354 protein-coding genes, 6 pseudogenes, 3 riboswitches and 1 other annotated feature (2 of these 364 cut by a window edge) are annotated in these 461,373 nt (G+C 43.9%); of the genes and pseudogenes, 288 read left to right on the forward strand and 72 right to left on the reverse strand.

Translation table 11 applies throughout. From position 1 onward, the window contains the following. The 16 genes and pseudogenes from PODO_RS06690 to PODO_RS06765 all read left to right on the forward strand — a co-directional run. Positions 1-2,365, forward strand: partial view of a DUF8371 domain-containing protein gene (locus PODO_RS06690; RefSeq protein ID WP_038569299.1) — the 3' portion only. It extends 71 nt beyond the left edge of the window; the window shows 2,365 of its 2,436 coding nt (coding positions 72-2,436); the start codon falls outside the window, past its left edge; it ends in the stop codon at positions 2,363-2,365. Positions 2,366-2,723: 358 nt separating this feature from the next. After that, positions 2,724-3,236 (forward strand): annotated as a pseudogene (gene sigK, locus PODO_RS06695) (RNA polymerase sporulation sigma factor SigK); the annotation flags it as partial. Between the two features lie 429 nt (positions 3,237-3,665). After that, the gene (locus PODO_RS06700; protein WP_038569301.1) at positions 3,666-5,222 is read left to right on the forward strand and encodes a GTPase domain-containing protein; all 1,557 of its coding nucleotides are present in this window, start codon (positions 3,666-3,668) and stop codon (positions 5,220-5,222) included. 80 nt (positions 5,223-5,302) lie between these two features. Further along, positions 5,303-5,452: pseudogene (locus PODO_RS30440) on the forward strand (sigma factor-like helix-turn-helix DNA-binding protein); the annotation flags it as partial. A 186-nt stretch (positions 5,453-5,638) separates the two neighbouring features. Continuing rightward, positions 5,639-7,141 (forward strand): TIGR02677 family protein, encoded by a 1,503-nt coding sequence (locus PODO_RS06710; RefSeq protein ID WP_038569304.1) that lies wholly within the window; start codon positions 5,639-5,641, stop codon positions 7,139-7,141. Then, positions 7,134-8,273: a TIGR02678 family protein gene (locus PODO_RS06715; RefSeq protein ID WP_038569305.1), complete on the forward strand. Its 1,140-nt coding sequence runs from the start codon at positions 7,134-7,136 to the stop codon at positions 8,271-8,273. The genes PODO_RS06710 and PODO_RS06715 overlap by 8 nt, the downstream gene beginning before the upstream one ends. Positions 8,274-8,296: 23 nt before the next feature. Next, positions 8,297-12,400 carry a TIGR02680 family protein gene (locus tag PODO_RS06720; protein WP_038569312.1) on the forward strand — a complete coding sequence of 1,368 codons (4,104 nt, stop codon included), beginning with the start codon at positions 8,297-8,299 and terminating at the stop codon, positions 12,398-12,400. Then, positions 12,390-13,793: a DUF2399 domain-containing protein gene (locus tag PODO_RS06725; protein WP_038569314.1), complete on the forward strand. Its 1,404-nt coding sequence runs from the start codon at positions 12,390-12,392 to the stop codon at positions 13,791-13,793. Before PODO_RS06720 ends, PODO_RS06725 begins: the two co-directional genes overlap by 11 nt. A 692-nt stretch (positions 13,794-14,485) precedes the next feature. Next, positions 14,486-15,991, forward strand: coding sequence for an AAA family ATPase (locus PODO_RS06730; RefSeq protein WP_038569316.1), 1,506 nt, complete (start codon positions 14,486-14,488; stop codon positions 15,989-15,991). 9 nt (positions 15,992-16,000) lie between these two features. Next, positions 16,001-17,068 (forward strand): HNH endonuclease, encoded by a 1,068-nt coding sequence (locus PODO_RS06735; protein WP_038569318.1) that lies wholly within the window; start codon positions 16,001-16,003, stop codon positions 17,066-17,068. 55 nt (positions 17,069-17,123) lie between these two features. Further along, a complete protein-coding gene (gene sigK / locus PODO_RS06740) occupies positions 17,124-17,654 on the forward strand; it encodes an RNA polymerase sporulation sigma factor SigK (RefSeq protein WP_080742427.1) in 531 nt (176 codons plus the stop codon). A gap of 427 nt (positions 17,655-18,081) precedes the next feature. Further along, positions 18,082-18,273, forward strand: a riboswitch (cobalamin riboswitch). Positions 18,274-18,683: 410 nt separating this feature from the next. Beyond that, positions 18,684-20,495, forward strand: a complete 1,812-nt coding sequence (locus PODO_RS29890) for an RCC1 domain-containing protein (RefSeq protein WP_052096848.1) — start codon at positions 18,684-18,686, stop codon at positions 20,493-20,495. 429 nt (positions 20,496-20,924) lie between these two features. Next, positions 20,925-21,125, forward strand: a complete 201-nt coding sequence (locus PODO_RS06750) for a GBS Bsp-like repeat-containing protein (protein ID WP_038569319.1) — start codon at positions 20,925-20,927, stop codon at positions 21,123-21,125. A 194-nt stretch (positions 21,126-21,319) separates the two neighbouring features. Next, positions 21,320-26,884, forward strand: a complete 5,565-nt coding sequence (locus PODO_RS06755; protein ID WP_038569320.1) for an RHS repeat-associated core domain-containing protein — start codon at positions 21,320-21,322, stop codon at positions 26,882-26,884. A 21-nt stretch (positions 26,885-26,905) separates the two neighbouring features. Further along, entirely contained in the window at positions 26,906-27,472 is a 567-nt protein-coding gene (locus tag PODO_RS06760) for a hypothetical protein (RefSeq protein WP_155288098.1), read from the forward strand. Between the two features lie 536 nt (positions 27,473-28,008). After that, positions 28,009-28,848, forward strand: a complete 840-nt coding sequence (locus PODO_RS06765) for a hypothetical protein (RefSeq protein ID WP_038569322.1) — start codon at positions 28,009-28,011, stop codon at positions 28,846-28,848. Here the strand turns inward: PODO_RS06765 and PODO_RS06770 are convergent. Continuing rightward, positions 28,832-29,059 (reverse strand): helix-turn-helix domain-containing protein, encoded by a 228-nt coding sequence (locus PODO_RS06770; RefSeq protein ID WP_038569323.1) that lies wholly within the window; start codon positions 29,057-29,059, stop codon positions 28,832-28,834. The genes PODO_RS06765 and PODO_RS06770 overlap by 17 nt on opposite strands. 161 nt (positions 29,060-29,220) lie before the next feature. Here PODO_RS06770 and PODO_RS06775 point away from each other — a divergent pair, with 161 nt between their 5' ends. The 18 genes from PODO_RS06775 to PODO_RS06855 all read left to right on the forward strand — a co-directional run bounded on the left by PODO_RS06775 (position 29,221) and on the right by PODO_RS06855 (position 54,235). Beyond that, positions 29,221-30,018, forward strand: coding sequence for a recombinase family protein (locus PODO_RS06775; protein ID WP_038569325.1), 798 nt, complete (start codon positions 29,221-29,223; stop codon positions 30,016-30,018). Then, positions 30,015-30,272: a hypothetical protein gene (locus PODO_RS06780; RefSeq protein ID WP_038569327.1), complete on the forward strand. Its 258-nt coding sequence runs from the start codon at positions 30,015-30,017 to the stop codon at positions 30,270-30,272. The genes PODO_RS06775 and PODO_RS06780 overlap by 4 nt, the downstream gene beginning before the upstream one ends. A gap of 217 nt (positions 30,273-30,489) precedes the next feature. Then, positions 30,490-31,725, forward strand: coding sequence for an IS110 family RNA-guided transposase (locus PODO_RS06785; RefSeq protein WP_038569329.1), 1,236 nt, complete (start codon positions 30,490-30,492; stop codon positions 31,723-31,725). A 109-nt stretch (positions 31,726-31,834) separates the two neighbouring features. Continuing rightward, complete coding sequence (locus PODO_RS31585; protein ID WP_038569332.1) at positions 31,835-32,545, forward strand: RHS repeat-associated core domain-containing protein; 711 nt, start codon at positions 31,835-31,837, stop codon at positions 32,543-32,545. 53 nt (positions 32,546-32,598) lie between these two features. Continuing rightward, positions 32,599-33,093, forward strand: coding sequence for a hypothetical protein (locus PODO_RS06795; protein ID WP_155288099.1), 495 nt, complete (start codon positions 32,599-32,601; stop codon positions 33,091-33,093). A 685-nt stretch (positions 33,094-33,778) separates the two neighbouring features. Continuing rightward, the gene (locus tag PODO_RS29895; RefSeq protein ID WP_169744743.1) at positions 33,779-34,111 is read left to right on the forward strand and encodes a hypothetical protein; all 333 of its coding nucleotides are present in this window, start codon (positions 33,779-33,781) and stop codon (positions 34,109-34,111) included. Positions 34,112-34,171: 60 nt separating this feature from the next. Continuing rightward, positions 34,172-34,348 (forward strand): hypothetical protein, encoded by a 177-nt coding sequence (locus PODO_RS30960; RefSeq protein WP_155288101.1) that lies wholly within the window; start codon positions 34,172-34,174, stop codon positions 34,346-34,348. Between the two features lie 2,006 nt (positions 34,349-36,354). Beyond that, on the forward strand, positions 36,355-38,379 hold the full coding sequence (locus PODO_RS06805) for a carbohydrate binding domain-containing protein (protein ID WP_038569335.1): 2,025 nt from the start codon (positions 36,355-36,357) through the stop codon (positions 38,377-38,379). Positions 38,380-38,583: 204 nt separating this feature from the next. After that, complete coding sequence (locus PODO_RS06810; protein WP_038569339.1) at positions 38,584-40,125, forward strand: hypothetical protein; 1,542 nt, start codon at positions 38,584-38,586, stop codon at positions 40,123-40,125. Between the two features lie 1,065 nt (positions 40,126-41,190). Then, positions 41,191-41,319 (forward strand): hypothetical protein, encoded by a 129-nt coding sequence (locus PODO_RS32130; RefSeq protein ID WP_280513453.1) that lies wholly within the window; start codon positions 41,191-41,193, stop codon positions 41,317-41,319. An 82-nt stretch (positions 41,320-41,401) separates the two neighbouring features. Beyond that, the gene (locus PODO_RS06820) at positions 41,402-42,589 is read left to right on the forward strand and encodes a hypothetical protein (RefSeq protein WP_038569346.1); all 1,188 of its coding nucleotides are present in this window, start codon (positions 41,402-41,404) and stop codon (positions 42,587-42,589) included. A 416-nt stretch (positions 42,590-43,005) separates the two neighbouring features. Then, positions 43,006-44,535 (forward strand): PA14 domain-containing protein, encoded by a 1,530-nt coding sequence (locus tag PODO_RS29900; RefSeq protein WP_052096854.1) that lies wholly within the window; start codon positions 43,006-43,008, stop codon positions 44,533-44,535. Beyond that, positions 44,513-44,974 (forward strand): PA14 domain-containing protein, encoded by a 462-nt coding sequence (locus PODO_RS06830; RefSeq protein WP_169744744.1) that lies wholly within the window; start codon positions 44,513-44,515, stop codon positions 44,972-44,974. The genes PODO_RS29900 and PODO_RS06830 overlap by 23 nt, the downstream gene beginning before the upstream one ends. Before the next feature lie 23 nt (positions 44,975-44,997). Continuing rightward, on the forward strand, positions 44,998-46,416 hold the full coding sequence (locus PODO_RS06835) for a GBS Bsp-like repeat-containing protein (RefSeq protein ID WP_244886432.1): 1,419 nt from the start codon (positions 44,998-45,000) through the stop codon (positions 46,414-46,416). 217 nt (positions 46,417-46,633) lie between these two features. Further along, positions 46,634-52,165, forward strand: coding sequence for an RHS repeat-associated core domain-containing protein (locus PODO_RS06840; RefSeq protein WP_169744745.1), 5,532 nt, complete (start codon positions 46,634-46,636; stop codon positions 52,163-52,165). A 26-nt stretch (positions 52,166-52,191) separates the two neighbouring features. Next, positions 52,192-52,437 (forward strand): hypothetical protein, encoded by a 246-nt coding sequence (locus PODO_RS06845; RefSeq protein WP_038569358.1) that lies wholly within the window; start codon positions 52,192-52,194, stop codon positions 52,435-52,437. A gap of 126 nt (positions 52,438-52,563) precedes the next feature. Then, positions 52,564-53,196 carry a helix-turn-helix domain-containing protein gene (locus tag PODO_RS29905; RefSeq protein WP_155288102.1) on the forward strand — a complete coding sequence of 211 codons (633 nt, stop codon included), beginning with the start codon at positions 52,564-52,566 and terminating at the stop codon, positions 53,194-53,196. 133 nt (positions 53,197-53,329) lie between these two features. Continuing rightward, a complete protein-coding gene (locus PODO_RS06855) occupies positions 53,330-54,235 on the forward strand; it encodes a hypothetical protein (RefSeq protein ID WP_038569360.1) in 906 nt (301 codons plus the stop codon). 251 nt (positions 54,236-54,486) lie between these two features. Here PODO_RS06855 and PODO_RS06860 read toward each other — a convergent pair whose 3' ends face one another. Continuing rightward, on the reverse strand, positions 54,487-54,696 hold the full coding sequence (locus PODO_RS06860) for a helix-turn-helix domain-containing protein (RefSeq protein ID WP_025694734.1): 210 nt from the start codon (positions 54,694-54,696) through the stop codon (positions 54,487-54,489). Positions 54,697-54,881: 185 nt separating this feature from the next. Here PODO_RS06860 and PODO_RS06865 point away from each other — a divergent pair, with 185 nt between their 5' ends. From PODO_RS06865 to PODO_RS06895, 7 genes and pseudogenes are all read left to right on the forward strand, one after another. After that, a complete protein-coding gene (locus PODO_RS06865; protein ID WP_038569363.1) occupies positions 54,882-55,679 on the forward strand; it encodes a recombinase family protein in 798 nt (265 codons plus the stop codon). Further along, a complete protein-coding gene (locus tag PODO_RS06870) occupies positions 55,676-55,933 on the forward strand; it encodes a hypothetical protein (RefSeq protein ID WP_038569365.1) in 258 nt (85 codons plus the stop codon). Before PODO_RS06865 ends, PODO_RS06870 begins: the two co-directional genes overlap by 4 nt. Before the next feature lie 241 nt (positions 55,934-56,174). Continuing rightward, positions 56,175-57,389 (forward strand): IS110 family RNA-guided transposase, encoded by a 1,215-nt coding sequence (locus PODO_RS06875; protein WP_169744818.1) that lies wholly within the window; start codon positions 56,175-56,177, stop codon positions 57,387-57,389. A gap of 505 nt (positions 57,390-57,894) precedes the next feature. After that, positions 57,895-58,275, forward strand: a complete 381-nt coding sequence (locus PODO_RS06880) for a DUF7878 domain-containing protein (RefSeq protein ID WP_038569367.1) — start codon at positions 57,895-57,897, stop codon at positions 58,273-58,275. Positions 58,276-59,210: 935 nt separating this feature from the next. Then, the gene (locus tag PODO_RS06885; protein ID WP_244886433.1) at positions 59,211-59,714 is read left to right on the forward strand and encodes a hypothetical protein; all 504 of its coding nucleotides are present in this window, start codon (positions 59,211-59,213) and stop codon (positions 59,712-59,714) included. A gap of 15 nt (positions 59,715-59,729) precedes the next feature. Then, on the forward strand, positions 59,730-60,203 hold the full coding sequence (locus PODO_RS06890) for a hypothetical protein (RefSeq protein WP_038569369.1): 474 nt from the start codon (positions 59,730-59,732) through the stop codon (positions 60,201-60,203). 102 nt (positions 60,204-60,305) lie between these two features. Next, a pseudogene (locus tag PODO_RS06895) lies at positions 60,306-60,710 on the forward strand (sigma-70 family RNA polymerase sigma factor); the annotation flags it as partial. A gap of 218 nt (positions 60,711-60,928) precedes the next feature. On the opposite strand, the gene PODO_RS06900 reads toward PODO_RS06895, so the two are convergent. Together PODO_RS06900 and PODO_RS31450 are read right to left on the reverse strand one after the other, a co-directional pair. After that, positions 60,929-63,892, reverse strand: coding sequence for an amidase family protein (locus PODO_RS06900; protein ID WP_052096857.1), 2,964 nt, complete (start codon positions 63,890-63,892; stop codon positions 60,929-60,931). After that, positions 63,858-64,082 carry a hypothetical protein gene (locus PODO_RS31450; RefSeq protein WP_169744746.1) on the reverse strand — a complete coding sequence of 75 codons (225 nt, stop codon included), beginning with the start codon at positions 64,080-64,082 and terminating at the stop codon, positions 63,858-63,860. The genes PODO_RS06900 and PODO_RS31450 overlap by 35 nt, the downstream gene beginning before the upstream one ends. Before the next feature lie 884 nt (positions 64,083-64,966). On the opposite strand from PODO_RS31450, the pseudogene sigK (PODO_RS30970) reads away from it, so the two are divergent. After that, positions 64,967-65,480: pseudogene (gene sigK, locus PODO_RS30970) on the forward strand (RNA polymerase sporulation sigma factor SigK); the annotation flags it as partial. A 411-nt stretch (positions 65,481-65,891) separates the two neighbouring features. On the opposite strand, the gene PODO_RS06910 reads toward sigK (PODO_RS30970), so the two are convergent. Further along, a complete protein-coding gene (locus PODO_RS06910) occupies positions 65,892-66,857 on the reverse strand; it encodes an NAD(P)H-dependent flavin oxidoreductase (protein WP_036675848.1) in 966 nt (321 codons plus the stop codon). 309 nt (positions 66,858-67,166) lie between these two features. On the opposite strand from PODO_RS06910, the pseudogene sigK (PODO_RS06915) reads away from it, so the two are divergent. Next, a pseudogene (sigK, locus tag PODO_RS06915) lies at positions 67,167-67,670 on the forward strand (RNA polymerase sporulation sigma factor SigK); the annotation flags it as partial. Between the two features lie 470 nt (positions 67,671-68,140). On the opposite strand, the gene PODO_RS06920 reads toward sigK (PODO_RS06915), so the two are convergent. Further along, positions 68,141-69,190 (reverse strand): LacI family DNA-binding transcriptional regulator, encoded by a 1,050-nt coding sequence (locus PODO_RS06920; protein ID WP_036675840.1) that lies wholly within the window; start codon positions 69,188-69,190, stop codon positions 68,141-68,143. A 199-nt stretch (positions 69,191-69,389) separates the two neighbouring features. On the opposite strand from PODO_RS06920, the gene PODO_RS06925 reads away from it, so the two are divergent. The 8 genes and pseudogenes from PODO_RS06925 (at position 69,390) to PODO_RS06960 (ending at position 76,084) form a co-directional block, all read left to right on the forward strand. Next, positions 69,390-70,388, forward strand: coding sequence for a methionine ABC transporter ATP-binding protein (locus tag PODO_RS06925; protein WP_051490878.1), 999 nt, complete (start codon positions 69,390-69,392; stop codon positions 70,386-70,388). After that, positions 70,388-71,050, forward strand: a complete 663-nt coding sequence (locus PODO_RS06930; protein ID WP_036675839.1) for a methionine ABC transporter permease — start codon at positions 70,388-70,390, stop codon at positions 71,048-71,050. The genes PODO_RS06925 and PODO_RS06930 overlap by 1 nt, the downstream gene beginning before the upstream one ends. Positions 71,051-71,074: 24 nt before the next feature. After that, a complete protein-coding gene (locus tag PODO_RS06935) occupies positions 71,075-71,929 on the forward strand; it encodes a MetQ/NlpA family ABC transporter substrate-binding protein (protein ID WP_036675837.1) in 855 nt (284 codons plus the stop codon). Positions 71,930-72,012: 83 nt separating this feature from the next. Further along, positions 72,013-72,390 (forward strand): tautomerase family protein, encoded by a 378-nt coding sequence (locus PODO_RS06940; protein WP_036675836.1) that lies wholly within the window; start codon positions 72,013-72,015, stop codon positions 72,388-72,390. A gap of 20 nt (positions 72,391-72,410) precedes the next feature. Next, positions 72,411-73,406, forward strand: a complete 996-nt coding sequence (locus PODO_RS06945; protein WP_052096861.1) for an aldo/keto reductase — start codon at positions 72,411-72,413, stop codon at positions 73,404-73,406. A 21-nt stretch (positions 73,407-73,427) separates the two neighbouring features. Continuing rightward, the gene (locus PODO_RS06950; protein ID WP_038569370.1) at positions 73,428-74,855 is read left to right on the forward strand and encodes a Sapep family Mn(2+)-dependent dipeptidase; all 1,428 of its coding nucleotides are present in this window, start codon (positions 73,428-73,430) and stop codon (positions 74,853-74,855) included. Between the two features lie 171 nt (positions 74,856-75,026). Next, positions 75,027-75,290: pseudogene (locus PODO_RS06955) on the forward strand (sigma factor); the annotation flags it as partial. Positions 75,291-75,424: 134 nt separating this feature from the next. After that, a complete protein-coding gene (locus PODO_RS06960; protein ID WP_235219370.1) occupies positions 75,425-76,084 on the forward strand; it encodes a YczE/YyaS/YitT family protein in 660 nt (219 codons plus the stop codon). A 55-nt stretch (positions 76,085-76,139) separates the two neighbouring features. Here PODO_RS06960 and PODO_RS06965 read toward each other — a convergent pair whose 3' ends face one another. After that, positions 76,140-76,556 (reverse strand): MerR family transcriptional regulator, encoded by a 417-nt coding sequence (locus PODO_RS06965; protein ID WP_036675831.1) that lies wholly within the window; start codon positions 76,554-76,556, stop codon positions 76,140-76,142. Between the two features lie 120 nt (positions 76,557-76,676). On the opposite strand from PODO_RS06965, the gene PODO_RS06970 reads away from it, so the two are divergent. From PODO_RS06970 to PODO_RS06995, 6 genes are all read left to right on the forward strand, one after another. Continuing rightward, entirely contained in the window at positions 76,677-77,726 is a 1,050-nt protein-coding gene (locus tag PODO_RS06970; protein WP_036675829.1) for an NAD(P)-dependent alcohol dehydrogenase, read from the forward strand. Positions 77,727-78,293: 567 nt separating this feature from the next. Beyond that, positions 78,294-79,694, forward strand: a complete 1,401-nt coding sequence (locus tag PODO_RS06975) for an ABC transporter substrate-binding protein (RefSeq protein ID WP_038569372.1) — start codon at positions 78,294-78,296, stop codon at positions 79,692-79,694. Positions 79,695-79,772: 78 nt separating this feature from the next. Further along, complete coding sequence (locus PODO_RS06980) at positions 79,773-80,696, forward strand: carbohydrate ABC transporter permease (RefSeq protein WP_038569373.1); 924 nt, start codon at positions 79,773-79,775, stop codon at positions 80,694-80,696. Then, positions 80,693-81,562, forward strand: coding sequence for a carbohydrate ABC transporter permease (locus PODO_RS06985; protein WP_038569375.1), 870 nt, complete (start codon positions 80,693-80,695; stop codon positions 81,560-81,562). The genes PODO_RS06980 and PODO_RS06985 overlap by 4 nt, the downstream gene beginning before the upstream one ends. Positions 81,563-81,843: 281 nt before the next feature. Then, on the forward strand, positions 81,844-83,241 hold the full coding sequence (locus PODO_RS06990) for an MATE family efflux transporter (RefSeq protein WP_038569377.1): 1,398 nt from the start codon (positions 81,844-81,846) through the stop codon (positions 83,239-83,241). 322 nt (positions 83,242-83,563) lie between these two features. After that, positions 83,564-84,370 carry an AAA family ATPase gene (locus PODO_RS06995; protein WP_174890033.1) on the forward strand — a complete coding sequence of 269 codons (807 nt, stop codon included), beginning with the start codon at positions 83,564-83,566 and terminating at the stop codon, positions 84,368-84,370. 104 nt (positions 84,371-84,474) lie between these two features. Here the strand turns inward: PODO_RS06995 and PODO_RS07000 are convergent, their stop codons facing one another. Next, entirely contained in the window at positions 84,475-85,512 is a 1,038-nt protein-coding gene (locus tag PODO_RS07000; protein ID WP_038569381.1) for a LacI family DNA-binding transcriptional regulator, read from the reverse strand. Between the two features lie 465 nt (positions 85,513-85,977). Here PODO_RS07000 and PODO_RS07005 point away from each other — a divergent pair, with 465 nt between their 5' ends. The 18 genes from PODO_RS07005 (at position 85,978) to PODO_RS07090 (ending at position 109,341) form a co-directional block, all read left to right on the forward strand. Next, positions 85,978-86,898 (forward strand): ABC transporter permease, encoded by a 921-nt coding sequence (locus tag PODO_RS07005; protein ID WP_051490892.1) that lies wholly within the window; start codon positions 85,978-85,980, stop codon positions 86,896-86,898. A gap of 17 nt (positions 86,899-86,915) precedes the next feature. Beyond that, on the forward strand, positions 86,916-87,797 hold the full coding sequence (locus PODO_RS07010; RefSeq protein WP_038569383.1) for a carbohydrate ABC transporter permease: 882 nt from the start codon (positions 86,916-86,918) through the stop codon (positions 87,795-87,797). 61 nt (positions 87,798-87,858) lie between these two features. Beyond that, positions 87,859-89,472, forward strand: coding sequence for an ABC transporter substrate-binding protein (locus tag PODO_RS07015; protein WP_051490876.1), 1,614 nt, complete (start codon positions 87,859-87,861; stop codon positions 89,470-89,472). Positions 89,473-89,529: 57 nt separating this feature from the next. After that, positions 89,530-91,011 carry a glycoside hydrolase family 32 protein gene (locus tag PODO_RS07020; RefSeq protein ID WP_038569385.1) on the forward strand — a complete coding sequence of 494 codons (1,482 nt, stop codon included), beginning with the start codon at positions 89,530-89,532 and terminating at the stop codon, positions 91,009-91,011. Positions 91,012-91,032: 21 nt separating this feature from the next. Next, positions 91,033-91,926: an ROK family protein gene (locus tag PODO_RS07025; RefSeq protein ID WP_038569387.1), complete on the forward strand. Its 894-nt coding sequence runs from the start codon at positions 91,033-91,035 to the stop codon at positions 91,924-91,926. Between the two features lie 86 nt (positions 91,927-92,012). After that, a complete protein-coding gene (locus tag PODO_RS07030) occupies positions 92,013-95,816 on the forward strand; it encodes a GH32 C-terminal domain-containing protein (protein ID WP_052096862.1) in 3,804 nt (1,267 codons plus the stop codon). Between the two features lie 310 nt (positions 95,817-96,126). After that, complete coding sequence (locus PODO_RS07035) at positions 96,127-97,116, forward strand: LacI family DNA-binding transcriptional regulator (RefSeq protein ID WP_244886434.1); 990 nt, start codon at positions 96,127-96,129, stop codon at positions 97,114-97,116. Positions 97,117-97,137: 21 nt separating this feature from the next. Continuing rightward, the gene (locus tag PODO_RS07040) at positions 97,138-98,118 is read left to right on the forward strand and encodes an N-acetylglucosamine kinase (RefSeq protein WP_036675810.1); all 981 of its coding nucleotides are present in this window, start codon (positions 97,138-97,140) and stop codon (positions 98,116-98,118) included. A gap of 43 nt (positions 98,119-98,161) precedes the next feature. Then, positions 98,162-99,460, forward strand: coding sequence for a 6-phospho-beta-glucosidase (locus PODO_RS07045; protein WP_038569389.1), 1,299 nt, complete (start codon positions 98,162-98,164; stop codon positions 99,458-99,460). Positions 99,461-99,484: 24 nt separating this feature from the next. Continuing rightward, positions 99,485-100,411: an ABC transporter permease gene (locus PODO_RS07050; RefSeq protein ID WP_036675807.1), complete on the forward strand. Its 927-nt coding sequence runs from the start codon at positions 99,485-99,487 to the stop codon at positions 100,409-100,411. A gap of 59 nt (positions 100,412-100,470) precedes the next feature. After that, on the forward strand, positions 100,471-101,361 hold the full coding sequence (locus PODO_RS07055) for a carbohydrate ABC transporter permease (protein ID WP_036675805.1): 891 nt from the start codon (positions 100,471-100,473) through the stop codon (positions 101,359-101,361). 33 nt (positions 101,362-101,394) lie between these two features. After that, positions 101,395-103,041 (forward strand): extracellular solute-binding protein, encoded by a 1,647-nt coding sequence (locus PODO_RS07060; protein ID WP_038569391.1) that lies wholly within the window; start codon positions 101,395-101,397, stop codon positions 103,039-103,041. A 38-nt stretch (positions 103,042-103,079) separates the two neighbouring features. Then, entirely contained in the window at positions 103,080-104,810 is a 1,731-nt protein-coding gene (locus PODO_RS07065) for a family 10 glycosylhydrolase (protein WP_038569392.1), read from the forward strand. Positions 104,811-105,075: 265 nt separating this feature from the next. Beyond that, the gene (locus PODO_RS07070; protein ID WP_038569393.1) at positions 105,076-106,359 is read left to right on the forward strand and encodes a hypothetical protein; all 1,284 of its coding nucleotides are present in this window, start codon (positions 105,076-105,078) and stop codon (positions 106,357-106,359) included. Between the two features lie 165 nt (positions 106,360-106,524). Beyond that, complete coding sequence (locus PODO_RS07075; protein ID WP_036675798.1) at positions 106,525-106,854, forward strand: PadR family transcriptional regulator; 330 nt, start codon at positions 106,525-106,527, stop codon at positions 106,852-106,854. Between the two features lie 14 nt (positions 106,855-106,868). After that, a complete protein-coding gene (locus tag PODO_RS07080) occupies positions 106,869-107,735 on the forward strand; it encodes a pentapeptide repeat-containing protein (RefSeq protein ID WP_038569394.1) in 867 nt (288 codons plus the stop codon). A gap of 76 nt (positions 107,736-107,811) precedes the next feature. Further along, on the forward strand, positions 107,812-108,570 hold the full coding sequence (locus PODO_RS07085) for an ABC transporter ATP-binding protein (RefSeq protein ID WP_036675796.1): 759 nt from the start codon (positions 107,812-107,814) through the stop codon (positions 108,568-108,570). Further along, the gene (locus PODO_RS07090; RefSeq protein WP_038569396.1) at positions 108,571-109,341 is read left to right on the forward strand and encodes an ABC transporter permease; all 771 of its coding nucleotides are present in this window, start codon (positions 108,571-108,573) and stop codon (positions 109,339-109,341) included. It abuts the gene before it with no gap. A 66-nt stretch (positions 109,342-109,407) separates the two neighbouring features. On the opposite strand, the gene PODO_RS07095 is transcribed toward PODO_RS07090, so the two are convergent. After that, positions 109,408-111,339 carry an ATP-dependent DNA helicase gene (locus tag PODO_RS07095; RefSeq protein ID WP_244886435.1) on the reverse strand — a complete coding sequence of 644 codons (1,932 nt, stop codon included), beginning with the start codon at positions 111,337-111,339 and terminating at the stop codon, positions 109,408-109,410. Positions 111,340-111,623: 284 nt separating this feature from the next. Between PODO_RS07095 and PODO_RS07100 the strand changes: the two genes are divergently transcribed. The 8 genes from PODO_RS07100 (at position 111,624) to PODO_RS07135 (ending at position 118,968) form a co-directional block, all read left to right on the forward strand. Further along, the gene (locus tag PODO_RS07100) at positions 111,624-112,805 is read left to right on the forward strand and encodes a sensor histidine kinase (protein ID WP_038569398.1); all 1,182 of its coding nucleotides are present in this window, start codon (positions 111,624-111,626) and stop codon (positions 112,803-112,805) included. 182 nt (positions 112,806-112,987) lie between these two features. Continuing rightward, complete coding sequence (locus tag PODO_RS07105) at positions 112,988-113,434, forward strand: V4R domain-containing protein (RefSeq protein WP_036675792.1); 447 nt, start codon at positions 112,988-112,990, stop codon at positions 113,432-113,434. A gap of 149 nt (positions 113,435-113,583) precedes the next feature. Next, the gene (locus PODO_RS07110) at positions 113,584-114,843 is read left to right on the forward strand and encodes an MFS transporter (protein WP_038569399.1); all 1,260 of its coding nucleotides are present in this window, start codon (positions 113,584-113,586) and stop codon (positions 114,841-114,843) included. Then, positions 114,840-116,144 carry an alkaline phosphatase family protein gene (locus PODO_RS07115; protein WP_052096864.1) on the forward strand — a complete coding sequence of 435 codons (1,305 nt, stop codon included), beginning with the start codon at positions 114,840-114,842 and terminating at the stop codon, positions 116,142-116,144. Before PODO_RS07110 ends, PODO_RS07115 begins: the two co-directional genes overlap by 4 nt. Positions 116,145-116,172: 28 nt before the next feature. Continuing rightward, the gene (locus tag PODO_RS07120) at positions 116,173-117,045 is read left to right on the forward strand and encodes a YitT family protein (protein ID WP_036675789.1); all 873 of its coding nucleotides are present in this window, start codon (positions 116,173-116,175) and stop codon (positions 117,043-117,045) included. A 167-nt stretch (positions 117,046-117,212) separates the two neighbouring features. Beyond that, positions 117,213-118,301, forward strand: coding sequence for a nucleotidyltransferase domain-containing protein (locus tag PODO_RS07125; protein ID WP_244886436.1), 1,089 nt, complete (start codon positions 117,213-117,215; stop codon positions 118,299-118,301). 129 nt (positions 118,302-118,430) lie between these two features. Beyond that, positions 118,431-118,757 (forward strand): DUF6442 family protein, encoded by a 327-nt coding sequence (locus tag PODO_RS07130; protein ID WP_036675787.1) that lies wholly within the window; start codon positions 118,431-118,433, stop codon positions 118,755-118,757. Between the two features lies 1 nt (position 118,758). Then, positions 118,759-118,968: a helix-turn-helix transcriptional regulator gene (locus PODO_RS07135; RefSeq protein WP_036675786.1), complete on the forward strand. Its 210-nt coding sequence runs from the start codon at positions 118,759-118,761 to the stop codon at positions 118,966-118,968. A 101-nt stretch (positions 118,969-119,069) separates the two neighbouring features. On the opposite strand, the gene PODO_RS07140 is transcribed toward PODO_RS07135, so the two are convergent. Continuing rightward, positions 119,070-121,742, reverse strand: coding sequence for a cation-translocating P-type ATPase (locus PODO_RS07140; RefSeq protein ID WP_038569401.1), 2,673 nt, complete (start codon positions 121,740-121,742; stop codon positions 119,070-119,072). A 344-nt stretch (positions 121,743-122,086) separates the two neighbouring features. After that, positions 122,087-123,493 carry an MFS transporter gene (locus tag PODO_RS07145; protein ID WP_038569402.1) on the reverse strand — a complete coding sequence of 469 codons (1,407 nt, stop codon included), beginning with the start codon at positions 123,491-123,493 and terminating at the stop codon, positions 122,087-122,089. Positions 123,494-123,604: 111 nt separating this feature from the next. On the opposite strand from PODO_RS07145, the gene PODO_RS07150 reads away from it, so the two are divergent. The 6 genes from PODO_RS07150 to PODO_RS29910 all read left to right on the forward strand — a co-directional run bounded on the left by PODO_RS07150 (position 123,605) and on the right by PODO_RS29910 (position 133,618). Further along, a complete protein-coding gene (locus PODO_RS07150; RefSeq protein WP_038569403.1) occupies positions 123,605-124,492 on the forward strand; it encodes a LysR family transcriptional regulator in 888 nt (295 codons plus the stop codon). A gap of 405 nt (positions 124,493-124,897) precedes the next feature. Then, positions 124,898-129,475 (forward strand): glycoside hydrolase family 10 protein, encoded by a 4,578-nt coding sequence (locus tag PODO_RS07155; RefSeq protein ID WP_038569405.1) that lies wholly within the window; start codon positions 124,898-124,900, stop codon positions 129,473-129,475. A 243-nt stretch (positions 129,476-129,718) separates the two neighbouring features. After that, positions 129,719-130,276, forward strand: coding sequence for an RNA polymerase sigma factor (locus tag PODO_RS07160; RefSeq protein WP_036675772.1), 558 nt, complete (start codon positions 129,719-129,721; stop codon positions 130,274-130,276). Then, positions 130,258-131,391, forward strand: coding sequence for a hypothetical protein (locus tag PODO_RS07165; RefSeq protein ID WP_038569407.1), 1,134 nt, complete (start codon positions 130,258-130,260; stop codon positions 131,389-131,391). The genes PODO_RS07160 and PODO_RS07165 overlap by 19 nt, the downstream gene beginning before the upstream one ends. Positions 131,392-131,472: 81 nt before the next feature. Next, a complete protein-coding gene (locus tag PODO_RS07170; RefSeq protein WP_038569409.1) occupies positions 131,473-132,345 on the forward strand; it encodes a hypothetical protein in 873 nt (290 codons plus the stop codon). A 286-nt stretch (positions 132,346-132,631) separates the two neighbouring features. Beyond that, positions 132,632-133,618, forward strand: a complete 987-nt coding sequence (locus tag PODO_RS29910; protein ID WP_169744747.1) for a stalk domain-containing protein — start codon at positions 132,632-132,634, stop codon at positions 133,616-133,618. A 130-nt stretch (positions 133,619-133,748) separates the two neighbouring features. Here PODO_RS29910 and PODO_RS07180 read toward each other — a convergent pair whose 3' ends face one another. After that, positions 133,749-135,191 carry a DHA2 family efflux MFS transporter permease subunit gene (locus tag PODO_RS07180; RefSeq protein ID WP_235219372.1) on the reverse strand — a complete coding sequence of 481 codons (1,443 nt, stop codon included), beginning with the start codon at positions 135,189-135,191 and terminating at the stop codon, positions 133,749-133,751. Between the two features lie 294 nt (positions 135,192-135,485). Between PODO_RS07180 and PODO_RS07185 the strand changes: the two genes are divergently transcribed. Next, the gene (locus PODO_RS07185) at positions 135,486-136,067 is read left to right on the forward strand and encodes a TetR/AcrR family transcriptional regulator (RefSeq protein ID WP_036675766.1); all 582 of its coding nucleotides are present in this window, start codon (positions 135,486-135,488) and stop codon (positions 136,065-136,067) included. A gap of 98 nt (positions 136,068-136,165) precedes the next feature. Here PODO_RS07185 and PODO_RS07190 read toward each other — a convergent pair whose 3' ends face one another. From PODO_RS07190 to PODO_RS07200, 3 genes are read right to left on the reverse strand one after another with little or no spacing between them, the layout of a single operon-like run. Next, a complete protein-coding gene (locus PODO_RS07190) occupies positions 136,166-137,431 on the reverse strand; it encodes an ABC transporter substrate-binding protein (RefSeq protein ID WP_038569411.1) in 1,266 nt (421 codons plus the stop codon). Positions 137,432-137,469: 38 nt separating this feature from the next. Continuing rightward, on the reverse strand, positions 137,470-138,309 hold the full coding sequence (locus tag PODO_RS07195; protein ID WP_036675762.1) for a carbohydrate ABC transporter permease: 840 nt from the start codon (positions 138,307-138,309) through the stop codon (positions 137,470-137,472). Beyond that, on the reverse strand, positions 138,309-139,190 hold the full coding sequence (locus tag PODO_RS07200; protein ID WP_038569413.1) for a carbohydrate ABC transporter permease: 882 nt from the start codon (positions 139,188-139,190) through the stop codon (positions 138,309-138,311). Before PODO_RS07200 ends, PODO_RS07195 begins: the two co-directional genes overlap by 1 nt. A gap of 263 nt (positions 139,191-139,453) precedes the next feature. On the opposite strand from PODO_RS07200, the gene PODO_RS07205 reads away from it, so the two are divergent. The 4 genes from PODO_RS07205 (at position 139,454) to PODO_RS29915 (ending at position 143,070) form a co-directional block, all read left to right on the forward strand. Beyond that, positions 139,454-139,924, forward strand: a complete 471-nt coding sequence (locus PODO_RS07205; RefSeq protein ID WP_038569415.1) for a VOC family protein — start codon at positions 139,454-139,456, stop codon at positions 139,922-139,924. Further along, positions 139,924-140,622: an SDR family oxidoreductase gene (locus PODO_RS07210; RefSeq protein WP_038569417.1), complete on the forward strand. Its 699-nt coding sequence runs from the start codon at positions 139,924-139,926 to the stop codon at positions 140,620-140,622. The genes PODO_RS07205 and PODO_RS07210 overlap by 1 nt, the downstream gene beginning before the upstream one ends. 303 nt (positions 140,623-140,925) lie before the next feature. After that, on the forward strand, positions 140,926-141,759 hold the full coding sequence (locus PODO_RS07215) for a metallophosphoesterase family protein (RefSeq protein ID WP_038569419.1): 834 nt from the start codon (positions 140,926-140,928) through the stop codon (positions 141,757-141,759). A gap of 150 nt (positions 141,760-141,909) precedes the next feature. Further along, positions 141,910-143,070, forward strand: coding sequence for a serine hydrolase domain-containing protein (locus PODO_RS29915; protein WP_052096865.1), 1,161 nt, complete (start codon positions 141,910-141,912; stop codon positions 143,068-143,070). 182 nt (positions 143,071-143,252) lie between these two features. On the opposite strand, the gene PODO_RS07225 is transcribed toward PODO_RS29915, so the two are convergent. Together PODO_RS07225 and PODO_RS07230 are read right to left on the reverse strand one after the other, a co-directional pair. Further along, positions 143,253-144,461 carry an MFS transporter gene (locus PODO_RS07225; protein WP_052096867.1) on the reverse strand — a complete coding sequence of 403 codons (1,209 nt, stop codon included), beginning with the start codon at positions 144,459-144,461 and terminating at the stop codon, positions 143,253-143,255. A 117-nt stretch (positions 144,462-144,578) separates the two neighbouring features. Beyond that, positions 144,579-145,754, reverse strand: coding sequence for a serine hydrolase domain-containing protein (locus tag PODO_RS07230; RefSeq protein WP_052096869.1), 1,176 nt, complete (start codon positions 145,752-145,754; stop codon positions 144,579-144,581). Between the two features lie 172 nt (positions 145,755-145,926). Between PODO_RS07230 and PODO_RS07235 the strand changes: the two genes are divergently transcribed. Then, positions 145,927-146,385, forward strand: a complete 459-nt coding sequence (locus PODO_RS07235; protein WP_038569421.1) for an Lrp/AsnC family transcriptional regulator — start codon at positions 145,927-145,929, stop codon at positions 146,383-146,385. A 123-nt stretch (positions 146,386-146,508) separates the two neighbouring features. Here PODO_RS07235 and PODO_RS07240 read toward each other — a convergent pair whose 3' ends face one another. Beyond that, entirely contained in the window at positions 146,509-147,357 is an 849-nt protein-coding gene (locus PODO_RS07240) for an AraC family transcriptional regulator (RefSeq protein WP_036675751.1), read from the reverse strand. Between the two features lie 270 nt (positions 147,358-147,627). Between PODO_RS07240 and PODO_RS07245 the strand changes: the two genes are divergently transcribed. From PODO_RS07245 to PODO_RS07260, 4 genes are all read left to right on the forward strand, one after another. Continuing rightward, a complete protein-coding gene (locus PODO_RS07245) occupies positions 147,628-149,007 on the forward strand; it encodes an ABC transporter substrate-binding protein (RefSeq protein WP_038569423.1) in 1,380 nt (459 codons plus the stop codon). A 64-nt stretch (positions 149,008-149,071) separates the two neighbouring features. Further along, the gene (locus PODO_RS07250; protein ID WP_036675748.1) at positions 149,072-149,974 is read left to right on the forward strand and encodes a carbohydrate ABC transporter permease; all 903 of its coding nucleotides are present in this window, start codon (positions 149,072-149,074) and stop codon (positions 149,972-149,974) included. Between the two features lie 14 nt (positions 149,975-149,988). Next, positions 149,989-150,843, forward strand: coding sequence for a carbohydrate ABC transporter permease (locus tag PODO_RS07255; RefSeq protein ID WP_036675746.1), 855 nt, complete (start codon positions 149,989-149,991; stop codon positions 150,841-150,843). 38 nt (positions 150,844-150,881) lie between these two features. Then, positions 150,882-151,682: a histidinol-phosphatase HisJ family protein gene (locus PODO_RS07260; protein WP_036675745.1), complete on the forward strand. Its 801-nt coding sequence runs from the start codon at positions 150,882-150,884 to the stop codon at positions 151,680-151,682. A gap of 6 nt (positions 151,683-151,688) precedes the next feature. Here the strand turns inward: PODO_RS07260 and PODO_RS07265 are convergent, their stop codons facing one another. The 6 genes from PODO_RS07265 to PODO_RS07290 form a co-directional block, all read right to left on the reverse strand. Then, a complete protein-coding gene (locus PODO_RS07265; protein ID WP_244886437.1) occupies positions 151,689-152,615 on the reverse strand; it encodes a sensor histidine kinase in 927 nt (308 codons plus the stop codon). Between the two features lie 20 nt (positions 152,616-152,635). Further along, positions 152,636-153,397, reverse strand: a complete 762-nt coding sequence (locus PODO_RS07270; protein WP_038569425.1) for an ABC transporter permease — start codon at positions 153,395-153,397, stop codon at positions 152,636-152,638. After that, positions 153,390-154,313, reverse strand: a complete 924-nt coding sequence (locus tag PODO_RS07275) for an ABC transporter ATP-binding protein (RefSeq protein WP_036675740.1) — start codon at positions 154,311-154,313, stop codon at positions 153,390-153,392. Before PODO_RS07275 ends, PODO_RS07270 begins: the two co-directional genes overlap by 8 nt. Positions 154,314-154,395: 82 nt before the next feature. Further along, positions 154,396-155,088 (reverse strand): response regulator transcription factor, encoded by a 693-nt coding sequence (locus tag PODO_RS07280; protein WP_038569427.1) that lies wholly within the window; start codon positions 155,086-155,088, stop codon positions 154,396-154,398. Positions 155,089-155,297: 209 nt separating this feature from the next. Then, entirely contained in the window at positions 155,298-157,925 is a 2,628-nt protein-coding gene (locus tag PODO_RS07285; RefSeq protein ID WP_038569429.1) for a DsrE/DsrF/DrsH-like family protein, read from the reverse strand. Positions 157,926-157,931: 6 nt separating this feature from the next. Then, positions 157,932-158,216 (reverse strand): ArsR/SmtB family transcription factor, encoded by a 285-nt coding sequence (locus PODO_RS07290; RefSeq protein ID WP_036675735.1) that lies wholly within the window; start codon positions 158,214-158,216, stop codon positions 157,932-157,934. A 101-nt stretch (positions 158,217-158,317) separates the two neighbouring features. On the opposite strand from PODO_RS07290, the gene PODO_RS07295 reads away from it, so the two are divergent. From PODO_RS07295 to PODO_RS07305, 3 genes are all read left to right on the forward strand, one after another. Further along, a complete protein-coding gene (locus PODO_RS07295; RefSeq protein ID WP_038569431.1) occupies positions 158,318-158,638 on the forward strand; it encodes a rhodanese-like domain-containing protein in 321 nt (106 codons plus the stop codon). Positions 158,639-158,648: 10 nt separating this feature from the next. Continuing rightward, a complete protein-coding gene (locus PODO_RS07300) occupies positions 158,649-159,062 on the forward strand; it encodes a rhodanese-like domain-containing protein (RefSeq protein ID WP_169744748.1) in 414 nt (137 codons plus the stop codon). A 1,289-nt stretch (positions 159,063-160,351) separates the two neighbouring features. Continuing rightward, positions 160,352-161,029 (forward strand): winged helix-turn-helix domain-containing protein, encoded by a 678-nt coding sequence (locus PODO_RS07305; protein WP_038569433.1) that lies wholly within the window; start codon positions 160,352-160,354, stop codon positions 161,027-161,029. On the opposite strand, the gene PODO_RS30455 is transcribed toward PODO_RS07305, so the two are convergent. Next, a complete protein-coding gene (locus PODO_RS30455) occupies positions 161,017-161,601 on the reverse strand; it encodes a DUF1720 domain-containing protein (RefSeq protein WP_080742678.1) in 585 nt (194 codons plus the stop codon). The two genes, PODO_RS07305 and PODO_RS30455, sit on opposite strands and share 13 nt — an antisense overlap. Before the next feature lie 188 nt (positions 161,602-161,789). Here PODO_RS30455 and PODO_RS07315 point away from each other — a divergent pair, with 188 nt between their 5' ends. Further along, positions 161,790-164,660 carry a glycoside hydrolase family 3 protein gene (locus tag PODO_RS07315; protein WP_244886439.1) on the forward strand — a complete coding sequence of 957 codons (2,871 nt, stop codon included), beginning with the start codon at positions 161,790-161,792 and terminating at the stop codon, positions 164,658-164,660. A gap of 46 nt (positions 164,661-164,706) precedes the next feature. Then, positions 164,707-165,123, forward strand: a complete 417-nt coding sequence (locus tag PODO_RS07320) for an HIT family protein (protein ID WP_038569451.1) — start codon at positions 164,707-164,709, stop codon at positions 165,121-165,123. Between the two features lie 50 nt (positions 165,124-165,173). Here the strand turns inward: PODO_RS07320 and PODO_RS07325 are convergent, their stop codons facing one another. Together PODO_RS07325 and PODO_RS07330 are read right to left on the reverse strand one after the other, a co-directional pair. Next, entirely contained in the window at positions 165,174-165,494 is a 321-nt protein-coding gene (locus tag PODO_RS07325; protein WP_038569455.1) for a hypothetical protein, read from the reverse strand. A gap of 28 nt (positions 165,495-165,522) precedes the next feature. After that, positions 165,523-166,461: an MBL fold metallo-hydrolase gene (locus PODO_RS07330; RefSeq protein ID WP_038569457.1), complete on the reverse strand. Its 939-nt coding sequence runs from the start codon at positions 166,459-166,461 to the stop codon at positions 165,523-165,525. A gap of 148 nt (positions 166,462-166,609) precedes the next feature. Then, positions 166,610-166,717, forward strand: a riboswitch (guanidine-I (ykkC/yxkD leader). A gap of 84 nt (positions 166,718-166,801) precedes the next feature. Between PODO_RS07330 and PODO_RS07335 the strand changes: the two genes are divergently transcribed. The 3 genes from PODO_RS07335 (at position 166,802) to PODO_RS07345 (ending at position 168,514) form a co-directional block, all read left to right on the forward strand. Next, on the forward strand, positions 166,802-167,164 hold the full coding sequence (locus PODO_RS07335) for a DMT family transporter (protein ID WP_036675723.1): 363 nt from the start codon (positions 166,802-166,804) through the stop codon (positions 167,162-167,164). Then, positions 167,165-167,479 carry a DMT family transporter gene (locus tag PODO_RS07340; protein WP_036675721.1) on the forward strand — a complete coding sequence of 105 codons (315 nt, stop codon included), beginning with the start codon at positions 167,165-167,167 and terminating at the stop codon, positions 167,477-167,479. It abuts the gene before it with no gap. A 135-nt stretch (positions 167,480-167,614) separates the two neighbouring features. Further along, complete coding sequence (locus tag PODO_RS07345; protein ID WP_038569459.1) at positions 167,615-168,514, forward strand: aldo/keto reductase; 900 nt, start codon at positions 167,615-167,617, stop codon at positions 168,512-168,514. 544 nt (positions 168,515-169,058) lie between these two features. Here the strand turns inward: PODO_RS07345 and PODO_RS07350 are convergent. Continuing rightward, a complete protein-coding gene (locus PODO_RS07350) occupies positions 169,059-170,132 on the reverse strand; it encodes a M42 family metallopeptidase (protein WP_038569461.1) in 1,074 nt (357 codons plus the stop codon). Between the two features lie 247 nt (positions 170,133-170,379). On the opposite strand from PODO_RS07350, the gene PODO_RS30975 reads away from it, so the two are divergent. From PODO_RS30975 to PODO_RS07425, 16 genes are all read left to right on the forward strand, one after another. Beyond that, a complete protein-coding gene (locus tag PODO_RS30975; protein ID WP_155288103.1) occupies positions 170,380-170,556 on the forward strand; it encodes a hypothetical protein in 177 nt (58 codons plus the stop codon). A gap of 139 nt (positions 170,557-170,695) precedes the next feature. Continuing rightward, positions 170,696-171,199: a stage V sporulation protein AC gene (spoVAC, locus tag PODO_RS07355; protein ID WP_036675716.1), complete on the forward strand. Its 504-nt coding sequence runs from the start codon at positions 170,696-170,698 to the stop codon at positions 171,197-171,199. Next, the gene (gene spoVAD / locus PODO_RS07360) at positions 171,196-172,227 is read left to right on the forward strand and encodes a stage V sporulation protein AD (RefSeq protein WP_038569463.1); all 1,032 of its coding nucleotides are present in this window, start codon (positions 171,196-171,198) and stop codon (positions 172,225-172,227) included. The genes spoVAC and spoVAD overlap by 4 nt, the downstream gene beginning before the upstream one ends. A 2-nt stretch (positions 172,228-172,229) precedes the next feature. Further along, positions 172,230-172,580, forward strand: coding sequence for a stage V sporulation protein AE (spoVAE, locus tag PODO_RS07365; protein ID WP_036675923.1), 351 nt, complete (start codon positions 172,230-172,232; stop codon positions 172,578-172,580). A 155-nt stretch (positions 172,581-172,735) separates the two neighbouring features. Continuing rightward, positions 172,736-173,692, forward strand: a complete 957-nt coding sequence (locus PODO_RS07370; RefSeq protein ID WP_038569465.1) for an AAA family ATPase — start codon at positions 172,736-172,738, stop codon at positions 173,690-173,692. A 1-nt stretch (position 173,693) separates the two neighbouring features. Then, the gene (locus PODO_RS07375; RefSeq protein WP_038569466.1) at positions 173,694-174,938 is read left to right on the forward strand and encodes a DUF58 domain-containing protein; all 1,245 of its coding nucleotides are present in this window, start codon (positions 173,694-173,696) and stop codon (positions 174,936-174,938) included. Between the two features lies 1 nt (position 174,939). Next, positions 174,940-177,180, forward strand: coding sequence for a transglutaminase domain-containing protein (locus tag PODO_RS07380; RefSeq protein WP_038569467.1), 2,241 nt, complete (start codon positions 174,940-174,942; stop codon positions 177,178-177,180). 87 nt (positions 177,181-177,267) lie between these two features. Continuing rightward, a complete protein-coding gene (locus PODO_RS07385; RefSeq protein ID WP_036675921.1) occupies positions 177,268-177,789 on the forward strand; it encodes a YqeG family HAD IIIA-type phosphatase in 522 nt (173 codons plus the stop codon). Positions 177,790-177,791: 2 nt separating this feature from the next. Next, entirely contained in the window at positions 177,792-178,919 is a 1,128-nt protein-coding gene (gene yqeH, locus PODO_RS07390; protein WP_036675707.1) for a ribosome biogenesis GTPase YqeH, read from the forward strand. A gap of 17 nt (positions 178,920-178,936) precedes the next feature. Next, positions 178,937-179,809 carry a shikimate dehydrogenase gene (gene aroE, locus PODO_RS07395; protein WP_036675705.1) on the forward strand — a complete coding sequence of 291 codons (873 nt, stop codon included), beginning with the start codon at positions 178,937-178,939 and terminating at the stop codon, positions 179,807-179,809. A 67-nt stretch (positions 179,810-179,876) separates the two neighbouring features. Further along, positions 179,877-180,170: a ribosome assembly RNA-binding protein YhbY gene (gene yhbY, locus PODO_RS07400; protein WP_036675703.1), complete on the forward strand. Its 294-nt coding sequence runs from the start codon at positions 179,877-179,879 to the stop codon at positions 180,168-180,170. 36 nt (positions 180,171-180,206) lie between these two features. Beyond that, positions 180,207-180,809: a nicotinate-nucleotide adenylyltransferase gene (locus PODO_RS07405; RefSeq protein WP_036675702.1), complete on the forward strand. Its 603-nt coding sequence runs from the start codon at positions 180,207-180,209 to the stop codon at positions 180,807-180,809. Next, the gene (gene yqeK, locus PODO_RS07410; RefSeq protein ID WP_036675700.1) at positions 180,781-181,359 is read left to right on the forward strand and encodes a bis(5'-nucleosyl)-tetraphosphatase (symmetrical) YqeK; all 579 of its coding nucleotides are present in this window, start codon (positions 180,781-180,783) and stop codon (positions 181,357-181,359) included. Before PODO_RS07405 ends, yqeK begins: the two co-directional genes overlap by 29 nt. Beyond that, positions 181,356-181,703: a ribosome silencing factor gene (rsfS, locus tag PODO_RS07415; protein WP_036675699.1), complete on the forward strand. Its 348-nt coding sequence runs from the start codon at positions 181,356-181,358 to the stop codon at positions 181,701-181,703. The genes yqeK and rsfS overlap by 4 nt, the downstream gene beginning before the upstream one ends. Continuing rightward, positions 181,700-182,623, forward strand: a complete 924-nt coding sequence (locus tag PODO_RS07420) for a CvfB family protein (RefSeq protein WP_036675697.1) — start codon at positions 181,700-181,702, stop codon at positions 182,621-182,623. Before rsfS ends, PODO_RS07420 begins: the two co-directional genes overlap by 4 nt. Positions 182,624-182,679: 56 nt before the next feature. Further along, positions 182,680-183,450 (forward strand): class I SAM-dependent DNA methyltransferase, encoded by a 771-nt coding sequence (locus tag PODO_RS07425; RefSeq protein WP_038569469.1) that lies wholly within the window; start codon positions 182,680-182,682, stop codon positions 183,448-183,450. 737 nt (positions 183,451-184,187) lie between these two features. On the opposite strand, the gene PODO_RS07430 is transcribed toward PODO_RS07425, so the two are convergent. After that, complete coding sequence (locus PODO_RS07430) at positions 184,188-184,346, reverse strand: hypothetical protein (RefSeq protein WP_036675694.1); 159 nt, start codon at positions 184,344-184,346, stop codon at positions 184,188-184,190. Positions 184,347-184,479: 133 nt separating this feature from the next. Next, the gene (locus PODO_RS07435) at positions 184,480-185,436 is read right to left on the reverse strand and encodes an ArsR/SmtB family transcription factor (RefSeq protein ID WP_036675692.1); all 957 of its coding nucleotides are present in this window, start codon (positions 185,434-185,436) and stop codon (positions 184,480-184,482) included. 376 nt (positions 185,437-185,812) lie between these two features. Between PODO_RS07435 and PODO_RS07440 the strand changes: the two genes are divergently transcribed. The 5 genes from PODO_RS07440 to PODO_RS07455 are packed head-to-tail and all read left to right on the forward strand — an operon-like array spanning position 185,813 to position 191,219. Next, the gene (locus PODO_RS07440; RefSeq protein WP_038569471.1) at positions 185,813-187,183 is read left to right on the forward strand and encodes an arabinan endo-1,5-alpha-L-arabinosidase; all 1,371 of its coding nucleotides are present in this window, start codon (positions 185,813-185,815) and stop codon (positions 187,181-187,183) included. Further along, positions 187,180-188,655, forward strand: coding sequence for an alpha-N-arabinofuranosidase (locus PODO_RS07445; protein ID WP_051490865.1), 1,476 nt, complete (start codon positions 187,180-187,182; stop codon positions 188,653-188,655). The genes PODO_RS07440 and PODO_RS07445 overlap by 4 nt, the downstream gene beginning before the upstream one ends. A gap of 4 nt (positions 188,656-188,659) precedes the next feature. Then, a complete protein-coding gene (locus tag PODO_RS31830; RefSeq protein WP_076106144.1) occupies positions 188,660-188,932 on the forward strand; it encodes a DUF6171 family protein in 273 nt (90 codons plus the stop codon). A gap of 31 nt (positions 188,933-188,963) precedes the next feature. Further along, positions 188,964-190,241, forward strand: coding sequence for a glycoside hydrolase family 27 protein (locus PODO_RS07450; protein ID WP_038574245.1), 1,278 nt, complete (start codon positions 188,964-188,966; stop codon positions 190,239-190,241). Positions 190,242-190,253: 12 nt separating this feature from the next. Next, on the forward strand, positions 190,254-191,219 hold the full coding sequence (locus PODO_RS07455) for a glycoside hydrolase family 43 protein (protein WP_036675689.1): 966 nt from the start codon (positions 190,254-190,256) through the stop codon (positions 191,217-191,219). 80 nt (positions 191,220-191,299) lie between these two features. On the opposite strand, the gene PODO_RS07460 is transcribed toward PODO_RS07455, so the two are convergent. Next, positions 191,300-191,827, reverse strand: coding sequence for a hypothetical protein (locus PODO_RS07460; protein WP_038569473.1), 528 nt, complete (start codon positions 191,825-191,827; stop codon positions 191,300-191,302). Positions 191,828-192,063: 236 nt separating this feature from the next. Here PODO_RS07460 and PODO_RS07465 point away from each other — a divergent pair, with 236 nt between their 5' ends. Then, positions 192,064-194,739 carry a YhgE/Pip domain-containing protein gene (locus tag PODO_RS07465; protein ID WP_038569474.1) on the forward strand — a complete coding sequence of 892 codons (2,676 nt, stop codon included), beginning with the start codon at positions 192,064-192,066 and terminating at the stop codon, positions 194,737-194,739. Positions 194,740-194,821: 82 nt separating this feature from the next. Here the strand turns inward: PODO_RS07465 and PODO_RS07470 are convergent, their stop codons facing one another. Further along, positions 194,822-195,796: an aldo/keto reductase family protein gene (locus PODO_RS07470; RefSeq protein WP_036675684.1), complete on the reverse strand. Its 975-nt coding sequence runs from the start codon at positions 195,794-195,796 to the stop codon at positions 194,822-194,824. A 66-nt stretch (positions 195,797-195,862) separates the two neighbouring features. Between PODO_RS07470 and PODO_RS07475 the strand changes: the two genes are divergently transcribed. Continuing rightward, positions 195,863-196,570 carry an SGNH/GDSL hydrolase family protein gene (locus tag PODO_RS07475; protein WP_051490864.1) on the forward strand — a complete coding sequence of 236 codons (708 nt, stop codon included), beginning with the start codon at positions 195,863-195,865 and terminating at the stop codon, positions 196,568-196,570. A gap of 41 nt (positions 196,571-196,611) precedes the next feature. Here PODO_RS07475 and PODO_RS07480 read toward each other — a convergent pair whose 3' ends face one another. Then, entirely contained in the window at positions 196,612-197,382 is a 771-nt protein-coding gene (locus PODO_RS07480) for a DeoR/GlpR family DNA-binding transcription regulator (RefSeq protein ID WP_036675683.1), read from the reverse strand. Positions 197,383-197,626: 244 nt separating this feature from the next. Here PODO_RS07480 and PODO_RS07485 point away from each other — a divergent pair, with 244 nt between their 5' ends. The 4 genes from PODO_RS07485 to fucU are packed head-to-tail and all read left to right on the forward strand — an operon-like array spanning position 197,627 to position 201,976. Continuing rightward, positions 197,627-199,390: an L-fucose isomerase gene (locus tag PODO_RS07485; RefSeq protein WP_051490888.1), complete on the forward strand. Its 1,764-nt coding sequence runs from the start codon at positions 197,627-197,629 to the stop codon at positions 199,388-199,390. Positions 199,391-199,419: 29 nt separating this feature from the next. Beyond that, positions 199,420-200,865 carry a rhamnulokinase gene (locus PODO_RS07490; protein ID WP_038569476.1) on the forward strand — a complete coding sequence of 482 codons (1,446 nt, stop codon included), beginning with the start codon at positions 199,420-199,422 and terminating at the stop codon, positions 200,863-200,865. Between the two features lie 20 nt (positions 200,866-200,885). Further along, a complete protein-coding gene (locus tag PODO_RS07495) occupies positions 200,886-201,536 on the forward strand; it encodes a class II aldolase/adducin family protein (protein ID WP_038569477.1) in 651 nt (216 codons plus the stop codon). Between the two features lie 11 nt (positions 201,537-201,547). Further along, a complete protein-coding gene (gene fucU / locus PODO_RS07500) occupies positions 201,548-201,976 on the forward strand; it encodes an L-fucose mutarotase (RefSeq protein ID WP_036675675.1) in 429 nt (142 codons plus the stop codon). Positions 201,977-202,051: 75 nt separating this feature from the next. On the opposite strand, the gene PODO_RS07505 is transcribed toward fucU, so the two are convergent. Further along, a complete protein-coding gene (locus PODO_RS07505) occupies positions 202,052-204,043 on the reverse strand; it encodes a beta-galactosidase (RefSeq protein WP_038569479.1) in 1,992 nt (663 codons plus the stop codon). 264 nt (positions 204,044-204,307) lie between these two features. Here PODO_RS07505 and PODO_RS07510 point away from each other — a divergent pair, with 264 nt between their 5' ends. The 9 genes from PODO_RS07510 to PODO_RS07550 are packed head-to-tail and all read left to right on the forward strand — an operon-like array spanning position 204,308 to position 218,032. Beyond that, the gene (locus PODO_RS07510; RefSeq protein WP_036675672.1) at positions 204,308-205,279 is read left to right on the forward strand and encodes an ABC transporter permease; all 972 of its coding nucleotides are present in this window, start codon (positions 204,308-204,310) and stop codon (positions 205,277-205,279) included. Between the two features lie 17 nt (positions 205,280-205,296). After that, positions 205,297-206,181 carry a carbohydrate ABC transporter permease gene (locus PODO_RS07515; RefSeq protein ID WP_036675671.1) on the forward strand — a complete coding sequence of 295 codons (885 nt, stop codon included), beginning with the start codon at positions 205,297-205,299 and terminating at the stop codon, positions 206,179-206,181. A gap of 34 nt (positions 206,182-206,215) precedes the next feature. Further along, on the forward strand, positions 206,216-207,802 hold the full coding sequence (locus PODO_RS07520; protein ID WP_036675669.1) for an extracellular solute-binding protein: 1,587 nt from the start codon (positions 206,216-206,218) through the stop codon (positions 207,800-207,802). A gap of 51 nt (positions 207,803-207,853) precedes the next feature. Then, a complete protein-coding gene (locus PODO_RS07525) occupies positions 207,854-210,268 on the forward strand; it encodes a helix-turn-helix domain-containing protein (protein WP_080742433.1) in 2,415 nt (804 codons plus the stop codon). A gap of 46 nt (positions 210,269-210,314) precedes the next feature. Beyond that, complete coding sequence (locus PODO_RS07530) at positions 210,315-212,933, forward strand: exo-rhamnogalacturonan lyase family protein (RefSeq protein ID WP_370510576.1); 2,619 nt, start codon at positions 210,315-210,317, stop codon at positions 212,931-212,933. Between the two features lie 26 nt (positions 212,934-212,959). After that, on the forward strand, positions 212,960-213,667 hold the full coding sequence (locus PODO_RS07535) for a DUF1961 family protein (RefSeq protein WP_244886440.1): 708 nt from the start codon (positions 212,960-212,962) through the stop codon (positions 213,665-213,667). Between the two features lie 21 nt (positions 213,668-213,688). Then, entirely contained in the window at positions 213,689-214,498 is an 810-nt protein-coding gene (locus tag PODO_RS07540) for a polysaccharide deacetylase family protein (RefSeq protein ID WP_038569480.1), read from the forward strand. Positions 214,499-214,525: 27 nt separating this feature from the next. Then, a complete protein-coding gene (locus PODO_RS07545; RefSeq protein ID WP_038569482.1) occupies positions 214,526-215,797 on the forward strand; it encodes a rhamnogalacturonan lyase family protein in 1,272 nt (423 codons plus the stop codon). A gap of 15 nt (positions 215,798-215,812) precedes the next feature. Further along, entirely contained in the window at positions 215,813-218,032 is a 2,220-nt protein-coding gene (locus PODO_RS07550) for a glycoside hydrolase family 88/105 protein (RefSeq protein ID WP_174890034.1), read from the forward strand. Positions 218,033-218,589: 557 nt separating this feature from the next. Here PODO_RS07550 and PODO_RS07555 read toward each other — a convergent pair. Further along, positions 218,590-219,417 carry an AraC family transcriptional regulator gene (locus tag PODO_RS07555; protein ID WP_038569483.1) on the reverse strand — a complete coding sequence of 276 codons (828 nt, stop codon included), beginning with the start codon at positions 219,415-219,417 and terminating at the stop codon, positions 218,590-218,592. 147 nt (positions 219,418-219,564) lie between these two features. Here PODO_RS07555 and PODO_RS07560 point away from each other — a divergent pair, with 147 nt between their 5' ends. Beyond that, entirely contained in the window at positions 219,565-220,851 is a 1,287-nt protein-coding gene (locus PODO_RS07560; protein WP_038569484.1) for a Gfo/Idh/MocA family oxidoreductase, read from the forward strand. Positions 220,852-221,042: 191 nt separating this feature from the next. On the opposite strand, the gene PODO_RS07565 is transcribed toward PODO_RS07560, so the two are convergent. After that, positions 221,043-222,305 (reverse strand): TraB/GumN family protein, encoded by a 1,263-nt coding sequence (locus tag PODO_RS07565; protein ID WP_038569486.1) that lies wholly within the window; start codon positions 222,303-222,305, stop codon positions 221,043-221,045. 259 nt (positions 222,306-222,564) lie between these two features. Between PODO_RS07565 and PODO_RS07570 the strand changes: the two genes are divergently transcribed. From PODO_RS07570 to PODO_RS30465, 13 genes are all read left to right on the forward strand, one after another. Continuing rightward, the gene (locus PODO_RS07570) at positions 222,565-223,686 is read left to right on the forward strand and encodes a glycoside hydrolase family 88 protein (RefSeq protein ID WP_038569487.1); all 1,122 of its coding nucleotides are present in this window, start codon (positions 222,565-222,567) and stop codon (positions 223,684-223,686) included. Continuing rightward, positions 223,655-225,838: an alginate lyase family protein gene (locus PODO_RS07575; RefSeq protein ID WP_244886441.1), complete on the forward strand. Its 2,184-nt coding sequence runs from the start codon at positions 223,655-223,657 to the stop codon at positions 225,836-225,838. Before PODO_RS07570 ends, PODO_RS07575 begins: the two co-directional genes overlap by 32 nt. Positions 225,839-225,905: 67 nt before the next feature. Further along, positions 225,906-227,627, forward strand: a complete 1,722-nt coding sequence (locus tag PODO_RS07580; RefSeq protein WP_038569489.1) for a sensor histidine kinase — start codon at positions 225,906-225,908, stop codon at positions 227,625-227,627. Beyond that, positions 227,627-229,210: a response regulator transcription factor gene (locus PODO_RS07585; protein ID WP_036675653.1), complete on the forward strand. Its 1,584-nt coding sequence runs from the start codon at positions 227,627-227,629 to the stop codon at positions 229,208-229,210. The genes PODO_RS07580 and PODO_RS07585 overlap by 1 nt, the downstream gene beginning before the upstream one ends. Positions 229,211-229,379: 169 nt before the next feature. Beyond that, the gene (locus tag PODO_RS07590) at positions 229,380-230,309 is read left to right on the forward strand and encodes a carbohydrate ABC transporter permease (RefSeq protein ID WP_051490863.1); all 930 of its coding nucleotides are present in this window, start codon (positions 229,380-229,382) and stop codon (positions 230,307-230,309) included. Between the two features lie 15 nt (positions 230,310-230,324). Next, positions 230,325-231,161, forward strand: a complete 837-nt coding sequence (locus PODO_RS07595) for a carbohydrate ABC transporter permease (protein ID WP_036675652.1) — start codon at positions 230,325-230,327, stop codon at positions 231,159-231,161. Positions 231,162-231,302: 141 nt separating this feature from the next. Next, positions 231,303-232,700: an ABC transporter substrate-binding protein gene (locus PODO_RS07600; protein ID WP_038569491.1), complete on the forward strand. Its 1,398-nt coding sequence runs from the start codon at positions 231,303-231,305 to the stop codon at positions 232,698-232,700. Positions 232,701-232,815: 115 nt separating this feature from the next. Next, positions 232,816-234,090, forward strand: coding sequence for an alpha-L-fucosidase (locus PODO_RS07605; RefSeq protein WP_244886442.1), 1,275 nt, complete (start codon positions 232,816-232,818; stop codon positions 234,088-234,090). 25 nt (positions 234,091-234,115) lie between these two features. Beyond that, entirely contained in the window at positions 234,116-235,948 is a 1,833-nt protein-coding gene (locus PODO_RS07610) for a glycoside hydrolase family 35 protein (RefSeq protein ID WP_038569492.1), read from the forward strand. A gap of 41 nt (positions 235,949-235,989) precedes the next feature. After that, positions 235,990-243,957, forward strand: a complete 7,968-nt coding sequence (locus PODO_RS29920) for a polysaccharide lyase family 8 super-sandwich domain-containing protein (protein WP_052096874.1) — start codon at positions 235,990-235,992, stop codon at positions 243,955-243,957. A gap of 162 nt (positions 243,958-244,119) precedes the next feature. After that, the gene (locus PODO_RS07625; protein ID WP_038569493.1) at positions 244,120-244,827 is read left to right on the forward strand and encodes a DUF421 domain-containing protein; all 708 of its coding nucleotides are present in this window, start codon (positions 244,120-244,122) and stop codon (positions 244,825-244,827) included. A 108-nt stretch (positions 244,828-244,935) separates the two neighbouring features. After that, entirely contained in the window at positions 244,936-246,432 is a 1,497-nt protein-coding gene (locus PODO_RS07630; protein ID WP_038569495.1) for an alpha-N-arabinofuranosidase, read from the forward strand. A gap of 12 nt (positions 246,433-246,444) precedes the next feature. Beyond that, positions 246,445-246,726: a DUF6171 family protein gene (locus PODO_RS30465; protein WP_076100542.1), complete on the forward strand. Its 282-nt coding sequence runs from the start codon at positions 246,445-246,447 to the stop codon at positions 246,724-246,726. A gap of 49 nt (positions 246,727-246,775) precedes the next feature. On the opposite strand, the gene PODO_RS07635 is transcribed toward PODO_RS30465, so the two are convergent. The 3 genes from PODO_RS07635 to PODO_RS07645 all read right to left on the reverse strand — a co-directional run bounded on the left by PODO_RS07635 (position 246,776) and on the right by PODO_RS07645 (position 254,072). Then, positions 246,776-247,690, reverse strand: a complete 915-nt coding sequence (locus PODO_RS07635) for an ArsR/SmtB family transcription factor (protein ID WP_038569496.1) — start codon at positions 247,688-247,690, stop codon at positions 246,776-246,778. Between the two features lie 194 nt (positions 247,691-247,884). Beyond that, complete coding sequence (locus tag PODO_RS30470; protein WP_080742434.1) at positions 247,885-252,684, reverse strand: LamG-like jellyroll fold domain-containing protein; 4,800 nt, start codon at positions 252,682-252,684, stop codon at positions 247,885-247,887. Between the two features lie 482 nt (positions 252,685-253,166). Further along, positions 253,167-254,072, reverse strand: coding sequence for an ArsR/SmtB family transcription factor (locus PODO_RS07645; protein ID WP_036675644.1), 906 nt, complete (start codon positions 254,070-254,072; stop codon positions 253,167-253,169). Positions 254,073-254,348: 276 nt separating this feature from the next. Between PODO_RS07645 and PODO_RS07650 the strand changes: the two genes are divergently transcribed. The 4 genes from PODO_RS07650 (at position 254,349) to PODO_RS07665 (ending at position 258,566) form a co-directional block, all read left to right on the forward strand. After that, positions 254,349-255,593, forward strand: a complete 1,245-nt coding sequence (locus tag PODO_RS07650; RefSeq protein ID WP_036675642.1) for an extracellular solute-binding protein — start codon at positions 254,349-254,351, stop codon at positions 255,591-255,593. A 79-nt stretch (positions 255,594-255,672) separates the two neighbouring features. Then, positions 255,673-256,551 carry a carbohydrate ABC transporter permease gene (locus PODO_RS07655; RefSeq protein ID WP_038569498.1) on the forward strand — a complete coding sequence of 293 codons (879 nt, stop codon included), beginning with the start codon at positions 255,673-255,675 and terminating at the stop codon, positions 256,549-256,551. 54 nt (positions 256,552-256,605) lie between these two features. Continuing rightward, positions 256,606-257,502, forward strand: a complete 897-nt coding sequence (locus PODO_RS07660; protein ID WP_036675639.1) for a carbohydrate ABC transporter permease — start codon at positions 256,606-256,608, stop codon at positions 257,500-257,502. Between the two features lie 104 nt (positions 257,503-257,606). Continuing rightward, complete coding sequence (locus PODO_RS07665) at positions 257,607-258,566, forward strand: glycoside hydrolase family 43 protein (protein ID WP_038569499.1); 960 nt, start codon at positions 257,607-257,609, stop codon at positions 258,564-258,566. A gap of 334 nt (positions 258,567-258,900) precedes the next feature. On the opposite strand, the gene PODO_RS07670 is transcribed toward PODO_RS07665, so the two are convergent. Both PODO_RS07670 and PODO_RS07675 read right to left on the reverse strand, forming a co-directional pair. Beyond that, a complete protein-coding gene (locus PODO_RS07670) occupies positions 258,901-259,713 on the reverse strand; it encodes an ABC transporter permease subunit (RefSeq protein WP_036675636.1) in 813 nt (270 codons plus the stop codon). Further along, the gene (locus PODO_RS07675; RefSeq protein WP_038569501.1) at positions 259,710-260,597 is read right to left on the reverse strand and encodes an ABC transporter ATP-binding protein; all 888 of its coding nucleotides are present in this window, start codon (positions 260,595-260,597) and stop codon (positions 259,710-259,712) included. The genes PODO_RS07670 and PODO_RS07675 overlap by 4 nt, the downstream gene beginning before the upstream one ends. Positions 260,598-260,762: 165 nt before the next feature. Between PODO_RS07675 and PODO_RS07680 the strand changes: the two genes are divergently transcribed. Continuing rightward, positions 260,763-261,356 carry a TetR/AcrR family transcriptional regulator gene (locus tag PODO_RS07680; protein WP_036675633.1) on the forward strand — a complete coding sequence of 198 codons (594 nt, stop codon included), beginning with the start codon at positions 260,763-260,765 and terminating at the stop codon, positions 261,354-261,356. A gap of 37 nt (positions 261,357-261,393) precedes the next feature. On the opposite strand, the gene PODO_RS07685 is transcribed toward PODO_RS07680, so the two are convergent. Next, entirely contained in the window at positions 261,394-262,896 is a 1,503-nt protein-coding gene (locus PODO_RS07685) for an amidase (RefSeq protein ID WP_038574260.1), read from the reverse strand. A 141-nt stretch (positions 262,897-263,037) separates the two neighbouring features. On the opposite strand from PODO_RS07685, the gene PODO_RS07690 reads away from it, so the two are divergent. Continuing rightward, positions 263,038-263,505 carry a MarR family winged helix-turn-helix transcriptional regulator gene (locus PODO_RS07690; RefSeq protein WP_036675630.1) on the forward strand — a complete coding sequence of 156 codons (468 nt, stop codon included), beginning with the start codon at positions 263,038-263,040 and terminating at the stop codon, positions 263,503-263,505. A gap of 73 nt (positions 263,506-263,578) precedes the next feature. Here the strand turns inward: PODO_RS07690 and PODO_RS07695 are convergent, their stop codons facing one another. Next, on the reverse strand, positions 263,579-265,210 hold the full coding sequence (locus tag PODO_RS07695; RefSeq protein WP_036675626.1) for an MDR family MFS transporter: 1,632 nt from the start codon (positions 265,208-265,210) through the stop codon (positions 263,579-263,581). A gap of 217 nt (positions 265,211-265,427) precedes the next feature. Between PODO_RS07695 and PODO_RS29925 the strand changes: the two genes are divergently transcribed. The 5 genes from PODO_RS29925 to PODO_RS07720 all read left to right on the forward strand — a co-directional run bounded on the left by PODO_RS29925 (position 265,428) and on the right by PODO_RS07720 (position 270,362). Continuing rightward, entirely contained in the window at positions 265,428-265,949 is a 522-nt protein-coding gene (locus tag PODO_RS29925; RefSeq protein ID WP_052096877.1) for a MarR family winged helix-turn-helix transcriptional regulator, read from the forward strand. An 84-nt stretch (positions 265,950-266,033) separates the two neighbouring features. Then, on the forward strand, positions 266,034-266,765 hold the full coding sequence (locus PODO_RS07705) for a metallophosphoesterase family protein (RefSeq protein WP_305953537.1): 732 nt from the start codon (positions 266,034-266,036) through the stop codon (positions 266,763-266,765). An 80-nt stretch (positions 266,766-266,845) separates the two neighbouring features. Beyond that, entirely contained in the window at positions 266,846-267,883 is a 1,038-nt protein-coding gene (locus tag PODO_RS07710; RefSeq protein WP_036675621.1) for a helix-turn-helix domain-containing protein, read from the forward strand. Between the two features lie 3 nt (positions 267,884-267,886). Beyond that, entirely contained in the window at positions 267,887-269,149 is a 1,263-nt protein-coding gene (locus PODO_RS07715) for an FAD-dependent oxidoreductase (protein WP_080742436.1), read from the forward strand. A gap of 295 nt (positions 269,150-269,444) precedes the next feature. After that, positions 269,445-270,362: a DUF5692 family protein gene (locus PODO_RS07720; RefSeq protein WP_036675614.1), complete on the forward strand. Its 918-nt coding sequence runs from the start codon at positions 269,445-269,447 to the stop codon at positions 270,360-270,362. An 81-nt stretch (positions 270,363-270,443) separates the two neighbouring features. Here the strand turns inward: PODO_RS07720 and PODO_RS07725 are convergent, their stop codons facing one another. Beyond that, on the reverse strand, positions 270,444-271,307 hold the full coding sequence (locus tag PODO_RS07725) for a CPBP family intramembrane glutamic endopeptidase (protein WP_038569504.1): 864 nt from the start codon (positions 271,305-271,307) through the stop codon (positions 270,444-270,446). A gap of 124 nt (positions 271,308-271,431) precedes the next feature. On the opposite strand from PODO_RS07725, the gene PODO_RS31675 reads away from it, so the two are divergent. The 14 genes from PODO_RS31675 (at position 271,432) to PODO_RS07795 (ending at position 287,337) form a co-directional block, all read left to right on the forward strand. After that, positions 271,432-271,614, forward strand: coding sequence for a hypothetical protein (locus PODO_RS31675; protein WP_141240290.1), 183 nt, complete (start codon positions 271,432-271,434; stop codon positions 271,612-271,614). A 214-nt stretch (positions 271,615-271,828) separates the two neighbouring features. Then, the gene (gene alaS, locus PODO_RS07735) at positions 271,829-274,462 is read left to right on the forward strand and encodes an alanine--tRNA ligase (RefSeq protein ID WP_038569505.1); all 2,634 of its coding nucleotides are present in this window, start codon (positions 271,829-271,831) and stop codon (positions 274,460-274,462) included. 315 nt (positions 274,463-274,777) lie between these two features. After that, positions 274,778-275,053, forward strand: a complete 276-nt coding sequence (locus PODO_RS07740) for an IreB family regulatory phosphoprotein (RefSeq protein WP_036675601.1) — start codon at positions 274,778-274,780, stop codon at positions 275,051-275,053. After that, positions 275,050-275,469, forward strand: a complete 420-nt coding sequence (gene ruvX, locus PODO_RS07745; protein ID WP_036675598.1) for a Holliday junction resolvase RuvX — start codon at positions 275,050-275,052, stop codon at positions 275,467-275,469. Before PODO_RS07740 ends, ruvX begins: the two co-directional genes overlap by 4 nt. A gap of 13 nt (positions 275,470-275,482) precedes the next feature. Further along, entirely contained in the window at positions 275,483-275,791 is a 309-nt protein-coding gene (locus PODO_RS07750; protein ID WP_038569507.1) for a DUF1292 domain-containing protein, read from the forward strand. After that, a complete protein-coding gene (locus PODO_RS07755; protein ID WP_036675591.1) occupies positions 275,784-276,092 on the forward strand; it encodes a DUF1292 domain-containing protein in 309 nt (102 codons plus the stop codon). The genes PODO_RS07750 and PODO_RS07755 overlap by 8 nt, the downstream gene beginning before the upstream one ends. A gap of 174 nt (positions 276,093-276,266) precedes the next feature. Next, positions 276,267-277,316 carry an endolytic transglycosylase MltG gene (mltG, locus tag PODO_RS07760; RefSeq protein ID WP_235219365.1) on the forward strand — a complete coding sequence of 350 codons (1,050 nt, stop codon included), beginning with the start codon at positions 276,267-276,269 and terminating at the stop codon, positions 277,314-277,316. Between the two features lie 56 nt (positions 277,317-277,372). After that, positions 277,373-278,305 carry a peptidase U32 family protein gene (locus PODO_RS07765; protein WP_038569509.1) on the forward strand — a complete coding sequence of 311 codons (933 nt, stop codon included), beginning with the start codon at positions 277,373-277,375 and terminating at the stop codon, positions 278,303-278,305. Between the two features lie 100 nt (positions 278,306-278,405). Next, positions 278,406-279,737, forward strand: a complete 1,332-nt coding sequence (locus PODO_RS07770; RefSeq protein ID WP_036675585.1) for a peptidase U32 family protein — start codon at positions 278,406-278,408, stop codon at positions 279,735-279,737. A 319-nt stretch (positions 279,738-280,056) separates the two neighbouring features. Continuing rightward, a complete protein-coding gene (locus PODO_RS07775) occupies positions 280,057-282,243 on the forward strand; it encodes a methyl-accepting chemotaxis protein (protein WP_244886443.1) in 2,187 nt (728 codons plus the stop codon). A 169-nt stretch (positions 282,244-282,412) separates the two neighbouring features. Then, complete coding sequence (locus PODO_RS07780) at positions 282,413-284,293, forward strand: cache domain-containing sensor histidine kinase (protein ID WP_036675579.1); 1,881 nt, start codon at positions 282,413-282,415, stop codon at positions 284,291-284,293. 22 nt (positions 284,294-284,315) lie between these two features. Beyond that, a complete protein-coding gene (locus PODO_RS07785) occupies positions 284,316-285,626 on the forward strand; it encodes an ABC transporter substrate-binding protein (protein WP_052096880.1) in 1,311 nt (436 codons plus the stop codon). 45 nt (positions 285,627-285,671) lie between these two features. Continuing rightward, positions 285,672-286,736: a LacI family DNA-binding transcriptional regulator gene (locus tag PODO_RS07790; RefSeq protein ID WP_038569512.1), complete on the forward strand. Its 1,065-nt coding sequence runs from the start codon at positions 285,672-285,674 to the stop codon at positions 286,734-286,736. 40 nt (positions 286,737-286,776) lie between these two features. Beyond that, on the forward strand, positions 286,777-287,337 hold the full coding sequence (locus PODO_RS07795; protein ID WP_036675574.1) for a GNAT family N-acetyltransferase: 561 nt from the start codon (positions 286,777-286,779) through the stop codon (positions 287,335-287,337). 62 nt (positions 287,338-287,399) lie between these two features. On the opposite strand, the gene PODO_RS07800 is transcribed toward PODO_RS07795, so the two are convergent. The 4 genes from PODO_RS07800 to PODO_RS07815 form a co-directional block, all read right to left on the reverse strand. Continuing rightward, complete coding sequence (locus PODO_RS07800) at positions 287,400-288,302, reverse strand: manganese catalase family protein (RefSeq protein WP_036675571.1); 903 nt, start codon at positions 288,300-288,302, stop codon at positions 287,400-287,402. A 495-nt stretch (positions 288,303-288,797) separates the two neighbouring features. Then, positions 288,798-289,970 (reverse strand): glycoside hydrolase family 130 protein, encoded by a 1,173-nt coding sequence (locus PODO_RS07805; RefSeq protein WP_038569513.1) that lies wholly within the window; start codon positions 289,968-289,970, stop codon positions 288,798-288,800. After that, positions 289,970-291,184 carry an AGE family epimerase/isomerase gene (locus PODO_RS07810; protein WP_038569515.1) on the reverse strand — a complete coding sequence of 405 codons (1,215 nt, stop codon included), beginning with the start codon at positions 291,182-291,184 and terminating at the stop codon, positions 289,970-289,972. Before PODO_RS07810 ends, PODO_RS07805 begins: the two co-directional genes overlap by 1 nt. Positions 291,185-291,205: 21 nt before the next feature. Next, the gene (locus tag PODO_RS07815; protein WP_038569516.1) at positions 291,206-292,156 is read right to left on the reverse strand and encodes a glycoside hydrolase family 113; all 951 of its coding nucleotides are present in this window, start codon (positions 292,154-292,156) and stop codon (positions 291,206-291,208) included. A 296-nt stretch (positions 292,157-292,452) separates the two neighbouring features. On the opposite strand from PODO_RS07815, the gene PODO_RS07820 reads away from it, so the two are divergent. The 8 genes from PODO_RS07820 to PODO_RS07860 all read left to right on the forward strand — a co-directional run bounded on the left by PODO_RS07820 (position 292,453) and on the right by PODO_RS07860 (position 304,456). Further along, the gene (locus PODO_RS07820; RefSeq protein WP_036675560.1) at positions 292,453-293,232 is read left to right on the forward strand and encodes a response regulator transcription factor; all 780 of its coding nucleotides are present in this window, start codon (positions 292,453-292,455) and stop codon (positions 293,230-293,232) included. 319 nt (positions 293,233-293,551) lie between these two features. Further along, positions 293,552-294,919: an ABC transporter substrate-binding protein gene (locus PODO_RS07825; RefSeq protein WP_038569518.1), complete on the forward strand. Its 1,368-nt coding sequence runs from the start codon at positions 293,552-293,554 to the stop codon at positions 294,917-294,919. A 128-nt stretch (positions 294,920-295,047) separates the two neighbouring features. After that, a complete protein-coding gene (locus PODO_RS07830; RefSeq protein WP_036675555.1) occupies positions 295,048-295,929 on the forward strand; it encodes a carbohydrate ABC transporter permease in 882 nt (293 codons plus the stop codon). Between the two features lie 3 nt (positions 295,930-295,932). Then, positions 295,933-296,766 (forward strand): carbohydrate ABC transporter permease, encoded by an 834-nt coding sequence (locus PODO_RS07835; protein ID WP_036675551.1) that lies wholly within the window; start codon positions 295,933-295,935, stop codon positions 296,764-296,766. Between the two features lie 76 nt (positions 296,767-296,842). Next, complete coding sequence (locus PODO_RS07840) at positions 296,843-297,874, forward strand: glycoside hydrolase family 130 protein (protein WP_038569519.1); 1,032 nt, start codon at positions 296,843-296,845, stop codon at positions 297,872-297,874. A 1,517-nt stretch (positions 297,875-299,391) separates the two neighbouring features. Then, positions 299,392-300,354 carry an acetylxylan esterase gene (locus tag PODO_RS07850; protein WP_143758712.1) on the forward strand — a complete coding sequence of 321 codons (963 nt, stop codon included), beginning with the start codon at positions 299,392-299,394 and terminating at the stop codon, positions 300,352-300,354. Between the two features lie 47 nt (positions 300,355-300,401). Next, positions 300,402-302,474, forward strand: coding sequence for a methyl-accepting chemotaxis protein (locus PODO_RS07855; RefSeq protein ID WP_052096882.1), 2,073 nt, complete (start codon positions 300,402-300,404; stop codon positions 302,472-302,474). Between the two features lie 170 nt (positions 302,475-302,644). Continuing rightward, positions 302,645-304,456, forward strand: a complete 1,812-nt coding sequence (locus PODO_RS07860; protein ID WP_370510597.1) for a peptidoglycan D,D-transpeptidase FtsI family protein — start codon at positions 302,645-302,647, stop codon at positions 304,454-304,456. Here the strand turns inward: PODO_RS07860 and PODO_RS07865 are convergent. Beyond that, positions 304,414-305,607 carry an AI-2E family transporter gene (locus PODO_RS07865; protein ID WP_038569524.1) on the reverse strand — a complete coding sequence of 398 codons (1,194 nt, stop codon included), beginning with the start codon at positions 305,605-305,607 and terminating at the stop codon, positions 304,414-304,416. The two genes, PODO_RS07860 and PODO_RS07865, sit on opposite strands and share 43 nt — an antisense overlap. A gap of 210 nt (positions 305,608-305,817) precedes the next feature. Here PODO_RS07865 and PODO_RS07870 point away from each other — a divergent pair, with 210 nt between their 5' ends. Beyond that, positions 305,818-307,218 (forward strand): polysaccharide deacetylase family protein, encoded by a 1,401-nt coding sequence (locus PODO_RS07870; protein WP_038569525.1) that lies wholly within the window; start codon positions 305,818-305,820, stop codon positions 307,216-307,218. Between the two features lie 177 nt (positions 307,219-307,395). Here PODO_RS07870 and ilvD read toward each other — a convergent pair whose 3' ends face one another. Next, the gene (ilvD, locus tag PODO_RS07875; RefSeq protein ID WP_036680967.1) at positions 307,396-309,081 is read right to left on the reverse strand and encodes a dihydroxy-acid dehydratase; all 1,686 of its coding nucleotides are present in this window, start codon (positions 309,079-309,081) and stop codon (positions 307,396-307,398) included. 494 nt (positions 309,082-309,575) lie between these two features. On the opposite strand from ilvD, the gene PODO_RS07880 reads away from it, so the two are divergent. The 8 genes from PODO_RS07880 (at position 309,576) to PODO_RS07915 (ending at position 320,760) form a co-directional block, all read left to right on the forward strand. Continuing rightward, positions 309,576-310,529 carry a glycoside hydrolase family 43 protein gene (locus PODO_RS07880; protein ID WP_036680969.1) on the forward strand — a complete coding sequence of 318 codons (954 nt, stop codon included), beginning with the start codon at positions 309,576-309,578 and terminating at the stop codon, positions 310,527-310,529. Positions 310,530-310,934: 405 nt separating this feature from the next. Further along, positions 310,935-312,680, forward strand: coding sequence for an extracellular solute-binding protein (locus PODO_RS07885; protein WP_036680971.1), 1,746 nt, complete (start codon positions 310,935-310,937; stop codon positions 312,678-312,680). An 11-nt stretch (positions 312,681-312,691) separates the two neighbouring features. Continuing rightward, positions 312,692-313,663, forward strand: a complete 972-nt coding sequence (locus PODO_RS07890; RefSeq protein WP_038569527.1) for an ABC transporter permease — start codon at positions 312,692-312,694, stop codon at positions 313,661-313,663. A gap of 15 nt (positions 313,664-313,678) precedes the next feature. Beyond that, entirely contained in the window at positions 313,679-314,614 is a 936-nt protein-coding gene (locus PODO_RS07895) for a carbohydrate ABC transporter permease (RefSeq protein ID WP_036680976.1), read from the forward strand. Between the two features lie 58 nt (positions 314,615-314,672). Then, entirely contained in the window at positions 314,673-316,454 is a 1,782-nt protein-coding gene (locus tag PODO_RS07900) for a glycoside hydrolase family 2 protein (RefSeq protein WP_038569528.1), read from the forward strand. Between the two features lie 27 nt (positions 316,455-316,481). Continuing rightward, on the forward strand, positions 316,482-318,230 hold the full coding sequence (locus PODO_RS07905) for a glycoside hydrolase family 2 protein (RefSeq protein WP_036680978.1): 1,749 nt from the start codon (positions 316,482-316,484) through the stop codon (positions 318,228-318,230). 42 nt (positions 318,231-318,272) lie between these two features. Further along, positions 318,273-319,667, forward strand: a complete 1,395-nt coding sequence (locus tag PODO_RS07910) for a family 43 glycosylhydrolase (RefSeq protein WP_036680980.1) — start codon at positions 318,273-318,275, stop codon at positions 319,665-319,667. Positions 319,668-319,812: 145 nt separating this feature from the next. Further along, complete coding sequence (locus PODO_RS07915; protein WP_036680981.1) at positions 319,813-320,760, forward strand: ArsR/SmtB family transcription factor; 948 nt, start codon at positions 319,813-319,815, stop codon at positions 320,758-320,760. 89 nt (positions 320,761-320,849) lie between these two features. Here PODO_RS07915 and PODO_RS07920 read toward each other — a convergent pair whose 3' ends face one another. Next, positions 320,850-321,890: an acyltransferase family protein gene (locus PODO_RS07920; RefSeq protein WP_036680982.1), complete on the reverse strand. Its 1,041-nt coding sequence runs from the start codon at positions 321,888-321,890 to the stop codon at positions 320,850-320,852. 193 nt (positions 321,891-322,083) lie between these two features. Between PODO_RS07920 and PODO_RS07925 the strand changes: the two genes are divergently transcribed. From PODO_RS07925 to mgrA, 4 genes are all read left to right on the forward strand, one after another. Further along, positions 322,084-322,827: an alpha/beta hydrolase gene (locus tag PODO_RS07925; protein ID WP_036680984.1), complete on the forward strand. Its 744-nt coding sequence runs from the start codon at positions 322,084-322,086 to the stop codon at positions 322,825-322,827. 34 nt (positions 322,828-322,861) lie between these two features. Then, positions 322,862-323,626, forward strand: a complete 765-nt coding sequence (locus PODO_RS07930) for an HAD family hydrolase (RefSeq protein WP_036680986.1) — start codon at positions 322,862-322,864, stop codon at positions 323,624-323,626. A 34-nt stretch (positions 323,627-323,660) separates the two neighbouring features. Next, a complete protein-coding gene (locus PODO_RS07935; RefSeq protein WP_036680987.1) occupies positions 323,661-324,401 on the forward strand; it encodes an NAD-dependent protein deacylase in 741 nt (246 codons plus the stop codon). A gap of 107 nt (positions 324,402-324,508) precedes the next feature. Continuing rightward, a complete protein-coding gene (gene mgrA / locus PODO_RS07940; RefSeq protein WP_036680989.1) occupies positions 324,509-325,507 on the forward strand; it encodes an L-glyceraldehyde 3-phosphate reductase in 999 nt (332 codons plus the stop codon). A gap of 86 nt (positions 325,508-325,593) precedes the next feature. On the opposite strand, the gene PODO_RS07945 is transcribed toward mgrA, so the two are convergent. Beyond that, a complete protein-coding gene (locus PODO_RS07945) occupies positions 325,594-326,460 on the reverse strand; it encodes an AraC family transcriptional regulator (RefSeq protein WP_036680991.1) in 867 nt (288 codons plus the stop codon). A 218-nt stretch (positions 326,461-326,678) separates the two neighbouring features. Here PODO_RS07945 and PODO_RS07950 point away from each other — a divergent pair, with 218 nt between their 5' ends. From PODO_RS07950 to PODO_RS07965, 4 genes are all read left to right on the forward strand, one after another. Further along, positions 326,679-327,854 (forward strand): galactokinase, encoded by a 1,176-nt coding sequence (locus PODO_RS07950; RefSeq protein WP_036680992.1) that lies wholly within the window; start codon positions 326,679-326,681, stop codon positions 327,852-327,854. A gap of 4 nt (positions 327,855-327,858) precedes the next feature. After that, the gene (gene galE, locus PODO_RS07955) at positions 327,859-328,845 is read left to right on the forward strand and encodes a UDP-glucose 4-epimerase GalE (RefSeq protein WP_036680993.1); all 987 of its coding nucleotides are present in this window, start codon (positions 327,859-327,861) and stop codon (positions 328,843-328,845) included. A gap of 54 nt (positions 328,846-328,899) precedes the next feature. After that, positions 328,900-330,480 (forward strand): UDP-glucose--hexose-1-phosphate uridylyltransferase, encoded by a 1,581-nt coding sequence (locus tag PODO_RS07960; protein ID WP_036680995.1) that lies wholly within the window; start codon positions 328,900-328,902, stop codon positions 330,478-330,480. A gap of 163 nt (positions 330,481-330,643) precedes the next feature. Then, a complete protein-coding gene (locus PODO_RS07965) occupies positions 330,644-331,807 on the forward strand; it encodes an iron-containing alcohol dehydrogenase (RefSeq protein WP_036680996.1) in 1,164 nt (387 codons plus the stop codon). Between the two features lie 139 nt (positions 331,808-331,946). Here the strand turns inward: PODO_RS07965 and PODO_RS32135 are convergent, their stop codons facing one another. Continuing rightward, positions 331,947-332,072 (reverse strand): hypothetical protein, encoded by a 126-nt coding sequence (locus tag PODO_RS32135; protein ID WP_280513454.1) that lies wholly within the window; start codon positions 332,070-332,072, stop codon positions 331,947-331,949. A gap of 1,577 nt (positions 332,073-333,649) precedes the next feature. Between PODO_RS32135 and PODO_RS07970 the strand changes: the two genes are divergently transcribed. The 7 genes from PODO_RS07970 to pulA all read left to right on the forward strand — a co-directional run bounded on the left by PODO_RS07970 (position 333,650) and on the right by pulA (position 344,229). Next, positions 333,650-334,186: an NfeD family membrane protein gene (locus PODO_RS07970; RefSeq protein WP_036683577.1), complete on the forward strand. Its 537-nt coding sequence runs from the start codon at positions 333,650-333,652 to the stop codon at positions 334,184-334,186. Continuing rightward, positions 334,186-335,769 (forward strand): flotillin lipid rafts scaffold protein FloT, encoded by a 1,584-nt coding sequence (locus PODO_RS07975; RefSeq protein WP_052096883.1) that lies wholly within the window; start codon positions 334,186-334,188, stop codon positions 335,767-335,769. Before PODO_RS07970 ends, PODO_RS07975 begins: the two co-directional genes overlap by 1 nt. A 400-nt stretch (positions 335,770-336,169) precedes the next feature. Continuing rightward, entirely contained in the window at positions 336,170-337,048 is an 879-nt protein-coding gene (gene glcT / locus PODO_RS07980; RefSeq protein WP_036683575.1) for a glucose PTS transporter transcription antiterminator GlcT, read from the forward strand. 265 nt (positions 337,049-337,313) lie between these two features. Beyond that, entirely contained in the window at positions 337,314-339,383 is a 2,070-nt protein-coding gene (ptsG, locus tag PODO_RS07985) for a glucose-specific PTS transporter subunit IIBC (RefSeq protein ID WP_036683572.1), read from the forward strand. A gap of 98 nt (positions 339,384-339,481) precedes the next feature. Beyond that, a complete protein-coding gene (locus PODO_RS07990; RefSeq protein ID WP_036683569.1) occupies positions 339,482-339,757 on the forward strand; it encodes an HPr family phosphocarrier protein in 276 nt (91 codons plus the stop codon). Continuing rightward, complete coding sequence (gene ptsP / locus PODO_RS07995; RefSeq protein WP_036683566.1) at positions 339,750-341,462, forward strand: phosphoenolpyruvate--protein phosphotransferase; 1,713 nt, start codon at positions 339,750-339,752, stop codon at positions 341,460-341,462. The genes PODO_RS07990 and ptsP overlap by 8 nt, the downstream gene beginning before the upstream one ends. Before the next feature lie 379 nt (positions 341,463-341,841). After that, on the forward strand, positions 341,842-344,229 hold the full coding sequence (pulA, locus tag PODO_RS08000; RefSeq protein ID WP_052096884.1) for a type I pullulanase: 2,388 nt from the start codon (positions 341,842-341,844) through the stop codon (positions 344,227-344,229). 62 nt (positions 344,230-344,291) lie between these two features. Here the strand turns inward: pulA and PODO_RS08005 are convergent, their stop codons facing one another. Continuing rightward, the gene (locus PODO_RS08005; protein WP_038569530.1) at positions 344,292-345,905 is read right to left on the reverse strand and encodes a sensor domain-containing diguanylate cyclase; all 1,614 of its coding nucleotides are present in this window, start codon (positions 345,903-345,905) and stop codon (positions 344,292-344,294) included. A 589-nt stretch (positions 345,906-346,494) separates the two neighbouring features. Next, positions 346,495-346,780, forward strand: a binding site (T-box leader). 60 nt (positions 346,781-346,840) lie between these two features. On the opposite strand from PODO_RS08005, the gene pheS reads away from it, so the two are divergent. The 3 genes from pheS (at position 346,841) to PODO_RS08020 (ending at position 352,792) form a co-directional block, all read left to right on the forward strand. Next, positions 346,841-347,875 (forward strand): phenylalanine--tRNA ligase subunit alpha, encoded by a 1,035-nt coding sequence (gene pheS, locus PODO_RS08010; RefSeq protein WP_038569531.1) that lies wholly within the window; start codon positions 346,841-346,843, stop codon positions 347,873-347,875. 182 nt (positions 347,876-348,057) lie between these two features. Then, a complete protein-coding gene (gene pheT, locus PODO_RS08015) occupies positions 348,058-350,502 on the forward strand; it encodes a phenylalanine--tRNA ligase subunit beta (RefSeq protein ID WP_036683558.1) in 2,445 nt (814 codons plus the stop codon). Between the two features lie 199 nt (positions 350,503-350,701). After that, a complete protein-coding gene (locus PODO_RS08020; protein ID WP_038569533.1) occupies positions 350,702-352,792 on the forward strand; it encodes a cell division protein ZapA in 2,091 nt (696 codons plus the stop codon). 138 nt (positions 352,793-352,930) lie between these two features. On the opposite strand, the gene PODO_RS08025 is transcribed toward PODO_RS08020, so the two are convergent. Beyond that, on the reverse strand, positions 352,931-353,284 hold the full coding sequence (locus tag PODO_RS08025; RefSeq protein WP_235219496.1) for a cupredoxin domain-containing protein: 354 nt from the start codon (positions 353,282-353,284) through the stop codon (positions 352,931-352,933). 354 nt (positions 353,285-353,638) lie between these two features. On the opposite strand from PODO_RS08025, the gene PODO_RS08030 reads away from it, so the two are divergent. Beyond that, positions 353,639-354,667 carry a GGDEF domain-containing protein gene (locus PODO_RS08030; protein ID WP_178944148.1) on the forward strand — a complete coding sequence of 343 codons (1,029 nt, stop codon included), beginning with the start codon at positions 353,639-353,641 and terminating at the stop codon, positions 354,665-354,667. A 71-nt stretch (positions 354,668-354,738) separates the two neighbouring features. Here the strand turns inward: PODO_RS08030 and PODO_RS08035 are convergent, their stop codons facing one another. Next, the gene (locus PODO_RS08035) at positions 354,739-355,086 is read right to left on the reverse strand and encodes a phage holin family protein (protein WP_036683548.1); all 348 of its coding nucleotides are present in this window, start codon (positions 355,084-355,086) and stop codon (positions 354,739-354,741) included. A 152-nt stretch (positions 355,087-355,238) separates the two neighbouring features. Here PODO_RS08035 and PODO_RS08040 point away from each other — a divergent pair, with 152 nt between their 5' ends. From PODO_RS08040 to PODO_RS08050, 3 genes are all read left to right on the forward strand, one after another. Next, a complete protein-coding gene (locus tag PODO_RS08040; RefSeq protein ID WP_036683546.1) occupies positions 355,239-357,605 on the forward strand; it encodes an endonuclease MutS2 in 2,367 nt (788 codons plus the stop codon). A 31-nt stretch (positions 357,606-357,636) separates the two neighbouring features. Continuing rightward, positions 357,637-358,056 carry a DUF350 domain-containing protein gene (locus PODO_RS08045; RefSeq protein ID WP_036683543.1) on the forward strand — a complete coding sequence of 140 codons (420 nt, stop codon included), beginning with the start codon at positions 357,637-357,639 and terminating at the stop codon, positions 358,054-358,056. 210 nt (positions 358,057-358,266) lie between these two features. After that, the gene (locus tag PODO_RS08050) at positions 358,267-358,812 is read left to right on the forward strand and encodes a hypothetical protein (RefSeq protein ID WP_052096886.1); all 546 of its coding nucleotides are present in this window, start codon (positions 358,267-358,269) and stop codon (positions 358,810-358,812) included. Between the two features lie 429 nt (positions 358,813-359,241). Here PODO_RS08050 and PODO_RS08055 read toward each other — a convergent pair whose 3' ends face one another. Beyond that, entirely contained in the window at positions 359,242-360,492 is a 1,251-nt protein-coding gene (locus tag PODO_RS08055; RefSeq protein WP_038569537.1) for an NAD(P)/FAD-dependent oxidoreductase, read from the reverse strand. Between the two features lie 175 nt (positions 360,493-360,667). On the opposite strand from PODO_RS08055, the gene PODO_RS08060 reads away from it, so the two are divergent. The 30 genes from PODO_RS08060 to PODO_RS08205 all read left to right on the forward strand — a co-directional run bounded on the left by PODO_RS08060 (position 360,668) and on the right by PODO_RS08205 (position 390,459). Then, positions 360,668-360,901 carry a spore coat protein gene (locus PODO_RS08060; protein ID WP_036683535.1) on the forward strand — a complete coding sequence of 78 codons (234 nt, stop codon included), beginning with the start codon at positions 360,668-360,670 and terminating at the stop codon, positions 360,899-360,901. Positions 360,902-360,931: 30 nt separating this feature from the next. Next, entirely contained in the window at positions 360,932-361,315 is a 384-nt protein-coding gene (locus tag PODO_RS08065; protein ID WP_036683532.1) for a spore coat protein, read from the forward strand. Between the two features lie 259 nt (positions 361,316-361,574). Beyond that, positions 361,575-362,075, forward strand: coding sequence for an Lrp/AsnC family transcriptional regulator (locus PODO_RS08070; protein WP_036683529.1), 501 nt, complete (start codon positions 361,575-361,577; stop codon positions 362,073-362,075). 13 nt (positions 362,076-362,088) lie between these two features. Next, a complete protein-coding gene (locus tag PODO_RS08075) occupies positions 362,089-363,309 on the forward strand; it encodes an aminotransferase class I/II-fold pyridoxal phosphate-dependent enzyme (RefSeq protein ID WP_036683526.1) in 1,221 nt (406 codons plus the stop codon). Positions 363,310-363,559: 250 nt separating this feature from the next. Beyond that, complete coding sequence (locus PODO_RS08080) at positions 363,560-363,748, forward strand: aspartyl-phosphate phosphatase Spo0E family protein (RefSeq protein WP_232061510.1); 189 nt, start codon at positions 363,560-363,562, stop codon at positions 363,746-363,748. Between the two features lie 170 nt (positions 363,749-363,918). Then, positions 363,919-364,485, forward strand: coding sequence for a cob(I)yrinic acid a,c-diamide adenosyltransferase (locus tag PODO_RS08085; protein WP_036684514.1), 567 nt, complete (start codon positions 363,919-363,921; stop codon positions 364,483-364,485). Between the two features lies 1 nt (position 364,486). Continuing rightward, on the forward strand, positions 364,487-365,473 hold the full coding sequence (locus PODO_RS08090) for an RluA family pseudouridine synthase (protein ID WP_038569539.1): 987 nt from the start codon (positions 364,487-364,489) through the stop codon (positions 365,471-365,473). Positions 365,474-365,666: 193 nt separating this feature from the next. Then, positions 365,667-366,032, forward strand: a complete 366-nt coding sequence (locus PODO_RS08095) for an arsenate reductase family protein (RefSeq protein WP_038569540.1) — start codon at positions 365,667-365,669, stop codon at positions 366,030-366,032. A 48-nt stretch (positions 366,033-366,080) separates the two neighbouring features. After that, positions 366,081-366,992 (forward strand): 5'-3' exonuclease, encoded by a 912-nt coding sequence (locus PODO_RS08100; protein ID WP_052097441.1) that lies wholly within the window; start codon positions 366,081-366,083, stop codon positions 366,990-366,992. 399 nt (positions 366,993-367,391) lie between these two features. Continuing rightward, entirely contained in the window at positions 367,392-368,579 is a 1,188-nt protein-coding gene (locus PODO_RS08105) for a nucleotide-binding protein (protein ID WP_169744749.1), read from the forward strand. After that, positions 368,579-369,460, forward strand: a complete 882-nt coding sequence (locus tag PODO_RS08110) for a CpaB family protein (RefSeq protein ID WP_036684504.1) — start codon at positions 368,579-368,581, stop codon at positions 369,458-369,460. Before PODO_RS08105 ends, PODO_RS08110 begins: the two co-directional genes overlap by 1 nt. Further along, positions 369,439-370,266, forward strand: coding sequence for a CpaE/TadZ family protein (locus PODO_RS08115; RefSeq protein ID WP_036684503.1), 828 nt, complete (start codon positions 369,439-369,441; stop codon positions 370,264-370,266). The genes PODO_RS08110 and PODO_RS08115 overlap by 22 nt, the downstream gene beginning before the upstream one ends. A gap of 40 nt (positions 370,267-370,306) precedes the next feature. After that, entirely contained in the window at positions 370,307-371,752 is a 1,446-nt protein-coding gene (locus tag PODO_RS08120) for an ATPase, T2SS/T4P/T4SS family (RefSeq protein ID WP_212592205.1), read from the forward strand. Beyond that, positions 371,730-372,713, forward strand: coding sequence for a 6TM ABC transporter family protein (locus PODO_RS08125; protein ID WP_036684498.1), 984 nt, complete (start codon positions 371,730-371,732; stop codon positions 372,711-372,713). The genes PODO_RS08120 and PODO_RS08125 overlap by 23 nt, the downstream gene beginning before the upstream one ends. After that, on the forward strand, positions 372,710-373,591 hold the full coding sequence (locus PODO_RS08130) for a hypothetical protein (protein ID WP_036684496.1): 882 nt from the start codon (positions 372,710-372,712) through the stop codon (positions 373,589-373,591). The genes PODO_RS08125 and PODO_RS08130 overlap by 4 nt, the downstream gene beginning before the upstream one ends. Positions 373,592-373,620: 29 nt before the next feature. Then, positions 373,621-373,815: a hypothetical protein gene (locus PODO_RS08135; protein ID WP_036684494.1), complete on the forward strand. Its 195-nt coding sequence runs from the start codon at positions 373,621-373,623 to the stop codon at positions 373,813-373,815. A gap of 17 nt (positions 373,816-373,832) precedes the next feature. Beyond that, positions 373,833-374,315, forward strand: coding sequence for a hypothetical protein (locus PODO_RS08140; RefSeq protein ID WP_036684493.1), 483 nt, complete (start codon positions 373,833-373,835; stop codon positions 374,313-374,315). Positions 374,316-374,329: 14 nt separating this feature from the next. Continuing rightward, positions 374,330-374,827 carry a hypothetical protein gene (locus tag PODO_RS08145; RefSeq protein ID WP_036684491.1) on the forward strand — a complete coding sequence of 166 codons (498 nt, stop codon included), beginning with the start codon at positions 374,330-374,332 and terminating at the stop codon, positions 374,825-374,827. Positions 374,828-374,856: 29 nt separating this feature from the next. Continuing rightward, on the forward strand, positions 374,857-375,075 hold the full coding sequence (locus tag PODO_RS08150; protein WP_169744750.1) for an EsaB/YukD family protein: 219 nt from the start codon (positions 374,857-374,859) through the stop codon (positions 375,073-375,075). 14 nt (positions 375,076-375,089) lie between these two features. After that, entirely contained in the window at positions 375,090-375,917 is an 828-nt protein-coding gene (locus PODO_RS08155) for a DUF5050 domain-containing protein (RefSeq protein WP_036684488.1), read from the forward strand. 5 nt (positions 375,918-375,922) lie between these two features. Next, the gene (gene essC / locus PODO_RS08160; RefSeq protein WP_052096888.1) at positions 375,923-379,807 is read left to right on the forward strand and encodes a type VII secretion protein EssC; all 3,885 of its coding nucleotides are present in this window, start codon (positions 375,923-375,925) and stop codon (positions 379,805-379,807) included. A 16-nt stretch (positions 379,808-379,823) separates the two neighbouring features. Continuing rightward, entirely contained in the window at positions 379,824-380,171 is a 348-nt protein-coding gene (locus PODO_RS08165; protein ID WP_162164277.1) for a WXG100 family type VII secretion target, read from the forward strand. 46 nt (positions 380,172-380,217) lie between these two features. Then, a complete protein-coding gene (locus PODO_RS08170) occupies positions 380,218-380,517 on the forward strand; it encodes a WXG100 family type VII secretion target (RefSeq protein ID WP_038569544.1) in 300 nt (99 codons plus the stop codon). A gap of 95 nt (positions 380,518-380,612) precedes the next feature. Continuing rightward, positions 380,613-381,752, forward strand: coding sequence for a Tle-like phospholipase domain-containing protein (locus PODO_RS08175; protein WP_038569545.1), 1,140 nt, complete (start codon positions 380,613-380,615; stop codon positions 381,750-381,752). Between the two features lie 40 nt (positions 381,753-381,792). Continuing rightward, entirely contained in the window at positions 381,793-382,623 is an 831-nt protein-coding gene (locus PODO_RS08180) for a hypothetical protein (RefSeq protein ID WP_038569547.1), read from the forward strand. Next, on the forward strand, positions 382,623-384,539 hold the full coding sequence (locus tag PODO_RS08185; protein ID WP_038569548.1) for an Mbeg1-like protein: 1,917 nt from the start codon (positions 382,623-382,625) through the stop codon (positions 384,537-384,539). Before PODO_RS08180 ends, PODO_RS08185 begins: the two co-directional genes overlap by 1 nt. 42 nt (positions 384,540-384,581) lie before the next feature. Then, positions 384,582-385,445, forward strand: a complete 864-nt coding sequence (locus tag PODO_RS29930) for a copper amine oxidase N-terminal domain-containing protein (protein ID WP_052096890.1) — start codon at positions 384,582-384,584, stop codon at positions 385,443-385,445. A gap of 13 nt (positions 385,446-385,458) precedes the next feature. Next, complete coding sequence (locus PODO_RS08195) at positions 385,459-388,185, forward strand: hypothetical protein (RefSeq protein WP_052096894.1); 2,727 nt, start codon at positions 385,459-385,461, stop codon at positions 388,183-388,185. A gap of 165 nt (positions 388,186-388,350) precedes the next feature. Further along, on the forward strand, positions 388,351-389,232 hold the full coding sequence (locus tag PODO_RS08200; protein ID WP_051491338.1) for an ROK family protein: 882 nt from the start codon (positions 388,351-388,353) through the stop codon (positions 389,230-389,232). Positions 389,233-389,442: 210 nt separating this feature from the next. Next, positions 389,443-390,459 (forward strand): HRDC domain-containing protein, encoded by a 1,017-nt coding sequence (locus tag PODO_RS08205; protein WP_036684572.1) that lies wholly within the window; start codon positions 389,443-389,445, stop codon positions 390,457-390,459. An 86-nt stretch (positions 390,460-390,545) separates the two neighbouring features. Here PODO_RS08205 and corA read toward each other — a convergent pair whose 3' ends face one another. Then, entirely contained in the window at positions 390,546-391,481 is a 936-nt protein-coding gene (gene corA / locus PODO_RS08210) for a magnesium/cobalt transporter CorA (RefSeq protein WP_038569550.1), read from the reverse strand. A 397-nt stretch (positions 391,482-391,878) separates the two neighbouring features. Further along, a riboswitch (SAM riboswitch) is annotated at positions 391,879-392,008 on the forward strand. Between the two features lie 115 nt (positions 392,009-392,123). Between corA and metA the strand changes: the two genes are divergently transcribed. From metA to glnA, 17 genes are all read left to right on the forward strand, one after another. Then, positions 392,124-393,044, forward strand: a complete 921-nt coding sequence (gene metA / locus PODO_RS08215; RefSeq protein ID WP_036684477.1) for a homoserine O-acetyltransferase MetA — start codon at positions 392,124-392,126, stop codon at positions 393,042-393,044. A gap of 36 nt (positions 393,045-393,080) precedes the next feature. After that, entirely contained in the window at positions 393,081-394,253 is a 1,173-nt protein-coding gene (locus tag PODO_RS08220; protein ID WP_038569551.1) for a PLP-dependent transferase, read from the forward strand. 628 nt (positions 394,254-394,881) lie between these two features. Beyond that, on the forward strand, positions 394,882-396,018 hold the full coding sequence (mqnC, locus tag PODO_RS08225; RefSeq protein ID WP_036684474.1) for a cyclic dehypoxanthinyl futalosine synthase: 1,137 nt from the start codon (positions 394,882-394,884) through the stop codon (positions 396,016-396,018). A 402-nt stretch (positions 396,019-396,420) separates the two neighbouring features. Then, positions 396,421-397,263: an SPFH domain-containing protein gene (locus PODO_RS08230; protein WP_038569553.1), complete on the forward strand. Its 843-nt coding sequence runs from the start codon at positions 396,421-396,423 to the stop codon at positions 397,261-397,263. Between the two features lie 11 nt (positions 397,264-397,274). Further along, positions 397,275-397,445 carry a type II toxin-antitoxin system antitoxin gene (locus PODO_RS30475; protein ID WP_036684471.1) on the forward strand — a complete coding sequence of 57 codons (171 nt, stop codon included), beginning with the start codon at positions 397,275-397,277 and terminating at the stop codon, positions 397,443-397,445. 506 nt (positions 397,446-397,951) lie between these two features. Next, the gene (thrS, locus tag PODO_RS08240; RefSeq protein ID WP_036684469.1) at positions 397,952-399,892 is read left to right on the forward strand and encodes a threonine--tRNA ligase; all 1,941 of its coding nucleotides are present in this window, start codon (positions 397,952-397,954) and stop codon (positions 399,890-399,892) included. 385 nt (positions 399,893-400,277) lie between these two features. Continuing rightward, complete coding sequence (locus PODO_RS08245) at positions 400,278-400,877, forward strand: 3D domain-containing protein (RefSeq protein ID WP_170914212.1); 600 nt, start codon at positions 400,278-400,280, stop codon at positions 400,875-400,877. 146 nt (positions 400,878-401,023) lie between these two features. Continuing rightward, positions 401,024-401,167, forward strand: coding sequence for a hypothetical protein (locus PODO_RS30985; protein ID WP_156113077.1), 144 nt, complete (start codon positions 401,024-401,026; stop codon positions 401,165-401,167). A gap of 239 nt (positions 401,168-401,406) precedes the next feature. Beyond that, positions 401,407-402,480 (forward strand): cell wall-active antibiotics response protein LiaF, encoded by a 1,074-nt coding sequence (gene liaF, locus PODO_RS08250; protein WP_036684468.1) that lies wholly within the window; start codon positions 401,407-401,409, stop codon positions 402,478-402,480. After that, a complete protein-coding gene (locus PODO_RS08255) occupies positions 402,481-403,557 on the forward strand; it encodes a HAMP domain-containing sensor histidine kinase (protein WP_036684466.1) in 1,077 nt (358 codons plus the stop codon). It begins immediately after the preceding gene. Between the two features lie 3 nt (positions 403,558-403,560). Then, on the forward strand, positions 403,561-404,214 hold the full coding sequence (locus PODO_RS08260; RefSeq protein ID WP_036684464.1) for a response regulator: 654 nt from the start codon (positions 403,561-403,563) through the stop codon (positions 404,212-404,214). A gap of 237 nt (positions 404,215-404,451) precedes the next feature. Next, entirely contained in the window at positions 404,452-406,125 is a 1,674-nt protein-coding gene (locus tag PODO_RS08265; RefSeq protein ID WP_038569555.1) for a S1C family serine protease, read from the forward strand. Positions 406,126-406,230: 105 nt separating this feature from the next. Beyond that, positions 406,231-406,920, forward strand: coding sequence for a response regulator transcription factor (locus tag PODO_RS08270; RefSeq protein WP_036684461.1), 690 nt, complete (start codon positions 406,231-406,233; stop codon positions 406,918-406,920). Between the two features lies 1 nt (position 406,921). After that, positions 406,922-408,370 (forward strand): sensor histidine kinase, encoded by a 1,449-nt coding sequence (locus PODO_RS08275; RefSeq protein WP_036684459.1) that lies wholly within the window; start codon positions 406,922-406,924, stop codon positions 408,368-408,370. 59 nt (positions 408,371-408,429) lie between these two features. Next, the gene (locus tag PODO_RS08280) at positions 408,430-409,386 is read left to right on the forward strand and encodes a 4-hydroxy-3-methylbut-2-enyl diphosphate reductase (protein WP_036684457.1); all 957 of its coding nucleotides are present in this window, start codon (positions 408,430-408,432) and stop codon (positions 409,384-409,386) included. A gap of 264 nt (positions 409,387-409,650) precedes the next feature. Further along, the gene (gene aroF / locus PODO_RS08285) at positions 409,651-410,697 is read left to right on the forward strand and encodes a 3-deoxy-7-phosphoheptulonate synthase (RefSeq protein WP_036684456.1); all 1,047 of its coding nucleotides are present in this window, start codon (positions 409,651-409,653) and stop codon (positions 410,695-410,697) included. Between the two features lie 283 nt (positions 410,698-410,980). Continuing rightward, positions 410,981-412,405 (forward strand): type I glutamate--ammonia ligase, encoded by a 1,425-nt coding sequence (glnA, locus tag PODO_RS08290; protein WP_036684454.1) that lies wholly within the window; start codon positions 410,981-410,983, stop codon positions 412,403-412,405. Between the two features lie 711 nt (positions 412,406-413,116). On the opposite strand, the gene PODO_RS08295 is transcribed toward glnA, so the two are convergent. Then, positions 413,117-414,151, reverse strand: a complete 1,035-nt coding sequence (locus PODO_RS08295; protein ID WP_036684452.1) for a LacI family DNA-binding transcriptional regulator — start codon at positions 414,149-414,151, stop codon at positions 413,117-413,119. A 376-nt stretch (positions 414,152-414,527) separates the two neighbouring features. On the opposite strand from PODO_RS08295, the gene PODO_RS08300 reads away from it, so the two are divergent. The 8 genes from PODO_RS08300 to PODO_RS08335 all read left to right on the forward strand — a co-directional run bounded on the left by PODO_RS08300 (position 414,528) and on the right by PODO_RS08335 (position 423,686). Further along, on the forward strand, positions 414,528-415,898 hold the full coding sequence (locus tag PODO_RS08300; RefSeq protein ID WP_036684451.1) for an ABC transporter substrate-binding protein: 1,371 nt from the start codon (positions 414,528-414,530) through the stop codon (positions 415,896-415,898). Positions 415,899-416,024: 126 nt separating this feature from the next. Next, positions 416,025-416,918, forward strand: a complete 894-nt coding sequence (locus PODO_RS08305) for a carbohydrate ABC transporter permease (protein WP_036684449.1) — start codon at positions 416,025-416,027, stop codon at positions 416,916-416,918. Continuing rightward, positions 416,918-417,754, forward strand: coding sequence for a carbohydrate ABC transporter permease (locus tag PODO_RS08310; protein WP_038569557.1), 837 nt, complete (start codon positions 416,918-416,920; stop codon positions 417,752-417,754). The genes PODO_RS08305 and PODO_RS08310 overlap by 1 nt, the downstream gene beginning before the upstream one ends. A gap of 29 nt (positions 417,755-417,783) precedes the next feature. Continuing rightward, complete coding sequence (locus tag PODO_RS08315; RefSeq protein ID WP_038569558.1) at positions 417,784-420,522, forward strand: GH36-type glycosyl hydrolase domain-containing protein; 2,739 nt, start codon at positions 417,784-417,786, stop codon at positions 420,520-420,522. A gap of 111 nt (positions 420,523-420,633) precedes the next feature. Further along, positions 420,634-421,521 (forward strand): hypothetical protein, encoded by an 888-nt coding sequence (locus PODO_RS08320; protein ID WP_038569560.1) that lies wholly within the window; start codon positions 420,634-420,636, stop codon positions 421,519-421,521. A 106-nt stretch (positions 421,522-421,627) separates the two neighbouring features. Beyond that, positions 421,628-422,716: a 3-phosphoserine/phosphohydroxythreonine transaminase gene (serC, locus tag PODO_RS08325; protein ID WP_038569561.1), complete on the forward strand. Its 1,089-nt coding sequence runs from the start codon at positions 421,628-421,630 to the stop codon at positions 422,714-422,716. 124 nt (positions 422,717-422,840) lie between these two features. After that, positions 422,841-423,305 (forward strand): tRNA (uridine(34)/cytosine(34)/5-carboxymethylaminomethyluridine(34)-2'-O)-methyltransferase TrmL, encoded by a 465-nt coding sequence (trmL, locus tag PODO_RS08330; RefSeq protein ID WP_036684439.1) that lies wholly within the window; start codon positions 422,841-422,843, stop codon positions 423,303-423,305. A 126-nt stretch (positions 423,306-423,431) separates the two neighbouring features. Next, a complete protein-coding gene (locus tag PODO_RS08335) occupies positions 423,432-423,686 on the forward strand; it encodes an AbrB/MazE/SpoVT family DNA-binding domain-containing protein (protein WP_036684437.1) in 255 nt (84 codons plus the stop codon). Positions 423,687-424,031: 345 nt separating this feature from the next. Here PODO_RS08335 and PODO_RS08340 read toward each other — a convergent pair whose 3' ends face one another. Together PODO_RS08340 and PODO_RS08345 are read right to left on the reverse strand one after the other, a co-directional pair. Beyond that, entirely contained in the window at positions 424,032-425,096 is a 1,065-nt protein-coding gene (locus PODO_RS08340) for a phosphodiester glycosidase family protein (protein WP_143758713.1), read from the reverse strand. Beyond that, positions 425,093-425,500, reverse strand: coding sequence for a hypothetical protein (locus PODO_RS08345; RefSeq protein ID WP_036684435.1), 408 nt, complete (start codon positions 425,498-425,500; stop codon positions 425,093-425,095). The genes PODO_RS08340 and PODO_RS08345 overlap by 4 nt, the downstream gene beginning before the upstream one ends. 284 nt (positions 425,501-425,784) lie before the next feature. On the opposite strand from PODO_RS08345, the gene PODO_RS08350 reads away from it, so the two are divergent. From PODO_RS08350 to PODO_RS31455, 3 genes are all read left to right on the forward strand, one after another. Next, positions 425,785-426,441 (forward strand): response regulator transcription factor, encoded by a 657-nt coding sequence (locus PODO_RS08350; protein ID WP_036684433.1) that lies wholly within the window; start codon positions 425,785-425,787, stop codon positions 426,439-426,441. A 144-nt stretch (positions 426,442-426,585) separates the two neighbouring features. Then, a complete protein-coding gene (locus PODO_RS08355) occupies positions 426,586-427,803 on the forward strand; it encodes an aminotransferase-like domain-containing protein (RefSeq protein WP_038569564.1) in 1,218 nt (405 codons plus the stop codon). An 8-nt stretch (positions 427,804-427,811) separates the two neighbouring features. After that, on the forward strand, positions 427,812-427,964 hold the full coding sequence (locus tag PODO_RS31455; protein WP_169744751.1) for a hypothetical protein: 153 nt from the start codon (positions 427,812-427,814) through the stop codon (positions 427,962-427,964). 959 nt (positions 427,965-428,923) lie between these two features. On the opposite strand, the gene PODO_RS31835 is transcribed toward PODO_RS31455, so the two are convergent. Beyond that, a complete protein-coding gene (locus tag PODO_RS31835; protein WP_052096895.1) occupies positions 428,924-429,898 on the reverse strand; it encodes a DUF2161 family putative PD-(D/E)XK-type phosphodiesterase in 975 nt (324 codons plus the stop codon). Positions 429,899-430,092: 194 nt separating this feature from the next. On the opposite strand from PODO_RS31835, the gene PODO_RS08365 reads away from it, so the two are divergent. The 3 genes from PODO_RS08365 (at position 430,093) to PODO_RS08375 (ending at position 434,253) form a co-directional block, all read left to right on the forward strand. Next, entirely contained in the window at positions 430,093-431,988 is a 1,896-nt protein-coding gene (locus PODO_RS08365) for a PrkA family serine protein kinase (protein WP_036684429.1), read from the forward strand. A 580-nt stretch (positions 431,989-432,568) separates the two neighbouring features. Next, positions 432,569-433,468, forward strand: coding sequence for an AraC family transcriptional regulator (locus tag PODO_RS08370; protein WP_244886445.1), 900 nt, complete (start codon positions 432,569-432,571; stop codon positions 433,466-433,468). 344 nt (positions 433,469-433,812) lie between these two features. Next, positions 433,813-434,253, forward strand: a complete 441-nt coding sequence (locus PODO_RS08375) for a GNAT family N-acetyltransferase (protein WP_038569566.1) — start codon at positions 433,813-433,815, stop codon at positions 434,251-434,253. A 62-nt stretch (positions 434,254-434,315) separates the two neighbouring features. On the opposite strand, the gene PODO_RS08380 is transcribed toward PODO_RS08375, so the two are convergent. The 3 genes from PODO_RS08380 to PODO_RS08390 all read right to left on the reverse strand — a co-directional run bounded on the left by PODO_RS08380 (position 434,316) and on the right by PODO_RS08390 (position 438,285). Further along, complete coding sequence (locus PODO_RS08380; protein WP_036684424.1) at positions 434,316-435,707, reverse strand: SpoVR family protein; 1,392 nt, start codon at positions 435,705-435,707, stop codon at positions 434,316-434,318. Between the two features lie 596 nt (positions 435,708-436,303). Next, positions 436,304-437,317 carry a bifunctional glycosyltransferase family 2/GtrA family protein gene (locus PODO_RS08385; RefSeq protein ID WP_036684419.1) on the reverse strand — a complete coding sequence of 338 codons (1,014 nt, stop codon included), beginning with the start codon at positions 437,315-437,317 and terminating at the stop codon, positions 436,304-436,306. Beyond that, positions 437,314-438,285, reverse strand: a complete 972-nt coding sequence (locus tag PODO_RS08390; RefSeq protein ID WP_038569567.1) for a phosphodiester glycosidase family protein — start codon at positions 438,283-438,285, stop codon at positions 437,314-437,316. The genes PODO_RS08385 and PODO_RS08390 overlap by 4 nt, the downstream gene beginning before the upstream one ends. A 146-nt stretch (positions 438,286-438,431) precedes the next feature. Between PODO_RS08390 and PODO_RS08395 the strand changes: the two genes are divergently transcribed. The 5 genes from PODO_RS08395 to PODO_RS08415 all read left to right on the forward strand — a co-directional run bounded on the left by PODO_RS08395 (position 438,432) and on the right by PODO_RS08415 (position 443,652). Further along, positions 438,432-439,148: a response regulator transcription factor gene (locus tag PODO_RS08395; protein WP_036684414.1), complete on the forward strand. Its 717-nt coding sequence runs from the start codon at positions 438,432-438,434 to the stop codon at positions 439,146-439,148. Continuing rightward, the gene (locus PODO_RS08400) at positions 439,148-440,083 is read left to right on the forward strand and encodes a sensor histidine kinase (protein ID WP_038569569.1); all 936 of its coding nucleotides are present in this window, start codon (positions 439,148-439,150) and stop codon (positions 440,081-440,083) included. Before PODO_RS08395 ends, PODO_RS08400 begins: the two co-directional genes overlap by 1 nt. A 117-nt stretch (positions 440,084-440,200) precedes the next feature. Continuing rightward, on the forward strand, positions 440,201-441,121 hold the full coding sequence (locus PODO_RS08405; RefSeq protein WP_036684408.1) for an ABC transporter ATP-binding protein: 921 nt from the start codon (positions 440,201-440,203) through the stop codon (positions 441,119-441,121). Further along, positions 441,105-441,806 (forward strand): ABC transporter permease, encoded by a 702-nt coding sequence (locus PODO_RS08410; RefSeq protein WP_244886446.1) that lies wholly within the window; start codon positions 441,105-441,107, stop codon positions 441,804-441,806. The genes PODO_RS08405 and PODO_RS08410 overlap by 17 nt, the downstream gene beginning before the upstream one ends. A gap of 208 nt (positions 441,807-442,014) precedes the next feature. Next, positions 442,015-443,652, forward strand: coding sequence for an ATP-binding protein (locus PODO_RS08415; protein ID WP_051491336.1), 1,638 nt, complete (start codon positions 442,015-442,017; stop codon positions 443,650-443,652). 64 nt (positions 443,653-443,716) lie between these two features. Here PODO_RS08415 and PODO_RS08420 read toward each other — a convergent pair whose 3' ends face one another. From PODO_RS08420 to PODO_RS08445, 6 genes are all read right to left on the reverse strand, one after another. Continuing rightward, positions 443,717-444,568 (reverse strand): DegV family protein, encoded by an 852-nt coding sequence (locus tag PODO_RS08420; RefSeq protein ID WP_038569572.1) that lies wholly within the window; start codon positions 444,566-444,568, stop codon positions 443,717-443,719. A 158-nt stretch (positions 444,569-444,726) separates the two neighbouring features. Next, positions 444,727-445,590 carry an AraC family transcriptional regulator gene (locus tag PODO_RS08425; RefSeq protein ID WP_170914210.1) on the reverse strand — a complete coding sequence of 288 codons (864 nt, stop codon included), beginning with the start codon at positions 445,588-445,590 and terminating at the stop codon, positions 444,727-444,729. A gap of 145 nt (positions 445,591-445,735) precedes the next feature. Beyond that, on the reverse strand, positions 445,736-447,418 hold the full coding sequence (locus tag PODO_RS08430; protein WP_038569574.1) for a glycoside hydrolase family 13 protein: 1,683 nt from the start codon (positions 447,416-447,418) through the stop codon (positions 445,736-445,738). 88 nt (positions 447,419-447,506) lie between these two features. Continuing rightward, positions 447,507-449,825 carry a glycoside hydrolase family 65 protein gene (locus tag PODO_RS08435; protein ID WP_038569575.1) on the reverse strand — a complete coding sequence of 773 codons (2,319 nt, stop codon included), beginning with the start codon at positions 449,823-449,825 and terminating at the stop codon, positions 447,507-447,509. Between the two features lie 288 nt (positions 449,826-450,113). Then, positions 450,114-450,770: a beta-phosphoglucomutase gene (gene pgmB, locus PODO_RS08440; RefSeq protein ID WP_036684390.1), complete on the reverse strand. Its 657-nt coding sequence runs from the start codon at positions 450,768-450,770 to the stop codon at positions 450,114-450,116. Between the two features lie 222 nt (positions 450,771-450,992). Further along, positions 450,993-452,039, reverse strand: a complete 1,047-nt coding sequence (locus PODO_RS08445) for a LacI family DNA-binding transcriptional regulator (RefSeq protein WP_036684387.1) — start codon at positions 452,037-452,039, stop codon at positions 450,993-450,995. 686 nt (positions 452,040-452,725) lie between these two features. On the opposite strand from PODO_RS08445, the gene PODO_RS29940 reads away from it, so the two are divergent. Continuing rightward, positions 452,726-460,504 carry a pullulanase gene (locus PODO_RS29940; RefSeq protein WP_080742441.1) on the forward strand — a complete coding sequence of 2,593 codons (7,779 nt, stop codon included), beginning with the start codon at positions 452,726-452,728 and terminating at the stop codon, positions 460,502-460,504. 163 nt (positions 460,505-460,667) lie between these two features. Here PODO_RS29940 and PODO_RS08455 read toward each other — a convergent pair whose 3' ends face one another. Then, positions 460,668-461,373, reverse strand: partial view of an alpha-glycosidase gene (locus PODO_RS08455; protein WP_036684381.1) — the 3' end only. 1,040 nt of this gene lie beyond the right edge of the window; only the last 706 of its 1,746 coding nucleotides appear in the window; its start codon lies beyond the right edge, outside the window; it ends in the stop codon at positions 460,668-460,670.

Below are 461,373 nucleotides of genomic sequence, written 5' to 3' on the forward strand. Positions count from 1 at the left end.
TAAAGAAACTGCCGAAGGATACACCGTCTCTTTATCAGATAACGCAAACACAGAAGATGTTGATTTGATTAATACTATAACCCAAGAAATGAAATCAAGTAAGGAATATGAAGATAAGATTGCTTTCTGGGAGGATCTCTTAATAGCATTAAAAAACAGAGACATTACATACAGAGAATTACCAGCTTATGATATAAAACTCGCAATACAACTTGATATGAAAACCGGAGAAAAGTTGGTAACATACGAGAAGAACACTGAAGTTAAAGATGAGCCCGATACAATTGCACGTAAGGTTGCGGGCGCTTTGAGTAAAGTATTTTCGGAGTATGGGATAGATACTGTTAAGAAAATTGAAAAGGCATTGTCCCAGAACCATATAGATGAAGCATATATATATTTAGAAGAAGGTAAGAAAGAAGGACTACTTAATTTTAGTACTAAAGATACAAGGATAAAACTACTACAAGCAATTCAAAAATTTTCAACAAATATACTAACACCTGAAAAACGGAAAGAATTATTAGAGACTAAATTTTTGCTTGGTGAAAGCACGGGGATTTTCTCAATACTTTACGATGATGCTTCTCAATATATTAAGGAGTTTGGTGATCAAGCAGATCCGGGGCTTATTAGGAATTTATGGTTATTGATGGCTAATGCTGCCTCGGAGCAAGGAAAGACTGAACTCGCGTATAATTTATACCAGAAAGTTTTATATGAGTCCACAGATGATGCTAGAACTAATGCGTGGGCTCATAGAGGCTTGGCAGTAACCTTGGGATATGAAAATCCGGACGCAATTTATCATGAAAGCATGGCCGCTGACGCGTTTTTATTAAGTGGTCAGAAACACATGTATGCGAGTAGTAAAAGTTTATTAGCCGAGTATACCAAAATGAATGATCCAAGGAAAGCAATCAGCTTGCTAGAAGAAGCCATTAATGTGTTCAATGCTGATGCCCCACATCTAAAGGATAGAATTGCGGAACTATTACTTAGTAAAGCGATGATTCATCATTTGTGTGGTGAAAATGACGCTGCATTAAAAGCAGCTGAGCGATCTATTGAGCTACGTGGTGAAAGTGGTCAATTCGGTAATGAATCTAAGATAATAGCTTCTCTAAATGCTGCAATTCAATTTGAGGAAACATTAAAATCAGATGGAACTCAACAGATTTTAAAAAATAATTACGAAGCTAGGATAAGTGAGCTAGAAACAGTTATATTTGATGAAGATAAACTACCTTACTCATTGAGAAAGAGATTGTCCAATGCTCTAGCAGATAAAGATTCGGCTGAACTTGAACAAATGAAGCAAGAAGTACTAAAACGCGGTAATTCGGAAATAGTTGCATCATATTGGATAGCTCTTGTTATTGCCAGAAAGGATGCAAATATAAAGGATAATCTCGAATTGTTAGAAAATGCTTGGGCAGAGGCTAACAAACCAAATGTTAGAAAAGAATTAAGAGCTAGTGTCTGTAGTATGTTTGCTGAAATTTACAAAGAGAATGGGATGGATGAAAAGGCATTGGAGTGGTATGAGAAAGCGTTAGTCCTTAACCCATTCTTTTGGACGAATAGACAAAATTATGCTGCACTTCTTTGGAAAAATGAAAAATGGAAAGATGCTGTCATTTTCTTTGAAGAACAAAGGAAGCGGTTTGGTGATTTACCCTCTATATTATTCGCTTATGGTAGATCTCTGGTTGAGTTCGGAGAAAGTGGAAAAGCTATTCCTATTCTTAGACTCGCCCAGAAGAAAAATCCCGATGCGGAATATATTCAGGAATACATAAATAAAGCATTAGATAGTTTGGACGGGGATATTCAAACTAAATCGCCACCTCAGAGCGCAACCATTTCAGTAGAAGCCGTGACTATTACTTCGTTAGAGAAATGTCTCATCGATTTTATTGGGTTCATACAGAATGACAAACGTATGTCATTTTGGAAATATGACCCTGTGCAAAAAAAACATAAGTGGGTTTCTTCCCCGGAACAGCATGGCCAAAATTTATTGCATACATTCCTAAAGTCACGTTTTGGTCATAATGTTGAAGCTATTGAAGAAGTCAGTACAGGGGCAGGTAGAATAGATATTTATTTGAGATTTCGGAGCGGACTAAAAACAATATTAGAGTTAAAAATGTGTGGGGGTGGCGGTTATTCTGAGGGGTACGCGATAGAAGGATTCAAGCAATTAACTCATTATTTAGAGAACAAACAGACATACCTTGGATACCTAGTTGTTTTTGATGGAAGAATGCGTGATTATGGGAAAGGGATTCAATCCCAATATTCGTATGAGAAATGTACAATACGATCTTTTGTCGCTGACGTTCGTCCCGAAGTAAAATGAACTTATGGTTTTACATATATAGTAGATTGATTAGATACTGCTAATAATTATATTTTATGTATTTTATGGATATGTATACACTCCTTTGCTAAGATCAGAGATAGAGTAACACGTATTCCTAAGAAATTGCTATGATTTAAATTATACAACCCACAAGTGTGTAAAAGTATTTATAGGGACAAATTGGGAGTGACTCTAACCATTTTGATTATGAAAGAAAAATGAATTGATCGTACTACAGTGAAGGAAAGTTCTTATTAAGGGATTAAACTGTAGTAGAGGTACCATCTCGATCATTAGCAGTGATGAGGTCATGCTTGATATTTAAATAAGTCTCTAAGTTACATCACATCATGTCCACAACCTCAAAAAATTCGATAATACCGGAGAAGATATGGAGGATCTGATCTCCATCGGCACGATCGGCTTGATTAAAGCTATCGAGAGCTACCGCCCGAACAAAGGCACAAAGCTGGCCACTTTTGCTGCCCGTTGTATTGAAAACGAAATTCTGATGCACCTAAGATCCTTGAAGAAGACTCGTAAAGATGTATCTCTGCACGATCCAATTGGGACTGACAAAGAAGGTAATGAAATTACACTCATTGATATCCTCGGTTCGGAAGCGGATGATGTCATTAAAGAAGTCGATCTTAAGATCGAGAAGAGTAAGATATATCGTAACCTAGATATTCTGGATGACCGGGAAAAAGAAGTTGTCGTTGGGCGGTTTGGATTGGATACGGGTGGGGAAGAGAGGATACAGAGGGAGATTGCTAAGGAGTTGGGGATCTCGCGGAGTTATGTTTCGAGGATAGAGAAGAGGGCGCTCATGAAGCTTTATCATGAGTTTTATAAGGCGAAGCGGTAAGAGTAAAGAGTCTGTCTATAGGCAGACTCTTTTTGTTGTCGAAATTTGGACGTATAGTTCAAAAAAATTATGTAAAAGTCGGATTTTCATGTAAAACATTTGAAGTTCGATGTTATAATTTGGATGTGTATAATCCATTTATTCCTAGTTCAAAGGGAGGCTCATAGCTTTGGAAGAAAATAAATTGCAAAAGCTTAAGACACAGCAGAATTATTGAGGAATACCGCTAATCTTGAACGAGAAAGGCATTGCAACGATCATTTCATGCCCATACTCCAGACTGCTACGGTAGTTAAGCTACAATAGATCATACATATTTAAATATGCAAAAGCGTACTATAAAGGCTGTTTTTTAACTAGGCATTCTCTATAAAGCACTGCCACAATGTAAAAATACTGTTCAAACCTTACATAGGAGGATTATATCAAATGAAACAATTAATTGTCGGTTTAATTGGTGAAACTGGAAGTGGTAAATCTACATTTTGTTCAATGTGTTCATCGGAAGATATTCATCCAATAATTTCAGGTTCGTATGGGAAAAAAGGCACAACAAAATCCACTAAACGAATGATATTTTCAAAAGAAATGAAAAACTTTGACTTGAATGAATTTAGCCTATCGTATAAAGGTGGACAAACAGAATTCGGTCTACCCCTCTCTGAGGAAATAGATCTTCATCCTTTTGAGTCCTTAACTATATTAGATACTCAAGGATTAAACGATTGGAAATCTGACGAAGAAAGAGAACGAACAAACAAATCAATACTTAAAGTTTGCGATGAAGCGGACATAATACTCGTAACAATTCCAGAGGGGGGTAATGTTGTAACAACGAACACTGTTTTAAATCAGATATTTACTCAGTTTTGTCATAAGCCCATTGTTTTTGTATACAGAGCTCAACAATCTAGAGAGAAGCTTTTAAAAAAAGAAAAATCAATACCTCTTTTAATACCCTTTGTTGAAGATAATATTGAAAAATATAGCAAAATAAACCCTAAATTAGGTAATGTTATTAAATGCGCCAATTTACCTGCAGATACTGGTGTATATCCTTTGTTTTGCATTTTGCCTAATAGCGAAGAGCTATCCTCTGATATTGAAGAAAATGAGCGTCAAAGCGACAATACAGTGTTAAGGAAATATATTAGTAATGCATTGCAGTATGCAATCAATTTACAAAATTTATTAATTAATGAAATGGCTGATGAATATGTAAAAAGCAATTTAGAAATAATATCAACAACAATAGAAAAAATATTTAGTTTGGAAAATATAATTTCGGGAATGACGAATGTTAAAGGATTACCATTATATAGACCTTACATTAAAAATTTTAATTTTAAACCTGAATATGATATTGAATATAGTTGGCAAGGAGGCACTCCTTGGATGTATCCCGTTTGTGGAGGTGACTATACATACGCGTCAAATGATATATACGTAAATTTATGCAATATCATAAGAAATTCAAACGAGTCTGTTGCAGTTAAAAGCTCATTGTTATCTGTACTATATTCAATATCAGAAGATAGGCATACTCCGGGAAGTCTTAATTTGCGATACAATTCTTACACTCGCGGAGTTCCGGTTAATTGGCTTATTGATATAAGAACGGAATTGTTACAAAAAAGCCCTGAATTGTTTGAGGAAATTGATATTTATGTAGATGACAATAATTTTTTTGATAATCCTGCACAATGTGAATCGTTGTTATCTACTGATGAAAAGTTTCGGGTAGCACATCATGATTGGAATAAGTGTCTAAAACAATTTTATTTTTTCACCCCGGAAAAACAAAAAATAATAAAGCAAAAGTTTAGTGATAGAGAATGGTCGGCAACTGTTTTAGTGTCTTCAATATCCAAAGTCATTAATAAAATTGATTTTTGTCGCGGTATGAATGAAAAAAATAAAGATGATTTTGAAAAGATTGCGTTTGATTCTCGAGGTAAATGTGTTCTATGGAATAATGAAGTATAAAGTATAAATTTAGCCTTAGGCTTGAAAGTTAAAATAGTACTTATCAAAGATCACTTATTGTTTAATGGATGAGCGCAAAGGAGGTAGAGGTCTTTGCCGGCCGCTTCGGCCTGGACACCGGCGGGGAGGAGCGGACGCAGCGGGAGATCGCGAAGGAGCTGGGGATTTCGCGGATAGAGAAGAGGGCGTTGATGAAGTTGTATCATGAGTTTTATAAGGCGAAGCGGTGAGTCTATCGGGTCTGTCATTTGACAGACTCTTTTTGTTGTCGAAATTTGGACATGTAGTTCAAAAGAGTTATGTAAAAAGTAGGATTCGTATGTAAAACACTTGAAATTTTATGTTATAATTTGGTTAAATATTAGATTGGAATTTAAGGTTAAAGTTATAAAAATTTCCTGTAAGGAGGTTGCCGAATGAGCTTTCTGATTAATCCTATTAAAGAAGCTACTTATCTTTCTACTACTAAATCAGACAGATATCGTCCTATATGTTACGTTTTTTATCAGAAATATCGTCAGGAATATAATGCGTATATGTTTCTGGATGAGATATATCAAGAATTAGTAACATCTGAAATTTTTGGCACCTACTTTACAGATTATAACGAAAAGGAATTGGAAGAAGACCTTAAATCGCTTGTGAAATGGAATAACCTAATTATTCATCAAGACGAATCGCATGCACAACGTATCGAGGACTTTTATAAGCGTAAGAATTACTATGAGGTCACACAATACACTATTTCACTAGAACGTTCTCTAGAAGAAATGCGGCATAATCTGCAGGCGATTCGCGGAGGATCTTTTGAGCGTATATTAGCAGACCATATTTTAGAGGATCTGACTAAACTTCAGAAGTGGAATTCTTCGGATAAAGAATCATTTGGTGACATCCGCAACATCTGGCGTGATCTTATGTCCCGCTTTGAAGCTCTTCGTAACGGAACTGCCGACTTCTTATCACACGTAAATAGCGAACCATATGAACGTCTTATTCACACAGAATCTTTTTTGCCATATAAAGAAAAATTTGTACGGCTACTAAGCGACTTCGTGGTAGGTATCATGGAAAAGAAAGATTTAATTGAAGAAAGCCTCAGTCTAATTGATGAAAAAAATATCGAGAATATCATTTCTATAATTGTTTCCTACGAAGCTGAACAACAAATAAATGACATGTTTGAAGAGGAAGTTGTCTTAGAGCGAAGAAGGGCAGAGTGGCTCGGTTTTAAAGGGTGGTTTGTGGAAATTAATGGTCGCAAAGCGAGTTCCCGATTTCTTATAGAGCAGACACGCGGTACTATTCAGAAAATTGTACGGATTGCGGATCAGATTAGTGATAAATTCAATTATTTTAAAAGTCGCAAGAATGACTACTTGGAACTAGCCCGTATTTTTGCAAATACTTCTGATATAAGGGACTGTCATATCATTGCTGGTGCGATGTTTGGTGTGTCCAATACAAAACATTTCTTAGTTCCCCACAAATCCGAGGATGACATTACTAAACATGTGTGGGAGTGTGATCCATTCGAACTGCCACTTAACAAAAAGACACCTGGAAATCGTAACAAACGTACCAAACTGCCTATATACGAAAACCCTTTAGCTCAGATGGTCCTGATTCAGGAACATTTGGAGAAAACACGGATGATACAAGAGAAATTTAACAGTATAATCAAGGACGGGAAAATTATCCTGGAGGAGATTGGTGTAGTGTATCCTGAAGTGCGGGATTTATTGCTTGAGTTATTAGGACAAGCCATGATTACAAAAAAATTTGAAAGTAGAACAGAAGATGGTCGCCGATTTTATCTTAGGTTGCGTTCAAATAAACGTATTCACTTGCGCTCCACTGACGGAACCCTGACGATGAATGATTATGAGTTTGTGTTTATGGAGGAAATGTATGGATAGAGATCAGATGGTGCTCCAGGAATGTGTTGAAGCTTTGTTTCATTTTTACTGGATTCATCGTGACAAGCAGGCTGACCTATATTTTCAGATTCTCTCTAGAAAAGCAGAGCTTACTGACATGATGCGAGATTATTTTGGCTATCGTTTAATATTACGTACTGAGTTTATTAAATTGGAAAAAATACCTGTCTCTTCTAAGCCCTTTATGGGTATTAATAACTTTTCAACAGTACATCATTATATGTTTTTTTGCTGCTTCCTTACTTATTTAGAAGACAAAGGTGAAGATCAGCAGTTTACTTTACAAAATGCATGCGATGCTATTCGCATGTATTATCCGGAAGACGCCATCCATTTTGCCTGGGAGGAACGTTCACATCGCAGGGCATTTGCAGATGTTTTGCAGCATTGCGTTATGTTAAGGCTCGTTTATGTCGTGGATCGCGATATCGACGGATTTAGAGACGATATAAATCACGATGTTTTATTTCAGACGACGCCATATTTTCGTCATTTTGCCCCACTCTACTTCTTGGATCTGAGTAAAATTCAAAGTTGGAGTCAATTAGAAGAACATATTACGAAGGAAATTACGAATAACACAACACCAAAACAACGGGTTCTACGTCGGTTTTTTTTAGAATCGGCCATTTATGATGATGAACTTTCAGAAGATGAAGTTATTTTGCTAGAAGATAGGCAGGAGCTTGAAAGACTAAATGAAATAATTTGTGAGTCATTTGAATATTGGCATCTCGAACGGTACCATCGTACAACGATGCTCATACATTCAGAAGTTCGTTATGGAGACTATTATCCAAAAGATGAACAAATCTCAAATACAGCTGTGCAGTATGCGACCTTTATTTGGGATATGGTAAATGAGCAAAAAGTAGCCCTTGACCACAATGGGCGCATTACATGCACAGAATATGAGGCACTAAAATGGTTTCAAGCAATAAAAGAATTGCATAGTCATGGGTGGACCAAATCGTTTACAGAACGGCCCGTCACTACCATTTGGAGAGAAGTTATGGAATACATGTCTGACTTTCATATGGCAGAAGTACAGATGGACAAGCAGATTGTATTTTATTCTGCTACTGGCCGAGTTACAGGATATTATGCTTAATCTACTAGTGGAGGTAATGGGGGATGAGTTCGTTTCATTTGAATCGCTTTGGTCTTGTGAATTTTTGGTACCATAGTGACACAATTTTTGAGTTTAGCAATGGACGCCTTTTTGTTCGTGGTGCAAACGGATCTGGCAAGTCAGTATCTACTACCATGGCAGTGCCCTTTTTGCTAGATGGTGATAAGCGACCGTCACGTCTTGATCCATTTGGTTCGCAAGATCGGCGGATGATTGATCTATTGCTGGGCAACAAACATGTGTCTAAGCGCGAGGAAGGTACTGGATATTTATACACAGAATATCGTAAAGGAGATACCTTTGTAACTGTTGGTATTGGATTGAATGGTAAACGGCGGGAGAGCGACAATACTATGCAGACATGGTATTTCATTCTTTTCAATAAGAGAATTGGGTATGATATTAAGTTGCACGAAGAAAAGATTGTAAGCGGAGAATCCCGAAAGTTTCCTTTAACTATGGGTGACTTAGCAGAACATATTGGCAGAGACGGAGAAGTAACAGATAGCCAACAGCGTTACATGGAGTTAGTGAATCAAAATATCTATCGTTTCAAAACTACGCAAGAGTTTAAAGAACTGATAGGCGTATTGCTTCAGCTAAGAAGTCCGAAACTCTCCAATGCTGTGAAAGCGAGCGAAGTATCCAATGTTCTCTCTGATGCTCTTCCTGAATTGTCACAAACTGAATTAGCCCCGCTATCTTCTTCTTTGGAGAGTATGGATAGCCTGCAAGATAAGAAGGCTCGTCTTGAGAAGGAATTGAGGTTCCTAACGATGTTGGCGGATGCGTATGATACTTACAATCAGTTTTCTCTTTATGAGAAAGCGAAGCATCTTATATACAGTGAAAAACGACTTGATGAATCAATTGAGCTCATAAAGAAATATAAAGTTTCTGAAACTATTGCTATTGAAAATAAAAATGATTTAGAACATAAACGGATAGAGCAAAGTAACATTAAAGAAACACTCCATAAAAAAATCTCTTTATTGAATGGGCATGCCCTCTTTACAGCGGAAGAAGAGTTAGAAAAAGCCAAAAAAAATTTATATGATTTAGAGCGAAAACTACAAAATACAACTGAAGCTATGGATAATAATGCAACACAGCAACGTGAGGTAGAGGAACGAATCAAGAAAAACGTGGGAAAAGAATACAAGGCTGTAAAAAGCCGCGAAGATGTGCTTTCTGAGCTTGAGGCGCTTGCGGATGAAACTTTTTTCATATCACATTCTACTTTAAGTCAGTACTTTGAACAAAATCTTAGGAATTTTTCGGAAGCAGGATTTAAAAACTGGCAAGAAATTCTTCAGGAGTATCATACCAAGGTACAAGAAATCGCGAGCCAATTACATTCCTTACAAGCACGGCTCGAACACGAGGGGCAATTGAAGCGAAATTTAGCAATTGAAGAAGATCATGTGAAGGAATTAGAGGTAGAGATCAGTGCCTTAGAGAAAGAACATATTAAAAATGCAGATATTGTTGAACATGATGTTATGGAATGGGCTGAGGGAGCACGACAATTTCAAGTCAAGCCAAATGAGCTGCTGGAAGCACGGGGAATTCTACAGGGGATTGGAGAACTATTGGATGACTTTTCTACTGCAGCCGTTATAGATTGGTTAAATAATTTGTTCCACAAATGTCTTACCGGACTACAAGAAGAGCGAGCACACATCACAGCCGCCATAGGTATTCTCCAAAAGAAAATCGAGGACACAGAGACACAGATTTATGAGCTATCAGCACATAAAGAGATAATGCCTGTGCTTACTGCTTCCGAGCTAATAAAAATGGAGCACTTGCGTACTCAGAATATCCGTACTGCGTATTTTTACGAGAGCGTTGAGTTTTTAGATCACATAGATGCGTCAGTAAAAGAAGCTATTGAAGGTGCAATCACTCGAGCAGGACTTCTAACAGCACTTATCGTGCATGAAAGTGATCTTTCGATGGTTGCTGATTCTACGACTGTGGTACAAAAAGGCTCTTACAAAAAAGAAAATATGCTAACTTATTTACGTTCCGTACCAATTAATGGGCTCTCTGAGAATGACATTGATGCTGTGCTACAAACTATATCAATTGTTCCCCATGAAGAAGGATATATACTTGAAACGGGGGAGTTTCGGAGTGGCATGATTGGGGGACTGGCACCACAATATGAGGATTTATATATTGGAAAATCAGCGCGTGAACAAATTCGTGCTCGCAGGCTAAATGAATTACGAAAGCTAATTGATGAACTCGAGCATAGAAAATATGATTTGGATTCTGAATGTTGTTCTATCGAAGATCAGAAACGTTTACTTCAGATGGAGAAAGAGATATTTCCATCAATGGAACTGTTGATAGGTTCACTTGTCCGCTATGAAAACAAGTCTCAGGAGCGTGTAGCACAGCTTTCTATGATGGAAAGACTACATGTGGCTCTGCGAATTTACCAAAATGAAACTCAAGTTGCGCGAAATGCGATTTACTATGCCGCACAAAATATGGAACTTCCACTTACATACACCGGTTATCAAAGAGCGCTTAATGATATTGAACAGTATAAAGATATGCTAAATGAGCTTCGTATGGTACACAACGCATGGCTTGATGCATATCAGTCTATATCTAACTGTTTATCGGAGAAAGAAAATTTGTTGAATTTTTATGATTATCTTACAGATGCTAGAACAGAAATAGAGCAAGATATTAAACGTAACAAGTCTTACGAAGCGATGTGTGTCAAGAAAATTCATGATCTTGGCGATACAGACGTAAAGAAAGAAATTGAGGTGGCAAGAAAAAATTTGCAGGAAACAGATAGACTTTTGGAAACAAATCATAAACTAATAAATGAAGCAGAAAATAGTATTCGTATCTTGAAAGAAAAACTAGAGAAAGAACAACCTCTTATGGAAGAATGGCTACGATTATTCAATGCATGGACAAAATTATATGAAAAAGAGATTTCCTTCGGTTTAGTTCCTCATTCATCTAGTCCTTATCAGGTTATAGGAGCATTAGAGGAAACTTGTAGAGCCTTTTCATTAAATACAATACTTTCAGCAATGAAAGATGCGGAAGCCCATGCCCAACGTGAGCTTGTGGACTATTTTCTTAAGCAATCACATGTTACGTTCCCATTTGAGATTTCGGCTAAAGAGATGGAAGACGCACGCTGGCAGATCTTTGAACAGCACTGTTCACGACAGTTTTTGGTTTTTGCACCTCAGTATGTGGAAAATACACCGCGTGAAGTGCATAGCGAAGTTGCTGATCAACTAAAACTTATTTCGGGACATATACAGAATGAGGAACAAAAGTTGTTTGAAAAAGTGCTTATTGATGTCATCGGTACTGCAATTCATGAGAAAGTGAGGTCTGCGAAGAAATGGGAGCAAGATGCTAACGCAATGTTGCAGCGTGTAACCGGCACGATCCAGATGCGACTTGAGTGGGTTCCTCTCACTAGCAAGGAAGAGGATCAAATTTCTACGACTGAGTTATTATCATACTTGTCCAAGGAATCCATCTTTTTGACACCATTACAAAAGGAAAAAGTACGCTTGCATTTTACATCCAAGATTAATGAGGCTCGCAAAAAATGCAAAGATGACACCAGTTTTTCTATGTTTGAAGAGATGAAAAAGGCGTTAGACTACCGCAAGTGGTACCGATTTGATATGTTCATCACACGCAAGGGAATTCCAGAGGAACGTTTTACAAATAAAGTGTTTGGGGAACTTAGCGGAGGGGAAAAGGCGATGAGTATTTATTCACCATTGTTTGCAGCGATAGCCGCTAAATACTCTTATGCTGCACCAGATGCCCCTCGTGTCATTTCACTAGATGAGGCTTTTGCAGGAATTGATAGCGAAAATATTGCACAAATGTTCCAACTTGTACACGACTTTGAATTCGACTATATTATGAATTCCCAGGTGTTATGGGGGTGTTACGATACGGTAGATGAACTATCTATTGCTCAAATTCTACGCTCTGTAGATTCTCCTGTGCTCGCTGTTGCGCGTTACTACTGGGACGGAAAAGAAAAATATCTTTTATCGGTAGAGAATAGTATTGAGGAGTATTCTAGCAATGCAGGATAAGTGGCAACTAATCGAGATTTTTCGGCGTAGCATCGGTTTCGGCCGCCTCTTCGATTTGTATCGTAAGAAGTTTGAAAGCTATGGAGCATTCGGAACTGTTAAAATGCTGCCCACTAGAGAAGAGGACAAAGCACTAAGGGGATTTCTTGGCGTTAGATACAAGGGACCTCGTTTTCCTGCAATAGATTTTGAAAAAGCGGTCATAGAAGCAGGTTACTCTATTTCTCTAATTGAGTTGTTAGAGCTCTATTATGGCTGTCGATTACTTACTAAGCGTGAACAAAAGGAACTAAAGGTTTCAGCATGGGAGAACCTTTTTGTACGCGTAGAACAAGACTTTATTATGCGATTCAATGTTTCTGATTCTGATAAAGAATATTTTTTCCAGAAGACATTTAGATGGTGTGAAAGATTAAAAGCGGGGGACGTCAAAGGTCATAGGATTTTGAGTATTGCTTTTGACAAAGGCGCAAATGTTGATTCAGAATTATTCACCTGTATAAGCGCTCTATGGCATTTGCTCATGAGAAAGGATGAGATGTTTAAAGCTTGTGGAATATCTACTGGGAAAATTAGATTACCAATGTTTGCTGCTTATGTTACTGAAGATTCACATGCTTTTGATAAAACAAATGTAATAGGAAGATTATTATGGAGTGCCCTGGATGATATAAGTAGCCAAAGTCTAATGCTAAGCGAGAATGTTAATAGTCATTTGACAGTCATTCCAGAGTATTTGTTAGAGAGGCAAATTTATAGGCATTTTGACATTTTAGATGACGATCTTAGTTCAATTTCACATGTTTTTGTACCACATTTGGTTAATGGAATTTCTCCTCGAACATTAAATTTACGTGAAATTGAAGAGATGAAACAACTACCACAATACTCGTCAATGTATATTATTGAAAATCCGTCTGTCATTTCTTATCTGGTAGATGAAACAATCCATTTTCTTAATTTAAACAAATTTACTTTGGAGCAATTACCATCGAATTTTCCAGCTTTACTTTGCACTATAGGTCAGGCTAGAACCGCTTCTAAAGTATTTATAGAAAAGTGTCTTACAGCAAACCCAAACTGTGTTATTTATTATTCCGGGGATCTTGATGTCCCAGGCATTCAGATGATGAATAATATGAAAGAACAATTTTCAGCAGAGTTTTACGCTTGGCGCATGGATGCTTCTATATATCGAAAATATGTTGCATCTAAAAGTAAAGCTTTATCAGATGCAGACTTGAAAATCCTCCAAGAAAAAGATAGTGGTTTAGAGAAAGAGATGGTGCAGATTAAGGCAAAAGTTTATCAGGAATTGTTTGGTAAAGAATTGAGAGGTGATTGGATTAAAGAAGTATCTGCTGTGTTTTCTGTGAATCAGTTTGATAAATAAATCAATAGTTAAATGTTGAATGTTGCTGTTGATCAATTAGTAAAAGTTAAGAAAATACTTCTGGATTTCTCTGATGTATTCTCTTAACTTCATTGAGGCTTGTTCAATCAATAATAAACATGGTGTGAGTTTATATCTTTTTGAGGATTTCCTATTATTAGGTTTCATATAGGTCAATTTATGAAGAGGTTCAATAAGTAATCGTTAGGAACGATAGATCGTTTCCTGGTCAGGATTATAAACTTAATTGCGGCGGTCTATATAGCTAGTTTTTTTTGGAGCACTGCCGCACTTAATCTTGCCTTCGGAGTTAGAAATTACGAAACAGCTCAATAAACCAGAGATTTGCCTTTGCTATTGGTGAGAAGAGGCAGCAATAATAGATATGTCGCTAAGTATATTTCTTAACGAGTGTTAACACCTATATCCGAGGGTTTGTACAAGAAATCTGAGAGGGCAGCGAGTGTCTCTCCTAAAAGATGAGCGCTCCGGGAGCTCTAGTCAATTTGATTTGGTTTTAGAATTGAAGAACTTAAGTGATAGAGTGATATATAGGTCCACCTTGGGGAAGCGGAGCTTATTTTGAACTTTTGATAAATGACCTAGGAAACAGTTGCCTGTTCTATTAGATGTATTATTCTACGTTACTTCATTTTAGTAAGTCGAATTTGAAAAAAAAGAGAGGTAATTGAATGTTTATTAAGAAATTACATATTGGGAAATACAAAAAACTAAATGGTTTTGAGGTGGAATTTAAAAAAGTGAAAAATGTAAAGTTTAATTTGTCTGTTCTAATAGGTGAGAATGGAACTGCAAAAACGACAATCTTGCAGGCAATTACGAATCTATTATCTGACACCAAAGAAAAAAATAAAATGATTGAATCCTATATAGAATATGAATTTATCAAGGATAATCAAATAACAGAACATATGATAACAACTTTTGATATAGGTGAGCAGTTGCCAAGTAATCTTATCATCTCATCCTATACCCCAATTGAGAAAATCTATATGCTCGCCAAGAATTCGGAAATACCAAGGTGCCCAATTATTTATTCAGAAATGGGATTTAGCAAATTGAAATATATTATTAATAAATTCGTCACTGAAAATTCTGTGAAAACCCCGAAGATGAATGATATTGTAGACTATATTGGGTACTATCCTCACCAATACTTAATCGAATTTAGCAAGTCCATAACTTCCACATCTACTATGGAGAATGGTTTATTGAAGGGGCGATATGATGATGTCTCTGAGAAGTTATTAGAACATTTAGATCAAAATATAGAGATAGAAAGTCTACTTCAAAAATATGAGCACAATCTCGAAGTTTATGGCAGATCAAAAAAATTGAATAACACACTATCACGGCACATAATGAAATTTCAAAATCTTAATAGAGCTTTTAATGACAGATCTAGACTTTCAAAGAATCAACAAGAGCGTGTATTTTTAGAATATGTATACATATTAATTAAAATGAAAGAATTTACAAACATCTACTCTGAGGTTATAAATACATACTATAAAGGTGAGACCCAAAAACTTGTACACTCATCAAAATTAGTGAATTATTTAAATGGGCAAAACGAATTTTATAAAGACCTAGAGTTCTTAGAGCTGTTCAATAAGTATCCTATTTCTGACTTGTGGTTTAATTCGGTGAATGATACTCCTGATACTGTACCTTTATCTTACTGGAGTTCCGGTGAATTAAGTTTGTTCTTAAGACTTATTGAAATCGCGTACTCGATTTCAGAAAACTCACTATTATTAATCGACGAACCAGAAACAAATTTACATCCAAAATGGATAAATAGTTATATTAACATTTTAAAATCAATAATCGATGTTAATTGTCACATAATAATTGCTACACATGCTCCATTAATCATTTCAGATATACCAAAAGAAAGTATCATTTTACTAAAAAAAGAAGGTTCGTCTGTCAAACAGGCCCAAATAGAAGAGAAGACTATAGGTCTCGATTATGAAGAAATTTTGAAAAAAATATTTGACGTTAACGAAAAGGAAGATACTACTTTGGAAAGCTATGAACAGGAAATTCTAAAATACATTGAAGATGAGAATATTAATTCAGCTATTGAATTATATGATCAGCTAGGCGATAGTCCTACTAAATTTAATTTGTTTTTAAAAATAAAAAAGACTTTAATAGACAAGGATGAGTAATTAATAATCATGTATAAAGTCACAGAAAATATTAATTTTCTTAGCCCGTATCACAATTTTATGTGCCAAATTTTAAAAGCAATGAGAACGTCATTAAAGGCTAATCCCAATTACACGATTATTGACTTAAAAGCGAGCATTCTTACTATTAATCCTGATGTATGTGGATTTTTAAATAGGGGAGATTTCATAGATAATATTTATAAGTTAAAGCGTTGCCCAATAGACTTATGTAAAGAATACGGGAAATTTGTAAGTAGATATAAGTCCGTTCTGAATGGTAAATGGAGGGGGAAATCTAAATTAACTGATGAAACAAGTAAGGAATTCAAAGCTATATTTATTTTTTTGTATGAAAAATTGTTGGGGTACAAGACATTTAATATGGCATTATTTCAAACATCTAGTTCACTAGATGATTTTAGAGCCACGATGTCACTTAACCAGGTATGTCCTTATTGTGACATGACTAAAGTTAATAAAGATATTGTATCGGTAGACCACTTCTTACCAAAAGCCACTTACCCCATATTGTCAATTTTTCCTGATAACTTAATCGTAGCATGTAAAGCGTGTAATGAAGTTATTAAGGGGGAGAAAATTCATCTTCCAATAGCCCATCCTTATTACGAAGAAATATCTAACCTCTTTACATTCAGAATTGAGGAAAATGATATTAATAAATTTGAGATAGAGTTTGATATGAATCAAACGAACTCTAGACTTACAAGCCAAAAAGTTATGAACTTTTTAAAACTGTTCAAAATTGAAGAAAGATATGAAAAATATATGACTGCAGTATTACAAGATTTCCGAGCAGAAATAAGAAAAGGAGCCATGTCTGAACTTAATGGAATAGCTCAAGTTCGTTCAATAACTAATGCTGATATTAAGAATTGTATTCTAAAACATTTTAGTGAGGCTGTAATAGATAATAGAAATTTTAGGCGTGCAGTTGATGGTTCGAAAATCAAAAATGATTACATAAATCAAATTATTGGAAGAAAAGAATATCAGAAGGATATAGAATACATTGAAACTCATTATTTTGGCTTTGCTTCAACAATAGAAAACTAATATTAAGTAACCGATTTTCGCCTCGTGATGGAAATCGGTTTATTTTTATTTCAAAATTACATCGCTTCGTGTCCATAACCTCAAAAAATTCGATAACACCGGAGAAGATATGGAGGATCTGATCTCCATCGGCACCATCGGCCTGATAAAAGCTATTGAGAGCTATCGTCCAAACAAAGGAACAAAGCCAGCCACATTTGCTGCTCGTTGTATTGAAAATGAAATCCTGATGCACCTGCGTTCGCTCAAGAAAACACGTAAAGACGTATCCCTGCATGATCCAATTGGGACGGACAAAGAAGGTAATGAAATTACACTTATCGATATCCTTGGCTCCGAAGCTGATGATGTCATTAAAGAAGTGGATTTGAAGATCGAGAAGAGTAAGATATATCGCAACCTAGATATTCTGGATGACCGGGAGAAAGAAGTTGTGGTGGGTAGGTTTGGGCTGGATACAGGTGGAGAAGAGAGGACACAGAGGGAGATTGCTAAGGAGTTGGGGATCTCGCGGAGTTATGTTTCGAGGATAGAGAAGAGGGCGCTCATGAAGCTTTATCATGAGTTTTATAAGGCGAAGCGGTAGGGTCTTCTAAGTTATGAAAAAATAGAATTCGATAGACAGTAGAGATTTGAAAAGCGACTTTTCTACGGAGAAGTTGTTTTTTTATCGTTAACATGATAGGGAATTTTTCCCTTTGCACTATGGATCATCCCATTGATTAGGAGAGGTTTGATGTTGTGTAGGTAGTCTGCGCAATCTCTACTGTGTCATCATACTGCTACTCCCCCTATTCCACTCTCTATCAATGGTGGAGTGATTTTTGTCTAGTTACTTGCCAATCTGTGATTGGTCCATCCCAAGCGAAGTGAATGACTGCGTTCGGTTTTGTTAAGGTGTGTGTAACTCATGGTTTCATTCTCCCACGCAATGGATGTGGTGGTAACTCCATTATACGAATCTTCCCTAGGTGTTTTTGTCTGTCGCACTTCATAATAATTCATGGTATATTATTCCTGTTAATATTTATGGTGATTGCATAGGAATATCCTATCTAGCTTAAAAGGGGAATGTTGGTGAAATTCCCACGCGGTCCCGCCACTGTGAACGCACATTAAAATTCCATCATTAACTGCTTAATGTTAATGGTGGGTTTTTTAATGAACTGCGAAGCCAGAATGCCTGCCATAAATATACCCAACGAATCCCACGAGGATGGGAAGGAGGTTTTTTTATGTCTATATTCAATAGTGAAACTCTTTTATAGAATTACTTTAATAAAGTACTTGTTACATTGGAAATAATGTTGTTAATAAATTATTAATGGTAAAGGTTCATTTGGAATGAAGTAATTATTAGTTAGTTTCATGTTGTCGATGTATAGATTTCGGACAAAAACAAAAAAAAGTTACGGTTTGATTAAATGAAAGTATCTTTCAATATCTAAGAATTTGTTGATTTTTTTATGAGCTGTTTGGTTTTACACGATCATTTGTATTGTCTGTTTAGTTATTTTGCTGGATCCGAAGTTTATTATCCCAGTCATCCTATCTAGTATCGTAGATAACAACTAATTAACTGGAACTATTTATTAAATGGGAGAGAAAAATAAATATGAAGAAATATTATTCGTTATTAATTATCTTATTTCTTTTAGTTATATCGATTAGTCAGTTATCTTTAGTGAGTGCGGATGGTGTAAATCAACAAAAGGAGTTAATTGCACCTGAGACACAAATAATAAGCATATTGGAGGATTCCTCGTTAAAGGTGAATTTAAAAAACATTATTAGAGAAGGGAATTTTTTTCATTTAATTAGATTAGTAGATTTTGATAGTAATAAGGTGATAAATATAAAGAAATCAATTGAGAGGGATCAACTGATAATTAGTCCACAAATTGAATTGAAAGATGGTCATGATTATACATTACATATTCCTCCTTACTCACTTGAGGATATAAATGGAGAAAAATTAAATGATAGCTACTTCCTGAAGTTTCAAATTGTTAGCAATGAGAGCGCTAAAAAAAAATTATTAATAGAATCTATATCTCAAAATAATAACTCCAAAATCATGTCTTTAAATGAAAGCGCAAAGAGTTTACCCTCTACTTTAACTCGGGGTGTTTTAGAACATGGGGAAATATATGCTGGTATAGATAAAAGTGGTTTTATAGAAAAAAATGGGAATCTATGGTTATGGGGAAGTAATGAAATGGGACAGTTGGGGGACTTTATTACTCCATATAGCAATAAACCAGTTCAGTTGGCTGGAACCGATGTGGTGTCGATGAATAAAGGATTTACTGGTGGAACTTTTAGTTCATATGCTTTGAAAACTGACGGTACAGTGACGGCTTTCGGATTCAATTATTATGGTTTTTTGGGTTTGGGACCTGCTGGAGATCAGACTGATTTTGTTGTCTCTCCAACTCCAATTTCTGGATTATCAAATGTAAATAATATCAGTAGTAGATTTTACCATACCCTCGCTGTTAAATCTAACAGAACAGTGTGGGGATGGGGAGATAATCAACGAGGGCAAGTGGGAGTCGATAGATTAGAACTTATTACAACTCCGGAACAAATTAAAGGTGTTAACGGGGTTGGGAATCTTATGGATATTATTGCTGTTGATGTTGGTGAAATACATTCTATAGCACTTTCGTCAACTGGAACTGTTTATGTTTGGGGAGGCAATAATCATGGTCAGTTAGCAAATGGATCTCTTAATGATGAGAGTTTCCCTAGTAAAGTGCAAATGGGCTCCAGTAATGCTTCTTTGTTAACAGGAGTTAAAGCTATTAGTGCTGGGGACAATTTCAATTTGGTTTTAAAAGAAGATGGAACAGTATGGGGCTGGGGGCAAAATGATAAAGGGCAGCTTGGAGACGGTACTACAGTAGAACGGCGCTATCCAGTCCAAGTCAAGGGCCCAAACGGAGTTGGTTTATTAAATAATGTAATTGCTATTAGCGGTGGAAGTAATTATTCATTAGCACTAAAGTCAGATGGAACAGTATGGAGTTGGGGAGAGAATAGCATGGGCCAACTTGGAGATGGCACAACTTTAGGAAAACTTACTCCTACTCAAGTAAAAGCGATAGGCGGTAAGAGTTTTCTGAATGATGTAATAAAAATAGATGCTGGAAATTCGCATAGTATAGCACTTACTAGCTCTTCATTTATTACGTGGGGGAATAATACAGAGGGTCAATTAGGGAATGACTCATTAATTTCTTATTCAAATATTCCAGTAACAGTTCTACAACCTTCTATTAGGCAGGATTACGAATATATTTATGATTCCGCTAATAGGTTAACAGCTATTATCATTCATAAAGGGAATATCAGCTACCGCCGTGACTTTGTATACGATAGTAATGGTAATTTACTATCTGCAATTACAAAGGAAATAAAGTAGCTGTATAATAGCGTTTCAAAATAATTAGTTTGAAAAGAAAAAATAGAATGTTTTTCGTGATGAGTAATCAAAATGATTTGTGGGGAACTAAATATTCTTTGTTACTCAATCGATGGTCCTCTCAATTTATAATAATAACACTGTTTTTGGAGCGTAGTGTTTTTTTAGGATATGTAAATTTTATTCCGACTACCTCTCCAGAATAACCTTATGCCAACTATATTATGGTGGATATAAGTAGCAAATCATAACCACAAACCCTATATGTCTAAAACTTGACATTCAATATACATAAGATGGAAAAGGAGTCTGATAAAGAGGAGTAAAGATTATTCGTCAAAATCGTATATGTTTAGTATCTTGGTGCTTTTCGTAAGACGTCTATCTAAAGGGCGGTTTTGATAGCACCCAACAGGGGACCTTTCCAACATGGACGATAGTAATGGTCAAGACGATTTAGAGGATTCATGGATTATGGGGGAACGTTTAAGTCCTACAAGTTGGCGAATTCGAATTCCTTTCTTTAAACATAACAACGAAACAGGAATGTATATTACCCATATTTATTCCTTTGATGCTTCTATGAACAAAATGATGATTGGTGAAATTTTAGTAGAAGTAAAGAAGTGAGTGAAATTAAAAGAGGAGATGCAAAATTCATATTAATGCACCTCAGAGATAGGAAGGTACATTGAAGAACAAATGAATCAAATAGGGAATGAACTATTATTTTTACAGATAAATAGTGGGGGATTTTTTCATAGGATGATATAGAATATAGCTCAATTGTGAGGTAACCAAATAAATTCCTGGGGGAAACTAAGTTGAGAAAAATAAAGCTAGTGAGAAAAATATTAATGGTCATCATGTGTTTATCTTTGATCATTCCAAATATTTTGGAAGGAACTGCGAAAGCGAGTACAACCGTTAAAAGTACTTCTGATCAAACTTACATAAACAAAGCACAAGATTTACCTGCTCCATCACCTGCACCGTCAGATTTTTTGGATTTTTCAACGGATTCGGGACCACAGCCTACACCTACGACTCGTCCAGAGAATTCTGCGAGTGAATTATTCAAAGAAGAAGGTTGGCAGGACTCCATTCCTCCATTGCCGGATGAGAAGGCTACTGTGGAGGTAGCCACCTATGATCCGAAATTGTCTGAGGCTATTGTATCAATTAAAGTTAAAACGCTTGAGAAGCAAGGATTACTCAATCATTCGGTCTCTTCAGGTGGAACGGCTACAAATCAAAGAGTAGCATCACAAGATTTAATCGAATCTGAAATCGAAAAGCTGTTTTTGGCCGGAGCTTCCATTGAAGATGTCTATTGGATTAATTATCTGATGCAGGATTCACCGAATCAAACCTTACTTGAGCTATTAAAGTGGAAGCAAGAAGGAAAGCTAAGCTGGGAAGACATACAAGGGGAATTAGAAAATCAAGCTATCCAGAAGAAGAACCCATCTTCGGTTCAAAATTCTACCTACCAGGATGATCCGATCTTTCAACAATTTCCGAGCTTAACCTCGCTAGTGTATGGAGAGGACCTTTTTTCTCCAGATAAATTGAAAATCGCGGCTTTAACGGTGACTGCTTTTGATATGAGGGTCGCTGGCATATTTGACGGACTAGTTGTTCGAGCTCAGCTTAATCAAACCAACAAACCCCAATTTGGAGATCGTAATACTACTGATGAAGTGATCGATCCTGTTTCCGGTTCATTGACATGGAAAGAGAATCAAATCCATTTACCCGGTCGAGATGGTCTGGATTTGGATATTGGGATTATGTACAGTTCCAATCAAGGACATTCTTTTGAAAGAGCATATAGTTCTTCAGGTAATTATACGTACACAGAAAGATATGATCATTTTTTGGAGATGAATAGTTTAGGGGTAGGTTGGTCGTTTCAATTTCCTTCAATCGAAAAAAATGGCGACTATCGTTATTATCATGACGGAAAAGGTGGGGTGTATACCGTAGCCCGTTATCCAGAAAATGGTGATGAATTTACAAAATACACAAAGTTCCTAAATTACAAGCAAAAAAACATGCGATTTGTTTATAACAATGAGAACCATGAATTTAATAACGGAGAGGAAAATTCCTGGTACTACGTTGAATTCGAGGATAAGAGAAAAGAGTACTTTTCTGCCAATGGAGCACTTATCGGGATTGTAGACCGTTTTGGAAATACAATTAACTTTAAGCATCGCTCTATAGATATTGATGGTATACGATCTGTTCTTATCAGTTCAATTACAGATACAGTGGGTCGTGAGGTTACTTTTGAATATGAGGATAACCTTAATACTCAAGAGATATTTAACGGTGAAAATGTGACGATTCGAGTTAAGCAAAATGGAACCGAGGTCCAAAAGGTCATCTTGACTAAAGGCAGAAAACTTGTGCCAGTGAATGAAATTGAAGTCTATTTGCCTGTACTATGGTCGGTTACAGATCAGAATGGGGACAAGACCTACTTCGACTATGAGGAAGGAATTGCATATTATCAAACAGGGAGTGATTATTCGGGTGCAAGAAATCAAAACTATCATACCTTGCTAAAAGAAGTCATATATCCTAATTCAAACACAGAGTATACGTATGAACGGGTTTCCAGAAATATAGGTGAAGATCAAACCCTTCATCAATTTCGACTCTTATCAAGGGTAGATAAAACAGGTCCGAAAAATTATAATTGGCTTCAGTATACGTATACAGGTGACTATACGGGATATCCGACCTATTATCCGCCATATCTACAGCAAAATAATCGCTATAGCAGCACGTTTACCGTAAAAAGCGATACGGCAGCCAACAACTCCATAATCACCCGAAATTATGATGGTAAAGGAAAGTTGCTATCTACGGACACTCAAGCAGCTAATGGGGAGCGCAAGATCGTTACGAATACAGCATTTGATGGACTCTTCGAGCTATTCCCGACGAGAACTACAATTTCAGAATATGGTGTCGGGGACAGCGAGGCAAGTGCTAATCATTTGTATACAGAAACAACATATTCAGATTGGGGACTGGTCAGTACCCAAACCCAACCATTAACGGCGGAGCAACATAACAATTCAAATCTAAAACAACACTATACGACAACGATAAGCTATGAACCGAAATATCATTTAGTGGAGTCTAAATCTTGGTACCAGAATGAATCTGATCCGGCCCCATTAATTGAACGATACACCTACACTGACAAGGGAAGGCTATCGACAGTAACGAATGCGTCGGGGGAACAAACCACATATAGTTATGGTAACCGAGATACCTTGGGTGGAATCTCTCAAATGACGGCTGAAAAGACAGCCAAGGGTCAATTGGTAGCTAAAAGTGTAACCATATACGGACCTGAGAGCCGTTACGCCTACCCGACAGAACAACAACAGTGGTTCAACATCGGGAAGTCTGACCAGAAAATCGTGAAGACGAAGATGAGTTACGAGATGGGAACGGGTTTGCTGAAAAGTCAAAGTGACGGCAACGATCAGACTACGGTCTATGAATATGATGCAGCAGGTCGTCTAAAAAAAGAAACACATCCGATTCGAACCAATAGCAATGGAGAAACCTTCAGAGAGGTTATCGATTACAATTATTATCATCAAACCTCCAGTAACTTTGATTCGGTGAATGCAGGGACCTATGTTCTGAAGGTCGATACGATTAAAACCGTCACTCAATTATCCACTAACAGTAGTATGAGAACGTATGCGAATACGTTATATAATGGAATGGGCCTAGCGTTGTTAGAAGAACATTATGACGATAACGTGAGTCAATGGGTCTTCACCCAGTACCACTACGATGATCAAGGACAAGCGATCTATCAAAAGGATGCGTTAGGCAATGAGATTACGGCTAGTTACGATGCATGGGGAAGGCAGAATCGTGCCACAGATGCCAATAACAATATATATGTAACGGATCATAACCTTAAGCAGCGCAAGACAGAAAGTTACATGATTGCTGCTGACACTCAAGAACGATTGAATTATCTGGAAACTATCTATGATCCATGGGGCCAGCCAGTTACCATGAAAACCTATAAAGACTGGCCGAGTCAATCGCAGCCCCTCACAGAAAGTTATCGGTACGACATCAGTGGTAACGTGATCGGTTATACGGACCCTGCGAATCATCTGAACGATGCTGGGATCACAACATCGTATAGCTATGATGCTCTAAATCGTCTAACCTCCGTCTACGATGCGTTAAACCAGCGCACACGCTATACGTACGATGGAATTGGTCAGCTTGCGAAAGTTACGGTGCAAGCTAAAGGTGGAACAGAGCAAATACTGAATACCAAGTACTATAACGAAGTTGGGTTATTGACGAGCAAGCTAGACGGGGCTTCTCAAAGTGAAAGCTTATCCTATAATGCATTAGGGCAATTAACTAGCAAAACCGATCGTAATGGCAGTCTGTTTGGATACAGCTATGACGAAATTGGCGCGCTCAAGTCAAGCACAGTCAGCGGGATGATCAATAACGTATCGCAGACACAGAAAACCGAAGTGATCTATAACGACGGTTCGCCCTCTAATCAGACCACTAAAAACTTTCTGAACGGAACGATTCAGGCGATGCAGCGAAATACTGTAAACAGTTTGAATCAAGTGCGAAGCACGAACACGGTTGCGTATTCCGCTGGAGCGGTTGCACATTCCGCGTACATCTTTAATCAGCGGGATGCACTAGGCCGAATTACGCAATTGAATGATTATTATTTAAACTTTTACGTGAATTATCAATTCAATAAGTTGAGACTGGACAAAGTACAGACGAATGGCAGCGCTACGGTGAGTAGTGCAGCCACGGCCAATGTACAATATAACTACACTGGGGTTAACCTGGTGAAGTCGATTAGTTATCCGACGCTGACAGACGGAAGCACACTTATGACTGTATACACCTATAACAAAGCCCTAAACTGGGTGGAGAGCGTAACGAACCAAAAGGGAGGCCGTGTGCTCTCCAAATATGTGTATGGGTATGACAACAACGGAAATATTACCTCGGTTACGGAAACGAAAAACAACAATGTGACACAAGATACACAAACGACAACCTATGAGTACGATGCTTTGAATCGCTTAATTTCAACGGTGCGTCCGGGAGGAAGCAGAGACGCATATACCTATGATGTACGTGGCAATCGCTTGACCATGGAACAAAGTGTGAGTAGCCCAGCAGAGTTTCAGGATACAAGTTATAGCTACGATTTGTGGAACACGCTGACCTCTGTAACCAAGAATGGAAGCACGACGAGCTTCCAGTATTATGCCGACGGCCTGCGCTATCTAAAGAGTACCGGCAGCAGCCACACCCAAGTAAACTATGATAATAACGCTCAGGTTTTGACTGAAGAAAAACTGAGTGGCAACAGCATAGTCCAACAATCCACGTTTGTACGCGGGGACCGGGTACTGGTGAAAAAGGACAAAACGGCAAGTAAAGATTACTATTACCTATACAATGGTCATGGTGATGTGGTACAGATTGTGGATACTAGCGGAAAAACAGTAAATGAGTATAGCTATGATGAATGGGGCAACATCACTAGTCAGACAGAAGGAATCTCTAACTCCTTTAAATACGCAGGTGAAGTGTATGATGCTGAAACGGGATTATACTATCTTCGGGCACGGTATTACGATCCGAGTATGGGGCGTTTTTTAAATGAGGATACGTATGAGGGGCAGATTGATAATCCGCTGAGCCAGAATATTTATACTTATGTTCATAATAATCCGTTGATTTATACAGATCCCACTGGACATTATACGTTTAAAGATGACCCAAGCCAGCCAGTAGTAGTTCAGGGTTACGTAGTTAGCACAGACATGCATGCAAGTGACAAACTAGTTGAGTTTCTGAAAACATATGAAACATTTTCTGGGCAATGGTATTACGCAACCAAGGAAGAAAAAGAGAGAAATATAAAGACGATAGGTTATGGGCATGTAATTCAACCTGGAGAGGAAAAATTACTTAAAGGAATTAAAGAAGAGCAAGCACTATCCTTATTGAAGTCGGATATTCAGAACAAAGCTGAGAATTATATAAATGACTGGGCAGACCGTAATGGTATAGTTTTTACACAGCAACAGTTTGATGCTCTTGTTAGTTGGAAATTTAACGGAGGTGATTTTTTAAATCGTGATCCAGGAAAAATGCTGAAAGAAGGGAATTTTTCATCTTCTGAATTTCAAAATGAATTTAAAAATGAAATGCTTTTATGGGTGAAGGGCAGTGGAAAGAAGCTGCCAGGATTATATATGCGTAGATATGACGAATGGGAAATTTTTGTGAATGGGGATTATACTAGAAATTATAACAGAGTGCTCCCCAAGGGTTTTTAAACTAAATTAAGTGGTGATAAAATGAGATATTCAACAATGGTTGTTATTTTAATTTTAAATGTGCTTTTGATTACAGCATGCGGAACAGAAAATGGGGATATTACACAGACGGTAACTCCAGCTCCAGTTCCAGCTACAGAAATAACTAATACTTCTGTAGTTCCTGTTGATTCAAACTCTGAACTAATGGAAACGTTGATAGGAGAATGGAAGATTGACAGTATTTATGCATATGGAGTTGGCGGTTCGAAGAATGATGAACAAGATATTAAAAGGTTAATTGGAACGAAAATTATATTTACTTCAGATTCTATTAAATTTGGTAATGAAGCTGAAGAAAAGCCTATTTTCTACAGAGTGAGCAAAAGTTCTGATGAATGCTTTTTATCTGATATTGATTGGATAAAAGAAAGCACTATGGATACAGATTTAAACCCTCAAACCCTAAAAGAAATAAGCCTATATGAAGATGAAAAATATGAGGACTTTTATTATGGCAATGGAAATATTACTTATTACACTGATAAGGGAGAGCTTATTTTAGACCAAGATGGAGACTTTTTTTTATTAGTCAAAATAAGGAATTGAATATGTATTGAATTAATAAAGTTAGAACCACATGTGAGTTACATACTCCATGTGGTTTCTTTTTAACATTTTGAGTTAGCCCACCCAGTGCCGAATGGACTGAATCGGTTCATTCTAATAAACATCACTGTCGTATTCCCACGATAACTATTTCTCCGATTTAAGTGTACGCACATGAAAAACTCTAAAATTATCCCCATTAACAAAATCCCTATGATCAGCTTATGTGCATAACCCCCAGTTACCACCACAATAACCAGAAAATAGTTACCTTCGTTTCCGTGCGGATTTTCAGGAATAAACAGGACCAGCACTGCTTTATCGTTTTTCGGGTTATTTCAATCTAATTTATAAATATTTATGAAAAATCCAAAATAAATCGCAACCATCTGGGGGGATAGAGAGATTATTAGGGTAGAGAATAACTGGTAACGTGCCAGTTCACATATACAGGCAAGAAGACGTCAATAAGGCTGGCCGTCTTGCCCTCTAATATAGTCCGAAATTCGTTAAATAATTTCGGTCGGGGGGTTTTTATGAAAGAAGTCAAACTATCCATAGACCGTATCGTCGTGGATTTTACAGATGTGTTTTGGGAGTTCTTTAATCCATTTCAACAACGGATAAGAGAATGCTTTCGTAGTCCAATTTGTGCGAGGGAGAAAGGGTTTAAATATCATTTGCATATAAGGAATGATAGCCATTATTTGCACATTTCCTATCAGCTATGCTTTGTGAAGAAGTCAAGGAAAAATACCATGCGAATTGAATGTCATCCAGAGAGCTTGGTTCATTTCAGCTCCTTGCTCTCGCAAATCGCTGATCATGCCAAAGAAATTCTATTTGTCCGTTGTGATGTTGCCTTCGATATCCCCATCCATATTTCGAAATTGCTTACCCTATCGCTAACAGGGAGAAATATGCATAGCTGGATGGGAACTCGCTACTCCAATAAACGACATCAACGACAAGTGGCTGGTTATTGTCGAGTATATAACAAGAAAAATCAGCTCTTACAGCGATTTGGTAAGGCAATTAAAGGAGAACTAACGAGGTTTGAGATCGTGTATGCACCTAACGAAAAAATACCACTGAATGTTCTGGTCCAATTCCCACCGGAGTTCAATAGACTTTACTTTTGTGCCGAACTGACCACCACTGAACAGTTCAAGCCTAAGGAGATGGAGCGTATTCAAGGATTAATGTCGGGTGAACTGGAGCAAAAGCAAGTTACAGGATATTATCGGAGGTCTTTTGTTAAGAAGTTACAAGCGTGTCCAACATTAGACTTCGACCAAGAGGCGTGCAAACAGTGGAAGGATGCGATAACAATTCCTTGTGCAGTTTTGGGTGGTGTTATCAGTCATGTAGCCTAGCAGCAGATTCTTCTTCAATCACAATTAAATCATGGAGCTGAATATCAAGAGCTTTGCAAATGATATCGAAGGTACTTAGATGTACCCTGTCCACTCCGCTAGAGCATAAATGGCTGATAGTGTTCGGTCTAAGTCCAGTTAGCCTGGATAACTCTCTTTGAGACATATTGCGTTCAGCAAGAATGTCTTTAAGCTTTACAATGACTGGCATGACACATTTCCTTTCCGAACAAAGGTACTTTCAATCATTATACGGGAGTTTAATTCGTAAATAAAGTGATTGAATGTATCTACTAAGCGATATATAATATAATTGTATCTACTAAGCGTTACAATAATCTGAATTATCGTAACGGACGGGGAGGAAACGGTATGAATGTCATCGGTTATGTAAGAGTTTCGACAAGTGGACAAGCCAAGGAGGGTTACAGTCTAGCCTACCAACAAGCTGAAATCTGCTCGTATTGTCAAGAGCAAGGCTGGGACTTGAAACACATCTTTACGGATGAAGGCATCAGTGGGGCGAAGGTAGACGAGGATGCTCTTGAAGTGGACAGAATTGGCTTTCAGAACCTGCTGTCAGCCCTATCCACCCGAACCTATGACGCAGTTGTTGTGCTCAATACAAGCCGTTTATGGCGGTCTGACATCGTGAAGGTGTTGGTTCATCGAGAGTTCAAGAGGTACGGTATAGATGTAAAAAGCATTGAACAACCGACCTACAGCATTCATAAGAAAGACCCAAGTGATTTCTTGATTAATGGACTTATGGAATTGCTTGACCAGTATCAGAGGTTGGAAATTGCTTTGAAGCTTGGCAGAGGGCGTAATCAGAAAGCGGAGCAAGGTGGTTATGCCGGAGGTCGGGCGGCATTTGGTTACAATGCCAAAAAAGGACAGAAGTCCATTGTAGTTAATGAAACACAGGCAAGAATCGTTCGTCGGCTCTTTGACATAAGGGAACAGAACCCTGCATGGACGTTATCTGAACTAGCATCACAGTTAAATCAAGAAGGTTTTACCACGCAACAAGGAAAGTTATTCACAAAAGTACAAGTGAAGCGGATTTTAGACCGTAGGGACTTTTACCAAGGTACTTATCGTTATGGGCAGATCGAAGCAGACGGTAAACATCAAGCGATCCTACGGTCTGGAGGAATGTGCTTGTGACGATATTACAAGATAAGTATGAATCGCTGGTTGAGCAAGAAGATCAGCTTCTAACAAGTCTCCGAACCACTGCCGCTTATGAAAATGCCATTTTTCAAATTACACATGAACAAGCTGCGGAGATTCACTTGCCGACAGCGGAGAAAATTATAGATAAGATTCACGAGTACACAGAAGAACTGCGGCTAGACCTACTTTATGTACGTCTGGAGAAGTCACATGTTGCTGGGATGTTAAAACTTACAGCTTTATAAGCATTATCGAAAACAAGAGATTGCTAACGTATCTTTGCGGCACCGACCGCTCGAACTGAGGATGCAAACTTGTTTATCCATGATGTTTTCGCCACTCGTTTGAGTGGTTACTAATGGGCTGGATACATACAGATCAAGCGATAAGGACAGCAAAGATTCTTGAATGTAACGAATCGAATCCATTAGTAACAATTCAAATACAGGGGGAGCAAAAAGTATGATTGAACAGCAGAATCTAATCGATGTAGGAGTTGACCTGCATAAACAGCATCATACAGCCGTCATTATTGACTGTTGGAGCAAGAAGCTAGGGGAACTAAAATTCGATAACAAGCCGTCTGCCTTTCCCTTGCTGCTTAAAGAATTGAAGAAGTACATCAAGAAGGGCTTGTCAGTAGTCTATGGACTGGAAGATGTCGGTGGCTACGGCAGAGGACTCGCTGTCTATCTTAAGGACAATCGTTGCTGGGTGAAGGAAGTGAATGCAAAGCTCGCTAACGCCAGAAGAAAGAGCCATGTGACCGTTCAGAAGTCGGATAGCTGGGATGCGGAATGCGTCGCCAAGGTGCTCAGAGACGAGTTGGAGCGCCTGCCGGATGCTCAGCCCGTTGACCTGTTCTGGGCGATTAGCCAGCTTGTGACGCAGCGGAAATGGTTGGCTAACAGTTTAACGGAAACGGTAAAAAAGATGCACCAGCAGATTAGCTATTCCTATCCCAGTTACAAAAAGTTCTTCTCTGAAGTAGAGGGGAAAACAGCGCTTGCCTTCTGGGAGACCTACCCTTCACAGTATACCTTGAAAGACATGTCAGAGGAAGCCCTTGCTGCCTTCTTGCGAAAGTACAGCAACAATGGATTGTCTCATAAGAAGGCAAATCAAATTCTTACTCTGATCGACGCAGATGGAGAAACGTATCGGGATTTTCAGGATTCAAGAGATTCAGTAGTGGTGAGTCAAGTGGAATCCGCTCGATTTTTTCAAGAACAATTGGTCAGTCTCGAGGTTAAGATTGAGCATTTAATGCAGCAGCTTGGCTTTCAGCTTGAATCCATGACAGGGATCAATGTGGTGACAGCAGCGCAGCTTGTGGCAGAGATTGGCGATATTCACCGATTCTCTTCCTCTGATAAGCTTGCCCGATTTGCTGGAATAGCACCTGTAACGGTTGGTTCAGGAAATAAGTCACGAAATTTCAAGAGTAAGCAAGGCAATCGGGAATTGCATGATATTATCAAGAGTCTTGCAATTCGTCAGATTGGTGTCACCCGTACCAAGAGAGAACCAAAGAATGCCTATTTTCATGCTTATTATGAGCGAAAGATAGCAGAGGGGAAGACGAAACAGCAAGCAATTGTGTGCTTAATGAGGAAGTTGGTAAATATCATCTACGTCATGATGAAGAAAAAGTCAGCCTACGTGATGCCGAATACACCTGCACAGCAGGCGGGATGATAGAATGGGTGGTAGCTGGGATTGCATTCTCAGTTGCCACCTTCTTTATTCAAAGCGCCGCTTTATAAACTAGGATACGTATGAAGGGCAGATTGATAATCCGCTGAGTTTGAATTTGTATACGTATGTGCATAATAATCCGTTGATTTATAGTGATCCTACAGGGCATATGGCTGCTGCAAACGGAGGCTCAGGTGGAGATCCGCTGTACAATGTATCAACTACTGATGCTACTATGAAAGTTATCTCAGCTCGTTCAGTGGATGCAGCTACTCAAGCTAAGATTTTAAAATCATTAATGAAAGAATACAAATACGGATTTTATGGTGATGATTCGGGAGGAATGACTCGAAATCAATTTGAATATCTGTATAACTTAGCGATGGCTAAGGGTTTAGGAAATAATGATACGGCTATATGGGCTATTTCTCAATTAGATAACTATTTCAGTTATGGGAAAGATGATAAGACTACTACGATTGCCTTAACGATTGGAGCTATGGGAGCAGGGGCGGTATCCGGGGGAAGTTCTAATTGGAAAAGCTCAAAGCAATTTGGACATGCATTTTTAACTCATGGAGCTGGTGCTAAAAATACACGAAGTTTAGTAGATAGGACCAGAAGTACAAAAAATAATCAAGGGCAATGGCTGGATAATCAAAAAGCAGCAGACTTTATTACTTCTAAAGGTTCAATCACAGAAGCTACAACATTTGATTTGCCTGCAGGTATGGGACAAGTAATTACTCCTGAGGGTGTTATAATACCTGCAACGAAGGCTATATTAGTTCCATCTGCAACTGGTATAAAAACTGCTTAACCGATTCCATAATACGAAATCCACTATGAAAGGGCTGATACAATATTTTTAAGATGGAGTTAACATTATATAAGCCGTTGGAAAGTATACCTGAAACAGAATACTTAATACCTGATTTAGAACTCGATGATTCAGTGGGAATTCTAATGTGTATATGTGAAGCGTTTGAAATTTCACGATCTGTATCATTCGTTGTTGGTGGTTTTGGGCAAGATAACTGGCCTGTTGATTGCAGAACAGATCTATCTACTGTTATAGAACAAGTTCCTGATATATTAACGAAAACAAGAGCAGGCATATTCTCTTTTGAATTAGATTTCTACGAACAGGGAATCGAAAGACAGTTAATATTCGAAGAGGATATGAATCTTGTTAAGGTTACTTGCGTTAGTCGTACTAAATGGGTGCCTTACCCAAGTTCTGTATTTTTGGAAAAGACTGCAGTTTCTAAAGTATTTGAAGAAATATATATAAAATTTTTAGAATTTAGTTCTGTGATTTGTGAAGGGCTGGTGAATAATACTCTATTAAACGATTGGAAAGTATGAGTTATCTTGACCTTGAGGATGTTCTTCCTCAAGGTCATTCTCTAATTAAACTAGTGCCGAATAAACCTGCGGGAAGTTTCTCAAGACTACAACCCACATCTTTCTTATAAAATATTCTGCAAGTGCATGGAAATTCTAAATCAATTCAAGCAATTAAATTGACCAAAGTTCAATTTAAACGTACGCCCCCTGTTCGAAACGTAACATTTTATTTTAATAAATATATACTGATTTCCCTCGGCTTATGGACTACTCCACCTCACTGACTCATTCACTTTTGAACACTCCAGATGAGTTGAAATAAACAGATCTCCGAAAAAACACCTGCATGAAGGACTTTGATTAACGGTATAGATTAGCCGTATAGAAAAAAATAATCAGTCCCTAGCGATAGAACGAATGCTACGCACTAAGAAGTCACTCTAGATTTAAGTACCCACAATCGTGCTCCCCCCAAGCATCTCCGTAATGAACCGTAACTAATCTGTCAAAAATCAATCTTCAACCCATGGCATACACAGGGAGTACACTCTTTTCCCCCTGCTTTATTTATGGCAAAGGCTACCCCAAAAGGGGCCTTACCCTAAGGAGGAAGAAGAGTATGAATGCTTATAACTGTCAGGCAACATGAATTGGGAACTACTTGAAGGTTAAGATGTATGGGAAACCCATATACTCTGGCCGCATGAAGCCCTACCGAACGATGACTAAGCGCCAAGTAAAAGTAGAAGGAATTAATTCTAACATGATCTTGAAACCTGAGTTACTGGATCTGGGCAACTGCTCACGATATAACAGCATCCCACAGCCAAGAAGGCTGTCATTGGCAGAACGAGAACGATTCGAAAACCTGATGGATCTGAACTTTGCCAAGGGACATAAGTACATCACTCTAACGTATGGAAAGGAGAACGTTTCGCTGGCCGAAGCCAGTAAGGATTTTGAGAACTGGGTGAAGCGGATGCGGGAGCGGTATGGGGACTTTAAATATCTTGCAGTACGCTCATTTCAAGGCTGAGGAACGATCCACATCCACATGCTGGCGAATCTCCCCCGAATTCTGAGGGAGGACTGACCGATGGTACGTTTAGGGTTATCTGGGGTCACGGTAATGTTGACTTTAAGCAGGTTTAAGAATTATCTGCAGGAGATCGGAGAAATAAGCTTAAGAAGTATCTCCTTCAGAACCTTCAGGAATTTAAAACGGATGAGCGCTCCTATGGCAAGCGGCTGTTTCTCCAAAGCAAGAACCTAAATCTACCTGAAATAATTAAGGGTAACTATGACGAGCTTATGGAGTCCTTACGGAAGATGGGAGTTGAGCTGAGGCTGGTAGAATCTAGACAGTTTCCCGTAGACTATTTGGATTATATCCGGTTAGAAACACATCAAATTATCGCGTGAACATGAAGCCTAACAGTTTAACGAAACTTGCAAAAAGAGTCCTCCAGGCCCTCAGGCGCACTTGGGTCCGATCTGTTAAGGTATCCATAATTTAGAGCTTAAAATAGAGTTTCTGCATGGAATTAAGCTCTCCGTGGGCTACTTTGGATAGCCTGAATGGGAACTCAAAACTAATTAAAAACGGAGGAAGAGAAAGCTTGAACTCTTCTGCGAAGCGTACTATGCTTGCTTTTATTATAAGGAATTAATTACCAAAAAAACACTAAACTAGGCTTCCGTTACGGACCGGGAAATCATGGAATCATATTAAGGAAGTTGAGCAATCAAAAGCCAAAATTAAAAAAATGATGGAAAAATTGCAAAATGCTCAACGAAGTAACGCTGATGAAGCTGTATCATGAGTTTTATAAGGCTAAGCGGTGAGACTTATACGATAATTTAGATAATAAGTTGAGATTTATAATAGAGTATTTTAAAAGCAACTTGCCAACAGGGAAGTTGCTTTTTTGTTCAATCAAGTAGTACTAAATGATTATAAAAAAGTATATTCAGAAAATAAACTTTTTTAAGATCTCCATATTTAATTGTTACATGTATAAGAGAATAATGAATAGCACCAAGATCTATATCAGAGACAATTAAATTATTTTAAGAGACAATTTTTATAGCTAAAGATATAGTTCAACGAATTTTTGTTCTGAATTAGCTATTAAAATTCATTTGAATAAATAGAGAATTAAAGATTAAGCGGTGTTAAGAAGAATAATCTACGATGTTTTACATTTCTGATGTAATAATCAAATTACAGAATCATTGGCCAATCTGTCCGTTAAAATCAACTAATCCCTGACCATACAATGTTAGGCAAGGCGAACGGTAACGTAATGATCTACTTGTTTAGTGATACCACTGACTAGAGTAGATTTGAGAAAAGAAACGGAGTGTAACTCGCACGGTCAAACCGAAAATCAGATATTCGATGGATACGAATAGGAGTATTTCTGGAACTAAGAGGAATTGAAATGATTGCAATAAGAAATAAGCGATAGAATAACCACTGTAGAGCGTGTCATGTTAAAGATGCTCGTATTAATAATGGAACTTAAGTCCAACATAATTAGTGAAAGAAACATGGCTGGCCTTGTTGAGCTTTATTTTGTAATGTTGAAGGAAGTAATCTAATAAAATATAACTAGTATATCTATTATCAAATTTTTGAATTTATTGTATATTAAATCAATGGTGTAATCCAAAAAGAAGGGAATTTTTTTCTTCTATATTATGAAGATAAATATTTCGTCTTACTTATAATTGATACGATAATGGAGCTGAAATTTACATAAAAGAATTGTTGGAAATTATATTTACACTCAGTTCGTTTAAAGGTCTTGTATAACTAATTATTATTCTAAATATAATATTTTAGAATCTTATTTGTTTATAAAATGGAAGTAATAAAACTACGGGTTATGTATATAAGTCAGTAAAACTATAAGTCCTACATCCTGCTCTCTTCGAACTTAAGGTCGACTTTTTTCAGAACTCTGAATATCGACCATCTAAAAAATCTGGAGAAAGAATTGTAGTTTCCGATTAGATCTGGATATAGGGGAAGAGGACGCAGCGCGAGATTTTGAGAAGCTGGAATTCAACCGCAGTTATGTGTCGCGAATTGAGAAACGGGTGCTCATGAAGCTGTGTCATTAGATTTATAATGCTATTAGTTCCTATAAAGTTAGATTAACTGAAAAAGGTTTTGTCCCACAGCATTTACAATGAAAGAGACCACTTTTTTGGGGATTTTAGAATAAACTTTTTTTGATAACAATTCATAATTTTATTTTGGAGCTGAGAAATTTGAAAAATATTAAACTATTTATATTGTTCCTTGTTTTTATCAGTGTTTGGCCACAAAAAACCTACGCGAATGAATATTTTTATGACAAAAATGGTCGATTGGAGTCAGTAAAATCATTTAATAATGCTGTTGATTTTTATTATGATCTCAATGGGAATTTAATGAGAAAAAATTCGAATGGTAATTTAATAAGAAATGGGAGTTTTGAAATATCTGATACGAGCAGTGGTACTGCGAATTACTGGAACACTTATTCTGGACCGGGTTTTCAAAAACCAAAAAGTGAAGTAGAAGTGATTGCAGTGGCTAGTGGTAAACAGTCTCAAAAGATAATAACCAACGGTGTAGGAGGATTGTATCAGGATATACAGGTAGGTGAGGATACAGCGTATGAATTAAATGGCCGAATAAACCTAAGTAATATGCTGAATGGAACGGTGATGCTGAGGGTTGATTATTATAATGCTTCGGGTAATTTAATCAGTGGAGAGACTCTTGCAGAAATAGGTGTACAGAACTTATGGACAACCATTGGAGGAGCAATAAGAACGCCAAAGGGAACGATTATGGCAAGGATACATTTTCACTTGGCCTCTTCATCTGGAGGTACATTGTTGATAGATATGGTTTCAATGCAGAAGAGTACGTACGGTAATTTGCTAGCAAACGGAGATTTTGAGTCATCTCAAATGAATGGCGTGGGGGATGGCTGGGGGAAATACGGGGCTTTTGGTGAATATCAACTCATATCCTCAAATGTGACTTCTGGAGTCCAGTCTCAAAAGCTTACGATGACTAACGTAGGAGGTTTGTATCAGGATATAGCAGTAAGTGGGAATACTCTGTATGACTTGAATGGTCGAATAAATATAAGCAGCATGTCGAATGGAAAGGTTCAACTGATCGTCAATTATTTTGATATATCGGGAAAAGCGCTCGGTGGGAGGGAGGTAGCGGAAGTAAGTGTGCTCAACACATGGATTACCACTGGTGGAACAATAGAGACACCAGTAGGAGCTCGAATAGCACGAATTCATATTCAAGTGACTTCTTCTTCTGGAGGCACAGTATTTGTAGATATGGTAACCATGAAAAAAAGTATCGATGGTAACATGTTGGCAAATGGGGATTTTGAAGCGTCCCAAATCGGTGGTGTTGCAGATGGATGGGGGAAATACGGAGCTTCAGGAGTATACCAGCTTATAAGTTCGACTGTAACCTCGGGTAAACAATCCCAAAGACTTACGATGACTGGATCTGGGGGCTTATATCAAGATATAGCAGTAAGTGGGAATACTCTGTATGACTTGAATGGTCGAATAAATATAAGTAGTCTGCAAAATGGGCCGGTAAAGCTAATCGTTGATTATTTTGATCGTTCGGGAAAAGCAATTAGTGGAGTGACATTGGCAGAAATAAGTACCTTAAACGTATGGACAACCATGGGAGGCACTATTAAAAGTCCAATAGGAGCCGTGCTAGCGAGAGTTCATGTTCACATAGCATCCTCATCTGGAGGTACATTTGTAGTAGATATGCTTAATTTCAAGATAAGTACAGATGAAGGTATGCTGGCAAACGGGGATTTCGAGGCTTCTCAAATCGGAGGTGTTGCAGATGGCTGGGGAAAATATGGAGCCTATGGTGATTATCAATTGACAACCTCAACTGTAGCTTCTGGGACTCAAGCCCAAAAAATAGTAATGACCGGCGTAGGTGGAATATATCAAGAAGTAGCTATAATTCCTGAATCATCATATACTCTGAGCGGTCTGATTAATATAATCAACTTGCCAAGCGGAACAGTAAAGTTCATCGTGAATTATTACGATGTATCTGGAAGGTTGATCAGCGGAGTGACCATGGCAGATGTAAAAGCCTTAAATATATGGACAACTGTGAGAGGAACATTAAAGCCGCCAGTTGGGGCGGTGACAGCGAGAGTTCATTTTCACATAGATTCTTCATCTGGAGCCGCATTTGTAGTAGATAAGGTTACTTTTATGAAAGCTGAGAAGGATTGAGCAGTAGTCCATATTTAATATGTTCGAGCGTTGCATCAGTTGATTATGCTGCGTGATGACAAAAATGAAAGGTCTCCGGGCAAGCTTTACATCCAGCAGAAAATCTGCTCAAGCGTCAAACATAGCATTTCTCTATGAAGATTTCATAGAATTCCATCATTGATTTAATTAAGAATTTATATAATTGAGAATAGGGGATTTCAAATGTCGAAACATATAACTTTAAGGATCTTGATTCTAGCATTTATAATTGTTTTTATTGCTCATCCAGAAACAACTTCTGCCTCTATTTATAATTATGACATGAGTTCAAGATTACAATCAGAGACTTATATCAAAAATAATATTCAATATCAAAGAAATTTCATATATGACAACAATGGAAGTTTATTGGGGAAATCAAATAAATCAGAAGATTATTTAATTCTGGAATCTTCTTTTGAAGCACGGACAGAAGCAATGAATTTTAAATTACCAAATTCAATGTTCTCTCTTTCCACCAATAACCCCAAAGAAGGGACGCAAAGTCTTTACTTTCACTCCACCCAATCTACTGTTGTAACAGCAGAGTCTATAATACTTGAAGTGACTCCTAGTACGCTATATACCTTAAGCGGGTGGATTAATAACAAATTATTAAGTGGAAACGCGAGCATCGATTGGATGGAGTATAATGCTTCAAATCAGCTGATCTACGATGGTGGTACTTTAAGTGCAATAGATAAAAATAAATGGCAATATGACAGAGTAGAGTTTATAACTAAACCTCAAACTTCTAAAATTATTCTCAGAGTAGTCCTTGATGCCGGAGCGGCAGGTGAGGCTTACTTTGATGATATAAGATTTGAAAAAGGAAATAAACTTCCTTTTTCTAGAGTTTCCTTTGAGTTCGGAGAGAATTCGTGGTATTCCAATCTTCCGAGCAGTTTCTTTACTTTTTCAACAGATGGATTTAAAGACGGTAAACAAAGCTTGCGATTTAATTCTAATAACCCAGTCACGGCAACTGCTGAATGTGGAGAATTTATAGTAGATCCTAATACAACCTATGTTTTAAGCGGGTGGTTGTACAATTCGCTAGTAACTGGGAATACATATATTGATTGGATGGAGTACGATAAAGCAGGAAAATTAGTATATGATGGAGGAACAATATATACGACAGGAAAAAATAAAACATGGCAATACGGTTCGGTAGAATTCACCACAAGACCAACTACTAGTAAAGTTATAATTCGTGTAGTTGTGGATGAAGGGGCAACGGGAAGTATTTATGCTGATGCAATTGAATTCAGAAAAGACAATAATCTGCCGTTACTGGATACTTCTTTTGAAGCAGATGATTCTCTGTGGTATGCACCTAGCCCACTTCTCTCTCTGGGGAGAGGATTTGCAAGAGAAGGTCTTTCTAGTATGCAATTTCACTCCAAGGATGCAGTGACTGTGACTGCAGAATATGGGCATATTGTAGTTAATTCGAATACTAAGTATAAACTTGCTGGCTGGATTTACGATGCATTGCTCACTGGTGGAGTGTACATAGATTGGCTGGAGTACGATGCGAAAGGAAGCCTTGTTTATGATGGTGGTACGGTATATAGTGCCTCAAAGAAACAATGGGGATACAATAGTGTTGAATTTGTAACAAAGGCTCAGACAGTAAGTATTGTCTTGCGAATTGTTTGCGATTCGGATGCAACGGGAACAGCCTATGTGGATAATATACAATTTTTAAATGTTCCATAATATTATTATTAGAGTCAATGTCAAAAAACTCTCTGTAAATTTCTATAGAAACGGTACGGTACAATTTGATTTATATTACAACAAGCAGCAAGACTCAGTATTGAGGTCTTCCTGCTTGTTTAATCTCAATAAGTCCACAATGTCAATCTTAATTAATAACTTGAGTATTTACAACAATCTCAGTACTATTTCCGAATAAATCTGTCGAATAGATGTGAGTTGTATAAGTGCCGATTTCATGGTTGTGCTCACTAATTGGGAAAAGTTATTTTCCATGTTCCAGCTTATATTTTTTGTCCCCCACTTTGTTTTAGATCATCCTCACCATTTGACTCTGTGACAGTATATTTTTTACAACCGTTATAACCCCTCCAAAGTAAACACCATTAACCCAAACATCATTATAGTAGAGCCAGTTTCATTGTTATGTTTGTTAAAAGGAACAACAGCTTTCCAGACTCCATCTGAGACTTCTTGACCTGCCACTCAAGGAGATTCTAAATCGTCATAACCTTTGTAATATTCTCATTATCACATTACCTCCTTATAAAATCTGAAAGAATTATAGCTTTTTTAGAAATCTCTGTAAAAGTATATTTAAAGATATTTAAATGGAAAAATTCTTTTCAAAATGAATGTTTATCCTTATATATAATATTATTTCCAAAAATGAACAATTGTAATATAGTAGTAATATTGTTGTTTTTTTTGCGGGGTAATCAATTAGTATTCAGGGGGAGGGACATATTAGTTGTTTCAAAAGTCATTTTAAAATTTATTTTTCGATAATTTTAGTATTACTTATTAATTTACTCTATTGTGTAAATATATTTGGAACTTCGTATTCATATTACTATGATTCTTCCGGCCGTGTCTTAAGTGCAACAAGCCCTTTGGGAGAAGGATATGATTTTGTTTATGATGATAATGGTAATCTGCTTAGAAAAAAACCTATAGAGAATTTGATCTTTAACCCTAGTTTTGAAAAAGTAGATAGCAAGAATATGACTAAAGCAGATGTATGGGAATCGATATCTAGTAAGGATACTGGATTCGAACTAGTAAATGATGCAGCTAGTGGCACAAAGAATATGGGACTCAGGATTAGGATTAGGAGAATTCACAGGTATTAGTCAAAAAATTCTGGTTGTAGGGGAAAGAGATATGCAGGAGATTCAATCTACTTTGTCATGAATAAAAATGGTACTGACACGTATGACCGCACAAGCTGGAATCCGATTATTACATATTTAGATGGGAATTAGAAGGGGACATAATGAAAAAGTTCTTATTGATACTTTCGATACTAGGAGTTTCACTTGGTTTTTCTACTCTTGCATATTCATATGAGAGCGAAATTAATATTAACGGAGGATTTGAGAGAGATCAAAATGGTAATAGTCTTCCTGACTTTTGGGAAACTGTATGGAGAAATGGAACCAGTGCAGGATCTTTTGCATCAATTCAGAGCTTCGATCCAGTGGAAGGCTCAAACCATTTTAGACTATACAGTGGCATAGGGGATTCTCAATCCTATGTATACGCTTTGTCAGATCCTATCAAAATTGTGAAAGGTGTAGCCTATAAAATAAACACTTCGATGAGATACACTCTTCCAACTGGTGATGCAAGAATAACCATTATTGAAATTGATAACAGTGGAAAAAATATCAATGAAACCCAGCGTGCTTTTTCAAATGGTAGCTGGAAATGGCACAACCATGATGTATCGATTTTCCCTAGAAATGAGACGAAATACATTCGGATTCGTTTAGAAGTGGGGGGCGAAGAAGGCGCTTACTTGGACATTGACAATGTTTTTTTGAATCCTATCGATATAAATGGGGATTATGAAAATGATTTTAATAAAAATGGTCTTCCTGATTTTTGGGAAACCACTTGGCGAAATGGAATAAGTAAAGAAGCGATTGCTTCGAAACAAGGTTTTGAACCTATTGATGGGAATTCCCAACTTCGGTTATATAACGGGCTCGGAGATTCTAATTCTTACATCTATGCTCTTTCGGATCGAATCCCTGTTAGTTATGGTAGTTCATATGATATTAGTACCTTTATGAAATATACATTATCTACGGGACACGCAGAAATAACTATAATTGAAGTGGATGATAATGATAACACTATTACTGAAAGTAGCAGAAGCTTAAATGATGGGGGGTGGAAATGGCACTATCATTCGATTTTGATCACTCCTAAATGGCAAACAAAATATATAAGAATAAGGTTTGCAGTGGGGGGGGAAGAAAAAGCCTATCTAGATATAGATCATGTGGCCATTAACCCAGTGACAGTTCTAGAAAAATGGAAATCGGATATACCGAATCAAACTCGATATTTTTACGATTCAAATGGAAGACTGAGCTATATACTTTTACCTGACGGTCACATCATTATGCATAATTATAATAATAATGGTGCGCTGTTAAAGAGGGTAGTATTGTAAGTAGACGCAAAATCATTATTCTATAAAACCCACACAATGTCTTGGGACTCGTGTGGGTTTTGTTCTATAACAATCGATATTAAACACGATCTCATTATTTGAAATACCATTTTTACATACTCCCCAGATCACTCTCACACCGCAATTCTTTCATTAAGTACAAATAATACATACCTTAGCATTTGAAGTTTTACTATTAGACTTCCCATCTGTTTTTTCGACAAATTACCACTCTTTAACAATTTTTTGTGTTGTCGTATGATTGAGATCAGTGTTTATTATTGTATATACATAGCTTCACTTTAATGATGATTTTATAGATTATCTCACTGGAATTAGGATTCAATTAAGAGCTTATATAGAAAAGTAAAGTGAATCAGTGAGAACAAACAACAATAGAAAGGAGAAAAGAAAAATTGAGCTTTCTAAAAAAGGCTTCTTTATCATGCTTTACGGCTGTACTAATTTTCATATTTTGTGAGATTCTCGGAACTAATGATTTAATGCAGCCAGTAATTTCACCAAATCTTGCAGGAGCCGCAGCCAGCAACGGTCTTAAAGGTGAATATTACAATAATATGGATCTGACAGGACTAACCTTCACACGAACGGATTCTAATCTAGATTTTAGCTGGGGGCTAGGATCACCGAGTTCTTCCATCGGGGAGGATTCCTTCTCTGTTCGATGGACGGGTACCGTTAAACCAAAATACAGCCAGACCTATACCTTCTATATGGTCGCAGATGATGGGGTTCGTTTATGGGTCAATGGCCAATTGCTCATCGATAAATGGGTGACACAAGCTAGCGAGCTGACGAGTTTACCCATAACCTTAACTGCGGAAAAAAATTATGACATACGTATCGAGTATTTTGAAAATGGCGGAGGGGCAACAGCTATTCTACAATGGGCAAGCCCAAGTCAAAGCAAACAGATCGTGCCACAAAGTCAGTTAAATCCTCCAGTAGAAGTCTCAGGTATGGGACTGAAGGGGGAATACTATGACAATATAAATCTGAGCGGACTTAAGCTAACACGTACGGATATTAATCTTAACTTTAATTGGGGATTGAGCTCTCCAGCCCCTTCTCTTGGCGCGGATACATTTTCCGTGAAATGGACAGGAACGATCAAACCTAAATATAGTGAAACCTATACATATTATATGATTGCAGATGATGGTATTCGGCTTTGGATAGATGGTCAATTATTAATCGACACATGGGTGACACAAGCCAGGGAGCTGAAGAGTCTACCGATTACATTGATGGCAGGACAGAATTATGATATCCGTATCGAATATTTTGAAAATGACGGAGGAGCAACGGCTATCCTTCAGTGGTCGAGCCCCAGTCAAACCAAGCAAATTGTACCGCAAACCCAGTTGTATCCACCTGCTGAAATTTCGGGCACAGGTCTGAAGGGTGAATATTATGACAATATGGATTGGACAGGACTAAAGCTAACACGAACCGATGCGGATCTTAATTATAATTGGGGTGCCGGGTCTCCAGATGACTCCCTTGGAACAGATACATTTTCAATCCGATGGACAGGAACACTTAAGCCCAAATACAGTGAAATGTATACCTTTTATTTAAATGCGGATGATGGAGTACGTCTTTGGATAGATGGTAAACTTCTTCTTAATCGGTGGGAAAATCAGTCGGGTCAATTTGAAAGCAGCCCTATAGCATTAATTGCAGGTCAACAATACGATATTCAAATTGAATATTTTGAAAATCTAGGCGGCTCAGCCGTTGGATTATTATGGACAAGTCCTAGTCAGACCAAACAATTCATACCGCAGAGTCAGTTGTATCCCCCTGCTAAATTACCCGGTGTCGGCTTGTTAGGTGAGTACTACGACAATATGGATTTGACAGACCTTACACTCACTCGAACGGACCCTGCTATTCATTTTGGGTGGCTCCCCAGATGCTAGCATAGAGGGGGATACATTCTCAGCAAGATGGACGGGAACGATTCGCCCGCTGTATAACGAAACATATACCTTCTATTTCAATTCGGACGATGGGGTCAGACTTTGGGTGAACGGCCAATTGATCATAGACCAATGGGTCACGCAGGCAAGTGAACTGACCAGCCTTCCTATCTCATTGATAGCGGATCAAAACTATGACATTCGTATTGAGTATTTTGAGAATAGTGGAGGGGCAACATCTATTTTATCCTGGTCTAGTGCTAGCCAGATAAAGCAGATCGTGCCTAAGTCCAATTTGTTCTTACCATACAAAACCTATACTCCTGTAGAATACAACTACAATGCGGGAGGACGAATAGAATACATTCGATATTCAGATGGGACTGTTGTTCATTACTACTATGATGCAAACGGTAACTTACTACGGAAGAACCTATAAAAGTGTAAAGGAGTACTATGCAGATGAAGATATTAAAAACAACAATGCTATTGTTGGGAGCGTTAGTAGTCTTTTTAGGATATGGAGATTGTATTCTGACTGCTTCTGCCCAGGACATACCTTATGCCAACTATATTATGGTGGATATAAGTAGCAATCCAAAACCACAAACCTTATATGTCTATAATCAAGGCAGGCTAGAAAATGAAATTCATCCCGATAACTCGATCATTCAATATACATATGATAGGAATGGAAATCTGATAAAGAAGAGTAAAGGCTATTCGTCAACATCGCATGTATTTAGTAGCTCAGCACTTTCCTATGACATCTATTTAAAGGGGGTTTCTGATAGTATCCAACAGGTGACTTTTCCGACATGGACTGAACAAGGTGGACAAGATGACTTGGAATGGATAGCGGGTGAGAAGCTTACTAATGGATTATGGAAAGGAACAGTTGTCCTAGCTAGGCACGGAAAAGAAACAGGCCAGTACAATACACATATCTACGCAGATGGCAAAGCAGTCAGTGGATTAACTGCCACGGTACAAAATAACATAAGAGTGATCTCACCTCATGAAGTATCATTGGCGGATGGTTATTATGAGATTTTTGTGGAAGGAATCGCGAGCAATGTTAGAGAAATTCGATTTCCTACGTGGACAGATTACAATTGGCAAGATGACCTAGTGGATCCATGGATTATCGGCGAAAAAGTAAATGAGACGACATGGAAGATTCGTATTCCCTTTAGTAATCATAATTATGAGACAGGTAGTTATATTACGCATATTTACGCTTATGATAAATATGGAAACATGGAAATGCTAGATGGCACGTCAGTTAATGTTAAGGGGGGGACAGGTGGTTCAAAGGAAACGGACATATCTGGAGTGTCCTACGATGTATTTATCTATGGTGTAGATCCGAAAACGCAAAAAGTCCAATTTCCAACGTGGACAGCGAATAAGGATCAGGATGATTTAGAGTGGATAGAGGGCGTTAAGATTGCAAATGGGGTGTGGAAGGGAACCGTAGTTTACTCAAACCATCATTCAGAAACTGGACGATATAATACTCATGTTTATGCGGATGGGAAATATAGTGGAGCTTGGTTATTTGATGTGACGAATAATACAAGAATCACAGCTCCGAGTGTTGCATACATGAGCAGCAGTTTTTACGATATTACGATAGAAGGAGTTCCCTCTAGTGTTACAGATGTTCGATTTCCAACTTGGACGGTAAGTAATGGTCAAGACGATTTAGAGGATCCATGGATTAAGGGGGAACGTTTAAGTTCTACAAGTTGGCGAATTCGAATTCCTTTCTTTAAACATATCAACGAAACAGGAATGTATGTTACCCATATTTATTCCTTTGATGCTTCTATGAACAAAATGATGATTGGTGAAATTTTAGTAGAAGTAAAGAAGTGAGTGAAATTAAAAGAGGAGATGCAAAATTCATGTTAATGCATCCCAGGATAGGAAGGTATATTGAAGAAGAAACGATTCAAATAGGGAATGAACTATTATTCTAATAGATTATAGATAAATAGTGGGGAATATTTTCATAGAAAGCTAGAAATATAGCTCAATTGTGAGGTAACCAAATAAATTCCTGGGGGAAACTAAGTTGAGAAAAATAAAGCTAGTGAGAAAAATAGTAATGGTCATCATGTGTTTATTTCTGATCCTTCCAAACATTTTGGAAGGAACTGCGAAAGCGAGTACAACCGTTAAAAGTACTTCTGATCAAACGTACATAAACAAAGCACAAGATTTACCTGCTCCCTCACCTACACCACCAGATTTAGTAGATTTCTCAACGGACTCGGGACCACAGCCTACACCTACGACTCGTCCAGAGAACTCCGCGAGTAAAGCGGCTTTAAACGAAAATGATCTGTCTACCGATGAAGTCGTATCCGTGTCTACAGACGTCTATGATCAGATCGATCAGGGTACATTGATCATTCTTAAGTTGAAAACCAAAACCTTACAAAAACAAGGGCAACTAGACGCAGTACGGGCAGGTAAATCCCTTTCAAAACAGACCTTATCACGTTCTGAAGGCAATAAATTATCGGATTTATCTGAATCTGAAATTAAACAACTAGCTGAGGCTGGAGCATCCAAGGTCGATGTTTATTGGATTAATTACCTCACGATAGGTCAATCACATCTGACACCGTTGGAGTTTTGGAAATGGAAACAGGAAAAGGAATTATCTTGGGAAGAAATTGAACAGGAACTTGAGAAGGATGTAGAAATAATTGATCGACCTTCTGTGAAAGACGATGTATATGCCGACAACCCGGCTATATTTAGTGAGAGGCAGTCTGTGACTTCCAGTGTCTATGAGTCAGGGGAGTACTCAGCGCTTGCAGCTAATACGATCAACGCTTTCGATGCAGCATCTTCTAGTGTGTTTAATGATTTAATCGTTCATTCCCAAATCAACCAGATCCAAAAACCTCAGTATAATGACAGTAACAATAGTAGTGAAGTGGTTGATCCGGTGTCGGGAAGTTTGACGCGGAAAGAAAATTTGATACATTTGCCGGGTGTAGATGGTTTGGATCTTGATGTTGGTCTTATGTATGACTCTAATCAGGGCGTCCCCTTTATTTCTTATGTTTTCTGGAACTCTTACTGGCAGATGTGGGATCGGAGTTATAGTTATAGTACTCCTCCTATGAGTATTGGATGGTCATTTCAATTTCCATCTATGCAATATGTCAGCGATCAAGGTATGTTCTATCATGATGGAAAAGGGAACACATATAAAGTTGGAAGCATAGATGGTTTATCCAATTATACGGGATTGATCAATTATAAAGGAAAGGATAAAAGGTTTGTCAGTGAAACATGGAACCAAGGTCAGTTTAGCAATGGTCAAATCCAATCCTCATCTTACATTGAATATTCTGACTTTAAGCGTGAATATTTTTCAGCTAATGGCGATTTAATTGGTATTGTTGATCGCTTTAACAATACTATTACGTTTAAATATGAGAATGCCGGAAAGTTATCCTCCATCACGGACACCATGGGCCGTGTGATTCAATTTAGTTATGAAGACAACCTTTATGACGGAGATGTGGTTATCCGTGTGTTTGACGGAGAAAATGAAGTTCAAAAGGTAGTTTTGACGAAGGAAAGTGTTATAGCTAGTATTCCTAATGGCGATTATGTAGCCCCTCTTCAAATACGTATTCCTGTGCTCTCACAGATTACCAAACAAAATGGAGAAAAAACCTATTTTAACTATCAGAATGAGGTGGCTCTTTATTCTCATTATGGATATATGTTTAATTCTCTTTTAAAAGAAGTGAAGCACCCCCGCTCTACCACCAAATATGAGTATACTTGGGTTAATCGGCATATTGGTGAATATGAGAGCGTCAGAGAATTTCAAGTGGCTTCAAGAGGTGATTATACTGGGTCAAATGCTTACCAGCAAATAAAATATTCGTATAATGGAGATTATGCCGGAAACGCGCCTACTCAATATCCAGGTCACTTACCTGATGACTTCCGATTTAGTACCGCATCAGCAGTGGTCAGTAATACAGCTAGTAACAACCTTCAAACGACAAATACCTTTGATAAAGATGGTAGGGTTTTACGTACAGAGACCCGGGAGGCTGGCGGAGAACGGAAGGTGACGGAAAATACAGCATTTCATGGGGTATTTACTCAGTCACCCATACGAACGACAATCTCAGAATATGCGGCCCAAGATAGTGAAGCCACTGCTAATCATCTGTATACCGAAACTGTATGGAATGATTGGGGCTTACTTCAAAGTCAAACGGAGCCACTAAGTGGTGAACAATTCAACAATCCGGGAATCAAACAGCACTATACAACAACCTATCAATACGAACCTAAATATCGATTCCTAGAAACAAAATCTTGGTACCAGAATGAATCTGATCCGGCCCCATTAATTGAACGATACACCTACACTGACAAGGGAAGGCTATCGACAGTAACGAATGCGTCGGGGGAACAAACCACATATAGTTATGGTAACCGAGATACCTTGGGTGGAATCTCTCAAATGACGGCTGAAAAGACAGCCAAGGGTCAATTGGTAGCTAAAAGTGTAACCATATACGGACCTGAGAGCCGTTACGCCTACCCGACAGAACAACAACAGTGGTTCAACATCGGGAAGTCTGACCAGAAAATCGTGAAGACGAAGATGAGTTACGAGATGGGAACGGGTTTGCTGAAAAGTCAAAGTGACGGCAACGATCAGACTACGGTCTATGAATATGATGCAGCAGGTCGTCTAAAAAAAGAAACACATCCGATTCGAACCAATAGCAATGGAGAAACCTTCAGAGAGGTTATCGATTACAATTATTATCATCAAACCTCCAGTAACTTTGATTCGGTGAATGCAGGGACCTATGTTCTGAAGGTCGATACGATTAAAACCGTCACTCAATTATCCACTAACAGTAGTATGAGAACGTATGCGAATACGTTATATAATGGAATGGGCCTAGCGTTGTTAGAAGAACATTATGACGATAACGTGAGTCAATGGGTCTTCACCCAGTACCACTACGATGATCAAGGACAAGCGATCTATCAAAAGGATGCGTTAGGCAATGAGATTACGGCTAGTTACGATGCATGGGGAAGGCAGAATCGTGCCACAGATGCCAATAACAATATATATGTAACGGATCATAACCTTAAGCAGCGCAAGACAGAAAGTTACATGATTGCTGCTGACACTCAAGAACGATTGAATTATCTGGAAACTATCTATGATCCATGGGGCCAGCCAGTTACCATGAAAACCTATAAAGACTGGCCGAGTCAATCGCAGCCCCTCACAGAAAGTTATCGGTACGACATCAGTGGTAACGTGATCGGTTATACGGACCCTGCGAATCATCTGAACGATGCTGGGATCACAACATCGTATAGCTATGATGCTCTAAATCGTCTAACCTCCGTCTACGATGCGTTAAACCAGCGCACACGCTATACGTACGATGGAATTGGTCAGCTTGCGAAAGTTACGGTGCAAGCTAAAGGTGGAACAGAGCAAATACTGAATACCAAGTACTATAACGAAGTTGGGTTATTGACGAGCAAGCTAGACGGGGCTTCTCAAAGTGAAAGCTTATCCTATAATGCATTAGGGCAATTAACTAGCAAAACCGATCGTAACGGCAGTCTGTTTGGATACAGCTATGACGAAATTGGCGCGCTCAAGTCAAGCACAGTCAGCGGGATGATCAATAACGTATCGCAGACACAGAAAACCGAACTGATCTATAACGACGGTTCGCCTTCTTATCAGACCACGAAGAACTATCTTAACGGAACGATTCAGGCGATGCAGCGAAATACAGTGAACAGTTTGAATCAAGTGCGAAGCACGAACACGGTTGCGTATTCCGCTGGAGCGGTTGCACATTCCGCGTACATCTTTAATCAGCGGGATGCACTAGGCCGAATTACGCAATTGAATGATTATTACTTAAACTTTTACGTGAATTATCAATTCAATAAGTTGAGACTGGACAAAGTACAGACGAATGGCAGCGCTACGGTGAACAGTGCAGCGACGGCCAATGTACAATATAGTTACACCGGGGATGACCTGGTGAAGTCGATTAGCTATCCGACGCTGACAGACGGAAGCATACTAATGACTGTATACACCTATAACAAAGCCCTGAACTGGGTAGAGAGCGTAACGAACCAAAAGGGAGGCAGTGTGCTCTCTAAATATGTGTATGGATATGACAATAATGGAAATATCACTTCGATTACGGAAACGAAAAACAACGGTGTGACACAAAATACACAAACGACAACCTATGGGTACGATGCTTTGAATCGCTTAATTTCAACGGTGCGTCCGGGAGGAAGCAGAGACGCATATACCTATGATGTACGTGGCAATCGCTTGACCATGGAACAAAGTGTGAGTAGCCCAGCAGAGTTTCAGGATACAAGTTATAGCTACGATTTGTGGAACACGCTGACCTCTGTAACCAAGAATGGAAGCACGACGAGCTTCCAGTATTATGCCGACGGCCTGCGCTATCTAAAGAGTACCGGCAGCAGCCACACCCAAGTAAACTATGATAATAACGCTCAGGTTTTGACTGAAGAAAAACTGAGTGGCAACAGCATAGTCCAACAATCCACGTTTGTACGCGGGGACCGGGTACTGGTGAAAAAGGACAAAACGGCAAGTAAAGATTACTATTACCTATACAATGGTCATGGTGATGTGGTACAGATTGTGGATACTAGCGGAAAAACAGTAAATGAGTATAGCTATGATGAATGGGGCAACATCACTAGTCAGACAGAAGGAATCTCCAACTCCTTCAAATACGCAGGCGAAGTGTACGATGCAGAAACGGGACTATACTATTTACGGGCACGGTATTATGATCCGAGTATGGGGCGTTTTTTAAATGAGGATACGTATGAGGGGCAGATAAACAATCCGCTGACGCAGAACTTGTATACGTATGTTGGGAACAACCCAATCAAGTACGTAGACCCTTCAGGTCATTGTTTCTGGGATGCTTGCATACTAGAAGGAGCAGCCGCAGCTGCATTGGTAGAGGGTGCCTTATTTGTTATTGGTGCTGCAAGTGTAATGATTTGGCATAATTCAAGTGCTGCTCCTGTTGAGGTTCCTAGAACGGACGTTTCTAAACCTAAATTGAAAGTTATTCAAGGCGGGAAAAATGACAACAACTCCCAGCAAACGAAACCTATGGCTCCACCTGTTACCAAACCCAATAATAATGATGATAAAAACAAAGAAAGAATATTACTTTACCACTATACCGATAAGCAAGGGTATGATGGAATATTAAGCAGTCGACAAATAAATCCTTCTCTTAAGGCTTTGAGACCAACGGATGCACGTTATGGAGACGGAGTATATCTCACTGACATAGCTCCAAATACTATGAGTTATCAGGAGTTATCGAAGAAGATGTATAATAATGTAAATCAAACGAATAAGACAACATATTATTTCGCTATTGATATTACTGATCTTGTTATAAAATATGGTAGGGATAATGTGTATGTTTATCTTACTCAAACACCATTGGATATATCAGATCGACTTGTCAATGCAGGGTACAATCGGGGGACCACTTCACCGAATATCAGACCATAATCTTTTACTAGGGAGATGATAGCTACATGGATTTTCCAAAATATGAACCAGAGTATCCGTCAATAGATGTATTTATAACAAGGTTTTTTAATAATCTGAGTAAAGTACTAATATTTGAACAGGAAACGAAGTTTGCATTTCCTATCCTATCATTGGAAGATAGTATTGAGATATTTGGTCAAGAATACATTATAAAGAATAAACAGTTTGCATTTCACGAAGATGCTTTTATGACCATCTATTACATTGAGGATCTTATAAAGAGTAGTTAACCATTAATTTGATATGAAGATTAAACCACATGCAAGGGCTGACGACCCCATGTGGTTTTTTTTTGGAAGAGTAGTTGACATTCTGAGTATGGCGATATACAATTAATCTCGAAAGACATACTAGGTATGGCGGTGATTGAGATGATAGGATTACAATTTATAGCTGATACGTTTCACATGGAGTACAAAACAGTAGCAGGAGCAATCGGTGTTTCTAAGCAAACATTTCAAGACTGGATCAAAGAAAGACGCAAGATTCCCCAACCACGTCTTGAACAATTGTCTCAGTTATTCGGGATTGAGGATCAAACGTTATTCCAGAAGGAGTTACTGCAGTCCGAAAAGTCAGAAATAATGATGGTTTACTTAACAAAAACGGATGAACACGAGGAAATAGAAATTACAGATATTGATAACCACGGCAACGAATACACAACAACCCAGCACTATTCGCAGAATAGACAACTTATTGAGTACATTCATGAAGAACAAAAAAGGGAAAGACTTATCGAAAAAGTGAATGCATTGCTGAATGCTGATTCAAACGAAGAAAATGAAAATCTTAGACTGTTTGAAGATGTAGTTACGGTAATGCAGGATCAGAATCTAAGTAAAGGCACAGCGATGAAAATGGTCTTATATTATCTCGTCCATCGAGATAATGAGTGGGGAATACATCCAGATTATGCAAAATACGAACACAAACAGTTCTTTGAGAAACTTGACAAGTTGTTTGAAGAAATTGGAATTAAATCTTGATAGGTGGTGAATACGATGAACAAGATAGATACGAGTTGAACAATAGACCAACTCCAGCGGTTGGTTCCCATTCTTATAACATCTCCAATCTCATCCAATATTTTAGACTACTAGAAATGAAAGAAGGCTCCTTATGTTTGACACTATCATACTGAAAGCAAGACCTATTCCTATTGATCCACATATATTAAGTCAATACAACGAACATTCAACTACATTCTTCAGTAAAGAAACGGGTGCTTTGAACACAAGCTATAAGATATACGATGATAAGCTACCATTTATAAAGTATATCGAGGCTAGCCAATCACTTACAGTACAAGTATCCATGCCGAAGTTTCTTTACGGAGACAATGTTACTATGCTCACAGAACCAGACATTCCTCTGTTCTTTGAACAGTTGCAAGAGAGGCTGTTCCATCTCTTTGATGTATTTATTCCACACTCTGAATGGATAATAAGCCGATGTGATGTCTGTTGTAATTTTCAAGTGGGCAAGAAGGTCGGTGAGTATGTGCGGATGCTCAGTAGGCAGCAACTTGCTTACAAGAATACTATTGCGTACAACCAAGATCAGACCGTTGAATACCGAAACAAGAGTAGCAGAACTATATTGTATGACAAGCACAAACAAACCCAGAAGGAAAAGGCTCCAACTGAGGTAATTGAACGTTCTAAAGGTATACTGCGACTAGAAGTCCGACCTAGCGACAATGATCTGAGAAGATTCTCGACAACGAGGAAGGCAGTAGAATTACTCCAAAAACCATTCTTTGACTATACGATTGAGAAGACGCTTGCGCAGATTGAATATCCAGAAGAAGTTGGCGATATAGACTTATCTTGGCTAATGGAGAACAGAGAGAACATATCCAAGATCGAAACTGTTCTTGGTTTCCAACTACTGCAAAGCATATTCGATGAGCCTGTATTAAGGCAGCTTTATACACCATCTACTTATGCCAATCGAAAAAACTTGGCAAAAAAAATAGCAATTCCCCAAAGGAACTGCCTAGATCGTCTTGCTATAAATAGCTAGAAGACACATCCACACCGATGGACACGTTATTTTGCCGATAACGATAAAAAGTCCAACATGCTGGATGAAATAAAAATAACATAGTCTCTATTGTACTTGAAAATAAAGAGATTTCAATCCCTCCCTTCCGGGAAATGTTCACCATTACGATAGGAAAACACCCGGGGGTGGTTTACATCAAAAAGCATGATTCTTGTTGAGAAATAGGGCGTAGCACATCCAGCGCCCGACCCGACGTGCATTTAGACACCTTATGCTTCCGAATCTTCAACAATCAGTTCATGGATGGAGATGTCTAGGGCTTCACATATCGCTTCCAGCGTTCGGATATAGACCCTGTCCACTGAATCGGAACAGAGATGATTGATGGTTGCGTAGCGAATGTTCATTTGCATAGAGAGTTGACGTTGAGAAATTCCTTTCTCAGCAAGTATTTCTTTTAAGCGAATCTTTAATTTCATAGGAAAATAATCCTCCAACGTAAAAACGTACTATTAACCGTACTATATCACATTGTGTCCAATCTAGCATTGATATATACGCTTAAAGGTACTATAATCACTATATACTCTTAAGAGTATATAGTGATGATGTTACAGCAATTCTAATTCATGTAACGCTAAGGTTATGCGGGGAGGTAAACCTAATGAATGTCATAGGCTATGTACGGGTCAGTACACAAGGTCAGGTGAAGGATGGCTACAGCTTGTCCTACCAGCAAGACGAGATTCAGTCGTACTGTGAGCAGCAGGGATGGTGTCTGGTTCATGTCTTTACCGACGAGGGGATCAGTGGAGCGAAAGTGGACGAGGAAGCCTTAGAAGTCGAACGAGAGGGCTTCCAAGACATGTTGACCTATGTATCAAGTTACAAGGTAGATTACGTTGTTGTCCTGAACACGAGCAGATTATGGAGAAGCGATATCGTCAAAGTCCTTGTTCATCGGGAACTGAAAAAACGTAGTATCGACATTCGGAGTATTGAACAACCAACCTATAGCATTTTTAAGAAAGACCCGTCTGACTTTCTAATTAATGGTTTGATGGAATTGCTGGATGCTTATCAGCGGCTGGAGATTGCTATGAAACTGGGACGTGGACGAAACAAAAAGGCTTCCGAAGGCAAGTTTGCTGGTGGAGGTATTCCTTTTGGTTACAAAGGGAAGCGGGGATCAAAGCAAATGTTCATTGACGAACAGAAGGCATCCACGGTTCAGCGGCTATTTCAATTGAAAGAACAATACCCTGTATGGTCATTGTCGGCTTTAGCAGAGAAGCTAAACGAAGAAGGATTCACAACGGAACAAGGGAAGAGATTCACCAAAGTACAGGTGAAACGAATCCTAGATCGTAAAGCATTTTACCAAGGAACGTATCGTTATGGGCAGATAGAAGCAGACGGTAAACATCAAGCTATCCTACAGTCTGGAGGAATGTGCTTGTGACGATATTACAAGATAAGTATGAATCGCTGGTTGAGCAAGAAGATCAGCTTCTAACAAGTCTCCGAACCACTGCCGCTTATGAAAATGCCATGTTTCAAATTACACATGAACAAGCTGCGGAGATTCACTTGCCGACAGCGGAGAAAATCATAGATAAGATTCACGAGTACACAGAAGAACTGCGGCTAGACCTGCTTTATGTACGTCTGGAGAAGTCACATGTTGCTGGGATGTTAAAACTTACAGCTTTCTAAGCATTATAGTAAACAAGAGATTGCTAACGTATCTTTGCGGCACCGACCGCTCGAACTGAGGATGCAAACTTGTTTATCAATGATGTTTTCGCCACTCGTTTGAGTGGTTACTAATGGGCTGGATACATACAGATCAAGCACAAAGGACAGCAAAGATTCTTGAATGACACGAAAATCGAATCCATTAGTAACAATTCAAATACAGAGGGAGCAAAAGAGCATGATTGAATAGCAGAATCTAATCTATGTAGGAGTTGACCTGCATAAACAGCATCATACAGCCGTCATTATTGACTGCTGGAGTAAAAAGCTAGGGGAACTAAAATTCGATAACAAGCCGTCTGCCTTTCCTTTGCTGCTCAAGGAATTGAAGAAGTACGTCAAGAAGGGCTTGTCCGTTGTCTATGGACTGGAAGATGTCGGAGGTTACGGTAGAGGTCTTGCCGTCTATCTGAAGGACAATCGTTGCTGGGTGAAGGAAGTGAACGCAAAGCTCGCTAACGCCAGACGAAAGAGCCATGTGACCGTTCAGAAGTCGGATAGCTGGGATGCGGAATGCGTTGCCAAGGTGCTCAGAGACGAGTTGGAGCGCCTGCCAGATGCTCAGCCCGTTGACCTGTTCTGGGCGATAAGCCAGCTTGTGACGCAGCGGAAATGGTTGGCTAACAGTTTAACGGAAACGGTAAAAAAGATGCACCAGCAGATCAGCTATTCCTATCCCAGTTACAAAAAATTCTTCTCTGAAGTAGAGGGGAAAACGGCGCTTGCCTTCTGGGAGACCTACCCTTCACCTTATACCTTGAAGGACATGTCAGAGGAAGCCCTTGCTGCCTTCTTGCGAAAGCACAGCAACAATGGATTGTCTCATAAGAAGGCAAATCAAATTCTTACTCTGATCGACGCAGATGGAGAAACGTATCGGGATTTTCAGGATTCAAGAGATTCAGTAGTGGTGAGTCAAGTGGAATCCGCTCGATTTTTTCAAGAACAATTGGTCAGTCTCGAGGTTAAGATTGAGCATTTAATGCAGCAGCTTGGCTTTCAGCTTGAATCCATGACAGGGATCAATGTGGTGACAGCAGCGCAGCTTGTGGCAGAGATTGGCGATATTCACCGATTCTCTTCCTCCGACAAACTTGCCCGATTCGCTGGCATTGCACCAGTCATCGTAGGTTCAGGTAATAAGTTTCGAAATTGTAAGAGTAAGCAAGGTAATCGGGTATTGCATGAGATTATTAAGAGCCTTGCGATTCGTCAGATTGGTGTCACCCGTACCAAGAGAGAACCAAAGAATGCCTATTTTCATGCTTATTATGAGCGAAAGATAGCAGAGGGGAAGACGAAACAACAAGCAATTGTGTGCTTAATGAGGAAGCTGGTAAACATCATCTACGTCATGATGAAGAAAAAGTCAGCCTACGTGATGCCGAATACACCAGTACAGCAGGCAGGATGATAGAATGGGTGGTAGCTGAGAGTGCTTTCTCAGTTGCCACCTTCTTTATTCAAAGCTCCGCTTTATAAACTAGGATACGTATGAGGGGCAGATTGATAAACCGCTGATTCAGAACCTTTATACTTATGTGCATAATAATCGGCTAATTTACAGTGATCCATCAGGTAATTATTACGTTTCTTCTAATGGAAGTAATATACATGCTGGGAGTTGTTTAAGTACTCTACAAAAATATGAAATATCTGATGTAATAATAGAAGGTATGCCATATATAAAAATAATGGAAATATGCGTGGTTATTATCGAGTTGATGCCTGATAATATGGTCACCAAATGATGAATCGAGTAAACAAACGTTTTGGTAGTTTATGTCCATAGAACAGTATCAAGAATATGTGGATGCAGTACCTCTTGGAAATATGATAGTGCTGGGGGGATTAAGTAGCTTAATGTCAATTACCACGGTACCCGTAACCAACCAAACTCCTATAAAGATATTAAGGATTTGGGAAGAAGTATTGGAACTAAAGGGGAAACTAAAATTCGAGTTATTATAGGAGCTGATGGTAAGATAGACTTCCTATCCGGTAAAGTAACAATAATCTTTCGATTTTCATTAGGTAATGATAAGGAAATTGAGAGAGAACTAGTTTTAACAAAAAACTTTAAACTACTTGCCGATATTGAAGGTGAGCTAGATATCATCATTAACGACAAAGTTTTCTTTTCGGTAAAATCTAATGAAAAAATGAGCTTTTCTTATGAAACAATATCCTTCAATGAAGGTCCGATATTAGAGCTTACACACATAGCTGAGGGAAGCTGGAAAGTTTTCTCTCAGTGGCAAAAGTTCGATGTAAACAAGAGTTTCCTCAAAAGGTTCTAATGAACTCTATTGAAAAAATTTTAGGGGAACTTGAATCGCAGTTCGTAAAGTTATATTCTCTAAGAATTAACGACTTTATTGGTAAGTAAATAGTATGGAGACCACAGATAACTTTGTTCTCTGTGGTTCTTTTTTTGGTGGGAGCTACCCAGTGTCTAATGAATTCATCATTCAACAAATAACACTAATATCCCGTGTATTAACCGTATGTAGTTTCGTCATTTCGGTTGTACGCACATAAAAGCTTGAATTTTATACTCTAAATAACGTTATTCCGTTACATTGAATAGGTCGATTATGGTCAGATGTCACCATGATTGGTCTGTTTTTTGTTTTCTTCATTTTCTCATAGGTTTTTCGAATCAATCGCAACCTTGCGAATAGATACCCGATGGAATCGTAACTTATCTACTGGATCCGACAACTGGAGGGGCGGCGATTGGAAATCAGTCACCGTCCTGATTAATGAAAATAGTCGCTATAATTATTGAATTCTTTTGTACGCACGATGATTACTATTGAGTTTACTCTAAGGGAATAAGAGAAGTCCTTTATGGCCTTTTTAACTAAAATGGAAGAAGCATAAGTAAGCCTCATTGAATAACTTTACGTGGAGAAGTGGGTACAATAGGCTGCCTATGCCAGGCGAATCACTTGCGGTTTACCGCTATTCGCAAGTAATCGTGCCCATAGAGGCTCCGCGTCAAGGGGACATACTAAAGATGGTGTATCTTTCTAGAAATTTCTCGTCTCAAAAAGAGGGATTTTATAAAAATAGTAAAATTGTATAAAGTACAATAACAAATAGGAGTTGTTCAATGCCACCTTATTTTTCAGTATATTATTCTTTTCCGTGCTCAACGTACAATGAAAGTTTTGTCAGTGAGATTTACAATATAATATTTAGCAGATTTCCATTTAAGTCGGGTTATTGGATGTCAGAGAAAAACACGTTAGATGAGATAATAAAATGGAATACATCTAAACTTGCTAAGAAATTCAAGCTGGGATTTGACCAGCATGTACAGCATGACTATAAACAAATTCTTCTTGAGTCGCATTTGTTCAGACATCTTCGTTTATATTGGATGTACGAATCAAACGAAATTGTTTTGCATTTGATTCTTCCTGAAGATGACATCTTAGTAGATGATAAATATTTGAAGTACGACAGTACAAAGTTAGTGCCTCTTCTTAATATTTCCGAAAAGATATGGGACTCTTTTGAAGTAAACACAATTCAGACATATCATGAATTAGGGGCACCGACAAGTTATAAGGAAGTCCTAGACGGTGAGCAACCATCGTCAGAACCATTCAGCATTATTTCAACTGAGGCGTTAAGTCGAATCAAGAATGTGCTGAATGACAAATTCTTAGTTAAGGAATTGAATCGTGGTTTTCTAATAATTCAGAAGGGAATTGGCGTTCAATTTTAATTGAGGTGAGTTTGAATGAACAACGAGGAAAGGCTAGTTGCTGAAGAGACACTCCATCACTTATTTGTGGGTTCGAGTGTTGATGGGATACAATTTGGATTATCCCCCGCGACAACCAAAATTTACTTTACTCATTATGACAGGAATAGTGATGAAGATTTTGTTTATTTGAATGTTGAATCTAAATGGTCAATTTACCCAAGCTCTACGGGTTCATTTCCGAATTCAGAAATCGAAATGATAGATATGACTGAAGAAGAGAAATATTGGAATTTATACAAAATAAGACGTCAGAAAGTAACTCAAATAAGAATTGGTGAAATATCTCCACATTTATTTATCACATTTGAATCCGGTTTGATTCTTTTTATTAATGGGTTTCATGAAAAGTATGAGTGTTGGCAATCAGGAGTTCTTTTTGATAATTTATGGTTAGTAGTTGCATGCCCGGGAAACGGAATAGCCACGTGGACTCCAACGAAAAAATAGATAACTAAGGTGAATACTCCTGCATCTATTTTGATGTTGTCAATAATGCTTAGTCCACACATGTGGAGTATGTAAACAATGCTGAATCATAATATGAGAACAACCAAACTAGCCACATTTGCGGCTCGTTGTATTGAAAATGAAATCCTAATGCACCTTAGATCCTTGAAGAAGACTCGTAAAGATGTATCTCTGCACGATCCAATTGGGACAGACAAGGAAGGTAATGAAATTACTCTCATCGATATCCTTGGCTCCGAAGCTGATGATGTCATTAAAGAAGTAGATCTGAAGATCGAGAAGAGTAAGATATATCGCAACCTAGATATTCTGGATGACCGGGAGAAAGAAGTTGTGGTGGGTAGGTTTGGGCTGGATACAGGTGGAGAAGAGAGGACACAGCGGGAGATTGCTAAGGAGTTGGGGATCTCGCGGAGTTATGTTTCGAGGATAGAGAAGAGGGCGCTCATGAAGCTTTATCATGAGTTTTATAAGGCGAAGCGGTGAGACTGATGACAATTACACAGTAATAATCCATTAATAATAAAACTTGAAAGCGACTTGTCTACGGATGAGTCGTTTTTTGTGTGGATAGGGTTCGCCCTACTTATGATACGGTTCATCGCACTATCTGTAACGGCAAGTTATAAGGCCATCCCTTTCGGGATGGCCCTTCCTGTAAACGTGGTTACTCGAGTACTCTGTCATTTTTAATTGAATTTCTTTTAATTAGTAGTTTCTAGTAATCTGGAAACAATTGCTGCAAACTCTGCTCTAGTAATATCTTTTTCAGGCTTAAATGTACTGTCTGCGTATCCTGTAATAATATTATTGGATGCGAGTGCATCAATGGAATCATAATACCATGCATTTCTTGTAACATCTTTGAATGATGTGTTTCCAGTACCTGTTAGCTTAAAGGCTCGAGTGATTAGTGCCGCTAATTCACCACGACTAATCTTCTCATCTGGACGGAAGCTTCCGTCACTATATCCGTTCATCAAGCCTGATCCGGCAGCTGCACCGATAAACTTATTCGCCCAATGAGTTGGAGATACATCTATAAAGTTACTTTCTTGTCCTTCAAGTCCCATGTAAGTTGCAATTACTTTAATTGCTTCGGCACGAGTCAAACCTGAATTTGGGCGGAATGTTCCATCGGAATACCCCGTCAATAATCCCTTAGCAATTAGTGCGTCAATGCTTGTTTTTGCCCAATGATTCATTGTATCTACAAAACTAACAACTTTCGGCTTATCTGCTGGTGTTATTGTTTCTGCAGGTGACGGTGTTTCTATAGGCGTTGTTATTGCTGGAGGTGTCACTGTACCTCCTCCAGTATTTGGATGGGTTGGTCCATTATCTGTGTTTGGATCAGGATTAGTAGAGTTTGAAACGTATTGAAGTGCTGGAGCAAATGTTGTAAGTAGTCTAGCTTGACTTTGTTGCTCAAGAGCGTAGCTCATGCCTAAAACTTTTGCATCGTCCCATGCTCTACCAACCAGTTGCATAGAGATAGAATATCCGCTGTCATTCGTTCCTACAGGAACAACTACCGTAGGTAGTCCCATAGTAGAGGTTAATACGCCTGTGTTACGGTCTGAACTTAATTGAGAAGCTGCTGCGTCATTGTTATATACGTCGCTAATAAAACCTGCATAAACAACAGCATCAACACCATTCGCGTCCATCCATCCTTTGATAACTTCCTTATAGTCAGTTCTATACTTAATGTAATCTTGTACAGCCTGTTCAGTCATGCGAGTTGGGGTACTATATCCTCTTTGGTTATAGATAAGCACTTTATCTGAAGCTAGTACACTTGCTCCATCAATATAAGGGAAGTCCTTATGCAACTCAATATAACGTGCCCAACCTTCAGTAGATCCATTAATACCTGAAGGACGACTAGGGCCTGATGGTACAGCTGACATTTCAACCATAGTCGCACCCGCTGCTTGAAGCTCTGAGAACTTATCCATCACTGCCTGTCCAGTATCATCATCAGCATATGCAGATACAAAGGATGCAGGAATGTATCCAATTTTCTTTCCTTTCAATGCATTAGCATCCAGAGATTCCTTCCAATCCACTGGACGCTTATGATCTGCATCAGCAGTGACTGTGAAAATATCCTGTGGGTCCGTACCCGTTGTAGCATTCAATATAATGGCTAGGTCAGTTACTGTTTTGGCAATGGGACCTGCATAATCTTGTCCCCAAGTGAGTGGCAGTACACCTGTAGTACTTGCCATACCGTCTGTACCCCGGAAGCTTTTTAAGCTAGCGCCTGTAGTTGGTGCATATAGAGATACCCCTGTTTGCGATCCCATTGCTGCTGCTGCAAAATCAGCTGCAACAGATACTGCAGACCCGCCGCTTGAGCCAAAAGATGTTTTCGATGGATAGAGTGCATTCCATGTTTGCTGCCAGCCGCTTTCACTAAAGCTTCCGCTGTTAGCAAACTCAGAAGTGTTTACTTTACCAATAATTACAGCTCCAGCTTCCCGCAGTTTTTTCACTTGGAATGCATCAGAATCAGGCTGCCAGCCTTCAAGAGCTTTACTGCCACCGGTAGTAGGCATATCCTTTGTATCATAAATATCTTTTATCGCATTTGGAATACCCAATAAATCACCTTTTACACCTTGTGCACGGGCATCGTCAGCAGCTTTTGCTTGGTTAAGCGCAGTTTCAGATACATGCAGGAATGCATGGAATCCCAATTGTCCCTCATCGTATACCTTGATTCTATCTAAATAGGCTTGAGTAATTTGTACAGAAGTAGTTTTGCCATTAATCATATCCTGCTGCATTTCTGCAATGGATTTATTCTTAACATTATACGGCGATGAAGTTACTAATTCTTTAGGTGCAGGAGCATTTGGAATAACCAGATGATCTCCAGTATCAAGTCCCTCTATAGCAGATATATCCCAGTTGCTAATTGAACGAATTTGTGCGTTTGTTAATCCGGTTACGTCTAGCAGACTATTAAGTCCATCTAGACTAGCAACCAGATTTTTTAATCCTTCTTCACCAGCTTCTCCAACTTGTACATAATTTACTAGGGACTTCGACTCACCCGGCCTAATATTTAATGTGTTAATGAACCCATAGAAATTCGCTTCATTTCCATGCTCAGCTAAGGGTATTGTGAATGGATCCTGTTGCTGATTACCTAGACCGGTTAATCCATTATCAAACGGCTTTGGAGATCCCACTGCAACGCCTAGCGGCTTATTGTTTTTGGCGCTACTATCTACAACAATCCATGAATCATCTGTAGTTACCTTTAGATCGCCTGAATAGGTTGCCTTAACTACTGAAGCATTTGTTGTTGTACCATATCCTAAAGAGCCACCGAATGATACATCAACTTTTATTGCCACATCATTTTTATTAGTGAAAGTATCAAAGAATCTCGTTCGATTATGAATAGTATCCACATACACCTCACGTGTTACAGTTACATTTCCTAGATTTACAGATTGAGCCGAAGTAAACTTATTAACGCCGTCATATTTCAAGTCAAACCCACGCATCATTTGACCATTCATCAGTGGAGCTGAAGGCGAGGACACTTTAACAAAGATATTGCCGAAACCTTGTACTTGTGTAGCACCAACTGTACGTAAACTTCCTGTGTCTAAGCTAGGAGCAAAGACATCGTGAATCTCCCATCCCACTTTCTGAAGTAACTCTAGTTAAAGCGTCAGCTGTTTGGAACGGAATTACACTCGTAGCAATAACAGATAACACAATTGAAGTAGCTATAAATTGCTTTTTACTCCAATTTTTTTTTGCTGGTGAATATTCAGATCGGGTGGAACCAGAATGCTCTCTTTTAGTTTCACGTAGACGTTTGAACTTATTCATGTGCGTAATCTCCTTTTCCTGTATGTATTTTATTATTTAATGTTGGGAAATATAACACTAGTATTTGTTTCAGTCAATGAATATTATGATTTTAATATATTTTAAGTTTGTAAAAAGAAAAAAACGGCTCTTTTAATTATTTAATGTAATGTATATGTAAACTATTATGTTAAATATATTACATTTTATGATAGTTTTTGGAGAATCCATAGGATATTGAGTATCATCATCCGGCTGCATCACCAAAAACCTTGAATTTTACTTAACTTTATGTGAATTTGACGAAATGAAAAAGAAAGGAACAGCTAAAAATTAACGGAGAATATTATGTTTTTCATTTCATGAAAGTGGAAGATTCTATATCGGAGTATGGCATAAAGCAGAATCACTGATGATTCCAGATGCATAGCCGCAAGATCACTAATGGGCATCCTGAAAAGAGTGAAGTTTCTGCTGGGAAAGAAGCCATAAGAATAGCCAGATAGTGTATCTGGAATAAGTGGGATTTCATTGTGGAAACCATTTTATCGGGTGGTAACGTTATAAGGCAGATTAGGATGCAAAGGAACAAGGCTTTGAAATTATTGTGTTTTATGTGGGACTAGCAGATGTTCGGCTAAATATTGAATGTATCGCTCTACGTGTGAAAAACGGTGGCTATCATATTGAAACCGAGGATATTGTTAGACGCAATTTAACAAGTATGAATAATCTGATATCTCACTCAGAGTTGATTGATCAAGTAAAGTGTTATTTAAATGGATTACCAGGATGTACACAAGAAATCAATCGGAAACTACAAATTAAATATAATATGCAAAAGGAAACCAATTCGAATCAGAATCGATCGTAATTGGTTTTATTTTTTGACATCACATCATGTCCACAACCTCAAGAAATTCGATAACACTGGGGAGGACATGGAGGATCTGATCTCCATTGGCACCATCGGCCTGATTAAAGCTTTTGAGAGCTATCGTCCAAACAAAGGAAGCAAACTAGCCACATTTGCAGCACGTTGTATTGAAAACGAAATCCTTATGCACCTGCGTTCGCTCAAGAAAACACGTAAAGACGTATCCCTGCATGATCCAATTGGGACGGACAAAGAAGGGAATGAAATTACACTTATCGATATCCTTGGTTCCGAAGCTGATGATGTCATTAAAGAAGTCGATCTGAAGATCGAAAAGAGTAAGATATATCGTAACCTTGATATTCTGGATGACCGGGAAAAAAGAAGTTGTGGTTGGGCGGTTTGGATTGGATACAGGTGGAGAAGAGCGGACACAGCGGGAGATTGCCAAAGAGCTGGGGACCTCGCGGAGTTATGTTTCGAGGATAGAGAAGAGGGCGCTCATGAAGCTTTATCATGAGTTTTATAAGGCTAAGCGGTAAACTCATAATTACAAGGTAGTATCCGTTAACCGGCATACATAGAAAGCTTCAAGGACCATATTAGAATTTTTTAGAGAAGATATAGTTCAGCGAATTTTGGTATTAAACCAACTCATAAAAATACATGAGAAAGGGAGAGGGTAAATTGTTAAGTGGTGCTCTGAAGAGTACATATATCCAGTCATCTTTTGCGATTATCTTGGGTATTGGGCATATTGCATTTTGGCTGTGAAGATATTTAGCTGTTGTTGCAATTAAAAAGAAAGGTACGGAAATCTTTAGTTAAATACAACACAAAAGCTTATTAAATATAACTAAATTTGAGTATCAAGCGAAATGAAAAACCACTTATGCTCGGAAATCCCAAGCTTGCTTAAGTGGTTAATCGTGCTTTTGAATCTTATAACAACCTTAAGTTGTCGGGTTCAATGCCCCTTGATACTCATCCATTAAATTGTCGATAATCTGCTGTACGGACAAAATCTCTTTAATCTCATGAACTCTGGACCCAGCAAAAACCAATCCGTTCTTAACATCTCCTCTAAGGGAAGTGAGCAGGGATTCCATTGTACAGAAGCGATGTGAACAAACCTTTAGACAATTATAGCATTTGACTATCTTTAATTTGGCATCATCACTGATCCGGTCCGTAAATTCATTCCGAATTGCTCTACCTTCTAGACCCACAGTAGACTTGATCAGGACAGTATCTCCTTGCTGAGCATCTACATACTTTTGCTTGAAGGCTAAGGGAGCATCACACTCAAGGCTAGCCACAAAACGGGTACCCATTTGAACACCAGATGCGCCGATCCGAAGGGCTTTTGCGATATCATCCCCTGTTAGAATTCCACCCGCAGCAATAACAGGAATCGAAACTGCCTCTAAGACTTCAGGAAGGATATCAAACATGGATCTGTCTGTACCTAAATGGCCTCCAGCTTCGAACCCTTCCACAACGACTGCGGAGGCACCAAGTCTTTCGGAAATTCGGGCTAATTTGGCGGATGAAACAATAGTTACGACAGGAGTACCATATTCTTTACCCCAAGCATAAATATCTCTAGAAATTCCGGCTCCGGAAATAATAAAGTCAACCTTTTCCTCCAAAGCAATCTTCATTTTTTCGGCAAAGTCCTTCACTGCGAATAGTACATTCACACCGATGTAGCCATTCCCTTTAGAGAGTTCTCTTGTTTTGCGAATATGCATTCTCAGCTCATCAGGAGTGATCCCTGTACCAGAGATGGTGCCGATCCCGCCTGCATTGGCTACAGCAGCGGCTAGTCCACTTAAGGATATGCCTACACCCATTCCACCTTGAATAACAGGAACTCTCGATTTAATATGTCCGAATTGGATTGTTGGAAGTTTCAATTACACACCTCTTTTGCAAGTTGTTGACATTATTAATACTCCTCTAGAGTAATAAGATATATCGTAACACAGCTAATTCTTTCCCGGATGTGACTGTAAACATGCTCAAACTATGTTAAATATCATGTCTTTCAACTGTTTTCTTTAAGTTGTTGATATCAAGTGAAAATTTAAGAAAACGAAGTGACTATTAAAAAAAGGACAATGAATAACAAAAAAAGAGCCATCCATCCGGTAAAACCTTCATACTTCTATCAACGCTTTTCTATCAAGAAAGTGGATTTTGACATCGTATCGTGTCCACAACCTCAAAAATTCGATAATGCCGGAGAAGACATGGAGGACTTAATCTCCATCGGAACCATTGGTTTGATTAAAGCCATCGAGAGCTATCGTCCGAACAAAGGAACCAAACTGGCCACATTTGCAGCACGTTGTATTGAAAACGAAATCCTAATGCACCTTAGATCTTTGAAGAAAACACGTAAAGACGTATCCCTGCATGATCCAATTGGGAAAGACAAAGAAGGTAATGAAATTACACTTATCGATATCCTTGGCTCCGAAGCTGATGATGTCATTAAAGAAGTCGATCTGAAGATCGAGAAGAGTAAGATATATCGTAACCTCGATATTCTGGATGACCGGGAAAAAGAAGTTGTCGTTGGGCGGTTTGGATTGGATACAGGTGGAGAAGAGAGGGCGCAGCGGGAGATTGCTAAGGAGTTGGGGATCTCGCGGAGTTATGTTTCGAGGATAGAAAAAAGGGCGCTGATGAAGTTGTATCATGAGTTTTATAAGGCTAAGCGGTAGGGTCTTAGATAATAACTAAATAATCACTATTGAGTGTTTTAGAAGCGACTTGCCAATAAGGGAGTTGCTTTTTTGTTAAGAAAAGTAAAGAGCAGTGAAAGTGATGATATTTCAATGTAGAGACGGACTAATGGGTTTAATAATCAAAGTTTAACAGTCGAACCGAAGGAGATATTAAAGCTCAAAAAGAATGGGGATTAGGCAACTTGTTGATGAGATCTCTAAGAGGATTGTTTAACATAAAAATGGACAGCATGTACTTGCTTTATCAATAATGTGGAATTAACTAGATATATATGTAAAAATAATTAATTTCTTTTATAATGTTCATTTGAGGTAAGAGGTTCGCTTGAGAAGAAATTCAGAAGACCGGTAAGAACAAAGACCAAAAGTATTAATAAAGAATTTATTAGTATTGGAGTTCCCGGAAAAACAACACAAGTCCGGAGAATGAATCCGGATTGTGTCGATTATAAAGGGCTGGATGAATGGAAGCCGCTATAGCTGGTGGAAGACTCACGTATAATCAGCTGAGGCGGAATAATAATTCTGGTAGGTTCTGACTGATCGCCGTTGATTCGTTTGAGCAGCAGCTTGGCAGCCTCGCTTCCCCATTTATCCTGGAATACGGAAACGCTGCTTAGACCAGGCTTGGCAGTCTCCGTTTCCTGTACATTGTCAAAGCCAACGATGGCCATATGTTTCCCAGGCGTACGTCCTTGCAACTGCAGGCCGATCATGGCGCCCAGGGCAATGACATCATTGTTGCAAAAGCAGGCGGTTGGCGGATTGTTTAACTGCATCGCCTCTTGCACAGCGCGGGTGCCGCCGTCACGGTTGATCGGGCTTGTAATGATTAGAGCGGGATCGATCTCCAATCCAAATTGCTGCAGGGCTTGGCAGTAACCGGCAAAACGCTCCTTGTAGGATGTGTTTCCCTGAGGGCTGCCGCCCAGATAAGCGATGCGCCGGTGCCCTTGCTCGATGAGATGGCGCACGGCCATTTCGGCTCCCAGCCGATAATCCGTCCCGACATAGTCGGTATTCACGGTATCAACCTCACGTCCAATCAGCAGCGTGGGGATGTTTAGATTTTGCAATTTGGTGAACAGGGCGGGCGATGTAGAGGCGACAGGAGTCATAATAATGCCGCACACACGGTGCTCAAGCATTGTTTCCAGCACACGCTCCTGCTTTTCGGTTGATTCAAAGCTCATGCCCAGCAGCACATTGAACCGCTGTTCGTATAGAACATGCTCAATATGCGTCAATATATGTGGATAAAACGGATTTTCGATATCAGTGACAATAACGCCTATCGTTGAGGAACGCTGTAATCGAAAGCTGGCGGCTACGCGATCATATACATAGCCGAGCTTTTCCATGGAGTCCAGCACCTTTTTGTGTGTACTAGGTTTAATGGATTTGCTGCCGCGAACGACAAGAGAGGCGGTTGCTCTCGAAACGCCGGCATCATCGGCAACATCTTGTAGTGTAACTCTTTTTTCTCTAGAAACCACAAACTTTTCCTCCTCTCAACTACCTTCCAGTATATCATAATTCATTTGACAGAAAGGTTTAAAAATAGTGTTGACAGGCTACTGTAGAGCTGATAACATAAATCAAAGTAAACTGATAGGAATTGTTTTAGGTTGAAATTAGATCGATCTAATTTATTTAGAAAAAGCATTTTCTGGGTGCATGAAAGGAGTGGATAGGATGGTCGGACAACTGGAGGGCAAACCTACGGAGCTTGTCGGTTCAGGCATAGAAATTCGTGATTTATTTAAATCATTTGGAGGTAGGGAGGTTTTGTCTGGTATTAATGTCAACATTACGGACGGGGATATTTTCGGACTTGTTGGGGTGAGCGGCGCGGGCAAGTCAACGCTTTTGCGCTGTATCAACGGTCTGGAGACCTTTGACCGCGGCAGCTTGCATGTCAACGGAGTTGAAATCCGCAGCATGCGGGGAGCAACACTACGCAAGTTTCGCAGCAATATCGGCATGATCTTTCAGCATTTCTCTCTGCTGGAGCGAAAAAATGTGTATGACAACATTATGTTTCCAATGAAATGCTTTGGCTACAATAAAGCGGTGGCTGATGCGCGCGTGAAAGAGCTCCTGCAGCTCGTGGAATTGACGGACAAGGAAAAGGCACTGCCGCGCGAGCTTTCCGGCGGACAGAAGCAGCGGGTTGCCATCGCCCGGGCGCTTGCTATGAACCCACGCATTCTGCTTTGTGATGAAGCGACAAGCGCACTTGATCCCAACATCACCAAATCCATTCTGGGTCTGCTCAAAAAAATTAACAAAGAGCTTGGCATCACCATTGTCATTGTGACGCATCAAATGGAAGTGGTAAAAGAAACTTGCAACAACATCGCGGTGCTCAGCAAGGGTCAGTTGCAGGCTGCCGGAGCGGTGCAAGATATCTTCCTGGAAAACTCCGGTCATCTGAATGATTTCCTGGGCGCACATGAAGTGAAAACTGGCGAGGATAACATTCTGTTTGAGCTTATTCAGCGACCAGGTCAGGAAGACATGCTTTCCCGCTTCGCCTTGTCAACAGGGGTGCCGTTTGAAGTTGTATGGGGCGGACTGGACCGTTATGTGGACAGTATCGCGGGGTCGTTCACCTTATCGGTCAGCAGGCAAGATTTTGACAAGGTCAGGGCCTATCTGGAGCAGAGCGGCATGGAATGGAGGAATTTGTAATGTATCAGTACGATTACCAGACTCTGCTCGATAAAATCATTTTTCCGGGGCTGCGCGATACGCTGATTATGTTGGGCGGCACCGTTGTGACCTGTACCCTGTTCGGTTTCATCTTGGCACTCATTCTCATTACTACAGATGCCAAAGGACTCAGGCCCAACCGAGCAGTCTACGAGACCTTCAGCGCCATCATTAATGTGCTGCGTTCTGTACCCTTTATTATTCTCATTATTACAATAATTCCGTTAACTCGCTTTGTTGTGGGGACGACCATTGGTACAACAGCTGCCATTTTCTCCATTACCATTGTAGGCTCTCCGTTACTGGCGAGATTGCTGGAGGGCTGCTTTAAGGAGGTGAATCCGAGTCTGATCGAGGCTGCTAGGTCATTTGGCGCATCCGATTGGCAAATAACATTTAACGTTATTGTCAGTGAGGCGATTCCATCCATCATTTCAAACTTAACGATTGGTTTTATTTCGTTGCTGGGCTTTACAGCTATGGCAGGGACCGTTGGAGCCGGCGGGCTGGGGGCAGTTGCGCTTTCCTATGGCTACCAGAATTTCAATGACACGATTATGTACACAACCGTTGTTATTTTAATTGTTATTGTTCAATTTATACAACTGGGCGGGAATATGTTGTACCGCAAGTTGAAATAAAACATCAGAAATGAGGGGTTTTACATGAAAAAACAGGCAACTGCCAAGCTGATTCTGATCATGACCACTGTCATTGTGCTGCTGGTCGGATGCTCTCAGTCATCCAGCTCATCCTCCGACGCACAATCGGATGCAAAGTCCCAAAAAATTGTGATTGGCGTGATTGCCAGGGAGCAGCCGGATATTGATTATGTGGCCGAAAAGCTGAAGCCGGAAGGCTATCAAATTGAGACGCAAGTCTTCAATGACAATATTGCCTTGAACAATGCGACTGCAGACGGCAGTATCGATGCCAATTATTTTCAGAATGAAAAATATATGAACAGCTTCAATGAAAGCAACGGTACAGAGTTGGTCGCTTATGGCCCGAATATTTATACAACACCGGTGCTGTTCGTATCCAAGAAATACAAAACTGTGGATGAGCTGCCGCAAGGAGCTAAGATCGGCATTGCCAACGATTCCGCCAACAGGGCGCGAGAACTGCAACTATTGGCGGACAATGGGCTAATCCAATTGCGCGAGGGTATTGACCTGCCAACAGTACTCGATGTTGTCGAGAACAGCAAGAAGCTCGAATTCGTTGAAATTGATCCGCGCAGCCGCGTAGGGGCTTTTGCTGATCTGGACGCCATGACTGCGCCGGCTATTACGGTAGCTCAAATGAATGATCCCCAGGTGACGATTGATACGGCGCTGCTACAGGAAACACCTGAGGTGTACAAACAATATGGCGGTATTTTGCTGGCTATTAAGAAAGGAACTGAAGAGAAGAATAAGGAATGGCTGGATGCTATCGTATCGGTGATGACTTCGAAAGAATATTCGCAATGGCTGCTGGATACGTACAAGGGAGTCAAGAAACCGTATAACGAATAATGCATCCTGAGTAATGGGAATGCGGAAATAAGCAAAGCGTTTGTCTGAAAAAACTAACTATAATGATAAAGGAGTGCTGAACCATGGCAACTGTATTGGCATACGCAACGACATCTCTGAAGGAAGAACAAAAGACAAAATTGGTAAGTGAGTTGGGCACGGCAGTAACAACGGGTCTTCGCCTGCCTCCGGAGCTAAGAACTATCTCCTGGATCGAACTTCCACAGGCATCGACAACACCTAAGGACTTTTATGAAATTACATTTTTTGTATACACCGCACCTGGAAAACCAGTTGAGGCGAAGCGGGACTTGGTTCGTAATCTGCAGGAGACTACGGATCGGGTGCTTTCCGGCTTGCAGGTAAAAACGATTGTCATCATTAAAGAACACGCCGATGAAAATGTGGGTGTGGGTGGGCAGCTCCGGCTGGATATTGTTGCTGCACAGGCGAATCAATAAAGTGGGAGGATACAGTCACGATGAGATATAAGGAGATTGGACAGAGCGGCATACAAGCCTCTGTCGTTACTTTCGGCGCTTTCGGTATTGGTGGAGGATTCCAGTTCCCAGATACCAATGATACGGAATCGATTCGCGCCATTCATGCCGCGCTGGATCTGGGCATCAATATAATTGATACTGCCCCGGTTTACGGCTTTGGGCACAGTGAGGAAATCGTTGGGCAAGCGATCAAAGGCCGGCGGGATAAGGTCATTATTTCGACAAAATGCGGCTTGTGGTGGGGTGACGAGGAAGGCAGTTATCGTTTTACCTGGGACGGGCATAGCGTGAAGCGGAATTTGAGCCCGCGAACGATTCGCATGGAGGTGGAGCAAAGCCTGAAGCGGTTAGGGACGGATTATATCGATATTTACTATACACATAATCCGGCGATGGAGCCTTTTCTAACACCAATTGAAGAAACGATCGAGGTGCTGATGCAACTGAAGCAGGAAGGCAAGATTCGCGCCATAGGCGCGTCCAATTGCGAGCCGCATCACGTGCAGAGCTACATCGATTATGGTGAAATCTCAATCGTGCAAAAAAAATTCAATATGCTGTCCAGAGAACCCGAGCAGGCGATCCTGCCTCTGTGCAACGAGCACCAGATTAGCTTCCATGCGTATTCGCCGCTGGCGCAAGGGTTACTGACAGGACATATTCGGCCTGATCATGTGCTGGAGCCGAACGATCCCCGCCAGAACGATGCCTGGTGGCATGGACGCAACCTGAAGCTGGCCACTGAGTTTGCCGGCGGTCTGGTTGAGATCGGAAGTGAATATGGGGTTAGCGCCAGTTCTATTGCCGTAGCCTATTTGTTGAACAAGCATGCCAATGTCAATGTGATTTGCGGCATTCGCAAGGAAAAGCACCTTCATGAGAATATTGCCGGTGCCGAGGTAGTACTGCCGCCAAATGTCATAGCTGAGCTGGATTTCCGTCTACAAAAGCTGGAACTTGCAGCCGAGCTGTAAACCTGAAAGGGGTGAGCGATTATGACCAGTATGGAGCTGGACAAGCAGGTTGAACAGTTTCTAGCCGATCATCAAGCGGCGATTCTCGAAGATATCAAACGTCTGATTCGTGTGCCGAGCGTGGGCACCACCTTTCATCCGGATAGCCCGGAGCCTTTTGGTGCCGAATGCGCTGCTGTATTGCGTGAGGCGGAGCAGTTGGCCGCGCGGGAAGACTTGTCGGTAACGGCTTTTGCTGGCTATGGCATTAAGGTGCAGCTGGGAGACAGTGAGGAAGGCATCGGCTTGTTCGCCCATCTGGACGTGGTGCCCGCAGGGCGGGGCTGGAGCTTTCCGCCCTTCTCCCCGTTCGAGAAAGATGGGTTTCTATTTGGCCGAGGTGCGATGGATAATAAATCGGCTGCTGTGCTTGCGCTTTATGTACTGAAGTTTTTCAAAGAGACCAACGTGCGGCTGGATCATAATGCTTATGTATTTCTGGGCGTCAACGAAGAGAGCGGCATGCGGGATATCCGCTATTTCCTGTCCCAGCATCAGTCGCCGTCCTTCGGGATTGTTGCTGACGCTTATTATCCGGTATGCTATGCGGAAAAAGGGATTGTGCGAGCCGATGTGACTGGAAGCGCGTCTGACGACAGGTTGCTGTCCTTTCAAGCTGGCGAGGATTACAATATGGTGCCCGCCGTTGCGGAGGCCCGGTTGCGCGGATTAACCTCATACGAAGTGCAAAACCTGCGGTCGGAGGGGTTTGAAGTCGCGGAGCTAGAGGGGATAGCGGTTGTTCGCGCGCAGGGTAAGGCCGGGCATGCGGCGTTTCCTGCCGGGACGCAAAACGCGGCAAGAAAGCTGGCCGGGGCGCTCCTTACGCATGAGCTGGTTGAGGATGCTGCGGCGCGTGCTGTGCTCACTTTTTTGTCACAAGCGCTGGGTGACCCTTACGGGGAGGGGCTTGGTATCACCCACAGGGATGAAACGGGTCCTACCACCAGCAATGCCGGCATCGTAGCGTGGAATGAGGGAACCGTTCGGATCGGAATCGATGTCCGTTACGGTCTGTCGCAATCCGCGGATGCGCTGCAGGAGCAGTTGGCAGCCTACTCGCGGCAGCATGGACTGTCACTGACTGAGTGGACGGACAGTCCGCCACACTACATGGACAAGGATGACCTGATCATAGCGGCCTTATGCAGGCTTGCCAACAGTGAGCTGGGCTTGTCGCAAGCGCCCTATGCAATGGGTGGGGCAACGTATGCCAGATGGCTGCCGCGCACAGTAGCCTTCGGCCCGCTTCGCACCGATGTACAGACTCCTTTTCCCGAAGGAAAAGGGAGCAGCCATCAGCCGGACGAGGCCATGCGCATCAGCCAGATCTGGGACGCATTCAAGATTTATATTAAGGCAATTGTGGAAATTGACCAGCTGCTGAGTGACCAAGAAGAGACTGGGTGAGGTGAGCAGCGCGGCGGGTTTCAGATAAGAAAATAAATATACACTTTTTATGCCCACGCAACTTGGCTGCCAAGGTTTTTAGCAGACATTAGAAGCTGGGCCTATTTTCATTTTCTGTGATAATAAAAAGACTTGGCTTCGAACTGGACAACTCTTTCTGTTGGGGTGTGGATTTCCATTGGCACAATCGGCCTGATTAAATCTATTGAGTGCTATCGTCCAATCAAAGGAACAAGGTTAGCCACATTTGCTGCTCGTTGTATTGAAAACGAAATCCTGATGCACCTGCGTTCGCTCAAGAAAACACGTAAAGACGTATCCCTACATGATCCAATTGGGACGGACAAAGAAGGTAATGAAATTACACTTATAGATATCCTTGGCTCCGAGGTTGATGATGTCATTAAAGAAGTAGATCTGAAGATCGAAAAAGCAGTGTTCCCTTCAAAATAATGCTCAGTGCTGACCGATCTGCTTATCCAAATCATTGAATACTATCAATAAAGATAACCGTCAAACAATAGAATATATGATATAATGACGTGGTTGTTGCAAGGTGCAATTTTAATATGAAAAATAGGATGGGCAATATGAAGGGTTATCTTTATAACGTTGATAAAAAACGATTGATTATTATGGTTATCGGCAATGTATTTCTGGGCATGGGAATCAGTATTTTTAAGCTGTCCGGCATGGGGAATGATCCCTTTAGCGGCATGGTAATGGCACTTGCAGAGTGCGTCGGTATAACATATGCAAATTTTCTGATCTTGCTGAACCTGGTATTGTTTGTAATCGAATTCATAACCGGACGAAGGTTTATTGGAGCCGGGACTTTTGTAAACGCAATCTTTTTGGGATATATCGCTACGTTCTTTCATAGTACTTGGCTATCTCTGTTGGGCGAACCTCAGCTGTTATGGCAGAGGGTGGTCGTCGTAGCGATTGGCGTGGTGGTATGCAGTTTTGGGGTATCCTTGTATCAGACATCGGCTGTGGGAGTAGCTCCTTACGACAGCCTGTCCCTGATTATGAGGGATAACTTCCCGAAAATATCTTATTTTTGGCACCGGATGTTTACGGATGCGCTTTGTGCTTTGATTTGCTTCCTGGCAGGAGGCGTTATAGGCTTAGGAACTCTAGTGTCCGCACTTGGTTTGGGACCCATTATTCATTTTTTTGATGTGAATTTTACGGAGAAGCTGCTGGCAAAAAAGCGTCCAAATTAAGAAAGGCGGGGCAGATCAATCTGCCCCGCCTTTACTGTAATTTGAAGGTTCATTTCTAATGAGTAAATGCACTCTTAATGTTATTTTTTTTATGAACATCTTCCGTGCCGCTATCCAAGGCGGTCTTGTAGTAGAAGCATTTATGTTCTATGACTTCCATCGTTTTTCTTAATTCTTCCATCTGTGCTTCTACGGAAGCTTTTCGCTCCAGGAACATGTCATATCTCTGTTGCAAGGTGGAGTCCCCTTCAGAGCACCACTCAATGAAATGTTTTATTTCCTTAATCGGCATCCCGGATGACTTCAGGCATTCAATTACTTTTAAAGCGTCCATATCCGTTTCTTTGAAAACGCGTTTCCCGCTGGGGGTTCTTTCTATAAAAGGCAAAAGCCCCTCCTTGTCATAGTAACGCAGGGTATGTGATGTCATATTAAAGTATTCTGCAACTTCACTTATGGAGTATGTCTTCATCATCTATCTCCAGTCTTAATTATATTTTGTGCTTGACTTAGAGTTAACTTTAAGTAATAACATAGGTTTTGTAAAGTCGGCATTACAGTTTTTTATATTAACTAGAAGAGAGGTTTCACTATGATAAAAGTTAATGCACGCGCTACATTCAGTCAGGAAGGCCCGTTCAAGCTAACTACAATCGAACGCCGGAATCTGCAGCCGCACGATGTTCTTATAGAGATTAAATACGCGGGCATTTGCCACTCGGATATTCATACAGCCCGCGGGGAGTGGGGACCGGTTAAGTATCCACTTGTTCCAGGGCATGAGATCGCCGGTATTGTCAGCCAGGTCGGTTCCGAAGTTACAAAGTACACAGTTGGCGATCGTGTAGGGGTAGGTTGTATGGTTGACTCCTGTGGAGAGTGCAGTAATTGCCAGAAAGGTGAGGAGCAGTATTGCCTGAGTGGAAATACGGGCACCTATGGAGCTATCGACCGGCACGGTCACTATACACAGGGCGGATATTCCACGCACATCGTTGTAACAGAAGACTTCGTGGTCCGGATTCCTGACGCTATTCCGCTTGACGCGGCTGCACCGCTTTTGTGTGCAGGAATCACCACCTATTCACCGCTGCGCCATTGGGGAGCCGCTCCCGGCAAAAAAGTAGCTGTAGTGGGTCTTGGCGGGCTTGGACACATGGCTGTGAAGATTGCTCATGCTATGGGAGCTGAGGTTACTGTGTTATCACAGTCACTGAAGAAGAAGGAAGACGGATTGCAATTAGGAGCGGATCATTATTATGCCACAAGCGATCCGGAGACATTTAAGCAGCTTGCCGGTTCATTCGATCTAATCGTGAATACAGTAAGCGCACAGATTGATATCGATGCCTATCTTTCACTTCTAGCGCTGGATGGTACATTAGTCAATGTCGGTGCGCCTGCTGATCCATTGGCAGTTAACGTATTCTCGCTGATCGGCCACCGCCGTTCGTTTGCCGGATCGATGATTGGCGGAATCCGTGAAACGCAGGAAATGCTTAATTTCTGCGCTGAACATAATATTGCATCTGAAATCGAGGTCATTTCTGCTGACCGGATAGATGAAGCCTGGGAGCGTGTGCTTGCTTCAGATGTCCGTTACCGGTTTGTCATCGACATCAGCACGATGGGGAACGAATAAGAGACGTCCTCTTTCTTGACGTCGGTTCGTGTCCACAACCTCAAGAAATTCGATAACATAGCGGGAAATCGCTAAGGAGCTGGAGATCTCACGCAGTTGTGTTTCTAGAATAGAAAAACGGCGTTGCTTCATACAGCAGCGTAGTGTATAAATGCTAAATAGGCAGAGCAGTGCTTCTACCATTGGGGTAGGAGGGCGGCTCTGCTTATTGTCGTTACTGCAAGTGATATTTTGGATCAGCTGATTCTGCTGTTTTATGAAAAAGATGATTCTTTAAAGGTTGGAATTTTTAAAAATCAGGTTGAAAAATGCTATTTTCCCTAATAGAAAATCATGACACAATAACAATAAAGCGCTTACTTCATTAAAACATCCCAAGTTCATGAAGACTCTATACCACTTTTTGAAAATATTTACGATATTAAAAGTCGTATCGGCTGGCCGAAATTTCGGATTCCAAGCAAAGGTTGGAATTATTAAAAAAAGTTGGTACTAAACGTTTAACTCAATAACTTAGGGGGTCAAACGGTTGGACATATCTATGTGATTATGAAGGGGGAGAGGGAAATGAAGGTAGGTAAAGCATTCGGGGTAGGTATTCTTTCAACTGCACTAGCATTAAGTGTCATTGGCTGCGCGAAAGATGAGACAAACACAGCAACCAAGGCAACTGATGGACCCAAAGCATCTGAGAACGCCACCTCCAAGCCTGAGGAGAAGGTCAAAATTATCTATTCGATGTGGGGAAGTGCGGAAGAGGGAAATGTAACCCAGGGAGTGGCGGATAAGTTTAATGCTTCTCAAGACAGAATTGAAGTAGAAGTACAAGCAATTCCTTGGGAAAACTACATGACCAAGCTGAATACAATGGCTACGGCAGAGCAATTACCTGATACAGGGATGCTCAGAGAAGATGGGGTCGTTCAGTGGTCTACCCAAGGCATGCTGAATGATGTAAATACAATGTACGAAGGAAGCGACAGCAAACCACTGGATAGCCTAGCCTACAAATATCAAGGGAAAACCGTAGCCTACGCGGCTGCCAATGAAATCTTACTCCTCTATTACAACAAAGATATATTCGACAAAGCCAATGTACCCTATCCCCCGGCTGCTCTGGATAAAGCGTGGACATGGGAGGAATTTGTAACAACAGCAAAGAAGCTGACCCTTGATAAAAATGGTAAACATCCTGATGAGAGTGGCTTTAATGAGCAGAGTATCGTTCAGTTTGGCGCATCCGTTGAAAACTTACCATGGCAGCTTGAGACCTGGGCGCTTGGTAATGGTGGGGGGTTCTATTCGGGTGATGGGACTGAGGTGAGAATTGGAGAAGACGCCAGTATAGAGGGAATTCAGAAGGTTGCAGATCTTTACTTGAAGGATCATGTTGCTCCGTTGTCTGTCGGACAGACTGATGATGGCATTCAACGAACCATTATCGCAGGGACTGTTGCCATGGCTACTAACGGTGCGTGGAACGTGGGAACTAGTCTCAATACGGCTAAGAATGAAGGCCTGAACTATGGCGTTGCAGTATTGCCTTACATGAAGGATAAGGTTACCCTCAACACGGGTGGCGCCAATGTCGTGTTCTCCCAGACTAAGCATCCAAAAGAAGCGATGGAATGGCTGAAATGGTACAACTCAGAAGAAAATAACTGGGGCCTCATTAGCTCGGGAATCTGGATGCCGACACTGGAGAAGTGGTACACGGATGAGACCCTTACCCGTAAATGGGTCGAAAATCCTAACTTCCCTGTTTATGACGAATATAAATCTGCAGTAGTCGATTATGCGCAATCACCTGCTGTGAAGCCCGCAGCGTGGTTCTATACGAATCATACGACGGAGTTTAACACCTTACTCGGGTCGGTTCTAGGGGATGTATGGACGGGAAAGACGACCGCTAAGGATGCTATTTCTAAAAATCTGGATGCGTTGAAAGCAGCCCATTTAGGCAATTAGTAAAATCCGCAAAGAATGGCCGTTGCCAAGCTCACACCCGCGGCGGCCATATTATGATCTTCAGGTGGGGAGATAGAGATGGAAATGATTAATAAATCTCCGAAACGTCGTTCACGTATCCATGCAGGTGAGGCACGAGCCGCGTATATATTATTGATCCCTGCCTTCATTGGCCTGATCTTTCTAACGTATCTACCTCTTATTGGGGTGCTCGGGATCAGCTTAACGAATTGGACGGGACTTTCAGACCCAAAATTTGTTGGCTTCGAGAATTATATTAATCTATTTACCACTGATCCTTATATTAAAGATTCTATTATAGCTACGGTCTACTTTGCCGTCTTATCGGTAGTTGGAGGTATGATTTATTCACTTTTTATTGCGATGCTACTGAATCGTAAAATTCCGGCAAGAGGGTTTTTCCGAGCTGTTTTCTATGTACCGTACGTTTTGCCGGCAGCCGCAATATATGTAGGATGGTCTTGGTTATACGAAGCTAATTTTGGATTTTTTAACTTTATTCTCTCTGAGATTGGTTTGAACAAAGTTTCTTTTATCGCGGATTCCAGCTATGTCATTCCATCTCTATCCTTGATCTCGGTTTGGCTGTCAGGTAACTTAATTGTTATTTTCTTAGCTGGGCTGCAGAATGTTCCGGTCGTCTACCATGAAGCGGCTGAAATGGATGGTGCGAATGGATGGAAACGATTCTTGCATATCACTTTACCGTGCATGTCGCCCATTATCTTTTACAATTTGTTAATGAGCTTGATTGCCAATCTCCAAATTGTTACGCCGGCTCTTTCATTAACGAATGGCGGTCCGGGTAATTCTTCACGATTTTTAACTTATCTGATGTATGATCAAGCTTTTGTAAATTATAAATTGGGGTATGCTTGTGCGACAACGGCCGTTATTTTTGTTATTCTTGCAGGCTTTACTGGTGTATTATTCAAAACCTCCAATCTATGGATCTTTAATGAAGGAGGCGATGACAAATGAGTGTAGCCACATACGGAAGATTAAAGAGCAAAAAACGTAATAATCAATGGATGAACCTGATCTCGTTTGTCGTTGTCATTTTTTTTACTATACTCGTGCTCTTTCCAATCTGGTGGATATTTCGCACGTCGCTCATGTCGAATGCCGAGATATACAAATATCCGCCTTCACTGCTGCCAGGAAGTTGGTTGTTTTCAAACTATGCAGAAACGCTAGAGATTTTTAAGTTTTGGAAATATTTATGGAACACCATGATTATTATTGTACCCGCTTGTTTGGCAGGAACCTTTACAGCGACCTTATGCGGTTATGCTTTTGCAAGACTGCGTTTTCGGGGCAAAAAATTGATTTGGGCGCTTTGTGTCGGTTCGATGCTTCTACCTGCCATGGTTACTCTTATTCCACTATATATTGGGTGGACGAGAGGCTTAGGAATCCATGACAGCTATCTGCCGTTGATTTTGCCTTATTTCTGTGGTGGTGGCGCTTTTAATATCTTTTTGATTAGGCAGTTTATCATGTCTATTCCGAGAGAGCTTGATCAAGCAGCAACGATCGATGGTGCTGGATATTACCGCATTTTGTTCAGCATTATTATGCCGGCCATTAAATCTGCAATGATCGTTGTGGCATTATTTATCTTTATCGGTTTATGGAATGATCTACTTCAACAGATGATTTACATAAACTCAAGCGATAAGTACACGATAGCCTTGGGACTAACCGCTTTTAGAGGACAACTAAAGCAGGACTGGTCGCTGACGATGGCGGCTACGTGTATGTCCTTTGCGCCGGGCGTCATTTTTTATCTGATTGGTCAAAAATATTTCGTAGAAGGAATCGTGTTGACAGGACTGAAAAATTAGCTCCAATGGCTAAAGATAGCGCACTGTAATCTGCTCTGAAGTGTTAATGGGGGCACCTTTCTGCTAAGGCTTAAGTACAGAGCCTGGCGATATAGGGTGCCCTTTATTTGTGCTGTGAAAATATAATTTTAAAGATAAAATCCTTTATGAGATAGAAACAATCCCTTTTGCGGTAGTTGCTAGCCATCCTGTCTTATAGACTTGTTAATGTAAGGAGTCCCGTAAATCTTTGAACGAGGACTTCGCATATTCAGTCAAAAGAAGGAGAGAAAATCCACATTATGAACACTGTAACACAGATAAACAACAGCAAAGACAAGCAGACGCATTTTATTCTCAACGGTAATCTATGGAATATTATGGTCCAGTTATCATGGCCCGCTATCATCGCAATGGTTCTCTATGGCTTAAATGCGGTTATTGCCGCTGTATTTGTGGGAAGGTTTGTCGGAGAGGAAGCACTGGCTGGGGTTTCGGTAGCTTATCCTTTAACCCAGATCAGCTTGGGACTGGGCTCCTTGATCGGGGTGGGTGCCGGTTCTGCTTTAAGTTTAGCCCTCGGCAGGCAGGACAAAGAAATGCAGAAGCGTTTGATGGGGAATGTTAATTATCTGTCCATCCTTGTAACGCTTGTCTATATGGTGTTAGGTTTATTATTCTCCACACAGCTGGTGCGAATTATGGGAGGAGAAGGGGAAACTCTGGCTCTTGGAGACAGCTATTTTAGAATTACGGTGATCGGTTCATTTTTCTGGATTTATGGACTGGCTGCCAACATGATTGTGCGTGCCGAAGGGAAAATGAAATCGGCAGCCGTGGTAATGGGCATTGGACTGGCAGTTGATGTATTGTCCAATTATATTCTGGTAGCCTGGCTGGATTTTGGAGTAGAGGGTGCTGCCTGGGCTACAAATATCGGGATGCTGGTCTACACCTTGCTGGGATGGATTTATTTTGGCAAAGGATTTGCCTCATTCCGAACGAATGTCTTTGCAATCTATCGGGATGCTGCCACAATCAAATCCATAGTTGGACTGGGAATGTCCTCTTTCATTATGAACTTTATGAATCTGGTACAGGCTGTTGTAGTATTTAATGCACTGTCGAGATACGGGACTACAGCAGATATTGCATTTTATGGTGTGGTTTTCCGTGTATTCACCTTCCTGTTGACGCCGATATTCGGATTAATGCGCGCCTTGCAGCCAGTCATCGGCATTAATTTTGGAGCAGAACAGTATGAGCGCGCCATCAAAGCCTATAAAATATTCACACTCGTCTCCATGCTGCTGACTTTGCCTTTCTGGATAATTTCCATGATCTCGCCGGCTTCCATTCTGGGACTAATGCTGCCGGATCAAATCTTTAAAACCAGCGAAATGTTATATTTCCGGTTGAACATGGCGGTTCTGCCGTTATTGTCGCTCATTTTTATGGCCATGACCTTTTTCCCTGCGATTAATAAAGGGAAGCCGGCGGCCGTTATCGGCATCACCAGACAACTTGTTTTTTATGTGCCAGTGATGCTTGTTTTGCCAAGATGGTTAGGCGTCTCCGGAGTATATTGGGGTTCGCTTGTGATTGATTCTGTGGTTGTAGTGTGGACGGTAATCCTGGTAACTAAGGAATTCACCCGGCTCAGAGCTAAGTCCAAGCTAGCCAGGACTTACAATATGTGAAGGCAGGATGCTGGAACCTCTGCTTTGCCTGGATGGACGATTTAATAGATATACCCCGAAAGAGCCTTGGAACTATAAGGCTCTTTTTTGTGCTACTGGTTGACATTATAAACAAAAAGAAAGTATGATATTTTAAATCGTAATAATTACGAATAAATATAATTTGGAAGTTGAATTGATTTGTGGATAATGAATGGTCACAAGCCGGCTCTATCGTTCCTCACGAGGACTTCGAACGGCAATTAGCGCAGGTTGAACTGGATTCAGAAAGGATCTTTTGGATTTCTTGAAAATAACCATTTTAAAGGAGCTTTAATAAATAATGAACAAAAGCAGCAACAATCAACGTCTACCCAGAGCAAAAGGGATTGATATGGGTACCTATTATACACCCAAAGAATGTGCCAAAAAGGTTAGACATCTCGTCCTACCCGATATGAATCGAAAGATTGTCGAAGAATTCATTACGATCTTAGGTATGAGGGGAAGATTTGAAGAACATCAAGTTCCCATTCCCAATAAAGTGGTTATGTATGGTCCACCGGGCACAGGGAAAACACTTACGGCATTTTATATGGCGCAAATGCTGGAGCTTCCACTTATCCTGGTTAGACTTGATGCAATTATTCACAGCCATTTGGGTGAGACTGGAAGTAATATCCGGAAAATATTTGAGTATGCCAAAGCATCTCCTTGTGTTCTTTTCCTGGATGAGTTTGATGCCATTGCAAGAACACGGGAGAGTAATGACGAGGTTAAAGAAATGGCCCGTGCGGTGAATACACTGCTGCAATGTCTCGATGATTTTGGTGACAATAGCATTTTTGTAGCAGCAACGAACCTAGAAAATGAACTGGATAGAGCTATTTGGAGAAGGTTTGATACAAAAATGATTTATGCTAACCCGGATGAATCAAGTAGGCTTCAATATGTCGAACTGTTAATTAATGACTTTGAAAGTGAAGCTGGGTTGATGGAGGAGGCATGCGAACGTCTTTCCGGTTGCAGTTTTGCTGATATTGAACAAATTGTCCTGAAAGCGAAACGTAAGGCGATCATAGAGCATTGTCTGCTAAAACGAGAGCATATTGTTCTATCCTATGAAGAATACAATCCTTCCATAAACTAATTGTGGGCGATTATATATACAGGATATTGTAATTGGAACAATTCAACGAAAAAAAAGAACCCCAGCGACGGAATTATTAATCGCTTGGGTTCTTTTTAAATTCATCAACTGATATTAGGTGTAGAGTCTCTTATGATGAGTTTGGTATAAATATGAGAAACCTGATAGGGTTGCTTCGGATCATGAATTCGGGAAAGTAGCATTTCGGCTGCTTTGACACCCATCTGATTACTATAAATATGAACAGTAGTGAGATGGGGTTCAACAATGTTTGATTCAGGACCATTATCAAAACCACAAATGACGATGTCATTAGGAATGGAAAGCATGTTTTTGAGAGACTTCATAAAGGTAACCGCAATATAATCGTTAGCACACACGAAAGCAGAAGGAAGCTCATTGATTTGACTCAGCCTAGTATCTGCCCACTCCGGATTCGAAAAAAATAGTCGATCGTCATCGAGAATACATTGTGAGAGATCAAGCTGGATGCCAGATTCTATCAATGCGCGATTAAAGCCCACCCATCTTTCATTAAAGCTCCTACAGTGATTATAGTCCCCGATGAACCCCAGTGATGTGTAACCGCCATCAATTAACTTTTTTGTAAGTTGATATGTGCTATGTTCGTTTTCCATGAGAAGTACATCTGCTTGGAATTCAGGGTAGCAGATATCTGCAGAACAGTCGATGAAAATAGTTGGAATGCCTAGACTTGTAATTAGCTTACTATATTCCAAATTGAACAACTCAATACAAATAATTCCGTCTACATTGGCGACATCAAAATTATTTGGAAGAGACAGGGACTCCTGATCAATGTCTCTTATAATGTGCATGGATAAATTATATCCTTCTGCACTGATTCGTTTCTCCATGCCACTGATCAGTTTCGATCCAAAGTGGGAAGTGTTAGGTAAGTTTTCTGTTAATAAAGCGATATTTCCAGAGTTTCTTGGTTGAACACTCTCGGTATCCATAAAAGCAAATTGTTTATATTTTAACTCTATCGCTTTCTTTATAACCTTGTTTCTAGTTTCATCAGGTATACCATTCGTTCCATTTAAGGCTTTGGAAGCTGTATTTCTGGAGATTCCTAAAGCATCCGCGATGTCTTGTATGGTTACTTTTTCCCTGGCCATCTATGTAATTCACCTCTATATTCTTGTTCTTAACCTTCGCCACAAATAGTGTACTATTTGGCATGATTCCAACTCTCTTTAATGTATATTAGTTTACTCAAAATAGCAATATGATATTTACAAATGCACAATTTAGTTTACATTTTATCGGCGGATAAGTGTGCGAAAAAGGTATTATTCTTTTCATCTTCATGAGAGTATGTTGACTTTAAAGTATATAATCCTATTTAAATTGGCTGTATTTGTAATTATGTAAAATTATATGCATCATTTATGAACATAATACTTTGTCATATGCACATTAATATTTTTACAAAATGTATTGACGAACGATTAAGTGTTTGGTAAATTGTAAAAGCAGCAGGACATAAGCCAATTGAAAGCCCTTACTGCATCAAGATATAAACATTGATAAGAACGGAGGTAAAGGCATTGCAAAACCTAATAGAAGCTGAACACAGAACAATGGTGACCAAACATAAGAGCTCCTTACTAGACTATCTAAAGAAGTACTACTTTCTTTATATTTTGCTCGCACCAGCTGTGATCCTGACCCTGATTTTTAAATACGGTCCTATGTATGGTGCGATTATCGCCTTTAAAGATTTCAGCCCAATCAAAGGGATTATGGGGAGTGAATGGGTAGGCTTGTACAACTTCGAGAAATTCCTGTCATCCCCCAACTTCGAAGTTATCTTTATGAATACGCTTAAATTAAGTTTCTTCGGATTAATTCTGAGTTTTCCAATTCCTATCCTGCTTGCGTTGATGTTAAATCAAATTCGCCGTGCAGGCGTCAAAAAGAACATTCAGTTGTTCTTGTATGCACCTAACTTTATTTCTGTTGTCGTTGTGGTCGGGATGTTGTTTATCTTCTTGTCCCCAACGGGACCGATTAACCAGTTTTTTACCTGGCTTACAGGTGAACCAATCATGTTCATGTCTCGTCCGGAGTACTTCCGTTCGATCTACATTTTGTCCGATATTTGGACCGGAGCCGGTTGGGCATCCATTATTTATGTAGCAGCACTTGCTAATGTCGATCCTGAGTTACATAATGCAGCCAATCTTGACGGCGCTAATCTTCTACAAAGAATACGCCATATCGATTTGCCAACCATTCGTCCAATTATGGCTATTGTATTTATCCTTGCAGCTGGTGGGATTATGTCCATTGGCTTCGAAAAAGCCTATCTCATGCAAACGGCGATGAACTTGCCAACCTCAGAAATCATTCCGACTTACGTTTATAAAATTGGTTTGCAGTCGGGCGATTATGCCTATTCAGCCGCAGTAGGATTGTTTAACTCTATCATCAACATCGTCCTGCTCATCACCGTTAACTTTACCGTGAAGAAACTGAATGAGGGTGAAGGTCTTTACTAAGAAAGGAGCAACAAGCTATGCCCATTAGACATTCCGGATTAGATCGCTTTATCGTCGTGCTTAACGCGATCTTCCTGACACTGGCCGTACTTATCATTGTACTTCCTTTGATTTATGTAGTGATTGCATCTTTTATGGATCCATCAGTTCTGCTCAGTAAAGGATTATCATTCAACCTTTCGGATTGGTCATTAGAAGGGTATATAAAAATTCTTTCTAATCCGGCCATGATCCGAGGTTTTGGAAACTCTGTTTTATACTCTGTTTCATTTGCTATGCTTACCGTTCTCGTCTCTATCTGTGCAGGATACGCACTGTCTGATGACAGGCTCAAAGGAAAAGGATTCTTCATGACCTTGTTTATTATCACCATGTTCTTTGGGGGTGGGCTTATACCAACCTATCTGCTCGTTAAGAATCTTGGTCTGCTTGATACAGTCTGGGCGGTGATTATTCCAGGGGCAGTTAATGTATGGAACATCATTCTCTCTAGAACTTTCTTCAAAGGAGTACCGAATGAAATGAAGGAAGCCGCTAATGTAGACGGAGCTTCGGAGATGCGGATCTTCTTCAGTGTCGTATTACCGCTCTCCAAACCGATTGTTTTCGTGCTCGCTCTTTATGCCTTTGTGGGCCAATGGAATTCCTATTTTGACGCGATGATCTATTTAGATAATCCTAATCTTCATCCACTGCAGCTCGTGTTGCGTTCCATCTTGATCCAGAATCAGGTAGATCCGGGCATGATCAGCGATCAACTCGCCATGGCGGAAATGAAACGATTGTCTGAAATCATCAAGTACGCTGCCATCGTTGTTTCCAGTTTGCCACTTATTGTTATGTATCCGTTCTTCCAGAAGTACTTTGAAAAAGGTGTTATGGTCGGTTCCCTTAAGTAGGAAACAGGCTGCACATAGATAAAGATTAATTCATTCATATCTAATTTGGAGGTCATACCCTATGAAAAGAATTAAGAAATCAAGAGTATCAACGAAAGTAGCTTCTGCATCTGTACTTGCTTCGTTTATGTTCCTTACTGCATGCGGTGGCGGAGGAGGAGGGGGAAGTGCGGCTAGTAAAGAACAGGACGCCAGCGGTAAAGTAACTTTGAACTTTATTACGCAAAGCTCTCCACTTGCACCAGTTGATCCAAATGAAAAACTGATTAATAAGCGTCTTGAAGAAAAGACGAATGTTCATATTAATTGGAAGAATTTCACGAAAGACGTATTTGTTGAAAAAAGAAACTTGGCTGTGGCAAGCGGTGATCTTCCTGATGCGATTTTTAATGCGGACTATAGCGACTATGAGCTGCTCAAACTTGCTAAAGACGGTGCCATTATTCCGCTGAATGATCTCATCGAGAACAATATGCCCAACTTCAAAAAGGTGCTGGAAGAAGCCCCGGAATACAAGAGTATGATTACGGCACCAGACGGTAATATTTATGCCTTTCCGTGGATCGAAGAGCTGGGCAATGGCAAGGAAAGAATCCAGGCGGTAGACAGTATGCCTTGGATCAATGTGGAATGGCTTGAGAAGCTGGGCCTTGATATGCCTACGACAACAGAAGAATTAAAAGAAGTATTAATTGCATTCAAGACAAAAGATCCAAATGGCAACGGTAAGGCTGACGAAATTCCTCTGTCCTTTATTAACAAGCCTGGAGCAGAAGATCTGGTTTTCCTATTTGCTTCGTTCGGATTGGGTGAGAACCCTGACCATGCGGTTGTGAGCAATGATGGAAAGGTAATATTTACGGCGTCACAAGATGACTACAAAGAAGCCGTTTCTTTTATTAACGAGCTGTATAAAGAAGGACTCATTGATATTGAAGCCTATACACAGGACTGGAGTACTTACCTTGCAAAAGGGAAGGATCAGAGATACGGACTTTACTTCTCATGGGATAAAGCCAACATCACTGGAGCAAATGACACTTACGAGGTTATGCCTCCGCTTGCTGGACCAGATGGTGAAGTTAACGTAACAAGAACGAACGCGCTTGGTTTGGGCAGAGGCAAGATGGTTGTTACTAGCGCCAATAAGAACTTAGAAACGACAGCGAAATGGGTTGATCAACTCTACGATCCGATTCAATCTGTACAGAACAACTGGGGAACGTATGGAGACGATAAACAGCAAAATATCTTCGAATTTGATAAAGAAAAAGAAATGCTGAAACATTTGCCGCTGGAGGGTGCAGCTCCTGTAGAACTACGTGAGAAAACAAGTGTCGGTGGACCATTAGCTATCCTTGATTCCTATTATGGCAAATTCACAACCATGCCGGATGATGCTAAAGGCAGAATGGATATTATCAAGAACATCATGGCGCCAAAAATGAAAGCAGAAAACGTAATGCCGAGTGTATTCCACTCCATTCAAGAGCTTGATCGCCTAACGACAATTGAGACGGATCTTTTTGCCTACGTGCTTAGAATGCGTACTGAATGGTACCAAAACGGTAAAGTTGAAGCGCAGTGGGATGAATACCTGAAAGAATTGGACCGTCTGGGCTTGCAAGAATGGCTTGAAATTAAACAAGGTGGCTATGACAGAGCAAGCAAATAATAAACTATAAATAATATACGGTAAAGACCGTGTTCGGGAGTAAAGGAGAAAACAATAATGTCTACGATTGCGAAACAAAATTACCGCGGAGTGTATCATTTTTCCCCTAAGGAAAAGTGGATGAATGATCCAAACGGAATGGTTTATTTTGAGGATGAATATCATTTGTTTTTTCAGCACCATCCAGGTGGAATGACTATGGGCGCTATGCACTGGGGCCATGCGGTCAGTAAGGATCTTGTTACATGGGAGGAGCTGCCTATCGCTCTTGCTCCAGATGAATTAGGTATGATTTTTTCCGGCAGTGCCGTAGTCGACTGGAACAATACGACTGGATTTTTTGAAGATAAACCAGGTCTAGTAGCAATTTTTACACACCATTTGGATATGCCGGAAGGCAAGCCAGCCATTCAGCGTCAAAGCTTGGCCTATAGTAAAGATAACGGAAGAACCTGGACGAAATATGATGGGAATCCGGTACTTGAACATGATACATTCATTGATTTCCGTGACCCGAAAGTATTTTGGAATAAAGATACTAATAAATGGGTGATGATTGTAGCTTGTGGTCAAACGGTGTGTCTATATCATTCTCCTGATCTGATGAACTGGACATTTGCCAGTGAATTCGGAGAAGGAATCGGTTCTCATGACGGGGTATGGGAATGCCCGGACTTGTTCCCGCTGGCCATTGATGGCGATCCTTCGAACATAAAATGGGTGATGCTAGTGAGCATCGGTGCGGATCCCGCTTTTGTGGAAGGATCAAGAACACAGTATTTTACAGGGGATTTTGATGGAGAAGTGTTCACGCCAGATGAAGATTCGATAAAAGTTCGCTGGCTTGATTATGGAAGAGATAACTATGCAGGTGTAAGCTGGTCCGATATACCGGCTGAGGATGGAAGAAGACTATTTATCGGCTGGATGAGCAACTGGATGTATGCTAACAAGACGCCAGCAGAAGAATTCCGTGGTGCGATGACAATTGCAAGAGAACTTCAGCTCGAATCAAGACAAGGGGGAACTTTTCTTGTGCAGAAGCCGGTACAAGAGTTGGAATCAGCTCGTGTACAAGTCCTTTCTATAAAAAATGCAACGGTGCAAGAAATCAATACTCTTCTTAAAGAGATTCGCTTGGAATCTTATGAGATTATAGCTGAGTTCACTCGGGGTAAATCTGTAGGTTTCAAAGTAAGAATTGGTGCGGATGAACAAACAGTGATCGGTATCAACGGTGACACAGAGGAACTTTATGTAGACCGGAAGGCTTCGGGCCAGCATGATTTCCATGAACATTTCGTAGGACATCATTCAGCCAAACTCGCAGCGCTTGATGAGTCAAATGATCTCCGTATTTATGTGGATCGCTCTTCCGTTGAGGTGTTTAGTAATGGAGGTCAGGCAGTGATTACGGATCTTATATTCCCTGGACTAGAATCTAAAGGTATTGCTGTGTTTGCAGAAAATGAGAATGACTTGCTGATTTCCCTGGATATCTATGAGCTTACTCTCTCTGCTGAGCAAGACAAGAATTAGTCACCGAGAGGAGTCTTGTATATGCGTATAGGAGCGATTGAAGCTGGCGGGACGAAGTTTATATGTGGCATCGGGAATGAAAATGGGACCATTGAAGATCAGATCAGTTTCCCTACAGAACATCCTGAGTTGACGTTGCCCAAAGTTATTCAATATTTTCAAGACAAACCAGTAGAAGCTATCGGAATTGGATCGTTTGGTCCAATCGATATACGCCCAGATAGCCCGACGTATGGTTACGTTACAACAACACCAAAACCAGGTTGGGAAAATTACGATATGCTGGGCACTTTGAAAAGATACTTTTCGGTTCCCTTTGGCTGGGACACGGACGTCAATGCAGCGGCATTTGGTGAAGCCAAATGGGGCGCTGCCCAAGGGTTATCCAGCTGTTTATACTATACAGTTGGCACGGGTGTTGGTGTGGGAGTGTATTCAGAAGGCAAACTTATTCATGGTCTTGTGCATCCTGAAGGGGGGCATGTTCTTACAAGACGCCATCCTGAAGATGAATTCCCAGGGGGATGTCCCTATCATGGGGACTGCCTAGAAGGGATGGCGGCAGGTCCTGCTATTGAAGCAAGGTGGGGGAAGAAGGGACATGAACTTCCTATAGATCACCTTGCATGGGAAATGGAAGCATTTTATATTGCGCAGTCGATTACGGGTGCTATATTGCTTAACTCTCCTCAGAAAATCATTCTGGGTGGTGGTGTTATGCAGCAATCACAATTGTTTCCACTTATTCGGCAGGCCGTGCTTCAGAACCTGAACGGTTATGTTAGCTCAAGTACTATTTTAGAACACATAGATGAGTATATCGTTCCACCAGGTCTAGGCCAACAGGCGGGATTATGTGGTGCTCTGGCTCTTGGACTCACAGCACTGGAAAGTCAGATTTCTGCTCAATTGTAAAAGAATATAGAGAGGAGGTCAGTGCAGTAATGAATTGGCCTCCTTCTTGTTTTTCAATATTAATGATAGAAAAGAGGCTGAAGAAGATGAAAAATAAAGGAAAATTAGTTTTGTCCTTTCTCATGGCAACAGGATTTGTTATGACTTCAGCAGGCATTTATGTAGCAAATCCCGGTACTGGGTGGGCTGCGCCCGCTGATCAGGAGGTAAGTAAACAAGCTAAGGAGGGGCTTTCTATTTTTGAAAGCGTAACCAAAACAAACACAAACTTGACAGGTTGGCAAATAAAAGGAAAAGGTAAGTTGGCGGATACTGTTGAAGGGATTTTACTGACTTCCGATCCACAAGAAAATGTAATGGCAATCTCCGAAACGGTGTCAGAGGATTTTATCTATGAAGCTGATGTCATGATCAAGGATATGCAAGTGGACGCGACCTTATTGTTCCGTTCTAATGAAGATGGCTGGGGTTCCTACATGCTCCAAATTGTTCCGAATGCAGGTATGATCCGCTTACGAGACGCAAGTGATGGTGAAGGGAAATTAAAAGAGGAGCGGAAGGTTACTGTTAAGGCAGGAGAGATCTATCATCTCAAGGTAAAAGCAGAGGGTTCATCACTGAAAGTATATTGGGACAACGAATATAAATCTGTGATTGAGGTTCAGGATCATGCGTATCGTACTGGTAAGCTAGGGCTCAATGTATGGAATGGTTCTGTTTTGTTCCAAAATATTATCGTAAGCGACCTGAAAGGAAATCTGGGTGCTGTGGTTACAAATAAAGGACAATGGCAGCCTAATATCAACGGCAAAAAAGGAATGGCAGTAAACCAGATGAAGTCACAGCAAATTTATAATAAACAAGCTGCTGATTTTGTATATGAAGGAAATATATCTCTTCGTCCTGATTCTGTTGCAGCGCTCGCATTTCGTTCATCGGCTGATGGAACAAAGGGATATGAAGCATCCCTGACAAAGGAAGGAAATCAGGTTCGTGTAAGTTTGACGAAAGCTAACGGAGCAACAATTGCAAGTTCACAGCAAACCTATCCAAGTCAGACCGGAGCAAAACATCATGTAGAGATAAAGGCGAAGGGAAACAGAATTCAGGTCTTCCTAGACGGATACACCCCGGCTGCGATCGATCTAACAGATAAAACCTATACCGATGGATATGCAGGAATCGTCGTTAAACAGGGAACGGCTTACTTCCAGGATACCTATGTGACGGATGCCAGCAGTTATTATAATGAAAAATATCGTCCTCAATACCACTATACGCCAATTCGTGGTTCTGCCAGTGATCCTAACGGACTTGTCTACTTCGATGGAGAATATCATCTATTCCATCAGGACGGAGGCACATGGGCACATTCTGTCAGTAAAGATATGCTGAACTGGAAGCGCCTTCCGATTGCGCTGCCGTGGAATGATCATGGGCATGTCTGGTCTGGATCAGCTGTGGCAGATTTGACGAATGCATCAGGTTTGTTCGGGGATTCAGGAGGCAAGGGGCTGATTGCCTACTACACTTCCTATAATCCCGATGGCCCGAATGGGAATCAGCGTATCGGTCTTGCATACAGCAAGGACCAAGGTCGTACTTGGGAATATTCCAAGACGCGTCCTATGGTTATCGGAAATCCAGGCGATAATGGAGGGCAGCCCGGAGGTTGGGATTTCCGTGATCCGAAAGTGATTCGTGATAACGACAATAACAGATGGGTAATGGTTGTATCCGGTGGAGATCATATTCGTTTCTTTACTTCAACAAATCTACTTGATTGGACCCTAACAGATAGCTGGGGATACGGGGAATATGTTCGCGGCGGTGTATGGGAATGTCCGGATTTGCTTCAGCTTTCGGTAGACGGAACATCACAGAAAAAATGGGTTCTGATGATTAGTACAGGAGCGAATTCAAAAACAGGCGGATCAGATGCTGAATATTTTGTGGGTCATTTAACAGCGGAAGGTAAATTCGTTAATGATAATCCAGCAGGGAAAGTTTTGCGAACAGATTTTGGAAAAGAATTCTACGCTTCAATGTCTTTTTCGAACATGCCAGATCATCGCAGCGTAATGATGGCGTGGATGACAAACTGGGACTATCCGTTTGCTTTTCCAACAACCCATTGGAAAGGCGTACTGTCAATCCCAAGAGAAGTCTCATTAGTAACGACAAAAGATGGGATTCAGCTCGCTCAAAGTCCGATCAAGGAGTTGGAATCGCTGCGTAATCAGCTGTATTCTACTGCTAACAAAGAGGTGAGTCCTTCTTCTCAGAATCTATTGAAAGGGGTTACCTCTGGTGCATACGAAATTGAAGCTGAAGTAGAAATTCCAGCAGGTAGTCAGGTTAGTGAATTTGGCTTTAACGTTCGTGTAGGGGGAAGTCAGCAAACGGTTGTTGGATATAAACCTAGTGAGGGTCGGATTTTCGTGGATCGGTCTGCATCTGGTTTGACGGATTTTTCGAATCTATTTAGTACAAGACATGAAGCGGCAATGCAAACGGAGAACAAGCGAGTTAAGCTGCGTATCCTTGTAGATGAGTCTTCTGTTGAGGTTTTTGGCAACAACGGTAAAGTTGTTTTCTCTGACGTCATTTTTCCGGATCCAGCCAGCAGAGCTTTGAGTTTTTACACCAAAGGAGGCAACGTAAAAGTCGTATCTCTGAAGGTGAATCAGTTAGGCTCTGTATGGAATCAGGAGACGGGCTCAGCTACCAAGATAATGATGGATACAAGTGATCGCGAACTGAGCAAGGGGCAAAGCGACATACTTTTGGCGATGGTAGAGAATGGTACCGGTAATGGGGCACAGCCGCTTAAATGGAATTCCAGTAACAAGGATGTAGTTGAACTAAACGTGGTGGATAAATCCCAGGCAACCCTTGTAGCTAAAAAAGAAGGCGAGTCTATCATTACCGTCTCTACTCCAAATGGGAAGACATCAGCTAGCTTATTAGTTAAGGTATCTGGGGGTGAATTTCATACGAACTTAAGCGGGTGGACTAAAGATCTATCTGCAGCCTCCTGGGTCATTGGTGAAAATGGGATTCGTGGAAATTACTTGAGTGACGCGAATTATATCGCAGAGAAGCAGGCAGGAGATTTTACTTATGAAGCAGATATGATGTTAGGGAAATCCGGAGGAGCAGGCTCTATGTTGTTCCGTGCCAGCGAAGATGGACGCAGCGGATACTACTTAAATCTGGATCCGAATATGAAGTCCATCCGTCTGTTTTATAAAATCGACGGCCGTATTGAAGAGCGTCAGATTCTAGCAAAAGTTCCGACGTTCATTCAGCCGGGTCAAACCTACAAAGTGAAAATCGAAGCGAAGGGCCCGCATATCGTGGTTTATGTGGATGGGCAGAAAGTCATCGACCTCCAGGACGGCACATTTGCCGAAGGCCGCTTTGGACTACATGTATTTGGCGGAAATGCTTCATATCAAAACGTTAACGTGAGCGGAGAAACACCTGCCAATTTAACCACTTCCAGTCTAGTAAATGCAGAACTACAGAAATCCCTTTATACAGCAAATCTCGCAAATGGTGAAGCTGTTACACTGAAGGATGCAAATGATTCTACGGATCAGAAGTGGGTATTCGTGCCGACGGGGGACGATGCAGGTTCTTATTCTATTCGTACAACAGCCGGTCAGGCGCTTGATCTCGACACAGGGCAAAATAAAATCCAGTTATACCCTTATCTTGGATATAACAATCAGCGTTGGATTTTTCACAAGAATGATGATGGTACCGTAAGTATTATTTCTGCTCATCATAAGAAAGCGCTGGAAGTATCGGCGGATGGGACGACACTGTCTCTAAGCGAGCTTGATCCTACTCTTGATCGACAAAAATGGGTAATTACCAATTAACCTGAGGAAGATAGAAGCAAGGGAAGGGGGGAATAGCGTGTCTAAAAAGCAACTTGTCTGCGGATGAGTTGCTTTTTGTTTTGGCTGCATTTTATGTATTGACGGATATTGGAAATGTAAGTAGAATGTAAATTAGTTAAAACCTTAAAACTTTTGTAAAGAATTTTGGTGTTCTTGATAAAGGCAAAGCTGACATTCAGTGTGCAATTTTCAATCAGAACATAGAAATATCACGAAAGGTAAGGTTTTTTTATTTACCTAAAAAGTTTAATCGTTTAAACTTTCGGGTGACGGAGGTATGGAAGCTAAGATGAATATACATGATGTAGCCAAAAAGTCGGGACTCTCTGTAGTGACCGTATCCAGGGTGCTTAACAATTTACCCTCTGTACGGGAAGCTAATAGACAGAAAGTGCTGAAAGCTATGGAGGAATTGAATTATCAGCCCAATTCAGCAGCGCGGAGTCTTGTGAGGGGCAAAACGGGAGTCATCGGGATGTCGATTACCAACTTTAACGACTCTTTCTATGACCGGGTTATTCGCGTGGTGAACCGGAAGCTGGCAGCGCAAGGGTATTTTTTAGCCCTATCGATCGCCGAGAATGAGGATGAGGGCGACAATTTCCTGTTTCAGAAGGATCGCGTTGACGGAATTATCCTGTTGTCCCCACTTGAAGAAAAGGCATATGTAGAGGAACTGAAAAGAAAAAACATTCCGTTTGTATTGCTGGATAACCAGTTTCAGCATGAGGATGTGCCTAGCGTCGTGGTCGATAACTATCAAGGCGGGTATGAGGCTACAAAGCACTTGATCGATCTTGGGCACACTCAAATTGCCTATATTGGCGGCCCTTCGGTATTTCTAAGTGTAGCGGAGCGTAAGCGAGGTTATGTCCAAGCGCTCGAGGATGCCGGGTTAACGCCATTCGGAACGGAATACTGCAGCTTTACAGTAAGCGGCGGCTATGAGGTGGCCAAGAGATGGATCCGCGAAGATAAGCTGCCGACAGCTTTTTTTTCCGGGGATGACTTTATTGCTCTTGGAATGGTTCAGGCGCTCCGGGAAGAGGGAATTCGAGTACCCCACGATATCTCAATTGTTGGATTTGATGATCAGCAGTTCGTAGGTGAATTTTACCCGCGGTTGACGACTGTCAGACAACCTGAGGCACAAATGGGCAATATAGGCGTTGATTTACTACTAAAAATGATCAATGGGGAGGTGATGCCGCCCGCTGTAACGAAGCTCGCTCCGCAGCTACTCATTCGTGAATCCACCGCATCTGTTAGATTACCTTGAATTTTAGGAGTGAAATCATCCGTGAAGTATTTTTTGGGAGTTGATGCAGGAGGCAGTAAAACCCACGCAATGATTGCAGATGAACAAGGGAAGGTCATCGGAGTTGGCAAGGGTGGGATCGGAAATCATCAAATAAACCGTGAGCAGGCGGTGAACAGTTTGCAGCAGGCCCTATCGGAAGCAATTATGGCGTCAGGGCTGACCAAGGATCAGCTGGATTACTCCTGGTTCGGCTTAGCGGGAGCGGACAGAGAGGCTGATTTCCGGATTTTGCGACCGATCATCAGCAGCTTTGATCTTCCCCAAACTGAGATTTCCTGCGATACATGGATAGCCTTGCGGTCAGGTACAGAGAAGAACTACGGGATCGTGCTGATTTGCGGATCGGGCGTGAACTGTAGTGGTAAAAATCCGTTGGGTGCTACATACCAATGTGGTGGATTCGGCTACCGGTTCGGGGATTATGGCGGTGGCTATGATTTAAGTATTGAGGTATTCCGTAGCGTCCTTCGGGCGGATGAGGGAAGAGAGAAGGAGACGGTCCTAACCGAACGCTTAACGCAATTGTTGGGCTATTCCAATGTGTCGGAATTAAGAGAGGATTACCTGGATCATTTCAGAGACCTGCCTCCCCATATTGCTGAACTATTATTTCAAGCGGCAGAGGAAGGGGACCAGGTTGCCACCGAGCTGCTGGTCAAGCAAGGGGATGAGCTGGGTTTGGCCGCGGTATCGGCCATCCGTCGCTTGGGCATGGAGGAGGACTTCTTCGACATCGTACTTGCAGGCAGCCTGCTGACAAAGGGAGACCGCTCAGGCATCATCCGGCGGGCCATTGAGAGAAGAGTGAAGTTGTCGGCTCCGAATGGCACTTTAAGGATTTTGACCCGGGAGCCGGTTGTAGGATCGGTCGTTCTGGCTATGGAAAGCAGCGGTATGCGTGTAGATCAGAAGGTTCTAGATAATCTATCACAGGGGAAAGTACCGAACACAATAGGCTAGTTTTTATAAGACCAAAATGAAAAAGATGAAGGAAGGGTCTATCATGGAGGAAACATTGAAGCTGGTTGTCATCGGAGCGGGATCATCGTATACGCCTGAGCTTATTGAAGGCATCATCCTGCATCACCAAGAGCTTCCCATCCGCGAAGTATGGCTGGTGGATATTGAGGAGGGAAGGGAGAAGCTGCATACGATTGCAGAACTGAGCAAACGCATGATCGCTGAGTCCGGACTGCCGATTACCGTGGTCCAGACGTTGGAACGCAGGGAAGCCATTGCCGGAGCGGACTTTGTATGCACGCAAATCCGGGTAGGCATGCTGGAAGCGCGCAAATGGGACGAATTAATTCCGCTTCAATACAATGTCATCGGCCAGGAGACGACAGGTCCCGGAGGGATGATGAAAGGCCTACGGACCATCCCGGTCATTCTGGATATTTGCAAAGACATTGAGGAGCTGGCTCCGGATGCCTGGTTGCTGAATTTTACGAATCCGGCCGGTATGGTGACTGAAGCTGTTCACAAATACTCATCGGTAAAAAGCGTAGGATTGTGCAACTCACCGATCGGTTTTCAAAAGTGGCTCTCCGAGTTCTTCGGACTTCCTATGGAGAAGATCTACGCGGAGTTTGTCGGCATCAACCATCTGCACTGGGTATCCGATATCGTGATTGACGGTAAAAGCAAGCTGCAGGAGCTCATTGATTACCCGCAGAGCTACAAGGCGAGCAATGTGCCGTTTGATTCCTGGGACTACCGGTTTCTGAATGCTTTGAAAGCGATTCCCTCTTATTACCTGAGCTATTACTATATGACGGACGCGATGCTTGCGGAACAGAAGGAAGCAGCAGCAACGACTGGATCGCGCGCTGAGGTAGTGAAGAAGGTGGAGGAAGAGCTGTTTGAACTGTACCGGAACGTAGAGCTGAAGGAAAAGCCCAAGCAGTTGGAACAGCGCGGCGGAGCCTACTACTCGGAGGCGGCAGTGCTGCTGATGCGCTCCATTTATAATGATTCCCGCGATATCCAGACGTTGAATGTAAGGAATAACGGAATTATTGACTTCTTGCCGGACGATGCCTCCATTGAGGTGAATTGTATGGTCACCAAGCAAGGTCCGCTGCCGATTCCGCTGCGCATAATTCCTCAGCCCGTAAAAGGCTTGCTGGCTGCAGTCAAACAATACGAGAGCCTCACCATCGAAGCGGCTGTGCACGGAGACCGGGATATAGCCCTGCAGGCTATGGTTCATCATCCGCTCGTGCCTTCGGTCACCGTAGCTGAACAACTGCTGGATGAAATGCTGGAGAAGAACAAATCGTTGTTGCCGTTGTTTCACTAGAATCGTCCAGAGGAGGAAAAGCGGATGAACACGGCCGAGAAACCGCGTAGATGGAAGAAATTTATCAGTCAATTGGATTTGCAGTCCATGGTTTGGCCGGGAATTATCTTTGTATTCATTTTTAGCTACATTCCGATGTATGGCGTGGTTATGGCATTCCAGCAATACGATATTTTTGGCGGCATTATGAAGAGCCCCTGGGTTGGATTTATGCATTTCAGAATGTTCTTCGAGGCGCCGGAGTTCTGGAATGTGATGCGAAATACCCTTGTGATCAGCTTGCTTAAATTGATTATCTCTTTTCCTGCCCCGATTCTTCTTGCGCTGATGCTGAATGAAATCGGGAATATGGGCTTTAAACGTATTATCCAGACCGTCAGTTATTTACCTTATTTCCTGTCCTGGGTTATAGTATCCGGTTTTGTATTTTCGCTGTTATCCGTTGACAACGGGACGGTGAACTATGTGCTGGAGCGATTCAATCTGGTAGGGGAACCAGTTAACTTCCTGGCGTTACCCAAATACTTCTGGTCGATTCTAGTAAGCGTAAATGTGTGGAAAGAGGTCGGATTCGGGAGCATTGTCTACCTGGCCGCGATTGCAGGCATTGATCCAACCCTATATGAGGCCGCTTCTATAGATGGAGCAAGCCGGTTTAAGCAAATTCACTTGATTACACTCCCCAGCATTACCCCCATTATCATCATCTTTATGATTCTTGCCATCGGCAGTCTGCTCAGTGCGGGCTTCGAGGACATTTTGCTGCTGGCAACCAATCCAATTCTGCGACCCTACTCCGATGTTATCGACACCTATGTGTACCGTGTTGGGATTTTAAATGCCAGATTCTCTTATGCGACAGCGGTAGGGCTATTCAAGGCGGTGATCAGTGTCATTCTGCTAGTGACGGCCAACAAAATCGCTCGCCGGGCAGATGTTAGTCTCTGGTAGTACTACTACTCATAGCGAATGCTTCCGATGCTCCATAAACCTTTTAGGAGGGGTGAACAATGAGACTAAGCCTAGGCGACAAAATCATGCAGCGGAGTATGTATATCCTTTTGACGCTGCTGGCGTTACTCATGCTATACCCGTTTTGGAATGCGCTGGTCATTTCCTTTAATCTAGGGAGCGATACGGCGCTCGGTGGTGTAACCTTGTTACCGAGAGCTTTTACTCTGGAAAATTATTATATTGTGTTTCAGGATCAACGCCTGCTGAATTCTTTTCTGATCACCATTCTTAGAACGTTATGCGGCACGGCATTGTCTGTCTTTTTCACGGCACTGTTAGCCTACGGAATGTCCAAGAAGACATTGCTATTTCGAAAACAATATATGGTGTTCTTCATGATTACGATGTTCTTCAGTGGAGGGCTCATCCCTAGTTATTTACTAGTTCGCTCTTTGGGTATGCTGGACACCTTTTGGGTGCTGATTATCCCCGGCATCATCAGTGTCTGGAACATGATTGTCATCCGCACCTTCTTCCACGCTCTGCCGGAGGGGTTGGAGGAATCGGCCAAAATCGACGGCAGCAGCAACTACGGCATTTTTTTCCGAATCGTCATTCCCGTCTCCGGTCCGGTGCTGGCCACGATTGCCTTATTCACCGCAGTAGGTTACTGGAATGACTGGTTTACGGGAGCGATCTATATTACAAAGGATCACTTGCTTCCTATACAGACCCTGCTGCGCCAGATTATGAACTCCAACATCATGACCCAAATAGGCTCATCGAATGCTATCGCGCTGGATCATATGAACCGAAATCGGACGATTACCACGAAGTCACTGACTATGGCTACGATGATGATCGCTACCATTCCAATTATCCTGACGTATCCTTTTCTCCAAAAGTACTTTGTTAAGGGCGTAATGATCGGTTCGATGAAAGAATAGCAGTCTCCATATTATGTAGAAAGAAGGGAAAAGATGCGCAATCGTATGAAATGGGTATCTCTTTTGCTGACTTCACTGGTGCTTCTTCTCGCTGCCTGTAGCGGAGGAGGAAATTCTAACACTTCACCAACCACAAGCGAGAAAAATCTGAATACTGAGGCCGCCACAGATGACGGCAGCGGGATCAAGCCCGTCACCTTCAGCTTCTATGGAAACTATGACTGGCTTACGACATCACCATGGGGGGATAATGAGGCGACAAAATGGATTCAGGAGAACCGTAAGGTTACTGTTGAACCCATACAATCCGGAGGAGCGGCCGGAGAAAAGCTCAACACGATGATCGTCGGCGGTGATTTACCGGATGTCATTTTTACTGACCGGGGATCGTCAGTGGAACGGCTGGTGCAGGCAGGACAACTCGTTGCGCTGGATGATTACTATGAGAAGTATCCGAACTTCAAGAAATATGTGAAGGAATCCACCCTGAATTTGCTCCGTTCAGAAGACGGGAAAATCTATCAAATTCCGAACTGGTATACATCCGGGCAATTCGGCAACGGCGGATGGATGGTGAATAAAGATATTTATAACGAACTCGGCAGACCGTTGCTGGAGACCTTTGATGATTTGTATCAATATTTGCTTAAGGTGCAAGAAAAGTATCCGGATGTAGTACCTCTGGAGGTTGGGGAGAAGGGGGCAGGTCTGGAAATTATGTATGGTGGTTTTAAGGAGAACTCCACCAGTAAGTTCATTTCACTCATGGGATATCCGGATGGCGACAAGCTGTCATCTATCTTGGACGATCCCGCTTACGAGGAGATGGTGCTGTATATTAATAAGCTGTATCGTGAACGGCTGATTACGCAGGATGCTCTGCAGCAAACCCAGGATGCGGTCAAAGAAAAGGTCAATACCAACCGGGTAGCAGTCATGGTCGAATCCAATATCACTACGTATGGAGCCGAGGGACACCGGGCACTGACAGCGAATAATCCGGACAGCGGTTATGAGATTATATGGCCGATTCATAAAGCCGGTCTAGACAAAACACAAGTGTTTGTAAGCGGCTTTGAGACGCTGGGTTGGAACGTTAATGTCATTACGAAAAAGGCCAAGGATCCAGAGGCCATCTTCGCTTATTTTGACTGGATTACGGGTCCGGAGGGACAGAAGGTGCTTTTCTTCGGTCCTAAAGGCTTGTACTGGGATGAAGAGGATGCGGACGGAGCGCCAATCCCGAACGAGAAATACAAGACGACTCCTGCTAACGAGCGCACGGAAACGATGCGGAAATTCGAGGACTTTAACTGGGCGGGAAATACAACCTTTATTGATACGGCGAAAATGAGCCTCGAGGCGCTGCTTTCCGCGAACCAGAAATCCTGGGAGACCGTGGCGCAGTCCACGGTGACCTGGAAAACCGCGTTGGATATCACGGAGTTTGTAAATACCGATCCGATTCCGGATACGGAAATCGGCATCATCGCACAGAATATCGGGGATATTTATACCCTTGCTTACGCCCAGATGGTTCAGGCGAAGTCGGATGAAGCGGTGCTGTCGGCGCTGGAGACAGCTAAAAAGAACACCGAAAAAGCGGGGCTGGCTAAGCTGCTTGAATTCAGAACCGAAAAATGGCAGGAAAATGTTAAGAAAATCAACGCGACGAAATAAGACTATTTATAAAATCTTATACTAGTGGAGGCGAGATTATGGCATTTGCGTTGAGTTCGAGGTTCATAGCACTGTTAAGCATCGTGTTGGTTTCTTCGATAGCCGGTGGTTCCGTTCCTGTTATGGCCGAGGAGAGTAACCCCCCTTTCGAAACGGAAGTTATTGTACGGACCGTAAACCAGTTTAAGAACATGACGGATGTCCAGAATTTCATCGCGATGTCTACAAGCTATGGCGTCGATGTTATTAGCATGAACGTGAAGCAGGATGAAGATGATGAGGTTCCGTCTGGAAGTGTATTTTATCAGAGTGATATCGCACCAATTGCCCAAGGCTACCAGAATTTCGACGCCCTGCAGGCTGTCATTACGGCAGCCCATGCTGCAGGAATCAAGGTTCATGCCTGGATTCCGCAGTTCCATGATCAGCAGGCCTTCCTGGAGCACGATGAATGGCAGATGCAGGCGCTGGTTGACGGGGTTCAGACTCCGTTTACAGGTTCTAACGGCAACGAATACTTCGTCAATCCGATTCACCATGAAGTGCAGCAGTATGAGCGTTCCATTATTCAGGAAGTGATCGAGAATTATGATGTGGATGGCGTTGTGCTGGATTGGATCCGCTTCGACAATTACAACATGGACGTCAGTGATTACACGGTTACGAAGTATCAGGCGCAGTTCGGGTATTCACCGCTCAGCATTGACTTCGAGACGGATTCTCCTCAGAGAGAGCAGTGGAATGAATGGAGGACCGATCAAATTGGACAGTATGTGGGCGATATCCGTCAGGATATCACCCAGTCCTCGAAGCCGGATGTGCAGCTCGGCGTGTATATTTTGCCGCCAGAATTCATTGAAGTTGGGCAGAATGTAGCCAAATTCAAGGATGATATCGACTTTGTTGCACCAATGGCGTACTTTGATGACTGGGAGTTCAACAGTGATTGGGTATACAGCACTTCCTACGGCATCCTGAAGGATACGAGCGACCGGATTAGCGGCAGTGACGTGGAAATTGTTGCGACGCTGGATAATGACTGGACAGATGATCAATATCAGGAGATTTACAAGGGAATCCGCGAGAATTATCCAGGTGTGAAGCGTCTGTCGTTCTTTGCTTACGGGGCCTGGCCAGAAGATGAGCTAGCCAATATCAAAGAACGTGAAACCTGGCCTACGACAGGCTGGACGCCTCCGGTAGAACAAGACTATCCGGCTCAATTACCAACAGGATGGAAGGCGCGGAATATCGGTTCCATGCCGGGGAACGTTACCTACAATTCTTCCAATAAGCAATTTACACTCAGCAGCAGCTCTACGGATATTTGGGGAAATGGAGATCAACTAAATTATATATACCAATCCGTGCGAGGCAATGCGGAGATTATTGTTAAAGTGCAGTCCACTAGCCGATTGGACGGCTGGGCCAAGGCCGGCATTATGATTCGGGAGTCGCTGGGTCATAATTCGAAGCATGCAGATATGATGCTTACCCCCGAAAATGGGGCAACCTTCCAGTATCGTGCAGAGACTGCCGGCAATATGGTTGATCAGACTGCGGCTGCCTCGGCTCCAAGATGGCTAAAGCTGACCCGAAGTGGAAATACCTTCAAAGGGGCTATTTCGACGAACGGGAATAACTGGCAAACGGTCGGAACTGTTCAGATTCCGATGAACCGCAAGGTGTATATTGGCATAGCACTTAGCAATCCTGGGGATGACTCGAGGAATAAGGCTGTGTTTGGAAATGTGAAGATTACGGATTAAGCTTAATACAAGGGCACCGGTTCTTATTTATCCGGGGGAGTTTTCGTTTATCAGGTTAACCAGAAATATCTGGTTAACCTTTTTTATTTCGGTATAAGGTGATGGTGGGGGATATATCCAATTGAAATCTGAAATGAATTTAAAGCTGCTAAATCCGGTGGTATATTTAATGCAGCTAATTCTATAATATAGCTAATTCTATAATGCAGTTTAGCTTATTAATAATAGTCTTTGAGAATAACTTATACAGAATAGGAGAGATACGATGAGCGAGCGTATACCCTGCCAAACCTCAGGCTGCAAGGGAAGCATACTTCCTGCAACTGCTTTAAAGACAGGTGGAATCTGCATGCCCTGTCATCAGAGGAAGCTTGCGCTGGAGGAAAAGGCTTATATTGAACAAAATCGAAAAGACATTGATTTGTACGCAGGTGTGAATGATCCGGTTGAAATTCTTAAAATCATGCACAAACCGCGGAGATTGAGCCCGCTTGAACACGTAATTCCCTATCACAAAACCGCGCAAGAGTTATATCGTCAACTGACTGAAAGCGAAAGGGAGCGATTGGAAACCTACGCCATTGAATTGATGGAAGAAGATGATTTTGACCAGGCTGAAACCATTTTACTGTCGCTTATATGTTTTTCAAGTGCATACATTGAACGGGGGCTGGAGGCTTTTTTTCTTAACGGGAAGTATTATCCCGGCATTCTCTATAAAGAAGCGGGTCAGGAGATCCGTGATAAGATCATTCATCAGTTAGAGCATGACTCGGAAAACCGTAATCATTTGCTGCTTGCAATGGCCTGGATTGGTGATGAAGAGGTTGTTCGGCAGTTCGAGACATGGCGGCAGCATCCGCCTCGATGGACATCGGAGTTAAATGTGTCTCCGGAAAGCTATGCTCACGAAGCAGGATGGGAATTAGATCCCGACGGTGGGAAAAGGCTGCTTTTTTACCCCGAGAGTTATCATTTTGAAGTAAACAGGGACGGAAAAAATGGGATGGATCGGGATCATACGGCGGTAGCGGCGCTACAGGCGGGTGAGCATTCCTGCCCTTGGTGTGGCGGTAAGTTGACAGTGCTGTTTGATTACGATTTGCAGAATCCACTGGTTCAATTTATGAAGCTTTCCGGCCAGCGGTTAAGGATTGCAGCTTGCATGCATTGTAATTGTTATGGCACCGTGTTTATGAAAGCGGAGCTGGATGGCCAATATTCGTGGAGTGAATATAATACCGTTCCTGATTTTTTGCCTGCAAATGAAGACAGGGAAGAAATAGCATGGCATGCCATGCAGCTATCGGAACGACAGATGGGAACCTATGAAAATTCATATTGGATGCTTGAGGCGCCTGCGTCGCAGATTGGAGGACATCCGGCTTGGATTCAGGATGCGGAATATCCTGTGTGCCCTTGCTGTTCGAAGACGATGAAGTTTATTGCCCAAATGGACATGGAACAGGCCGAGGACAGCGAGGGGATTTATTATGCATTTTTGTGTGAGGGTTGCCTGCAGGTAGCTGTGAATTACCAGCAGACGTAAATCAACTTATTTCTGGTTAGCGTAGATTGGAACTTCAGACTTAAAAAGAAAAATGCTGCCTTAGACAACTAAGGACGGCATTTTTTTATTTTGTATAAACATGATGATCAAAGTACCTTGACTGTCACAGTAGTATGATATACAATGCGATTATGAGGTGATGAAATGAGTGAGAACAAAATCACATCCGATCTGCTGCGAGGACATACCGATACGATGGTATTGCGGCTCTTGTCCGAAGCCGATCGTTATGGATATGAAATCGTCAAATTGATTGCTGAGCGTTCCGGAGGCGAGTATGAATTAAAAGAAGCTACGATGTACTCCAGCGTCCGGCGGCTTGAGGCAGACGGTGACATTGAATGGTATTGGGGGGATGAGTCTCAGGGGGGACGACGGAAGTATTTTCGGATTACCGAGAAGGGGAAAGCTGTTTACGCCAATAACAAGACTAATTGGGAGTATGCAAAGCGTGTGCTTGAAAACTTATTATAAGGAGACTTGATAATATGAATGAGAAATTAAACATGTATTTAAATGGCGTATTCGCACCCTATGACGGGATAAAAAGCGTTGCTGAATTAAAGAGTGACCTCCTTTCCGATTTGCAGGAGCGGTTCAGTGAACTCAAGGCTGAAGGCAAGGATGATGAAACGGCGTTTAAGATGACGATAGACAGCATCGGCGACATTGAACAGACGGTGCAGGAGGTTGCCAATCTCTCCCGTTCACTTGAGCGGCAGGTGGTGACGAGCTTTAGGGCGAGCAACTTATCGAAGAGCGATTTTGCAGGCGTTACCGCCCATAAAGGGGATTTTAAAGTGAGCGCGTTGCGGGGTTCCGATTTTACAGGCGCTGACTTGACTGGCAGTTCTTTCGCGGGCAGTGACGTAGGCGAGGCCAAGTTCGACAGCGCTAATCTCACCGACTGCAATCTGTCCGGCATTGAACTGGCAAATGCGAGCTTTCACAAATCTATTCTTGTTCGCACCAACTTTAGCTCATCAGGACTTACAGGGGCGAAATTTATCAGTGCAAGACTGACCGACGTCAAGCTGTGTACGACTGATCTTACGAAAACAATCTTTGAGAGCTGTATCTTTGACGGTGTGGAATTTAAAACCTCAGATCTGCGGGGATTATGTTTTGACGGCCAGACCTTTATCGGGGTCAAGTTTGAAAAGTCGGCGCTGAACGATATTTCGTTTAGAGGTGCGACGTTAAAAAATGTGTCATTCCTCTCCGGGTTTTCGTTATCCAAGAAGTTTTATCGTGCAATTAAAACGATCAACTTTGACGGTGCAATGATGGATAAGTTGACCTTCGCTGCGCTCAAAGGCATGGAAGCTGATTTGACAAAGGTTACAGTCCTATAAGCCGGAGCTTCCGAAGTGAGTTTTGCGGGGAGAATTCCATGAAGATATGCTAACAAAACCTTGAGGAGGGAATGCAATGAACAAGTCCATTAAAGTGGTTGGGTTGGAAAAGTCCTACAGACAGCTTCAAGTTTTAAAGGGGGTGGATTTTGAAGTGGAGCAGGGCAGCGTTTTTGCCCTGCTTGGCTCCAATGGCGCAGGCAAGACCACCATTGTCAAAATCCTCACCACTTTGCTAAATCAAGATGGTGGGACTGCTGCAGTGAACGGATTCGATGTCGCCACAAAGCCTGATTATGTACGCCAGTCCATCAGCCTGACGGGTCAATTTGCCGCCGTGGATGAGATTCTGACCGGCCGGGAAAATCTGATCATGATTGCGAGGCTCCGCCATGAGAAGCATCCGCGTCAAGTTGCGGACGATCTGCTGGAACGCTTCACTTTGACCGATGCCGCGGATCGCAAGGTATCCACTTATTCAGGCGGGATGCGCCGGAGATTAGATCTCGCGATGAGTCTTGTTGGAAAACCGCAGATTATTTTCCTCGACGAACCAACCACTGGACTTGATCCTGAGGCAAGGATTGATGTATGGAAGATGGTTAAGGAGCTTGCCGACGGCGGTACGACTGTCTTTTTGACGACGCAGTATTTGGAAGAGGCAGAGCAGCTTGCTGATCAAATCGCCATTCTACATGAAGGTAAAATTATTGCGAGCGGTACACTCGAAGAACTAAAAAAGCGATTCCCGCCCGCAAAAGTTGAGTACATTGAAAAGCAGCCGACGCTGGAGGAGATATTCCTCGCAATCATCGGCAAAAAGGAGGGAAAGTAAATGGAAATGATTAAGAAGCACTTTTTCAGTGACATGAGTGTAATGCTTGGACGCTCTATGCGCCATATTCTCCGCAGTATGGATACCATCATCACGGTAACTATCATGCCAATTGCATTTATGCTGTTGTTTGTTTACGTGTTCGGTGGGGCCATCCAGGCGGGTACGGATAACTATGTGAATTATTTATTGCCCGGGATCATACTGATCGCTATTGCAAGTGGTGTAACTTATACGGCTTACCGCCTGTTTAACGATGTGCAAAAAGGGATTTTTCAAAGATTCCATTCTATGCCGATTGCACGTTCTACCATGCTGTGGGGACATGTGCTGACCTCCCTGATATCCAATGCGATTTCAGTTAGCGTCATCATTCTTGTTGCATTGATTATGGGGTTTCGTTCATCGGCAGGAGTGCTCTCATGGCTGGCGGTTGCTGGCATCCTCATATTGTTTACGCTGGCTCTAACTTGGGTCGCGGCAATTGCTGGACTATCCGCAAAATCGGTGGACGGCGCGACTGCTTTTTCCTATCCGATTATTTTCCTTCCTTTCATCAGCTCGGCCTTTGTGCCTACCGAATCGATGCCGCCAGTCGTTCGCGCCTTTGCTGAAAACCAGCCCGTTACATCTATAGTAGAGGCGGTTCGCTCCCTCCTGATGGGGCAGCCTGTCGGCAATGATATTTGGGGAGCCATCATATGGTGCATAGCCATTCTAGTAGTTGCGTATTTATTAGCGATGCGGGTATACAAACATAAAGTTGTTTAATTGCCAGATAACGTTACAGGATTTAGAAGCGACTTGTCTGCGGATGGGTTGCTTTTTTTCATTTCTCTACGTATCACTAAGCTGTATCCCTTTTTCTTTCACAAACTTCTCCAGAACCTTGAAATCCTCAGTAACCTTTTTAAAAGGTAAGGCTTCCAGTACCTGATCCCGGTAATCCTTTTTGGCGGCAATGGACAGGCGGGAATCAAGTATGCTGAGCACACCAAGGTCAGTTTCACTGCGGATCAGGCGCCCGGTTCCTTGTCTTAACCGAAGCAGCATGTCCGGTACAAAAACCTCCTTCAAGGGATTCTTTGCCATCGAAGTCTTATATTCATAGACAGGATCGGCAGGAACAGGGAAAGGCAGACGGAAAATGATTAACTGCGACAAATCGGAACCCTCGATATTCACACCTTCCCAGAATACACCGGTACTAAGTAGAACGCCTTTACTGCCCCGAAAGTCAGCGATCACCCCGTCCTGGGACGAGCCTTCCCTTTGAACATGTAATGCCCATGCAAGCTTCTCAGAGTTTAACTTCTTATGAATATACTTCATATCCTCTTTAGCTGAAAAAAGAACTAATGTCCGCCCGTCTGTTAAATTACAGAGCCTCATCATTTCCTTGTATGCCGCTTCAAGATAATCTTCCCGCCGCCGATGGTTATAGTAGGGGATGTCCTTGGCAATATACAGCATGGTGTGGTTGTCATAATCAAACGGTGAAGCTTGGCGCTCCATATAATCTCCCCTGTAACCGAGGGACTCAGTGAGATAAGCGTATTGTTCCTCCAGCGTTTCTCCGCTTTGACACATGGTTGCTGACGTTAAAATAACTGAGGTTTTCCCGTTAAATAAGGTATATTTCAGAAACTGGCTTATCCCTTTAGGGCAGATACTAAGGGTACTCTCCCGCTGGGTATTACTTGCCCAGATCAGATAGTTATCCTCTACTCCGGCGAGTACATCAAAGAGGTCGATAAGTCCGTTCATGGCTTCAAAAATATTGTCAATCTCCCGTTCATGCCGTGAAGTTAAGACGGAAAGGCTGAGATTAAAATCTTTTAAAACCTGTGCCGCTCGTCTTAAGGGGATTCCTGTGATCTGCGATATTTTTATACGGTCATTGTCCTGCTTGGCTGTTTGCAGTAAGTCTGCCTCTACTTGTTTAAAAATATGGCCAACGCATCTTTTTATAAATTTAAATTGCGGCATAAGCTCCGTATCGGCAGATTGCTTGAAGAGAATCTGTAAGGCGTCATCCAGAATACGGCAGGTTCCCCGGTAAGTAAATTCGAGCGTTCTTGCATCTCTAACCTTTGCTTCCAGATTATGCGCTTCATCAATTACGATCAGAGCCGGCCGTTCGGTGATTAACCCCTTCGTTCCTTCCTTTTTCTTGATTAAATCACGGATGAGCAGATCCTGGTTTACGATAATAAAATCCATGTCGCTCGCGTTGGCATTAATTTTAGCTCTCATCTCATAAAACGTACATGTACTTTTATAATGGCAACGTTCAAATTTGCAATCATTCACACAAACGTTAGACCATACAGCATCACTAACCCCGCCCTTAATATCTGCCCGCTCATCAATTTCATAATTCACAATCTGTTGAGCAAGCGCAGACAGAGGAGTGTTTGAATCATCCGCTTGGAACAGATCTGCTGCCCTATACCGGCAAGCATACTGCCCCATGCCTTTTCCAACTACCGAACGTACCCTTGTAAATCCGAGACGACTTCCGATGAATCTCAGATCTTTATGTATTTGTTCTGAAAGTTGTATGGAGGATGTCGCAATAATAACCGGTTGCCTTGAGATTTGGTTAATAAGCAGGCTGGGAATGAGGTAGGCAAAGGACTTGCCGATACCGACTCCAGCTTCAATCATCGCGTTACGACCATTTATATAGGCATCAGCGATATCTAGAGACATATCCTGCTGGCCGATCCGCTCTTTAAGTCCAATCCTGGGGAATTTATCATACATTCGAAAGATAGCATTGACTAAAGAGGGCTCGATGTCCTTCTTTAGCTCCTGCTTCTGTAATTTATAGAGATCACTTAACCAGCTAATGACGACCGCCCCTTTTCAAAATCAATGATCTTCCTAATTATAGTTTTTTTGGTGAGGTTGTAATTATCTTCGATGCTACTCTAACAGTCAAGTGTCAGAATATAATATAGTGATTAAAGCAAAGTGAATTACTGTGTTTTTGAAGCAGGAAAATATACACATATCTTGAATACAAACTACAAAGAAGGAGGATGAAAATGTCATACAAAGAAAATGAATTGCGTTCGTCATTAACCTTAGCAGTTCCAATCATTTTAAACAGGCATTATCATTCTATGACTATGAAAAACATCGAATTCTCCTGGTTTGTAGAGGCGCATAAGGAATTGTTAGATTCATCATTCAGTACGATATTAATGAGTATGGTAGAAGCCTTGTTTTTTGATTCTTTTGGTTACGATCAATACTTAAACCTGCTAGAAAAAGAGGGGGCTGAGCAAGGGGTTTATACTGCAGAAATATTCGGTGATCATTTTGATATTTTACTTGATATGAGCAAGGATTTAAATTTAACCGCTCAGAATATTATGTTTAAGATCATTGAAGAGTTTGTAGATGATTCCGCGATCCGATTGTTTTTTTATAATCGTTTAATGGAATGCAACTGGACCCGTTTTACTGGCTTTGCACAAGGTTATTTGTCTAATAAAAATCAACAGATTGACAATTTACATGAACAAAAAATTGCTGTTATGGGACAAATGGCAGCAGGAATGGCGCATGAAATAAGAAATCCGCTAGCTTCGATTAAAGGTTTTGCTCAGCTTGTAAATATCAGGCTAAATGAGCCGGAGATCAAAGCGGATGAATTGCGTGCATATCTGGATATCACCATCAAAGAGATTGATGCTCTGAATGGATTAGTAACGGACTTTCTAATACTGGCTCGAAAAGGTGACAGTACAAAAAATAACGGCGTAGTATTTAACGTTATGGAGGTTATACATAGAGTTAATAACATTGTGAATCAACTCATACTTAGTGATGATATTATACTTTCAGTAGAGTGCTCTTTAGAAAAAGTACTAACGTTTGGAAGCGCCTCTCAGCTAGAGCAGGTAATTCTTAATATTTTGAAAAATAGTATCGATTCCTTCACAGCTTTTAGAGGCAGAATAGATATTTCTGTTACCACAGCTGCTGAGACAAACGAAATTATTCTACTCTTTAAAGACAATGGAGAAGGAATTCCACAGGATAAATTAAAACGGATATTTGACCCTTTCTTTACTACCAAGCAAAAAGGGACAGGGATTGGATTATCGATTTGTAAACAATTAATTGAAATGTATGGGGGGCATATTAAGGTAGATTCAGAGGTTCAGGTTGGAACTAGCGTGAAGGTTATTTTGCCTTGGGTTTATGATTATCATATTTGAGATGCTGCTGCATCTAAGGAATGAAGGAGCGACTTGCCAACTGGGAAGTTGCTTTTTTTGTTATAGTTCTACAAAAAATCAGGATGTGCGTAAGATCACAAAGCAATTATTGGATACGTTTATACTCAATATATCAATTAAATTTGAAATATAAATTACATAAGTAATTGGAGGTTACTGGCATGGATCAATTTACTTTTACAGATATGAAAAAAATAAAGAGAAAAAATTTAGGTAATGTCGTACCTTTAGAGCTTTTCAGAACGATTAGACTGATTGGTTTATATCAAGCGTTACCCATGAATGGTAAGGGTACAACGTTGACTATAGGAAGAAAAATTGGGGAAGAATTTGGTGTTACCTCGGTTAATGAACTATTCGAGTTATTCGAAGAATTGAAGATAGGGATTCCTATAATAACCCATGAAGATGACAAGGGGATGACGATTGCAGTACACGATTGTTTCTGCGAAGGGTTACCTATTATGGAAGGAAAAATGGTTTGTGACCTGGAGGGGGCCATTATTGAAGGAGCACTTACTAAAATTCGTGGAAAGCGGGTTTCCGTCCGGGAAATAAAATGTAATGTTAATGGGGATGAATATTGCGAATATCTCGTCAAATATTAAATTCATATATAAATGCGAGTAAGCGACCTTTCGATTTTAAAAGGTCGTTTTTTTTATGAAGAAGTTGTGATGGAATTAACATTCATTTAACATGCCTCTTATGCTGAAATGATATAACAGTTACAAATAGGTGAAAAGGTGGCTGTTAGATGAAACTTAGCAAAGAGGAAAAATCATGGATTTTATATGACTGTGGGAATTCGGCCTATTCGATGGCGGTTACAACTGCTTTATTGCCTATTGTATTTGGCATGTTTTCAAATGTTAACAGCAGCATGGATTTAGGGTACTTTAATTCCATTGCGAGTATTCTAGTGGCTATCCTTAGTCCGATTTTAGGCACGATCGCAGATTACAAAGATAAGAAAAAGCGCTTTTTCTTATTTTTCTCTTTGATAGGTGTGCTGGCTACGGCTTCGTTGGCATTCGTTGCACCTGCGAGCGGGCAGTGGCAGTTATTGATTGTGTTTTATATCCTGTCTGTTATAGGTTTTGCCGGAGCCAATATTTTTTATGACTCTTTTCTTGTGGATATAACCACTGATGAAAGGATGGATAAGGTATCCACAAAAGGTTTTGCTTATGGATATATCGCCAGTGTCATTCCATTTGGCATCAGCCTACTATTGATTCTGTTTATGGGGATGGAGAAGTCGATCGGTTATCAGATTGGGTTTATCATTACTGCCCTTTGGTGGGGGCTGTTGACCATACCCATGATCAGAGATGTGAAGCAGAGATATTATATTGAGCCTGAACCAAGACCTGTAATCAACAGTTTTAAAAGACTGGGAGACACCTTTAGGAATGTTAGACAGCATAAAGTTGTATTTGTTTTCTTAATTGCGTACTTTCTTTATATTGATGGGGTAGATACGATTATTAAAATGGTGGTGCCCTATGCCACATCGGTTCTGGGTGCGGATGCTTTTGACACCTTTACCTTACTGGGGATATTATTAGTTATCCAGATCATCGCTTTTCCTTGTGCAATCCTGTATGGTAATCTCGCCAAAAAATACTCCGCCAGGACTTTGATAATCGTGGGGATTGTTACATATATCATTTCCTGCATCGCGGCTTTTTTTATCACTTCAGTGTGGCATATATTTATTTTAGGTGCGCTAATTGGTTCCGCTCAGGGAGGCATTCAGGCGCTCAGCAGGTCTTATTATGCGAAGATCATTCCAAAGGAGAATTCCAATGAATTCTTTGGTTTTTACAATATTTTTGGCAAGTTCGCGGCCATTGTTGGTCCTGCTGTAATGTCTTTAACAACAACCTTAACAGGTAATGCTAAATTTAGTATTTTAGCGATTATCCCACTTTTTATTATTGGATTATTCGTATTTATAACTTTACCTAAAGAGCAGCCTGAACATGACGAACCTAAGGGGCTTATTCTATGAAGTCAATTAAAGCACAAACGGCTATGGCCAAGCATTTGATCGTCATCTCTTACGATGCCTTTTCAGAAGACCACTGGGCATTGGCCAGCCGGCTTCCAAACTTAGCGGAATTAATTAAAAACGGAGCCCATAGCCATAAATTGAAAAGTGTGTATCCGACACTCACATATGTAGTGCACACGACCATAGCAACCGGTGTATATCCGGATAAGCATGGCATCCACCACAACAATCCGTTTCAGCCCTTTATTAAGGAAGAGGAGCAAAATTGGTTCTGGTTTAGAAATGCGATCAAGGTGCCAACGATTTACGATGTTGCGCGCGAGCATAAGATGAGCACAGCCGGAATCCTATGGCCAGTATCGGGTAAATCCTCCATCCAATACAATATACCTGAAATCAGAGCCATCAAAAACGAAAATCAGGCACTGAAGATATTAAAAAGCGGAAGCCCCTTATACTGCGTGGATATGGAGCTGAAATATGGCCGGATCCGCCAAGGGATTGAGCAGCCCTATCTGGATGACTTCACGACCAAATGTGCTATAGACACGATTAAGCGCAAAAAACCTAATCTTCTAATGATGCATCTGATCGATCTGGATGATGCCAAACATGCTTATGGAACTGACAGTGACGAAGTGAAGCAGGTAATCACACGTATGGATAAAAGGTTAGGCGATATTATGCAGGCAGTGGATGAAGCGGGGATAAAGGATGATACGATTTTTTTAATTTTGGGGGACCATGGCCAGTTTAATGTTAGGTACAAGGTGCATTTGAACAACCTTTTGCAGGAAAAAGGCCTGATCTATGAAGAGAACGGCGAAATGAAGTGGAGAGCTTACCTACAGTGTGGGGGTGGAGCGGCTTACTTGCATATCCGGCAGGGTGATGAAGAAGCTGAGCAAATAGCATTAGCTGTTATTGGAGATCATATGAGAGATGAATCCTCAGGTATAGAGAAATTGTATGCTAGAGATGAACTGGATTATTTTCATGTGGGCCAAACCACAAAGTATATGCTTGAGGCTAAGAGAGGTTATTGTTTCGACGAAAGTATGAATGAACCAACGATTGTTGATTTGGACAAACAAGGCGTTAAATTTGCCACGCATGGCTATTCTCCTGATAAAGACGGCTATAGATGCAACTTGGTTGTCTCTGGGGAAAAGATTAGAAATGGGCATCCTATAGGGGACATCGAAATGGTAGATATAGCCCCCACGATGGCAAAGATTTTAGGGATTGATTTTAATCCAGGTGACGGAAGACCTTTAGAGGAAATTTTTATGGACTAAATTAAGCAATGTGAAACGGAGAAATTCAATGATTGAAACGCGAAAACAGAAATCAAATAAACTCAAGATATTCTCAAAAGTATTCATGATTATTATTGGGGCGCTAATAGCTGCCTATGGTCTAGAATCTGTATTGATACCCAACAATGTCTCAGATGGAGGTGTCACAGGTCTAAGCATCGTTGGCTCTGAACTGTTTGGCTTACCGCTAGGGCTGCTAATTGGCATAATTAATATCCCTTTTGTGTGGCTAGGATATAAGCAAATTGGTAAAAGCTTTGCTCTTTATTCCGTTATCGGTATTGCTTCACTGGCTATTGGCACTAGTCTTATGCATCATGTACCGACGATTATAGAAGGTGATACCTTATTAATTACCGTTGTTGGCGGGATTATTATCGGTTTTGGTATGGGGTTAGCCTTACGTAATGGTGGAGCATTAGATGGGATAGATATGTTAGCTGTCTTACTTTCACGAAAATTACCTTTTGGGACCAGTGATTTAATCTTATTTCTAAACATGTTTGTATTTATTGTTGTTTCAACAGTATTTGGCCTACAAGGGGCTATTCTATCAGCACTTGCTTATTTTATTGCTTCTAAGGTCATTCATATTATTGAAGAAGGTTTGAGTGGCTCTAAAACGTTTAAAATCATCACTATTCAACCGGAAATCATGGTCGAGACTATTCGTGACCGATTGGGTCGTGGAGCAACTTATACAGATGCTTATGGCGGCTACTCAAATGAACAATTCAAAGAAATCACTTGTGTCATTAACCGTCTGGAAGAAAGTAAAATAAAAGATATTATTCGTGAAATTGACCCGAATGCTTTTGTAGTAGTCTACGATGTTGCAGAAGTTAAGGGCGGCAGTTTCAAAAAGAAAAATATTCACTAATGACTATAAATCGCGTTGGAGAGAAGCTAATTATGCTCTTGCCAGCGCGTTTTTTGTTTTCTTTGAAGGAGAGGAAAGGCTTGGTATAGATTTAATATAATTAAAGTCGGAATACCTACTTTAACAACATGCTTATACAATAGAATTAATAAGGTTGGAGAGGGGACATGGATATGGATGCTGTTCATAAAGACAAGATTTTAATCAAAAATGAAAAGCTTATTAGCATGGTCATTGAACGGGCTAAGAGAGATTTTTCTGATGATATTGCAATTATAGGGCTTACAGGTTCTTTTAGTACTGGGGATTTTCATGAAAAAAGCGATCTTGATCTAATCATAATTAATAACACAGAGCAAGGCTGGGGGATATCTTCGTGTTTTATTTTGGATGATATTGGATACGATCTATATTGTACGCCATGGGAAACAAGGATAGAAGATCAAGCCAATCTCGAGAGTCCAATGATTTCATGTCTGGTGGATTTACAGGTGTTATACTGTGCAAAACCCGAATATTTGGAAAAGCTAAATTTATATAAACAGAGAGCACTCGATGCTCTGGCCATGCCTATAGGGAGAGAATGTATCAGTAGAGCGAAAAAGTGTATAGACATAGCAAAACAGGAATATGCGAATACATTACTTTCTGAAGATATAGGAGCAGTAAGGTATGATTCAAGCGAAGTTTTATACAATTTGTTAAATGCGCTAACTCATTTGAACAATACTTATTTCAAACGGGGAATTAAGAGATATTTGGAGGAAATAGCTACGTACCGTTATGTTCCTGATGATTTTGAAAAGACATATATGGCTGTGATAGAGGCGAAGACTATCGATGAAATCAGAAGTGCAGTATATAAGGCACTTAAAAACATCAATGATTTATATAATAAAATGTATAAGGATTTTGTAGTGCAGCCTGTCCCAAGCTATGATAATCTTGGCGGAACTTATGAGGAATTATGGTGCAACTACCGCAATAAGATTATAGCAAGTGTAGAATCGGGTGATAGATCGTATGCGTATCTTGCAGCAATGGGCATACAAGGTTTTCTTGATGAAATGACAGAATGGAAGGGAACTAAAAAGTTTGATATCATGCAGTATTTTGATTCTGACCATCTTCAAGTCTTTAAAAATGAGTTTCTGAAGGTCATGGATGAATATCTGGAGGAATATAACAAGGTAGGCAGGAAAGTCGAACGATACAATACTTTCGAGCAATTATATAACCAATATATGAAGGTATAGAAAATAGCCCACTACCAATCTTTGGATTGGAGTGAGCTATTTTTTATTTGACAAGAAAACTTGGCGTATTATAATAATGATGACAAGAAAACTTGTCATCATCTTTTCAATTTGAAAGGAGAAATTTTTATGAAAAAGGAAGAAATATTAGAAAAAAGCAGAAATGAAAAAGGAGACGAAGGAAAAGAATTTGTATTTGCTAAAGGCAGAAAAAGCGGATTCATTGGAATGTTGATTGTATTTTGCATTCTGAGTGTCTTCAGTTTATATAATCATAGTCAAGAAACAAATCTTGCATTAAAAGCCTTGATAGCCATGTTTTTTGGATATTTGAGCTGTGAAGGTCTTGGGATGTATTCTGTAACTAAGAAAAAGATGCATTTACTCAATTTCATTTTAGGATTAATTATAAGTGTTTCGTTTTTGTTTATTTACTTTTATGGGATGAGTGATTAGTATGAGTGAACCTTTGGTTTTAAAAAATAAACTGCGCGAAGCAAGAACGGAACAAAAATTATCGCAAGCACAATTGGCAGAAATGGTGGGTGTCTCAAGAAATACTATAAGCTCGATTGAAACCGGACAGTTTAACCCTACTGCAAAATTAGCTTTGATTTTATGTATTGCGTTGGATAAAAAATTCGAAGAATTATTTTATTTTGATTAAAATCAACAGAAGCTTTTCTGGGTTTAACTCTAGATGTCAGAAAAACAGCGATACTCCATCATTGGAGATCGCTGTTTTTTTTTTAGTCAATTATAGCTTACTCAGGAATTTACAGGGTTCTGTTCAACAGATTTGGGTGTAAAAGCTCTTCGAACAACCTTCGTTAATTCCATTAGGATGAGGGAGCCGAGGGCTAAGCCTGCTGCAATCAGCCACTCTGACATTCCAAATGAAGCCGGAATCGAGAAGATTTCTCTAACTCCTGGCAGAACCGCAATGCCGTAAAAGGCAAAGCAGACCAGAACGGCTCCGATGACGTATTTGTTGCTGAAAAGGCCAGCTTCAATAGCAGTTTGACTGTTCGAACGGGCGGCAAAGGTCTGCAATGTACGAGACAAGATCAGGGTTGTGAATGCCATAGCTACGCCCATATCAGGTGAATCCTGAAGTCCGATATACAGGGATATGATAACAGCTATACCTATGAGTAGACCACGAGTGACAATGGCCTGCATCATTCCTCCTGCGAATATTCCTTCCTTGAGCTCTCTTGGTTTTCTATTCATCACATTAGGTTCAGGTTTTTCCATCCCGAGAGCAATGGCGGGCAGAGAATCATTCGCCAGATTGATGAATAGAAGCTGAATCGCTGTGAAAGGATTAATCCAGTTGAAAATAAGGGCAAATAGGATGGCGATAATTGCACCCAGGTTACCTGAGAACAAATAGGCGATCGCTTTTTTAATATTGTCAAATACCGTTCTGCCCACAGATACAGCATTGACAATGGATACAAAATTATCATCGGTCAAAATCATGGCAGCCGCATCTTTGGCAACATCGGTTCCACTGCCCATGGCAACTCCGATATCTGCTTGTTTCAAAGCAGGCGCGTCATTTACACCATCACCGGTCATGGCTGTTATTTTGCCTTTCCGCTGCCACGCGCGGACAATTCTGATCTTGTTCTCCGGAGAGACACGGGCGTAGACACCGATCTGTTCAAGTTTTTGATCAAGTTCCTCGTCAGACATGGCATCGAGTTCTTGGCCGGTTACGGCAATTTCATTCTCAGTCATCAGACCGATATCGCGGCCGATCGCTTGTGCGGTTGTCTTATGATCACCGGTAATCATGATGGTTCGGATTCCAGCCTTCTGAGACTCTGCGATCGCGCCGTAGACAGCTTCCCGAGGTGGATCAATCATAGCTGTCAAACCTACGAGCACTAGATTTTGTTCATCCTCCAATCCGACTTCAGTAACTGTATTTGGTACGGTTTTGTAGGCATAGGCAAGTACACGGAGTGCTCTGCTGGAGAACTCCTCATTGGCTTCGAAGAAGCGTTCAAGAACTTCTGGTGTCATCGGCACTTCTTTTCCACTTAACAGTACATGCGAGCATAGACCAAAGAGCACATCGGGTCCACCTTTAGTAATCATTGCTTTTTGTCCGTTAAAAGTATGCAAGGTCGTCATCAGCTTGCGATCCGAGTCAAAAGGTAGTTCGGCTTCGCGAGGGAAATTATCGCGTATTTCCTTATAATCTTTATTCTTGCTGTTGCTGAAGGCAATAAGTGCTACCTCTGTAGGATCACCCAGCTCTTTACCATCCTCATTAATGTTAGAGTCGTTGCAGAGCACGGCAATATGCAGGAGCCGCCGGGCTTCTTCAGACCATTCTTCAGGCGCTTGATTGAATTGATCACGGTCACCTTCTGGTAGAAAGTAATCTACAACAGTCATTTTATTCTGGGTGAGGGTACCGGTTTTATCTGTACAGATGACACTGGTTGACCCAAGGGCTTCGACAGCGGGTAGCTTACGAATAATCGCATGTTGCTTAGCCATCTTATTAGTACCTACGGATAGGACAATAGTTACTATTGAGGAAAGAGCTTCGGGAATCGCAGCAACCGCCACAGCGACTGCAAACATTAACGCATTCAGGATAGCTTCTGTTGTATCCACAGTCTCATTCGATAACCAAACACGTCCGGCCTGGATGGCAAAGATTACAATGGACAGGAGTATAATTGCTACCCCCAGCTGCTTGCTGAATGTTTCGAGCTTGCGCTGCAGCGGCGTTTGCTTGGCTTCGGCGCTTTCAATGAGTTCAGCAATTTTTCCGATTTCGGTAGTGAGTGCAGTTCCCGTTACTACTAGCGTTCCGCGGCCATATACAACTAGTGAACCGCTGAACGCCATATTACGCCGGTCTCCAAGCGGAGATTCTTTCGCGATGATATTTGTATGCTTTTCCACAGCTTCGGATTCTCCGGTTAGCATACCCTCATTTATTTTTAAGCTTTCCGATTCTATAATCCGGCCATCGGCGGGTACAAAATCGCCGGCTTCCAGCCAGACGATATCACCGCGTACAAGTTCCCTTGCCGGGACGGTTTTTAATTCTCCATCACGCAGCACTTTGGCCTCGGGGGCTGACATCTGCTGCAAGGCATCCAGTGAACTCTCCGCTTTACGGGTCTGGATGACACTTATAACTGCATTGAGAATCAACACGAGGAAAATAATAAGCGACTCCATAACTTGTCCCATAACAATCTGGACAATGGCGGCTATAAGCAGTACGACTACCATAGGGTCTTTGAAGTTTTCAAGAAAAAGCTTCCAAACAGGATCTTTTTTCTTTCCTTTTAATTCGTTAAAACCATAATCTTTTAGACGATTGTCGACTTCTGCCGAAGTAAGCCCGTTAGCTGAACTCTGAACATCCTGTAAACTGTCGGCTACATTGTTGCGGTAATATTCCACTAATGATAGCTCCTCTCTGCTGTGCTGTGTCTTTGTTCTTAAAAATTACGGTTCAAGCCGGGACAAGTTTCAAAATATCGAGCTGCATAAACTGTTTTTACATTATAAATGTGTCTTTTGAGCTTGAAATTGGACGGAAAAATATATGTAAATCTGGTTTCTTCATTATGTTTTTGGCTCACCGAGCACAAGTTTACTATGGGCGCTTTATTTATTATCCTATTTATGAATCGAGTTTATCCCCACCTTGAAGAGTTAAATAAAACTCATAAAGGGTTGAGGCTACGCATTAAAAGAACAAAACAAGACCTGTCTGATGACAGGTCTTGTTTGTCTGCCCTTTCCTATTTGCTAGCGCCCGAATTAGCCGACTCCTGCAATTGCCCTGATTCACGGTGCTTCCGACTCATGAATACCAAAGACAATGCAATTATCGTGAGGATAACCCCAAGGACTTGAAATCCCGCGAAGCTAAACTTACCTCCCATTATGATACCTATTAACAATGAAGAGAGAATGGTTCCCAGGTATCTCGATGTATTAAATAATCCGGAGGCTACACCGATGATTTCTTTTGGAGAACTTTGGAACAAGGCTGCTTGCAGGCCGACATTGTTCAATCCGTTGCTAATACCAAATGCAGCTAAAGCCACACATACACTGATCACCGGTGAAGTCTGATTTAAGGTCACAAGCCACACTGATCCCAATGTCATCAGGACCCCGGACACCAGCAATGCTGGCCGGGGTCCTGATCTATCGATCCAGCGTCCTGCTATTGGAGCAGTAACCAGCGAGCATAATCCCAGCGTTAGCATGAGAATCCCAGTTTGGAATTCACTGACATGACGTACCATTTGCAAGTAGGATGGAATCCCGAAAAAGAGTGAGTAAAAAAGTACATTAACGAGCATGAATTCAACATTAACCCAAGTCATTGCCGGATATTTGGCAAATGTACGTAAAGGAATAAAGGGTGACGCCGCTTTTAGCTCATGCCGGACGAATGCCCCCAGCAGAATGAGTCCTGATAGCAAGGTAATGACATGTATTAATGAGATATGTCCGGATGATTTTGCTGAAAGCAATCCAAGGAGCACGCCAACCAGCCCCACAGTGAAGAGCAGGATTCCTGACGCGTCAATCAAATCAAACCATTTGCGCAGGGACATTCCCCGGGTAATGGTTGTTGACGGTTCGTGCTTGGGGATATGCCTCCAAGATAATAGAAAGCTCGCCACCACGAATGGAATATTGACGAAAAAGATAGCTGGCCAGTCCCACCAGTGAATAATAACCCCGCCAATAAAGGGTCCAATTGCTGCCGCGCCGGATAGGAAGATGGATAAAACAGACAGTGCGGTCGCTTGTTTCTCCGTAATATGAATCCGCACAATGGCCATTCCAACGGCAACCATCATGCTAGTTCCAATGGCTTGCACAATACGGAACACGATGAGACAGCCAAAGTTTGGGGAGAGAGGAGCTAATAAACCTGCAATGAAGGATACGACAAGCCCGGTAAGAAATATTTTCCTCCGGCCGAATAAATCGCTGGCCTTTCCCATGACAGGTTGAGCGATGCTGCTTGCAATGTAAAAAGAAAAAATAATCCAGGAAACACCTGTATAGTCAAGCTGGAATACATTTTGCAGCCTTGGAATAGCCACAGACACCATCGAAGAATTTAAAGGGTTCAATAAAATCCCCAGACCTACTGAAATCATTAACCACCTGTTGCGAACACTCATTTTAAATCCCCCTAAAGCTTATTAATGTCATCGTACTTGAAATCGATTATTCATTCCAACGCATTTTATGTTATGATCTCATTGACTTGAGGGAATGAATGGAGGTGCGAAATGGAACTTCTGCAACTGCAATATTTTCTCGCGGTAGCTCGGTTGGAACATATGACTGAAGCTGCACGAAATCTACACGTTACTCAATCTTCACTAAGCAAAACGATTCAGCGTTTGGAGGAGGATCTGGGGGTACCTTTATTCGATCGGGTAGGAAGAAAGCTGCGACTGAATGAGTCCGGAAGCCGGTTCCTTCGCCGAGCTGAAAGGGCATTATTTGAATTGGAGCAGGGAAAACAGGAGCTTAGCGATTTATCCAGTCCTGAACATGGCACACTCGAATTAGCGGTGACGACCGCAAGCACATTACCCAATATCCTGCGAGAGTTTCGGAAAAAGCGGCCTGATATTCAATACCATGTGCAAATGTTGACCACGCAGGAAATGGTTACACTTCTTAATAGAGGAGAGGTTGATTATTGCTTATCCTCACCTCCAATAAAAGGGGATGACATCGAATGTCAAATCGTCTTTATCGATCCGATTCTTGTGGCTGTTCCAAAGGGGCATCGGCTGGCTAATCGAAGCAGCGTATCTTTGACAGAGCTAAGGGATGAATGGTTTGTTGGTGTAAAGAGTGGCTATGGTACTCGCGATTTAATAGACTCTGTATGCAAATCGGTTGGATTTGTGCCTAAATATGTGTATGAGGGGGATGAACCTGCAAGGCTTAGCACTCTTGTGGAAGCTGAAATTGGCTTAGCTTTCATACCAAGCACGGCACGGAATTCACGGGAAGATATCCAATACCTCCAAGTAGAGAATCACGAATTGGAAAGGGAGATAGCTCTATTGTGGCACAGGAGCCGGTACATTTCTCAGGCTGCTTTGGAATTTCGGGAGGTAGTTGTAGAATATTTTGGAGCGTTATCCAAACAGACAATTTAATTACGCCGCAGAACAAATAACAAACCAAGTCCCCGTTACCTTCCGTTACGTTCAACGGTCCGTAAGTGGGGTTTTCTTTTGGGTTAAATACGTAGAATCTTTAATCATACATACGTTTTCCTATAATTATGGGGGGTAACACCTTTAATATTAGCGTAGTAGTGCGTAGCAGCGAGGCTGTAAAATAGTGTGAGTACACATGAAAGCGTTTACATAAAAGGAGGGGGTCTGTAAGTAAAAAGATTCATTTGTGATGATGTTCTACTGCTCTTCGGAATGATTGTGCCACTGTTGAAATTGAGGATTTAGCAGGTAAAGAAATTAGCGTGGGAATATAGGGCTGGTGCTAATAAGGTAGGTCATTAACTGATTTGTATGAAAATCACTAGAGGAGGAATGCATTAAATGAGTAGAATGCTTAAACAAGTAATCTCGATTTTACTCGCAGCTGCCTTGCTTATTCCGACAAGCTGGATCGCTCCGGTTACTGAAGCTGCGGCGCAGGATACGACAGTATCATCAGATACGGTAACGGTATATCACGAAACTTTTGCGAGTGGCAAGGGTATTGCAGCTCAAGCAGGCAGTGCTAGCCTTACACCTGTGACTGATAAAGTTTTTACTGGCAATGCTGACGGCGCAGCTTTATATGTAAGCAACCGAGCGAATAACTGGGACGCGGCTGATTTTAAATTCAGCGATATGGGCCTAGAAAACGGCAAAACCTACACGGTAACTGCATCCGTGTATGTAGACGCTGATGTGATTGTACCTAGCGGTGCCAAAGCTTATCTTCAAGCGATAGGCAGCTACGCTCTTTTGGCAAATGTGAATTATGAAGCAGGCCAAGCGGTCACCTTGACGAAAGAATTTACCGTGGATACGGACAAAGATACAACGCTGCGTGTTCAATCCAACGATGACGGGAAAACGGTTCCGTTCTACATTGGGGAGCTCCTCATTACAGCAAAAAAAGCAGTGACGGAAACGGATAAAGAAATCTATCACGAAACTTTTGCGAGTGGCAAAGGTTTAGCCTCACAATCAGGTAGCGCTAACCTAACCCCTGTCACCGATAAAGTTTTTACTGGCAATGCTGACGGGGCAGCTTTATATGTAAGCAACCGAGCGAATAACTGGGACGCGGTTGATTTTAAATTCAGCGATATGGGCCTAGAAAACGGCAAAACCTACACGGTAACTGCATCCGTGTATGTAGACGCTGATGTGACTGTACCTAGTGGTGCCCAAGCTTATCTTCAAGCGATAGGCAGCTACGCTCTTTTGGCAAATGTGAGTTATGAAGCAGGCCAAGCGGTCACCTTGACGAAAAAATTTACCGTGGATACGGACAAAGATACAACACTGCGTGTTCAATCCAACGATGACGGGAAAACGGTTCCGTTCTACATTGGGGATGTATTGGTCACAGAAAAGGTGGCTACAGTAGAGCCAACTCCAACACCAGAAACACCTAGAGACCCAGCTTTACCTTTTACCACTGTTACTTTTGAGGATCAAACGGCAGGTGGTTTTGAAGGCAGAGCAGGTACTGAAACGCTTACGGTTACTAATGAAGCGAATCATACGGATGGTGGTTCATACGCTTTGAAGGTTGAGGGAAGAACCAGTACATGGCATGGGCCGACATTACGTGTGGAGAAGTATGTGGACAAAGGCTACGAATATAAAATTTCGTTATGGGTCAAGCTGATCCAGCCAGCAAGCTCGCAGCTTCAGCTGTCCACGCAGGTTGGCGATGGAAGCAGCGCCAATTATGTGCAGCTCGCACCTAAAACCATCAGCGCAAGCGATGGCTGGATTCAGTTCGAGGGAACTTACCGTTATAACAATGTAAGCAGTGAGTATTTGACCATTTATGTGGAAAGCTCCAGTAATAGCGCGGCCTCATTTTATATCGATGATATTAATTTTGAAAAGGTAGGCTCTGGCCCGGTTGATATCGAAAAAGATCTTGTGCCGATTAAGGATGCTTACCAGAGTGATTTTCTGATCGGAAATGCGATAACCGCTGAGGATCTGGAAGGTGTCAGACTTGAGCTTCTGAAAATGCATCACAATGTTGCTACGGCAGGTAATGCCATGAAGCCGGACGCGTTGCAGCCTACGAAGGGCAACTTCACGTTTACCGCGGCAGATACAATTGTAGATAAAGTACTGGCTGAGGGCATGCAGATGCATGGACATGTGTTGGTATGGCATCAACAATCGCCTGCATGGCTGAATACAACAACAGACGCAGCTAACAACACGATCCCCTTGGGACGGGATGAAGCTCTTATGAATTTGCAGACCCATATCCAAACCGTTATGGAGCATTTTGGTGACAAGGTGATCTCCTGGGATGTTGTAAATGAGGCGATGAGCGATAACCCATCCAACCCAACAGATTGGAAAACTGCGCTGCGTTCCGCCCCATGGAAAAGTGCTATTGGAGCAGATTACGTAGAGCAAGCCTTCCTGGCGGCAAGAGAAGTGCTGGACACGCATCCAGATTGGGATATTAAGCTCTATTACAACGATTATAACGAAGACAATCAGAATAAAGCGCAGGCCATCTACAGTATGGTCAAAGAAATCAATGATAGGTACGCGCTGACTCACCCTGGCAAATTGCTTATCGACGGGGTTGGCATGCAGGGGCACTACAGCATCAATACGAACCCAGAGAATGTGAAGCTATCCTTGGAAAAGTTCATTTCCTTGGGTGTCGAAGTAAGCATAACTGAGCTGGACATTCAGGCCGGAAGCAACTATCAGCTTTCTGAAAAGCTTGCTAATGCGCAGGGTTATCTGTATGCACAGTTGTTAAATATCTTCAGGGATCACGCTGATTCTATCAAACGTGTTACCTTCTGGGGAATGGATGATAATACAAGCTGGAGAGCTTCATCCAATCCGTTGTTATTCGATAAAAATCTGCAAGCTAAGCCGGCTTACTATGGCGTTATCGATCCTGATACCTTCATTGAAGAGCATGAGCCTGAATCAGTAGAAGCCAATCAATCTACTGCCAAATTCGCTGCACCTGTTATAGACGGAACAGTTGACGAGATCTGGAGCCAGACCGCTGAGATTCCGGTCAATCGGTATCAAACCGCTTGGCAAGGAGCGAGCGGAGTAGCAAAAGCACTCTGGGATGATCAATATTTATATGTCCTAGTCCAGGTGAGTGATACGCAGCTTGATAAGAGCAGCGTGAATGCACATGAACAGGATTCGGTCGAAATCTTCGTAGACCAAAATAATGGGAAAACGACGTTTTATCAAGATGATGATGGCCAGTACAGAGTCAATTTTGACAACGAGACTTCATTTAATCCTTCAAGTATCGCAGCCGGCTTCGAATCGGCAACCCAGATTTCCGGAACAAACTATACGGTTGAAGTGAAGATTCCACTTCAAGGGATCACTCCGGACAACGATAAAAAGCTTGGTTTCGATGTACAGATCAACGATGCTAAAGAGGGCTCACGTCAAAGTGTCGCGGCTTGGAACGATACGAGTGGAACTGGGTATATGGACACATCCGTTTATGGTGTGCTTACTTTAAAGGGGAAATCTGCCGGTCCGGAACCAACCCCAACACCGACAACAGCACCGACACCGACACCAACGAGCCCAACCGATCCAACAGACCCAACTGACCCAACCGATCCAACGGATCCAACAAACCCAACGGAACCATCGGCAACCCCGACACCTGTTCAAACAGTGACGCCAGCGCCAACAAATGCACCAATGGGTAGCAGCACCGGTAATGTTGTATCAACTCCACAACCTGGAGCCATTACAAACAAAGATGGTATTGTTACGATTAAACTGGAGGTAAAGTCCGATAATGGGTATGTCATAGGTACGATCTCCAGCGACAACATGAAAAAAGCGCTTGAACAGGCTAGTGTAGCGGCAAACGGCAAGAAACAAATTATCATTGAAGTGCCAAAGCAAACGGACACGAAAGGGTATGATATACAATTACCGACCCAAAGTCTAATGGGGAAAGAAAACTATGAACTATTGCTTAAGACGGAAAATGCCACAATTCAAATTCCAAGCAATATGTTGTCCAATGTAACAGACAGTGCTGAACAAGTATCCATACGAATAAATAAAGTCACCACGGACAGCTTGGAAGCAGCTACCCGCAATATGATCGGCAACCATCCAATTATCGGTCTAAGCTTAGTAGCAGGTGACAAAGTTATTCCTTGGAATAACCCTAACGCACCTGTAACGATAGCCATTCCTTACGTGCCGACAGCGGAGGAGCTTAACCATCCAGAGCTTATCGTCGTTTGGTACATCGATGGCAAAGGCAACGTAATGCCGGTTCCGAACGGTCGATATGATGCTGCAACCCAAACGGTTGTCTTTCAAACAACCCACTTCAGCACTTATGCAGTAACCTTCGTAAAGAAAGACTTCGGAGATCTGCAGAATCTGTCATGGGCTAAACAAGCTATAGGCGTTATGGCGGCTCGCGATATCATCAAAGGAACGTCGGTGAACAGCTTTTCACCTGCAGATTCAATCAAACGAGCGGATTTCATTGCTCTCCTCGTAAGAGCACTTGAACTGAAGGGAACGGGCAAAAGTGCAATAATGTTCAACGATGTCCAAAAGACGGACTATTATTATGATGAACTGGTCATCGCGAAGGAACTGGGAATTGCTACAGGTTTTAAAGATGATACGTTCAGACCCAATAGCAATATCTCCAGACAAGATATGATGGTGCTGACAGCACGCGCGCTGGCGGCAGCCCGCAAGCAAGTTAAGGCGAGCGGTACTGTAGCTGCTTATCTAGATGAAGCAAGTATATCCAGCTACGCAAAAGACAGCGCATCATTGTTGATCAAATCCGGAGTTGTAAACGGAAAGAATAATAGAATTGCGCCGAACGATACGCTTACCCGTGCTGAAGCGGCAGTCATCCTGTACCGTATCTGGAAGCTGTAGTCCCGGCAGCAGAGAAAAAAAGTCTGAATTGGCTCATGTTCATTTTTAATCTGAAGAGCGGAAATACGTGTATATCCATCCCTTGCGTTCTTCTGTTTTAAGCATCGCTGCTCACCTCCCTGCGGAGAGGAGCAGCGATTTTTTTGTGTATGTTCCGTTAAATTGGAGCTAAAACGGAAAAAAATGTCACGAAACAGACCGCTCAAGTGTTATAACTGTACTGATAGTAGAAAGGAGACAGTCGTGGACTCTATTGAAGAAAAGATAAAGCGGGTACAAGCGGGGGAAGTCTACCTTTTTTCAGATATTATCAGACTCTACCAACAACGGATCTACCTCTACTGCTTTCGCTTGTTGAACAATAAGGAAGAAGCCGAGGATGCGGTTCAGGACATATTTATTAAGGCTTACCAGAACATCGGCCATTTTGAGTCTCAGGTGAGTTTTAACTCATGGCTCTACAGGGTTTCTTATAATCATTGCCTGAATCAACTGCGCCGGAAGAAATTTCAAAATCAGCTGCGAAAATTACTCAGACAGGATGTAACCACTAAAAGCGCTGAACAAATGGTAGAAAATCAGTTGTTCAGTGAATCCGTGGCCTCTGCCCTGGAAAAGCTTAGCGTGGAGGAACGCAATCTGTTGATTTTGCGCATTTTTGAAGATAAATCATTTGCAGAAATTAGTGAAATTCTGGGTAAAAGTACGGTCACAGTTAGGAAACGGTACGAGCGGACAAGGTGCAAGCTCAGAGAAGTCATTGAAAGAAAGGAGAAACAACTATGCGCAAGGACGAATTGACTTCCGAAGAGTTGTTTCTGAAGGAGGGGGATAATTCTGCCAAACTTCCGCTGGTTGATGTTCATGATTCTGTAATGCAAGCCATCGGGCTAGGTAATGGTCACCTTGCTGTTAAGCCTGTACCTCACCAACAGGAGGGGGACATCCCAGATATTATGCATAGAGTGGAGCCAGAAACCTATGCCAAACGATACCGTAAGCGCATGTGGAGCAGGCCTGTAAGGAGATGGGCAGCGGTGCTGATCCTGGTTGTCTTGGTAGGAGGCAGCTATTCCTTGTTTAAGGAGAGTCCCTGGCAAGCTGCCAAATTTCAATATGAGGTGCTGCCATACGAGCCGCTTCTTGCAACGAAGGAAGGGGGGACGATTGAAGTATCTAAGAATCCGTTAGTTCCTTCAAAGGTAAAAATTCCTCAGAGAGTGGCGACCAAAGAAGAAGAGCTGCTGAGTGAAAAAAATTTAGAGGCATATAGAGTTGTAGAGAAATTATTACTACCGGGAGAGGGCGCTTCTTACGTGTTAAAAAAGGAAGGTGCTGGAGATGAACGTCCTCAGCTTGGCAGAGTTATTCCTGCGATGCTATTTAATGATTATTCCAGTTATTTAGCCAAAGCAGAAGAGTATAAGGTGCCATATTTGCCACGTCCGGAGTATCTGCCAGAAGGGTATGTTTTTGATCAAGCATGGATACAACCTGATTTTGAGGTCAACGAGAATGAACTGCTTGCCCTGACTGATGGTATAAAGCTGGAAGGCGGTTACCGGGTTATGTGGAAAAAAGAAGCTACGGCCAGTATTAATTATGACTATTCGTCGATGAGATACAAAAAAGGGGAGAGTATGGTAAGAATTAATGCCAAACACATCAAGGCAAAGTCCGGAACGGTGGAAAGCTTACTAAGGACGAACACCACAATCGTACAGAATATTCTTGTTAACGGAACCCAACTGATCTATACGGAAACTACAAACAATGAAATAAAGTTGGGGTATAGATACAGACTTGTCTGGACGGATACAGAACAAAATGTAGTATACGATATGACTGCTGCACCGGAGTCTTCTTCTTTAACCAAAGAGGAGGTTATCCGAATTGCTGCCGACATGATGAAATAAGTATAGAAATTTGATGTCACAAATCCGGTAACGTAAGTGTTATGTAAGAGTACTACATATACAGGAAGGTGAGGTATTTTAATGAATAATAGAAAAACACTCATTGCCATGACCAGTATGACCCTAATGTTCGGTTTAGGTTATGGCTTCAAAGGAGAAGCTTACGCCGAGAAGTCTGTTGCTCAGTCTGTGGAAGAAACCGCCATTAAGGCGGAAGTCAAATATATAGCTCAGGGCATCGATGAAGCTGCCAAAGCGAAAACAGATCAGGAACAAAAAAAATTCAAAAATCTCAAAGATCTGCAGCAGAAAGCATTAAGTGAAGAGCTTAAACCTGGAGAAATCAGATATGTGTATATTAATGACAAGGAATATCAAGCCTATGCTAAGGGATCACCCACTGCGGGTGCATATTATTCCCTTTCGTTTAATACGTATAATGAATATGTGGAAAAGTATGCTGCCGGCAATACCTCCATGCCACTGCAATTGCAAGAGCCTCCGGAAGGCTACAATTTTTTCAGGGCAATTGTTTCTCCATATATGACGAAAAAAGAACAGGATAAGATATACTATCAAGTGATCGCCGAGGGTAAGGCGTCCGATAAGAAAATATATGTAAAGAAATTGCAGGAGAAGCGTACAGCTATCAACATCATCTATAATATGACCACAGAGAAAAATGGTAAAAGAGGAGTTCTTGCCATCGCTGCCGAACCTGCAGGACCTAAGGATACGACTGTTGAATCCGAACCAGCAAATGCACAGTCGCAGAAGCTAAAAGTGAGTGGCCAAGAGGTGGTATACACACCTATTGATAAGATGGAGTACAAGTCAGTTGCATGGATGAATCCAAAGACCCGTGTCAATTATATTATTCGGGAAACCGGTGGACACCTGACCAAGGAGGATTTGATTGCTTTGGCAGGACAGATCATTGAAGCTTCGGCGTAGAATGATTCTAAGACACTTACTAATTAATTTGATTAAGGCAGCCCCCAGGGCTGCTTTTTGGTTTGAGTATAAAGATCTATAGTATTCACGCTGTTTAGGAGATTAAAAGCGAAATGTGGCGTTGGCAATGGAAATGTGTCTTTTTTAAGTATTCACAAATAAAGAACGAATATCCTATCATTCCAATATTTACAATATTCGATATAAAGTGATATAATTTTCGAGATTCATATACATAAACATGAAAGAAGAGTGTAAGATGCTAAAGGTAACAAGTAAAAAAGTCATGTCAATTATTACAGTTAGCTCAATGCTGTTGGCTGTGGGTGCAGTCGCTTACGCAGACACGACATTGAAGAAGATTTCTGCATATCAGAATGCGGCCATCAGCATTGAAGTGGATAATCAGAAAGTGAACCTGTCAAGTAGTGAAGGAACAATGTACCCAATTATCTATGAGGGACATAGCTATGTATCCGCCAAGGCTGTATCTGAAGCACTGGGGGCAACCGTGAAATGGGATAACAGTCGTCAAGCTGTTGTGATCACATCGGCGAACGGCGGAACATCAACATCTGTTGTACCGGATAAGGACAATACCGTTGCACAAGCTACTGCGAAGCCAGCAACCGTATCTACTCCGCCTGCAACCGAGTCCACACCGCAGGCAACACCAAAGCCTGCTGCCTCATCTTCCGCTACGACTTCCAGTAACAGCGGCGCTTCGTTTGCAGATGCAGTGAAGTTAGGTACTTCTTTTACTTATACGGACCTTGATAACAATTATAGCCCTAAAGGTGATTCAACATCTGTTCAATATACTTTCACTATCAATAAGGTTACGTCGACTACTCTCGGACAATTACATGCTCTTGGGTTTGAGGAACATGTCACTGATCCCGATGTAGCTGTAGATTATGTCCTGCTTGATGTAACGCTTAAGGTGAAGAACGCCACTCTTGTAAAAGGTAGTCAGGACCAAGGGCGGAAGTTCCTTTCAAGTTTTACACCTACCATTTGGGGGGTAGAAACATCCAGTGGACAATACTATATTGGTGGCTCTAGTGATTATTTTGAGGGATCTCTCGGAGAAAATATCGAAAAGTTGTTAGCTGATTTTCCTGAAGTCACCCCAAGTAAACCGGGTTCTTTTGAAGCTTCGGGTAAAGTTATTCTGCCAATAATCAAAGGCAAGGAGAACAACCTTGTTCTTTATAGAAACGATAGCAAGCTTGAGTCCGACAAAAGGTCCATCTATTTTAAACTGAAATAGTTATGCAAGTTAGCAGATGGTTTGGTCGCTAATTGTTGTAATAAAGATCAAACTAAAAAGAGATCAACGATGTCATTCATCGTTGATCTCTTTTTTATGATTCTTAAACAGTGCTGATAACTTCTATATATCAAGCTTCTTTGGCAATGACTTTTTTTAGCTTCACTTTGGGTTCTTGCTCAGGATCAGGCGCTTGCCCAACACGTTTAATAAAGAAAGATAGCAGCAGACCGAGGATGCCAATTCCCACAATCACTAGATAGGAATCATTGATCCCTTGAATGGATGCTTCCATAATCATATGTTCCTGTGTTCCGTTCTGTGTGCTGCCAGAGGCCAGCATATCCTTCATATGCGTTGTAGTACGGCTCGTCATTACGGTGACGAGCAGGGAAGTCCCGACGGCGCCAGCTACTTGTCGAATGGTATTTGAAATCGCTGTACCATGCGCACTAAGCTTGGCGGGGAGTTGATTTAGACCCAAGGTTTGTATAGGCATGAGAAGGAGAGCCATCCCGATCCGGCGGCCTGTTGACATGTATACCAGATACATGTAACTGGTTGAGTCGGTTAAGTTCACAAAGCTTAGAGTCGTTGCAATTGTAATTAACAATCCGATGATGGCGAGCCATTTCGCTCCGAACCGGTCGAACAGCTTTCCGGTTACCGGCATCAACAATCCCATTACGAGTGCACCGGGAAGCAGCAGCAAACCGGACTCCATCGCTGTAAAACCGCGGGCATTCTGCAGGTACAGAGGCAGCAGCATCATATCCGCATACATCACGATTGTAACTGCGATACTGATGACAGTCGTTAAGGAGAACATATTGTATTTAAAGGCCCGGAGATCAAGCAGTGGATTTTGGGAAGCCAGCTGTCTCCAAGTAAATAAGCCAAGGGAAAGCACACCTGCCGCTAAAGACAATAACACTTCTGCGCTCGACCAGCCTGCACTGGCAGCACGGCTGAAGCCATACAGCAAGGTTCCAAAACCAATGGTAGAAAGAGTTACGCTAACAATGTCCAACTTGGGAAAGATGCGTTCTGATACATTTTTTAAATAAATAAATCCGCATATGATTACAATGACGGTCAAAGGAATCATGCCATAAAACATAGTCTCCCAAGAATAATGTTCCAAAATATATCCAGCCAGAGTAGGTCCAATCGCAGGTGCGAAAATAATGGCTAGCCCTACCATCCCCATGGCAGCCCCTCTCTTTTCAGGAGGGAACAGGGTCAAGATGACATTCGTGAGCAGTGGCATGATAATCCCGGCACCAGCTGCCTGAATCATACGCCCGGTCAACAGAACAGGGAAGTTTGTCGCGAGGGCCGATACGATCGTTCCAGCCAAAAATATAAACATAGAAGCTTGAAAAAGCTCTCGCGTCGTAAATCGTTGCATTAGATAAGCTGTAATTGGAATTAGAACACCATTAACCAGCATATACCCCGTTGTCAGCCACTGAGCTGTAGCCGCCGAGATATTAAAATCATGCATTAACTCCGGAACGGCAACGCTCATTACCGTTTGATTCAGTGTCGCAAGAAAGGCGCCCAAAATCATAATGAATAAGATGGGGCCCTTTTTCACGGAACTGCTTGTTACTTCTGTCTTTGTACTCACTCCACTCCATCCTTTCAACTCGTCGATCATGGACTAAATTTACAGTGTGTTGTATAGTTTACAATGCATGAATTAGATTATAAATGAAATTTTCATGTAATCAAGCAACAATTTGCAAAAAAATGTAAAGTAGTTTACATTCGTTCTAAAAATGTAGTTTTTTCTTTTTAAAAAACAACAATTATCTAAAATATGTAGCTTACAATATGAAAGTAAAAGATTGGAGAGTACAAGATGAATAACACAACGCAACGTACAGATCCCCGGGTACTTCGAACACGTCAATTGCTTAGAGATGCTGTGATTGAATTGCTTGAGGAAATGGATATTGAGAAAATATCAGTAAATCGTATTGCAGAGCGGGCTAAAATCAATCGGGTTACTTTTTATCTGCACTATCGGGATCTCCCGGATATGCTGGAAAAGATGGCGGATGAGATGGTGGAGGACATTCTACAAGTGGTGAACAACGATGACAACCATCACCAGTCGGTTGATGAAGAGAATTTGAGGATATTAGAAAGTCTGCTTAAGCATATTGCGGAAAATGCAAAATTCTACAAAGTCATACTCACATCCAAACGAAGCCCGATTTTTACAGATCGCCTGTTTAATTTGATGGCGGAAATCATTTCTGCGCACCAGGAGAAAAAGGAGGGGACTGCTGATCATTCAAAGACGCCGATACAAAAGGACATTGCCGTTTGGTACGGTTCAGCAGCTCTAATCGGCACGGTTATTTCTTGGCTCCGAGATGACATGCCCTATACGCCTGTGTATCTTGCCAGACAAATTAGTATGCTGCGTGCGAACTAGCAACGGGTTCCGACTAATGAACGGAGAGGAATTAAATGAACATGAACAAACAGCCACGCATCGTTGCGCGGCTGTTTGTCGTATTTAGAGCAGGTAAATCACTGCACACTGAGATTATCCCAGTTGACTTGGAATTCCTTCAACATCCCTTCTTTGGTCAGCTTGCCGCCGAGATACCCTTGTATGCTGCTGGATAATTCCTGTGGCATCCCGTTCGGCAGACGGGTCCAGTTCCAGGTCAGCGCTTGATCTTTATCGGTATAGGCCAGCACCTCAGCACCTAGTGCTCCAAGATCTTCTTCGGTTCCCTTAATGTTGTCGAGCGCAGGGATGAATTGGAATTCCTTGGTGATATATTTTTTTCCGGTCTCGGAGGTGACGAGCCAATTCAGGAAGACCTTGGCCTCCTCCTTAACGGGAGAGTTTTTATTGATAACCCAATTGCTGGGTACGCCTACATAAAGCTTGTCGTTGTCTTCGGGAGTGTCGTCAATGGGCATGGGCAGGAGGCCCAGATTAAGATTGGGATCGATGCCGTCGATCTGTCCTTGTGTCCAGTTACCCTGCTGCATCATCGCAGCTTCACCGCTCGCTAGCATAGTGACTTGAGTATTATAGTCGGTCGAGAGCGGGTTCTTATTGCCGTACTCTACAGTAAGGTCAAGTAGATCGATCCACTTGGAGAAAATAGGGTCTCCGGCGAAGGTTTTGGAACCGTCTGTAAGTCCGGCGATGAATGCCTCCGGATCAGGCTGCTGGGCGAAAGGTACGTTTACATTATGATTGCCAAGCACGAACCATTCTTGGTAACCATTCGCAAAAGGTGTGATGCCTGCCGCTTTTAACTTCTCGGAGGCTTCGCGCAGAGCGGTTAGCGTCAATGGCTTCTCGGTGATTCCGGCTTTCTTAAATAGATCCTTATTATAGATGAAGCCGTATCCTTCCAGATTCATCGGCATCCCATAGAGTTTGCCATCGATGGTCATTTGTTCTGCTGCGAGTGGCTTTACATCCTTGGCCCAAGCTTCGCCGCTCAGGTCCTCCAGATATTCCAGCCACATATCACGTTCATTGTTGCCGCCGATGGTGAAGATATCCGGCTCATCTCCGGAAGAGAATTTGGCACGCAGCGAGGCGCCATAATCGGTCCCGCCTCCCACGCTTTGCACCTCAAGCTTAATATCGGGATGTTCTTTCTCGAATTCGGTCTTGAGCGAAGCCAGCGCTTCGGATATTTCAACCTTGAATTGGTAGATATGCACGGTTTTTACTCCGTCTGCATTGTCGCTGCTGCGTCCGCAACCGGCTGTCAGAGCAGCCAGCAGCAGGGAGCATGCGAGGAGAATTCCACGTTTTGTTCTCATATTTATTCATCCTCTCTGGCTGAAAGCAACATGTATCGTTAGCCCTTTACGGAGCCTTGGGCAATGCCTTCAATAATATATTTTTGCATTACTAGGAAAAAGATGACCACCGGCGTAATCCCGAGCACAAGTCCTGGAAGCGCCAAATCCCACTGCTTCGTATATTGTCCGAAAAAGCTATAAGTGGCGATGGGAATGGTGCGGAGCACCGGATCCTGCAGAATAAGCGATGGCATCAAGTAATCGTTCCAGATCCACAGGGTGTTCAGTATGATGACGGTGACGATAATCGGTTGCATAAGCGGAAGAACAATCCGGAAAAAGGTACCATAAGGACTGCTTCCATCTACTCTTGAAGCTTCCTCTATATCGAGAGGTACCGATTTGACGAAGCCGTGGAATAGAAAAACAGTCATCGGGGCGCCAAACCCAAGATACGCTAAAATCAAACCGGCGGTTGAATCCATAACGCCCAAGCCGCTGACGACCTGCACCAGCGGGATCATAATAGATTGAAATGGGATAACCATGGCGGCTACTAATGCAATATAGAGCACACGGTTATACAAGCTGTTGTTGCGGACCATTTTGTAAGCGCACATGGAGCAAAGGAATGCTAGCAGAATATTACTAATCACCGTGATGATAAAAGAGTTCAGGAAAGCGCGAGGGAAATTGGTAGCTTTCCAAGCTTCCGCGTAGTTGCTCCACTGGAGTGCTGAAGGCAGCGCAGCAGAGTCTGATAGTATTTCACTATAGCTTTTCACTGAGTTAGCCAGCAAAAAGTAAAATGGCACTAAAAATAGAAGTCCCAGCAGGATTACAATCACTTCGATGAGAAGCAGGGGAACATTAAATTTCTTGGCGGTAGTCTCCATTACAGCTCCACCTCTCTTTTCTTGGTTGCTCTAACCTGTAATAGGGAAATCAAAGCCACGATGACGAAGAAAACCATCGCTTTGGCCGAGCCCATTCCGAACCGACTGATGGTATAGGCTTCATTGTAAATATTCAAGGCTACAGATTCGGTAGCTTTAAAGGGTCCACCCTTGGTCAGCGACAGGTTGAGGTCAAACAGCTTAAAGGACCAAGAGATAGATAGAAATAGACAAACAGTTACAGCGGGCATGACCAGTGGAAGAGTGACATGGCGCAAGGCCTGAAAACGTCCGGCTCCATCCACTTTGGACGCTTCAATTAGGCTTTGGGGAACATTGTTGATAGCAGAGATGTAGATCACCATCAGATATCCCGCATTTTGCCAGACAAATACGATAACAATCGCCCAGAATGCTGTCCCTCCGGTGCCTAACCATGGAAGATTAAAGAAGGACCAGCCGGTGGCCTGCCCAATAGAGGAGAATCCTCTGACAAAAATAAACTGCCAAATAAACCCGAGCAAAAGTCCGCCAATGACATGCGGTACAAAAAATACCGTTCTCAGGACATTGCGTGTGAACAGTTTACGCGTCAGCACATAAGCGAGTGTGAAGCCAAGCAGATTGGTCAGCACTAGACCGAAGATAGTGAACTTCGCCGTGAACCAGAATGAATTAAGAAAGGAAGGGTCCTTGGTGAAAATATGTAGATAGTTCCGCAGCCCGGTCCACTCCACATGCCGCGAGATTCCGTTCCAGCTGGTAAATGAATAATAGAGTCCCAAAAAGAAAGGAATCAGCACAATAATAAAGAAAAATAAGGAAGTTGGCCCGACAAAAATAAACTGCTGCATCAGGCGTGATCTTTTTCTATGGTCCATCGTTCCTCACCCCTTTTGTTAATTTAAACTTTTCATTCTATAACCGAATTGGTCATTAACCGAAACAAAAAGTAACATCGCGCACCAAATATTCTTAACCAGTTGCGGCATCTGGAGAGGTATAAATGCCTATGATAGCGCCGAAGTCGGCTGGACTTTCTCTGGATAATTTTCACTGGCCCGGAGCGATTTCTTTTCAGGCTTGACAGCCTTTTCAAAGAATCGGTATGGTGGACTTGTCAGACAAATGGGAGGTAGAGTACATGTCAGGATGGCTTGGGAATCATTTTGTTACGCAGATTGGAATTTTGGTGAATGATGTTGAAAAGGTAAGCACGGCTTATGCGGAGTTTTTTGGACTGGAGAAGCCGGAAATTATCGTTACAGATACAGAAGATAAGGCGCAGACTCGGTATAATGGCGAGGCGACGGTGGCGCGGGCTAAGCTGGCTTTTTTTGATATGGGCTCCCTGCAGCTTGAGCTGATTGAGCCAGATCAGCAGCCCAGTACGTGGCGTGATTATTTGAATGAGCATGGTGAGGGACCTCATCATATTGCTTTTGTGGTTGAAGGAATGAAGGAGAAGATTATGCTGCTCGAAGGCAAAGGGTTCCCACTCCAGCAAAAGGGTGAGTATACCGGGGGGCGTTATGCTTATCTGGACACGTTCAAGGAGTTAAAGATGATTGTGGAACTGCTGGAGAACGATAAGGATAAAGGAGAGGATTTATAGTGAATATACTAATTACTGGTGCCGGACGTGGATTGGGTTATGAGCTGGCGGCTGAGGCATTGAAGCGGGGGCATGGAGTCATTGCCGGGGTTCGCCGTCCTGATCAGGAACAAACAGCACTATCCCAGCTTGCTGCGACCTATGGCGAGAAGCTGACTGTGGCCGCGCTGGACGTGACGGATGAAGAAGGAATCGCAGCGCTTGCTGCGATTCTGCAAGGACAAGGCCGGACGCTTGGTGCCATTATTAATAATGCGGCGGTGCTGACCGCCAGGGACACACAGATTGAAGAACTTGATTTCCAAGATATGCTTACCACGATGGATATTAATCTTTACGGACCGATGCGGGTGGTTAAGCATTTCTTGCCGCTGCTCACTGAACCCAAACTTTCGATTATCAATATATCGTCGGAAGCAGGCAGCATTACTAATGCTTATTCGGGAGACTATCCATATTCCATCTCCAAAACGGCACTTAATATGTTCTCACAGCAACTGCATGTGTATTTAAAAGAACGAGGGGTACAAGTACTCGGCGTACATCCTGGCTGGATGCATACGGAGATGGGCGGGGCAGAGGCGCCAACGAATCCGACCCAAAGTGCTGAGGGCATCATGGACTTGATCGAGAAGCGGACAACACCGGAAGGTCATTTCATGTTTGTAGATTATACGGGTAAGGATATGAAGATTTAAGTAGAGTGTTCTAACTAAAAGAGGTAACTCAATAGCCATTCGTGGCTTCTGAGTTACCTCTTTTTGATTTTTCTATATGCTTATTTATTTCTTAATCAATAAATAAGTCTATGAATGGTATTATATTATTCATTTCTATGGGACTAATTATAATCTCCCGTTTGGGACAAGCCGCATAAATGACCACAAAGTATAAGAGGAACTAATCTCCTAGATGAATCCATTGGTCCAAGAGTCCCTAAGGTAAAGCGAATATAAATACTACTATGATCCTTCATCCATTTTAAAAGAGGTGAATCTAAGATGAAAAGACAGGTGAAACCTAGTAGGAGAAGAAGACCTGCCTCCAGACTGCAGCCTAAACGTAGTTTAATTCTTAAGGCAAAAGCACAAATCATTAACTTTGCGGTTATTGGTGATAGTCATGTGGGGTATGGAAACAGCGCAAGCATTTTTAGGAATCTTTTGCCTAAAGCTGTGAATAGCGGGAATAAGAGATTTGTTATTTTTGGAGGAGATAATACGCAAGCGGGAGCTAATCATGGAAATAATGCGAATGCTTACTACAAGGACTTCAAGGATACGGTAACAAGCACGCTCGGGAGTATTCCTTATAAAGCATCTATAGGAAATTGGGAGGCAAGTACACAGTCCTTATTCAGACAATATTTAGGTGCTGATGAAGGGCAAATGAATTTCCCGGGTACTCAGGGGAAGGTCAAGTATGTATGGCTTAATTGTGCGCTTGGACGGTTCACTCCGGGTAGTATAAATTTGTTGAAAAATTTAGATGATAGTCTTTATTATATTATAGATTTTCATTGGCCCCTCAAAGTGAGCGGGATTACGGTGGACCCAACCCATGTATTAAGCGCATCGGAGACGAATAAGTTTTTTTCATCCATTCCTACAAAAGTGAGAGATAAGGTGCTAGCTATTTTTACGCATCATGGACATCTGTTTTACCAAAAACTTAGTAATATATATCCCGGTTACAATAAAACTAAATTTTTTGTATGCGGATGTTCCGGGGAATATAAATGCAAAACAAATGGCGATCGGGGTTATTACAATGCCACATTATCCATCAACGGGACAACATTTAATGTGGATGCTTTTAAGGTAGCGGTCAATTAGTAAAACAAAGCTAAGCTGATTTTCGGGAGAAACCGGGGTCAGCTTTAGCAACAATTCAGTCACAGGATAATAGTAAGCTAGCAGGATTATTTAATATATTTGTATAATAGTTTATATATGTATTAAATGAATCATATTGGAGGGCTACCGATGAGAGGGTTAGTATTTAATTCTTTAGAACAGGCGGGTGTCTCGGCCTTTGGTGTGGAGCGCATTCGTACAGCCGCCGCGCAAATGGTTGAAGACAATATCACACCTGCGCAAGTTATTGTTGCTGCGAGAAAGGGGACGCTGCTGGTCCATCAAGCGAATGGAAAAACCGGCCCTGAAGCAGACGCAGCGGAATTAACCGTGGATACTATATTTCCACTCTGTTCCATAACAAAACTATTTACTGCAACCGCTATTATGATGTTAGTGGAACAAGGGAAAGTGGGTCTAAATAGGCCGGTTTCTGATTACATCCCCGAATTTACAGGGGAAAACAAAACAAAGGTATGCGTACATCATTTGTTGACACATACCTCTGGAATTGAGGTTGATGTGATTCGTTCTAATGGAATTGCCAAACAGGCGCAAGAGGAATATCCTCCACCCGAACCTAATCAAGATCCAGAACTGCATAGTTACTTATATGGCGGTTATGATGCACCACTTAGCCATGAGCCAGGTACTGTGATGTCTTACTGTGGATATGGTTATGAGCTGTTGGGTGAAATCATACGGCGTGTTAGTGGACAAGCTTATGATGTATTCGTAAAGGAAACCATTTTTAAACCGCTGGGAATGGAAAATACATATTATCGTGTGCCAATGGAAGTGCGGAACAGAGTAGTTAGACGTGCTCCTGAGGCAGCATGCGCGGAATGGGTAGACAGCGAATACAATTTGAATTCTGTATCTGCGGGGGGCGGCGCTTACTCAACGGCTATGGATTTGGCTGTTTTTGGCCAGATGTTCCTTAACGGTGGAATTTATAACGGAGTACGATTCCTTAGTCCGGTAACAGTAAAAGAAATGACCCGCAATCAAATTCCGGGCGTATCCTCACAATATAGAGATGAAGTTTTTCCTGAAGCGTACTGGGGATACGGATGGGCGATTAATGGCACGAAGCGTGACGGCGGAGATCTGCTCTCTCCTGATGCCTATTCACACTGGGGGGCGGCAGGTCCATTCCTCTGTGTGGATCCGATTTATCAGACGGTGACGGTTCATTTATCCGTAGAGCTGGATCACCAGAAGCCATTTAAAAATATGTATGTTGATTATTTCAATAATACCGTTCTGGCAGCGATCACAGATCTGTAATTCGGCCAAGGATCTGCAAGAATTTATCAAGGGTTGATTTTATAAAATCTAATATAAGAAAGCCAGTGGCATATATTAGTCCTATCTAATATGCACCACTGGCTTATTTTTTAAAAAATCTCTTGTTCAGCTACTGTTATCTGTAAACTCGATGATTGTGGCAGGAATCCTTATGTGTGTGCTTAACGCTTCCTTGAAGGAAATCCGTAATCTTTAGCACGCCACGCTACTAGCAGCGCAAGAATCAATAGTATAAACATTACCCACGGGAAGGAGCGGACACCAAGTGTTTCAATAAGAATCCCGCCCATCACGCCGCCACCGCCAATAGCTAGGTTCCATGCCGTCACCAACATCGATTGGGCCACATCTGCACTTTCGCCAGCGGTTTCGGCAACGGCTGTCTGTAGCAAAGTAGCCGCTCCTCCAAACGTCAACCCCCATACACCAACCACTAAATAGATCACTACGGGCTGGCTGCTACTAATGCCTAGTACAATGGATGACAAGGCGAAAGCAGCGAGGCTGATCAGAACCAATGGACGCAGCTTGCGGTCGATCAAAATACCGATGACCCAGATGCCAACAAGCGCTGTAATGCCGAAAATAAGCAGTACCAAGTCAACGCGCTGGGTTAGCCCGGCCTGAGTAAGATAGGGGGCAATGTAGGTATACAAGATGTTGTGTGCCAGTACCCATGCCAGAACAACAAACAGTACCGGCCGTACCCCCGGAATAACAAAAACCTTGTAGAGAGGGAGTCGCTTATCAGGGGCCTCTCCTGGATAGTCCGGTAGCTTCCAAAACACCCAAGCGATTAGCATCAGAGCCAATAGCGACAGGATCCCGAAGATAGAGCGCCAGCCTACAAGGGTGCCAAGAAGTGTTCCCGCAGGGACACCGAGTGCCAGAGCGAGAGGCGTGCCAACCATGGCTACGGCCATTGCTCGTCCCTTGAGTGACTCCGGAACCATGCGCCGGGCGTAACCTGCTATCATCCCCCATAAGACTCCAGCGGATACGCCTGCGAAGAACCGAGCTATCAGCGTAAGTATATAATTGGAAGAAAAAGTGGTGACGGTGTTGAATATGAGAAAACCAAGGATGCACATTAGTAGCAGTGGTCGCCGCCGCCATCCACGCGTCACGGTAGTTAAGGGAATCGCCGCCAACAGTGAACCCAGGGCGTACAAAGTGACAAGTTGACCTGCAAGGGCCTCGGAGACTCCAAGCCCCTCACCTATTTGGAGCAACAAGCCGGCCGGAATCGTTTCGGTAAGAATACAGATAAACCCCGTCATGGCTAGGGCGAGTAATCCAGCCCATGGCAGACGTTCAGAAGAGGGAGTGCTGGAGGCACTTTGTGTGGCAGAAGATGTGTTTTGGCTCATAGAGAAGCCCCTCTCTTATATAATTTTAGCAAACTCATGATACACACGACGAATAGGTCTACTAGACAGAGCGCCTAGGCCGGTTCATTCCGGACCCAGGCACCTTGTTTTCTTGCTCTATTTATTACGTCTATCATAAATGGCATCACAAAGGTCAACAGTAAACTGACCCGACATGCCTTCCAGTGCAGTATTAGTGAAAGCCACGGCACTGAGGCGTTGCTTCGGATCGACGAACCACGAATGACCATAAGTGCCACCCATGCGCCAAGTACCCGGGGATTCCGGAGTGTCTGCGGCGACAGGATCCTTTAGTACAGTAATGCCTAGGCCAAAGCCTCGTCCTGGCCAGAAGGCCATTGGCAGATCACCGATCTGGTTGGTCGTCATATCGTGAACCAGTGACTCTGGTAGCAGCGGCGCTCCGCCCTTACGTAATGTTTCCAGCAGTTGCAAAAAGTCTCCGGCGCTGCCGACCATGCCAGATCCTCCAGAAGGATAGGCAGTAGTGTCAAATGCTCGGCTAGGGGCAAGCAGGAACCCAGCCGTTCCCTCCACAAAGGCAATACTGTCGGGCTCAAGTAAGGGCCGTGGCTCTGGAGTATCATTGGCATAGGAAGTGGCCAGCCGTTCTCGGTCAACTGCAATAAAACCCGTGTCGCTCATGCCAAGCGGCTTTGTCACGAGTGAATGTACAGCTTCACTAAGCGGTGTTTCTGTGACCTTTGCAATTACTGCTCCCAGTACATCTGTCGCGATGGAATATTTCCACTCGGTACCTGGCGTATAAAGGAGGGGGACAGAGGCAAGACGACGCAGGTTCTCTTCCAACGTGATGCCGGGCTGATCCATACCATCTGATACCCCTGCTGACTGATAGGAACCCTTCTCTTCTTGAAAAAATCGGTAAGACAGGCCTGCGGTGTGCGTCATCAAATGACGAATCGTCAAGGTCGCGAACTCGCCATTCTGCAAACGCGGCTGAAACTCTGGAAGCCAACGATCAACGCGGTCGTCCAGCTGTAGACGACCTTGCGCAACTAATACTAGGGCTGCCGTTGAAATGATAGGTTTAGTAACTGAAGCTAGCCGGAATAAGGCATCTTCTCGCATAAGTCGGCCTATCTCACGGTCGGCAAAACCGGCAGCACGGCTATAAACCAGTTCCCCATCTATCATCACTTTAATGACAGCACCGACCAAACGCTTGTCAGCGAGGGTTCGATCGATTACTCTATCGATGCGACCTGATAAACATTCTGTATTTATTTTGTTTGAATCCAATATACTCATCTGTCTTCATCCCTTCGGAATAGTTAAAGCCAGGAACACTTTACTATTGTAGGGTTATTATATATAACGAGTTATCTTGATTACATAAGGCAACTAAGTTAAATTAGCCTTATAACGGTTAATTACAAGCTAGTTAATATAGAACACCTTAAATTTAAAGGAGGCGATTTTGATGGACCATGTTGATAAGCAAATTCTTTTCCATCTTCAAAATCAAGCAAGAATTTCTATGACAGAGCTGGGGAAATGTGTCGGTTTATCGCAACCTGCGGTTACGGAGAGAGTTAGGCGTATGGAGGAAAAAGGCATCATCAGCGAATATCGCACCATAATTTCTCCTGAAAAGATTGGGAAACATGCTGCTGCCTACATGTTATTTCATTCTAGGGATTGTAATGCATTCCTTGATTTCTGCCGCTCAAGTCCTGATGTCGTCGAATGTAACCGTATAAGTGGGGAACACAACTACTTATTGAAAGTAGTAACCGACTCTACACGAGCCCTCGAGGAATTCGGAAATCAATGTGATAAATACGGTACCTACACCATTCTAATCGTGATGTCATCGCCAATCGATCATAAATTTCTTATACCATCGCTTGAAGAAGCAAGCCTAAACTTACTGAGTTAGATTTTAAACATAATCCGTTAGCCTGTCGCAACAAAAAAAGACTCTTCTATATAAATAGAGGAGTCTTTTTGGTGTGGATATTGTAATAAAAATGATTGCAGCTGCTCCTTTTTCGTAGATACATCATGGACTCTCTATTTTATAAGTCTGGCGGTATTTTAATGGAGAAAGCCCGGTGATTTCCTTAAATACCCGACCAAAGTGAGTCATATTATCAAATCCAACATTTTCAGCTATTTTGGCTACTTTAAAGGCAGTATTAATTAACAAGGCACGAGCTTCCTTTATCCGCACATTATTCAAATATTCTGTAAAGGTGAAGCCTGTACTATCACGAAAAGTTTTGCAGAAGTAGGAAGGACTGATATAGAATCTGTTGGCAATATCGCGTATGGAATGACGTTGGTCGTAATAACGGTTGAGATAGTCAACAATTTCAAATATTTTTTTGTTCACTACACTGATTTCTTCAGTGATTGCAGGAGGCATCGCTTCCTGGTGGCGATAAATATAAATAAGCAGCTCAAACATAAGTGTTTTTAGATAGAATTCATAGCCGGGAGGTTGCTTCGTAAATTCAGAGACCATTTTATTGAATAATTTCTCGATAAAGTTTTGTTCAGAACCATTAAATCGAAGCAGATGACAATCTCGTGTAAAAGTGGACAGCAAATCAAGCGTCTTATTGTTCGGAAACAGATCTTCGAGGAACTCGCGTTTAAATACAAGTGTTATTCGTTCAAAGGTCTCCCCACTCGAATTGACAAGCTTATGAATTTTATTGATGTCAATCAGCAATAGAGAACCCCCGACAACCTGATAAGCCTTATCCTCTATGAAATAGCAAATATCTCCCGAAACCATGTAAAAAACCTCATAACCGTTATGGTAATGTCGTGTAGGCATGCTGGATTGACTTTTTTTCTCTCGACTGATGTCGAATTTTTGTACTTCATAAAAATTGGTTTCCATTTGCTATCCCTCCCAATTCAGTTGTATGTCAACTATATTAACAAGAATATATGCAGAAAAACAATATATTTAGTGAATATATGTGCTGAAAATCATATTTTTAGACGCTATGATGAAGTTGTTCCGAATGGTTTAGCAAAGGGGGTGTGAAGAGAAAATTAGAATGTTATATAAATTATCGAATTGTGTAATCTATATGTAAACTTATGCTGAAATTAGAGATACTTTGAACGATTTTAAACGAAAAATGAAAAAAGGTGGGACATAAAAATGAAATCTCAATTCTTAAAAAAGAACCTTCTTTCTACATTTCTACCCGTTGCAGTTCTCGGAATGTCATTGTCGGCATGTGCCGGATCTGGTGATAAGGAATCTACTATCGATCCTTCAGGTGTGCAGAGTAATAAGGGAGAGACAGTAGAGATTAATTGGGTGATGGCTGCAGATCCGGATAAAAAAGCTTGGCAAGACGAGACGATTGCTTCGTTCGAAGCCACTCATCCTAATATTAAAGTTCATCTTGAGAATATTCCGTATGATCAGTTCGATCAGAAATTGACCACTATGATCTCAAGCGGCAACGCTCCTGATGTGTGGAATCCGAACCAGGCGGACAGCGGCTTTGCTACTTATATGAAGATGGGTGCCCTGAAGGACTTAACGCCTTACATTGAAAAAGGGGCTCCAGAGCTGGATACGATGGATAAGGATTTGCTGGATGTATATAAAATTGATGATAAATTTTTCGGAATTCCGCTTGTCAGCAATGCGACGTATCTGTTTTACAATAAGGATTTATTCGATCAGCAGGGTATTCCTTATCCAACAACGGACTGGGATGACACTTCATGGAACTACGATAAAATGTTAGAAATTGCTCAAAAGCTTTCTCATGATGTAGGTAATGTACGCAAGCAGGTATTCGGATTTGCAAGCGGCCTTAGTCCGAATGCTATGGCTTGGTCATTTGGCGGTGATTTTTTTAAGCCAGAAGCGTATACCTCAGGGGTTATGGGGGAGCCGGATCTACTTAACGAAAAAAATATTGAAGCGTTACAATTTAACCTCGATTTAATTAACAAGTATAAGGTTGCACCGGACCAACAGACTGTGTCTGCCGCGGCTCAGCTTGGAGATGTGTTCATGACGGGGAAAGTTGCCATGTACATTAATGGAGGTTGGGGATTGGGTTCTTATGAAAAAGCGGACTTTCGCTGGGGTGTCGCAGCTGTTCCCTACCATGATGGCCGCAAAGTGACACTTTTTGTGGACCCATGGAGCATCTCAAACTCAAGTAAACATTCGGATGAAGCCTGGGAATTTGTCAGATATCTGGCCGATCCCAAAACCGGTGGAGGCGCCTATCGCTATATGAATGATGTCGGTAGAACGCCAGCGGACAGCAGCTTGTTTGAACTGTGGTACGAAAAAATATCCTCGCAGATTGGGATGGATAAAGCGGAATTCAAACAAGTCCATGAGGGTGCTATTAAGTATGGACGTGAAGCTGAAAATCATCTGATCGTAAAGTTCAATACGATTCTAGAAACCATGAACCAGACCATGTCTTCTGTATGGAATGGAAGTAAAGATTTGAAAGATGGACTGAAGGAAGTGGATCAGAACCTCCGTTCACTCAAACTGGATTAACTAGAACTGGAAGGATAAGCGGCCGCTAATCGCAGACTAGCCGGCCGCGTAAGGAGGATGATTCATGAAGCGAATGGCAACTGAGAGTAAGCGGGAGGAACGCGCCTTCTGGATGTTTATTATGCCGTGGTTTATCGGTTTCATATTGTTTACTGGCGGACCGATCATCGTGTCGCTGATGTTAAGTTTCTCCGAATACAATGTAATTTCGTCTCCTGAATTTATAGGGTTTGATAATTTCAGGCTGTTATTTCAGGATAGGCTGTTCTACAAATCGTTATCTGTCACCATCTATTATTCCTTATTGTCCGTACCCTTTACCATTGTATCTTCGTTGGTGATTGCCCTGCTGCTGAATCAGAAGGTTCGAGGACAGTCATTACTTCGTACGCTGTATTATGCGCCAAGTGTTATTTCCGGGGTGGCTGTGTCTTTCCTGTGGTCTTGGCTGCTTAACCCGACCTTCGGGGTAGTCAATTCCTTACTCTATGACTGGTTTGGTGTGGAAGGTCCAGGCTGGTTCACGAGCCCGGGGACGGTCGTCCCATCTATGGTTCTGATGCAGTTAACGGCGTCAGGTTCAACCATGGTGATATTCCTAGCTTCCTTGCAATCTCTTCCGAGTGATCTATATGAAGCGGCGTCAATTGAAGGAGCAGGTGTGTGGAAAAAGTTCTACAAAATTACACTTCCGCTCATTTCGCCGGTGGTTTTGTTCAATACGATTATTGCAATGATCGCTTCCCTGCAAGTATTTACTGAATCCTACGTCATTACGAAAGGCGGACCGGACTGGAGTTCATATTTCTATGTATACTACTTGTTTGATACAGCCTTTAAACAATTTCGGATGGGTTATGCCTCTGCTCAGGCCTGGATTCTATTTATCATCCTTTTTACACTGACTCTTGTATTCATGTGGAGTTCGAAGCGGTTTGTCCACTATGAATATGACTCTAAAAGATAGGAGGGATTCACATCATGAGACAGCGAAGTTTTTTACACGGCAAGCTGAAGCCCATTCAGAAGATACTGTTATATCTAATCCTTTATGGCGGCGTTATTCTGTTCGCATTCCCGTTATTCTGGATGTTGGTCACCTCGCTAAAAACCATGGGCGACATTCATAAAGTCCCGATGATATGGCTGCCATCCTCTATTCAATGGAGTAATTATAAGCAAATTTTCATAGATGCTCCAATGGGGCGATATTTATTGAATTCGGTAGGCTACACATGTATCTCAGTATTTGGGACTGTGCTTGCCTCCTCTATGGCTGCGTTTGCGTTCGCTCGTCTTCGTGCCCGTGGAAATATGCTTCTGTTTGTGCTTGTACTCAGCACAATGATGATCCCGTCACAAGTGACTTTGATTCCTCAATATTTGTTATTTAATCAAATTCATTGGACAAATTCTTATTTGCCGCTTATCGTTCCGGCATTTACAGGCAGTGCATTTGTTATCTTTTTGCTACGCCAATTCTATCTTGGGATCTCTAGGGAAATGGATGAGGCAGTTAAGATAGATGGTGGAGGACATCTGGTCATGTATTGGAGAATTCTCCTGCCCTTGTCGGCACCGGCGCTCGCTACATCGGCTGTTCTAGAAATCATGTCCCGTTGGAATGATTTATTTGGTCCACTTATTTATTTAAGTGAAAGCAGTCAATATCCTCTTTCACTAGGATTAGCAAATTTCACAGCCGCATATGGACAAACACCATGGAATCTGTTGATGGCAGCATCTGTGGTAACCGTCTTTCCGTTGCTGTTATTGTTCTTTTTTGCTCAAAAAGTATTTATTCAAGGAATTGTTATTTCTGGATCGAAAGGTTAACGCGAATCATAAAAAAGTTTATTACCTGGAGGGAACTTATGAAGTTTGATTATCATACACATCATAATCGTTGCGGGCACGCAACAGGAACAGTAAGAGATTATGTAATTGCAGCCATTGAAAAGGGATTACAGGTTATTGGAATCTCAGATCATACTCCTGCATTTGCGCTGGAGGAAGACCTGCCCTGGCCCGGAGGAGCTATGGCGAAGAGTGAATTTCCTGCATACGTGGATGAGGTTCTAGCTTTAAAAAAAGAATTTGCGGGACAGATTGATGTAATGCTGGGGATTGAAGCGGACTTTTTGCCTGATTCCCTGGATATATATCGTAGTGTCATCGCCAGTTATCCCTTTGATTATGTGATTGGTTCGATTCATAATTTCGGCGGAATCAGCATTTACGATGGAGAATACTGGGACGGATTGGATCAGGCGGGGAAACTTGCGACCAAAAATCTGTATTATGACTATGTCTCTCAATCGGCTAAAAGTGGCTTATACGACATACTAGGCCATGTGGATGCTTTAAAGCGGTATTTTCCCGGTTATTCCGGCTTGTGGACAGAAGCGCTGGATTTCACCCTGCAAACCGTTGCAGCAAGTGACGTAGTTCTCGAAATTAATACTTCTGACGATAACTGTGTCCCAGATACGGCTTTTCTAGAAAGAGCTCTGTTTCATGGTGTGAAGGTCACGATTGGATCAGATGCACATGAACCCGAACGGGTGGGAGATCAGTTCGAAGAAGTCCGGAAAAACCTGCAGGCCATTGGCTATCGGGAATGGGCTACATTCCATAAACGGGTTAGAACAATGGTTAGTCTAGACCAAATATAAAATGAATTAAGTAGCCAAGATAATGCCGGCATCACCTAGTTTCCAACGGCAGGTCATTATCAGCTGCTCATCCTCCAGTTCGGCTGTCAGCGTGCCACCCATTTTATTCATCAGACTTTTGGCGATGGAGAGACCCAGCCCGGAGGCTTGAGAAGATCGGGTACGGTCTGCGGTATAGAATCGGTCAAATAAGAGGTTAACGTCGCTTCCGGCTAGTTCCTTCGCATCGTTTACTATCGTTAAATCAGCTGTTTCCTGCCGTCGTTCGAAACGGATTTCCACATACCCGGTCGCGTGTTTGACCGTATTGACAAGTAAATTCTCGACAACTCTCCGCACAGCGGATTCATCGGCGTATACGGATACATTTTCCTCAGGTAGCCGTATATCCGGTGTAATATTGCGTTCGTTGAAGGAATCGTAAAATCCGACCAGAATTTCCGAGAGCAGGGCCGTCATCCCAAGCTTTTCGGTATGTAGAGGATAATCTAGCGATTCGATCAAGGAAAGCTCAAAAAAATCATTCAGCAGCGCCTGCAGCCGTTTCGTCCGATTTTTAACGATGGCAACATATTCAAGCTTTTCATCAGGGGTAATAGACTCATCCTCCAACAGTTGAATATAACCGAAGATGGAGGTGAGGGGTGTACGGATATCATGTGAAATATTCGCAACAGCCTGACGGAATTCTTGTTCGACACGTTTTCGCTGGGCATCCGCTTCGACGATTAAATCAGATTGACGATTGATTTGTCCCGCAAGCGCCTCAAGCTTCTGGTCGAATAGAGCCACATCAATTTTTTTACCGGTTGCTCGCTCATTGTAGGTATGCAATTGCCCTGTTATCCGCCCTAGCTCTCGCCTTAGCATCAACAAACGGAAAAGCAGGAGAGCTCCTGCCGCAAACAATATGATTGTCAGAATAAGCAACACTCTCCTGCACCTCCTATTTGTTATTTGATTTCTTTTCGGTGGAATACGAGAATACCGAGTACCCCGGAAACGGCTATTGTCAACAACGGTACAAGTAAAAGCGCTGGCCAATCTCCACTGTCGATACTGGGCTTACCGATATCGCTCACCAGTTTGAAGATGGAATAATCATACAAATTACTGAAGAAAGAGATCTTTGAACCTATACTAGCCAAAACCGTATCAATCATAAGGAAGAAAATCATTGAGAAGCCGATAGTTTTGCCGCTGTCGGTTAGGATTACGGTGAACAGCGCCCCGATGGCTGCGTAACCAGCTGTGTACAACAAGGTTAGCCCGAGGGCTCGCGGTATAAAAAGTGTAGTGCTTCCTTCTGGCAGATGACCGAAGCCCGAAAGCAGCGTGACTTCGACTGTGCTGACAATAGGAAAGACGAGCGAAATCGCCATGGCCCCAACTGCGAATACGATTAGTTTTGCCGCGAACAGCCGGCCTCTGGTGTTGCCCGAAGATGCGATCGTCTTCATGACCCCTGTGGAATATTCGTTAGAGATAAAGAATCCAGCCAGAATGGCTACGCCGAATTTAATAATGTAGGCATTGCTTGAAATAAAGGTAGTCAGAAATTCAGCACCGGTGATCTGAGGTTCCCCATTGGACCGATGATCAAAATAATATAGCAATGGGTAAGCAAGTGAGAGGACGGAAAGTGCCAATAGAAAAGTCCAAAATGATCTATTCTTACGGAGCTTGAAAAACTCAACTCTGATCAGATTATACATTTGGATTCCCCCCAATTCGCTTCGTAAAATAACTTTCCAAGTCTTCACCCATAGGCATAAACTTCTCGATCTCGAGGCCGGCAGAGAATAACGCTGTTGATACTTTGCCTGGCTGCTCAATGCGGCTATACAACTTGATGGTTCCATCCTGCATCACTTCGAAATCGGCCGTACCCAGCTCGTTCTGAATGACGGCTGTTGCCTTGCCCGGATCATCCACTTTGATAAACAAATACTGCTGACATTTCTCGTTTAATTCCTCCGCAGTGAGTTGTTCAAGCAACTGACCGCGATGAATAATGCCATAATGACTTGCCATTAAATGCAGCTCACTTAGAATATGACTTGAGATCATTATCGTAATGCCAAGCTCACGGTTTAGTCGCTTGAGCAGTTCGCGCATTTCGACGACACCCATCGGATCCAACCCATTGGTCGGCTCGTCCAGAATCAGAAATTCTGGATCTCCCAGCAAGGCGATGGCAAGACCTAACCGCTGCTTCATTCCAAGTGAGAAATTTTTGGCTTTCTTCTTGCCGGCGCCCTGCAGTCCAACTTGTTCTAGCATTCTAGGAACGCAATCTTTGCCGGGAATACCGCGTAGAATCCGGTTTGCTTCTAAATTTTCGCTTGCAGTCATATGGGGGAACAAAGCGGGGCTCTCGATAATCGAGCCGATTCGCTTACGAGCCTGGATCAAGGCCTGCTCTTCACTGGCTCCGAACAGCTCGATCGTCCCCTGAGTCGGAAAAGCAAGTCCGGTCACAATCCGGATTAATGTTGATTTTCCAGCTCCGTTTTGCCCAATAAAACCATAAATAGAGCCTTTACGGATTGACAAATTGACTTTGTCCAGCGCCGTATGGCCCTTGAACTTTTTGGATAGTTGATTTGTTTTTAATACATACTCGTACATCTCGTCTTGGCCTCCTTTTCGTGATAGACCAAGTATAGAATTGAAAACATAAGAAGAGCTAAAGCCAAATCTTAAGAATGTCTTAAGGCTTGAGCCGATAACCTATGCCCCATACCGTCTCGATAAATTCGCTTCCTGGTGCGGCCTTGGTTAGCTTGCTGCGCAAATTGCTCATGTGGACATTGACCGTATTGTCGTCCCCAAAATATGGCTCGTGCCAGACTCTTTCATACAAATTCGCTTTCGTAAACACCTTTTTTGGGGCCGACAAAAGTAACGAGAGAATCTCAAACTCTAGAGCTGTGAGCGTCAGTTCCGCACCATTTGCCGTAACCGACATCGCATCTCGATGAAGTACAAGGCCCTGATGCTGGAGCACGTTAGGCAAAGCCGATTGCGCAATCCGCGAATACAAACGTAGATGAGAATCGATCCGTGCAGAGACTTCTTCAACATCGAAGGGTTTTGTAATGAAATCATCCGCCCCCGCCCGTAGGGCAGACACCTTGGTCTGGGGCTCACCCTTGGCGGAAATGATAATTACCGACATATCGTCCCGCCCGGCAATCCTCTCAAGTAGTTCCTCTCCCGACATGCCAGGCAGCATCAGATCCAGTAGCAGCATGCTCCATTGACGTTGCTCCAGATAGAGAAGTGCCTCCGTTCCCGAGTAAGCGGGTTGGGGAATGTAGCCGCTTTTCTTAATAATGTTGCACAGCAATCGGTTGATGTCGCTGTCGTCCTCAGCAACAAGAATATGTATCGGGTTATTCATTTAATCTCCTTTTTCCACCTAAAATAGGTCGTTATTCGGATGAATGCCTATTAAATAGGATAGCAGGTTTTAGATTCTGTATCCAGATCCAGCCAATTTCTGCATTTTGGTTATTCAAATCTATATCACCGATTCTCGTGAGTTCATTTTTATATAAAAAAGAGACTCTTCTATTTAAATAGAGGAGTCTCTTTGCTATGTTAAGGTATTTAGATAAATAGATTATGACCCGACTGATCGGCTTGGCCGAGGTAATAACCAACGCCGCCGATTCCGACACCGTCAATCAGTTCTTCACGAGTGATGCCCATAAGATCCATGGACATTTGGCAGGCGACGATTTCCACACCTTGGTCGATAGCCATCTGAATCAATTCTTCCAAGGAAGAGATATTTTTGCTCTTCATTAGAGAGCGGATCATCTTCGAACCCATGCCCATCATGTTCATATTTGAAAGCGTCAGCTTCCGGCTGCCGCGTGGCATCATGGCACCGAACATTTTACCGATGAAGTTCTTGTTCACATGCACCTTCTCATCCTTGCGGATAATATTGAGGCCCCAGAAGGTAAAGAACATCGTGACTTTTTTGCCGCTGGATGCTGCTCCGTTGGCAATGATGAAGGAAGCGATCGCTTTATCCAAATCCCCGCTAAAAACAACCATTGTGCTTGCGTTGCTAGTTTGAATTACTTGTTCGCCTGCTCCGGTTGGTGCTGATGCTGAAGCCTCGATAACTCCTTTGCGCAGATAAGCTTCGATCATACCAGTAGGCAGCTTTGTTAGCTGCAAAAGCGTATGGTTGGACATACGAGCCCAAGCCTTGATATCCTCATAAAATCCGGGATCGGAAGCAGTTACCTTCAGGACTTGGCCGTCCAAGAGCGGGTCCATACTCATTTTAACTTGGATCAGCGGCCCTGGGCAGCACAGTCCGCAGGCATCAAGCACGGAATCAGGTGCTAGTTCCGTTTCTATTTTGGATGAAGGGGCACCTATTGTGCTGGAGTTAGCTGTGAAAGCTGTAGCATTGACGGTTGGTGTAACTGTGCCAGTCCCAGTCTCTGTCCCAGTCCCAGTCCCAGTCCCAGTCCCAGTCCCAGTCCCAGGCTCCGTCATTGCTCCCGTTGCTGCGATTTCTTTACTGGCTACGGCTGTATCAACGTTTGGCGTCAAGTTATCTTTTTTTTTAGGCGTAAATTGGCTCATCTGATAGGTTTTATACCCCCCAGTCAGATTTTTCACACGGTAACCTTTTTGCTGCAAAATCCGGGAAGCGGTGTAGCCTCTGAGTCCAACTTGGCAATACACCCAAATTTCTTTACTAGGGTCAAGCTCGTTTAGCCGACCACGCAGATCATCCACAGGGATATTAATGGACCCTTCAATATGACCGTTGGCATGTTCGATTTCCGAACGTACGTCAACTAAAATGGTGTTGTTTTTGTCACGACCCTCTAAATCCTTAGGGACGAATACCGTAGTCAAACCTTGCAAAATATTTTCAGCGGCAAAGCCGGCCATGTTCACCGGATCTTTTGCGGAAGAATAAGGAGGGGCATAAGATAGCTCCAACTCCGTCAAATCAGTGACCGTACCTCTAAAACGAATAACTGTAGCGATATCGTCGATACGTTTATCTACACCGCTGTAACCCACAGCTTGTGCTCCTAGCACCGTACCTTTTGGATCAAAAATCAGCTTCATAGATATCGGAGTTGCCCCCGGATAATAGGTTGCGTGTGAGCTTGGATGTATATAAATCACGTGATACGGCAGACCCAAACGTTGTAGTGTTTTTTCGTTATTTCCAGTAGAAGCACCTGTGACTCCAAAAACCTTAATAATAGAAGTCCCTTGTGATCCTTTGTAAGTTGTGCCGAGACCACTGACGTTGTCCGCAGCAATGCGCCCTTGCTTATTGGCAGGACCAGCTAGTGGAATGGCAGTTTTTGTTCCGTTTACGAAATCAACCACCTCAACCGCGTCACCTACAGCGTACACTTGATCCAGATTTGTCTCCATCCGCTCATTGACTACAATATGGCCACGGGGACCGAATTCTAAGCCACTGTCCTTCAGGAAAGAGGTATCCGGAGAAACGCCGATAGCCAGCAGAACCATATCACTTTGCAGTACAGTGCCACTTGCTAATTGCACCTGTATTTGTTCTCCCACCTCAGCAAACCCTTGGACCATATCGGAAAAAATAAGATTAACGCCATGGTCGTCAAGTTCTTTTGCCAAAATAGAAGACATTTCAGTATCGAACGGAGCTAATATTTGTGGTCCTGCTTCAATTAAGGAAACTTCCAGACCAGCTTCTCTAAGATTCTCAGCCATTTCCACACCGATAAATCCACCACCGATCACCACGGCCGAACGTGTGCTTTCCGCAGCGACTTTAGCTTTGACTTTGTCAGTGTCGGGAATGTTACGCAACATGTGTATTTTGGAACTCTCGATACCAAGCAAATTCGGACGAATCGGTTTAGCACCTGGCGATAAAATAAGCGCATCATAACTCTCTTCATAGGAGCCTTTTTCTATACTTTCTACTCGCACTTTTTTGTTCACGGGGTCGATAGACACTACTTCACTTTGAATCCGGACATCGATGTTAAAACGTTTATGCATCGCCTCCGGTGTCTGCACTAGCAGCTTGGAGCGGTCCTGAATGGAACCCCCGATATAATAAGGAAGTCCGCAATTGGCAAAAGAAATGTACGGATCACGCTCAAACATTACAATATGCACATCTTCATCTAATCTCCGAAGTCGTGCTGCTGCTGATGCGCCTCCTGCAACTCCACCAACAATCAATACTTTTTTACTCATGATGACTTATTCCTCCCCTAAAAATAACTGAATCAGATGTTTGATTTTTTCGTCTTTAACAGAATAGTTAATTTCCAGCCCATTACGTTCGGTTTCAACGATGCCTAGTGATCTAAGCTTCTGTAAATGCTGGGACACCGTAGATTGGGGAAGGTCGAGACAGTCCTGCATGAAGCTCACGTTGCAGCTGCCCTTTTCCAGAAGTCCTTTGATGATGCACAAGCGCACGGGATGAGCTATAGCCTTTAAGGTTTCGGCGGTTTGGTTATAAGCTTTAAAATTTTTGTCCATGGTAACGAACACCTCGCTTTACAATATCCTTATATCGTAATATTATGATATAGTGATATGGAAATCAAGTTATTTTTATAAAGGTGAAGGAGAGATGCTCGATGTCTTTTAAAATTTCAAAGGAAATTACCCCACAGCAAGTTGCGGAACGCTTGAAGAATGGCGAGACTCCTACCATGTTGGATATACGCGAACCAGCCGAATGGGTGGAGGGACATGTAATGGGTGCTAAGCATATTCCGCTTGGACAGCTATTGATGCGCATAGATGAATTGGATTCTCATGGCGAGATAATTGTGATGTGCTTAAGTGGTGGCCGTAGTGGACTGGCTTGTGAGCTGCTGAGTGAAAAGGGGTATAACGTTGTGAACATGACGGGTGGATTAGGGGCTTGGACGGATGATTTTTTGGTACGGGAGTAATGGCATGAGCATGATGGTACGGATCCTACTGAGTATCTTAATTGTCTTTAGTATTTTGAGGTTTTTACGTTATGCATGGCCTGTTCGTTCACTTTCTTATATAGAAGTCCGTGAGGTTCGCGAATTAGCAGATCAATCACTGGCTATGAAAATGCTCGATGTCAGGGATGCCGTTGATTACCAGAAGGACAGTATCCGTGGTTCGATAAATATATCGCTTGGGCGGTTACCCTATGTCTGGCAGCACTGTCTATCTCCAGGCGATTCGGTCTTAATTCTTGCAGGAAGCTACTACAATAGAAATAAAGCTGCGCGAATTCTTTATAAGCAGGGATTTCGTAAGTTATATGCGGTAAACGGTGATTTGTTAGGGAACAAAAGAACGCTCTCCGACATTTCTGTGAAAGGTTGTTGTGAAGGATAATGGATTTATGATCATTGATTTCCCGTCTCGGATTGAAGCTAGGGTGTCGAAGTCAGGGTGTCGATGGAATGATCTCTTATGATGCCTATGGGCGAGGCGCTCGGCATGCACATTTGCTAGGTGAGGGAGAGCAGTGAAGAGGAGCAATATGTCACTCTAGTTGAGCCGCTATATTAATGGTGCTAAGTTGTGATGTTGTGGCTAGGTCGCTATATTAATGATGCTAAGTCGCGATGTTGTGGTAGGTCGCAATATTAATGTTGCTAAGTCGCAATGTTGTAGGTAGGTTGCTACATTAATGTTGCTAAGTCGCGATGTTGTGGCTAGGCCGCTAAGTCAATGTTGCTAAGTCGCGATGTTGTGGCTAGATCGCTAAATCAATGTAGCCAAGTCGATGTTGTAGCTAGGGCGCTAAGTCAATGTAGCCAAGTCGATGTTGTAGCTAGGGCGCTAAGTCAATGTTGCTAAGTCGCGATGTTGTGGCTAGATCGCTAAATCAATGTAGCCAAGTCGATGTTGTAGCTAGGGCGCTAAGTGATGTAACTAAGACGCAATCCAGCCAGCCTCACTCGAACTCAGTTTTAATTGCATTTTGTGCAGCTAAACTTCAGTAGTTTTAGGAAAAGTAACAATTAACTGCACTTTGTACATCTAAATTTGATCATTTACGCGTAACTACCTTATATCTCCTTTTTTAGTTGTAGAAAGTACAACTAAATGGACTTTTAGGGGGATAAGGGTTAAATAGTTGCATGAAATACAATTAAATAGAAAAATCACAGGTCGATAGCCAGTGAATAGTAGAGAATGGGAGACGATTTTAGACAATTTCAAAAAGGTAGGTCGAATAATATTATTCTAGGGGAACTTAGTCAAACCGAGATTACTTTAACTGAACCTACTATACAAAACATACTATATTGAGCTAAGTCTAGTCGTCTAACTCAAAAGTAGTTTACTTAACCGAGATTGCTCTTGCTGAGCTAATACTAACTGAACTGTAGTGATCTAACTGTAGCTAAATTTAGCTGAACTCACTGTAGTGATCCAATTCTAGCTGAACTCACTGTAGTGATCTAACTGTAGCTGAAATTACTTTAATGCAACATACTCTAACCAATGTGATTTTTTAATAGGCAAGTATATTTAGCTCGATGCTAACGTTGAATGTAGAGTGTCATTGACAGCATAAGAAGGCGAATACTATACTTTTGAGTAATAGGACGAAGCACGTCCCGCATCCATAATTGGGTGCGGGATTTTTTTATGCCAAGGAGGAGGGGAACGTTATGGGATTTACGGAAGAACATCGTAAGTGGGTGGAAGATCATATTAGTCGAAGAACGGGAGAAAGACGGGGGAGATTGGAGCGGGGACATGGGCATGGTGAGCGAATGTTTGCGGAGAAGGTTTGGTGGCCGATGATGGGTCATTTTGATGATCTCCATCCTGAATATGAAGTGTTGGATTGGCGGGGATGGCCTTATTTTGTTGATTTTGCGTGGAAGCCTGGGCAGGTTAAGTTTGCTTTTGAGGTAAAAGGTTACGGCCCACATGTGCAAAACACAGATCGGACGCGTTATCGGCAGGAATTGAATCGAGAGACTTATCTACAAATCGCGGGTTATCGGGTAGTGGCGATACCATTTGATGATCTGGAAGCCAATCCTGAGAATACTATTTTTTTGTTGAGATCATTACTGATGCCATACCTTGCCTTGAGGACAGAAGAGAAGGAGGCGTTTAGTCGACTGGAGCGTGATATTTTGCAAATTGCGGTGCGTTCGAACGGGGACATTCGGCCTGTTGATTTGGTGAGGGAGCTTGGCATTGATCTTCGTACAGTTAGGAAATGTATGAGGTCGCTTTGTGAGAAAGGTAAGTTTAAGCCGATAGTTTCCCAGGTGAGTGGGAGGGTTTGTCGCTATGAATATGTACATTCACTTAACGATATTCAGCTGTGGTGAATGAACGGTATAAATCCCGTAGATTGCGGAGATGGAGCGAGAAGTGGGCAAATAAACGGTATAAATCCCGTAGATTGGAGGCGTACAGCGGGAATTGGGCAAATGAACGGTATAAATCCCGTAGATTGGAGGCATGGAGCGAGAATTGGGCAAATGAACGGTATAAATCCCGTAGATTGCGGAGATGGAGCGGGAATTGGGCAAATAAACGGTATAAATCCCGTAGATTGTGGGCGTGGAGCGAGAAGTGAGCAAATAAACGGTATAAATCCCGTAGATTGTGGGCGTACAGCGGGAATTGGGCAAATGAACGGTATAAATCCCGTAGATTGTGGGCGTGGAGCGGGAATTGGGCAAATAAACGGTATAAATCCCGTAGATTGTGGGCGTGGAGCGAGAAGTGGGCAAATAAACGGTATAAATCCCGTAGATTGTGGGCGTACAGCGGGAAGTGGGCAAATGAACGGTATAAATCCCGTAGATTGTGGGCGTACAGCGAGAAGTGAGCAAATAAACGGTATAAATCCCGTAGATTGTGGGCGTACAGCGAGAAGTGAGCAAATAAACGGTATAAATCCCGTAGATTGTGGAGATGGAGCGAATAACGAGCAAACCTACGTACTCACATCATCCCCCTAAATCTCTAATTATGACCTGATTTCTATTTAGATTGTTAAGGTGTTGCGGAGGAGGGGAATCTTCTATGATTAGATGGATAGGACGTATAGGAGTTTTTTTGAAGGATTGTCCTCGGGAATGAATGAAACCGCTATCAACAAGAGACGAAGGAGCGATTTTGATGGGAACAGATATAGCTAAATATCCATTTCAACAGATTGATTTACCTTTAAATGAGCGAGTGCAGGATCTGATCTCCAGACTAACACTTGATGAAAAAGTAAGCCTGATGCCTCAGTATCAAGCTGCCATAGAGCGTTTGGGTGTTGGGGCCTACAAGCATGGTACGGAAGCGGCGCACGGGATTTCTTGGCTTGGAAAAGCGACTTCTTTTCCTCAGCCAAGCGGACTGGCTTGTACTTGGAATCCAGAGCTGCTGAAGGAAATTGGTTCGGCCATCGGAGATGAAGCTAGAGCCTTTTATAAAAAGAATCCAACGGTGAACGGTCTGACGTTATGGGCGCCAACGGTGGATATGGAACGTGATCCACGTTGGGGAAGAACTGAGGAAGCTTACGGTGAAGATCCAGAGTTGACCGGCCGACTCAGCACATCACTAGTGCAGGGAATCCAAGGTGATCACCCGGTCTATTTGAAAGCGGTAGCAACGCTGAAGCATTTCCTCGGCAACAATAATGAGATTGAACGCGGGAACTGCTCCGCGAGCATCGATCCGAGAAATATGCGGGAGTATTATCTGGAAGCGTTTAAGCCTGCTTTTCAAGAGGGTGGCGCACAGTCCATGATGACCGCTTATAACTCGGTGAATGGCATGCCTGTTATTCTTCATCCGGCAGTAATGGATGTGGTCAAAGGCGAATGGGAAATGGATGGCTTTATCGTAAGCGATGCCGGCGATCTTTTTGGGATCGTGAAGGATCACAAGTATTATGAATCTTTTGCACAATCGATGGCTGAATCTATCAAAAATGGAATTGACAGCGTAACAGAAGAAACCGCAGAGACAATCAAGGTTCTTCACGAAGCGCTAGACCAAGGCCTCTTAGCAGAGGAAGATTTGGATCGTGCACTTGCCAATACTTTCAGAGTTCGTTTCCGTTTGGGAGAGTTCGATCCGGTTGAAGGTAACCCGTACGCAGCAATCGACGATTCCGTTATTCTTAGCAAAAAACATACGGCACTCTCTTTGGAAGCTGCGAAACAATCTATAGTATTGTTGAAGAATGAACAAGGCACATTGCCATTGAACAAAAGCAGTCTGAGCAAATTGGCGATTATTGGTCCGCTTGGTGATGAAGCCTTTAGAGATTGGTATTCTGGCACATTACCTTATGGAGTGACTCCTTTGCAGGGTGTTAGCAAAAAGCTGCCTGGTAAACACATTACTTTTGAGAGTGGCGCAGATCAGATCATTCTTACTTCAGCTGCAAACGGCCAAGCCATTGGAATCACAGGTGAGGACGGAAGACTGGCTGTACAGCATGACATAGCAGAGCACGGAGAATTGTTCCAACATACAGCCTGGGGTTGGACTAGCAATACTCTGAAGGCGACAAGTCGCGGTCAGTATGTAACTTTAAGCGAAGCAGAGACTCTCACAGCATCTGCTGATGAAATTTACGGCTGGTTTGTAAAAGAATCGATTAACATCGTTCCGGAAAGCGAAGATACGGTATCTTTGCGGACCTGGAATGATAAAATGATCTCGGTGAATCCGGAAAATGGAACGCTGCAAGTGGCAGATCAGGATGCTAATGCGGAAGCACGTCTTTTTAAAAAGAACATCGTAACTAACGGCATAGAGGCTGCAGTAGAAGCTGCCAAGGCTGCGGAAATCGCTGTGGTTTTTGTGGGCAACCATCCACTCCTTAACGGAAAAGAAGAAATCGATAGACCGGATATTGTGCTTCCAGAGGAGCAAGAGCGACTGGTCAAAGCTGTCTATGAAGCGAACCCGAATACAGTTGTAGTCATTGTCGGCAGTTACCCGATAACTTCCACTTGGATTGACGAGAACATCCCGGCTGTATTGTATACCTCCCACAGTGGACAAGAGCTGGGCAATGCGGTGGCAGAAGTTCTTTTCGGCGATTACAGTCCTTCCGGCAAGCTGAACATGACTTGGTTCCGTTCTGTAGAACAGCTGCCTGAGCTGATGGATTATGATATTATCAAAGGCAAAAGAACATATATGTACTTTGACGGAGAGCCACTGTATGCGTTTGGACACGGCTTAAGTTATGCCCAAGTTTCCTACAGCAACCTAAGCCTAAGTGCTAAGGAGCTGCAAGCGGATGACACGTTTAAAATTTCCGTTCAAGTAGAGAATACAGGCGTTGTTGATGGGGACGAAGTGGTGCAGCTATATGTGCAAGCTCTGAATTCCCGGGTGAAACGTCCGATTAAACAGTTGAAGGGTTTTGAAAAAGTAAACCTAACCGCAGGTCAATCGCAAACCATAGAGTTTACGTTGCCGGTTGCCGATCTGGCATTCTGGGATGTTACCCGTGAGCAATATTGCGTGGAAAATGGAGAGTACATGGTTCTGATCGGCCGTTCATCTGCTGATATCCAATTATCCGCTCAACTATCGGTTCAAGGGGACGTTATTCCGTCGCGTAATCTGTATATCAATACCAAAGCAGAGAATTACGATGACTACGAAGGCGTATATCTGGACGAGTGCAAAGCAGGCGGTGCTTCCATACATCCAGTAAAAGATGGCGCTTGGATCGCTTTTAAAGATGTATTGTTCGAGCAAGGGGCAGGAGCTTTTGAAGCCTTGGTATCCTCTGCAAAAGGTGGCACCCTCGAGATTAGAACGGGCAGCCCAGCAGGGACAATGGTTGGATCTGTGACTGTACCATCGGGTGACGTGTTGCAGCAGTGGAACACACTTACTGGTGAAGTATCCGTGGAATCTGGAACTACCGATGTTTATCTCATCTTTAATGGTGAGGTACTGCTTAGCCGTTTTCAATTTAATCAATAAGATAAGCTAGAGCGCTCTTAATTTCTTTGGATGGAGAGGTGCCTGTATGGATTGTTTAGGATGTCGGATCGCTAACGGGATTGAGCCTAACGTAAACGTAGTATACGAGAATGAAATTGTAACTTGTGTGCTCGACATTGCTCCATTTAACGAAGGACATCTCTTAATTCTCCCTAAAAAGCATTATTGGGATCTCGAAGATATCGATTCAGAAACATCGTATGCGATTATGGACGCTTCAAAGAAGCTATCAGTTGTCCTGAAGGTTTTGTTTGCACCTGATGGCATCAGCATTTGCCAAAATGGTGGGAAGTTTAACGACCTGACTCACTATCATATGCATCTTATTCCTAGATACGAAGGAGATGGCTTCGCTTGGAGCGAACCAATCCATCCGCACGGTGCCGAAAAGTTATTAAGCCAAACTCAAGCTGAAATTCTCAGTATCATAAATGAGTATTAAAAAAAGGACATTCCTGAAAGATCAGGGATGTCCTTTTCGTTTCTTTTCATCTAATCACAACCGCCCCCGCCAGCATCTCCACCACCACCGAAGTCTCCACCGCCACTATGTCCGCCGTCTCCACCCCAGCTATGCCCCCCGCTGTCAGGTCCAGAGTGGTGATGCGAGTGATCTCCAGGGTGATGATGATGGTGGTTAGAGTGGTTTGGATCCAGCAGATCCGGATGACTGGCAGCCATAAAAGACATGTTGGCGGCATCATTTTGCCTATTTCTATCAAAGGTACTTCTGTTCGAGCTCGAGCCATTCCGTATAACGGCTTGTATAATAATAAATACAGCGACACCTACAAATAGTATCCCAAAAACCATAACGAACCTCTCCCTTCAACTCCAAAAATTAGTTATTAGCTGCTTTCGTCAAAAACTCAAGATTTCTGTAAAAAATACTCCCATAATTCCAGCCCAGATAAGGCTCAGGAATTTCTATATGGTTCACATTCACATTCATGTCTTCGTGTATTAATGATTCGCTAATATGGATTATATCATTTATATATCGTTTTATTTGCTGTAGATAATGTTTTTGAGTAACGGGCCCGTGACCGGGAACAATTATGTTCACATCTAAGCGCTCGACATAAGTAAGTGCCTCCAACCGGGATAAGGGATTACCGTCTACTAATAATGGATGATTATCAACAGCGACAATATCTCCAACAAAAGCTAAAGAATCGGAAGGAGAAAATAGAATAGAATCGCATTCCGTATGGGCAGCACCCACCGATAAGAGCTCAACGGATCTAGCCGAGCCATGTATGGTCATTTTGCGGTCATAAGTTAGTTGGGGAAGCGTTACTTCAAGCGTTAGTATAGACTCTTTGATTTCTTGTAAATAACCTATTTGCGAAAGGAGCTCTCGTTGTTTGGAAGCGTTCAGTTCGAGCTCGAGAGAGGTATTAAGCTTATTAAGATCCTCATCAAGATTAGGAAGCAGTTTCTTCATTCGGGCTAGCCAGTCGGGTTGAGTTTTTATCATGAGCTCTCTAGTTCTACTGGAGGATATGATTACTTCTTCCGAGAAGAATTGGTTCCCTCTAACGTGGTCTCCATGCCAATGGCTGTTGATGACGTATTTGATAGGTTTATTAAAATAATACAGAGCGGCATCCCTAAGATCTTTGCCAGCTTGTGGAGTGTTGAATGTATCAAAGATTAATGTGTAATCACCCATATCTATCAAACCGGCATTGCTCATGGCTCCGCCTTGCTCCTTCGCTTCAAGGCAATAAATGCCTTCCACTAGAGGGACGCAGTTAAAATGTCTGGAATGAAACATAAATTAACCTCTTTTCCTAGATAATCGAATGAAATTTATATCTATTTTATAATTTTATGGAAGTTTATACTATGATTTAATTACTCTCGGAATAGAAAAGGTTGCTTTTATACGCCCGATTTGCTACCATACGATGTAACTTAATCATTTATTTGTTTTCTAGGGTTCCGCAGCGAGTGCACAGCTGGTCTGGTCCGAGGGAAAACGCACGAACATTAAGTTTGTGTCTACACGGAGGGATAAAAGCCCGGGAGGTATCGCCATTTGGCGATGACCTTCCGGGCTTATTTGTTTGTCCGTGGGCAATCATAAGATATGGTGAATTGAAGGAGGGCTTGAAATGAAAAAGAATTCAGAGTGGCTGAAGGTAGTTGGCGCTGCGATTTTCGAAGTCATGTGGGTCATAGGTTTAAAGCATGCTTCAAGCGTGTGGGAGTGGCTGATCACAGTTGTAGCCATAATAATAAGTTTCTATGTCATTATTTCAGCAAGCAGTAAATTACCGGTGGGTACCGTATATTCTGTATTTGTTGGGCTGGGGACAGCAGGTACAGTCATTGCGGACATGGTTTTATTCGGTGAACCCTTCAAGCTAATGAAGCTGGTACTGGTGGTTATTTTGCTGGCAGGAGTAATAGGTCTGAAAATGGTAACTAACGAAACCAAAGATATCAAAGAAACTGAAATAAAGGGGGAGTCTTAAATGGCATGGGCATTTTTGGTTGTTGCTGGATTGTTTGAAATGTTCGGAGTGGCTATGATCAACAGGTTGAATAAACACCGGAATCTGCAGTCGTTTTTGCTGCTCTTCCTTGGTTTTGGTGGAAGTTTTCTTTTTCTATCATTTGCAATGAAAAGTTTGCCTATGGGTACAGCTTATGCGGTATGGACGGGGATCGGTGCATCTGGTGGGGCGATTTTGGGGATGCTTTTATATGGAGAGGCCAAAGATTGGCGGCGGGTTATCTGTATTTTTATGATACTGGGAGCCGCAGTGGGGCTGAAGTTGATAGCGTAGTTAGCAATCAATTTGTTGCTTTTTCTCTCCTAAAGGAAAGATAAGTTATAAATTAGACACGATTCAGATGTTTCGAAAGGGTCATAAAGGTCGTATAAAGTAAGTATACAATTTATCGGTAAGGAGATTTTTACAATGACTAAGGATTCAATCGAGCATTTGGCTGAAATTGTGAAAGTGAACCGAGCTAACCGCATACTTCTTCCAGATGGTACCTCTCTGCCTAGAATAGGACAGGGAACTTGGAATATGGGTGATGATGTTTCCCGTAGAGAGGAAGAAATTGCTGCTCTTAGATTAGGCGTGGAACTAGGCATGGATTTGATAGATACGGCTGAGATGTATGGGGAAGGAAACTCAGAGCTTTTAGTAGGTGACGCTATTAAAGGAATTCGGGATGACGTTTTCCTGGTGTCCAAAGTATACCCACATAATGCCGGCAACGAGAATCTTATTCGCAGCTGTGAAGAAAGCTTGCAACGACTGAATACGGATCATCTGGATCTCTATTTACTGCACTGGCGGGGAGATATTCCGCTTGAAGTGACTGTGGAAGGCATGGAGAAACTGGTCTCTCAAGGTAAAATAGCAAGATGGGGTGTATCGAACCTTGATGTTGACGATATGAAAGAGCTGCTTAGTATAGCTGGGGGAACTCACTGTGCTATGAATCAGGTGCTGTATCATTTAGGGTCGAGAGGCATTGAAGCTGAATTGCTGCCATGGCAGAAAAGTCACCGCATGCCCGTAATGGCGTACTCTCCGCTTGCACAAGCAGGCGCGCTCCGCAAAGGGGTTATTGAGAGTGAGGCGGTTCAGGAAATTGCCCGTGTTCATAACGCAACACCACTGCAAATAATGTTAGCTTGGACGATCCGCGAGGAGGACATTATTACGATTCCGAAAGCTTCTTCACGTGAGCATGTAATTGAGAATGCTGCTGCAGGTTTAATTACGCTGAGTGAAGAAGAAAGATGGAAGCTGGATGAGGCTTTCCCGATACCTTCGTGGAAAGTGCCACTGGATATGAGTTGATATAGCTGTCTGAGAATGGTCAAGGAGCTCGCCGTGAGGCGGGCTTTTTTTATATGGGACGGGGGATAGGGGAGTATCTATAGGACACAGATGATCTTAAACGCAGAAATATGCCACTTTTGGAGGAGTATCGGACACCATAGTCGCTATTAGCATGAATGACACCAATTATGAGCCCATTTCTATGGAATAGCGTCATCTGGGTCCGGAAGCAACATTGGGGGCGTAAATAGTAAACAACATGGGTGCGTTAGCAAGCAACTTGGGGGACATAAACAATAAACAACGTGTCGCCGTAAGCAAGCAACTTGGGAGCGTAAACAATAAACAACGTGGGTTCGTAAGCATCATGGGTCCGTCGTAGTACCTATAGCGGGATCAGCGGGCAATGGGGTTCATAAGCATAAGCACAATTGTTTTTTAGAAGTAATATCGGGGTTTGTAAACACCACTGGGGCGCAAGTGACACAGGTCCGTAAGCCACGACCCCAAAAAAGAGCAGCAATCCTTCAAAAAGGATTGCTGCTCTTTTAAAAATAAGAACCTAGCTGTTCTCGATAATCGTTTGCAGTGTAGTGCGGTCGAGGCCTTCTACGAGTTTAACTAACAGCTCTTTAGCAGCTTCGTAGTCATCGCTATGAATAACTGATGAAGCGGTATGAATGTAGCGGGAGCATATTCCGATGACTGCGGAAGGAACGCCGATTCCACTTACATGAACCTGACCTGCATCTGTTCCACCTTGGGAGACAAAATACTGGTATTTGATCTTGTGAGTATCCGCTGTGTCTTGTACATATTCGATCAGGCCGCGATGTGTAACCATCGTTGGATCAAAAATGCGCAGGAGAGCGCCTTTACCCAAATGGCCAAAGGCTTGGCTATCACCGGTCATATCAGCAGCAGCGCTCGCATCCAAGCCAAAGAAGATGTCTGGGGACAGAAGATTAGCGGCTGTACGTGCTCCACGAAGTCCAACTTCCTCTTGTACGGTAGCTCCAGCATAAACAGTATTAGGCAGCTTTTTGCCGTGTAATGATTTAACCAGCTCAATGGCGAGACCTACGCCGTAACGGTTATCCCACGCTTTAGCCATGATTTTTTTAGGGTTGGCAAGCGGGGTGAACGGACAGATTGGCAGTACTTGTTGACCTGGTCTGACGCCAAAGCTTTCTGCCTCTTCACGGCTGTCTGCACCGATATCAATATACATTTTGCTGATTTCGCCCGTCTTGCCGCGTTCTTCAGCGCTTAGTAGATGGATAGGGGTGCTGCCAACAACACCAGTCAATGTGCCTTTTGGTGTAATGATTTGGAGACGCTGGGAAGCAACAGCAGAAGCAAGCCAGCCGCCTAGCGGTTGAAAACGAATCATCCCGGTGTTAGTAATTCCGGTGACCATAAAGCCCACTTCGTCAAAATGTCCAGCGACCATAATTTTTGGCCCGTTTTCCTCACCGCGCAATACGCCGAACAGACTTCCGAGACGATCCTGCACGAACTCTTCGGTATAAGGTGTCATAGCATCCTTGACGTAAGCGCGGAGTTCGCGCTCAAAGCCCGGGGCTGCAGGGAATTCGGTAAGTGTTTTGAATAGATCCAATGTTTCTTGATTCATTTGAAATCACTCCTTTATTAAAATATAAGGACGTATAAGCTTTGCGTTATACATCATCCTTATAGTTCTACGAGAAACGGTTGCCATCCAAAATGGACGACAACGTTATTTCTTCCTGCCACTTAGTATGAACATTGTGAGCTCACTTGTCCATGCTAAAGAGACAAATGAACACCCGGTGAACGCTCCGCGAATACAATGCAATAGGGGCTCTGGTGGCAGGAGCTTTAGAAAGGATGCGAAGGAAATGAGGGTAGCAGGTAGTGTACCCAAAAGAAGGGTGCAGGGAGGATACTCCAAAAGAAACCTAAAGGTTAGCGGAGCGCGCAGACGTTACTGGCGCCACAACTCTCTGGAAAAGGAAGCGGTGCTTATTCTTGTGCTGTTCCTGCTGCTGATAGTTGTGTTACTGTATTTTTCCTGAATTGGAGGGACATAACGAAGCGGGGTATGGCAAACAATAAGGAAAACTTCTAAGCGAAGAAACAACTTGAGGGGCTCAAAGTGAGTACTACTATGATGCTTGTCAGCCCCCTTCGCCTAACTTTCAGGAGGTGCTCTCAATGCCGGCGAAAACGAAAAAATCGGGTGTCAAGCTGAAGCTTGATACCCTGACCCCGCAAGATTACGAGAAATTGTCCAAGCCCTTTGTACCCGCTAGGCCCGTATTCAAAAACTGTGTGCGAGCATTTCTTGCTGGCGGCCTAATCTGTGTAATTGGACAAGGGATTCAGGAGGCTTATATGGCCATATTCGATATGACCTCCAAAGAAGCCGCAAGTCCAACTGTAGCGACGATGATTCTACTCTCTGTAATTCTGACCAGCTTTGGCGTTTATGACAAAATGGCCCAATGGGCCGGTGCAGGAACTGCGGTTCCGGTTACTGGTTTTGCGAACAGTATGTGTTCAGCAGCTCTGGAACACCGTGCGGAAGGACTTGTGCTCGGTGTGGGTGGCAATATGTTCAAGCTGGCGGGTTCAGTCATCGTATTTGGTGCTGTCGCTGCTTTCATAATTGGTATCGTCTATCTCTTTTTAGGCGTAGGTGGAGGTGCACATACATGAAACAGCTTGGCAGTCAGACTTGGGAGTTCACGAGCCGTCCCGTTATTTTAGGCTCTTCCGCTGTAGTGGGGCCTGAAGAGGGAGAGGGTCCATTAACGTCAGATTTTGATTTTATATTTGACTCCCTGGAAATGGGAGAAAAAACATGGGAAAAGGCCGAGCGGGCTCTTTTCGAAAAAGCTTCCCTACTGGCACTGATTAATGCAAACCTCGATAAGGAGAAGCTGGAGTTTTTTGTTGGCGGAGATTTGATGAACCAGATTATCAGCAGCTCCTTCGCGGCAAGAAAATTAGGTGTGCCTTATCTTGGAGTCTTTGGTGCTTGCTCCACTTCCATGGAGAGCCTGGCGATTGCCTCTATGATCGTTGATTCCGGAGGGAGCAAATACGTGCTCGCGGGAACATCTAGCCATAACTGTACGGTGGAAAAGCAATTCCGTTATCCTACCGAATACGGTTCACAGAAGCCGCCAACAGCGCAATATACGGTCACAGGCTCGGGCTGTGCTGTAGTAGGTCAGAATGATGGGACTGGCAACAATCCGGTAGTGGTCTCGGCTACCCTTGGACGAATAATGGATCTCGGTTTGACAGATCCTTTTAATATGGGAACAGCGATGGCACCGGCGGCGGCGGATACGATCACTGCGCATTTTCGGGATACCGGACTATCCCCCGGGCATTATGACTTAATTGTAACAGGCGATCTTGCATCTGTAGGCTTGCCCATTGCGAAAACCTTATTAGCTAAAGAAGGGATTCCAATGGAGCAAACAACCTTTGATGATTGCGGTTTGCTTATCTACGATTTGGAGAAACAGAAGTATGTGATCGCCGGAGGAAGTGGTTGCGGATGTTCCGCGGTAGTGACTTATGGTCATATACTCAAGCGTATTAAAAAAGGTGAGCTTAAACGGGTGCTGATTGTGGCAACTGGAGCCTTATTATCCCCATTGTCATACCAGCAGGGAGAGAGCATTCCGTGTGTGGCTCATGCTGTTGCTATAGAAAGTGGAGGTGAAGTTTAATGATGATTTACTTATGGGCTTTTCTGATCGGAGGAGCCATTTGCGTTATAGGCCAGCTGATGTTTGATGTATTGAAGCTGACACCTGCACATACGATGAGTACATTAGTTGTAGCCGGAGCGATTGCTGATGCTTTTGGCATCTACGATCCACTTGTGAAATTTGCGGGTGCAGGCGCAACCATTCCAATCACAAGCTTCGGTAACTCTTTGGTCCATGGGGCATTGACAGAGCTGGAACGGGATGGCTGGATCGGTGTAGTTACAGGGATTTTTGATATCACGAGCGCAGGGATTTCGTCAGCGATTGTGTTCTCTTTCCTGGCTGCATTGGTTGTCCGGCCTAAAGGATAATGGGATTCTAGCGCTTTAGATTAGAACCTGCGGGACATTGTGTCCTGCGGGTTTTTGGTTTGTTTACACTTCGTAAGCTTCAACAATGTACTTTGGGTCCCCTAATCATGTAAAATATAAATATTACTGCTTATTCTGACCTAGGAGGATCATATATGCCCGTTCGTCAAGAATCAATGCACATCATGAATGCTGTCCGTAATAATCTAGAATCCTGCATACTTGGAAAATCATTTGAAATACAATTGCTGCTAACAGCGCTGCTTGCCGGTGGTCATGTTCTGATCGAGGATGTACCGGGAACAGGAAAGACCCAGCTTATTCGCGCACTTTCCAGATCAATGTCCGGAGAGTATCGCCGGATACAATGTAATCCTGATATTCTTCCGAGTGATATTACCGGTGTATCTGTGTATCATCCGAGGGACGAGATGTTTCATTTCCGCCCAGGTCCAGTGATGACGAATATCCTGCTGGCCGATGAAATTAACCGAGCCACCACAAAGACACAATCCGCCCTTCTGGAAGTGATGGAGGAACGAAATGTAACCGTAGATGGGGAGACCTATCCGCTGCCGCATCCATTTATGTTGTGCGCCACCCAGAATCCGATAGATTTTGAGGGAACCTACACGTTGCCGGAAGCTCAGTTGGATCGGTTTATGCTAAGAATTAGTCTTGGTTATCCTGATGCAGCAACCGAAAAAAATCTATTGCTGAGCCACCAAGAAGGTCAACCAGTGGACAGGCTTACAGCCGTCACTAGTATGGAGCAGATCGCTAGTATTCAGGAGGAGATTCGTGAGATTTATATGAGTGATCCTGTACTGAATTATTTGTTAGATATTGTGCGCCAGACAAGAGAGCATCCGCTTGTATTGCTCGGTGCAAGTCCACGAGCTTCGTTATCGTTTATGCTGGCTTGTAAAGCTTATGCTTTCTTACAGGGAAGAGATTATGTGCTTCCAGATGACGTAAAGGTGCTTACTCCATTTGCCTTGGGTCATCGTATATTGCTGCGTCCAGAGTCGCGCCTAGATAATGTTAGCGTAGATTCACTGCTTCAAAAGCTTCTGCAGAGCATTCATGTGCCTGTTACGATGAGGCAATAATATGAGACGTTATTTGTCTACGGTGGCAGCTCGCATTCAGCCTACTAAATTCGCCAGCATCCTTGTAATTTGGAGTATTACTCTCTTATATGTACTATTTCAGGGCGGCAAAACTGCATTTATGTTGTTTATTATGGTCTCTGTACTTATTGCATATCTGATTGCTGGAGGTTTGGGAGGCGTTCGGCGGGCTAAGGGTGTTCGCAGTTTTTATGCCGAACAGGATAAGGGAGATTTGCTCTCTGCCGGTGGGTATCTTCGTGTAGGTCTGAAGGTCACAATCCCGGGGATTTTGCCTTTACCTTATGTAGTTGTAAGGGAAGTTCTGAAACGGCATAATGGCGAATCATGGGTATTTGAGGAAAGTCTGATTCCCAGCCTCAGAGGACTTGGGGAACTGCGGTTTCAGACACCAGTTCTGGAACGGGGCACTTATACATTTTCAGATACGGATATCATCAGCCAAGATATTTTCGGCCTTGTCGAGCATAAAGGTACTTTTTTGGCTGAAGGACAGTTTCAGGTGTTGCCTCGTGCAATCTATGTTCCGCGCTGGCAGTTATATGAAAGAAAATCCCGTCTTTCTGGACCACAGACCTCTGTAGTTCAATCCCGTCGTGAGACTACCCAAATTAACGGTGTACGTGATTATGTATATGGCGACCGCTTAACACGTATTCATTGGAATGCAACGGCAAAGACAGGCTCGTGGAAGTCCAAAGAGTTCGAGCATGAGTCGATTCCCAAAACCATTCTAGTTCTGGACGGCTCTGCTTCTGCTTATATGAATTCGAATCAATTTGAACTCGCAGTCTCCGTCGCAGCCTCACTACTTGGATTCGGCATTCGAGAGCGAATTGGGATCGGTCTTTGCTGCTTGGATAAAACCACGAAGGTATTTGCACCTGTTGAAGGTGCTGCTGAGCGTCAGAAAATGATTCAATATTTGATCGATCTTAACGCCGAAGGGCATGGTCCACTCATTTCCCGTTTGGAAAAAGGATATCGTATGTTCCCTAAAGGCTCATACTTCGTGCTAATTAGTCCTCAAAGTGGCCAACCTGTACTGGATGCATTACGTTGGGCTGACAGCAGAGGGATGACTCCGTCTCACATTCATATAGGGAATTTATCAGAAACGAACAGCAGCACAGATTGGACAGACGTTCTAAGATCTCGGGGGATTACAGGCTACAGCATTAATTCACTGCAAGAGCTTCCCATAGTATTAGGAGGGGAAGTCTGATATGAAAAACTGGTGGAATCAGATGAAATTCTCCTGGCACCGTTCTTTAGGTCTATTGTGGCTTTTGATTATAGCCCACCAGTGGGTCTCTTATACGGAGCCTATCTGGTTAAGACAGACAACTGCTGTTGTGTGGGCTGCATTAATAACGATCACTGTTATTGAAATCATAATTCCTGTTAAAGTTCAAATAAGGCTCTTTATTGAAGCGGCAGCTATTATTTATATCGTTTATCGTATACTTATCAATTATGGTATATACGTCGCTGATCCTTGGGCAACAACCCTCCCGGACAGACTGCAGGATATTGCAGTTCATATGGTGCCCTATATCTGGTTTGCTCTCGGGGCCTCAGCCCTGCTGCTGTTGTCGTCTTGGTGGGCATCCTCAAAAAGACGTATTTTATGGTTTATAGGAATTAACATAGTGGCTTTTGCTGCCTTGGATTCCTTTACATCTATTGTTTTGTGGCAGGAAGTAGCCTGGACGGTATTTGCGGGGATGGGCTGGCTGGTCAGCCAGCATCTGAGAAGCTTCCAGCTTCAATATCCGCGTGGTTGGGTGCATCTGCTGAAATATCCCACGAAAATAGTCATTAATATTGCCATCGTCTTCTCTTTGGTCATCCTAATTGGAGTGAATATGCCTGGGGTAAGGCCTACCCTAACCGATCCTTATACCGCTTGGCAAGAATGGAATGGGATTGGGAAGTCTTCTGGGAAGGGCACAGTTGGGACCACGAAATCTGAGATGGGTTCTGTCTCCCCTACTAACAATACTTCGTCAGGTTACAGTCTGAATGATGATCAACTAGGCGGCGGCTTTACCTTCGATTATACACCGGTGATGACAGTGGTTTCTGATTTGCGTATTTATATGCGGGGAGAAACGCGCAGATTATATTCCGGAAGAGGTTGGGTCGATAGAGATCGGTTAAATCGGGGACCTCTAGAAGCGGTGGATGTAGGTGAAGCTTTAGAGAGCAGTGTGGGTTCTAAAGTAAATACACGAACACTGAAACAAACAGTAACCGTGCTTAATAATAATGAATTTCCCGTACTATTTGGCACTTATTCAGTTTCTTCGGTGGATTCTTTAAATGGAGAAAAAGCTGGAGATGGACTCTCCTGGAGAAGCCGAGACAGCGAGCTGATCTGGGATGTGGATGGGAAGAAACTCGCTTACCCGTCTACCTTTGAGGTGACGTCTGAGGTTCCTGTAATTCCTGTTCAAGAATTGACAACAAAGACGTATGAGGAGCTATATAAAGGGAACGATTTGGAGAAAATGTTTCTTCAACTGCCTAACGATTTTCCTAAAAGAGTCAGGGAGCTGGCTGAGGAAATCACGGCTGAAGGAAAAACGCCGTATGAAAAAACAGCGCTTTTGCAACAATACTTACAACAAACCTTTCCATATACCAATAATCCAGATATATCACGTGTCACAAGCAACGATTTTGTAGAAGGGTTTTTGTTTGAGTTAAAGGAAGGTTACTGTGATTATTATTCTACGGCACTGGTTACTATGGCGCGCTCTCTGAACATCCCTGCACGATGGGTTAAGGGGTACGCACCTGGGGAACAGCCAGAAATCCCAATGAATCCGGCACAACAGCAATCAGGCACAGTGAATAATAATTATACAATTACCAATGCGGATTCCCACTCTTGGGCTGAGGTTTACTTTGGTGATTATGGTTGGATTCCAGTTGAAGCTACACCTGGATTTAATATTCCGCTTTTAACTCAGAATGAGCAAACCCCTGAAGTCGAGTCAGAAGATCAAGAAGAACAGGCAGAACCTACACCAGCGCCTGTGAATAACGCACAAGAAGATCAAGGGTTTCATGTAGGTCTTTGGGTTGTTGTGGCAGCTGTAGCGGTGTTGCTGTCCTGGACGATTTTTATAGTTTGGCATAGACGCTTTAAGCTTCGCTTCTTCATGCAGCAGCTGCGCAATGGCCGGCCTTTAACGCCAGATCAGAAAGTAGTGACGGAAACTGAGCGTTGGGTAAGGTATTTGCATCGCAAGGGAATGCTAAAAGAAGAGCACGAAACTTTACGTGAAGCCGTAGATCGCTGGAGTGGAGAACGGCCGGCAGTGGCTGATCATCTATACTCACTACTAACAATGTTCGAAAAGGCGAAATATAGCCCTGAGGTTATTGAAGACAAAGACTGGCAGAGCGTGTATACTGAAGCTTTGTGGGTGCGGAGAAAAATGAGATCCAAGAAATAACACTTTGCGTGAAAGTATAGCTACAGATTTATTTGCGATGCGCAAGGAGTATGTTATAGTTTTTTGTATGAAATCGAGGTGAACGTATTGTTTGAAATGTTAGTTCCCAAACTCCGGGTGAATACGGTATTCGATATTGCTCTGGACGAGCTGTATAGACAGGGATATCGCGGAATCATCACGGATCTGGATAACACACTGGTCGGTGCCAAAGCGCCTGTGGCTACTCCGGAGCTGTTGTTATGGTTCGAAAAGGTGAAGGAACTGGGCTTTAAGCTCATCATCGTATCTAACAATAACATGGAACGGGTGTCACGCTTTGCAACACCGCTTAATATTGAATTTGTGCACCAGGCTCGTAAACCGAGTAATGCTCCTTTTCTCAAAGCGATGAAGCAGATGGAGCTGCCACCTGAACAAACGATTGTGGTGGGAGACCAAATGCTTACTGATGTATACGGCGGCAATCGCCTTGGCCTGTATACTGTTTTGGTACTGCCAATCTCCGTCAAGGACGAGGGGTTCGGCACAAGGTTTAATCGCCGGGTAGAGCGGGTTGCTCTGACACGGCTTCGCAAAAAAGGATTGTGGCACGAGGAGGATAAATAGTAATGAACGAACAAAGCGAAACACAGCGTCCTGAGAAATGCAGCGGTTGCGGCATCAAGCTTCAGACGGAGCATAAGGATCAACCAGGATACCTTCCGGAGGTTGCACTTGAACGGGACCCGGTGATTTGCCAACGCTGTTTCCGGATTAAAAATTATAATGAGGCTTCATCTGTTTCGGTGAATCAGGATGAATTTCTTCGCCTGCTGAGTGGAGTAGGCGAGAAGAATGCGCTTGTTATTCATATTGTCGATATCTTCGATTTCGAAGGCAGTCTGATTTCCGGCCTGCAGCGCTTTGTTGGCAATAACCCTGTTATTCTTGCAGTGAATAAATGTGACTTGCTGCCTAAGGTTACAAACTGGAACAAGTTGCGTAACTGGATGCAGCAGCGCTGTAAAGAGGAAGGCTTGCGGACGGCTGAAATCGTACTTTGCAGTGCGAAACGCAATCAAGGTTTTGACCGTTTGCTGGAAGCCGTAACGGAGTTGCGCGGCCAACGTGACGTATATGTCGTGGGTGCTACCAATGTGGGCAAATCCACACTTATTAATCGTCTGATTTCGGACTATAGCGATTTGGAGCAGGAGTTAACGACTTCACGTTACCCTGGCACAACACTCGATACGGTCAAAATTCCATTGGATGATGGCCACTACATTATAGATACTCCAGGGATTGTGTATCCTTGGCGTTATAGTGAATTAGTAGAGCGTCAGGATCTGGATGCAGTTATGCCTGCCAATCCTTTGAAGCCAACAGTCTATCAGTTGAACGAAGGACAGACTCTTTTCTTCGGTGGACTGGGACGTTTTGATTTCGTACAAGGCCCGCATCAATCCTTCACTTGCTTTATTAGTGGTACTTTAAAAATCCATCGCACGAAGCTGGAACGCGCAGATTCCCTCTATCAGGATCATCGCGGTGAAATGCTGTCTCCACCGGGAAGTGACCGGATGGACAAGCTGCCACCTTGGCAGCGGCATGAGTTCCGGATTAATCGGGGCAGCCGATCCGATCTGTACATTTCGGGTCTGGGCTGGATTAAGGTTAATGGAACTGAAGGTGCAGTTGTGGCCATTCACGTTCCGCGTGGGGTGAAGGTGCTTACCCGCCCTTCGATGATTTAACGAGGGAGGATAATCTATTGTCTACAACAGCAGTCGAAGGCTACAATAGCGGTAATATTCTACTCGGTGTAATGGGAGATCCTATTATACAATCCAAATCTCCGATTATGCATGAAGCAGCGCTGCGAGCGCTGGGAATTCCGGGTGCTTATGTACCGCTTCATATCCACCCGGAGAAGCTGGGCGATGCGGTGCAAGCGATCCGTACGCTTGGTTTCCGTGGAGTGAATGTGACGATTCCGCATAAGGTTGCGGTGATGGAGTATTTGGATGTATTAGATGAGAGTGCAGTAGCCGTTGGTGCAGTCAATACGATTGTTAATGATAACGGAGTGCTCACCGGATATAATACGGATGGAATCGGTTATGTGCGTTCGCTCAAAGCGGAAGCTATTTCTGATTTGTCTGGTGCGAAGATTATGGTTATCGGGGCCGGTGGAGCAGCAAGAGGAATTGTTGCCGCACTACTTCAAGAGAAACCTTCTTCAATCATTATTGCTAATCGCAGCGCTGAGAAGGCAGAGGACTTGGCGACACAGTGCCGGAGCAAAGGGAATGTCATCGGGATTAGCATGAACGAAGTAGCAGAAATGCTAAGTGGTGTAGACGTGCTGATCAATACTACCTCCGTAGGTATGTATCCTCATATGGATGAGACACCGATAGATCCTGGACTGCTTCGTGAAGGAATGGTCGTAAGCGATCTGATTTATAATCCGCTGCGCACGCGGCTATTGTTGGAAGGACTCGAACGGGGCTGCACGATTCATGGAGGCCTTGGTATGTTTGTCTATCAGGGAGCTTATGCTCTGGAGTATTGGACAGGGCAGCCTGCTCCTACGGAAATCATGCGGCAGACCATTCTGGATTGTTTGGGTGGAAATGAGTAAGAAATGGATTCATTAAGTTAGGGTAATAATAGGTAATAATATATGTTAATTAAGGAGTTATTCATTTATGTTAACTGGTAAACAAACACGGTATCTTCGTTCATTGGCGCACCATCTCGATCCTATTTTTCAAGTGGGCAAAGGTGGAGTAAACGATCACCTCGTACGCCATATTGAAGAAGCTATTGAGAAGCGCGAGCTTATGAAGATTAGTATACTGAGCAATAATATTGAGAATCCCAAGGAAATCGGTGCTGCTCTGGCTGAACAATCGGGTTCTGAGCTTGTGCAAGTGATCGGTAAGACTGTCGTTCTATACAAAGAATCACGTGATAACAAAACCATTGAGCTGCCGCGTTAATAGCTGTAAGTATACCTTACCGAGGAGGTCGTCCTCTTGAAAGTTGGAATTATGGGAGGTACCTTTGATCCTCTTCATATCGGTCATATGATGGCAGCGGAAGCCGCAAGAGATACTTATGGTCTGCAAGAGGTATGGTTTATGCCTTCACATATCCCGCCTCATAAACATGAGGCAGGTGTATCTGGAGAAGACCGGCTAGCAATGGTGCAGGAAGCGGTGAAGAATCACGAAGCTTTTTGCACATTAGATTGGGAAGTTGTCAGAGGTGGCGTCTCCTATACCTATGAGACCATAAGACGTCTGCAAGAGGAGTATCCGCATTTCGATCTTTATTTCATCATTGGAGCGGATATGGTCCAGTATTTGCCGAAATGGAACGAGATTGAAGAACTGGTGCAGCGGCTTACATTTATTGGTGTGGGTCGTCCGGGAACACCTCTTGATCTAGATGCATTGCCAGACTTTATAGCAAAAAAGGTATTGCTTGCAGATATGCCACTGGTTGATATTTCGTCAACGATGTTAAGAGAACGGGCGGCAGCAGGTAAATCTATTCGTTATATGGTTCCAGAGGCAGTGTTCGATTATGTTCAAAGGAGTGGATTGTATGGCATACGGCCGCGAAGCGCTGATTGAGGCGGTCTCCACACAGATGCCTGATAAGCGCTGGAAGCATACACTCGGCGTGATGGAGACATCTATTCAACTGGCGAAGCAATATGGTGCTGACCCTGAACGTGCAGAGACAGCAGCGATTCTGCATGATGTGGCCAAGTATTGGCCGGTTGAGCGAATGAAGGAGATCATTGAACAAAATCAATTGAATTTGGATCTTCTGGTGTATGACAAGCAGATGTGGCATTCGGAAGTAGGCGCCTTTGTAGCTGAGAAAGACTATGGGATTACGGATCCTGATATTATCAATGCGATTCGTTTCCATACCTCAGGCCGTGAAGACATGAGTTTACTTGAAAAAATCGTCTGCCTAGCTGACTACATCGAGCCTGGGCGTGATTTTCCCGGGGTTGATAAGATACGCGAGAAGGCACAAGTAAGTTTGGAAGAAGGATTAGTCGCTGGGTTCGATTCTACGATTAGTTTGTTACTGGAGAAACGCCGGGTGATTTTCCCCTTAACGGTACTGGCGCGTAATGATTTAGTTAGAATATTGGAGGATAAAATATGAGTGTACAACCAAGCAAGCTGTTAGAACTGGCCCTTAAGGCTGTTGAAGATAAAAAAGCAATGAACGTCGTGGCACTAGATCTACGTAATGTTTCACCAATCAGTGATTACTTTATCGTATGTCACGGTAACTCGGATATTCAGGTACAGGCGATCGCTACCGAAGTCCGTAAAGTAGTTCATGAAGCAGGCGGAGTCATCAAAGGGATTGAAGGCATGGATTCAGCACGCTGGGTGCTGATGGATCTTGGCGATGTTATCGTTCATATATTCCACCGCGATGAGCGTGAATATTACAATATCGAGCGTCTGTGGTCCGATGCCAAGGTTGTGGAGACTGTATGAGCCTGATTGCAGGAACTACGGTTACACTTCATGTAGAGCGGGAAGTTTCCCCATACGGATTCTTTTTAAATGCTGGAGACCAAGATGTTATGCTGCATTATACGGAGCTGACAGAGAAGGTAAAAGCCGGTGATAAAGTTGAAGTTTTCATTTTCTTTGATACCGAGGACCGTCTTGCGGCAACGATGAAAAAACCATTTTTGACGCTGGGCGAGATGGCGTTATTGGAAGTGGCTGATATTCATCCGCGTCTGGGCTGCTTTTTGGAGATGGGTCTTGGACGTCAGCTGCTGCTGCCTATCCGTGAGCTTCCAGAGCTTCCAGAGCTGCGTCCGCAGGTTGGAGACTATGTGTTTGCGATCATGGAGCATGATAAACAGGGGCGTCTGCGTGCCAAGCTGGCCGGAGAACAGGAGCTTGCTCCACTAGCTCTGCCTGCACCTGAATCTTGGATGGGACAGACTGTAACAGCCCGAGTGTATAAGCCGCTGCAAATGGGTACTTTTGTACTTGTGGATGCGGGTGTTCTAGGCTTTGGGATTATCGGTATGGTCCATTCATCTGAGCGGAGCCGTCTGCTGCGTCTTGGTGAGCAGTTTGAAGCACGTGTCTCTCATATCCGTGAGGATGGACGTGTTAACCTTTCTATGGGTCTCCGTAAAGAAGTGGGGATGGATGTAGATTCTGCCGCACTTTTGGAGTTCTTAAATGCTCGTCCAGGTGGAGCGATGCCTTATTCGGATGCTACGCCGCCAGATATTATCAAACAACGGTTCGGAATCAGTAAATCCGCCTTCAAGCGTGCACTTGGGAAGCTGATGAAGGAAGGCCATATTACTCAAAAAGAGAATTGGACTTATCTTGTTGCTAAAGATAATGAAGAAGGAACAACCGAAGGGCAAGAAGAAACGACGGATTAAGCTTACGATTCAATAGACGTAATTTATAAAATGTTGTTATAGAAAGCGGTGTAATTGTGTCTTCCTATGGGAAATTTGCTTATGTATACGATGAGCTTATGGCAGATATGCCGTATCCAGATTGGATATCCTTTGCTGAAGCCGCATGGAGTAAATACGGCAAGCCGTTAACTGTAGCCGAGCTTGGCTGTGGTACAGGGAGTATTACAATTCCTTTGGCGGGTTCAGGATACCATATGACCGGAATCGATTTATCTTCTGACATGCTCTCAGTGGCACAGCGCAAAATGGAGGAGCATCCCCAGGGACGGCGCTTTTTGCGTGAAGGCAGTGTTCGTTGGATTAGACAAAATATGAAGGAATGGGAGCTTCCGGAGCTGGTGGATTCTGTGATTTCCTTTTGTGATTGTCTGAATTATGTGTTGGAAGAGGATGACATCAGCGCTGTTTTTGCCAGTACCTATGCAGGGTTAAAGCAAGGCGGAACCTTTCTGTTCGATGTGCATCATCCAAACACACTAATTCGTTATGAAGAAGAACAGCCCTTTATTCTGGACGAGCCATCTGTGTCTTATATTTGGACTTGTGAGATGGATGTTCCACGCCGCGAAATTGAACATCATCTGTCCATTTTTGCCCGTGAAGACGGACACAGCGATCGCTATCGCCGATTCGAAGAGACCCATATTCAGCGTGCCTACGATCCTAACTGGATGAAGGAAGAGCTGCTTAAGGCTGGGTTTAGTGATGTGAAGATCTATGCCGATTTCGAGTGGGTAGAGGCAGAAGATGATGCTGAACGATTATTTTATGTAGCTATAAAATAAATATTCAAAATGCTAAGAGGGGCTGTCCCATAAGCTATGAAAATAGCTGCTGGGACAGCCCCTTTTTTGACCTTAGCTGATTGCTGGCGGAAGCGAGTGGAATACTGCTGTTGGAAGCACCTAGGTTGACGCTGCCGGAAACAAGTGTGTTTCCGCTATCGAATGCTCATGCATTACCGCTGGCGTGAGCGTGTGGGTTCTCGCTCTCGAAAGCTCATATATTGCCGTTTTGCGGAAGCGTGTAGGTTCTCGCTCTCGAATGCTCATGCATCGCCCTTTTCGGATGCGTGTAGGTTTTCACTATCCAACACACATACATGCACAACTACCATCAGATATCCGTATTAGTACTAGCTATCGGACCCAGCGGACCTTATACGCAGCATTTGCTAATATTTTGGGTGCTATCGGACTCCATTGCAGCTATTGGCTTGAAAAACGTCCAATATTGGTCATTTTCCAAGGGATAGCGTCACTGGAGTCCGAAAACATGCTCCAAGGGCTAAAAATATGCAAATAACGTCATTTGGGTCCGTGAGCCACGTGAGATACATGTGAGATGATGGGGACAAGGTTGGAGTAACCAGCCAGCGACCCAAACATAAACAGCGATTCTCCGATATCAGGAGAATCGCTGTTTTTATGACTTCATTCGTTGGAGCAGCTTGTAATTGCGCCAACATAATAAATACAAAATAAACCGGGCAGTGTTCATACCACCCGGCATCTTCCAATCCTTACCGATGCTCAAACAGATCAATGGCACCCAATACGACATGAGCCAGACCAAATCCAAGTACGCCTGTTGCTGCCATCTTATACTTGCTTCCAAGAAAAGCGGCGCTAGAAGCGGTTACGACGGTTCCAAGAACAGCGGGAATTAGACCTTCACGCATTCGAAACACTCCTTCTCGGTGGTTTGGGAGACAAAGTTATTATGGTTCAATATCGAAAAAATATACGAAGCTCAAAAAGACCCTAAATCAGCGTTAGCTGAATTTAGGGTCTTTTTATTTAGATTAGGGTTGGTTACTCTGCTATTATAACAGCGTTACGAGGGAGGCCCTCTCCAACTTCATGTACATCATACAACACACGTGCCAGTAGGTCCTGGCTATAATTGCCGAAATGTTTTCCGTAAATCGTGAGTCCACGTTTGTTTGTAGGCTTGTCGGTTACTGCGATACGGAATGTGAGTTCACTTTTGTAATCCAATTGAATATCATCAAGGGTCACATCAGAAATCCGACAGCCATCAATGAAGCTGCCTTCATTATTGATACGGATCAGCTTCAGCATGCCGTATTGGTTTAGGTGCGGAGGCCACCAATCGGGGTTAAACGTTCCCCGGGTATCTCCGAAATCGCCAGGGCTAGTCCAGAATCCGATTTCAATTCCATTTAAATAGAAATAAAGGTCGGACGGATAGTTATCGTTAGACCCAGGAGCTTCAGAGCCGATCTCCATCGAGAACTGAATTTCGCGGAACGTTTGGTTGGCTTTAAGGTAGTTTGGAATTCTATATTCGAGGAACCCTTCAGCCATCCAAATAATTTCGGATTCAATTCGCTGCGGATCTGCAAAATAACGCGGCTCGTCGAAATCCCCGATGATGCTATCTTTGGTAGCCAGTCCACAAGTTGGAACAGCCTGATAGTTGCTGTAATGACCTACTTGAATTTCTACTTCGTAAAGATTATCAACATCCTTGCTGCGAAGGTCAACAATAAGCTTGTCCTTATTTAAATAGCAGACCTTTTGAATACCGTGTTTGCCCACTGATGTGTTTATCTCAATGAGACCGCTTTCTTCTAACTTTTTAATATGCATGGTAATGGCGCCGTTGCTGAGGTTCAGTTTTTTGGCAATTTCATTCAGGTTCAAGGCTTGATTGGTGGCAAGGAGCTCTAAAATGAGGATTCTGATTTCTGAGCTTAGTGCCTTGAAAATTTCTAATCCACTCATTAAATCTTTAATATAGATCATTTTATCAATACCTTCTTCCGATTACGTCATAAATTATACTATTTTATAAAATTATAAACTAATAAGGCATATAAATAAAGTATACTTCCTTATTTTGTAGAATGGTCAAATATAAGAGGGATTTTTGGCATGATTTTCTTTTAATTTAGTAAAATTTAAACAAACAAAGGATTAAACTAAAGAAAAAAACGATTATTTCGCCATAATTCATTTATTTCGAGTTTAATTTCATATAAATATGAAAAGATTTATAGAAATATATTTACAAGGCTTTTTATATATGTTATTTTATATTGTAAGCGAATACATATTTTTTCATTTTAAATTTAATATTTATTGCTACTCAAGCTGTTGCTATTTCTGAGGTGATAATCGAATGGTAAAAAAAACAACAGATCTTGTCTTTCCAAGTTCCCCGGGGAACATGCCAATGTATGATTTATCAGTGATTGATATCGAGTCTTTATGGACGATTCACAACACACATGATCCAGGCATTATTAAAACAGATGAGGGTTACTATGTTTTTTCTACCGACATAAGAGTTGGAGGAGAATTACGTCCAGGCGTAATGGTTCGGAAATCACAGGATCTTATCCATTGGGAATGGGTTCATTATGCGCTGCCGGGAATTCCCCAAGTTGCGAAGGAATGGGCAGGGGCTACTAATTTATGGGCACCCGATGTGGTGAAATATGGTGATCAGTACCGAATGTATTACTCGGCCTCCTCTTTCGGAAGTAGACAATCGCTAATCGGACTTCAAACTTCATCTTCTATTGAGGGACCTTGGACCGACGAAGGTGTAGTGATTCAGACGCGTGCTGAAGATTCACTGAATGCGATTGATGCAAATGTGCTTACGGATGCAGATGGACGGATGTGGATGGTGTATGGTTCTTTTTTTGGTGGAATTCATATCATTGAGCTGAATGCGGAAACGGGCAAACCGAAGCAAGAAGGTTTTGGTACGCTGATCGCTAAACGGGATAATACCATTAAAGATGGAGCAGTTGAAGGACCGTACATAGTGTATAACGAGCAATTCAAAAAATACTATTTGTTCGTCTCCTATGACTCCCTGTTCGAAGATTATAACGTTCGTGTCGCTCGTGCAGATACTATTACCGGCCCATATGTGGATTATAACGGACGAGATATGAGTGATAGTGCGCATCAACCCCGATATGAGGTCGGCAATAAAATACTGGGTGGCTATCGCTTTGGACAAGATCCAGGTTGGATTGCTCCCGGCCATAACTCAGTTCTTCATGAGGATGGCAGCTATTATATAGTTCATCATGCACGTGGTGAAATCGATAAACATTGGTCCTATTTACAGGTTCGTCGAATTCTGTGGACAGAGGATGGTTGGCCTGTTGTATCTCCAGAACGGTATGCGGGTGAAGTGGAACAGGATATTCCAGAACAGCTAATCGCAGGACAGTGGGAATGGATTGTAATGGACCCCTCAGTGGATGGCCAGATTCAGTCTGCCCTCATAAGTCTATCCTCTGACTTTAAGCTGGAAGGTGCGAATGGAAAAGGAAGCTGGTCTTTTGATGGACGCAGAGTTCTGACCTTGGTATGGAATGATGTTGTCGAGGGTAAAGGCCGGATAGAGAAGGTGCAATTGCTTCCGTCATGGGATTGGGAGAAAGAAACTCAGACCCTTGTATTTACTGGATTAAATGAAAATGGAATTTCCATCTGGGGTAAGCAAAAGAATGGAGAAGAGAATAGATGACTACTATCAAGCTACATGCAGGTAAAGGAATTAATAAGATTAGCAAGTATCTATATGGTCATTTTGCCGAGCATTTGGGCAGATGTATCTATGATGGGATTTATGTGGGGGAAGATTCGCCGATTCCGAACACCAAGGGCTTTCGCAACGACATCCTAGCAGCACTCAAAAAAGTTAATATTCCTGTCCTTCGTTGGCCGGGGGGCTGTTTTGCCGATGAGTATCATTGGAAGGATGGCGTCGGTCCAAAAGAAACCCGTAAGCGGATGGTGAATACGCACTGGGGCGGTGTCGTCGAGAATAATCATTTTGGGACGCATGAATTTTTTGAATTATGTGAGTTGCTGGATTGTGAACCATATATCTGCGGGAATGTTGGCAGTGGCACTGTTCAGGAGATGTCAGAGTGGGTTGAATATATGACCTTTGAAGGCGAATCACCGATGGCGGACTGGCGTCGTGAAAATGGGCGTGAAGAGCCGTGGAAGTTGAAGTATTTTGGTGTAGGTAATGAGAACTGGGGCTGCGGCGGCAATATGCGTCCAGAATATTATGCAGATTTGTACAGACGTTACCAGACATATGTGCGTAATTATGGTGAAAATCAGATCTATAGAATCGCTGGTGGCGCCAACGTTGATGATTATAATTGGACAGAAGTGCTAATGCGCGAAGCTGGACGGTTTATGGATGGTCTCAGTCTTCATTCGTATACGATTCCTGGAAGCTGGGAAGAGAAACGTTACGCTTTAGGTTTTGACGAAGCCGAATGGTTTGAGACTATGCAAAAAACCTTGCATATGGATGAACTGATTACCAAACATTCAGCGGTAATGGATAAATATGATCCGGATAAGCGGGTTGGAATGATTATAGATGAGTGGGGAACCTGGTTCTTAAGTGAACCTGGTACGAATCCAGGGTTCCTGTATCAGCAGAATACACTCAGGGATGCATTGGTAGCAGGGGTAACGCTGAATATTTTCCAAAAGCATAGCAGTCGTGTGCAAATGGCGAATTTGGCTCAAGTGGTCAATGTACTGCAGGCTCTTATCCTGACGGAGGGCGACAAGATGATTCTAACGCCTACCTATCATGTATTTGAAATGTACAAAGAGCATCAGGATAATGAACTGCTTGAAGTAACTGTTGAGAGCCCTGATTATACGTTTGGGGATCTAACAATTCCACAGATTAGCGTTTCTGCTTCTCGCGATACGAATGGCAAAGTATATGTTTCTCTCTGTAACTTGAGCCATAATGACAGCGCATCGCTAAGTATTGGTATTGAAGAGGTTACCTTTAGCAAAGTGACAGGTCAGATCTTAACGCATTCCGTGCTGGGTGCGCACAATACGTTTGAGGCACCGGATACAGTTACTCCAGTAGCTTTTGAGGGTGCATCTTTATCGGGTGAAAAGCTGAGCTGTGAGCTTCCACCTGCTTCTGTAGTAGTCTTGACTCTGGAATAATATCATGTCAGAGAATCAAGAAAAAAACCGTCGCTGCAAAAGCTGTGATGAGAACATGAGAATAAGCCCAGAAAAACTGGAGCGTTTAATAGAAATAGCCACTAGAGAAAGACCCTTAGCGCCGGAGGAGCAATATTTGCAGCGTATTGAACATTGCCGAGATTGCTCTGGCCTGCAATTTGGTAGCACTTGCCGTTATTGTGGCTGCCTCGTAGAGGTGAGAACAAGATTACAGGACTCTACTTGCCCTTATCCCTCGGCACCTCGCTGGGAGTGAATACTAAGTTTTTGAAAAGGACGTGAAAATCATCAAACAAAATTTGCTAGCTGCTACGCCCCCGATGGGCTGGAATAGTTGGGACTGTTACGGAGCCAGTGTAAATGAAGAAGAAGTAAGAGGCAACGCAGAATATATGGCTACCCATTTGAAGGACTTTGGTTGGGAATATGTAGTTGTGGATATTCAGTGGTATGAGCCTGGAGCGAATTCTTCGCAGTATCGCAACTTTGTACCACTGGTTATGGATGAGTACTCCAGACTTCAACCTGCTGAGAATCGGTTTCCTTCCGCAGCGGGAGGCAAAGGGTTTGCGCCACTCGCTGAATATGTGCATGGATTGGGTTTGAAATTCGGTATACACATTATGCGCGGAATTCCGCGTCAGGCTGCTCATGCGGCCAGTGCCATACTAGGATCTGAGCAAACCGCACGCGATGTGGCTCACCCAAATTCTATTTGTCCATGGAATACGGACATGTATGGAGTTGATGCTTCAAAAGAAGGCAGTCAGGCGTATTATGACTCGCTGTTCCAGTTGTATGCCAGTTGGGGCGTGGATTATGTGAAAGTGGATGATATTGCCGCTTCTCGCATTTATGGATACCACAAAGAAGAAGTTGCTATGATCCGTAAGGCTATTGACCGCAGTGGTCGCGAGATGGTGCTCAGTCTTTCGCCTGGACCTGCTCCAGTGGAAGAGGATGAACACTTAGCCGGACACGCTAACCTTTGGAGAATGACCGATGATTACTGGGATCATTGGCATCTGCTGCGCGGGATGTTTGAGCGCTGTGAGAAATGGGCTCCTTATGTTCAGCCGGGCCATTGGCCGGATTGTGACATGCTGCCGTTAGGTCATCTGGGCATTCGTTCTGTAGATGGCGGGGGAGACCGGTTCACGCGGTTTACTCATGACGAGCAGGTCACCATGATGACACTTTGGAGTATTTTCCGCTCCCCGTTAATGTTTGGAGGAGAACTTCGGGACAATGATGATTGGACATTATCTTTATTGACCAATAAGGAAGTGCTTCATCTGCATCGTTATGGTAAAGGCGGCAGACAGGTAGCGCTAAATGAGGAGCATGCGATCTGGACATCTGAGGATGAACAAGGTAACCATTATGTAGCTTTGTTTAATCTTAGCGATGAAACATTAACGCTTCAGGTATCATTCGAGCAGCTTAATGTTTCAATTCCTAGTACTATACGTGATCTATGGCAGAGCCGCGATTTGGAAGTAGTTAACGAAGGTATTTCTCAAACTCTTCCACAGCATGGTTCTGTATTGTTAAAGTTTAAATAGAGGAGAGAGATTATGAATACGAGTGTAGAATATAAAAATCCATTGGTGGAGCAGCGTGCTGATCCATGGGTATATAAACATACAGATGGTTATTACTACTTTATTGCTTCTGTCCCAGAATACGACCGGATCGAAGTGCGGAGAGCAACAACAATCGAGGGATTGGCTGCTGCAGAACCGGCTGTAGCTTGGCGTAAATATGAGACGGGTCCGCTTAGTGCAAACATTTGGGCACCAGAGCTCCATTATATTGACGGGAAATGGTACATTTATTTCGCAGCGGCGCGTACTACGGAGACGAAGGATGGATTATTCGATCACCGTATGTTTGCTCTTGAGAATGAATCTGCCAATCCTTTAGAAGGAACATGGGTAGAAAAAGGCCAGGTGAAAACCGCTTGGGAATCCTTCGCTTTGGATGCAACCACCTTCCAGCACAAAGGAAAATTGTATTATGTATGGGCACAGAAGGACCTGAATATTGAGGGAAATTCTAATCTGTATATTTCTGAAATGAGTAATCCATGGACGCTAACTGGTCCTCAGACGATGATTGCTACTCCTGAATATGACTGGGAAATTATTGGGTACAAGGTAAACGAAGGAGCTGCAGTGCTTAAACGTAACGGCCGTATCTTTATCAGCTTCTCGGCTAGCGCTACGGATTTCAATTACTGCATGGGACTTTTGGTTGCGGATGAAGACAGCGATCTGCTGGACGCCGCTTCATGGACCAAACTGCCGGAACCGGTATTCCAGACCCACGAAGAGAATGGACAATATGGTCCAGGTCATAACAGTTTTACTGTAAATGAAAATGGGGAAGATGTACTCATCTACCACTGCCGCAATTATAAAGAAATTACTGGCGATCCGCTGTATGATCCGAACCGTCATACTCGTGCTCAAGTCTTCCATTGGAATGAAGATGGTACGCCGAATTTTGGGGTTCCCGTTAAGGATGCTGCTAAACAATAATTCGTTGAGTATATAAAAAAGAGGGTTACTCATAAGCCATGTAGATGGCTGCTGAGTAACCCTCTTTCTTATGTTGCACCTTAAGGTATATATTGTTGAACGATCGAAGTAATTACGCCGTCCTGAATGGTGATGTGATACGGGAACTGGCTCAAGTCGATGACATCCGTATTATTAAATTGATCCATAAATTGCTGTAAGGTGATGGACTCATTCCAGTTGATATCCAAGTCTTCCATGTTGCCAGTGTGATCAAAAATTTGCATCGTCACTGTGGCGTTATCCGCTATCGGATAAGTTGTTAGAGTATCAACATCATTTACAATATAATAACTGTCTGGAGCTCCGCCGATTTCTGCTGCAGCTTCTGGATCTCTTTCAGCAAAGATTCGATCGGCATCAGCACCCTGATACCAGTTTATTTCATCGGTCGTACCGGAGAGCTTGCCATGGTCGGATTCAATAGTATGAAAGTAAACTGTTTGATGCTGGGTCTTGTCACTATCTTGCGCATCTACCCGTGTTCCAACGGTACTTGCAGAAGTAATGAGGGAAAGAAACAACAGAACAACAACCGGTAACACATACGCTGACTTTTTCTTAAACATTATTAATCTCCCCCTTGAGATATGTAAGACGTTGTATAAAACTTATTACCCGCTCCGTTTTTTCTTAAACGGGTTATATATTACTCTTTACGTGAAATGAGCAGTTTTTGTTGCATTTTTTTAAAAGTTTTTTTAAAAAGCAATGAGAAGTCACGAGTTCCCTAAAATGAATAGTAAAAGCTTATCTCCTCGGGCATATTAAAATATCAAAACATGCAGATTAGGGGGAGCAGCGAATGGGCGGAATACTACGGATTTATAGGAACGATTGGCGTAACTTATTCAGAGTTCCTGTGGCCGTATTGCTGGTTGCCGCTTTGGTGGTATTGCCCTCCGTGTATGATTGGGTGAACGTTGCGTCAGTATGGGATCCTTATAGCAATACTTCTGGCATTAAAATTGCAGTTACCAGCTTAGATGAAGGTACTAAGGTACAGGAGAAGGATTTTAATATCGGGAATGAGGTCATGGAAAGTCTTCGGAGCAATAAAAACCTGGGCTGGACCTTTGTAGATGCAGAGACTGCACATAATGGTGTCAAACGCGGAGACTACTATGCCAGTATTGTTATCCCTGCTAATTTCTCCAAACGAATGACTGGAATTCTTGATGGAACGATTGTGAAACCAGAAATCGAATATACCGTCAATGAGAAAATAAATGCGATTGCTCCTAAAATCACGGATAAGGGCGCCACTTCAATCACCACACAGATCAGTGAGAATTTCACGGAAACGATTAGTGAGACGGTATTTACTGTTTTAAGTCAAATCGATAAGGAATTTCAATCTGAATTGCCCATTATACGCAAGGTAGAAAAAGGATTGTTCAAATTAGAGGCGAGTCTGCCAGAAATTGAAACCGCAGGTAAACGTGTATTGAAAATTCAGGAAAATTGGCCGCAGATTCATGCTTCAGCAGAGCGTATTTCCACATTGGAGAATAAGCTGCCAGAGGTGGAAAAAGCGGGTGAGGCTTTAGAGAAAATTGCTGAGCATTGGCCGCAAATCGCGAGTACCTTAGATCATTTAGGGGGGCTACAGGACAAGCTGCCCAAGATTGAAGAAGCGGCACAGCTAATCGTTCAACTTGATAACCATTATGGTGAAGTTGAACAGATCATGGCTCAGGCCTCGCAAGGTCTTACGAAAGCGCATAAAATCGTTAATGCTGCCTTAACAGCACTGCCTGAGGCAGAAAAGATTGCCACTGCCGGAAATGATTTTGTTCTGGAACTTCAACAATTTTTGGAGAAGAGCAGTGCTGCATTTGAAGCTGTTCCAGCAGCTATCAAACAGAATCTTAATCTCCTACAGCAAACGGAGAACTCAGTGGTCAAGCTTGCTGAACAGTTAAAGGGAGAGGATAACGAGCCGCAAGCTGTACGTGAGCAGCTGGAGGTACTCTCAGCACAGTTGGCTGCAGGAAGCAGCGTGATTGAACACACACTTTCTATGTTAAATGCATTGAACACATTTTCGCCTGAAACAGTGTCTATTGCTGAGATTGCGGCATTGAAAGGTGTGGACAGTGTTTTGAACAGTCAGAAGTCTTTGGTAAATGCTATGACGGCTGACCTTCAGAATAAGGAAGACGCTGATTCCAGTGCAATTAACGAATTGTTCCTAAAGTCAGGTCTTGGGAAGCTGGCGATTGCGAAGCTTATCTCAGGGTATGATTCCTCGACAATCCCTGCCATAAAAAATACACTGGAGCAAATAACTTCGGCGGCAGATGTCACAGCCACCGCATTGCAGCAGGTGCCAGATCGCTTACCCGCGCTGGGTACCCTGCTGGAAGAGACAGTGTCGGCGATTGAGTTTGGGCAGACAAGCTTAGCTAGTCTGCAGCAGGATTTGCCAGCTATACGCGAAGCGGTCCACACAGCAGCCAGTGGGGTTGCCGATCAGACCCAGGGCTTTGGTGCCTTCATCCGAGATACACTTCCGCTATTGGAGAGTAGCTTGCCTACTGCAGGGGAAAAGATACAGCAAGCTGCGAACTTCGTGCGTCAGGATCTGCCTACTGTAGAAGAGCGGGTTCATCAGGTCTCGGAGTTGATTCGTACAGGACTCCCCCGTGCGGATAAAGGAGTGGCGCTTGCCGCAGATTTGGTGAGAAATGATCTTCCAGTACTGGAAGACTCGATTCGAAAAGCCGCTTCCACGATCCGCCAAATTAAAGAGGAGATTGATCTGGGGGAGATTGCACAACTGCTCGGAGGAGATATTAAGAGCAAAAGTGATTTTTTGGCCAATCCGGTAGTGTTAAAAGAGAATAAGTTATATCCCATTCCGAATTATGGCTCGGCAATGACTCCTTTTTATGTGGTACTTTCCTTATGGGTCGGAGGCACACTGCTTGTCTCCCTTCTCCGCACAGGTGTGGATACGGGTGGGCTAACGTACAAAAGATATCAATTGTATTTTGGCCGCCTGCTGACCTTCCTTACGGTGGGAATTCTTCAGGGGCTGGTGGCTGTCCTTGGCAACATTTTTATTCTGCACTGTTATGTGGTGAATAAGGTGTGGTTTGTACTTTTTGGAGTGTTAATCAGCATCGTGTTCGTAACCATTGTATTTACGCTTGTCGCTGTATTTGGCAACCTGGGAAAAGGAATAGCGATCGTGTTCATGGTGCTTCAATTCTCTAGCTCCGGCGGTACATTTCCGATTAGTACGACAGGGCGTTTTTTTCAAATATTAAATCCGTATATGCCGTTTACCTATGCAATTAGTCTGATGCGGGAGGCGGTTGGGGGAATTCTGCCAGAAGTGGCGATTCGTGATGTGATCTATCTGATTATCTTCGGTGTGCTGGCACTCTTGCTGGCATTACTCCTCAAGAAACCACTGGAGCCTTTTATCCATAAGGCTTCTGAACAAGCCGAAGAGTCTAAATTGATTTCTTAAAGAAAAAGAGGATGTGCCTAAGCCATGGTGATGGCTTTTGGCACAACCTCTTTTGTGTACTATATGGCAAGTTTGCAATAGGTTATCTTGCAGGAGCAAAATCAGCTACTGGCTTAAGAATCTCCTCGATCTGCTGTAAAGTATCAGCGGAGAGTACCGCATCTACAGCTTTGGCGTTTTCTGCAACTTGTTCTGGCTTACTGGCACCAATTAATGCTGAACTTACACCAGGCTGGCGCAGGATCCAAGCCAATGCCAATTGCGACAGCTTCAGGTCTAAACTGTGAGCGAGTTCAACCAGCTGTCCAACCACAGACAACACATCATCACGGAGGTAGCTGGAGATTACACCATTAACTGAATTATCCGCAGCACGGGTTCCTGCTGGAGGTTGTTGTCCCGGTTTATATTTGCCAGTCAGAATTCCTTGCGCCAGTGGAGAGAAGACCACTTGGCCCAGCCCCTCACGCTGGGATACTTCAAGGACCTCGTCTTCAATATAACGTTCGAACATATTATAGATGGGTTGATTGGAGATCAGTGGACGCAGATTCAGTCTGCGGCTGATACCAGCAGCATTAGAGATTTGGGCTGCGCTCCATTCGCTAACAGCGGAGTAGAGAATCTTGCCTTGAGCTGTGAGATCATCCAGTGCGCGTAGAGTCTCCTCTACAGGGGTCTCTGTATCGAAGCGATGACAATAATATACATCAATATAATCAGTGCCTAAGCGGCGGAGGCTGGCCTCACATTGCTCCATAATGTGCTTGCGGGACAAGCCACGGTTATTAACATCGTCTCCCATGGGGAAAAAGACCTTTGTGCTTAGCACATAAGATGATCTTTCATAGGAACGTAGAGCAGCACCCATCGCTTTTTCGCCTTCGCCACGGTTATATGCATTAGCCGTATCAAAGAAATTGATACCGCATTCAAAAGCTTTGCTTATACAAGCATCGGCTGCCTTTTGCTCTGCTGCGGTTCCATATGTAAGCCAACTGCCTAGTCCGATCTCACTGATTTTGAGCCCTGAATTGCCTAGTCTTCTATATTTCATTTTTCTCTTTCCTCCTTGTATTCTATATGATAACTTTACTTGTATTATAGGAGACATTCAAGTTGAATGATTAATATACTAGTAATCAAGGAGATGAAAGATTCAATGACTAATCCAGCTACTAAAAAATCAAAAGTGATCTTATTTCAGGGTGACTCCATTACGGATGGGAATCGAGGTCGTGATGAAGACCCGAATCATATTCTTGGACATAGCTATGCGTATATCATCGGAGGCAAGCTAGGGAATGAGCGGGCAGAAGAAAATCTGGTATTCTATAACCGCGGAGTGAGTGGAGATCGAATCTCCGATTTATATGCACGCTGGAATGAAGATGCAATTAGCTTGCAGCCTGACATCATTAGTATATTGATTGGGGTAAACGATATTTGGAGAATGATGAAAGGGGAACCAAGTGGAGTTACGGACCGTTTTGAACGCGCTTACCGTCACGTACTTGAAGAAACACGTGAAGTTCTGCCACATACGAAGCTGGTTTTATGTGAGCCTTTTATTTTAAATACCGGAGCTCCAGCTGAACAGTGGACAGAATGGGAAGCGAAGATTACACATTATCAGGGAGTGGTTAAGCAGCTGTCTGAGCAATTTGATACAGTTTATGTACCTCTACAGGATGCTTTCAACGCAGCTGCAGAGAGAGCAGAGGCAGCCTATTGGCTGTGGGACGGCGTTCACCCGACGACTGCCGGGCATGATCTGATTGCTGGGGAATGGCTGAAGGTCGTTTTGGAAAGTGGTCTTTTAAACAATTAAGTTATAAAGTCATTACCTCTCTTTATCTATGCACCTACTGATCACTCAGCGGGCGCATAGATAAGAGATACATGGTAATTATTTAAGAAATCGATCCATTCCTCAGAAGGCTTCTGATCTGTAACGATATAATCCACTCTATCAAAGCTGAACAACTTAATGAACGCGGTCCGGTCAAATTTGGAGTGATCTACGAGCAGAACCACTTTATTCGCCTGCTGCTGCATAAGCACCTTCAGTTCGCTTTCTTCTTCATTTGAATCACTTAGACCGCCTGTCATGGACAATGCTTTACAGCTGAATATGGCTACATCCACATTATATTTTCGAATTGTCTGTGAAGCGGTATTTCCAACAAAGGAGCTGGTCTCGGGGCCTAAAATTCCACCTGTGGAAATCAGCTTTTGACCGGAGTGTTGAAATTCAGATAATACCACCAGAGAGTTCGTAATAATTGTCAGATTGTTTTTCTCCTCAATAATTCTACGCAAGGCTTCAAACACCGTTGAGCTCGTATCCGTCACCAAGCTGTCTCCATCATTGATTAATTGCAGTACATTATCGGCTATGATTCGCTTCGCTTCAATATTGACCTGATGCCTGCTGGTATAGGAAGGATCTTCATTGGTATGGGCGTTGAGAATGGCTCCACCATAATTTTTTTTGGCAAGACCTTCTTTGTCCAGTTTATCTAGATCCCGCCGAATGGTCTCTTCCGAGACGTTGAATTTTTGCGCTAGCTCTGCGACATGGACCTTCTTCTGTCTGTAAAGCTCTTTAATAATTAGATCCCGTCGTTCAAATGCTTTCATTCGTTCACTCACCTTTATATATAAATCGTCTGCTTTCTAGTGTACTACATTGTTGTTTAAATCTAAAAATAATTACATATTCACATAAAACCACAATATATAATAATGATATCACATAAAACCACACTTTTGTTTAGGTAATATGTTGTTTTGTGTTGACTAAAGCGCTTGCAGATTTTATGATGAAGGAGAAATAGATCTATTAACGATGACTCTAAGATGATCTTGAGGAGGAACGGCATTGATAGAAAACTATCCGAAAATTGGTATCCGCCCAACCATTGATGGCAGAAGAAGAGGCGTTCGTGAATCACTGGAAGAGCAAACGATGGGCATGGCTCAGCGGGTGGCTAAGTTTATTGAAGCGAATTTAAGGTATCCAAATGGGAGTCCTGTAGAGTGCATCATCGCCGATTCTACGATCGGTGGTGTTAAAGAAGCTGCTGCGGCGGCTCAGAAATTCTCCGGGGCTAACGTAGGGGTGTCGATCACCGTGACGCCTTGCTGGTGTTATGGCTCAGAGACAATGGATATGGATTCATCCATTCCGCATGCCGTGTGGGGATTTAACGGAACGGAACGGCCGGGTGCTGTGTATCTAGCTGCTGTTCTCTCTGCGTATGCTCAAAAGGGAATTCCTGCGTTTGGTATCTATGGTGAAGATGTTCAAGAGTCTAGCAGTGAAGAGATTCCAGCGGATGTGCAGTCTAAATTGCTACAGTTTGCTAGAGCAGGCTTAGCAGTTGCTCAAATGAAGGGGAAATCATATTTATCTATGGGTTCTGTTTCGATGGGGATTGCGGGTTCCATTGTGAATGAACAATTTTTCCAAGAGTATCTGGGCATGCGCAATGAATATATAGATATGTCTGAATATGTCCGGCGCTTTGAAGAAGAGATTTATGATAAAGAGGAATTTAAGCGGGCGCTTGCCTGGACTAAAGAAAACTGCCAAGTTGGCGCTGATAATAATCCGCAGCATCTGCAAATCAGTGCAGAAGAGAAAGAGAAGCAGTGGGAGACTTGTGTGAAAATGACATTGATCGCCCGCGACCTGATGATCGGCAATCCGGTTCTCGCTGAGCTTGGTTTTGAGGAGGAAGCTAACGGCCACAATGCAATTGTTGGCGGTTTCCAAGGCCAGAGACAATGGACGGACCATTTCCCTAACGGCGATTTCATGGAGACGATGTTGAATTCTTCTTTTGACTGGAACGGCAAACGGGCACCTTATCTCGTAGCGACAGAGAATGACAGCCTGAATGGGGTAACGATGTTGTTCAATTATTTGCTTACAAATACAGCACAAATTTTTGCTGATGTCCGAACCTTCTGGAGTCCCGATGCCGTTAAGCGAGTGACGGGTCATCAATTGGAGGGAGAAGCAGCTCACGGAATACTGCATCTGATCAACTCTGGTTCGGCAGCGCTTGATGGCACAGGTGAGCAGAGGATAGAGGGTAAGCCTGCAATCAAACCGTTTTGGGAGATTTCAGACGAAGAGGCTGAGGCTTGTCTAAGCAATACACAATTCCGGCCAGCTTCTCAAGAATATTTCCGGGGAGGCGGCTTCTCTACCGATTATTTAACCAAAGGCGGAATGCCGGTTACTATGGCTCGCTTGAACCTGGTGAAGGGGCTTGGACCTGTTCTTCAGCTTGTTGAAGGTTACACTGTAGAGCTGCCTGAAGAGGTTCATCATATTTTGGATCAAAGAACAGATCCGACCTGGCCGACGACCTGGTTCGCTCCTAAGCTAACTAACAGTGGTTCATTCCAATCGGTATATGATGTCATGAATAATTGGGGCGCGAATCATGGGGCGATCAGTTATGACCATATCGGGGCGGATCTAATTACGCTGGCGTCGATTTTGCGTATTCCAGTAAGTATGCATAACGTTGAGGAATCACGTATTTTCAGACCACGGGTGTGGTCGTTATTTGGGACGGAGAATCTGGAAGGAGCAGATTACAGAGCCTGTCAGAATTTCGGACCGCTATATTAAAATCTTCTTGTGAAGCAGGTGTGCGTGAAATGGGTGATACGATTAAGCTTCTGGCTATGGATCTTGGCGCCAGCTCCGGAAGAGTGATGTTGGGATTGTATGACGGTAACACCCTTCGCATGGAAGAAATTCATCGGTTTGCTAATACCCCGGTGTATATTGGCGGGCATTTGTATTGGGATGTTTTGAAGCTCTTCCACGAAATGAAAAAAGGAATCCAGAGAGCTTATAGGGCGCGTGGAAAATTGAGATCTCTAAGCGTGGATACGTGGGGAGTCGATTACGGTTTTATTGATAAAAGAGGGATGTTGCTCTATTCCCCCCATCATTATAGGGATAAGAGAATGGGAAGTCATCGTCAAGGGTTGGAGGTACTGCTTCCGCCAAGGGAGCAATTTAGCGTTACTGGTATTCAACCGAGCTTGATTAATACGGTTTATCAGCTGTTTGCTGATTTTCAGGATAATGATTCTCTGCTAGAGGTCGCAGATACTATTTTAATGATGCCAGACCTGTTCCACTATTTGTTCTCTGGTATCGCGGCAGCAGAAAGCACGATTTGGAGTACAAGTGGCTTAATGGACGCTGTATCTGGTGAAGTCTCTACTGAAGTATTTAGCAGGCTTAGTATCCCGGTTAGCCTAGTGCCACAACAGGTTCAATCGGGGACGGTCATTGGTCCTATCCTTCCGGTAATTCAAGAGGAGCTTAGCGTTGGTCCAATGGAGGTAATTGCGGGTGCTTCTCATGATACGGCTTCAGCAGTAGCTTCCATTCCGTATTCTCTTAAGGATAATGCAGCATTTATAAGCTGTGGAACATGGTCGATAGTGGGCATGGAGACGCCTGAAGCTGTCATTACAGAGAAAAGCTATGAATACGGATTCACAAATGAGCAGTGTTACGGCCAATCTAATCGTTTGCTCAAAAATATAACGGGACTATGGATTTTGCAGGAGCTGCAAAGGAATTGGGCAGAAGCGGGAAAATACGTCAGCCAAGGCCAAATGGTTGAGCTAGCTGAAACCATAAATCATGCCCCAGCAATTATTGATCCGAATGATGAACTGTTTAGTACACCCGGTGTGATGACCCAACGGATTAGAGAATATTGCGAACGAACAGGCCAGCAAGCCCCCTACACGAAAGCTGAGATTATTCGCGTCATACTTGAGAGCTTAGCAGAGTCCTATCGCCATACGATTAACGAAATGGAAGAGATCACCGGCAAAAAAATCAATATCATTCATATGGTCGGTGGTGGGATTCAGAATGAACTGCTCTGTCAGCTTACCGCTAATATTACGGGGAGAAAAGTTGTAGCAGGGCCTGTGGAAGCTAGTGCAATTGGCAATATAATTATTCAACTGGCTGCCCTAGGGGAATTGGAAATCTCCGAGGGCAAGCAGGTAGTGGAAAGATCTTTTGCCTTTAAGACATATCAGCCTTCTTTGGTGAAGGTTTGTGAAAAATAGGATACGAGGAGAGAAACCCTATGGATACATTGGAACAAAAATTACGTTTGCAGATTTGTGATATCGGGAGAAACCTGTTTAATAAAGATTTTATCGCGGCTAATGATGGGAATATTTCTGCTCGCTTATCAGAGAATGTAATTCTGACTACCCCCAGAGCGGTGAGTAAGGGATATTTAGAGCCTCATATGCTTGTAAAAGTGAATCTGCAAGGTGAAGTCCTTGAAGCTGCTGAAGGCTACAGACCCTCAACGGAAGCAAAAATGCATCTAAGAATTTATAATGAGCTGCCAGAGATGAAGGGCGTGGTCCATGCACATCCCCCGTATGCTACTGCATTTGCCATAAAAGGTGAGGCGCTCGACAAGATGATGATGCCAGAGTCGGTGATTATGATCGGAGATATTCCGTTGGCGGAATATGGAACACCATCGACGGAAGAAATTCCAGATTCACTGATGCCTTTCCTGGGCAAAAAAACTGCGGTCCTGCTCGAGAATCACGGAGCCCTTACTTGGGGAGAAGATGTTATGGAAGCATATCTGAATATGGAACGGCTTGAGTATACGGCCAAGCTCACCTTCATTACCCGGATGATTGGCGGGGAGAGAGAATTGCCGCAGCATCGGATTGATGAGCTGGTAGCGTTGCGATCATTTTATGGGAAGTAAAGAGGTGCCTTATGTTAAAAGGAATTCCTAAGCTGCTCTCTCCGGAGCTGGTGCGCATTCTGATGGAAATGGGTCATGGGGATGAGCTTGTATTGGCTGATGCTAATTATCCCGGACATTCGTTGAATCCGAGGGTACTGAGATATGATGGCATCGGTATTCCTGACCTGCTGGATGCCATCTTAGAGTTGTTACCTCTGGATCATTATGCAGAGCAACAGGTGGCTTTTATGGCAGTGGTGGCTGGAGATCCAACTGTGCCGGTCATCTGGTCCACATACGAGACTATCATTGCCAAGCATGATGCTGAAGCGACGATTAAACATGAGGAACGTTTTGATTTCTATAACCGTTCTAAGCAAAGTTATGCGGTTATAGTTACTGGTGAAGAAGCATTGTATGGGAATGTTATTCTTAAAAAAGGCGTTATTAAAAGTTAAAATAACGGAAATGAAGCCGCTAACCGCTTGGGTGACCAAGGAGTTAGCGGCTTTTTATGCTGTAAGGATAAGTATTTATAACCGGATTACCCTGTACTCATATGCACCAAGGGAGAGGGGGCCGCAGGCCACGGATTTGCCTGAGAGAACATCATGTCCGTCCCGCGGGAGTGTGAGACTTCCCCCGTGTCCATCCATATTTACAATGGTCCACACTTCGGTACCTTGGTCATTGCTTCTAGGGCAGACAAGGGTTCCCTTAGTGACATCACTGCGTACGGTAACACCAGTACGTTCTGCATAATGATCAATAAGTTTACATAACATTAGGTCACCTTCTTCACCGGCAGGCATTGAACCCAGCATAACAATAGTACCTTGTCCGTAAGGCTGCTCCGTCAGGAAGGACAAACCCGGCGTCACCCCCTCCGTAATCATTCCGAGACTGGAAGCGGACTCTGAAACGGGTTCAAAAACAGAACTCCACATGGACAAGGGAGCAGATACCCCAAAAGCGTGTCCAATCGTGCCTGTTGATTCCAGCGGATAGATAAACTTAGTTTTGACTCCTGCTAATCGCTCCAATTCCCCAAGTCCGGCATTCGTATGAAGGGTATGCTCCTTCGTTCGTCCTCCGGTAAGAGGACCGACAATCCAAATCCCGCCAGTTGCTGTGAAGGCCAGCGCACTTTCCACATACTCGGGGGACAAATAATGTACGAATGGAGTGAATAACAGCTTGTATCCGGTTAAGTCACCGCCTTCGGGCAGCAGATCCCGGTGAATACCCATATGTAGAATTCTTTTGTAGAAATCGCCCAGCAGACTACGATAATTTAGCTTCCGATGAGGTTCAGTTGCGAGATAAGCTTTGGTTCTGTCCGAATAGGTAATCGCAACATCTGCCCGAAGGGGCCGGGTGGAGAGCATAATTTGTTCAATTTCTTGCCGTGCTTGATTGGCCTCCAGCACATTATCGTACCCTAGAGCGGGTTCTCCCCAGGCACTAAGGATCGAGCTATGTGTTTGTTCACTTCCGGAAGTATGCTGGCGCCAGATCCAATAGCAAAATGCACCTGCACCCAGCGCATAGGCGGCAACCGCTTCTGCCTTCAGATATCCGTTCGGATGTGGCACACCAAAACTTACTAGAGATGCGGCAAACGAGGGTCCTGTCTCCATTATCCAGAAATTTTTTCCCGGCTTGAAATTTCGCCATAGATCACAGTTAAGCAGATAAGCATGCATATTTTCCTGTGAGGCATAAGTGTCGTAGGCGGCAAAGTCGAGATTCTGAAATAGCCGCTCATTATCTAGATGAAAAGCGACACTGCTGTTGTGGGTAATTGGTGCAGAGGAGTGGCGGCGGATAATATCAGCCTGCTCATCGGCGAATTCAGCGATTTTTTCCATTGAAAATAAGCGGTACATCGTCCGCAGAGATGAATTGTGGAGGAAAGGTGCGGGTCCTGGCTGTGGCACCTGATCAAAACGTTGATAAGTTTGGCTCCAGACGGCTGTTCCCCATGCCTCATTCAACTTTTCAATGGAGCTGTAGCGCTGCTGCAACCAGATATGCCATAAGCCTTTACAGGTCTCACACATGCACTCCGCCACATGCGCTTTGAATTCGTTATCGAGCTGCCAGGCGGTTAACCCCGGCAGTGCTCCGGTCTCCTTGGCAATATGCTCCGTAATGATGGCAGCCCGTTTACGAAAATAAGGATTGTTCGTACAGATATGCTGCCGTGCTCCATGTCCCATTACCGTTCCGCTCTCATCCACATAACAGCGCTCAGGATGTCCATGAGTAAGCCAGATGGGGGGTGTAGGTGTCGGCGTACACATTACTGTGTCAATTCCGTTTCTATGTAACCTTTCGATATATTTCACGACGGGACCAATATCAATCTTATCTTCTTCTGGCTCCAAGGCAGACCAAATGAATTCTCCGATTCGTACGATATTAATCCCCGTTTCTTTCATTAGAAGGATGTCCTGCTCAAGCACCTCTTCACTCCATAGCTCGGGATACCAAGCAGCACCGTAGTATAGCTTGTTCTTCAATTCAGTTCCTCCTTTAAGGCAAACATTTGCTGGAAATCATCACTTGGAATCATAGGTGCTTAATGTCTTACGGACAATAGTAAACTTTTGCGCGGTTTGGACTTTTTAGATAAAATGGGATTTTTAGCTTATATAGAGCGTTCAAAAAAGTCCGATTGCTGGAAAAAATCACTAGCAGCATAATAGGAGTCGCAGTAAGGGTGATTGCAGTAATCCATGGCTACAGTAATCGCGAGATGTACATGACAAATGGAGGTGAACAGGATGAAGCACGTAACAGTTCCGGGAACTGCAGAACAACAGCCAAAGCCGCAGACCTATCGAAATATCCGGGTAAGAAGATGGAAACGTTTTAAACGTGATAAATGGTTATATATTCTGCTGCTCCCTGGAGTCCTTTATTTTCTTGTTTTCAAATATGTTCCGATGTGGGGCGTGCTGTTGGCTTTTAAGAATTACCAGCCGTTTCTTGGTTTTCAGAAAAGTGAATGGGTAGGTTTTGAGCATTTTCGTGTTTTTTTCCAGAATCCCGATTTCTTTATGCTGCTGCGCAATACGTTATTGTTATCTTTTTATAATTTGATTTTCTTTTTTCCGGCGCCGATTATTCTGGCACTACTTCTAAACGAAATACGGCTTTCCTTCTATAAAAAGACGATACAAACGATGATTTATGTTCCGCACTTTATATCCATGGTCATTGTGGCCAGTATGAGCTATGTATTTCTAACTACGGAAGGCGGGACTGTAAATGAGTTTTTGTATACGTTTACAGGCAGGAAAATAGACTTTCTAGCTAATCCCGACTGGTTCCGTCCATTGATTATTCTCCAGACGATCTGGAAGGAGTGCGGTTGGGGGACAATTATATTCCTGGCAGCGCTGGCCGGTGTAGATGTGGAGCAATATGAGGCTGCGGTAGTAGACGGTGCGAACAGGTGGCGGCAGATTTGGCATATTACGTTGCCTGCTATTCGCAGTACAATCGTTATTTTACTTATTCTTCGGATGGGAACGATTTTGGATAACGGTTTTGAACAAATTTATTTAATGATGAATGCTCTTAATCGTGAAGTAGGTGAGGTGTTCGATACCTATGTATACGCACTGGGAATCACCCAGGGAGCTTTTAGCTACAGTACAGCTGTTGGATTATTCAAATCAATAATCGGTGTGACGCTTGTGCTCGGGACGAATTGGATCGCCAAAAAATTTGGTGAATCCGGACTTTATTGAGAAGGGAGTAGCTTGCTGTGGCCAAACAATACAAGAGTACGGGTGGAACTGCATTTGATGTATTCAATTATATATTTTTAGGGATTATCGGAATCGTAGCGATTCTCCCTTTCCTCTTTGTGGTTTCGGGCTCCTTCGCTACAGATGCGGAAATTACTAAACGTGCCGTATTCCTGATCCCGACCACGATTTCATTTGACGCCTACCGATTTATCTTTTCAACAGATACGATTATGCGCAGTATAGGGGTTTCTATTTATGTTACGGTAATCGGAACTGTCGTTAATTTATTCTTCACGGTAACAATGGCTTATCCGATGGCAAAACGATATCTGATGGGCCGTAATTTGGTACTCAACCTTGTTATTTTTACGATGCTGTTCGGTGGAGGAATGATTCCAACCTATCTCGTCATTCGGGAACTGCATCTGCTGGATACGCTCAATTCTCTTATTTTACCGGGAGCAATTAGCGCCTTTAACCTGATTATTGTCAAAAACTTTTTTCAGGAGCTGCCTATAGAAATGGAAGAAGCGGCGCGTATTGATGGTTGTTCTGAGCTGGGCTTGTTGTGGAAGATAGTCCTTCCTTTATCCAAACCGGTTCTTGCTACATTTACGTTGTTCTATGCTGTGGGACATTGGAACAATTTCTTCTCGGCACTGCTCTACATTACGGATCCGACAAAATGGCCTTTGCAGGTGATGCTGCGACAGATCGTAATGTTGTCCCAATCTGCGGCTGGCGATATGAGTTCTATGGATCCGAGCTTTGTGCAGCCACCGGAGCAGTCGATTAAAATGGCGGTCATTGTAGTAGGTACTCTACCAATTTTATGTGTGTACCCATTTCTGCAAAAACATTTCGCTAAAGGGGTGATGCTGGGTTCTGTTAAAGGATAGCAAACTTAACTTATTCCAATTTGGAGGTATAATAATGGAAGCTAATCGTTCGGTAAAAAAGAAGCGCTGGTTGTTACTTTTACTTGTGGCTATGATGGTTACCACTGTTGTTGCAGGTTGCTCAGGTAATGAATCTGCAGGTTCTAACAGCAAAAGTGAGGGGAGTAGTAATACTGGAGAAGAGAAAAGCGAGTCCCCGCTGGATCTGACCCTCATGCTGCCGATATTCAAAACAAATTATCCGAAGGATGGCAGTCCGGTTGCTGCTGAACTGGAGAAACAGACCCACACAAAAATCCACTTTGAGTGGGTCCCGAACGCATCTTATGCAGATAAATTTAATATTACGCTAGCTTCTGGGAAGCTGCCGACTATTATCTACGTGGGGGATGTTAAGGCTTCTAGTTTTGTGAACGCTGCCAAATCGGGCGCATTCTGGGAAGTAGGGCCTTATCTTAAGGATTATCCGAATTTAAGCCAAGCGAACCCGGTTATTCTGAAAAACTCGGCTATTGATGGGAAGAATTACGGAATCTATCGGGGGCGTGTACTCGGCCGTAACGGTATGGTTTTCCGTAAGGATTGGCTGGAGAAGGTGGGGCTGCAAACACCGCAGACGGTAGATGATTTCTACAATATGCTGAAAGCGTTCAAGGAAAAAGATCCAGACGGCAATGGTAAAGAGGATACTTATGGCATGGTGCTGGTCAAATGGAGCGGCCAGTGGGCCAGCGGTTTTGATACCATTAAGTTATGGTTTGGAACACCGAATAAATGGGGCGTGCAAGATGGCAAGCTGGTGCCTGAGCATGAATATCCAGAATATTTGGAAGCGCTTAAGTTCATGAAGAAGCTGTATGATGAGAAATTGATCAACTCCGACTTCGCAGTTATGGATAGTGCCAAATGGACAGATCCGATCGTGAACAATAAGGCAGGAGTAATCGTCGATGTGGTCGATACAGGCGCCCGGGTGGATGATAAAATTCACGCTGCGCTAGAAAAAGAAGGCAAAGACGAACCGGATAAACATTATGTAGATGTAAGCGGGGGCGTAACAGGTACGGATGGCAAGCTACATACATTGCCGACCTCTGGTTTCTCGGGCATGCTGGCTATTCCAAAATCATCTGTGAAGAGCGAAGAAGAACTGAAACGGGTACTGGCTTTTCTAGATCAAATCAATAATCCGGAATTACAAACGATGTTAGGTTTTGGTTTGGAAGGTACTCACTACACTATGGTGGATGGTTTTATTGAACGCTCCAAAGACACTGTCCTTCTGGAGTCAGAAGTGGAAGGGTTAAACCAAATTCTGGCCTTTATACCTGAGGACAAATCCAAGACTGTAGCTCAGACACCGCTGCGGCTTAAACAAATCGAAGTTCAGAAAGCAAATGAAGCTTCGATCGTGGTTAATCCGGCAGAGGCCTTTATTTCCACAGTATATTCCCAAAAGGGTGCTCAACTCGACAATGTAATTAATGATGCACGCATAAAATATATTGTAGGACAAATTGATGAAGCTGAATTGAAATCAGCATTTGATGTATGGAGAAAAACAGGTGGAGATGATTTAGTTAAGGAAATGAACGAGTTATACGCTAAGGCTGACCGCTAGATCCTTCCTAGTGCTTTTATCCGGCTGGAAAGGATCTGAGGAGCAAAACGAATGTGGTTCGATTGCACTTCAAATTTATCTGATTCGGCTGGTGAGAGCATAGTGATGAGAAATGTGGCGAAATGGAAGCGTTATACAAAAGGCTGGTCAGGCTGTAAGGGCCGATATTATCGTAAAAATCTGATCATTATGCTGGTGGTGTCATCCATTCCGGGGTTTATTATTGGTGCGCTTGTCTACTGGATGGCAGGGGGACGCCTGGAGAGCGAGCTGCTGCAGATGCATAACAGGCAGATTGAACAGCGGGCGGCTAATATTGATGATCAACTGTCCAATCTGGAGCTGATGCTGGCACATTGGGCCTTTGATCCCAAGTTTGATTACAGCTTGAATGGCCTTGATTTTATTCAGGATCATGAGCGGGCTTGGGATATTACGAAGACACTCGTAGTGATGCAGGGCTCGAACACGATGACGAGTAACGTTGAACTCTATCTATCAGGAGATCATCCATTACTATTTAATCCCGAATATGGCACGATTGACTCCAGCGCGGTATCGGGTCAATATGACAAATTGATTGATACTGAACAAAGCACCTATTGGACGCAGTGGGCATTCGATCCCAATAAACCAAATGTCAAAGAATTAACGCTTGTCCATCATATTCCGGGCGGAAGCTTGAAGCCCTTCGGGGCTCTTTTGCTCCGCATGGATACGGAGAAAGTAGCTGCGATGCTACGAACTATGACACCTTATAATAGCGGCGAGACATTTTTGCTGCAGACGACGGGGGATTTGTACGTATCTGCTGGAGACAGTGCCGAGGATTCTCCCTTACTTACCGCATTGCATAATGAGATTGTGGAACGGGGCGCGAACCATGAGTCAAATCTTGAGTCCTCTTTTCTCTTCGACTGGGGTAAGGCTACATATGCAGTGACTTATGGTGAGTTTTCCCGACTCTCCGCAGATTGGCTCTATGTGTCCGCTTCACCGATAACCAGCATAACTTCACCTGTCGTCTTCATTTCGAGACTGATATTTTTAGTTAGCTTCAGTGCTTTGCTGCTGGCGGCGATTCTGTCTTGGTTTGCTTCCCGCAAAATCTATTCACCGATAGGACGTTTGCTGCAGACTTTGTTGCCTGACCAAGCGGCGGCTGCGAGTAGGGAGGATGAGTTTATTCTGATTGAACGGCATTGGCAGAACTTGCACGGGGAGAGCCATGCCCTGAAGTACACTCTTTCCGAGCAGCTTCCACATGTGAAGGAAAGCTTCCTGCATCAGCTGTTTCAGGGGTATTTATATTCTTATTCTGAGCAGGATCTGCAAAGCCGGATGCGGCGTTTTAAGTGGGAAGTAGAGGATTGTCATTATATTATTCTTTATATTCAGCTTACAGGCATCTCCAGCCAGGAGGGGAAGTTCCGCAACGGTGATGAAAGTCTTGTATCATTCGCCGCCGTCAATATTATCGGAGAATTGTCTGCCGAGCACTTTAAGCAGGCTGATATTATCAATTTCCATGATCTCACGGCAGGATTACTTCTTATCGAACCCGTTGCGAATCCATCGCTGGAAGCGGTGCAAGCCTTTAGCGAAGAACTGACAGGAACGATTAATCGCATGTTAAAAATGAGGGTAACAGTGGCGTTTAGTGCACCGGTTGGAAGGATATCCGGTATTCCGCTAGCGTTCGAGGCTGCGAAGCAAGCCGCTAGTTATCGCCAGTTTGGTGGTGAGAACCAGATTATTAATATGGAGCTACTGGATCGTGAGGGGCAAAGTACGCCTGAACCGCAATATTCGTTCACTTTGGAGCGCGGAATGATTCAGGCCCTGCGCACAGGAGAAGCGGAAGAGGCTTACCGGCTGTTGGAGGAATTTCTGGAGGCACTGTGTGCCAATGGGGCAAAAGTGATTGATGTGCAGCAGGGCATGCTTCATTTGTTAGGCAGTATTCAGCACGCCATTATGGTCTCAGGCATTCATCCAAACCAACTGTTCAAAGGGGCTAATCTGTACGCGGCACTGTCGCAAATTCATGAGCCGAAGCTTATCCTTGCCTGGTTTCAGGAAAAGGTAGTCGCACCGTATCTGACGGAGCTGAGCGAGCGTTCTGATGCCGGAATCAAACGGACGATTGAGCATGCCATGATGTATATCAATGAGCATTATATGGATAATATTTCGCTGGATGGATGTGCGGATTATACAGGGATCAGCCCATTTTTACTGAGTAAATCATTCAAACGGGTCACCGGGAAAAATTTCATTGATTATCTGACCGAATTGCGGCTTGATAAAGCCAAGGAGCTGCTGCGTGATACCTCGCTGCGAATTAACGATGTAGCTGAACAGGTGGGTTATCAGCATAGCTATTTTAACCGGATTTTTAAGAAACAAGAGGGAATAACCCCAAGCCGCTATAGAGAGCTAAGCCATAATAATGAAGCTCTTTAAAAGTAAGAGGACGTGCGGCGAAGAAGGTATAAAGGAGATGGTTGTTGTGCCTACGGCTCTGCCGATTAGCCTGCATTGGCTAAAAAAGCCCGCTATTGATGTGGGTGTTACCTGGGGGGTTCCTTGGAAAAAAGGAGCGCTCAACAGGGAATCGTTAAAGAATCTCTGCTTAAGTATGCCGAAGAACGAAAAGCTTGTGCCGCTGCAAAGCTGGCCGGCAGCTTTTTGGCCTGACGGGAGCATCAAATGGTCCACGCACTCGGCAGTAAACAAAAATTCGGATATTCAGCAGGATTCCTTAGCGACAATGACAATAAATCAAGCGGCTCCAGCTACGGAAATGACTGAGCGACTAACTGTGCAGGAAACAGAGGAAGCTTTCATTATAGATACAGGTGTTATTATTTGCACGGTTAACAAGCAGGGGAAGGGTCTTATCCGCAGTATTGTGCGCAGAAATCCGGCGGACACGGAAGGAACCGAAGTATGCAGTAATGGAGAGCTTGTATGTATACGTGAACAGAGAGATGAGGGTGCTGGCACCCTGAGCATACGTGAGGAGCGATTCACAGGACGAACGTTAAGTGCCATCCTTGAACAGGACGGACCTGTTCGCGCAGTGGTGAAGCTAGAGGGACTTCACCAAGCTTCACACAATGCTCGTGAGTGGCTTCCCTATACGTTACGTTTATATTTTTATGCTGGGCTGGAGTCTATTCGATTAGTTCATACGTTTCATTATGACGGTAATCCACAGCAGGATTTTATTAAAGGATTAGGAATAGAATTCACAGTGCCGCTGCATGGACCGCTTTACAACCGCCATGTTCGTTTTGCCGGAGATAGCGGCTTGTTTAGCGAGTCTCCTAAGACGTTGCATACACGGCGAACCAAAGGTAAGTACCGTGATTTATTCGTCGATCAGGTAGCAGGATGTGCTGTGAAATTTGATCCAGAAGAGGATGCCTATTTCCTTAGTTTATTGGATGACTCCGCGACTTGGGGCAGCTTTCGGCTGGTTCAAGATTCTTCCGAGCATTATGGGATCTGGAAGCGGACAGAGGATGGGTGCGCTTGGATCAAGGCAGCAGAAGGCCGCCGGGCAGGTGGGCTTGGTTATGTTGGAGCAGAGGGTGGAGGGCTAGCCGTCGGGATGAAGAATTTCTGGCGTAAGCATCCGGCAGGAATGGAGATTGGTTCCACTGCCACAGACGCGGCAGCTCTTACTGTCTGGTTCTGGTCACCTGATGCGGCAGCTATGGACTTGCGGCATTATGATACAAAAACACATGTGGAATCCTCGTATGAAGGTGCAGAAGAATTACGGGCCACTCCATTTGGTATCGCTAATACTAGCGAGCTAACATTCTGGTGTACGGCGCAGACTCCCGGGCCTGAATTGTTGCAGCGGATGCAGGCAGAAGCTGAAGAACCTTCATTGCTGGTTTGTGAACCAACTTATTATCATGAAGCGGGTGCTTTTGGTTTCTGGAGTTTGCCTGATCGGAGCACGCCAGCCAAGGTGTATCTGGAAGAGCGGCTGGACGGGATCATCTCCTTTTACAAGGAAGAGATCGAGCAGCGCAAATGGTACGGTTTTTGGGACTACGGAGATTTCATGCACAGCTACGATCCGGTCAGACATGTATGGAACTATGATCTCGGTGGCTGTGCCTGGCAGAATTCCGAGCTGGTGCCAAATATGTGGTTGTGGGTAACGTTTCTCCGGTCCGGGAGAGCGGATGTGTTCCGAATGGCCGAAGCTATGACCAGGCATACGAGTGAGGTAGATGTATATCATTTTGGCGAATACGCCGGACTAGGCTCGCGGCATAATGTCATCCACTGGGGCTGCGGCTGCAAAGAGGCTCGTATCGCTATGGCGGGTCTGCATCGCTACTATTATTATCTGACCGGAGACGAGCGGGTCGGCGATATTATGGACAGTGTAAAGGATGCTGATTATTCAACAGTTACTCTGGACCCGATGCGGGCGTATTTTCCGAAGGATGAATTCCCGACTCATGTTAGGGTGGGTCCGGACTGGGCAGCCTTTAGCTCTAATTGGATGACCCGCTGGGAGCGGTTCGAGGATACCGCTTATCGTGACAAGATTATAACAGGCATGGATTGCATCAAAAGGGCAAATTTACGGCTATTATCTGGTCCCACATATGGGTATGATCCGGCAACTGGCCTATTGTCGGGAATGGGCGACGATAACTGGGGGCGTCATCTAGCGATTAGCATGGGAGGTCCACAGGTGTGGTTCGAGCTGGCGGCAATGCTGGAGGACCCGGACTGGGAAGATATGCTGGCTGAGTTCGGCGTATTTTATAATTTGCCACAAGAAGAGAAGGACGCATTTACAGGAGGGTTGATTTCAGGAAAACTCCGTTTTGAGCATCCTGTACTCAGCGTAGCCATTGCGGCATATGGAGCATATTACCGCAAGGATCCGGCGACGGCAGAGCGGTGCTGGTCGATTTTACTGGAGAATCCGTTTGGTTGTGTGAATCTACAGGAGGAAGCTGATCGGGTCACTTATATGACTGAGTTAAATGAGATCGATTGGATGAATACAAATGAAGCCTCGCAGTGGTCTTTAAATACGATCATTGCCTTGGAATTAATCGGTAGTGCTATACCGGAACTCGCGAATTGAAGGCTTCATTGTGGGGGGAATGATTTATGGCTAGGCCGATGCAGGACACGGGTATAGGTGGTTTGATCCCTGAAGCATGGAAACCAATCTACCATAATCCCCTCGCTTCAACTAGTGATATCGCTGGATTCCAGATGGAGGGAGAGGGAACGGTTTCCTTCCCTTTGCAACGAATGAGATTAGAGAGTACTATCCATGCCGAGGCCGGACAACAAGCAAATGTCGTTCTCTGGTGTCCAGAGGAGTTCCCGGCAGACCTCGCCGTATCTTGGAATTTCCGCCCATTGTGTGAGCCGGGATTGGCGATATTGTTTATCGCGGCCAAAGGAGAGGGTGGGAAGGATTTATTTGATTCCACGCTTGCTCGCCGTACGGGTGAATATGATCAATACCATCACGGGCAGATAGACACGTATCATATCTCGTATTTTCGCAGGCGTTGGGTGGAAGAACGTGAATTTCACACCTGTAATTTGCGCAAAAGTTATGGTTTTCATCTGGTTGCGCAGGCAGCCGATCCGCTTCCGGACGTCAGCGACATGACTGAGCCCTACCGGATGTTAGTGGTGAAACGTGGCCCTATGCTGTCTTTTGCAATCAATGAACTGCCGATTTTTACATGGATAGATGATGGTGAAACCTATGGGCCGCTACTGACAGGCGGGAAAATTGGGTTCCGACAGATGGCACCCCTGATTGCTGAATACTCGAATCTGACGGTTTTTGGACAGTAATGCGAGGGAGGCTTCAGATTGATGTCTATTATATATTATTGTTACCCTGAGGGCAGACATAAGGCGCTTACGATGAGCTATGATGACGGCAGACGGGCTGACGAAAGATTGGTTGGACTATTTAACCGCCATGGGATTAGAGGAACATTTCATCTCAATTCTGGCCTGCTGGGTGAAGGTGATCGTATTACGGCAGATGAAATAACTGAGCTGTACCAGGGACATGAAGTATCTGTCCATACGCAACACCATCCGACGCTGGCCCGTTGTCCGCAGGAGCAAATCATCCATGAGATTATGGAGGATCGAAAATATTTTGAGACGCTGCTCCAGGTGCCGATACGGGGAATGTCTTATCCTAACGGTTCCTTTAACAAGGAGATAAAGAAGCTTTTGCCTCATTTAGGCATGGAATATGCCCGTGTGGTACAGACCACTGGCGGCGGCTTTGGGCTGCCGGAGGATTGGCTGGAATGGCGGGGGACTTGCCATCATAATGATCATTTGCTGGAGCATGCGGAGCAGTTCGTGAAGCTGCATAAACGGCAGTATTTATATCTGATGTATGTGTGGGGCCATAGTTATGAATTTGATAACGATAATAACTGGGAGCTGATGGAAAGCTTCTGTGAAGCAGTGGGAGGACTGGAGGAAATCTGGTACGCCACAAATATTGAACTCGTTCATTATATGAAGGCTTGTGAAGCCCTTATTTTCTCCGCTGCTAGGGATTTTGTATATAATCCGGGAGCGGTATCTGTCTGGCTGGAAATCGACGGTGTGATTATAGAAGTAGCAGGCGGACAAACCGTCCGTTTCCCTGAGATCTAATCGAAGAGAGAAGACAGGAGGATTCTAATGAGAACGAAGGACACACAATCAGTCTATCAGCTGGCAAAAGTAGATATTTCCGCTGCTGGTCCACGCTGTAAAATGCTTATTGGCGATCTGAATGGGGATGGACGTGCAGAAATGCTGCTGGTCCAGCCGGATAATCGCCAGGATGTTCGTTATATTCCCCATCAGGTGCAATGCCTGACCGCTTTTGATATGGATGGCAAGCTGCTGTGGCAGGTGGGCACACCCGATCCTGACGCTGGCAGCCAAGGCTCGGACTATCCAGCGCAAGTTTATGATATAGATGGTGATGGGTCGCTGGAAGTATTATGTGTAATGGATGGACGTTTTCATATTTTTGAAGGTTCAACAGGAACGGTTAAGTCCATATACGACTTACCTGCTGAACATGCACATGATTGTATTATCATTGCCAATCTAACAGGGCAAGAACATGCTTCCGACATCATTCTGAAGGACCGTTATCATCAACTGTGGGTCTTGGATAAGAATTTCAATTTATTATGGACGCATACAGGCAATGTAGGACATTATCCGTGGGTTCACGATCTTCATGGAAATGGACAGGATCAAGTGATGGCAGGTTATGATCTGCTTGATTCTAAAGGTAATTTATTATGGAGCTGCCACGATCTGGATGACCACGCGGACTGTATTTGGGTTGGCGATGTGAATGGAGATGGTTATCCTGAACTGGTTGTCGGCGGAAGCGTAACGGTGATGTATGACCGGGACGGGCAAGAGCTTTGGCGTTATGACGGTTCTATAGAGTCACAGCATCTGGCGTTAGGCCGATTCCGGCCCGAACTGCCTGGTCTTCAGGTTGCCGGGCTGGACCGAATGATCCGCGAAGATGACGGCAAAGGGCTGAAGGGCAAGGATGCGTTGTTTCTTCTAGACTGTAATGGCAAGGAACTGTGGAAAGAAGAACGCACAACCGACGGTTGGCTGACTATAGTGGAAGCTGTGAGCAACTGGCAAGTGGGTTCTCCGGATTATATTCTCGCGTACCGCCGGGGAGGCGGGGTATATCCTGCTTTGTACGATGGACATATGCAGGTTGTAGCTGAATTCAAGGAGGAAGGTTATGCCGTTCACGGCGATCTTCTGGGATGTGGCAGCGAACAGGTTGTAATTTATAATGATGAGTCAGCAACGGTATATTCAAGCGAGTGGATAGATATTAGTACCTGTGCCTCTGAGAAATCGTTACCTCAGCCTAAAAGATTGTACAGCTCGACGCTGTATCCCGGTGGAGAAATAACGGTGTGAAGGAGGATATGCTTAGTGAGTACTTATATTCCAGAATACTTTCCTGATCCTGATTGTATTGCCAAATATAATGGGGGCAAAATCGAAAATGTACTGGCCGCTGTGGCCAGCCGTTTTATCGGTGCCTATCCCCCGCAGCCTCCGGTTTACCGGGTACATTCACAGAGTGGTTTCAAACGGCTCCGCGACTGCCGTTACGATATGAATCTGGAAGAACGACTGCCGGAGCTAGAGGCAGGACAATTCGTATATGTATGGGGAAAGCTGTGGAGTGACAATGAGGTAGAAGCCCCTTTCTCAGTTAGTTGCTACAGTCCAGTTAAGGTTTACATAAATGGACGTCTGGTGTTTAGCTCCAATCTAAATGATGATGTGTTTCCGGACCGGAGGACGTTTTTTCGGGCGGGCATGGATAAAGGCTGGAACCATCTTGTGCTGGAGTATGTAGCAACAGGTACAGGTTGCGGAGGGGTTTTTGGAACGGGCAGCGTCAAAGGTGCACCGGTACACTTTCTTACTCCAACGGCGCAGTTAAGCGGTTGTGAAGGTTGGATTTATAGTGGACCCCAACAGACGTCTTGGGCAGCTTGGCTGGAAGCTGATTTCACTGAAGAGCAGATGACAGCTCGCTGCGCTTGGTTTCCGACGCCGCAATGGTCGCCACAGGAACAGGCAACTGGCAACTGTTCACGTATATTTGGGGAATTACTAGGAGCCAAGGCGTTTGCTTGGTGTAAGCTGGAAGTTAAGAGCCTACAGAAAGATGACATACGCCTGCAAGGTAGCTATCGTGGAATGGCTGAAATCTCTATCTATGTGAATGGGAAACTTGTAGCTGAGCACCAGAACGTGAACGGCACGCTGGATATCCAACTGGAGCTTGGTTATGGACTACATGATCTCGTCGTGGAGTCCGTCTGCGGAGAGGGGAATTGGGGATTTGAACTGGACGTACGGTCTGGTGGTGTTCAGAGTAGTCTCGTGCAACCTTATTCAGTTGAAGGATTAACTGATCCTTGGCTGTACCTTGGACTATTCACCTCGGGGACAGCGCCGAAAGTCTTAGAACTGACCTCTATGGATACTTTATTTGGGGAAGCGGATGAAGTAACCTTTTGGCGGGTGGACCAACCGAATAGCTGGGTTAGGCCTTATTTGGAGAGTGTTATGTTTGGGCGCTGGAATTACCCTCTAGGCGTAACCCTGTACGGATTGCTGAGAACAGGAGTAGAGCTTAAGGCCCCCCATTATGCCGAATATGCACAACACCATATTGAGCAATGTACAGGGCTGCACGAATATGCCTTATGGGACCTTGAACGTTATGGCGCTCCGGGCATCAATCATCAGCTGGCGCTGATGGATTCGCTGGACGACTGCGGATCCTTCGGGGCAACGATGCTGGAAGCAAATAAGCTTCGTCCACTACAGGGCGCACCGGAAGCTGCTGCTGAAATTGCCAATTACATTACTAAAGTGCAGAGCAGGCTGCCTGACGGAGCTCTGTATCGGACCAGTGGCACAGTTGATTTCATGCAGCAGACGATGTGGTGTGATGATCTGTATATGAGCACGCCTTTTCTAAGCAAATATTATAAATTGACCGGAAATGCGGCTTATCTTGATGATGCGGCGGCGCAGTTTTTACATTACAAGGAGCGGCTGTTCCAGCCGGAGCTTGGCATTATGCATCATGTATATGATTATAAGTTTAATAAACCCAATGGCGTGCCTTGGGGCAGAGGTAATGGTTGGGTGATTTTCTCGCTGACTGAGCTGCTTGAAGTTATGCCTGAGCAACATCCGTTGCGATCTGATTTGCTTGATTATTTCCGTGAGCTTAGTAAAGGCTATCTTAAGCTGCAAGATGAGCATGGCTTATGGCATCAAGTGTTGACGGATCCTGAGTCTTACGCGGAGGCTTCTTGTACCTCTATGTTTATTTATGCTTTTGCTAGAGGCGTCCGCTGCGGTTGGCTGCTGGAACCGGAGTCATACGTAACCTCTGCACTCCACGGCTGGAGCGGCTTAACCCGTCATTGTATTGACAAACAAGGCAATGTTTACGGTGTCTGCCGCGGTTCGGGTTATTCGTTTAACAAACTGTATTATAAAGATGAATTGACCTGGCAATTAAACGATACACATGGGATTGGCATCGTGCTGCTGGCCGGAATTGAGGTTCACAGGCTTGTACGAGATTTGGAAATGAAATCACATAACGAAGCAAAATGAATGGCATGATGAGGAATGAGACGACCGTATTAATCACAAAATGACAGCGGAGCAGCGATACTCCATTAGTGGGGATCGCTGCTCTTGTTATGCGTTACAGTGCTACCTAAACCCCCGAAACCCCGAAACCCCCCGGCCCCCCCGAAACCACCGATTACTCCTGCGAGACAAAGTTATGCGGACCCAGATGACGTTATTTGCAGATTTATTGCTTATTCGGCAGGGGTTCGGACTCCAGTGACGTTATTCCTTCGGAAACGCTCAATATAGGTAGCTTTTTATACCAATAGCGACTATGGGGTCCGATAAAATCCCAAAATAGCGATTATGCTGCGAATAAGGTCCACTGGGTCCGATAGCCTCATGAACTTTGTTCGCGCGAAAAGGTAATCTAGGGACGGGGTATTGTTGTTGCCTCAATGCTCCGGATGCCCCCGATGCCAGATGCCAGATGCCAGATGCTCCCGATGCCCCCATATGCCGACAACATTTCACATGTATACTTCCCGGCGACGGAGCGGCTACATAGAGAATCGGTTGTGATTTCTAACTGTGGATCAGCGGTTTTGCTTGCGATATTGCAAAGGCGAGCGTTTAACGATTTGCTTAAACACACGCCCGAAGTGGGCGATGCTGTCAAAGCCGGTATCCTCGGCGATGTTCGTAACTTTAGCGTTGGTGCTCTGCAAGAGACGTTGGGCTTCCTTGATCCGAATGTAGTTTAGATATTCTACGATAGTGAAGCCAGTCGTTTGCTTGAACACACGGCAGAGATAGGTGCTGCTGATGAAAAAAGTTTCAGATAGCCGCTCCAATGTAAGCTTTTCAGCATAATGTGCTTGTAAAAAATCGATAATTTCGTAGACTTTTAGCTGCTTCTCACTGCTCTCAGGGGCAATGGGCTCACGGCTTATTTCCTGTATTCTGTTCATTTCAATAAATAGTTGGATGAGTAGCGTCTGAAGATAGGGGATTTGCTGTGTCCGTGGTTCTGTTTGTTCTTTTAGCATGCTGAAAAGTAGATATTCAATGGCCCCCTGTTCATGTACTCCGGGCCGCAAAAGCAAGCTTTGTGTAGCCATAAATGGAAAATGCAGCTCGAAGTGCGCCAATGTCTTTTGCAGAAAGCTTTCCTCAAAGTTAATTAAGATCCGTTCATGGCTTGCAGAGCCTTTAGAGGTGGTACGATGGAGCTCGTTCTTGTTAATAAAAATCAGATCACCTTTACGCAAGGTGTAGATCAGATTGTTAATGTAATAACTGCGTTCCCCGGCGAGTAAATAATAAATTTCGTAAGTATCGTGATAATGGTCGGAATCCATGCTGAATGGACCGGCTCTTTTTATTTGCTCAATCATAAAAGGAGGCTGAGGCTCCTGTTCCATGCTAAATCTGCTCCTTTCAGATAATGTAGATAATATATGCAAAGTTTTTATTGTTTCTGCTAAGAATCGCTTAGATTCAGATGTATTTTATACTATACACTATAAGAAGAAAACGCTTTTAAATCAATAAGTGATGGAGTGATCCTGATGTCCAACAAGAAATATGCTTTCGTAGGAACCGGCGGCCGAGCGGAGTTTTTTTATGGTGAGATCACTACGAATTATCGTGAAACCTCTGAAATTGTAGCCTTTTGTGATGTGAATGGAGCAAGAATGGATTATGCGAACCGTTTGCTGGAGGAAAAATATAAATATCAAGCGGTTCCTACCTATAAAGCTCATGAGTTTGACCGTATGATTGAGGAAACCCAACCTGACACGGTAATTGTCACGAGTATTGACCGCACGCATCATCGTTACATTATCCGGGCGATGGAGCTTGGCTGCGATGTTATTTCGGAGAAACCGATGACAGTGGATGAAGAGAAATGTCAGGAAATTCTTGAAGCGATTGAGCGGACTGGGAAAAAGCTGCGTGTGACCTTCAATTACCGCTATGCACCACACAACACCAAAATCCGTGAACTCATTATGGACGGCGCGATTGGAGAAGTGCTTTCCGTCAACTTCGAGTGGCTGCTGAATACGCAGCATGGGGCGGATTACTTCCGCAGATGGCACCGTGATAAACGGAACAGCGGAGGTCTCTTGGTTCATAAATCCACACATCATTTCGATTTGATGAATTTCTGGCTGGGTTCGCGCCCGGATACGATTTATGCGATGGGCGATCTAAGATTTTATGGCAGAGAAAACGCGGAGAAGCGCGGGGTGACTGAGTTTTATCAGCGTGCTCATGGAAGTAGCGCGGCAGAAAATGATCCGTTTGCCCTGCATCTTAAAGACAACGAGCAGTTAAAGCAGATGTATCTGGATACGGAGCATGAGGATGGTTACCTGCGTGATCAAAGTGTGTTCGGTGATAATATCAGCATTGAGGATACGATGGCGGTTATGGTCAAATACAAAAATAAGACGATTATGAATTATTCACTTAATGCTTATCTGCCTTGGGAGGGCTTCATTGTAGTATTTAATGGAACGAAGGGGCGGATGGAAGTAAAGGTCGTCGAACAGTCTTATGTAAATGCCGGAGGAAACAAGGAAGATGAAGGGGCGTTAAAAGACAAGCGGATCACGGTCTTCCCTCATTTCGCAGCACCTTATGAAGTGGAGATTGAAGAAGGAGTTGGGGGGCACGGGGGCGGAGATCCTGTGATGCTGCGTGATATTTTTGAACGTCCGCTAGAGGATCGCTTTAATCGTGCGGCTTCCCATGTGGACGGGGCGTTGTCTATTATGACCGGGATTGCGGCAAATCGTTCGATAGCTACTGGACTTCCAGTTAAGGTAGATCAGTTAATAAAATTGTAGTAGCCCGTTTATGAACAAGCGGCTTGGGGTTCGGAGGGTGCGTTTCTCCAGAATCCCGGAGGACCCTCCGCTCTGTCCGCACGTTAAGCCAACTTCTACTTTTAGATTGATCTAAAAAAAGTAAATACAAGGCTGTCTCTTAGTCATCGTAGATGACTAAGAGGCAGCCTTGTTTATTTTAGCTAAAACAATTATTGTTTGACGACGTTAAAGCCATCTTTTTGCAATTGGGTCACGATACCATCGTCGCCGAGCATATGCAGCGCACCAACGACGACAAGGTAAGTCGCTTTTTTATCACTATTCAAATATTCTTTTACATGCTTCACCATGTTGACGTTACGATCCGAAACCAGGCCCTTATAATACTCTGGCTCTTGCGCGACCGCTTTTGTCATCGCTACGAGCGACTGCTCATCACCTTGCATCCACATTTGGGATAGTGCATCCAGTGAAGCTGCTGCGGAAGTATTGTCCGTTTGATTGAGGCTGCCGAGTGTGTCGACAAGAAGCTTTTCTTGCAATCCATCTGAGAACTGGTCGAACATATTCAGCTGCAATTGTGTGTTTTCCAGCTCAATAATAGGTTTGTTCAGCTTGCCTGCTTTTTGTAAAAAATATAAATCAATGCCGGTATCCGCCGTATAACTTGTAACTTGCATCTGTAGACTTGAGACACCTTGGGTAACGACCCACGGTTTGAAGGAATCGAATGCATTTTCCGCCAGACCATTTGCTTTTAGCAGTTGAGTCACTTTGTTATAGGTATCTGCGGATACATGATCCTTGAGCTTGGTCCCATCTGTATAGGAGCCTTTTTCCAAAATAAACTTTTGGATCTCAGCTTGATCAATCTTAGAGATATCTACTTCGACACCTAAATATTGCGAGGCTTCAAAAGCAGCTTCAATCTCCGGACGCAGCGGGTACATTTTGTCGTTAGCCACATGGATAGAACCAAGCAGATAAACGGTGTTGCCTTTGTTCTCCACTTTCCATAAGAATCCGGTGCTTCCTGCAGCTTGAGTATTGGCCACAAAAGTGATGGTGCGCAGCGCTGGACTCCACTCCACTTTATAGCTGATCGTTTCTCCTATAAAGCGGACAGGAACATAGGTGACATTGTTGATGGTCTTAGGAGCCACCTCTAGTTTTTTCTTCTCCCCATTTACCGTTGCAGTTGTGCTGCCAATGGTCAGTGAGAGGGCCAGTCCATTTTTGGTCCCTGTTACGGTTTGGGTTTTTTTATTCCAATTAATATTTACATTAAGCTTCTCTAGCAGAGGACGCATAGGAACTAGGGTCGTTCCTTTTTCTACAACAGGGTTAGAATCGCCTAACTTTATTTCGGTTCCATCAATCCATACACCGACAGGCTTTTCAGCAGCATGCGCAGTGGTAAAGACAGACATAACCATGAAAATGGATAAAAATAATGCACCTAGCTTTTTCATTAATAGGACACTCCGTTTCTAAAAAAGAATGAAAGATGTAAGTCACTCTCTGATTTTAACGTATTTTCCCATAAACAGTTATACCTTTTGTTACTATATTGATTTGATTCCTATGATTGGAAAGTAAACTTACAGTACTTCACGTCATTCAAAAGTCAAAATAATGCACATCAAAGCAAAAATCGCCCCTATTAGATCCTGTTCACTCTCCTTATCATGAAACGTAAGAAACGAAGAGCCTGAAGGGAGCAAGGAACTTATGTGGAGCAGTGCGATTGAAGATGCGATAGAGAAGGTACGTAAGAACATAGACCGGTTCGGGGGCAGTTTCCCTCATGTCAGCAGGAATGGAACTTATCAGCTCAATAACAACGACGACTGGACTAACGGATTTTGGAGCGGCATGTTGTGGTTGTGTTATGAATATACGCGGGATGACAGCTTCCGTATTGCGGCATCCCATACCGTAGAAGATTTCCGCCGCCGTTTCGCGGCAAAGACCGTGCTTGATCATCACGACATTGGCTTCCTGTATTCGTTATCCTCTAAAGCCCAGTGGATTATAGATAAAGACGAATCAGCGCGTCAACTGACATTGCAGGCGGCAGACCTGCTGCTGAAGCGCTGGCGTACAGCTGGCGGTTATATTCAGGCATGGGGACCGGAGGGGGATGCTCAGGAAGGCGGGCGCATCATTATTGATTGTCTGTTAAATCTTCCCCTTTTGTATTGGGCCGAACAACAGACCGGTGATTCCGTATACCGGGAGGTGGCGGTCATGCAGGCGGAGAAAACGAGACGGTATCTGGTACGGGGAGATGACAGCTCTTACCATACGTTTTTCTTCGACCCGAAGACCGGAGAGCCGATTGGCGGCGCCACACACCAGGGTTTTACTAACGGATCGACCTGGACGCGCGGGCAGGCTTGGGGTGTTTACGGTTTTGCGTTATCTTACCGCTATACCAAAGATCCGTTGTATTTGGAAACGTCCAAGCGGATGGCCCGCTATTTTCTGGAGCATTTGCCGCAGGATCATGTCGCTTACTGGGATTTTAATGCTCCGGTGTCTCCGGATACTTACCGGGATAGCTCGGCCTCTGCAATAGTAGCAGCCGGACTTCAGGAACTGCTGGAGCTAATGGATGGGGAGGATTCTGAGCGGGCTTATTTTCAGCAGGGATTAGTGCAGTCGATGACTTCGCTTGTGCAGAACTATTCCACGCTCGGCGAAGAGGCGGAGGGGCTGCTGAAGCATGGTTCTTACCATGTGCGCGGCGATCTGTCTCCAGATGACTTCATGATCTGGGGAGATTATTTCTATCTCGAAGCATTGATGCGGCTGCAAAATGGCAACAAGGGGTACTGGTATGAACGCTGATGTCAGACAAATCTCCCCCTATGCCGTCTTTGCGCTGCTCGATCTTGAGTTGCCTGCTTTAGCTCTAGTGAAGAATGCGCTCAGCCAAGCTCGGCAGGACGATGCGCTGACTGAATTGCATCGGTATTTGACCCGCCGGAGCACGCCGGGCTGGCGGATAGAGGATAACCGGAAGCAGCAGCTTATTGACTATGTACAGCGCTATTGTGCAGACGAGCGGGAAGCTGTAATGAAGACAGCGGATGAAGTTGTGGAGCAGACGTTTCTCTTTCGTTTTCCCTGGGATATGGAGCGCAGCCGCATTCCGGTTACCTTTGAGGAAGAAATTGACTGGCGTCATGTTCCAGACAAGGATGTAGAATGGGCTTATATGCTGAATCGCCACCGCTACTGGGTGGCATTAGGACAAGCGTATACGATAACAGGTAAAGAGGATTATGCGAGAGCTTTTTGCTGCCAGCTTGAAGATTGGATAGACCGTAACCCCGTTCCAGACAAGCCTACGAATGATACGCTGACATGGCGCACAATTGAAGTGGGCCTTCGCTGTGCTAACTGGATCAAAGCGTTGTCCTATATACAGGATAGTCCACTGCTCACACCGGCGCTGCTGGCCAAAGTGATGGTATCTCTGTATGAACACGGCCAATATTTAGCTTTATCGTTTACGGGCTGGAAGAAGATCAGCAACTGGGGGGTGCTGGAGACTTGTGGTTTGTTCCAAACTGCGCTCTACTTCCCTGAGTTCACTAGCGCCAGAAACTGGCGACAGCTCAGTAAGGAGAGACTGGGAGAGACAGCTCGAATTCAGATTATGGCGGACGGCATCCACTGGGAGCAATCGCCCACCTATCACCATGAGGTTTTGGTATGTTTTCTCGACTGCATCCGCTTAGCCCGATTGAACGGACTGGAGCTTCAGGAAGAATTTCAGCAAAAGGTTCAGCAAATGGCTGTCGCTTCATTATATTGGGCCAAGCCGAATCACCGGCAGCCGATGCTTGGCGATAGTGATGACTGCGATATCCGTTCGCTTTTGACTTATGCGGGCTGGTTATTTCAGGATGCTGTACTCCGCTTTGGCGGATACGATCAAATGGATTATGACAATGCCTGGTTGTTTGGGATAAATGGAGTTGAGGGCTACGAGCGGCTGACTGCGGAGCTACCACCAAACTTGTCACACGCCTATGCACATTCCGGCCATTATGTGATGCGAACGGGCTGGGACGAGCAGGATTTGTACCTATATTTTCACTGCGGACCGCTTGGGGGTGGACATGGGCACGCGGATCTGCTACATTTCGATCTGTATGCCTATGGGCGGGATCTGCTTACCGATCTTGGCAGATACAACTATAGTGATCATACACCACTTAGAAAAGCGCTAAAAGAAAGCGCTGCCCATAATACGACCACTGTCGACGGAATTGGATTTACCGAAGTCACGGATACATGGTCCTTCTCTCAGATTGCGAAGCCAACGGGCTGCCAATGGATCAGCCATCCGGACTTTGATTATGTAGAGGGTAGCCACGACGGCTACCGTCATTGGGATGATCCGGTTTACCCGTTAAGGAGGATCCTATTTATTAAGCCTTTTTACTGGCTTTTGGTGGACAGCTTCAGTTCCCGGCAGGAGCATACATTTTCCCAGCATTTTCATTTTGCACCCGGAGCGGTTCAGATGGAAGATGGAACGCTAATATGCCGTACAAAAAATGAGCGGGAAGCCAATCTTTGTATCCTTCCTGTTCATGTTGAGGGTCTTCAGGGCAGGGTTGCTGCTGGGGTAATCTCCCGCGAATATAATCTGCTGGAACCCAATCAGTATGCTGTGTACTCCCGAAAGGGGAAAGGGACGGTCTCGATCATGCAGGTGCTGTACCCGCAGTCTGCGGGTGAGTTGTTCTGTCCGCTGGTCGAACAGGTGCCGATTTACCGCCATACGGGTGATCCGGTGGCTGCTGCACAGGCGGAGGCGTGCCGCATTAGCTTCTCTGAAAGGAATGAGGAGCATATTATCGTGATCAGCCACGAGATTCCATCCAGTCATTTAGATTCCTATGTAGTGGAAGGCGTACAAATTTTTGGAGAAGTAGTGCTTATTGTTTCTGCAGACGGTCAAAAGAAGGTCACGGTAATCAGATAATGTATGAATACTGGACAACGGGCTGATAGAATAAAAGAAAAGAGCATGAGAGAGGCGCGGAGAAAACATGTTCAAATTCACTTACTATAGACGTATCCAGGTTTCATTTCTTTTGCTGATTTTTATCCCTCTGATTGCAGTATCGATCATTTCCTTCGTGCTCATCCGGAATACGATGGTAGAGAAGCTGCAGCTCAGCAACGATAACTTCCTGAACGTTATGATTGACGAATTAAACAAAACTATTGATGATGTGACGTTCGCTTCCCATTTTATTGTAAACGATACCAATTTCCGCGCTAATCTGAAGTCATTTGCGGATACTGAGCGGCTAAATAGCTATCAGGATTACGTACATTTTACGCAAATTCAAGATGTGTTTTCGCTCATCAACTCTAAGCCGTTGAATAATAATATCCGCATGTATTTGGTCAACCGGAAACACTTTGTGATCTCCTCTGGGACTGAGAATTTATCCGTGATCAATGCCAACCTGGACAAGCTGATGAGCCGTGTCAATATTCACGAACCGGAGACCTTGCAATGGCTTGGGATGGCTGACAGCGGTTCTGGTAAAAGCAGCAGCTATTATATTGCCAGAGTTATCTATGACAGCCGGGAGAAACGGCAGGTGTCCGTGCTGCTTATCTCAATTCCTGAATCCTATTTCAATAAATTGCTCGGACCCGTCGAATTTGGCAAGGTTGCGTTATTTGATTCTGGAGGAGGCTTGATTGCTGGGAACTCAGAGCTGGCTCCAGAAGGCAAGGAAGCAAGAGGAAGCGTTCGTACGGCCAGAGCTATCGACAAATCTAATTGGCAGCTGATCTATGAAGCTTCGGAGAAAGAATGGTCGGGTCAGATCTCGCGGACGTTTTATAGTGGCATTGGCTTGGTACTCCTCTTATTTATTGTCTTTTCGGCTACCTCCATGCTGATTGCCAAAAGATTGCATAGTCCGATCATGAAGCTGCAGCGCGTTGTGCGCCAGTTCGGGATGGGGAATCTTGATGTCAGGCTGGAGGTCAAGGGCAAGGATGAAATCGCTGAGCTGGGGCAGACGTTGAATACTATGCTGGACCAGCTGCAAGGACTGATTCACGACATCGAGCTGGAGCAGGAACAGAAGCGGGTGATGGAGCTGGAGGCGCTGTTTATGCAGATTCGCCCCCACTTTTTGATCAACACGTTGAATTCGATTAAATGTAGCCTTATTTTGGCCAAAGATAAGCTGCATAGCGGGATCATCGATTCATTAATGAGTCTGCTCCGGGCCTATTTGAAGGTCAATGAACCGGCCACCTTGCGGGAAGAATGCAAACTGCTTGGCCATTATATCGATATTATGAAGATCCGTAATGAAATCCCTCTTGAACTGGAGGTCGATCTGGAAAAGGATACAGAGAAGCTCATCGTCCCTAAGCTGATTTTGCAGCCCCTTGTAGAAAATGCAATCGTCCACGGATTGGTTGACCACCCGGCACCGCGTATTGTCGTTCGCTCGCGAACGGTCCCTGATGGGATCATGATTGAAGTTGAAGATAATGGCTGCGGTGCAGGGGCTGAAGTTCTGGCGGGACTGAACCGCAGGTTACTGTATAAGGACGGTGAACAGGATGAAGCTTATCAAAGGGTCGGGTTAATGAACGTAGTTCAAAGGCTGAGGCTGACCTATGGGCAGGATACCCGCTTGTCGCTGCATAATCTGCCGCAGGGTGGGGTGTCCGTTTCTCTGTATTTGCCGCAAGGCAATCATCAGGTTAATCTGTCAGAGAGAGAGGGATATTGATGTATAAAGTGATGCTCATAGACGATGATGTTCCTATGCTCAAAGTGCTTCAGCAGATGATTGACTGGGAGGCACATAGCTTGCAGATTGTCGGCAGCACCTATTCCAGTGCCAAGGCGTTATTAATGTTTGAGGAAGTGCAGCCTGACATTGTGATCACGGATATTGGTTTGCCGCAAAAGAACGGGATTGAGCTAGCCGATTGTTTCACCCGCATGAAGCCGGAGGTCAGAATTATTTTCCTGACCTGTCATGAGGATTTCCATTATGCTCAGCAGGCGGTAAAGCTGAAAGTAGATGATTATTTAATCAAGGACCAGCTTACAGAAGAGCAACTGGAGAAAAGCCTTGCCAAGTCCGTACACTTGCTTAAGTCGAAGATCGGGTTGATCAGCCATGGGGAGACAGGCTACAACAGCCAGCTCTTCCGGCAGAACCTGCTGCAAAGGGTGATTGGCGGTGCTCCGCCCGAAACCACACTGGCTTATGCGGCGCAAATCGGCATATCCTGGACGTATCCGTGGTTTATGCTGGGCACGGTTAGTATTCATTTTTCCAGTTTCGACAAGCGATACAAGCAGAGTGAGTATCCACTTATTTTATATGCTATTTACAATATAGCCTTGGAACTGTCCGAAACATGTGAAGGGATTACGCCTTTCTTGGAGCAAAAGAATATTGTGATTCTATATAATTACCGTGTGAATCTCGCGCAGAATGCCAGTCTTCATTTTCACGATTATTTACAGCGGCTGTGTTCCGAATGCTCCCATCTCTTAAAGATTCAACCGGGCATTATTGCCGTCACAGAGAAAATGGAGCTACAGGCGATTGGCCAGATCCATCGGCAGATTGTTCAGGACAAATGCGAGTTCTATGCAAGTGCGGATTACACGGTTCTGGATACTCTGCAAATCGCTTCTCCACGTTTCCAGCCTGCACCCCAAGGATTTCTGGACAGCTATATCCCGCAGATGGAACGGGCCGTGATAAAAAAAGACCTTGAAGCCATCCGTGGCACTCTACAGGAAATCGCTAGGACTGCAAAAGTTATGTCTATTCATCCTGGCGATTTCGCCCGGGATTTATCCTTTATGCTCCGCGGCATCGAGTTAATGTTTACGAGCCTGATGTTCGATGAGGATCTGTTCGTCTATCTCGTGCAGACCCGCACACTTGAAGATACGATGGAACTGGTGGAAAGAAAGCTTGTACAGATTACAGGCAGCAAGCAGCAGGTGACAGGAGCTTCTCCGCAGGAGCCCAAGCTGCAGCTTATCCAGCAGTATATCGACCAGCATCTTGGCGATAATATCACCTCAATTGATATGGCACGTTATCTGTTTCTGGATCCAAGCTATTTTTCGCGTTATTTCAAGCGCATGACTGGCCTGACCTTTACGGACTATGTACATCAGCACAAGATGAAGGTCGCTACCAAAATGCTGAAAATCTCCAGCCAGAACCTGGAGTCGCTGGCCGTCGGCCTGGGATATTCGGACAGAACCTATTTTTCAAAAGTGTTCAAAAAATATGTAGGAACTACGCCAAGCGAATATAAATCCAAACATTCGGTACGCTGAGAAGCACAATTGTCAACGATATGAACAGACCCGCCGCCCCTCTAGGGCGGTTTTTTGTTGTCGGCGGACAAAGGTCAAAATCTTGCACATTCCGGGTCATAATCACTCCTTCTTGCGGAAGGCGGATGTATTACTATAATGACAAATCAAATTGTCGAGGTGATACAACGTGGAGGCTGCAAAACAACCTGTGCCAAAAATTCTGCAAGAGAAGCGGAAATTCTGGACTCCGCAACGGAAAGAGGCTTTAACCGGGTGGCTGTTTTTGGCACCGGAAATTGTCGGGATGCTTTTTCTTAATGTATTTGCGCTTGGATTCTCACTTTATTTGAGCTTCTCGAAATGGGATCTATTGTCGGGAGTCAAAGGAATCGAGTTCATCGGATTGGATAACTATATCAAAATGTTCCATGATCCGAGTATCATTCAAGCTTTGAAGAACAATGCTTTTTATATGATTATGACCGTGCCGATACCGATTGCGATTGCGCTGGTGCTCGCGGCATTGATTCAAAACAGTGTGTTCCTCAAAAATTATTTTAAAGTGGCTTTCTTTATTCCTTATATTTCTTCAATTATTGCGATAGCTGCCGTATGGAGTGCATTGTTCCATCCGTCTCTTGGACCGATCAATCAGTTGCTGATGGAGTTTGGAATTTCCAGCCCTCCGAAATGGCTAGTTGATCCAAAGACCTCACTGTTATCCATTGCCATTATCAGTTCTTGGGCAAGTCTTGGCTACACCATTATTATCTATATGGCTGGCTTGACGAATATTTCCGATGAAATCTACGAAGCCGCCGAAATAGATGGCGCCAGCGCGCTGAAAAAATTCTTTGCCATCACAGTTCCGATGCTGCGTCCGACTACATTTTTCCTGCTTATTACCATGCTGATTGGCTCGTTTAAGGTGTTCGACATCATCGCCTTTTTGACCGAAGGCGGTCCGAATAATTCTTCTACCGTGCTTGTGTTCAGGATCTATGAGGAAGGGTTCAAATACTACAACATGGGCTACGCTTCTGCAATTTCCTGGCTGCTATTCGCTGTTATCGGCTTGATTACCGCAGCCACTTGGAAAATGAGAAATGAAGAATAAAGGGGGGAGATTAACATGCAACTGATTAGAAAAAATATGTCCAGAGTGATCACTACCTGCATCATGGGGGCTTTGTCCATTGTGTTTCTTATTCCGCTGATCTGGATGATTTCCGCAGCCTTCAAGTATGAAAAAGATGTAATGCGCTTCCCGATCCAATGGATTCCCGAGAAGATCAATGTAGCGTATAATTTCAAGATGGTTTGGATGGGACGGGTACCTTTCTCCCATTTCTATTTAAACTCCTTTAAAGTTGCGATTATTACAACCTGCATCACACTGATCATTTCATCTATGTCGGCGTACGCCTTGACCAAAATCAAATTTAAAGGACGGAATATGGTCTTTCTGGCGCTGCTGTCGTTCATGATTATTCCTGACCAGGCCACGCTGATTCCGCGTTTTCTGCTGATTCGTTGGTTCGGCCTCTATGATACTCATGCTGCTATCGTACTAATGAGTATGTTCTCCATCTACTTCACGTTCTTGTTGCGGCAATTTATGATTGGTATCAGCGACGAATATATTGAAGCGGCGCGAATTGATGGTGCAGGCCATTTGCGGATATTCTGGTCTATCATTGTTCCGCTCTGCAAGCCGGTGCTCGCTACCGTGGCGATCATCAAATTTATCTGGACTTGGAATGACTACCAGAATCCGCTGATCTTCTTGCTAAACAAGAATCTGTACACTATCCCACTCGGTATGACACTGTTCCGGGACGATTATTCGAACAACTATGCGATTATGATGACGGCAGCCGTTTCGGCGATCATCCCATTGGTCATCGTGTTCATTGCCCTGCAAAAGCAAGTCATTAACGGAATCTCCTTGGGAGGCGTAAAGGGCTGACTTGCGGGTATGCAAAAGAGGGTAAAAGTCAAAAATGTGATCCTACTACAGCAAAATTGTGCACTTGGCTTGTACAGCGGGTGCCTATAATAAGAAATGAACAAGGCACTATACTTAAATTTCAGTGCGGGGGGAAGTAAAATGAAAACAAAGGGCAAAAAAAGATTATCCGTTGTACTAGGCTCCATGCTGGCGGTTTCCTTAATGTTAAGCGCCTGTGGAAATTCCGGAAATTCAGAGAAGAATGGCGGTGCTGAAGCCAGTACGAATGCCGGGAACACCAAGGTGGACAAGCAAGTCGCCATCAAATATTACAACTGGGACAATGAAGCCCAATCAGCAGGCACGGATGCCATGCTGCAGGAATTTATGGATCAGAACCCAAATATCAAGGTAGAGCATGTGACACTCGTTCCCGGTGATTCTGTGGAGATGCTGAAGAAACTCGACTTCCTGATTTCATCCGGCGAAGCGATTGACGTTGTTCAGGTACCAAGCCTTGGAGGCGTACTTGAACGGGCGACCCGGGGAGCACTTGCCCCGCTGAATGAATTCTATGAGAAGGATAACCTCGTTCCTGAGGATGAATATTATGTGAATGCTAAGGTAGACAACAACTATTATGGGATGCAATATACCAAGAGCAGCAACTATGTAATGCTGAATAAAGATGCACTGGATGAAGCTGGGCTGCCTGTACCTACTTTTGGCTGGACATGGGATGACTACCGCGATTATGCTAAAAAACTGACCAAAGGTGAAGGCGTAGACAAACGTTACGGCACATACTTCCACACCTGGGAGTTGTATATGAACGCTCCGGCCCAAACGATGATGAAAGATCCATTCGTGTATGATGACGGGACGACCATTTTCGCGGATCCAACCTATAAATACTTCTTCCAGCTGCGCAAAGATATGGAGTCTGCTGATAAATCTGCGAAAACTTATGCAGACGCTTTAGCGGCTAAGCTCAATTACCGCACGGAATTCTTTAATGAAGAAGCCGCTATGATTCTGGCTGGTAACTGGACGATTGCTGATCCGGGCAATACTGAGCAGTATCCGCATGATTTCAAGACAGCTTTTGCTCCGGTACCGGTGCCTCCGGCAGGATCGGAACCAAAAGAATACGAGGGCAAATACTTCACCAGCGGCAATATGCTGGCGATGGGCGCTACTTCGAAGAACAAAGAGGCGTCTTTCCAACTGATGAGATTTATGTCAACGGCTGTTAGTGATAACAGACTGGAATTCTCCGGTTATAAAAAAGCGGATAATGAAGCCTTGCTGACCAAACTGGTAGCTGGCAAAGAGGATATGTATGATATGGATTCACTCAAATATACACTCTTTGACAGTGCAATTCAGTTCCTTGATGGTGCGCAGGTGATGACGACGGCAACATCCGAATTGACCAAAATAATCGATGACGGCTTCAGCAGATTTATGCTTGGAAATGAATCGATTGATAAGGTGCAGCAATGGATGGTTGATGAAGCGACAAAAATCATCAACGAAAAAGGTGTTATCAAATAAATAGGGAATAAGCAAGTATCACAAGTTGTGGACGGGGCTTTGGAAGGTCATCAACTGGCTTTCCAAAGCCTTATTTATATATTGGGCCTACACAAACATATGGGAGAGTGTAGAAATGATGGAAAGCAGATTTTCACAGAACAAGCCGGAAGAGCAACTGGCGCTGCCTTCTAGGGAACAGCTGGAGTGGCAGGACCTGGAGCTGGGGATGTTTTGCCATTTTGGCATCAATACGTTTTGCGATCAGGAGTGGGGAGAAGGCAATGATTCACCTGCGGTCTTCAATCCGCTTCATTTGGATGCCCACCAATGGGTTAGTACAGCCAAAGAAGCTGGATTCCGTTATTTTATACTGACAGCTAAACATCATGATGGCTTCTGCTTGTGGCCGACTGCGACAAGTACTTATTCTGTGGCTTCTAGCCCATGGAAAGAAGGTCGCGGCGATGTCGTCAAGGAATGCGCGGAGGCTTGCCGTGAACTTGGAGTTGGCTTCGGCATTTATTTGTCTCCGTGGGACAGACATGAGCCCTGTTATGCAGATCCGCAAGCGTACGATGATTTCTATGCCATACAATTACAAGAGTTGCTTACGGGCTATGGTCCGCTTACGGAAATTTGGTTCGACGGCGCAGGGTCGGAGGGCCGCAATTACGATTGGCAGCGGATTATGGATCTGATCAAGCGCCACCAGCCAGGCGCCATGGTGTTTAATATGGGGGCACCAACGATCCGCTGGGTTGGCAATGAGGATGGCGTTGCTCCTTATCCATGCTGGAACACTGCAAATTCTGCGCGGGGTAGCATGTTCAGTGAAGCTTCATTGAACTGGCTTCCCGGAACGCCGAGCTGGGTGCCTGCGGAATGCGATGTGCCCATCCGTAAAGACCGCTGGTTCTGGCATCCTGAGGAGGAGCATCTGCTGCTGTCTCTGGAGCAGCTAATGGATATTTATTATCGTTCGGTTGGACATGGGGCAACTTTGCTGCTCAATGTAGCCCCTGACAACCGCGGGCTGTTTCCGGAGGCTGATGTGCAGCGGCTGCTGGAATTCGGCAAGGAGATAAGACGCAGATTTGACAAGGCTCTGGCGGTAACAGCAGGTACTGGAGATATTGTTGAACTGGAATTGCCAGCAGCTACTGTGATTGATCATGCCGAGATTATGGAGGATATCGCTTACGGCGAAAGAGTAGAAGGATATATGCTGGAAGCGTACAGCAACGGAGCGTGGCTGGAGTTGAAGCGTGGCAGTTCGATTGGCCATAAGAAAATCGACGCCTTCCCTCCGGTTGTCGCAGAGAAAATCCGCTTACGGGTGTCAGAAGCTGCCGCAAGCCCCAAGATCAGACGGCTTGCCGTCTACCACTGCGGGGAATCGTTAGAATAAATATTAATAAAGGAGGTTGTCGATAATGAGCCTGCTCACCTGGAACGACGGACACTATTTGCTGGACGGACAGCCTTATCGTATCGTATCGGGAGCCATTCATTATTTTCGGGTTGTGCCTGAATATTGGAAAGACCGGCTGCTGAAATTGAAAGCCTGCGGATTCAATACCGTGGAGACCTACATCGCCTGGAATATACATGAACCTAAAGAAGGGGAGTTCGTATTTGATGGCATGGCCGATGTGGTATCTTTTATCGAACTGGCTGGTGAACTTGGGCTTCATGTTATTGTCAGACCGAGTCCATTCATCTGTGCGGAGTGGGAGTTCGGAGGCCTGCCGGGCTGGTTGCTAGCTTACGGGGAACTCCAGCTTCGCTGCTGTGACCCTCTTTATTTAAGCAAGGTAGACCGTTATTACGATGAGCTAATTCCTCTGCTGGTTCCGCTGCTCTCCACACATGGCGGACCAATTCTGGCCGTTCAGGTAGAAAATGAATATGGCAGCTATGGTAATGACAGTGGCTACCTGGGCTATATGCGTGATGGACTGGTCAGCAGAGGGATCGATGTGCTGCTATTTACTTCCGACGGGCCAACCGATGAGATGTTGCTCGGCGGAACACTGGAGGATGTGCATGCGACAGTCAATTTCGGCTCCAGTACAGAGGAATCCTTCCGCAAATATCGGGAATACCGCTCTGAAGAGCCGCTTATGGTGATGGAATACTGGAACGGCTGGTTTGATCACTGGATGGAGGATCATCATGTACGCGATGCCGGGGATGTAGCAGGTGTTCTGGATGAGATTCTGACACAGGGCTCCTCATTTAATATGTACATGTTCCATGGTGGAACCAATTTTGGTTTCTATAATGGTGCGAATCATATCGTCACCTACGAGCCAACGACTACAAGTTATGACTATGATGCCCCGCTCACGGAATGGGGAGATACGACGGCGAAATTTGAAGCTGTCCGGTCGGTACTCAGCAACCATGGATTTGCCCCGACTTGTCCACTCCCTGAGCCGATTCCGAAGATTTCTTACGGGAAAGTCGCTTTGACGGAAAGAGCGGAACTATTCACGGCTTCCAATCTGGAGAAGTTATCAGAGACGGTGAACAGCGTGTGTGTACAGCCGATGGAGAAGCTCGGACAATCCTATGGTTTTATATTGTACAGCACTTATGTGAAAGGGCCGCGCTCTAGACAGAAACTCTACATCGAGGGCGTGCGCGATCGGGCGCAGGTCTTCCTGGATGGACAGGTGCTTGGGGTGATTGAGCGCTGGAATCCGCTGCCACTGGAACTTTCCATCCCCGCTGGGGGAGCGCAGCTGGATATCCTCGTCGAGAACATGGGACGAATCAATTACGGGCCGCTCATTCGCGATCCGAAAGGGATTCTGGACGGGGTTCGGATTGATAACCAGCTGCAATATAACTGGACGATTCGTACTTTGCCGTTGGAACAGGAACAGCTGGATTCACTAGCGTACAAGAAGCACCCGGTGGAGAAGCAGCAAGCTGCGACCCTTTCGGGTCTGCCCGGATTCTACCGGGGCAGCTTCGAGGCGGAGGAGATTGGCGATACCTTTCTACGATTCGATGGATGGAATAAAGGGGTCGCCTGGATCAATGGTTTTAATCTGGGCCGCTACTGGAACGCAGGGCCGCAACGCGCCCTATATATCCCGGGCCCATTGCTGCGCAAGGGGCGCAATGAATTTGTTCTTTTGGAGCTGCATGGCCGTGCGGAGACTTGCGAGATTGAGCTTGTGAACCTTCCTGATCTGGGAAGAACTTCGGCCGTCGATGACGCCGTGTTGAATTTTGTGCAGGATGATAACTTGTAGATGCCTTTAGCTTTAACCAATTCTAAGATTGGGGTGAACAAATGCGTAAACCAAGTCTATTTTTAGTATTAGTTCTCATTGTTGATCTTTTTTCTTCCTGTGGGGGAGTTCTTTATCCCTCGCATAGCAGGGCATCTGCGGCTGCATCAAATCTTATGCTTAACGGAAGCTTTGAGAATACAACGACAGCCCTTGACTCAACCTGGACAGGGGTTACAGACGCTGCTCCGGTGGGCTGGAGCTTATGGGTCCCTACAGGTAGCGGGAAAGGCACGAATAAAACAGCGAATATCAAGATAGACGCTGGCACTGCGCATGAAGGAACCCGGTCCATGCTGTTCGATGCCTTTGCCACAAGCAGGATTTCCATCAATCAGGGGGTAACTTCGGTTATCCCCGGTAAATCCTACAGACTTAAAGTCTGGCTAAAGACGGACAACGTCACTGGACAGGGAGCCCACTTTAGAACACAGTATTACAATACTGCCAAAGTGGGAGATGGACCTTCCTCTCCCAAAATAACAGGCACACAGGACTGGAGTATGCAGCAAGTACTTCTAACTATGCCGGCTAACGCGACGAAGCTAGTCATCGAGCCTTTTTTGGAGACTGGAAAAGGAAAGCTATGGATAGATGATATCGCATTGGAGGAATATGCGGGTCTTACAGGAATTGCGCTAGACCGTACGGCCTTTTCTATGGTCAAAGGGGACACGGTTGCACTTCTGCCCACTTTATCCCCTATAACGGCGGTGGATAAAACGGTAGTGTGGACTTCGAGCAATCCAGAAGCTGCGACTGTGGACGCACTTGGTAATGTAATGGGTACGGGGATCGGCTCTTCGACCATCAAGATCGCCACACCGGATGGTAGCCTTGCAGCCGAATGTCTGGTTACTGTCGAAGCTCCCGACACGATACAGGCCTACAATAAACTGAGGCTGAAATGGTACGACCGATTAAGTGGTGGTCAATACGATGGGAGTGATCCTGATATAGCTGCTAGTATTAGCGCTCAGGCTGCATCGGCTGCTGCACTTTGGGAGAGTATGGATAAATCCTCCGGCCGCACCTCCTTGTGGAGTGATACCGCGAGCACTACAGATTCGCAGTTTATTACAAGCGCTTACAATCGCTTGAAGACTATGGCATTGGCCTATTCTGTGGAGGGATCGGAGCTTTACGGCAACAGCGTTTTGGTGAATGATATTGTAAGCGCAATCAATTGGATGTATACAAACCGCTATAATCCGAGCAAAAGCGCTTATGGGAACTGGTGGGACTGGGAGATTGGCACGCCGCAGATTGTGAATGATCTTATGGTGCTCATGTATGACCATCTAACACCGCAGCAAATCAATCAGTATCTTGCGGCTATTGATGCCTTCTGTCCAGACCCAAAAGTAGGGTCGGTGCTTGGCGTTAAGGGCACGAAGATGACGGGAGCAAATCTACTAGATAAAGCGCTTGTGGTCACGGTAAGAGGCGTGATTGGCAACAACAGTGCAAAGATCATTCAGGGCCGTGATTCCATTGGCTCCGAGTATGTGTACACGACCCATGGTGACGGTGTGTATAAGGATGGTTCCCTCGTTCAGCATAATAATATTGCCTATACGGGAGGATATGGTTCGGTCTGGCTCAAAGGGACGGCGGATATGTCTTATCTGCTGACCGATTCTCCATGGCCAATAACGGACCCGAATGTTCTGAACATTTACGAATGGGTGGCTCAGACTTACGAGCCGGTGATCTACAACGGTCAATTTATGGATTCGGTAAATGGCAGAGGTATATCTAGAAAAGGAAGCGGCAGCGCAAGAGGGTTAATTGTCACCTTGCTGCGGATGGCTGAAACTGCTCCGGAGAATATTGCAGTATCCATTAAGCAAGCGGTGAAAGAATGGATCTCAGCGAATATGACATCCGGCAATTATTATGAAGGGTTGTCGCTTGCCGATATAACGATTGTGAAAAAGCTGATGAATGACGGGAAGATCAATCCAAGAGGAGCTCTCATTAAGAATCAGGTATTCGCCGGCATGGACCGGGTGGTTCATCTACGCGAAGGTTACGGCTTCGGCTTGAGTCTGTTCTCGAATCGCATCTCGGCGTTTGAGAAAGGGAACAACGAGAACCTGAAAGGATGGTATACGGGGATTGGAATGACCTATTTATACAATCAGGATCTGACCCAATACCGCAATGACTTCTGGCCTACCGTCAATTCCTACCGCTTGTCTGGCACGACAACGGATGGATCGGGGCAGGGAATGGTGCCTGTGGAATGGAAAAGTTACATGAATCCGAAAACCTGGGTGGGTGGATCGTCGCTGGAAGGCCTATACGGTGCAGCAGGTATGGATTTCTCACTCTCCCAAGTGACCGGTAGCGATTTGCAAGGCAAGAAATCCTGGTTTATGTTCGATGATGAGATTGTGGCGCTTGGTTCGGGAATTTCCAAATCAACTGCCGGCCCGCAGTCTGTTGAGACGATTATCGATAACCGGATGCTAAACGAAGTGGGAAACAACAAACTTCTAATCAACGGAGCTGTAGAACCGTCACAGTCCGGATGGTCAGCGACGTTAAAGAACGTTCAATGGGCCCATCTGGAGGGTAATGTGCCAGGTTCCGACGTGGGCTACTATTTCCCTGAAGCTCCAAGTATACTGGCGCAACGTGAAGCCAGAACCGGCAGTTGGAAAGAGATTAATGCCACTCAATCCGATGTTCCCATTACGCGCAACTACTTAAGCCTGGCAGTTGAGCATGGAGATACGCCTACGAATGGCTCATACTCCTATGTTCTGTTGCCTAATCGTGACATTGCCGGTACTGAAGACTATAGTGGCAACCCGGATATCGAAGTGCTGAGCAACAGCAAGGATGTGCATGCAGTCAGAGAGAAAAAGCTGGGCATAACCGCCGCTAATTTCTGGAATGCCGGAACGGTGGATTTCATCAAGGCACGCAATCCAGCTTCCGTGATGATTCAGCAGACCGATCAGGAGCTTATCGTTTCGGTGTCTGATCCTACACAATCGCAAAACCTATTGGCCCTAGAACTGGATGTGCCGGGGTTGACATTGCTCAGCAAAGACAGCAAGACGGAAGTAGTGCAAGCTTCGGCAAATACAGTTATAACGGTGGATGTGAAGAATTCTATAGGGGCAACGCATGTATTGAAATTTAATATTACTGAAGGAGAGACTCCAAAAGACGAATATGACGAGCTTCGTGGAAGATGGGTGGAGTATTTGACCGGAGGGCAATCCTTCGACCCGAATAACCCGGACATTGCCAAGTCTATAAAAACTTTATCCGATAAGATCAGTAATCAGGAGCGAACTGGATTCTGGGATACGATGAACAAGCAAATGAACCGTACTTATTTATGGAGCGATAAGCCGGGCAGCACAGCGGATGCTTTTGATACGGCAGCCTCTTATAACCGGTTGAAGGATATGGCTATTGCCTTTTCGACATCCGGCTCACCATTGTACGAGAATATGCAGTTGAAATCAGATATTCTGGATGGTTTAGATTTCCTATACGCGAATTGGTATAACGAAACCAAACTGGAGAAAGGCAATTGGTTCGAATGGGAGATCGGCATTCCGCTTGCATTGGGAGATACGATGGCCTTAATGTTCGAGTATTTGTCAGCCGATCAGATTACCAAATATACCAAAGCCATTGATAAATTCTGCCCGGACCCAACCAAACGGACCAATCAACCCTCGTTGATGGAAACCGGCGCGAATCGGCTGGATAAAGCACTGGCAGTGGTCTTGAGGGGCATTTATAATCGTGACAGCGCGAAGATCAAACAAGGGCGGGATGCGGTTAGCCAAGTATTACCCTATGTGACCCGCGGAGACGGATTTTATGAGGACGGCTCCTTTATCCAGCATAATAATATTGCTTATACCGGCAGTTATGGGGCTGTGTTGCTTGGCGATATGATGAAAATGATGACTTTGCTGACAGGGTCCTCTTGGCCGCTGACTGATACCAATATGAAGAATGTATACAACTGGGTAACGGATTCTTATGAACCTCTTGTCTACAGAAAATTAATGATGGATATGGTGTTCGGTAGATCGATAGCCCGGGGAAACCGGCAGCTCGTGCCTTGGTCGCATATTTTGCGGCTGGCTTCTTCCGCGCCACCGGAGCAAGCGGCCCGATTTAAATCGATGGTGAAGTATTGGTTCGAAGCCGATACGGTAGTAGAAAGTTATTACGACGGTCTAAGAGTAGCCGATATTGTTCTGCTCCAGACGCTTATGGACGATCCAGAGGTGCAGCCATCAGGAGACCTTACTGTGCACAAACAGTTTTCGGCTATGGACCGGATTGTCCACCATCGGCCTGGATATGCCTTTGGGATCAGCATGTCTTCGGCCCGAATCGCCAACTATGAAGCCGGGACGGAGAACCTGAAGGGTTGGTATACAGGCGAAGGCATGACCTATCTGTATAACGAGGATCTAGATCAATATGCTGATGCGTTCTGGCCGACCGTGAACGCTTACCGTCTACCTGGGGTTACCTCAGATGGGGCAACACGCGGTGCAGCCAAGACTACATCAAAAACATGGGTGGGAGGATCATCCATAGACGGCCTTTATGGAGCGGCCGGCATGGATCTGGATCCGGATAACAGCACATTGTCCGGTAAAAAGTCCTGGTTCATGTTCGATGATGAAATCGTAGCGCTTGGGGCAGGCATTACAAGCACAGATAACCGCAAGGTGGAGACCATCGTAGATAACCGTAAGCTCAAGGCGAGCGGAGACAATGTACTTACGGTCAACGGAGAGGCCAAGCCATCCGCGCTGGGTTGGTCTGAGTCAATGAATCAGGTGCATTGGGCACATCTGGAAGGCAATGTTCCCGGCTCGGGAATCGGTTATTATTTCCCTGATGCCCCAACGATTGACGGTCTGCGTGAGTCTCGGACTGGCGCATGGAAGGATATTAATCAAGGGGGATCAACGGAGCCGATTACGAGAAATTATGCCAGCCTGTCGATTGCTCAGGGAACGAATCCGGTGAATCAATCGTATTCGTATGTGCTTCTGCCGAATCAGGATGAAACGGCGACAGCGCGCTATAGCAGTAGTCCTGACATCGAAATTATAGCCAACACGGATAGTGTGCAAGCCGTCAAGGAACAGAAGCTGGGACTTATGGCTATGAACTTCTGGGTACCGGGAATGATCGAATCCGTGCGCGCCAATCATCCAGCCTCCATTATTATCAAGGAGTCTGGAGATGAACTGACGATAGCCATTTCGGATCCGACACAGTCTCAATCTGTGGTGAATGTGGATGTCGGCAGAACCGCGCTGGAAGAACTGATGAAAGATCCAACCGTAACGGTACTGCAGACCTCGCCGAGGATTGAACTCGCAATTCATACAAGCGGGTCCAAAGGAAAAAGCCATGTTGTCAAGTTCAGAATTGATCCGAATGCCGAACCTTCTGAGCCTTCCGATTCGGAACCAGACGAAGCGGCAATAACGAAGCTGTATGTTTCTGAAGATGCGTATGTCAATGGAGGATCGAAAGCTGCAGTCAATTATAGTTCGGTCAATTACTTGCAAATCAGAAATGGCAGCGGGGACACAGACAGAAGGGTTTATCTAAAATTCGATCTGAGTCCGTTTGTCGGCGAAGTCGGTTCTGTGAAGCTGAATGTGTTCGGAAAGACAAATGACGGGGCAGGCACTTTGTCCGATATCGGTGTATTTGGAGTCCAAGATGATGATTGGACGGAGGCAACGCTAAATTACAATAATGCTCCAAAAATCGGTACTCAAGCTGCGCTGCAGACTTTTTCCGGACCGGAGCAGTGGCGGCAGTTCGATATCACCTCATGGGTTGGCACGGAGTTCCCTTCCGATCCGGTGATAAGTCTGGCTCTTAGGCAGGTAGGCTATAATCTCGCCACAGACATAAGAAGCCGTAAGAATGAGAATGGCAAATATGCCGCGTATCTGGAAATTTTGCCGAAAGATACAACACCTCCAGTCACGAAGGCTACCATACTTGGAGAAACAGGAGAAGGGGGCGCATATAAGGGCAAAGTCAATATCACTTTTGATGTCACCGACCAATCCAATGGGGGAGCTGTCGGCTGGGGAGTCAAGCGGACAGAATACCGGCTCAATGGTGGTGCATGGAATACGGTTACTCAGAGCGTATATATCGAGAAGCCCGGAACCTTCGGGATTGATTATCGTTCGGTGGATAAGGCTGGTAATGTAGAGCCGTTCCGACAGCTTCAGGTGACGGTCATGGAGCCTACAGAAAGAGTCTCAACGGCAATTAGCGGTCCGGAAAGCCTGGGTGTCGGGGAGACCGGAACGGTGGTTACTTCGGTAGTGTACAGCGATGGCAGCCGTTATATAGTAACCGAAGGTATAGTCTATGAGAGCAGCGATCCTAACGTCGCAAGTATAGGCAAAGATGGCCATATTGAAGCCAAAGGCCCGGGCGTTTCGGTTATTTCATCCGTATATGACAACACGACCGCTTCCTATTTATTAAAGGTGTATGAACAACTGCCGGAGCTCGTCTCTATTTCGTTAAGCGGTCCGACATCCTTGGAAATAGGGCAGAGCGGTAAGGTGGTCACAACGGCGGTATATAGTGATGATAGCCACCTTACGGTAACCGAGGGTGTGATCTACGAGAGCAGTAACAGGAAGGTAGCCACAGTAACGGCAACGGGGCAGCTGCAAGCACTTGATCCGGGCATGACTGTGATTACTGCAAGTTACGGAGGACGGCAGAGCAGTCTGACGCTTCAGATTCTACAAGCGGAAGACAATACTTCAACTGTTCCGAGTCCGCAACCACAAGTGCCTTCCGTACCGGAGGTGACGGCGGGGCGGCTGCAACTAAACGCAGCTTCGTTGAACGATCTTTCGGCAGCCATTGTCTACGAGGGTAAATTAAGAATGCTAGTATTGCCGGGGATGGCAGCAGACATGCTCAAACAGAAGCCGCTTCGGGTAGAGGCTTCTAACTTTAATGTGACCCTTCCGGCAGTGGTGCTTCAACAATTGCGGGGTTTGATTCCTGCGGAGCAATTGGCCGGTAGCCAGATCTTTCTGGAGGCTTCTGAGGTGAATGGGGAAGCGGCGCAGAGAATACTAGCTAGCGCAGAGAAGAAATCTGGTGCAGTGCTAAACCAGGCAGGAGAGTTCCTTTTCTTTAACCTGTATATTGTTGCTGGTGACGGTACAAGAAGCATACTTCACCAATTTGTTGAGCCCGTTACATTAGAGCTTAACGCCTACCCTGAGGCCAAAAGGAATTTGCTCGGCGGCTATTATTTTCCGGATTCCGGAAATATAGAGTATGCGGGCGGTTCCTGGCTGAAGGGCAAGGTGGCTTTGCGCACCGAACACTTAGGCACATATGCCGTGCTGGAATACAACAAATCGTATGACGATGTTCCTTCTGGACATTGGGCGGCGGCGGTTGTACAAGAGCTAACGGCCAAACATCTGATTCAAGGAGTCGGACTTCGGAATTTCGAGCCGAACCGGTCAGTGACCCGTGCAGAATTTACAGCTATGCTGATCCGCTTGCTGGGACTTGAAGGGAAATCATCTACAGCGTTTGCGGATGTATCTGCGGATGAGTGGTATGCGGAGGAAGTGGCGCAGGCTGTAGAGGCGGGGATAGTCCATGGGGTGAGTGAGACTCTCTTCGCTCCAGAAGCCCCTATTACCCGCCAAGAGATGGCGGTCATGGTGATGCGAGCCTACCAATATGTCAGCGGGAAAAAGGTGGAACCAAAGCCTGTAATCCAATTCGGTGACTTGCGTGCGGCTGCCTCATGGGCCCGTGAATCGATCATTGCTGCCCAAGCCCTTGGACTTATCCAGGGTCGAAGTGACCAGCAATTCGCTCCGGGAGGCTCAGCAACTCGAGCTGAGAGTGCAATGGTTCTATACAATCTTTTAGCAATTAAGACTGAAAAGTAAGAATTTGAAGCCAGGGCTTTGGGAAGGTTCAGTAGAACCATTCCAGAGCCCTTTTGGCGTTTAGAGAAATCGGCAGGTTTGGATGGGCAGAGCTTTCGTTGAGGTTTCATTTCACCTTAGTTTGTGAATAATGGGGGATTGAATAGGAAGGGAGCATTAGAGATGCAGGTGTATATGGACATTGTGCTTAGGGCCTTTGTTGCTATGATCATGCTTTTGCTGATCGCCAAAATATTGGGAAAACAAACGTTATCTAACTTGACCTTCCACGATTTCGTGACGGGTATTATATTGGGCTCAATAGCCGCGAACTTGGCGTTTAATAAACAGCTGCATTCTTCCTACATGATCCTGGCGCTTATAGTCGTTACCGTTACATCTTTTTTACTATCTATCATCGCTTTAAAAAGTCGTAAAATGAGAAGCTGGATTTCAGGTTCACCCACTGTACTTATTGAGGATGGGAAAATTCTTGAGCAAAATATGAAAAAGGTAAGGTATTCGTTGGACTCTTTGGATCAGGCATTGAGAGAAAAGGAAATTTTTAATCTAGAGGTAGTAGAATACGCTGTGCTGGAAGATAACGGAATGGTATCTGTATTAAAGAAACAAGAGTACCAATATGTTACCCGAAAAGATCTAAAGCTGTTGTCCGTTCCTCAGAGCTTTCCCGTTGAATTGATTATGGATGGAATAGTGCTTGCAGATAATCTTAAGGATAATAGCCTGACCCACGAGTGGCTGGAGAACGAGTTAAGACGTAAGGGAAAACAAATTTCTGATGTGTTTTACGGGGTGAGAGGAACGCAGCAGCAGCTCATTTTTGACTATTATGAAGACGGGATAAAGAAACCTATTGATAAAGAATAGCTTTTATTCATATTGGAGATTGACGGATGCCTAAGCAGCGTCTTATAATGTTTATATAATTATTAATTAGTTAATAAAAATATAAACGTTGAGAGGCGGTATTTAACCATGGCAGAACGTGCGATCCTTAATACTGACATTCGCAAAGGGACGATTAACAGAAATATTTACGGACATTTTTCTGAGCATCTAGGCCGTTGTATTTATGAAGGGATTTGGGTTGGAGAAGATTCAACTATTCCTAACACCAACGGCATTCGTAATGATGTCGTGAAAGCGCTTAAGGAAATTAAAATTCCTGTACTTCGCTGGCCAGGCGGCTGTTTCGCAGATGAATATCACTGGAAAGATGGTATCGGAGCCCGTGAAGGTCGTAAACGTATGATCAACACTCACTGGGGCGGAACCGTTGAGAACAACCATTTTGGTACACATGAATTCATGGAATTATGTGAGATGCTGGAATGTGAGCCTTACATTAACGGTAATGTGGGCAGTGGTACCGTTCAAGAGATGTCCGAATGGGTGGAGTATTTAACCTTTGGAGGCGTATCTCCAATGTCCGAGCTTCGCCAGCAGAATGGCCATCAAGAGCCTTGGGCTGTGACTTATTTTGGCGTGGGGAATGAGAACTGGGGCTGCGGCGGGAATATGCGTCCAGAATATTATGCAGATCTTTATCGCCAATATCAGACGTATGTACGTAATTACGGGGACAATCGTATTCACCGGATTGCTTGTGGTCCTAACGTGGATGATTATCACTGGATGGAGGTTCTGATGCGTGAGGCAACACGCTTTATGGACTCGATTACCCTGCATTATTATACAATCCCTGGTCCAGCATGGGAGAATAAAGGTGCAGCTACAGGCTTTGAAACGAGTGAATGGTTTAGTACATTAGAGAAAGCCCTTCGCATGGATGAGCTGATCACCAGACATGGCGTTATTATGGATAAATATGATCCGGATAAAAGAGTAGGTCTTATCGTAGATGAGTGGGGAACTTGGTATGATGTAGAGCCGGGAACAAATCCAGGATTCCTGTATCAACAAAATTCAATTCGGGATGCTCTTGTAGCAGGCGTGACCTTGAATATTTTCCATAAACATAGTGACCGGGTACGGATGGCAAATATTGCGCAGACGATTAACGTACTTCAGGCAGTTATATTGACCGAAGGGGAAAAGATGGTGCTGACTCCTACGTATCATGTGTTCAATATGTTTAAAGTCCATCAGGATGCGGAGTTGCTGGATTTGGCACTGGAAAGTGGCACTTACAGCTTTGAAGGCCGTGAGATTCCTGAAGTATCTGCTTCGGCTTCCGTAACTGCTTCTGGAATCATTCATGTCAGCCTTTGCAACTTGAACCATGCAGCTTCTGCTACTGTACCACTCGAGCTTCGTGGTCTTTCCGGGAAGAAGGTTGAAGTGACAGGCACAACACTTGCCGGTGACAAAATTGATGCTCACAATACCTTCAGCCAACCGGAGGCAGTAGTGCCGCAAGCCTTCACTGCCTTTACTCTGGAGGGCGATCTTCTTAATGTTGAACTGCCTCCAATGTCAGTAACTGTGCTGGAGATTACGCCGAAGGCTTAAGGTGGTGTTACCATGTCAACAACATCAACATGCAAGGGATGCAGAGAGGATTATAAAGTTACGCCAACGCAGATTAATCGTATCTTGTCTTCTTCCATGTTTAAGCCAGAGTTTTGTGTTCCAGATGAAGTTTACGCTGAACGGGTTGCCCTTTGTGGGACTTGCCCTAAGCTGCACGAAGGGGTAACTTGCGTCGCTTGCGGTTGCATCATCCCCGTAGTAGCCAAGCTTAAGGAACGTAGTTGTCCATTACCCGGGGGTGGCTTGTGGGGCCCCTTTATCGAAAAGAATTAAGCTAAAATAAGAGCCGCATTCGACTCTCCAATGGGAGGTGAATGCGGCTTTATTCTTGGTTATCCGTATAGAACAATTCAACGATTAGATCTTCATTGTAATTTCCAAAACCTTTGCCAAAAAGAGTAATCCCGCCAATATGCTCGGCATCTTCATCTACGGAAAGCTTAAAAGACCACTGTTTGTCACGGATATTCACTTGATCAAGGGTAACTTCTGAGAGCTTCAAACCATCCATAAATGTACCTTTTGCTGTAATGCGCAGCTGCTTGAGCAAGCCGTATTGGTTCGTGAGTGCTGGCCACCAGGCCGGTGTATATTTACCACGGCTATCCCCGTAGTCACCGGGACTTGTCCAGAATCCAAGCTTCACTCCGTTCAGAGTGAATGTGATATCCGAAGGCCAATTATTATTAATGGAAGGTGCTTCGGAAGCAATTTCCATGGTTATAATCAATTCCTCAGGATGCTGGCTGGAGAGTAGGAAATTAGGGGTTTTATATTCAATAAATCCTTTGCCGAACCAAAGAATCCCCGCATTCATACGCTCAAGATCCCAGAAATATCGGGGATCATCAAAACTGCCGATCACTTTCTCAGTAGTTGCAAGACCACAGGTTGGCTCGATCAGGAAGTCGGAATAATGTCCAACCGGAATTTCCTTACGATAACTTTTGCGCTCATTGATTTGTCTGCCTGGAAAGGTGATTTCTGCTCCTTCAGCAGCTAGAGTACAGATCTTTTGCAGACCACTTCGACCAGGTGCCATATGCGTCTGGATCAGGCCGGCAGCTTCCAGCTTACGCACATGCATAGTCATAATTGCGCTGCTCAAATTTACTGCTGCGGCCAATTCCTTAACATTCATAGGATTTTCGGCAAGCAAACGCAACATGTGTAGGCGTACTGAGCTGGCTAAAGCTTCATAGACGGGAAGGGATTCTTCCGACAGGTCAAGTTTCATAAATGGCCTCCAATTAAAATTTATGGGCTAATCGCCGATGATTAAGAAATTTATTAATAACAATATAAAAATCGACGTTTATCTCGGACGTATAGTTAATGATTATATTAGTTAAATACTTTTTTTACAATATGGGACTTTAAAAAAAGAACGGAGCCTGTGGCTCCGCTCTCTCTTTTCAAATCAAGTCTTGCTTAATCTACGTTCGAGCTATACTCTGCCTGTACTTCATCTGACTTGAGCGCTCTGCTGTAAATCTTCAGTTCATCAATCATACCCTTAAATGGTGCATCCCAATAGTTGACGCCTAGAGCGAAAACGCCATTCTTATTCTTAAAGACATTCGGGAAGCCCTCACCAGAGAACTGCTCTACTCCGTTGAGGTAAACTTTTACGGTTCCATTGCTGACCGTAAACGCAACATGTGTCCATGTATTTACTGGAATCTTCATGGCAGAAATAGCATCATACCAAGCTTCTCCGGACCATAACAACGTTTTACCGCCACCGTTCTGAGGAACGAAGCTAATCCAGCTATTTTTAGTGGCAGCGCCGAAGAAAGTAGTTGTTGCATCTGTCAGTTGTTCAGGGTTTAGCCACATAGATACGGTGTAGGTATTGCTGTCAATTAATCCATCAGGCAAACGGATACCGGAGGTACCGTTGAATATTGCAGCTTGACCGAGGACACCGTTACCGTATGTGATATTGCCTACTGTTGGGCTATCTACTTTTGCTCCTGTAACTTCGCCTTTTCCGTTCAATTGGAAGGAGTCATCCAGGTCGCCATCAAAAGCATAATGAGCTACTTTTCCATCAGTTACATTTACTGTGTAGCTGGCTGAAACTTCGCTTCCATCAGTCGCTGTTGCAGTAATTACAGCTTGGCCACCGACAGTTAGTGCTGTTACTATTCCGCTCGCTGCGTCAACAGCCACTACGCTGGAATCGCTAGAGCTCCAAGTTAGCGCCTTATTTCCGGCATTGGTCGGAAGCACACTTACTTGAGGGGTGAAAGTATTTCCTACAGCTACTGATTTAACAGCTTCACTGAATGAAATATTACTTACTTTGATGTTCGTATCAGGCTCACCGTTTACAAGCCAGCCTACAGCTTCCGCAGACAATGCTCTATCATACACGCGGAATTTATCAACCAAACCTTTGTAGGGTGCATCCCAATAGTTCACACCAAGAGCAAATACGCCGTCTTCTGTATCAAAAATATCTGTGAATCCTTTTCCGGAGGATTTCAATACACCATTTACATACATATTGACTGTTCCAGCATTGTAAGTGAAGGCTACATGCGTCCACTGGTTAACTGGAATTTGTAAGCCTGTATCAGCATCTAGCCAAGTATCGCTACCGAACCAGAGTCTAGTGGTTGCTCCACCGTTTCCATAAGGCAGGAGACTGAACCAGTTCGTTTCGGTTTTAGCACCGAAGAATACAGGAGTAAAAGCTTTTAATTCGGATGGATTCAGCCACATCCCTACTGAGTATGCGCTACTTTGAATTAATCTGTCAGGTAGACGAACACCGGATTTGCCATCAAACTTGGCTGCCTGACCGTCTTTACCAGCCTCAAAAGTGATGTCTCCATCCTCAGTGTTGTTGATCAGATTTCCGGTGACTATGCCGTCAGCTGTACGATCACCATTTTCTGCAAGGTCGCCATCAAAGTCAAAGGCAGCTACTAAGCCGTCTTCCAGTTGCGTGCTCTTTTTTTCCATAACAACGGCGGTGAAGGTTTTAGTTACTGCGACTTCGCCCAGCTTAATTGTAGCAGTCAGTTCAACTGTAGCGTTTCCAAGTCCAAGTTCAGGACGAGTAACCTTACCATTGTTACCAATTACAGCCTCATTGGAAGAGGACCATGAAATTTCTGCTCCGCGCAAGCCTTCCGTAGGGAGGGTGATGTCATCGTATATTTTTCTTGTGTCACCAATACTCAAGCCTGCAGCAATATTGTTCAAAATCTGCTCAACGCTCATCGATTCCATCTGGCTGCCCCAGATAGTGATTCCTTGATCTGACATTGCGGTGAACGTCATAACATGCTGTTGGCGTGAGGAATCCCATTGCTTCACAAATACACCTTTGTAGAGATGTTGTACGGTGTTTCCATTTTCCGTTTCGTTAATAAGCAAATGAGCGAAGTACTCATCCTTCAATTCCCAAGTTCCGGTTAACGATCCAGCGATCGTTCCGTCACTTTTCAGCTCGATATCTACTGTGGGTTTGATGATGCCTGAAACATCTTTGCCGTGGTTAACGAACTGATAAGAGCCGACAACATTATCCCGTGCTACAGCCCCAATAGTTTCACCCGTGTAACGATGTACGGCAGTTACTGGCCAGCCATCTTCGTTAGTGAACATTTGATGCACACGAAGTTCATGTGTTTCACCACGGAGTGGGAAACGAGTGTGGAAGAAGTTAAATATTTTACCCGTTTCATCATCATATTGTACCGAGTTATGTCCTGAGGACACATAACCATACGTTTGGAAATTCGGGTCTGCATTTTGATTTGTAAACATGAAGTTTCCTAATAGCTTATTACCATATGGTGTGTTGTCACCATCGGTAGTTAGAACAGCATTCTGTCCTGCTGCATCCGTATAAGGGCCGTCCGGATTTGTTGAACGGAACTGCCGCATGCTGTAACCGCCTTTGGAGTCAAGTCCACCGTAAGTTACATACAAGAAGTAGTAACCAGTATCCTTGTCGTAAACGATATACGGACCTTCACCCGATTTGGTCATTCCGCCAGAAATATGGGTTCCGAAATAGCGGTCGATAAGACGTCCATCAGCGGTCTTTCCATCTTTGCCTGGATATTTAGGTTCTCCGGTAGCTGGATCAATCTCCAGAATGAATATACCACCTGACCATGAACCATAAGTCATCCAAAGCTTGTTGTCTTTGTCGTAGAAAATAGTTGGGTCAATTGCATTTGTATAGGTTTTGTTTTGGTACAAACCACCTGCATTAAACCAATCTGGATTGACACCTTCCAGCGTTCCATTGCCGATAAGGTCCTTGATATTTGTATTGTCCCATTTCTTATTTACTTTACTGTCACTGTCATAAGCCTCTTCCTTGGTGAAACCGGAATAAATTACGGTATTTCCATAAGTATAAGGCCCTTCGATATTTTGCGAAGTGGCGTAGCCAATCGCCGAACGGATATAAGTAGAAGAAGCGCTGTAATACATCATATAAGCGCCAGTTGTTCCATCAGCGTTCTTATAATCGTTATTCCAGAATACGTCCGGTGCCCAGATGGAGAATCCGCCTTTACTGTCCGAATCGTTCTCGCCAGCCCATTTAAAGGATTCTGCCAGATTCTTGGACAGATCACCAAAAATCACGTTGCCCGGTGTTGTATAACCATTAGTGAACTGTGTCCAGTTCATCAGATCATCTGATTTGGCCGCATCGATATGGGAGCCAAATACATAATAAGTTCCATTATCCACAACCACCGATGGATCATGCACCGAGACATTGGTGAGTGCTGGTGCAGTTGCTCCCGGACTAGGTGTAGCCGTCGGACTAGGCGTAGCCGTCGGATTTGGTGTAGCTGTTGGATTTGGTGTAGCCGTTGGATCTGGTGTAGCAGTTGGAGCCGGAGTAGCTGTAACTTCCGGAGCTGATGTAGCAACAGAACCGCCGTTAGATCCACCAGTACCAGTGGTTGCCGTAGCCGTTGGAGTTGGTGTTTCAAAATGGATTAGCTGACTGTACTTGCTATCAAAGATAACCTTACCCGTGCCTTGGATGGTTAGGATATCGTTGAAACCAAGGATTAGATTCTTGATTTCCGTACCTGCCTCTACACGCAGCTTGGCTTTTTGCTTCAGTGTAACTTCAGCAATACTGCCTGCTGTCAGATGGAGTGTAGGCTCTCCCAACGCTTGAAGCTCAACGGAATCAAAGCTTCCTTTCAGCTTGAGGATGGAATCCTTAGGCAGCGTATTCTCAACAATAACCCGGCTGAAACCTGCCCCCGTTAATGCATCTTCCTCTAGTATTGCACCGGAATGTACGCGTACGTTTGGTACAGCACTTGTGCCTCTAGTAACGACGCGCAGCTTGCCGTTATGCTTATCTACTACCATTTCAGCAGCATTGGAGTCGCTTAGTACGACACTGTTCTCACCGCCACCGGCAACGAATACTTTTCCCTTAACAGTGACATTATTCAGTGTGACATCGCCCTCAGCAATACCTTCGGTAAGGTAGAGATTCCCTGAGATTGTGGAGTTTTTCAACTCTACGCCTGGGCTGCTGATAACCATATTCCGAGTGTTAATCCCCGAATAGCTTCCGCTCTTAGGTGTGATTTCTCCGCCCAGCTTCTCAATCATGCGCAGTGCTTCCGCTCTTGTTACAGCCTGAGTTCCTTTAAAGCTGCCGTCAGTGTAGCCTTGCAGATAACCTTCACCAAGTAAAGACAATACTGCTTCTTGGCTCCATTCTGGCAAATCAGCAGCATCCTTTGGTGCAGAAGTGCCAACAGATGAGTTGAGTTGGAACAGTCTGTATAACATTACTGCAGCTTCTTGACGACTTACTTGCTGTGCGGGTCGGAAGGTGCCATCGCTGTATCCTGTCACATATCCTGCAGCGGTTGCTTTTTGGATATCGCTGTAGTAAGCACCTGTCGTGGAAACATCCGTGAAGCCAATTTCGGCTTTTTCCTGCAAATTAAAGACCCGATTAACCAGAGTAACCCACTCTGCACGGTTGATTTCTTGATTTGGCTTATATATTCCGTTTCCGTAACCCAGAATCAAGCCCTTATCTACCCAAGATTGAAAATCCTTCTGTGCCCAGTGGCCGGAATAATCGGCGATTTGTTGCTGAGTGGATAATGCGACTGATTTGGAATCGCTTGCAGAAGCTGCAGAAATTAATGGAGCAGGCACTAATAGAGTGAGTGCAAGCAGGGAAGCGGTTAGTTTACCAGTAGTTTTTCTCAAATGTATGATCCTCCGATTCTAGTGATGTAGAGCTTGTACACGCGTATTTTTCCAATTCCTCCCTTCTTTACTGAAAAAAATGTAAAACGCTTACATAAATAGCTACTAAAAAAACGCTTTCGTATATGAAAATGGTTTTAATTTATGTATTACTAAACCATAACAAGGAAAACGTTTTATAATGCTCTCATTTTAAGCATGATATCAGCAAATAGTCAAATAGAAATTTATAAATCTGTGAATCTTTTTATATTTTTATAAATTATAATTTCAAATAAGAGGAAAATGATTTAACTACTGGTGATTAATGCTGAAGTGGATAAGAGTGAAATTTGGTGAATGGATGACTAGGCGGGATATATCAGCATGGATAAAGAGAGGGGGTAGGGCATAACGGGTGGGGGGGAGCTAAGGAAGAATAGCTAATTAGTTGTTCACCCCCGCAAAAAGAACCAGTTTTGCTTAGAACATAAAAGAAAAATTTACAGATAGTACAATTTGAAAATGATATCTTGATCATGGTTTCCGAATTTTTTTCCGAAAATCGTTGCTCCTCCTACATGCTTTGCATCTTCCTTCACTTCGATCCGAAAGGTCCAACGGTCACAAGTCGTATCTAAATCCTCAATCGAAACCTGAGACAGCGGGTCACCGTCAATGTAAGTTCCATTGTGGTTTGTAATTCTAATCGTTTTTAGCAATCCGTATTGATTGATATTGTGTGGCCACCATTCCGGTGTGAATTTACCTCTAGCATCAGCGAAATCCCCGGGGCTCGTCCAAGTCCCTAATTCCAAGCCATTCAAAGAAAAGGTGATGTCTGAAGGCCATACGTCATTAGCAAAGGGGAATTCGGAAGAAAGCTCCAAGCTAATTTCAAATTGCTGTAGGGTTTCCTCTTTTTTTAGGAAATTAGCGATATTATATTGCACATAACCTTGAGTGAACCAGAGAATCTCTGCGTCCACTCTTTTAGAATCCATGAAATACTTAGGTTCGTCTACTCTGCCGATAAACTCCTTATCCGTAGCAAGTCCGCAAGTAGGTTTCAGATCATAATCGGTATAATGACCAATCGGCACTGATGTCTCGTAGGAGGCAAAGGAGTGAAAGATTTTCTTCGGGAAGTTAATCTCAATATGATCCACCCTAAGGATTGAGATTTTTTGCATTCCTGATTTACCAGGCACCTTTTCCGTTTTTATGAGCCCTGCATCTTCTAGTTTTTTAATGTGTTTGGTAACGATAGGACTGCTTATTTTAAGTTCTTCTGCCAAATCTTTGATGTTCATCTTATTTTTGGAGAGCAACTGAATAATTTTGATGCGTACTTCACTCGCTAAAGCTTCGTAAACAACAAGAGAGGATTTGTCGATTTCCAACTGCATTTTACCCACTTCTTTCAAAGTTATTTCATATACTGTAAAGTTTATTAATCTATATATAAAGTAACATGAAAGGTAACCGAAGTAAATATAATATCGCTTTCATCTCCGAGAGATGAATCAAAAGGTTAATTAAACGAAAAAAAATTCTGTTAAGTTTATTTAAATGTTATTGACTACGCTTTCACAATGAATGTATACTAATCTCAAGTTAATCGTTTTCAAAGAAAGTGAACATGAATGGTTATCTTAACATTACAGCTGCAGGGGGAGAGAGTAATGAAAAAGAAATTTGGAGTTTTATTAGCAACGGTTCTAACATTATCGACAGTTTTGGCAGGATGCGGTGGTAAAGATGATAGTAAGACGATTACGTTCTGGACACCGCTGACCGGTGATGACGGTGCTTATATGGATCAAATTGTTAAAAACTACAATGCAACGAATCCCGAAATTAAAGTAAAACATGTTATTACGGCTGATATGTACACAAAGATTTCTACAGTTTTGGCATCTAGCAAAGGTGTTCCTGATTTAGCAATTATCCATGCTGACCGTGTTCCTGGATTTGTTAAACAAGGTGTACTGGAATCCATGCAAGATACCGTATTGCCAGCACAACCTGAACTGAAAGCTGAAAATTACTTACCACAAGCTTGGAACACTGGTAATATCGATGGAACTCAATACACAGTTCCTCTTGATATTCATAGTAACGTAATGTATTACAATAAAGATTTGCTGAAAAAGTATAATGCTGAATCTTTCTTGGATGATAACGTTGTTACTATTGATGAAATGCTTTCCTTACAAGGTAAATTGGATGAAGGCGATTACGTAGTTAATGATGCTTTGCTGGGCTGGGTTATCTTGGCTCAAATTCAAGATTTGGGCGGCGATATCCAAGTTGATGGAAAACCGGCTGTTAACACCCCTGTCTTTAAACAAGCGTTTGAAAATGTTAAGAAAATCGCCGATGCTGGCCTTATGACTCCATTTGGTGAAGACGGTTACTTGATGTTCCAATCTCAAAATGTACTTTTCTCGACAGACGGAACTTGGAGTTCTACAGCACATGCTGGGGTTGAAGGTTTGAACTTTGGCGTGACCAATGTTTATTCTCCTACTCCTGACAAATTCACCAACAGATCTTCTTCTCACTTGTTCGCTATGTTGAAAAATGATAAGAGAACAGACGAAAAAGAAGTAGGTATTGCTAACTTCTTGGAATATGTTCGTACGAATTCGATGGAATGGGCAAAAGCTGGACAAAACGTAGCTAGTAACGTAGTTAACCAAAGCCCTGAGTACAAAGACTATATGCAATCCTTCTTTACATCTGATGAAAAAGAAATCGAATCCCTTTACATTTACACATATGAATACTACCCATACATTGCGGAAGCTGTAGATACTTACTGTGCGGATATCGTTCGTGGCAACGTTGATATTGATGAGACTTTGGCAACGATGCAAAAATTTGTTGAAGATAAAATTGCGGAAAGCAGCAGTGCAGCAAAATAAAGCAAAATAGAATAGATTGTACGAAGTAATGTGCCATGTTATGGTGCATTACTTTGTGCAAAAGGAGAAATGAATTCCTATGAAAAAGAAAATCAATTGGGCACCTGCTTTCTTTGTAGGTCCGCATGTCATTTTGTTTGCTGTCTTCATTTTATTGCCAACGATTTATGGGATTTATGCTTCATTTACAAAATGGAATTTAATGAGTGATCCGGTATGGGTAGGCTTTGATAACTATAAAGCTATTCTTTTTGACGGCGGATCAACCTTTCATACTCAATTTTTCAGAGGCCTAAAAAACACATTGATTTTCGTTGCTATGTCTGTTCCGTTGCTGATTATTATTCCATTAATGGTCGCGGTGGCGTTGGAACATAAAAAAGTTAAAATGAAGAGCTTAATTCAATCTATTCTTTATATTCCTGGCTTGATTTCAATTTCTGCGGCAGCACTGATTTGGCTGTTGATCTTTAATAAGCAACTAGGGATCACTGGTAATCTGTTTGGATCACAAATTGCTTGGCCTGCAAATCAACCCTATGCGTGGATTATTATCATTGTAATTACTTTATGGGGTGGTATTGGGGGCAACATGATTATCTATCGTGCTTCCTTAAGTGGCGTGGCTCAAGAGTTATATGAATCAGCGGAGCTCGATGGTGCGGGTTCAATTAAAAGATTCACCAGTATTACCTTGCCATCTATTCGTTTTCCATTAATTTATACCTTTGTTATGACAACTGCGGGTGCCTTTAATGTATTCGGCCAACCGTTAATGATGACCGATGGTGGACCTCGACAAAGTACACACGTTCTAATGATGTATATTCGTCAATTAGCTTTCGGTAACGGTGAATCCATCGCCGGGATGGCATCAGCTATGGCAGTTTTACTGGGATTAGTTATTTTGGTGATCTCAGCACTGCAATATTATGTAATGAACCGAAATGCTTCATAGGGTTCGCAGAAACTAATTGACTAACAAGGAAATGGAAAAGGTAGGTGTACTAAAATGTCAAACCAGGCAGTAAATCCAGTTGTAAATACAACAGGCAAAATAAAAGGCTCCTCCAGTGTAAGTATTTCAAAATATATATCCTATATATTTCTAGGTATCCTATGTGTGATTTGGATCATTCCTGTTATATTCGGGATTTCCACCTCATTTAGATCACAAACGGAAGTAGTATCCTCGGGCTTTAGACTATTTCCTAAAGAGTGGGTCTTTGAGAACTACGTTACGATCCTAAACAATACTTCTACAGCTCCAATTCTACGTTGGTTAGGTAACTCATTGTTTATTGCTACATCTCACACCATTCTGGTTGTTATTGTTATTTCGATTACAGGTTTTGGTTACACCCGTATTAAGTTTAAAGGAAGAGACACATTGTTCTTTACTTTGCTGGGGATCTCCTTCTTCCCGGGTGTTGTTAACTTGATTCCTTCGTATAAAATCATTGACTCCTTTGGTTGGGTGAACACTTCCTGGGCTATGATTATCCCTGGTCTTGCGGGTATGGGTAATATCTTCTTGGTCAGACAGTTTATGAACGGTATCCCAAAAGAATTAGATGAATCGGCTAAAGTTGATGGTGCAAGTGACTTTAGAATTTTCGCGCAAATTATATTGCCGTTAGTTAAACCAATACTAATTGTTTGCGGATTGTTCTCCTTTACTGGATCTTGGAATGACTTCCTCTGGCCGGTTATCGTGTACACAGACGTAGACAAAATGCCAATTACCGCTGGTTTGCTCTTATTGCAAGACATCTACGGAAACTATCGTATGATCGGACAATTAATGGGCTCGGCAATCATGGCGATTATTCCAACATTGCTGCTATTCGTTTTTGCACAAAAATACTTCGTTCAATCCATCAACCTGAATTCGGGTATCAAAGGTTAGATCGAATGAACTTAAACTTAAATACACCTTGACTTCTTATAAGGAAGGGTGTGTTTTGGTGACCTGCAAATATAAAAAAAGAGATAAATATAGGAGTTGTCATTGTGAGAGAATTTAATGTAAAAAATCCACTAGTTGAGCAACGAGCAGATCCTTGGATCTATAAACATACTGATGGTTACTACTATTTCATAGCTTCAGTTCCAGAGTTCGATAGAATTGAGCTTCGCCGTTCTGAATCCATTCAAGGATTGGCTGAGGCTGAAGGAAAGACCATTTGGGTTAAGCATGAAACGGGTTTGATGAGTGCTAATATTTGGGCGCCAGAGATTCATTATATTGATGGAAAATGGTATGTATATTATGCAGCTGCACATACCTCTGATACGAAAGACGGTTTATTTGATCATCGCATGTTTGCGTTAGAAAACCCATCCGCAAATCCTTTAGAGGGTGAATGGGTGGAAAAGGGTCAAATAAAAACAAAATGGGAATCTTTTGCCTTGGATGCAACAACTTTTGAGCATAAAGGAGTTAGATATTACGTTTGGGCACAAAAAGATCCTGCTATCCCTGGCAATTCAAATATTTATATTTCCGAAATGGAGAACCCTTGGACACTAAAAGGTGAGCAGGTGTGCATCACTACTCCTGAATACGATTGGGAAAAAATCGGATTTTTGGTGAACGAAGGCGCGGCAATCCTTAAGCGTAATGGACGTATTTTCATGACATTCTCAGCTAGTGCAACAGATCACAACTATTGTATGGGATTATTGACTGCTGATGAGAATAGTGATTTAATGGATCCAAAATCATGGGTCAAGACACCTGAACCTGTGTTTACGACTTCTGAGGAAAATGGCCAATATGGTCCGGGACATAATAGCTTTACTGTCTCTGAGGATGGCACACAGGATATCCTTGTTTTCCATGCTAGAAGCTATAAGGAAATTGTCGGAGATCCGCTTTACGATCCGAATCGTCACGCACGTGTGCAAGTAATCCAGTGGAATGAAGATGGAACGCCAAACTTTGGTGTACCTAGACCGGATACGAAATAAAAAGGGATTTGTCGCATAAAACAACAGAGCAATGATTCTCCCAGAGGTGGAGAAACACTGCTCTGTTGTTTTTTATAAGAGTCATAGTTGTAACCCTCCTGAGGCTTAAGGACTCAGCTGACGCTATTTGCAATTTTTTAGTCATTTGAGCAAGGTTGCGGACCCCAGTGCAGCTATTCCTTTAGAAAAGGTTCATTTTTGGTGATCTTCAAGCCAATAACGACTTTAGGGTCCGTTAGGTACGCAAATTTGTGATAAAGTTGCATTTAAGGTCAACGGTGTCCGATAGTTGCTTCGGGAACGCGTAAAAGCGAGTTGATCAAGTGAGGTACTCTTATAATGGAAGATCCCGTCTTCTGAACAGCTCTACTCCCAAGGAAAAGGTGAGCACTCCGATCAACAGCAGCCAACTGGAGACCTGAATAATCTCCACGTTGCCCTGAACGATTTCCCCGGGTTGATAGAAGGAGAATAAGGTTAGGAAACGCAGTCCTTCAAGTTTGTCGCTTATTTTACCGAGTAGATCCAGAGTGAAAAATCCGAAGGCGATAGCGCCGGAAATTCCGAGTGCTTTTTTCTCGTCATTACATACAGAGGACACGAGAAAGGTAAGGCCGCCTACCGCAAAAAATAATAAAAAGGCCACGGTATTCAGCTGAGCGAAGCGACCGCTGTTAAAGTCATATTCACTGCCAAGAAACCATGCTTTACCTAATAATCCGGCGAGGGTGGTTACACCCATGATTAAGAGCAATGCTGTAGTGAGTACAAGTGCCTGCGTGGTGGCGACTTTTCTCCGTGTAGTTGGGGCTATGAGCAGATAAGCCATGGAGCCGCGATCCACGAGTCGAGCCATTAGCTGCGTTGACATTTGCACACAAACTATGGAAAGAATCAGAACTAGTATAAGTCCATAATATTCTCCGGAGATAAAAGCTTCAGCACTGGTAAATCCGCTATTTAACCCAAAGGCTTTACCCACACCCTCTGGCATCGCCTTAATAAGGTCATCAATTGCTTGTGTACTCCCCGCAATCCCTGGATAAAGCCAGATCATAAACAGAATATAGAAGGCAGAACCAAAGGCGTAATTCAATATTCCTTTCAGGTTCACTCGCATCATTTCCTTATAGAGCGGAAGATTCATTGCACTGCCCCCTCGCGGTCATAATAGTCCATGAAGATGTCCTCTAGATTCTGCGTGAATACGTCGATGCTGCGGATATTGTATTTTCCAGTTTCCCGGATGAATCGATCATAATTGCCTTGCACAGCTATGCGGACCATATTTCCCTCATGAGCTTCCACTTGTAGGCCGGAGGCGGCAAAATCCACTGCATCTTCACTATTCGCAAAAATGACCTCAAACAGCTTCCGTTGCATCGATTGTAGTTCATGAATATTTTTTACGGTGATAATCCGTCCGTCTTTAATAATTGCGGCGCGGTCACAGGTGCGTTCAATTTCCTGAAAGCTGTGTGAGGACATGAGAAAGGTAGTTCCGGCTGATTTTTCCTCCAGTACCAGATCAATAAATACCTTTTGCATGAGCGGGTCGAGACCCGAGGTAGGTTCATCCAGAATAATAACTTCAGGACTGTGCATAAAAGCAGCGACGACTCCGACCTTTTGCTTCATTCCCTTTGACATTTTTCGGATCGGAGTTGTGGCATCAAATTGCAAGCGTTCAATCAGCTGCTCGCGTTTGGTAGTATTTTTGATTCCCTGCATGGCTGACATGAATTTAAGGAAAGAAAGACCCGTCATCCCATCAAAAAAGTTAATTTCACCGGGTAAGTAGCCAATATGCTTCTGGACTGTCCCTTGTGCCTTCCATACATCAAGCCCATGGATACTCGCATGCCCTTGATCTGGTTTCATAAAACCCATGATATGCCGTATAGTTGTCGATTTACCTGCACCGTTAGGACCCAGAAATCCAAAAACCTCGCCTTTGTTTACGGTAAATGTTACATCTTCGATTCCTTTGCCATTCGAAAATCGTTTAGTTAAGCCTTCTACAACCAGCATGCCGCCACCCCCGCCGCAAAATAATGAACTAATATGAATTGAATATTTCATATGTTATATTATTCCTAGTGGTTAATGAAGTCAATATAATTATGAAATAATTGAAATGGAATATTTCATTAAATTTAAATACGCATACTTAATAACGAAGTTAGGGTGGAAGCTATGAATGGATTTGAGAAGAGAGCAGCACAGATTAAATTCAAAATTATGAAAACTACTATGGAGATGCTCAAGAGCTGGGAACCCAAACGTCTACGGATCGCAGATATTGCGAAAGAAGCAGGAGTCTCTCAGGTGACGATTTATAATTATTTTGGCAGTAAGGAAGCGCTGCTTAGTGAGTCTTTTAAGGACTTTGTTCAGAAGGAAATTCAGGAGTTTGAAGATTACATTTATCAAGAGCATTCTCTAAAGGAGATTATTGGTTACATTCTAACCATGGAAAGGCAAACTTACAGCGGTTTATCTCCCGCGACTGTGAAGGAGCTTATGGTTGAGGATCAAGAAATGTTCCGTTATATTGAGGAACGATATGCGAATGACATTTTGCCGGTGCTGGTGAAGATGGTTGAGGATGGGAAAGCACGGGGAGAAATCTCAAATAAAGTATCCACCAAAGGGATACTTTCACTAATGGGGATGTATATGCGTAATGCGGGTGAACTTCTAGACGAAGCTAGCAAACAGGAAGATATGGATGCCTTCATCGAGGAAGCCATCCATATTTTCTTCTATGGCATTTGCGGGAAAGAGTAAGGGGAGCTTGAGCTGCGTGAACATCACCCTTAATTGATCAGGTCAACAGCGGATTCCCATTCATGCCGACCCAAAGAGCGGATTGTTCAAGCTGGGCAGCAAGCTGAAGCAGCAAATCTTCACGGCCTTTGTTCGCCATGACTTGAACGCCTAGCGGCAGGCCAGTTGCTGACTTATGGACGGGCACACTCATTGCTGGCTGGCCTGTCAGATTTGCGAGCTGGGTGAACGGTGTATAGGTTAGGCTTGGCTCAAACATCTCGTAAATTAAGCGGCTCTGTTCTTCTTTTGGCAATTCGTTTACGTGCAGCAGCTTTGCTATCTCTGCAGGTTTATGCGTTAATTCACCAATTTTGGGAGCGGAGTTTGCATTCGTAGGTGTTATATATAAGTCGTAATGATTAAACAGTTCCGCCATTTGGGCGGCTGCAACGTCCCATTCATCCAGACTATGTACGAATTCGGCCGCTGAAACATTTTTTCCGGTCTCACCAAGAACCCACGTAATGATATCGACATCGTCAGCAGTTATGGAACGTCCCATATTTCTCTCCAGGGAGACGAACATGGCTGCTACCTCTCCGGCATTCATCGTATAGTAGTTCTCCATCAGTCTTGTGCCATTCACAGGACTTTCTGTTTCTTCAACCGCATGTCCTTCAGCTTCGAGCCATTTCACGGTTTTGTGAACAGCATTTACGGCCTCTTCAGAGACAGGCGTACCTACTGGGGAAGCAGTCGTAAATCCAATTCGTAGTTTACGTTGCGTAGGCTTAAACAGATCATCCAGATATACGCCCGGATATAACGGAGTCTGGAAGGCGGCTTCTGGCTGCACAACCTGCAGCAGATCTAACATAGCAGCGCTATCGCGAACGGACCGGGTTAAGGCAAAATCAATAGAAGCCCCTTGCCATTGACGGCCGACTCCGGGTCCTACTGGTGTGCGCCCGCGCGTGGGTTTAAGTCCGAATAAGCCTGTGAATGAGGCGGGAATACGGATGGACCCACCACCATCACTGGCTCCTGCTACTGGAACGATACCAGAAGCAACAGCTGCCGCGGCTCCGCCACTCGAACCTCCAGGAGAATATTCGAGATTCCAAGGATTACGAGCAGGTCCATGGAGGACATTCTCTGTAATGTTTTTTAAGCCGAACTCTGGTGTGTTCGTATGGCCAAGTGGAATGAAGCCGGCTTTCCTAATCCGTGCAACATAATTTGAATCCCACAGCGCGACATTGTTCTTCATCAGCATAGCCCCACAAGTGATGGGCTCGCCAGCGATAGATTGGGAAATATCCTTTAATAGAAACGGAACGCCAGCAAACGGCCGAGTGTTATCCTGAACAGGCATCTCGTCGGCTTCTCTAAGAGCAGCTTCCCGGCGGGTGCGCACCACCGCATTTATGACCGGATTGACCTCATCTAACCGAGCAAAGGCGGCTTCGACCAGCTCACGAGGTGAAATTTCACGTGCTTTGACAAGTGAAGCAAGTCCTAGAGCGTCATAGGTAGAGTAAGAAAAGGTCAAATTAATACCCACTTTCAATTTAGGATGATTATTATATTATACATCCCATTAGTTATTTTTTGAAAATGGGTAATCTGACATCTATCAATTCTTTTTTACGTCATATTAGGCTATACTTAGTGTTAAATGATTTTATGGGGTGTACTGATGAACGAAGAGAAATATCAGAATGTGGATGGATTAATGGAGGCTTTCCAACAATTCGCTAGAATGAACTGGCGTAAAACTACGATTTGGGGCTTGAAGCCAAGTGAGGTCCGGATGTTGGTTTCTTTAAAGCTTGGTAAAGAACGGGAAGGGAAGAAGGGACAGACGGTTTCGGAGATTAGCAAGTTTCTGAAAGTCACCTCTCCTACGGTTACCCAAATGCTCAATAGTCTGATTGCACAAGGATATGTGGTGCGTACTTCCGATGCACAGGATCGCCGAGTTAGTGAGATCACGCTTACGGAAAAAGGGGAGCATCTGGCTGAGATGGCCGTAACGAAATCCCGGAATACCTTTAAAGGTATGATTGATTACATGGGCAAAGAACAGACGGATACGTTAATGGAGCTGTTAAACGGAGTTTACGTTTACTTCGAAGAATTGAATGATCAATCAAACGAATCCTAGCCCTTCTTATCAAAAAGAGATGCCGCACAGCCTAAGCTGTTTACGGACATCTCTAATGTAAGGTTATTTGTGATTAATGTGCAGCAGGCACAGATTTTTCGAGTTTTTTACTCCCGGTTTTATCCTCTGCGTGTGCCTCCATTTTTTTCTCTCCACTACGTAATGGAATCTCTTTAAGGAACAGAACGAGCAGTGCTGCGATAACTAACAGCGCCGTACCACTTAAGAACACAACTGTCAGGGAATCGCTCAGTGCGTTCCGCAGCATCTCAATCAATTGATTGAAGAGCGGCTGGATTTGCTCTGGCAGTGTTGCATGCAATTCCTTTAGTTTAGGTTGATCTAGCAACATTTGAGGGTTCATAAATGCAGAAAGCTGTTTAGCGGATTCAGGATCGAGTTTGGATAAATCCGGACCTTTGCCTGAAGATACCGCTGCCTCTAATTTTTTCGTTAATGAGGAGTTCATAATGGTACCCATGATGGCAATACCTATGGTTCCACCTAAATTACGGAATAAAGTATTTGTAGCAGTAGCAACACCTAGCATTGAAGGAGCAACAGCATTTTGTACGGTTAGAGTAAATACGGGCATCGATAGTCCTAACCCAACCCCGAAGATAATCATGCTGACTACAGCCGTAGCAATGTTACTCATAAAGGCCATTAATATCATGGCTACAACCATGAATGGCATCCCCATTAGAGCATAACGTTTATATTTTCCTGTTTTGGAGATCCATCTTCCCACTAAAGTACTTAGTACAATCATAGTAAGTGACATTGGCATATTGATAAAACCAGATTTAGTTGGGGAGACGCCCTCTACCCCTTGCACAAAGAAGGGCAGGTAGATCATTGCGCCCATCATACCGGCATTCATCAGGAAACCGACAATCATTGAGATGGATACGATGGAGTTTTTAAATAAGGATAATGGCAATACGGGGCTCTTAGCTTTACGCTCAATCAGAATCAGGATAATCAGACCCAGAATGGAAGCCCCAAACAAGCCGAGAATCTCCGGAGAACCCCAGTCATATTTTGTTCCTGCCCATGAAAAGCCGAGCAAGAGCGCAACGATGGTCAGGGAAAGGAAAATGGAGCCTAAATAGTCAATGGACTCAGATGTAGAACGCGTTGTTTTAGGGAACATTTTCAAAATCATAAAGAAGGCCACGATACCGAAAGGCAAGAAGATCCAGAAGATCCATTTCCAAGCCATGTGATCTACCATGAATCCGCCAAGAGTAGGACCAATTACGCTGGAGAAACCAAATATCGCCATCATAATTCCAGTCCACTTGGCTCTCTCTCTTGGAGCGAACAAATCACCTACAGCGGTTACGGTAGCCGACATGAGAATCCCGCCGCCTAGACCTTGAATCCCGCGATAAGTGATCATTTGAAAAATGTTGGTCGACAATCCGGATAGGAACGCACCTATAATAAAAATGACAATCCCTGATAACAGGAAGGGCTTTCTTCCGTAAATATCGGATAACTTACCGACAAGTACGGTAGCAATGGTTGAGGTGAGCATATAGATGGTAATTACCCAGGTATAATGTTCAATGCCTCCAAGCATCGCAATAATTCGGGGCATTGCTGTGCCCACAATTGTCTGGTTGATTGCTGCGAAAAACATAGCCGCCATTAAAGCAATCATAATTGTAACTTTCTTTTTCTGAGTGAGATGCTCCAGAGCAGTTCCTCTCCTTTAACTTCTATATATTGTAGTTTGGGAATTCATGTCGTAATAATTAGGTAGCCAAACTATCATTTATGTATAATACACAAATTCATCAATTAGCACAACAGGTTAATTATTAAATTTTAATTTAAAGAGAATTTGAATTTGACTTGATTTTTTGGGAATAGGTAAGTAATCTAATTAGATTGAGGTATATTGGAGGTGCCCTATGGATACCCATGACAATCAAGAGCAGAAGCTTATCATAGCCCTTGAAAATATAAAGCGTCTGACTGCTCGCCCCTACTCGATTGATGTAGTATCGTATAGAGAGTTTGTTATGATGTACGTCATTCACACTGTAATGAAGCAAAAGAAAGCGACCGAAGGTGACAAACAGCACCGGGGAGTTATGATTTCTAAATTAAGTGACCTGCTCCAGATAAGTAGACCTACTGCCACGCAAATGGCAAATACTTTGGAGGAAAAAGGTTACGTAGTACGTACAACATCCGAGACAGATCGTCGGGTCGTATATATCTGTTTGAGTGAGCTTGGAGAGCAGATTTATAGCAGGCAGATGGCATCCTATTCCGGTATTTTGAGTGAAATCACGCAAAAGGTCGGTAAGGAAGAGATCGACCAGCTGATCTTTTTGTGCGATCGTTTTCAAGAAGCGGTGCATGAGGTCAGAAGCCGTCATTTTTTTCCACAGTCGGATGAAGAGTCATTAGTTATAGATTCAGTATAAAAAGCCCAACATCAAAAGATATTCCTGCACACCCGCGGGAACATCTTTTTTTGCATCTTAGAGCAAGGAGCGATTATCATCAGAATATTAGCAATTAGTGACATTCACGGAAGTTATGTAGAATTCAATGCACTGTTATCAAAAGTGAATTATCGCCCAGCGGAGGATAAGCTTATCTTGATGGGAGATTATGTGGATAGAGGGCTGGACAGTAAAGGAATTGTGGAGCAAGTGATGACTCTGCAGCAAGAATGTGGAGCTATAGTTCTCAAAGGAAATCACGATAAAATGGCTTGCGATGCGCTCACCGGCGAAGATGATAAATTGGATACCCATTGGCTTACTAACGGCGGATTTCATACGCTGATGAGTTATTGTGAGGCGGGCTACGAAGGTTTGCAGGAGGATTTTGGCTGGAAGGATTATATGCAGCTAAAAGAAAAAATTAGGCGGGACTATAGACATCATATAGACTTTCTAAGCACATTGCCGCTTTATCATGAGACGGAAGAACATATTTTTGTTCATGCGGGCATTAATCCATTTATTGAGGATTGGAAACAGCAGGACCCTTATGATTTTATCTGGATTAGAGAACCCTTTTATAAGAATCCGGTAGTTAGCACTAACAAAACGGTTGTTTTCGGTCATACTTCGACGATGGATCTGCATGATTCAGAAGAAATTTGGTTTAGTCCACTTGGAGATAAAATTGGCATAGATGGTGGCTGCGCATATGGCCAACGACTAAATTGCTTGGAGATTTCCGCAGGGAAATACATAACGCATTTTGTTCGGAATGGTGAGACGCTTTGAGCGTTCTCCCATTTTTTTTAGAATAGTAATGAATTAAACGTTAACTATGTATAAAATAAAGATAGGAGGGGTGCAAATAGGTGAATGCAAACAGCAAATATCATATCCTCATGCAAGGGGCCATCAGCAAGAATGTGAGCGAAACCTGTAAGGAGTTTGGCATTTCCCGGACGATCTATTATAAGTGGTCTAAAGCTTATCAACAACATGGAATGGATGGACTTGGGGAGAAGAAAAAAAAGCCGGTAATGCCTAATAAAGTAGATAAGAAAACGGAAAGATTGATTTTGCAGTACGTCGCCAGATTTCCTGAGGATGGGCCTAGACGCATCTTTTATGAACTGCAAGATGAAGGTATGCAAATAGGGGAATCGGGTATTTATAATGTACTACGTCGAAACGGACTAAATAAACGAATAGAGCGTGAAGCTTACGCCAATCAAATCAAAGCAAAGAAGAGGGATGGCGCACAATCCACTCTCACTAAAGGATTTAAAGAGAAACGGAAAACACTAGATTATAAGATGAAGAATCCGATAAATGCTCATCCCGGGTATATGTGTCAGCAGAGTATCAGCTATTTGGGAGTTTTCCCGAGGGTCGGAAAGGTATATCAATATGTAATTTATGATGCCTACTCCAGACTAGGTCTAGTTAAGCTATACAATCGTAAGTCTACCATTCATTTTATAGATTTTATGCATCTGAAAGTTCTCCCATTGATGAAGACATTAGATTTTCATATCGATAATCTGGTTACGAACAAAAGCCGTGAATTCATTACGAACTGGGACAGAGGAAAACATAAATATAGTGAATTTTTACATAAGAACAATATTAATCAAGTAGCTATAACGGTAGACCAAACAGAGATATTTCAGCCCTTGCAGCAATTTGCGGCGGTGTTGACCAAAGAATTCTACCAGCAGGCTTGGGTAGATGATACGATAGATTCTTTTGAAATTTTAGAAAAGCGCTTACATGAATACTTGAGAACCTACAACTTCAGCAGGCAAATTACAGATGGACCTAATCAAGGTAAAATACCATCGGATGTCGCACTTGCCTATACGGGACAACGAGAAACTTTGCCATTATGGTTATTTACAAGGAGATAACGGATGATGACAAACACGAAGAATAAAGACCGAATTGGGATCATCGGTGCAGGGATTTCTGGGGTTACAGCTGCTTACGAATTAGCGAAAAAAGGTTATACCCACATTACCCTCATGGAGAAGTCGGACAGAGTAGGAGGAAAGTGTCATTCTATTGAGTACAAAGGAAAAAGTTATGAAATGGGGACGCTAATCGGCCTGCCCACCTATAAACATACGATGGATTTAATGAGAGATTTTGATCTTATGGATAGGGGACCATTGTTAGAACGTGGATTTTTTGATAATAATGGGAGGAAAACTTCACAGATTCCCATGGAGCAGATAGAGGCGTTTACACAAGAATTCAAACGACTGCCGGATATTCTAAAACGCTATGAGTCTCTCCAAGAACCGGGATTTCTTCACTTACCACCAGATTTATGTCAGCCATTTTCACAGTGGTGTGCAGAGAATAAGCTGTCTGTCCTTGAACAGGTCTACATGCATTATTTTAATACTTTTGGATTCGGTAGTATCCATAATGTGCCCGCTGCATATGTGTTGAAATTTCTAAGCTATGATAATCTGTTGTCGTTTATTGAAATTACGCATATGATAACCTGGCCTAAGGGTGTTACTGAACTGATAAGACGAATGGCCGACCAAGTGAACGATCTCCGCCTGACTTGTGAAGTGCTTTTTATGGAGCAAGAACAAGATGGACAGGTTCGAGTAGAGACGAGTCAGGACATCTTTTATTTTGACAAGGTCATTTATACAGCAGCTTTAGAGCAAATGGGCGATACAGTTAGCCTGTCCAGTGAGGACAAAACCTTATTAGCGAGTATAACGTATGAATGGTTTAGGGTATATGCCTACAGAGTGAAAGGGCTGCCGGAGCTTTCTGGCTATATCCCCCGGAATATGTACCCTGAACGTAAAGGGCATATGATGGCATGGTACTATCGGTGGGCAGATATGGGAACTACGGATCTAGTTACGGTTTATGTAGCAGAGAATGAAGCTATGACTGATCTGGAAATGCGAGAGACGGTAGAAAATAAACTTCGCGAGCTGGGCGGAGAGAGCATTCGACTGTATATGATGAAGCGTTGGAAGCATTTCCCTCATGTGGATTCTGATGCGCTACATGAGGGGTTTTATGAACGGGTTGATCAGATGCAGGGGAACAACAATATCTATTTAGCTGGAGAAATCATGAACTTCCCTACACTTGAGAATTGTATTGTATATGCGAAACACTTGGTTGAACGATTCTTTTAAATAATAGTAAAGAGGAACCTTGTCCACAAAGAAATTTGTCGACAAGGTTTTTTTTACATTCAAGTTAGGTTTGCAGTATATAGTTCTGTAGACATGCATTCTAATAGATTGCTCAGAAGAAAGGTAGAAACTTTGGCGAATCCTAGTGCTATGGTTGTGTAAACTCAACTTGAAATGAAACTAAAAAAACACTGATAAATCAACGTTTTAAGCGATTTGATCGTTCAAAGAGGGATGTACTATATTGGACCTGAGACACAGATTATATACACCAAACTACAAGGAGGAGTAAAAAATGTTTTTATTCGAATCGATTCCCTGGTACTCTGCGCTAATGTGGTTAGTAGTACTAGCAGGATTAATGTTTGTAAATGAAATCGCACGGAAGAGCAAGTGGTTCTCAATCATTCTGTTTATAGTTGTCCCTATTGTTCTTACCATAGCGGTCTGGCCGAATACGGCAGGCGAAGGCTCTAGTACCGGAACATGGTTTCACTGGGTAAAAGTATATTCTGCTTTGGCAGGATGTATAGGGTTTATGGCTATCCGTTATGTTAAAGGATGGGACAAAAATAAATATATATTAATGTTCCCGGCTATTATCCTTGCAGTTAACATTCTTGAAGCAGTTATTCGTGATTTCCAAGTGTACAGCTTGCAAGGTATGGTGGATGGCGTAATGATGGTAGGTGGTCCTTGGAACATTATGAACGGGATCGCAGGTATTCTGAACATTATTACGATTTCTGGTTGGATGGGAATTGTGATCAGTAAAGATAAGAGTAAAGATATGTTGTGGCCTGACCAGCTTTGGTTCTGGATCATTGCTTATGACATTTGGAACTTTGCCTATGTATATAATGCAGTTTCTGACCATTCCTTCTATGCAGGTGCAGCATTGTTGATTTCTTGTACCATCCCGGCGTTCTTCTTCAAAAAAGGGGCATGGCTGCAGCATCGTGCACAGACTTTGGCGATTTGGATGATGTTTACGATGTCATTCCCGGCGTTTGTTGGCGAGTCAAAGTTCTCTGTACAATCCTCTCATAGTGAAACCGCTCTGTGGGTAGTAAGTGCATTATCTTTAGCTGCTAATATTGCAGTGTTTGGTTATCATTTCTATAAAATTATCAAGCATAAACGCAATCCGCTTAAAGAGGAAGTTTATACGGATTTAGCTGCTTATAAGGCTATTGCAGAGGGTGCGAATTAATAGAAATAATATAATAATGAAAGAGGTTCCTCCAGCTTAAAGGGTGGAACTTCTTTTTGTGAGTAATTAAAGTTCTAATTATCAGAGCTCCATATCCGCCTGATGTTGCTGCGCGCGAAACTCTTTCCTTTTTATACAAAGCAAAAGACAGGTCAGTAATAACACACATAATAAAGTTGCCGTATACGTGAAATTGCTATTCCAAAACACTATCTGAATATTCATTAATGAGTGAACGCCGATCACGAAAAATAGATTTTTGGTTAAGATATAGAGTAGAGCGAATATAACTCCTAGAATTAGAAGCATGATAAAATCATAAACAAACTCCATTCCAACTAATCCTGAGTAAATCCGGTTTGGGATATGTATGGCAGCAAAGATCGATTGTGAAATCAGCATTGCCGTGATCATCCGTGTAGTCTTGTTGTTGATTTTTTTTAAGCATAAATAGATTTGAACGAGCAGGAAGCCGCGAAATAAGATTTCTTCCAATAAAGCATTTCCGAAGATTTGACCTAGAATTTCACCGAAAACTAAATTTGAATGACTGAAGATATTATTGTTAAGCGTTAGCTCTGAGTGATTCAAGTGTACCATACACAAATCTACTATATTTATAGCGAGCCAAAACAGAAAGGTGCCCAGCAGTCCAGCTCGTAATTTTTCTATTTTTAACCCAAAATCCCGGGGCGAAACTTTAGCTATCAGAATCAAAAAAATAATTACTTCTAAGAGAAGCCCAACTAGATTGGCGGCTAACGTTTCATTGATCCAGTAGTTTGTGTTTTTGGCGATAAAACTTAAATATCCATGCTCAAAAAGGATAAGATTAACCGCAAGAGTAAAGATAATATGAATAAAAATCAGGTTCGCTATAAAAAGGTAGTGTGTAGGCTTTGCTTCAAAAATCGATGATGGATTGAACTCCTTGGAGTGAAGCATCAACGGCAGTCCTCCTGAATACAAAATATTCCAAATTAACCTTAGATTTCACTATATCCTTTTTGAGGCCAAGTTTACTGTTACAAAAATCATGTGTTATTCTTCACATTCGCCCATCCCCAGATTGACAGAAGCAAGGGCACTGGCTATACTTGAAATGTTAAAATGCAAATCGGACAAATCGTTGATGAAAATGAAGTACACCGGAGGATGGCTTGGTCAGAGAAAAGGTTCCTTTACGAAACGTTTCGTAATGGCTGTGAGAACCTTGAAGACAGGCCGGTGGAAAGCTAATTTCGGAGTGTGAGATCAATGCTCACCGGGGGCGCCCGTTATCAGCCGCGACAAGGCGATCGTCTGCAATTGTCCCATGAGTGGGGTCAAGGCGATAACCAGGGTGGTACCGCGATATTAATCGTCCCTGAATTATTCAGGGGCGTTTTTTTGTTTTTATTTTTTAGGTATTTTGTAATTTCCGGTGTAAATGCCGAAGTAAAAAGATGAGACGGGAGCTGTAAATTATGAAAGCAAGTGAAATTCGTTCCAAATGGCTTAAGTTTTTTGAAAGTAAAGGTCACAAGATTGAACCAAGCGCGTCCCTCGTTCCTCACAACGATCCTTCGCTTCTGTGGATCAATGCGGGTATGGCACCTTTGAAAGTGTACTTCGATGGCCGGGAGGTTCCAGAAAATCCGCGCCTGACCAACTCACAAAAATGTATTCGTACCAATGATATTGAGAATGTGGGTAAGACACGCCGTCACCATACGTTTTTCGAGATGCTGGGTAACTTCTCCATCGGTGATTATTTCAAAGAAGAAGCTATCACATGGGCTTGGGAGTTCCTAACCGGCAAAGAGTGGATCGGCTTTGACCCGGAACGTATTTCCGTAACGGTGTACGCAGAGGATGAAGAGGCATTTAAGCTGTGGAATGAAAAGGTTGGCCTGCCTGCTGAACGCATCATTAAGCTGGGCGACGAAAATTTCTGGGATATTGGCGAAGGCCCATGCGGTCCTTGCTCGGAAATCTTTTATGACCGCGGAGAAGCTTACGGCAGTGATATGAGCGATCCGGAAATGTATCCAGGCGGAGAAAATGAACGTTGGCTGGAAGTATGGAACTTGGTGTTCTCACAATTTAACCATAACAAGGATGGCAGCTATACGCCGCTTCCGAATAAAAACATTGATACAGGTGCTGGTTTGGAGCGTTTTGCATCCATTCTACAGGATGTAGATTCCAACTTCGACACTGATTTGTTCCAACCTATTATTCAAAAGACAGCACAACTCGCGGGTGTAACTTATAAAGATAACGTTGAGCAGGATATCGCGCTTAAAGTAATCGCTGACCATGTGCGTACCGTTACTTTTGCAGTAGGGGATGGAGTACTTCCTTCTAATGAAGGACGCGGTTATATTATCCGCCGTTTGCTTCGCCGTGCTGTTCGGTACGGAAAGACCTTGGGTCTGGATCGTCCATTCCTGTATGAGCTGACTGAAACCGTTGGCGAAATTATGGGTGTCTACTATCCATCCGTTGTGGACAACCGCGAATATATCGCAAAGATTATTCGTACTGAAGAAGAACGTTTCCACGAAACATTGTCTGACGGATTGGCTATTTTGGGTGAGATCAGTGCTAAAGCAAAAGCAGAGGGTCTCAGCAATATTGCTGGAGCCGATGCATTTAAGTTATATGATACTTATGGATTCCCATTTGACTTGACCGAAGATTTCGCAGCGGAGCAAGGATTAACTGTAGACCGTGAAGGTTTTGATGCGGCTATGCAGGAGCAACGTGACCGTGCAAGAGCTGCACGTCATGATGGCGGCAGCATGAAGATTCAGGGAGGCGCACTAGCAGACCTGACGGTTAAAAGTGAATTTGTTGGATATAATGACTCGGTAACAGAGTCGAAAATCCTGGCTATTGTTGTGGGTGATGAATTGGTAGATGTCGCCGGCGAAGGCGCAGAATGCCAAGTTATTCTTGAAGCAACACCGTTCTATGCTGAGAGCGGCGGACAAGTAAGTGACACCGGTGTGCTTACTGGGAGTTCAGTTACGGCTAAGGTAAAAGGACTCTTTAAAGCGCCGCACGGCCAACACGTACATTTGGTAACTGTGGAAGCGGGAGAATTGAAAGTGGGCGAATCCGTTCGCGCGGAAGTGGATCGTGCAGAGCGTGAAGATATCGTGAAGAACCACACAGCTACCCATTTATTGCACAAAGCGCTTAAAGAAGTTCTTGGCGGGCATGTTAATCAAGCGGGATCTTTAGTGGAAGGTGCTCGTTTGCGGTTTGACTTCTCCCATTTTGGAGCGATTACTCCAGAAGAACTGAGCGATATCGAACATCGCGTAAATGCACAAATCTGGCGCGGTCTAGATGTAGTGATTGAGAACAAGCCGATTGATGAAGCTAAAGCAATGGGAGCAATGGCGCTCTTTGGTGAAAAATACGGTAATATCGTCCGTGTCGTTCAAGTGGGCGATTACAGTCTTGAGCTTTGCGGTGGTTGTCATGTATCCAACACGTCGCAAATCGGAATTTTCAAGCTGCTTAGCGAAAGTGGCATTGGATCCGGAGTGCGCCGCATCGAGGCAGTTACCGGACGTTACGCTTACCAGTTCACTGAAAGCCAGCTAGATTTGCTCAAACAATCAGCAGGCCTTCTCAAGTCTTCTCTGAATGACGTTCCGAAACGGATCGAAGCGCTGCATAACCAGGTGCGTGAGCTTTCAAGTGAGAATGAATCTCTGCAATCCAAGCTGAGCGCTACTTTTGCTGCTGAACTTACAAGCAGTGTGAAGACAGTTGGCGCAGGTACGCAGCTCCTGGCTGTTGCTGTTCAAGCAGGCAATATGGATGCTTTGCGTTCTACAGCGGATGAATTGAAATCCAAGCTTCCGGATGCAGTGCTTGTATTAGGTGCGGCGATGGATGATAAGGTGAACTTTGTAGTATCTGTACCGCAAGACCTTGTGAAGAAAGGTTTCCACGCTGGTAAACTCGTTAAAGAAATCGCAGCGGTTTGCGGCGGCGGCGGTGGCGGGCGTCCAGATATGGCGCAAGCCGGCGGTAAAGATGCTTCTAAGCTAAACGAAGCATTGGCAAAGGCTGAAGAATTGGTAGCTTCCTTAGCCTAAGTTAAAATTACGAAACCATTTCTCTAACTAAACGTATTACGAGAAAACATAGCGGTACTGAGAGTTTGATATCAGTACCGCTACTCTTTATTAGCAGGATGTTAGATTATTCATGAAGAATTGTGCTTGACAATAGCTTAAAAGCCAAAAATATCATAATTTTTGTAGAGAAAATGCCAAAAAAAGCGTTAATAACGGGCAGGATTTCCTCGTTGGGGCATGAATATGTTATGATAAAGGAAGCAAGCGAGCTGCACAGTAGCAACTTTGCGAAGCCGTCCCAAAAGGCGATTTTGCAGAAGGAAGGTGTCACAAATGGACTCCATGGACAAAACGGTCAAATTCAATGTGAAGGGCGACGAAAAGGAAGCTTCTCCCCAGGAAATATTGCTAGCAGTATACGATGCACTGGTGGAGAAAGAGTATCATCCGATCAATCAGATCGTAGGGTATCTTCTTTCCGGAGATCCGGCTTACATTCCGCGCCATAACAATGCGAGAAGTTTGGTCCGGAGAAAAGAACGTGATGAGCTGATTGAAGAGCTGGTTAGATTCTATCTCGTCAATCACAGGGTGGACAATCCGAAATGAAGAAAAAGTTAGGTTTAGATTACGGCGACCGTAGAATCGGTGTAGCCACAAGCGATGTTTTTGGCTGGACGGCACAAGCTCTTGAAACGATTGAGCGCCGAGGTACGGGTAATGAGTTCGAACGCATTCGTGAACTTGTTGCAGAGCACGAAATTGGAGAGATTGTAGTTGGTCTGCCGAAGAATATGAACGGCTCAGTAGGACCCCGGGGCGAAATCTGTATTGAATTCGCTGATAAGCTACGGGAAGAGTTAGAAATGCCCGTACACCTTTGGGATGAGCGTCTGACGACGGTATCCGCAGAGCGGGTGCTGATTGAAGGGGACGTCAGCCGGAAGAAACGCAAGGGGATTGTGGATAAAATGGCTGCAGCCCTGATTTTGCAAAATTTTTTGGATGCTAACAGTAAAAGGTGAGGGGTGCGAGGATATGACAAACGAACAGATTGGCCAAGAGGAAGAACCGGAAATTATCTATATTCCCGATGAGGAAGGTAATGAAGAGGAATTCGAGGTCATTATGAAGTTTGAGGTTGATGGCTCGGACGCTAAGTATATGATGGTGGTTCCGCTAGACTCCGAGGACGAGGAAACCGATGAGGTATACGCGTTCCGTTATGTGGAAGAAGGCGACGATCTTCAATTGTTCATGATCGATAATGATGAGGAATGGGCGATTGTCGAAGAGACTTTCAACACACTGGTCGACGAGTTGGACGGAGGATCGGAGAATGACTGAGATATCCGCTGATCAAGCGGTGTGGACTTCACGGCTTAAAGAAGCATACGGAGAAACTGTAGAACTGGAAGATGAGCAAGGCAAATCTTCCATTTACGATATTATCGCCGAATTTGAAGTCGGTGATCGCGGATATGCGGTGCTGAAAGGCTCTGGCAAAGACGTGGAGTATGAAATCCTGCGTATCGTTATCTCTTCTGACGGACTTCCGGAATTGGAGAGCATTATGGACGATGAAGAGTGGGAAGACATCTCTGAGCTATACGATGAGATGACTTTTCCAGCAGATGGCGCTGAATAAATCTTAAACATGTACGTTACATTTATGATGGGCACGGAAGAGGGCGGAGAATTCCGCGCTCTTTTTGCTTGAAATGCGAGCAATATCCTGTATAAACATCAATTTAAGGAAATATATATTGAATTCTAGGCAATACACTTTTATACTTTATAGTCGGAAAGTGAGGAACCAGACTTGAAATCCGCAATCCGTACTGTGTTAATCATTATTCTTTTGCTGGCAGCAGCAGGAGGTGGGGGAGCATGGTACATTTGGAACGGGATGCAGCCGGTAGAGCCTGCAGGTCCTGCTGTAACATTTACGATAGAGAAGGGCATGGGAAGTGCGGAGATTGCTGATCTGCTTGAGCAGAATGGCATTATCCGTAAGAGTCTTTTTTTTAAGGGATATTTGAAATGGACTAAAGAAGGTTCTAGCTTCAAAGCAGGTACTTATATCGCTAAGCCGGGTGACAGCTATGATGAACTCATTGCGAGATTAAATGCAGGTGATGTAGTTAAGGAAGAAACTGTGGTCTTTACCATCCCCGAAGGATATACTGCTGAGCAGATCGCTAAGAAGCTCGCTGAAGCTTGGAATCAGGATGCGGCTACTTTTCTTGAAATTATGGATACTGGTGCAGGTTTGAAGGGGATTGATATTCTGGGTATCCCGCAGGATAAGAATCTTCGCCACCGTCTTGAAGGATATTTATTTCCCGAAACCTATGAACTGGCCAAGGATAGCACGCCCCAGGAAGTTGTAGAAGCACTTTTGGATCAGTTCCAGAAGAAGCTGGATACGATTCCCGACTGGCAGCAAAAGCTAGAAACGCGTGGATTGTCTCTGCATGAACTGTTAACCGTAGCCTCGCTGGTAGAGCGGGAAGTTGTGGTGGATAGTGAACGTCCGCTTGTGGCTGGGGTTATTTATAACCGCCTAAAGAAAGAACAGAAGCTGGAGATTGACGCTACCGTTCAATATTTACTCAATAAGCAGAAGGAAAGACTTTTGTATAAAGATTTAGAAGTTGATAATCCATATAATACGTATAAGAATATTGGACTTCCTCCGGGACCTATTAGTAATCCGGGGCTGGAGTCCATTCAGGCGGCACTCGAACCAGAAGCTTCTGAATATTATTTCTATGTGACCAAAAAAGATGGTACACAGGGCCATTTGTTTGCTAAGACCTACAAGGAACATTTAGCCAATATCGAAAAAAGCAAGCAAGAATCGAAGTAAACTATTAAAATGAAGAGTGGTGCGGTTGAAATAACTGTACAAGTAGGAGGTACAACATGACTAACAAACCGGAATTGCTGGTGACGGCAGCGTCCTTAGAGGAAGCTGCTGCTCTGCTGGATGCCGGAGCAGATGCGCTGCTCATTGGGGATGACCGTTTCGGGATGCGGCTTGCTGGACATTTCTCTCTGGAGGATACAGCGACTGTCGTAGAAATGGCGCATTCGCGAGGCTGCAAAGTGTATGCAAGCTTGGGTGGGCTGATGTCTAACCGTCTGCTGGATGAGCTTCCTGACTATGTGAAGGCTTTAGGTGAGCTTGGCATTGATGGTGTTGAATTCGGGGATCCAGCTGTGTTAACCACAGTGAAGAAAGAAGCGCCAGTAATGAAGCTGCACTGGAATGCGGAAATGACTTCCACCAACTATGCGACCGCGAATTATTGGGGACGCAAGGGGGCTTCTCGTGTCGTGCTGGCCCGTGAGCTGAATATGGATGAAATGACGGAAATGGTTCCGCTTTTGGAGATTGAGGCACAGGTGCAGGTTCATGGAATGACTAATATATACCATTCCAAGCGGAAGCTTGTTGAAAGCTATATGTCACATCAAGGCCGTCCTAGTGATGGAGGAAGTCTCGGGAAGGAACGCGGACTATTTCTGATTGAGGAAGAACGAGATGACCAGAAATTCCCGATTTATGAAGACGAGAACGGCACTCATATTATGAGCTCGGATGATATTTGTATTTTGGAGGATCTGCATATTCTGATGGCTGCAGGTATACACAGCCTTAAGATTGAGGGACTCTTGAAATCGATAGCGTATAATGTGACGGTTGTGAAGACTTATCGTAAAGCTATAGATCTTTATGCGGCTGATCCGGAAGGTTATGCCTTCGATGAGGAATGGATGGATGTAATCAGAACGGTGCAGGACCCTGAACGGGAGTTAAGCTTCGGATTTTTCTATAAAGAGCAAGTATATTAAGTTTGACAAAAATAAAGAGGTTATAGGTCCCCACGAAGATTAGGACAGCATTTTATAGCATGTGACTTAGCTTTGTGGGGCGATGGAGGGGAGAACAGGAATGGGAACCATGACAAAGCCGCAATATAAGGGCAAACGTTACCGTCTGGACAAACCGGAGCTCCTCGCTCCGGCTGGTAATTTGGAAAAATTGAAGTTCGCAGTACACTATGGTGCGGATGCTGTTTATATCGGAGGACAACAATACGGCTTGCGTTCCGGCGCAGATAATTTCAGCTTCGAGGAAATGCGCGAAGGTGTTGAATTCGCCAAGAAATATGGCGCTAAGGTATTTGTTGCAACAAACATTTATGCTCACAATGAAGATGTCGCGGGAATTGAAGAATACCTGCGTAACTTATATGAAGCTGGCATTGCTGCTATTATCGTAGCTGATCCAATCATTGTAGATACAGCACGCCGGTTAGTGCCTGGACTTGAAGTGCATTTGAGTACACAGCAGTCTACATTGAACTGGCAAGCGGTGTCCTTCTGGAAAGAAGAGGGGCTTCCGCGTGTTGTTTTGGGCCGTGAGACAAGCCTGGAAGAGATTGCTGAGATTAAAAAACATGTCGACATTGAAATCGAAAGCTTCATCCATGGTGCCATGTGCTCCTCATATTCGGGTCGTTGTGTATTGTCCAACCATTTCACCGACCGTGATTCCAATCGCGGGGGCTGTTGCCAGTCTTGCCGTTGGAAATATGATTTGTTTGAGGATGCACGTCCGGAAGGGACTTGGGTGTCTGAGGAAGAGCAGGCTGAAGCGAAATCTCCAGCTCCTCTGCTTCCAGGTGTAACTCAGATTCCACTGCATCAGCAAGGAGATAATCCCTTCTCCATGGGCTCTAAGGATCTGTGTATGCTGGAAAGTATACCTGAACTGATTGAAGTGGGCATCGACAGCTTCAAGATCGAAGGGCGAATGAAGTCAATCCACTATGTGGCTACTGTCGTAAATGCATATCGTAAAGCCATTGATGCTTATATGGCAGATCCGGAAGGGTATGAATTGAAGCAGGAATGGCTGGATGAGCTTAACAAAGCGGCTAACCGTCCGCTAAACACAGGATTCTTCTATGATACTCCGGATCATGAAGATCATATCTATGAGCCTGAAGAAAAAGCAGCTCCGTATGATTTTGCCGGACTTGTAATTGAATACGATGCTGAAAGTGGTACGGCACTAGTTCAACAGCGCAATCACTTTAAGCCAGGTCAGGAAGTAGAATTCTTTGGACCTAACGATACGTTCTTCAAGCAAACGGTTGGCGAAATATGGGATGAGAAAGGCAATTCGCTTGATGCCGCCCGTCATCCACTGCAACCTATTCGCATGAAGGTAGATCAACCAGTTGCATACTTTGATATGATGCGTAAGAAGAAGTTTTAATAAAAAACAGGGAAGCTTTTGGTCATCCAAGAGCCTCCCTGTTTTTCTTTTTGACAAAGCGAACAATAAGTTATATATATTAGGGATTAACAAATATATCCAAGGGAGGAGGTCCAACAAGCTATTTATTATGATTAAACATACATAGGTTAAAAGTTGTAAAAAAAGTCTCGTAAAGCTAAGGAAAAAGACCTAATACGCCGATATATATATTGGTTAACGCTTTCATGCGTATTCTAATATTAGCGGGTAGGTGATCAAGATGGGGGATCCTGATCAAGATAGTATTAGTGAAAAGCATAATGAGAGAAGGTTTAGCATGAATAAAAAGAATAAGAAATCGGCGATTACAGGAAAGAAGGAAACAAGCAAGATTGAAGGGGCAGGCAAGACACCTAAGTTTAATTTGAAGAATGGAATAGATTTACGGGGACAGATCAAAAGAGTTAATCCTATGGAATCTGTTGGCGTGAAGATATTCCTGATATTTTTGTGTGCAATTGTAATTGTGGTAATGGCACTTGGACTGCTATCTTATTCAAAAGCCAAGAAGACAATTAAGAACAACGTATCGGAAGCCTACCGTCAGACTATTATTCAGACCTCAGAGAAGTTAGATATTACTTTGAAGCAGTACGAGAACTTGGCTTTACAGCTTTATTTTGATGCGCAGATGCAAGAAGATTTGAAGTCTTTAGTGACTGCACAATCTTCCTATGAGAAATTTGAAGCTACAAGCGCAGTAAGTAAAAAGTTGTCCAGTCAGATTACAACGGATTCTAATATTCTTAGTGTTTCTTTGATCCCGGAGTCACCTGATCAAGACATTGTTACAAGTGGCAGTGGCGGCATTAAGTTAGATAACATTAGAGAACAAGAATGGTATAAGAAGATTGTCGACAACACTGCATCTTATGAATCCTACTATTCTAAAGGTGATGGTGATGCGGCCAAGAACATATGGTTCTCTACAGCTGTTCAAGGTGATGGAGACAAAAATATTGCTATGGCAAGATCTCTCAAAACCCTGGGCTCAGGTACAGGATACATAGTCATCCTTGTGTTGAAGAATACATTGCTGGAGGAATCATTCGCAAGTGTCCAGCTGGGAGATGGCTCTCGAATTCAACTTGTCACTCCTGATGGAACCGTAGTAGCTTCTTCGGATTCAAAAGACGATGGTAAACCTTCAGAGTTTGCTTTTATTCAGGCAAGTAAAAAAGATAACAAGAGTTTGGATGAAAAAGATACAAACGGGGAAGAAATCCTTGCTGTCTTTAATCCAATGATCCGGGCGGATTGGAAGTTGGCAGGGGTAGTCCCAACAGATGAGCTAGTGAAAGAAGCACGTCCGATTCTGTTGACTACTTTTATTGCGGCTGCTGGCGCGGCTCTTCTAGCCATAGTAATCGGGATTTGGATGGTGCGTATGATTGCTCGTCCTCTAGCTCGCTTGAAGGATCTTATGGTACAAGGTGCAGGTGGTGATCTTAGTGTACGTACAGAATATGTATCTAAGGATGAAATTGGCCAGCTGTCAGCTTCCTTTAACGTGATGATGGAGCGTATTACTGAGCTTGTATCGCAAACGACAGAAACCGCTCGGGATGTGCTGGAGACCGCTGGTGAGCTTGGTGAAGCCTCACGTAAGACAGCTATTTCTGCGAAGGAAATCGCAGCCGCTACGGAAGAAATTGCCGGTGGGGCAGGCAGCCTGGCGCTCGAAGCTGAACGTGGTAATGAGCTTACAGATGTGATAGCTACGCAAATGCAGACTGTGATTTATGCCAACACTGAAATGGATGAAGCAGCACGTGGGGTTGGTGAAGCTAGTGCTCAAGGTGCTAAGCAATTAACGGACCTGCTGGATCAGACCAGCCGCACTGGAGAAAAAACAAGTGCGCTTGTCGAACGTGTCAACCACCTGAAGGAGACCGTATTCTCCGTAATTAAGGTGTTGGATGTGATGAAGAGTATCACGCAGCAGACGAATATTTTATCATTAAATGCGACAATAGAAGCCGCTCGTGCAGGAGAAGCTGGTAAGGGCTTTATGGTAGTTGCGGGTGAAGTGCGGCAGCTTGCTGACCAATCGAAGCAATCTATTGCCCTTGTTGCTGGAATTACGGATAAGATCATGGCGGAAATGAACGAAACGGAAGCTGTATTATCCGAAGTAGCACCACTGTTTAAAGAACAAGTAAGCTCTGTGAAGAGTACAAGTGATATCTTCTTGTCCGTAAAAGGACAGATGGATGAATTCATAACAAGCTTAGAATCGGTAACAACAGCGATTAGCAGTCTGAATCATTCACAAGGTGTGTTGTCAGAGGCTATGGGGAATGTTAGCGCCGTAGCAGAACAGTCTTCAGCAACTTCCGAAGAAGTAGCTTCCCTCAGTAATGAACAGCAAAATGTAAGTGATCAACTCGTTTCATTATCTGGCAAGCTGGAAAGTGCTTCAGGTCAATTGAAGGACAAGCTGTCATTATTCACTATAAAATGAGTGGATTCATCACTAATCTCTAAATTGTTTACCTAACAAAACCGCTTCTTCAACATGAAGAGGCGGTTTGTTGTTGTGTAATGAAGAACTACACCGTATAATAACTTTGTTAGGTATTTGTTATAATTTAATAACAAGTTAGGTAAAAAGTATTAAGGAGAAGGACCAAATGAAAGGTAGACGCATCTCTGGCTGGTGGTCCGTTATCGGGGACATGAGCATGGAACGCAAGCTGCTCCTCGTCTTTTTAATTATCATTACCCTCCCGCTATCCTTCATCAGTGTATTTACCTTCAAGAGCTACTCAGAATCTATTCAGGGGAACACTATTGCTTATTCTGAGAAATTAATCGATCAAATGATGGATGGAGTAGACGATTATATCGAAGATATGAAGCGTATTTCATCTATGCCCGCCTATGTGAATGATATCAAACTTAATTTAATACGTTCAAACCGCTACCATGAGCAGAAAAAGATTATGGGAGGCGCAACTGGGAGTGCTACTTTATCACCCGGTGATTTTGATCTACTGTTGTCCATTCAACGGGGGATAGAGGGCAACATTTCGTTTATTAACAATATTAAGCGAGGCGCGAACTCGGTTTATATTTTTGACGCTTACGGAAATGGTTATTATTCTGCGAAGGATGGTGGCGTACGGCTCGATCTCGAGCAAAGCTATAAATACTGGAGCCAGCAGACTAAGGATTCCAGCGGAGAAGCATTATTGTTCGGTACTCAGGCGTATACAAGTAATCTGCAGAGCACCCGATATGCTTTTACCGTTGTTCGCAAAATCGTGGATGGCTTGTTAAATCCAATCGGGCTGATTGCGGTTGAAGCGAATATTAGCAATTTGGAGAATCAAGTTACGGAGCTGGATAAAGTCACCCATGGGAAGTCGTTGATTGTGGATGAGAAAGGAATGGTCATCTACGACAGCGACAAGAAGCTGCTGGCCACAGATATTTCTGATTCAGACTTGTTCAAAAGAGTTGGGGGAATTTCTGGAAGCTTCTATGATACAGTCAACGGAAAAGAGCGCTTAAATATATACTCTGGTTCTGCCAAAACCAATTGGAAGGTAATTATCTCTATACCTGTTGATGTACTGATGCGTGATGTGAAGGTGACCCGTAATACAACACTTGCTGCTACATTAAGTATCATTGTACTGGCGTTAATTATTTCGATTATTCTTTCCGTTGCCCTTACTAAATCGCTGACTCAAATGATTCAATTGATGAAAAAAGTTCAGGGTGGCGATCTGGATGTGATGTTCAGAGTTAAACGGCGTGACGAAATTGGTCTGCTGGGGCATCAATTCAATCGTATGTTAGCCCGAATCAGGCAGCTAATTCAGGATATCTACCGCATAGAAGAACAGAAAAAGGAAGCAGAGCTTCATGCGCTGCAGAGCCAAATCAATCCTCATTTTATCTATAACACACTGGAGTCGATCCGAATGACCGCTGAGCTGAATGATGATGTCGAAGCTGCGGATATGATCTCTATTCTGGGCAAACTGCTACGGTATAGTACAAGTGATCTGAGCGGTAATACGACATTGAAGCAAGAGCTTGGATATGTGCGTAATTATGTTGAGCTGCTTAACTATCGTTATCCTAACCGGTTTTTGCTGGATATTGATGTGCCGAAGGCGTTAGATAATTACTCTATTATCAAGCTGGTCTTCCAGCCCATCATTGAGAATGCTGCTTATCATGGCTTAGATGATAATAAGCCGCAAATGCATTTAAGCATCCACTGTGAGATTACAGAGCAAATGCTGTTGTTTCATATCAAAGACGACGGTATCGGAATGGATGAGAAGACTTTGGAGAAATTGAATGATGGGCTGCAGAACGAAAGTCCTCCTAAGAAAAGCATTAACGGGGGCATAGGCATGAAAAATGTACAGCAGCGAGTGCGTCTTCATTATGGAGCGGCATTTGGGATCCAGGTATATAGTGAGCTTGGACGAGGGACCGATGTTATTTTGTCGCTGCCATTACTGGAGCCGGAAATGATTGGCTTACCTGAGTAACGAAATAAGAGGGGGCTGTCCGTTGAAGGGGTTGAAATTAGAATGGACTATGCGAACCATACTGTTACTTCTCTTGGTGTTATTGAGTAGTAGCTGTGCCAATAACAATAAGCAGGCGCAATCCACTCCGCCTCCAGTTGGAGACGAGGTGATGTCTGACTTGTCCGGCACCATAGTCATGATGACCAATCGAATAGATCTGATTGAGAACGGAACTTTTCAAGGATACGCGGACCAGTTTAAACAGAGATACCCCGAAGCCAATGTGGAATTTGAAGGTTTGTCCAATTATGCAACGGATATTCTGGTACGGCTGTCCACGAAAGATGCCGGTGATGTACTGCTGCTTCCGGTGAATCTTCCGGCAAAGGAGCTGGATTATTTTTTCGAACCGCTGGATGAAGAAACCGCTGCTAGTGAGCGTTTCACTTCTTTTGCTACGTATAACGGGAAACGTTATGGGCTGTCCACTGGGACTACTACGGTTGGGATTGTCTATAATAAAAGGGCATTCGAAAAAGCAGGGATAACTACTGTTCCGAAGACACTGGATGAATTCTACGAAGCTTGTGCGAAATTAAAACAAGCGGGTATTATCCCCCTATATATGAATTATGGGGCCGTCTGGCCTTTACGTGAATGGGGGAACAGTCTGGTTAACTATATGACAGGCAATCCAGAGTATCTAAATAATATGGTAAATGAGGATAGCCCATGGCAGCTTGATAATGAGTGGGGGAAATCAATTTCCATTGCTCGAACCTTAATTGGTAAAGGCTACGTAGAAGATGAACTATTCTCGAACAATTGGGAGATATCAAAGACTAGGCTAGCTAAAGGTCAAGCAGGAATGTATTTACTGGGGAATTGGACGATTGGACAAGTCCTTGATGTGGGGGCTGAACCGGATGATATAGGATTCTTCCCGTTTCCTTATGATAATGGCAGCACTCATTATGCACCGATCAATCCAGATTGGTTCATGGGGGTTAGTAAATACACCAAGAACAAAGAGCTTGCTATGGCGTGGTTGAATTTTTTTGTAAAGGAGACTTCCTATCGGGATGACTGGGGATTCCTTCCGGCTGATGGAAGCTTGAATTCCTCTATGTCGCAGTACCGTGAGTTTTTATCTTATAAGCCTAAGCTACTTGATGCTACCGTACAAAGTGATGCGTTCATCGATCTGGCGAATAGAGCCAAGCTGTCCTTTTGGTCCGGGGATTACATTCAGGAGTTACTGGCTGCGCCTGATTTACAAAAGGCTTTTGACGAATTGAATGCAAAATGGAAGGAAGCGCGGGCAGGAACATCAGAAACTTCTCAGCCTTAAAGTTAGTACTACATAAATTTGATGACATTCTCTGGAGGGTTATATATGGCTAAAAAGGTCACTATGCAAAAAATCGCTGATCATCTCGGCGTATCCAAATTCGTTGTTTCCAAGTCACTTTCGGGTAAAGGCGGCGTTAATGAGACGACAAGAGAACGAGTGATTCAAGCGGCATCGCAGCTGGGTTATTTTACGCAAAAAAATGCTTTTGTCCAAGGCATAAAACGCACCCCTCCGGTAGGTGGCGGTGATCGGAATAAGCAATCCGTGCTTGTGTTAATGCCGAATATTCGTTCTCAGACGCAGGATTCCTTGTATTGGGGGAAAATTGTGGATGGTATTGCTATTGCGCTGGATCAGGAAGGGCTTGGGATGGTCATTATCTCTGAGAATCGTGCGGATAATTTCGTCAATATTTTGAATCCAAATGGAATCCTTGGCTTAGTAGGTGTGGGACAAATCTCTACTTCCTTACTGCTTGAGGTGCATCGTATTGGTCTGCCGATGGTGTTGATTGACCATGAAGATCCGCTAATTCCAAGTGATACCGTGTTTGCAAATAATGTGGATTCCATGGCTCGACTTACGAATCATTTGATGGGAACAGGCCATACCCAAATGCATTTTATCGGCAATATTGGATTCTCACGCAGTTTCCGCGACCGGTGGATTGGCTTCCGGAGTGCGCTGGAGGAGAGCGGAATAAGACTGCCTTTGGAAGATGATGCGAATCTTTTTCTGGAAGGGGTGGAGGAAGACTTATTTCAGGAGGATTTTAAAAGCTGGGTGAATAAGCGTAAAAAAGCCAAAACACTCCCGACAGCCTTGGTCTGCGCTAACGACTCCACAGCCCTTTCGGTCAGTGACATTCTTAAGGAAGAAGGGTTTAATATTCCGAAGGATATCTCAGTTACAGGCTTTGATAATATTGAGGATGCCTTAAGAGGAGTTCCACCGCTTACAACTGTTCATGTTCCTAAAGAAGCGATGGGCCGAGCCGCAGTGGAGAAACTTCTGAGCCGTATTCATAATCCTTCTGCGCCGCTTGAGAAAATACTTATCGCAGCGGACATTGTTCATCGTGATTCTGTGGATAAGCCGCGAGACTAGAACTATGTTGTGATTTGCTTGAGTAAGGGGGAGTTTAGCTATGACAGAACCAGTTGTCATGCCAAGGATTGAAGGCGAACAGATTCAACTACGAGGTGTACAAGTATCCGATCTGGAGGCTTATTATAATTTTTTGCTTGATGTTGAGATGGGGCAATTAACAGGATCACAAGGAGATTTCTCCCGTGAGCAAACAGCAGCTTGGATTCGTAAGATTAGTGTTCCAGCCGAGGATCGTGTAGATCTTATGATTATAGTAAAGGACACGGGTGAGCTCATTGGAGAAGTGGTACTAAATGAAATAGATCCGGACAATCGTAGTGCAAATATCCGAATCGGCATTTGTGGACATGAACATCGGGGTAAGGGTTACGGTACTGAAGCTATGACTCAAATGCTACGATATGGCTTTGAAACTTTGAAGCTGCACCGCATCCATCTCGGCGTATATACTTTTAACCCCAGAGCCGTTCATGTCTATGAGAAGCTTGGTTTTCAACGCGATGGTGTGGAGCGGGATGCTCTTTATGTAGACGGAGAGTTTCATAACATGATTCTGATGTCCATGCTTGAGGAGGAGTTCCGCAGTTTGTACAATTAAAAAAAGTGAATCTACGGTAAGGAAGATTGTAAGTAACTTCCTCACCAGATTCACTATGAATATTAGTCTGTAATATTTCCAGCCATTTTGAGGCGTTTGGCAATTTCTTTAAAGTCTTCGGGGGAGATTCCTGGAGCGAATTCCTCTTCGACTGCCGGAGCAACGGGGATCGGAAAACCTTTAGGGGCTCCCTGAATGACTTCAAGCGGAAGATTATCCTCCGGGTGGGTTCCCTTCCAAATCTGATCGATGGCGCCGAAGTCACTTTCACTCCAGGTGTATAGCTTGGTGTGCACGCCTTTTTCTTCATATTTTTTTGCTTCACTGAATGATTTATTATTTAACGAAGGAATCGGCACGAGCTTAGTTACATTAACACCTGTTGCCACTTCGATTGCTTTGGCATAAGCGACCACGTGGACACCACCACGGACTAAAAGGAATCCGACTACAGCGCGTGCAGCTGGATGGTCTGTCATTTCGTAGACCTTCATTTTATGTGTTCTGGCTCCGCATTCGAGGAAGAAGTTATGTAGCAGATCTTCCACTAGGTTGCCGCTATTAAATACGTTTGCTCCGGTCCACGGGTTCCCCGTTGAATCAAAAGGCATAGCCCCTTGTGCACCAGCCAGAAAGTGATAGGATAGACGCGCATCTTTTGCGGACCCTAGAGGGGTGGAATCGGGCTCTTTATAACTTGTTGACCCTCGAAGACATTTGTTGATGGCATGAGAAACCAGCTCGACGTGGCCAAGCTCTTCCGCTGTTATGCTCATCACCAAATCATAAAAGGGCTTCAGTTTGTCTTTTGAACGGAAATTAAAGGATTGAAAGAGGTAATTGTTAAGGGTCGACATTTCTCCGAACTTTCCGCCAAGCAATTCCTGAACAGCGGCAGCAGCATTGGGATCGGGCTTCTCAACTTCAGGAATCTCGATCATGATTTCATCCATACGTTTGAACATTAATATCTCAGCCTCCTTGAGGTTAGGGGTTACTGAGCTATTTTGAGCTTAATCTATAGGAATTACTCATGAATGGGTTGAAAAGTATGGATGTGCGTCATGTAAATGGCTTTTTGTGTCGAAAAGGCAAACTGCAAATACTATCAAATACGCAATCAAATACGCAATCAAATACGCATAGTAACCCGCTAACGGACACAGCTGACCCTATATGCAGTATTATCCGATATTTGCAATACTAACGGACTCCACAGCAGCTATCGTCCTAGAAAAAGCCCCAAATGGACCTCTTTTCAGGGAATAGCTTCATTGGAGTCCGAAAACTTACAATAAAGGCTAAATACATATGAATAACGTCAACTGAGTCCGTAAGCCATGTTGGATAATAGATATACGGTTAAGCAGACAAAGAATGATCAAAAAACGCAGAGCAGCGATCCTCCAATAATAGGAGAATCGCTGCTCTGTTGATTTCTAGGGTTTATGAAACCTTATTTACAATGCTAAATTACGGTCAATAAGAGCAATACGTTGCTGTACACAAGCATAAGAGCGAAGTGGATCCTCTGGAGTGTTCAGCACATAATCTAACATTTGGTCAACGGTAGTTGTAGCCACGTGGATACGAGTGTCGGAGGAAGCGTAGTAAATATAGATTTCACCGTTATCACGTGCAATCACGCCATTACAGAACACGACATTGGAGACATCGCCGACACGTTCTTCACCATCTGGTGCGATGAAATGACCGCCAGGTGAATGAGTGACTTTGTTTGGCTCATCCAGATCAGACAAGAAAGCATATAGCACGTATCGGAGTCCAGCAGCTGTGTTGCGTACACCATGAGCAATATGCAGCCAGCCTTTTGCAGTTTTGATTGGAGCCGGACCTTGGCCGTTTTTAACTTCCTTGATGGTATGGTAGTGGCGTTCATCCATGATGGTCTCACTAGTAATTACGGCATCTTCAATTGTATCCGAGAGTCCCCAGCCGATACCGCCACCTGAACCTGCATCGATAAAGCCATCTTGTGGGCGAGTGTAGAAAGCGTATTTTCCATCTACAAATTCAGGGTGGAGCACGACATTACGCTGCTGAGCAGAGCCTGTTTTGAGATCCGCCAGACGTTCCCAGGTTTTCAGATCTTTGGTGCGAACAATACCACACTGTGCTACTGCGCTAGAAAGGTCACCATGTGGAGCTTCTGGATCTTTGCGTTCTGTACAGAAGAGGCCGTAGATCCAGCCATCTTCATGGCTTACGAGGCGCATGTCGTAGACGTTGATATCAGGAACTTCTGTCTCAGGCAGCACAACTGGATGATCCCAGAAGCGGAAGCCGTCTACGCCATTGTCGCTTTCTGCTACAGCGAAAAAAGATTTGCGGTCATTGCCTTCAACCCGAGCAACAAGATAGAATTTGCCGTTCAGTGCAATAGCACCCGGGTTGAAGACGCCGTTGACGCCAATTCTTTCGGCAAAATTAGGGTTGGTGTCTGGGTTAAAATCATAACGCCAGATTAAGGGCGCATGCTCAGCAGTTAGCAGTGGATGAGTATAACGGTCATAAATGCCGTTTCCATAAGGAAGCTTTTCGTTCTTGCGGGCGATCAGGGCTTCATAACGTTCTGTTAATTGTTGTTTGCGTTCTTGGAATAATGATGACATTAGATAGTCTCCTTTATAGTTGATTTCAGTCGTGCGATCATTTCGAAGCAGGCTCTGCTGTTATGATAAGGACATTTCCAGGCGCTAACCTTTGATCCGTGAGGCAGGGGCTGAAGGTTCTCGTCCACGCCCCAGTACCATTCACCGAGCTTGTGATCCACCATGTATTTATCGATAAAAGTCCAGGAGGCTTGGGCAGCCTCATTAAATTTGCTGTCACCAGTCAGCTGATAAGCATTATAGAATCCAACAACCGCCTCAGCTTGCGGCCACCAATCTTTATCTTTGCTCAGCAGCCCGCTTGGGTCAGCTTCATTCCATATCCCACCATCGCTATCTATACCTTCCGCAAGAACGGCTTCTGCCATGGAGACAGCGACTGTTCGCACACGCTGCAGCAGCAGCTCTTCTCCAAGGGTTTCAGCAGCTTCCACCAGCAGCCAGCTTCCTTCGATGTCATGTCCGTAGGAGATAATATCTGATTTCACATTCCATGCCTCATCTAAGAAAAGATGAAAATGCTGGCCTTCCTGATCAATGATATGATCCAGCATCGTTTCGATTAGCTCGGTTAGCGTGCTCTTTAGCTCCTCCGACTTCCATACTCGATAGAGACCGGTATACGCTTCCAGAACATGCAGATGGGTATTCATAGATTTTTTTTCATTCATATCCTTGCTGCTGAGACTGAGGTTATCAGTGATTTGCCATTCCCGTGATAAAGCTTCGACATAACCTTTATAAATAGAATCATAGCCGTATTTCTCAACTAGCTGGAATAATTGAATCGCATCCTCTAAGACTTCTGGACGTCCGGTCGCATGGTAGAATTCAGCCAGTGCGTAGATAGCAAAGGATTGGCCATAGATCTGCTTTTTCTCTTGAGAAGGTCTGCCCTCAGCATCCACCATCCAGTATAATCCGCCATACTCTTTATCAATGAAGTGTTCCATCAGATAGGTATAAGCACGTTCTGCCATCGCCAGATATTCCGGTTTACCGTAGATCCGGTAAGCGCTCGCAAAGGACCAAAGGATCCGGGCATTAAGCACAAGGCTTTTCTCTGCGTTAGGAGTAATGTTCAGCTGATTGTCGATCTCACCTACAAAACCGCCGTTTACTTCGTCCTTCGTCTGTTTCATCCAAAAACTAAGAATATTATCCTGCAGCTCATCCTCAAGTTGGGTCAACCATAATTCTGGTGAATTAATCATTGTAATCAGTCACTCCTCACATTATTTGGTGATTTTTGAGGTGAAATATTCGTTGATGATCCCAGCGGCTTGCTTACCGTACATACAGTAATCATCATTCTGTGCTGCTTCTTCAATTGGATAAAGATGAGTAGGCCAATCCCAGAGCATAAAGCCCTGAACCCAATCTCTGTGCTCACAGCCTTGAAACATTGCCTGATAGAATTTACTTTGTTCTTCTTGACTTGGTTCGCCCTTTAAGGTCCAATCATTGGGAATCGCAGCGCTCCCGCTCCGGCTTGGGCAACCCGCTTCCATGAAAAAGAACGGCTTATTCTGTGAGCTCACCACTTGCTCAATCCGGTCGAGCTGAGCCTCCCAATCACTAGCTGGATAATACCCACTTGAAGAAATCACATCGAGCGCATCCCACCAGGTTACGTTATCCTCCTGATACTTATCGCAATTATAAGTAAGAATACCTGAGTAGACCTTCCGCACCTCGGCAATAAGCGAACGCCATTCGGCTTCGCGTCTATCCGTCTGTACAAGCTCACAGCCAATACAGAACATTTCACAGCCTGTTTCCTCAGCGATAGCGGCATAGTGCAGAATAAATTTAGTATAAGAGCTGAACCACTCAGACCATTTAGGCTCGCAAGGGACATCCTTATCAAAAAAGTTAATATGGGCACGCCAAGTTCCGTCAGCACAATTAACAATCGGCTTCAGGCATACTTTTAGCTGGAGTGACTTCGCTTTGCTGATAGCCCATTTCACTTCTTCGTCGCTAACGGTTGGAGCCTCCCAGTAGGGAATTTCCGTAGAATGAGCGGTAGCTTGAAGCGCACTGAGCGCAATGGCCGTCCAGTTCGCTCCGGTGACAGAGGACATTAATTCCAGCGAACACTCAGCTTCTTTTGTTGTCCATGAACCACGTCTACCTGAGAAACCCCAGGTTACGCCTGCAATGTATTCGTTGTTTAACATCATCGAGGATCCTCACTTTACAAATGGAAATAGATAAATTAGCAAACTTAATTTTGTTAGATAGTTATTATTGTTTTGTTAGTTTATAATAACAACTTAATTTAGTTATATACTTTTTCGTAGATGATTTCAAGGACAATTTGTAGTTGGAGCTGGGAAATTTGAATAACTTTAGTTATAGTAAATATAAGACTATAAAAGGGCGCAATCGTACATTGACGTAATGCATGGGGAGATACTATTCGTGATGATAGCGCAATCATAATAACTGGCGGATACAACTGGAGGGAATTACTTAAATGATAAATGTTATGATTGCGGACGACGAGGAAGTCATTCGCAGGGGGCTCGAAAAAATCACATCCAGAATGGAAATAGACGTACATGTAATTGGATCTTACGGAAACGGGTTGGAAGCCTGGGAACATTTAGAAAAGTTATCCCGAGAGGATATAGATCTGCTTATTACAGATATCAAAATGCCTAGGATGGATGGTTTTAAGCTGATTGAACAGGTTAGAGACCATATGGAGGATATACCTATTGCTGTCCTTAGCGGTTTTAGTGAATTTGAATATGCCCGTCGAGCGATCCGCCATGGGGTGATGGATTATTTGCTTAAACCGATTGATAAGACTCAGCTATATGAGCTGCTTAAGAGAGTAGAGGATGTAAAGAAAAAGAACGTGACGGAGCATGAGGAGATTTTCTCACAAGCTGCGGATGGTGGGGAACATTATGTAGTTGAGCAGACAAAAAGCATTCTGGAGAGAGAGTATGATCAGAACTTCGAGCTAGAACGCTTAGCGGAGATGGTGGGCATGAATGCGAGTTATCTCAGCCGTTTGTTCAAATTAAAGACGGGGCAGACGATCACAGACTATCTGATTCGGATTAGAATTTCTAAAGCTAAGGAACTGCTAATGGAGCATCCTGACCTGAAGAATTATGAAATTGCCGAGAAGGTGGGTTATAGCGATCCGGTATATTTTAATAAATTGTTCAAGAAAATGTGTGGTATGACACCTAAGGATTATAAAAGCGGCTGTAAATTCCCGAAAATTGAACGAGAGTTTTAGGCATATATAGGAAGCTATTTATTAGGAGGGCGAAAAGCTCTCTTTTTTTGTAGATATTTTTATAAATTAGATAACAAAATTATTATAAGTAAAACAAAAATAACAAATACAAGACCAGAAAAAGCAATTGAAACCATCGTTTTGCGTCAAAAATAGATTTATAATGGGTTTGTAAGCGATATCATCACTTGTTTTCAAGAGTAATTCAGATAATCCGGTATTAATGACTACTCTTTCAAGTTATGAGTGATGATAAAAGTTATTATATTTGTTATTTACCTAAAACTAGAGTTGAATTGAAGAGAGGGGTCGTAACAGCATGAAAAAAGGCAAAACAATGATGGGCTTGATGGCACTAACACTTGTGGCGGGATTGTTTAGCGGTTGTTCCTCAAACAACAACACTAACAATGAAGCTGCTAAAAACACAGGAAACAATGGTTCTTCAGCAGAGGCAACTGCTCCAGCTGATGGTACAGCAGCCAAGGATATCAAAGGGGATATCACAGTCATAACGCAAAGAACAGATATTGTTGATACCGTATTCAAAGAGTATGCGGCTAAATTCAATGAGAAATATCCTGATGTAAAGGTGAACTTTGAAGCGCTAGCTACTTACGAAGACCAAATTAAAATTCGTATGAGCACTAGTGATTATGGCGACGTTCTTTTGTTACCTACTAGCATAGCTGTAAAAGATATTCCTGATTTCTTCGAACCTCTTGGCAAGCTCGAAGAAATGAGCAAACAATACACAGGGCTGGAAGAACGTGCAGTAGACGGAGTTGCCTATGGTATTCCGATGACCATCAACTTTAACGGGATTATTTATAACAAACAAGTCTTCAAAGATGCCGGAATTACAGAGGTTCCCAAAACCCCTGAACAATTCTTGACTGCCCTGCAGACTATTAAAGACAAAACACAAGCTGTTCCTCTTTACACAAATTACGCAGCAGGCTGGACATTGACGCAATGGGAAGCGGATCTGGCTACAGTAGCTGGTGACCGTGATTATGTAAACATTGCTCAAGTGGCTAGCGACGACAACTATGTAGCGGGTCAACCACACTATGAATTGTACAAAATTCTGTACGATGCAGCACAAAAAGGTTTGATTGAAGAAGATCCAACTACAACAGACTGGGAATCTTCCAAAGCTGATCTAGCCAACGGAAAAATTGGGACTATGGTGCTTGGATCTTGGGCGATTGGCCAAATCAAAGGCCTGGCTACAAATCCAGACGATGTTGGATTTATGCCTTTCCCAACCAATGCGGATAAAATCCTTGTGCCGCTTGCTGGTGACTACAATCTGGGTGTCAGCATTCACAGTAAGAACAAAGAAGCTGCTAGAGCTTGGGTGGATTGGTTCATCAACGAATCTAATTACCCTACAACTGAAGGCGGCGGTATGAGCCCGGCTATCGGTGCAGAGCTTCCAGAAATCCTGAAACAATATGAAGGTACAGATGTAACCTTTGATACTCTTGCTCCTGCTAAAGCTGGTGAAGAAGGCTGGTCTGATGAAATCGACAAACAAGCTGAGATCGGTGCTTGGCAGCCAGACTTCAAGAAACGGATTATTGAAGCAGCGATTGGCAACAGAAAAGAATCCTATGATGACATCATGAAAGACCTGAACGACAAGTGGAAAGCCGCTCGCGCTAAAGTCACAGCACAGTAACAACTATAAGCTTCTTAGATGCTATAGGCGGTAGTGAATGTGGGAGGGGATATGCTAACAAGCATTTCCCCCTTCACATTTAAACGAGTCTTAAATAAATGAGGATGCTTTTTCTGGAGGTGTATCGGGTGTTTAAGTTTTCAAATTTGAGCTATAAAAATCAAAGAATCGCTATCATCATCTTATTCTCATTAGTGCCGATATTATTGCTGCTCACATTCGCTTATTATCCAGTCATCAGTATGTTTCGGTACAGCTTCACCAGTTGGAATGGATTGAGCAAAAATATGGAATATGTCGGTTTAGAAAACTACAAGACCATTTTTACAAAACCTGAGTATTTTTCTGTGTTTAAGGTCAGCTTGTATTATTTCTTTACCACTTTTATCCAGATGGCACTTGCTTTGTATTTTGCAACCATCTTAAGCTTTAGTGTTCGCATGAAAAACTTGTTTAAAGGGATTTTGTTCTTCCCGACCTTGCTAAACGGTGTAGCGATCGGTTTTATCTTTCTCTTCTTCTTCAAACCAGATGGAACGCTAGATACGATTCTTAATCTGATTGGGCTTGGCAGTCTGCAGCAGAAGTGGCTTCTGAATCCTAATTTGATTAACTTCTCGCTCGCAGGTGCATCACTGTGGAGATACATGGGAATGAACTTCCTGATTTTCCTTGGAGCTATTTCTTCTATCGGTAAGGATATCTATGAGGCCGCTGAAATTGACGGTGCAAACAGATGGCATCAGTTTATGCATATTATTTTGCCAAGCATTAAACGTATTCTGCAATTGAACTTGATTCTTGCGGTTAGTGGCGCCATTGGGGTATTCGAAATTCCATACGTCATGACAGGCGGATCAAACGGAAGTAGTACATTCGTTATTCAGACGGTCGATGTAGCTTTCAAATACAGCAAGGTTGGTTTGGCATCGGCGATGGCCGTGGTATTGCTGGGTATTGTTATCATAGTTACTATTTTGCAGCGCGTTCTGATCAAGGAGGAGAAATAAACTATGCATTCTGTAAAATATACCACTGCTAGTATATTCAAATATCTCACCTTGATTTTGGGAGCACTTGTAGCTTTGATACCTATCGTGGTCGTGTTTTTCGCTTCATTAAAGACCGGAACGGAATATGCTTCTACCGGACCGTTAACGCTGCCAGAGAATTGGTTGAATTTCTCCAACTACACAAAGGCTTTTGTAGACGGGAAAATGCTGCTCGGTTTTAAAAATACTGTCATTATCGTTGTGATTTCTATTGCGGGTGCCACGTTGACGGGTTCGATGATGGCTTATATTTTATCGCGCTTCAAATTTAAAGGCAGTAAGATCCTAATTAGTATGTTCCTGATTGCTACTCTGATTCCAGGCGTAACTACACAAGTGGCTACTTTCCAAATCATCAATCACTTGGGATTATTTAATACCAGATGGGCGCCAATCGTTATGTACTTGGGCACGGATATTATCGCTGTTTATATCTTCATGCAGTTTTTGGATTCGATCTCCGAGTCACTGGATGAATCCGCGATGCTGGACGGAGCTTCGTATTGGACGATTTATTGGAGAATTATTTTGCCATTGTTGAAGCCGGCGATTGTAACTGTAGTGATCGTGAAGGGTGTTAATATTTATAACGATTTTTACACCCCTTTCCTTTATATGCCGAAAACAGATCTGCAAACGATCTCCACAGCACTCTTTAAGTTTAAAGGTCCATATGGATCGCAGTGGGAAGTAATATGTGCGGCGATTATGATCGCAATTATACCTACATTGGTTGTGTTTACCGCCTTGCAAAAATATATCTACAATGGTTTTTCGCAAGGTTCTGTAAAGTGAGCTCAACAGTAAATTTAATAACAGTACTAGATAAAATAGCATACTGAAAAGTTGCATACATTTGGAGGGAATACTAATGAGTGAAGTAAAATTGGTTGGAGCAAGTGCAATTAACATCCCGAACATGCCTTGGCAAGAAAAGCCTGCTGGCTACGAGAATCCGATTTGGAGACATAATGATAACCCGGTTATCAAAAGAAATCCTGCAAAAGGTGTAGCCCGTATTTTCAATAGTGCGGTTGCTGCGTATGAAGGCAGTTTTATTGGTGTATTTCGTGTAGAAGATAACACGACTCGTCCGCATCTGCGTATGGGACATAGTGTGGATGGTTTGGATTGGAAAATCGATGATGAGCCGATCCGATTTATAGATGAAGAAGGTAATCCTTATCAGCCGCGTTATGCTTACGATCCACGTCTGGTGAAGGTTGAAGATACATTTTATATTATCTGGTGTACAGATTTCTACGGCGCAGCTATTGGTGTAGCTAAAACACAAGATTTCAAAACATTTATCAGCTTGGAAAACCCATTCCTGCCATTCAACAGGAACGGCGTACTGTTCCCTAGAAAAATCAACAATAACTTCGTGATGTTGTCCCGTCCAAGTGACAGTGGCCATACGCCATTTGGTGATGTGTTCCTTAGTGAGAGCCCTGACTTCGTATATTGGGGAAAACACCGCCATGTAATGACCAAGGGTGGTCAAGGCTGGTGGCAAAGTGTCAAAATTGGTGGCGGACCAGCGCCGATTGAAACTACTGAAGGCTGGTTGATGTTCTACCATGGCGTAACTGGAACCTGCAACGGTCTTGTGTATAGCATGGGGGCGGTTATTTTGGATATCAATGAGCCCTCAAAAGTAAAATATCGCTCGAAAAACTTTGTATTAACGCCAGAAGAATGGTATGAGGAAAGAGGTTTTGTGAATAACGTCCTGTTCCCATGTGCCACACTGCATGATGCAGAAACCGGCCATATCGCCATTTATTATGGCGCTGCTGATACTTATGTAGGCGTTGCTTATACAACGGTTAATGAAATCGTCAACTATGTCATCGAAACTCATGAAGAGGTTGGCGATGATGCAGGTTTAGGCAAAATCTAGTTGGACTTAATAACCTATATTTGCAGAGAGCTTGCTTGTCCGGAGAATTGCGTAGCGTAGAGTTCGAAAGAAGTGTTGGGATTGGTGTTGTTAAGTGTGCTCAGTGCGGAGGTTGCCATGTGCGGCCTCCGTTCTGTTGCAGAATGTGCAACAGAACAACTCAATATTGCTTGTAATAGATAAGTAGCAGGTGAGGGGGAATTCGTCTCTGTTGGCGGCTTTGTCAGTCTGTTGCTTAGTTACTCTGTGGCTTGGTTACTCCATGGCTTTGCTACTCAATGGCTCTAACGTAAATAGTTGCACTCTGTGCACTTAAACTAACATTTCTTTGGTTACTAGGTGATATAGTTGCACTTTGTGCAACTGTATCAGCCAAGTAACCTTCAAAAGCTCCTTTTAATGTTTTTTAGTTGTACAAAGTGCAACTAAAAGGGGAAAAAGACATATTCCGCTGTAATAGCTGCACAAAGTGCAACTCTATGGCTCTGACGTAAATAGTTGCACTTTGTGCACTTAAACTAACATTTCTTTGGTTACTAGGCGATATAATTGCACTTCGTGCAACTATATCAGCCAAGTAACCTCCAAAAGCTCCTTTTGCCGTTTTTTAGCTGTACAAAGTGCAACTAAGAGAGAAAACACACATATTCAGCTGTAATAGCTGCACAAAGTGCAACTATCCAGCCAGAAGCTGTTACTGTGCCGATTATAAAGAAGTTAATGGGCAAGGTGGAAAATGTGGGTGTTGTGGAGGTAAGAGGAAGATAGCGGATAAGTGGAATGTGAGTGGTTGTAGAGGTAATAAGAAGGTAGTAGGTACGTGGAGTGTGATTAGTTGTGGAGGTAATAAGAAGATAGCGGATAAGTGGAATGTGAGTAGTTGTAGAGGTAATAAGAAGGTAGTTGGTACGTGGAATATGATTAGTTGTAGAAGTAATAAGAAGATAGCGGATAAGTGGAATGTGAGGGGTTGTAGAGGTAAAAAGAAGGTTATAGGCACGTAGAATATGATTAGTTGTGAAGGTAATAGGCAAGCAGCGAGTGAGTGGTGAATGTGGATCTGTTGGTGATTCTGCTACTCTGTTGCTTAGTTACTCTAGGACTTCGACGTAAATAGTTGCACTCTGTGCACTTAAACTAACATTTCTTTGGTTACTAGGCGATATAATTGCACTTCGTGCAACTATATCAGCCAAGTAACCTCCAAAAGCTCCTTTTACTGTTTTTTAGTTGTACAAAGTGCAACTAAGAGGAAAACACACATATTCAGCTGAAATATAGCTGCACAAAGTGCAACTATCCAGCCTCGGAGCTGCAATTAAACTATTCAGTCGCAGAAAACGCAACTAACCCATCCCACTATCCCGTCCCACTATCCCATCGCAAATATCCATACACCAACGGAAAACCCATATTGGGTTTTCCGTTTCTATCTAGCATAGTAACTGTAACGATGCTTCGCGGTTACGAACAGTAAGCGAACAATATCGTTACATAACTTAAGGAGGAACAATATTTTGGGAAGCGACATGAATTTGTCACAGTTAAAGGAATATAACGGAAGTAGTCCAAAGCCGGGTGATTTCGAGCAGTTTTGGGAGCGGGCATTACGTGATCTGGATGCACAGCCGCTGGATTATGAGCTGGAGCCGGCGGAGTTTGTCAGTGAGCTTGCGGAGTGTTTCCATTTGTATTTTACCGGAGTTGGCGGTGCAAGAATCCATTGCAAATATGTAAGACCGAAGAAAAACGTACATAAAAAAGGCCCCGGTCTAGTGATGTTCCATGGGTACTCCTGTGACAGCGGGGATTGGATGGAGAAGGTGGCTTATGCTGCCCACGGGATTAGCGTCCTGGCGATGGATTGTCGCGGACAGGGCGGCCTCTCCGAAGATAATCTTACCGTAAAGGGCACCACGATACGTGGACATATCATTCGAGGGATGGATGATCCTAATCCATATAACCTTTATTATCGCAATGTGTTTTTGGATACGGCACAGACTGCCCGAGTTCTGATGTCTATGGATGAAGTTGATCCTGAGCGTGTAGGTGCCTTTGGACTATCTCAAGGTGGAGCGCTGACTGTCGCTTGTGCAGCATTAGAGCCTCGCTTAAAAATAGCCTTGCCTGTGTATCCCTTCCTTTCAGATTATAAACGTGCTTGGGAACTGGATATTACCACCTCAGCTTATGAGGAGATCAACTATTATTTCCGGTTTTTTGATCCCCATCATTTGCGTGAGGATGAGATTTTTAATAGGCTCGGCTATATCGATATTCAGAATCTTGCGGAAAGAATTCAGGCTAAAGTACTGTGGGTTACCGGGTTATCCGATACGATTTGTCCACCTTCAACTCAATTTGCCGCATACAATAAAATACTAGCGTCCAAAGAGCTTATGGTTTATTATGAGTACGGTCATGAGTATTTACCATATCTTGCCGATCGGGCGTTGGAATTGTTCATGACCTTGTAAGAGATAAGCCAGCAGGCATAACTGAAGACAACGGTGGTGAACAATTGATGAAGTCGCAAGCAAAAAAAGAAAAGGCGCATTTCCAGCTGCACCCTGCCAAATCGATTGGGGTGCGGCTTTTTCTCATCTTCTTCATCTCAACAATGGTGCTCGTTCTCTCACTTGGCTACATTTCCTATTCCGTAGCTGAGCAAACGATCGAGAATAACGCGCTGTCAGCCAATCAACAGACAGTCGTCCAAGCTGCAGAGAAGTTTGATGTTGAATTATTGCGTTATGAGGACGGCCTAGGAAGAATTCTTTACAACAATGAGATTCAGGATGCACTCAAACAAGGGAATAATCCCACTACAAGTAATGAGGAACGTAATTTGCAGTCTAACCAGATTAGCGCCGAGCTGAATGCCTGGCTGACCGCATCAAAGGGGGTAGAAGCTGTATACCTCATCCCGATGAATCAGGAAGTCCCCACTTCTTCAGCGGGATCAAAAGACAACGCTTTTATCAAGGAATTCAGAGAATCATCATGGTTCAAGCAGCTTGAAGAGGAACCACAAACACTGTGGATTCCCCGGACAGTACAAGAACAAGAAGGAAATACTTCGGGTATGTTTCATTTGGCACAATCGATAGCTGGGGATACACAAAGCCCGGGATACATAATTATCTGTGATATTAGAATTAGTGAATTAGAAAATCAGCTTCGTAAAGTTGATCTCGGACCCAGCTCTTACATGCAATTGCTGACGGATAAGGATGAATTGATCGCATCGTCCCAGCAAGTAGGAACAGATACTTATCTCAGTCTGGGAGGGACCCTTCTTCATGGTTTGGAGCATGAGGCGGGGTCATTGCCAACGAAGGATGAGAAAGGGAAATCCATACTAGCTGTGTATGGGACGATGGAAAGCTCCAGCTGGAGATTGCTTGGTGTTGTTCCGGCTGAGAATCTTACGAAAGACGCACTTCGTATTCTAAAAACTACATATATTATTGTTGCGGTGGCTGCTATTGTCGCCATTCTAATTGGTTACTGGATGTACAGAATGGTATCCAAGCCCTTGACCCGGCTTAAAGATTTAATGTCTAAGGGGGCAGATGGGAATCTTGGAGTACGCACGGAGATTACCTCACGAGATGAAATAGGTCAGTTATCGGGTTCCTTTAATAGGATGATGGAACGGATCACAGAACTGGTTATCCATACTAATGAAACGGCTCGAAAGGTAATGGAAACGGCCAATGAACTTAGTGGGGTATCGCGTAAGACAGCGATGGCCGCCAAAGAGATTGCCGCTGCAACAGAAGAAATTGCCGGAGGTTCAGGCAGCCTGGCTTTGGAGGCGGACCAGGGCAACGAGCTTACGGGGCAAATTTCGGTGCAAATGAACAAAGTGAACTCAGCTACGCATGAGATGGATCATACCGCACATAGTATCGGCGTGCTTAGTGAAGAAGGTTTTAATGAGTTAAAAGAGCTGCTTGGCAAAACCAATAAGACGGGCGATATGACGAATAAGCTCGTGTTGAAAGTGAATGAGCTGCAAGACACCACATCATCAGTGATGAAGGTGCTTGATGTTATGCAGAATATTACACAGCAGACGAATATTTTGTCTCTAAATGCAACGATAGAAGCGGCAAGGGCAGGGGAGTCCGGCCGGGGATTTATGGTAGTGGCCGATGAAATACGCCAGCTTGCAGATCAGTCCAAAGATTCCATTGCTGTGGTGGCTAATATAACAGACACCATTATGAAGGATATGAACGAGACCGTAGGTGTTCTCTCGGAAGTAGCCCCTCTTTTTAATCAGCAGGTGACTTCAGTGGAGAGCACTAGCGATATCTTCGTATCTGTACAGGATCAGATGCGTCATTTTATTACACGTTTGGAATCTGTTGCTTTATCGATGGATAGCTTGAGCCAATCCCAAAAGGTGCTGTCAAATTCCATGGGCAATATCAGCTCCATTGCAGAGGAATCATCAGCAGCTTCGCAAGAAGTGGCTTCGCTTAGCGGGGAGCAACAAAGTGTGAGTGATCATTTAGTGGAGCTGTCTGAGCAGCTTGAGCATGCGTCCCGGCAGTTGCAAGAAAAACTGTCCAAGTTTAATTTGTAACCTTGCATAACCTCAGTAATTATTTTCAATACAAAGACCAGTCTCCAATTATTTGGGACTGGTCTTTGTGCTATTCAAAAGGTTATAAAATAGCTAACTAAGCATGAGTGTAAATAATCCAGCGGGTGGGACATAATAAAGGCTATGAACGTCAGTCAGGAGGAATGGGATTGCACAATAATGTCCACAGACGCATACTCGGCGGACTGATTATTTTATGTTCAGTGGTAGCCGTGTTGGTCCTTAGGCTGGCGTGGATTCAACTGTTTATGAAGGAACAGACGGTCCCTGGAACGAAATATACACTTGCAAAGATGGCGGAAATTCAAAGCGAACGGGAGACTGTATTGGATACTGGGCGGGGGCGCCTGTATGACCGAAAGAGTGAACCCCTTGCCGGGGAAACCATTTGGACGGCTGCTTTTTTTCCTCAAGAGGCGAAGGCTAGGAATACCGTGACGAAGGTTGTATACGAAGAAGCTGAGTCCATGCACCGATTGGCAGCTATCCTTGGAGTGAGTTATGAGCAATTGCTAAACAAGCGCTCTTCCCTTAAAGAACCTCTGCTTTGGCCATCCTCAGTGGGAAAAGGACCGCTCGCACTTACATCCGCACAAGCGGAAGAAGTGAGTGCATTGGGGATCGAGGGCGTAGGCGTGCTTCCTTTTGCTCGCAGATATGATGGGAACGCAACTGGACGGCAGTGGCTTGGATATTTATCGGAAGCGGTCCCAAACACTGGTGGGAAGGCTTCGCCATCGGGGCTGAGAATTCCGATGACAGGAACGGACGGGTTAGAAAAGACCCTGGAGCCGTTGCTTCGAGGCGTCGGGCATACTGAGGCATACGCTCAGGTTGATGCGCACGGGCAACGTGTCCCGGGCAGTCCCATTCAAGTACGAACCCCGGGCAATCCGTATTATCCGCTGTCTTTATATACAACGATTGATAAAAAGCTTCAGGAACAAATAGAGGAGTTAGCTGTCAAAGCTGGAATGGAGGAAGGAGCCGTGGTGGTGTTAGACACCGGAACGGGAGATATTGAAGCCATGGTATCTTTACCTTTTTACGACCCAGAGAAGATATCCCCTGAAGGGGGAGAGTGGAATAACCGGGCGCTGCAGGCTGCTGTACCTGGATCAATCTTCAAAATCGTCACAGCAGCAGCGGCACTAGAAGCCGAGGTCACCTCAGCGGATGAGCTCTTCTATTGTTCAGGGCAATATGAGAAATATGGATTATCTTGTCTAAAAGGAAAAGGACACGGCGCCCTCACGCTGGCGCAAGGGTTCGCCGTGTCCTGTAATACAGTATTTGCTGCGCTGGCAGAGCGCTTAAGTGGGGCGCAGCTTCAAGCGACAGCACTCGCGCTGGGGCTCGGAAGAGATATTAGCTGGCAAGCGGAGAATACGCTTGGTTTTCCAGTTCTTAAGCCACTATCCGGTGAGCAGAAGGGGACGATCTTCACTTCTTTGCTGCCGGATGATCCAGGCGCCAGAGTGCAGACGGCCATTGGGCAGCGAGATGTGCAAGTGACACCACTTCAGGCAGCCAACCTGGTAGTGACGTTACTGCATGGAGGGGAAGTGAGAGCGCCAAGAATTCTCCAGCGTGTGACCTTTGCAAATGGTCAAAAGCTAGAGGATCTGCCGGGTCATCTTTCCCCTTCAACTGCAGGGAGGATCTCAGAATCTACAGCCCGCCAGCTGCTGTCCTGGATGCGTAAAGTTGTTACGGATGGAACCGGCACAAGTCTGCAGAGTACGAAATGGCCGGTTGCCGGGAAATCAGGTACGGCACAAACCCTTGTTAAGGGTGTGCCGCGTAACAATCAATGGTTTATCGGCTATGGGCCGGTGGATCATCCCAGATATGCTGTGTCGGTAGCGGTTGAGAACGTTGCTCCGGACAGTTCACATCTAGCGGTTAAGCTGTTTGGTCAAGTGTTGGATTTACTATCATCGGTTCCCTCTGGAGCTTGAGGTTCAGGTGGTGGCGCAGAGCTGGTATGATTGGAAGCTGGACCGTTAGCAGCAAAGGGCGAAACGATAAATTCCTCTTGCGGAAGATAGATCCAGCTCTGAAGATACCCTTGTTGAATCAGTTCTTTTATCAGAATAAGCAGAATCGGCGACAGGATCAGACCGGCCATACCGAAAGCAGATGTGGACAGAATGACGAACGACAGCATAAGGAAAGCTGAGGATACGCCAATCGAATTCCCGGTAATCTTCGGCTCAAGCAGCTGTCTAACAATTAGTACAATGGCAAGGAGGATAATTAATCCGATAGCCAGTGAAGTATTGCCCACGATGAACAAATAGATGATCCAAGGGACTAAAATTGTCGTCACGCCAAGAAGCGGCAAAACATCAAATACAGCGCAGACTAACGCCATTGTGATTTCGTTGCCGGTTCGCAGAATAAATAAGCCAACCAGAACTATGGCAAAAGTAATGCTGATCAGAATAAGTTGTGCTTTTAAATAGGACCCGATGGCTTTAAAAACATTGCCTTGTAAAAAGGCAAAGGCGTTCTTAAAAGTTTTTGGCATTTTGTCATGCGCGATTTTACGCCAATCTTTGATCTCCATGCTAAGGAAAAATGCCAAAATGATGGCTATCCCGAAATTGGCCATGAAGGTGGAGAAGGAGCCAAGAATACCGGCCATATATTTTAGAAAAGTAATCAGCCATCCTGTTAGGACATCCGTGGCATCTTTAAAGTAGCCGTTGACCTTGTTCGTAATATCGGGTGGCAAGTTATCTATTTTTTGCTGCAGGTAGGTCGTGGTCTCCACAAAATGCTGCTGCACCACATATGTATATTTAGGGAGGTTCTCTTGGAAGTGAAGGGCCTGGATCGTAATCAGTAGACCGGCACCAAATAATGTACCTAACAGCACAATCAGAAAGAGCAACACTGAAATAGCGGAGGCGAAAGGTTTACCAAGACCACGGCGGTTCAAGAAGCGGGCCAAGGGTTCGATAAGCAAAAATACAAAAAAAGACAGGAATACAGGTGCAGCTAACTGGTACAGTTTACTAAAGGAGAACATAATTAAATAAACCGTGAGGACAATTAATCCGATGTCAAAAAATGTGCGCCAATATTTTTTGTATAACGGCAGCATAGATATAAACAACTCCCTTTTTTTTATAAGTGGATATGCCAGGTTGATTACATTGTACATGATTTTACTTTAAAAGCGTCTATTTCTTTGATACATGTGTTAAAATAGGGGGTAACGTTTTTTTTATTCTACTTCACTTGGCCGTTTCACAGGTTCTGCTTGCAGACATTAGGCGAGCCAAAGTCAACTCTGGAAAAGCGGGGAATTAATATGCAGACTTTGCTGCTCTGGTTATTTTACATCTCATCATTTTATGCTTTTATCCCTGGTATGATCAGCCGGATTTTTGGTTACCGTGTCTTTCGTAAAGGAACTGGGCGAAATGAATTCGCTCTGACCTTCGATGATGGACCTGATCCTCGATTTACACCATTACTGCTGGAATTACTGAAGAGGTATGATGCAAAAGCGACCTTTTTTGTAGTAGGCTCTAATGCTGAACGTTATCCTGATCTTATTCAGCGTATCCATGATGAGGGACATCTCATCGGGATTCATAATTATGTTCACAAGACGAACTGGCTCATGCGGCCAGCAACCGTCCGCCGGCAGATTCAACGTACGAATGATATTATTTATAATATTATTGGCGAACGCAGTACGTATTACCGTCCACCTTGGGGCATTGTCAATTTATTTGATATTTCCAAACGACGCCAAGTTGAAATTGTGCTTTGGTCGGCAATGTTTGGCGATTGGCGTGAGAAGCTCGGCGCCGAAAAACTTACTGAGAAGATGCTGGCCCGTCTAAATCCCGGGGAAGTGATGTTGTTGCATGATAGCGGCACAACGCTGGGTGCAGATGCGGATGCTCCAGGGAATATGCTTGTGGCTCTTGAGCAGACACTGGAGGAAGCCCGTAAACGGGGACTCCGCAGCATTCGGATTGACGAAATGATTAAGATGGCTGAGACGTCACCTATCCGGCGCTTATCTTTTGGTAAACGGGTGCTTGTAGGACTTTGGTTAGCTTGGGAACAGGTATTTCAAGCTCTTTTTCATCTCCAAACGATTACTCCGTCAGATCCTTTCCTGCATTATCGGATGCGGAAATATCAGGGCGAACCGGTTGAACTCGAGGGTGGAGCACTGCTCCGTAAAGGTGACAAAGTCATTGAGCTGCACATCGATAATAAACAGCTGTTCGAATTAGGAATTCATTCACGTTCTTCCGCTCAACTTGCGATTCGAATGATCCGCAGAATGGAAAAGGATCTGCCCATTCTTGCTGAGATCATTGCCAAAGATGTGGATCTTGCAGAAGCCAAAGCGCTTTACGGGGTCAGCATGATTAACCGGGGACCGGAGAAATTCGGCTTTACCGTACGCGATTTGCCGGATGGCTTATTCGCACGTTCCTCTAAATTTTACTTAAGGATCCTGTTAAGTGTGATTCATCCAGCAGGTGGGGCAAGGCTTAAAGAACGGAGCGAGGTCCTTGTGCCGAAGCTTATCCTGATGCCTGTCTCAGAGCTGCTCAAAAAGATGAATCAACAGCTGCCTCATCATCCGAAAACTGCAAAAAAACGCAAATCGCAACAGGAAGAATCGTTGTCACTTAATGATTCGGTTGCGGAAGTAGAAATGCCAGGTGCGACAGTAACAAATTGATTCATGATCTTATTGATAAATATTATACAGTGGACGTGTAAAGAGATGTTCTACAATCCAACGTTGGGTTGTGGAACATTTTTTTGTTGGGATAATTAAAAAAAGAGCAGCCCGCCAGTAAAAATACTAAGGTGGGACTGCTCTTGCTTGTTTTAATATTCTTTTCTGCTAAAGGGATTAGATCTTCAGCACAGCGCCGTTACTTGCGTTGGTAACCATTTTGGAGTAACGAGCCAGGTAACCAGTTTTAACTTTAGGTTCGAATTCTTTCCAACCTGTACGACGAACTGCTAATACTTCTTCTTCAACCAGCAATTCAATCTTCCGGTTGTTGAGATCCAGTTCAATGATGTCTCCATCCTCAACAAAAGCGATCGGACCGCCTTCAGCTGCTTCTGGAGAGATATGACCGATACTGATTCCGCGGGAAGCCCCCGAGAAACGACCGTCTGTAATCAGACCGACCTTAGCACCCAGCCCCATACCCACGATTTGTGAAGTAGGCGCCAGCATTTCCGGCATTCCAGGTCCGCCCTTAGGACCTTCATAGCGGATAACGACTACATGGCCTTCTTTAACTTTACCGTTGGCGATACCTTCCAGTGCAGCTTCTTGGGAATCAAAGCAGATCGCAGGACCTTTATGATATCCGCCTACTGAAGCATCAACTGCACCAACCTTGATGATAGAACCCTCAGGAGCCAAGTTTCCGTAAAGTACGGCCAGACCGCCTCTTTCGGAGTAAGGGTTGTCGATAGTATGAATTACGGAAGTATCTTGGATCTCGTGTCCGATTACGTTCTCGGCTAATGTTTTGCCGGTAACGGTCATACATTCCCCGAACAGAGCACCTGGTTTCTTCAGCAGTTCATTCAATACAGCACTAACGCCGCCCGCACGGTCCACATCTTCGATAAAGATATCAGAAGCTGGAGCCAGCTTAGCCAGATATGGAACACGGTTTGCAACTTCGTTAATGCGTTCAAGCGGATAATCGATACCTGCTTCTTGAGCTAATGCAAGGGTGTGCAGCACTGTGTTAGTAGAACCACCCATTGCCATATCCAGTGCAAATGCGTTATCAAGGGATTCTTTAGTTACGATATCTCTTGGTTTAAGATCCAGCTTAATCAATTCCATCAGTTGTGTTGCGGATCTGCGAACAAATTCTCTACGCTCATCAGCAACAGCCAAAATTGTACCGTTACCTGGCAATGCCAGTCCAAGTGCTTCTGCAAGGCAGTTCATGGAGTTGGCAGTGAACATTCCGGAACAAGATCCACAGGTTGGACAACCGAATTGTTCTAATTCAAGCAACTCTGCATCGTTGATTTTGCCGACTTGGTGAGCACCAACGCCTTCAAATACCGAGGTCAGAGAGAGCTTGTTACCTTTACTATCTACGCCGGCTTTCATTGGGCCGCCGCTTACGAACATGGTTGGGATGTTAACACGCAGTGCGCCCATCATCATGCCCGGTGTAATTTTATCACAGTTAGGGATGCAGACCATGCCATCGAACCAATGCGCGGAAACTACGGTTTCCAAGGCGTCAGCGATGATCTCGCGGCTTGGCAGTGAATAACGCATGCCGATATGTCCCATAGCAATTCCGTCATCTACGCCGATCGTATTGAATTCAAAAGGAACGCCACCAGCTTCGCGAATCGCTTCCTTAACGATTTTACCGAACTCTTGCAAATGCACATGCCCTGGAACAATATCAATATAGGAATTGCAGACCGCAATAAACGGCTTTCCGAAATCTTCTTCTTTTACTCCGGCTGCTCTCAGGAGACTACGGTGTGGAGCACGGTCAAAGCCTTTTTTAATCATGTCTGAACGCATTTTCTTGGCTGCCATAATGACATTCCCCCCTAAATGAATTTCAATCAAATATAGTGTCGCATTAACGCAATGAACTCCAAAGACCTGCGTATATACGGTTTATAGAAAGAACGGGGACCTGCTTCCTGAATAAGAAAAGCGATGCCGTTTCTATAAAAAAAGCCGCTGTTTTGGTATAAACAGTTACCGCCTAAAATGAACGGAGAAGTCATTGTTATTAGTGAGTCTATCACAAAGAGCACGTTTTTTCTACCGGACAATGTGAAGTTTGTCGATTGACGCAAAGCGTGGGAAGTGGAGGAAAAGCTCATTTTCGAAAGGAAAGTGCTTTATTTGGAAAATGGATCAGGGTTCGGATGTATCTATTTACCACTCTAGACAACTTTAGGAGAGCTGAGTATGATGGGAGTTATTATTTTATGGGAGGTGCTGGAAAATCGGGATTTGTGTATTATTATCGCCGCGGTGGATCGTTTTTACGGGGATGAAAAGCTAAGGAGGGAAAGGGAATGTCACAGCGTACAACTTATTTAAATCCAATTGTAGCAAGCTCAGGAGACCCATGGGTATTCAAACATACCGATGGATATTATTACTTTATGGCCACAAAAGCTAAATGTCTGGAGCTGACGAGATCTAGAACCTTGACCGGCCTTGCGGAGGGCGACAAGAAAGTGATCTGGTCTCCCGAACCGGGGGGCAGCTACAGTTACAATCTGTGGGCGCCGGAAATTCATCATTTGGACAACAAATGGTACATTTACTACACTGCGAATGACGGAGGAGGCGACGATTCACGACGGATTTGCGTGCTGGAGAATGAAGAGGCAAACCCGCTGGAAGGGCAGTGGGTATGGAGAGGTGCTTTGCAGACACCTGTCCCAGGGTTGGATGGAACAGTAATGTCATTGCGGGATCAGCTGTACTTTCTGTATGCGGGATATGGTCATTTCCCTGATTATGGGTCGGCTATTTACATTATGCGAATGAGTAATCCTTGGACCTTGGAAGGGGAACATCACCTGCTTACCGCTCCAACTCTGTCATGGGAGAAGCAAGGTGGCATGGCGATTAACGAAGGTCCGGTAATTTTGCGGCGCAACAATCGTATTTTCATGGTTTATTCGGCAAGTACGACTTGGTCTGAGGATTATGCACTAGGGATGCTCACCATGAGCGAAGCGGCAGATCCTTTGCAACCGCTGTCATGGGAAAAATCAATGTCGCCTGTATTTTGCAAAAGTGTAGAGAACGGGATTTTTGCCACGGGGCACAATAGCTTCACACGATCTCCTGATGGCAAGGAAGATTGGATAGTCTATCATGCGCTTCCTTCCGCTGGAGCGGATGTGTCTTTGCGAGCAACCCGTATCCAGAAATTTGGGTGGAAGGTGGATGGGACACCGGATTTTGGGGTTCCTTGTAGGGATACGCTTGCTCAGACCGTACCGTCGGGAGAATAAGAATAAAACAGAAAAACAAGATTGAAAAGGCCATTCATTACAGAAAAACTGTAATGAATGGCCTTTTCATGTAATGCAGATATTTTTATTCGCTGTCGATAATAATTGACGAAAAACGCCTGTGTTATAAGGGTTTTTTCGCCAAAATACAGGGTGTTTAGTACGTTTTTTTAATAGGTTTGTAGTTGGTGTAGCCATATATTTGTTTGAGAAAAGTTCGTAAGATTACAAAATTATTGTATGAAAGCGTTGACATATGGATTTTGGATGCTTATAATTCGATCTGAGATACAGAAAAACTGTATTAATCAAGGGGAGTTATCTACAGGGCAAAAAGGAGCGTGGTTCCAAGCTTTGGATTTGCTTAAGGCGTTGTGGCAAATATTTTATAGTGGGAGGTTAAGTATGAAGAACAATGCAAAGCGTTTTTTTAGTCTTTTATTTGTGTTAATACTGATCATTTCGACTGTAACAGCATGTAGTGGCAACAGTGCAAACAATGGGGCTGATAACGGTGGCTCCAACAACAAAGAGAACGAGAGCACAGCCAAAGACCCGGTTGAGTTTACAGATATCAGCGCAGACATACGCGGCAATACAGCCCCAACGCAAGAGCAAATCGACGAAGTTAATCATTCCTTGAATGATACATACCTCGGCGACGTTTTCGATGAAGTCATTCCAAATGATTACTCAGCTTATCCTGTTAAAGGTGATGTGGTTCTGGATGTATGGATGCCTGCGAATTCCAATATTCCGGATATGAACAATCATGCTGTCCAGAAGCAGGTGGAGCAATTAACGGGAATCAAAGTAAACTTCATCACGCCGCCAATCGGCCAGGAAGCGGATGCCTTCACGCTGATGATCTCCTCCGGTGAACTGCCTGACATTATCATTGAGCCGGGACGTTATCCGGGAGGTTTTGAAGCGGGCGTAAATGACGGCGCTTATATCGATCTGACAGATCTGATGGAGAAAAATGCTCCGAACTATACGAAGTGGCGCAATTCGGATGAATCAAGAAGAAAAACCACGGTCACGGATGACGGCAAGCTGCTTGGCTTTTATGGCATCGCCCCATATTCAGAGTGGACTTGGTTTGGAACGTTGATTAAGCAAGAGGCGCTGGATAAAACAGGGCTTGAAGTTCCAAATACGATTGATGAATGGCATACCTTCCTGACAAAAGCAAAGGAAGTCGGATACAAAGCACCACTTAATTACGGCTCTACTTACGGCCAGATTTTTACCGGCATCATAAATGGCGCATATGGAGTATGGGATTGGACGTTCCTTGATGAGAATGGCAAAGTGGCCTGGGGGCCAGCACAGCCGAAAGCTAAGGAATATTTGACCACCATGCAGCAATGGAACAAAGAAGGATTACTGAACCCGGACTGGGCAACGGCAGACTTTAACCAGAGAATGGCGAGTGCCATTTCGGGAGATACCGCGATGATGATGGACTCTCCGGATACGATGTGGAGTTATTGGAAAGAGCAAAGCGGTATCGACTTTGTGGGGGCACTGAACCCGGTTCTAAACAAAGGAGATAAGTCCGCAACCACGTACAAAAATTTCAAAAGAGCGGGGATCGAAGCTGCGATCACAACGCAAAGCAAAAATGTAGAAGCGGCAATGGCTTGGCTTGATTTTAATTACAGTAAAAAGGGCTGGGAATTGATTAACTTTGGTGAATACGGCACGGTCCACCTGATTGATGACACGGGAATGCCTTATTATCCAGAGAACAGTTATATCTTTAAAGACCCTGAAGGTCAGCCCGTATCGACAACCTTATGGAAATACCGGATGCACAACTGGCCGGATATCCGGGATGAGCATCATTCCAACCCGCTGATCGCTGCCAAAGGAAGTTATTCGGGAGACATTCGCAAGAATTGGACAGAAAATATGGACACCAGTATGGCTATGCCACCTATTTCTTTTACCAAGGATGAAGCTTCGCGGGAAGCCGAGCTTGGAAACCAGCTGTCGACACTGCGCGGAGAGTATTTTGCAAAAATCATAATGGGAGACCTGCCGGTAGATGCCTATGATAAATTTTTGAAAGAAGCTCAGAGCATGGGACTGGAAGAGTTTTTGAGTATCCATCAGGCAGCCTTAGATCGATATAACAAACGATAGGTGGTTGTTTTATGGAAATGTTACGAAAAAACAGAGCGATAAAGCCCACTCCTCAGGACGCCAAACCTAAAAATACCAAGCTAGTGATTAAGAAGGATTTGAAAAAGAACTGGTTTGTCTATCTGTTGGCCGTCCCTGTTGTAGCATGGTTCCTGATTTTCTGCTACGGGCCGATGTGGGGGGTTATGATCGCCTTCAAGGATTTTAAACCCCTGCTGGGGTTTGGCCAGAGCGAGTGGGTAGGGTTTAAGCACTTTATTGATTTTTTCCAAGGGCCTTATTTCTGGCGGGTCGTTAAAAACACCCTTCTCCTCAATGTTTGGGGGATTGCCTTTGGATTTACAGCCCCGATTATTCTGTCCTTGATGCTGAACGAAATCCGTGGGGTTAAGTTTAAAAAAGTGGTCCAAACGATCACCTATATGCCGCACTTTATTTCCCTGGTGGTGGTATGCGGGATCATTCATATCTTTGCCGCAGATGAAGGGATTATCACGCAAATCCTGCAATTTATTACCGGAAAAGAGTACTCTTCACTGCTCGGCTACTCTTCGTTCTTCCGGCCGATTTATACCTTCTCCGGCATTTGGCAGAGCATCGGCTGGGATAGCATCATCTACCTTGCGGCGATGAGTTCCATCGATACTTCATTATATGAAGCTGCTGAAATTGACGGAGTGGGACGGATTAAAAAAATGTGGCATATTACGCTGCCGCAGATCAGCCCAGTTATCATCATTCTGTTTATTTTTGCCATCGGCGGGTTGATGTCATCCGGGTACGAGAAGATTATCCTGCTGTACAATCCTCTGATCTATGATACGGCGGATGTTATTGCCTCTTATGTTTATCGTCGCGGTTTAAGAGAAGCCAGTCTTAGTTATTCTACGGCTGTGGGCTTGGTCAGCTCAATCGTTAACTTCGGGCTGCTCTGGATGACAAATACAATAGCCAAACGCAGGTCCGAGGTCAGCTTATGGTAAGAAAGAGGGACAGCTATGAAAGATAATTTGCAGCGTAAAACGAAAAAAAGACGAAAACATAAATCCATCGGCGACAGAGTGTTTGACGGCACGCTTTATACTCTGCTGACCGCATTAACCTTGGTGTGTTTTTATCCGATCCTGCATATCCTGTTTGCTTCCGTCAGCGACCCCGGTATGTTGATTGCTCATAAAGGGATTTTGCTGAAACCGCTGGGGTTCACTTTGGATGGCTATAAGCTGGTGTTTAAAGATAACAGTCTGATCAACGGCTATAAAAACACGATTATATATGTAGGGTTAGGCACATTAGTCAACATGATCATGACCATTCTGGGAGCTTATGTATTGTCCAGACGAGGTTTGTATTTTAAAAACTTCATCATGATCCTGATTACAATCACCATGTTCTTTGGTGGCGGGTTGATTCCTTGGTTCTTATTAATGAAGGATATTGGCTTGTACAATAATTTGTGGGCCATGATTTTGCCAAGTGCTTTAAGTACATGGAACATTATTATTTTACGAACTAGCTTTCAAGCCATTCCGCAGGAATTGGAAGAGGCGGCTACTATTGACGGGGCAAGTCAGGCCCATATTTTAACGAATGTGATTCTACCGCTGTCCAAAGCTACGCTGGCCGTAATCTTTTTATACTATTTAGTGGGGAACTGGAACTCATGGTTTAATGCGATGGTGTTGTTGAAGGACAGACAGCTGTTCCCGCTGCAGCTATTAATGAAGGAAATATTAGTAGCTAATGATGCAACCGCAACCTCGATCGGCAGTGCAGGCGGGGTAGTCATCGATAGCGCCCAGAGCCAGACGGCTTTCCGCGAGCTGGTTAAGTATTGCGCGATTGTCGTTTCTACGCTTCCTATATTAATGGTATATCCTTTCTTGCAAAAATATTTTGTTAAAGGTGTTTACGTAGGTTCGATTAAAGGATAGCGGGCAAAAAAACAAGTTCATCTTATATAGAAATTATTTAATAGGAGTGAAGTACACCATGTTGACAGAAGCAAGCAGCACATCCGTTCCACGTCCAGAATATCCAAGACCCCAATTTGCCCGTAAGGATTGGCTTAGCCTAAATGGAGAATGGGATTTTACGTTTGATGATGAAGATGTCGGTGAGGAAGAACAATGGTATCGGGCGGACACAAAGGGTTTATTTTCACAGGTTATTCAAGTGCCCTTTGCGTTTCAGAGCAAGCTGAGCGGAATTGAAGATCCTTCATTTCATGATGTTGTGTGGTATAGAAGAACTTTCGAAGTTCCTGAGGGTTGGAACGGGAAGCGGATTGTCCTCCATTTCGGCGCCGTTGATTATTTGGCAAAGGTCTGGGTGAATGGTCAGCTGGTGGCCGTGCATGAAGGCGGACATACGCCATTTCAGGCCGATATCACTCCTTCGCTGATCAAAGGAAATAATACCATTATACTGCGCGCAGAGGATTTCAGCCGCGATGTCACCTTGCCGCGGGGCAAGCAATATTGGCTGGAGCAGTCTGCTGCCATCTTTTATACCCGCACAACCGGAATCTGGCAGAGTGTCTGGCTTGAACCGCTGTCTGCAGTGCATCTGAGTAAAACTATGATGACACCTGATATAGACCGCAATGAAATCCGGCTTCGGACCTTTCTGCAAGGATTTAAGTCTGCTGATCCGCTCAAGCTGCGCATAACGGTATCGTATGACGGTGAAGTGATCGCAGAGGATCAATATATGATCAAGAATGCAGAGCAGCTGCGGGCTATCGGCTTGGGGGATTTTGCGGATCATGGTCTTGGACGTTTATGGAGCCCTGAGCATCCGAATTTGTATGATATTCAATTCCAATTGCTTCGGAATGAGGAAGTAATTGATGAAGCGGCGAGTTATTTCGGCATGCGCAAGGTGTCGATTGAAAATGGCAAGCTATGCTTGAATAACCGCCCATATTTCCAGAGACTGGTGCTGGATCAGGGGTACTTCCCTGACGGGATACTAACCGCACCTACAGACGAAGAGCTGAAACGTGATGCCCAGCTGACGAAGGAAATGGGCTTTAACGGGGTGAGGAAACATCAGAAGACAGAAGATCCCCGGTTCCTGTATTGGTGTGATAAGCTCGGCCTGCTGGTATGGAGTGAGGCAGCCAATGCTTACGAATATTCCGAGGAGTATGTCCGCCGCTTCACGAAGGAATGGCAGGAGATCATCGAGCGCGACTATAACCATCCTTGTATCGTGACCTGGGTTCCGCTTAATGAGAGTTGGGGGGTTCCCAATGTCCAGATTGATACACGCCAGCAGCAGCACGGATTGGCAATGTATCATTTAACGAAATCCTTGGATGAGATGAGACCTGTTGTGTATAACGATGGGTGGGAGCATATGACTACAGATTTGGTGACTATTCATGACTATGAGAGCCATCAGGAAGTGCTGGAGGATAGATACGCCACGGCTGAATCTTCTGTAAATGCGATGCCGGCCAACCGCAAAATATTTGTCGGTGGAGCTTCGTATCAAGGCCAGCCGATTCTCGTATCCGAGTTTGGTGGAATTGCCTTCAAGAAAAGTGAGTGGGAGGGCTGGGGTTATTCTGGGGCAGAGAACGAAGAGGATTTCCTGATGAAGCTCAAGGCTGTGGTTGACCCGATGTTCACTTCCCCGGTGATCCAAGGTTATTGCTATACCCAGCTGACGGATGTCGAGCAGGAAATCAACGGACTGCTCACCTATGATAGACAGCCCAAAGCTCCGCTTGAAGCGATCCGCAACATCATGATGCATATCAAATAAATAACATTTATTAAAAGGAGTTACACCATGACACAACAAGCAACGCTTCCGCGTCCTGAATATCCCCGCCCTGACTTTGTTCGACCAGAGTGGATCAATCTGAACGGCCAGTGGCAATTCGAAATTGATCATGGCAAAAGTGGGAAGGAACGCGGATACCCTGTTAACGAACATAATCTCTCAGGGACAATTACTGTGCCCTTCTGTCCGGAAAGCAGGCTGTCCGGCGTAGAATACAAAGATTTTATGGCTGCTGTATGGTATAAAAGGGAGTTTACCGTGCCGGAGAACTGGACAAATGGCAGAGTTATCCTTCATTTTGGCGCCGTTGATTATATGGCGGAGGTCTGGGTGAACGGCGTATCCGTAGGTACGCATCGCGGAGGATATACTCCGTTTAGCTTTGATATTACTTCTAATCTTTTAGCGGGCGGTAATGTGATTACTGTATATGCTGAAGACGACGTTCGATCGGGGCGACAGCCGCGGGGCAAGCAGAGTGAACAGTTTCATTCGCACGGCTGCGACTATACACGCACTACAGGAATCTGGCAGACGGTATGGCTTGAGCAAGTGCCTGAGACCTATCTGTCTAATCTGAAAGTTGTCGCTGATCCCGACAATGGCTGTGTGCACCTCGAAATGAAGGTACAAGGGAACGTTGCGGGGGACACGCTTAGCGCTACTGCTCTTTATGGCGGCAAACCCGTCGGGGACAGCAGTGTGATTGTTTCCGGGCCCTCTATAAAACTTACGATTCCACTGTCAGAGATTCACTTATGGGAAGTTGGAAACGCCAGATTGTATGACCTGAAGTTATCCTTGCATTGTCAGGGACGGGAGAGTGATGTGGTCCATTCTTATTTTGGACTCCGCACGGTACGACTGGATGGGATGGCATTCCGGATCAATGGGAAATCCTTATTTCAGCGGTTAGTACTGGATCAAGGTTTTTATCCGGAGGGAATCTATACCGCTCCTACTGATGAAGATCTGCGCAGAGACATCGAAATCTCAATGGGGCTTGGCTTCAATGGCGCAAGACTTCACGAGAAGATCTTTGAGCCGCGTTATCTTTATTGGGCTGACCAATTAGGTTATCTTGTCTGGGGAGAACATGCCAATTGGGGGCTGAATATTACTGGAGCGGATAGCCTGTCTCACTTCCTGCCGGAATGGCTCGAAGGTATGCAGCGTGATTTCAATCATCCCGCGCTGATCGGCTGGTGCCCTTTTAATGAGACCTGGGATCGGGACGGTGTGAAGCAGCATAACGCCGTGCTACAGATTGTTTACGACGTAACAAAACGTATGGATCCAACACGTCCCGTAATTGATACAAGCGGTAACTTCCATGTGGCTACAGATATCTTCGATCTTCATGACTATGACCAGAATCCGCAGACGTTCCGGGACAGATATGAACCTATGAAGCATGGCGGTCAAGTATTCAATACCTTCCCGGATCGCCAAACGTATGAAGGTCAACCTTACTTCATCAGCGAGTATGGCGGAATTTGGTGGAACCCACAGCAGAAAGATGAAAAATCATGGGGGTATGGGGACAGACCGACCTCAGAGCAAATGTTTATCGAACGCTACGAGGGGTTGACGAATGTTCTATTAGATCATCCGCTGATGTTTGGATTCTGCTATACCCAGCTGTACGATGTGGAGCAGGAAGTTAATGGACTGTATACTTATGACAGACAGCCGAAGTTCGATCCTGAGCGTATCCGCCGCATCAATGCGCGTAAGGCTGCAATTGAAGATTAGAGGCGCTACGTAACTATTCATTCGAAAGGAATGTGATAGATTATGAAAGTGAATTTCCGGCAAAAATGTCTGGTAGCCTTAAGTGTTCTTCTTATTCTTCCAATGGGGAAGGTGACCTTAGCTGTCTCTGATCATAATGACTTTTACAACGTGGTTATGCAGGACGGGGCGGACCCATGGGTGTATAAACATACAGATGGCTTCTATTATTTCACCAAAACAACAGGTGGCAATGTTACTCTCTGGAAGTCAGCCCAGTTGACCACTATTGATGCAGCGCCTACTAAAGTTGTCAACACGGGCGGTAGCGGCATCTGGGCGCCTGAGCTACATTATATAAACGGAGCTTGGTATATCTACTATGCGATGGACGACGGAGATAACGTAAACCACCGCATGTATGTAATGGAGAACACAGCGGCAGACCCGATGCAGGGAACTTGGCAGTACAAAGGCCAGATCACAGATTCAAGCAATAAGTGGGCTATAGACGGTACTGTGCTGCAAGTGAACGGCGAGCTGTATTTTATCTGGTCCGGCTGGGAGGGGAATGTTAATGTGCGGCAGAATCTCTATATCGCGCATATGAGTAATCCCTGGACCATTGATTCCGAACGCGTAGAGATTTCAAGACCAACGTATAGCTGGGAAACGATTCATTCCCCAAATGTGAATGAAGGACCGCAGGTGATTATAAATGGAGAAGTCATTAGTTTGGTCTACTCGGCAAGTGGAAGCTGGACCAATGATTATTGTCTGGGACTGATCACCGCAGACATCTCCAGTGATCTGTTGAATCCGGCATCATGGAATAAACGCAATCAGCCTATCTTTTCCTCAGGCAATGGACTTTACGGACCTGGACACCATTCGTTTACTAAGTCTCCTGACGGCCAAGAGGATTGGATCATGTACCATGTCGCCAAATACAACAACGCTGGCTGGAACCGCGAGGTACGGATGCAGAAATTCAGCTGGAATGCTGATCATACACCTAATCTGGGCATTCCCGTTGACCCTAATCTTCCTATAACTTTGCCTTCAGGTGAAAACATGCATACCCGCTACGAAGCGGAAAAAGGGACATTTGGCGGCGATGCCTATGCCTCTTCGAGTCCCAAGGGCTCGGGTGGGCTTAAGGCGGGTCATATTGATACACCGGACAGTTACGTAGAATTTTCGGTTGATGCGGCAGCCGCAGGCGAGTATATTCTTTTGGCTCGAACGGCGAATGGAACGGCTGGCGGGAATTGGTCGAATTTTCAGCTTAGTGTCAATGCAGGACCTTCCGGACCATTCTATATCACCAATAAAGGGTGGGAGAATTGGGGGCTGTCCACAGCCCGGATTCAACTGAAAGCAGGCATGAACAAGCTTCGTTTTACCAAAGGCGAAGGTTACGGAGAAATTGATTTCATTGATATTAAGCCATTGTGAATCGAACAAACCTAAGAGACCTACGAGATGGCTTCCGGTTTTCCGGAGGTCATTTCTAGGTGAAAGGGCCTGTAGTTGTAATTGTTTTTCATCTCATTAAGAAGTAAGATTAGGATAATTATTAGGATACAAGGAGAGCTGATTTGTGCTGGAACTTAGCTTAAACGACCCGGAAAAATTAGTCACAGTAACGCATGCTTTATCAACCCGTTCTAGGGTTGATATACTTCGGCTCTTAAACTCCAAAAACTTAAATATTATTGAAATCGCTGAGAGGCTGAAGCTTCCAGTGTCGACGGTAGCAAGCAATATTAAAGTATTAGAAGCAGCAGAGTTAATTCATACAGAATTGCTTCCGGCTTCACGCGGGGCGATGAAAGTTTGCAGCCGGAATTATGATGATCTTCATATTGCCTTGAATTTAAAAGAGCCGATGCCAAAGGGATTAACTCATGTCTATGAAGTAGAGATGCCGATCGGTCATTATAGCGACTGTGAGGTATCTCCTACTTGCGGAATGGCTAATAGCGAGGGTCTTATTATCAAAGAAGATGAACCGTCGAGCTTTTATCACCCTAAACATGTCAACGCTCAGCTGATCTGGCTCCGCAAAGGATTCCTGGAATATTTGCTGCCTATGGATATCCCCTCCGGAGCACAAATTGAATCGCTGGAATTATCCATGGAGATCTGTTCGGAAGCTCCGAATTATGACCAGAACTGGCCTTCGAACATTTCCGTGTGGGTGAATGGATCGGAGATTGGCATGTGGACCAGTCCCGGTGATTTCGGTGACCGGCGGGGCAAGCTGAATCCGAACTGGTGGTGGGATGGATCCACACAATACGGGTTTCTCAAGACCTGGCGTGTTGACCATGAAAAGACGACACTTGATATGGAGAAGGTGTCGAATGTTTCCTTAAATGATCTTCTGATTAACCGGAGCCCCAAATTGCGGCTGCGCATTGGAATCAATCCCGATGCAGTTCATCAAGGCGGACTTAACCTGTTCGGGCGTCAGTTTGGCGATTATGAACAACATATTATGATGAAGGTGAAATATACCATGGACCAGGATGAAGTAGAACTTTAGCTTAGGAGATGGATAAAGCAAGGCGGTGCCTCGGAAACGAATCTTCGTATCCAGGGAACCGCCTTGCTTTGTTTGTTCTGGATGTAAAATCAGAGTGTGCGGCGTAGGGCGGCACGCTGAAGGGTGATCATCCAGTCAACGGACGGCTCAACCAGCGGGTGAAAGAGCCGTTTAACTGACGGCTGAGCCAGCAATACGGTGAATAATACGGCGGTGAGCAGCAGGACTACTGCCCCAGCAGCATTGCCAATATAGGTGTAAATCCCAGAAACGGCAGCCAGACGAACGATAAAACCATGAAGCAGGAAGACATACAACGTGCGGCGTCCCCAGTCGGTCATGCGGCTCGCTCCGTAAGGTACAAGACCGAGGAAAGCGAGTGAAGCGACAATTTGTAGTCCGTACAGTCCCAGGCGGTATACGCCTGCATACCATACATTGGCATCAAGCTGCATATAGGTCATGTTGCCATATAACCAGCCAAAGGGAAATCCTGCTCCCCATGTAGCCATGATGGCAAGGAGTAGAACGGAGGCTGCTGCTGCAAAGATTTTGATATATTTCTGATAGAGCTTGACGAAGGTTTCGAAGGAGAAATGATAGCCGATAATGAAAAAAGGCAAATATACAAAGGTACGGCTGATGCTAAACCATACACCGTCCAGCTGGAGATATCCCACAGCCACCCCCGCTGTTACAGCGAAGAGGAGCTTAGCGGTTATTGACCATCTGCTCATTCCGAGCATCAGGAGGCGCCAGCAGGCATGACTGGCCAGAAACCATAGGAGCAGATAGGGTGCGAAAATGGAATGCTGGATGTTGCTTACATGAAAGAGGGAAACGTCGAGTGCGGAATATAAGCTTTGAAAAATGAGGTATTGCAATCCAATTTGCAGCAGCATTTTGCGGCCGGTAGTTCCGGCAAGGCTTTTTCTGGCGAAATAGCCGGTCACAAGTACGAATAGTGGCATGTGAAAGCTGAAAATCCACATATATAATCCGTGTATTCCACTCATTTTGTTAATCAGAGGTTCAATTGCATTACCGGCAAAAACAGTGATAATAAGCATAAAACGCAGGTTGAGAAAAAAGGTTTCTCCGCGCGTTTCCAGCGAGTTTTCCCCTACCATGATTTAGCCTCCAAATTATGCTGTATGCAAATTAATTTAATTTTAAAATACTAGATTTTCTTTGATTTAATTGTGAATTAAGTCACAATAGAAAGCGTTATCATGTGTGCGAAATGTGGCGATGTGTTGAAGGTTGTTAGAATAGAGGGATTCCACTATAATTTTTATATGCATTAACATCTGGGAGTGGAACATGTTGAAGAGAAGAATAACTAAGCGTCGCGTCGCTATTTTTGTATTGATTATTTTAGTTGTAGCCGGGTTGCTGTTATGGAAGTATTTAACGCCATATGCACCGGCTCAAGAAGCCGAAACCGCACTGATTTCAAGTGGTGGAGTTACCGTCGAACAGAATGATAATTGGATTTCGTTTGAACCTTCCATTACTAAAGGCGCCTCGATTATATTTTATCCTGGGGCTTTGGTTAAACCGGAAGCTTACTCCCCTCTTGCGAAGAGCGTCGCTGCTGCAGGGCATCCCTTCTACATCGCCAAAATGCCGTTTAATTTAGCCGTAACGAAGGGGGATGCCGCAGAAGAGATTATTCGTGTACATCCGAAGCAATCTTTTGTGCTGGGTGGACATTCACTTGGGGGTGTCATGGCCTCACGTTACGCAATTGAGCATACGGACCAGCTGGAAGGTGTATTTTTCTTAGCCTCTTATCCAGATGAAAAGGGCAGTCTACGAGAGACTACTTTGTCAGTGTTATCGGTTGTGGGTACTGAGGATCAAGTGATTGACAGAGACAGCTACAACAAAGGGCGCTCCTATCTGCCAGATAATACAGTTTATAGTTCAATTGTAGGTGGGAATCATGCGCAATTTGGCAGCTACGGGCCTCAGAAGGGGGACGGCGAAGCCACAATATCCGAGCAAGAGCAGCAGGGTCGCACAGTAAGTGCCCTGTTGGATTGGCTGGGAAATTTGAGGTAGTTACGGGTCATTCAACAGAGGGAGGAAACAATTCATGCCAGTATTACACATTAACGATGAATGCGTTCCCTGCTCTGGAATATTGTTTGATAAAGACGGGACATTACTCGATCTATTAGCCACCTGGGGGAATTGGGCGGAGCTTGTACTGCGCGGACTGGAAGATCAACTAGCGATCATGGGAGCGGGATTTATTGTAGAGCGCAGCAAGGTGCTGGGTACGCAACATGATCCGCAAGGGAAGTTAATAGGGTACGACCCGGCGGGGCCGCTTACTATGGCTACAGAGGAAGAAAGTTACGGTGTACTCGCGTGGCAGCTATATGCAGCAGGAGTTCCTTGGAATGAAGCGCTGACCCGTGTGAAAAGCATAACTAAAAACGCGATGTATGAATTACGCCGACGCCGTATGGCACAGCCTTTAGCGGGACTTCATTCTTTTTTGGAGCAATGCTCTGCGGCATCCCTTAAGCTTGGCGTGGTTACCTCCGACGGGGCAAAGACCACCGGTGAGCATTTGGAATGGCTTAATGTGGCAGGCTATTTTGATTCGGTAGTTACTAGGGACAGGGTAAAAAACGGAAAACCCGCTCCTGAAATGGCTGAATTGGCCTGCCGGGAGCTAGGGCTTTCGCCTGAAGAGACGATTATTATTGGGGACAGTAATGCCGATATGCAATTAGGTAAAGGTGCAGGGCTTCGCCTCGCAATTGGGATTTCCGCCAGTGGTGATGGGGAGCACCTTATAGACGCAGATGTAATCATTTCCGGTTTTAATGAGCTTCGGATCACTTACTGATCAGCTAATAAAAGGAAAGGATGTGCTACTTAGCATGGATCAATTGCAGACACTTGCTTCTTGGATCAAAGAAAGTGACAACATCGTTTTTTTCGGAGGGGCGGGTACGTCGACAGAGAGTGGAATTCCCGATTTCCGCTCCGCAGCTGGATTATATCAAACTCAGCACAATTCACCTTATCCACCTGAAGTGATGCTGAGCCGCACTTTTTTCATGTCCTCACCGGACATTTTTTTTGATTTTTACCGCAGTAAAATGATTCATCCAGAGGCCCGTCCGAATGGTGCGCACCAGCTACTAGCGGAATTGGAACAGCAGGGGAAGCTGAAGGCGGTGATTACGCAAAATATTGACGGCCTGCACCAGCAGGCGGGTAGCCGTAGTGTACTTGAGCTGCATGGTTCGATCCATCGCAACTATTGTATGGACTGCTCACGGTATTACGGGCTGGATCAACTGCTGGAAATGACTGAGATCGTTCCTCGCTGCCCGGAATGTGGCGGAATTATCAAGCCGGATGTGGTTTTATATGAAGAAGAATTGGATCATTCCGTGCTTATGGGCTCTGTCGCTGCGATTGCCTCTGCAGATATGCTTATTATTGGCGGAACCTCGCTAACGGTTCAGCCTGCGGCTAGTCTGGTGACTTATTTCCGGGGCAAACGTACGGTGCTGCTGAACGGAGATCCCACACCTTATGATGACCGGGCAGATCTGCTGATTACAGATCGAATTGGAAAAGTAATGGGCAGTGTCAAGGATCTATTAGGCTAGTAGGAAAAAGCTGTCCTTTGGTTTCTCTTGCCAGATTATTATTACGCTCAGAAGTTTAAAGATAAGGTAGGCTCACAACAGCGTGTAATGAGAGGCAGGGATAAGCAATGGTATATGTAGCAGACGATAAACGGTATGACAACATGCGTTATAATCGTTGCGGGAACTCAGGTCTCAAGCTCCCAGCAATCTCATTAGGATTATGGCAGAATTTTGGTGGGATCGATAATTACGAGAACGGCAGAGAAATGATCACTCGTGCTTTTGATCTTGGAATTACCCATTTTGATCTGGCCAACAACTATGGTCCACCAGCTGGTTCAGCAGAAGAGCTGTTCGGTAAAGTTCTCGCCAATGATATGTTTCCTTATCGTGATGAAATAGTGATCTCTACAAAAGCAGGGTATAACATGTGGCCCGGCCCTTATGGCGAATGGGGTTCGCGTAAATATATGCTGGCTAGTCTGGATCAGAGCCTGAAACGGCTAGGCCTAGATTATGTTGATATTTATTACTCTCATCGTCCAGACCCGGAAACACCGCTTGAAGAAACCATGCAGGCGCTGGATTATGCGGTACGTTCTGGCAAAGCTTTATATATAGGACTATCCAACTATAATGCGGAGCAGACGGCTGAAGCCCTCAGCATTCTAAAAAGCCTGGGCACACCGCTCTTAATCCATCAGCCTAGTTATTCTATGCTCGATCGTTGGATTGAGGGCGGCTTACAGGATGTACTGGAACAAAGTGGTGTAGGGAGCATCGCTTTTACACCCCTGGCTGAAGGTTTGTTAACCAACAAATACTTGAATGGTATTCCAGAGGGATCAAGGGCTGCCAAGCCGTCTGCCGCCTTGAATGAGAGCCGGATTACACCGGAGGTGCAGCGGAGGATTCGCGCACTTAATCAGCTTGCAGTTTCGCGAGGACAGAGTCTGGCTCAGTTTGCACTGGCTTGGACACTCCGGGGGGGCAAGGTTACTTCTGCCCTAATTGGAGCAAGCAGAGTGGATCAGATTGAAGAGAATATAGCTGCTTTAGCTAAGCCTGATTTCAGTCCAGAGGAGTTAGAGCGGATTGAAACGATTCTAAAGACAGAACTATAGCGTATTGAACACAGTAACAGCCCGGTTCCTTAAGTTAAGGAAGACGGGCTGTTGTTGTAAGGTGGATTTATAAATTAAAGGTCAAACTAACGTTCAGGTTTCTCTGCTTGTCTCGTTGTAGTCATCCGGTAAGCCGTCGGTGACTGGGCACAAAACCGTTTGAATTGGCGAGAGAAGTATAAAGCATCGGTGAGCCCCACGGATGCTGCTACCTGTTCCACGGACAGCTCCGGTCGTTCACGCAGCAGCTGTCTGGACTTTTCAATACGCAGCTTCAGCAAGTAGGTCACCGGAGATAATCCGGTCTCTTGCTTAAATACACGGGACAGGTAGGCTCGATTATAACCCAGCGTATCACACATTTGTTCAATAGAGACCGGGTGCGCATATTGAGAAGCCATATAGTGGATCATTTGCTTCACAGTACGCTTAACCTGTGATTCTGTTCCGGGAAGACGGGAGAAGGAAGAGAGCAAATCAGCTGCCTCGCCGACAATGAGATAGAGATACCCAAGCGAAGTCAGATGGGCACTTTCTTTGTTGGCGTTGAAGGCTTGCATGATGCTGGACAGGGCACCTGGAATGAGGCTTTCACCTGTTGTGGTCACCACGGGTTGTTGTGGTGTGAACCCCGTCTGCAGCACCAGATCGTCAGCTTCGCTGCCAGTAAATGCTGCCCAGCGATAGCACCAGGGCTGATCTTTATCAGAGACGTAACTGACTAATTGTCCCGGATGGATCAAGAAGCAGTCTCCTTTACCCAACTCATATTTATGATGTTCTGTACGGAAAACACCCGAGCCAGATTCTATGAAATGCAGCAAATAATAATCATAGATCTTGGGTCCAGCTTGATGCATGGGCAGTGTCTGACTCTGGCCGGCAAACAGTACATGAAGGTTCTGTTTATCGTAATACACGGGATTGGATCCTACGGAATAAGTATGCTCCATTTGGGACAGCCTTTCTTGTGTTAATGTCATTTAATGGATTATAGTTTAGAGAGTAACAGTAATATATGTAATTATTATATTATGGGAAGTCACATTTATCCATACATTACACACATGATTGCATTATCAGAGGATGAGTGAATCTATTATAATGAGTACATAAAGAACGCTTTACTAATTCCCACTGGCTGAAGCAGCGAAAGGATGGAGTGGTATTAATGAGCATGCAGGAACTTAACAACAAATTTATTGAAAAATATGGGGTGAGCGAGGAAGAGGCTAAGGTGTTTTATGCACCAGGTCGTGTCAATCTCATCGGAGAGCACTTGGATTATAACGGCGGATATGTACTTCCCGCAGCTTTGGAATTCGGTACAACGCTGATTGTGCGTCCACGTAGTGACAGCAAAGTGAATTTTGCATCGACTAATTTTCCTTACGAAGCTTCTATTGATTATAGCGAAATTGGCAAGTCCAAAACTGGTGAATGGATTGACTATCCGATTGGGGTAATGGTTGAGCTGGATAAGAAAAGCACCCCGGTATCCAAAGGGTACGATCTGCTGTTCCATGGCGATATTCCGAATGGAGCAGGCTTGTCCTCCTCGGCATCTCTTGAAGTCGTTACTGCTTATGCGTTCCTGACTCTCGAAGGCGGCGATACAGACACTGTTGAGATTGCACTTTTGTCCCAGCGTGCGGAGAATCAGTACGTAGGTGTAAACTCCGGAATTATGGATCAGTTCGCAGTTGCTAACGGCAAACGCGATCATGCAATCCTGCTGATGTGCGACACACTTGAGTACAATTTGGTACCATTCATCACAGGTTCATACAAATTGGTTATCGGCAACACGAACAAACGCAGAGGGCTTGTAGATTCCAAGTACAATGAACGTCGTCAGCAGTGTGATGAAGCATTGGCTATTTTGCAAAAAGAAGTGCCTTCGCTAGCTTATCTGGCACAGCTCAATCGTGAACAGTTCGAAGCACATCAAGATAAAATCACAGACGAAATTGTAAGACGCCGCGCTCGCCATGTCGTGGAAGAGAATCAACGCGTGCTGGATTCCGTTGAGGTATTAAAAAACAATGATCTGAAGCAGTTTGGACAGTTCATGAATGATTCGCATGCGTCCTTGCGCGATTTGTATGAAGTTAGCTGTGCAGAGCTTGATATTATGGTTGAAGAAGCTGGACGTATCCCAGGTACACTCGGTTCCCGTATGACTGGCGCGGGTTTCGGAGGTTGTACAGTATCTTTGGTACATGAAGATGATATAGAACGTTTTATTCGTGAAGTTGGTGAAGCCTATACCACAAGATCTGGTTTGGTTGGCGAGTTCTACGTTTGCGGCATCGGTAATGGTGTCCAAGAATTGAAGGGAGTGTAATCAGATGGCGATTTTAGTAACAGGTGGAGCAGGGTATATTGGGTCTCATACTGTAGCGGAGCTGCTGGATCGTGGCGAAGAAGTGGTGGTCATCGACAATCTGCTAACAGGGCATCGTGAGGCGTTGCTGGGTGGCAAGCTGTACGAAGGTGATCTGCGTGATAAAGAACTGCTGGGTAAGCTGTTCGCTGAAAATGAGATTGAAGCGGTTATCCATTTTGCCGCAAGCTCGCTGGTCGGAGAAAGCATGAAGGACCCTGTAAAATATTACGACAACAATGTATATGGTACACAGTGTCTTTTGGAAGCTATGCAAAAAGCTGGCGTAAACAAGATCGTATTCTCGTCCACAGCTGCAACCTACGGCGAACCGGAAAAGGTGCCGATTGAAGAAACAGATCGCACTGAACCGGCCAATGTGTATGGAGAAACTAAGCTGACCATGGAACGGATGATGGCTTGGTTTGATAAAGTACTGGGCATCAAATATGTAGCATTGCGTTACTTCAATGCAGCTGGCGCACATGCCAGTGGCAAAATCGGTGAAGACCATCGTCCAGAAAGTCATTTGGTGCCGCTGGTATTGCAAACGGCTTTGAAGCAACGTGACAGTATCGCTGTTTTCGGAGATGACTATCCTACAGAAGACGGTACTTGTGTGCGCGACTACATCCATGTCAGCGATCTGGCTGACGCCCATGTCCGTGCGGTAACTTACCTGCGCAGCGGAAGCAGCAGCAATATTTTCAACCTGGGTAATGGACTTGGATTCTCGGTAAAACAGGTGATTGAAACGGCGAAGAAGGTTACTGGACTTGAAATTCCTGTAGTCATTCAAGAACGCCGTGCCGGCGATCCTGCTGTGCTGGTAGCTTCCTCCGACAAAGCGCGTAGCGTCCTTGGATGGAACCCGCAGCATGCAGATTTGGAAGATATCATTCAAAGTGCATGGAACTGGCACTCTGCCAATCCGCAAGGATACGGAGAATAAGGGACTTTAGGTTAGCTTATCTTGAACTTGAGACCCTACTTAAGGAGAATTAAAATGCACAACGAGAATAAGATTACGCCTGCTGGCCAGAAAGCATTACATGCGATTGAGCAGCTTGTTCTGTTCGCACTGCGCCAGCAGCTTATAGCTCCATCCGATGAAGATTATAGCCGTAATGTGCTGCTCGAACAGTTTGGTTTCAGTGAGCCGCTTGTAGGTGACATCGATCAAAGTGCATTGGAAGGGCCGCAGGCTCCACTCGATGCACTGATTGATTATGGTTTTGAAATCGGATTGATCCCAGAGAATAGTGACACTTACCGTGACTTGCTGGACGCCAAGATTATGGGACTTCTCATGGCCCGTCCTTCGGATGTAAATGCTGAATTCTATAGTCTGACTGCTGAAAAAGGCATCTCCGCGGCTACAGACCGTTTTTATAAATTGAGCATTGATTCGAACTATATTCGGATGGATCGGATCTCCAAGAATGTCTACTGGCTGCAGGATTCGCCGTACGGAGACATTGAAATGACGATCAATTTGTCCAAGCCTGAGAAAAATCCGAAGGAAATTGCGATGGCTCGGCTGCTCCCGCCGCCAGTCTATCCGAAATGTCTGCTGTGCCGTGAGAATGTAGGTTATGCCGGACGGATCAATCATCCGCCGCGCCAGAACCTGCGTATCATTCCGCTTAACCTGAATAATGAAAAATGGTTCTTCCAATACTCGCCATATGTTTATTACAATGAGCACTGCATTGTATTCCATCATGATCATGTGCCAATGAAGCTTACCAAGGATACCTTGAAGCGGCTGCTTAGCTTCGTGGAATCATTTCCGCATTATTTTATTGGCTCAAATGCAGACTTGCCGATTGTTGGCGGCTCTATTCTGACGCATGACCATTTTCAGGGCGGACGCCACACGTTCCCGATTCAAAAAGCGCCTAAGGAAGATACATTTACACATGCTTCTTATCCGGGTGTCAGCATTAATATCGTAAAATGGCCGATGTCCGTATTGCGCTTAAATGGTGAAGATCCTGCGGTTCTACTGGAATGCGGAAATGCGCTTTATGAAGCTTGGAAAGCCTACAGCGATCCAGAGGCGGAAGTGCTAGCCTTTAGTGAGGTTGACGGTGAAGTACAACCTCATAATACCGTTACTCCTATCGTCCGCCGGGCCGAGGACGGCAGCTTCGAGATGGATCTTGTGCTGCGGAATAACCGAACTAATGAGCAATATCCTGAAGGGATTTTTCATCCACACCGGGAAATGCATCATATCAAAAAAGAAAACATCGGCTTGATTGAAGTTATGGGACTGGCGATTCTGCCGGGCCGTTTGAAGGAAGAACTTGATTCCATCGCAGGTATTCTTGCAGGAGATCAAGCGCTGTTAGAAGCGGTGAAGAATGACCCTAGTCATTCTCTTGCGCAGCATGCGGCTTGGATTCAGGAGCTGGTGGAGCGATTCGGAACTGCACTGCAACACGAGGAAGCGCTCAAGATTGTGCAGAACGAAGTTGGCATCAAGTTTACGCATATTCTTGAACACGCTGGCGTTTACAAACGGACTCCAGAAGGTCAAGCGGCTTTCCGCCGTTTTGTAACTAGCTTCGGTGCTTTGTAGTAAGTGAATTTAGATTTAAGGATGTCCTCAAGCCTATGGGCTTGGGGCATCTTTTTTTATTCGGAATGACGAAATCCAGCCACCTAATTTGAATGCGGGTAACCAGAGGTTTATAATACGAAGGAGTAAGACATTATGAATTAACTACTGGAGGTTTACACATATGCGTAAATTTGAATTTTATAATCCTACCAAGCTGATTTTTGGACAGGGTACCCTTGAAGCCTTGAAGACGGAGGTTCCTAAGTACGGTAAAAATGTGCTTTTGATGTACGGTGGCGGCAGTATCAAGCGTAGCGGTTTGTACGATAAAGTAGTTGCTGAGCTGAGTTCAATAGGCGCTACAGTGACTGAACTCTCTGGAGTAGAACCCAATCCACGTCTTTCCACAGTACATAAAGGCGTAGAGCTGTGCCGGGAGCATAATATTGACCTTGTTCTCGCAGTAGGGGGCGGAAGCGTATTGGACTGCGCAAAAGCTGTTGCTGTTGGAGCGAAATATGATGGTGATATGTGGGACTTTGTAGAGCGTAAAGCAGCGGCCCAAGACGCGCTTCCACTGGGCACAGTGCTGACAATGGCTGCTACGGGATCTGAAATGAATAACGGCTCCGTAATCACAAACGAGGTTACTAAGGAAAAAATGGGCTGGGGCAGCGTGCATGCCTACCCGGCATTTTCGATTCTTGATCCAGAGAACACTTTTTCTCTGCCACGTGATCAGACCGTTTATGGCATGGTGGATATCATGTCACATGTTCTGGAGCACTATTTCCATACAGACGGCAATACACCGGTACAAGACGGTTTCTGTGAAACTTTGCTGCGCACTGTAATTGAAACCGCGCCGAAGCTTATCGAAGATCTGAATAACTACGAGCTGCGTGAGACCATCATGTACTGCGGTACGATGGCGCTTAACGGAATGGTCAGCATGGGTTTTGCCGGAGATTGGGCGACTCATAATATCGAGCATGCAGTATCGGCTGTATACGATATTCCGCATGGCGGAGGTTTGGCGATTTTGTTCCCGCAATGGATGAAATATAACCTCAGCACAAACCCTGCACGTTTCCGCAAGCTTGCGGTAAATGTGTTCGGAGTTGATCCTGCTGGCAAGACTGATGAAGAAATCGGGTTGGAGGGTATCGAGGCTCTGCGTAATTTCTGGGATTCCATCGGTGCTCCGAAGACACTTGGTGATTATGATATTGATGACAGCGAGATCGGCAGTATGGCTGACAAGGCTGTTCGTTTCGGAGCGTTTGGTAATTTCCGCAAGCTTGAGCGTGAAGATGTAGTTGAGATTTATAAAATGGCTTTGTAAGTAACTCTTCTACGGAAAGAGACCATTTGTCTTTATTCAAGAAGCCGCAATAGAATGTCAAAGAAGCGGATCCTCCGTTAATGGAGGATCCGCTTTTTTGTGTTTATGGTCTAGTGTGACTTGCTCCTCTTGCACAACTTCACTCGCCCACGTCCCAAGTTCCGCTACCGCCGACTGCGCCTCCTATGCTTCTGACCGTAAACTCCGCTGCCGCTGCCCGCGCCTCCGCTGCCGCTGACCGCGCCTCTGCTGCCGCTGACCGCACCTCAATGCCGTTGACCGTACCTCACTGCCGTTGGCCGCACCTCATCAATCACTGTTCGCACCCGTAATCTAATCCGTCGACCGTCCTCGGGAGTCTTACGGACCCAGCTGACGTTATTTGCGAATTTTCAGCCTTTTGAGCAAGTTTTCGGACACCAGAGACACTATTGCTTCGAAATGGCCTTATATTTGCTGGTTTTCATGCGAATAGAGACTATGCGGTCCGATAGCATGCCAAATGTCGGATAAATCGGCGAATAGGGTCTGCGGAGTCCGATGGGCCGAGGCGCGTAAGCAGCATAGTATCTTCATACGCGCGAGAGTGTTACCTAACAAACTAGGGTATGTAAGATCCCCTCACGACTGATTCCTCTTCCAATATACGGCCTACCTTAGGACCCAGCTGACGTTATTTGCGAATTTTCAGCCTTTTGAGCAAGTTTTCGGACACCAGAGACACTATTGCTTCGAAATAGCCTCATATTTGTTGTTTTTCATGCCAATAGGGGCTATGCGGTCCGATAGCATGCCAAATGTCGGATAAATCGGCGAATAGGGTCTGCGGAGTCCGATGGGCCGAGGCGCGTAAGCAGTATAGTATCTTCATACGCGCGAGAGTGTTACCTAACAAACTAGGGTTTGTAAGATCCCCTCACGACTGATTCCTCTACCAATACACGCCCTACCCACGGACCCAGATGACGTTATTTGCGAATTTTCAGCCTTTTGAGCAAGTTTTCGGACACCAGAGACACTATTGCTTCGAAATGGCCTTATATTTGCTGGTTTTCATGCGAATAGAGACTATGCGGTCCGATAGCATAACAAATGTCGGATAAATCGGCGAATAGGGTCTGCGGAGTCCGATGGGCCGAGGCGCGTAAGCAGTATAGTATCTTCATACGCGCGAGAGTGTTACCTAACAAACTAGGGTTTGTAAGATCCCCTCACGACTGATTCCTCTTCCAATATACGGCCTACCTTAGGACCCAGCTGACGCTATATGCGAATTTTCAGCCTTTTGAGCAAGTTTTCGGACACCAGAGACACTATTGCTTCGAAATGGTCTTTTATTTGCTGGTTTTTATGCCAATAGAGACTATGCGGTCCGATAGCATAACAAATGTCGGAAAAATCGGCGAATAGGGTCTGCTGAGTCCGATAGGCCGAGGCGTAAGCAGCATAGCCTCTTCATACGCGCGAGAGTGTTACCTAACCAACTAGGGTTTGTATGATCCCCACACGACTGATTCCTCTACCAATACACGCCTACCCTACGGACCTAGCTGACGTTATCTGCGAATTTCCAGCGTTTTGAGCAAGTTTTCGGACACCAGAGACACTACAAATTTTGCTGTTTAGATTAAGTAACTTTCCAACAAAAATCAGCGCCTCAGCAACTATTGGACGGCTTTGAGAACAACCCCATCGTATGTAATAAAACAGTGTCAATGTGCGCATGCTTATCCTCTGAATGGAACTTATTTGGGTGAATATCCAAAGATTGTGAAACCAAGGACCTACTTTGTACGTTTAATGTAATATGACAGTCCTGATTGAAGACAGGAGGAAATAAAAATGCAAACGCTGTATTTAGGCTGCTTGGCGCTAGGCGTCATATTTGCCATAGTCAGCGTCCTGGTGGGCGATGTGATCGGAGATGCCTTGCATGGGGCCTTTGATTTCGTATCTGTAGATTTTCTGAATCCCACCGTGCTGGCAGGAGGAATAACCGTGTTCGGCGGAGCGGGCATTCTTCTAACCCGGTACAGCGCTCTGGAGGCTGGGGCGATCATTGCTTTGTCTTTGTTAGCCGCCGCTTTTTTGGGAGTACTTATGTATCTAGGGGTGGTTAAGCCCATGGAAAAAAGCGAAATGTCCAATGGTTTCTCAATGAGTGATCTGCCTGGTAAGATCGGGGAAATCACAATTCCTGTTCCCGCCACTGGTTATGGTGAGATTATGGTAAAGTTTGGCGCCGGCAATAGCCTGCATACGGCAGCAAGCTTTGATCATGAGCTGCTTCCGGCAGGGATTAAAGTTGTTGTAGTGGAGGTTAGAGAAGGCGTTGCATTGGTGTCAGAATTCGAAAAGAGAAGAGGAGTGGATCTTTAATGTTCGGTATTCCTGAGTATTTGTTAGTCCCTGCTGTTGTCGTTGCTGTTTTGTTTGTGCTAGGTATCGCATTCTGGGCACGTTACAAAACGGTTGGACCCGATGAAGGGATGATCGTAACGGGGTCGTTCTTAGGGAAAAATCATATTTCAGACGATGGTTCTGGTCGTAAAATAAAGATTGTACGCGGGGGCGGTGCCTTTATACTCCCAGTCTTTCAGAAGGCTGAATTTATGTCGCTTCTTTCTCATAAACTCGATGTGACGACCCCGGAAGTATACACCGAACAAGGGGTTCCGGTTATTGCCGACGGCGTAGCGATCATTAAAGTGGGTAGCTCAACGGAAGATGTGGCGACAGCTGCTGAGCAATTTATGGGCAAACCGATTGAAGCACTGAAGAGCGAAGCACAAGAAGTTCTTGAAGGTCATCTGCGGGCCATTCTCGGTTCGATGACCGTTGAGGAAGTATATCGTAACCGTGACCGCTTTGCGCAAGAGGTTCAAGGCGTGGCGGCACGTGATCTTAAGAAAATGGGTCTGCAAATTGTTTCCTTTACCATCAAGGATGTGCGAGACAAACATGGATATCTAGAGGCACTGGGTAAACCGCGGATAGCTGCTGTGAAGCGGGATGCAGAGATCGCTGAAGCAGAAGCAGTGCGGGATGCGAGAATTCAAAAGGCAAACGCAGAAGAGCAAGGGCAAAAAGCTGAGCTGCTGCGGGATACGAATATTGCCGAAGCCTCTAAGGAAAACCAGCTTAAGGTGGCTGCGTTTAAACGGGATCAGGATACAGCGAAAGCGGAAGCCGACCAGGCTTATCATATTCAAGAGGCACGTGCAAAGCAGACCGTTGTTGAAGAACAGATGAAGGTTGAGCTGGTACGTAAGGAACGTGAAATCGATTTGCAAGCCAAAGAAATTCAAGTTCGCGAGAAGCAGTATGATGCTGAAGTGAAGAAAAAAGCAGAAGCGGATCGTTATGCAGTAGAGCAAGCGGCGGAAGCCGATAAGGCGAAGAGAATGCGTGAGGCAGATGCCTTGCAATATAGTATTGAAACGCAAGCAAAAGCGACATCTGAGCAGAAGCGTCTTGAAGGTCAAGCGATGGCGGATGCAGAGCTGGCTAAAGGTACAGCGGATGCTGAGGTTATCCGGTTGCGCGGTCTAGCGGAAGCAGAAGCCAAAGAGAAACTGGCGGAAGCTTTCCAGAAATTCGGCGAAGCGGCGGTGCTCGACATCATCGTCAAAATGCTGCCTGATTTGGCTGGCCAAATTGCGAAGCCGCTGGCATCTATTGATAAACTTACCGTTGTAGATACCGGTAATGGGGAAGGTGCAGCCCGGGTCAGCAATTATGTGACTCAGCTAATGTCCACCGCTCCAGAGATGCTGAAGAGCGTCTCAGGGATTGATGTAGAGGCACTGATCAAGGGGCTGACTACTAAAGCTTCCGGAAGCAAAGGAGCATCAGTTACACCAACCGCACCAGTTGCCCCTGCAACTTATATTCAGCCATCAGTAACATCCAGTGCAGCCAGCGAGACTTTAACTTCTCTGCCTGAACAAAAGGAAAAATAGTTTAATGCAAATTATATTGATTTAATTTACTTAAGGTATGACTGGCAAAGCTGCTGGTCATACCTTAATCTTTATGTTTTGATCTAAATCAGACAACATGATAAAAAGCTCCTGCGTTTACAGGTGATTTTTGATGAAGCTTATAGCTTATCGAAATACCATGGGAATTATTGTATAAATGGACATCGTCGCTTTCACTGGTGTTTAAAGATTTTTTCAGGTAAAATAAAAGCCTTTAAGGCTGTTCACTCTGATCTACTAGCTTAGTAAGGACACAGAGTGTTCTTCTAATATGCAATTCTTGGTGTTATGATGGTAGCAAAGCTTGTATTTATCGTACGATTTCTTATTGCGAATGCTGCTGGAAGTTAGGTGTTTAGAAATAAAAGAGGTGTCAAAAATGAGTAGCATAACAGTGGCGAAGGTGTTAAATAACAACGTTATCATTGCCCAGCATCCTCAATATTCTGAGGTTGTAGTTATCGGTAAAGGGATAGGGTTTAACCGCAAGCTGCGTGATCAGATTAATCTATCCTCCGTGGAGAAGATGTTTATTCTTCGTAGCCAGGAGGAGCAGGAACAATATAAACAGCTTCTTCCCCAAGTGGATGAGAAGTTGATTGAGGTCGTTCAAGAAATAGTATTACATATTATGCATTGTAACCGTCAGCCGCTTAATGAGCATATTCACATTGCACTTACCGACCATATTTCTTTTGCTATCCGTCGTTTTGAACAAGATATCCCAATTCATAATCCATTTTTGTATGAAACTAAGGAGATTTATCCTGAGGAATATAAGATGGCAGAATATGCGATTGGACGGATCAATGAGGCTATGGGCGTGGAATTGCCGGTGGATGAGATAGGTTTTGTGGCTCTTCATATTGTCAGCGCACTTAGTAATAGGCAAATTTCCGAGGTTAGACAACATTCTCTCTTGATTGGAGAGCTGGTTGGGTTAGTCGAGAATTATCTGGACTATCGAATCCCACGGGATTCACTTGATTACTCAAGACTGGTAACCCATCTGCGATTTGTTCTAGAAAGATTACGCCGTGGAGAGGCGGTACAAGAGACCTCAACCCTGGATGGACTCATGAAACGGGAGTATCCTGAGATGTATTCGTTGGCTTGGAAATTAACAAAAATTATCGAACAGCGTGTGCGAATTCCCGTGTATCAAGCTGAGGTAAGTTATTTGACGATTCACCTGCAGCGTATTGCCCAGAAAAAAGTGGACGAACAAGATATGGACAAGAATGGTGAAGCTCCTTAAAGTGCAAAAGTTGTAACAAATCATGGTTTCAAAAAAAACGCTTGCTACTTAAAAAAAACGATGCTACAATGTTCACTGTCATCAACAAAACAGAATATCGAGCGTGTAACTGATTCGATCAGGCATGAGTGAATTACAGTATTTTGGTTGTTAACCCCCTTCTTGGGGCAATCTAACGATAGCGTTAGATTACAACTTCTATACTGTGTTGCTCATGCCTTTTTTGGCATCTGTTTTAGTGAAATTAATGAAAGGAGTAACCTAAATGTTTAAAAAGTTGTTTGGTGTTTTACAAAGAGTTGGTAAAGCTCTGATGCTTCCAGTAGCTATTCTGCCTGCGGCAGGTTTGCTTCTTGGAATAGGAAACATGCTGGTAAACCCAGACTTCCTGCAATATGTTCCAGCACTGGAGAACCATGTTGTTCAGGCTGTTGCCAACGTATTGATGAATTCAGGACAAATTGTATTTGATAATCTAGCCTTACTCTTCGCGGTGGGGGTTGCGATAGGTTTAGCCGGGGGTGAAGGTGTTGCGGGTCTAGCTGCCATTATCGGTTTCCTCGTAATGAACATTACGATGGGTACAGTTATTGGTGTTAATGATTACGTTCTAAGCCAAGGCGACTTCTCGTATGCCAGCGTATTAGGGATTCCAACACTGCAAACAGGGGTGTTTGGAGGTATACTCGTCGGTATATTGGCTTCGGCCATGTACAAGCGATTCTTCAAAATTGAGCTTCCTTCTTACCTAGGTTTCTTCGCAGGTAAACGTTTCGTACCGATTATGACGGCGGTAACAGCTCTAATCTTGGGCTTGTTACTGACAATAGTATGGCCACCTATTCAACATGGTCTGAACTATGTGTCACAAAGTATGATTGATACGAACAAAACGCTTGCAGCGTTTATCTTCGGAACGATCGAACGTTCGCTCATTCCTTTTGGACTGCATCACATTTTCTACTCTCCATTCTGGTATGAATTTGGTACCTACGTTGATAAAGCTGGAGAATTGGTACGTGGTGACCAACGGATCTTCATGCAGCAGCTTCGCGATGGAGTAGACTTCACAGCAGGGACATTTACTACGGGTAAATATCCATTCATGATGTTTGGTCTTCCAGCAGCGGCTTTGGCTATCTATCATGAAGCTAAACCACAGAATAAAAAGATCGTCGGAAGTTTGATGATTTCCGCGGCATTGACATCGTTCTTGACAGGGATTACTGAGCCGCTCGAATTCTCGTTCCTATTCGTGGCTCCATTGCTGTTCGCTGTACATGCTGTGTTTGCAGGTCTGTCCTTTATGACTATGCATATTCTTGATGTTAAAATCGGGATGACATTCTCGGGTGGTTTTATCGATTTTGTGCTCTTCGGTATTATCCCGAACCGTACAGCTTGGTGGCTGGTTATTCCGGTAGGTCTGGCCCTTGCCTTAATTTATTACTTCGGCTTCCGGTTTGTAATTCGGAAATTCAATCTTATGACACCGGGTCGTGAAGAAGATACGAATGAAGAAGAAGAAGTGAATACGGAGTCTGTCTCCAGAGCCGGTGATGATCTACCGCGGAACATTTTGTCCGCTCTAGGTGGTAAAGAAAACATCACTCATCTAGATGCTTGTATTACCCGCCTTCGTGTTGAAGTTAAAGATAAGGCAGGCGTAGACAAGAACCGTCTTAAGAAACTTGGTGCATCAGGTGTGCTGGAAGTGGGTAATAACGTTCAAGCGATTTTTGGCACACGTTCAGATACGATTAAATCGCAGATTCAAGATGTGATTAACGGAAAGACACCTGCGGCTTCAGCAGCTCCAGTAGTGGTTACTCCAGAGCCAGAAGAAGAACAACAGGCAGGTGAAGCTGGTGAAGCGATTATCAAGGAAGATATCGTATCTCCAGTAAACGGTGAATTGTTGGATATCACAGAGGTGCCAGATCCAGTATTCTCCCAAAAAATGACGGGCGATGGCTTCGCGTTCCTATCCGAAGATGGGAAGATTGCTTCACCGGTTTACGGTAAGGTATTTAACGTGTTCCCGAGCAAACATGCCATCGGTATTATGTCTGACGGAGGCAAGGAAGTGCTCGTTCATATTGGGGTTAATACGGTTAAGCTTAAAGGTCAAGGCTTCACGGTATTAGTTGAAGAAGGCGATCTTGTAGCGGCTGGGCAACCGATTATGGAAGTGGATTTAGAGTATGTAAAAGCACATGCACCTTCTGTAATCTCACCTGTTATTTTCTCGAATTTACCAGAAGGCTCTTCTGTAACATTGAAGAAGCCGGGTAAGGTTTCTATAGGAGACCAAGACATCATTACGATTCAGTAAAAGTGCAAGGGCCGATGCTTCCTTGTTCATACAAGGAAGCGAAGCTTTCACTATAAATTTAAAATACTCTAATAACAGAAAGCGAGTTGGATAATATTATGCAAAAAACATTCAGAATTGTCGATGAAGATGGAATTCACGCACGTCCAGCAACTGCCTTGGTAAATACAGCAACAAAATTCAAAGGTACAGAAGCATTTGCAGAAGCTAAAGGTAAAAAAGTAACTTTGAAATCCATTCTTGGCGTATTGTCATTGGGTCTTGAGGCTGGAGATACTTTGTCTTTGATTACTGAAGGAAGCGAAGAAGCAGAAGCTTTGAACGCTCTTCAAGAAGTAATGATTAAAGAAGGGCTAGGGGAAATCCATGAATAAGATTTCAGGAATCGCGGCTTCAGCAGGGATTGCAGTAGCCCGTGCTTTTATCCTGAAACATCCGGATTATACGATTACGAAGACAGGTATCAGTGATACTGAAGCAGAAGTCGCTAAGTTGAATGATGCACTCGCCAAATCAAGAGTGGAGCTGCAAACGATTAAAGAGCGTACTTTGGCAGAGCTGGGAGAGAAAAAGGCTGAGATTTTCGAATCACATCTGCTTATTCTTGATGACCCAGAGCTGATCAATCCTGTAATTGATAAAATCCGTGAGGAATCGGTTAACGCGGACTATGCGCTAAACGAAGTGGCTACGCAATTCATTGAGATGTTCGAAAATATGAAGAGTGCCTATCTGCAGGAACGTGCAGCTGACATGCGTGATGTTACCAAGCGCTTGCTGAACCACCTGCTGGGCATTCATTATGTAAGTCCTGCAGAAATCAGTGAAGAAGTAATCGTGATTGCTCAAGATCTAACACCATCGGATACAGCACAACTTAATCGTAAGTTCGTTAAAGGCTTCACAACGAACATTGGTGGACGGACTTCCCACTCTGCGATTATGGCACGTTCTTTGGAAATTCCAGCGGTTGTTGGAACTAAAACGGTTCTGTCCGAAGTGAATTCTGGCGATTTGGTGATTGTCGATGGTCTGAATGGGGACGTTCTGATCAATCCTAGCGAAGCTGAAGTGGCAGAGTACACTCGCAAGCAGGAAGCTTACGACTTGCAAATCGCAGAATGGAAGAAACTTCGCGACGAACCTACAGTATCAGCAGACGGTAAACATGTTGAGCTAGCTGCCAATATTGGTACACCAAATGATGTGAATGGTGTCATTGAGAATGGTGGCGAAGGTGTAGGTCTGTACCGTACTGAGTTCCTTTACATGGGTCGCGATAAGCTGCCTTCTGAGGAAATTCAATATAACGCCTACCGTACTGTACTTGAGAACATGAAGGGTAAGCCGGTAGTCGTACGTACCCTGGATATCGGTGGCGATAAAGAGCTGCCTTATCTTGACCTTCCGAAGGAAATGAATCCTTTCCTTGGTTTCCGTGCGATCCGCCTATGCCTGGATCGTCAGGATATTTTCCGTACTCAATTACGCGCATTACTAAGAGCGAGTGTTCACGGGGATCTTCGCATTATGTTCCCTATGATAGCTACGCTTGGTGAATTCCGTGCTGCGCGTGATCTTTTGCTCGAAGAAAAAGCTAAGCTTCGGGAAGAAGGTAAGGAAGTATCAGACAACATTCAGCTCGGTATAATGGTTGAGATTCCATCAACTGCTGTACTGGCTGACCAGTTTGCTAAGGAAGTTGATTTCTTCAGTATCGGTACGAATGATCTTATTCAATATACAATGGCTGCGGACCGTATGAATGAACAGGTATCTTACCTGTATCAGCCTTACAATCCAGCCATCCTGCGTTTGGTCAAAAATGTAATTGATGCAGCCCATGCAGAAGGTAAATGGACAGGGATGTGTGGTGAAATGGCTGGTGACGCAACAGCTATTCCGCTGCTACTGGGTCTTGGTCTTGACGAATTCAGCATGAGTGCAACTTCCATTCTGCCAGCGCGCAGTCAAATTTCTAAATTGTCGGCTGCCGACATGAAGGATTTGGCTGCAAAAGCTTTGCAGCTTGGCACGGCTGAAGAAGTAGCTGCACTTGTTCAAAGTATCGCTAAGTAACTTTTTACGCATGCATTAATCCGTTTTAGCGTTCTACTGTTTTCCAACTACTATTGCCGACTTCCGATGGCTGGAGGTCGGCTTTTTTATGTTTTTTAATCTATAATTTACTTTAATTCGACCTCATTTACTGTTCACTGTTTATTTTCTTTATTGCGCAGATGTCTATACCGATAGTATTAGTAATGAGCATAAAGTCGATAAGGAACCCAAACCTATAAATATGTCGTACATATAATAGTAAGGATCCATAGAAAGTTTATACTCCATTTGCCGACTTGCAGCGCTGTGCAAGTATTAATATGTAATGAATTGGTAATATATGGACTTATAAGCAACCCCACAGGTTAGGTGGGGAGCCATAGGATGGTGTTAATTCATGAGTAAAAATTATATAAATGCAGAATTGATGATGGAAGTCTATGAGGGTAAGGATTTAGGCTTGACGTATTCAACGGAGTACAGTGTCTTTAAAGTCTGGGCACCTACGGCTCTTGCTGTGTCCCTTGTCCTGTACGAAACAGGTGGTTATCGACTGAATGCTGAGTCACATAAGAGCGCTGTGGACAGTGGTCGGATTGTATATATGCAGCGTAGTAATGGCGGAGTCTGGCAGACCAAGTTATCAGGTGATCTAAAAGGGAAATATTATATGTACCGTGCTGTTTTTGCAGATGGTAATGTGACAGAAGCAGTAGATCCTTATGCAACAGCCGTATCAGCTAATGGTTTAAGATCGGCAATCGTTAATTTGCAGGATACGAATCCAGAACATTGGGATCAGGATGTAGCGCCTCCGTTACAGCATCCTGCCGACGCAGTGATTTATGAACTGCATGTTCGTGACTTTTCCTCACATGAGAGCTCTGGTATGTATTATAAGGGTAAATTCAAAGCATTTACCGAATTTGGTTTAAAGGATCCGGCAGGAAATACAGTGGGGATTGATCATCTGGCTGAATTAGGGATTACCCATGTTCATCTGATGCCGGTATTTGATTTTCAGACCGTGGATGAGCTGAAGGTGGTTAATCGGGGTTCCTCCATAGCTAATGTGGACTACAATTGGGGGTATGATCCCCAGCATTATAATGTACCTGAAGGATCTTACAGCACCGATCCTGCCAATCCTGGCTTGCGGATCCGTGAATTTAAAGAGATGGTGCAGGCCTTGCACAGCCGCGGGATCGCGGTAATTATGGATGTCGTTTACAACCACACTTATGCTGTGGAGAATGGACCTTTTGAGCCGCTTGTCCCAGATTATTTCTATCGCCGCGATTTTATGGGACGTTTGTCGAATGGCTCCGGGGTTGGCAATGAGCTGGCTACAGAACGTCCGATGGTCCGAAAATTTATTAAAGACTCCCTATCTTTTTGGGCTGCGGAATATCATATCGATGGTTTCCGGTTTGATCTGATGGGGCTGATGGACAGTGTTACCATGCGGGAGATTACGGAAGAGCTCCGTCTAGAAGTGAATCCGAATCTGTTGCTTTACGGTGAACCTTGGACGGGTGGAGATTCTCCGCTGGCCACTAAAACGCTAAAAGGTGTACAACGGGGCAAGGGTTATGCTGTCTTCAACGATAACTTTCGTTCAGCGATCAAAGGGGATAGTGATGGCTTCGGAAGAGGGTTCGTGACAGGCGAATACGGCAAAGAAGGTGCTATTGCAGCCGGAATTAAAGGAGCAATTCATGAGTTTACGGACTCGCCTGTGGAATCTGTGAACTATGTAACTGCCCATGATAATTTGAATTTATGGGATAAGTTGCTTATCGTTCAAGGGGGGAGCCAGAAAGCTGATTTTCCGGTAATCGCCAACATGGATAACGAGGATCTTGAAGATGCAGTGGCCCTTGCCAATCCATACGTGTATGTAGATCCGGAGAACATTCTCGGTAATGAAACTGTACGTCGTTCCTTGCTTGCTAACGGAATTATTCTGACATCGCAAGGGATACCTTTCCTGCATGCTGGAGATGAGCTCCTGCGCAGTAAATTTGGGGATCATAACAGCTACCGCAGCGGTGACGCGATCAACTCGATCCGCTGGAATATGAAAAGCGTATTTAAGCCCGTATTTCAATATTATAAAGGCCTGATCGAGCTGCGGCGCACACATCCGGCATTTCGTCTGCATGGCCGCCAGGAAATTGAACGTTCGTTGGAATTTCTGCGATGTGATGGCGGAATAGTATCGTATCTGCTTAGAGGCCATGCAGGAGGCGATCTTTGGAACAATATAACCGTTATCTTCAATGCTAATAATGAACGAATGACGGTGGCTCTTCCTGAGATTTCTAACGGGTGGAGTATAGTAGTAGACCATACCCATGCAGGTACAGAAGCCCTCCGCAGGATCGAAGGCAATGAGGTAGAGGTGGAAGGGTTGTCGATGATGGTCCTTTATGATGAATGTGGTGAGCCAGCCCCACGCTCTAAAATCATCGAAATACACTATGAACGCCCAGATCGGAATTACCAAGGCTGGAATCTTTGGGTTTGGGATACAGGAATCCAGGATGGACAATGCGATTTCCGTTATATGGAGAACGGGCGTGCAGTAGCCCGCATCGAAGTGCTGCCAGATACCCAATCCATCGGATATATTTTGCGGCTTAATGATTGGGAAGAAAAAGATGGAGACGGAGACCGCTTCATTGATTGTTCTACGAATGGAGAGTTAACCAAGGTCTTAGTCCGGGATCGTGAACAGGAGATTGATGGAATTTCAGAGGATCATCTTCGGTTAAGCAGTTAGTGGCAATACAAAAAAAGCTGTTTCAGGGTTGATTGTATCCTGAGACAGCTTTTTATTTGGTTTTATGGTTTTACAATGGTCTGGTCAGCAAACTCTTCGTCCACAAGCTCATAGTAAAGATTGGCTTTATTGCCACCATGGTCTTTGGAGCGGTACATCGCCAAATCGGCGGCACGCAGCAGTTCATTGATACTGCTTCCATGTTCAGGAAATAAAGCTACTCCGATACTCGCGGAGGTGTGGAAGCTGGACCCGTTATCAACAGACCAAGACTTATTGAACAGTTTAAGTAACCGCTGCAGCGTTTCATCAAGCATCTCTGGAGAAGTGAATCGATGCAGTACAACTGCGAATTCATCTCCGCCGATCCGGAAGGCCTGACCTATTCCTTTGACTGTATGCTGAAGTTCACGGGAGAGCAGCTGAAGAAATTCGTCTCCAGCCAGATGGCCTAAGGTATCATTTAGCTGCTTGAATCTGTCACAATCCAGCAGGGCCAGTGCAATTTTTTGCTTCCGTTCTTCGGGTTGTGTGATAAGGTTCTCCATATACATTTTGAAATGAGCCCTGTTGGGAATCGCTGTTAAATGATCATAGAAGGCTAGCTTATGTAGTCGTTCTTCGTATTGTTTTCGCTGGGTAATTTCTCGAGATAACAGCATGAATTGTGCTGGGAATTTACGGCTGCCGAGAACAGGTGACACCTTAGTTTCAAGCCATACCCATTGGCCTTCTGCTCCGCGCATGCGCAGTTCTGAAATGCGTGGGGTTCCCTGAACCACGCTCTTTAATTTAGCCCAGGCAATCTCCGGTTCACGTATGTAGTTGGATAACGGATCTCCTTTTTTAGGCACATAGCCTAGAATACTGGAGTGTGAGGGGGAAGCGTATAGAATCAACCCGTTAGGATCCGTCAAAATAATGAAATCAGACATGGTTTCACCGATTAGCTGATAAAGTGTTTGTTCTTCCAGCATTTCATTCTGGAGCCAGATGATTTTGCGTCCAAGGTAAATAATGACCAGGAGAAACACAAGTAAGAGGAGCGAATATAGGGAGAACAAAGCGCTTTTTTTATCCTTAAAACCGTCCGTTACTTGCAAGGCGTAGTTGCCAATCAAGTCCTCTGCTTGATCGAGATGTGCTCTAGCTTCATTGAATTGCGAGTTTAGGGTGAGCGCAGAATATGAATCCGGATTCCAGCTACTCTTCGTCCGTTCCGTTATTAGCGTATGCCCTGAATTTTTCCACATGACAATGGTAGTTTCGAAGGAGTGCAGCTCGTTTTTTAATTCGGAAAGGATAATTACACTTTGTTTCATATCACTGTAAGGTTTTTTTATAGCGTTGATATTTGCTCTTGCTAGACTTATTCGTTCCTGCGCTTGAAGATTATTATCTATAAACTCCTTAGTGAACTGTTCACCTTCTGCGGCTGTTAGGTTTGGACCCATTGCGATTTGCAAGGCTACAGCAGCTTGATGCAGATCACGATCGGCGCTTAGTATGAGCTTAGAGTTCTGATATATATCATCATAAAGAGAATCTGACAATCTATTAATAGTGTGATTTAAATAGAGTAGCGAGGACACGCTGATCCCGACCAGAAGGACGGAGATTGCAGCGAAGACATAGAATAGTTTGCGTGTTACCTTAAATTCGAAGAACCCTGCCACAGTCATCTTCTCCCTGTATAAGATGATTAAGTAAATCTATTGCTGCTTAAGTAGAACCTGCAGAAGTCAATCTATGGTCAGGCGTAATTTAAATCAGTCACTGATGTTTGAAGGTGCTTTTGGGAATAAAAGAGGTGTTGTATACATAGTGGGAAAACATAGGAAAGTGTACGTGTGAGTAAATGGTAGTTTCTAGTATATCAAGTATATAGGACGTGCTGCTTATAGAGCAATCTTTACTCATAATAATCCAAAAGACAAAATTTAAAGTTTAATGTATGGGCCTATTGAATTATCTATATTCAAACCGATGGATCCTATTACCCCACTCGACCATAAATGATACGGCTTACAGCTGCTGAAAAAAACTGCCCTTAGTCATAATGACTACAGGAAAGCTAATCATTCATTATTCGTTACGCAGTGCGTGAATGGGGTGAAGTCGTGCGGCTTTGTTAGCAGGCATCATTCCAAAAATCACGCCTGCCCGCCCCGATGCCAATCCAACTTGTCAAAACGACAGATTTTGCATATAATAAAGAGACATATCTCTTGTAGTAAAGAGATACCTGACAATTAGCATGAATTGTGAAATGCAGTGATGGAGAAGAGTACACAGTGCCTGACTTACAGGGAGGAGACGCCGCGGATTGAGAGCGTTTCTAAGAAGCAGAGCTGTCGAAGTTCACTCCGGAGCAGTTCCCTGAATTCCTTAAGCTGTCTAATAGGGAAGGGTAGGGGATACCGGTCACAGACCGTTATTTCTGTATAAAGTGAGATAGGTATCTGTCCAGCCAAAAGAGGGAATGAAGCTCTTAAGGGGAACAGATCAGCTTGTCTAACAAGGGTGGTACCACGGTCTTTTCGTCCCTTACCGGGAGGAAAGGCCTTTTTTTGTTGAACTAGACAATGATTGAAGGGGGCTGTACACGGCCATGAAAGAGAAGTTGGAAGCATTGAAGGTTGAAGCGCTGGCTAAGTTGCAGGAGGTTATGGATCCGCAGGTACTAAATGATTTAAGAGTGAAGTATCTCGGTAAAAAAGGTGAGCTTACAGAGGTTCTGCGCGGTATGGGAGGACTTAGTGCTGAGGAGCGTCCGGTAATCGGGCAAGTGGCGAATCAGGTTCGCAGTGCTATTGAGGAGATTATCGGCGCGAAGCAGGAGGCTTTTCAAGAGCAGGAAACCCAGCAACGTCTGCAGGCTGAAAAAGTAGACGTAACCTTACCGGGTCGCCGTTTACAGCAAGGGGGCATTCACCCGCTTAGCAGAGTCGTACAGGAGATTGAGGATATTTTTATCGGCATGGGCTACCGTGTAGCTGAAGGTCCGGAAGTGGAGACCGATTATTATAACTTTGAAGCTCTAAATCTGCCTAAGAATCACCCGGCACGTGATATGCAGGATTCTTTCTATTTAACAGATGACCTGCTAATGCGCACTCAAACCTCGCCAGTACAGATTCGTACTATGCAGGCTATGAACGGTGAAGCTCCTGTTAAAATAATCTGTCCGGGTAAAGTATTCCGCCGTGATGATGATGATGCAACGCATTCCTTCCAGTTCCACCAAATCGAAGGTTTGGTCATTGGAAGTAACATTCGAATGAGTGATCTGAAGGGCACCCTGCAACAATTTGTGCAGGAGATGTTTGGACCGAATACAGGCATTCGTCTTCGTCCGAGCTTTTTCCCATTCACGGAGCCAAGTGTTGAAGTAGACGTAAGCTGCTTCAAATGTGGTGGCGATGGCTGCAGACTATGCAAGCAAAGTGGATGGTTAGAAATCCTTGGCGCAGGTATGGTACACCCGAATGTACTGAAAATGGGTGGCTATGATCCTGCTGAATACAGCGGCTTCGCCTTCGGAATGGGTGTAGAGCGGATTGCAATGCTTAAATACGGCATCGATGACATCCGTCATTTCTATAGTAATGATATGAGTTTTGTGAAGCAGTTCAAGGGCGTTTAGTTATTGTGGTGCGCTGGCTGATAGTGGCTGGAGAATGGGTTTTGGAGCATTTGATTTCCTTGTAGGGACCGTCCTTAATAGTGTGTAGCTGAAATTGAGTGCACTTCATCCGTTCTCCCACAGGAAGCAGCACGAACGACAGTGAAATAAATACATCTGAAACATAAAGGAAGTGAGCGGATATGAAAGTATCAACCGGATGGTTGGCTGATTATACATCGATTGAAGGAGTAACCGCCGAACAGCTAGCGGAGAAGATTACCGCTGCCGGCATTGAGATTGACGGCGTAGAGCGCCGCAATAAAGGCATTTCCGGCATCGTAACCGGCTATGTGAAATCAAAGGAAAAACATCCTGATGCCGACAAGCTGAACGTATGTATCGTGGATGCGGGCCAAGATGAGGATCTACAAATCGTCTGCGGCGCAAAAAATGTAGCTGCAGGTCAAACTGTACCTGTAGCACTGGTCGGTGCTAAGCTGCCAGGACTGGATATCAAAAAAGCCAAGCTGCGCGGCGTCCTATCGCAAGGGATGATCTGCTCGGCCAAAGAATTGGGACTGAATGATAAATTGCTTCCAAAAGAGCAACAAGAAGGTATTCTTGTGCTGCCTGAAGGGACAGAGATTGGTCAGGATATTTCCAAGGTCCTCGGCTTAGATGACGAGATTCTGGAATTCGATCTGACTCCGAACCGTTCGGATTGCCTCAGTATGATTGGTGCTGCTTATGAAGTAAGTGCGATTCTTGGGCGTGAAGTTAAATTGCCTGATCCAAAAAGCGAAATTATTGAGATCAGTGGTCCTGCTGCGGATTCCATTTCCGTCAAGATTGAAGATGAAGAATACTGCAGCCATTATGCAGTTCGTTATATTGCAGGTGTTAAACCTGCACCATCACCGCTGTGGATTCAGAATCGTCTGATGGCTGCTGGGGTTCGTCCAATTAATAATATCGTGGACATTACCAATTACGTGATGCTGGAATATGGACAGCCGCTGCATGCTTTTGATGCAGATAAAGTGCAAGGTGGAGAACTCGGCGTTCGTCTTGCCCATGAAGGTGAAGTTTTGGTTACACTTGACGGTCAAGAGCGTAAGCTAGAGCCGCAAATGCTCGTTATCGCTGATGGAGTTAAAGCTGTAGGTCTGGCCGGAGTAATGGGTGGACGGGATACAGAGGTTACTGCTGAGACGGTAAACCTTGTTCTGGAATCTGCTAAGTTTGATGGTGGTACGATTCGTAAAACCTCGCGTCAATTGGGACTTCGCTCTGAAGCCTCCCTTCGTTTCGAGAAGGAAGTGGATCCAAGTGCAGTTATTCCTGCATTGAACCGTGCAGCAGTGCTGATTGCACGTTATGCTGGCGGATCGGTCCATGAAGGCATCGTGCAAGCAGGAACTGACGCTGTTCAAGAGAAGGTTCTCACCTTGTCCTTAGAGAAACTGAATCGTTATCTGGGAACGGATTTGTCCTTGCTGGAAGTGAAGACATTGTTTGGCCGTCTACACTTCAAATGCGGAGATACCGCACAAGGGCTGATTGAAGTTCAAGTCCCAACCAGACGTGGCGATATCAGCTATGATGTTGATCTTATTGAAGAAATTGCCCGCCTGTACGGATATGACAATATTCCAACGACTCTAATTGAAGGAATTACAACGCCAGGAGCACTAACTCACAAGCAAGCGCTCCGTCGTGAACTGCGCCGCTTATTGTCACATGGCGGTTACCAAGAGGTGATGGGTTACTCCTTCATCCAGCCGCAACAAAGCACAATGTTCCCTGCGTTATCAGAAGGAGCAGTAGCGGTGAAGCTGGCTATGCCGATGAGTGAAGAACGCAGCGTACTGCGTACCAGCCTTCTTCCGCAACTATTGGATATTGCCAGCTACAATACCAATCGTCGTCAAAGCGACTTGGCATTGTTTGAAATCGGCAACGTCTTCTTCACGGATGAAGAACAGCTGACTCGCCAACCACGCGAACTGCCAGTGCTGGGGCTGTTGCTTAGCGGAAGCTTAACAGTGAAGCAATGGAATGTTTCGGCACAGCCTGTGGACTTCTTTGATTTGAAGGGTGCGCTGGAAACGGTATTTGCTCATTTAGGGCTGACTGATAAAATCGTCTATGTGGGAGACAGTCCAGAAGGATTTCATCCTGGGCGTTCCGCATCGGTATATTTACTCGGGAACGAGGGCCGTGTGAAGATCGGAACGATGGGGCAGATTCATCCGGATCTGCAAAGACAGCTGGATCTGGTGGATACTTATGCGGCAGAAATTTTATTGCAGCCGTTATATGAAAGTGCGCAAAGCCGTTTGCAATATAATGAGCTTCCGCGTTTCCCGGGAATGGAACGGGATATTGCTGTGGTCGTGGATTCCGCTGTACCAGCGGGCGATCTGCTGGCTTCCATCCGTGATAACGGAGGTACTTTGCTCCAGTCCGTACAGGTATTTGACGTGTACACTGGCGGTAAGCTGGAGAGTGGAAAGAAGAGCATCGCGATCTCACTGCTGTATCGTCATAGTGAACATACACTGACTGATGAAGAAGTAGGAGAGGTGCATGAGAAGGTATTAGCATCTCTTCAACAAACTTTTGGTGCAGAATTAAGAAAGTAGCAGGAATTGTGTAAAGCCGCAGCGAATCCATTTAGAAACTGAGATTCGCTGCGGTTTTTTCTAGGTAGAGTGCAAAGCGGAGAATATCAGCCATAATCTATTGAATATTAGGGATTTTGCCAAATGCTTACCAAAAAAGCTACAATAGAAGAAGTGAAACTAGCTTAGAATCCGCACACATACAAAGGAGGGCACAACTGTGGCTATGGACCGGACACGTGTCGCCGTGGAGATATACGGAACTTCCTATAAACTCGTCGGAAGCAGTACTGAATATATGAAACAAGTGGCCCGTTATGTTGATGAACATATGCGCACGATTTCTAAATCTCACACCAGACTGGACACACCGCGTATAGCGGTGCTTGCAGCTGTACATATGGCGGAGCAGGCTATTCAGGTTCAGGACTTCAAAAATGAACTAAACATGATGACAGGTGAACGCAGTGAACTGCGATTGGAAGTATCTCGCCTGCTGGAGGTACAGCGGGAGCGGCAAGAAGAAATTGAGCGACTTGAAGCTGCGGCCAAAGAAGAGGCTGGGCGACTGATTGCTGCTGCTGAGGAAGAACGTAAGCGGCATTTGGAGATTCAGGAGAATGAACGCAAGGTACATGCGGAGCAGCTTCAGGAGGCAGTGCAAGCTGTGGAAGTTGCACGCAAGAAGCTGGAAGAAGAATTGCTTGAGCGCGAGATAGAGCTGCAAGAACTGCGGACAAGCTACGAAGAAGAGCGGGCAGCTAGTCGTGAACAACAGCGGCAGGAACTGGCGAAGGCGGAAGCCATCCGCTTGCAGCAGCTGGAGGAGCAGAAGGCTGCTCATCTGCAAGAGCTGGAGAACATCCGAGAGACGCTGACCAAGGAGAAGACAGACACGCTGTCTGCTCTGCAGCTTGAGCTGACCGAGACCAAGTCAACACTGGAGGAAGAGCTTGAGGTTACCAAGTCTACATTAGGTAAAGAACTCGAAGATACCAGATTGACGCTGGGTAAGGAGCTTGAGGATACCAAGTTGACCTTAGGTAAAGAGCTTGAGAGTACCAAAGCGAAGTTGGGCAAAGAGCTGGCGGAAGAACGTGAAGCACTGCAGCGGGAGCAAACCAAGAATAAGGAACTGCGGCAGTCACAAGGCACTCAAGAGCATAGACATAAGCAAAGCATTCAAGAGCTGGAGAAACAGCTGGCGGAGCTTCGTGGTGGGACCGGGCAACTTCAGTCCAGATTACGGGCGGCTGAAGCCAGTCTTAAGAGTGAGCGAGATGCAAGACAGACGCTGCTTGGACAATATGAAGCGATTGTTAAACGTGAAGAACAGCTCAGTGAAGAGCTGCGCACGGCTACTGAGCTGGGCACACTGTTGAATGAGGAGCTGGAAGAGTTACGCCAGCGTTATCAACAGTCACAGAATGAAGCGACAGAGCTAAGAGCGTCTCTACAGGAGACGAGTGAGAATCTGCACCGTGTTCAGGAAGAACTTGCGGGATCAGCAGCAGAGGCGGCTAACTGGCAGGAGCTTTCGGATAAACGTATGGAAGATATTGGTGAACTGGAAATGAATCTGCTGGAGTCTGAGGAGAAATCCGTGTTGCTTCAGAAAGAGATCGACACGCTGCGTGGGCAAGCCGATGGATTAGTACAGCAGCTGGATCAGGAGGTTCGGCTTCGTACAGATGCAGAACGCGAAACAGCGGCACTTCGGGAGCAAGGTGTGCAGGTTCAGAAGGAGCTGTCTGCGCTTCGTGTGCGTTATGAGGAATTGATTGCTCAATACGATGATGTACTGCAAGAAGGAGAACGCCTGCAGGAAAGATATCAACTGCTGCAGGAAGAAGGCGAAGAGGCAACACGACGCTTAGAAGAGCTGTCTGAAGCTAGTCGTGAAGCCGCTGCTACTGTTGCTGAGCAACAGGAAGTGCTGAAGGAAGCAGAGGCGTACGGAGCTTCTTGGAAGCACAAGTACGAGGAGCTATCCGATCGGCAGCTGCAGTGGACGGATCTCGAAGCGAAGCTGCGCGAGGAGATCGACATTTGGCAGCAGGAAGCCGGCGAGGCTGAGATGAAGCAGGAAGCTATTGATCGTGAACGTAGCGAGGTGCTTCAGCAGTTAGGTGAAGTTGGTGAAAGCTATGAAATGGTTCAAGGACAGCTTCGTTTGTTGCAGGTCCAGTTTGAAATGCGTCAGGAAGAGCTTGACAAGCTTACGGACGAGCATCGTAACCTTAAAGAGGAATATGCCAAGCTGCAAAATGAATATAATGAATGGATTCAACTGATCGAGCAGGACAGTTGAATGCCGGATGCAAGTAAGAGGGCTGACCTGATGAGTAGAGAGATCTATTTCGGGTCAGCACTCTTTATTAATGAGCTCAGATTAAAAAAACAGCCGATATCAGGGAGAATCCCTAATAATCGGCTGTTTATGTGTAATCTATTCCACGATGATAGTAGCTCTCATTCCGCTATGTCCGGAGCCACACATAATGGAACAGGTCATTTCGAAAGTTCCAGCTTCCTCTGGTACGATCACCTTTGAGGATTTTTTTTCATTAAGCTGCAGCTCGAACTCAGGAATAAGGATACCGTGATTGCCGTCATCATTTTTAAAAATGATTTTGACGGGCACACCCTTTTTTAGATGATATTCTTCCTGATCAAAGCTGTAATTCGTAGCTGTAATTATGAGTTCTGTTTCTGCCTCGATCTCCGGCTCCGATGTGTTAGCATTGCCAGCAGCACTATCATTGCTGTTCCCACAGGCTGTAAGTGCTATAACGAACACCATTGAAAGTAGAATTGCAAATTTTTTAATGATCTAAATCCCCTCCCAAGAAGTCCAAGCATAGTGAAAATGTGACAATTATGTAGACATCATAACTTAAAATTTAAGAAAGCGCTTTGATTAAATGTGAAAAATCTGTGAACAGGCAGACTGTTCAAACTTTGTCGTAAATTGCAAAAAAATGATGAAAATATAACTAAAATTTATTATAATGAAAGCTATTACATTAACGTCTAAAAGTAGGGGATACATATTACAAGTATTAACGATGCGCTAAGTACGGAGGTTTGGCACCGTAGAATCTTAAAAGGCTATTGGATGGTAGTCATTCTTTTATTAATCTCACAGTTGCTGTTTTTGTCGAATATTGACCGACTCCAAATAAAAACAACAATGGACACGAACCTATGGCATTTATTTATAGCCTGTAATTTACTAATTGTGGTCCTTATGATTACTGCGGAGCTGTGGCTGCGTTATAGTAAACAGTCCCCTAAATATGGGGTGGTTAGCTGTGGTTTTTTAGTGTCCTACCTTATGTATTTTGTATTAGAGCCTTTTGTTGACGGTGCTCAGATGACACTTATGATGCCGATTATGGTTGCTCTTATTTATTTTGATCGTAAGCTCCTGTACATAATGGGGTTATTTAGTATTGTGTTTTATGCTGGGGTATATTTTGGGTTGGAACGGCCATTCCTACATAAACCGCTGCTTGAATTCTTGATGGTAGAGTGTGTATTTTTGGTATTTGTGCTGATGGCTATTGCAGTAATTATTCGTGCTCGTGAAGCGCGTATAAATTTAGAGAGATTAACGAAGGCGGGCCAAGATCTAATGGTGGAGAGGGCTATTTCGGATAAGCTGCTGAAGATTGACGCACTTACTGGACTCTATAATCATAAAACCTTTCATGAATATTTGGATTCATTATTGGAGCAATGTGAAAGCAACAACCTTCAACTGCAGCTGGCTCTTTTCGATATTGATAACTTCAAGCAAGTGAATGATACCTACGGACACAGGGTTGGAGACCTTGTGCTTAAGGTGATAGCGGACAAGGTAGGCGGTATGATTGAATTAAATGATTTTGCGGCTAGGTATGGCGGGGAAGAGTTCGCTGTGATTTTTACAGATAAAAGTTTCTCGGAGTCCTATGAAGCAGTAGAAAAATTACGGAAAAATATTGCTCAAATTGAACATTTGCAGGCTGGGAACAAGCCGATCACCGTTAGCATTGGAATTTGTGATTATCAGCTTGGGGATGGGAAAGAGCTTCTCTTCCGTAAAACAGACAAGGCGCTTTATACCGCTAAAAAGCAAGGCAAGAACAGAGTGGTCAACTGTGCTGAAAGTCATAAAGAGGAGATTGTGTCTTTTGCATAAAAACAACACAGAACCCCTTATTGCCGGAGAAGAACCGGGAATAAGGGGTTCTGTGTTGTGAAGAGCTTTTGTTACTTAGCGGCCTCAAATGGAGTGGATACCGGCAGGAACAAGTCGATAATCCCAATGACCAGAGCTGCTAAAATGGCACCCAGAATGGATACGCTGACTCCGCTGACTACGAATTGAGCGACCCAGATAACTACCGCACTGACAATAAAGCCGACGATACCGCGACCGAAAGGCGTTGCTTTTTTGCCGAAGATTCCTTCGACTACCCAGCCGAGTAGCGCAATCACCAGTGCAAGGATTAGAGCGCTCCAGAACCCACCAACCGTGAACTGTGGAACAATCCAGCCAACAACCATCAGAACAAGCGCTGCGACCACAAAACGACCAACATGACTTAAGAAATTCACTGTACTAACCTCCTTTGGCCCATGCTAAGGATATGTGCAGTTCTTATTGTGACCTTATTACGTGATTCTATGCTTAAAAATAAGACCCAAATAGCGAAATTGACCTGAATTCTGTATAATGGAAACATCTATGAAGGGAGCTGTGACTGTAATTGGACGACAAAATTTTGCATACGCTTGAATATCGCAAGATTTTAAATAAATTAATGCAATATACGCAAACCCCCATGGGGAGATTGGCTGCTGAGCAGCTAAGACCCTCCGGCGATTTCGAAGGCGTGAAGAAGCTGCTTCAAGCCACGGATGAAGCGGCTAATGTGGACCGCCTGAAGGGTATTCCTTCGTTCGGCGGGGTAAGCGATATTCGAGCTGCACTAAAACGTGCGTCTATAGGCGGAATGCTGGGAACAACTGAGCTGCTGGCCGTTGGAAATACCATTGGCGGCGCACGCAGAGTCAAACGTTTCCTGGCAGCTATGCATGAGGAAGAAAAGATTGAGCTCCTGTTCTCACTGAGCGACGTTTTATCGGAGCAAAAACATGTGGAAGATGCCATCCGCTTATGTATAGACGAGAATGCTGATGTACTTGATACAGCTAGTTCTGAGCTGGCTAACATTCGCCGTGAATTGCGCGGAGGAGAGACCAGAATTCGTGAGAAGCTGGATTCGATGATTCGTTCGTCTTCTGTAGCAAAAATGCTGCAGGATCAGCTGGTAACCATTCGTGGTGATCGGTTTGTTATTCCTGTAAAAGCGGAGTACCGTGCCCATTTCGGCGGTATCGTACATGATCAGTCTGGATCAGGAGCGACTTTATTTATCGAGCCAGAGTCTATTGTGGCGATGAATAATAAACTTCGTGAAACACGGCTGCGTGAGGAACGGGAAATCGAGATCATTTTACACAGGCTGACGGCACTTGTAGCCGACATTGCGGAAGAAATGACCTACGATATTGATATTCTGGGAGAACTGGACTTCATCTTCTCCAAGGCGCGTCTTGCTCGTGATATGAAGGCTACTCAGCCGCGCATGAATGACCGCGGTTATCTTAAGCTGCGCAAAGGGCGGCATCCGCTTATTCCAGCGGAGCATGTGGTTCCTTTGGACGTGGAGCTGGGCAATCAATACAGCTCAATTATCGTAACCGGACCGAATACCGGTGGTAAGACCGTTACCCTCAAAACCATCGGCTTGTTAAGCTTAATGTCGATGTCCGGCTTGTTTATTCCAGCAGAGGAAGGCAGCCAGATGTGTGTATTTGATGCCATTTATGCTGATATTGGTGATGAACAGAGCATTGAGCAAAGTCTGAGTACCTTCTCTAGTCATATGACTAATATTATCTCCATTCTGCGTAGAATGACTCCTAAGAGCCTCATTCTGCTTGATGAAGTGGGTGCTGGAACCGACCCGGCAGAAGGCTCTGCGCTGGCAATTGCCATTCTGGAGCATATTCACCGGATCGAATGCCGGATGGTCGCAACAACACATTATAGCGAATTGAAAGCTTACGCTTATGAGCGTAAGGGAGTCATCAATGCCAGTATGGAATTTGATGTCCAGACCCTTAGCCCAACCTATCGCTTGTTGATCGGCGTACCGGGACGAAGCAACGCCTTTGCGATTGCTGAGCGTCTAGGCCTGCCTCATGCGATTCTGGAGCATGCCCGCGGCGAAGTGAAGGAAGAAGATCTGCGCGTGGAGCATATGATTGCTTCTCTCGAAGAGAATCGGCTGGGAGCGGAACAGGAGCATGAACGTGCAGAGGGCATCCGCCGTGAAGTGGAGGAGCTACGCAGCAGACAACAGCAAGAGCTTGAGAAGCTGGAAAGCCAGCGCGAGAAACGCCTCGAGAAGGCAGAGAAGGACGCCAGCGCGATCCTGGACAAAGCGCGTAAGGAAGCTGAGGAAATTATCAGTGATTTGCGCCGCTTGGCTATGGAAGAAGGAGCTTCAGTTAAAGAGCATAAGCTGATTGAAGCGCGGCGACGTCTGGATGAAGCTGAGCCATCACCGCGCAAGAAGGCTGCTACCCGCAAGACTGCCAAGGCCCCACGGACAATTGGTCCTGGAGATGAAGTGAAAGTCGACAGCTTGAACCAAAAGGGCTTTGTGGTGGAGCTAAGCGGTACTAAAGAGGCGCTGGTGCAGTTTGGCATTATGAAGATGAAGGTAAGGCTGGATGATTTGGAATTGCTCTCCTCGAAGGCAACAGCTGCGCCAACGGCCCTTCGCCATGCGACAACCGTCAAACGTTCCCGTGATGAGAACATTCGCAGTGAACTGGATTTGCGCGGCACTAACCTGGAGGAAGCTATCATGGAGACAGATCGTTTTATCGATGAAGCCTTTTTAGGTAATCTGGGCCAAATCGCCATCATTCATGGTAAAGGAACGGGTGTGCTGCGCACAGGAATTCAGGAATATTTGCGTAAGCACAAGCATGTGAAGAGTTATCGGCTCGGGAATTATAACGAAGGCGGCGCGGGCGTAACTGTGGCTGAGCTGCAATAGCGGGATTTCCCGGCAGAAAGAAGGGGAAAGCGTGCAAGAAGATATTGATCTTTTGCTGGGTCATCCGCTAGGTGCCTTGCTTGGCTACTTCGCAGTGGCGATTCTTGGGCTAGTTGTATTTCTGTCTTTTTTTGAAATGGTAACGAAATATAATTGCTGGGAAGAAATACGTAAGGGAAACCTGGCAGTGGCAATGGCCACAGGCGGTAAAATCTTCGGGATTTGCAACGTACTGCGTTTCAGCATTGAAGCTGGTGTTTCAATTTATGAGACAATGAAGTGGTCCGTCGTCGGTTTTTTGCTGCTGCTGCTTGCCTATTTTTTATTTGAATTTCTGACCCCTGTATTCTCTATTGACGAGGAGATCGCTGCGGATAACCGTGCTGTTGGACTTATTGCCATGCTGATCTCGGTATCGTTGTCTTATGTAATTGGTGCGGCTATTTTTTAAATCCGTCCTTATAAGGACACCCTGCAAAGGATTATGATCTGGACAAGCTTTGAAATGAGCAGTCCCACTCTTTGTGGGGTATCTTAGGAGGAAATCATGAAGATTCTCACCCGAGTTCTGTTTCTGTCAGCGATTGCTTTTATAGCAGCCGGTATTATTTATTTAATGATGAATTAATTTAAAAGTGAAAGTATGAAGGAGATTAAAAAGATGGAAACAACTGTATGCCCTTGGTGTCATACTGAAATTGTATGGGATGAGGAATTTGGACCTGAGGAGAATTGTCCTCACTGTAACAATGAGCTTAGCGGATACCGCACGGTCACTGTTGGGATTGACGGCATCGAAGAAGAAGAAGTAGAGGAAGTCATAGAAGAACCCAAACAAGAGGTTGTTAATGACGATGATCTTTGGGGAGAGCCTGATAAAGACAGCGTAGTTCCAATTTATAATACGCTTAATCAATTCGGCGATGATTATGATTTGAACAAGTACGAAGAGAGTGTTTCAGCTATTCTAGCCATTCAGGAGGAGGCTCCGGAATGTACTCAATGCCATGAGCTTACGATCCTTGCGGGTAAGCAGCCTGTGAGCAGCTTTGAGCCGTCTGCTCCAGCAACATTAGGTAAATCGGTATTAACCGCTCCATTCTCACTCAATGTTTACGTGTGTCCTTCATGCTTCCATGTTCAGCACAGTCTGGCACAGGAAGATCGTATTCAGCTCGTACGCAATTTGAGCAACGCTCAGGCGTAAGGTTAAGCATATAAAAAAAGGGGCTGTCCCATAAGCTTATAGCTGCTGGGGCGTGCTCCTTTTTTTGGACCTTACTTGACCGTTGTCGAAAGCGTGCGTATATGTAATCACTGACGGATGCGCATAGTAACCCGCAAACGGACACAGCCGACCTTAAGCGCCACATTATTCGATATTTGGAATGCTATCGGACTCCAGTGCAGATATTGGTCTGAAAAACGCCTAAATATGGGCCTCTTTCCAAGGATAGTATCACTGGAGTCCGAAACCTTGTTTTAAAGGCTAAAAACATGTAAATAACGTCAACTGAGTCCGCAAGCTCCATGGAATGATGGATTTACGATTAAAGCAGGCAAAATTAAAAGCAGGATTGTCCCAAAAGCCGTGAGAGGCTACGTGGGAGAGTCCCTTTTTTATTTTCTATGCTAATCAGCTTTGTTTCATCACGTCCAAATTCTTAGAAGGAGAGGGTTTGGCTGACCGGGTGAGTGAGAATAAATCTAACTCAGGCCGATGTTTGCCGGTAATCGTATCCGTTAACAACTCCGCAGCGATCATACTGTACACAGTCCCATTGCCTCCGTAGCCCTCGATGAAATAACAGTGAGGGAACTTTGGATGGGGGCCGATATATGGGAGTCCATCACGAGTAGAACCGAACACAGCACCCCAGGAGTACTCCAGCTCAATGCCTTTGATTTCTGGAAATAAGGCCTCAAGCTCCTCAAGCAATTTTTGACCTTGAGAGATTATCCGGACCTCACGACGTTCGGGGTCTGTCAGCTGCTCATCCTTGCCTCCCGCAATAATCCTGCCTTCAGGAGTTGTCCGAAAATATAAATAAGGGCGGGCTGTCTCCCACAGCAGGCTACGCTCATGCCATTTTGGAAGATCCTTTAAAGGTTTGGTCATCACTGCATACGTGTTGATCAGCTCAGCGCCCCGGTCTTTTTTGAACTCTTGTGTTTCATAACCCATTGCAAAAATAACATCCCTGGCAATAATCCGGCCATTTTCTGTGTGGCAAATCACGCCATCCTTAGTAAACTCATAATGTTTCGCTTCGCTCTGTTCAAAGACGCGTACACCATTCGACGCTGCCTTGGCGATTAAGCTGTGCACCGTTCGATAAGGATTCGCTTCGGCATCCCCACGTGAATAAAGTCCTGCTGGTTTTGAAAAAGAGTATAGAGCTGCAATCTTTTCCTCTTCCCAGAATTCAGAATCGAAACCGTTAGCTGCGAGATTCTCATATTCTTCCCGCAATGCAGGTACATCCTCTGATGTGCTGGCATATAAAAGACTGCTGCGTGGAATGATCTGTGGATCGATATCGAGCTTGTCCGGCAGGTCCAGAATGTTCCTAACCCCAGCTTGGCATAACTGATAAAAGAGCAAACCGTTCTTTTGCCCAAAAGTGTTCATACATGAGGTTAATGATTTATCGTTGGAAATTTGCAGGAGCCCTGTGTTAGCATGCGAGCTGCCGCTACCGACCCGTTTTTTTTCAATCAGAACAGTATCCGCTCCACTTAAGGACAAACGATAGGAAGCCATCGCTCCACCCATTCCCGCGCCTACAACCAGACAATCACAATGAATAGTACCTTCTAGAGTGGGGTAAGTCGGAGGGTTCTGTAAAGTGCTAGACCAAGGTGTGCTTCCACTATTTAAATTCATGAATTGTTCGCTCCTTCATTCGTGCCGTGATTAGTATTGGCGGCAATTTATCGTCTCATTCGCAGCGTGTTCTTATTTCTGTCATAACTCTCTAGTGCTTTTCGGCAAATAAATAGCGCGCTTAAGCGGCATACTAATGCCTGTTTGAATCAACTACAAGGAGGGACTACAACAAATGCAATCAACGCAAATGCAAGCGCTAAGTGGTAAAGAATTGGAATATATCGCTGACTCCATCTCCAATGAGGACTTGCTTCTTAAGCAATGTGCAGCAACGGCTGCGACAACACAGAATCAACAGGTTCGTCAAATTTGTATGCAGCATATGCAAAATCACACCAAGCACATGACTGAGCTCACTCAGTTAATCCAACAACATCAACAATACGCGCCAACAAGCCCACAATAATTGCAATATTAATTCTAAGGAGGTTATTTAATGAACGCGCAAAATACTGGAGCATTTATGCCGGATGAGGATTTACTAAACACCATTTTGTGTGATTTGAAGCGGACCGTACGCGAATATGCTACAGCTGCTACAGAATCAGCATGTCCAGCGGTTCGTAGGGTTTTTAATACTATGACCATGGACACACTGCAACTCCAAGGTGATTTATACACGCATATGTCTCAATTGAATATGTATCCTGCACCTGCAAAAGCATTGCGCCAAGATGTGGACAAGCAGCTTCAAACCGCACAGCAAATGCAACAGCAAACAGGGCAATTCGTTCAACAAAAAACAGGGCAATTTGGCGCATCCGCTCAGAATGCTCATATTCCGGCTAACGGACAACATCAGCCTTCTCATTTAATGTAACCATGATGGTTGGCGAATGAAGCAAATCGCTTCATGTGTGTGGAGCTAACGCCCGTTTTTACTGGTTAAATCCGGTAGAACGGGCGTTTTTTCTATATTTTTGAGTATGCTCTATATAAACTCAGCCTTTCATGGGAGCTCCTATAGGGTTATTTTGTTTGCAGAGATGCACATTTCATGTCATATTAGTATTAAACTCTTTTCGCGGGGCGACGCATTAATAGCGTACCGTCATTGGCGAACTATCCGGAGGGAAGGCATGAAGGAAATGAACGAGCTTAAGAGGAAAGTGCTGGAACTGCTTAAGGAAGACGCGAGAAGATCTACTGCACTCTTGGCAACGCTGCTTGGCGCGGAGGAAGAAGATGTGAAGACTGCGATTGAGCAGTTGGAGAAAGATCATGTCATTGTAAAATATGCTGCCGTTGTAAACTGGGATAAAGTGGACGATGAGAAGGTAACCGCACTGATTGAGGTGCAGATTACGCCTGAACGAGGGCGTGGTTTTGAAGGAATTGCCGAGCGAATCTACCTGTATCCACAGGTCAAATCAGTTTATCTGATGTCTGGTGCTTATGATCTTCTGGTGGAAGTGGAAGGCCGGAATTTACGTGAAGTGGCCAATTTCGTATCTGAGAAGCTGTCTCCAATCGATTCAGTACTTTCAACCAAAACGAATTTTACCCTTAAAAAATACAAACAGGACGGGATCATCTTCGAAGAGCATGAAGAAGACAACCGTCTGATGATCTCTCCATAAAGGAAGTAATCATATGATCACGAATAAATCGCAGCTAACTGGAGAAGACAGCAAATCAATGGATTCTTATTTGGCCCCGTTGGTACAGCAAATTCAACCTTCGGGTATCCGCAAGTTTTTTGATCTGGCTGCAGGTAGCAAGGATATCATCTCTCTGGGAGTCGGAGAGCCTGACTTTAAGACCCCCTGGCATGTCAGAGAGGCTTGTGTCTATTCGCTGGAAAGAGGGTTTACAGGGTATACATCCAATGCAGGGATGCCTGAACTGCGGGAAGGGATCGCAAATTACTTACACAGCCGTTTTGCTGTGGAATATGATCCTGCCAATCAAATTATTGCAACCGTTGGCGGAAGTGAGGCCATCGACTTGGCGCTACGTGCGCTGATTTCACCGGGGGATGAAATTCTGATTCCGGAGCCTTGTTATATCTCTTACTCGCCGATTACCGCGATTGGTGGAGGGATACCTGTAGGTATTGAAACGGTTGGTGAGAATAACTTTAAACTTACTGCGGAAAGCCTGGAAGCCAAAATCACTCCGCGCTCCAAGGTTCTGATTTTGTGTTACCCAAGTAACCCTACGGGAAGTGTAATGACCCGAGAAGATTGGGAGCCGATTGCTAAGGTAGTAGAGAAACATGATCTTATAGTGATTTCAGATGAGATTTATGCAGAGTTGTCTTATGGCATTAATCACGTCAGCTTTGCCTCTTTACCAGGCATGATAGACCGTACGATTCTGGTTAGCGGCTTCTCCAAAGCTTTTGCAATGACCGGATGGCGGATGGGTTATGCTTGTGGTCACCCGGATCTTATCGCTGCAATGCTTAAGATTCACCAGTACACTGTCATGTGTGCTCCTTCTATGGGACAGGTGGCTGCACTTGAAGCGCTGACCAATGGTATGGAAGAGAAGGACCGGATGGTAGATTCCTATAATCAACGGCGGAGGTTGATCGTCAAAGGCCTACGCGATGCGGGGCTGGAGTGCCATGAGCCGCAGGGCGCCTTCTACGCTTTCCCAAGCGTGCGCAAGACAGGGCTGACTTCTGATCAATTTGCTCAGCGGCTTTTGCTTGAATACAAGGTTGCGGCTGTGCCTGGAAGTGTCTTTGGATTAGGTGGAGAAGGTTACTTGCGCTGTTCCTACGCCACATCAGTATCTCAACTGAACGAAGCAGTAGAACGAATTGGTGCTTTTGTCACAAAGCTTACACGTGAGAGAACGGATTAGTGAAAATTGAACTATAGCCGATCATACAATCCTATGGTATTATTTTACTTTGAGAGTAATTAGCCCCTATAATAGAACTTACAAGGATCCATTTACTCTGGAACTAAGCGTTGCTTTGAAGTTGCTTTATTTAACTTTTATGCTATTTTGCAGCACGCGCTCAATAATACTTTTGGGAGGGATGATTGTGCTTAGCGCCGATTATTACTTACCTTCCTATGGTGGGAAATGTTTCTCTGGAAATGGGAAAATACCCCCCAAGGGTGATGCTTCTGCTCGCATACTCTCTCTGGAAGATGAAATTAGAATACTCCGCAGCAAGATGGAGCAGCTTTTCCTGCAGGAAAAATCATTCACTTCGGATAATGTGATTGAAATTAGCAGTTTATTGGACCTCAAAATAAATGAGTACATGAAGGGGCGTCCGGCTGGAAAATAGTGCTGCTGAATGCTCTTGAGAGGACCCTAGGGTCCTCTTTTTGTTGTTCACTCTTACTAATGACGGTGTTATTGTGTATACTCTTAATTTGCTATCTTTATTGCCTTCCTTATAGCAGAAAGCTTAAACTATCAGTATGTGATTTCAAGAATGGATAGGAGGCTTAAACCATGGCGATTTATACACGTACGGGTGATGCAGGTCAGACTTCAGTGATTGGCGGCCGGGTCGGCAAGGATGATGTCCGCGTCGAGGCCTACGGAACGATCGATGAGCTGAATTGTTTTGTAGGGCAAGCACGAAGCCTGATGGAAAGTGATAATTTCGACGATGTCCGCGAGCAATTGCTCGAAATACAGCATGAGCTGTTTGATTGCGGCACGGATTTAGCATTTGTTAAACTTGCTGACGGTGGTCAATATATGGTGACAAGTGAGATGGCTCAGCGGCTGGAAGGCTGGATAGATTCTCTACAAGAGGAGAATCCACCACTAGAGAAATTTATCCTGCCAGGAGGTAGTCAGCTGGCTTCGGTTCTACATGTATGCCGCACGGTTTGCCGTCGTGCGGAACGCCGGGCAGTTACCTTAGGGCGAAATGCGGACATAAACCCAGAAGCGGTGATTTATCTCAATCGATTGTCGGATTATTTTTTCGCGTTGGCTAGAACGGCTAATACACGGTCAGGGATTACTGATGTAGAATACATCCGTAGTAAAAAGGTGTTTCGAGACTAATATGACAAGCTATTATTCACCCATTACTTATATCATACCGCCAGAAGAGGATGACTTCCTGCTGAAGACAATCCTGCACAAACGGATGGATGTCTCACGCAAGCTACTCTCCCGGCTGAAGCAGACGGAACAAGGCATTACATTAAACGGTGAACGTGTATACATTAGTGTGCATGTTAAGGCAGGAGATACCGTGCAGATCCGCATGGAAACGGAGACTTCGGATGATATTTTACCGCAGCCGATTCCATTCGAGATTCTATTTGAAGATGAACATCTGCTAGTGGTTAACAAGGCAGCGGGAATTATAGTTCATCCAACACATGGACATTACACCGACACGCTTGCCAATGGCGTGGTTTATTATTGGGCGCAGAAGAATGAACGCTTCCGTTTCCGGCCTGTTCACCGCCTGGATCAGGAAACCTCCGGTGTGTTAGTGATCGCCAAAAATCCATACAGCCATCAGCATATTTCCGAGCAGATGATCGCCGGTACTGTGGATAAGCGTTACGCTGCATTTGTTCATGGGGTTCCTGCGGAGCTATCCGGTGATATCGACGGCCCTATCGACCGTGATCCTGAGGAGCCACATCGGCGTATCGTGACACCGGAAGGATATCCTTCCCTAACCCGCTATGAGGTTAAGCAGGTGTATTCGGCCGGCTCCAGAGTTGAACTAAAGCTGGAGAGTGGACGTACGCATCAGATTCGGGTCCATATGACCTCTATCGGCTGTCCACTGATTGGAGACAGCATGTATCGTCATGAGCTGTACAATCTACCAGAATTTACTTCAACGCAAAGCGAGCAGTTGGAGTCCGTTGCAGCACTCGATGCTTCCATACCGCGTCAGGCACTGCACGCAGTGCGTCTGACGTTCAAGCACCCGGTGCTTCTGCAAGAAATGATATTCGAAGCCCCGTTGCCACCTGACATGGCAGTCTTGGAGAAAATATTGGAGCAAGGTCTGACAGCGAATTTGTGATAAAATTATGATTCAGGCGATAGAGTGGCGAAGGGGAAGTTTGGAACTGTAGGAGCGATAGCGACCGCCTTTGTCTGCGGATTTCAACCGTGTTTAACGGTAAAATTGATGAAATCTGTAGACAACAGCGGCCGGAAGTCCAAACATTCCTTGTAGTTACGGTATTATTAGCCGATTATTAAAGGAGCACAGCATGAGCAAATTAAAAGTATATCAATATCCCAAATGCAGCACCTGCCGCAGCGCAGTGAAATGGTTGCAGGGACAAGGTCATGAGCTGGAGCTTCAGCACATCGCAGAGCAGCCACCTACGGTGGACGAGCTGCGTGAGCTGCTCGCGAACAGCGGCCTTGAGCTGAAGAAGTTTTTTAATACAAGCGGTGAAGTATACAAATCATTAGGTCTGAAGGACAAGCTGCCCCAGCTTACGGAACAGGAGAAGTTAGAGCTGCTCTCAAGCCACGGGATGCTGATCAAACGTCCGATTGTCACCGATGGAGTTAAAGTTACGGTGGGATTCAAAGAAGACCAATATGCCGATACTTGGACTAATGTTTAATATCAATACAACGATCAAGGGAGAGGTTTATAAGTGAGAACAGAAACAATGGGCCGGGTAATGCTTGTAGATGGAATGGCTCTGCTGTTCCGGGCCTTTTATGCGACCTCTTATGGAGGATATATTCGCAAGACAAAAGATGGATTGCCAACGAATGCGGTATATGGATTTTTGCAGTATTTTTTTGATGCAGTAAGTACGTTTGAGCCTTCTCACGTCGTATGCTGCTGGGATATGGGCAAAGGAACGTTCCGCACCGAGAAATATGATGGATACAAATCCAACCGGATCGAAGCTCCGCTGGAATTAATTCCGCAGTTTGACCTAGTAAAAGAAGTGGTGGCTGAGCTAGGTGTGCCAAACATTGGTCTTGCCGGCTATGAAGCAGATGATTGCATAGGTACGCTGGCATCCTGTTACAGCGATAATTCTGAGGTTTACATTCTGACGGGTGACCATGATATGCTGCAGCTTATTGATGAGAATGTTAAAGTCGTCATTATGAAAAAAGGACGCTCCAACTATAAAGTTTATGACCTTGCAGAATTGCTTGAGGATAAAGGTCTAACCCCTAGACAGGTTATTGACCTGAAGGGCTTTATGGGCGATACAAGTGATAATTACCCTGGTGTAAAAGGGATTGGTGAGAAAACCGCGCTGAAGCTGTTAACAGAGTACGGTACAGTTGAAGGTGTAATTGAGAATCTTCACTTGCTCCCTAAAGGTGTACGGTCCAAAATTGAAGCCGACCTAGATATGCTGCATCTATCAAGGGAGCTGGCTGAAATCCGTTGTGATGTGCCTGTGGTCTGTGAGCTGGCACAAGCTTTATGGCAATTACAGCGGGAAACAGCCGCGCGTAAATTTCAAGAACTGGAATTCGGCAGCCTGATGCATTTGATCGCTGAGGTGCAGGACGAACGGGGAATTGTACAGATTGAGTTAGGTGATCTGGGTTAAGGAGAGAGGTTCTCTTCTGATGAAAATGTGAATAAACATAATGGCAGGTCAAGGTTACTATCCTTGACCTGCTTTTTTTGTTGTCGAATTCATGTGGAAATTTATCAATATATGTCTTTTTTTGACTGAATTACAAATTAAGGTTTCTAATCATGGATATTGGTTTAATGAAATTTCAAAGGAAATACATAGGGATTATTTTCCATAGTAGGTGATGATGAGATGAAGATACTTTTGGTCACGCACAAGTTTCAGAAGATAGTAGGTAATTATTGCAGTCGGACCATGGACGTAGTGAACGAGTCTGAATTAGTCCTTGGAGGTGTTTTGGAGTTTTTGCAAAACATCAATCCTTCTATAGATAGCATATTAATAACAGATGATGCATTATCTCTGAGGATGGAACAGAACAGGAGTGATTTAAATAACCTAATCAATTGGCTCGTAGCTAATCAAAAGTCAAATGTAAAGATTTTAATCCTCACCAGGTACATAAGGAAAGATACAGAATGGGAGAATCTCAGCTATAGATATCCGAATCTCCAAATTAAGAATTACGAATACATACGCATTACACCAGTACTATTTCAGGAAGCTCTTGAGTATTTATCCGATACCAAACCTCAATTAAAACAACATTCCAGACCTCACGACGATAAGAGTAATCACCAAAAGAGTACAGACAGAAAAGGGTCGTTTCTGGATCGCTTTAAACCGAAACCGAAAGCCCCAACTGAATTACAGGCTACGGATACCCTTACTAGGGAGCTTGATAAGATTAGCCGAGGGATTAGTCGTATTGTAGCGATAACCGGGCATAGTGGATGCGGAATTACCAGCACAACTATCAATGTTGCAAGTGAAGCGAGTAAACGGGGGCTGAATGTATTAATAGTGGATATGGATATCGAATATCGAAGTACGAATATGTATTTTAGCAGCTTTCATGAACGAACCAAGCGGGATGAAGATATAAATGCATCTCTCATCCGAACGTTAGCAAGACCTCAGGATTATTTGACTACGGCTTTTCATTTGAAAGAAAACCTATGGCTGGCTGGACTGGGTTACAGCTTTTCCGATCCCAAGTTAATCCAGCAATTTTACACCAGCTCTAAACTTGTCGGTCTGTTGTCCTTACTCCGAAACAAATTTAATTTGATCCTATTGGATCTACCACTGAACTTATTAGACAGATTTCGAGAAGCATTAATCCATATCGACAGCTTTGGCCTCTGTATTCCCAATAATCTATATGCTGTTTTAAGCACTCTGAGGAATGTGGAAGAGACACTGAATAAGGAAAATACGGCCTATTTGAATGCTAAATCAAAAGTAATTGTCACCAAATATAATGACCGTTCCAGATTTCAAGGTGAAATTTTCGTACCAGACAAGGTAAGTGCAGTTGCTACATCCGGTCTTTTAGAAAGCTTTACATACGGAATGAAAGTGGCAGGTCATATCTCTTATGACACGGACTTTGATACTCAGATTGAAACCGATGTGCCGCTTGTATATTCAAACAAAGACCATGAGCGGGCATATGGAAATATACTTCTTAGATTACTGGAGGGGAGTAGTTAATGGATTTAAGTGGGCTTAAAAACGCGACACCCAATAAGCAAATGTTCAAGCGGGTTGCAGCATTGCTCTTTAGTCTATTGATCATCGTGGTTTCTTATATGTTCATTACGAAAGCCAGCAAAGATGCCAGCGATGTGGTAGAGGTGTTGCGGGTCAAGCAGAGTGATGGTATTCCGGCTTACGTAGTCATTACGGAGCCTATGATTGAGAAATACAATATTATCAAAAAAGAATACACCGAGGACATGGTGTTGTCTGAAGATATAGATTCGGTGAAGGATAAACTGTCCGCATATTATCTTCGAGAAAACAGCGTGCTCTACAAAGATCAGTTGCTGGATGAAAAACCGCAAAAAAATGAATGGCTGTATCAAGTGAATGAGGAAAATGAGGTCTTGACGCTTCCTTATAATTTTCTGGAGGTTGGTGGAGATATTCTAATGCCAGGAGACCGTGTTCGTATCCGTGTGTCCTATGAGGTAGAGGAGAAGGATGCCCCGGGTGGCAATCCAAACGCTATTTATTCCGAGTCCACGAATACGATCAAAAAAACTGAAGTATTGTTTGAAAGCATTGTTGTGAAGGATATGCTCAACGCAAGTAGTCATTCCATCTACGAAGTATATAAAGAGGTGCAGAAACTGGATGAGGATAAGAAACAAAATGTTATGAAGAGTAAAGATTTCTTAAAGAACATTCAACCTAAAGCATTACTCCTCGAGGGGACGAGTGCACAAATTAACAATTATGCCAAATACAAAGGACTTAATGGAAATTCATTTCTGATTACCATACTGAGCAGAAAAAGTAGTGATGTCATCATTGACCAACTGCCCACTTTGGAGAAAGAGGTGGAATCGTGGATCGGAAAAGAGGATTAGGAATCGACAGCATTTTTCAGAAAATATCATCTAAGGATCTCGTCGGTGCCGAACTTCAAGAGAATAATCTGATTTATAGTGTAGTAGGTTTTATACCTGCTTGTGATGGCGTAGATAATGCCATGCTCATAAGCAACTTAGGATATTTGTTATCTCAAAAGGGTCTAAATACTTGTGTGGTTGACCTTAAGGTGTTTTATCCGAACTTATATCAATTTCTAGATGTCCCTGCACATAAGAAGGGGCAAGGATTAATTAAGGTGTTAAAAAGCGACAAGGTAGATTTCCGAGATGAATTGCAGCGGACCAAATACGAGAAGCTGTTCCTGTTATCAGCTAGTCCACAGGATCTAATGGAGGAGTATTTTGATTTTGAGTTTGGAAATTTAGAGCGTGTAATTACTACACTTAAGCAGATGTTTGATATTGTGCTGATCGACATTCCCAACAACCCTCCATTGGAATTTTGTCTGGGTGCCATGAAGTATTGTCACATAGGATTCTTTACGGCAACAGAGAGGATGGAAGCTACCATAAATATGGTGAAGCTGCTGGATTATGCTAAATCGGTGGGGATAAGTACGGCTAAGTTCACCAGTGTGGTGATGATGAATATTCAGCATATTGAATTTGATTATAAGGTTATGAAGGACATGGGTTTTAACATAGTTTCTGTACTGCCACTTGTGAAGGATGCCGTAGTTCGTGCACATGAGGGCAGGCTGTACATAAAAGATAACCCCCTAATTAATAAATATTTTAAAAAAGAGATCCAAAAGCTGGCCGATCGGTTGGCGGATCAGTAAAGGGGAGAGCGACTTGCTGACACGTGCGAAAATTAGCGATATGCAGCAAAAAGTACTGCATCAGGTAGGGCCGAAGGAGAACATGGAGGATCTGGCTAGTAAATATACGACCATAAGCTTTGATGAGGCTTTGGAGTTATGCCAAAAATATATTACGAAAATAACGACACATGCCTATAGGCGAGAAAACGACCCTGCTCGAAAACGCGAAATGACTAAGGCATACATAAATGAATTTGTAGACGCGCAGAAACCTTCTGTCGAGGGATTTTATGATCTAGCAGAGTTGAAAAACGCACTCACCAATGAAATCACTCACTATGGTCCCATTACCAAGGCTATGGAGGACCCTAGTATAGATGAAATCAGAGCCAACGGGCCTGATCAAATCTTTGTGGAAAGCGGCGGAAGAAGCCTGCAGTGGGATCAAAATTTTACAGATCGTGATCATATGGAACGGATTATCGCCAAGCTTATAGGTATCTCCAAGGTTCGGCTGATTCCAAAGATACCCATGGTAAATGCCAGAACGATTGAGGGATATCGTGTGAATGCCACTCATGCTGAGATCTCACCGTATGATCAACCGGCGTTTGTGATCCGAAAGTTCAGCAAGAAGAGTATTGTTCCAAAAATGCTCATTGAGAATAAATCCTTCTCCTCAAATATGTATAAATTATTGTCTTTGATCCCGAAATCAGACTTATCTTGGATTACAGTGGGACCGACAGGAAGCGGAAAGACAACGCTAAATGAAATTCTTGTGAAGGAGATCAATCCTCTATCAAGGATTATTACCATTGAAAATCCTTCGGAGATGAGATTGATTCAAAGAGAAGATAACAGCGAACACGGTAGAGTGCTGAATGATGTGTTGCAATACGAGTCGGTCCCTGATGATGATGACTCAAGCCCAGCGACTATGGAAAATTTGCTTATTAATGCGATGAGACAGTCACCTCACTGGATTGGACCAGGGGAGCTTCGAACACCCGGTGAATTCGCCACAGCGCTTCGAGCAGCACAGACGGGACACTATTTCTTTTCCACCCTTCATGCAGAGGGGGATAAGGAAGCGATCTTTAGATTTCTAACGGCCTATCTAATGGCCTCTAATGAGCCAGCGGAACTTGCTCTACGAAATATCTGCAGTGCTGTGAAATTTGTAATCTTTCAAGAGAAACTGGCAGATGGTACTCGTAAAGTGACTTCAATTTCAGAGATTTTGGGCTCAGATGGCTTGAATCCACTGATTAATCAAATCTATAGATTTGATTGTGATGATGTTATTGAAGAGATGATTGAAGGCAAGAAGATGATCAAAATTGTTGGCAGACATTTACGTGTAGGAAAGATCTCGGAGAATGTACAGCAGCTAATGCTCAAGGCCGGAATTAAGAAAAGCAGGTTTGAGTTCTTTACCAAGGATCCGTTGGAGGGCGAAACAGAGGTGTACGAATTCGATGAATACAACTTTAATCATTAGTCTACTTCTTGGTATGGCTGCATTTGTACTATTTAACGCCATCTTTGAGGTCAAGTTTTTTCAGGGTTCTGTAAGATATGTTCTCGACGTTATGGATACCCTCGCAGAGTACCTAGGCAAGTATAACACGAAGCGTTATGTTGACCGGATCAAGAAGGAGCGAATCGTCAGGCAGAAGGAAAATATTTATGCGAAATACAATCGAATGGTAGAGGGTTTGATTTTAGACTTTAATATGCCGTTTACGCTGGAGAGCTTTACCTCAATGCTGTGCATTTGCTTTGCGATTATAGCTCTGCTAGTGGTTCTGCTTATGAAAAGCGTTACGCTTTCGCTTGTGATTACGATTTCAATTTTTGTAGGATTGTTTACTTTTTTCGTGATGCAGTCTAGAGCCATCCAAGCAGAACGGCTTGAAAATATAATGGATGCCGAAGATGTGATTTGTCCGTTAGCCCGTGAAGGTGTACTAGTAGCCATTAAAAAGGTGATGGAGAGCGATGAATATATCAGTCCTAATCTTAGGCCATATTTTCAGCAATTTATAGATAATTGCGACAACAACGGCTATTCCTTTAAGCAAGCTATTACGCTATTAAATAGACAGCTTGGTCCCAAATTTGATAATTTCACAAAAAAAGCAGTGGTCTTCGAATATAACGAAAGAAAAGGTATGGCAGACATTTTCCTCGATATTGTAGATGAAAATGCCGTGCTGCGCGAGATTAACTCTAAAAAGGAACGGATTTTTAGAAAGATGAATCGAGATTTTATGTTTAAAACCGGAATCATTGTGCTTTTTTTCTTGTACGCATTAACTGTAAAGGATTTTAGAGAATTTATGCTTGAAAGCAATGTTGGGAAATTGATCAACACGATATTGATTAGTGTCATTTGTTTAAGCTTTGCACGCAGTCAGGTACTCCAAGGGAACGTCGGCATGGGTGGTGAGCGCAAATGATATTCCTAGTTAAGCTGATAGCCATGCTCTCCATCCTTTATTTGATCAAGATATTGTTATACCCCTTCTTCAAGCCTGTGAGCAGAAAACAGAAAAAACGTGCACGTCAATATATCAAGCAGCGTAAAAATGCGGCGCTAAAAGAGAAGTTCAACCAATATAAACGAAGAATTGCAATGAAATATGTTAAAGGGTTATTGGGAAGTGCTGAAAGATTAAGATTCAAGAAAATCATTGACCGACTTGATCTACAAAAGACTCCAGAGGAAATACGGACCGAGCAATTCATGTACACGCTAAGTGCTATTGTGATTATGTTGTTGCTATGGAAGGTGAACATCCTGCTTGGCTGTATCTCTGCCATCTTCATCATGCTGGGCTGGCTCTATCCGGTGGTCGAGTTGGAGAAGATTATCGATAAGAAGAACAAAAATATATCCCTGGATTTCCCAGCCTTTTATAGTATGGTCTATTACCAGTATATAAAGTCGGTTAACATTCATTTCTCAGATGTGCTTAAGGATTACATTCCTAGTGCAAATCCTGATATAGCCGAGGAGCTCGGTGTGATGCTGGATAATATTGATTACGGAGAAGAATTCGCTTTTAAGCAGCTGAAGAAACGGATTCCGATGCATTACGTGATCAAGTTCTGCGACATTATGGAGACGAGGCTTAAAGGATACGATAATGTGTCTCAGATGGCATATCTCAAGAATGAATTAGATGGCTTCAGAATCAGGGCTTTGGAAGAAGAGCTGGAGAGTAGGCAGCGCAGCAGCGCAAGGATCCAGTTTCTACTTATTATAGTGTTGGCTATTTATATCGTTATGTACTATTTGTTTACCATTCTGAGTTCAATGAAGATGTTTCAATAAGCCAAATTTATTTATAGGGGGATAAACGAATGAAGACAGATCTTAAGGAATTGCTAGTGGAGGAAAAAGGAGAAGTAGGGATCAAGCAAATTGCCATCACGGTTGGCGTTATTATTTTAATTGGAGTGGTAGTGACCTATCTAAAGGGTGGAGTACTGACAGGATGGGTCGATGATGTTTGGGAATTCTTATTCGATGATTTGATTGGAAAGATGGTTAGCTAATTTGGGGTGAAAACACAATGCAAGGGATAGCAAAGGCAGTATTACTTACCATTCTGACCTCGGTTACGATTTTGCTGTTTGTAAATTTGGCTTTCTTTTTCCCATGGTATTTAACGCTGGTCACAGAGACGTATAGTGTTTCGCAGATTGTAGCTGGTGATAACTACTTGAAGGAATCGTATTATGAGGATGTTATGGAGAGATTACAGGAGCGCCCTATTTACCGAGATAAAGCCGATGATATTGTCATTACGGTCACTAATGCAGATCATGATAATGCGATTGGAAATGATGATGAAACCTCATATTACGATGAAGGGAACGAATGGAATAAACCTTATCGGCAAAGAGGCGAACCGCTTACGGTTGAGATTAAAGCTGTATATCCTTTCTCTATCACTTTATGGGGAAAGAAGCTGGAGCGTGAAATTCCGGTCCACTTCTCCATGTCAACGACAGGCCTGAAACATTATAAGGATCTGGACTACTATATAGATTGATAGGATGACTTTGTGTGAAAAATATTGCAGTAGGAGTATTGTTGATTATTCTAGTGTCAATTGTTGTGGAGCCTTTGGTGGAGATGGGCATTGTATTTAGAGAGAAGGTAGTGCTGAGCACTGCGATCTCTAATGCTTGCCGGGCAGCCAAGGATCGGAGTTTAGAGTATGAACTGCTACGTGGACTGGATGCGGTGATTAACGAGGAGAGGTTCAAAGAATACTTTTCAGATGCGTTCGAAAGTGCTCTAAATGTATCGGAACAGACCGATAATGGCAACGTGCTTACATTTACCTCCAATGATGATAGATACAATGATTTTACGGTAAATTTAGATTTTTCTAACATAGAGAACACCCAAACCAGCCAATGGGTATCAGAAGTTAATGTGAAAGCACAGGCAACATACAAATTTAAAACCAGATACTTAAAGCTCGCTGAAGAAGCAGACAAAGAAGTAGATTATCAGTTAATTAGCGAGAGGAAATATATTCTCTCCGTTAAGAATTGATGAAAGGAATAATCAGAATGGACTATATCATGGTTACTTTTCAAACGGATACAGGTCTAAGAATGGACCTAAAAGTCCCGGTGTTTGTGACTATAGAAGAACTGTTAGACATGTTAACGGAGTCCTTGAGCTTAAAGGAGAGAAGCGGGGCTAAGCTTCAGGCTGAGCCATTAGGCAGAATATTAAGTAATAGTAAAACCTTGGATCAAGAAGGTGTAGCCCAAGGCGCACTGCTCACACTTATCTGAGAAGGGGCAATGAAATGAATGGCAACCTGCAAAGTGGCGGATTAATCCTAAAGGCTGATGAATCTCTTTTTATTACGGATATTAAAAACTATTCAGGAACCTATTCTTTGGACAGAGCGAATGATCAAGCTGTGCCTATTCATTATGAGGGTTTGTTCTGGTTCATGAATGAGGCTGGCAATTTCCTTTATTACAGTGATCAGTTAAAGGGAAATGTGCTCTGTAAGCTTGATATTGTAAAGCAACATTCAGAAGTATTGTTAGACAAACCTTGTTATCAGCTTCAGCGACATGAAGATTGGATCTACTATATTCACGAGGAGGACCATCGATTATATCGCTGTTCTACTAGTGGTAAACGTGATATGAGGCTGATTGATGAGCATGTGGAGAGTTTTCTCTTGTACGAAGGACAAATCTACTATGCTACACCAAATGGGATTAAGAGGAGCACAGAATCCGGTGAGGCAAGTGAAAAGATTAGTGAATTGGTTACAAGTTTACTGATTCGGATAGGAAATAAGCTGTGTTTTTCAGATGCCGAGAATGGACATCGCTTGACGCTACTTGATGTGGAGCGTCATACGGTAACTATGGTAGACAATATAGTTGCCCTTAGTATAAGCACGGATGACAAATATATTTATTGTGCTAACCGATTAAATGACAACAGTATATATCGCGTAGATCCATTGCATGGAGGGAGTATTCGAATATCTGGGGAAAGCGCGGACTATTTACATGTTCTGGACAATGATCTTTATTTTTGCAGTGGTCGTGAATGGCATCGAATCTCTCTATTTGGTGGAGAGGCGGAGACAATAACCTTTATAGGAAGGTAGATCTAATGAGCTATGAATTCAGTCGTCAGCCCCGTTTTCTACCGGATATGCCCCGGGGAGAAATTGATGTTCCTAATCCACCTATGATTAACGAGAAACCAGAGATCTCTTGGTTCGGAATATTGCTTCCACCTATCGTAATGTTGATTATTACCGTATTAATCGCAATGACTTCACAGTCCATCTATTTACTGATCTCAGTTGCGACCACAGTAATGACACTGATTGGCTCATTGACAGGAGCAACTTCTCAGATTCGGAAATATAAGCTAAAGAAGAAGGAACGGGAAGAAAAATATCTTCAATTTATAACCGATGTCCGCAGCGATTTGTCGATAGCTCGCGAACAACAGGTGAAAGCCATGAATGAAATGAGCCCGGATCCTGCGGAATGTGTGCAACGAATCTCGCGCAGGGATAACAAGCTATGGGAAAAAACGCCTTCACATAATGATTTTCTGGCTCTGCGGATCGGGGTGGGAAGTGTACCCCTGGAACTGCACATCAAATACACCAAACAGGCGATCATCCTTGAAACAGACCCGCTGCTGATGGAGCCGCAGAGATTGGCCATGGAATTTGAGAAGGTCCCGAACGTTCCTATAACGGTTAATCTGTTGACTACCGAAATATGCGGGATTGCCGGTGAAAGCGATAAAACAGCTGTGCTAATAAAACTGATGCTGCTACAGCTTGTGACTCATCATGGTTATGACGATGTCAGGGTTATTGTTCTTGCCGCAGAGGATGAATTGGAGAAATGGGATTGGCTGAAATTTGTACCCCACCTATGGGATGACGGTTTTAATATCAGATTTCTTTTATGTGGTAAAGCCATTGCCCATCAGACCTTGTCCGAGATTTATGGCTCTTTGAAGGAGCGGGAGATGAGGTCTTTGAGCGGTGGTGTATTGCCCCATTATCTCTTTATTGTAGAGGACGCTTCCTTACTTGAGAATGAGCTAATCAGTAAATATTTGTACAACGGCAGTGTAAAGCTTGGAGTATCAACCCTTTTTATCGCCAAGAATTCCGCTTATTTGCCCATGAACTGTAAAACGGTTATTCATTTAAACGGAAAAAACGGTGAAATGGCCAATCGATTAACCGGGGAGAAGATCGTATTTACTCCGGATCAGGCAGATATAAAAGATTTAGATCTAGTCGCCAGAAAGCTCGCACCGCTACGAATCAAAAATTCAAGTGCTAATTTCTCACTTCCATCCTCCATCACACTGATGGAAATGCTACAGAACGAAAAGGTATCTGAAGTAAATGTAATGTTGAACTGGACCCGCAACAAAACCTATATGGGCATGAGTGTACCTATAGGGGTGAGGGCTGGTGGAGAAGCTTTATATTTAGACATGCATGAGACGGGGTTCGGGCCCCATGGTCTTGTAGCCGGGACAACAGGTTCTGGCAAAAGTGAATTATTACAAAGTATCATCGTATCCCAAGCCATTCATTACCATCCGCATGATATTGCTTTTGTTCTTATTGATTATAAAGGGGGCGGCATGGCAGATGTATTCAAGGGAATGCCTCATCTGGTCGGTACCATTACGAATTTGGATGGGAATCAAACGACGAGAGCGCTGCTATCTATCAAAAGTGAGCTCATGCGGCGGCAACGTGTCTTCTCGGAATATGGCGTGAACAATATTGATAAATACCAGAAATTATTTTATAGCAAAAATGTAAAAGGTGACATGCCAGCCATTCCCCATCTGATTATGATTGCGGATGAGTTCGCGGAGCTTAAGCAGGATCAACCGGATTTCATGAAAGAGCTTGTAAGTACGGCCCGGGTAGGTCGAAGCCTTGGCGTCCATTTGATCCTTGCCACCCAGAAGCCTGCCGGCGTAGTGGATGACCAGATATGGAGTAACTCGAAATTTAAAATATGTCTTAAAGTGCAGGATGAGGCTGACAGTCGGGATGTTATTAAACGTCCTGATGCGGCCATGATTAAGGAACCGGGAAGGGCGTATATACAGGTCGGAAATGATGAGATCTTTGAGTTGTTCCAATCTGCGTATTCTGGTGCTGATTATGATCCGAAAGGCGAACTGCAGAAACAGGAGAACAAGACCAAACGAATCTATAAGGTAGCTCTGAATGGTAGAAGCGAGCAGATCTTTCCGCTTGAGGAAGAGAAATTCTCCCCAAATGAGTCTGCTTCCCAACTGCATGCCATGGTTGAATACATTACAGAAACCGCCAAGCAATATGGGATTTCTCCAATGAAAGGGCCTTGGCTACCGCCACTGCCTGAAGTAGTCTACCTCGATTTATTGCTGCCGAATAGCTTAGCAGATGGTAGATGGCCGCAGCAGCAGAAACTGCTCAGTGTGCCAGTGGGGATCATGGATGATCCAAGAGGACAGAGACAGGAAGCGCTGGAGATAGATTTTGCATCTGAGGGGAATCTGTTTGTCTATGGAACGCCGGGTACAGGTAAAACCGTGTTCCTCAAAACGTTATGTTTATCGCTGGCTCTAATGTATCCGCCGGATGACGTCAATATCTATATTATGGATTTTGGCGGAAGCTCACTCAAAGCTATGGAGAAACTCCCTCATGTCGGTGGGGTAATGACACTGGAGCAAGAAGATAAAATTGACCAATTTATGCGCTTTATGTTCAGGGTTATGGAGGATCGAAGAACGCTGTTTCAAAATAATGGAAGTGAAGGGTTCAATGATTACCGTAGAAGTGGACGAAAACTGCCCGCATTTATAGTCATAATCGACAACTACTTTGCTTTATCGGAGACCTACGAAGATTTTGACGCTCAAATGGTGCTGCTGGCTCGTGAAGGTTTTAAATACGGTATTTATATGGTCGCTACAGCAACCAATAGTGCTTTGGTCAGATATAAATTTTCGGTTAACTTCAAAATGGCGATCAGCTTCCAGATGACTGAGAAGAGTGAATATGATGGTATTGTAGGACGAACGGAAGGCTTGGAACCCGCTAAGGTTGCAGGCAGAGGATTGGTAAGAGGCAAGCCGCCTTTGGAATTTCAGACTTCGCTTCCTGAATATCAACATACCGCTACCGAGCTCATCTTGAAGAGAATGGAGGCTTTGAATCTAACTGGAGCCGCACCAATTCCGGTGATGCCTTCTACGATTGATCTGCGGCAGCTCAATAATAATACAGAGCAACTGGCAATAGGCTTGGGCAACAATGATTTACAGCCTGTGTTTATAGACCTTCTTGCAACACCAGTGCTGATGATAGCTGGAGAGGCTATGTCAGGAAAGAGCACTTTACTTGTATCGTGGATGAAGCTGCTGAGCGAAAAGCAGGATCTAGAGGTATATGCGCTGGATTCATCTGCTATGGGCATTTATGAACTGATACAACAGTCTTACGTAACGGATTTATCGAACGTGGATGATTTGGACAATTTCATTGATGGGATCAAAGAACAATTGGAAACTAGACGCAGTGAGCTTCTCTCATGCAGAATGTCCGGTGGTGACGTTGGCGCTCTGATGAAACAGTGGAAGCAGATAATCTTCGTTATTGATCGTCTAAGTGAATTTACGAGCGGAGACAAGTATATGCTGCATGAGCTGATTGAACGAATTGTGAAGCAAGAACGCGGCATGAAGGTAGCTGTTCTAGCGGCAGATAACACAAATGATCTTACCTCTAATTGGGATTCCTTGGGCAAGACTATCCGAGAGGAACAGACCGGGATCCTGCTAGGTAGAATGAAAGAACAAAATCTTTACAATGTGTCCTTACCTTACGGAATCCAGGAGAAAGATGGGGAGCAAGGTGATGGCTATCTCATTGTAAAGAATAAATATACCGGATTAAGATGTGCCGTATGGAGTAAGGAGAATCGAGTTAATGCGGGAGTAGGAGTTTAGGATGGAGGTGCAGCTAGTGTCAGTTAGTCCATCAGAAATCAGGGGAAACGCTTCACAAATCCATAGTCTAATCAATGAAGTGAACAGTACTTCAAAAAAACTGCAAAGTGATTATACACAATCGGCCAGCTATTGGACCGGTACGGCTTCTAAAGCATTTCAAAGTGAATACAACGAGCTGGATAGCGAAATGAAGACCCTGCTTACAATGCTGGATAGGCTCGAAAGTGGGGTCCAAAGAGTGGCTTCAGAAGTGATCCGTGCTGAACAGGAAAGAGAAGAAAAGCGAAGACTAGCAGAGAAAGCGGCGCAAGAGGCACTGAAACAAAAGCAATTAGAAAAGCAAAAGCAAAGCCAGAAGTAATGACAGGGGTGTTGAGATAGAAATGCTTTGAAAGGAGGTGAATAATGTGGCGGGAAACAATCTTACATTTAATCCGGATCAGGCACTAGGTGTAGCTAAGTCTATTAAAACCAAAGCAAACAATGCAGATACTCTTATCAAACAATTGCAATCTGAAATTCATGCTGTTAGCGGTTGGTGGCAAGGAGAATCACAAACTGCTTTTATACAACAATTCGATGGACTTATGCCTAGTTTTAAGGAAATGGTTCTCTGTGTAGAGAACATCAGTAAGAACCTAACGCAAATTGCTAACATCAAGCAAGAAGCCGAGCAAGAAATGGCAAGTAAACTGCGTGGAAAATAATGCTGGCATACATAACAAGGCAGATTTTGAGCTATCTGCCTTGTTAGTATGATTTTAAGTAAGTATGAAGTGAATTTATTTGGGGGGATCTGTAAGTGAAGCTGACCGAACAACAATACATAACACTGGCATCAGTTGTAGAAGCAGCAGACGGTCTCGAACTGACGGATAGTCTGGCTTTTGCTGGTGCAGCAGCCTATGCCTATAGAGATGAGCATGATGATAGATTAATTATCTTTACATATAAAGGAAAAGATTGGCTTGCGGATCTGCAGTCTCTGTTAAGCGGTCAGAGCAGCATGCCGGAGGAAGCATCAAGATTTTTATTAAAAAACAAAGGGGAGAAGGATTGCCAGGTTACTGGTTATTCCATGGGCGGTGCCTTAGCTCTTTATGCAGCAGCGGTTAATGAGGGGATTGGTGGTGTGGTATTCGACGCACCAGGTATAGCAAACATTCTGACTGCGGAGCAAAGGGGAAAGCTTCAGGTTAAAAATATTGTGGCTTATAACAGTCTTGTATCCGCGTTAGGCAAACACAACGAAGAGATTGTATTTGCTAAATCGGGTATAGAAGAAACGGAATTTCTAATTCCTGATTCGCTTTGGCAGCGCTATACCTTTGACTCTGAGGGGAGCGTGATTATAGGTGAAAAAGGGAATGCCTATGCTTTGCTATCCAAGATTAATATCCTAACGGAAGAGCATACGCCTGTTTTTGATGCTGTTATGAGTGGATTTGGGGATACCGTCGGACTAACAGAATCTGCATCGGATCATTTGGGTTACGTGATATTTACCTTAATAGATCAGTTGGATGTAGGAAAAGTGCGAGGTGCACTGATTGAAATTGCCCACAAATATGAACGAATGTTGGATGCGAAGTTCAGCGAGTGGAGAACCGAAATGAATAATATTCCGGAATCCTTCTTATTCGATGACATCCGTGCGAAATTTGAACAACTATCTGAAGCATCCATGCTAGAGGCAGCGGGAATAGCAGAAGAGCTTAATGAAATCACGCAAGCTGTCTTATCCATCCTGCTGATTTGCAGTCCGGTAGGGGATAAGCTGATGGACCATGTAGAGGAATGGTTGAATAAACTGACAAATGCCCTCATGGAACGTATGGAGAAACTAACGAACCAAATGACATTACATCTCGATAAGGTGGTTGAAACAACCATGAATCAAATGCTCAAATTTCCAGAATTGAAGCTGGATTTTGAGTTCTGATTACTAACTGGAATCGCCATCAAAAAGGAGTGAAGCCAGCATGAAAAAGATTTATACAAGGAAGGTGTTGACTCTGATGTTGATATTATCAATGTTCAGCTTTATGGGATGTGGCTCTAGAGAGGAGAAAAGTGAAAAGAAAATTTTGAGCTCCTTGCAGGAAAAGTATGGCGAGGAATTCATCCTTGATGGCATAGGCGGCGGTTGGGGAACGATGAACAACAATACATTGAAGGCGACTGTGCATCCTAAGAAGGATGACACGATTAATGTACGGGTGGAAATCACGAAGGATTTGGAAAAGGTGTATGACAACTATTTAAACCAGGTGGTAGCAAAAAAAGACGAACCAATGATTCAAGCAATCGCTGCTAGCATTTGGCCTGACAGTAAAATTATCGTTGCCAACGAAACGGGGTTGGTTTACCCCAAGCATAACGATACAAAGATTTCCTACGAGCAATTTCTGAAGTTATATCCAACGAATACGCTGGTGATTTCAGTCTATTTAAATAGTGATAACTATGTTGATGGTAATGGAGATATGGACCAAGAGGCAGAAATGAGAAAATATATGGATTTTGCAAAAATACTAGCAGAAAATAAATATGTGAGTAGTCTGATAGGGATAGGATACCTCACTCCAGAGGCCTATGGTCGATTAGAAGAGGTCAAAAAGGCAGAGGAAAGTGTTGACATATATTTTAGTGACGAAACCCAAAAAACAGGAATTATTAATATAGTTACAATGGCTGGATTCAAATTAGGAGTTGATGGAAAGATTGTAGAATCTCAAGACAAGATTAGAGAATTCTTTGATATATGGAAAGAGGACAGAATAAAAAGAATGGAACAAAGAGGGGGATTGTAATGGACGATACGCTTACAGAGGTAGAGTTAAAGCAGATCTCACAACTTGTTTATTTAGATATACTCAACATTAAGGATTTGGAAAAAACATATGCATTATATAAAAAAATCACTCTCGGCGAAGTTCTCAACTTCTACGCTTCTCCCGCAGGTCAGCAACAATTAAAAGAACGCTTTCCTGACGATCTTAACGGAGTCAAAGAATACAAGCAGTGGAATGATCTCATAGAGCAGATGAATATATCTGATTATCAGAATTGGGAAATCTCCAATATCGTCTCTCATAATAAAAAAGAGGAATCAGGTTTTGTTGCATTTACAGTAGATACCAAGAACGGGGCAAAGGTAGCGGCGTTCCGGGGTAGTGAACCAATGGATAACCCGCTTTACCATAATGACTGGAAAAACAACGGAACAACTGCATATGCCCTTGAATCTTTACAACAGGCGGAAGCTAAAGAATATATGGATAATTTCAAAATAGATGCGGGTTATGAATTGTTTCTGACTGGGCACTCGCTAGGAGGTAATCTAGCCCTATATTCCTCTTTTATATTACCTGAGAATTTACGGAATCAACTAACTTCCGCATCAACGTTTAATGCACCGGGATTTAATGGAATCTTGCTTGATAAACACAGGGCCACTATAGATGAATTGAATGAGAATGACAAAATTAAAGAGTTCAGAAATAAAAATGACATCGTTCCGGCCTTATTTCAAAATCCATCAGCAGGTATTTACATTGATACTGAATCTGAAAGGAATACCGTGCTGCCACATCATTCCTTATTCTCACTGAAGATCGACGGGAACAATGAGTCTTTTCAACGTTCAGAGTCACAGACTCGGGCTTTGGTTCCTAACCTTGTGCATAATATTACAGTTGGTTTAGAAATTGTGCCGGGGCCACTAAAGGAAGCATTGGTTGAAGGGATTTTTAAAGTATTGGATGGGGAAGTAGATCTGCGACCATTAGCGTTTGCGGGAATAGCCGTAGTTGGGCTTTTAATGGTGACTGTTGGGCCCGTTGCAGTTGTTACTGCGGCGATTACTGCAGCGTTAGCTGCGCTCGTTGTCACTATAAAAGCTCTGGTTGCGCTTTATGTGATTGGTTTTGTAATTGACAGTGTGATTCCCTGGATTGAGCAAAAGGTGGAGGATATCAAGGAGAGAGTGGTCTCCTTTTATAATCAAAGTGTTGAATTTGTAACGAATATGGTGACAGAAGCTGTCCGAGTGACTAATTTGATCGGTGATAAAATTGAGGAGTTTTCACAAAAGGTAAAGCACGCAGTCTCTGATTTTATGACGAAATTAAAAGAGGGCTTTAATCGTTTTGTAGAGAATGCCATTCAGTATATTGAAGCTCAGAAGGAATATTGGATTAGTGTAAAAGACAAAGCAATGAAGAAAATGGGGGATATATTCCAAAGTGTAAAATCTAAAATTAAGAAAACTAAGGAAGAATTTATCGCTGGCGTACGCACGATTAAAGATTCAGCGATCAGCAAAGTCAAATCGACCGTAACGAAAACCATAACGAAGATTGCAGTTGCATCTGCTAGTGTCATTCAAGGAGCCAAGATTTTGGCGAATATGGATAAACTGGAGAGTCTGCAGAAAAGTCTGGTGCGTAAGGAAGAGAGCATTGCTGAAGCCGTCGAGAGGATATTATCTATAGCTTCTGGAGTCAGTTCTAACGTGGGCAGGACTTACAGTGAATCTTATGTTCAAGCTCAATTAAGAGAAGTTCAACGTTTAAGCAATGAAGTCCGGACACAGAAAAATCGTGTAACAACAGCGATTAACGGAAAAACTGCAGGTTTAAGATACACAGTTACAAAATATCGAGAGATTGAATCCAAAATTGTTGCAGCTGCCCGTGCAAGTACTACCACAATACATCTTAACTAATTATATCAGGAAATAGAAAGATAAATTGAGAGGAGTAATTATATGAAAAAATTAATCAGTTCTCTACTTTTATTACTAATGGTATCCCTGATGACTTCTACATTCTCAGGTTTTGCAGCAAGTCTTCCATTGAGGGTAGTAGTAAATGGAGAAAAAGTTATTTTTCCAGACGCCCAGCCTTTTATCGATGCGCAGCAAAGAGTACAGCTACCCGTGCGTTTTATAAGTGAAGCGCTTGGAGCTAAGGTGTTATGGGACAGTAAGGCCAAAAAGGCAACAATCTCGCTTGAAGGCAAAACAATGGGTGTCTATATCGGGAAAAAGAGTTATGAGCTCAATGGAAAAACAAAACAAATGGACACGGCAGCATTGTTCAAACAGTCAAGAACTTTTGTCCCACTTCGATTTGTATATGAAGGACTCGGTGTAAACGTGAAATGGGATGATGCTGTGAAGACGGTCTACATCACTACTCCTTCAGGTGAAATAGCTACCTCTGATAAGCCTGCTACGGGAGAATCAACGAATGGAGCGAAGACGGTAACGATTCATGGGTTTGAAATCCCGTATACCCATCTGGGGGCTAATCTAGAGTCGACTTATATTACCGATTCACAGCTGACAGTATACAACAATGATGATCGGAAAGCAGGTCAGTATCTTTTTCAAATTACAATTACATTTACTAATATAGGCTCTGACCCTGCACTGGAAGCGAAGGAAGCGGAGAATATTCTTAGACAAAACATTGAGGGCGATGTCGTAGATTCGATTATGAAGTATGTTAGAACAAAAACAAAAAGAATGGATGAGCTAGATTATAAAGTCTTCCAAAGCAAAGATTATAAAATTGATGTAGATTCTCCTGGTATGGGGGATATAGGAATCGCAGTATGGCCGAAGTAGGAGAGGTGAAGGTATGAAAAAATCGATATGGCTTAGTATAGTGACAATATTCTTATTCCAATCTATAGCTTCTTCAGTTTTCTCTGAAGAGTCAGTGAATGATACTTCTAACAATCTTCCAAAAACAGCGACAGCTGTTATCGAGAAGATCAATAAAGATATGGCGGAGCTCTATAAAAAATCTAATTATTACACAATGGAGACTAATAAAGGAAAGTTAAGAGAGGATTTGTTACAAAACCAGATAAAATCTAACAATAGTAATTTTGAGATTGTCTATGGTGGAAATCATGAATGGCTTGAGCATAGCAATATGTTTGCTTTTTCCGGGTATTCGATTGATGGGGACTCGGTCTCAACTGAGGGAGCTCCATGGTATGCTGGATGGAGCGGGATTCAAATTCAGAATTTTAATATGATTAAGGAACCTTGGAAGGACTCTGGCGTAAAATCAAGCTACAAAATTAGAAAAAATGATTTTGATGCATTTGTAGGTCGGGATATTGAGTATCTAGCGAATTCCGGCGGGACTTTTGAGCAGGCGATTCTTACTGGATTAAACTTGAGCTATGCCGGAAAGAAATATGAACGGTTCATCTATAACAATCAAGACAAGGAGTATAAAGATAGGGTTGTATACACTCAGAATACTACACCGTCTAAGGGAGGGCGATGGATAGATTATGTCCACGTCCTGCAACCGCCTACCTATCTGTCTTGGGGATCAGGGAGGATTTACATCCAAGGTTCCAATGGAAATATTACTTACTTAGGCATTCCTATCGCACCGTTTATTTTGCAGGTAAATGATTTATCCCCTCATTTCGAAACTTTGCCAACCGGCGCGGTAGCTGGACAAGAGGTAACCGTTGGAATCAGACTCAGATCCAGCTTCGCCACGCAGAAAACAACAGATTACGCTTGGAAGATCACGAGTAACGGAAAGGAAATCCCTGTAAGATACCATGGTCATGCGTCAACGTTAGCAGGTGAAATTATGCTTGCGGCTAATACGGCTGACAATATTCTTTTCGCGACATTTACAATGCCTGATGAGGACGTATACATCCAGTTTAATCTGAACAGGCTGAAGTCACCTAATGAAGTCTTTTACGGAAATAATGAGATTTACGGATGGATTAAGAAGGTCAACTCGATGCCAACAACTAAAGGCTCCTTCGATCTGGATTATAATGTGTTATCGAAAAAAGTGAAATTCGGGTTAGCCGATGGTGCTGCTATAAAGGCTGTTCTACAACCGCAATATTCTGATTTTACTTGGAGTGGGAATGCTACAGGCGCTTTGGAAGTAATCAATAATTCGGATACTATCTATCGTTATTTCCGTGTGGAGAATAATCCGCTGGTTAACGATGCCGCCAGTACTATAGTTAGGCAACCTGACATCATAGCTAGTCTGCAGCGTCCTGATTTTGGTGATGATCCTGTTAACGGTAAGTGGTACATTAATCCGGCTCCGTATACACCTAATCAAAAGTCAGGTAATATCAGTTTCCAGGGTACTGTGAGCAGAAATTTCACTCGTAATTATCAGGTGTGCAGCACAACTAAGAACGGGCAAGGTAAAGATGTTGAATCTTGTCAAACGTATACGGAGAGCGGCAGCACTTCAGCTCCGTTTACACCAGGTGAGGATGTCAAAACCATTCGGACCTATATTTATAACGGGGCCAAACAAATAGCACCTAAGCTGTACAAGAATTCAATAGACAAGAATAAAGCGGATTCTTTGATTCGAAAGCTCCTCTGGACAAGTGAGCCTTACAATTATAATGTAATCCGCTGGATGGCTCATGAAGATGAGAATAAGAACTTACAGGATTGGACGAAAGTAAAGGGGCAATTCGAACGAATCTTCACACAACAGGCAAGCGGAGACATCGGTTGGAAGGTAGAGAATAGCATGGCTCAAGCTTATAAGAAAGCCAGAGCTACCGCTAAAAAAATGCTTAACGACAAATCTAATTATGATACCGCCGTGTTTGCGACGGATAAGCAACTTCAAGGGTATGATTATCCGATTAAATCCGGATATTATTTTAATCCTGTTGGAACGTATACCTTTACACTGGAGACAGTTACGTTTAAAGATACGGATAAAGACACGAAGGACCATAAGGATCTTGTTGAGGAACTTACGAATTCTTTCCGATATGAAACTGATCTTATGTATATCAATAATGATAAAGTTGCGGTCAATCTGCGGAATGAACCACTGAGCAAAAACGGGAATAACTTTGCAAGAAAGCCAGCAGCTTTATCCGTAGAGGATAACACCGGAGTGAATGATGCGAAATTGTTGACGGTGGAGAACAGCTTTACTAAAGATGTGGAAGAGATCCCATATTCACAAGAAAGAGAAAGTGATAATGGCACCCATGAATTCTGGAAGAATATATTAGAGGGTTACTCACAGTCTAGTACACTGGGAAGCTTCGACAATTTCAAATACCGTGAATATGTGGGCTTGAATCAGAATATGTACAAGATCACGGAAAAGTCTACGGTGACGATTACGATTAATAAGGACCATATTCCTGTCTATACTACAGCTGAAATGCCAGATGGGAAGTACTATGTTAAGGCTTGGTTGGCAGATGTGGAGCTCTCCAAGAGTACCAACGCATACAAATCACTGGGCAAGCTTGTCGGCATTAAGCCGCTGGATCAAATTGAGGTTATGGTAAAAGGCTCTATGTTTGATGACTTAAATAATTAAACAACAATAGTCTCCCTTCATGCAAAATAGCATGAAGGGAGTTTTATTATTGTGATAGCGCTTCATCCAACGTATAATAAGGGCTGTTGATTGTTTTTTTATATTGTTTTTTATTTTCACACTGGATGGCGGATTATTGCTTATTGGAGAAGGGAGATAGTTGCTATGAAGTTATTGGGAGCGATTGAAGCAGGCGGAACGAAGTTTGTATGCGGGATTGGTTATGAGGACGGTACCATTCTGGACCGAGTTAGCTTTCCGACAACAACACCGGAAGAAACGATGGGACTCGTAATCGACTATTTTAATGGGAAGAATGTAGAAGCTTTTGGTATTGGATCGTTTGGACCGATTGATCCCGTGCTGGACAGCCCTACTTATGGTTACATAACAACGACACCAAAACCTCACTGGGGACAATATAATCTGGTAGGCACAATGGCTGAGCAATTTAACGTGCCGATCGGTTTTGATACGGATGTGAATGGTGCAGCGCTTGCGGAAAGTAAATGGGGAGCGGCTAAAGGTCTGGACAGCTGCCTTTATATTACGGTTGGGACAGGTATTGGAGCGGGAGCAGTTGTTGGAGGTCAGATGGTGCATGGATTGTCTCATCCTGAGATGGGACATATTCTAGTTCGCAGACATCCAGAGGACACGTTTGAGGGCTACTGCCCTTATCATGGCGATTGCCTTGAAGGGTTAGCCGCAGGTCCGGGGATTGGCAAACGCTGGGGACAACCAGCAGGCGAGCTACCTGTTGACCATCCAGCTTGGGATATGGAAGCTCATTATCTTGCACATGCACTTATGAATTACGTGCTGATTCTGTCTCCCGAAAAAATCGTAATGGGCGGTGGGGTCATGAAGCAAAGCCACTTGTTCCCGCTAATCCGTACCAAGCTGCAGGAGCTGCTTAAAGGTTATGTTCAGCATCCAGCGCTCAATACCGATATTGATAATTACGTTGTGCCACCGCAGCTTGGAGATAATGCAGGACTTGCAGGTGCGATTGGACTGGCAACCTTAGCTTTGGCAAGAAACTAGTATAAAAAGATATTGACTGTTAGGAAATATATGGTATTGTAGGATCTAACAGTATAGCATTTAATGAGGGAGCACCTCTTTCACGTTTATCGTGAGAGTGGTGCTTTTTTGCGTTTTCCGAGTCTGACAGTGTGGGATTCACACCAGCGAAGAGTAGCTCAGACCCGGTAGGTATAGTGCTTGCTGAAGACTAGAAAGGCAGGGATGAATATGCAAATTGTATTTATGAATCGCTTATCCAGAATATCTGGGGTGGATCAAGAGGTGTTCGCTCAGCTATGGATTGGAGAGGAAGAAGGAGTGTGGAGCCTGGGCTGGCGTGATTTTTCAGACGGTGAGGAGACGCAGGAGCATTTGTGGTATGCGGGTGGTTCTTGGAATGAAATGCTCTGTGTTTACAGGCATGAGCTGGCGGTGAAGATGGGGGATGGCTATCGGCCGTTGATTGATGGCGTATTTCATGAAGAAGACGGCCTTACTGGGCGCAATCAGGAGCAGCTAAGGCTGCAATATTACAGTGAATATAATGGGAACGAAGCTATTTATGAGGAGTTATGTGCTTGGCGCCGCAGCCGAGCTTCTAGTGAACGGAAAGCCCCTTACATTCTTGCCAGCAATCGTTTGTTACGTTTGATAAGCACTTTCTTGCCGCATACACCAGAGGAGCTGCTGCAGATCCCTGGTGTAGGGGAAGGAAAGGTAGCCCAATATGGCACGGATTGGTTGGCTATAACCTCTACGGCTGCAAGGGAGCATTCCTTTCCTTTGAATTGGGTTCACCAAGAAATTGAGGAGGACTCTTTTGTATCCTGGCTCTATAAACAGAAAGAGGTCAAATATAAGAAACAGCTAGAAAGACTGCGATTACGGCGAATTCTGCTGCAAGGGATCGAGAATGGGTTAGGGTTAGAACAGCTTAAGGTGAACAGTGGAGTGAACCGTCGCGAACTGATTGAAGCGGTAGAGGAGCTGGAAAGAGAAGGTTATTGCGTGGAGAAACTGATCGAGGTAGAACTGAAAAATATGCCGCAGAATGAACAGGAAGCGATATGGAATGCCTATGTAGAGGCAGGAGATCTTTTTCTAAAGCCAGTGCTGCATAAGGTGTATGGGGAGGATTTTTCAGCAGCAGAAGGGCTGGATAGCTATTATGAACGTCTGCGGCTGATCCGCATTCGTTTCCGGCGGGAGCAAGCTCCTAAAGTGGGCGTGGCGACCAGTTTCTAGTAGCTTTTCCTCATATCAAAAAGACGAAGGCTTCCTTACACCATAGGGTTAAAGGGCCTTCGTCTTGCCTATTCGTCCGTTTATTTTCATAGCCATTCTTTCTTGCGGAATACATACAGCATCCCACAGCCTAACGTCAACATTAGACCTATAACGGCAAAATAGCCGTATTTCGTATGCAACTCAGGCATATGATCAAAGTTCATCCCATAGATTCCGGTAATTACGGTCAAAGGCATGAATATCGTTGTAATCGCGGTAAATACTCTCATAATTTCATTGGCGCGGTTGGCGATACTGGATTGGTAGGCCTCACGTAAGTTGCCCATGAGATCGCGGTACGTCTCAAAGGTTTCGGATATTTTAACTGCATTTTCATAAATGTCGCTAAAATACTTCTGCAGCTGATCATCAATCAGACGGAGGTCTTTTTTGTTCAGGGTATTGATAACCTCTTTCTGTGGTCCCAGCATCTTCTTTAACCATAAGATCTCACTTCGCAGACCGATAATCTCACTCAGATGAGATTTCTTGGTATGCATTAGAATATCCTCTTCAAGCTTCTCAATCCGGGCTTCAATTCGGTCACCTACGGAGAAATAATTATCTACGACAAGGTCGATAAGCAGGTAAAGGAATTGGTCTGGTTCGCTAACCTCTTGCTCCCATAACATGGGCTTCAGGATGCGCAGCTCGTGGATCTTTTGTTTCGTTACAGTAATAATATAATGTCTGCCCAAGAATATATTGAGTGCCCGCAGGAAAATTTCCTCATCATCAAAGCGGATGCTGTTTACAACAATAAAGTAATGACTTTCGTATATTTCGATCTTTGGACGTTGATCCTCTTCACTAAGGCAATCCTCAACAGCGAGATCATGCAGGTTGAACAGGGGCTGAAGCAGCTCCAAATCCTCCACATCTGCATCAATCCAATAGAACCCTTCTGTTGGGGGTGTCAATGTTTCATCAATTTCATCAATAGGTGTAAAAACCCCTGCATTCACCAGCCGGATTTTCATCTGATTCCACTCCTTCTATCCCCGGGTCTTCACCAGGGACTGCTAATTAAGCACAGAGAAAAAAATCAGCTTGGCCGGCGTTACAATCAATACAAGAGGCCGAATGACGATTCGAGGGCATGAAGAAGAACTGCTCCCGCCGCCGGCAAGCTGATGATTATCCTGTGTGGTTGCTCATTTTGTACACTTAATTGCGAGCTCGGGTCGCCTTCCATTCTTCTTCTCACCTCTTCTTTTCGTTCAGGTATGAAATACTTGTCTAGTATAACAACGGAGTATGCCTCTTTCAAGCAAATTTATTGTTACTTTAAGGCTACTTCAGCATTGTATGGACTTGACGAAAAGGAGGTTCATGATTTAAAGTAAATTTTAAAGAAATTTAATTGAATACAGCTAAATCTTATCAAGAGCAGGTGGAGGGACTAGCCCTATGAAACCCGGCAACCGGCGTGTGAACGCACGGTGCTAATTCTTGCGGAACTTTGCTGACGACTAAACCCCGTCCAAAAGTTTCTGGCAGATGAGAGAGGCGCATATGACTGTAGATATGACCTTTCTCGTTTTCCGAGAAAGGTCTTTTTATTGTTCAGAAAGCCGCGATGTGACAACATAACCTAAATACAGTTAAGGAGTGGAAAGACAATGCCAATTAAAATTCCCGACAGTTTACCAGCAAAAGAAGTACTATCCGGAGAAAATATTTTTGTGATGGATGAAAGTTTGGCTTTCCATCAGGATATCCGTCCACTAAGGATTGCTATTCTGAATCTCATGCCGACTAAAGAAACGACGGAGACTCAATTGCTGCGTTTAATAGGAAATTCACCGCTGCAAGTTGATGTTACCTTGCTGCATCCACGCTCACATACTTCTAAGAATACTTCTGCTGAGCATTTGAGAAGCTTTTACAAAACTTTTGACGAGATCAGCCACCGCCGTTTGGATGGCCTTATTGTTACAGGAGCACCCGTAGAGCAAATGGAGTTTGAGGAAGTATCCTATTGGGAAGAGCTAAAAGAGATTTTTGAATGGAGCAAGGATAATGTGACCTCGACCATGCATATCTGTTGGGCGGCACAGGCAGGGTTGTATCATCATTTTGGTGTTCGTAAAGTGGCATTGCCTGAAAAATGTTTTGGTGTATTCTCCCATACGATTAATCAAAATAACATTAAATTGCTGCGCGGTTTTGACGAGGTATTCCATGTACCGCATTCCCGTCATACCGATGTCTCCCGCGAAGATATTGAGAGCAATCCAGATCTGCAGATTCTGGCAGAATCCGAAGAAGCTGGTATGTATCTAGTAGCTACGACCGACGGCAAACAAATATTTGTGACCGGACATTCCGAGTACGATCCTCTATCCCTGAAATGGGAATATGATCGTGATTTGGAGAGGGGCATGGAGATGGCCTTGCCGAAACACTATTTCCCTAAAGATGATCCAGAACGGACACCTCCTGCAGTGTGGCGTGCACATGCCAACTTATTATTCTCTAATTGGCTCAATTACTATGTATATCAAGAGACACCTTACGATATCGACCCGATTGTTTATTAAGATCAGCGCTACATTATAATTTAGGAGGCATTTATCATGGACGACAAACTTAGGATTGAAAGCAGACTGGCACAAATAGGTTCACAAGAAGATCCGGCTACCGGAGCCATTAATTTTCCTATCTATAATGCTACGGCATTCCGTCACCCGAAGCTTGGGCAGAGCACAGGTTTCGATTATAGCCGTACCAAAAGTCCGACCCGTTCCGTACTGGAGAATGCGGCTGCGGAATTGGAGTCTGGTGATGCAGGTTTTGCCTGTAGCTCTGGGATGGCGGCTATTCAAACCATATTTACCCTGTTTGGGCAAGGCGATCACTTGATCGTTTCGCTGGATCTTTACGGCGGGACCTATCGTTTGTTGGAACGAATTATGTCCAAGTTTGGAATCATTGCTTCCTATGTAGATACGAATGATTTGGATGCGCTTGAGGCTTCCCGTCTTCCAAATACAAAGGCGATATTTATTGAAACGCCAACGAATCCTTTGATGATGGTTACGGATATTGCAGCCGTTGCTACTTGGGCTCGTCATCATGGGCTGCTCACAATTGTAGACAATACACTGCTGACTCCATTTTTCCAGCGTCCTCTGGAATTAGGTGCGGATATTGTAGTCCATAGTGCTACCAAATATTTGGGCGGACACAATGATGTACTTGCTGGTCTTATTGTATCTAAAGGGGCTGAATTATCCGCTGAAATAGCGATTCTACATAACTCTATTGGCGCTGTGCTTGGGCCAACAGACAGTTATCAGCTGATGAGAGGCATGAAGACACTGGCTCTGCGTATGGAACGGCACGAGAGTAATGCACTAGCAATTGCCCGCTATCTACAAGAGCACCCGGCGATTGCGGAAGTGTTCCATCCAGGCCTGCCGGATCATCCGGGATATGAAATTCAGAATCGCCAGTCCTCGGGCAATACCGGAATTTTTTCTTTCAAATTAAAAGATGCCAGATACGTAGAACCTCTGCTTCGTCATATCCGGCTTATAGCCTTCGCTGAGAGCCTCGGCGGGGTTGAATCGTTAATGACCTATCCTGCAGTACAGACGCATGCGGACATTCCTGTGGAAATTCGGAATGCGGTGGGTGTAGATGATCGGTTGCTGCGCTTCTCGGTGGGCATTGAACATGCGGAGGATCTAATTGCTGATCTGGGTCATGCTTTGGAGGCTGCGCGGGCGGAAATCGAAACGAAGTAAAAGTAACGACAACCCAGATCGGCACCGAATTGCTGGGAAATATCGAGGATCTATCTCACTGTTGATTTAGAGCTGGTGTTAGACTGAGGATGAAATAGAGCTGTCTCATAAGCCGGGAATTGGCTGCTGGGATAGCTCTTCTTTTTGGACTTTTTGCTATTGGACACAGCTGACCTTAGATACAGCATTATTACACATTTGGAATGTTAACGGCCTCCACAGCAGCTATAGCGCTAAAAAACAGCTTTCATGAGGCTCTTTTCATGGAATAGCATCACTGGAGTCCATAACTATGCTCTAAAGGCTAAAAACTTGCAAATAACGTCATCTGTGTCCGACAGCCTCAGGGAATTTTGATTCAACGGGTGCAGGTAGCAATGTAAGGACTCTTTCTGCTGGATGGTATCTTGCTAAGAAAGTAAAAAGTTTTTCAAGCTGTTCAGATTGTGATACGATGAGGAAATGAACTGTTCATTTATTAAAATATAAGGTATAAGTTACATACTATACTTTATCCTTATGTTACTACGAGAAACGGTTGTTATCTCTAAAGGACGACAACGTTATTTTTTCTTGTGATTTTGTGAATCTACCATATCCCTAAGGGTTTAAAAGGAGGATGCGAACGATGAGTGCGATAGATCTTATTTTGGATAAAGCCCTGCGGGGCGACCGTCTCCAATTGGAAGATACCATCCGACTATTCGAGAGCAACGAAATTGAGAAAATGGGTGCTGCTGCAAACACTATTATGGAACGCTGGCACCCGGACCCGTTAGCCACTTTTGTAATTGGCCGTAATATTAACTATACGAATGTATGTGATGTGTACTGCCGTTTTTGCGCTTTTTACCGCAGACCAGGCTCGGATGAAGGCTATGTGCTGCCAGATGAGGCGATTTATCAAAAAATTGCTGAAACAATTGCTGTTAATGGTACAGAAATTCTTATGCAAGGTGGAACTAATCCTAACCTTCCATTTAGCTACTATACAGATATACTGCGCGGAATTAAGCAACGGTTCCCTGAGATTACAATGCACTCCTTCTCTCCTGCGGAGATTATGAAGATGAAAGAAGTATCAGGATTACCACTGGAACAAGTGGTTCGTGAAATTCATGCTGCGGGTCTGGATTCATTGCCAGGCGGAGGCGCAGAAATTCTTGATGACCGTACACGCCGCAAAATCAGCCGACTAAAAGGCTCGTGGCGCGAGTGGATGGATGTAATGCAGACGGCACATAAAGTGGGTATGAATACCACAGCGACAATGGTGATTGGGCTTGGGGAAAGTATGGAGGAACGTGCTTTGCACTTACTACGTGTGCGTGAGGCTCAGGATGAGTGTATTGCCAACAAATATGATTCTGAAGGTTTCTTGGCCTTTATCTCATGGACATTCCAGCCGGACAATACCAACCTGAAGCTGGACAGACAAACGCCTGAGGAGTATCTGAAGACGGTGGCGATCAGTCGCCTTGTGCTGGATAATATTAAGAACTTCCAATCTTCATGGGTCACTATGGGACCAGAGGTCGGCAAGCTCTCCCTGCAATATGGCTGCAACGATTTCGGCAGCACAATGATTGAAGAGAACGTAGTATCTTCGGCGGGTGCGACTTACAAGGTAAACATCGAGTCGATTACTCAGCTGATTCGCGAAGCAGGCAAAGTTCCAGCGCAGCGGAATACACGTTATGATATTTTGCGGGTGTTCGATGATCCTAATGCGAAGATTGATAATGATTTTGTAATGCAGAACTAATATATATTAATTAATCAACGCTTGATGCTTGTTAATCCTTCAGTGGACTAATGAGCATCAAGCGTTTTTTTGTAAGGTTAGGATTACGATCATTAGCAAGCCTCATTGCAGAACACATCTGAATCTTCGCTTGTTATATCATCCGTTAGGCGTATGGACCCAGTGGACCTAATTCGTAAATTCAGCGTCTTTTGAGCAGGTGTTCGACCCCAGCGACGGTATCCTTGAAAAGAGCCTTATATAGGCTGGTTTTTAGCGCAATAGCGACTGTGGGGTCCGATAGAGCTGCAGTATATGAAATATGAACAGAAAAGCATTTTTAATTTCTTTTTACCTATTCACATTATTATCCAGAAGTGATATCATAATCATATCAAAAGAATATCTAGTGGGGGTGCTTTTATGAAAGAGAAAACGCTTCGTCCTGTCAGTGGATTTTGGGTTCTCGCATTGATTGCAGTTTGTTTAGCTGGAGGAATTTATGGTGCTGTTCAGGAGTATGTCGCAGTGCCAGTCATTCTGTTCGTTGTAGCTGGAGTTCTATGTACAAGTTTTACGGTTGTGCAGCCCAATAAGTCGGTCGTAGTTACCTTTTTCGGGCAATATGTAGGGACTATCGTGACAAGTGGCTTGTTTGCAGTCATTCCGTTCAGTTTGCGCAAGACGGTTTCCCTCCGCGTGCGTAACTTTAACAGTGTCAAGCTGAAGGTTAATGATGTGGAAGGTAATCCGATTGAAATTGCTGCAGTTATCGTATTTAAGGTAATTAACTCTGCAAAAGCGCTTTTTGATGTAGATAAATATATGGCGTTTGTGGAAATCCAAAGTGAAACAGCGCTGCGTCATGTAGCCAGTAAATACCCGTATGATAACTTCAATGAATCGGGCATGTCCCTGCGGGCTAATGCAGATGAGATTGCTAAAGAATTGGCAACCGAGCTGCAAGAACGTTTGTCGATATCTGGTGTAGAGGTCATTGAAGCGCGGCTTACACACTTGGCTTATTCCACAGAAATTGCCAGTACAATGTTGCAACGTCAGCAAGCATCTGCAATTCTGTCCGCTCGTCAAATCATTGTTGAAGGCGCCGTAGGCATGGTCGATATGGCGATTAAACAGCTTAAAGAAAGCGGCGTAGTTGAGCTTGATGAGGAACGCAAAGCGGCGATGATCAATAATCTGATGGTTGCGATCGTGTCGGAGCGCGGAGCGAGTCCGGTCATTAACGCCGGCTCGTTGTACTAAGGCGGTGCATCATGGCGGCCAAGAAAAGCTTTCCACTGCGGATCGATCCGGATCTGCATGAGGCGCTGGAACGATGGGCGGGAGAGGAATTTCGCAGCGTAAACGGACATATCGAATACTTGTTGCGTGAGTCTTTGAAACGTGCAGGCCGCTTACCTGAAAAAAAACGGCGAGAGGAATAACCACAAAAGGACTGTTTCGGCATCCATGTATTGGCTGCCAGAACAGTCCTTATGTGTGTCTTCTGCCTGAGTTTCTATCATTTTGGGCCCTTTTCTGACTTGACTGTCAGAGAGGACAGATTTATAATTACTCCATAATTCACGTTAACAGCATTGACGAAGATATGAGTTGATTGTTCTGGACCGTTCAGAGAGAGGAAACTTAGGCTGAAATTTCCTCCGGCATCCTGCTTTCGATTTACCCCTTTGTAGCTGCCGTTTTGAACTCCCTGCAATGGGATAGTAAGAACTGCCGGTTCATGGTCGTTACTCCATGCTTACGAAGGATTCTATCTTCACTCCGCTTGAGGTTTCAAGGGAGGCTAGAGAGAATCGAATTTGGGTGGAACCACGGGTGTAATCGCTCGTCCCTTTGCGGGACGGGCGTTTTTTTGTGTGCGTGGATATTATTGTTCCGCAAAGGTTAAAGGGCCGTTAGGCTTAATTATATGAAGGAGGAATTAGCAATGTCAGTAAGTATTAAGCTTCCGGACGGTTCTGTCCGTGAATACGCAGAGGGTAGCAGTATTGATGATGTAGCAGCTTCTATTAGCAGTGGCCTGCGCAAAAATGCAGCAGCGGGGAAAATGAACGGTATCGTTGTAGATTTATCTACTCCCCTTGAAGAGGGCGCACTGGTAGAGATCGTAACTTTGGATTCACCTGAAGGTCTGGAGGTTATGCGTCACAGTACAGCTCACTTGATGGCTCAAGCTGTCAGACGTTTGTTCGGAACAAAAGAAGTTAAGCTTGGTGTAGGTCCGGTCATTGAAGATGGCTTCTACTACGATATGGATCTGGAACATCCTCTAAATCCTGAAGATTTGCTCAAAATCGAAAAGGAAATGGACCGCATAATTTCGGAGAACCTGCCGATCGTGCGCAAAGAAGTTAGCCGCAAGGAAGCACTTGAAATTTTCGGTGAGCTAGGTGATCCTTACAAGCTGGAATTGATCGAGGCATTGCCTGAAGATAGCGTGATTTCTATCTATGAACAAGGTGAATTCTTCGATCTATGCCGCGGACCGCATGTGCCGTCGACTGCCAAGATCAAAGTCTTTAAATTGATGAATGTAGCTGGTGCTTACTGGCGTGGCGACAGCAAGAATAAGATGCTTCAACGCGTATACGGCACAGCTTGGATTAAAAAAGCTCAGCTTGATGAGCATCTTCGCCTGCTTGAAGAAGCGAAGAAACGCGACCACCGGAAGCTTGGTAAAGAGCTTGAAATCTTTACATTTAATCAATTGGTAGGACAAGGCTTGCCAATCTGGTTGCCTAAGGGTGCCAAATTGCGCAGTATTCTGGAGCGTTATATCGTAGATCTGGAAGCAAGTCTTGGCTATCAGCATGTATACACACCAGTTCTGGGTAATGTTGAACTGTACAAAACTTCAGGACACTGGGAGCACTATCAAGAGGATATGTTCCCTAAGATGACTATCGACAATGAAGAATTTGTTCTTCGTCCAATGAACTGCCCGCATCACATGATGATTTATAAGAGCTCGATGCACAGCTACCGTGATCTGCCGATCCGTATTGCTGAGCTTGGTATCCAGCACCGTTATGAAATGTCAGGCGCATTGACTGGCTTACACCGTGTACGTTCGATGACTCTTAATGACTCCCATATTTTCTGCCGTCTGGACCAAATTAAAGGCGAGTTCATTCGTGTAATCGAATTGATTAAACAGGTATACAGTGACTTTGGTATTAATGACTACCGTTTCCGGTTGTCCTATCGTGATCCTAAGGATACAGAGAAATATTATGCGAATGACGAAATGTGGGAAACTGCACAGCGGATGTTGCGTGAGGTAGTAGAGGAAGCAGGACTGCCGTTCTACGAAGCAGAAGGCGAAGCTGCATTCTATGGTCCTAAACTTGATGTGCAAATTAAAACTGTATTAGGTAAAGAAGAGACTCTGTCTACTGTACAAATCGACTTCTTGCTGCCTGAACGTTTTGAACTGGAATATATCGGTGATGATGGTCAAAAACACCGTCCAGTCGTTCTGCACCGCGGAATCTTGGGTACTATGGAACGTTTCGTTGCCTTCCTGTTAGAGAACTTTGCGGGCTCGCTGCCGCTTTGGTTATCTCCACAGCAGGTTAAAGTAATTCCTGTATCGACAGCGTTCGACGATTATGCCAAGGAAGTTACAGACAAGCTGCGTCGCCGTGGTATCTCTGCTGAGGCAGATCTCCGCAATGAGAAGCTGGGTTATAAGATCCGCGAAGCTCAGCTTGAGAAACTGCCATACATGTTCGTAGTTGGCGAGAATGAGATGAACGCTCAGACGGTCTCCATCCGTAAACGCGGGGAAGGCGACATTGGAGCTAAGCCGCTTCAAGAAGTGATTGAGCTCTTGTCTCAGGAAATTGCTGATCGTGTGATTTCCTAATTTCTTGTAATTAACAACACCAAAATTACGTCTAAATAAGACCTCTGTTATATGCCCATGAGGATCAACTTCTGATCTTCATGTATAAAATTTTGTGAATCGGGAAACCTTCGCTAATAAGGGGGAGGTTTATCACATGAACAAAATGGGCATATTTCAGAGGTTTTGGTGTCTTTTTGTCACCATCGTTTTGCTATTGACCGCTGCTGGAATCATTCCAGAATCTAAGCAACAGGCAGCAGGGGCCATTGGGACAGGAGACACTTTACAGCACACGGATATTAACAAAACGCTATCGAACGAGTTGCAATATACCAAAGCTAATTCTGTGTTTATGAGAACCACAGATGATAAGGTCGTTCTTGCGACTGGCCGCGCCACACTAATGTCAAACGAGGCGCATTCCGTCGCACCTGTATTACCTGCAACAACAAAAAATAAACCAGCAGCGACAAAGGCACCGCAGAGCACCAAAGCTCCAACCACTAAAACAAATGGTGGCAGCGGATCCTCAAAACAGTTACCAAATTCTATTCCTGTAGCCGCTCCTGCGGAAGACCAGATTATTACTTCAATGAAAGTAATGGCGACTGGCTATACTGCGGGTTATGAATCTACAGGTAAAACATCTAAGCATCCCGAATATGGAATCACCTATTCAGGTGTAAAAGTGCGCAGAGATAAGAATACAGTCTCAACCATTGCTGCTGACCCTAAGGTTTTGCCGTTGGGTAGTATTCTTTATATACCGGGCTATGGATACGCCATAGTTGCTGATACGGGCTCGGCTATTAAAGGGCGGAAGATTGATCTGTATTTTGCTACTACGAAACAGGTGTATAAGGAATGGGGCAAAAAATCGGTTGTAGTTCAACTCATTAAGCGTGGTAACGGGACTTGCACGGAAGTCATGCTGAAGAAGCTGAGCCAAGCGATTGAGACTTACAAAGCAGTGCCGCAATCCCTGCTCGAAGAATCCATTTAATGGGATTGAACTTATTTTCACTTGGTCATGCATAATAGTGACATCACCTTGCCATAATACGGACTGGGGCAAAGCAATTGCCTCTTCCGAGATGTTCTCTTAGTAAGCATATTCTATGCTGCATAAGAGAAAAGGAGGTGAATTCCGTGGCCAATAACAAGAAATCTAAAGTACAAGAAAATTACAAAACACCAAATGAAAAATACAATGCTGAGTTTGCTGTTGAGAATGACGGCGCTACTAAGCAAAGTGGAAATACTTCTAAACCAGCTCAGAAACCGCAACAATAATGCGCTAACTGAAGCAGAAGACTGCTGAAAAAAAGAGACTGTCCAAATCAGTTAATTACTGAGGGACAGTCTTTTTTCATATATAATGAAGTAAATAGAATTTTATCCCATTCATCTCAGTCTAGAGACTGAGGGGAAGTTCCTTCTCTCGCCGCTGTTTCTCAGCACTTCATTCCTGTAGACTAAGGCTATAAGATTGAAGAAGAGAGCGTTCCACTACTTTAAAGGGGAAATGAGTCATGAAAAGAAGGTTCACCAGCCAGGTTTTAGGCGGCCTGATCCTGATAGGGATTGGAGCTATGTTTCTACTGAGACAATTGGGTTACACTGATTTCAGCTTAGGTTACCTGATTTCGAATTATTGGCCGGTTATCTTGATCCTAATGGGAATGAAACGGCTTTTAGGTACAGGGGAGGAGCAATCAAAAGGTTCTTCACCTATCGGCGGCTTTTTCTTTCTGGCGATCGGAGTGTTTTTCCTTGGACGGAATTTAGATTGGTTTGATATTTCGGCCGGGGATTTTTTCAAAATGTTCATTCCAGTCATGTTGATTGGCGGCGGACTTTATGTGATTTTTAAACCACGCGGTTCAGTACCACCTGTGCCACCAGCTCCACCGTCACCACCAGATCACTTTCCTTCAGGAAAAAGCTCACTAGATGTGGAGCCGCCCAAACCGCTGGATTCCACACTTGATGAACAATTTGAGCAAAAATTCGGCAAGGCTTCTGGTCAACGCGACTGGAAGGACTATCTTCAAAAAGATGAAGAAGACGATGAGGACGAAACAGGATCTTATAAGTCCGGCGCTGAAGCACGTTGGCAAGAGAAGCAGGAACGACACGAGCGCAGACGTCAGGAACGTCATGAGCGTCATGCTCGTAGACATGGTGAATGGCATGAGGAATTCCATGAATCAAATAATCAAAAGGAATCGACCAATCGCTCTGCTTTTATCGGAGATGTCCACATGGGGCGCGAGCATTTCCAACTGAAGAACACGAATATCTCGCAGTTTATCGGCGATACCGTACTGGATCTGACGAATGCACAAATTGCTTATGGCGAAACGAGGATTAATATTTCCGCTTTTATAGGCGACATTAAAGTGTACATTCCGAATGATATGGATCTTGGCATCTCGGTGAACAGCAGTTCTTTTATCGGGGATATGGAAGTTCTGGATCAGTCTCGCAGTGGGTTTATGAGCAGTGTACAGTGCAAGACTCCTTATTATAAAGAAGCAGGCAAAAAAGTCCGTATAAATGTAAGTGCATTTATAGGTGACATTAAAGTTAAAACGGTGGGTTAGATGGGGACAATCTTCAGTAATACCAAATGGTTGCTGTTGTTTTACTTTTTGCTCACTGGAGCGGTAAGCGCTGGATTGATGTATGCAGGCACTTGCCTTGGTTATATCGAAGTGAAGGATTATCGGATGTGGCTGTACTTATGTCTCGGGATTGTGTTGTTCACTGTAGTTATCGGCTACATGGCAGGCCAGCGGATTCAGCGCCGGATTGATCATCTGGATCTGAATATGCTGCAGGTAGCCAAAGGAAATCTGTCCGTACGGATGCCAGAAAGTGACGATCAGTCTTTTGCCCGAGTGTATCACGAGTTTAATGTCATGATGGATACGGTTGAGAATAAGATGCAGCTTCTACAGCGATTGGGTGAACAAGAGGTTATTGAGAAGGAACAGGCAGCGGAGAGTGCGGTGTTGGAGGAAAGAAGGCGTATGGCCCGGGATCTGCATGATACGGTGAGCCAACAGCTTTTTGCCATCCATATGTCCGCTTCTTCGCTGCCTAAAGTTCTGAAGGTCAATGAAGCTCAAGGTCAAATGGTCATGGACCAGTTGATTACAATGTCTCAGATGGCACAAAAACAAATGAGAGCATTAATTGCACAACTGCGTCCAGTGGAGCTGGAAGGTCGAAATCTGTTCGAGGCGCTGGAAAAATGGTTTCCCGATTATTGTCGCCAGAATGGCTTAAAAGGAATGAAGGAGCTCGAACTTCAGGGCGAGTTATCGGAAGCGATCGAACATCAGCTGTTCCTAATTATTCAAGAGGCGATGGCGAATATTGTGAAGCATGCTGAAGCTAGACTGGTCAGCCTATCACTGCGTGAAGGATCAAGACAAGTTGTGCTGAGTATTAGTGATGACGGTCAAGGTTTTGAACATGTGCAGCAAAAACAAGGCTCCTACGGTCTCACCACCATGCGCGAACGCGCGGAGAAACTGGGTGGGCAAGTGGAGATTATTAGCCGCAAGGGTGCGGGAACGACGATCCGTGTACATATTCCTAAGTTTGTTCAAGGGAACCCAGAATTAGAGCAGAATAGATCGTTAGGAACAGATACACAGGACGAGGAGGAGTAGAGCATGAGTGTCATAAAAGTGTTGCTCGTAGATGATCATGATATGGTACGGATGGGCCTCAAAACATATCTAATGCTGGAGCCTACATTCGAGGTCATCGGTGAGGCGGCGAATGGACAAGAGGCGCTGGAGATGCTGCGTGCTGGTGGACATGAAGGTCTGCCTGACCTCGTGCTGATGGATTTGATGATGCCTGTGATGAATGGTGCCGAGACCACAAGAGCAGTGCTGGCTGAATTTCCTGGCCTCAAAATCGTGATCCTCACCAGCTTCCTGGAGGATGATCTTGTTGTAGATGCTATAGAGGCTGGTGCAGTCAGCTACGTGCTCAAAACAGTGTCGGCAGAAGAGTTAATCTACGCGCTGCAAGGGGCTTACCGCGGCATGCCCGTCATGACGGGTGATGTGTCACAGGCGCTGACCCGTGGTATACGCCAGCGCACCGTGCAAGGTGATTCCTCCGGTTTAACAGAGCGTGAGAAGGAAGTCCTGCTGCTTATAGCTGAGGGCAAGACCAATAAGGATATCGGTGAGGAGCTGCATATCAGCATCAAGACAGTAAAGACGCATGTCAGCAATCTGTTGATGAAATGCGAGCTTGATGACCGTACCCAGTTGGCTATTTACGCTCATCGGAAGGGCTGGGCTCAGGGGTAGGACTTGTAGACTAAGGTGCATTACTATTTGAAATGGTTTTAGAAGCTCGGGCCGCGACCTTTTTCGCGCCCGAGCTTCTTTTTTCTGCTTCCCTGTATAATCTCCTCCCATTTGCCTATATCTTTTATCTGCGCTTAAATTGTTTTTAATGTGACCTTAAGGTTTAAAGTACAAAATAAGAACATGAAAACAAATTAATCCTTGTCACGGCGACAGGAAGCAGGAGGAAAGATAAACATGGACGATAACAAAAACAACTTCAATCGCGACAATGGACCAGCACCAGATCGGGAATGGGACAATAATAACAATAGCAGCAATAATAATACTTCATCTGAAACAGGATCATCATCCTACTACTATTCTTACGGACCTTTTAAATCTTTGAACAAAGATGAGAATAACGCTGACGGAGGCGCGCAGCACTACAATCGGATGGAGCCAGAACGGGTCGAGGTTACACCTCCACAGCCTGTAAAGCCATTACCATATAACACATCACTTCGTACCACTGGTTATGATGGCAATGGTGGTGGCCGCGGAGGAAATGGCGGTGGCGGTTCTGAAGGTGGCGGCGGCTGGCAATATAATAAAAAACCAAAAAGCTCGTTAAAAACAGTGCTGGTATCATTCCTAGCCGGTATGGTCGTTCTCTCGGGCTCAATGTATATGGCAGACAGAGGTAACTGGTTTACGGGAGATACAGCTACAACTGTTGCTAGCTCCGGAACGAATGGAACGGCGAAGACAACGGGCGAGAGTGCAGGTGTTGCGCCTTCTACTTCTACTACATCCTTGGTGACTGGATCTCGTGATGTGACAGGTGTTGTTGATGCGGTGGGACCAGCAGTCGTTAAGATTGAGACACTAGTGAAATCTAATTCGCGTAATGGAAGCTCATCCAGCCCGAATCTGAGTGATCCCTTCTCACAATTTTTCTTCGGGGATCAATACAGTGGAAATGGTTCTTCACAAAATGAACAGGATTCCAAATCAGGATCGGATTCTTCATCACAGCTTATCCCTTATGGAATTGGAACAGGCTTCATTTATGAGAAATCCGGCTATATTTTGACCAACCAGCACGTAATTGACAATGCTGATGTAATCCAAGTCACCGTGGATGGCGTAACCAAGCCTTATGAAGCGAAGCTGCTAGGTTCTAGCAAAGATCTGGATTTGGCTGTGCTTAAAATTGAAGGAGATAGTGATTTCCCTACCGTAGCACTTGGAGATTCGGATAGCATAAAGGTAGGTTCAGAAGTGGTTGCTATCGGTAACCCACAAGGCTTCGACCATACTGTAACTTCCGGTGTTCTTAGTGCAAAAGGACGCAGTATTGATATTAACGAAGAAGATGGCAGTGGAACTCGTAATTACAAAAACCTGCTGCAAACCGATGCTTCTATCAACCCGGGTAACTCAGGTGGGCCGTTGCTCAACATGAATGGACAGGTAATCGGGATGAACGTAGCCGTCAGCACGGATTCTCAAGGTATTGGTTTCGCAATCGCTGTGAATACGATTAAAGAAGTCGTAGATAAACTGGAAGCCAACCAAGCCATTCCGAAAGAGCCGGTACCTTTCATTGGTGCAACTCTTATGACGATTACAGATGAGGTTGCTAAGCAAATGGGTACGGATATTAAAGAAGGTTCTGTGGTTGCAGATATCATCTATAAATCCCCAGCGTATACCGCTGATCTGCGCCCTTACGATATCATTACCGGTGCGAATGGAACGAAGTATGCAACCAACCAAGATCTGATTACTTTCATTCAAACGTTAAAAGTTGGTGATAAAGTAACATTAAATGTTGTGCGCGACGGTAAAACCATGGATCTTTCAGTTACCATCGGTAACAAAAATGATTTTGATACAACGACTACACAACAAAGTCAGCAGCAATAATACCGGACGGTAAGTCACACGGAAGGGGCGACCCTTCCGTTTTTGTCTAATTGTGATGTAAACTGCTACAATATATAAAAAGAACTGAACAATGGGGGCTGCTTGATGCGACCGAATATTCTAATTATTGATGATGACGAAAAGATTATTTCTATGCTGCGTAGAGGTTTAGCTTTTGAAGGTTACGATGTGAAAACAGCGGTGAATGGAGCGGATGGATTACGGGCGATCTTGAGCAGTGATCCGGATGTGGTAATTTTGGATGTAATGATGCCTCAGGTGGATGGCTTTGAAGTATGTCGCCGCCTGCGGGAAGGGGGCAGTAATGTACCTGTTCTCATGCTTACCGCGAAGGATGAAATTGAGCACCGTGTGAAAGGGCTTGATCTGGGCGCGGACGATTATCTGGTTAAACCTTTTGCCTTGGAAGAACTGCTTGCACGTGTACGTGCGCTGCTTCGGCGTAAGAGTGAGCAAAGTGAAGGTGGAGAGCAAGCGGTTTCTTATGAAGATATTACGCTGGATGTGGATTCACGTGAGGTTACCCGTGCCGGTAAAAGACTGGAGCTAACAGCGAAGGAGTTTGAGCTGCTTCATCTTTTTATGCAAAATCCGAAACGTGTACTTTCACGGGATCTGATCATGGATAAAATATGGGGTTATGATTATAGCGGTGAATCTAATGTGCTTGAGGTATACATAGCTATGCTACGTCAAAAGACGGAGGAGCATGGCGGTAAACGCCTCATTCAAACGATCCGGGGTGCCGGTTACATTCTAAGAGGTGACAACTAACATGTCTATAAGATTGCGGCTGACTGCTTGGTATTCAGGGATTTTGGCCGTTATGCTGCTGGCCTTATCAGCCGCAATTTACGGTTTTGTTTATTTTAATACTTATGGGGACTTGAAGAATCGCCTCCAGGTGCAAGCTGAGCAGACCATTCCATTTTTCAGTATCAATTTATACAGCGGTGAACTAATGATGGATGGGGTCAGAACTCCTGAGAATTCTAATACGTATACACAGATCTATGTTTATGATACTAAGGTTATGCAGCGAACGACAAACATGAGAAATGGTAATCTTGCATTTGATTATCCCGAGCGGGATAAAATTGTACAGGGATTTCGTAATGTTGTAATTGAAGGCAATCAATTTCTGATTTATGAACGGCCAATTCTATTGGAAAATTATAAAAATAATCCTGCTGCTGTGTTACAAGTGGCTACCTATGTAGGTGAACAGAATAAGCTCTTGGAGCGTTTAAAAACTATCCTGCTCGTAGGTTCTTTTGCTACCCTGATCGCGGCATTTACCTTCGGCTTGTTCCTAGCGCGCAAATCCATGAGTCCAATCGGCAAAGTAATTGAAGCTGCGAATGGGATTCAGACGGGGAATGATTTAAGCTCGCGTATTGAATACGATGGGCCGCCAGACGAGATAGGAAGACTTATTGAGACCGTTAACAGTATGCTTGGGCGTATGGAAGGATTCTACACAGAGCTGGAGGATTCGTATGCGGCTCAGCGCCGTTTCGTTTCAGATGCTTCACACGAGCTTCGGACACCGCTCACTACGATTCGCGGAAATATTGATCTGCTGCAAAAGGTTTGGGAGATGGAACCCGGAGAAGGGAAGATGAGTGAAGCTGAGATTCGCCAGCTATCGCTTGAATCGGTGCAGGATATCGCAGACGAGTCTAAGCGTATGAGCCGCTTGGTAGCGGATATGCTCTCGCTCGCGCGTGCGGATACTGGACGTACTTTTGATATAGAGCCCGTGGCACTGGAACCGATGATGAATGAGATTGCGCGCCGCGCCTCTTTCCTGCCGCGTCAAGCCGAGTGGGTTACAGGTGATATGTCAGTCTTAAATGGCAAATATATAGTTGGGAATAAAGATTATCTACAGCAAATGCTCTTTATTTTTATTGATAATGCCTTTAAGTACACGCCTTCTGGCATCGTGAGTTTGGATACCCTTTTCTATCAGAATCAGGTTGGTATTCGGATCACTGATACAGGTATTGGTATGGATAAAGATGAGGTTCCATATATCTTCGATCGTTTCTATCGTGCGGATGAATCGCGTGGAATTACGGAAGGGATTGGGCTTGGTCTATCCATTGCTAAGTGGATTATTGACGAGCATGGTGGGTCTGTGGAGGTTGTTACACGCCAAGGTGAGGGTACTACTTTTGTCATCTGGTTGCCGCTTCTCTTTGCTCCGCCGCTGGAATAGGGTATAATTTAGAAGTGTCCTATTACAGAGGTCAATGAAAGCAGAAAGCTGGTGAACTCATGGAAGTCATTAAAATCTCTCCCCGGGGATATTGTTACGGAGTTGTCGATGCAATGGTTATGGCACGGCAGGCTGCGCAAAATCTCGATCTTCCCCGGCCGATTTATATACTGGGTATGATTGTTCATAACAGTCATGTCACGAATTCGTTCGAAGATGATGGCATTATTACTTTGGACGGACATAATCGTCTGGATATTCTGGATAAAGTGGATAGTGGGACTGTTATATTCACTGCACACGGGGTTTCTCCTGAGGTGCGCAAGATGGCAAGGGACAAGGGTCTGACTACGGTCGACGCCACCTGTCCTGATGTCACGAAGACCCACGATCTTATTCAGGAAAAAGTAGATGATGGTTATGAGGTCATTTATATCGGCAAAAAAGGCCATCCGGAACCAGAGGGTGCTGTGGGTATTGCCCCTGAGCATGTGCATCTGATTGAAAAAGAAGATGAGATTGCTACGTTATCCATCCCTTCTTCACGTATCGTCATTACGAATCAGACTACTATGAGCCAGTGGGATATTAAACATATCATGAAAAAGCTTCTGGAGACCTTCCCAGGTGCTGAAGTGCATAATGAGATATGTATGGCTACCCAGGTACGTCAAGAGGCTGTAGCGGAACAAGCAGGGCAATGTGATCTGGTGATTGTTGTCGGTGATCCGCGAAGCAACAACTCTAATCGTCTGGCACAGGTGTCGGAAGAAATCGCTGGGGTTCCTGCCCATCGTATTTCTGATGTGTCTGAACTCCAAACAGAATGGCTAGAGGGTGTAAATATCGTCGGGGTCACTTCTGGCGCGTCCACACCTACACCTATCACCAAAGAAGTGATTAACTACTTAGATCAGTATGATTCGGCTAATCCGGAGACGTGGGAGATTAAACGTACTGTGAATATGGCGAAGCTGCTGCCACCGGTTAAGAATAAGAGTGCAAGTACTACTTAATGTAATGGGCTAGGCTCGAACTTATATATTATGAACGCTGCAACAAGAGCGCTTAACTTCGTCAGTCGAGGTTAAGTGCTCTTTTTTATCGAAAGAACGCTTCCAGCATAGGAATCTAGAATATAGATTGACTATAATCGCTTTTTGAGGTAGAATTGCTTTAGTGATTAAAAGCATAAAAGCTTAAAAGCGAACACGCGTCGTAGCGCGATAGTATCTAGCGGAATTATTATAAATTTTAAGTGTAGAGAGGGAGTTATAAATATGATCGTCATTACATCAAATCAAACACCGGAAGAGCAGGTTAAAGATATAATTGCCGTAATCGAAAAAGAAGGTTTGCAGGTGCATCTCTCCAGAGGAGCAGATCACACGGTGATAGGTTTAGTGGGAGGCGTCACTCCTAAGCTCGCCGAGCATTTGCGGCAAATGAAGGGTGTAGAGAACGTCGTGAAGATCTCCAAATCCTACAAGCTGGCCAGCCGGGATTTCCATCCTGAGGATACGATTATTGATATCAAGGGTGTGAAGATTGGTGGAGAAAACCTGGTGATCATGGGCGGACCTTGCGCCGTTGAGTCTCCAGAGCAGATTGATGAGATCGCCCGGCTTGTTAAAGCGTCTGGTGCTCAGGTACTTCGTGGAGGCGCGTTTAAGCCCCGCACAGGACCGTACAGCTTCCAAGGCGTAGGTGTGGAAGGTTTGACTATGATGGCTGAAGCAGGAAAGCGTCATGGCCTGTTGACGATTACAGAGGTTATGACACCGGAGTATGTTGATATCTGTGCGGAGCATGCGGATATTCTGCAGGTGGGTACACGGAATATGCAGAACTTTGATTTGCTGCGCAAGCTGGGTACCTGTGGCAGACCTGTTCTTCTAAAACGTGGCTTCAGTGCGACCTATGATGAGTTGCTCAATGCAGCGGAGTACATTTTGGCAGGCGGTAATAAGGATGTAATGCTCTGTGAGCGCGGTATTCGCACATTTGAGACCTACACTCGTAACACACTGGATCTATCGGCTATTCCAGTTCTACAAAGCTTAAGCCATCTTCCAGTAATCTCTGACCCAAGTCACGGAACCGGTCGTCGTGAGTTAGTTGAGCCTATGGCCAAAGCTTCTGTTGCTGCTGGTGCAAACGGGCTAATTATCGAAATGCACACAGATCCGGACAATTCCATGACAGGTGATGGTGTTCAATCGTTATTCCCTGATCAGTTTGATAACCTGCTTAAAGATCTGGAAAAGCTGGCTCCAATTGTTGGACGTAAGTTTTCTACTTCGCCAGAAACGGTTTCGGCGCTATAAAATTCAATCTAAGAGCTTCCTCGGAAGCCCTCTTAACCCGCGACCTAGTGGGAAAAGAGGGTTTTTTTGGAGTTGAATAAAATAAATGTGACATGAAAATATGCGAAAATAACAGATTTCACGAAAGCGTTAGAATATCTTACATTGCTGAAAGAAATACCTGACATAAGCATTGACGATGTTAGGTATGAGATTTATAATTACGACAGCAAAAAAAATTAAAACAAGAACATTTGCATACTGTGAGCGGCCTAATGTTCGGAACTTGGGGGAGGAAAAATTCATGTCGGTTGAAAAAGTGTTGCAAACAATTAAAGAGAACAATATCGAGTGGGTAGATTTTCGATTCGTAGATTTAGGTGGTCGTGCCCACCACATCTCTCTGCCAGCTTCTGAAGTGGAAGATGAAACTTTTGTAAATGGGGTAGCATTCGACGGTTCTTCCATCAAAGGTTTCCGTGGTATTGAAGAATCAGACATGGTTATGATGCCTGATCCGAATAGTGTGTTCATAGATCCGTTTACAGCTCATCCAACGCTGAACGTGATGTGCGACATTTTCACTCCTGATGGCGAACGTTATGAGCGCGATCCTCGCGGTATTGCTGTGAAAGCAGAAGAATTCCTGCAAAAAAGCGGAGTAGGTACATCTGCATTCTTCGCACCTGAATCAGAATTCTTTATCTTTGACGATGTTCGTTACGAAAGTGGCATGAACAGATCCTCATTCTTCGTAGATTCTGAAGAAGCGGCTTGGAATACGGGTCGTAAAGAAGAGGGCGGCAACTTGGCATTTAAAGTTGGCGTTAAAGGTGGATATGTTCCTGTAGCGCCAGTTGACTCCCAACAGGATATCCGTAGTGAGATGTGCCGTCTGCTTGCTGAAGTTGGACTACGCATTGAACGTCATCACCATGAAGTAGCCACTGCAGGTCAAGCGGAAATTAACTTCCGTTTTGATACCTTGAAGAAAACTGCTGATAATCTCATGACTTATAAATATATTGTACAAAACACTGCACGTCAGTATGGCAAGGTAGCAACCTTCATGCCAAAACCGCTGTTTGGTGATAACGGTAGCGGAATGCACGTGCATCAATCGATCTTTGACGGAGATACTCCTTTGTTCTATGAAAAAGGCGCTTATGCTAACCTGAGCGAAATGGCTCTTCATTATATCGGTGGTATTTTGTACCATGCACCAGCATTGATCGCTTTGACTAACCCAAGCACCAACTCCTTTAAGCGTCTGGTTCCTGGCTACGAAGCACCGGTTAACTTGGTTTACTCCAAAGGAAATCGTTCTGCAGCAGTTCGTATCCCAGTAGCAGCTGTGACACCAAAAGGCTGTCGTATCGAATTCCGTACACCGGATTCCACGGCTAACCCTTACTTGGCATTCTCCGCAATGCTGATGGCAGGTCTGGACGGAATCAAGAACAAGATCAACCCGCAAGAACTGGGTTATGGTCCTCTGGATAAGAACATCTATGAATTGTCTGATGCAGATAAAGAAAAAATCCGCAGCGTTCCAGGCAGCCTGAGCGAAGCGCTTGATTCTTTGGAAGCTGATTACGAGTTCCTTACAGAAGGCGACGTATTTACTAAGGACTTCATCGATAACTATATTGCTCTGAAACGTTCTGAAGCACAAGAGGTAGCGATTCGTGTTCATCCACATGAATATGCCCTGTACTTCGATCTATAAGATTCCTGCTATATATAATCTTTATAATAAAAGAAGCTGTCTCAAAAGTAGTGATTCTACTTGGAGGCAGCTTCTTTTTTTGAATTGGGAAAAGTAATGGATTTTACTGTATCTTATGAATGTGTGCCACACGTAGTGTTCTAAGCCATGAGTAGTGTGTTCTATGCTATGAGTAGTGATCTAAGCCATGAGTAGTGTTCTATGCTATTGGAGTGGGTGGCGGGTGACGGGTGACTGCTATGTGTGATTTCCGTTCGGCTTGCAGTATATGATTTGTGGTATCTGTGACGCTGGACTATGTACGGTGAGCGATATGCGTTCTGTGTTTATGTGATATACAAAGTGGATTTAAACTAATTAGGGAAAAACTCCCTAAAAAAAGCCGATATTTGCTCTAAATGAACGAAATCAGGGAATTCCTCCCTAATAATCAGGGTGATTTCTTTATTAGTTACTGAATAGGCCAAAATTCAGGGAAGTTTTCCCTAATTATAAGTCCGATGAACAGAAATCTCTGATTTTTAGGGAGAAATTCCCCAATTATTCTATAAGTGCTTCACTTATTGCATCATCCGGAGCAACACTAGGTGCGCCCATAGAATCCATTTGGACATTAAGTAGTGTTAAGAACATAAAAGAGGCTGTCACCAAGCCATAAAATGGCTGCTTGGGACAGCCCCTTTTTGCTATTCGTGTATTCTCCGAGAAAGGCTACACTAGCCCCCGTTCAGGAGCGCCGCAGGACTCTCTAATGATAAGCTCTGGTTCTACGCTGAAAGAACTCGTACCTGATTGGTTGTTTATTAGATCATACAGCATTAGTGCTGCTAGGCGACCGATCTTATCTTTATTTTGGCGGATGGTAGTCAATAGGGGTGTTGTATAATTGCAGGCCTCAATATCATCACAGCCAATAATTGCAACAGTTTCAGGAACAGCGATAGAAGCCTCTTTAAGGGCACGCATCGCTCCTATAGCAAGCTGATCGGACGCTGCGAAGATCGCTCTAGGTAAATTTCCATTCTCAATCATTCTACGCATCGTCTCATACCCACTAGCCTCAAAGAAGTTACTTCCGTTTAAGAACCAACTCTCGTTAATAGGCAGCCCCAAATCTTCAAGAGCTTTGCGATAACCACTTTCGCGCATATTGGAGATGTCTGAATCTGAGGAGCTGCCAATGTAGCCAAGCTCACGATAGCCCAGTAAATAAAAGTGTTCTACCACTTTGGAGGACATTTTGAAATTATCCGACATGATAAAGCCAGAGTTGTCACCCGTTAGTTTTAAATCTACGCCGATACATGGAATAGCACTGTTGTCTAATTCGCTGATAGAGGTTTCTAGCTCCTGTCCGGATAGAAGCACACACCCATCTACATTAAAATGCTGACAACGGGCAAGATAATCGTTAGTATCGCCACTTTGGAATTTTTCATTGGAAAAAAAGATAAGGTCGTAACCTAGTAGTCCCATTTGTTTTTTAAATGAATTTAGCACCTCGATGAAAAAAGGGTGGGTAAAGTCGACATTCAGCATTCCGGCAAAAATCACTCCGATTAGATTGGACGATTTCGTAGCCAATGTTTTAGCTGAATTGGAGGGGGTATATCCAGTTTCTTTTATAATTTGTTGAACCCTTGTCTTGGTATCTTCCGAAATATCACTGTAGTTATTAATGATTTTGGATACTGTCGAAACAGAAACTCCAGCAATTTTCGCTATATCTTTGATGCTGTAGGCCAAATTAAGTCCCCCTTATAGTGAAAAATGTTCCGTAATATATGTTTAAAATCTACTCAAGGCTATTTTTTTATGACTTGAATTTATGATTTACGAAATAGTTTCGTTACTTATTTTATAGTTCAATAAGATTATAGTCAATGGAATGTTTACTCTTAAACTAGGATTATGCTTGATATTAAAGGTTTTTTTGAATGATTGGTTCAAAAAACGTTCAAAAATGAACAATGAAAAAAGACTTTACAAAGACAAATAACGATGTAATAATGAAAACACCGAAACCGCTTTCTGTGATATCATCCTTACTGTTTCGTGATTTTCAGAAATTAGCATGTGGTTTCGTTAAAGGGTCATAACAAATTATCTGGGGGGTAACAAAATGGTAAAGAAGCTTTCTGCGGTATTGTTGAGCTCAGCGCTAGTGCTCTCATTAGCAGCATGTGGAAGCGGCAATAACAACGCGAATGGTGAGGCTACTCCGGGCAGCGGAACAAACAAGCCTGCATCTGGTGATAAGAAAGTGATTAAGATCTTACACTGGAAACAAGAGAATATTAACAAGGTCATTACAGAAATTAATAAAAAGTTTGAAGAAAAATATCCGGAATACAAAGTGGAGTACACAACCACTGGTCCGGATGATGAATTCAAACAAGCACAAAGAGCAAGAATTACAGCTGGTGACGTAGATGTACTTGCCGATCTATCCGGTATGAGATTGTCTCCGAAAGATTGGACACCAGGTGCGAAAGTGCCAGACTGGCAACAATGGATTGATTCCGGGCTGATTGCTGATCTGAGCGGCGAAGCTTTCGTTAAAAACTACAATGCGAATGATATTGCTAAAGCCGGCACTTATAAAGATAAAGTGTATGCAATCCCAACCGGTAAAGTAGCGATGTCAGGATTCTTCTATAATAAAGAAATTTTTGAACAAAACGGGCTGACTGTACCTACAACTTGGACAGAGTTCATTAGTGTTCTAGATACATTGAAAGCTAAGAGTATTGTTCCAATCGTAGTGGCTGGTAAGGATGTATGGCCTTTGAAATTGCCAGTGTTCGGTTTGCAAGCCAAGATTCTGGGTGGCGGCAACCAACAACAATGGATTGAAGGGGTTTGGAAGGGAACTTCGGCGTTTAACGATGCTGAGGCTGTAGAAGTATTGGAGAAAATGAAGACGCTTCAAGATAACTACATCATCGACGGTTTCTTGGGTATCGACTATGCAACAGCACCTTCGTTTTTCGCAACAGGAAAAGCAGCTATGATTGCTGACGGAACTTGGGATGCTCCTACGATCGCGGCAGCAAATCCAGATGTGAAATTTGGTTACTTCCCAATCCCAGCTACAGAAGATGCTGCTAAGAATAATTCTCTTGTAGGTAAATACGATGTAACTTGGTATGCAGCAGAAAAAGGCCCGAACAAAGAAGGCGCTTTGAAATGGCTGGAATTCTTCTCTGAACCAGAAAACTACACAGAATATGTTAAAGCAGCTGGATTCTTGCCTACACAAGACAATATTGCCACTGAAAGTGACTTTATTGACAAAGAACTTGCTCCATACATGACTGGAGATTTCGAACTTGCTTATGAAATTATGATGATTAACCGTGATAACGTTGGTGAGCACATTGCAGCTGAAGGCGTTCACACTGAATATTTGGCACCAGGCGGCGAGTTTAAAACCGCTAAAGAGCTTGCAGATGTACAACAAAAAGAATGGGAAGCAGCAGCCCCTAAATAAGTAGCTATCCCGATAAATAAAAAGAATCTACAACATACTGTACACCAAACATGTTTTACAACTTCGGGGTCTGTTTTGTGCAGGCCCCGATCATTTTATTGAATTAGGATTGGGTAGGTGAGAGAAATGTATCCGTTCGGGAAAGGTATTAAACGATATATACCGCTTCTGCTGCTAATGATTCCATTATCATTGTATGTAATTTTCTATTTTGGCCCATCTATGATGACGGTTATCTATTCATTTACAGATATCACTAACGTTCCTGGAAGCAAGATGAGTTTTGTAGGCCTTGACAATTATTATGATGTATTTTACTCAGGAAATTCAGGCGAGCGTTGGGATTCCATTATACGTACTATTTATTTCATGGTCATTGTAACCATTGTACAGAACGGTGTCGGTCTGCTTATGGCCGTAGTTATCAATCAGAAGCTGAAAGGCGATTATTTCTATCGCGCGGTATTCTTTTTACCGGTTGTGCTTGGTGTAGCGGTAGTTGCACTGGTATGGGGCATGATGTTCGATCCGCTGAGTGGTCCGGTTAACCAACTGTATGATTCTTTGTTCGGTTATAAAGATATGTTCTTTGGAAGCTTCACTCATGCGTTCGGTTATATTATATTTACGCAAATTTGGATGTATATGGGTTATTCGATGTTAATTTTCCTTGCGGGACTACAATCCGTACCGAAAGATTTGTATGAGGCTGGATATATAGACGGAACTACGAAGTGGCAATCTTTTAAAAACATCACATTCCCACTTATCGCTCCATCCTTTACGATTAACATTATTTTGTCTATTATCGGTGCGATGTCCACCTTTGATATTATTCTCGCAACTACGGACGGTCGCTTTAACACAAGAACGATGGCATATGACGTTTATAAAGAGACGTTCCGTGGTTCTCTACAGATGGGACTTCCTTCCGCGCTTTCCGTGGTTCAGTTCCTTATGATTCTGGTGTTTGTAGTATTTGCAGTGAAACAAATGCGTAAGAGAGAGGTGGAATATTAATGAAGGATTCCAAAACCGCCAAAACTCTCTCTTATATTCTGATTGCAGTGTTGCTTGTTTTGTATATCATGCCGTTGTTATTTGTAATCAATATTTCATTCAAGTCCTTTACAGAATATCTGTTAGATCCTATCGGTCTCGTAAAAAGTATTCAATGGGATAATTATAAAGAAGCTTGGCTACAGGGTAATTTCTCTAATTATTTCTTAAACAGTCTGCTGTATACAGCTGTGGCAACAGTGCTGACCCTAATTGTTTCGTTATTCGGGGCCTTCCCGGTGGCGAGAAATTATGTGAAGTGGAGCGGATTTATTTATTTGTTCTTCTTGATGTCTCAGTTCCTGCCGAATCCAATGGTCGCACAGTTCAAGCTGATGCTTACCATGAAACAGGAGCTAGGATTTGTAGGTTATGACACGAAGCTGGGTTACATTCTCCTTAAAACAGGCGGAACGGGTATCGTGTTCATGATGTTTGTAGGTTACATCAAAGGAATTAGCCGGGAGATGGATGAAGCAGCAGGTATGGATGGCGCTGGATATTTGCGTTATTTGTTCCAGATCATCATGCCACTTATGAAACCAGTAATTGCTACAGGTGTTATTCTAACAGCAATTAGTATCTGGAATGACTTCGTGGGGCCGGTCATGTATTTACCGAGTCCAGAAAACTATCCAATCACCTTCGGGCTTAAAGAATTCCGCGGTCAATACGGGAACAACTGGCCTATGTTGGCGTGCGGGATCATGATCGTATCTGCACCGCTTATCATCCTATACACCTTCATTCAAAAGTATATCGTTGACGGTGCATTGGCAGGTGCGGTTAAAGCTTAAGTAGTTGTGTAAATGAGAGGATGGAGAGAATGGATCGTAATAAAATTCATGGCTTCGAATTCACCGGAAATGATGGGGAATTCAGGCTTCAGCAACCGGATCGCAGCAGTTTTCTATATTTCCCTCTAGTGAATGAAGGGGGAATGATGTCGACGGTAACTCCAAAACTTCATGGTCAGGTTACCACAGGTCATAATACATTTTTGACACCGCCATTATCTGTTGAAGATTTGCATAATTCGCGGGCTTCCCGTAACTTCTGGGTATACGTAGAAGGCAAGGGAGCTTGGTCGGCAGTGGGGAACTCCGCTAAGCAAAATGCCGATTTCTATACATCGTCTACTGATGAAGCAGTACTAGAGGCTGGTTTCCTGTGGCAACGCGTAACGCGTTGTAACGCAGAGATGGGTGTTAAAGCTGAAATCACCAGCTTTGTGCCAAGCGGTAATGATAAGGTCGAACTAATGAAGCTTACGTTGACGAATACAATAGCAGAGGTTATTACGCTGACACCGACAGCGGTAGTTCCGATCTACGCGCGTTCGGCAGATGATCTGCGCGATCATAGACATGTAACCTCTTTGCTTAACCGGATCTATACTTCACCCTATGGTGTTGAGGTTCAGCCTGCGCTCTCCTTTGATGAGCGGGGACACCGCATCAATCACACTTCTTATGGAGTATTTGGTGCAGAGGGTGACGGCAGTCAACCTGCGGGGTTCTTTCCGGTGCAGGAGGAGTTCATTGGAGAAGGTGGAAGCCTGGATTGGCCGGAAGCTGTTATCCTGAACAACACGCCGGAGATTGGCAAGGGCGGAGGCGTACAAAGAGAGGGATATGAGGCTATCGGGGGTCTTCGTTACGAGACGCTTACTCTGTCTCCTGGTGACAGCCATTCTTATATAGTAGTTATGGCGATCCATAACGAGAGAATTGACGTGGATGCTTTGATGAACAAATATGGTACATCTGAAGCTTTTGATCATTTGCTTGAGGAAACTAAAGCCTTCTGGGCAGATAAAGTGAATATGGTAGAATTTCATACCGGTGATTCAGATGCTGACCAATGGATGAAATGGGTTACGATTCAACCCGTGCTGAGAAGACTTTATGGTAACTCCTTCTTGCCTTATCATGATTATGGAAGGGGCGGACGTGGCTGGCGGGATCTTTGGCAGGATTGTCTAGCACTCCTTATTATGGAACCGGCTGAAGTACGCAGCTTACTGCTGAACAACTACGCCGGGGTAAGAATAGATGGTAGTAATGCCACTATTATCGGTCAACAGCCTGGTGAATTTATTGCCGACCGTAACAACATCCCGCGGGTGTGGATGGATCATGGAGCTTGGCCGTTCTTAACGACTATGTTATATCTGGATCAGAGTGGTGATCTTGATTTCTTATTGCAGGAACAGACGTATTTCCGCGATACCTTTATGAGTCGCTGTAAGGAACGCGATAATTCATGGGATACCTCGCTGGGAAGTGATCTCAGAACTACTTCTGGTGAGGTTTATAAAGGTACGATTCTGGAGCATATCCTACTGCAAAATCTGGTTCCGTTCTTTAATGTTGGAGAGCACAATAATATCCTGCTGGAGGGCGCAGACTGGAATGATGGTCTTGATATGGGCGCAGACCGGGGTGAGAGTGTAGCTTTCACAGCATTCTACGCAAGTAACTTATTGGATATTTCTCGTGTGCTGCGTACGCTAAAGACTTCTAAAGGGCAAGAGACAGTTGAATTGGCAGAAGAAATGAAACTATTGCTAGATTCGCTTGGTGATCAAGTGGATTATGAATCTGTATCAGGCAAGCATGAAAGACTTAATCAATATTATGCTGCCGCTCCGAACAAAGTCAGCGGTATTCGTGCAGCACTCGACATAGAGACAGTAGCGGACGATCTGGAACAAAAAGCAGAGTGGATCTTTAATCACTTGCGCCGCAATGAGTGGGTGGAAAGTGAACACGGTGGAGGCTGGTTTAACGGTTATTATAATAATGATGGAGAACAAGTGGAAGGGGAATTCGCAGAAGGCGTTCGAATGACGCTTACGGGTCAAGTATTCCCGCTGATGGGCCATGCAGCTGCACCAGAACAAATTCCGCATATCATTGCCGCCGTGGATCGTAATCTACTGGATGACAAAATTGGGTACAGACTTAATTCCCGTTTCGGAGGGATCCAGCAGAATCTGGGTCGTGCCTTTGGCTTTGCCTTTGGACATAAAGAGAACGGTGCTATGTTCAGTCACATGACCATCATGTATGGCAATGCGTTGTATAAACGCGGATATGTGAAAGAAGGACATAAAGTATTAGAATCTCTGTATAGCTTAAGTACTGACTTTGCAAAAGCCCGCATATACCCAGGAATTCCTGAGTATATTAACGAGCAAGGCAGAGGGATGTATACGTATTTAACAGGATCAGCAAGCTGGCTGCTGTTAACTATGGTTACTGAAGTATTTGGTGTAAAAGGTAAGCTAGGTGATCTTTTGTTGGAACCGAAGCTTGTTAAAGAGCAGTTTGATTCCGAGGGAAAGGCCTCTATTAAGACAATCTTCGCGGATCGCGAGTTTGAAGTGGTCTATAAAGCCACAGGAAGCTTAAACTACGGGGAGTACCAAATACACTCTGTTACCCTGAATGGCAGCGAGGTGACGCTGCAGCGCGGCTCAGGAAGTGCGATTATTCCGCGTGAAGAGTTGCTCTCTCTGCAGACAGAGAAATGCCACTTGATTGAAGTGACATTGGCGTAGCTTTATACGATATTTTAAGACGTCTGCACCGTTATTCATAGCGGCTGCAGACGTTTTTTTCAATAATGAATATTTATTCATTGTAACAATGAACGAAAGGGCGCGTTAGGTATGGGTTGCAGACTGTCAAATGGCATATTAACTGTCGATATCGCTGATATCGGAGAGTATAAGGGCACTCGTTTTGACTGGACAGGATTTATTACACAGGTGACATTAGAAGAGGGGAAACATACGTTTTGTGTGCCGGAAAGCTTGAAGCCAGGCGAAGGAACTGGAGGCAAGGGGCTTTGTAATGAGTTTGGCATTTCCCGGGCAATTGGATATGATGAAGCACCAATCGGAGGCTGGTTTCCAAAAATCGGAGTCGGATTGTTACAAAAAGGAAATACCCCATTATACAGCTTCAATGAGGAGTTCCCCTTAACCTCTTTTAGTAAGGATGTCGAAGCAGGGAATGATGCTGTCACATATACGATCCACCCAATGGAAAGCAACGGATATGCTGTGCAGCTAACTAAAACGATTTCTTTACAGGGGGATCAATTAATAATTGCATATGAATTGCATAACAAAGGGCAAAAGCCTTTCCGTACGGAGGAATATATTCACAACTTCATCGGAATCGATGGGTTGAATATTGGACAGGATTTCGAACTGCGTCTCCCGAGGGAACTCAAGGTAGTAGAACCAGAATCCTCCTATACGAAAGAATTGCTAGAGGTATCCGGGAATACTCTTACTTGGTCAAAGGAACCGGATAAACCCTTTTATTGCAAGTTGAGCGGTTGGGAGGGTCAGGAAACTGAGTTCACCTGGGAGTTGGTTCATAAGCCTAGTGGAACAGGCGTGCGAGAGAGTGGGGACTTTCCAATAGAACGTATGGCCCTGTGGGGAGAGGGTCATGTAGTCTCTCCTGAAGTATTTGTGAACATTAGTCTTTTACCGCGTCAAAGCAAGAGCTGGCGCCGATCTTACCGGTTTTTCACTGCGAAATGAGTACCGTTTTAACCTTTTATGTGAATAATTATACTTGCTGGTGCGGGAGAATATTGCTATCATAACCATATCCATATTGATAGGAGAGAAAGGGTGGGGAGCAGTTTTGAATAAGAGAGCATACAATTTTAATGCCGGACCGGCAGCATTGCCGCTTACGGTACTGGAACGCGCACAAGCGGAGTTTGTTGATTTCCGGGAAAGTGGAATGTCTATCATGGAGATGTCGCACCGTGGTGCAATTTACGAATCCGTGCATAATGAAGCGCAGGAACGTCTGCTTTCGCTCCTCGGCAATCCGAAGGGCTATAAGGTATTGTTCGTACAAGGCGGAGCAAGCACACAGTTTGCAATGATCCCTATGAACTTGGTTTCCGAAGGCCAAGTAGGTAGCTATGTAATGACAGGTAGCTGGGCAGATAAAGCTTATAAAGAAGCCAAATTGGTAGGAGGCGCTCATGTTGCTGCTTCTTCCGAAGATAAGAAATTCTTGGCTATACCTGAATTAAGTTCGATCAAAGCTGCGGAGAATGCTGCTTACCTTCATGTTACTTCCAACGAGACCATTGAAGGAACGCAATATGCAGAATTTCCGGATGCAGGCTCGATTCCGTTAATCGCGGATATGTCTAGTGATATACTTTGCCGTCCAATCGATGTGAACCAATTCGGAATGATCTATGCCGGAGCACAAAAGAACCTTGGACCTTCAGGCGTGACTGTAGTTATCGCGAAAGAAGAATTGCTTGCAGAATCACCTTCTAACATTCCTACGATCATGCGTTACAGCACTCATTATAAGAATAACTCTCTTTACAATACACCTCCATCTTTCTCTGTATATATGGTGAACGAAGTATTAAAATGGATTGAGGAGCAAGGCGGCTTAGCTGGCATCCATTCCAAGAACCTTGAAAAATCGGGTCTGTTATATGATCACATCGATGGAAGTGACGGTTTCTACCGTGGCGTTGCAGAACAAGGCAGCCGCTCTATTATGAACGTTACCTTCCGGATGCAATCAGAAGAACTCGAAAAGCAGTTTGTCAAAGCTGCTGAACTGGAAGGTTTTGTCGGCTTAAAGGGTCACCGCAGTGTTGGGGGCTTGCGTGCTTCCATCTACAATGCTGTTCCTTACGAAAGTGTAAAAGCACTGTCCGATTTCATGAACCATTTCCGGCAAACTCAAGGTTAATGAATTCTATCTATAACCTTCCGCCTTCTTGGTGGAAGGTTTTCAGTTTGTTTGGAGAAGCTATGGTTAGGCACTAGAGTAAAACATCTGGCTATTAAGCCTTTAGAGAGGAAGGAACCATATAATGGCACTCCATATCGTATTAGTCGAGCCGGAAATTCCGGCCAATACTGGCAACATTGCGCGTACCTGCGCCGCTACAGGCACTCATCTTCACTTGGTTCGTCCACTCGGATTCCGTACAGACGATGCTACATTAAAAAGAGCAGGATTAGACTATTGGCATGCTGTTACTATTGAATATCACGACTCCTTTGCTGAGGTTTTGGAGAAATATAACGAGGGGCGTTTCTTTTACGCAACGACGAAAGCAGAGAAAAGATACAGTGACTTTGAGTTCCAAGATGGCGATTTTTTTGTTTTTGGCAAGGAAACGAAGGGGCTTTCTGCAGAGATTCTAGAAGCAGGTAAAGAAACAAAAATGCGCATGCCAATGAGTGATGCTGTGAGATCTCTGAATTTATCCAATTCGGCAGCTATTATTGTGTACGAGGCGCTTCGACAATTGGATTTTCCTAATCTTATTTAAAAAAAGACAAATTTTTTATTTTTTTCAGCAGGATTCGACAATTAGGTAACGAAATATATTGAAAGAGCCGAAATAAGTAGTAGCTACTAAATAATTTTTCTTGAACAGGAGAGGTGTACGTTAGTTATGAAACCTGCTGGTGTAGTTCGCAAAGTGGATCAGTTGGGTAGAATTGTTCTGCCTAAGTCCCTGCGTAAAAGGTATCAGATGAATGAAGGCGACCCGGTTGAAATTTTGGTACAGGGTGACCATATCATCTTGGAGCGTTACCGTCCAAAATGTGTTTTCTGTGGATCAATGGATGGTGTAAGCGAATATAAAGATCGTTATATTTGTTCTGCATGCCTTTCGGAAATGACTCAATTGCCAAGACATGCCTAAGAAGTACATATTTTGAATTTTGACAGCCAAGAGCTTATAAAAAACTGTCCTCTTCGTAGAACTCTTCTACTTGGGGGCAGTTTTTTTATGTATACGAAAAATGCCCCCGCACCAAGTGGGTGCAGGGACATATCGGCTTTATAGGCCTTTTGTTTTGTCGTCGTTGTAAGATGAGGTAAGGATGCCGACCGTAAATAACACAAATACGAACATTACGATCCAAAAGGTTAATGAGAACGACATACTGGCACCTCCAATAGCGAATGTATTCGTTATCAAGATTATAACCTGCAATTTAATAAAAATAAACGCAAATGTGATATGTTACATAGACAATTTACTATATTATTTAAAAAACAGGAAATTCGTTGGCACAGCTCTTAGATTTCCATCGGATGGTTTATTGATAACTCTTCCGTTAAAGATCAACGAGGAAGAGCCACCACCATCTAAATTATAAGCATCTACGAGGCCCATATTCGATAATTTGTTCTGAATCTCCTCCAGCTGTGCACCAGAGCTGCCATACTCATTATATCCATCTGCTACAAAAAGCAGGATCTGATCATCTTTATATTTGCCGATCACGGTACGTGGTGCCCGATTAGGGGATGTTTTCCACTTTTCGGGTATGGGTGTTTTAATGTTGTTTTTAAGGAGGACAGGCACAAAGGTGGCGCCGAATACCGGATCTAGCTGATCTAATTGTGCGCGACTGTAGAATTTCCCGCCGATTAATTGCCCGGATTTGTTCAGCCCAACAAAACTTAGGTCCTTGTACGTTGGCTCAAAACCGTATAAATACTTTCCATCCACTACAGTTGTGCTTAAGGGATAACGTTTTCCGGATTGATCTGCAAAGCCGCCCGCATTAATACCAGCAATGGCACCATTACGCTGTACGGCATGCATAGTAGTTTCCGCACCGGAGGCTGTCTCCGCCAAGCTCATCTTCATAGCGGTCGGGTCCTTCAATTTGATTTTCAACGCATAAGCTTTGTAGTTTCCTGGATTCAATCGATATAACTCAACTCTTATACGGTCGCTGGTAACAATCTCTGAAGGTATACCAAGCTTGGCTGAAATCCTGCGGTTATAGATCAGTTCAGGCCGGTTCGCCTGAGTCTTTGCTGTTTCGACCAGCTTATTCATCGTAGTGGTAGTCTCTTTATATAGCTTGGCACTAGCGCTGACAGCATCAATGGTGTAAGCTGCGGAGGCCTCTGCCAGAGTCAGCTCTTTTTTTAAGGAAGCTGTTTCATTCACTGGCCCAGAGCTTGGTGAGAATTGTCCTACATCAAGGTCTAGCTGTAGCGGTGGTCGATACCACGACATACATATAAACAAGCCTATGAACGGTGCAGTTAGAAGCATGAAGAAGCGATTTACTCTTTTGACTGGCGTCATCATTTGATCAGATCCATTTCTTTCTTCAAAGCTTCTAACTGTTTGCTTACCTCACTCAATTGCGTATATAGCTTGTTGCTGTTATCTGTCTTGGCACTAGCATTATCTTTAGTGAAGGTTAATAGTTCGTTAAAGCTTTGCACTGTATTCTGCAATTCCTTCACTTCTTCAGAGAGAACGGCAATTTTTGCTTCATAGTCGGTCTTCAAAACGGTAAGCTGCTGCTGGCTCTGAGTACTAAGTTCGGTTAGCACTTGTTGCTTCAGATGGTTCGTGTAGCTGTATACAGCATATACGCCGAGTCCGATCATCATAATCCAGAACAGTAAAAACCATTTTACGGAAGGGCCGTTTCTCGCAGTAGTAGAGCGCGAGCGTACCGGGGACGTTTCCGCTAGCGGTTGCATTTTATCACCTCGGGTTGGTCTTTTTTTCAAGTCCCCATTCTATCAGACTTTGACAAGATTCGCAAAAATGTAAGAGAGTATGAAAACTAGAAAAAGTAATTGCATCCTATTAAACTACTGCGATACAATTTCTATAGATTGGAATTCTGATAGACGTACACAAGGTAACCAGCTAGAGATTATACAGACAAGTCATCATACAGCCTTGCTTGCGTTTTAACCGGAAACGCTGCGGCGCTTTCCTTTCTAGATGATTATATATAGAGCAGGGGGTCAGGGCATTAATGATGAAGGTTTGGCAGGTGGTCATTGTGGGGTGTCATCCTACAAGTATGCTGGGGACAAAATTGATTTTGGAAGAGGAAGAGGGGCTTAAGGTTCTGGGAATGTATTCCACTTGGGACGAAGGCGCTACCATCGTAAGGGAAAAAAATCCCGAGCTAGTGCTAGTAGATTATCATATGCCTGAGGGGAATATTGAGAGTGTGCTGTTAAATATGAAAAAAAGCTCACCAAACTCACATTTTGTCGTGATGACAGACGAAGACGGGCGAGAACTGCTTCAGCCCCTCGTAGAACTAGGAGCCAGCGGGATATTCTCGAAGGGAGCTTCTCCCCGTCAGCTTTTACAGCTGATCCTGGGTTTACGGGAGGGTTTTCTTTCAATGCCGTTGGAATGGATTGAAAAAGGAGCTTGGCCGATTTCGACATTTAAAGGATTAGATGATGTTCTGCAACTGACGGAGACAGAGATGTTTATCATGGAGCGAATCGTTCAAGGGATTACCTACGATAAAATTGCGCTTGAAATTGCGGTAAGCCGTCGGTCCATTGATAATTATTTGCGCAAAATCTATGTAAAGCTCGATGTTTCGACCCGGGCACAAGCGATTGAGAAATTCGCGCTCTTCTCAAGACAAAACAGGCAAATCTACGCCTAACCCACGCTTTACGACATAATGACGTATGGGGTGGAATATTCTTGGAGTAGAAGTAAGAATATCATGTTGAATGGGTAACCATCCCGTCCTTGGATGAGGATGACGAAGCCGTTTCTACTTGGTAACAGGGAAGGGGGATTTCGCATGATTTACGAATTTTCTGCTCGCGCACACACATTGTTGTCGTCATCGCTTCTTAGTATCCGCACCCAAACACGGAGAAGCTCCATGATATCGCTAGCTGAAGAATTACCAGCGGAAGAACTATTCCCATTGTCACTGCTTGCTGAAGCAGCATCTACGGTGATTTCAGCAGATGCGGGAGCACTGCAATATGGTGATCCTGCCGGGTACGGACCCCTTCGGGAGTGGCTTGCTGGGGATTGGCTTAAAGAAAAAGGGGTAAATGTTGTTGAGGGTGGAGTTCTGCTAACAACGGGTAGCCAGCAAGCCATTGATTTGTTGTCGCGGGTATATATTGATCCAGGAGATCGTGTATTAGTAGAAAATCCGACCTCTCCAGGATTTTTGCAGACTCTTCGGATGCAGGGGGCCGTTATTATTCCCGTACAGGGTGATTTGGACGGGCTTGATCCGGAGCATTTGCGGAGCCAGATCGAGCTGCATAAGCCGAAAATGCTGTTCGCAACCCCTAGCTTTACCAATCCAAGCGGCATTTTATGGAGTTTGGAGAGACGCCGCGCAGTATTGGATTTATGTATCGCATATAACATCTTGATTGTGGAAGATGATTCTTATGGGGATTTGCACTTCCAGAAGCAGGGTGAACACAAGGCTAAAAGATATCCGTCTTTGTATGCACTGGAAAATATCAGCGATGGCGGACATGTGCTTTATATCGGTTCGTTCAGCAAGACCGTTGCGCCCGCGCTGCGGACGGGCTGGGCGGCAGGCAGCCGAGTCTTGATCAGAATGATGTCTGCGGCTAAGCAGATGGCCGATTGGCAGTCGAGCGCATTAAATCAGCGGCTGCTGCATCATTTATTGGATGTGTCTGCGTTTGATCTGCGTGAGCATATCGCGCAGCTGAATCGAGAGTATAACACCCGTCTGAAGCTTATGGTAGAACTGCTAAAGCGGCCTGCTTGGAAGGGCAGCTCCTATGATCTGCCGTCAGGAGGCATGTTCCTGTGGGTCTCACCACCAGAGGGAATGGATGTTATGGCGTTGCTCAAATGTGCGCTAGGTAAGGGAGTGGCTTTTTTGCCAGGTCCGTTATGTAGTGTAGATGGAGTCAGCAATCATCTTCGCCTTAACTTTAGCCATCCCGGTCGGGATGAGCTGCTGCTTGGCATGAACCTGATGAGCGAAGCGGTTAAGGAGTTCACAGCCCGGAGTTAGGTAGTGGAATGAAAGTTGGGAATGAAATGATTGAAATGATGAAAACACAAGACACTCTTAGAGCTAAAACACGGACAGAATTACAAGTCGGGCAAGACGAAGTGCGTGATGTGAGATTAATTAGGGAAATCCTCCCTAAAACTGGTCGATTTGAACTCTAAAATGGACTGTTTAGGGAATTTCTCCTTAAAAAATCAAGGGATACCCCGTTTTAGGGGTAAATCTGGCGAAAATCAGGGAGTAATTCCCTAAAATGCGGTTTTTAGCGTGTGAATCGAAGAATATTAGGGAGGATTTCCCTAATAACTTAGTGTGCCTTTTTCGGAATGGTGTTTTTAAAGCTTATTTTGCTTTGAATGATTTAGTATTAGTGGATGTTGAATGTAGCATAGGGGTTCTAATGTGAATAAATCAGCAAGAGTAGCATGTTTAAGCAAGAGTAGAGAAAATAGTAATTAGTAAATAGCGCTCGTGTTCGAAGATTGTAAATAAGTTAGTTAAGTACAGTCAAGTAGAGCTGGATGAGGTACGCAGAGATATGAACGTGGTAAGAGTGAAATGCAAACGTGGTATGAATGAGTTACTAATGTGATGAGAATGATTTGCGAACGTGGGAAAAGCGAGTTACGCACGCGGTAAGAATGAAATAGAAATGTGGTATGTATGAGATAGAGCGTGGTACGAACGAGATTCTAGTGTGTTAAGAATGCAATCTGAATGTGATGAGTAAGATACTAATGTGTTAAGAATGCAGTCTGAATGTGATACGTATGAGATACTCATGAGATATGTGTGAAATAAGACATGATACGTATGAGATACTAGTGTATTAAAAATGTAATCTAAATGTGATATGAGTATAGTAAGAGCGTGGTACGCACCAGATACTAATGTGTTATGTGTAAGATAAGAACATGGAATGTACAGAGATAAGATTCAAATAAGATTAGACATACGAAAAAGCATCCCGTAGTTGGGATGCTTTTTGGCGTTATTTAATATGTTATGTGTGCATCAGAATAATAAGTTTAAAGTCTGAGTAAATGATTAGAACCGAGGTAAAAGATTAGAACCCGACTAAAAGAGGTGCTCGATTGATGTACTGTCCAGGTTAGGTTAGCTAATTACTGGGATGATTGCTGTTATTGGGTACGCCGCTTGTTATCGCGGCATATTCAACCAGCGCCGCATGACCGGCTGGGGTTAGGGTATAACGCCCACGGCTTACCCGGTGAAACCAGCCGTAGTAGTTGTTCTGAAGCATAGCGGCGGCGGTGGGTACGCCGCTACGCTTCCGCAGCTCGGCCGGAGTGATGCCGGCTGAGCGGGGAGCGCTTCCTGCGACCAATACGGCCGCTGGAAGCGTGCTTGAGGCAGCGCTAGGGGCACCGCTTCGCGTGCCTGCCGCCGCTGCCTCCCGTGCTGCCGCGTCCCCGGCAGCACGGCTCTCCGGCGCTGAGCTCAGCGCCGGAACCTGTTCAGCGGTGCCCGCCGCTGAACGTTTGGCAGCTGCGAGCGAAGCCTTCGCAGCTGCCTTCTCTGCAGCGGCGGCGGCGTCCGCCTCCGCTGCTTGCAGAGAAAGCGCGACACGCAGCGCTTTCTCACGGTAGGCCGTCACGAGCTTGACGCGCGTGCTGCCGCCGGTGTTGTAGTCTCCGCTGCGCTCGCGGAACTCATAGAGCAGGCGCTCGCGCCGCCGCTTGTTGCTGCGCTGCGCAGGCGGCTTCTCGTCTGGCTCTACAAGCACCTCGACCAGCGGTGCTTTGGTCTTATAAAAGATAACGGTGATCAACCCAAGACCGAGCCGGCGGCATAACCCGCTAAGCTCGCCCCAGCGCTGGTTCACCGCACCTTTTTTATCACGGACACGTTCCACTGCGAGATAGACGATGGGACTGAGCTTCAACCGTTCTACCCCTTGCAGCAGCAAGGCGAGATTGAATGATTTTTTCATCTCCACGATCAGAGGATGCTCAACGTCCTCCCGAATCCCCACCAAATCGCAGGTCCGGACCTCACCTTTGATGCTGTAACCCTGCTTTTCAAAAAAAATCTTCAAAGGAGCGTACAGCTCCGTTTCATGTCGTACCGCCATCTTGTCACTCCCGTAGGCCTTTATTTTCGGGTTTCTCAATAAGGTTTTACAGCCATTTTCTGATTCTCTATTATAGCACAGTAAAAAAGAGGTCAACTATTCCGCGCTTGCCGCATAGGTATGTAATACACTTTTTAACGCTATAGGAGAGCAAGTAGAAGAGCAAGTAGGAGCGCAAGAGGAGGCAGCGAGCAATGGACATTTTTGAGCGTATAGCTTCGTATCGGGCTGAGAACGACCGGTTGGCGTGGAGCGGCACCTTCAAGCAGTATATAGAACTGTTGAGAAAAGACCCCTCTCCCGCAAAAACCGCTCACTCCCGCGTTTATGACATGATTAAGTCGCACGGCGTAGAGGACATAAACGGACGCAAACGGTATAAGTTTTTTGAACAGGAGATTTTTGGACTTGATCGTGCAGTCGAAAAGTTGGTCGAGGAATATTTTCACTCTGCAGCACGTCGGCTTGATGTTCGCAAACGGATTTTGTTATTGATGGGACCTGTCAGTGGGGGGAAATCGACCCTGGTCACGCTGCTTAAACGTGGTTTGGAACAGTACTCGCGGACAGATGCGGGTGCGGTATACGCAATAGAAGGCTGCCCGATGCATGAGGACCCGCTGCATTTGATCCCGCTGGAGCTCCGTCCGGAGATTGAGAAGGAACTTGGTGTACGTATTGAGGGCAACTTGTGCCCATCCTGCCAGATGCGTCTGAGAAATGATTATGCTGGTGACATTGAGCAGGTTAAGGTGACGCGTGTTATTTTGTCAGAAGAAGAGCGGGTAGGGATTGGTACCTTTAGTCCATCTGATCCGAAGTCTCAGGATATCGCTGATTTGACAGGAAGTATTGATTTTTCGACCATTACTGAATTTGGTTCGGAATCTGATCCGCGTGCCTACCGTTTTGATGGTGAGTTGAACAAGGCTAACCGTGGGCTGATGGAATTTCAGGAAATGCTCAAATGCGACGAAAAGTTTTTATGGAACCTGCTGTCACTGACGCAAGAAGGCAATTTCAAGGCTGGCCGCTTCGCGTTGATAAGTGCGGACGAAATGATAATTGCTCATACAAATGAAACCGAGTATAAGTCGTTTATTTCTAATAAAAAGAATGAAGCGCTCCAGTCCCGTATGATTGTTATGCCTGTTCCGTATAACCTCAGAGTTTCGGAAGAGGAAAAAATCTACGCGAAGCTGATCGCCCAGAGTGATATGAGTCATGTGCATATTGCGCCACATGCGCTGCGTGCCGCCGCTATTTTTTCCATCCTAACCCGTCTTAAAGAAAGCAAAAAACAAGGTATGGATCTGATCAAAAAGCTGCGGATGTACGATGGTGAAGAGGTCGAGGGCTATAAAGAGGCCGATCTTAAGGAGATGCAAACGGAGTATTTAGATGAGGGCATGTCCGGAATTGATCCGCGTTATGTTATCAACCGCATTTCCAGCGCTCTGATCAAAGGAGATCTGCAGTGCATGAACGCACTGGATGTCCTGCGGGCGATAAAGGATGGCCTGGATCAGCATCCATCGATTACAAAAGAGGAGCGGGAGCGTTATCTGAACTTCATCTCCATTGCCCGCAAGGAATATGATATTTTAGCGAAAAGCGAAGTACAAAAGGCATTTGTCTACTCCTTTGAGGAATCTGCGAAGACACTTTTTGAGAATTATCTAGATAATATCGAAGCCTTCTGCAATTGGTCGAAAATTCGTGATCCGCTGACGGATGAGGAAATGGAGCCGGATGAGCGGTTAATGCGTTCGATTGAAGAGCAAATTGGTATCTCTGAGAATGCAAAAAAAGCGTTCCGTGAAGAGATCCTGATCCGGATTTCCGCGTATTCACGCAAAGGGAAGAAATTCGAGTACAACAACCACGACCGCCTGCGGGAAGCGATTGAGAAAAAGCTGTTCACAGACCTCAAAGATATCGTCAAAATCACCACCTCGTCCAAAACACCTGATGAAAGTCAGCTCAAACGAATCAATGAGGTATGCGCCAGACTTATTGATGGACATCACTACTGCCCAATCTGCGCCAACGAGCTGCTGAAATACGTGGGAAGTCTGCTAAACCGTTAAAAAGAGTTCATTTATGCGGGGTGTTCCAAAAGCCATGAAAATGGCTGTGGAGCACTCTTTTTTTGTCCTTCCATGTTTTATCTGCCTCCTTTTACCCTCCTAATGTTGATCTAAACGCCGCCACCCATCTGACTAATTTGGCTGTTGTGCGTAGGAAGTTGCTAAAGGACACAGGAGACCCTAAACGTAGATTGTGAGCATATTTCGCAGGCTATCGGGCCCCATGGTCGCTATTAGCAGGAAAAACCCTAAATATGAGCCTTTTTTTGAGTAATAGCTGCATTGGAGTCCGAAACTCCGCTCAAAAGGCGATATTTTGGAAAATAACGTCATCTGGGTCCTTTAGTCAGTCGTAGGGAGCAACTGAAGTGTAAGTAGGTTACGTGAATCCAGCGTTGTCTACTTCGAGGCTTAACCAAAATGATGGTGACTAAGAATACGCAGAGTTGTGATCCTTCTGTAAATGGAGGGGCACGCTGCTCTGTTTTTTTATACAGGCAATAATGCAGCTCAGCAAAACAGGAACAGTCCATCTCATGCGCAGTTGATATAATGAAATCACCGTACGGGGGGAAGGCTGGTGCTGCACTTGAATTACAGTAAAGATATAGAAAAATGTGTTGAATATATAGAAGCTCATATCAAAGAAAATATAACGGTGGAAGAAATAGCGACTGAGGTCGGATATTCGGTGTATCATTTTTGCCGAGTGTTCAGCTTGTGCAAGGAAATGTCTGTGATGGAATATGTGCGGAGCCGAAAATTATCCTTAGCCTCAATTGAATTATTTGCTGGAAAAAAGATCATTGATATTGCGCTGGACTATGGTTTTGAAACACAAAGTGGCTTTACTAAAGCTTTTCGCAAAACCTTTGGTTATAGTCCGACACAATATGCGGCGCGGATGGATGGGTTTAGTAAAGGAAATTCAATATTTGATATCGGAGGTTATATTATGAATCCTGTTTTTGTTCGTAAGCCTGCTTTTAAGGTGGCTGGTTATGGTATCCAAACTAATGTTGCGGGTAGTATGTACACTAAGGATATTGCTTCTTTTTGGAGCCATTATGAGGGTGAAAACCTGGAGTCCAAAATGTATAAAATACTAAACCCGCCTAAACACGGAGAAGTTGGTTTATGTATTCCGTCTTCAGATAACGGCAATGCCACCTATCTTCTGGGTGTTATTGTTGAGGACTACTCCAAGGTAGAAGCTGATATGTTGACGATGGATGTGCCAGAAGCCGAATATGCCGTGTTTACAACACCTCCAGTGGATACTTCAACGGATACAGAGCAAATACAGTTTGCCCAAGTCATAAAAAGCAGCTGGAAGTACATCTTCGAAGAATGGTTTAAGGATAGTGGTTACGTTTATGACGAGACTAAACTGGATTTTGAGTTTTACGATGAACGCTGCCATTCGCGGCCAGATACAGTGATGGAGATTTACGTTCCTGTGAAAAAGTTGACTGAATAGTCGATAAGGGCAAATACCGCTCGGTGATAATTGTAATTTCTGAAATGTTTGGACTTTATGTCGCTGACAAAGGCAAACGCTACGCGCCTACATTTTTAAACTTCCTTACGTTACGTTCACCTGGGCATTTGCCATGTGCAGTTATTAAGTCGATATGAGGGTGTCGATGAAGGTCCGCAGCGTGTTACCGCTGCGGGCCTTCTTTTTTAGGAATTCCCATATGGGAAACGTAGATACCTTGGAGGAGTTATACATCGAAATTAATATGTTTGACGAGTATGATCTTCCGTAGTTTAATAGAGTCAATTAGTAGGGTAACTCGAAAATAACGGAGAGTGAAGCAGATGATTAGAGAAGCGAGAGCTGATGACTGGAAAGACATAGAGGAATTATTAGAACAGTTGGGATATCCGAATACAGAAATGTTCATGCAAGAAAAAATAGAAAAGCTAATCCTACATCCGGATGAGGAATTATTGGTTTTTGAGGAAGATGATAAAGTGGTAGCTTGTATTTCCATGCATTACATACCCCAATTAGGTCTGGTAGGAGAGACTGCAATTATAAGTTATCTTGTGGTGAGTAATGCCATTAGGAGCAAAGGAATTGGACGTAAGCTTGAGGAGTATTGCGCTGAATTAGCTAGAAAAAGAAACTGTGATAACATTCAGGTTCATTGTCATTCCAGAAGAACTGAAGCGCATAGATTTTATGCTCGGCAAGGGTTTGTTGAGGCTCCAAAATATTTCTCGAAGTCATTAAAAGAATCTGAATCCACATTTTAGTCATAGCAAAAAGCGGCAGACCAGGGTGTTAATACCCGTTTAGGTCTGCCGCTTTTTTTAGTTTAAATAAATTTCCGCTGCACCTTTTTGCCATCGTATGAAAAACGCGCCTTTTTGTCTTCCACAACTGTTTGTAGATGAACTGTGCGCCCCCATAAAGAGTAGATGTGAGGGAGCGTGCGCTCCAGGTACTTCAGATCCAGCTCGATGCTTTCATAGCGATGAGTTATAAATAATTCACCATTCTTCTCGAAGTCTGCATCCTCAATGACCAAGTAAGGAGACCCCCCATTGACCCGGGCGAGCACCAGTTGATCGCGTACATTTTCCCATGCTTTATCGGTGATTTTCCATTCGGGACCTTTTTTCTCAAAAACATAAAGATCGAGGTCGTTCACCAATTCCTTAGATAGATAGCTGCGGATAAAAGAGGTATCGGATTCCAGCTCACGTACTTCAAAGATTTTCTCGCGGTCCCAGCGGCGTTCGATGTCTTCAAAGATTTTCAGCCCCAGATAGTAAGGATTCAGGCTTTGCCGTGAGGGCTGCACGACGGATGAATTCAGTTTTGCGTATTCCACTGTTTCCTCTTCGGTCAGATCTAGTTCGCGAACGATGCGCTGATGCCAGTAGGAAGCCCAGCCTTCGTTCATGATCTTTGTTTCCATCTGTGGCCAGAAGTAGAGCATTTCATCATGGAGCATCGTCATAATGTCACGTTGCCAATCCTCCAAAACAGTGGAATATTGCTGAATGAACCAGACCATATCTTTTTCTGGCTCTGGGGGGAAAGCACGATTTCCAGAGGGTGCTTCCTGCGGACCGGTAGTGCTTTTATCTAGATTCCATAATTCGTCATAAGGATTGGATGATTTCGAGCCACCTGGAGGGGCATCTTTGAGCTCCTTCATCTTAGCTTCCAGCAGGTGAGTTTTGCCCAGCTTGCGTGGTTGGATCAGACTGGGGTCTATATGCTCCTGGATAGCCAGCACTGAATCGATGAAGCTCTCTACAGCATCAGTTCCGTAGGTTACAGAATAACCGGCAATCCGATCTGCAGTAGCTGACATGCTCTCGACCATATCTCGGTTGGACATGGAGAACCGCATATTATTTTTGAAAAAATCACAGTGCGCTAGCACGTGGGCAACAATCAGCTTATTCTGAATCAGTGAATTTCCATCCAGCAGGAAGGCATAACAAGGGTTGGAGTTAATAACGAGCTCGTATATTTTGCTCAGTCCGAAATCGTATTGGGATTTCATTTTATGAAAGGTTTTTCCAAAACTCCAGTGTCCAAATCGTGTAGGCATTCCATAAGCGCCGAATGTATAAATGATATCTGCGGGGCATATTTCATAACGCATGGGATAAAAATCTAAACCGAAGCCAGTGGCTATTTCCGTAATCTCGGCAATTGCCCGCTCTAGCGCATTAATTTCTTCGCTTGGCATGAATCTTTCTCTCCCTCCAGCTTGGGCTTATGCTGCAACCTATTCTGACAAGGCTGCAAAGGTTCCGCGACAACGTCCGGGACTGTTCCATTTATATATATGGGAGAGAAGATGAGTGTATGACGTTCTGAATTTCTGAGTGAAGATAATGTGATTTTGCATACATTATTGGAAGGACGCACTAGCTTTTTTTGTATGCGATTCTATCAACGGTACCCTTCTCGGTGAATTCGGACTCAGATGACGTTATTTGCAAATTTCCAGCCTTTTGAACAGGGTTTCGGACCCCACAGACGCTATCCCACAGAAAGAGGCTCATATGTGGTGTCTTTCTTGCCAATAGCGGCTATGGGGTCCGTTAGCATACCAAAAGTGGAATAATACTGCGATTAGTGTCATCTGTGTCCGATAGAAGCTCCATATGAGTTCGAGGAGCAGTTCCATAGGTAACCGATAGAAGCTCCATATGTGTTCGAGGAGCAGTTCCATAGGTACCCGATAGAAGCTCCATATGTGTTCGAAAAGTGTCCAATTAGTGCTTCACAAATTCCCGATTGCTCACCATACGAGCATAAGCAGTTCAGAGTTCCCAACCCTCAGTACACAAACCTCCGTTGCGCCCAATAGCTGAATAAGAAGATTGAAGCCTCGGTCAGTAGCTTGGCGGCGACAAGCGGAATAATCAGCTTTTCATTATAGAAATAGAGTAGCCCATAGTTGAACAACAACACGAGGATCACCAGCGCAAAATATTTGGGAAGCGACGCCTGAATCTTGGAGCGTTTGCTGCCCGTGAAGACATATTTTCGATTCATAGAATAGTTGAAGACAGAACTGCACAATCTCGCGGCCGCGACGGACAGGAATAGGTTATGGCTGAGACTCTGGAACAGGAATAAGAGTGTGAAGTCGAGCAGGGCAGACAGCAGCGAAGAAGTGCTGAACATTAGTATCGGCAGGTAAATCCGGAAGGAGTCCATCAGAGGCCGGAAATGGGATGATTTATTATCGTCCAGATAGACGGTATCGATGTACTCTTCCGTAATGGTGTACCCCTCTTTATGGGCGGTCAGCAGCATGTTCATTTCATATTCAAACCGTTCACCGGGAATATGGCATAGCCAATCAAGCATTGATATGGGGTAGCCGCGCAAGCCAGTCTGTGTATCATAAATCTTAGTGCCTGTAGTTAAGGAAAAGACCGTCCGGGTTACCGAGTTGCCGAAGCGGCTGCGCAGTGGAATGCTTCCGGTGAAACGGCGGCTGCCGAGTACGATTCCCGGGGTAGTCTGGTTCCGCAGAGATTCAACAATTCGGCTAATATCATAAGGCAGATGTTGGCCGTCGCTATCCGCGCAGACTACATAGTCCGGCATCCCAACCTCCTGAATATACTGGAACCCTGTCTTCAGAGCATGTCCTTTTCCGAGGTTGACTTCATGGGTTAGGACAGTGCAGCCGAATGCTTCGGCCATATCGAAGATTCCACGGTAGTGCGGGCCGCTGCCGTCATCCACAAGAACAATAGGTTCAAGCTGGAAATTATGCAGCTGTAAAATCAAATCGAGCAGTCGTTCATCTGGCTCATAGGCTGGGATCAGTATAGTCATGATGTTGCACCCTCCTTGATATAAAGAATGTCGCTGACGCCCCGCTCCTTGTTTTTGCCCTGCGGATTATTTACGACCCGTCCCATGAAGTACATAGTGGATGAACCACCGCCGTCCAGATTGTAGGCTTCTGTGGCGCCAAGGTCGGACATTACATCGGCTAGCTCAGTAAGGGTCATCCCACGGCTGTACCCTTCATTGCGCCCGTCAACTACGACAAACACATAATGGTTTGGTGCGATCATACCAACTGCGGTGCGGGGATTCGCATTCTGGATGGAATGGTTGCCGAAGTTGGTATCGATTTTGACATTGCTGAAACTACTGGCAATCTCCCCGTCCTGAATCAGAATCGGACCAAAGGAAAGGGTATCGGTGGCCCCTTGCGCCAGCAGTTCAGAGGAAGAAATCTCTTCCTCGTTATAGGTTTGCATTGTCCCATCATCGAACAGCGCCATTGCATCCCGCACAGGATCATCACGATACACCGTGCCGTTACGGATAATCACTCCGTCATTGCGGAAGCCATAGTAATCCCCGTTGATGGCAAATATCGCATTGTTCGCGGAAGCAATGTCCGAGGTATCCTCAGTGATGTTTGTTCCAAAGCTGTTGTCGGCAAAGGCAGTGCGCAGGCTGCTCGCTTCCTTGAGGACGACATCAGCGACAAAATAGGTGATCTGGTCTGAACCGGACCCTGTATGCACTTGATCGACCTGGATCTGAATATCATCGCTGGAGTAATTCCAGTCATCAGAGGTTGCATTAACTTCGGCAGCTGTAACGGCTGTAGCTCCTGAGCTGCTAGTTGTAGCTGCATCATCCGCAACCACGACTTCGACATGTTCGATTAAGTAACGATCTGCCAGACTATATATCACTGTGCCGAGAAGCAGGAGGACAATGATCATGACGATCAGCAGTTTTCGTTTGAAGCTCCAGGCTTGTTTACTTCTCTTGTTCAACATTGAAGCATCACCTCTTTTTGTAAGTTGTTAAGGCCATAATACCTGGGCTACCTTTAATGAAACTGAAATAAAAACTGAAATAGTAAGCGCTCCGGGAAATTGGTATAATTTAACGAAGAGGTTTTCGACTACGGGGAGGTTTGGACATGCCACAGCGTGTGCTGCTGATTGAGGACGACGAAGCAATCAGTGAAATGGTCAGGTCTTATTTGGTAAAAGAAGGTTATGAGATTGAAGCTGTATTTGACGGTGAAGTAGCGGAGAGAACATTTCGGACCGGGGGTCCATTTGATCTTGTACTGTTAGACCTTATGCTGCCGAAGCGTAGCGGGACTGACATTCTTCAGACTATCCGTGCGGGGAGTCTGGTTCCAGTGTTGATCATGTCCGCCAAAGACAGTGATGTAGATAAAGCGCTTGGGTTAGGCTTTGGGGCAGATGATTATATTACGAAGCCCTTTTCTATGATTGAGCTAGCGGCTAGGGTGAAGGCAGCGATCCGTCGTGCAGGTTATGCATCTCCCAGTATCCAAGTGGAAGATCAAGCTCCGGTGAAGCAAATGATCTCCATTGGCCGATTGACTGTAGATTTAGATAACTTCTCTGCGTTGAAGAATGGGGAAGAAGTAAAGCTAACGTCGAAGGAATTTCATATTCTTAAGCTGTTTGTGACGCATCCGGGCCGAGTATTTACCAAAGCGCAGATTTATGCGAGCGTATGGGAGGATGATTATTTCGGGGATGAGAACGTCATTAATGTACATATGAGAAGATTGCGTGAAAAAATAGAAGACGACCCCTCCCATCCCGAATACATTAAGACGTTATGGGGCATCGGGTATAAGCTGGGAGAACAGCTATAATGATTGCGGGGCTAGGTGTTGTCATTGTGCTCTTACTGGCCGTCATTGTCTGGCAATATCAGAATTCGCGTAAAGCTTCTAATGATTTGCGATATATGCATGACAAGTTAAGCAGCATTATGGAAGAAGGCTCACATGAAAGATTGCTGCTGTTCAGCGGTAATTTGGAGCTGCAAAACGTGCTGATTGACCTGAACCGGCTGCTGGATATCAATCATAAAGGAAGCATTGAGCGTGTGAGGCTGGAGAAATCCATGCGTAATATGCTGTCTAATATTTCTCATGATCTTAAGACTCCGCTAACGGTTGTGCTTGGTTATATTGAGACCATTCAGCAGGATGAGCATTTGCCGGCTGAGGAACGGGAACGGATGATGAAGATGATTCATCAAAAAGCCAATGAAGTGATCCAGCTGATGAACAAGTTTTTTGATTTGTCCAAGCTGGAATCAGGAGATCGGGAAGTTGCTCTTTCACGAGTTGAGGCAGGTGAAGTATGCAGACGCAACATCCTTTCTTTCTATGATATCCTCAGTGCTAAGGGCAGTGAGGTGGAGATTGAGATTCCGGATGGGGCTGTTTACTTCATGGGAAATGAAGAGGCTCTTGATCGAATATTGTCCAATCTGTTGTCGAACGCAATTTCTTATGGCGACGCGGGGGGCGTATTAGGATTAAAGCTCTATAGTGATGAGAACAAAGTATACATAGAGGTGTGGGACCGGGGAAAGGGCATTAGTGAAGTACACCAAGATAAAGTATTTGAGCGTCTGTATACGCTGGAGGATTCAAGAAACCGGGCTTATCAAGGCAGCGGTCTAGGTCTGACGATCACCAAAAGATTAACGGAGCAAATGAATGGAACGATTACACTGGTTAGTCAGCCGTATGTGAGAACGGTGTTTACCCTTACTTTTCGCAGATTACGCTTCTAAGGAATAGAATTGTGCGCAGCTTAAGATTTTCGTAAGAAACGAGTAATAAAAAAGAAAATTCTGCTGTGTACAATAAGAACTAAGGAAGACGAGACGAAAACAAAGGGGAGCGCGGAATTGACTACAATACTTCGGACAAGAAATTTAACGAAAACCTATCAAGGTAAAGAAGTCGTAAGCAATGTGAATATGAATATTAAGCAAGGTGAAATTTACGGGTTTCTTGGACCTAATGGTGCTGGCAAAACTACCGTGATGAAAATGGTCACGAACCTCGTTAAACCTACGAGTGGAGAAATTGAATTTTTTAATGAAAAAATGACTGAACATTCTTACGAAATGCTGAAGCGGATGGGCTGCATCATTGAATATCCCGTGTTTTATGATAAATTGACAGCCAAGGAAAATCTGATTTTGCACGGAGAGTACATGGGCTATTATGATCCGCAAGCGATTGGTGAAGCGCTGGAGCTCGTAAAGCTCACAGGTGTCGATAAAAAGCCGGTGAAGCAATTTTCACTTGGGATGAAGCAACGACTGGGTATTGCCAGAGCCTTCATGACGAAACCTGAGCTGCTCATTTTGGATGAGCCGATTAACGGGTTAGATCCTGTGGGAATCAAGGAGATGCGTGAAGTGTTCCGGATGCTTAGCCGTGAATATGGAATGACGTTACTTGTATCTAGTCATATTCTGGGGGAAATAGAGCAGATTGCTGATACGATCGGTGTGATCCGGCAGGGTGCTCTGGTAGAAGAAGTGGCGATGGATTCCATTCGTGGCCAAAATACTGAATATATCGAAGTGGTTACGAACGAGATTAATAAAGCAGTGTATGTGTTGGAGCATAAGCTTGGGCTTAATAATTTCAAAGTGCTGGACCATATTACAGTAAGAATATATGACGATGGAATCTCACAGCGTGATCTGAATAAGGCGTTAGTGCTAGCAGATGTGGAAATTGAGAGTATCAGCAAAAAACAACATACGCTGGAAGATCATTTTCTGCAATTGATTGGGGGTGAAAGCATTGCTTAAATTAATATCTTTGGAGATTCGGAAGAATAAGCTAAAAACGCTTCTTACAGGTGCTGCAATCGTTAATCTTGCGATTCTTGCTTTTATGATTATGGTTTTATTCGTTGATCAAAATGAGAGCGAACCGTCGTTTGCTTCTTATGCAAAGTTGTTTGAGGGTGTGTTCGTTTTTGTAAAGGCTGCTTATATTATTTTCGCTTCGGTTATTATTAGCAAGCTGGTGATTGATGAGTATAAGAACAACACCATTACTCTTCTCTTCATGTATCCTATCTCACGTAAAAAGCTAATGACTGCGAAAATATTGATAGTGTTCGCCTTCACATTTGTTGCCATTATCGTGGCAGACATTGTAGTCGGCGCTATCCTAATAGGATTCAATTCCTTTGCAGGGCTAATTCCGGGTGAACTGACCCTTCATGTAATCACATCAGAGCTGATTAAGTTAGGCGCAAACGCATTTTATGCCGCGGGTATCGCTCTAATTCCATTGTACTTTGGGATGAAGAAAAAATCAGTCCCAGCCACCATCGTCTCAGCTGTGTTAGTTACCTCCCTAATTTCTGGGGGATTTGATCAAGCGCGTTTAGGTAATTTAGCGGCGGTGTCGATCTCACTTGGTTTGCTAGGAGCAGCCATTGCCTATATGGCCATTCGCAACATTGAACATAAAGATATCGCCTAATAGATTCGGAATTCCCCCCTTTTATAACCCTTTTGTAACGATGAAAAAGCATCGTGATTGGGGTTATAAAGGGGGGATTTGACGTTTATCTACGACTGATTTCCGTAATTTTGATATAATAGATATGAAATATATTTTAAATTTTAGATGAACATTGCCCGTTTAGGGGTAATGATAATGGATGAGAGAGCCTGAGGGGATGTGAACTGTGGATAAAGACTGGACGTCCATTCTGAGACGGTTGCTTTCGGAAGAGAGCGCTTATAAATCGTTATATGACCATCATCCTGATTTGATATTCGTTCTGGATAGACAAGGTCGCTGCGTAGGAACCAACCTAACGTTCCATCTAGGCTCCGGCGCAGAAGCGCAGTTTCAAAATACAAGTCCGATATCAGCAAAGAGAAAAAAACTTGGCAATATTGCTAGTTTTGAGGCTGCTCTGCAGGGGAACTCCTCAAGCTTTGAGCTACAAGATTTAGAGAATCCCAAAAAAGGCTCGAATTGCGTAGGCGTTAAACTTTTACCGATCAGAACGGAAGAAGGGATCGCCGGGGTATTCGCGATTACCAAAGTAGCTAACGGAAGCGCTCTTTTACATGCGGAATTGTTACAAGACTGGTTGGATGAATTGGCAGACACCTTGGACACTGAAATACCTGCCAAGGGAGAAGCGGAGGTAAGCTCCAAAGATACCTCAATAGTAGCTGTGAAGGATCAACAATCGAGTCTCATTCTGAATTCTGTCTCTGCGGGAATCTTTGTGCTCGATACAACGGGGCGAACTCTTTTTATTAACCGTGAGGCAGCAGATATGCTAGGCTATCAACCTACAGAATTGATGGGTCTGAAGCTTATGGATTATATCCATCATATCCAAGGTGACGGTTCGCGCTATTCGACGCCTGATTGCCAGATTAGTCTTACGATAGAGGATGGAATCATCCGTAAAAAAGATGATGAGATCTTCTGGCGTAAGGATGGCACCAGTTTTTTTGTTAATTACCGGGTGGCACCTCTTATTGATGAAGGGCTGATCGCAGGTGCGGTTATTGCCTTCAGTGATATTACGAATGAGCGAGAAATCATTCGTGCCAAAGAATCAGCAGAGCAGGCAGCGCAAGCCAAATCTGATTTCTTAATGATGATGAGCCATGAAATTCGGACGCCGATGAACGGGATGATCGGAATGGCTGATCTTTTGTTGGATACTGAGCTTGGAGAAGAGCAGCGAGGTTATGCCGAGATTTTACGCAGCAGTAGTTATACGTTATTACAGATCTTGAATGACATTCTTGATTTCAGCAAGATGGAAGCAGGTAAAATGTCACTGCAATCCGAGAAGTTTGATCTCCGCGAGATGATCTCAGACGTCATAGATTTATTTGCACCGAAAGCGGAAGAGAAGAAGCTGGCATTACGGTGGTGGATGGATACTAGCGTTCCAACCATAATCATTGCTGATCCGATCCGGTTGCGACAGATTGTTGTGAATCTGGTTGGCAATGCGCTGAAATTCACTGAACGTGGGAGCGTGACCCTATCGGTGAAGAACATTCCACTATCTGATGAACAAGAATTTTTGTTGGAATTTTCAGTGCGGGATACAGGTGTAGGAATTGCCGGTAACAAACTCAATCTGTTGTTTCAATCTTTCTCACAGCTGCATCCGTCCATAAACCGTAAATATGGAGGCACAGGTTTGGGACTGGCGATTTGCAAGCAGCTCGTTGAGCTGATGGGTGGGACGATCTTTGTAGAAAGTGAAGAGAATCAAGGTTCTACGTTTCGTTTTATGCTGCCTTGCAGAGCAGAAGATATAGAGCTGGAAGTAACTTCAAACTAGGGGGGTTACACACAAATCTCCGGTCCATTTGCTTAAGAAGCAATGGCCGGAGATTTGTGTGTTATTAGTCCTGAAGCATATACATGAGACCTACAGTATGCGGCCCACAATGGCTGCCAATTACACAACCAGCATGGAGAATTGCTATTTCATTAACTTGAGTTTTCTCTCGTAGTGCTGACTCCAGATAGAGTGCATCTTCTTCCGCCAAGGTATGGACAACGATGAGCAACTCTTTATCCATTCGATCGATGTGAACCAAAGCGTTCTGGAGCATTTGTTCCACAGCTTTTTCCTTTTTGCCACGGATTTTGCTAGTAGGTATGATGCTTCCATCTACCAGTCTAAGAACAGGACGGATTTTGAGTAGACTACCGATGAAGTTCTGCATGCCTGAACAGCGTCCACCCATATATAAGTAATCTAGCGTATCCACAACGAATTCAGTTTCCACAAGGTTGCGGCTGTGCTCCAGCATGGCTGCAATCTCTACGGCAGTGTGGCCTTTTTCAGCAGCTCTGACAGCCTTCATAACAAGGAGGGCAATGCCTCCGCACAAGGTTTGCGAATCTATGACCTGTACGCGTCCCTCAGGAAATTCCCCGGCAGCCAAAAGTGCATTCTGATATGTAGAGGATAGTGAGGAGGAGAGACTGATATATACAATATCTTGTCCGCTACTAATCACGGGTTGAAATGCAGCAATGAAATCTGCTGGCGAAGGTGCTGCCGTTTTCGGCAATACTCCACTAGCGGCTACACGGCGATACACTTCCTCGGGTGTAATATCTTCACCATCTTTGTAGGTACCTTCTTCAAATACTACATAAAGAGGAACGATGCCGATGTCATAAGTATCCTTCCAGTTTTGAGGTAAATCGGAAGTGCTGTCTGAAAATATTTTTACAGTAGACATGAAATTCTCCTTCACCGATAATTCGGATGACAATAATCAATAATCATTATAGAACTATATAATCTATTTATTATACCAAGACTATGCCAATTCTCAAAATGAAATAGTAGGCAATCACAAGAAAAAAGACTATCGAGGTTTCGATAGTCTTTCTAGTTCTATTCTTTTTTCGTAACAGGGATCCATATCTCACAGCGATAGTCCTCTGCGTCTGGTCTCCCCGGAAGATATAGCTCAAACTCAGGCCCGCCTGTATGCTCGTAGCCTGTGGAAGGGAACCACTCTTGGAAAATGCGTGCCCATACCTGCTGGATAGCATCAGGCATCGGCCCTACTGAGGTGAACACAGCCCAACTTGCAGCTGGGATTGTTGTAGAAGCAAAGCCCTGTGCATCAGTCTCTGGAGTAGCTTCGACAGCGATCCAATAGGAGAAGGTTTCTTTATCATGGTTCATGTCAGAGCAGATGCCTAATAAATCCTTATCTCCACCGAGCTCAATCAGCTTATCCGACGTACCATTTTCATTAGCTTCTATCCACAACTGAGGGATGCGGCGCAGATTCTCCCCATCTTTCGTTGTCATTTCCTCTACTAGTCCGATAACATTAAAGGCGTCTCTTTTCTCAATTCTGTAGTCCATTTCTTTATCTCCCTTCAGTGATAGATGGAAGGAGAGTCTAGGGAAAGCCTTGAGCTGTACCCCTGACTCCCGCGCAGCAGAAGGAGTAATTCCATGTGCCTTGCGGAATGCTTTGGCAAACGACTCGGGCGAGTCATATCCGTATTTCAGTGCAACATCTAGCACTTTAACTTTAGAAATAGCAAGCTCCTGTGCAGCCAGAGTTAATCTGCGCTTACGGATATAGTCTTTAATAGATACTCCGGTAAGCATATTGAACATGCGCTGGAAATGAAAGGGGGAGGAGTAAGCAACCTTGGCGATTTCTTCAATCGTCACAGATTCCTCCATCTTGCTCTCCATATAATCTAAAGCTTCTTTCATGCGGATAAGCCATTCCAAGTCCGTCATCTCCCTTTAAGTTCATACTATCAGGCTGCATTTGCAAAATCCTGTTATTCCGTGCTCTCTAATGACAGGTAGCAGGCAGAAGGATAATCTCATAAAAAATCATCCTAAATAGTATAACTCAGGAAGATAGACAAAGTTAGTCTTTCAATCGATACACTCTTGCTTCATAAGGTCGTAATAATTCCCGTGTGGGTGCATCATCAGGGTAATTTCCAATAATAAGTTCCGTAGCCTTACTTAGCTCTGCGGAAAGATCAACAGTCTGTGGAACCTCATTGAAATTGAGCAGCACCAGCCACTTCTCGTCATCCAGAGTACGCGTATAGGCATATATGTCCTCATGCTCTGGCAAAAGTAGCTTGTATTCGCCATAAGCCATGATCGGATTTTTTTTGCGCAAAGCAAGCAGCCTTTGGTAATAATAAAAGATAGAATCCGAATCAGCCAGCGCCTGCTCCACGTTAATTTCCTTGTAGTTCGGATTAACTTTGAGCCACGGCTCCCCTTCAGTAAAGCCGGCATTCGCAGAATCATCCCATTGCATCGGAGTGCGCGCATTATCACGGCCTTTGATATGAATAGCGTTTAGAACGCTGCTAGGATCAGCGCCGCCTTCGGTAACCTTTTCGCGATACATATTGAGGATTTCTATGTCTTTATAATGTTCAATGGCTGTGAATTTTACATTGGTCATCCCGATTTCTTCGCCTTGATAAATATAGGGCGTCCCTTTCAGCGTGTGCAGTAAGGTAGCGAGCATTTTGGCAGAGATCACGCGATACTTACCGTCATCCCCGAATCTTGAGACCATACGTGGCTGGTCATGATTGTTAAGATAAAGACTATTCCAACCCTTATCCGCCAGACCCACTTGCCATTTATGAAGAATATCGCGCAGCTTCGACAACGTCCACGGGGCTACGTCCCATTTGCCGTCAGGACCCGAGTCCACATCCATATGCTCGAACTGGAACACCATTTGCAGCTCTTTGCGTTCCTCGTCCGTGTAAAGGATGGCATCTTCAACTGTAGCGCCAGGAGTTTCGCCGACAGTCATAATGTTATAGTTGGATAACACTTTGTCATTCATTTCATGTAAAAACTCATGAACACGTGGTCCATTCATATAATATTCGCCACCCCAGGCAAGTTCCCCGGGAGCGAGGCCGTCTCTATGGGAGGAAGGGAGACCTTCCACTTTGGAAATCATATTGATTACATCCATTCGTAGACCATCCACACCCTTGTCGAGCCAGAAGGTGATCATCTTGTATAACTCCTCACGCAGCTGCGGATTCTCCCAGTTGAGATCCGGTTGCTTGCGCGAAAACAGATGCAGATAGTATTCACCAGTAGTTTCATCCAGTTCCCAAGCCGGGCCGCTGAATACAGAACTCCAATTGTTGGGGCGCTCACCATCTGGTCCACCCGGACGCCAAATGTAGTAATCACGATATGGATTATCTTTTGAAGAACGGGATTCTACGAACCAAGGATGCTCATCTGAGGAATGATTGATTACAAGGTCCATCATCAGTTTTATGCCACGGGCGTGCAATCCAGTCAGTAATTCTTCCCAATCCTGCAATGTGCCGAACTCATCCATAATATCTTGATAATCGCTGATGTCATAACCGTTATCGTCATTTGGCGATTTATAGACAGGTGACAGCCAAACTACGTCGACACCTAGCTTTTGCAAATAATCCAGACGTGAAATGATTCCTTGCAGATCTCCAATCCCGTCACCATTGCTATCTTGAAAGCTGCGGGGATAGATTTGGTAGACAACGGCTTCTTTCCAAAAGGTTCTGTTCATTCATAATCACTCCTTTTATAAGTTAGCTTCCTAAAAAATAAAGAGACCCCAAAAGCTTTAAGCTTCAAGGGTCTCTTGGGTGTAAGTTTTATACTGTGACGGAATTGCTATCAGCAGTGATGCTGCTTAGTCCGTTTACGGTATATTCTTTGTCGTAGATAGTAATAGAAGCAGGGATATCAGTTTCATTCGTAACAGTAACTTGTGCATCCGTAACGCTTACTTTCAGACGGGAGCCGCGGAACATAATTTTAAAAGAGTAAGCAGTCCAGTGACCTGGGTTAGATGGGCTCAGTGTCAGTCTGCCGTCATGTACGCGGAGTCCGCCGAAACCATGTACAATCGACATCCAAGTACCAGCCATGCTAGTGCTGTGCAACCCGTCTTCTGTATCATTGTTATAGTTATCAAGATCCAGTCTTGAAGTACGCAAGTACATTTCATAGGCCTTATCCTTATATCCCAGCTCACTGGCTAGAATGGAGTGGATACAAGGGGAAAGGGAGGACTCATGAACAGTGATCGGTTCATAAAAGTCGAAGTTGCGTTTTTTTGTATCCAGATCGTAACGGTCACCCAGGAAATATAATCCCTGCAGAACGTCTGCTTGTTTAATGAAGCAAGAACGCAGGATACGGTCCCATGACCATTTTTGGTTAAGTGGCAGATGCTCACGTTCCAGATCTTTGACTTGAATGATCTCTTTGTCCAGGAAGCCATCTTGTTGTAAGAAGATACCCAGCTCTTCATCCGCAGGATAATACATCTTAGCAATGATGTCTTTCCATTTTGTAGTTTCGCTCTCTTGCAGCCCTAGTTTGTCAACTAGCTCTGCATAACGAGCAGGCTCATTCTCTTGCAAGTATGCCAGTGCTTCCATGGTGTATTCCATAGTCCACGAAGCCATACGGTTTGTATACCAGTTATTATTAACGTTATTCTCGTATTCATTCGGGCCCGTTACGCCGAGCATTACGTATTTGTCTTTACGTGATGCGTAGTGAACACGTTCTTCCCAGAAGCGGGAGATTTCCACGAGAACCTCAAGGCCATATTGTCCCAGATAAGCTTTGTCTCCGGTGTAGTTCACATAGTTGTAAATGGCGTAGGCAATGGCACCGTTCCGGTGAATTTCTTCAAATGTAATTTCCCACTCGTTGTGGCATTCTTCACCGTTCATAGTAACCATTGGGTACAGCGCACCTTTTTTGAATCCAAGCTTACGGGCATTTTCTTTAGCTTTCTCTAAGTGCTTGTAACGGTAGATCAACAAATTGCGGGCAATGGAGGAGTCCGCCGTACTGAGATAGAAGGGAACGCAATACGCCTCTGTATCCCAGTAGGTGCTGCCGCCGTATTTTTCACCGGTAAAGCCTTTAGGCCCAATGTTCAGGCGGTCATCTTCACCATTATAGGTTTGATTGAGTTGGAAAATATTAAAGCGAATCGCTTGCTGAGCCGAAACGTCACCTTCAATAATGATGTCGCTTTCTTTCCATTTTTCTCTCCAAGCTTCAATTTGTTCAGTCAAAAGGGTTACGAACCCAGCTTCCTTAGCAGCTTGCAGAGCAGTTTGGGCGGCGTCGACCAATTGTCCCAGACCGTGATTCCGAGAAGTAACATTGGCTACATATTTATAAATGACGATTTGATTGCCCGCTTGTGCGGTTACGTCCAGTTTGCTGGCTACATATTTCTCTTGTTCGATGACTTCTGCTTCGGCAGTTACCTTTTCACCATTGACAAGGATATCAAAAGCCATAGCAGAGGTGACATGGAAGTCGAGTTTCTTAGTCTTTAGGGTGAGATGTCCATGATCAGGTCCCGCTTGTTTCTCAACTTCATTCCAGAATTTCTCGTCATAGTTGGAATCCTTGTTCTTCACATCACCATCAAGATAAGGAGTAATCGTAATCTTGCCTGAGAAATTGACAGGAATGATGGAATAGCGAATCGCGCCGATTTCTTGACGAGTCATGCTTACGAACCGGATACTTTCTACTTTAACTTCCTTACCATCTTCGAGTGTGGCAGTGAAGCTACGGGAGAGCGTTCCTTCTTTCATATTAAGTACCCGGCGGAATTCGGAAACGGTGCACTTTGCCAGATCAAGGGGGGTACCCTCGATTTCAATGTTAATACCGATCCAGTTCGTGCTGTTAAGTACTTTGGCAAAATATTCAGGATAGCCGTTTTTCCACCAGCCGACACGTGTTTTGTCAGGGTAGTAGACGCCAGCCATGTAGCTGCCTTGCAGGCTGTTACCGCTATATTGCTCTTCGAAATTGGCCCGGCCACCCATAAATCCGTTACCAAGACTAAATACGCTTTCAGAAATTTCTTGCGTCTGTGGATCAAAGGATTCCTCAATAATGGACCATTCATCAATTGTTAAATATTGTTTCACGATAACCGCTCCTTTAAATATGTTAGGGGGATATATAAAATGAACAAATCCCTTGTTAAACTTCCGGTGATATATAAGTGACTGCGCGGAATCTTTGGACTTTCGATCACATTTTGCGGATGAAATCTGATTATAAAGGCGAACGTTATGCTTCTATAGTTCCAAAATTCCTCTCCGTCACTTCATCACCAGAAGGCTAACGATTAATTATTAGTTCATTTAATCTTTGGTTGGAATGTCCACAACAACTCAAATCAGTACTATTTGAGTTAATTATGTTCAATAAACTTATGCAAAAGATTCTTTGAGCAGGGACACACTCATATGAGCAAGCGATGGGACAACAATATTCGCTGCACTCAGGGTTTCCGGCGAACCAATGCCAACACTGAACATACCGGCCCGGGTAGCGGCCTCAATTCCCGCTTCTGCATCTTCGAAGACTACACAATGTTCAGGTGCGGCATCCAGTGCTTTGGCTCCTAATAGGAACACTTCCGGATCTGGTTTAGCAGCACTAGTGTGTGTGCCGTCGATGATTGCATCAAAGTAAGGGGTTAATCCGGTATTATTCAAGATCGTCATAGCGTTTTTGCTGGCAGAACCGAGAGCAACTTTGATGCCATTCGCACGGCACTCTTTTAGGAAATCAAGCGCACCTGGCAGAATCTCAGAACTGTCCATTTTCGCAATATATTCGACATAACGATTATTTTTCTGTTCCGCAAGCTTAGCTTTCTCTTCTTCGTCAATCGTTAGTCCGCCGATTTCCAGCAAAATATTTAGTGAAGCCGTTCTGCTGACTCCCTTAAGGCGTTCGTTATCTTGTTCTGTGAATAGAAACCCCAGTCCATCTGCAAGCTCTTTCCAAGCAATATAATGGTATTTTGCTGTATCGACGATTACTCCGTCCAAGTCGAACAAGCAGGCTTTAATTTCCGACATTGTAGTACCTCCTAAAAGTTTTGACAGCGTCGTGATCCAGCGGATGCCGTATTAGAATCTTATTAAACCGTTTAAACTTTGATTAAGATGTGTAAGTTTATCCTAACCTAAGATCCTAGAAATCACCCATAAAGAACTGGATCAATAAGTATTGTATGATTTAGCGCAAACGTTTGTACAGATTTTCAAAAAATAAATGAAGCGGTTAAACGCTTCACTTATTCATTCGGTTTTATGCTTTGCCAGAGAGTGCATGGATGACTCTCTCACGATCAGACGATGGGGAATAACAAATCGGTTGGTATGACCTGAACCGTTATCCGGACTCTTGATATTTTGGATAAGTACTTGTGATGCGGTGTAGCCAAGATGATAAATTCCTATATCAATACTGCTGATCGGAGGACTAGATAATTCAGATAATGGAATATTGTTAAAGCTTACAATGGCGAGATCGTCTGGAACCTTGTATTTCAGTTCATTCAACCCGCGCAAAATTCCGAACGATACCATGTCATCCACCGCTACCAGCGCAGTGGGGCGATTCGGCAAATTCATGAAAAAGGACATCGCTCTATAGCCGCTATCCTGTAGAAATTCACCTTCTACAATCCATTCATCCCGCATTTCTAAACCGCTATTCTGCAATGCTTTACGATATCCGGCGAGACGGTCACGAGAAACGATTAGATTAGGTGGTCCACTTACGAAGCCAATACGTTTATGCCCCATGGAAATGAGGTGGTTCGTAGCATCGTACGCTGCCATCACATTATCATTATCGACTGATAAAATATTCTCATATTTATCACTTCGGCCAACAAGCACGAATGGATAATCGTTGCTCTCTAGAAAATCAATAACGGCATCATCCGTACGAGAGTAAAGCAGAATAACGCCGTCAACACGGCGACCCTTCAGAAGTCGTGAAACGGCTTCCAGTTCTTCTTTCTCGTTCGCTCCGGAGCTTATTAACACATCGTAACCGGAACGGCTGGCTTGTGTAACGATCCCGCGAATTAATTCCATAAAAAATAGATTAGAGAACAGCTCTTCAGCAGGTTTAGGAAGACTGAAGCAGATGCTGTTAGTAGTTTTCGACACCAAGCTCTTAGCCATCATGTTAGGGGTATAGCCCATATCCTCCATAATAGCTTTAACTTTGCGGGAAGTTTCCAGGCTGATTCTGGGATGGTTGGACAATACCCGGGATACCGTGGAGGGAGATACTCCCGCTTTCTTGGCCACATCCTTAATGGTAACTGTCATTGAAACCTCCTTATGGAACCGTTTGCTTTACACAGTAATATTAATCTAAGAGTTCTAAATTGTAAATAGATAAAGTCATTCAAAAGGGGGAAATTGCTACTTTTGGAAGGAACACAAGAAATTTCAATGTAATATTGTTGCTTTTCACCAAAAAAGTATGAATGATTCGGGAATTTTGATCTTAATATGTATAAATGCGGTCTGGATTTTGCGAAAAGAGTATTCGCTGAATGCAAACGTATGGCTTAAATGATGCAAGAACTTAGCTGAAAGGAAGGGAAGAACAAGTTTCGTTTTTATTGCGGCTTTAAATTGAGCTTTTATTTTAGAAAATACTGGTTGACAATACCGCAAATTCGGCATTAGTATGTAAATCAAAATACAGCAAGCGTTTTCATTGGGCGTTTTTAGGTTGAACCAGTTGCACTAACGAATGGGTTTTATGGACTAGTGTTTGTGCATAGCTTTTTGCAAACGATTGCACTAATTTCGACATGATGTATCAAGCTTTTACTTTGATAAAAGGATGGTGACAGCGTTGAATTGGCTTGACGAGCCATACATATAGACCTTCTCCAACTTTAGAAGGAATAGCATGATTTATAATCTCATAAATTGGTGGGGTTTGTGAAATCATGTATCCGCTTGCAAAAAGGGAATTCATAATTATGGGAGGTTTTGCAAAAATGAAAATAACTTTATGGGGGAAGAGGGCATTTGCGATCTTTATGATTATTGCTCTCGTGTTCTCTGGTCTTGGACTACATCCTGTTAATGTTACAGCAGCAACGACGAAGGTTGTATTGGTTGGGGATCTGCAGTCTAAATTTACATCGACAGGTGCGGAAACGCCGGGTAAGGATTGGGATGAGACATCAGTAGTTACCCAAATGACCTATTCAGATAATGGCCTATATTCTTTTACAGGCACTCTGCCGGCAGGAGAATATAACTACAAGGTTACTCTTAATGATTTATGGGACGAGAACTATGGATTCACAAGTTACACCAATCCTCAGGGAACAAATGATGGGGAGAATATCCATATCAAGCTGGAAACAGAGACTGCCGTAACCTTTTATTATAATGACTTAACTCATAAAATAGCTGATTCCACGTATTACACACCGATTGCTTCCGCTAAACTACCAAGATTGACAGGAAACCTGCCGGCAGAAGCACTTACCGTATTATCTGATCCTGATTTTGATGATGTTTACAGTACGGTGGCTACCCTTCCTAAGGGAGATTACACCTACCAAGTTTCTGTTCCAGGAGACGGTGAAGCCGGGGATCAATTGTATCCCGAAACTGCTAATAATCTGAGTCTTCCTTCAGATCTTCTGGTTACCTTTAAATTTAATCCACTGGATGGCAGTGTGACAGCAGAATATAAAATTCCTTCTGAACCTGTTGAGGTTACTCCTGTTCCGGCTGGACACATCCGTATTCACTACAATCGGACAGCTGGTGACTATGAAAATCAGGGATTATGGACATGGGATGATGCTCAATCCCCTTCCGCAAATTGGCCTACAGGTGCAACTCCATTTCCTGAAGGGCAAATCGATTCTTATGGTGCTTATGTTGACGTGCCAGTGAAGGATGGAGCTAAGAAAATTTCGTTCCTTGTGGTAAACCGAGTCACTCAGGCCAAGGATGAAGGGGATAAACTCTTTGCCATTAACACGCCTGAGGCGAATGAAATTTGGATCAAGCAGGGTTCAAATGATGTAACACCGTATGAACCAGTTACACTTGCTCCTAATACAGTGCGAATTCACTATACCAGAGCTGATACAAATCATGATCAATATGGACTGTGGCTGTGGGATGACGTCGTAGCCCCATCCGAAAATTGGCCGTCTGGAGCTACTCCTTTTGTAGCAGATCAAACAGATCGTTATGGTGCATATGTTGATGTTCCGCTTATTGAGAATGCGAAGAAAATCGGCTTTATTGTGATGAAACCTTCGAACGGTGATAAGGACGGTGACAATAAAACCTTTAGCCTGCTGGATCGATACAATCAGCTATGGGTTAAAGAAGGAGACAACAATGTTTATGTTTCTCCGTTTGGTGAGACACCTATTGGCTTAGTATCCGCAGAGGTGCTGTCGACGAGCAAAATCCTTCTCGGCTTCACACTGACTGACGGTTTGGATCCAGCAGCCTTAAAGACAGCAATTACAGTTAAGGATAAAGAGGGTGCTGCAATCCCGATTACTGCTGTAACCCTTACAAGCAAAACTTCAATCGAAGTGGATACAGAAGCATTTGATCTGAAAAAAGTTCCGCTTAGCGTTACCTATTCAGGTAAAACGGTCTCAGCCGCAAGTGGCTGGAGAATGCTTGATGAAATGTACAACTATACAGGAGACGATCTTGGAGCTACGTATAATGCTGACAAAACAGCCACATTGAAATTATGGGCACCTAAAGCAAGCTCGGTCGTTGTGAATCTTTACGATAAGAATGACTCTAACGTGCAAGTGGGCAGTGTTGCTTTAACGCTCGGCGAGCAAGGGGTTTGGTCAGTCCAGCTGAAGCCAGCTGATTTGACAGGCACAACGGCAACAGATGTAAGGGGCTTCTTTTATCAATACGAAGTAACGAATGACGGTGTAACCCATAAGGTTCTTGATCCTTATGCTAAATCAATGGCGGTATTTACTGTGGATACCACAGGTGCTGCTGGTGCTGGCGTGGATACAGTGGGCAAAGCGGCTATTGTTGATTTAAGCCAGACGAACCCAGATACCTTTGGGTATGCTGATATAAAAGGCTACGAAAAACGTGAGGACGCCATCATCTACGAAGTCCACGTGAGAGATTTTACATCGGATGTATCGATCGAGGATAGTCTGAGTGGGGAAAGATGGGGTTCTTATAGCGCTTTTGAAAAGAAACTTGATTATATTAAATCTCTTGGTGTAACGCATGTTCAGTTGCTTCCTGTGATGGCTTGGTATTACGGGGATGAGACGAAGATGGGGACTAGAGAGCCGGATTATTCCGCAAAAAACAATGAATACAACTGGGGTTATGATCCTCACAGCTATTTTTCACCGGACGGGGCCTATTCACAGAACCCTGCCGATCCAGAAGAGCGGATTAAAGAATTAAAAGGTTTGATTGATGCCGTGCATGAAGCTGGAATGGGTGTCATTCTGGACGTAGTGTATACTCATATGGCTAAAAAAGAATTTTTAAACGACATCGTACCTAATTACTATGCCTTCCAAGATGCAAACGGTAACTTTATCGGGGGGTTCGGCAACAATTTAGCCACCAACCATAAAATGGCTGAGAAGCTGATGGTTGATTCGGTAAAATACTGGTTTGAAGAGTACAAGATTGATGGAATGCGCTGGGATATGATGGGCGATGCGACAGCTGATGCTGTTCAGCATGCTTATGATGCCGCAGCAGCAGTGAATCCGAAGGCACTCTTTATTGGTGAAGGCTGGAGAACATTCGGCGGCGCCGCGGCTGATCCTTCTCTCGCTGGGCAAGGTGCAGATCAGGATTGGATGGATAAAACGGATAGTGTCGGTGTTTTCTCCGATGAATTCCGTAATGAATTGAAGTCTGGTTATGGTTCCGAAGGTCAGCCTAGATTTATTACAGGTGGAGCACGTCCGATCGCTACAATCCTGGACAATATCAAAGCTCAACCTTCGAATACACCAGCAGATGATCCGGGTGATATCGTCCCATATATCGAAGCTCATGATAATCTGACACTTCATGATGTCATAGCACAATCGATCAAGAAGGATCCGGATATCGCTGAGAATGAGCTTGAAATTCAGCAGCGGATCAGATTAGGAAATATGCTCGTATTAACTTCTCAAGGTACAGCCTTTATCCATGCCGGTCAGGAATATGGGCGGACTAAGCAGTGGAAGGGCACAACGGATCCTGAGGATAAATTCACAGAGATGTTCGACAATAACAACCAATCGTTCGGCTATTTCATTCATGATTCTTACGATTCATCGGATGCAGTTAACATGTTTGATTGGACCAAAGCAACAGATGAATCTAAGTTCCCAGTACAGAACACGACAAGAAAATATACGTCGGGTCTGATGGAGCTGAGAAAATCAACGGATGCCTTCCGATTGGGCGATAAGGATTTGGTTGACTCTAACATTAACCTGATCCCTGCTCCAGAAATGAAGGATAACGATCTTGTCATCGGCTATTCCAACAAAGCAACAGATGGCACTGGCATCTATTATGTCTTCATGAATGGTGACAGCACAACTAGAAAACTGACCTTATCTGAGGATTTGACGGGCGGTCAGGTGCTTGTGGACAACGATGAAGCTGGTGTTACAGCGATACCGGCTGCACAGCAGTCAGGTTTTATTTTGACAGCAAATTCAATTACACTAGAGCCTTTGACGGCCGTGATTATTCAAAAGGAAGCTGCACCAGTTACGCTGAACTCTTTGGAAACAGATAGTGCAAGCTACACGCTGGCAGCTGGAAATACGCATCAAACCGCTGTTTTTGCGAAATATGATGACAATAGCAGAAGTAATGTTACTAAGAAGGCTACTTACCTCTCCAATAAACCTGAAGTAGCTACAGTAACTGATAAAGGTCTAGTCAAAGCGGTTGGGCTAGGAACGGCAACCCTTACTATTTCTTATGAAGGTATTTCTACAACCGTCACTGTTAATGTTACTGACAAACGATATGTTCAATTCACTTATACCCGTAGCGATAAGGACTATAAGGATTGGAATATCTGGGTTTGGAACACTGGAGCTAAAAATGACCAGATTGATTTCACAACCTTTAAGAATGGCACAGCGAGCGTTCTGATTGAGGTTGCGGAGAATGCAACAAGCGTTGGATTTGTCCTGCGCAAAGGTACGGATTGGAACACGGGGAAACTAGACTACCCAGACGATCGTGTTATTCCGTTGACCCCTGGTGAACCGTTCACTAAGGTGTATGTAACCAGTATGGTTAAAGAGCTTGATATCAAACCAAGTATTAGCGGCCCTATTTTAAAAGATGGAACGATTACTTTCAGATACCGCGACGACGCTTTGTTCCGTAATGGAAATATGGACGCAATAACAGCTGCTAAAGTAAAAGTGAACGGCACTTCGTATCCAATGATCTATGATCCGGCTAACGAGTGGTTCACTTACACACTGGCTGATTTAAAAGAAGGTATGTATAAATATACTTTCTTGATTACAAAAGACGGCGTCACTACCGAAATTACAGATCCAAAGAATACGGTGAATGATGAATCTGTTATTGATTATCATCAACCTGTCGTTAAGATTGCGACATCCGTAAGTCCAGAGGCAGTCACATCCAATCAGAATGCTGTTGTAACCATCCACGCTTCCTCTTCGGAAGAAGTAACTTACTCTGAAGCATATATGGATTTAACTAATCTTGGGGGCCCTAGCAAAGTTAAGCTGGATACGGAACTCTTGAAACAAACGGTTGCTGTGGAAGACACGGTGTCAGCGGGCATCAAGGATATTCCGATTACGCTCGTAGACCAATACGGCAATGCACATAAGGAAAAGGCTACACTTGAGGTAAAAGCAAGAACCTATACAGGGGATAAGCTGGATTTTGATTGGGATGAGGCTCGAATTTATTTCGCGCTTACAGACCGATTTAAAGACGGTGACCCAACGAATAATGAGAATGTGAATAAAAATCATCTGGAAGCTTATCATGGTGGAGATTTCCGGGGGATGATCGACAATCTCGATTATTTGCAAGAGCTAGGAATTAACACGTTATGGATCACGCCAATCGTAGATAATATTGATTTTAACAAAGGCGTTGACTTTGGCAGCGAACAATATGGATACCATGGGTATTGGGCAAAAGATTTCACCAAGCTCGACGAGCATCTTGGCGATATGGCCACCTTCAAGGAGCTGATCGAAAAGGCGCATGACAAAGGGATCAAGATCATGGTTGACGTTGTACTCAATCATACGGGTTACGGTCTGAAAGCTGAGGATACCTATCCGACAATTACAGCTGAGGATAAAGCACGTTTCGAAGGGATGCTGCGCACGGATGGTGTATCCGCAGATACAGATCCAATTAAGGGTGAACTTGCCTTCCTGCCAGATTTCAAAACGGAAGATCCAGCCGTTCGTGAAAAAATTATCGCTTGGCAAACAGGCTGGTTAGACAACGCACGTACGGAACGTGGAGACACGATTGATTATTTCCGTGTGGATACGGTCAAACACGTGGACGATACGACTTGGAAAGCCTTTAAAAATGCACTGACAGCGATGGATCCAAACTTCAAAATGACCGGCGAATACTTCGGTGGAACCATTGATAACAATGGTGGAATGCTCGAAACTAGCCAGATGGATGGGCTGCTTGATTTTGGATTTAAAGATGCAGCCAGAGATTTTGCAAATGGTAAGGTAAACAGTGTGGATGCTTATCTGCAGGAACGTGAATTGAAGATCGACAATACGAAGATGATGGCTCAATTCCTGAGCAGTCATGATGAGAATGGTTTCTTGTCTGATTATGTGGGAGGCGATAAAGGCAAGCTGAAGATTGCTGCAGCTCTGCAAATTACCGCCAAAGGACAGCCAGTAATATACTACGGAGAAGAACTGGGTAATTCAGGCAGCAATGCTGGAAATATGTCTGAAGGTCAATTCAGTGAGAACCGTAAGGATATGCCTTGGGATCAATTGACGGCAGAGAAGCCACTACATGACCATTATCAAAAGCTGTTGAATATCCGTGCGAAGTACTCCAAAGTGTATTCCAAAGGTGCGCGCACGAAGCTCGCAGGTTCAGATGATTCAGGTTATTTGGCTTTCAACAAATCTTATGAAGATGAGAACGTAGTGACGGTAATCAATACTAAAACTAGTGAGAGTTCTGTAACGATTCCAGTACCGTTTGCTGCTAATTCATCGGTAACCGATGAATACAGCGGTAAAACATACATGGTTTCCGAGGATCAAAAGGTAAATATTGATCTGCCAGGTAGAGATGATGGAGGTACGGTTATTTTGGCTGAGGTATCGGATGTTATACCGACACCAACACCGACACCAACGTCGACACCAACACCAACGCCGACACCAACACCAACACCAACACCAACGTCGACACCAACACCAACGCCGACACCAACACCAACACCAACGCCGACACCAACACCAACACCGACACCAACACCAACGCCAACACCAACGTCGACGCCAACATCGACGCCAACATCGGCACCAGAAGTAACACCGTCGCCTGAGGTGACACCAACGCCAGAAGCCACAGCGGCACCAACCTCTGGAGTTGTTGTTAACCCTAGCCCTACACCGCCAGCGGATACTCAGGTTGTGAATGAGGATAGCTTGAAGAATGGTAAAGAAGGCAAGGTGCAAATTGATGTTGCTGCCGGTAAGACAGCGGTACGCTTACCTTTACAAGCTGCACAAATACTAGGAACTAATGATCTTGTATTTAAAATGGGAGATCTGTTAGTTACTATCCCTAGCCAGCTTTTAAGTACAATGCCAAGTTTAGCTTCAGGTATTGATGGGGTAGGTGCCCAAATCTTGCTTGAACTGAAGCCACTGGCGCAGTCTGCTGCGAAAGCCATAGTAGACGGTTTAAACAATGATAGTGCTCATGCTAGCTCTCTTTCCGATGTATTTGAATTCAGACTTAGCGTGCTGATGAAAGACGGTACTCGGATTGTAATTAAGCAGTTCGATGAGCCGATTACGATCTCATTTAAGATTAAAGGGCAATTCAACAAAGACTTAATCGGAATCTATTATTTAAGTGATAATGGCGGGTTAGAGTACGTGGGAGGACAGCTGAATGGAGAGGTGATCACGGCACAAGTCACACACTTCAGTAAGTATGCTGTGCTTGAAATCGATAAGTCGTTCAAAGATGTTCCTGCAACCTATTGGGCATTTAAGGCGATTCAATCACTTGCCGCCAAACAAATTGTGTCAGGGGTTACTACCTCTGAGTTTGATCCGAAAAGTAATGTTAGCCGTGCGGAATTTACAGCACTACTAGTACGTGCACTTGGCTTAAAAGCGGAAGGGCAGGTCCTGTTTACTGACATCAGGTCAGATGCATGGTATGCCTCATATGTAGCCACAGCTGCTAAGCTGGGTATTGTTAGTGGACGGAGTAATAATATTTTTGCGCCGAATGCATCAATTACCCGTGAGGAAATGGCTGTTATGGCGATCCGCGCACTTGAAGTGAAGTCTGGTAAGAAGCTTGAACCTGTAGCAGCCTCTACGGCATTTACTGACGCTTCAAGTATTAGCAAGTGGGCGGAAGCTTATGTGAAGACTGCAGCAGACTTAGGACTCCTGCAAGGCCGAGAGAACAATCGATTCGCTCCAAAAGCATGGATGACCCGCGCAGAAAGCGCACAGGTTATTTATACGCTGCTGAGCAAGTAGGCTAAACTAAGGTGTGCTGAACTCTGGCACCCTTTAGTTAGAGCAGCGGTTAGCATTTTAGTATTCTCCAAAAGAAAACAGGGTATCCCGAAGCGATTATCGCTTGCGAGATACCCTGTTTTGTTATGCTATATGGCTGAGCAGTGGGAAGAAAAGAAGTCTTTTAGATGATTGCCTTTAGGATTGCGAATCCATAGGCTGGCATCTTCACGTTCAGCTTGCTGCGTTCTGTGCGCAGTGTTTCGCCTGTAAACAAGTTCTCCCAATCCCGCTCGTCTACGTCAATACGGAAGGTCTGAGCGGTCTCTTCACTGTTGATTAGTACGACAATTGTCTGCAGATCCAGCCGGCGCTCATAGGCTAGCTTGCTGCCTTGTTGTCCTGCCTCAAGGAAGGTAAATGTACCTGTGCGGAGAGCAGGGTGATCGTTGCGTATTTGAATAAGCTGACGATAGAACTCGAAGAGCTCACGATCCTGCTTTTCAGGGTTCCACTCCATGCATTTGCGGCAACCAGGGTCACCTTCACCGTCCATGCCGATCTCGTCACCGTAATAGATGCAGGGAGTGCCCATAAAGGTGAATTGGAACAGTGCTGCTAATCGCATCTTGTTTTTGTCTCCAGCAGCCAGCGTAAGCAGTCGTGGAGTATCGTGGCTGTCCAGCAGATTAAAAGCAACTTCACTTGCCTGCAGCGGATAGCGCGATAACTGTTTGCCAATGGAATTAGCGAATTCTTCAGCATCAAGAGTGCCATGCACAAAGAAGTCAAGGACAGCGTCAGTGAAAGGATAGTTCATAACGGCATCAAATTTATCGCCTTCTAGCCAAGGTGCAGATTCATGCCAGATTTCTCCCAATATGTAAGCC

It is taken from the genome of Paenibacillus odorifer (assembly GCF_000758725.1).
Taxonomy (GTDB): domain Bacteria; phylum Bacillota; class Bacilli; order Paenibacillales; family Paenibacillaceae; genus Paenibacillus_AQ; species Paenibacillus_AQ odorifer.

Coding starts and splice junctions, on each gene's coding strand:
- PODO_RS06700 (WP_038569301.1), top strand. CDS start 3,666: ATGAAACAATTAATTGTCGGTTTAATTGGTGAAACTGGAAGTGGTAAA.
- PODO_RS06710 (WP_038569304.1), top strand. CDS start 5,639: ATGAGCTTTCTGATTAATCCTATTAAAGAAGCTACTTATCTTTCTACT.
- PODO_RS06715 (WP_038569305.1), top strand. CDS start 7,134: ATGGATAGAGATCAGATGGTGCTCCAGGAATGTGTTGAAGCTTTGTTT.
- PODO_RS06720 (WP_038569312.1), top strand. CDS start 8,297: ATGAGTTCGTTTCATTTGAATCGCTTTGGTCTTGTGAATTTTTGGTAC.
- PODO_RS06725 (WP_038569314.1), top strand. CDS start 12,390: ATGCAGGATAAGTGGCAACTAATCGAGATTTTTCGGCGTAGCATCGGT.
- PODO_RS06730 (WP_038569316.1), top strand. CDS start 14,486: ATGTTTATTAAGAAATTACATATTGGGAAATACAAAAAACTAAATGGT.
- PODO_RS06735 (WP_038569318.1), top strand. CDS start 16,001: ATGTATAAAGTCACAGAAAATATTAATTTTCTTAGCCCGTATCACAAT.
- PODO_RS29890 (WP_052096848.1), top strand. CDS start 18,684: ATGAAGAAATATTATTCGTTATTAATTATCTTATTTCTTTTAGTTATA.
- PODO_RS06750 (WP_038569319.1), top strand. CDS start 20,925: ATGGACGATAGTAATGGTCAAGACGATTTAGAGGATTCATGGATTATG.
- PODO_RS06760 (WP_155288098.1), top strand. CDS start 26,906: ATGAGATATTCAACAATGGTTGTTATTTTAATTTTAAATGTGCTTTTG.
- PODO_RS06765 (WP_038569322.1), top strand. CDS start 28,009: ATGAAAGAAGTCAAACTATCCATAGACCGTATCGTCGTGGATTTTACA.
- PODO_RS06770 (WP_038569323.1), bottom strand. CDS start 29,059: ATGCCAGTCATTGTAAAGCTTAAAGACATTCTTGCTGAACGCAATATG.
- PODO_RS06775 (WP_038569325.1), top strand. CDS start 29,221: ATGAATGTCATCGGTTATGTAAGAGTTTCGACAAGTGGACAAGCCAAG.
- PODO_RS06785 (WP_038569329.1), top strand. CDS start 30,490: ATGATTGAACAGCAGAATCTAATCGATGTAGGAGTTGACCTGCATAAA.
- PODO_RS06795 (WP_155288099.1), top strand. CDS start 32,599: ATGGAGTTAACATTATATAAGCCGTTGGAAAGTATACCTGAAACAGAA.
- PODO_RS29895 (WP_169744743.1), top strand. CDS start 33,779: ATGAAGCCCTACCGAACGATGACTAAGCGCCAAGTAAAAGTAGAAGGA.
- PODO_RS30960 (WP_155288101.1), top strand. CDS start 34,172: ATGGTACGTTTAGGGTTATCTGGGGTCACGGTAATGTTGACTTTAAGC.
- PODO_RS06810 (WP_038569339.1), top strand. CDS start 38,584: ATGTCGAAACATATAACTTTAAGGATCTTGATTCTAGCATTTATAATT.
- PODO_RS32130 (WP_280513453.1), top strand. CDS start 41,191: ATGATGCAGCTAGTGGCACAAAGAATATGGGACTCAGGATTAGGATTA.
- PODO_RS06820 (WP_038569346.1), top strand. CDS start 41,402: ATGAAAAAGTTCTTATTGATACTTTCGATACTAGGAGTTTCACTTGGT.
- PODO_RS06835 (WP_244886432.1), top strand. CDS start 44,998: ATGAAGATATTAAAAACAACAATGCTATTGTTGGGAGCGTTAGTAGTC.
- PODO_RS06845 (WP_038569358.1), top strand. CDS start 52,192: ATGGATTTTCCAAAATATGAACCAGAGTATCCGTCAATAGATGTATTT.
- PODO_RS29905 (WP_155288102.1), top strand. CDS start 52,564: ATGGCGGTGATTGAGATGATAGGATTACAATTTATAGCTGATACGTTT.
- PODO_RS06855 (WP_038569360.1), top strand. CDS start 53,330: ATGTTTGACACTATCATACTGAAAGCAAGACCTATTCCTATTGATCCA.
- PODO_RS06860 (WP_025694734.1), bottom strand. CDS start 54,696: ATGAAATTAAAGATTCGCTTAAAAGAAATACTTGCTGAGAAAGGAATT.
- PODO_RS06865 (WP_038569363.1), top strand. CDS start 54,882: ATGAATGTCATAGGCTATGTACGGGTCAGTACACAAGGTCAGGTGAAG.
- PODO_RS06885 (WP_244886433.1), top strand. CDS start 59,211: ATGTCAGAGAAAAACACGTTAGATGAGATAATAAAATGGAATACATCT.
- PODO_RS06890 (WP_038569369.1), top strand. CDS start 59,730: ATGAACAACGAGGAAAGGCTAGTTGCTGAAGAGACACTCCATCACTTA.
- PODO_RS31450 (WP_169744746.1), bottom strand. CDS start 64,082: ATGAATAAGTTCAAACGTCTACGTGAAACTAAAAGAGAGCATTCTGGT.
- PODO_RS06925 (WP_051490878.1), top strand. CDS start 69,390: ATGGTCGGACAACTGGAGGGCAAACCTACGGAGCTTGTCGGTTCAGGC.
- PODO_RS06930 (WP_036675839.1), top strand. CDS start 70,388: ATGTATCAGTACGATTACCAGACTCTGCTCGATAAAATCATTTTTCCG.
- PODO_RS06935 (WP_036675837.1), top strand. CDS start 71,075: ATGAAAAAACAGGCAACTGCCAAGCTGATTCTGATCATGACCACTGTC.
- PODO_RS06940 (WP_036675836.1), top strand. CDS start 72,013: ATGGCAACTGTATTGGCATACGCAACGACATCTCTGAAGGAAGAACAA.
- PODO_RS06945 (WP_052096861.1), top strand. CDS start 72,411: ATGAGATATAAGGAGATTGGACAGAGCGGCATACAAGCCTCTGTCGTT.
- PODO_RS06950 (WP_038569370.1), top strand. CDS start 73,428: ATGACCAGTATGGAGCTGGACAAGCAGGTTGAACAGTTTCTAGCCGAT.
- PODO_RS06960 (WP_235219370.1), top strand. CDS start 75,425: ATGAAAAATAGGATGGGCAATATGAAGGGTTATCTTTATAACGTTGAT.
- PODO_RS06965 (WP_036675831.1), bottom strand. CDS start 76,556: ATGAAGACATACTCCATAAGTGAAGTTGCAGAATACTTTAATATGACA.
- PODO_RS06970 (WP_036675829.1), top strand. CDS start 76,677: ATGATAAAAGTTAATGCACGCGCTACATTCAGTCAGGAAGGCCCGTTC.
- PODO_RS06975 (WP_038569372.1), top strand. CDS start 78,294: ATGAAGGTAGGTAAAGCATTCGGGGTAGGTATTCTTTCAACTGCACTA.
- PODO_RS06980 (WP_038569373.1), top strand. CDS start 79,773: ATGGAAATGATTAATAAATCTCCGAAACGTCGTTCACGTATCCATGCA.
- PODO_RS06985 (WP_038569375.1), top strand. CDS start 80,693: ATGAGTGTAGCCACATACGGAAGATTAAAGAGCAAAAAACGTAATAAT.
- PODO_RS06990 (WP_038569377.1), top strand. CDS start 81,844: ATGAACACTGTAACACAGATAAACAACAGCAAAGACAAGCAGACGCAT.
- PODO_RS06995 (WP_174890033.1), top strand. CDS start 83,564: ATGAACAAAAGCAGCAACAATCAACGTCTACCCAGAGCAAAAGGGATT.
- PODO_RS07000 (WP_038569381.1), bottom strand. CDS start 85,512: ATGGCCAGGGAAAAAGTAACCATACAAGACATCGCGGATGCTTTAGGA.
- PODO_RS07005 (WP_051490892.1), top strand. CDS start 85,978: ATGGTGACCAAACATAAGAGCTCCTTACTAGACTATCTAAAGAAGTAC.
- PODO_RS07010 (WP_038569383.1), top strand. CDS start 86,916: ATGCCCATTAGACATTCCGGATTAGATCGCTTTATCGTCGTGCTTAAC.
- PODO_RS07015 (WP_051490876.1), top strand. CDS start 87,859: ATGAAAAGAATTAAGAAATCAAGAGTATCAACGAAAGTAGCTTCTGCA.
- PODO_RS07020 (WP_038569385.1), top strand. CDS start 89,530: ATGTCTACGATTGCGAAACAAAATTACCGCGGAGTGTATCATTTTTCC.
- PODO_RS07025 (WP_038569387.1), top strand. CDS start 91,033: ATGCGTATAGGAGCGATTGAAGCTGGCGGGACGAAGTTTATATGTGGC.
- PODO_RS07030 (WP_052096862.1), top strand. CDS start 92,013: ATGAAAAATAAAGGAAAATTAGTTTTGTCCTTTCTCATGGCAACAGGA.
- PODO_RS07035 (WP_244886434.1), top strand. CDS start 96,127: ATGAATATACATGATGTAGCCAAAAAGTCGGGACTCTCTGTAGTGACC.
- PODO_RS07045 (WP_038569389.1), top strand. CDS start 98,162: ATGGAGGAAACATTGAAGCTGGTTGTCATCGGAGCGGGATCATCGTAT.
- PODO_RS07050 (WP_036675807.1), top strand. CDS start 99,485: ATGAACACGGCCGAGAAACCGCGTAGATGGAAGAAATTTATCAGTCAA.
- PODO_RS07055 (WP_036675805.1), top strand. CDS start 100,471: ATGAGACTAAGCCTAGGCGACAAAATCATGCAGCGGAGTATGTATATC.
- PODO_RS07060 (WP_038569391.1), top strand. CDS start 101,395: ATGCGCAATCGTATGAAATGGGTATCTCTTTTGCTGACTTCACTGGTG.
- PODO_RS07065 (WP_038569392.1), top strand. CDS start 103,080: ATGGCATTTGCGTTGAGTTCGAGGTTCATAGCACTGTTAAGCATCGTG.
- PODO_RS07070 (WP_038569393.1), top strand. CDS start 105,076: ATGAGCGAGCGTATACCCTGCCAAACCTCAGGCTGCAAGGGAAGCATA.
- PODO_RS07075 (WP_036675798.1), top strand. CDS start 106,525: ATGAGTGAGAACAAAATCACATCCGATCTGCTGCGAGGACATACCGAT.
- PODO_RS07080 (WP_038569394.1), top strand. CDS start 106,869: ATGAATGAGAAATTAAACATGTATTTAAATGGCGTATTCGCACCCTAT.
- PODO_RS07085 (WP_036675796.1), top strand. CDS start 107,812: ATGAACAAGTCCATTAAAGTGGTTGGGTTGGAAAAGTCCTACAGACAG.
- PODO_RS07090 (WP_038569396.1), top strand. CDS start 108,571: ATGGAAATGATTAAGAAGCACTTTTTCAGTGACATGAGTGTAATGCTT.
- PODO_RS07095 (WP_244886435.1), bottom strand. CDS start 111,339: ATGTATGATAAATTCCCCAGGATTGGACTTAAAGAGCGGATCGGCCAG.
- PODO_RS07100 (WP_038569398.1), top strand. CDS start 111,624: ATGTCATACAAAGAAAATGAATTGCGTTCGTCATTAACCTTAGCAGTT.
- PODO_RS07105 (WP_036675792.1), top strand. CDS start 112,988: ATGGATCAATTTACTTTTACAGATATGAAAAAAATAAAGAGAAAAAAT.
- PODO_RS07110 (WP_038569399.1), top strand. CDS start 113,584: ATGAAACTTAGCAAAGAGGAAAAATCATGGATTTTATATGACTGTGGG.
- PODO_RS07115 (WP_052096864.1), top strand. CDS start 114,840: ATGAAGTCAATTAAAGCACAAACGGCTATGGCCAAGCATTTGATCGTC.
- PODO_RS07120 (WP_036675789.1), top strand. CDS start 116,173: ATGATTGAAACGCGAAAACAGAAATCAAATAAACTCAAGATATTCTCA.
- PODO_RS07125 (WP_244886436.1), top strand. CDS start 117,213: ATGGATATGGATGCTGTTCATAAAGACAAGATTTTAATCAAAAATGAA.
- PODO_RS07130 (WP_036675787.1), top strand. CDS start 118,431: ATGAAAAAGGAAGAAATATTAGAAAAAAGCAGAAATGAAAAAGGAGAC.
- PODO_RS07135 (WP_036675786.1), top strand. CDS start 118,759: ATGAGTGAACCTTTGGTTTTAAAAAATAAACTGCGCGAAGCAAGAACG.
- PODO_RS07145 (WP_038569402.1), bottom strand. CDS start 123,493: ATGAGTGTTCGCAACAGGTGGTTAATGATTTCAGTAGGTCTGGGGATT.
- PODO_RS07150 (WP_038569403.1), top strand. CDS start 123,605: ATGGAACTTCTGCAACTGCAATATTTTCTCGCGGTAGCTCGGTTGGAA.
- PODO_RS07155 (WP_038569405.1), top strand. CDS start 124,898: ATGAGTAGAATGCTTAAACAAGTAATCTCGATTTTACTCGCAGCTGCC.
- PODO_RS07165 (WP_038569407.1), top strand. CDS start 130,258: ATGCGCAAGGACGAATTGACTTCCGAAGAGTTGTTTCTGAAGGAGGGG.
- PODO_RS07170 (WP_038569409.1), top strand. CDS start 131,473: ATGAATAATAGAAAAACACTCATTGCCATGACCAGTATGACCCTAATG.
- PODO_RS29910 (WP_169744747.1), top strand. CDS start 132,632: ATGTCAATTATTACAGTTAGCTCAATGCTGTTGGCTGTGGGTGCAGTC.
- PODO_RS07180 (WP_235219372.1), bottom strand. CDS start 135,191: ATGATTTTGGGCGCCTTTCTTGCGACACTGAATCAAACGGTAATGAGC.
- PODO_RS07185 (WP_036675766.1), top strand. CDS start 135,486: ATGAATAACACAACGCAACGTACAGATCCCCGGGTACTTCGAACACGT.
- PODO_RS07190 (WP_038569411.1), bottom strand. CDS start 137,431: ATGAGAACAAAACGTGGAATTCTCCTCGCATGCTCCCTGCTGCTGGCT.
- PODO_RS07195 (WP_036675762.1), bottom strand. CDS start 138,309: ATGGAGACTACCGCCAAGAAATTTAATGTTCCCCTGCTTCTCATCGAA.
- PODO_RS07200 (WP_038569413.1), bottom strand. CDS start 139,190: ATGGACCATAGAAAAAGATCACGCCTGATGCAGCAGTTTATTTTTGTC.
- PODO_RS07205 (WP_038569415.1), top strand. CDS start 139,454: ATGTCAGGATGGCTTGGGAATCATTTTGTTACGCAGATTGGAATTTTG.
- PODO_RS07215 (WP_038569419.1), top strand. CDS start 140,926: ATGAAAAGACAGGTGAAACCTAGTAGGAGAAGAAGACCTGCCTCCAGA.
- PODO_RS29915 (WP_052096865.1), top strand. CDS start 141,910: ATGAGAGGGTTAGTATTTAATTCTTTAGAACAGGCGGGTGTCTCGGCC.
- PODO_RS07225 (WP_052096867.1), bottom strand. CDS start 144,461: ATGAGCCAAAACACATCTTCTGCCACACAAAGTGCCTCCAGCACTCCC.
- PODO_RS07230 (WP_052096869.1), bottom strand. CDS start 145,754: ATGAGTATATTGGATTCAAACAAAATAAATACAGAATGTTTATCAGGT.
- PODO_RS07235 (WP_038569421.1), top strand. CDS start 145,927: ATGGACCATGTTGATAAGCAAATTCTTTTCCATCTTCAAAATCAAGCA.
- PODO_RS07240 (WP_036675751.1), bottom strand. CDS start 147,357: ATGGAAACCAATTTTTATGAAGTACAAAAATTCGACATCAGTCGAGAG.
- PODO_RS07245 (WP_038569423.1), top strand. CDS start 147,628: ATGAAATCTCAATTCTTAAAAAAGAACCTTCTTTCTACATTTCTACCC.
- PODO_RS07250 (WP_036675748.1), top strand. CDS start 149,072: ATGAAGCGAATGGCAACTGAGAGTAAGCGGGAGGAACGCGCCTTCTGG.
- PODO_RS07255 (WP_036675746.1), top strand. CDS start 149,989: ATGAGACAGCGAAGTTTTTTACACGGCAAGCTGAAGCCCATTCAGAAG.
- PODO_RS07260 (WP_036675745.1), top strand. CDS start 150,882: ATGAAGTTTGATTATCATACACATCATAATCGTTGCGGGCACGCAACA.
- PODO_RS07270 (WP_038569425.1), bottom strand. CDS start 153,397: ATGTATAATCTGATCAGAGTTGAGTTTTTCAAGCTCCGTAAGAATAGA.
- PODO_RS07275 (WP_036675740.1), bottom strand. CDS start 154,313: ATGTACGAGTATGTATTAAAAACAAATCAACTATCCAAAAAGTTCAAG.
- PODO_RS07280 (WP_038569427.1), bottom strand. CDS start 155,088: ATGAATAACCCGATACATATTCTTGTTGCTGAGGACGACAGCGACATC.
- PODO_RS07285 (WP_038569429.1), bottom strand. CDS start 157,925: ATGAGTAAAAAAGTATTGATTGTTGGTGGAGTTGCAGGAGGCGCATCA.
- PODO_RS07290 (WP_036675735.1), bottom strand. CDS start 158,216: ATGGACAAAAATTTTAAAGCTTATAACCAAACCGCCGAAACCTTAAAG.
- PODO_RS07295 (WP_038569431.1), top strand. CDS start 158,318: ATGTCTTTTAAAATTTCAAAGGAAATTACCCCACAGCAAGTTGCGGAA.
- PODO_RS07300 (WP_169744748.1), top strand. CDS start 158,649: ATGATGGTACGGATCCTACTGAGTATCTTAATTGTCTTTAGTATTTTG.
- PODO_RS07305 (WP_038569433.1), top strand. CDS start 160,352: ATGGGATTTACGGAAGAACATCGTAAGTGGGTGGAAGATCATATTAGT.
- PODO_RS07315 (WP_244886439.1), top strand. CDS start 161,790: ATGAAACCGCTATCAACAAGAGACGAAGGAGCGATTTTGATGGGAACA.
- PODO_RS07320 (WP_038569451.1), top strand. CDS start 164,707: ATGGATTGTTTAGGATGTCGGATCGCTAACGGGATTGAGCCTAACGTA.
- PODO_RS07325 (WP_038569455.1), bottom strand. CDS start 165,494: ATGGTTTTTGGGATACTATTTGTAGGTGTCGCTGTATTTATTATTATA.
- PODO_RS07330 (WP_038569457.1), bottom strand. CDS start 166,461: ATGTTTCATTCCAGACATTTTAACTGCGTCCCTCTAGTGGAAGGCATT.
- PODO_RS07335 (WP_036675723.1), top strand. CDS start 166,802: ATGAAAAAGAATTCAGAGTGGCTGAAGGTAGTTGGCGCTGCGATTTTC.
- PODO_RS07340 (WP_036675721.1), top strand. CDS start 167,165: ATGGCATGGGCATTTTTGGTTGTTGCTGGATTGTTTGAAATGTTCGGA.
- PODO_RS07345 (WP_038569459.1), top strand. CDS start 167,615: ATGACTAAGGATTCAATCGAGCATTTGGCTGAAATTGTGAAAGTGAAC.
- PODO_RS07350 (WP_038569461.1), bottom strand. CDS start 170,132: ATGAATCAAGAAACATTGGATCTATTCAAAACACTTACCGAATTCCCT.
- PODO_RS30975 (WP_155288103.1), top strand. CDS start 170,380: ATGAGGGTAGCAGGTAGTGTACCCAAAAGAAGGGTGCAGGGAGGATAC.
- spoVAC (WP_036675716.1), top strand. CDS start 170,696: ATGCCGGCGAAAACGAAAAAATCGGGTGTCAAGCTGAAGCTTGATACC.
- spoVAD (WP_038569463.1), top strand. CDS start 171,196: ATGAAACAGCTTGGCAGTCAGACTTGGGAGTTCACGAGCCGTCCCGTT.
- spoVAE (WP_036675923.1), top strand. CDS start 172,230: ATGATTTACTTATGGGCTTTTCTGATCGGAGGAGCCATTTGCGTTATA.
- PODO_RS07370 (WP_038569465.1), top strand. CDS start 172,736: ATGCCCGTTCGTCAAGAATCAATGCACATCATGAATGCTGTCCGTAAT.
- PODO_RS07375 (WP_038569466.1), top strand. CDS start 173,694: ATGAGACGTTATTTGTCTACGGTGGCAGCTCGCATTCAGCCTACTAAA.
- PODO_RS07380 (WP_038569467.1), top strand. CDS start 174,940: ATGAAAAACTGGTGGAATCAGATGAAATTCTCCTGGCACCGTTCTTTA.
- yqeH (WP_036675707.1), top strand. CDS start 177,792: ATGAACGAACAAAGCGAAACACAGCGTCCTGAGAAATGCAGCGGTTGC.
- yhbY (WP_036675703.1), top strand. CDS start 179,877: ATGTTAACTGGTAAACAAACACGGTATCTTCGTTCATTGGCGCACCAT.
- yqeK (WP_036675700.1), top strand. CDS start 180,781: ATGGCATACGGCCGCGAAGCGCTGATTGAGGCGGTCTCCACACAGATG.
- rsfS (WP_036675699.1), top strand. CDS start 181,356: ATGAGTGTACAACCAAGCAAGCTGTTAGAACTGGCCCTTAAGGCTGTT.
- PODO_RS07420 (WP_036675697.1), top strand. CDS start 181,700: ATGAGCCTGATTGCAGGAACTACGGTTACACTTCATGTAGAGCGGGAA.
- PODO_RS07430 (WP_036675694.1), bottom strand. CDS start 184,346: ATGCGTGAAGGTCTAATTCCCGCTGTTCTTGGAACCGTCGTAACCGCT.
- PODO_RS07435 (WP_036675692.1), bottom strand. CDS start 185,436: ATGATCTATATTAAAGATTTAATGAGTGGATTAGAAATTTTCAAGGCA.
- PODO_RS07440 (WP_038569471.1), top strand. CDS start 185,813: ATGGTAAAAAAAACAACAGATCTTGTCTTTCCAAGTTCCCCGGGGAAC.
- PODO_RS07445 (WP_051490865.1), top strand. CDS start 187,180: ATGACTACTATCAAGCTACATGCAGGTAAAGGAATTAATAAGATTAGC.
- PODO_RS31830 (WP_076106144.1), top strand. CDS start 188,660: ATGTCAGAGAATCAAGAAAAAAACCGTCGCTGCAAAAGCTGTGATGAG.
- PODO_RS07455 (WP_036675689.1), top strand. CDS start 190,254: ATGAATACGAGTGTAGAATATAAAAATCCATTGGTGGAGCAGCGTGCT.
- PODO_RS07460 (WP_038569473.1), bottom strand. CDS start 191,827: ATGTTTAAGAAAAAGTCAGCGTATGTGTTACCGGTTGTTGTTCTGTTG.
- PODO_RS07465 (WP_038569474.1), top strand. CDS start 192,064: ATGGGCGGAATACTACGGATTTATAGGAACGATTGGCGTAACTTATTC.
- PODO_RS07470 (WP_036675684.1), bottom strand. CDS start 195,796: ATGAAATATAGAAGACTAGGCAATTCAGGGCTCAAAATCAGTGAGATC.
- PODO_RS07475 (WP_051490864.1), top strand. CDS start 195,863: ATGATTAATATACTAGTAATCAAGGAGATGAAAGATTCAATGACTAAT.
- PODO_RS07480 (WP_036675683.1), bottom strand. CDS start 197,382: ATGAAAGCATTTGAACGACGGGATCTAATTATTAAAGAGCTTTACAGA.
- PODO_RS07490 (WP_038569476.1), top strand. CDS start 199,420: ATGGGTGATACGATTAAGCTTCTGGCTATGGATCTTGGCGCCAGCTCC.
- PODO_RS07495 (WP_038569477.1), top strand. CDS start 200,886: ATGGATACATTGGAACAAAAATTACGTTTGCAGATTTGTGATATCGGG.
- fucU (WP_036675675.1), top strand. CDS start 201,548: ATGTTAAAAGGAATTCCTAAGCTGCTCTCTCCGGAGCTGGTGCGCATT.
- PODO_RS07510 (WP_036675672.1), top strand. CDS start 204,308: ATGAAGCACGTAACAGTTCCGGGAACTGCAGAACAACAGCCAAAGCCG.
- PODO_RS07520 (WP_036675669.1), top strand. CDS start 206,216: ATGGAAGCTAATCGTTCGGTAAAAAAGAAGCGCTGGTTGTTACTTTTA.
- PODO_RS07525 (WP_080742433.1), top strand. CDS start 207,854: ATGTGGTTCGATTGCACTTCAAATTTATCTGATTCGGCTGGTGAGAGC.
- PODO_RS07535 (WP_244886440.1), top strand. CDS start 212,960: ATGGCTAGGCCGATGCAGGACACGGGTATAGGTGGTTTGATCCCTGAA.
- PODO_RS07540 (WP_038569480.1), top strand. CDS start 213,689: ATGTCTATTATATATTATTGTTACCCTGAGGGCAGACATAAGGCGCTT.
- PODO_RS07545 (WP_038569482.1), top strand. CDS start 214,526: ATGAGAACGAAGGACACACAATCAGTCTATCAGCTGGCAAAAGTAGAT.
- PODO_RS07555 (WP_038569483.1), bottom strand. CDS start 219,417: ATGGAACAGGAGCCTCAGCCTCCTTTTATGATTGAGCAAATAAAAAGA.
- PODO_RS07560 (WP_038569484.1), top strand. CDS start 219,565: ATGTCCAACAAGAAATATGCTTTCGTAGGAACCGGCGGCCGAGCGGAG.
- PODO_RS07565 (WP_038569486.1), bottom strand. CDS start 222,305: ATGAAAAAGCTAGGTGCATTATTTTTATCCATTTTCATGGTTATGTCT.
- PODO_RS07570 (WP_038569487.1), top strand. CDS start 222,565: ATGTGGAGCAGTGCGATTGAAGATGCGATAGAGAAGGTACGTAAGAAC.
- PODO_RS07575 (WP_244886441.1), top strand. CDS start 223,655: ATGGCAACAAGGGGTACTGGTATGAACGCTGATGTCAGACAAATCTCC.
- PODO_RS07580 (WP_038569489.1), top strand. CDS start 225,906: ATGTTCAAATTCACTTACTATAGACGTATCCAGGTTTCATTTCTTTTG.
- PODO_RS07585 (WP_036675653.1), top strand. CDS start 227,627: ATGTATAAAGTGATGCTCATAGACGATGATGTTCCTATGCTCAAAGTG.
- PODO_RS07595 (WP_036675652.1), top strand. CDS start 230,325: ATGCAACTGATTAGAAAAAATATGTCCAGAGTGATCACTACCTGCATC.
- PODO_RS07600 (WP_038569491.1), top strand. CDS start 231,303: ATGAAAACAAAGGGCAAAAAAAGATTATCCGTTGTACTAGGCTCCATG.
- PODO_RS07605 (WP_244886442.1), top strand. CDS start 232,816: ATGATGGAAAGCAGATTTTCACAGAACAAGCCGGAAGAGCAACTGGCG.
- PODO_RS07610 (WP_038569492.1), top strand. CDS start 234,116: ATGAGCCTGCTCACCTGGAACGACGGACACTATTTGCTGGACGGACAG.
- PODO_RS29920 (WP_052096874.1), top strand. CDS start 235,990: ATGCGTAAACCAAGTCTATTTTTAGTATTAGTTCTCATTGTTGATCTT.
- PODO_RS07625 (WP_038569493.1), top strand. CDS start 244,120: ATGCAGGTGTATATGGACATTGTGCTTAGGGCCTTTGTTGCTATGATC.
- PODO_RS07630 (WP_038569495.1), top strand. CDS start 244,936: ATGGCAGAACGTGCGATCCTTAATACTGACATTCGCAAAGGGACGATT.
- PODO_RS30465 (WP_076100542.1), top strand. CDS start 246,445: ATGTCAACAACATCAACATGCAAGGGATGCAGAGAGGATTATAAAGTT.
- PODO_RS07635 (WP_038569496.1), bottom strand. CDS start 247,690: ATGAAACTTGACCTGTCGGAAGAATCCCTTCCCGTCTATGAAGCTTTA.
- PODO_RS07645 (WP_036675644.1), bottom strand. CDS start 254,072: ATGCAGTTGGAAATCGACAAATCCTCTCTTGTTGTTTACGAAGCTTTA.
- PODO_RS07650 (WP_036675642.1), top strand. CDS start 254,349: ATGAAAAAGAAATTTGGAGTTTTATTAGCAACGGTTCTAACATTATCG.
- PODO_RS07655 (WP_038569498.1), top strand. CDS start 255,673: ATGAAAAAGAAAATCAATTGGGCACCTGCTTTCTTTGTAGGTCCGCAT.
- PODO_RS07660 (WP_036675639.1), top strand. CDS start 256,606: ATGTCAAACCAGGCAGTAAATCCAGTTGTAAATACAACAGGCAAAATA.
- PODO_RS07670 (WP_036675636.1), bottom strand. CDS start 259,713: ATGAATCTTCCGCTCTATAAGGAAATGATGCGAGTGAACCTGAAAGGA.
- PODO_RS07675 (WP_038569501.1), bottom strand. CDS start 260,597: ATGCTGGTTGTAGAAGGCTTAACTAAACGATTTTCGAATGGCAAAGGA.
- PODO_RS07680 (WP_036675633.1), top strand. CDS start 260,763: ATGAATGGATTTGAGAAGAGAGCAGCACAGATTAAATTCAAAATTATG.
- PODO_RS07690 (WP_036675630.1), top strand. CDS start 263,038: ATGAACGAAGAGAAATATCAGAATGTGGATGGATTAATGGAGGCTTTC.
- PODO_RS29925 (WP_052096877.1), top strand. CDS start 265,428: ATGGATACCCATGACAATCAAGAGCAGAAGCTTATCATAGCCCTTGAA.
- PODO_RS07715 (WP_080742436.1), top strand. CDS start 267,887: ATGATGACAAACACGAAGAATAAAGACCGAATTGGGATCATCGGTGCA.
- PODO_RS07720 (WP_036675614.1), top strand. CDS start 269,445: ATGTTTTTATTCGAATCGATTCCCTGGTACTCTGCGCTAATGTGGTTA.
- PODO_RS07725 (WP_038569504.1), bottom strand. CDS start 271,307: ATGCTTCACTCCAAGGAGTTCAATCCATCATCGATTTTTGAAGCAAAG.
- alaS (WP_038569505.1), top strand. CDS start 271,829: ATGAAAGCAAGTGAAATTCGTTCCAAATGGCTTAAGTTTTTTGAAAGT.
- PODO_RS07740 (WP_036675601.1), top strand. CDS start 274,778: ATGGACTCCATGGACAAAACGGTCAAATTCAATGTGAAGGGCGACGAA.
- ruvX (WP_036675598.1), top strand. CDS start 275,050: ATGAAGAAAAAGTTAGGTTTAGATTACGGCGACCGTAGAATCGGTGTA.
- PODO_RS07750 (WP_038569507.1), top strand. CDS start 275,483: ATGACAAACGAACAGATTGGCCAAGAGGAAGAACCGGAAATTATCTAT.
- PODO_RS07755 (WP_036675591.1), top strand. CDS start 275,784: ATGACTGAGATATCCGCTGATCAAGCGGTGTGGACTTCACGGCTTAAA.
- PODO_RS07765 (WP_038569509.1), top strand. CDS start 277,373: ATGACTAACAAACCGGAATTGCTGGTGACGGCAGCGTCCTTAGAGGAA.
- PODO_RS07770 (WP_036675585.1), top strand. CDS start 278,406: ATGGGAACCATGACAAAGCCGCAATATAAGGGCAAACGTTACCGTCTG.
- PODO_RS07775 (WP_244886443.1), top strand. CDS start 280,057: ATGAATAAAAAGAATAAGAAATCGGCGATTACAGGAAAGAAGGAAACA.
- PODO_RS07780 (WP_036675579.1), top strand. CDS start 282,413: ATGAAAGGTAGACGCATCTCTGGCTGGTGGTCCGTTATCGGGGACATG.
- PODO_RS07790 (WP_038569512.1), top strand. CDS start 285,672: ATGGCTAAAAAGGTCACTATGCAAAAAATCGCTGATCATCTCGGCGTA.
- PODO_RS07795 (WP_036675574.1), top strand. CDS start 286,777: ATGACAGAACCAGTTGTCATGCCAAGGATTGAAGGCGAACAGATTCAA.
- PODO_RS07800 (WP_036675571.1), bottom strand. CDS start 288,302: ATGTTCAAACGTATGGATGAAATCATGATCGAGATTCCTGAAGTTGAG.
- PODO_RS07805 (WP_038569513.1), bottom strand. CDS start 289,970: ATGTCATCATTATTCCAAGAACGCAAACAACAATTAACAGAACGTTAT.
- PODO_RS07810 (WP_038569515.1), bottom strand. CDS start 291,184: ATGATTAATTCACCAGAATTATGGTTGACCCAACTTGAGGATGAGCTG.
- PODO_RS07815 (WP_038569516.1), bottom strand. CDS start 292,156: ATGATGTTAAACAACGAATACATTGCAGGCGTAACCTGGGGTTTCTCA.
- PODO_RS07820 (WP_036675560.1), top strand. CDS start 292,453: ATGATAAATGTTATGATTGCGGACGACGAGGAAGTCATTCGCAGGGGG.
- PODO_RS07825 (WP_038569518.1), top strand. CDS start 293,552: ATGAAAAAAGGCAAAACAATGATGGGCTTGATGGCACTAACACTTGTG.
- PODO_RS07835 (WP_036675551.1), top strand. CDS start 295,933: ATGCATTCTGTAAAATATACCACTGCTAGTATATTCAAATATCTCACC.
- PODO_RS07840 (WP_038569519.1), top strand. CDS start 296,843: ATGAGTGAAGTAAAATTGGTTGGAGCAAGTGCAATTAACATCCCGAAC.
- PODO_RS07855 (WP_052096882.1), top strand. CDS start 300,402: ATGAAGTCGCAAGCAAAAAAAGAAAAGGCGCATTTCCAGCTGCACCCT.
- PODO_RS07865 (WP_038569524.1), bottom strand. CDS start 305,607: ATGCTGCCGTTATACAAAAAATATTGGCGCACATTTTTTGACATCGGA.
- PODO_RS07870 (WP_038569525.1), top strand. CDS start 305,818: ATGCAGACTTTGCTGCTCTGGTTATTTTACATCTCATCATTTTATGCT.
- ilvD (WP_036680967.1), bottom strand. CDS start 309,081: ATGGCAGCCAAGAAAATGCGTTCAGACATGATTAAAAAAGGCTTTGAC.
- PODO_RS07880 (WP_036680969.1), top strand. CDS start 309,576: ATGTCACAGCGTACAACTTATTTAAATCCAATTGTAGCAAGCTCAGGA.
- PODO_RS07885 (WP_036680971.1), top strand. CDS start 310,935: ATGAAGAACAATGCAAAGCGTTTTTTTAGTCTTTTATTTGTGTTAATA.
- PODO_RS07890 (WP_038569527.1), top strand. CDS start 312,692: ATGGAAATGTTACGAAAAAACAGAGCGATAAAGCCCACTCCTCAGGAC.
- PODO_RS07895 (WP_036680976.1), top strand. CDS start 313,679: ATGAAAGATAATTTGCAGCGTAAAACGAAAAAAAGACGAAAACATAAA.
- PODO_RS07900 (WP_038569528.1), top strand. CDS start 314,673: ATGTTGACAGAAGCAAGCAGCACATCCGTTCCACGTCCAGAATATCCA.
- PODO_RS07905 (WP_036680978.1), top strand. CDS start 316,482: ATGACACAACAAGCAACGCTTCCGCGTCCTGAATATCCCCGCCCTGAC.
- PODO_RS07910 (WP_036680980.1), top strand. CDS start 318,273: ATGAAAGTGAATTTCCGGCAAAAATGTCTGGTAGCCTTAAGTGTTCTT.
- PODO_RS07920 (WP_036680982.1), bottom strand. CDS start 321,890: ATGGTAGGGGAAAACTCGCTGGAAACGCGCGGAGAAACCTTTTTTCTC.
- PODO_RS07925 (WP_036680984.1), top strand. CDS start 322,084: ATGTTGAAGAGAAGAATAACTAAGCGTCGCGTCGCTATTTTTGTATTG.
- PODO_RS07930 (WP_036680986.1), top strand. CDS start 322,862: ATGCCAGTATTACACATTAACGATGAATGCGTTCCCTGCTCTGGAATA.
- PODO_RS07935 (WP_036680987.1), top strand. CDS start 323,661: ATGGATCAATTGCAGACACTTGCTTCTTGGATCAAAGAAAGTGACAAC.
- mgrA (WP_036680989.1), top strand. CDS start 324,509: ATGGTATATGTAGCAGACGATAAACGGTATGACAACATGCGTTATAAT.
- PODO_RS07945 (WP_036680991.1), bottom strand. CDS start 326,460: ATGGAGCATACTTATTCCGTAGGATCCAATCCCGTGTATTACGATAAA.
- PODO_RS07950 (WP_036680992.1), top strand. CDS start 326,679: ATGAGCATGCAGGAACTTAACAACAAATTTATTGAAAAATATGGGGTG.
- galE (WP_036680993.1), top strand. CDS start 327,859: ATGGCGATTTTAGTAACAGGTGGAGCAGGGTATATTGGGTCTCATACT.
- PODO_RS07960 (WP_036680995.1), top strand. CDS start 328,900: ATGCACAACGAGAATAAGATTACGCCTGCTGGCCAGAAAGCATTACAT.
- PODO_RS07965 (WP_036680996.1), top strand. CDS start 330,644: ATGCGTAAATTTGAATTTTATAATCCTACCAAGCTGATTTTTGGACAG.
- PODO_RS07970 (WP_036683577.1), top strand. CDS start 333,650: ATGCAAACGCTGTATTTAGGCTGCTTGGCGCTAGGCGTCATATTTGCC.
- PODO_RS07975 (WP_052096883.1), top strand. CDS start 334,186: ATGTTCGGTATTCCTGAGTATTTGTTAGTCCCTGCTGTTGTCGTTGCT.
- glcT (WP_036683575.1), top strand. CDS start 336,170: ATGAGTAGCATAACAGTGGCGAAGGTGTTAAATAACAACGTTATCATT.
- ptsG (WP_036683572.1), top strand. CDS start 337,314: ATGTTTAAAAAGTTGTTTGGTGTTTTACAAAGAGTTGGTAAAGCTCTG.
- PODO_RS07990 (WP_036683569.1), top strand. CDS start 339,482: ATGCAAAAAACATTCAGAATTGTCGATGAAGATGGAATTCACGCACGT.
- ptsP (WP_036683566.1), top strand. CDS start 339,750: ATGAATAAGATTTCAGGAATCGCGGCTTCAGCAGGGATTGCAGTAGCC.
- pulA (WP_052096884.1), top strand. CDS start 341,842: ATGAGTAAAAATTATATAAATGCAGAATTGATGATGGAAGTCTATGAG.
- pheS (WP_038569531.1), top strand. CDS start 346,841: ATGAAAGAGAAGTTGGAAGCATTGAAGGTTGAAGCGCTGGCTAAGTTG.
- pheT (WP_036683558.1), top strand. CDS start 348,058: ATGAAAGTATCAACCGGATGGTTGGCTGATTATACATCGATTGAAGGA.
- PODO_RS08025 (WP_235219496.1), bottom strand. CDS start 353,284: ATGGTGTTCGTTATAGCACTTACAGCCTGTGGGAACAGCAATGATAGT.
- PODO_RS08050 (WP_052096886.1), top strand. CDS start 358,267: ATGGAAACAACTGTATGCCCTTGGTGTCATACTGAAATTGTATGGGAT.
- PODO_RS08055 (WP_038569537.1), bottom strand. CDS start 360,492: ATGAATTTAAATAGTGGAAGCACACCTTGGTCTAGCACTTTACAGAAC.
- PODO_RS08060 (WP_036683535.1), top strand. CDS start 360,668: ATGCAATCAACGCAAATGCAAGCGCTAAGTGGTAAAGAATTGGAATAT.
- PODO_RS08065 (WP_036683532.1), top strand. CDS start 360,932: ATGAACGCGCAAAATACTGGAGCATTTATGCCGGATGAGGATTTACTA.
- PODO_RS08070 (WP_036683529.1), top strand. CDS start 361,575: ATGAAGGAAATGAACGAGCTTAAGAGGAAAGTGCTGGAACTGCTTAAG.
- PODO_RS08075 (WP_036683526.1), top strand. CDS start 362,089: ATGATCACGAATAAATCGCAGCTAACTGGAGAAGACAGCAAATCAATG.
- PODO_RS08085 (WP_036684514.1), top strand. CDS start 363,919: ATGGCGATTTATACACGTACGGGTGATGCAGGTCAGACTTCAGTGATT.
- PODO_RS08090 (WP_038569539.1), top strand. CDS start 364,487: ATGACAAGCTATTATTCACCCATTACTTATATCATACCGCCAGAAGAG.
- PODO_RS08095 (WP_038569540.1), top strand. CDS start 365,667: ATGAGCAAATTAAAAGTATATCAATATCCCAAATGCAGCACCTGCCGC.
- PODO_RS08100 (WP_052097441.1), top strand. CDS start 366,081: ATGGGCCGGGTAATGCTTGTAGATGGAATGGCTCTGCTGTTCCGGGCC.
- PODO_RS08105 (WP_169744749.1), top strand. CDS start 367,392: ATGGAACAGAACAGGAGTGATTTAAATAACCTAATCAATTGGCTCGTA.
- PODO_RS08110 (WP_036684504.1), top strand. CDS start 368,579: ATGGATTTAAGTGGGCTTAAAAACGCGACACCCAATAAGCAAATGTTC.
- PODO_RS08120 (WP_212592205.1), top strand. CDS start 370,307: ATGCAGCAAAAAGTACTGCATCAGGTAGGGCCGAAGGAGAACATGGAG.
- PODO_RS08125 (WP_036684498.1), top strand. CDS start 371,730: ATGAATACAACTTTAATCATTAGTCTACTTCTTGGTATGGCTGCATTT.
- PODO_RS08130 (WP_036684496.1), top strand. CDS start 372,710: ATGATATTCCTAGTTAAGCTGATAGCCATGCTCTCCATCCTTTATTTG.
- PODO_RS08135 (WP_036684494.1), top strand. CDS start 373,621: ATGAAGACAGATCTTAAGGAATTGCTAGTGGAGGAAAAAGGAGAAGTA.
- PODO_RS08140 (WP_036684493.1), top strand. CDS start 373,833: ATGCAAGGGATAGCAAAGGCAGTATTACTTACCATTCTGACCTCGGTT.
- PODO_RS08150 (WP_169744750.1), top strand. CDS start 374,857: ATGGTTACTTTTCAAACGGATACAGGTCTAAGAATGGACCTAAAAGTC.
- PODO_RS08155 (WP_036684488.1), top strand. CDS start 375,090: ATGAATGGCAACCTGCAAAGTGGCGGATTAATCCTAAAGGCTGATGAA.
- essC (WP_052096888.1), top strand. CDS start 375,923: ATGAGCTATGAATTCAGTCGTCAGCCCCGTTTTCTACCGGATATGCCC.
- PODO_RS08180 (WP_038569547.1), top strand. CDS start 381,793: ATGAAAAAGATTTATACAAGGAAGGTGTTGACTCTGATGTTGATATTA.
- PODO_RS08185 (WP_038569548.1), top strand. CDS start 382,623: ATGGACGATACGCTTACAGAGGTAGAGTTAAAGCAGATCTCACAACTT.
- PODO_RS29930 (WP_052096890.1), top strand. CDS start 384,582: ATGAAAAAATTAATCAGTTCTCTACTTTTATTACTAATGGTATCCCTG.
- PODO_RS08195 (WP_052096894.1), top strand. CDS start 385,459: ATGAAAAAATCGATATGGCTTAGTATAGTGACAATATTCTTATTCCAA.
- PODO_RS08200 (WP_051491338.1), top strand. CDS start 388,351: ATGAAGTTATTGGGAGCGATTGAAGCAGGCGGAACGAAGTTTGTATGC.
- PODO_RS08205 (WP_036684572.1), top strand. CDS start 389,443: ATGCAAATTGTATTTATGAATCGCTTATCCAGAATATCTGGGGTGGAT.
- corA (WP_038569550.1), bottom strand. CDS start 391,481: ATGAAAATCCGGCTGGTGAATGCAGGGGTTTTTACACCTATTGATGAA.
- metA (WP_036684477.1), top strand. CDS start 392,124: ATGCCAATTAAAATTCCCGACAGTTTACCAGCAAAAGAAGTACTATCC.
- PODO_RS08220 (WP_038569551.1), top strand. CDS start 393,081: ATGGACGACAAACTTAGGATTGAAAGCAGACTGGCACAAATAGGTTCA.
- mqnC (WP_036684474.1), top strand. CDS start 394,882: ATGAGTGCGATAGATCTTATTTTGGATAAAGCCCTGCGGGGCGACCGT.
- PODO_RS08230 (WP_038569553.1), top strand. CDS start 396,421: ATGAAAGAGAAAACGCTTCGTCCTGTCAGTGGATTTTGGGTTCTCGCA.
- PODO_RS30475 (WP_036684471.1), top strand. CDS start 397,275: ATGGCGGCCAAGAAAAGCTTTCCACTGCGGATCGATCCGGATCTGCAT.
- thrS (WP_036684469.1), top strand. CDS start 397,952: ATGTCAGTAAGTATTAAGCTTCCGGACGGTTCTGTCCGTGAATACGCA.
- PODO_RS08245 (WP_170914212.1), top strand. CDS start 400,278: ATGTCAAACGAGGCGCATTCCGTCGCACCTGTATTACCTGCAACAACA.
- liaF (WP_036684468.1), top strand. CDS start 401,407: ATGAAAAGAAGGTTCACCAGCCAGGTTTTAGGCGGCCTGATCCTGATA.
- PODO_RS08255 (WP_036684466.1), top strand. CDS start 402,481: ATGGGGACAATCTTCAGTAATACCAAATGGTTGCTGTTGTTTTACTTT.
- PODO_RS08260 (WP_036684464.1), top strand. CDS start 403,561: ATGAGTGTCATAAAAGTGTTGCTCGTAGATGATCATGATATGGTACGG.
- PODO_RS08265 (WP_038569555.1), top strand. CDS start 404,452: ATGGACGATAACAAAAACAACTTCAATCGCGACAATGGACCAGCACCA.
- PODO_RS08270 (WP_036684461.1), top strand. CDS start 406,231: ATGCGACCGAATATTCTAATTATTGATGATGACGAAAAGATTATTTCT.
- PODO_RS08275 (WP_036684459.1), top strand. CDS start 406,922: ATGTCTATAAGATTGCGGCTGACTGCTTGGTATTCAGGGATTTTGGCC.
- PODO_RS08280 (WP_036684457.1), top strand. CDS start 408,430: ATGGAAGTCATTAAAATCTCTCCCCGGGGATATTGTTACGGAGTTGTC.
- aroF (WP_036684456.1), top strand. CDS start 409,651: ATGATCGTCATTACATCAAATCAAACACCGGAAGAGCAGGTTAAAGAT.
- glnA (WP_036684454.1), top strand. CDS start 410,981: ATGTCGGTTGAAAAAGTGTTGCAAACAATTAAAGAGAACAATATCGAG.
- PODO_RS08300 (WP_036684451.1), top strand. CDS start 414,528: ATGGTAAAGAAGCTTTCTGCGGTATTGTTGAGCTCAGCGCTAGTGCTC.
- PODO_RS08305 (WP_036684449.1), top strand. CDS start 416,025: ATGTATCCGTTCGGGAAAGGTATTAAACGATATATACCGCTTCTGCTG.
- PODO_RS08310 (WP_038569557.1), top strand. CDS start 416,918: ATGAAGGATTCCAAAACCGCCAAAACTCTCTCTTATATTCTGATTGCA.
- PODO_RS08315 (WP_038569558.1), top strand. CDS start 417,784: ATGGATCGTAATAAAATTCATGGCTTCGAATTCACCGGAAATGATGGG.
- PODO_RS08320 (WP_038569560.1), top strand. CDS start 420,634: ATGGGTTGCAGACTGTCAAATGGCATATTAACTGTCGATATCGCTGAT.
- trmL (WP_036684439.1), top strand. CDS start 422,841: ATGGCACTCCATATCGTATTAGTCGAGCCGGAAATTCCGGCCAATACT.
- PODO_RS08335 (WP_036684437.1), top strand. CDS start 423,432: ATGAAACCTGCTGGTGTAGTTCGCAAAGTGGATCAGTTGGGTAGAATT.
- PODO_RS08340 (WP_143758713.1), bottom strand. CDS start 425,096: ATGATGACGCCAGTCAAAAGAGTAAATCGCTTCTTCATGCTTCTAACT.
- PODO_RS08345 (WP_036684435.1), bottom strand. CDS start 425,500: ATGCAACCGCTAGCGGAAACGTCCCCGGTACGCTCGCGCTCTACTACT.
- PODO_RS08350 (WP_036684433.1), top strand. CDS start 425,785: ATGATGAAGGTTTGGCAGGTGGTCATTGTGGGGTGTCATCCTACAAGT.
- PODO_RS08355 (WP_038569564.1), top strand. CDS start 426,586: ATGATTTACGAATTTTCTGCTCGCGCACACACATTGTTGTCGTCATCG.
- PODO_RS31455 (WP_169744751.1), top strand. CDS start 427,812: ATGAAAGTTGGGAATGAAATGATTGAAATGATGAAAACACAAGACACT.
- PODO_RS31835 (WP_052096895.1), bottom strand. CDS start 429,898: ATGGCGGTACGACATGAAACGGAGCTGTACGCTCCTTTGAAGATTTTT.
- PODO_RS08365 (WP_036684429.1), top strand. CDS start 430,093: ATGGACATTTTTGAGCGTATAGCTTCGTATCGGGCTGAGAACGACCGG.
- PODO_RS08375 (WP_038569566.1), top strand. CDS start 433,813: ATGATTAGAGAAGCGAGAGCTGATGACTGGAAAGACATAGAGGAATTA.
- PODO_RS08380 (WP_036684424.1), bottom strand. CDS start 435,707: ATGCCAAGCGAAGAAATTAATGCGCTAGAGCGGGCAATTGCCGAGATT.
- PODO_RS08385 (WP_036684419.1), bottom strand. CDS start 437,317: ATGACTATACTGATCCCAGCCTATGAGCCAGATGAACGACTGCTCGAT.
- PODO_RS08390 (WP_038569567.1), bottom strand. CDS start 438,285: ATGTTGAACAAGAGAAGTAAACAAGCCTGGAGCTTCAAACGAAAACTG.
- PODO_RS08395 (WP_036684414.1), top strand. CDS start 438,432: ATGCCACAGCGTGTGCTGCTGATTGAGGACGACGAAGCAATCAGTGAA.
- PODO_RS08400 (WP_038569569.1), top strand. CDS start 439,148: ATGATTGCGGGGCTAGGTGTTGTCATTGTGCTCTTACTGGCCGTCATT.
- PODO_RS08420 (WP_038569572.1), bottom strand. CDS start 444,568: ATGTCTACTGTAAAAATATTTTCAGACAGCACTTCCGATTTACCTCAA.
- PODO_RS08430 (WP_038569574.1), bottom strand. CDS start 447,418: ATGAACAGAACCTTTTGGAAAGAAGCCGTTGTCTACCAAATCTATCCC.
- pgmB (WP_036684390.1), bottom strand. CDS start 450,770: ATGTCGGAAATTAAAGCCTGCTTGTTCGACTTGGACGGAGTAATCGTC.
- PODO_RS08445 (WP_036684387.1), bottom strand. CDS start 452,039: ATGACAGTTACCATTAAGGATGTGGCCAAGAAAGCGGGAGTATCTCCC.
- PODO_RS29940 (WP_080742441.1), top strand. CDS start 452,726: ATGAAAATAACTTTATGGGGGAAGAGGGCATTTGCGATCTTTATGATT.